The sequence below is a fragment of the Gracilibacillus sp. HCP3S3_G5_2 genome, from assembly GCF_052063305.1.
Taxonomy (GTDB): domain Bacteria; phylum Bacillota; class Bacilli; order Bacillales; family Amphibacillaceae; genus Gracilibacillus.
On sequence record NZ_JBQHXU010000001.1, the window covers coordinates 57,672 to 514,224 of the forward strand.

420 protein-coding genes, 1 tRNA gene, 3 pseudogenes and 4 riboswitches (1 of these 428 running past the window's edge) are annotated in these 456,553 nt (G+C 36.6%); of the genes and pseudogenes, 149 read left to right on the top strand and 275 right to left on the bottom strand.

From position 1 onward, the window contains the following. Nucleotides 1–803, bottom strand: partial view of a metal ABC transporter solute-binding protein, Zn/Mn family gene (locus ACTNEP_RS00280; protein WP_441159542.1) — the 5' portion only. Its footprint begins 319 nt before the window's first position; only the first 803 of its 1,122 coding nucleotides appear in the window; it begins with the start codon at nucleotides 801–803; the stop codon falls past the left edge of the window. Nucleotides 804–1,050: 247 nt separating this feature from the next. Here ACTNEP_RS00280 and ACTNEP_RS00285 point away from each other — a divergent pair, with 247 nt between their 5' ends. Then, on the top strand, nucleotides 1,051–1,806 hold the full coding sequence (locus ACTNEP_RS00285) for a FixH family protein (RefSeq protein WP_441159543.1): 756 nt from the start codon (nucleotides 1,051–1,053) through the stop codon (nucleotides 1,804–1,806). An 87-nt stretch (nucleotides 1,807–1,893) separates the two neighbouring features. Here ACTNEP_RS00285 and ACTNEP_RS00290 read toward each other — a convergent pair whose 3' ends face one another. After that, a complete protein-coding gene (locus tag ACTNEP_RS00290; RefSeq protein WP_441159544.1) occupies nucleotides 1,894–2,217 on the bottom strand; it encodes a DUF4870 domain-containing protein in 324 nt (107 codons plus the stop codon). Between the two features lie 115 nt (nucleotides 2,218–2,332). Between ACTNEP_RS00290 and ACTNEP_RS00295 the strand changes: the two genes are divergently transcribed. Continuing rightward, nucleotides 2,333–3,625, top strand: a complete 1,293-nt coding sequence (locus tag ACTNEP_RS00295; protein ID WP_441159545.1) for a lysine N(6)-hydroxylase/L-ornithine N(5)-oxygenase family protein — start codon at nucleotides 2,333–2,335, stop codon at nucleotides 3,623–3,625. Nucleotides 3,626–3,825: 200 nt separating this feature from the next. On the opposite strand, the gene ACTNEP_RS00300 is transcribed toward ACTNEP_RS00295, so the two are convergent. Together ACTNEP_RS00300 and ACTNEP_RS00305 are read right to left on the bottom strand one after the other, a co-directional pair. Continuing rightward, complete coding sequence (locus tag ACTNEP_RS00300; RefSeq protein ID WP_441159546.1) at nucleotides 3,826–4,362, bottom strand: ATP-binding protein; 537 nt, start codon at nucleotides 4,360–4,362, stop codon at nucleotides 3,826–3,828. Nucleotides 4,363–4,428: 66 nt separating this feature from the next. Further along, complete coding sequence (locus tag ACTNEP_RS00305) at nucleotides 4,429–5,448, bottom strand: serine hydrolase domain-containing protein (RefSeq protein ID WP_441159968.1); 1,020 nt, start codon at nucleotides 5,446–5,448, stop codon at nucleotides 4,429–4,431. A gap of 199 nt (nucleotides 5,449–5,647) precedes the next feature. Here ACTNEP_RS00305 and ACTNEP_RS00310 point away from each other — a divergent pair, with 199 nt between their 5' ends. Next, nucleotides 5,648–6,880 (top strand): MFS transporter, encoded by a 1,233-nt coding sequence (locus tag ACTNEP_RS00310; RefSeq protein ID WP_441159547.1) that lies wholly within the window; start codon nucleotides 5,648–5,650, stop codon nucleotides 6,878–6,880. 6 nt (nucleotides 6,881–6,886) lie between these two features. Here ACTNEP_RS00310 and ACTNEP_RS00315 read toward each other — a convergent pair whose 3' ends face one another. From ACTNEP_RS00315 to ACTNEP_RS00330, 4 genes are all read right to left on the bottom strand, one after another. Then, the gene (locus ACTNEP_RS00315) at nucleotides 6,887–7,795 is read right to left on the bottom strand and encodes an AraC family transcriptional regulator (RefSeq protein ID WP_441159548.1); all 909 of its coding nucleotides are present in this window, start codon (nucleotides 7,793–7,795) and stop codon (nucleotides 6,887–6,889) included. Nucleotides 7,796–8,465: 670 nt separating this feature from the next. Then, nucleotides 8,466–8,972: a GNAT family N-acetyltransferase gene (locus ACTNEP_RS00320; protein ID WP_441159969.1), complete on the bottom strand. Its 507-nt coding sequence runs from the start codon at nucleotides 8,970–8,972 to the stop codon at nucleotides 8,466–8,468. Between the two features lie 143 nt (nucleotides 8,973–9,115). After that, complete coding sequence (locus tag ACTNEP_RS00325; protein WP_441159549.1) at nucleotides 9,116–9,724, bottom strand: transglutaminase domain-containing protein; 609 nt, start codon at nucleotides 9,722–9,724, stop codon at nucleotides 9,116–9,118. A gap of 64 nt (nucleotides 9,725–9,788) precedes the next feature. Further along, entirely contained in the window at nucleotides 9,789–10,262 is a 474-nt protein-coding gene (locus ACTNEP_RS00330; protein WP_441159550.1) for an N-acetyltransferase family protein, read from the bottom strand. Between the two features lie 164 nt (nucleotides 10,263–10,426). On the opposite strand from ACTNEP_RS00330, the gene ACTNEP_RS00335 reads away from it, so the two are divergent. Then, nucleotides 10,427–10,609 carry a hypothetical protein gene (locus ACTNEP_RS00335; protein ID WP_441159551.1) on the top strand — a complete coding sequence of 61 codons (183 nt, stop codon included), beginning with the start codon at nucleotides 10,427–10,429 and terminating at the stop codon, nucleotides 10,607–10,609. Further along, nucleotides 10,593–10,883, top strand: a complete 291-nt coding sequence (locus ACTNEP_RS00340) for a GNAT family N-acetyltransferase (protein ID WP_441159552.1) — start codon at nucleotides 10,593–10,595, stop codon at nucleotides 10,881–10,883. Before ACTNEP_RS00335 ends, ACTNEP_RS00340 begins: the two co-directional genes overlap by 17 nt. Nucleotides 10,884–10,937: 54 nt before the next feature. Here the strand turns inward: ACTNEP_RS00340 and queE are convergent, their stop codons facing one another. The 5 genes from queE to ACTNEP_RS00365 all read right to left on the bottom strand — a co-directional run bounded on the left by queE (nucleotide 10,938) and on the right by ACTNEP_RS00365 (nucleotide 14,337). Further along, nucleotides 10,938–11,666 (bottom strand): 7-carboxy-7-deazaguanine synthase QueE, encoded by a 729-nt coding sequence (gene queE, locus ACTNEP_RS00345; protein WP_441159553.1) that lies wholly within the window; start codon nucleotides 11,664–11,666, stop codon nucleotides 10,938–10,940. Further along, nucleotides 11,659–12,126, bottom strand: coding sequence for a 6-carboxytetrahydropterin synthase QueD (queD, locus tag ACTNEP_RS00350; protein ID WP_441159554.1), 468 nt, complete (start codon nucleotides 12,124–12,126; stop codon nucleotides 11,659–11,661). Before queD ends, queE begins: the two co-directional genes overlap by 8 nt. Continuing rightward, complete coding sequence (gene queC, locus ACTNEP_RS00355; protein WP_441159555.1) at nucleotides 12,126–12,794, bottom strand: 7-cyano-7-deazaguanine synthase QueC; 669 nt, start codon at nucleotides 12,792–12,794, stop codon at nucleotides 12,126–12,128. The genes queD and queC overlap by 1 nt, the downstream gene beginning before the upstream one ends. 81 nt (nucleotides 12,795–12,875) lie before the next feature. Continuing rightward, nucleotides 12,876–12,920: riboswitch (PreQ1 riboswitch) on the bottom strand. Between the two features lie 155 nt (nucleotides 12,921–13,075). Beyond that, nucleotides 13,076–13,495, bottom strand: coding sequence for a VOC family protein (locus tag ACTNEP_RS00360; protein WP_441159556.1), 420 nt, complete (start codon nucleotides 13,493–13,495; stop codon nucleotides 13,076–13,078). Nucleotides 13,496–13,545: 50 nt separating this feature from the next. Continuing rightward, entirely contained in the window at nucleotides 13,546–14,337 is a 792-nt protein-coding gene (locus tag ACTNEP_RS00365; RefSeq protein ID WP_441159557.1) for a helix-turn-helix domain-containing protein, read from the bottom strand. Between the two features lie 380 nt (nucleotides 14,338–14,717). Here ACTNEP_RS00365 and guaC point away from each other — a divergent pair, with 380 nt between their 5' ends. The 4 genes from guaC (at nucleotide 14,718) to ACTNEP_RS00385 (ending at nucleotide 18,225) form a co-directional block, all read left to right on the top strand. Next, on the top strand, nucleotides 14,718–15,692 hold the full coding sequence (gene guaC, locus ACTNEP_RS00370) for a GMP reductase (protein ID WP_441159558.1): 975 nt from the start codon (nucleotides 14,718–14,720) through the stop codon (nucleotides 15,690–15,692). A gap of 134 nt (nucleotides 15,693–15,826) precedes the next feature. Continuing rightward, entirely contained in the window at nucleotides 15,827–16,354 is a 528-nt protein-coding gene (locus ACTNEP_RS00375) for a CueP family metal-binding protein (protein ID WP_441159559.1), read from the top strand. 298 nt (nucleotides 16,355–16,652) lie between these two features. Then, nucleotides 16,653–17,516, top strand: a complete 864-nt coding sequence (locus ACTNEP_RS00380) for a Cof-type HAD-IIB family hydrolase (protein ID WP_441159560.1) — start codon at nucleotides 16,653–16,655, stop codon at nucleotides 17,514–17,516. A 151-nt stretch (nucleotides 17,517–17,667) separates the two neighbouring features. Continuing rightward, entirely contained in the window at nucleotides 17,668–18,225 is a 558-nt protein-coding gene (locus ACTNEP_RS00385) for a PilZ domain-containing protein (RefSeq protein WP_441159561.1), read from the top strand. 35 nt (nucleotides 18,226–18,260) lie between these two features. Here ACTNEP_RS00385 and copZ read toward each other — a convergent pair whose 3' ends face one another. From copZ to ACTNEP_RS00405, 4 genes are all read right to left on the bottom strand, one after another. Beyond that, nucleotides 18,261–18,467: a copper chaperone CopZ gene (gene copZ / locus ACTNEP_RS00390; RefSeq protein WP_441159562.1), complete on the bottom strand. Its 207-nt coding sequence runs from the start codon at nucleotides 18,465–18,467 to the stop codon at nucleotides 18,261–18,263. 30 nt (nucleotides 18,468–18,497) lie between these two features. Beyond that, nucleotides 18,498–20,867 carry a heavy metal translocating P-type ATPase gene (locus ACTNEP_RS00395; RefSeq protein ID WP_441159563.1) on the bottom strand — a complete coding sequence of 790 codons (2,370 nt, stop codon included), beginning with the start codon at nucleotides 20,865–20,867 and terminating at the stop codon, nucleotides 18,498–18,500. A gap of 44 nt (nucleotides 20,868–20,911) precedes the next feature. Further along, nucleotides 20,912–21,214 carry a metal-sensing transcriptional repressor gene (locus ACTNEP_RS00400; protein WP_441159564.1) on the bottom strand — a complete coding sequence of 101 codons (303 nt, stop codon included), beginning with the start codon at nucleotides 21,212–21,214 and terminating at the stop codon, nucleotides 20,912–20,914. A 389-nt stretch (nucleotides 21,215–21,603) separates the two neighbouring features. Continuing rightward, nucleotides 21,604–22,260, bottom strand: coding sequence for an SOS response-associated peptidase (locus ACTNEP_RS00405; protein WP_441159565.1), 657 nt, complete (start codon nucleotides 22,258–22,260; stop codon nucleotides 21,604–21,606). Between the two features lie 209 nt (nucleotides 22,261–22,469). On the opposite strand from ACTNEP_RS00405, the gene ACTNEP_RS00410 reads away from it, so the two are divergent. Further along, a complete protein-coding gene (locus ACTNEP_RS00410; RefSeq protein WP_441159566.1) occupies nucleotides 22,470–23,276 on the top strand; it encodes a VLRF1 family aeRF1-type release factor in 807 nt (268 codons plus the stop codon). Between the two features lie 48 nt (nucleotides 23,277–23,324). Here ACTNEP_RS00410 and ACTNEP_RS00415 read toward each other — a convergent pair whose 3' ends face one another. Then, entirely contained in the window at nucleotides 23,325–24,404 is a 1,080-nt protein-coding gene (locus ACTNEP_RS00415) for a PqqD family protein (protein ID WP_441159567.1), read from the bottom strand. A 261-nt stretch (nucleotides 24,405–24,665) separates the two neighbouring features. Beyond that, nucleotides 24,666–25,835 carry an HD-GYP domain-containing protein gene (locus ACTNEP_RS00420; protein WP_441159568.1) on the bottom strand — a complete coding sequence of 390 codons (1,170 nt, stop codon included), beginning with the start codon at nucleotides 25,833–25,835 and terminating at the stop codon, nucleotides 24,666–24,668. Nucleotides 25,836–26,103: 268 nt separating this feature from the next. On the opposite strand from ACTNEP_RS00420, the gene ACTNEP_RS00425 reads away from it, so the two are divergent. After that, nucleotides 26,104–26,571: a nucleoside deaminase gene (locus tag ACTNEP_RS00425; protein WP_441159569.1), complete on the top strand. Its 468-nt coding sequence runs from the start codon at nucleotides 26,104–26,106 to the stop codon at nucleotides 26,569–26,571. Between the two features lie 27 nt (nucleotides 26,572–26,598). Here the strand turns inward: ACTNEP_RS00425 and ACTNEP_RS00430 are convergent, their stop codons facing one another. After that, nucleotides 26,599–27,804 (bottom strand): Bcr/CflA family efflux MFS transporter, encoded by a 1,206-nt coding sequence (locus tag ACTNEP_RS00430; RefSeq protein ID WP_441159970.1) that lies wholly within the window; start codon nucleotides 27,802–27,804, stop codon nucleotides 26,599–26,601. A 173-nt stretch (nucleotides 27,805–27,977) separates the two neighbouring features. Between ACTNEP_RS00430 and ACTNEP_RS00435 the strand changes: the two genes are divergently transcribed. Both ACTNEP_RS00435 and ACTNEP_RS00440 read left to right on the top strand, forming a co-directional pair. Continuing rightward, entirely contained in the window at nucleotides 27,978–28,259 is a 282-nt protein-coding gene (locus ACTNEP_RS00435; RefSeq protein ID WP_441159570.1) for a hypothetical protein, read from the top strand. Between the two features lie 307 nt (nucleotides 28,260–28,566). Then, nucleotides 28,567–29,469: a 3-hydroxyacyl-CoA dehydrogenase gene (locus ACTNEP_RS00440; RefSeq protein ID WP_441159571.1), complete on the top strand. Its 903-nt coding sequence runs from the start codon at nucleotides 28,567–28,569 to the stop codon at nucleotides 29,467–29,469. An 85-nt stretch (nucleotides 29,470–29,554) separates the two neighbouring features. Here ACTNEP_RS00440 and ACTNEP_RS00445 read toward each other — a convergent pair whose 3' ends face one another. The 3 genes from ACTNEP_RS00445 to ACTNEP_RS00455 all read right to left on the bottom strand — a co-directional run bounded on the left by ACTNEP_RS00445 (nucleotide 29,555) and on the right by ACTNEP_RS00455 (nucleotide 34,690). Next, a complete protein-coding gene (locus tag ACTNEP_RS00445; protein ID WP_441159572.1) occupies nucleotides 29,555–30,547 on the bottom strand; it encodes an LLM class flavin-dependent oxidoreductase in 993 nt (330 codons plus the stop codon). 186 nt (nucleotides 30,548–30,733) lie between these two features. Beyond that, the gene (locus ACTNEP_RS00450) at nucleotides 30,734–32,503 is read right to left on the bottom strand and encodes a YhgE/Pip domain-containing protein (protein WP_441159573.1); all 1,770 of its coding nucleotides are present in this window, start codon (nucleotides 32,501–32,503) and stop codon (nucleotides 30,734–30,736) included. A 120-nt stretch (nucleotides 32,504–32,623) separates the two neighbouring features. Next, nucleotides 32,624–34,690, bottom strand: coding sequence for an efflux RND transporter permease subunit (locus ACTNEP_RS00455; RefSeq protein WP_441159574.1), 2,067 nt, complete (start codon nucleotides 34,688–34,690; stop codon nucleotides 32,624–32,626). A 159-nt stretch (nucleotides 34,691–34,849) separates the two neighbouring features. On the opposite strand from ACTNEP_RS00455, the gene ACTNEP_RS00460 reads away from it, so the two are divergent. Further along, nucleotides 34,850–35,437: a TetR/AcrR family transcriptional regulator gene (locus ACTNEP_RS00460; RefSeq protein WP_441159575.1), complete on the top strand. Its 588-nt coding sequence runs from the start codon at nucleotides 34,850–34,852 to the stop codon at nucleotides 35,435–35,437. Nucleotides 35,438–36,052: 615 nt separating this feature from the next. Next, nucleotides 36,053–38,407 (top strand): transglycosylase domain-containing protein, encoded by a 2,355-nt coding sequence (locus ACTNEP_RS00465; protein WP_441159576.1) that lies wholly within the window; start codon nucleotides 36,053–36,055, stop codon nucleotides 38,405–38,407. A gap of 159 nt (nucleotides 38,408–38,566) precedes the next feature. Here the strand turns inward: ACTNEP_RS00465 and ACTNEP_RS00470 are convergent, their stop codons facing one another. Next, nucleotides 38,567–39,127, bottom strand: coding sequence for a thioredoxin family protein (locus ACTNEP_RS00470; protein ID WP_441159577.1), 561 nt, complete (start codon nucleotides 39,125–39,127; stop codon nucleotides 38,567–38,569). A gap of 293 nt (nucleotides 39,128–39,420) precedes the next feature. Here ACTNEP_RS00470 and ric point away from each other — a divergent pair, with 293 nt between their 5' ends. Next, complete coding sequence (gene ric, locus ACTNEP_RS00475; protein ID WP_441159578.1) at nucleotides 39,421–40,107, top strand: iron-sulfur cluster repair di-iron protein; 687 nt, start codon at nucleotides 39,421–39,423, stop codon at nucleotides 40,105–40,107. Between the two features lie 178 nt (nucleotides 40,108–40,285). Here the strand turns inward: ric and ACTNEP_RS00480 are convergent, their stop codons facing one another. The 7 genes from ACTNEP_RS00480 to ACTNEP_RS00510 are packed head-to-tail and all read right to left on the bottom strand — an operon-like array spanning nucleotide 40,286 to nucleotide 48,922. Continuing rightward, nucleotides 40,286–40,933, bottom strand: coding sequence for a response regulator transcription factor (locus tag ACTNEP_RS00480; protein ID WP_441159579.1), 648 nt, complete (start codon nucleotides 40,931–40,933; stop codon nucleotides 40,286–40,288). A gap of 4 nt (nucleotides 40,934–40,937) precedes the next feature. Continuing rightward, complete coding sequence (locus ACTNEP_RS00485) at nucleotides 40,938–42,002, bottom strand: sensor histidine kinase (protein WP_441159580.1); 1,065 nt, start codon at nucleotides 42,000–42,002, stop codon at nucleotides 40,938–40,940. A gap of 5 nt (nucleotides 42,003–42,007) precedes the next feature. Further along, nucleotides 42,008–42,463, bottom strand: coding sequence for a GAF domain-containing protein (locus ACTNEP_RS00490; RefSeq protein WP_441159581.1), 456 nt, complete (start codon nucleotides 42,461–42,463; stop codon nucleotides 42,008–42,010). A 38-nt stretch (nucleotides 42,464–42,501) separates the two neighbouring features. Then, a complete protein-coding gene (narI, locus tag ACTNEP_RS00495; protein WP_441159582.1) occupies nucleotides 42,502–43,182 on the bottom strand; it encodes a respiratory nitrate reductase subunit gamma in 681 nt (226 codons plus the stop codon). Continuing rightward, nucleotides 43,179–43,736, bottom strand: a complete 558-nt coding sequence (gene narJ / locus ACTNEP_RS00500; protein ID WP_441159583.1) for a nitrate reductase molybdenum cofactor assembly chaperone — start codon at nucleotides 43,734–43,736, stop codon at nucleotides 43,179–43,181. Before narJ ends, narI begins: the two co-directional genes overlap by 4 nt. Next, a complete protein-coding gene (narH, locus tag ACTNEP_RS00505; RefSeq protein ID WP_441159584.1) occupies nucleotides 43,729–45,264 on the bottom strand; it encodes a nitrate reductase subunit beta in 1,536 nt (511 codons plus the stop codon). The genes narJ and narH overlap by 8 nt, the downstream gene beginning before the upstream one ends. Then, nucleotides 45,254–48,922 carry a nitrate reductase subunit alpha gene (locus ACTNEP_RS00510; RefSeq protein WP_441159585.1) on the bottom strand — a complete coding sequence of 1,223 codons (3,669 nt, stop codon included), beginning with the start codon at nucleotides 48,920–48,922 and terminating at the stop codon, nucleotides 45,254–45,256. Before ACTNEP_RS00510 ends, narH begins: the two co-directional genes overlap by 11 nt. 343 nt (nucleotides 48,923–49,265) lie before the next feature. Between ACTNEP_RS00510 and ACTNEP_RS00515 the strand changes: the two genes are divergently transcribed. Then, nucleotides 49,266–49,955, top strand: a complete 690-nt coding sequence (locus ACTNEP_RS00515; RefSeq protein WP_441159586.1) for a Crp/Fnr family transcriptional regulator — start codon at nucleotides 49,266–49,268, stop codon at nucleotides 49,953–49,955. A 187-nt stretch (nucleotides 49,956–50,142) separates the two neighbouring features. On the opposite strand, the gene ACTNEP_RS00520 is transcribed toward ACTNEP_RS00515, so the two are convergent. Together ACTNEP_RS00520 and ACTNEP_RS00525 are read right to left on the bottom strand one after the other, a co-directional pair. Then, a complete protein-coding gene (locus ACTNEP_RS00520; protein ID WP_441159587.1) occupies nucleotides 50,143–50,946 on the bottom strand; it encodes a hypothetical protein in 804 nt (267 codons plus the stop codon). 144 nt (nucleotides 50,947–51,090) lie between these two features. Then, nucleotides 51,091–52,584 (bottom strand): nitrate/nitrite transporter, encoded by a 1,494-nt coding sequence (locus tag ACTNEP_RS00525; RefSeq protein WP_441159588.1) that lies wholly within the window; start codon nucleotides 52,582–52,584, stop codon nucleotides 51,091–51,093. A 210-nt stretch (nucleotides 52,585–52,794) separates the two neighbouring features. On the opposite strand from ACTNEP_RS00525, the gene ACTNEP_RS00530 reads away from it, so the two are divergent. Next, on the top strand, nucleotides 52,795–54,291 hold the full coding sequence (locus tag ACTNEP_RS00530) for an alpha-L-arabinofuranosidase C-terminal domain-containing protein (RefSeq protein ID WP_441159589.1): 1,497 nt from the start codon (nucleotides 52,795–52,797) through the stop codon (nucleotides 54,289–54,291). Nucleotides 54,292–54,682: 391 nt separating this feature from the next. Next, the gene (locus ACTNEP_RS00535; RefSeq protein ID WP_441159590.1) at nucleotides 54,683–57,217 is read left to right on the top strand and encodes a LamG-like jellyroll fold domain-containing protein; all 2,535 of its coding nucleotides are present in this window, start codon (nucleotides 54,683–54,685) and stop codon (nucleotides 57,215–57,217) included. A 121-nt stretch (nucleotides 57,218–57,338) separates the two neighbouring features. Here ACTNEP_RS00535 and ACTNEP_RS00540 read toward each other — a convergent pair whose 3' ends face one another. After that, nucleotides 57,339–58,439, bottom strand: a complete 1,101-nt coding sequence (locus ACTNEP_RS00540; RefSeq protein WP_441159591.1) for a PQQ-dependent sugar dehydrogenase — start codon at nucleotides 58,437–58,439, stop codon at nucleotides 57,339–57,341. A 150-nt stretch (nucleotides 58,440–58,589) separates the two neighbouring features. Between ACTNEP_RS00540 and ACTNEP_RS00545 the strand changes: the two genes are divergently transcribed. Beyond that, entirely contained in the window at nucleotides 58,590–59,402 is an 813-nt protein-coding gene (locus ACTNEP_RS00545; protein WP_441159592.1) for an ATP-grasp domain-containing protein, read from the top strand. A 347-nt stretch (nucleotides 59,403–59,749) separates the two neighbouring features. Here the strand turns inward: ACTNEP_RS00545 and ACTNEP_RS00550 are convergent, their stop codons facing one another. The 4 genes from ACTNEP_RS00550 to ACTNEP_RS00565 form a co-directional block, all read right to left on the bottom strand. Continuing rightward, nucleotides 59,750–61,051 (bottom strand): nucleobase:cation symporter-2 family protein, encoded by a 1,302-nt coding sequence (locus tag ACTNEP_RS00550; protein ID WP_441159593.1) that lies wholly within the window; start codon nucleotides 61,049–61,051, stop codon nucleotides 59,750–59,752. Continuing rightward, entirely contained in the window at nucleotides 61,048–61,638 is a 591-nt protein-coding gene (locus ACTNEP_RS00555) for a xanthine phosphoribosyltransferase (protein ID WP_441159594.1), read from the bottom strand. Before ACTNEP_RS00555 ends, ACTNEP_RS00550 begins: the two co-directional genes overlap by 4 nt. Before the next feature lie 114 nt (nucleotides 61,639–61,752). Further along, a riboswitch (purine riboswitch) is annotated at nucleotides 61,753–61,854 on the bottom strand. Nucleotides 61,855–61,934: 80 nt separating this feature from the next. Next, entirely contained in the window at nucleotides 61,935–62,519 is a 585-nt protein-coding gene (locus tag ACTNEP_RS00560; protein WP_441159595.1) for a dihydrofolate reductase family protein, read from the bottom strand. A 1-nt stretch (nucleotide 62,520) separates the two neighbouring features. Continuing rightward, nucleotides 62,521–63,078, bottom strand: coding sequence for a dihydrofolate reductase family protein (locus ACTNEP_RS00565; RefSeq protein WP_441159596.1), 558 nt, complete (start codon nucleotides 63,076–63,078; stop codon nucleotides 62,521–62,523). A 299-nt stretch (nucleotides 63,079–63,377) separates the two neighbouring features. Here ACTNEP_RS00565 and ACTNEP_RS00570 point away from each other — a divergent pair, with 299 nt between their 5' ends. From ACTNEP_RS00570 to ACTNEP_RS00590, 5 genes are all read left to right on the top strand, one after another. Further along, complete coding sequence (locus ACTNEP_RS00570; protein WP_441159597.1) at nucleotides 63,378–63,593, top strand: hypothetical protein; 216 nt, start codon at nucleotides 63,378–63,380, stop codon at nucleotides 63,591–63,593. 615 nt (nucleotides 63,594–64,208) lie between these two features. Next, nucleotides 64,209–65,951: an ABC transporter ATP-binding protein gene (locus ACTNEP_RS00575; protein WP_441159598.1), complete on the top strand. Its 1,743-nt coding sequence runs from the start codon at nucleotides 64,209–64,211 to the stop codon at nucleotides 65,949–65,951. Further along, nucleotides 65,951–67,987 (top strand): ABC transporter ATP-binding protein, encoded by a 2,037-nt coding sequence (locus ACTNEP_RS00580; RefSeq protein WP_441159599.1) that lies wholly within the window; start codon nucleotides 65,951–65,953, stop codon nucleotides 67,985–67,987. The genes ACTNEP_RS00575 and ACTNEP_RS00580 overlap by 1 nt, the downstream gene beginning before the upstream one ends. A gap of 400 nt (nucleotides 67,988–68,387) precedes the next feature. Beyond that, the gene (locus ACTNEP_RS00585; protein ID WP_441159600.1) at nucleotides 68,388–69,077 is read left to right on the top strand and encodes an NAD(P)H-dependent oxidoreductase; all 690 of its coding nucleotides are present in this window, start codon (nucleotides 68,388–68,390) and stop codon (nucleotides 69,075–69,077) included. A gap of 12 nt (nucleotides 69,078–69,089) precedes the next feature. Further along, nucleotides 69,090–69,272 (top strand): hypothetical protein, encoded by a 183-nt coding sequence (locus ACTNEP_RS00590; protein WP_441159601.1) that lies wholly within the window; start codon nucleotides 69,090–69,092, stop codon nucleotides 69,270–69,272. A gap of 154 nt (nucleotides 69,273–69,426) precedes the next feature. On the opposite strand, the gene ACTNEP_RS00595 is transcribed toward ACTNEP_RS00590, so the two are convergent. The 4 genes from ACTNEP_RS00595 to ACTNEP_RS00610 all read right to left on the bottom strand — a co-directional run bounded on the left by ACTNEP_RS00595 (nucleotide 69,427) and on the right by ACTNEP_RS00610 (nucleotide 71,984). Further along, nucleotides 69,427–69,906 (bottom strand): spore coat protein, encoded by a 480-nt coding sequence (locus ACTNEP_RS00595; RefSeq protein WP_441159971.1) that lies wholly within the window; start codon nucleotides 69,904–69,906, stop codon nucleotides 69,427–69,429. 115 nt (nucleotides 69,907–70,021) lie between these two features. Then, nucleotides 70,022–70,552, bottom strand: coding sequence for a DinB family protein (locus ACTNEP_RS00600; protein ID WP_441159602.1), 531 nt, complete (start codon nucleotides 70,550–70,552; stop codon nucleotides 70,022–70,024). Nucleotides 70,553–70,672: 120 nt separating this feature from the next. Continuing rightward, nucleotides 70,673–71,404 carry a YqcI/YcgG family protein gene (locus tag ACTNEP_RS00605; RefSeq protein WP_441159972.1) on the bottom strand — a complete coding sequence of 244 codons (732 nt, stop codon included), beginning with the start codon at nucleotides 71,402–71,404 and terminating at the stop codon, nucleotides 70,673–70,675. Between the two features lie 340 nt (nucleotides 71,405–71,744). After that, a complete protein-coding gene (locus ACTNEP_RS00610; RefSeq protein ID WP_441159603.1) occupies nucleotides 71,745–71,984 on the bottom strand; it encodes a Parvovirus coat protein VP1-like protein in 240 nt (79 codons plus the stop codon). 734 nt (nucleotides 71,985–72,718) lie between these two features. Between ACTNEP_RS00610 and ACTNEP_RS00615 the strand changes: the two genes are divergently transcribed. Then, entirely contained in the window at nucleotides 72,719–74,134 is a 1,416-nt protein-coding gene (locus ACTNEP_RS00615) for a CDP-glycerol glycerophosphotransferase family protein (RefSeq protein ID WP_441159604.1), read from the top strand. Nucleotides 74,135–74,511: 377 nt separating this feature from the next. Here the strand turns inward: ACTNEP_RS00615 and ACTNEP_RS00620 are convergent, their stop codons facing one another. After that, on the bottom strand, nucleotides 74,512–74,703 hold the full coding sequence (locus ACTNEP_RS00620; protein ID WP_441159605.1) for a hypothetical protein: 192 nt from the start codon (nucleotides 74,701–74,703) through the stop codon (nucleotides 74,512–74,514). A gap of 326 nt (nucleotides 74,704–75,029) precedes the next feature. Between ACTNEP_RS00620 and ACTNEP_RS00625 the strand changes: the two genes are divergently transcribed. After that, nucleotides 75,030–75,482 carry a CotY/CotZ family spore coat protein gene (locus tag ACTNEP_RS00625; protein ID WP_441159606.1) on the top strand — a complete coding sequence of 151 codons (453 nt, stop codon included), beginning with the start codon at nucleotides 75,030–75,032 and terminating at the stop codon, nucleotides 75,480–75,482. 118 nt (nucleotides 75,483–75,600) lie between these two features. Here ACTNEP_RS00625 and ACTNEP_RS00630 read toward each other — a convergent pair. Together ACTNEP_RS00630 and ACTNEP_RS00635 are read right to left on the bottom strand one after the other, a co-directional pair. After that, nucleotides 75,601–75,672, bottom strand: a tRNA-Val gene (locus tag ACTNEP_RS00630). Nucleotides 75,673–75,900: 228 nt separating this feature from the next. Beyond that, nucleotides 75,901–76,542 (bottom strand): DUF3298 and DUF4163 domain-containing protein, encoded by a 642-nt coding sequence (locus ACTNEP_RS00635; protein ID WP_441159607.1) that lies wholly within the window; start codon nucleotides 76,540–76,542, stop codon nucleotides 75,901–75,903. A 106-nt stretch (nucleotides 76,543–76,648) separates the two neighbouring features. Here ACTNEP_RS00635 and ACTNEP_RS00640 point away from each other — a divergent pair, with 106 nt between their 5' ends. The 4 genes from ACTNEP_RS00640 (at nucleotide 76,649) to ACTNEP_RS00655 (ending at nucleotide 79,874) form a co-directional block, all read left to right on the top strand. Next, nucleotides 76,649–77,812: a cation:proton antiporter gene (locus tag ACTNEP_RS00640; protein WP_441159608.1), complete on the top strand. Its 1,164-nt coding sequence runs from the start codon at nucleotides 76,649–76,651 to the stop codon at nucleotides 77,810–77,812. Nucleotides 77,813–77,865: 53 nt separating this feature from the next. Further along, entirely contained in the window at nucleotides 77,866–78,582 is a 717-nt protein-coding gene (locus ACTNEP_RS00645) for an alpha/beta hydrolase (RefSeq protein ID WP_441159609.1), read from the top strand. Between the two features lie 11 nt (nucleotides 78,583–78,593). Then, nucleotides 78,594–79,016, top strand: coding sequence for a GNAT family N-acetyltransferase (locus ACTNEP_RS00650; protein ID WP_441159610.1), 423 nt, complete (start codon nucleotides 78,594–78,596; stop codon nucleotides 79,014–79,016). Between the two features lie 183 nt (nucleotides 79,017–79,199). Continuing rightward, the gene (locus tag ACTNEP_RS00655; RefSeq protein WP_441159611.1) at nucleotides 79,200–79,874 is read left to right on the top strand and encodes a DUF421 domain-containing protein; all 675 of its coding nucleotides are present in this window, start codon (nucleotides 79,200–79,202) and stop codon (nucleotides 79,872–79,874) included. A 122-nt stretch (nucleotides 79,875–79,996) separates the two neighbouring features. Here ACTNEP_RS00655 and ACTNEP_RS00660 read toward each other — a convergent pair whose 3' ends face one another. The 3 genes from ACTNEP_RS00660 to ACTNEP_RS00670 form a co-directional block, all read right to left on the bottom strand. Further along, nucleotides 79,997–80,281, bottom strand: coding sequence for a hypothetical protein (locus tag ACTNEP_RS00660; RefSeq protein ID WP_441159612.1), 285 nt, complete (start codon nucleotides 80,279–80,281; stop codon nucleotides 79,997–79,999). Between the two features lie 199 nt (nucleotides 80,282–80,480). Next, on the bottom strand, nucleotides 80,481–80,699 hold the full coding sequence (locus ACTNEP_RS00665; protein ID WP_441159613.1) for a hypothetical protein: 219 nt from the start codon (nucleotides 80,697–80,699) through the stop codon (nucleotides 80,481–80,483). A gap of 98 nt (nucleotides 80,700–80,797) precedes the next feature. Then, nucleotides 80,798–81,232, bottom strand: a complete 435-nt coding sequence (locus ACTNEP_RS00670; RefSeq protein ID WP_441159614.1) for a CotO family spore coat protein — start codon at nucleotides 81,230–81,232, stop codon at nucleotides 80,798–80,800. Between the two features lie 167 nt (nucleotides 81,233–81,399). Here ACTNEP_RS00670 and ACTNEP_RS00675 point away from each other — a divergent pair, with 167 nt between their 5' ends. Then, on the top strand, nucleotides 81,400–81,885 hold the full coding sequence (locus tag ACTNEP_RS00675) for a CotY/CotZ family spore coat protein (protein WP_441159615.1): 486 nt from the start codon (nucleotides 81,400–81,402) through the stop codon (nucleotides 81,883–81,885). A gap of 196 nt (nucleotides 81,886–82,081) precedes the next feature. Further along, nucleotides 82,082–83,620: a glycine betaine uptake BCCT transporter gene (locus ACTNEP_RS00680; RefSeq protein WP_441159616.1), complete on the top strand. Its 1,539-nt coding sequence runs from the start codon at nucleotides 82,082–82,084 to the stop codon at nucleotides 83,618–83,620. A gap of 306 nt (nucleotides 83,621–83,926) precedes the next feature. Here ACTNEP_RS00680 and ACTNEP_RS00685 read toward each other — a convergent pair whose 3' ends face one another. The 3 genes from ACTNEP_RS00685 to mgtE form a co-directional block, all read right to left on the bottom strand. Further along, a complete protein-coding gene (locus ACTNEP_RS00685; protein ID WP_441159617.1) occupies nucleotides 83,927–84,322 on the bottom strand; it encodes a thiol-disulfide oxidoreductase DCC family protein in 396 nt (131 codons plus the stop codon). A gap of 162 nt (nucleotides 84,323–84,484) precedes the next feature. After that, nucleotides 84,485–86,338, bottom strand: coding sequence for a monovalent cation:proton antiporter family protein (locus tag ACTNEP_RS00690; RefSeq protein ID WP_441159618.1), 1,854 nt, complete (start codon nucleotides 86,336–86,338; stop codon nucleotides 84,485–84,487). A gap of 21 nt (nucleotides 86,339–86,359) precedes the next feature. After that, the gene (gene mgtE / locus ACTNEP_RS00695) at nucleotides 86,360–87,724 is read right to left on the bottom strand and encodes a magnesium transporter (protein ID WP_441159619.1); all 1,365 of its coding nucleotides are present in this window, start codon (nucleotides 87,722–87,724) and stop codon (nucleotides 86,360–86,362) included. Between the two features lie 215 nt (nucleotides 87,725–87,939). Here mgtE and ACTNEP_RS00700 point away from each other — a divergent pair, with 215 nt between their 5' ends. Together ACTNEP_RS00700 and prpE are read left to right on the top strand one after the other, a co-directional pair. After that, a complete protein-coding gene (locus ACTNEP_RS00700) occupies nucleotides 87,940–89,130 on the top strand; it encodes an FtsW/RodA/SpoVE family cell cycle protein (protein WP_441159620.1) in 1,191 nt (396 codons plus the stop codon). Nucleotides 89,131–89,211: 81 nt separating this feature from the next. Then, on the top strand, nucleotides 89,212–89,949 hold the full coding sequence (prpE, locus tag ACTNEP_RS00705; RefSeq protein WP_441159621.1) for a bis(5'-nucleosyl)-tetraphosphatase PrpE: 738 nt from the start codon (nucleotides 89,212–89,214) through the stop codon (nucleotides 89,947–89,949). A 146-nt stretch (nucleotides 89,950–90,095) separates the two neighbouring features. Here prpE and ACTNEP_RS00710 read toward each other — a convergent pair whose 3' ends face one another. Genes ACTNEP_RS00710 through ACTNEP_RS00720 form a run of 3 tightly spaced genes read right to left on the bottom strand, consistent with a single transcriptional unit; the run spans nucleotide 90,096 to nucleotide 92,452 of the window. After that, the gene (locus ACTNEP_RS00710) at nucleotides 90,096–90,986 is read right to left on the bottom strand and encodes an RluA family pseudouridine synthase (RefSeq protein WP_441159622.1); all 891 of its coding nucleotides are present in this window, start codon (nucleotides 90,984–90,986) and stop codon (nucleotides 90,096–90,098) included. A gap of 18 nt (nucleotides 90,987–91,004) precedes the next feature. Further along, nucleotides 91,005–91,811: an NAD kinase gene (locus ACTNEP_RS00715; RefSeq protein WP_441159623.1), complete on the bottom strand. Its 807-nt coding sequence runs from the start codon at nucleotides 91,809–91,811 to the stop codon at nucleotides 91,005–91,007. Nucleotides 91,812–91,825: 14 nt separating this feature from the next. Next, on the bottom strand, nucleotides 91,826–92,452 hold the full coding sequence (locus ACTNEP_RS00720) for a GTP pyrophosphokinase (RefSeq protein ID WP_441159624.1): 627 nt from the start codon (nucleotides 92,450–92,452) through the stop codon (nucleotides 91,826–91,828). Between the two features lie 182 nt (nucleotides 92,453–92,634). Here ACTNEP_RS00720 and ACTNEP_RS00725 point away from each other — a divergent pair, with 182 nt between their 5' ends. The 4 genes from ACTNEP_RS00725 to ACTNEP_RS00740 all read left to right on the top strand — a co-directional run bounded on the left by ACTNEP_RS00725 (nucleotide 92,635) and on the right by ACTNEP_RS00740 (nucleotide 95,098). Next, nucleotides 92,635–93,210, top strand: a complete 576-nt coding sequence (locus ACTNEP_RS00725; protein WP_441159625.1) for a CYTH domain-containing protein — start codon at nucleotides 92,635–92,637, stop codon at nucleotides 93,208–93,210. Between the two features lie 168 nt (nucleotides 93,211–93,378). Then, entirely contained in the window at nucleotides 93,379–93,780 is a 402-nt protein-coding gene (locus tag ACTNEP_RS00730) for a globin domain-containing protein (RefSeq protein WP_441159626.1), read from the top strand. After that, nucleotides 93,777–94,670 (top strand): ClpXP adapter SpxH family protein, encoded by an 894-nt coding sequence (locus ACTNEP_RS00735; RefSeq protein WP_441159627.1) that lies wholly within the window; start codon nucleotides 93,777–93,779, stop codon nucleotides 94,668–94,670. Before ACTNEP_RS00730 ends, ACTNEP_RS00735 begins: the two co-directional genes overlap by 4 nt. A 251-nt stretch (nucleotides 94,671–94,921) precedes the next feature. After that, nucleotides 94,922–95,098, top strand: a complete 177-nt coding sequence (locus ACTNEP_RS00740; protein WP_441159628.1) for a hypothetical protein — start codon at nucleotides 94,922–94,924, stop codon at nucleotides 95,096–95,098. A gap of 27 nt (nucleotides 95,099–95,125) precedes the next feature. On the opposite strand, the gene pepF is transcribed toward ACTNEP_RS00740, so the two are convergent. The 9 genes from pepF to ACTNEP_RS00785 all read right to left on the bottom strand — a co-directional run bounded on the left by pepF (nucleotide 95,126) and on the right by ACTNEP_RS00785 (nucleotide 105,437). After that, nucleotides 95,126–96,943 (bottom strand): oligoendopeptidase F, encoded by a 1,818-nt coding sequence (gene pepF, locus ACTNEP_RS00745; RefSeq protein WP_441159629.1) that lies wholly within the window; start codon nucleotides 96,941–96,943, stop codon nucleotides 95,126–95,128. A gap of 44 nt (nucleotides 96,944–96,987) precedes the next feature. Then, nucleotides 96,988–98,100, bottom strand: coding sequence for a competence protein CoiA (locus ACTNEP_RS00750; protein WP_441159630.1), 1,113 nt, complete (start codon nucleotides 98,098–98,100; stop codon nucleotides 96,988–96,990). 37 nt (nucleotides 98,101–98,137) lie between these two features. Further along, entirely contained in the window at nucleotides 98,138–99,535 is a 1,398-nt protein-coding gene (locus tag ACTNEP_RS00755) for a DHA2 family efflux MFS transporter permease subunit (RefSeq protein WP_441159631.1), read from the bottom strand. Between the two features lie 249 nt (nucleotides 99,536–99,784). Then, nucleotides 99,785–100,468 carry an adaptor protein MecA gene (gene mecA / locus ACTNEP_RS00760; protein WP_441159632.1) on the bottom strand — a complete coding sequence of 228 codons (684 nt, stop codon included), beginning with the start codon at nucleotides 100,466–100,468 and terminating at the stop codon, nucleotides 99,785–99,787. Between the two features lie 384 nt (nucleotides 100,469–100,852). Further along, nucleotides 100,853–101,248 (bottom strand): transcriptional regulator SpxA, encoded by a 396-nt coding sequence (spxA, locus tag ACTNEP_RS00765; RefSeq protein WP_441159633.1) that lies wholly within the window; start codon nucleotides 101,246–101,248, stop codon nucleotides 100,853–100,855. 218 nt (nucleotides 101,249–101,466) lie between these two features. Continuing rightward, entirely contained in the window at nucleotides 101,467–102,069 is a 603-nt protein-coding gene (locus ACTNEP_RS00770) for a GNAT family N-acetyltransferase (protein WP_441159634.1), read from the bottom strand. A 131-nt stretch (nucleotides 102,070–102,200) separates the two neighbouring features. Next, a complete protein-coding gene (locus tag ACTNEP_RS00775) occupies nucleotides 102,201–103,418 on the bottom strand; it encodes a putative glycoside hydrolase (RefSeq protein WP_441159635.1) in 1,218 nt (405 codons plus the stop codon). Nucleotides 103,419–103,665: 247 nt separating this feature from the next. Next, nucleotides 103,666–103,851: a type Z 30S ribosomal protein S14 gene (locus ACTNEP_RS00780; protein ID WP_441159636.1), complete on the bottom strand. Its 186-nt coding sequence runs from the start codon at nucleotides 103,849–103,851 to the stop codon at nucleotides 103,666–103,668. A gap of 107 nt (nucleotides 103,852–103,958) precedes the next feature. After that, complete coding sequence (locus tag ACTNEP_RS00785) at nucleotides 103,959–105,437, bottom strand: aldehyde dehydrogenase family protein (RefSeq protein ID WP_441159637.1); 1,479 nt, start codon at nucleotides 105,435–105,437, stop codon at nucleotides 103,959–103,961. A 453-nt stretch (nucleotides 105,438–105,890) separates the two neighbouring features. On the opposite strand from ACTNEP_RS00785, the gene trpS reads away from it, so the two are divergent. After that, nucleotides 105,891–106,889: a tryptophan--tRNA ligase gene (trpS, locus tag ACTNEP_RS00790; RefSeq protein WP_441159638.1), complete on the top strand. Its 999-nt coding sequence runs from the start codon at nucleotides 105,891–105,893 to the stop codon at nucleotides 106,887–106,889. 57 nt (nucleotides 106,890–106,946) lie between these two features. Here the strand turns inward: trpS and ACTNEP_RS00795 are convergent, their stop codons facing one another. The 4 genes from ACTNEP_RS00795 to ACTNEP_RS00810 form a co-directional block, all read right to left on the bottom strand. Next, entirely contained in the window at nucleotides 106,947–107,705 is a 759-nt protein-coding gene (locus tag ACTNEP_RS00795) for a YjbA family protein (protein WP_441159639.1), read from the bottom strand. A gap of 78 nt (nucleotides 107,706–107,783) precedes the next feature. After that, entirely contained in the window at nucleotides 107,784–107,996 is a 213-nt protein-coding gene (locus ACTNEP_RS00800; protein ID WP_441159640.1) for a hypothetical protein, read from the bottom strand. A 183-nt stretch (nucleotides 107,997–108,179) separates the two neighbouring features. Further along, nucleotides 108,180–109,418 carry a beta-ketoacyl-ACP synthase II gene (fabF, locus tag ACTNEP_RS00805; RefSeq protein WP_441159641.1) on the bottom strand — a complete coding sequence of 413 codons (1,239 nt, stop codon included), beginning with the start codon at nucleotides 109,416–109,418 and terminating at the stop codon, nucleotides 108,180–108,182. Between the two features lie 18 nt (nucleotides 109,419–109,436). Continuing rightward, nucleotides 109,437–110,372: a beta-ketoacyl-ACP synthase III gene (locus ACTNEP_RS00810; protein ID WP_441159642.1), complete on the bottom strand. Its 936-nt coding sequence runs from the start codon at nucleotides 110,370–110,372 to the stop codon at nucleotides 109,437–109,439. Between the two features lie 211 nt (nucleotides 110,373–110,583). On the opposite strand from ACTNEP_RS00810, the gene ACTNEP_RS00815 reads away from it, so the two are divergent. Next, on the top strand, nucleotides 110,584–110,769 hold the full coding sequence (locus tag ACTNEP_RS00815) for a hypothetical protein (RefSeq protein ID WP_441159643.1): 186 nt from the start codon (nucleotides 110,584–110,586) through the stop codon (nucleotides 110,767–110,769). A 21-nt stretch (nucleotides 110,770–110,790) separates the two neighbouring features. On the opposite strand, the gene ACTNEP_RS00820 is transcribed toward ACTNEP_RS00815, so the two are convergent. Further along, nucleotides 110,791–111,762: a BMP family ABC transporter substrate-binding protein gene (locus ACTNEP_RS00820; protein WP_441159644.1), complete on the bottom strand. Its 972-nt coding sequence runs from the start codon at nucleotides 111,760–111,762 to the stop codon at nucleotides 110,791–110,793. A gap of 286 nt (nucleotides 111,763–112,048) precedes the next feature. Here ACTNEP_RS00820 and ACTNEP_RS00825 point away from each other — a divergent pair, with 286 nt between their 5' ends. Continuing rightward, on the top strand, nucleotides 112,049–112,225 hold the full coding sequence (locus tag ACTNEP_RS00825; protein ID WP_441159645.1) for a DUF2929 family protein: 177 nt from the start codon (nucleotides 112,049–112,051) through the stop codon (nucleotides 112,223–112,225). A gap of 94 nt (nucleotides 112,226–112,319) precedes the next feature. Next, on the top strand, nucleotides 112,320–113,138 hold the full coding sequence (locus ACTNEP_RS00830; RefSeq protein WP_441159646.1) for an undecaprenyl-diphosphate phosphatase: 819 nt from the start codon (nucleotides 112,320–112,322) through the stop codon (nucleotides 113,136–113,138). A gap of 233 nt (nucleotides 113,139–113,371) precedes the next feature. Here ACTNEP_RS00830 and ACTNEP_RS00835 read toward each other — a convergent pair whose 3' ends face one another. Both ACTNEP_RS00835 and ACTNEP_RS00840 read right to left on the bottom strand, forming a co-directional pair. After that, nucleotides 113,372–113,683 carry a metal-sulfur cluster assembly factor gene (locus tag ACTNEP_RS00835; protein ID WP_441159647.1) on the bottom strand — a complete coding sequence of 104 codons (312 nt, stop codon included), beginning with the start codon at nucleotides 113,681–113,683 and terminating at the stop codon, nucleotides 113,372–113,374. A 70-nt stretch (nucleotides 113,684–113,753) separates the two neighbouring features. Then, nucleotides 113,754–114,518, bottom strand: coding sequence for an alpha/beta fold hydrolase (locus ACTNEP_RS00840; protein ID WP_441159648.1), 765 nt, complete (start codon nucleotides 114,516–114,518; stop codon nucleotides 113,754–113,756). A 145-nt stretch (nucleotides 114,519–114,663) separates the two neighbouring features. On the opposite strand from ACTNEP_RS00840, the gene ACTNEP_RS00845 reads away from it, so the two are divergent. The 3 genes from ACTNEP_RS00845 to ACTNEP_RS00855 all read left to right on the top strand — a co-directional run bounded on the left by ACTNEP_RS00845 (nucleotide 114,664) and on the right by ACTNEP_RS00855 (nucleotide 116,452). After that, nucleotides 114,664–115,518, top strand: coding sequence for a Cof-type HAD-IIB family hydrolase (locus ACTNEP_RS00845; RefSeq protein WP_441159649.1), 855 nt, complete (start codon nucleotides 114,664–114,666; stop codon nucleotides 115,516–115,518). 184 nt (nucleotides 115,519–115,702) lie between these two features. Then, nucleotides 115,703–115,900, top strand: a complete 198-nt coding sequence (locus ACTNEP_RS00850) for a DUF3813 family protein (protein WP_441159650.1) — start codon at nucleotides 115,703–115,705, stop codon at nucleotides 115,898–115,900. Nucleotides 115,901–116,188: 288 nt separating this feature from the next. After that, nucleotides 116,189–116,452, top strand: coding sequence for a NifU N-terminal domain-containing protein (locus ACTNEP_RS00855; RefSeq protein WP_441159651.1), 264 nt, complete (start codon nucleotides 116,189–116,191; stop codon nucleotides 116,450–116,452). Nucleotides 116,453–116,547: 95 nt separating this feature from the next. Here the strand turns inward: ACTNEP_RS00855 and ACTNEP_RS00860 are convergent, their stop codons facing one another. After that, nucleotides 116,548–117,390, bottom strand: a complete 843-nt coding sequence (locus ACTNEP_RS00860; protein ID WP_441159652.1) for a BsuPI-related putative proteinase inhibitor — start codon at nucleotides 117,388–117,390, stop codon at nucleotides 116,548–116,550. Nucleotides 117,391–117,436: 46 nt separating this feature from the next. Beyond that, on the bottom strand, nucleotides 117,437–118,285 hold the full coding sequence (locus tag ACTNEP_RS00865; RefSeq protein WP_441159653.1) for a YitT family protein: 849 nt from the start codon (nucleotides 118,283–118,285) through the stop codon (nucleotides 117,437–117,439). 231 nt (nucleotides 118,286–118,516) lie between these two features. Here ACTNEP_RS00865 and ACTNEP_RS00870 point away from each other — a divergent pair, with 231 nt between their 5' ends. The 3 genes from ACTNEP_RS00870 (at nucleotide 118,517) to ACTNEP_RS00880 (ending at nucleotide 122,010) form a co-directional block, all read left to right on the top strand. After that, nucleotides 118,517–119,377 (top strand): DegV family protein, encoded by an 861-nt coding sequence (locus tag ACTNEP_RS00870; RefSeq protein WP_441159654.1) that lies wholly within the window; start codon nucleotides 118,517–118,519, stop codon nucleotides 119,375–119,377. A 177-nt stretch (nucleotides 119,378–119,554) separates the two neighbouring features. Then, nucleotides 119,555–120,412 carry an SDR family oxidoreductase gene (locus tag ACTNEP_RS00875; protein ID WP_441159655.1) on the top strand — a complete coding sequence of 286 codons (858 nt, stop codon included), beginning with the start codon at nucleotides 119,555–119,557 and terminating at the stop codon, nucleotides 120,410–120,412. 245 nt (nucleotides 120,413–120,657) lie between these two features. Further along, nucleotides 120,658–122,010, top strand: coding sequence for an MATE family efflux transporter (locus ACTNEP_RS00880; protein WP_441159656.1), 1,353 nt, complete (start codon nucleotides 120,658–120,660; stop codon nucleotides 122,008–122,010). A 103-nt stretch (nucleotides 122,011–122,113) separates the two neighbouring features. On the opposite strand, the pseudogene ACTNEP_RS00885 reads toward ACTNEP_RS00880, so the two are convergent. From ACTNEP_RS00885 to ACTNEP_RS00910, 6 genes and pseudogenes are all read right to left on the bottom strand, one after another. Next, nucleotides 122,114–122,248, bottom strand: a pseudogene (locus tag ACTNEP_RS00885) (macrolide 2'-phosphotransferase); the annotation flags it as partial. A gap of 357 nt (nucleotides 122,249–122,605) precedes the next feature. Continuing rightward, complete coding sequence (locus tag ACTNEP_RS00890) at nucleotides 122,606–124,027, bottom strand: alpha-amylase family glycosyl hydrolase (RefSeq protein ID WP_441159657.1); 1,422 nt, start codon at nucleotides 124,025–124,027, stop codon at nucleotides 122,606–122,608. Between the two features lie 240 nt (nucleotides 124,028–124,267). After that, entirely contained in the window at nucleotides 124,268–124,714 is a 447-nt protein-coding gene (locus ACTNEP_RS00895) for a hypothetical protein (protein WP_441159658.1), read from the bottom strand. A 39-nt stretch (nucleotides 124,715–124,753) separates the two neighbouring features. After that, nucleotides 124,754–126,601: an asparagine synthase (glutamine-hydrolyzing) gene (asnB, locus tag ACTNEP_RS00900; protein WP_441159659.1), complete on the bottom strand. Its 1,848-nt coding sequence runs from the start codon at nucleotides 126,599–126,601 to the stop codon at nucleotides 124,754–124,756. Nucleotides 126,602–126,806: 205 nt separating this feature from the next. After that, nucleotides 126,807–127,190, bottom strand: a complete 384-nt coding sequence (locus tag ACTNEP_RS00905; protein ID WP_441159660.1) for a YisL family protein — start codon at nucleotides 127,188–127,190, stop codon at nucleotides 126,807–126,809. A 112-nt stretch (nucleotides 127,191–127,302) separates the two neighbouring features. Then, entirely contained in the window at nucleotides 127,303–128,499 is a 1,197-nt protein-coding gene (locus tag ACTNEP_RS00910) for a DUF418 domain-containing protein (protein WP_441159661.1), read from the bottom strand. 148 nt (nucleotides 128,500–128,647) lie between these two features. Between ACTNEP_RS00910 and ACTNEP_RS00915 the strand changes: the two genes are divergently transcribed. From ACTNEP_RS00915 to ACTNEP_RS00940, 6 genes are read left to right on the top strand one after another with little or no spacing between them, the layout of a single operon-like run. After that, a complete protein-coding gene (locus tag ACTNEP_RS00915) occupies nucleotides 128,648–128,869 on the top strand; it encodes a spore germination protein (RefSeq protein ID WP_441159662.1) in 222 nt (73 codons plus the stop codon). An 8-nt stretch (nucleotides 128,870–128,877) separates the two neighbouring features. Continuing rightward, nucleotides 128,878–129,081 (top strand): spore germination protein GerPB, encoded by a 204-nt coding sequence (locus ACTNEP_RS00920; protein ID WP_441159663.1) that lies wholly within the window; start codon nucleotides 128,878–128,880, stop codon nucleotides 129,079–129,081. Between the two features lie 23 nt (nucleotides 129,082–129,104). Next, a complete protein-coding gene (gerPC, locus tag ACTNEP_RS00925) occupies nucleotides 129,105–129,638 on the top strand; it encodes a spore germination protein GerPC (protein ID WP_441159664.1) in 534 nt (177 codons plus the stop codon). Between the two features lie 10 nt (nucleotides 129,639–129,648). After that, entirely contained in the window at nucleotides 129,649–129,855 is a 207-nt protein-coding gene (locus tag ACTNEP_RS00930; RefSeq protein WP_441159665.1) for a spore gernimation protein GerPD, read from the top strand. A gap of 1 nt (nucleotide 129,856) precedes the next feature. After that, complete coding sequence (locus tag ACTNEP_RS00935; protein ID WP_441159666.1) at nucleotides 129,857–130,258, top strand: spore germination protein GerPE; 402 nt, start codon at nucleotides 129,857–129,859, stop codon at nucleotides 130,256–130,258. 20 nt (nucleotides 130,259–130,278) lie between these two features. Next, entirely contained in the window at nucleotides 130,279–130,497 is a 219-nt protein-coding gene (locus ACTNEP_RS00940; RefSeq protein WP_441159667.1) for a spore germination protein, read from the top strand. A gap of 20 nt (nucleotides 130,498–130,517) precedes the next feature. On the opposite strand, the gene addA is transcribed toward ACTNEP_RS00940, so the two are convergent. The 6 genes from addA to ACTNEP_RS00970 all read right to left on the bottom strand — a co-directional run bounded on the left by addA (nucleotide 130,518) and on the right by ACTNEP_RS00970 (nucleotide 140,822). Further along, nucleotides 130,518–134,222: a helicase-exonuclease AddAB subunit AddA gene (gene addA / locus ACTNEP_RS00945; protein ID WP_441159668.1), complete on the bottom strand. Its 3,705-nt coding sequence runs from the start codon at nucleotides 134,220–134,222 to the stop codon at nucleotides 130,518–130,520. Next, nucleotides 134,222–137,695 (bottom strand): helicase-exonuclease AddAB subunit AddB, encoded by a 3,474-nt coding sequence (gene addB, locus ACTNEP_RS00950; RefSeq protein ID WP_441159669.1) that lies wholly within the window; start codon nucleotides 137,693–137,695, stop codon nucleotides 134,222–134,224. The genes addA and addB overlap by 1 nt, the downstream gene beginning before the upstream one ends. A 340-nt stretch (nucleotides 137,696–138,035) precedes the next feature. After that, nucleotides 138,036–138,497 (bottom strand): N-acetyltransferase family protein, encoded by a 462-nt coding sequence (locus tag ACTNEP_RS00955; RefSeq protein WP_441159670.1) that lies wholly within the window; start codon nucleotides 138,495–138,497, stop codon nucleotides 138,036–138,038. Between the two features lie 108 nt (nucleotides 138,498–138,605). Then, entirely contained in the window at nucleotides 138,606–139,184 is a 579-nt protein-coding gene (locus ACTNEP_RS00960) for an NUDIX hydrolase (RefSeq protein ID WP_441159671.1), read from the bottom strand. 364 nt (nucleotides 139,185–139,548) lie between these two features. Continuing rightward, nucleotides 139,549–140,097 (bottom strand): signal peptidase I, encoded by a 549-nt coding sequence (lepB, locus tag ACTNEP_RS00965; RefSeq protein ID WP_441159672.1) that lies wholly within the window; start codon nucleotides 140,095–140,097, stop codon nucleotides 139,549–139,551. Between the two features lie 56 nt (nucleotides 140,098–140,153). Beyond that, on the bottom strand, nucleotides 140,154–140,822 hold the full coding sequence (locus ACTNEP_RS00970) for a TVP38/TMEM64 family protein (RefSeq protein ID WP_441159673.1): 669 nt from the start codon (nucleotides 140,820–140,822) through the stop codon (nucleotides 140,154–140,156). Between the two features lie 188 nt (nucleotides 140,823–141,010). Here ACTNEP_RS00970 and ACTNEP_RS00975 point away from each other — a divergent pair, with 188 nt between their 5' ends. The 4 genes from ACTNEP_RS00975 to ACTNEP_RS00990 all read left to right on the top strand — a co-directional run bounded on the left by ACTNEP_RS00975 (nucleotide 141,011) and on the right by ACTNEP_RS00990 (nucleotide 142,548). Then, nucleotides 141,011–141,406 carry a hypothetical protein gene (locus ACTNEP_RS00975; protein ID WP_441159674.1) on the top strand — a complete coding sequence of 132 codons (396 nt, stop codon included), beginning with the start codon at nucleotides 141,011–141,013 and terminating at the stop codon, nucleotides 141,404–141,406. 66 nt (nucleotides 141,407–141,472) lie between these two features. Next, nucleotides 141,473–141,844: a hypothetical protein gene (locus ACTNEP_RS00980; RefSeq protein ID WP_441159675.1), complete on the top strand. Its 372-nt coding sequence runs from the start codon at nucleotides 141,473–141,475 to the stop codon at nucleotides 141,842–141,844. Then, nucleotides 141,831–142,328: an RNA polymerase sigma factor gene (locus ACTNEP_RS00985; RefSeq protein WP_441159676.1), complete on the top strand. Its 498-nt coding sequence runs from the start codon at nucleotides 141,831–141,833 to the stop codon at nucleotides 142,326–142,328. Before ACTNEP_RS00980 ends, ACTNEP_RS00985 begins: the two co-directional genes overlap by 14 nt. Next, a complete protein-coding gene (locus ACTNEP_RS00990; protein WP_441159677.1) occupies nucleotides 142,318–142,548 on the top strand; it encodes a hypothetical protein in 231 nt (76 codons plus the stop codon). The genes ACTNEP_RS00985 and ACTNEP_RS00990 overlap by 11 nt, the downstream gene beginning before the upstream one ends. A 52-nt stretch (nucleotides 142,549–142,600) precedes the next feature. On the opposite strand, the gene ACTNEP_RS00995 is transcribed toward ACTNEP_RS00990, so the two are convergent. Next, nucleotides 142,601–143,131 (bottom strand): competence protein ComK, encoded by a 531-nt coding sequence (locus ACTNEP_RS00995; protein WP_441159678.1) that lies wholly within the window; start codon nucleotides 143,129–143,131, stop codon nucleotides 142,601–142,603. Nucleotides 143,132–143,322: 191 nt separating this feature from the next. On the opposite strand from ACTNEP_RS00995, the gene ACTNEP_RS01000 reads away from it, so the two are divergent. From ACTNEP_RS01000 to ACTNEP_RS01025, 6 genes are all read left to right on the top strand, one after another. Beyond that, nucleotides 143,323–143,775: a DUF3939 domain-containing protein gene (locus ACTNEP_RS01000; RefSeq protein WP_441159679.1), complete on the top strand. Its 453-nt coding sequence runs from the start codon at nucleotides 143,323–143,325 to the stop codon at nucleotides 143,773–143,775. Nucleotides 143,776–143,788: 13 nt separating this feature from the next. Beyond that, nucleotides 143,789–143,977 carry a hypothetical protein gene (locus tag ACTNEP_RS01005; RefSeq protein WP_441159680.1) on the top strand — a complete coding sequence of 63 codons (189 nt, stop codon included), beginning with the start codon at nucleotides 143,789–143,791 and terminating at the stop codon, nucleotides 143,975–143,977. Then, the gene (locus ACTNEP_RS01010; protein ID WP_441159681.1) at nucleotides 143,965–144,207 is read left to right on the top strand and encodes a hypothetical protein; all 243 of its coding nucleotides are present in this window, start codon (nucleotides 143,965–143,967) and stop codon (nucleotides 144,205–144,207) included. Before ACTNEP_RS01005 ends, ACTNEP_RS01010 begins: the two co-directional genes overlap by 13 nt. 266 nt (nucleotides 144,208–144,473) lie before the next feature. Beyond that, on the top strand, nucleotides 144,474–144,722 hold the full coding sequence (locus ACTNEP_RS01015) for a hypothetical protein (protein WP_441159682.1): 249 nt from the start codon (nucleotides 144,474–144,476) through the stop codon (nucleotides 144,720–144,722). Nucleotides 144,723–144,834: 112 nt separating this feature from the next. Continuing rightward, nucleotides 144,835–145,359 carry a sigma-70 family RNA polymerase sigma factor gene (locus ACTNEP_RS01020; RefSeq protein WP_441159683.1) on the top strand — a complete coding sequence of 175 codons (525 nt, stop codon included), beginning with the start codon at nucleotides 144,835–144,837 and terminating at the stop codon, nucleotides 145,357–145,359. Next, nucleotides 145,352–146,206 (top strand): LCP family glycopolymer transferase, encoded by an 855-nt coding sequence (locus ACTNEP_RS01025; RefSeq protein WP_441159684.1) that lies wholly within the window; start codon nucleotides 145,352–145,354, stop codon nucleotides 146,204–146,206. The genes ACTNEP_RS01020 and ACTNEP_RS01025 overlap by 8 nt, the downstream gene beginning before the upstream one ends. Before the next feature lie 88 nt (nucleotides 146,207–146,294). On the opposite strand, the gene ACTNEP_RS01030 is transcribed toward ACTNEP_RS01025, so the two are convergent. Both ACTNEP_RS01030 and ACTNEP_RS01035 read right to left on the bottom strand, forming a co-directional pair. Beyond that, entirely contained in the window at nucleotides 146,295–146,957 is a 663-nt protein-coding gene (locus ACTNEP_RS01030; RefSeq protein WP_441159685.1) for a DUF4956 domain-containing protein, read from the bottom strand. Continuing rightward, on the bottom strand, nucleotides 146,941–147,711 hold the full coding sequence (locus ACTNEP_RS01035; RefSeq protein ID WP_441159686.1) for a polyphosphate polymerase domain-containing protein: 771 nt from the start codon (nucleotides 147,709–147,711) through the stop codon (nucleotides 146,941–146,943). The genes ACTNEP_RS01030 and ACTNEP_RS01035 overlap by 17 nt, the downstream gene beginning before the upstream one ends. Before the next feature lie 408 nt (nucleotides 147,712–148,119). Between ACTNEP_RS01035 and ACTNEP_RS01040 the strand changes: the two genes are divergently transcribed. Next, nucleotides 148,120–148,305, top strand: a complete 186-nt coding sequence (locus tag ACTNEP_RS01040; protein WP_441159687.1) for a hypothetical protein — start codon at nucleotides 148,120–148,122, stop codon at nucleotides 148,303–148,305. Beyond that, nucleotides 148,292–148,927: an O-methyltransferase gene (locus ACTNEP_RS01045; RefSeq protein ID WP_441159688.1), complete on the top strand. Its 636-nt coding sequence runs from the start codon at nucleotides 148,292–148,294 to the stop codon at nucleotides 148,925–148,927. The genes ACTNEP_RS01040 and ACTNEP_RS01045 overlap by 14 nt, the downstream gene beginning before the upstream one ends. 393 nt (nucleotides 148,928–149,320) lie before the next feature. Here the strand turns inward: ACTNEP_RS01045 and ACTNEP_RS01050 are convergent, their stop codons facing one another. The 3 genes from ACTNEP_RS01050 to ACTNEP_RS01060 form a co-directional block, all read right to left on the bottom strand. Further along, the gene (locus ACTNEP_RS01050; protein WP_441159689.1) at nucleotides 149,321–150,259 is read right to left on the bottom strand and encodes a hypothetical protein; all 939 of its coding nucleotides are present in this window, start codon (nucleotides 150,257–150,259) and stop codon (nucleotides 149,321–149,323) included. Nucleotides 150,260–150,291: 32 nt separating this feature from the next. Continuing rightward, entirely contained in the window at nucleotides 150,292–151,449 is a 1,158-nt protein-coding gene (locus ACTNEP_RS01055; RefSeq protein ID WP_441159690.1) for a M48 family metalloprotease, read from the bottom strand. Between the two features lie 145 nt (nucleotides 151,450–151,594). Continuing rightward, nucleotides 151,595–152,590, bottom strand: coding sequence for a lipoate--protein ligase (locus tag ACTNEP_RS01060; protein ID WP_441159691.1), 996 nt, complete (start codon nucleotides 152,588–152,590; stop codon nucleotides 151,595–151,597). A 157-nt stretch (nucleotides 152,591–152,747) separates the two neighbouring features. On the opposite strand from ACTNEP_RS01060, the gene yhfH reads away from it, so the two are divergent. Beyond that, nucleotides 152,748–152,876, top strand: a complete 129-nt coding sequence (yhfH, locus tag ACTNEP_RS01065; protein WP_100359543.1) for a protein YhfH — start codon at nucleotides 152,748–152,750, stop codon at nucleotides 152,874–152,876. 418 nt (nucleotides 152,877–153,294) lie between these two features. On the opposite strand, the gene hemY is transcribed toward yhfH, so the two are convergent. The 4 genes from hemY to ACTNEP_RS01085 all read right to left on the bottom strand — a co-directional run bounded on the left by hemY (nucleotide 153,295) and on the right by ACTNEP_RS01085 (nucleotide 159,085). Beyond that, nucleotides 153,295–154,686: a protoporphyrinogen oxidase gene (gene hemY, locus ACTNEP_RS01070; protein ID WP_441159692.1), complete on the bottom strand. Its 1,392-nt coding sequence runs from the start codon at nucleotides 154,684–154,686 to the stop codon at nucleotides 153,295–153,297. Next, the gene (gene hemH, locus ACTNEP_RS01075; protein ID WP_441159693.1) at nucleotides 154,683–155,618 is read right to left on the bottom strand and encodes a ferrochelatase; all 936 of its coding nucleotides are present in this window, start codon (nucleotides 155,616–155,618) and stop codon (nucleotides 154,683–154,685) included. The genes hemY and hemH overlap by 4 nt, the downstream gene beginning before the upstream one ends. A 121-nt stretch (nucleotides 155,619–155,739) precedes the next feature. Next, nucleotides 155,740–156,771 carry a uroporphyrinogen decarboxylase gene (hemE, locus tag ACTNEP_RS01080; protein ID WP_441159694.1) on the bottom strand — a complete coding sequence of 344 codons (1,032 nt, stop codon included), beginning with the start codon at nucleotides 156,769–156,771 and terminating at the stop codon, nucleotides 155,740–155,742. Between the two features lie 127 nt (nucleotides 156,772–156,898). Further along, nucleotides 156,899–159,085 (bottom strand): transglycosylase domain-containing protein, encoded by a 2,187-nt coding sequence (locus ACTNEP_RS01085; RefSeq protein WP_441159695.1) that lies wholly within the window; start codon nucleotides 159,083–159,085, stop codon nucleotides 156,899–156,901. A gap of 264 nt (nucleotides 159,086–159,349) precedes the next feature. On the opposite strand from ACTNEP_RS01085, the gene ACTNEP_RS01090 reads away from it, so the two are divergent. Then, nucleotides 159,350–159,823, top strand: coding sequence for an antibiotic biosynthesis monooxygenase family protein (locus ACTNEP_RS01090; protein WP_441159696.1), 474 nt, complete (start codon nucleotides 159,350–159,352; stop codon nucleotides 159,821–159,823). 74 nt (nucleotides 159,824–159,897) lie between these two features. On the opposite strand, the gene ACTNEP_RS01095 is transcribed toward ACTNEP_RS01090, so the two are convergent. The 7 genes from ACTNEP_RS01095 to tenI all read right to left on the bottom strand — a co-directional run bounded on the left by ACTNEP_RS01095 (nucleotide 159,898) and on the right by tenI (nucleotide 164,996). Next, nucleotides 159,898–160,380 (bottom strand): thioredoxin family protein, encoded by a 483-nt coding sequence (locus ACTNEP_RS01095; RefSeq protein WP_441159697.1) that lies wholly within the window; start codon nucleotides 160,378–160,380, stop codon nucleotides 159,898–159,900. A gap of 1 nt (nucleotide 160,381) precedes the next feature. Then, on the bottom strand, nucleotides 160,382–160,804 hold the full coding sequence (locus ACTNEP_RS01100) for a disulfide oxidoreductase (RefSeq protein WP_441159698.1): 423 nt from the start codon (nucleotides 160,802–160,804) through the stop codon (nucleotides 160,382–160,384). 460 nt (nucleotides 160,805–161,264) lie between these two features. Further along, a complete protein-coding gene (locus tag ACTNEP_RS01105) occupies nucleotides 161,265–162,284 on the bottom strand; it encodes a MoeB/ThiF family adenylyltransferase (RefSeq protein WP_441159973.1) in 1,020 nt (339 codons plus the stop codon). Continuing rightward, nucleotides 162,277–163,047 (bottom strand): thiazole synthase, encoded by a 771-nt coding sequence (locus tag ACTNEP_RS01110; RefSeq protein ID WP_441159699.1) that lies wholly within the window; start codon nucleotides 163,045–163,047, stop codon nucleotides 162,277–162,279. Before ACTNEP_RS01110 ends, ACTNEP_RS01105 begins: the two co-directional genes overlap by 8 nt. Before the next feature lie 6 nt (nucleotides 163,048–163,053). Next, a complete protein-coding gene (thiS, locus tag ACTNEP_RS01115; protein ID WP_441159700.1) occupies nucleotides 163,054–163,257 on the bottom strand; it encodes a sulfur carrier protein ThiS in 204 nt (67 codons plus the stop codon). Nucleotides 163,258–163,273: 16 nt separating this feature from the next. Further along, complete coding sequence (gene thiO / locus ACTNEP_RS01120) at nucleotides 163,274–164,386, bottom strand: glycine oxidase ThiO (protein WP_441159701.1); 1,113 nt, start codon at nucleotides 164,384–164,386, stop codon at nucleotides 163,274–163,276. Then, complete coding sequence (gene tenI, locus ACTNEP_RS01125) at nucleotides 164,379–164,996, bottom strand: thiazole tautomerase TenI (RefSeq protein WP_441159702.1); 618 nt, start codon at nucleotides 164,994–164,996, stop codon at nucleotides 164,379–164,381. The genes thiO and tenI overlap by 8 nt, the downstream gene beginning before the upstream one ends. A 147-nt stretch (nucleotides 164,997–165,143) precedes the next feature. Further along, nucleotides 165,144–165,239: riboswitch (TPP riboswitch) on the bottom strand. Between the two features lie 139 nt (nucleotides 165,240–165,378). Here tenI and ACTNEP_RS01130 point away from each other — a divergent pair. Then, nucleotides 165,379–165,822, top strand: a complete 444-nt coding sequence (locus ACTNEP_RS01130) for a ferritin-like domain-containing protein (protein ID WP_441159703.1) — start codon at nucleotides 165,379–165,381, stop codon at nucleotides 165,820–165,822. A gap of 277 nt (nucleotides 165,823–166,099) precedes the next feature. Next, the gene (locus ACTNEP_RS01135) at nucleotides 166,100–167,260 is read left to right on the top strand and encodes a M20 metallopeptidase family protein (protein WP_441159704.1); all 1,161 of its coding nucleotides are present in this window, start codon (nucleotides 166,100–166,102) and stop codon (nucleotides 167,258–167,260) included. 237 nt (nucleotides 167,261–167,497) lie between these two features. Here the strand turns inward: ACTNEP_RS01135 and ACTNEP_RS01140 are convergent, their stop codons facing one another. Both ACTNEP_RS01140 and ACTNEP_RS01145 read right to left on the bottom strand, forming a co-directional pair. Next, on the bottom strand, nucleotides 167,498–168,715 hold the full coding sequence (locus ACTNEP_RS01140) for an ABC transporter permease (protein WP_441159705.1): 1,218 nt from the start codon (nucleotides 168,713–168,715) through the stop codon (nucleotides 167,498–167,500). Further along, nucleotides 168,708–169,454 (bottom strand): ABC transporter ATP-binding protein, encoded by a 747-nt coding sequence (locus ACTNEP_RS01145; RefSeq protein ID WP_441159706.1) that lies wholly within the window; start codon nucleotides 169,452–169,454, stop codon nucleotides 168,708–168,710. The genes ACTNEP_RS01140 and ACTNEP_RS01145 overlap by 8 nt, the downstream gene beginning before the upstream one ends. 478 nt (nucleotides 169,455–169,932) lie before the next feature. On the opposite strand from ACTNEP_RS01145, the gene ACTNEP_RS01150 reads away from it, so the two are divergent. The 8 genes from ACTNEP_RS01150 to ACTNEP_RS01185 all read left to right on the top strand — a co-directional run bounded on the left by ACTNEP_RS01150 (nucleotide 169,933) and on the right by ACTNEP_RS01185 (nucleotide 175,679). Continuing rightward, the gene (locus tag ACTNEP_RS01150) at nucleotides 169,933–170,352 is read left to right on the top strand and encodes an HIT family protein (protein ID WP_441159707.1); all 420 of its coding nucleotides are present in this window, start codon (nucleotides 169,933–169,935) and stop codon (nucleotides 170,350–170,352) included. A 67-nt stretch (nucleotides 170,353–170,419) separates the two neighbouring features. Continuing rightward, nucleotides 170,420–170,785: a YtxH domain-containing protein gene (locus tag ACTNEP_RS01155; protein WP_441159708.1), complete on the top strand. Its 366-nt coding sequence runs from the start codon at nucleotides 170,420–170,422 to the stop codon at nucleotides 170,783–170,785. Nucleotides 170,786–171,067: 282 nt separating this feature from the next. After that, complete coding sequence (locus tag ACTNEP_RS01160) at nucleotides 171,068–171,607, top strand: DUF3267 domain-containing protein (protein WP_441159709.1); 540 nt, start codon at nucleotides 171,068–171,070, stop codon at nucleotides 171,605–171,607. A gap of 189 nt (nucleotides 171,608–171,796) precedes the next feature. After that, nucleotides 171,797–171,976, top strand: a complete 180-nt coding sequence (locus ACTNEP_RS01165; protein ID WP_441159710.1) for a hypothetical protein — start codon at nucleotides 171,797–171,799, stop codon at nucleotides 171,974–171,976. 115 nt (nucleotides 171,977–172,091) lie between these two features. Next, a complete protein-coding gene (locus ACTNEP_RS01170) occupies nucleotides 172,092–173,042 on the top strand; it encodes a peptidylprolyl isomerase (protein ID WP_441159711.1) in 951 nt (316 codons plus the stop codon). 162 nt (nucleotides 173,043–173,204) lie between these two features. Further along, nucleotides 173,205–174,434: a hydrolase gene (locus ACTNEP_RS01175; RefSeq protein WP_441159712.1), complete on the top strand. Its 1,230-nt coding sequence runs from the start codon at nucleotides 173,205–173,207 to the stop codon at nucleotides 174,432–174,434. A gap of 221 nt (nucleotides 174,435–174,655) precedes the next feature. Next, a complete protein-coding gene (locus tag ACTNEP_RS01180; RefSeq protein ID WP_441159713.1) occupies nucleotides 174,656–175,072 on the top strand; it encodes a GNAT family N-acetyltransferase in 417 nt (138 codons plus the stop codon). Between the two features lies 1 nt (nucleotide 175,073). Further along, the gene (locus ACTNEP_RS01185) at nucleotides 175,074–175,679 is read left to right on the top strand and encodes a DedA family protein (protein ID WP_441159714.1); all 606 of its coding nucleotides are present in this window, start codon (nucleotides 175,074–175,076) and stop codon (nucleotides 175,677–175,679) included. Nucleotides 175,680–175,860: 181 nt separating this feature from the next. On the opposite strand, the gene ACTNEP_RS01190 is transcribed toward ACTNEP_RS01185, so the two are convergent. The 4 genes from ACTNEP_RS01190 to putP form a co-directional block, all read right to left on the bottom strand. Then, nucleotides 175,861–176,262: a GNAT family N-acetyltransferase gene (locus tag ACTNEP_RS01190; protein ID WP_441159715.1), complete on the bottom strand. Its 402-nt coding sequence runs from the start codon at nucleotides 176,260–176,262 to the stop codon at nucleotides 175,861–175,863. A gap of 14 nt (nucleotides 176,263–176,276) precedes the next feature. Then, the gene (locus tag ACTNEP_RS01195; RefSeq protein ID WP_441159975.1) at nucleotides 176,277–179,102 is read right to left on the bottom strand and encodes an AAA family ATPase; all 2,826 of its coding nucleotides are present in this window, start codon (nucleotides 179,100–179,102) and stop codon (nucleotides 176,277–176,279) included. 12 nt (nucleotides 179,103–179,114) lie between these two features. Further along, nucleotides 179,115–180,329: a metallophosphoesterase family protein gene (locus tag ACTNEP_RS01200; protein WP_441159716.1), complete on the bottom strand. Its 1,215-nt coding sequence runs from the start codon at nucleotides 180,327–180,329 to the stop codon at nucleotides 179,115–179,117. A gap of 313 nt (nucleotides 180,330–180,642) precedes the next feature. Next, a complete protein-coding gene (gene putP / locus ACTNEP_RS01205; RefSeq protein ID WP_441159717.1) occupies nucleotides 180,643–182,106 on the bottom strand; it encodes a sodium/proline symporter PutP in 1,464 nt (487 codons plus the stop codon). A 313-nt stretch (nucleotides 182,107–182,419) separates the two neighbouring features. Here putP and ACTNEP_RS01210 point away from each other — a divergent pair, with 313 nt between their 5' ends. Next, nucleotides 182,420–183,346 carry a nuclease-related domain-containing protein gene (locus tag ACTNEP_RS01210; protein WP_441159718.1) on the top strand — a complete coding sequence of 309 codons (927 nt, stop codon included), beginning with the start codon at nucleotides 182,420–182,422 and terminating at the stop codon, nucleotides 183,344–183,346. Nucleotides 183,347–183,500: 154 nt separating this feature from the next. On the opposite strand, the gene ACTNEP_RS01215 is transcribed toward ACTNEP_RS01210, so the two are convergent. The 4 genes from ACTNEP_RS01215 to ACTNEP_RS01230 form a co-directional block, all read right to left on the bottom strand. Next, complete coding sequence (locus ACTNEP_RS01215; protein WP_441159719.1) at nucleotides 183,501–184,760, bottom strand: ABC transporter permease; 1,260 nt, start codon at nucleotides 184,758–184,760, stop codon at nucleotides 183,501–183,503. Beyond that, on the bottom strand, nucleotides 184,753–185,652 hold the full coding sequence (locus ACTNEP_RS01220) for an ABC transporter ATP-binding protein (protein WP_441159720.1): 900 nt from the start codon (nucleotides 185,650–185,652) through the stop codon (nucleotides 184,753–184,755). The genes ACTNEP_RS01215 and ACTNEP_RS01220 overlap by 8 nt, the downstream gene beginning before the upstream one ends. A 105-nt stretch (nucleotides 185,653–185,757) precedes the next feature. Beyond that, nucleotides 185,758–186,105 (bottom strand): YlbF family regulator, encoded by a 348-nt coding sequence (locus tag ACTNEP_RS01225; RefSeq protein ID WP_441159721.1) that lies wholly within the window; start codon nucleotides 186,103–186,105, stop codon nucleotides 185,758–185,760. A gap of 92 nt (nucleotides 186,106–186,197) precedes the next feature. Next, nucleotides 186,198–187,322, bottom strand: coding sequence for a DUF445 domain-containing protein (locus ACTNEP_RS01230; protein WP_441159722.1), 1,125 nt, complete (start codon nucleotides 187,320–187,322; stop codon nucleotides 186,198–186,200). A 92-nt stretch (nucleotides 187,323–187,414) separates the two neighbouring features. Between ACTNEP_RS01230 and ACTNEP_RS01235 the strand changes: the two genes are divergently transcribed. The 4 genes from ACTNEP_RS01235 (at nucleotide 187,415) to ACTNEP_RS01250 (ending at nucleotide 191,329) form a co-directional block, all read left to right on the top strand. Further along, on the top strand, nucleotides 187,415–188,662 hold the full coding sequence (locus tag ACTNEP_RS01235) for a YheC/YheD family protein (RefSeq protein ID WP_441159723.1): 1,248 nt from the start codon (nucleotides 187,415–187,417) through the stop codon (nucleotides 188,660–188,662). A 43-nt stretch (nucleotides 188,663–188,705) separates the two neighbouring features. After that, nucleotides 188,706–188,894: a hypothetical protein gene (locus ACTNEP_RS01240; protein ID WP_441159724.1), complete on the top strand. Its 189-nt coding sequence runs from the start codon at nucleotides 188,706–188,708 to the stop codon at nucleotides 188,892–188,894. Nucleotides 188,895–189,168: 274 nt separating this feature from the next. Next, entirely contained in the window at nucleotides 189,169–190,065 is an 897-nt protein-coding gene (locus tag ACTNEP_RS01245; protein WP_441159725.1) for a PucR family transcriptional regulator, read from the top strand. A 163-nt stretch (nucleotides 190,066–190,228) separates the two neighbouring features. Then, nucleotides 190,229–191,329, top strand: a complete 1,101-nt coding sequence (locus tag ACTNEP_RS01250) for an ABC transporter ATP-binding protein (protein WP_441159726.1) — start codon at nucleotides 190,229–190,231, stop codon at nucleotides 191,327–191,329. A 110-nt stretch (nucleotides 191,330–191,439) separates the two neighbouring features. Here ACTNEP_RS01250 and ACTNEP_RS01255 read toward each other — a convergent pair whose 3' ends face one another. The 6 genes from ACTNEP_RS01255 to ACTNEP_RS01280 form a co-directional block, all read right to left on the bottom strand. Continuing rightward, nucleotides 191,440–191,694, bottom strand: coding sequence for a hypothetical protein (locus ACTNEP_RS01255; protein WP_441159727.1), 255 nt, complete (start codon nucleotides 191,692–191,694; stop codon nucleotides 191,440–191,442). A gap of 229 nt (nucleotides 191,695–191,923) precedes the next feature. Next, a complete protein-coding gene (locus ACTNEP_RS01260; RefSeq protein ID WP_441159728.1) occupies nucleotides 191,924–192,127 on the bottom strand; it encodes a small, acid-soluble spore protein, alpha/beta type in 204 nt (67 codons plus the stop codon). A 93-nt stretch (nucleotides 192,128–192,220) separates the two neighbouring features. Continuing rightward, nucleotides 192,221–193,606, bottom strand: a complete 1,386-nt coding sequence (gene fumC, locus ACTNEP_RS01265) for a class II fumarate hydratase (protein WP_441159729.1) — start codon at nucleotides 193,604–193,606, stop codon at nucleotides 192,221–192,223. 194 nt (nucleotides 193,607–193,800) lie between these two features. Beyond that, nucleotides 193,801–194,661: a sporulation peptidase YabG gene (yabG, locus tag ACTNEP_RS01270; RefSeq protein ID WP_441159730.1), complete on the bottom strand. Its 861-nt coding sequence runs from the start codon at nucleotides 194,659–194,661 to the stop codon at nucleotides 193,801–193,803. A 134-nt stretch (nucleotides 194,662–194,795) separates the two neighbouring features. Continuing rightward, nucleotides 194,796–195,569, bottom strand: coding sequence for a M15 family metallopeptidase (locus ACTNEP_RS01275; protein ID WP_441159731.1), 774 nt, complete (start codon nucleotides 195,567–195,569; stop codon nucleotides 194,796–194,798). Between the two features lie 219 nt (nucleotides 195,570–195,788). Then, the gene (locus tag ACTNEP_RS01280; protein WP_441159732.1) at nucleotides 195,789–196,034 is read right to left on the bottom strand and encodes an IDEAL domain-containing protein; all 246 of its coding nucleotides are present in this window, start codon (nucleotides 196,032–196,034) and stop codon (nucleotides 195,789–195,791) included. Nucleotides 196,035–196,253: 219 nt separating this feature from the next. Between ACTNEP_RS01280 and ACTNEP_RS01285 the strand changes: the two genes are divergently transcribed. Further along, nucleotides 196,254–197,129: a cation diffusion facilitator family transporter gene (locus tag ACTNEP_RS01285; RefSeq protein ID WP_441159733.1), complete on the top strand. Its 876-nt coding sequence runs from the start codon at nucleotides 196,254–196,256 to the stop codon at nucleotides 197,127–197,129. Nucleotides 197,130–197,369: 240 nt separating this feature from the next. Here the strand turns inward: ACTNEP_RS01285 and ACTNEP_RS01290 are convergent, their stop codons facing one another. The 12 genes from ACTNEP_RS01290 to qoxA form a co-directional block, all read right to left on the bottom strand. Next, nucleotides 197,370–197,912: an N-acetyltransferase family protein gene (locus ACTNEP_RS01290; RefSeq protein WP_441159734.1), complete on the bottom strand. Its 543-nt coding sequence runs from the start codon at nucleotides 197,910–197,912 to the stop codon at nucleotides 197,370–197,372. Between the two features lie 16 nt (nucleotides 197,913–197,928). After that, nucleotides 197,929–198,222 carry an AzlD domain-containing protein gene (locus ACTNEP_RS01295; RefSeq protein WP_441159735.1) on the bottom strand — a complete coding sequence of 98 codons (294 nt, stop codon included), beginning with the start codon at nucleotides 198,220–198,222 and terminating at the stop codon, nucleotides 197,929–197,931. After that, the gene (locus tag ACTNEP_RS01300; RefSeq protein ID WP_441159736.1) at nucleotides 198,222–198,902 is read right to left on the bottom strand and encodes an AzlC family ABC transporter permease; all 681 of its coding nucleotides are present in this window, start codon (nucleotides 198,900–198,902) and stop codon (nucleotides 198,222–198,224) included. The genes ACTNEP_RS01295 and ACTNEP_RS01300 overlap by 1 nt, the downstream gene beginning before the upstream one ends. 51 nt (nucleotides 198,903–198,953) lie before the next feature. Beyond that, nucleotides 198,954–199,715 carry a type I methionyl aminopeptidase gene (gene map / locus ACTNEP_RS01305; protein ID WP_441159737.1) on the bottom strand — a complete coding sequence of 254 codons (762 nt, stop codon included), beginning with the start codon at nucleotides 199,713–199,715 and terminating at the stop codon, nucleotides 198,954–198,956. Between the two features lie 225 nt (nucleotides 199,716–199,940). Further along, nucleotides 199,941–200,045, bottom strand: coding sequence for a YjcZ family sporulation protein (locus tag ACTNEP_RS01310; protein WP_441159738.1), 105 nt, complete (start codon nucleotides 200,043–200,045; stop codon nucleotides 199,941–199,943). Nucleotides 200,046–200,135: 90 nt separating this feature from the next. Next, entirely contained in the window at nucleotides 200,136–200,888 is a 753-nt protein-coding gene (locus tag ACTNEP_RS01315) for a (S)-benzoin forming benzil reductase (protein ID WP_441159739.1), read from the bottom strand. A 9-nt stretch (nucleotides 200,889–200,897) separates the two neighbouring features. Then, the gene (locus ACTNEP_RS01320; protein ID WP_441159740.1) at nucleotides 200,898–202,034 is read right to left on the bottom strand and encodes a trans-sulfuration enzyme family protein; all 1,137 of its coding nucleotides are present in this window, start codon (nucleotides 202,032–202,034) and stop codon (nucleotides 200,898–200,900) included. A gap of 257 nt (nucleotides 202,035–202,291) precedes the next feature. Beyond that, on the bottom strand, nucleotides 202,292–203,134 hold the full coding sequence (locus ACTNEP_RS01325) for a DegV family protein (protein ID WP_441159741.1): 843 nt from the start codon (nucleotides 203,132–203,134) through the stop codon (nucleotides 202,292–202,294). A gap of 565 nt (nucleotides 203,135–203,699) precedes the next feature. Then, on the bottom strand, nucleotides 203,700–204,005 hold the full coding sequence (gene qoxD, locus ACTNEP_RS01330; protein WP_441159742.1) for a cytochrome aa3 quinol oxidase subunit IV: 306 nt from the start codon (nucleotides 204,003–204,005) through the stop codon (nucleotides 203,700–203,702). Continuing rightward, nucleotides 204,006–204,602 carry a cytochrome aa3 quinol oxidase subunit III gene (gene qoxC, locus ACTNEP_RS01335; RefSeq protein WP_441159743.1) on the bottom strand — a complete coding sequence of 199 codons (597 nt, stop codon included), beginning with the start codon at nucleotides 204,600–204,602 and terminating at the stop codon, nucleotides 204,006–204,008. Beyond that, nucleotides 204,599–206,545 carry a cytochrome aa3 quinol oxidase subunit I gene (gene qoxB, locus ACTNEP_RS01340; protein ID WP_441159744.1) on the bottom strand — a complete coding sequence of 649 codons (1,947 nt, stop codon included), beginning with the start codon at nucleotides 206,543–206,545 and terminating at the stop codon, nucleotides 204,599–204,601. Before qoxB ends, qoxC begins: the two co-directional genes overlap by 4 nt. A gap of 18 nt (nucleotides 206,546–206,563) precedes the next feature. Further along, the gene (gene qoxA / locus ACTNEP_RS01345) at nucleotides 206,564–207,565 is read right to left on the bottom strand and encodes a cytochrome aa3 quinol oxidase subunit II (RefSeq protein ID WP_441159976.1); all 1,002 of its coding nucleotides are present in this window, start codon (nucleotides 207,563–207,565) and stop codon (nucleotides 206,564–206,566) included. A 234-nt stretch (nucleotides 207,566–207,799) separates the two neighbouring features. On the opposite strand from qoxA, the gene ACTNEP_RS01350 reads away from it, so the two are divergent. From ACTNEP_RS01350 to ACTNEP_RS01375, 6 genes are all read left to right on the top strand, one after another. Continuing rightward, the gene (locus ACTNEP_RS01350) at nucleotides 207,800–208,498 is read left to right on the top strand and encodes a response regulator transcription factor (protein ID WP_441159745.1); all 699 of its coding nucleotides are present in this window, start codon (nucleotides 207,800–207,802) and stop codon (nucleotides 208,496–208,498) included. Then, nucleotides 208,485–209,900, top strand: coding sequence for an ATP-binding protein (locus ACTNEP_RS01355; RefSeq protein ID WP_441159746.1), 1,416 nt, complete (start codon nucleotides 208,485–208,487; stop codon nucleotides 209,898–209,900). Before ACTNEP_RS01350 ends, ACTNEP_RS01355 begins: the two co-directional genes overlap by 14 nt. A 174-nt stretch (nucleotides 209,901–210,074) precedes the next feature. After that, nucleotides 210,075–211,076: a TIGR00341 family protein gene (locus ACTNEP_RS01360; RefSeq protein ID WP_441159747.1), complete on the top strand. Its 1,002-nt coding sequence runs from the start codon at nucleotides 210,075–210,077 to the stop codon at nucleotides 211,074–211,076. A 171-nt stretch (nucleotides 211,077–211,247) separates the two neighbouring features. Beyond that, nucleotides 211,248–212,444, top strand: coding sequence for a chromate efflux transporter (chrA, locus tag ACTNEP_RS01365; RefSeq protein WP_441159748.1), 1,197 nt, complete (start codon nucleotides 211,248–211,250; stop codon nucleotides 212,442–212,444). 118 nt (nucleotides 212,445–212,562) lie between these two features. Then, the gene (locus ACTNEP_RS01370; RefSeq protein WP_441159749.1) at nucleotides 212,563–213,462 is read left to right on the top strand and encodes a cation diffusion facilitator family transporter; all 900 of its coding nucleotides are present in this window, start codon (nucleotides 212,563–212,565) and stop codon (nucleotides 213,460–213,462) included. A gap of 19 nt (nucleotides 213,463–213,481) precedes the next feature. Then, nucleotides 213,482–213,790 carry an ArsR/SmtB family transcription factor gene (locus ACTNEP_RS01375; protein ID WP_441159750.1) on the top strand — a complete coding sequence of 103 codons (309 nt, stop codon included), beginning with the start codon at nucleotides 213,482–213,484 and terminating at the stop codon, nucleotides 213,788–213,790. Between the two features lie 151 nt (nucleotides 213,791–213,941). On the opposite strand, the gene ACTNEP_RS01380 is transcribed toward ACTNEP_RS01375, so the two are convergent. The 11 genes from ACTNEP_RS01380 to ACTNEP_RS01430 all read right to left on the bottom strand — a co-directional run bounded on the left by ACTNEP_RS01380 (nucleotide 213,942) and on the right by ACTNEP_RS01430 (nucleotide 224,164). Further along, nucleotides 213,942–214,391: a hypothetical protein gene (locus ACTNEP_RS01380; protein ID WP_441159751.1), complete on the bottom strand. Its 450-nt coding sequence runs from the start codon at nucleotides 214,389–214,391 to the stop codon at nucleotides 213,942–213,944. A 76-nt stretch (nucleotides 214,392–214,467) separates the two neighbouring features. After that, nucleotides 214,468–214,908 carry a GyrI-like domain-containing protein gene (locus ACTNEP_RS01385; protein WP_441159752.1) on the bottom strand — a complete coding sequence of 147 codons (441 nt, stop codon included), beginning with the start codon at nucleotides 214,906–214,908 and terminating at the stop codon, nucleotides 214,468–214,470. A gap of 172 nt (nucleotides 214,909–215,080) precedes the next feature. Further along, entirely contained in the window at nucleotides 215,081–216,496 is a 1,416-nt protein-coding gene (locus ACTNEP_RS01390) for a SpoVR family protein (RefSeq protein ID WP_441159753.1), read from the bottom strand. 72 nt (nucleotides 216,497–216,568) lie between these two features. After that, nucleotides 216,569–217,855 (bottom strand): globin-coupled sensor protein, encoded by a 1,287-nt coding sequence (locus tag ACTNEP_RS01395; protein ID WP_441159977.1) that lies wholly within the window; start codon nucleotides 217,853–217,855, stop codon nucleotides 216,569–216,571. Nucleotides 217,856–217,973: 118 nt separating this feature from the next. After that, a complete protein-coding gene (locus ACTNEP_RS01400) occupies nucleotides 217,974–218,348 on the bottom strand; it encodes a hypothetical protein (RefSeq protein ID WP_441159754.1) in 375 nt (124 codons plus the stop codon). Between the two features lie 88 nt (nucleotides 218,349–218,436). Further along, complete coding sequence (locus tag ACTNEP_RS01405) at nucleotides 218,437–219,810, bottom strand: dipeptidase (protein ID WP_441159755.1); 1,374 nt, start codon at nucleotides 219,808–219,810, stop codon at nucleotides 218,437–218,439. A 256-nt stretch (nucleotides 219,811–220,066) separates the two neighbouring features. Then, the gene (locus tag ACTNEP_RS01410) at nucleotides 220,067–221,200 is read right to left on the bottom strand and encodes a bifunctional cystathionine gamma-lyase/homocysteine desulfhydrase (protein ID WP_441159756.1); all 1,134 of its coding nucleotides are present in this window, start codon (nucleotides 221,198–221,200) and stop codon (nucleotides 220,067–220,069) included. A 67-nt stretch (nucleotides 221,201–221,267) separates the two neighbouring features. After that, nucleotides 221,268–222,191, bottom strand: a complete 924-nt coding sequence (locus tag ACTNEP_RS01415; RefSeq protein ID WP_441159757.1) for a PLP-dependent cysteine synthase family protein — start codon at nucleotides 222,189–222,191, stop codon at nucleotides 221,268–221,270. A gap of 13 nt (nucleotides 222,192–222,204) precedes the next feature. Continuing rightward, entirely contained in the window at nucleotides 222,205–222,672 is a 468-nt protein-coding gene (locus tag ACTNEP_RS01420; protein ID WP_441159758.1) for an S-ribosylhomocysteine lyase, read from the bottom strand. A 6-nt stretch (nucleotides 222,673–222,678) separates the two neighbouring features. Beyond that, nucleotides 222,679–223,323 (bottom strand): class I SAM-dependent methyltransferase, encoded by a 645-nt coding sequence (locus tag ACTNEP_RS01425; protein WP_441159759.1) that lies wholly within the window; start codon nucleotides 223,321–223,323, stop codon nucleotides 222,679–222,681. Nucleotides 223,324–223,507: 184 nt separating this feature from the next. After that, nucleotides 223,508–224,164, bottom strand: a complete 657-nt coding sequence (locus ACTNEP_RS01430; protein WP_441159760.1) for a YhcN/YlaJ family sporulation lipoprotein — start codon at nucleotides 224,162–224,164, stop codon at nucleotides 223,508–223,510. 300 nt (nucleotides 224,165–224,464) lie between these two features. Between ACTNEP_RS01430 and ACTNEP_RS01435 the strand changes: the two genes are divergently transcribed. Further along, nucleotides 224,465–224,698, top strand: a complete 234-nt coding sequence (locus tag ACTNEP_RS01435; RefSeq protein ID WP_441159761.1) for a YhdB family protein — start codon at nucleotides 224,465–224,467, stop codon at nucleotides 224,696–224,698. 155 nt (nucleotides 224,699–224,853) lie between these two features. Here ACTNEP_RS01435 and ACTNEP_RS01440 read toward each other — a convergent pair whose 3' ends face one another. The 3 genes from ACTNEP_RS01440 to ACTNEP_RS01450 all read right to left on the bottom strand — a co-directional run bounded on the left by ACTNEP_RS01440 (nucleotide 224,854) and on the right by ACTNEP_RS01450 (nucleotide 227,913). Further along, nucleotides 224,854–226,047, bottom strand: coding sequence for an anti-sigma-I factor RsgI family protein (locus tag ACTNEP_RS01440; protein WP_441159762.1), 1,194 nt, complete (start codon nucleotides 226,045–226,047; stop codon nucleotides 224,854–224,856). Then, on the bottom strand, nucleotides 226,044–226,775 hold the full coding sequence (gene sigI, locus ACTNEP_RS01445; protein WP_441159763.1) for an RNA polymerase sigma-I factor: 732 nt from the start codon (nucleotides 226,773–226,775) through the stop codon (nucleotides 226,044–226,046). Before sigI ends, ACTNEP_RS01440 begins: the two co-directional genes overlap by 4 nt. 328 nt (nucleotides 226,776–227,103) lie before the next feature. Then, nucleotides 227,104–227,913, bottom strand: coding sequence for a S1C family serine protease (locus tag ACTNEP_RS01450; RefSeq protein WP_441159764.1), 810 nt, complete (start codon nucleotides 227,911–227,913; stop codon nucleotides 227,104–227,106). Between the two features lie 105 nt (nucleotides 227,914–228,018). On the opposite strand from ACTNEP_RS01450, the gene ACTNEP_RS01455 reads away from it, so the two are divergent. Further along, a complete protein-coding gene (locus ACTNEP_RS01455; protein WP_441159765.1) occupies nucleotides 228,019–228,564 on the top strand; it encodes a beta-class carbonic anhydrase in 546 nt (181 codons plus the stop codon). 159 nt (nucleotides 228,565–228,723) lie between these two features. On the opposite strand, the gene ACTNEP_RS01460 is transcribed toward ACTNEP_RS01455, so the two are convergent. Beyond that, the gene (locus ACTNEP_RS01460; RefSeq protein WP_441159766.1) at nucleotides 228,724–229,554 is read right to left on the bottom strand and encodes an aldo/keto reductase; all 831 of its coding nucleotides are present in this window, start codon (nucleotides 229,552–229,554) and stop codon (nucleotides 228,724–228,726) included. Nucleotides 229,555–229,631: 77 nt separating this feature from the next. Then, on the bottom strand, nucleotides 229,632–230,702 hold the full coding sequence (locus ACTNEP_RS01465) for an undecaprenyldiphospho-muramoylpentapeptide beta-N-acetylglucosaminyltransferase (protein WP_441159767.1): 1,071 nt from the start codon (nucleotides 230,700–230,702) through the stop codon (nucleotides 229,632–229,634). A gap of 73 nt (nucleotides 230,703–230,775) precedes the next feature. Between ACTNEP_RS01465 and ACTNEP_RS01470 the strand changes: the two genes are divergently transcribed. Then, the gene (locus ACTNEP_RS01470; protein ID WP_441159768.1) at nucleotides 230,776–232,128 is read left to right on the top strand and encodes an MATE family efflux transporter; all 1,353 of its coding nucleotides are present in this window, start codon (nucleotides 230,776–230,778) and stop codon (nucleotides 232,126–232,128) included. Between the two features lie 52 nt (nucleotides 232,129–232,180). Here the strand turns inward: ACTNEP_RS01470 and ACTNEP_RS01475 are convergent, their stop codons facing one another. After that, a complete protein-coding gene (locus ACTNEP_RS01475) occupies nucleotides 232,181–233,605 on the bottom strand; it encodes an aldehyde dehydrogenase family protein (protein WP_441159769.1) in 1,425 nt (474 codons plus the stop codon). Between the two features lie 135 nt (nucleotides 233,606–233,740). On the opposite strand from ACTNEP_RS01475, the pseudogene ACTNEP_RS01480 reads away from it, so the two are divergent. Next, nucleotides 233,741–233,952, top strand: a pseudogene (locus tag ACTNEP_RS01480) (GNAT family N-acetyltransferase); the annotation flags it as partial. 80 nt (nucleotides 233,953–234,032) lie between these two features. Here the strand turns inward: ACTNEP_RS01480 and ACTNEP_RS01485 are convergent. From ACTNEP_RS01485 to ACTNEP_RS01510, 6 genes are all read right to left on the bottom strand, one after another. Next, nucleotides 234,033–235,643: a glycoside hydrolase family 43 protein gene (locus ACTNEP_RS01485; protein WP_441159770.1), complete on the bottom strand. Its 1,611-nt coding sequence runs from the start codon at nucleotides 235,641–235,643 to the stop codon at nucleotides 234,033–234,035. 223 nt (nucleotides 235,644–235,866) lie between these two features. After that, a complete protein-coding gene (locus ACTNEP_RS01490) occupies nucleotides 235,867–237,057 on the bottom strand; it encodes a NupC/NupG family nucleoside CNT transporter (protein ID WP_441159771.1) in 1,191 nt (396 codons plus the stop codon). A 116-nt stretch (nucleotides 237,058–237,173) separates the two neighbouring features. After that, on the bottom strand, nucleotides 237,174–237,674 hold the full coding sequence (locus ACTNEP_RS01495) for a hypothetical protein (protein WP_441159772.1): 501 nt from the start codon (nucleotides 237,672–237,674) through the stop codon (nucleotides 237,174–237,176). 236 nt (nucleotides 237,675–237,910) lie between these two features. After that, complete coding sequence (gene yhbH, locus ACTNEP_RS01500; protein ID WP_441159773.1) at nucleotides 237,911–239,065, bottom strand: sporulation protein YhbH; 1,155 nt, start codon at nucleotides 239,063–239,065, stop codon at nucleotides 237,911–237,913. A 350-nt stretch (nucleotides 239,066–239,415) separates the two neighbouring features. Then, nucleotides 239,416–240,690: a 2-oxoglutarate dehydrogenase complex dihydrolipoyllysine-residue succinyltransferase gene (gene odhB, locus ACTNEP_RS01505; protein ID WP_441159774.1), complete on the bottom strand. Its 1,275-nt coding sequence runs from the start codon at nucleotides 240,688–240,690 to the stop codon at nucleotides 239,416–239,418. Then, nucleotides 240,677–243,547, bottom strand: a complete 2,871-nt coding sequence (locus ACTNEP_RS01510; protein ID WP_441159775.1) for a 2-oxoglutarate dehydrogenase E1 component — start codon at nucleotides 243,545–243,547, stop codon at nucleotides 240,677–240,679. The genes odhB and ACTNEP_RS01510 overlap by 14 nt, the downstream gene beginning before the upstream one ends. Nucleotides 243,548–244,080: 533 nt before the next feature. Here ACTNEP_RS01510 and ACTNEP_RS01515 point away from each other — a divergent pair. Together ACTNEP_RS01515 and panF are read left to right on the top strand one after the other, a co-directional pair. Next, the gene (locus ACTNEP_RS01515; RefSeq protein ID WP_441159978.1) at nucleotides 244,081–244,356 is read left to right on the top strand and encodes a YhdT family protein; all 276 of its coding nucleotides are present in this window, start codon (nucleotides 244,081–244,083) and stop codon (nucleotides 244,354–244,356) included. After that, the gene (gene panF, locus ACTNEP_RS01520) at nucleotides 244,353–245,780 is read left to right on the top strand and encodes a sodium/pantothenate symporter (RefSeq protein ID WP_441159776.1); all 1,428 of its coding nucleotides are present in this window, start codon (nucleotides 244,353–244,355) and stop codon (nucleotides 245,778–245,780) included. The genes ACTNEP_RS01515 and panF overlap by 4 nt, the downstream gene beginning before the upstream one ends. Nucleotides 245,781–246,329: 549 nt before the next feature. Here the strand turns inward: panF and ACTNEP_RS01525 are convergent. The 5 genes and pseudogenes from ACTNEP_RS01525 to ACTNEP_RS01545 all read right to left on the bottom strand — a co-directional run bounded on the left by ACTNEP_RS01525 (nucleotide 246,330) and on the right by ACTNEP_RS01545 (nucleotide 256,479). Further along, nucleotides 246,330–248,225, bottom strand: coding sequence for a PrkA family serine protein kinase (locus ACTNEP_RS01525; protein WP_441159777.1), 1,896 nt, complete (start codon nucleotides 248,223–248,225; stop codon nucleotides 246,330–246,332). Between the two features lie 428 nt (nucleotides 248,226–248,653). Further along, a complete protein-coding gene (locus ACTNEP_RS01530) occupies nucleotides 248,654–250,786 on the bottom strand; it encodes a glycosyl hydrolase 53 family protein (protein ID WP_441159778.1) in 2,133 nt (710 codons plus the stop codon). A 544-nt stretch (nucleotides 250,787–251,330) separates the two neighbouring features. Then, entirely contained in the window at nucleotides 251,331–252,182 is an 852-nt protein-coding gene (locus ACTNEP_RS01535) for an AraC family transcriptional regulator (protein ID WP_441159779.1), read from the bottom strand. A 119-nt stretch (nucleotides 252,183–252,301) separates the two neighbouring features. Continuing rightward, nucleotides 252,302–253,765: pseudogene (gene nagE, locus ACTNEP_RS01540) on the bottom strand (N-acetylglucosamine-specific PTS transporter subunit IIBC). Nucleotides 253,766–254,316: 551 nt separating this feature from the next. Continuing rightward, entirely contained in the window at nucleotides 254,317–256,479 is a 2,163-nt protein-coding gene (locus ACTNEP_RS01545; protein ID WP_441159780.1) for a glycoside hydrolase family 18 protein, read from the bottom strand. A gap of 277 nt (nucleotides 256,480–256,756) precedes the next feature. Between ACTNEP_RS01545 and ACTNEP_RS01550 the strand changes: the two genes are divergently transcribed. The 4 genes from ACTNEP_RS01550 to ACTNEP_RS01565 are packed head-to-tail and all read left to right on the top strand — an operon-like array spanning nucleotide 256,757 to nucleotide 260,698. After that, nucleotides 256,757–257,854, top strand: coding sequence for an amidohydrolase/deacetylase family metallohydrolase (locus tag ACTNEP_RS01550; protein ID WP_441159781.1), 1,098 nt, complete (start codon nucleotides 256,757–256,759; stop codon nucleotides 257,852–257,854). Then, nucleotides 257,832–258,935: a DgaE family pyridoxal phosphate-dependent ammonia lyase gene (locus ACTNEP_RS01555; protein ID WP_441159782.1), complete on the top strand. Its 1,104-nt coding sequence runs from the start codon at nucleotides 257,832–257,834 to the stop codon at nucleotides 258,933–258,935. The genes ACTNEP_RS01550 and ACTNEP_RS01555 overlap by 23 nt, the downstream gene beginning before the upstream one ends. Nucleotide 258,936: 1 nt before the next feature. Beyond that, nucleotides 258,937–259,689, top strand: a complete 753-nt coding sequence (gene dagF / locus ACTNEP_RS01560) for a 2-dehydro-3-deoxy-phosphogluconate aldolase (RefSeq protein ID WP_441159783.1) — start codon at nucleotides 258,937–258,939, stop codon at nucleotides 259,687–259,689. Continuing rightward, nucleotides 259,682–260,698 carry a sugar kinase gene (locus ACTNEP_RS01565; RefSeq protein WP_441159784.1) on the top strand — a complete coding sequence of 339 codons (1,017 nt, stop codon included), beginning with the start codon at nucleotides 259,682–259,684 and terminating at the stop codon, nucleotides 260,696–260,698. The genes dagF and ACTNEP_RS01565 overlap by 8 nt, the downstream gene beginning before the upstream one ends. 66 nt (nucleotides 260,699–260,764) lie before the next feature. Here the strand turns inward: ACTNEP_RS01565 and ACTNEP_RS01570 are convergent, their stop codons facing one another. The 4 genes from ACTNEP_RS01570 to ACTNEP_RS01585 all read right to left on the bottom strand — a co-directional run bounded on the left by ACTNEP_RS01570 (nucleotide 260,765) and on the right by ACTNEP_RS01585 (nucleotide 265,126). Further along, a complete protein-coding gene (locus ACTNEP_RS01570) occupies nucleotides 260,765–261,493 on the bottom strand; it encodes a YesL family protein (RefSeq protein ID WP_441159785.1) in 729 nt (242 codons plus the stop codon). A 38-nt stretch (nucleotides 261,494–261,531) separates the two neighbouring features. Next, nucleotides 261,532–263,178: an extracellular solute-binding protein gene (locus ACTNEP_RS01575; RefSeq protein WP_441159786.1), complete on the bottom strand. Its 1,647-nt coding sequence runs from the start codon at nucleotides 263,176–263,178 to the stop codon at nucleotides 261,532–261,534. Between the two features lie 69 nt (nucleotides 263,179–263,247). Further along, the gene (locus ACTNEP_RS01580; RefSeq protein WP_441159787.1) at nucleotides 263,248–264,144 is read right to left on the bottom strand and encodes a carbohydrate ABC transporter permease; all 897 of its coding nucleotides are present in this window, start codon (nucleotides 264,142–264,144) and stop codon (nucleotides 263,248–263,250) included. A 22-nt stretch (nucleotides 264,145–264,166) separates the two neighbouring features. Then, complete coding sequence (locus ACTNEP_RS01585) at nucleotides 264,167–265,126, bottom strand: ABC transporter permease (RefSeq protein ID WP_441159788.1); 960 nt, start codon at nucleotides 265,124–265,126, stop codon at nucleotides 264,167–264,169. Nucleotides 265,127–265,525: 399 nt separating this feature from the next. Here ACTNEP_RS01585 and ACTNEP_RS01590 point away from each other — a divergent pair, with 399 nt between their 5' ends. Beyond that, on the top strand, nucleotides 265,526–266,482 hold the full coding sequence (locus tag ACTNEP_RS01590; RefSeq protein WP_441159789.1) for a lytic polysaccharide monooxygenase: 957 nt from the start codon (nucleotides 265,526–265,528) through the stop codon (nucleotides 266,480–266,482). Between the two features lie 229 nt (nucleotides 266,483–266,711). Here ACTNEP_RS01590 and ACTNEP_RS01595 read toward each other — a convergent pair whose 3' ends face one another. The 6 genes from ACTNEP_RS01595 to ACTNEP_RS01620 form a co-directional block, all read right to left on the bottom strand. Further along, the gene (locus ACTNEP_RS01595; protein WP_441159790.1) at nucleotides 266,712–267,164 is read right to left on the bottom strand and encodes a GNAT family N-acetyltransferase; all 453 of its coding nucleotides are present in this window, start codon (nucleotides 267,162–267,164) and stop codon (nucleotides 266,712–266,714) included. A 2-nt stretch (nucleotides 267,165–267,166) separates the two neighbouring features. Beyond that, on the bottom strand, nucleotides 267,167–268,210 hold the full coding sequence (locus ACTNEP_RS01600) for a lactonase family protein (RefSeq protein ID WP_441159791.1): 1,044 nt from the start codon (nucleotides 268,208–268,210) through the stop codon (nucleotides 267,167–267,169). A gap of 16 nt (nucleotides 268,211–268,226) precedes the next feature. Next, entirely contained in the window at nucleotides 268,227–270,140 is a 1,914-nt protein-coding gene (locus tag ACTNEP_RS01605; protein WP_441159792.1) for a beta-N-acetylhexosaminidase, read from the bottom strand. 42 nt (nucleotides 270,141–270,182) lie between these two features. Continuing rightward, nucleotides 270,183–271,067, bottom strand: coding sequence for a carbohydrate ABC transporter permease (locus ACTNEP_RS01610; protein WP_441159793.1), 885 nt, complete (start codon nucleotides 271,065–271,067; stop codon nucleotides 270,183–270,185). A 21-nt stretch (nucleotides 271,068–271,088) separates the two neighbouring features. Beyond that, nucleotides 271,089–271,952, bottom strand: coding sequence for a carbohydrate ABC transporter permease (locus ACTNEP_RS01615; protein ID WP_441159794.1), 864 nt, complete (start codon nucleotides 271,950–271,952; stop codon nucleotides 271,089–271,091). A gap of 77 nt (nucleotides 271,953–272,029) precedes the next feature. Further along, nucleotides 272,030–273,301 carry an ABC transporter substrate-binding protein gene (locus tag ACTNEP_RS01620; protein ID WP_441159795.1) on the bottom strand — a complete coding sequence of 424 codons (1,272 nt, stop codon included), beginning with the start codon at nucleotides 273,299–273,301 and terminating at the stop codon, nucleotides 272,030–272,032. 382 nt (nucleotides 273,302–273,683) lie between these two features. Here ACTNEP_RS01620 and nagA point away from each other — a divergent pair, with 382 nt between their 5' ends. The 4 genes from nagA (at nucleotide 273,684) to ACTNEP_RS01640 (ending at nucleotide 277,410) form a co-directional block, all read left to right on the top strand. Further along, nucleotides 273,684–274,865: an N-acetylglucosamine-6-phosphate deacetylase gene (nagA, locus tag ACTNEP_RS01625; RefSeq protein ID WP_441159796.1), complete on the top strand. Its 1,182-nt coding sequence runs from the start codon at nucleotides 273,684–273,686 to the stop codon at nucleotides 274,863–274,865. Nucleotides 274,866–274,871: 6 nt separating this feature from the next. Continuing rightward, a complete protein-coding gene (gene nagB, locus ACTNEP_RS01630) occupies nucleotides 274,872–275,606 on the top strand; it encodes a glucosamine-6-phosphate deaminase (RefSeq protein WP_441159797.1) in 735 nt (244 codons plus the stop codon). 100 nt (nucleotides 275,607–275,706) lie between these two features. Continuing rightward, entirely contained in the window at nucleotides 275,707–276,429 is a 723-nt protein-coding gene (locus tag ACTNEP_RS01635) for a GntR family transcriptional regulator (RefSeq protein WP_441159798.1), read from the top strand. 15 nt (nucleotides 276,430–276,444) lie between these two features. Beyond that, on the top strand, nucleotides 276,445–277,410 hold the full coding sequence (locus tag ACTNEP_RS01640) for an N-acetylmuramic acid 6-phosphate etherase (protein WP_441159799.1): 966 nt from the start codon (nucleotides 276,445–276,447) through the stop codon (nucleotides 277,408–277,410). A 196-nt stretch (nucleotides 277,411–277,606) separates the two neighbouring features. On the opposite strand, the gene ACTNEP_RS01645 is transcribed toward ACTNEP_RS01640, so the two are convergent. The 6 genes from ACTNEP_RS01645 to ACTNEP_RS01670 all read right to left on the bottom strand — a co-directional run bounded on the left by ACTNEP_RS01645 (nucleotide 277,607) and on the right by ACTNEP_RS01670 (nucleotide 282,628). Next, on the bottom strand, nucleotides 277,607–278,332 hold the full coding sequence (locus ACTNEP_RS01645) for an MBL fold metallo-hydrolase (protein ID WP_441159800.1): 726 nt from the start codon (nucleotides 278,330–278,332) through the stop codon (nucleotides 277,607–277,609). A gap of 27 nt (nucleotides 278,333–278,359) precedes the next feature. Continuing rightward, nucleotides 278,360–278,602 carry a hypothetical protein gene (locus ACTNEP_RS01650; RefSeq protein WP_441159801.1) on the bottom strand — a complete coding sequence of 81 codons (243 nt, stop codon included), beginning with the start codon at nucleotides 278,600–278,602 and terminating at the stop codon, nucleotides 278,360–278,362. An 87-nt stretch (nucleotides 278,603–278,689) separates the two neighbouring features. After that, nucleotides 278,690–280,177: an alpha-glucosidase/alpha-galactosidase gene (locus tag ACTNEP_RS01655; RefSeq protein ID WP_441159802.1), complete on the bottom strand. Its 1,488-nt coding sequence runs from the start codon at nucleotides 280,175–280,177 to the stop codon at nucleotides 278,690–278,692. Between the two features lie 104 nt (nucleotides 280,178–280,281). Beyond that, on the bottom strand, nucleotides 280,282–281,106 hold the full coding sequence (locus ACTNEP_RS01660; RefSeq protein ID WP_441159803.1) for an AraC family transcriptional regulator: 825 nt from the start codon (nucleotides 281,104–281,106) through the stop codon (nucleotides 280,282–280,284). 56 nt (nucleotides 281,107–281,162) lie between these two features. After that, entirely contained in the window at nucleotides 281,163–281,918 is a 756-nt protein-coding gene (locus ACTNEP_RS01665; RefSeq protein ID WP_441159804.1) for an urease accessory protein UreD, read from the bottom strand. Between the two features lie 11 nt (nucleotides 281,919–281,929). Further along, nucleotides 281,930–282,628, bottom strand: a complete 699-nt coding sequence (locus ACTNEP_RS01670) for an urease accessory protein UreF (RefSeq protein WP_441159805.1) — start codon at nucleotides 282,626–282,628, stop codon at nucleotides 281,930–281,932. 295 nt (nucleotides 282,629–282,923) lie between these two features. Between ACTNEP_RS01670 and ACTNEP_RS01675 the strand changes: the two genes are divergently transcribed. The 4 genes from ACTNEP_RS01675 (at nucleotide 282,924) to ACTNEP_RS01690 (ending at nucleotide 287,928) form a co-directional block, all read left to right on the top strand. Next, nucleotides 282,924–284,399: a methyl-accepting chemotaxis protein gene (locus ACTNEP_RS01675; protein ID WP_441159806.1), complete on the top strand. Its 1,476-nt coding sequence runs from the start codon at nucleotides 282,924–282,926 to the stop codon at nucleotides 284,397–284,399. 783 nt (nucleotides 284,400–285,182) lie between these two features. Further along, a complete protein-coding gene (locus ACTNEP_RS01680; protein WP_441159807.1) occupies nucleotides 285,183–285,869 on the top strand; it encodes a response regulator transcription factor in 687 nt (228 codons plus the stop codon). Then, nucleotides 285,869–287,221, top strand: coding sequence for a HAMP domain-containing sensor histidine kinase (locus ACTNEP_RS01685; RefSeq protein ID WP_441159808.1), 1,353 nt, complete (start codon nucleotides 285,869–285,871; stop codon nucleotides 287,219–287,221). The genes ACTNEP_RS01680 and ACTNEP_RS01685 overlap by 1 nt, the downstream gene beginning before the upstream one ends. Nucleotides 287,222–287,325: 104 nt before the next feature. Beyond that, nucleotides 287,326–287,928, top strand: coding sequence for a PepSY domain-containing protein (locus ACTNEP_RS01690; RefSeq protein ID WP_441159809.1), 603 nt, complete (start codon nucleotides 287,326–287,328; stop codon nucleotides 287,926–287,928). 101 nt (nucleotides 287,929–288,029) lie between these two features. Here ACTNEP_RS01690 and cyoE read toward each other — a convergent pair whose 3' ends face one another. The 5 genes from cyoE to ACTNEP_RS01715 all read right to left on the bottom strand — a co-directional run bounded on the left by cyoE (nucleotide 288,030) and on the right by ACTNEP_RS01715 (nucleotide 294,778). Next, nucleotides 288,030–288,893: a heme o synthase gene (gene cyoE / locus ACTNEP_RS01695; protein ID WP_441159810.1), complete on the bottom strand. Its 864-nt coding sequence runs from the start codon at nucleotides 288,891–288,893 to the stop codon at nucleotides 288,030–288,032. Between the two features lie 12 nt (nucleotides 288,894–288,905). Further along, entirely contained in the window at nucleotides 288,906–289,748 is an 843-nt protein-coding gene (locus tag ACTNEP_RS01700) for an SAM hydrolase/SAM-dependent halogenase family protein (RefSeq protein ID WP_441159811.1), read from the bottom strand. Nucleotides 289,749–289,906: 158 nt separating this feature from the next. Continuing rightward, nucleotides 289,907–290,626, bottom strand: coding sequence for an SDR family oxidoreductase (locus ACTNEP_RS01705; protein ID WP_441159812.1), 720 nt, complete (start codon nucleotides 290,624–290,626; stop codon nucleotides 289,907–289,909). A 211-nt stretch (nucleotides 290,627–290,837) separates the two neighbouring features. Beyond that, nucleotides 290,838–293,465 carry a cation-translocating P-type ATPase gene (locus ACTNEP_RS01710; RefSeq protein WP_441159813.1) on the bottom strand — a complete coding sequence of 876 codons (2,628 nt, stop codon included), beginning with the start codon at nucleotides 293,463–293,465 and terminating at the stop codon, nucleotides 290,838–290,840. After that, nucleotides 293,462–294,778: a hemolysin family protein gene (locus ACTNEP_RS01715; protein WP_441159814.1), complete on the bottom strand. Its 1,317-nt coding sequence runs from the start codon at nucleotides 294,776–294,778 to the stop codon at nucleotides 293,462–293,464. The genes ACTNEP_RS01710 and ACTNEP_RS01715 overlap by 4 nt, the downstream gene beginning before the upstream one ends. A gap of 215 nt (nucleotides 294,779–294,993) precedes the next feature. Here ACTNEP_RS01715 and ACTNEP_RS01720 point away from each other — a divergent pair, with 215 nt between their 5' ends. Continuing rightward, entirely contained in the window at nucleotides 294,994–295,896 is a 903-nt protein-coding gene (locus ACTNEP_RS01720; RefSeq protein ID WP_441159815.1) for an ArsR family transcriptional regulator, read from the top strand. Nucleotides 295,897–296,084: 188 nt separating this feature from the next. Continuing rightward, complete coding sequence (locus ACTNEP_RS01725) at nucleotides 296,085–296,444, top strand: response regulator (protein WP_441159816.1); 360 nt, start codon at nucleotides 296,085–296,087, stop codon at nucleotides 296,442–296,444. A 131-nt stretch (nucleotides 296,445–296,575) separates the two neighbouring features. On the opposite strand, the gene ACTNEP_RS01730 is transcribed toward ACTNEP_RS01725, so the two are convergent. Then, nucleotides 296,576–297,130: a hypothetical protein gene (locus ACTNEP_RS01730; protein WP_441159817.1), complete on the bottom strand. Its 555-nt coding sequence runs from the start codon at nucleotides 297,128–297,130 to the stop codon at nucleotides 296,576–296,578. A 414-nt stretch (nucleotides 297,131–297,544) separates the two neighbouring features. Between ACTNEP_RS01730 and ACTNEP_RS01735 the strand changes: the two genes are divergently transcribed. From ACTNEP_RS01735 to ACTNEP_RS01750, 4 genes are all read left to right on the top strand, one after another. Next, the gene (locus ACTNEP_RS01735) at nucleotides 297,545–297,844 is read left to right on the top strand and encodes a HesB/YadR/YfhF family protein (protein ID WP_441159818.1); all 300 of its coding nucleotides are present in this window, start codon (nucleotides 297,545–297,547) and stop codon (nucleotides 297,842–297,844) included. A gap of 161 nt (nucleotides 297,845–298,005) precedes the next feature. Further along, the gene (locus tag ACTNEP_RS01740) at nucleotides 298,006–298,464 is read left to right on the top strand and encodes a flavin reductase family protein (RefSeq protein WP_441159819.1); all 459 of its coding nucleotides are present in this window, start codon (nucleotides 298,006–298,008) and stop codon (nucleotides 298,462–298,464) included. Between the two features lie 23 nt (nucleotides 298,465–298,487). Continuing rightward, entirely contained in the window at nucleotides 298,488–298,970 is a 483-nt protein-coding gene (locus ACTNEP_RS01745; RefSeq protein WP_441159820.1) for a DUF1189 family protein, read from the top strand. Nucleotides 298,971–298,980: 10 nt separating this feature from the next. Further along, nucleotides 298,981–299,520 (top strand): NUDIX hydrolase, encoded by a 540-nt coding sequence (locus ACTNEP_RS01750; RefSeq protein WP_441159821.1) that lies wholly within the window; start codon nucleotides 298,981–298,983, stop codon nucleotides 299,518–299,520. Between the two features lie 75 nt (nucleotides 299,521–299,595). Here the strand turns inward: ACTNEP_RS01750 and ACTNEP_RS01755 are convergent, their stop codons facing one another. Continuing rightward, nucleotides 299,596–300,516 carry an LCP family glycopolymer transferase gene (locus ACTNEP_RS01755; protein ID WP_441159822.1) on the bottom strand — a complete coding sequence of 307 codons (921 nt, stop codon included), beginning with the start codon at nucleotides 300,514–300,516 and terminating at the stop codon, nucleotides 299,596–299,598. A gap of 311 nt (nucleotides 300,517–300,827) precedes the next feature. Here ACTNEP_RS01755 and trhA point away from each other — a divergent pair, with 311 nt between their 5' ends. Continuing rightward, complete coding sequence (gene trhA, locus ACTNEP_RS01760) at nucleotides 300,828–301,475, top strand: PAQR family membrane homeostasis protein TrhA (protein ID WP_441159823.1); 648 nt, start codon at nucleotides 300,828–300,830, stop codon at nucleotides 301,473–301,475. Between the two features lie 122 nt (nucleotides 301,476–301,597). On the opposite strand, the gene ACTNEP_RS01765 is transcribed toward trhA, so the two are convergent. From ACTNEP_RS01765 to ACTNEP_RS01835, 15 genes are all read right to left on the bottom strand, one after another. Next, nucleotides 301,598–302,737, bottom strand: coding sequence for an MFS transporter (locus ACTNEP_RS01765; RefSeq protein WP_441159824.1), 1,140 nt, complete (start codon nucleotides 302,735–302,737; stop codon nucleotides 301,598–301,600). A 75-nt stretch (nucleotides 302,738–302,812) separates the two neighbouring features. Beyond that, a complete protein-coding gene (locus tag ACTNEP_RS01770) occupies nucleotides 302,813–303,880 on the bottom strand; it encodes a Gfo/Idh/MocA family protein (RefSeq protein ID WP_441159825.1) in 1,068 nt (355 codons plus the stop codon). Continuing rightward, complete coding sequence (locus tag ACTNEP_RS01775; protein WP_441159826.1) at nucleotides 303,877–304,740, bottom strand: sugar phosphate isomerase/epimerase family protein; 864 nt, start codon at nucleotides 304,738–304,740, stop codon at nucleotides 303,877–303,879. The genes ACTNEP_RS01770 and ACTNEP_RS01775 overlap by 4 nt, the downstream gene beginning before the upstream one ends. 79 nt (nucleotides 304,741–304,819) lie before the next feature. Beyond that, nucleotides 304,820–306,196 (bottom strand): ABC transporter substrate-binding protein, encoded by a 1,377-nt coding sequence (locus ACTNEP_RS01780; RefSeq protein ID WP_441159827.1) that lies wholly within the window; start codon nucleotides 306,194–306,196, stop codon nucleotides 304,820–304,822. A gap of 76 nt (nucleotides 306,197–306,272) precedes the next feature. Next, nucleotides 306,273–307,172, bottom strand: a complete 900-nt coding sequence (locus ACTNEP_RS01785; protein WP_441159828.1) for a carbohydrate ABC transporter permease — start codon at nucleotides 307,170–307,172, stop codon at nucleotides 306,273–306,275. A 14-nt stretch (nucleotides 307,173–307,186) separates the two neighbouring features. Next, nucleotides 307,187–308,125: a carbohydrate ABC transporter permease gene (locus tag ACTNEP_RS01790; protein WP_441159829.1), complete on the bottom strand. Its 939-nt coding sequence runs from the start codon at nucleotides 308,123–308,125 to the stop codon at nucleotides 307,187–307,189. A 38-nt stretch (nucleotides 308,126–308,163) separates the two neighbouring features. Continuing rightward, nucleotides 308,164–309,153, bottom strand: coding sequence for a Gfo/Idh/MocA family protein (locus tag ACTNEP_RS01795; protein WP_441159830.1), 990 nt, complete (start codon nucleotides 309,151–309,153; stop codon nucleotides 308,164–308,166). Next, complete coding sequence (locus tag ACTNEP_RS01800; protein WP_441159831.1) at nucleotides 309,150–310,139, bottom strand: Gfo/Idh/MocA family protein; 990 nt, start codon at nucleotides 310,137–310,139, stop codon at nucleotides 309,150–309,152. The genes ACTNEP_RS01795 and ACTNEP_RS01800 overlap by 4 nt, the downstream gene beginning before the upstream one ends. Before the next feature lie 15 nt (nucleotides 310,140–310,154). Beyond that, nucleotides 310,155–311,120: a Gfo/Idh/MocA family protein gene (locus ACTNEP_RS01805; protein ID WP_441159832.1), complete on the bottom strand. Its 966-nt coding sequence runs from the start codon at nucleotides 311,118–311,120 to the stop codon at nucleotides 310,155–310,157. Further along, entirely contained in the window at nucleotides 311,117–311,959 is an 843-nt protein-coding gene (locus tag ACTNEP_RS01810; RefSeq protein ID WP_441159833.1) for a sugar phosphate isomerase/epimerase family protein, read from the bottom strand. Before ACTNEP_RS01810 ends, ACTNEP_RS01805 begins: the two co-directional genes overlap by 4 nt. Nucleotides 311,960–311,972: 13 nt before the next feature. After that, a complete protein-coding gene (locus tag ACTNEP_RS01815; RefSeq protein ID WP_441159834.1) occupies nucleotides 311,973–313,199 on the bottom strand; it encodes an ROK family transcriptional regulator in 1,227 nt (408 codons plus the stop codon). A 480-nt stretch (nucleotides 313,200–313,679) separates the two neighbouring features. Beyond that, complete coding sequence (locus ACTNEP_RS01820) at nucleotides 313,680–313,994, bottom strand: DMT family transporter (RefSeq protein WP_441159835.1); 315 nt, start codon at nucleotides 313,992–313,994, stop codon at nucleotides 313,680–313,682. After that, nucleotides 313,994–314,326, bottom strand: coding sequence for a DMT family transporter (locus ACTNEP_RS01825; protein WP_441159836.1), 333 nt, complete (start codon nucleotides 314,324–314,326; stop codon nucleotides 313,994–313,996). The genes ACTNEP_RS01820 and ACTNEP_RS01825 overlap by 1 nt, the downstream gene beginning before the upstream one ends. Before the next feature lie 85 nt (nucleotides 314,327–314,411). Next, nucleotides 314,412–314,508: riboswitch (guanidine-I (ykkC/yxkD leader) on the bottom strand. Nucleotides 314,509–314,526: 18 nt separating this feature from the next. Beyond that, nucleotides 314,527–320,142 carry a pectate lyase gene (gene pelA / locus ACTNEP_RS01830; protein ID WP_441159837.1) on the bottom strand — a complete coding sequence of 1,872 codons (5,616 nt, stop codon included), beginning with the start codon at nucleotides 320,140–320,142 and terminating at the stop codon, nucleotides 314,527–314,529. Nucleotides 320,143–320,212: 70 nt separating this feature from the next. Then, nucleotides 320,213–321,076 carry an AraC family transcriptional regulator gene (locus ACTNEP_RS01835; RefSeq protein ID WP_441159838.1) on the bottom strand — a complete coding sequence of 288 codons (864 nt, stop codon included), beginning with the start codon at nucleotides 321,074–321,076 and terminating at the stop codon, nucleotides 320,213–320,215. A gap of 428 nt (nucleotides 321,077–321,504) precedes the next feature. On the opposite strand from ACTNEP_RS01835, the gene ACTNEP_RS01840 reads away from it, so the two are divergent. Further along, complete coding sequence (locus ACTNEP_RS01840; protein ID WP_441159839.1) at nucleotides 321,505–321,816, top strand: TetR family transcriptional regulator C-terminal domain-containing protein; 312 nt, start codon at nucleotides 321,505–321,507, stop codon at nucleotides 321,814–321,816. 229 nt (nucleotides 321,817–322,045) lie between these two features. On the opposite strand, the gene ACTNEP_RS01845 is transcribed toward ACTNEP_RS01840, so the two are convergent. The 12 genes from ACTNEP_RS01845 to gloA2 form a co-directional block, all read right to left on the bottom strand. Then, on the bottom strand, nucleotides 322,046–323,089 hold the full coding sequence (locus tag ACTNEP_RS01845) for a M14 family zinc carboxypeptidase (RefSeq protein ID WP_441159840.1): 1,044 nt from the start codon (nucleotides 323,087–323,089) through the stop codon (nucleotides 322,046–322,048). A 599-nt stretch (nucleotides 323,090–323,688) separates the two neighbouring features. Next, nucleotides 323,689–325,245 carry a Na+/H+ antiporter NhaC family protein gene (locus tag ACTNEP_RS01850; RefSeq protein WP_441159841.1) on the bottom strand — a complete coding sequence of 519 codons (1,557 nt, stop codon included), beginning with the start codon at nucleotides 325,243–325,245 and terminating at the stop codon, nucleotides 323,689–323,691. 236 nt (nucleotides 325,246–325,481) lie between these two features. Beyond that, entirely contained in the window at nucleotides 325,482–327,482 is a 2,001-nt protein-coding gene (locus ACTNEP_RS01855; protein ID WP_441159842.1) for a glycoside hydrolase family 65, read from the bottom strand. After that, nucleotides 327,475–328,368: a glycoside hydrolase family 43 protein gene (locus tag ACTNEP_RS01860; protein ID WP_441159843.1), complete on the bottom strand. Its 894-nt coding sequence runs from the start codon at nucleotides 328,366–328,368 to the stop codon at nucleotides 327,475–327,477. Before ACTNEP_RS01860 ends, ACTNEP_RS01855 begins: the two co-directional genes overlap by 8 nt. A gap of 73 nt (nucleotides 328,369–328,441) precedes the next feature. Beyond that, complete coding sequence (locus tag ACTNEP_RS01865) at nucleotides 328,442–330,055, bottom strand: response regulator transcription factor (RefSeq protein ID WP_441159844.1); 1,614 nt, start codon at nucleotides 330,053–330,055, stop codon at nucleotides 328,442–328,444. A gap of 3 nt (nucleotides 330,056–330,058) precedes the next feature. Beyond that, nucleotides 330,059–331,852: a sensor histidine kinase gene (locus tag ACTNEP_RS01870; RefSeq protein WP_441159845.1), complete on the bottom strand. Its 1,794-nt coding sequence runs from the start codon at nucleotides 331,850–331,852 to the stop codon at nucleotides 330,059–330,061. Between the two features lie 38 nt (nucleotides 331,853–331,890). Continuing rightward, complete coding sequence (locus ACTNEP_RS01875; protein ID WP_441159846.1) at nucleotides 331,891–332,733, bottom strand: carbohydrate ABC transporter permease; 843 nt, start codon at nucleotides 332,731–332,733, stop codon at nucleotides 331,891–331,893. Next, nucleotides 332,733–333,680, bottom strand: coding sequence for a carbohydrate ABC transporter permease (locus ACTNEP_RS01880; RefSeq protein WP_441159847.1), 948 nt, complete (start codon nucleotides 333,678–333,680; stop codon nucleotides 332,733–332,735). The genes ACTNEP_RS01875 and ACTNEP_RS01880 overlap by 1 nt, the downstream gene beginning before the upstream one ends. 147 nt (nucleotides 333,681–333,827) lie before the next feature. Further along, nucleotides 333,828–335,165 carry an ABC transporter substrate-binding protein gene (locus ACTNEP_RS01885; RefSeq protein ID WP_441159848.1) on the bottom strand — a complete coding sequence of 446 codons (1,338 nt, stop codon included), beginning with the start codon at nucleotides 335,163–335,165 and terminating at the stop codon, nucleotides 333,828–333,830. A 607-nt stretch (nucleotides 335,166–335,772) separates the two neighbouring features. After that, entirely contained in the window at nucleotides 335,773–336,630 is an 858-nt protein-coding gene (dat, locus tag ACTNEP_RS01890) for a D-amino-acid transaminase (protein WP_441159849.1), read from the bottom strand. A 191-nt stretch (nucleotides 336,631–336,821) separates the two neighbouring features. Then, entirely contained in the window at nucleotides 336,822–337,796 is a 975-nt protein-coding gene (locus ACTNEP_RS01895) for an NAD(P)H-quinone oxidoreductase (protein WP_441159850.1), read from the bottom strand. A gap of 384 nt (nucleotides 337,797–338,180) precedes the next feature. Next, nucleotides 338,181–338,564 carry an SMU1112c/YaeR family gloxylase I-like metalloprotein gene (gene gloA2 / locus ACTNEP_RS01900; protein ID WP_441159851.1) on the bottom strand — a complete coding sequence of 128 codons (384 nt, stop codon included), beginning with the start codon at nucleotides 338,562–338,564 and terminating at the stop codon, nucleotides 338,181–338,183. A gap of 574 nt (nucleotides 338,565–339,138) precedes the next feature. Between gloA2 and ACTNEP_RS01905 the strand changes: the two genes are divergently transcribed. From ACTNEP_RS01905 to ACTNEP_RS01940, 8 genes are all read left to right on the top strand, one after another. Next, nucleotides 339,139–339,999 carry a glycoside hydrolase family 16 protein gene (locus tag ACTNEP_RS01905; protein WP_441159852.1) on the top strand — a complete coding sequence of 287 codons (861 nt, stop codon included), beginning with the start codon at nucleotides 339,139–339,141 and terminating at the stop codon, nucleotides 339,997–339,999. Next, nucleotides 339,999–341,375, top strand: a complete 1,377-nt coding sequence (locus ACTNEP_RS01910) for a glycosyltransferase (protein ID WP_441159853.1) — start codon at nucleotides 339,999–340,001, stop codon at nucleotides 341,373–341,375. Before ACTNEP_RS01905 ends, ACTNEP_RS01910 begins: the two co-directional genes overlap by 1 nt. A gap of 12 nt (nucleotides 341,376–341,387) precedes the next feature. After that, nucleotides 341,388–342,329: a polysaccharide deacetylase family protein gene (locus ACTNEP_RS01915; RefSeq protein ID WP_441159854.1), complete on the top strand. Its 942-nt coding sequence runs from the start codon at nucleotides 341,388–341,390 to the stop codon at nucleotides 342,327–342,329. 200 nt (nucleotides 342,330–342,529) lie between these two features. Continuing rightward, nucleotides 342,530–343,033 (top strand): RNA polymerase sigma factor, encoded by a 504-nt coding sequence (locus tag ACTNEP_RS01920; protein WP_441159855.1) that lies wholly within the window; start codon nucleotides 342,530–342,532, stop codon nucleotides 343,031–343,033. Beyond that, entirely contained in the window at nucleotides 343,023–343,847 is an 825-nt protein-coding gene (locus ACTNEP_RS01925; RefSeq protein ID WP_441159856.1) for a hypothetical protein, read from the top strand. The genes ACTNEP_RS01920 and ACTNEP_RS01925 overlap by 11 nt, the downstream gene beginning before the upstream one ends. Before the next feature lie 645 nt (nucleotides 343,848–344,492). Beyond that, nucleotides 344,493–347,426, top strand: a complete 2,934-nt coding sequence (locus tag ACTNEP_RS01930) for a fibronectin type III domain-containing protein (protein ID WP_441159979.1) — start codon at nucleotides 344,493–344,495, stop codon at nucleotides 347,424–347,426. Between the two features lie 525 nt (nucleotides 347,427–347,951). Next, nucleotides 347,952–348,227: a hypothetical protein gene (locus tag ACTNEP_RS01935; protein ID WP_441159857.1), complete on the top strand. Its 276-nt coding sequence runs from the start codon at nucleotides 347,952–347,954 to the stop codon at nucleotides 348,225–348,227. A gap of 99 nt (nucleotides 348,228–348,326) precedes the next feature. Beyond that, complete coding sequence (locus ACTNEP_RS01940) at nucleotides 348,327–349,112, top strand: SDR family oxidoreductase (RefSeq protein WP_441159858.1); 786 nt, start codon at nucleotides 348,327–348,329, stop codon at nucleotides 349,110–349,112. 78 nt (nucleotides 349,113–349,190) lie between these two features. Here the strand turns inward: ACTNEP_RS01940 and ACTNEP_RS01945 are convergent, their stop codons facing one another. Then, nucleotides 349,191–350,009, bottom strand: coding sequence for a helix-turn-helix domain-containing protein (locus ACTNEP_RS01945; RefSeq protein ID WP_441159859.1), 819 nt, complete (start codon nucleotides 350,007–350,009; stop codon nucleotides 349,191–349,193). Nucleotides 350,010–350,293: 284 nt separating this feature from the next. Here ACTNEP_RS01945 and ACTNEP_RS01950 point away from each other — a divergent pair, with 284 nt between their 5' ends. From ACTNEP_RS01950 to htpX, 5 genes are all read left to right on the top strand, one after another. Next, entirely contained in the window at nucleotides 350,294–352,225 is a 1,932-nt protein-coding gene (locus ACTNEP_RS01950; protein ID WP_441159861.1) for a primary-amine oxidase, read from the top strand. A 15-nt stretch (nucleotides 352,226–352,240) separates the two neighbouring features. Further along, on the top strand, nucleotides 352,241–352,714 hold the full coding sequence (locus ACTNEP_RS01955; protein ID WP_441159862.1) for a hypothetical protein: 474 nt from the start codon (nucleotides 352,241–352,243) through the stop codon (nucleotides 352,712–352,714). A gap of 19 nt (nucleotides 352,715–352,733) precedes the next feature. Then, entirely contained in the window at nucleotides 352,734–354,149 is a 1,416-nt protein-coding gene (locus ACTNEP_RS01960; protein WP_441159863.1) for an APC family permease, read from the top strand. Between the two features lie 23 nt (nucleotides 354,150–354,172). After that, nucleotides 354,173–354,715 carry a hypothetical protein gene (locus tag ACTNEP_RS01965; RefSeq protein ID WP_441159864.1) on the top strand — a complete coding sequence of 181 codons (543 nt, stop codon included), beginning with the start codon at nucleotides 354,173–354,175 and terminating at the stop codon, nucleotides 354,713–354,715. Between the two features lie 137 nt (nucleotides 354,716–354,852). Further along, on the top strand, nucleotides 354,853–355,758 hold the full coding sequence (gene htpX / locus ACTNEP_RS01970; RefSeq protein ID WP_441159866.1) for a protease HtpX: 906 nt from the start codon (nucleotides 354,853–354,855) through the stop codon (nucleotides 355,756–355,758). A 96-nt stretch (nucleotides 355,759–355,854) separates the two neighbouring features. Here the strand turns inward: htpX and ACTNEP_RS01975 are convergent, their stop codons facing one another. Beyond that, nucleotides 355,855–357,345 carry an extracellular solute-binding protein gene (locus ACTNEP_RS01975; protein WP_441159867.1) on the bottom strand — a complete coding sequence of 497 codons (1,491 nt, stop codon included), beginning with the start codon at nucleotides 357,343–357,345 and terminating at the stop codon, nucleotides 355,855–355,857. Nucleotides 357,346–357,734: 389 nt separating this feature from the next. Here ACTNEP_RS01975 and ACTNEP_RS01980 point away from each other — a divergent pair, with 389 nt between their 5' ends. Beyond that, a complete protein-coding gene (locus tag ACTNEP_RS01980; RefSeq protein ID WP_441159868.1) occupies nucleotides 357,735–358,088 on the top strand; it encodes a VOC family protein in 354 nt (117 codons plus the stop codon). A 209-nt stretch (nucleotides 358,089–358,297) separates the two neighbouring features. Continuing rightward, a complete protein-coding gene (locus ACTNEP_RS01985; protein ID WP_441159869.1) occupies nucleotides 358,298–358,738 on the top strand; it encodes a YtoQ family protein in 441 nt (146 codons plus the stop codon). A 55-nt stretch (nucleotides 358,739–358,793) separates the two neighbouring features. Here the strand turns inward: ACTNEP_RS01985 and ACTNEP_RS01990 are convergent, their stop codons facing one another. The 5 genes from ACTNEP_RS01990 to ACTNEP_RS02010 form a co-directional block, all read right to left on the bottom strand. After that, nucleotides 358,794–359,909: an ABC transporter permease gene (locus tag ACTNEP_RS01990; protein WP_441159870.1), complete on the bottom strand. Its 1,116-nt coding sequence runs from the start codon at nucleotides 359,907–359,909 to the stop codon at nucleotides 358,794–358,796. Beyond that, on the bottom strand, nucleotides 359,906–361,174 hold the full coding sequence (locus ACTNEP_RS01995; protein ID WP_441159871.1) for an ABC transporter permease: 1,269 nt from the start codon (nucleotides 361,172–361,174) through the stop codon (nucleotides 359,906–359,908). Before ACTNEP_RS01995 ends, ACTNEP_RS01990 begins: the two co-directional genes overlap by 4 nt. A 12-nt stretch (nucleotides 361,175–361,186) precedes the next feature. Further along, complete coding sequence (locus ACTNEP_RS02000) at nucleotides 361,187–362,119, bottom strand: ATP-binding cassette domain-containing protein (protein WP_441159872.1); 933 nt, start codon at nucleotides 362,117–362,119, stop codon at nucleotides 361,187–361,189. Between the two features lie 117 nt (nucleotides 362,120–362,236). After that, nucleotides 362,237–362,869, bottom strand: a complete 633-nt coding sequence (locus tag ACTNEP_RS02005) for a response regulator transcription factor (protein WP_441159873.1) — start codon at nucleotides 362,867–362,869, stop codon at nucleotides 362,237–362,239. Nucleotides 362,870–362,872: 3 nt separating this feature from the next. Next, entirely contained in the window at nucleotides 362,873–364,003 is a 1,131-nt protein-coding gene (locus ACTNEP_RS02010; RefSeq protein ID WP_441159874.1) for a sensor histidine kinase, read from the bottom strand. 337 nt (nucleotides 364,004–364,340) lie between these two features. Here ACTNEP_RS02010 and ACTNEP_RS02015 point away from each other — a divergent pair, with 337 nt between their 5' ends. Further along, nucleotides 364,341–365,609 (top strand): LysM peptidoglycan-binding domain-containing protein, encoded by a 1,269-nt coding sequence (locus tag ACTNEP_RS02015; protein WP_441159875.1) that lies wholly within the window; start codon nucleotides 364,341–364,343, stop codon nucleotides 365,607–365,609. Nucleotides 365,610–365,842: 233 nt separating this feature from the next. After that, complete coding sequence (locus ACTNEP_RS02020) at nucleotides 365,843–366,586, top strand: amidohydrolase family protein (protein WP_441159876.1); 744 nt, start codon at nucleotides 365,843–365,845, stop codon at nucleotides 366,584–366,586. Between the two features lie 51 nt (nucleotides 366,587–366,637). On the opposite strand, the gene ACTNEP_RS02025 is transcribed toward ACTNEP_RS02020, so the two are convergent. The 4 genes from ACTNEP_RS02025 to ACTNEP_RS02040 form a co-directional block, all read right to left on the bottom strand. After that, nucleotides 366,638–367,606 carry a permease prefix domain 1-containing protein gene (locus tag ACTNEP_RS02025; protein WP_441159877.1) on the bottom strand — a complete coding sequence of 323 codons (969 nt, stop codon included), beginning with the start codon at nucleotides 367,604–367,606 and terminating at the stop codon, nucleotides 366,638–366,640. Next, the gene (locus ACTNEP_RS02030) at nucleotides 367,590–367,937 is read right to left on the bottom strand and encodes a PadR family transcriptional regulator (protein WP_441159878.1); all 348 of its coding nucleotides are present in this window, start codon (nucleotides 367,935–367,937) and stop codon (nucleotides 367,590–367,592) included. The genes ACTNEP_RS02025 and ACTNEP_RS02030 overlap by 17 nt, the downstream gene beginning before the upstream one ends. A gap of 315 nt (nucleotides 367,938–368,252) precedes the next feature. Continuing rightward, nucleotides 368,253–368,486, bottom strand: coding sequence for a TM2 domain-containing protein (locus tag ACTNEP_RS02035; RefSeq protein WP_441159880.1), 234 nt, complete (start codon nucleotides 368,484–368,486; stop codon nucleotides 368,253–368,255). Nucleotides 368,487–368,675: 189 nt separating this feature from the next. After that, nucleotides 368,676–369,203, bottom strand: a complete 528-nt coding sequence (locus tag ACTNEP_RS02040; protein ID WP_441159881.1) for a YusW family protein — start codon at nucleotides 369,201–369,203, stop codon at nucleotides 368,676–368,678. 305 nt (nucleotides 369,204–369,508) lie between these two features. Here ACTNEP_RS02040 and ACTNEP_RS02045 point away from each other — a divergent pair, with 305 nt between their 5' ends. Both ACTNEP_RS02045 and clpP read left to right on the top strand, forming a co-directional pair. After that, nucleotides 369,509–370,159, top strand: coding sequence for a sigma-70 family RNA polymerase sigma factor (locus tag ACTNEP_RS02045; protein ID WP_441159882.1), 651 nt, complete (start codon nucleotides 369,509–369,511; stop codon nucleotides 370,157–370,159). Between the two features lie 16 nt (nucleotides 370,160–370,175). Beyond that, a complete protein-coding gene (clpP, locus tag ACTNEP_RS02050) occupies nucleotides 370,176–370,766 on the top strand; it encodes an ATP-dependent Clp endopeptidase proteolytic subunit ClpP (protein ID WP_441159883.1) in 591 nt (196 codons plus the stop codon). 174 nt (nucleotides 370,767–370,940) lie between these two features. On the opposite strand, the gene ACTNEP_RS02055 is transcribed toward clpP, so the two are convergent. The 4 genes from ACTNEP_RS02055 to ACTNEP_RS02070 all read right to left on the bottom strand — a co-directional run bounded on the left by ACTNEP_RS02055 (nucleotide 370,941) and on the right by ACTNEP_RS02070 (nucleotide 376,569). Then, nucleotides 370,941–372,662: a hypothetical protein gene (locus ACTNEP_RS02055; RefSeq protein WP_441159884.1), complete on the bottom strand. Its 1,722-nt coding sequence runs from the start codon at nucleotides 372,660–372,662 to the stop codon at nucleotides 370,941–370,943. A gap of 303 nt (nucleotides 372,663–372,965) precedes the next feature. Beyond that, nucleotides 372,966–373,973, bottom strand: a complete 1,008-nt coding sequence (locus tag ACTNEP_RS02060) for a LacI family DNA-binding transcriptional regulator (RefSeq protein WP_441159885.1) — start codon at nucleotides 373,971–373,973, stop codon at nucleotides 372,966–372,968. A 147-nt stretch (nucleotides 373,974–374,120) separates the two neighbouring features. Beyond that, entirely contained in the window at nucleotides 374,121–374,558 is a 438-nt protein-coding gene (locus ACTNEP_RS02065) for a GNAT family N-acetyltransferase (RefSeq protein WP_441159886.1), read from the bottom strand. Between the two features lie 682 nt (nucleotides 374,559–375,240). After that, nucleotides 375,241–376,569, bottom strand: coding sequence for a S8 family peptidase (locus tag ACTNEP_RS02070; RefSeq protein ID WP_441159887.1), 1,329 nt, complete (start codon nucleotides 376,567–376,569; stop codon nucleotides 375,241–375,243). A gap of 247 nt (nucleotides 376,570–376,816) precedes the next feature. Between ACTNEP_RS02070 and ACTNEP_RS02075 the strand changes: the two genes are divergently transcribed. Next, nucleotides 376,817–379,198 carry a glycoside hydrolase family 2 TIM barrel-domain containing protein gene (locus tag ACTNEP_RS02075; RefSeq protein ID WP_441159888.1) on the top strand — a complete coding sequence of 794 codons (2,382 nt, stop codon included), beginning with the start codon at nucleotides 376,817–376,819 and terminating at the stop codon, nucleotides 379,196–379,198. Between the two features lie 246 nt (nucleotides 379,199–379,444). Here ACTNEP_RS02075 and ACTNEP_RS02080 read toward each other — a convergent pair whose 3' ends face one another. From ACTNEP_RS02080 to ACTNEP_RS02100, 5 genes are all read right to left on the bottom strand, one after another. After that, nucleotides 379,445–380,077, bottom strand: a complete 633-nt coding sequence (locus ACTNEP_RS02080) for a YesL family protein (protein WP_441159889.1) — start codon at nucleotides 380,075–380,077, stop codon at nucleotides 379,445–379,447. Nucleotides 380,078–380,143: 66 nt separating this feature from the next. Beyond that, nucleotides 380,144–380,974: a carbohydrate ABC transporter permease gene (locus ACTNEP_RS02085; RefSeq protein WP_441159890.1), complete on the bottom strand. Its 831-nt coding sequence runs from the start codon at nucleotides 380,972–380,974 to the stop codon at nucleotides 380,144–380,146. After that, a complete protein-coding gene (locus ACTNEP_RS02090) occupies nucleotides 380,971–381,954 on the bottom strand; it encodes a carbohydrate ABC transporter permease (RefSeq protein ID WP_441159891.1) in 984 nt (327 codons plus the stop codon). Before ACTNEP_RS02090 ends, ACTNEP_RS02085 begins: the two co-directional genes overlap by 4 nt. Nucleotides 381,955–382,295: 341 nt before the next feature. Continuing rightward, complete coding sequence (locus ACTNEP_RS02095; RefSeq protein ID WP_441159892.1) at nucleotides 382,296–383,729, bottom strand: ABC transporter substrate-binding protein; 1,434 nt, start codon at nucleotides 383,727–383,729, stop codon at nucleotides 382,296–382,298. 547 nt (nucleotides 383,730–384,276) lie between these two features. Continuing rightward, entirely contained in the window at nucleotides 384,277–385,317 is a 1,041-nt protein-coding gene (locus tag ACTNEP_RS02100) for a LacI family DNA-binding transcriptional regulator (protein ID WP_441159893.1), read from the bottom strand. A 574-nt stretch (nucleotides 385,318–385,891) separates the two neighbouring features. On the opposite strand from ACTNEP_RS02100, the gene ACTNEP_RS02105 reads away from it, so the two are divergent. Further along, the gene (locus tag ACTNEP_RS02105; protein WP_441159894.1) at nucleotides 385,892–386,743 is read left to right on the top strand and encodes a CvfB family protein; all 852 of its coding nucleotides are present in this window, start codon (nucleotides 385,892–385,894) and stop codon (nucleotides 386,741–386,743) included. A gap of 414 nt (nucleotides 386,744–387,157) precedes the next feature. On the opposite strand, the gene ACTNEP_RS02110 is transcribed toward ACTNEP_RS02105, so the two are convergent. From ACTNEP_RS02110 to ACTNEP_RS02150, 9 genes are all read right to left on the bottom strand, one after another. Next, complete coding sequence (locus tag ACTNEP_RS02110; protein WP_441159895.1) at nucleotides 387,158–388,510, bottom strand: sulfatase-like hydrolase/transferase; 1,353 nt, start codon at nucleotides 388,508–388,510, stop codon at nucleotides 387,158–387,160. 13 nt (nucleotides 388,511–388,523) lie between these two features. Continuing rightward, nucleotides 388,524–391,670: a glycosyl hydrolase gene (locus tag ACTNEP_RS02115; RefSeq protein ID WP_441159896.1), complete on the bottom strand. Its 3,147-nt coding sequence runs from the start codon at nucleotides 391,668–391,670 to the stop codon at nucleotides 388,524–388,526. Between the two features lie 121 nt (nucleotides 391,671–391,791). Then, nucleotides 391,792–394,134 carry a helix-turn-helix transcriptional regulator gene (locus ACTNEP_RS02120; RefSeq protein WP_441159897.1) on the bottom strand — a complete coding sequence of 781 codons (2,343 nt, stop codon included), beginning with the start codon at nucleotides 394,132–394,134 and terminating at the stop codon, nucleotides 391,792–391,794. A gap of 115 nt (nucleotides 394,135–394,249) precedes the next feature. Next, nucleotides 394,250–395,788, bottom strand: coding sequence for an extracellular solute-binding protein (locus ACTNEP_RS02125; RefSeq protein ID WP_441159898.1), 1,539 nt, complete (start codon nucleotides 395,786–395,788; stop codon nucleotides 394,250–394,252). A 53-nt stretch (nucleotides 395,789–395,841) separates the two neighbouring features. Next, entirely contained in the window at nucleotides 395,842–396,714 is an 873-nt protein-coding gene (locus ACTNEP_RS02130; protein WP_441159899.1) for a carbohydrate ABC transporter permease, read from the bottom strand. Nucleotides 396,715–396,730: 16 nt separating this feature from the next. Next, nucleotides 396,731–397,699: an ABC transporter permease gene (locus ACTNEP_RS02135; protein ID WP_441159900.1), complete on the bottom strand. Its 969-nt coding sequence runs from the start codon at nucleotides 397,697–397,699 to the stop codon at nucleotides 396,731–396,733. 265 nt (nucleotides 397,700–397,964) lie between these two features. Next, nucleotides 397,965–398,648, bottom strand: a complete 684-nt coding sequence (locus tag ACTNEP_RS02140; protein WP_441159902.1) for a YesL family protein — start codon at nucleotides 398,646–398,648, stop codon at nucleotides 397,965–397,967. Nucleotides 398,649–398,964: 316 nt separating this feature from the next. Further along, a complete protein-coding gene (locus tag ACTNEP_RS02145; RefSeq protein ID WP_441159903.1) occupies nucleotides 398,965–399,495 on the bottom strand; it encodes a chromate transporter in 531 nt (176 codons plus the stop codon). Nucleotides 399,496–399,508: 13 nt separating this feature from the next. Further along, entirely contained in the window at nucleotides 399,509–400,078 is a 570-nt protein-coding gene (locus tag ACTNEP_RS02150; RefSeq protein ID WP_441159904.1) for a chromate transporter, read from the bottom strand. A 395-nt stretch (nucleotides 400,079–400,473) separates the two neighbouring features. On the opposite strand from ACTNEP_RS02150, the gene ACTNEP_RS02155 reads away from it, so the two are divergent. The 4 genes from ACTNEP_RS02155 to tatC all read left to right on the top strand — a co-directional run bounded on the left by ACTNEP_RS02155 (nucleotide 400,474) and on the right by tatC (nucleotide 403,723). Beyond that, the gene (locus ACTNEP_RS02155; RefSeq protein ID WP_441159905.1) at nucleotides 400,474–402,099 is read left to right on the top strand and encodes an FAD-dependent oxidoreductase; all 1,626 of its coding nucleotides are present in this window, start codon (nucleotides 400,474–400,476) and stop codon (nucleotides 402,097–402,099) included. 29 nt (nucleotides 402,100–402,128) lie between these two features. Next, a complete protein-coding gene (locus ACTNEP_RS02160) occupies nucleotides 402,129–402,674 on the top strand; it encodes a Rid family hydrolase (RefSeq protein WP_441159906.1) in 546 nt (181 codons plus the stop codon). A gap of 27 nt (nucleotides 402,675–402,701) precedes the next feature. Then, a complete protein-coding gene (locus ACTNEP_RS02165; RefSeq protein WP_441159908.1) occupies nucleotides 402,702–402,923 on the top strand; it encodes a twin-arginine translocase TatA/TatE family subunit in 222 nt (73 codons plus the stop codon). A gap of 71 nt (nucleotides 402,924–402,994) precedes the next feature. Continuing rightward, complete coding sequence (gene tatC, locus ACTNEP_RS02170; protein WP_441159909.1) at nucleotides 402,995–403,723, top strand: twin-arginine translocase subunit TatC; 729 nt, start codon at nucleotides 402,995–402,997, stop codon at nucleotides 403,721–403,723. Between the two features lie 197 nt (nucleotides 403,724–403,920). On the opposite strand, the gene ACTNEP_RS02175 is transcribed toward tatC, so the two are convergent. Beyond that, nucleotides 403,921–404,817, bottom strand: coding sequence for a LysR family transcriptional regulator (locus tag ACTNEP_RS02175; protein ID WP_441159910.1), 897 nt, complete (start codon nucleotides 404,815–404,817; stop codon nucleotides 403,921–403,923). Between the two features lie 136 nt (nucleotides 404,818–404,953). On the opposite strand from ACTNEP_RS02175, the gene ACTNEP_RS02180 reads away from it, so the two are divergent. The 4 genes from ACTNEP_RS02180 to ACTNEP_RS02195 are packed head-to-tail and all read left to right on the top strand — an operon-like array spanning nucleotide 404,954 to nucleotide 409,724. Next, nucleotides 404,954–405,922, top strand: coding sequence for an ABC transporter ATP-binding protein (locus tag ACTNEP_RS02180; protein WP_441159911.1), 969 nt, complete (start codon nucleotides 404,954–404,956; stop codon nucleotides 405,920–405,922). A gap of 2 nt (nucleotides 405,923–405,924) precedes the next feature. After that, the gene (locus ACTNEP_RS02185; RefSeq protein WP_441159912.1) at nucleotides 405,925–406,941 is read left to right on the top strand and encodes an ABC transporter substrate-binding protein; all 1,017 of its coding nucleotides are present in this window, start codon (nucleotides 405,925–405,927) and stop codon (nucleotides 406,939–406,941) included. A 39-nt stretch (nucleotides 406,942–406,980) separates the two neighbouring features. After that, complete coding sequence (locus ACTNEP_RS02190) at nucleotides 406,981–408,633, top strand: ABC transporter permease (protein WP_441159914.1); 1,653 nt, start codon at nucleotides 406,981–406,983, stop codon at nucleotides 408,631–408,633. 26 nt (nucleotides 408,634–408,659) lie between these two features. After that, nucleotides 408,660–409,724 carry an MBL fold metallo-hydrolase gene (locus tag ACTNEP_RS02195; protein WP_441159916.1) on the top strand — a complete coding sequence of 355 codons (1,065 nt, stop codon included), beginning with the start codon at nucleotides 408,660–408,662 and terminating at the stop codon, nucleotides 409,722–409,724. A gap of 149 nt (nucleotides 409,725–409,873) precedes the next feature. Here ACTNEP_RS02195 and ACTNEP_RS02200 read toward each other — a convergent pair whose 3' ends face one another. From ACTNEP_RS02200 to ACTNEP_RS02225, 6 genes are all read right to left on the bottom strand, one after another. Continuing rightward, a complete protein-coding gene (locus ACTNEP_RS02200) occupies nucleotides 409,874–411,412 on the bottom strand; it encodes a tripartite tricarboxylate transporter permease (protein WP_441159918.1) in 1,539 nt (512 codons plus the stop codon). A 13-nt stretch (nucleotides 411,413–411,425) separates the two neighbouring features. Beyond that, nucleotides 411,426–411,878 carry a tripartite tricarboxylate transporter TctB family protein gene (locus ACTNEP_RS02205; RefSeq protein WP_441159919.1) on the bottom strand — a complete coding sequence of 151 codons (453 nt, stop codon included), beginning with the start codon at nucleotides 411,876–411,878 and terminating at the stop codon, nucleotides 411,426–411,428. A gap of 17 nt (nucleotides 411,879–411,895) precedes the next feature. Beyond that, on the bottom strand, nucleotides 411,896–412,894 hold the full coding sequence (locus tag ACTNEP_RS02210; protein WP_441159920.1) for a tripartite tricarboxylate transporter substrate binding protein: 999 nt from the start codon (nucleotides 412,892–412,894) through the stop codon (nucleotides 411,896–411,898). A 357-nt stretch (nucleotides 412,895–413,251) separates the two neighbouring features. Next, complete coding sequence (locus ACTNEP_RS02215) at nucleotides 413,252–415,846, bottom strand: DUF2252 family protein (RefSeq protein ID WP_441159922.1); 2,595 nt, start codon at nucleotides 415,844–415,846, stop codon at nucleotides 413,252–413,254. 242 nt (nucleotides 415,847–416,088) lie between these two features. Next, nucleotides 416,089–416,865 (bottom strand): class I SAM-dependent methyltransferase, encoded by a 777-nt coding sequence (locus tag ACTNEP_RS02220; RefSeq protein WP_441159923.1) that lies wholly within the window; start codon nucleotides 416,863–416,865, stop codon nucleotides 416,089–416,091. After that, on the bottom strand, nucleotides 416,843–417,235 hold the full coding sequence (locus ACTNEP_RS02225) for a VOC family protein (protein ID WP_441159924.1): 393 nt from the start codon (nucleotides 417,233–417,235) through the stop codon (nucleotides 416,843–416,845). The genes ACTNEP_RS02220 and ACTNEP_RS02225 overlap by 23 nt, the downstream gene beginning before the upstream one ends. Before the next feature lie 117 nt (nucleotides 417,236–417,352). Between ACTNEP_RS02225 and ACTNEP_RS02230 the strand changes: the two genes are divergently transcribed. After that, entirely contained in the window at nucleotides 417,353–418,195 is an 843-nt protein-coding gene (locus ACTNEP_RS02230) for a LysR family transcriptional regulator (RefSeq protein ID WP_441159925.1), read from the top strand. A 68-nt stretch (nucleotides 418,196–418,263) separates the two neighbouring features. Here ACTNEP_RS02230 and ACTNEP_RS02235 read toward each other — a convergent pair whose 3' ends face one another. The 15 genes from ACTNEP_RS02235 to ACTNEP_RS02305 form a co-directional block, all read right to left on the bottom strand. Continuing rightward, nucleotides 418,264–418,719 carry a helix-hairpin-helix domain-containing protein gene (locus ACTNEP_RS02235; protein WP_441159926.1) on the bottom strand — a complete coding sequence of 152 codons (456 nt, stop codon included), beginning with the start codon at nucleotides 418,717–418,719 and terminating at the stop codon, nucleotides 418,264–418,266. A 475-nt stretch (nucleotides 418,720–419,194) separates the two neighbouring features. Beyond that, nucleotides 419,195–420,946, bottom strand: a complete 1,752-nt coding sequence (atzF, locus tag ACTNEP_RS02240; RefSeq protein WP_441159927.1) for an allophanate hydrolase — start codon at nucleotides 420,944–420,946, stop codon at nucleotides 419,195–419,197. A gap of 31 nt (nucleotides 420,947–420,977) precedes the next feature. Beyond that, complete coding sequence (locus tag ACTNEP_RS02245; RefSeq protein ID WP_441159928.1) at nucleotides 420,978–421,388, bottom strand: cupin domain-containing protein; 411 nt, start codon at nucleotides 421,386–421,388, stop codon at nucleotides 420,978–420,980. A gap of 14 nt (nucleotides 421,389–421,402) precedes the next feature. Further along, nucleotides 421,403–422,347 carry a formamidase gene (locus ACTNEP_RS02250; RefSeq protein ID WP_441159929.1) on the bottom strand — a complete coding sequence of 315 codons (945 nt, stop codon included), beginning with the start codon at nucleotides 422,345–422,347 and terminating at the stop codon, nucleotides 421,403–421,405. Beyond that, nucleotides 422,344–423,948: a PucR family transcriptional regulator gene (locus ACTNEP_RS02255; RefSeq protein ID WP_441159931.1), complete on the bottom strand. Its 1,605-nt coding sequence runs from the start codon at nucleotides 423,946–423,948 to the stop codon at nucleotides 422,344–422,346. The genes ACTNEP_RS02250 and ACTNEP_RS02255 overlap by 4 nt, the downstream gene beginning before the upstream one ends. Before the next feature lie 19 nt (nucleotides 423,949–423,967). Next, nucleotides 423,968–424,645: a cysteine hydrolase family protein gene (locus ACTNEP_RS02260; RefSeq protein WP_441159932.1), complete on the bottom strand. Its 678-nt coding sequence runs from the start codon at nucleotides 424,643–424,645 to the stop codon at nucleotides 423,968–423,970. 18 nt (nucleotides 424,646–424,663) lie between these two features. Continuing rightward, nucleotides 424,664–425,371: a biuret amidohydrolase gene (gene biuH / locus ACTNEP_RS02265; protein WP_441159933.1), complete on the bottom strand. Its 708-nt coding sequence runs from the start codon at nucleotides 425,369–425,371 to the stop codon at nucleotides 424,664–424,666. A 56-nt stretch (nucleotides 425,372–425,427) separates the two neighbouring features. Further along, nucleotides 425,428–426,567: a BMP family ABC transporter substrate-binding protein gene (locus ACTNEP_RS02270; protein ID WP_441159934.1), complete on the bottom strand. Its 1,140-nt coding sequence runs from the start codon at nucleotides 426,565–426,567 to the stop codon at nucleotides 425,428–425,430. A 47-nt stretch (nucleotides 426,568–426,614) separates the two neighbouring features. Beyond that, nucleotides 426,615–427,523, bottom strand: coding sequence for an ABC transporter permease (locus ACTNEP_RS02275; RefSeq protein WP_441159935.1), 909 nt, complete (start codon nucleotides 427,521–427,523; stop codon nucleotides 426,615–426,617). Continuing rightward, the gene (locus tag ACTNEP_RS02280; protein WP_441159937.1) at nucleotides 427,520–428,551 is read right to left on the bottom strand and encodes an ABC transporter permease; all 1,032 of its coding nucleotides are present in this window, start codon (nucleotides 428,549–428,551) and stop codon (nucleotides 427,520–427,522) included. The genes ACTNEP_RS02275 and ACTNEP_RS02280 overlap by 4 nt, the downstream gene beginning before the upstream one ends. Next, on the bottom strand, nucleotides 428,548–430,086 hold the full coding sequence (locus tag ACTNEP_RS02285) for an ABC transporter ATP-binding protein (RefSeq protein ID WP_441159938.1): 1,539 nt from the start codon (nucleotides 430,084–430,086) through the stop codon (nucleotides 428,548–428,550). Before ACTNEP_RS02285 ends, ACTNEP_RS02280 begins: the two co-directional genes overlap by 4 nt. Nucleotides 430,087–430,443: 357 nt before the next feature. Next, nucleotides 430,444–430,863: an arsenate reductase (thioredoxin) gene (gene arsC, locus ACTNEP_RS02290; RefSeq protein ID WP_441159940.1), complete on the bottom strand. Its 420-nt coding sequence runs from the start codon at nucleotides 430,861–430,863 to the stop codon at nucleotides 430,444–430,446. Nucleotides 430,864–430,880: 17 nt separating this feature from the next. Beyond that, complete coding sequence (locus ACTNEP_RS02295) at nucleotides 430,881–432,179, bottom strand: arsenic transporter (RefSeq protein ID WP_441159941.1); 1,299 nt, start codon at nucleotides 432,177–432,179, stop codon at nucleotides 430,881–430,883. Between the two features lie 16 nt (nucleotides 432,180–432,195). After that, nucleotides 432,196–432,540 carry an ArsR/SmtB family transcription factor gene (locus ACTNEP_RS02300; RefSeq protein WP_441159943.1) on the bottom strand — a complete coding sequence of 115 codons (345 nt, stop codon included), beginning with the start codon at nucleotides 432,538–432,540 and terminating at the stop codon, nucleotides 432,196–432,198. A 157-nt stretch (nucleotides 432,541–432,697) separates the two neighbouring features. Continuing rightward, nucleotides 432,698–435,211, bottom strand: coding sequence for a rhamnogalacturonan lyase (locus ACTNEP_RS02305; protein ID WP_441159980.1), 2,514 nt, complete (start codon nucleotides 435,209–435,211; stop codon nucleotides 432,698–432,700). A 306-nt stretch (nucleotides 435,212–435,517) separates the two neighbouring features. On the opposite strand from ACTNEP_RS02305, the gene ACTNEP_RS02310 reads away from it, so the two are divergent. Then, entirely contained in the window at nucleotides 435,518–435,712 is a 195-nt protein-coding gene (locus ACTNEP_RS02310) for a hypothetical protein (protein ID WP_441159944.1), read from the top strand. A 151-nt stretch (nucleotides 435,713–435,863) separates the two neighbouring features. Here ACTNEP_RS02310 and ACTNEP_RS02315 read toward each other — a convergent pair whose 3' ends face one another. The 17 genes from ACTNEP_RS02315 to ACTNEP_RS02395 form a co-directional block, all read right to left on the bottom strand. After that, nucleotides 435,864–438,944 carry a beta-galactosidase gene (locus tag ACTNEP_RS02315; RefSeq protein ID WP_441159945.1) on the bottom strand — a complete coding sequence of 1,027 codons (3,081 nt, stop codon included), beginning with the start codon at nucleotides 438,942–438,944 and terminating at the stop codon, nucleotides 435,864–435,866. 14 nt (nucleotides 438,945–438,958) lie between these two features. Beyond that, nucleotides 438,959–439,831 (bottom strand): carbohydrate ABC transporter permease, encoded by an 873-nt coding sequence (locus tag ACTNEP_RS02320; protein ID WP_441159946.1) that lies wholly within the window; start codon nucleotides 439,829–439,831, stop codon nucleotides 438,959–438,961. A 3-nt stretch (nucleotides 439,832–439,834) separates the two neighbouring features. After that, a complete protein-coding gene (locus ACTNEP_RS02325; protein WP_441159947.1) occupies nucleotides 439,835–440,707 on the bottom strand; it encodes a carbohydrate ABC transporter permease in 873 nt (290 codons plus the stop codon). An 84-nt stretch (nucleotides 440,708–440,791) separates the two neighbouring features. Continuing rightward, nucleotides 440,792–442,306, bottom strand: coding sequence for a response regulator transcription factor (locus tag ACTNEP_RS02330; protein WP_441159948.1), 1,515 nt, complete (start codon nucleotides 442,304–442,306; stop codon nucleotides 440,792–440,794). After that, complete coding sequence (locus ACTNEP_RS02335; protein ID WP_441159949.1) at nucleotides 442,281–444,089, bottom strand: sensor histidine kinase; 1,809 nt, start codon at nucleotides 444,087–444,089, stop codon at nucleotides 442,281–442,283. Before ACTNEP_RS02335 ends, ACTNEP_RS02330 begins: the two co-directional genes overlap by 26 nt. Nucleotides 444,090–444,198: 109 nt before the next feature. Then, nucleotides 444,199–445,530 (bottom strand): extracellular solute-binding protein, encoded by a 1,332-nt coding sequence (locus tag ACTNEP_RS02340; RefSeq protein ID WP_441159950.1) that lies wholly within the window; start codon nucleotides 445,528–445,530, stop codon nucleotides 444,199–444,201. 315 nt (nucleotides 445,531–445,845) lie between these two features. Beyond that, nucleotides 445,846–447,771, bottom strand: coding sequence for a BglG family transcription antiterminator (locus ACTNEP_RS02345; protein WP_441159951.1), 1,926 nt, complete (start codon nucleotides 447,769–447,771; stop codon nucleotides 445,846–445,848). A gap of 95 nt (nucleotides 447,772–447,866) precedes the next feature. Next, a complete protein-coding gene (locus ACTNEP_RS02350; protein WP_441159952.1) occupies nucleotides 447,867–449,249 on the bottom strand; it encodes a glycoside hydrolase family 1 protein in 1,383 nt (460 codons plus the stop codon). A gap of 14 nt (nucleotides 449,250–449,263) precedes the next feature. Beyond that, a complete protein-coding gene (locus tag ACTNEP_RS02355) occupies nucleotides 449,264–449,569 on the bottom strand; it encodes a PTS lactose/cellobiose transporter subunit IIA (RefSeq protein WP_441159981.1) in 306 nt (101 codons plus the stop codon). Nucleotides 449,570–449,619: 50 nt separating this feature from the next. Beyond that, a complete protein-coding gene (celB, locus tag ACTNEP_RS02360; protein ID WP_441159953.1) occupies nucleotides 449,620–450,906 on the bottom strand; it encodes a PTS cellobiose transporter subunit IIC in 1,287 nt (428 codons plus the stop codon). 32 nt (nucleotides 450,907–450,938) lie between these two features. Beyond that, the gene (locus ACTNEP_RS02365) at nucleotides 450,939–451,247 is read right to left on the bottom strand and encodes a PTS sugar transporter subunit IIB (protein ID WP_441159954.1); all 309 of its coding nucleotides are present in this window, start codon (nucleotides 451,245–451,247) and stop codon (nucleotides 450,939–450,941) included. Between the two features lie 200 nt (nucleotides 451,248–451,447). Next, nucleotides 451,448–452,698 carry a TRAP transporter large permease gene (locus ACTNEP_RS02370; RefSeq protein WP_441159956.1) on the bottom strand — a complete coding sequence of 417 codons (1,251 nt, stop codon included), beginning with the start codon at nucleotides 452,696–452,698 and terminating at the stop codon, nucleotides 451,448–451,450. Continuing rightward, on the bottom strand, nucleotides 452,695–453,207 hold the full coding sequence (locus ACTNEP_RS02375; RefSeq protein ID WP_441159957.1) for a TRAP transporter small permease: 513 nt from the start codon (nucleotides 453,205–453,207) through the stop codon (nucleotides 452,695–452,697). The genes ACTNEP_RS02370 and ACTNEP_RS02375 overlap by 4 nt, the downstream gene beginning before the upstream one ends. A 139-nt stretch (nucleotides 453,208–453,346) precedes the next feature. Next, on the bottom strand, nucleotides 453,347–454,402 hold the full coding sequence (locus ACTNEP_RS02380) for a TRAP transporter substrate-binding protein (RefSeq protein ID WP_441159959.1): 1,056 nt from the start codon (nucleotides 454,400–454,402) through the stop codon (nucleotides 453,347–453,349). A gap of 171 nt (nucleotides 454,403–454,573) precedes the next feature. Beyond that, complete coding sequence (locus ACTNEP_RS02385) at nucleotides 454,574–454,783, bottom strand: hypothetical protein (protein ID WP_441159960.1); 210 nt, start codon at nucleotides 454,781–454,783, stop codon at nucleotides 454,574–454,576. A 34-nt stretch (nucleotides 454,784–454,817) separates the two neighbouring features. Next, the gene (locus tag ACTNEP_RS02390; RefSeq protein WP_441159961.1) at nucleotides 454,818–455,690 is read right to left on the bottom strand and encodes an SMP-30/gluconolactonase/LRE family protein; all 873 of its coding nucleotides are present in this window, start codon (nucleotides 455,688–455,690) and stop codon (nucleotides 454,818–454,820) included. A gap of 129 nt (nucleotides 455,691–455,819) precedes the next feature. Beyond that, nucleotides 455,820–456,434, bottom strand: a complete 615-nt coding sequence (locus ACTNEP_RS02395) for an NDxxF motif lipoprotein (protein ID WP_441159963.1) — start codon at nucleotides 456,432–456,434, stop codon at nucleotides 455,820–455,822. Nucleotides 456,435–456,553 lie beyond the last annotated feature (119 nt).

Consider the following 456,553-nt stretch of genomic DNA (forward strand, 5'->3'; position numbering starts at 1 on the left):
TGGGCCACAAGTATTTCATTATTCTCAGTTGAGGTTAAGCGTTCTTGGAATACCTCATCCAATTCAGTTAAACGAGCTTCAAGATCCTCAAAGTTCTCTTGGAAAACTTCTTCTTGCTCTGGTTTTAATTCAATCAGTGCATCTTTAATGTTACTTGCAAGATCAATCGAACGAACTGGATCTAGCCATACGTGTGGATCTTTATCACCGTGTGCATGATCATGTCCATCATGGCTATGTTTTTCATCTCCATGGTTATGATCTTCTTCATGGCTATGCTCTTCATCTCCATGGTCGTGGTCTTCTTCATGGCTATATTCTTCATCTCCATGGTCATGATCTTCATCATGGCTATGTTCTTCAACTCCATGGTCATGATCTTCTTCATGGCTATGCTCTTCATCTCCATGGTCATGTGCATGGTCTAATAATGATACTCCGTCAGCAGCCTCAAGCATTAATACATCTTCTCCATCTAAGGCGTCTTTAATTGTACCTGCGTATGTTTCCATATCTATACCATTAAACAAAAACATGTCTGCTTCCGCTATATCAACCATCATTTTTGATGTGGGTTCAAAACTATGTGCATCTGATCCAGGTGGAATGATCATTTCGGCATCTACATACTCTCCACCAATTTCTTCAGCAAAATAAGCTAATGGAAATAATGTCGCATAAATTTTCAGTTTTTCTTCACTTGTTCCTTCATTACTTTCAGTTGTTTGGGAACCTTCACTGGTATTACAACCTACTAGTAACATAATCATGACGAAGAACAAAATAATTCCTATCTTTTTCATTCTTCCTTACTCCCCCCTGTATGTATCAAAACATAATCATTACGATTGATGACAGAAAAAAATAAATCGTAACGGGTCCGATTTAATAGTATTATAAACTATTAAAATACAAATGTAAATAGTAATTATTTTGATTTAATAAAAGTTGCGCTGACTAGAAAACATTAAATGTCACATATTATTCATTGATTGTTTATCATTGTAAGCGTATATTAACATTAGATAAAAATATGGAGGACAAGTATTTATGAAAAATTTAATACTGCTAATCAGTTTTTTTATTTTCCTTGCCGGTTGTAGTAATGCAGAGAACCATGAACATGAAGCTACTGATGAAGTAAAAGGAATCCAAGTTGATTTTGAGTTACCTGAAGAAGCGGAAGCTGGAGAAGCTGTCTTATTGAAAACCACGGTTATTTATGGAGATGACGAACTTGTTACCGACGCTGAAGAAATGACGTTCGAATATTGGAATGTAGAGGATGAGGAAAATACGAAAACAATGGAAGCAACTAATAATGAAGATGGAACCTATACTGCAGAAGTGATTTTTGATGAACCTGGCATATACGAAATCTATGCTCATACAACTGCCGAAGGCATGCACACGATGCCTAAACATTCGATTACGATTAACGGTGAGACGCATGAACATCATGAGCAGGCTTCCCACGAGGAAACAGCTGATGAGGAACATGAACATAGTCATGGCTTTGAAATAAAAATGAATCCATTAGAAGAGATAACGATAAATAAAAAGGTAGATATAATCGTAGAGCTTTCAATGGATCACGAACCTTATGAGAATGCACGAGTACGCTTAGAAATAATCACGGAAAATAGCGAAAAACATGACTGGATTGAGGCAGAAGAAAATCAACCTGGTGAATATGTAAACTCCTACTCATTTCAAGAAGCTGGTCATGCAGAAGTGGTCGTCCATGTGACTGACGATTCTGGATTACATGAACATGAAGAGTTCCATCTGGAAGTAACCGAGTAATAGCCGATTATCAAGAAACATAAGTATACATGCAAACCTACTTCATTGCATGTATACTTTTTATTTGTACTATTTTACGAAATCCTTTTATTTAATAAAACGAATGACAAGTGGGATTCGATATTCCTCTCCACTATATGCTTTAAATAAAGCAATAAGGGTAAATATAAATGCCAGAATAGCCACAATTGGTAATAGTAACAAACCTATTAACAGAAATACCAGAATCCAGCTCACTATTCCATAGATGGTAAAAGAAATAAAGAAATTAAAGTATTCTTTTCCATGATGGTCGATAAATGGAGACTCATCACGTTTGATCATCCAGATAATTAAGGGACCGATTATAGTAGTAAAAAAGCTTAATAAATAAATTAACATTCCAAATAAACGCTCATCACTATTCGTCATCATTTGACACCTCCATTAATATTTTACCATATTTCATCCACTTCAAGTTCTAAAATAGATAATTATTAATGAAATGTATATAATAAGAAGAAATAATGGAAAATGAGGGAAATCTATGGAACAATATGATCTTATTGGGATAGGGATTGGACCCTACAATCTTGGGCTCGCTACTTTAACAACTGAAAAATCTAATCTCAAAACAATCTTTTTTGATCAAAATGGCCAATTCGCCTGGCACCCAGGTATGTTAATTGAAGGAACTGATTTACAAGTTTCCTTTCTTGCCGATCTTGTGACATTTGCGAACCCTACTAGTAAGTATACGTTTTTAAATTATTTACATGAACACAATCGTTTATATAAATTTTTCTTTTTTCATAAATTTGAAATGCCTAGAGCGGAATATGCATCCTACTTAAAATGGGTAGTGGAGCAAATGCCGAATTGTTACTTTAAAGCAGAAGTTAAGGATGTGATTGATCACGGTGATCAATATGAAGTAGTAGTCAATCATTGGGGCGAGCAAAAAGAGCAATCTTACTTCACAAAGCATGTCATACTTGGAACAGGTGGAACACCGATGATTCCATTTAAAATAGATAACATTGGCTCTGAACACGTTCATCATTCCAGCCAATATTTGTATCATAAAGAACATACAGTTAAGGCAAAACATATTACCGTTGTCGGTTCTGGCCAAAGTGCATCAGAAATCTTCTACGATTTATTAAAACTGCAGGAGTATTTCGATTACCACTTATCATGGTATACACGATCACCTGCTTTCTTACAGCTAGATAATAGTAAGATTGGTCAAGAGGTATTTACACCTGATTATGTAGATTATTTTCATCAATTACCGTTTAAAGAACGAAAAGACTCTCTTGGTCTCCTTGGGCAGTTACGAAAAGGGATTGACCGAGAAACATTACATAAAATACACGAACTGCTTTACCATCGATCCGTTGATAATAAAAGACTACCCGTAACTATTCAACCATTAACGGAGATTCAACAAGTGATAAAGAACGGTTCTCGCTTAAAAGTGGAGGCGAAACAATGGCAAAAAGGGGAAGATATTTCTTTTGAAACTGAAAAGGTTATACTTGCGACTGGATATAAACCAAATATTCCCGACTGGTTTTATCAACGCTTCGAGGATAAAATTGAGTGGGAGGATGACAATCGGTTTAGAGTAGATGATCAATTTAAGCTTGTCTTTAAAGGTGAAAAGAGGGATCATCACTTTTATACTTTAACTAATTTGGAGCACTCACACGGTACAGGAGCAACTAATTTAGGATTAGCAGTAGATCGTAATATCAAGATCATCAACGAGATTGCCGGAGAAACAGTCTATGAAGAAAAAAGGGATACAATCTTTACACAATTTGACTCGGAATAAGTTATATAGAATGAAAACTGATAATAGAATGTTGAAACGTTTGGAGATTACTCCAGGCGTTTTTCATTGGCTTGACGTTGTATTGACTGAATAATCGATAGCCCTTTATCTACGGATGTTTCAATATACCCTACTATCTGATTAAATGTAAAGACTTTAAGCTCTTTATTCATAACTTCCTTTTATAGCATAAATAATTTTTAGTTAGATGTTAAATAATCCAAGACCATATCAACTCTTTCTGCCACTGAATAATCTCCTTCAATCCTTAAGACGGGACATGTTAAGGCCGTCATCCAATGTTCATGTAGAGTTTTACTTCTAACATCCATACCGGCTTCTTCATACAAGGAAGCCCATTCTAAAAACGCTTTTGATTGCTCGTATTTACTACCGCCTGCTAATATTTCATTTCCATACCTTTGAAACTCTCTTTGTTGCAACCTTTCAAGCCTGATATCGGAAGGAATCCATAAGAATATAACCAGATCAAAACAGATTTTAAATATATCTCCCCAACCACAAACTGCTCCAGATAAAATCCAATCTCCATCTTGTGGTAAATCTTTTTTAAGCATTTCTCTTCTTTCTGGTACTTGTCTTTGTTCTGTAAATTTGGTTTCCCAAAAATAATCATCTGTATCAAGATGTTTATGAGGTAACACATCTGACAGTGAAGCACCAAGTGTCGAAGTTCCAGCACCAGCCGCTCCCATTATATGGATTTTTCTGTACATTTTTTCTCCTTCTGTTTGAATTTTTCAATAGTTCTCGCTACTTCATTAATCGTTTTCAATTATGCTTCAAAGTATATCATCTTCAATTACTTTCATTATATCTGACGCGCCATCTGACTTGTTCGAACAAACTACAGCCTTATAACCACTATCTGGATAATAAGCAGAATGAAAACTAACACCGGGATCATACCCCATAACGTGATACTTATAAATATTTTTATGATTTTTTTCAATCCAGATGCCGTATCCATAATAACTATCCTGCTTATTCGTTTTCACATGAGGAGTAAGCAGCCTCTTCGTATATCCCTCAGCTAAAAATTGATTATGTATTAACGAGTTCCATAACTTAATCATATCTTTCACCGTCGTGTACGCTCCTCCGTCAGAGCCACCCTTTACGGGAAGTGAATAAATATTTGTTTTCCAACTTCCATCCGCGAAGTCAATATACCCTAGCGCTGTATTTTGCGGTAAAGCATCAAATTCAAAATATCCTGATTGATCCATCCCCGCCTTATTAAAAATATTTTCTTGAATATAATTGGAAAAGCTAAGGTTGCTTGCCTGTTCAACAATTAAACCGAGTAAAATATATCCTGCATTATTGTAATGAAATCTCTCACCAACTTGAAGTTTCATAGCATTTTGTTGAAATAATGGCAAAAAATCCTCTAACTCTCTGATCGTGTACATCGGGTACTTAATCCATAATTCTTCAAAATCGTCCATTACCTCTTCATCAAAATAGTCAGGTATGCCAGAAGTATGTGTTAGTAGATGATGAATGGAAATAGATGGATCGAAATAAGGAAACGAGATGTCTAGACAGTCTTGTAACTTGGTCTCAAATGATAGCCTACCTCTTTCTACCAGTTGACAAATAGCTATCGACGTAAACAGCTTACAGCCCGATGCAATACCAAATCGAGTTTCTACTTTATTCTCAAACTGTTCTGAACGGTTTGCAAAACCATAACTAATCTCTGCATTCATGTTATTCTTATCTTGCACCATCACACTTCCTGAAAAATTATTTTTTTCTATTGCATTGTTCATCCGGTTTACAAGCTTCCCCACCATTATCAATTCCATTCCCCTCGATTTAGTTTTCCGTTCAAAAGCCATGCTAACTCCTTAGTTTAATACTATCATATTATTCCAACAATGGACCTCTCATCACTAAAGTAATGAGTTTTCTAATGAAACAGCACAATCGCAAATTTGGAAAAGAAATGAATGTACCTCCTTCTTATAATAGTGCAAAGAGGGGGCCAAAAGAATGAACATACTAAAGTCAAAGAATCCATATACGGTATATATTTATACTCACTTTTTGTCAGCATTTCTGTTTACATTTGTTTTTACGGTTAGTCTTGTATATCATGTTCAAATTGTAGGACTAAATCCTCTTCAACTCGTATTAGTGGGAACTGTCTTAGAACTAACCGTTTTTTTATTTGAAATTCCAACCGGAATTGTTGCAGATATAAAAAGCAGAAAACTTTCTATTACTATAGGATATATTTTAATAGGACTTGGCTTTCTACTTGAGGGAATTTTTCCATTTTTCCTTACTGTATTGTTATCACAAATATTATGGGGTATCGGCTATACGTTCACAAGTGGTGCTGGGCAGGCGTGGATAGTAGATGAAATTGGTGAGGAACGGGCATCATTGGCTTTAATAAAAGGAGCAAGGGCTAGTAATCTTGGTAAAGTAATAGCAATTCCAATAAGTATGATTGTTGGTTATATGATGGTTAATTTACCAATCATCTTAGGAGGAATTGGTATGATTGCTCTATCATTACTATTATTTTTATTCATGAAGGAAGATAACTTTAAACCAATTGAAAAGGACGAAAGAGAAACTTCGTTAATTCAGATGAAAAATAGTCTAAATAATATGATGCATTATTTCAGGGCAAGTCTTATATTGAGAATTTTACTTCTGATTGCTTTAATTTTCGGTTTGTATAGTGAAGGATTTGACCGTTTATGGATGCCACATCTGATTGATAAGGGTGATCTTGCTATTTTATCAGATTCCCATTTAGTACTATTTATGGGGACCATACAATTTATTGTTGTTTTAATATCATTTGTAGTTCTTCATTATATTAGTAAGAGTAGCATACACAATCAAAAAAGGAATATGTATATTTCTCTTTTTATTGGTACTGCTCTTATTATAGGAGCTCTTTTTGGGTTTGCCTTTTCCACTTTTATAATTGGGCTATTAGTGTGGTATATAATCATTCAAATAGGCAGAGAATCGATAAATCCTTTATTTGACATATGGTTAAATAACTTGATTGAAGATTCGAACATGCGTGCTACATTCTTTTCAGTAAAGGGACAGGTTGATTCAATAGGGCAAATAAGTGGTGGTCCTGCTATTGGTCTGATTGCAACAAAATACACGATTAAAGTTGCTCTTATCGTTAGTACGGTTTTATTATCACCAGTTTTACTCTTATTTTATATTGCCTTAAAAAAAGATAGAGCGTAATTTTTTTTACGTTCTATCTTTTTCTTTTATCGGAATATGTATTTCCATATATATTTTGTCAAAATCCCAGTAATGACACTTTTCATCGTAGTATTCAAAATCAAATGAATCCTCATTAACCTCATACGAAGAATGTGGCAACCAATCCTCTAAGATATATTGCCAAGTACCTTTAATGGAAGTGAAAAAATGTTCTACTGAAACCGATGGTGTTTTAAAAACGGCATAGGTTGAAGCTGGTATTTTTACACGTGTTAGTTCTTTCGAAGGTTTCATATCCTCTTCGTATTCAACAGAAAATAAATAGGTAAATCCTCCATCAATTTCACTACTATGTAGGTTAATACAATACTCTCCATGTTTTTTTGGTTTAAGTTGCTCATATAACATTCTTTCTATAGAGCCATCATTTAATCCCGGCTGATTCCAATAAGCAGGTTCATCCCTTGTATAAGAAACGTTCTTAACCTTCCCTTCGAACGTTTTACCAATTACCCAGAATGCAGGTCTAGTAGTGATCTTAGGCTGCATCACAATCCCACCAAGTTTCATATGTTGAAGTCTCGATAAGTCGGGCTTCTGCGGTAATGAAATTGGACAGTGGATCCTGTAAAGGCTTGGAGGGCTACCAAAAGATTTCTTAAAGGCTTTTGTAAAACCAGCATGTGTCTCAAAACCGTATTCTACTGCAATGTCTATAATTTTCTTTCCCATCACTAAATCATGTAATGCATATTGTAGTTTCCTTTTCAGTACATAATCCATTAGAGTATAGCCAAGATGTTTGTGAAAAATCCGATAAAAATGATAAGGGGAGTATCCTACCATTTTCGCAAGGTATTCCGGGTATAACTTTTCTTTAATATGATCATCAATATAATCAATAACTTGTTGAAGGATTTGTGTTTGACTCAAATAAATCACCTTTAATAATTCTGTTTTCTCTTAATTTTTCAATATAATCCTCTGGTAATAGTACCTTAGTTTACAAACTCAAACTCTAATTAGTCAAATCTATTAAATGATATATTTTCGTTCCTAAATATACTGTCCAATTTTAAGAATGGGACGTTTCATTTGCTTAAAGTAGATACCCATTAGTTGAAGATAAAAAGTTATTTCATTTTATAGAAGGTTCAGTACCAAATTAAAAAAGGACTTTGTCAAAATGGTACTTAAACCACAATTAAGTACCAAAATTAATAAACACACGACCAAAGTTGGCACTTAACCTGTTGATAAGTATCAAAATCAAGACTAGATCTAATAAACTTGGTACTTAACAGATGAATAAAAAATGGCGTGGATATCATGAGAAGGCGGTACCCTCAATAATTTGCTTGATGTTGGAATTGGACGGGAGTTTTAGGGTTTTTCTTAAAACTACCTCCATTAGCTGGTCTGTCTGTAGGCTGTAACTCTAGCTCAAATATGAACAATTTTAATTTTCTATCCTCTATCACCTTATAAGTTCTTCAGCTACGGGGAAATCAAACTTAATTTTACTCATCACACAACCACCTTTAGTTTTTTGAGCAATATTATTTAATTCTCTATGTTGATTAAACAAATGATGAGCAAATGATTAGGATAGTACGTTAGTATTAAACGCTACTTGCACAATATGTTTTTCTCCATTTTTCTCAAAAACTTTATATTGCTGCATCCCTATTTTCTCTGCTACCCTTTGTGACGGTATATTCTTAATGGTGGCGTAGGAAAAGACCTTTGGATAATGTAAAACTTCAAATGCATATTCTCTACAAGCTGCTGCCGCTTCTGTTGCATATCCTTTATTCCAGTAGTCCTTTATAATATGAAATCCGATCTCAGGTACTGTTTCCTCTTCAATTTTTTGCATTGTAATGCCACAATCTCCAATGAATAGATCAGCGTCTTTTAAAATTACTGCCCATAACCCGTGATTATATTTTTGGTAATTTTCGATATTCCATTGAATCCATTTTTCCACCTCCTTCTTATTAAATGGTTTTGGATAGTATTGCATCGATTCTGAATCAGAGAGAACCTCTGCTAACTTTTCTGTATCCTCCATTTTTAATTCTCTAAGATAAAGTCTTTCTGTTTCCATAATTTTCACGATTTTCACCCTTCTCTCGAATAAAATTGGATCCTTTGACTATATATACACTTCAACATTAGCATAATATTCCAAATTCCGGTATATATTCATAATAAAAAAGGACGATCCATTTGCTGATCGCCTTTGTTTTATTATAAAGTATCTGGAAGGTGATTTTTATACATTTCAATCACATTTGTATTTGCTTGTAACGTAGCAATTGTGTTGCCATTAGGCTTATGATAAATAATAGGATAATCTATTTCTCCAAACTCTTCTTGAATGGTGAATGCTAATTTTTCTTTGTCTAGAGAAAATTCCGCTTGAACTCCAGGCTTATTTCCGCGAGCGTCTACTCGTATCCAACGATTTAACGAACGGAGAAAAACGCCATTTAATGCATGTAATGAGTAACCCTTTTCAGGTGTGTCAAAGATCATTAACCTTTGGTAACAGAATCCGGTAGGAATTCCTTCAACACGTAATAGGGCAGCTAACAAATTAGCTTTTGCATAACAAATACCTTCTTTAGCTATTAGCACATCTGAAGCTTGACAGGTTACTTTTGAACCTTGGATATCCCAAGAATGAGAGATTTCATCTCTTACGAATTCAAAAGCTCTTTTCACCTTTTCCATTTCATTCTGTTCATCGTTAAATAATTCATTTTTCTTCCTTTGTATGTCGGCATGTGAATAATCAACAACATCTAGCTCTTGGAGATACTCTTCCATATGATAAGATTCTGGTATTAGTTGCATTTATTTCTACCCCCTTTTTGTATAATAATACACCATTTAGTATATTCATACAATGAGCAATAAATTATCCAACATATTTTTTAAATAACACTCTACCTTGACCGGAACCATCATAATTGGTATGAACTGGCACACCATTTACTACGCTATCGCCTTGTTCTAATTCAAACCCCATTTTTTCATGGTAAACGATGGATACTTTATTCACTGGTGAGGTGACAGCGCGAACGATCGTTCTATTATAGTGTTGAGCCACTTTAAAAAACCGATGATAAAGTTGTTTTCCTATCCCATACTTTCTATACTCAGGGTGAACCCCGACGAAGTGAATATATGCTTCATTAGCATAAGATTGGGATAAAAAGCCAATTAAGAAACCAACGATTTTTCCATCCTTTTCTGCGATAAAACTTGTATTATTGAAATGTACAAAAAATAATTTCGGCAACATATCAGACATTTGTCTACCTCCCCACCAGTCGTTCATTAAGGGGGAAATGATCTGATAGTCCGAACTTTTCACTAAACGAATTTCCAAGCTAAACAACTCCTATACTATAAGATAAGACAATTCTATCATAAGCTAAATGTAGAATAATTTTGCCCATTGTTAGTAAACGAAAGCTATACCCACTTAAAAGGTTGAAGCTAACTTTCTTCTATTCATAAAGATAAAATACTTATAAAACGGGAGGAAAAATAATGGAGTTACAAACAAAAAGACTAAGAATCATCCCTTGTACAGAAGAATCATTATCACTTATTTCCACATCAGAAGAATATGAAATTGGCTCTCATATTCAAATGTATCTAGATGCACTTAAAGAAGACCTTCCCTTCACCTTTCGGTTGGGGTGTATGGTTTGTAATGGAGAAAGAAAATGACATTGTTATTGGAGATATAGGATTTAAAGGGAAGCCAAATTCAACTAACAGCGTTGAAGTAGGTTATGGAATTGCAGCTTCAGCACAAGGGCAATGCTATGCAACGGAAGCAGTAGCGGAAATTATCCAATGGGCATTTACTTTTGAAAATGTACATCAAGTAATTGCAGAATGTCAGGATAACAATATTCCATCAATAAGAGTTCTAGAAAAATTACATTTTGATAGAATAGGTTCAGAAAATAATCTGTTGAAGTGGCGACTGGAAAGGTAATCTAGCAACCAAACCAACAAAGACGCGCCTAAAATTGCACGCCTTTGTTTGTTTTCAAACACCTCTTCTATTCCCCCATACCAATATATGAATTTGTGGAAGCACACGGATACCATTTAAATCACTTGACTTCATCACTTGTTCAATTAACCATTCATATTTCCTTAACAAATGATCAGCAATTTCACTCGGTTCTATTTCCTCCAAATTATCATTTCCTACTTGTAAGAAAAAAGCTACGCCTGGATACCTATTATGAACATATTTGGCATATTCCAGATCAGATTCATCAAAAATAACGACTTTTAAACTCGTTTTGGTCAGACGTCCGGATTTGTCTAGTTGCGCCAACATATCATCTAACACTTTCCAATTGGTTTTCATCTTGGAGCTTGGAGGTTTTGGAGATATCGTTAAGTCGTCTACTTCCACAAACCAGTCCTGCCAACGACTTCCTTGGGTTTCCAGTGCAACCTCGATCTCATTCGAGTGTAACAAATCTATTAATTCACCTACATGTTTAAGAAGTGCCGGATTCCCGCCTGAAATCGTCACATGATCAAACTGATCGCCACCAACTTCTTTTAATCGATTGAAAATTTCTTCACTAGTCATCTTGACAATATCTTCTTTTGCACTGCCATCCCATGTAAAAGCAGAATCGCACCATGCACAGCTATAATCACACCCAGCAGTACGAACGAACATCGTCTTACGGCCAATTACCATGCCTTCTCCTTGGATAGTTGGCCCGAATATTTCCAAAACAGGTAGCTTATTCACTGATCATCCACTCCCGTCTAGCTTCTGCATAGCTTGTTGGGGTTTCGAATAAGCGGACAAACTCTACCCGGCATTGATTCGGTAAATCCTTTAATGCTTCTTCCATCTTCTCAAAAATCCAAACCACCATATTTTCTGCTGTCGTGTTCATCTTTGGTAATGTTTCATTTAAATAGCGATGATCTAAATGGATTTCAATGTTTTCCTTCCAAATTTGTTTGATCTCACCAAAGTCAATCACGATCCCTATCTCATCGACAAAACCGCTAATACCAAACACTACTTTGTATGTGTGTCCATGTAGATTTTTGCATTTTCCTTCATAACAGTGAAGGTGATGTGCAGCATCAAAGGTAAATTCTTTACTAACCAGCACACGTTTTTGGTGATATTTTAATTGATTACGTTTAATGTCCTGATCTATTTTCTGTAAATCATCGACAATTCGAAAGCCATACATTATTGATTCACTCCATTACGTTTTGCTAAATAGGTGTCTAATCCCTTTTGTCTTAAGTGACAGGCTGGACAATCTCCACATCCTGTTCCTCTGATACCGTTATAGCAAGTTAATGTGTTTTCTCGGATATAGTTAAAAGCTCCTAGTTGATCTGCTAATTCCCATGTTTCTGCTTTATCGAGCCACATTAATGGGGTGTGCACAACAAAATCATCATCCATCGATAAATTCAAGGTGACATTTAATGATTTAATAAAGATATCTCGGCAATCGGGATAACCGCTAAAATCTGTTTCACATACACCTGTAATAATGTGTTTCGCATCAATTTGTTTTGCTAGAATCGTTGCGAAGGATAAAAATAATAGATTTCTTCCTGGAACAAACGTATTGGGAAGCTCACCATCTTCTCCATCCGCAACTTCAATATCATCTCTTGTCAAAGCATTTGGTGCCAATTGATTTAACAATGACATATCCAAAATATGATGTTTAAGACCTTGCTCTGTAGCAATTTCTTTCGCTATCTCTATTTCCGCTTGATGACGCTGGTTATAATCAAAGGTCACTAATTCCACATGCTCAAACTTTTCTAACGCCCAAAAAAGGCATGTCGTACTATCCTGACCACCACTAAAGACAACCACTGCTCGATTATTTTTATCCATAAAAAAATCCCCTTTCACATTGAAAAGAGAATTCTATAAAACACCCAAAAACAAAAAAATCACACCTAAGGCATGGCATGATTATCCTTAGTTTTTTATAGAGGGTGTAGCTAGAACCTCTCCTGCTTTTATCTGCAGATTTGTATGTAATTTTTTGCACAATGTGTAGTATATCATATATTTTTAAAATGTACACTAGTTATTCTTTATAAAACAAGGTTCATCCTTAGTAAAAGACAGGTAAAGAGCTAATTTTACAAAATATCGATCAGCTCTTTTGTTTATTCATGTGTAGATATTTGCCAAGCAACCCCGAATTTATCTGTCACCTGACCGTATAAAGGACTCCAGAACACTTCCTGCAATGGCATGACAACATTGCCACCTTTTGAGAGGTTTTCAAAAACTCGCTTCGTTGTTGCTTTATCACTTATAACAAGCGCAACGTTAACTTGATCTCCCAATTGATATGGTTGTCCTGGCATTGTATCTGACAGCATAAAATCGGTTTCACCCACTCTTAAATGAGCATTTAAAATACGATCCTTCCCTTCTTCCACTATCCCCATTTCTGCTTGATTTGGAAGATCTGCAAAAGTCTGTACACTGATGATTTCAGCATCAATTGCTTCTTGATAAAACTTCACTGCTTCCTGACCATCACCATTCGTTACTAAATAAACATGCATATTCTTAATCATACTTGCACCTCCTGTTTAAAATTATATCTAATGATTAACCTGATGATTTCTTATATATTGCTATATTCTATTTCAGATGATAAATGTTGCTGCATCAATAAACCAATTGAAATTAGAACTGGTGGATCATCTATTCTTGGTAGGCGTAATGTAACGTTTAAGTGTGGCGTTTCTTGATGAGATTGAACAATAACAGGCTCTTCTAGTTTTGCTCTAAGTGTCGACTCTGTTAATAATATTTCAGAACTCTTCATTCCCGTATTAACAGTAGTGGAAAGTAAATAATAGGTACCTGCTTTCACATTTTCGAATACAAAGTCTCCTACTGATTCAAGAATGGTTCCGTACAAGGGTAAACCTTCTGGAATCGGCTTAGAAAATAAACCTATTAATATAATACCATTTATCTCTGAAGGTGATGTAATCTTTCCTCTTACGGTTTGAGAAATATTTCTATAGGGATTAAAAGCTTTTGCACGTTTTAATTGAATTTGTTGAAGGTGTTGTGTGACGCTCGATTCCGATTGACGAAAAACAGAAGGTGACACTCCTACTTTTTGTGTAAATCGGGTAGTAAAAGTACCAAGGCTATGTTGGCCAATCTCCATTCCGATATCCCTTATCGTTAAATCTGTATGGATCAGTAGTTCTTTGGCTTTTTGTAGTCGAAGAGCAGATAAATAGTAGTGTGGCGGCAGACCAATCTGATCTTTGAATATTCTTGAGAAGTGATAGGGACTGTACGCTACGTGCTTGGCTACTTTTTGGAGTGTGATTTCTTCATGTAAATTCGCTTTTATGTATTTAATAGCTGCTTCCACTTCCGGAGAGTTATGTACCATAGAAACACCTCATGACTATTTTTTTTTATTTTACTAAAACTGTGAAAATGAAGCTAGTTTTAACTGCTATAACACCAGAAGTTTTCAACTATTTAGCTATTTATATTTCTAAATTGCCGATATTTTATTGCTTTTTTAATTAATTTCCATATATATATTCCTTTACAGTTATAATCAACCGGGTGCGTGTATTGAATAAAGATAGAGGTTCACAAGACTTTTGTGTGAGCCTCTTTCTTCTTTCTAATACACTTTCCTTTAGTCTATATAGATTTAACTGATCCTTATTATTGACAAATTTCTTTATCTATATTATATTACCTAAGGCGAATGATTATAACGATTCAATCAAAAAATGTTCGTCTTTAGGAGTGATATAAATGGAAAATGTATTTGATTATGAAGATATTCAATTAATTCCTAACAAATGTATCGTAAGAAGCCGTAGTGAATGTGATACCTCCATTCAATTTGGAAAGCATACATTCCGTTTGCCGGTTGTTCCAGCCAATATGCAGACAATTATTGATGAAAAGATTGCTACTTTTTTAGCAGAGCGTAATTATTTTTATGTGATGCACCGTTTTGAACCAGAAACAAGAAAAGATTTCATTCAATCTATGAAGGAAAAGAACTTAATCGCTTCCATTAGTGTCGGAGTGAAGGACGAAGAATATCGTTTTATCGAAGAACTTGCTAATGCTGCTCTCGTTCCAGACTACATTACGATTGACATCGCACATGGACACTCTAATGCTGTAATAGATATGATTAAACATATTAAGAAGCATTTACCAGATAGCTTCGTTATAGCTGGTAATGTCGGTACGCCAGAAGCAGTCAGAGAATTAGAAAACGCAGGTGCAGATGCAACCAAGGTAGGAATTGGACCAGGTAAAGTATGTATTACGAAAATAAAAACAGGATTTGGTACTGGAGGATGGCAACTCGCTGCATTAAGATGGTGTGCCAAAGCTGCAACAAAACCTATTATTGCAGACGGTGGGATTCGTACACACGGTGACATTGCCAAATCTATCCGTTTTGGAGCATCAATGGTCATGATCGGTTCGCTGTTTGCTGGACATGAGGAGTCTCCAGGTACAACGGTAGAAGAAAACGGAAAATTGTACAAAGAATACTTCGGTTCTGCCTCTGAATATCAAAAAGGTGAAAGGAAAAACGTCGAAGGTAAAAAAATGTATGTGGAGTATAAAGGTTCACTCCAAGATACACTAACAGAGATGGAGCAAGACCTCCAATCTTCCATTTCTTATGCAGGCGGAACAACGTTGAATGCTATCCGTACTGTGGATTATGTAATAGTAAAAAACTCTATATTTAATGGAGATTGAACAAAAAGCACACCTGAAAGCGATCAGGTGTGCTTCTTTTTTGTCAATATTGTGTCCGCTTCAGAGGAAATGTATTTTGGCATTATCATCAATGCTATAATGATACCAGTATTTAAGTTAAGGAGTGCATACATATGAAGCCAAAAATACTATTATTATTTTTGTTCACTGCATTAATCGTTGCAGGCTGCAGTAATAATCTAGAGCAAGAAACTGAAGAACTATCACATGAAGACATAAAAAATCTTGTTTATCAATACAGCATTGATGAAAAAGATGCCAAAACTGCTTCCATTACTTCTTCCGACTTAATAATCGAAGAATTGGATGGAAATCAAACAAGTTATCCATTACCAGATGATGAGTTTTTTGTTTCGATTGCACCGTTTATAGATGAAACACATCCATGTACAAACCACAGTCTCACAGGCTGCCAGGGGGAATTAACCAATACTTCATTTGATGTTTATATAGAAGATGCTGAAGGTACTGTCATTATAGACGAAACGATTGAATCATTTGATAACGGATTTATTGATTTATGGTTACCTCGTAATCAACATTATCATGCAAAGATTGTATATAACGGAAAAGTTGCTGAATCTGAAATCTCTACCTTTGAAGAGGATGGTACATGTATTACTACTATGCAACTCTTGTAAAAGATTATGGCCACTTTGCCATTTTTAGTGGCCATTTTTTCATATGCCATATATCAAACAACATCATTCATTAGCTTTTCTGTAAGAAGAGATCGTCTTCCTTATTCCTTCTCTATATGGCGTGCGTGGTAAAGGACCTATATTCATCTCATATTTTTCTCCATTCAATACGACAGGAATTAGCTGTCAATCATAAATTTTGTTTTCTTAATTAACAATTTTTTAACGAGACATGAATACATTCCTCCTGTATCATTAACCTATATAAAGAAACAAATCATACATGGGGGACAGCAAAATGAAATTAATCGCAACTGATTTAGATGGAACATTATTAAATGCAAACCATTCGATAAGTCCAGAGAATAAAAAAGCAATACTACGTGCAAAAGAAGAGGGTATTGAGATTGTTGTCGCAACAGGACGATCTTACAACGCTGCCAAAAAGCCACTAGATGAAGCAATGCTATCATGTCCGATTATTTGTTTAAATGGTGCAAAAGTACATAATGTAGCTGGAGATATATTATCTACCTCTCCTTTGGACAAAGAATCGTGTAAGCTTATTCAGCAAGCATGTCAACAACACGGAATGTATTTTGAAGTATTTACTAATAAAGGTGGTTATTCTGAAAGTCGTGATAAATTTATAGAGGTAATGGTTGATATTAACAAAACAGCTTTTCCAGACGCTGATTCAGAAACCCTTCGTAAAAGAGCGACCGAGCGCTTCCAAGAAGAAGAAATTACGATAACTGAGGATTTTGATCAGCTTTTCTTTCGAGAAGATATTGAGGTATATAAAATATTAGCCTTTTCTTTAGATAATCAAACAATTAAAAAAGTGTATGAAGAATTAAAATCCGATGAAAAACTTGCTATTACTTCCTCAGGTGAATCTAACCTTGAATTTAACCACCCTAACGCGCAAAAAGGTCTAGCATTAGAAAAATTCGCCAAACAATTAGGAATTGAAATGAAGGATGTAATGGCAATCGGTGATAATTATAATGACCTGTCGATGTTAAAAATGGCTGGACGCGGGGTTGCTATGGGAAATGCTGAACCGGGAATTATCAAAGCATGTAATTACATAACAAAAACGAATAGAGAAGATGGCGTAGCTTTTGCAATTGACGAAATGCTACAAGAATTACAATAGCGATACGAGGAGCATTGACTCCTCCATCGCTATTTTTTTTACTAAATTTTAATTCCGTTTCATGAAGGAGATTAGGACTATAACGTCGAATACATAATTGAGTCTAAAGACCCTCATTTAACTTCTCCAGCTCTCAGTATTATGATACTTTTTGACCAAAAAGGAGGTTATTCTAATCGAATTAATTATATTACTGATAATTATTCTTTCAACTGTTGCACTTGTTATCCTTTCATTCCTTTATTTTCTTTACTACCGAGAAGAGAAAAAAGCAAAAGTTACTGATAACTATGAACAATTTCAGGATGTTAGCATAGAGAACGCTAGAAATGATTTTCGTATTGGTATGAACGAAAAAAACTGCTATATTAAACTGGTTTTATTTGAAAACCCTCAACTTTCAATGCTTGAGAATAAATATTTTTACGGCGATATAGAAAATATGAGTGCTGGTGGTTTTAAATTTTCCAGTAATTTCAATATTCCCATTGATAAAAAAGTACTCATTCAAACAATACTGTCAATAAAATCCTATAATTTTACGCTTATGGGGGAAATCATCCGAAAAGAAAAACACAAGTATTCCAACCGAATATCATATGGTGTCAAATTCACAAATATTTCAAATGATGAGAGGGCAAGAATTGTAAGGGCTTTAAATGAATTAATGATTGAAAAAAAGAAAAAAGTAAAGCAACTGAATCAATGAAGGTAGCTATCACAATGATAACTACCTTCATTTTCTTAACCAATATCATATCCTTGTTGTTCGACCGCATCTTCCATAGCAGCAATTGTTACCTTCTGTTCATCGTAGGTAACATCTACTATTCCTTCTGTTAAATTCACCTCAGCTTTGGTCACACCCGCTAATTCTTGTAGTGCACCTTCCACAGATGCTTGACAATGGCCACATGTCATTCCTTCTACTTTTAATCTAGTTTGTTTCATCTATATCTCCCCTTTTCTTTGTTTATACCTTTATATTTTTACTCTCTTCAATCGAAGTGAATTTGTTACTACACTTACAGAACTGAATGCCATTGCTGCCCCGGCGATCCACGGCGCTAATAATCCAGCTGCAGCAATTGGTATACCTGCACTATTGTAGGCGAATGCCCAGAATAAGTTTTGTCGAATGTTTCGAATGGTTGCATGACTTAGTTTAATAGCTTTCGGAATCAACAATAATTCCCCACCTAAAATAGTAACATCAGCTGCTTCAATTGCTACTTCTGTACCGGTACCAATCGCAATCCCTATATCAGATATAGCTAATGCTGGTGCATCGTTTATACCGTCACCAACCATTGCAACCGTTTTACCTTGTAACTGGACTTCTTTTACTTTATCAGCTTTTTGTTCTGGTAATACTTCTGCATAAACCTGATCAAGACCAACCTGTTCGGCAATTGCTTGTGCAGTTGTTAGATTATCACCTGTTAGCATAATTACTTGCAAATCTTGAGCTTTTAATTGCTTGATTGCTTCGATTGCAGAAGGTTTTATGGTATCTGCAACTGCTATCACTCCACTAAGTGATCCGTCAATAGCTATTAGCATTGCCGTTTTCCCTTGTTGCTCATAATTTCTTAATGTTTCTTCTTTGTCCTTGGTCTCAATCCCGTTATCACGTAGATGCTTCCGATTTCCTACCACAATTTTTCTTCCATTCACTTTTGCTTTAATACCATGCCCCGGTATTGCTTCAAATGAGTCTGCTTTGTTTAACGGCAGTTGTTTTTCTTCCGCATAGGTGACAATTGCCTCTGCTAAAGGATGCTCTGAGCCCTTTTCGGCACTGGCCAGCAATTGTAACGCCATATCATCACCGATAAAGTCTGTTACTTCTGGTTTTCCTTTCGTTAAAGTACCTGTTTTATCAAAGATAATCGTGTCAAGCTTATGTGTTTTTTCTAGATGTTCCCCGCCTTTAAATAAGATGCCTGATTCAGCAGCCTTTCCGGTACCGACCATAATAGATGTCGGTGTAGCTAATCCTAAAGCACAAGGACAAGCAATTACTAGTACGGCTATTGTCGCTACTAATGCTGCCTCTATATTACCTGGTGATACAAGTGTCATCCAGATAAGAAACGTAATGACCGCAATCGCTACAACTATTTGCACAAAGTAACCAGAGATCACATCTGCCAAACGTTGGATAGGTGCTTTTGATCCTTGAGCATCTTCTACTACTTTAATAATAGAAGCTAACGCAGTATCTTTCCCGACTTTTGTCGCTTCCATTGTTACCAAGCCATTCTTATTCATTGTCGAACCGATAACTGTATCTCCCGCTATTTTTTCAGTGGGGATCGATTCCCCTGTTATCATTGATTCATCTACTGCAGTCTGGCCATTGATAACAATACCATCCACAGGTATTTTTTCACCCGGCTTTACGACTAACTGATCGCCAACTTCAACTTGCTCGATTGGAACCATTACTTCTTCGTTGTCACGTATCACTCGTGCTTCTTTCGCTTGTAAATGAAGTAACTTTGAAATCGCCATCGTTGTTTTACTTTTGGCAGCTACTTCCAAATATTTTCCAAACAAAATTAATGTAATGATCACTGCACTTGTTTCAAAATATAGATGTGGCATGCTGCTCATAAACATTTCATAAACACTGTAAAAGTAGGCAGCACTTGTACCAAGCGCAACTAGTACATCCATGTTCGCTGTTTTGTTTCGTAAATTTTTAAAAGCACCTACGTAAAACTGCCATCCAATAATAAATTGGACAGGTGTAGCTAGAACAAATTGAAACCAAGGGTTCATAAAGATGCTGGGAATATTTATATTAAATAAATGCACGAGCATCGTTGCGAATAGCGGCAAGGTCAATACTGTCGAAGCAATCAGTTTATGCTTCATTTGTTGAAGTTGCTTCTCTTTTTGAGAAGCTTGTTGCTCTGTATCCGCCTTACGTTTGGCATCATAGCCAAGTTTTTGAATGCGACTGATCACGTCCGCTTCTTCAATAATGGAAGGGTTATATTCGACAGATGCACTCTCCGTTGCTAAATTCACTGTTGCATGCTGTATTCCTTGTTGTTTGTTTAATACTTTTTCTATACGGTTAGAACAAGCTGCACATGTCATACCAAACACATCGAAATCGACCCGTTCTGTCTGAACTCCATAGCCCAGTTTTTCTATTTTTGTTTGAATTTCATTCACTTGAACATTATCTGGGTTATAGGAAACACTTGCTCTCTCCGTTGTTAAGTTAACCTGTGCCTTGACACTGTCCATTTGATTCAGTACTCTTTCTATCCGATTGGAACAAGCTGCACATGTCATACCTGTTATATTGAAAGTTACTTTTTTGTCCTTACTCATGATCGTTCCCCCCTTACTAATCCATAAAACCCACTAAGGAAAATCTACTTGGAGAATTGTTTCATCACTTCCATCAACTCTTCAATCGTCTCATCACCTTCTCCAGATAAAATTGCATCGCTGACACAATGTTTGATATGCCTTTCTGTTATCGAATAGCCTACTTTTTTTAAAGCTGCATTAATGGCACTAATTTGCACTAGAATATCTACACAATAACGGTCCTCTTCGACCATTTTCTGTATTCCTCTAACCTGCCCCTCTATTCGCTTTAATCGATTAACAGTAGCTTGGATTTCATCTTTTGACCGTGGTTTGCTTGGGTGTTTATGCAAGGATTCCTTCAAGATCATCATATCCTTTCGTTATCTTTAAACATACTATACCCCCCTATAGTATATAAAGTCAATCATTTTGTTTATAATTGGTTAACAATCACCTTTTCTTGATGACCAGACTAAATCTTCCTTTTATTGCTTTCTTCACAAAAATCTTTTTACTAAACTGAGACAAAAGGATTTTTTTATCCAGCAAATTCCGAACATAAATGGTGCGAAGACCCGCTTCGGAAATATACTTCGCTTTCCGTGGACTTGTCCTCAGCCTCCTCGAAAAAAAGTTCACTTTTTCCGCGGGGTCTTCACACTGCGCTTTTCCACAGAAGTTATGTATATTTCCTACGCGCTATTAGCATATTGGTGGCTTTTAGACGAAACACTTTCTTTTTGTCTCAACCTCAAATAGGCTCTATTAAAGCTTTATCGTTGTTAGCTGGATTATTCACTTTCTTTGATACAGGATAGGCTTTCATGATCGAAGAATCTAATGGCACAAGTAGGCTTTTTAAGAAAGTTTTATCATCAATCCTTGGATCGATCCATTTTGCCTGCTCATTATCTTGCAGAATCACGGGCATTCTATCATGCAACGATTGCATCAGTTTATTTGGCTTCGTTGTTAAGATTGTACACGTAACAAGTTTCTGACCACCTTGTTCCCAACGATCCGATAGTCCCGCAAATGTGAAAGGACGACCATCGTTGACTGTGATTCGATATGGTTGTTTACCTTCAGCCTTTCTTTTCCATTCATAAAAACTATCTGCTACAATTAAACATCTTCTACGTGTTAATAACCGTTTAAATGAAGGTTTAACGTCAACTGTTTCGCTTCTTGCATTGATCATTTTACTTCCTATCTTAGAATCATTTGCCCAACTTGGTACTAATCCCCATTGTAAGTAACCAGCTTTTCTTCCCTCTTTCGTTCCTACAATGGAGAGCACTTGATGTGTAGGTGCTATATTATAACTCGGTTGAATTTCTGTGAGTACTATACCCAATTCACTTTCTAGGACTTCTACCGAAGTATCTAATGTAAATCGTCCACACATATGGCCCTCTCCTTTAAAGATAAAAATCATTTCTTTTAGAAATTTCCCAGGAAATTCTTTCCTTATTATGCCTTTTACAGCAGGGTTTTATTAATCCTGCATGTAATTGAGTATTAATACTCAATTAAGATGATTTATGTTTAATAAGATAGAAAACGGTTAGAGGATAACTAGAGAATATCTTACTGTAAAGGAGTGCTGTATTTTTAATGAATATTCACAAAGAGCTAGAAAAATTAGAAAAAGTATATAAAGAAAAGCCTCAGCGTGTGTTAAGTATGTATTTGAACACTGACCGATCTGACTCAGATCAACAGGGTGGGGAATGGAAATTACACTTGAAAAATGGATTGGAAGGTTTCGAAAATTATTTACAGAAAGACGGGAACAGTGAGGAAAAACGAAATTATTGGGCAGTAAAAGAAATGGTTGAGCAGTATATGCATGAAAATGAACAAGATTTGGCAAAAAGTGTGGTGATTTTTGCCACAGGTGACAAATCGGTTTGGTTTGCTAAAAAATTTCAAATACCAGTTAAAACAGAATTTAATTGGGAGGAAACTCCAAAGCTAGACCAAATCAAGCAAATGGCCAAACAGTTCCCTGAAACTGGTATCATCCTTACTCAGAAAGAAACAATAAAAATTTTGGACACTGAATTCGGCATTTTAAAAGATACTAAATATTATCAACTAGATCTAAATACGGAAGATTGGCGAGAACAAACCGGACCACACAGGGCTCAGCCATCGATGGGTTCTGGAGGTAAAAATACACGAGTGGAACAATATGAAGCTCGTTCTAATGCAAACCGCTACCGTTGGTATAAAAGCATCGCTTCTACACTTGATAAAATAGCAAAAGATAAAGGTTGGAAGAAGATTGTAATCGTTGGAAATAAAGAAGAAGCAGAAATTATCTCTAATAATATGACGAAGGAAATAACGAAAGTGGTGCCTAAAAATATGTTGGAACATGAAGAAATGAAAGTCATCAATGAGGTTGTATTTTATTAAAAAAATCGAGCATTGCTGCTCGATTTTTTTAATTCTCTAGAAGAGTTATTATACAGAGGAAGATTTCCTCTTTTTTCTCATGGAATAAATTAATAAACTTATCATCAAGATGAATTGAACGACGATTACTAATGCATCCCAAAAATATGGATTACCGGATGGATTCATTAAGTTTGGCAATATATTTACCATTAAGTAAGTCGTTTGTGGAATGAAATATATAACGAACAAAGCCATTGTTAATAAGACCCCTATTAAGGAGAACACACCATATAGCTTTACTACTTTTTCCTCGCCTTCAAAAGTAGTAGTGGTTTTATCTTCTTTGATAAATGGTACCCATTTTGCCATATAATTTTTTCCGTTCTCCATTAAATTATAACAGCCGGTATTATTCTCTAGCAGATAATATAAGTCCGTCTTCATGTAAAAACAACACTGATAAATGGTTTTGATAAAAATATCAAAAACTACTAAGGTTAAAATTCCATTAATAATATAGTGATCGATCGATACAGTCAATTTGACCACTAATACACTTATGAGTATTAATTGATCAATGAACATCCCACCTAAAAATAACAGATTTCTTTGTTTAGTCGGAAGCTTCCAAGCAGCTGTTAAGTCCGTTTCGGCAACGATCAAAAATAAACGGTTACCTAATTGCACCTTTGCAGGTAAATCAAAGGATCTTATCGCTAAAATATGACCGAATTCATGCAATATGATTATAATTAATGATATCAGCATATAAGTCAAAATGTTTAACACCATGGAATCGAATATAAATATAGCTGTATAAGTTGGGAGCAAATCAGTGTAGAAAGCAAAGATACCAACATTGAACAAAATAAGTATAATAAATATTGGGATAGTAAATCGATTAAAAAATAATAACGCAAAAGTAGGTGAGATACGAGTAAAACCCGCTGCAGACTGATCTTTTTTATGATAGATTACTTCTTTACCATTGACCTCTCTTACAAGCCCTAAATCAATTAATTGCTGTAAAAAATCTAGTAAATCAACATCTTCTTCTTTGTATTTTTCCGTTAATTGCTCTTCAATGATAGCCAGTGGTTCACGATTATTAATTTTATCGATTGCTTCAATACATATTTTCGGCATTTCAAAAAATTCACCAGTTTCCGCATTTTCAACTATATAATGGTTTTTGTCTTTTCTTATTTTAAGAAGTTGTAAGATTATCTTTGATTCAAGTGTTAATTCCAGAGTAATCCCCCCTCATTAAAAGAAAAAAGGATACTATGTTCATAGTATCCATATAAAGTTTTCTTACCAGTTATTATAAAAGGGGCACCACCAGCAAGTTGCTTTGATTTTATTCAATTTTTTGATTTTCATTGGCCACTAACCTCCTTTGCTAAATTAGTATTTATCTGAAATATCATGATAGTTATTGTGATAACGAACCCAGTCTGGGTAAACTTCTTTAAAGATATTTACAAGGGCTGGGTCAAACTGAGTACCACTTCCTTCAATAATACTCCTATAGGCTACATCAAGAGGCAATGCTTTTCGATAAGATCGTGAAGACGTCATTGCATCAAAAGCATCTGCTATTGACACCACTCTCGCTAAAAAATCAATATGTTCACCCTTAAGTCCATAAGGATATCCATTTCCATCCCATCTTTCGTGATGTTGTTCAATTACTGCTATGTACTCTCCTATTCCTTCAACTGATTGCACAGCTTCTGCTCCAACTTTCGGATGCTGTTTTACTATATTAAATTCTTGATCAGTAAGCTTACTTGGTTTAGTCAGAATTGTATCTGAAATATTTATTTTTCCAATATCATGTAGTAAACAAGCATAATAAAAGAATTTAAGCTCTTCACTACTAAACTTACCAGTAGCCTTAACTAATATATGAGCATATTCTGCTACTCGCTCACTGTGACCGCGAGTATATGGATCTTTTAACTCTAATGTAGCAATTACACCTTTTACAATACCTTCTAACTGTTTATCATAAGAATTTTTTAATGCATCTACGTACCCTAGAAAGCGAAATAAGAGGATACAAGCTACAATCGATAATATTACTATTAACAATAACGGGATAATTACAACAAAATCATTCAGTATAATTCCTACAACTAGAAATTTTAAAACAGTTCCAAAAGATACCAAATAAAAGAAAGACTTATTTACAAATATTGGTGAGAAGATAATAATAACGATTTCTACAATATTGCCATTTGAATAGAATTGATTATTACCGATGTAGAATATTAATTCTACAATTAAATTTGTAAGCGTATAAGATATAAAAAAGAGATATTTTATTGAATATGGCTTATTCCTTTTTAGCAAATAATAAGCAACAGGGAATAATACTAAAACAACAGCGTATGTTATAAGATCTAAGTTATTTTTATTGCCAATTGTATTAATATCCCAAGGCATTTTAGGTAAAATATAAAAGTATATCAGCTCATACCCGAAATAGATTGTATAAAACAACCACAAAAACCATACTGTTGTTCTTTTTTCTTCATTCAATAGATTTGTGTATCTATGTGTATTTTTCATTTCTATATCCTTTCTAAACATATTATACTATTTAACGAACAATATTTCTACAATTTTCCTATAATATTTCAATTAAATTATTATAATTATAAGTTAGATGTCGATGCCTGTAAATTATTCCACTCCATTGGTAAGCCTTTTATAACACTACTAAAGTAACAAATAAGCAACGCATTCTATTATTCTTTTGTTACAAGATCTTACAAATGAATCCTATTCTTAATGCAATTACTATATGATGGTTACTAGAATGTTAGGAGGAAACAAAATGAAAGAAGAATTTATGAAGTACGCTTTACAAATTGCTTATGAGAATGTAGAGAACAAAAACGGAGGCCCTTTTGGAGCAGTAATCGTTAAAGAAGGGAAAGTAGTAGGTAAAGGAACGAATGTTGTCACAACAACTAATGATCCATCGGCACATGCGGAAATTAGCGCCATTCGAGATGCGTGCAAAAATTTAAATGATTATCAATTGACAGATTGTGAAATTTATACAAGTTGTGAACCATGTCCAATGTGTCTAGGAGCGATTTATTGGGCTCGACCAAAAGCGGTTTATTATTTCAACTCAAGAGAAGAAGCAGCAAAGATTGGATTTGATGATCAATATATCTATGATCAAATATCGTTAAACATGGAAGACAGAAGCCTAGCGATGACACACTTGAATTGCAATAGCGATAAGCTTCCTTTTCAATTATGGGAAATGACTACTGATAAAGTAGAATATTAGAAAAAAAGATGAGTTGTTTAGTACAACTCATCTTTTTTGTTTCGTAAATAATAAAAAAATAATGGCTCCAATAAAAGAATTGCAAAACAGTACTGCCCCCATAGGTACAGCAGTTGTTTCATCCAATCCTACGATTGGCGCAACTATTGCCCCCATTAACAAAGGCAGCATACCAAGTAATGCACTTGCTGTTCCTGCACGCTCTTTTTGATTTTCCATTGCAAGAGAAAAGCTACTTGTTAAGATAATCCCGACTGCGTTTAAATGAATAAACAAAGGAATAACTAACATATAAAGAGGCCAATGGAAAATTGTCGCTAATAATAATATCGTGTTTGCTGTTAAAGACATGATAACACCTGTTCTCAATAGGCTTCTTTCTGGGAAATGGTTACTCAATCGACCGACAAGAAAACTACCAAAAATGATTGCCAATCCATTGATTCCAAAAAGAATACTAAATACTTGTGGAGACACATGATATAGATCCTGATAAACAAATGGTGTCCCTGCTACATAGGCAAATGTCCCGCCCTGAACAAAGCAAACAACGATTGCATAGCTAATAAATGACCGATCCTTCCATAAAGCAACCATTGTTTTTAATGAACTACCAATAGAACTTGGTCTCCGATTTTTTTCTGGTAATGTTTCCGGCAGTTTAAGCGCACTAATTACTACCATCATAACACCTAATAAAAATAAAAAAGCAAATATCGTATGCCATGTCGCAAATGGCATTAATAATACTGCACCACCTGAGATTGGAGCAATCATCGGTGCTGTTGCATTAATTACCATCAATAAGGCAAAAAATTGCGTTAATGCTTTTCCATTAAAGACATCCCGTACTACCGCCCGAGATAAAACAACACCAGCAGAAGCAGTAAAGCCTTGTAAGAATCTCGCTACAATTAAAACTGTAATATTCGGAGCAAATGCACAAACAAGAGAAAAGACTGAAAATAACGAAATAAATAATAGAATCGGCTTTCTTCTTCCAACTGAGTCACTAATCGGCCCAATTACTAACTGTCCAAAAGCTAAGCCTAATAGACAGGCTGTTAAGCTTAATTGAACTAGTGAGGCGCTGGCTCCAAGATCATCTGCTATTTGTGGAAAGCTTGGTAAATACATATCAATATTAAACGGACCTAACATGGATAACATCGCTAATAGAAAAGCTAAGCCGATACGTTTTTTTCCTGTTGGATTATGTAATTGCTGTTCGATGACAACCCCTCCCTTCCATTTATTATATAAAAATTAATAGAAGAGTTATAGTAAATGACCTTTTGGGAACCGCAAATCTTTTGTAATATTTGTTATCATTTTTTAACATCCACAAACGTTTTAACTAATAGCATTCGTGTTATATATAAATAACACAAAAAGGAGGATGCAACATGAAGGAATTTTTATCAAAAGACATTTATCTGCATGAAAGATTAACAATCCAGCAGTTGCTAGCTATACATACTTATCAAAAAAGGTATCATGGTGATATCTATCTCGTTATAAATTATGAAACTATTACACTTGAAAATCTGCCAAAACTGGTTTCTTTTTCGTTAACAATGAATCCAAAATGTAAACTACAAATAATTGTTGAAGGAGAGAATGCGAGGAAAGCATTGAATGAGTTAACAAGGTGCATCCAAATGGAAGAATATCATATTGCCAACTAAGTTATACTAAATAAGCAATCCATGGTTAATTTTTTTATCCATGGATTTTTATCTATGTTATTGGATTACCTTTTATTTTATAAAGGAAAATCGATTCAATACTTATTACCCATTTTCATTTGAATAACTGTATAGCATTGTGTCATAATAATAAGAAGATTTATCAATGTGCTCATTGTCTGCAAATCACAAATAGGAGAGGTGAGCTAACACGCTGATAAGTTTTACTAACTGTCGGTGAGGGTTATTGATCACCACTTAGTAATATTTCATTTTATATGAGTAATCACGGAAGGGATGGAGAAATATGACACAATATCAAAACATTACCGTTGCCGGCGGAGGGGTTTTAGGAAGTCAAATCGCTTTTCAAACTGCATTCCACGGATTAAATGTAGTAGTTTACGACATTAATGAGGATGCCGTAGATCAAGCAAAGGATCGCATTACCAAACTAAAAGCTCGCTACCAAACAGATCTAAATGCAACAGCATCTGAAGTAGATGCTGCCTTTGATCGTATTGCTTTCTATTCAGATTTAAAGTCAGCTGTTGCTGAAGCTGACCTGGTTATTGAAGCAATTCCAGAAGTAATAACAATTAAAAATACATTTTATCAGGAACTTGGACAGGTTGCTCCTGAAAATACTATTTTTGCTACAAATACTTCTACACTTTTGCCAAGTCAATTTGCAGAAGTAACAGGCAGACCTGATAAATTTCTAGCACTTCATTTCGCTAATGAAATCTGGTTAAATAATACTGCCGAAATTATGAAACATCAACAGACGGATGAGCAAGTATTCGAAGACGTAATTGCTTTCGCGAAACAGATTGGGATGATCGCTTTACCACTACATAAAGAACAACCAGGATATATTCTTAATTCATTATTAGTACCGCTATTAGATGCTGCTCAAGGCTTATTTATTAAAGGAATAGCCGATCCTGAAACAATTGATAAAACTTGGATGGCTGGGACCGGAGCACCAAAAGGACCTTTTGCAATACTTGATGTAGTAGGAATTAATACTGCCTATAATATTGTGAAGCAAAAAGCAGAAAAAACTGGTGATAAAGGGGCAGCAATATTAGCAGATTATCTTAAAACAGAATATATTGATCAAAACAAATTAGGGACAGCCACAGGTGAAGGCTTTTACAAGTATCCTAACCCAAGCTACGAAGACCCAGATTTTCTGCAAGCATAAAGCATACCTCCGTTAAATGACTTATCTACTTTCTGATAAGTTTTAAAAGAGAAAGTGGTTTATTTGCCACTTTCTCTTTTATTCATTACAGGATCTCTTCTGCTATTAACTGATAGGATTTCTTCTTTGCCTCGAAATCGTAAATGTTCGTGATCATCATAAATTCATCTGTTTGATAAACACGTTGCAAACGTGTCAGTTCTTGCTTTACTTTAGTTGGTGTTCCGATGATACAGCGCTCTCTGTTTTCCTTCATTATATCGAGCTCTTCTTGTGTAAATGTTTTTTTGCGTACTTCTTCCCGTGATGGGACTTTCGTGTCTGCTCCTTTTCCAACACTAAGGAGCCATTTATCCTGTGTTATGGCTAATTCTTCTGCTTCTTCTTCTGTTTCAGCACACACCACAAAAATACATACTATTGTTTTAGGTTGGTTCATTGTAACAGAGGGCTGAAAGTTCTCTCGATAAGTCTGCATTACCTGCTCACCATTAGCAGGATTGATAAAATGGCCAAAAACAAATCCGACTCCAAGTTCTGCAGCGTTTGTTGCCCCTCGTTCTGACAACCCCAATACCCATATCGGTGGAACTTTGTCCACTCTGGGACCTGCTTTCACCAAGCGAAATTCGTGCTCTCGTGGTAATGAATTATGCAAAAAACCTTGTAAATCGGTAAGCTGACGTGGAAAATCACTTAAGCTTTTGTTTTGATTATCAGTCAGTGCAGATCGAGTTAACTGCGAACCGCCTGGTGAACGGCCAACACCTAAATCAATTCGCTCAGGGAAGAATCCTGCCATCGTTTTAAAGTCTTCTGCTATTTTATATGGACTGTATTGTGGTAATAAAACGCCACCAGATCCCACTCGAATGTTATTAGTTTCGGAAGCTAGCCTTGTCATGATAATTTGCGGTGATGAGCTTGCCAACCCATTGGTATTATGATGTTCTGCGACCCAATAACGGTGATAACCAAGTTTCTCCGTCCATTTGGCAAGTTTCAGTGTATTTGCTAACGTTTGTTCAGGTGTATCTCCTCTAGATATTGGTGCTTGATCTAAAACACTTAATCTCATCATTCTTCGCTCCTTTCTTTTAGTGTAATTAGTTTTAAATAAAAAGAAAACAAAAAAGCTTATGATAGCTCCTGATTTCTATTGCAAAAGTTGAACTATGAATGCCAACAAGGCAACTTTCATGCTTCGTTTCTCTGCTACAAAAAAAGTGACAGGAAGATTCCTGCCACTTTTGTCTCCACCCATTTACTTAAAAAGATCTACTAATCGTTGCCAGAAGCTTTTCTCTTCTTCTGCCACTTCTTCATCCTCTTCTTGTTCGTCTTTGGTAATACCTTCTGTTTTAATCACGAATTGAACTGACTGTATATTTTCATTTTTTTCGGAAACAAATGATACAGCTTCAAAATCTGACTTATCATAGTCATTGATCATTTCATCTATTTCATCCTGCATTTGGTCAGGTAGATCACTAGTCGAGTCAGCTAATTCTGTTGTCCCTTCATGCAACTCGCCTGCTCCATCCTCCAATTCAGCTGTTCCATCTTCTAGTTCCACAATGCCATTATGAAGGTCTTGATATGCATGAGAAAGTTCTTCAACACCACTTGTATATTCTTCAAGTCCTCCATGAAAATCTGTATAATTGTCTGATAAAGCAGTTAGTCCTTCTTGCAATTCCTTTAACCCTTCCTGAATATCTATTCCTTCACTTGCTGCCGCAATTTGATCAGCTATTGTTTCCAAAGAAGTTGCTATTTCATTTTGTGCATTGCTTACTTCTTCAAGGGTTGGGGATACTGCTGCAAAAGCTTCTCTCACTTGTTGATAGGTACCTTTTGCTGTTTGAGCTGCCTCGTATGTTTCAACTAATTTATCAATTACTTCTGCATCAGCTCCACTATGGACTAAAGCTTCTATATCTTTCTCTGAAATCTGATGTGTTGGGATATTATCTATTGCATCCTCTACTGCTTGATAGGCGTTCTCATAATTTTGCTGCAATTCAGTCAAACCTTCACTTGCATCTTTTAAGCCTTCTGCCATTTGCTTTAGACCATCCTGCAAAGTACTAAAATCTCCAGCTTCCACGTCTTGATCAATGGAATCTTTCATGGTTTGGAGAGCACGATTAATCGATTGACTACCACTCATTAGCTCATCTGAGCCATCACTGACTTGATTGATACCCTCTTGATAATCACCTGATCCCTCTCTTAAACTGGAAACACCGCTATTTAGTTCGGTAATCCCATTAACTAGTTCGCCTACTCCATTATCTATTTCTGCTGTTGCATCAGCTAATGTTTCAAAATCGTCTGTTACCCCATCAATATCTGGGGAATCAATCGACATCGAGGATGGAACTGCCGTTATTTCGATAGCTTCTAGTTCAAAGTCTGTCACATCAGCTTCCAAAAGAAAGTTCTCTTCTTGTTCTGGCATTACCGTAAATGTCACTTGTTTATTTTTTCCGGCATTGGCGATTGTTGCCTCCTCCGCCTCAATATTCTGATACAATCCTCCATCCAAAGTGATAGAGATTTGCACTAAATAATTGTCAAAAAAGATTGGATCAACATCCTCATTTGCTGACGATTCTATTTCCAACTTAAAATGACCATCCTGTCCCAACATTTCTTCCGGTTCCAACTCTTTGCCATTCAGTTGGTATCTGATCGAAAACTCCCAAGGTAATGGCTTATTATCCAAATTACCTTGATAATAAAAGGAATCTTCTGAAGCCGTGAAGGAAACTTCATCTCCCTCATTTGAGATATCAGATAGATCTGTTAGATTTTTAACACTTGAATATTCGCCGTAATCAACGAATTCTCCTGGTTCCTTTACCTCAAAACTGTTCACCACATACATATCCAACTCTTCACCACTAGATGATAATGTTGTATAGATTACCTCATCCTTTGCTGGAGTACTAGCTGCCACAGCATTGAACGGATAGATTATAAATATAGTGATAATAAACAATAATAAAAATCGTTTAATTCTCATCATCAACCCTTCTCCTTGTATAGTAGTAAGACTTCAATCAGTGTGAAATGAGTACCCGCTGATTGTTTCGTGAAACTTATCAGAAGGTTATCGTCCGATTGTCCAATCTTTTGAGGTGGGGTTTTACGGACGGTTATCGCCTTCATAGAAGTTTGCTTTCCATGTTGTCTTTTCTATTACTTTATCAAACACTAACAGCATTGCTGGCAAGAAAAATACAACTAATACAAAGGCCAGTAATGCTCCTCTACCAAGTAATAAACCGATCGATCCAACAATCGGATTAGTAGAAGTCATCCATAATATAAACCCAACACTTGATAAAATCGAAGCAGAAACCAAAATTGAAAAGATTTTTTCATCAATTGTTTTCTTAATAGCTTCGAGTGCAGACATTTTTTTTCTGTTCACATGGTAGGCTTCTGATAACAGAATCGCATAATCTACTGTTGCTGCCAATTGAACAGTACTTATAATCAAATAACCTACATACACGAGTGATGAATCCATAAAGTATGGTACAGATAAATTAATCCAAACCGCTGCTTGTATCGTTAACAGGAGTACAATAGGCATGGAAATCGAACGGAAGGTGATTAATAACACAATGGCAATAGCTACAACCGTTAGTATGTTAACTATGACATTATCTTTCTCCACTGTGTCTTTAATATCATAGAGTGTCACACTTTCGCCTAGAGCATGAACATCCTCACCGTAATAATTTTCTGCTATTTCTGTTGCCTCATCAATCAGTGTAAAAGCAACATCTCCCTCTTCATTTGCATTTGAATGAATGATAATCCGTGAATAGTTTTCTGAGTAAAATTGTTCTGTCACGGACTCATCAAGATACTCTGGTGGAATTGCTGCATCAACTGTATTAACATAAGCGAGTACGCTAGAAACATGATCGAGTTCTTCTAAATAATGTACGAGTTCTTCTTCTTTCGCAAGGTCACCTTTTGGCACCAATAAAACCATCGGCGTATACTTACCAAATGCATCTTCAATCTTTTGTTCATCTACACCGATACGCGTTGAATCAGGGTGTTCCCCTACACCATAAATAAAGTTGGTATTACTTTGCGCTAGAAAAGCAGGGATAATGATTAACAGTACAAGTATTAAGCTCGGTATTCTCCATTTTACAACACGTCTGCCAAGATTCTTAATAGTTGGTATAAGCTGCTTATGTTGCGTCTTATCAATCCATTTATAGAAGGTTAGTGTTAATGCCGGTAAGAAAACCATTACACTAATAAAACTTAGTACGATACCTTTTACTAAATTAATACCTAAATCAGCACCAATTTCAAAATCCATAAATGTAAGTGCCATAAATCCGAAAAATGTTGTGGATGCGCTCGCCGCGATAGCAGGGAACGATCGTTTCAATGCCAATCGCATTGCGGCTGTCGGACCTTCTCCTTTGTTACGAAAATCAGAAAAACTATGTAACAAAAAGATCGCATAATCAAGCGACACTGCTAACTGAAGGATTGGTGCAACAGACTGTGTAACAAAAGATACTTCACCCAAAAATATATTAGTTCCAAGGTTGATCAGCACCGATACACCAATTGCGGTAAGGAAAAAGATTGGTTCTATCCAAGAATTTGTCGACAGTACCAAAATGATAATGATGATTGGAACTAAGAGTAAAGCAGCATATGCTGATTCAGATCCAGCCATTTTCTGTGATGTGGCCGTATCTACTGCTTCCCCATCCAATGCATTTTCTTCGCCAATCAATTCATAAATTTGATCGGTGATTTCTACTTCATCACCATCACGAATATGAAAAGAAAACAAAGCGTTATTATCTTTATAGTAAGATTCAACCGTATCTTCATCTGCCATTTCAATTGGTGTTTTGATATCAATAGCATCATCTAACCAGGTCACATCACTGACTCCGTCAATAGCTGCCAATTGCTCTTTATAAGCTAGTGCTTCCTGTACGGTTACATCGTGAACCATTACGCGCGAGTTTGCGACGGATGCTTCAAATTCATCTTCCATTGTATCCATCGCTTCTGTTGATGGCGCATTATCTGGTAAATAATCTACCATATTATAGTTAACAGATACTGCAAATTGTGCGATCACACTAATCAAGGCAATGATAATAAATGTGATGACAATTGATTTTTTATGTTTAATTATCTTTTCTGAAAAGTCAATCATTGTTCATCCTTTCTTGCAAATTTACTCAATCCACTTTAATATTATATAGACACTGTGTTGGATATTCAACAAACAGTTATGTATACCGCGTTAGTTATCCAACAGATTTAATTATTTTGTTGGAAATTAACAAAATTTTCACAATTAAGGAGTGTTTTGGTGCGCCCTAAATTAGATCGTCGTAAGAAGTATACCCAAATGGTCTTGAAAAATAGCTTAATTCAGTTAATGAACGAGAAGACTTTTTCTTCGATAACTGTCAAAGAGGTCTGCTTACGTGCAGATATTAACCGTTCAACCTTTTACACACATTTCAACGATGTTCAGGACTTACTTGATTCTATAGAGGAAGAAATTATTGAAGAAATGAACAAATCTCTACAAGCACTAAAGTTTGCCAAAGAAGAAGAATCAATCAAAATGACTGAAAAATTATTGGAATACGTTAGAGAACGAAAAGAAATTTTTGAAGCATTGTTGGAAAATAATACTGGAACAAGCTTTGAAAAGAGAATGATGGATATAGCAAAGCTTTGTGTAATGGACAACACACCTATAACAAACACAGAGGTGGCTTCCTACTTAAGTACATTTATCATCAGTGGATCTGTTCATGTTATTAAAGACTGGCTGTTTAACGACCATAAACAATCGCCCAAGGAAATGGCCGAACTGATAAACCAGTTTAATAACAAAGGGCTAGAATCCTTAAAAATGATAAATTCCGATACTCCCCCTCCGTATTAGAAGTGTCGATCAAGAAACGAGTAACTCAAATCTTTTATGTATGTCTAAACATTTCTTCAACTGTAGTCCTGTTTAGTTGAAGAAAGTTTCCTCCATCTAGCCAATAGCTACATTCTTACCCTCATCAAAATCAGAACGATACTGTCCATTTCACTTTTATTTTTAGCTTATGTTCCCTTATAATATTTCTACCCTCTCTTTAACAAAGCTACTTTTCTTTACAAGTAACAATAAAAAATTAAAATTTTCCCTCAGGCATGTATTATTTTTTTGAAAGTGTCCATAATTAAGAATGATAGATTTAGTATTCTTTAAACCTTTTCGTTGCTAAGTCAACTAAACTTATAGTCTCTTTCATGGTTATATATTGATAGATTATGAGTTTTATAAAGTTACGATTTTCATGATAAAGGTTGCTAATTCTGTTGGCTCCAATCAGGTAATGTGTATATCTGAAAGGACATAAAGCAAATACGTTTATTTATTTTTAAACGGTCAAAATATCCTAAAGTGCATAAAATAAATGAATATAACAAGCAACGGATGACATATGGTTTATAGGATAAATAAACGGGTAGTTTCTAATCAGAAATAAAGTTAGAGAGGTTGAGTATGATGAAAAAGAGAAGTACTATAAGAAAACAAAAAAGATTGATCAAAAACAGAATGATTACCTTTTTTCTTTTCTTATTCCTTGTTATTGGGGGCATTTCTCTCTTCGCTTTCATGAAAGATACACCTGCATTAGCTGAAGCTCAATTACAAAATCCAAGCACTTCCGTCATCTATGATAAAGATGGTAATAAGGTTGCCAACATTGCTGGGGTTGAGCATCGTTTACCATTAAAAATAGAGGATATTCCACCTCAAGTACAAAACGCATTTATCGCAATCGAAGATGCTCGATTCCGTAAGCATGCTGGAATTGATATTAAACGTATTGCAGGAGCAGCTGTAGCTAATATAGAGCAAGGATGGGGGGCTGAAGGTGGTAGTACGATCACACAACAAGTAGTGAAGAATACATACCTTTCACCTGAAAAAACATTCAAGCGAAAGGCTCAGGAGGCATACCTTGCCTTGCAGATGGAGAGAAAATATTCAAAGGATCAAATTTTAGAAATGTATTTAAATAAGATATATTTTGGAAATGGAGCTTATGGTATAGGAGCAGCTGCTGAAGTTTATTTTAATAAAGAAGTAAGTGAACTTACCGTTTCCGAAGCAGCATTACTTGCCGGATTACCTCAACGACCAAATGGTTATAATCCTTTTAGTAATCCAGAAGAGGCTGAACAAAGAAGAAATATTGTATTATCAGCGATGGAGAGAAATAATTTCATCTCCTCAGAGACTGCTGAAGAAGCAAAAAGTATCGATATTGAAAGTATGCTTCATCAAGAACAGAAAAAACAAGTTTATCAAGGATTTATTGATCATGTAATCAATGAACTAATCGATAAAGGTTTTGAAGAAAACGAGCTTTTTAACGGTGGCTTTCACATTTATACAACGCTGGATACGGAAGCACAATCTTTCACCAACAAAGTAATGACAGGCACAGATACGATTCCTTTTCCTGACGATGCTTTTAAAGCTGGAGTGGCATTGATCGATACAAAAACCGGTGCGATTCGAGCAATTGGTGGTAACAGGGACCCTGAAAGTCAAAATGTACAACGAGGATTTAATTTTGCTACTGACATCCAGCGACAACCCGGTTCAACGATAAAGCCTATTCTAGACTACGGACCAGCAATTGAATATAATCAATGGTCTACGTATCACCAAATAAATGACGAACGACTCGAAATCGATGGAAAGGAATTTAAAAACTTTGATGGCAGATTTCACGGTATGGTTTCGATGAGGAAGGCTCTTGTACACTCTTATAATATTCCAGCGATCAAAACTTTTTTAGAATTAGAAAATGAACAAGTCAAGGAATTTGCTGCTAACCTCGGGATAGACCTAGAGCATCTTTATCCTTCTTATGCGATTGGTGGGTTCGGTGATGATGACGGAGTTTCTCCATTAGAGATGGCGGGTGCTTATGCAGCGTTCGGTAACAACGGTCAATATCACGAACCATACGCTGTAACTAAAGTAGAATATCCAACTGGCGAAGTAAGAGAATTGCAATCTAAAGGAGAGCAAGTCATGAACGATTATACCGCCTATATGATTACAGATATGTTAAAAGATGTAGTCGAAGAAGGTACTGGTACACTTGCTAAAATTGATGGTTTGCCTGTAGCTGGTAAAACAGGTACTACCAATTCACCAGAAGGTGTTGAAAATGGTGCAACTGATTCCTGGTTTGTAGGTTATACAACGGCGTATACTGCTGCTGTTTGGACCGGGTACGAAACCACTACTCGTGAGCAATACGTCAGCCAAGAAGATGCACGCATTTCCAGATTAATATTCAAAGAAATTATGTCACATGTCTCGCAAGATATTAATACAGCAGACTTTACAAAACCATCCAGTGTAGAGGAAGTACAAATAGATACTCGTAATGGCCAGGTAGCATCTGAGCATACACCTGCTAGTCATATTATTACCGAACTATTTGTAAAGGGGACAACGCTACCAACGAAGTATATTCCTGAACGAAAAAATACAACAAACAACGATTCCGAACAACAGGATGAGGAGGAACAACAAAGGGAAGAAAGGGAAAACGAACAGCCAAACGAGGAAAAAGAGATAGAAGAGAAAAATTCCTCTGACAATGAAGATCAACCTGACTCTAATCATAGCACCGACGATAATGACAATGAAGAAAAACCTGATAAAGAGGATCATAATAATTCACCAAACAATAATAATGAAGAAAGACGTAACGATAAAGAAAAGTATACAAGCGAATCAGATCAGACAGATCAATCAGAATCCGAGGAGAAACCCAATACTGAAGAGAATAAAGTGGAATCTGAGGATAAAAATAGTGAGGAAGAAGATTAATATAATGAATACCGAATAATAGGAATAAGCATAGGGTACCGAATCACTAACGAGGGCGGTACCCTTTCTTATTTAAAAAGGATAAACTAGACTCCCTATAAGAGAGTGTCCCTGTTACAGATAGAATAAATTTATTCGTAATCATCTGTTGATCATTATTCACTTATCTAATAAAGATAAGAGGGTTTTTTTAAAGCTTTCATACACATACAACCAGATCGTTTTATCTTCTGTATACCTTAATGTTAGAGTCTTAATGAATTCCTTTTGTTTTTGTTCAAAGGTCGGGTCGTCTTTAGATGGTAATGATGCACGTCCACTATCAACCATTTTTTGGACTTCTGCAGCTCGCGGCCCCCATTTTCCAATTAGTTGGCCCTGACCATCTAGCATTAATACGATTGGTATTGCTCTACCACCATTGGTTAAATGACGGTCAATTAAATCCGTATCTTGGTCTCTCAACGCGACTCGTGCTTCAATATTACCTGCTTCTGCTATTTTGCGAATAATTGGATTAATCATCATAGCATCGCCACACCAATCTTCGGTAATAGTCAAAAAGTGTATATCGCTCCCTTTTAATTTCTCTTGTAACCCATCATTTGGTAAAATAAAATTATCATATACGTGAAAACTCTCATCTTTCAGTTTACTCATTTCATCCATATAAATTTGTATCGTTCTACCTTCTTGAAAATATTGTTCTTCTGTTTTCATTTTAAACACCTCTTTGACCTTGCTATGTTGTTCAAAAACTTAGCACATTATCAAAGAAAAGTACAGAGTTAACCTTATTGTCATAGAATCGTTACTACAATAGATAGAAGTAACTTTTAGAATGATTACCTCATTCTATTTTATTTAATCTCCACGAGTTGAATCAGTTTGATAATTTCCAATTCTGCATCTAGCAGGCAGCCATGCTTACTTCCTAAATGTGATTATGCTCACAGCATTACATTGGCAGAAGCGATATATTGAGTTTATATACTTAAAACGGAGGGATTTTGATGGATAATAGATTTAATCAGAATATGAAAACTGGGTTTATTGTGACACAGTTTCCAAAAGCAAGCTCTATTTTCAAACAATATAAAATAGATTATTGCTGTGGGGGAAACCGACCAATTGGTGAGGTACTTGAAGAGAAAGAACTCGATGCAGAATCGATTCTCAAAGAAATTAATCATCTTTATAAGATTACGAACATTCGGGATCAATCAATAGATTGGACAAACATAAACACTGTTGACCTTGTGGAATATATTGTAGACGTACATCATGGATATCTAAAACAAGTGTTACCTGAATTAAATCAATATGTAGCAAAGGTATATCGTGTTCATGGTGAACGCCATCCAGAACTTAGTACTATCTCTAAAGTTTTCCAGAAAATGAAAGGTGAGCTGAAAACTCATCTATTTGAAGAAGAGAGTATACTTTTTCCAAAAATGTTTGAGAATGATGTAGAAGAAGTTAGAAAACTTATTAAAGAATTTGAGGATGACCATACTCAGGTAGGTAAACTTCTACAAATACTTCGTGAAAAAACAGGTGATTATACAGTTCCTAAAGGGGTTTGTAATACTTTTAGACTAACTTATTTAAAATTGGAGGAATTGGAAGCTGATTTATGCCAGCATATTCACTTAGAAAACAATATACTTTTCCCTCGGTATTCAATCAATAACATCTAGTCTCATTGCATGCGCCTACACATTCATTTATCTCTTCATAAAATTCCCTTTATTAGGACCTGCATTTTAATTGGAGATACACAAAAGAGAGTTCCTTAAACATTAGGATCTCTCTACTAAACATTGTAAAAGATGTCTACATTTTCATCACTCTGCCTGTATATAAACACTACCTCATTTAAAAATCTAGCAATTTCTTTTTCAAGGCGTATTCAACAAGCTCCGGTTTGTTGTTCAAGTTTAATTTTTCCATTATTTTGGCTTTATGAGCTTCGACCGTTTTAACAGATACATATAGCATATTGGCTATTTCCTTGTTCCCGTACCCTTTGGCAACAAGAGGAAGTATTTCCAGTTCTCGTTTAGTTAGAATTTGTAACGGATCTGAGCGGTCAACTTCTCCATCTTGCTTTACAAATTCTTTCACCAATGAGTTAGCCATTTTAGGTGAAATATATGTTCCATTTTGATGAACAATACGAATAGCAGAAATTAGTTCCTCATCAGGTGCATTCTTAAGTATATAACCTGCTGCCCCATTCTTTAATACATGAAACAAGTATTCATCATCATCATGCATCGTTAAAATTAAGATTTTTGTTTCGGGAAAATCATCATGAATTTTACCTGTTGCAATTAATCCACTTTCACCAGGTGGCATGCTTAAATCTAGTAAGATAACATCCGGATGGTGTTTGGCTACTTCCTGATAGGCTTCTACACCATCGGCTGCAGTAGAAACCACTTCCATATCATCTTGGTAATTGATAATCATGGAAAAACCACTGCGAACAACTGCATGATCATCTGCAATAACAATTCTCATAGGTTTAATCATTCTCCTCTATAACGTCTTCCTTAACCGGCACAGATAAATAAACCGTGGTCCCTATCCCTTTTTCCGAGTGAATTTTTAAATTACCATTAATTAATTCTGCTCTTTCCTGCATTCCATACAAACCGATTCCCGATCCTTTTATATCTGGATGATTGACATCAAACCCTTCCCCTTCATCTTTAATAAATAATTCTAATCGGCTATTGGTTTCTGTTAACCTAACAAAGATTTCATTGACTTTAGCATATTTTACAGCATTAAAGATCGCTTCCTGTCCCACACGATAAACAGCTGTTTCAATATCGGATGTATAGCGTTTTTGATTAATAGTAGAAATGAAACGAAGCGATACACCATAATGCTGTTCAATCCATTTTATATGTGACCTGAAGGCTGCTTCTAATCCTAAATCGTCTAATGAAGCCGGTCGTAAAAAAACAGAAATATTGCGAATATCATCTATTAAACGATTCAATGACCCTTCCGTTCGTTGAAGCTGTTCTTGAATTTCACGCTCATCTTTCATATATTTTGTTATTCTCATATCTACTAGAGTACTAATTAATTCCTGTAGCACGCTATCATGAAGTTCTCTTGAAATTCTTTTTCGTTCACTTTCCTGGGCCTCAATCACTTTTCTCATCATTTTATTTTGATAATAATTTTCTTGTGTTTTGTATTGTAACGTTAAGTCTCTAAGCATAAATACATATACTCCGTCATCTTCATCAATCGTATGATAGCTTGCTGCATATGGAACAATTCCGTTATCGCGGGTTTCTAAATAAACCTGAAATGAAGTAAAATCGCCTTCTGGATCTTTTAAATAGCAGTTAAAACAAGTCATCAGTTGCTCATCACTTGTATACCCACGGCAAAATGAACAAATAGAATGTACCTCTCGATTTTTGATAGCTTCTAATACTCGTGGATCAATAATTTGTTCAGCAGCAGGGTTTAACGCTAATACACTGCCCGTACTATCTAAAAAGAAAATGGCTTCCGAACTGTTTTCATACATCTTTATTAAAAAATCTACCATTTGTGATCTCGTCATTGAAATCAATTCACCTTCATCTCCTTAGTATAAAACGGGCCAAAACGATCACCAATATCTTCCATTAATTTTTCGTATGTTTCTTCTGTCACTTTACCTGTTGTTCTTGAAGCAATTAATAGTACAGCTGCAACCCGGTAGCGATCAAATAAAGGAATAGCTATCAAGCTTTTTAATCCTTCAAACTGAATAATCGGATATTCAAAGATAGAATTAGGTGATATAGATTTACCTACATCAGGCATTTTTATATCCTTACCCGTTTTAAAAACTGTTCCAGCAATTCCTTTCTCAGCCTTTAAAGTAATTCGATTTAAACGGTTATTTCGATTACCATCTATGTATTCCCACTTTAACATATAATTACTTTCGGGTTTAACGAGTGCCAAGGCTGTAAGGTCAAGTGAATACTTCTCCCTCATCGTTACAATAGCTTGTTGAAAATCAAAACTTTCTCCCATGAACACTCTTCCTTCCTTTTATTTTAGCATATCCAACGTTATTTATGTCTGTGTTTTCGGTATAAAATATAGCTTCTTCCTATATAATTTAAGGGTACACTCCATACATGTACTAACCGTGTATATGGCCACAATCCGAATATTAAAAATCCGAAGAAAATATGCAATTTAAATGTTAACGGTACATCTGTCATAAAAGATATATCTGGTCTGAAAATCAGTAGCTCTCTAAACCATATGGAAATGGTGTCACGGTAATCAAAATCATGTTGTACGTTATTGGTTACAAGTGTAGCGTAAACTCCCAAAAAGACAATAAGAAGTAGCAAGAAATTAACAGCGATATCTGAAGTAGAACTTAACTTACGAACAGAACGCTTTGTAATTCTTCTAGTTGTTAGAATAAGCATACCTGCTAATGTTACTATTCCAAAAAAACCTCCTACATAAATGGCACCGAGATGATATAAATGATCATTTACCCCTATCGACCTCATCCATTCTTTCGGAATACCTAAACCAGCTACATGGCCAAATATAACTGGAATAATTCCAATATGAAATAGGAAACTACCAATCATTAATTGTTTTTTTTCAATAAATTCACTAGATTTAGCGGTCCACGTAAATTGATCATGTCTATAACGGTATATGTGTCCAATAATAAAAGACGTTATACATAAATAAGGGAATATTACCCAAAGGAATTGATTGATCATGTTGCCTGCACCTCCTGTTCTATCAGGCAAAATTTCATTGTTTCACGTAAACTTTTAATAAGATAATAATAAGGCGATTCCTGTTGTTTCAGATCATGTAATACATGATAGGTTCCATCCTCTATTACCGCAAAAAGCATGGCAAAACTTTCTGGTGCACGATCATCATTTACCCATTCCGCTGCATAAATAAATTCACACATTAAAGGCAAGTAATCAGACAATTCTCCTTTAGGCATATTTAAACCGAACATTTCATATAAAACTTTTAATCTCGCTAACATTTGTCCGCGTCCTTTACTATCCTCGAATTTAGCATAAGTCATATATAAAGAAGATTCTTTCTTAAAATCAAAAGTTTCTATATAAAGCTCTTGTAACTTATCTACACGCATACTCTTAATCAATTCCCAATATTGAAAAGCATCCACTGCACCTGGATCCGTCTTATCAAAGAACAACAAAGGACTTTGAAGCTGATCAGGATAGGAGAAGTGTTGACTATAAAAAGCAAAAACATTTTTACATTGATCAAGCTTTTTAAGATTAATCACGCCAGATCCCTCCATAGAAATTTTCTTCATATATCTCCTTACCTGACTTTCCTGTTTGCATTGCTGGCCCGCATTCATCACAATCCATACCATACCCTTCAGAACCTTGAGCTCGATAAGGATCCATATACTCTTCTTTATGGCTTGTTGGAATTACAAAGCGATCTTCATACTTCGCGATGGATAATAAACGATACATTTGTTGTGTTTGATGTGCTGTTAATCCTACACGTTCTAATCGAGCTTCATCAAACTCTTTACCACTAGATAGTGCACGCATATAGGAGCGCATGATCGCCATTCTCTGCAACGAAAATTTAACAGATTTCGTATCACCGGCTGTTAGCATATTAGCAAGATATTGAATCGGTGTACGCATTTCCTCTATTGCAGGGAAGATCATCTCCGGATTTTGGATCGAGTCCTTTCCTTCAAAATAACTCATAATCGGACTCAAGGGAGGTACATACCACACCATTGGTAAAGTTCGATATTCAGGATGGAGCGGGAATGCTAGTTTATATTCTATCGCCAGCTTGTACACTGGTGAGTTTTGAGCTGCTTCCAACCAATCTTCGGCAATTCCATCTTGCCTAGCTTGTTCGATCACTTCAGGATCATTTGGATCTAAGAATAAATCACACTGTGCCTCATACAAATCTTTTTCATTTTCTGTTGATGCTGCTTCTAATACACGGTCTGCATCATATAAAAGTACACCAAGATAACGAATTCTGCCTGTACAAGTTTCGGAACAAACTGTTGGTAAACCTGACTCAATTCGCGGGAAACAGAATGTACATTTTTCTGCTTTATTCGTTTGCCAATTGAAATAAACTTTTTTATATGGACAGCCCGTCATACAATAACGCCAGCCACGGCATGCTTCTTGATCGACTAATACAATTCCGTCTTCATCACGTTTATACATTGCTCCTGATGGACAAGATGCTACACAGCTTGGATTTAAACAGTGTTCACAAAGACGCGGTAAATACATCATAAATGCTTTATCAAAATTAAATTTAATTTCTTCCTCGATTTTTTCAATATTAGGGTCCTGTGGGCCAGTTATATGACCACCGGCTAAGTCATCTTCCCAGTTAGGTCCCCAATCAAGGTCCATTTTCTCACCAGTCACAGCAGACTTTGGTTTAGCAACGGGCTGGTGATTTTTTTCACTTGCATTAGTTAAGTGTTCGTAATTGTATGTCCAAGGTTCATAATAATCTTTCATCTCAGGCATATCAGGATTATTAAAAATTTTCCCTAAAGCAATTTTGGAAAGCTTTGTGCCGGATTTCAATTCTAGTTTGCCTTTATGCAGTTTCCATCCCCCTTTGTATGTTTCTTGGTCTTCCCAGCGCTTTGGATAGCCAATACCTGGTTTTGTTTCCACATTGTTAAACCACATGTATTCTGCACCTGGACGATTAGTCCAAGTACTCTTACATGTAACACTACATGTGTGACAGCCTATACATTTATCCAAGTTCATGACCATTGCTACCTGTGCTTTAATCTTCAAGCCAATCAACCTCCTTCATTTTTCTAACAGCCACATAGACATCACGTTGATTCCCGATCGGACCATAATAATTAAATCCATAGCTTAATTGTGCATAACCTCCTACCATTTGTGTTGGCTTGACATGTATACGAGTAGGTGCATTATGACTTCCACCACGTTCACCAGTAATTTCTGAGCCAGGAACATTAATATGCTTATCCTGTGCATGATACATAAACATCGTCCCTTGTGGCATTCGATGACTTACTACTGCCCTTGCGGTCACAACACCATTACGGTTATATACTTCTAACCAATCATTGTCCTGAATATTCTGTACTTTTGCGTCCACATCACTAATCCACACAGTTGGTCCGCCTCTGAATAATGTCAGCATGTGGAGATTATCCTGATAAGTACTATGAATATTCCATTTACCATGTGGTGTTAGATAACGTAAAACCAATGTATCTTTTCCACCAATAACTTTCTTATCTTTTGATCCAAAAACCATCGGTGGCAGTGTCGGCTTATATACCGGTAATGCTTCACCAAATTGCAAGAAAATTTCATGATCAATATAGAAATGCTGTCTACCTGTTAAAGTTCTAAACGGTACCAATCGTTCAATATTTGTGGTAAAAGGTGCGTAACGTTTATTTCCTTTATTAGAACCAGTAAATACAGGTGTCGGAATCACTTCACGTGGTTGTGCTGTCATTTGCTCAAAGGTAATCTTTTCAGCTGCACGATCTGCTGAAATATCTTTTAACTTCACACCTGTATCTTTCTCAAGTGATTCATATGCATTTTGGGATACCTCCCCGTTTGTAGCTGACGAGAGGTGCAGCATGACATTTGCTACTTGTCGAGCAGTTTTCAACTTTGGCCTCCCATTTTTAATAGATTCATCTAAATAGGTGCCATTAATAGATTTAAGTTCCTCGTATTGTTTTTGGACAGAAAAAGTAACACCATGGGCACCGAGCTTTCCTTTCTCGACATTCGGTCCTAAAGCGATGTATTTATCGTAAATTTGAGTATAATCTCGTTCAATAATCGAAATATTCGGCATCGTTTTTCCAGGTATCGCATCAATTTCACCTTTTTTCCAATCCTTAATAATTCCATTAGGCTGCGCAATTTCATTGGGAGAATCATGACCTAGTGGTGCCGTTACAACATCTTTGTAGGTACCTGGAAGATGGGTTTTGGCCATTTCTGAAAATGTTTCGGCTAACGAACGATAAATGTCCCAATCTGAGCGAGATTCCCATAATGGATCAATCGCTGGATTAAAAGGATGGACAAATGGATGCATATCTGTAGATGATAAATCTGTTTTTTCATACCATGTGGCTGCTGGCAAAACAACATCCGCATACATCGGTGTTGCTGTCATCCGAAAGTCTAAAGCAACTAATAAGTCAAGCTTGCCTTCTACATCTTCACGCCACTTTATTTCTTCTGGCTTCTCCTCTTCATTCGGTGTCGATAGTAACCCATCATGTGTACCGAGTAAGTGCTTCATGAAATATTCTTGTCCCTTTGCAGAACTAGACACAAGGTTAGATCGCCAGACAAACATCGTTCTAGGGAAATTTTCCTCTGCATCAGGATCTTCAATGGCAAATTGCATTTTCCCTTTTTTTAATTTATCTACGGTGTATTTTACGATTTCTTCGTTTGATTTTTTTCCTTGCTTCTCCGCTTCCTTGGCTAAATTTAAACTGTTTTGATTAAACTGTGGATATGATGGTAACCAGCCTAGTCGTGCTGCTAGAACGTTATAATCGGCTGGGTGTTTATAGCGAAGTTCGCCACCAGTTGGAGATTTCAAAGTCTCCGTCCCCATCTCTTCGTATTTCCATTGATCTGTTGCAAAATAGAAAAACGATGTAGCGTTCTGTAAACGCGGAGTACCTTGCCAGTCTTTGACAAATGCAACAGTAGACCAACCTTCAATCGGACGACATTTCTCTTGCCCTACATAATGTGCCCAGCCACCTCCATTTTTACCTTGACACGCTGTCAAAATCACCAAGTTTAAGATCGAACGATAAATAGTGTCACTGTTAAACCAGTGGTTAATTCCCGCTCCCATAATAATCATCGAACGGCCACCTGTATCAATAGCATTCTGAGCAAATTCACGTGCTATCTGCGTCACCACAGAAGCTTTTACACCAGTAATTTTCTCTTGCCATGCAGGTGTATAATGAGACTTCTCATCATCATAGCCTTTTGCCTCGTATTTACTTCCGATTTTTTTAATTCCGTATTGACTTATCATTAAATCATAAACTGTTGTAATATAATGACTTTTACCATCTGCAAAAGTCACTTTTCTCACAGGTATAGGTCGTTTAAAAGTTCCTTTTCCACTATTTTCGAAATATGGGAAAACTATTTCCTTCCATTCCGAATCTTTAGATACCATAGATAATGCTGGCCTTATATATGTTCCATCTTCTTTTTCCAAAGAAAGATTCCATTGCTCTCCTTCTTCCCACCGTTGACCCATTGTTCCATTGGGGACTACTATTTCTCCAGCTGCTTCATCGTAAATAACAGGTTTCCACTCGGAATGTTCTGTTCCCTGGCCTATATCACTAGCTCGTAAGAAACGACCTGCTTTTAATTGCTCACCTTCTTTATCTAGCATGATTAAAAAAGGCAAATCAGTATATTGTTTAGCGTAGTCGATAAACAATGGTTCTTTCCGTTTTTCATAGAATTCATCTAAGATAACGTGCGTCATTGCTTGTGCAACTGCTGCATCCGTTCCTGGGTTTGGTGCTAACCAGTTATCAGCAAATTTAACATTCTCTGCGTAATCAGGTGCGATGGAAACCACTTTGGCCCCCTTGTATCGGACCTCTGTCATAAAGTGAGCATCTGGTGTCCGAGTAAGTGGTACATTCGAACCCCACATAATGAGGTACTGAGCGTTATACCAATCAGACGATTCTGGTACATCCGTTTGTTCACCCCAAATTTGCGGTGAAGATGGGGGCAAATCAGCATACCAATCATAAAAACTTAGCATTTCTCCACCTAACAAATTAATAAATCGAGCACCGGAAGCATAACTTATCATCGACATTGCCGGAATTGGCGTAAAACCAGCAATACGGTCCGGTCCATACTTTTTAATGGTATAAATGAGTTGAGCTGAAATGATCTGTAGTACATCTTTCCAATTAGCCCGAATATGGCCACCTTTACCACGAGCAGATTTATAGATTTTAGCTTTCTCATTATCCTCCACAATACTTGCCCAAGCCTCTACAGGATCTTTATGATCAGCCAAAGCTTCACGCCATAAACGCCATAATGTACCTCTAACATACGGATATTTCACTCGTAACGGACTATATTCATACCAAGAAAATGAAGCACCTCTCGGACATCCTCGTGGTTCAAATTCTGGCATATCCGGGCCACATGACGGATAATCAATCTGTTGATTTTCCCAAGTAATAATGCCGTTCTTGACAAAAACCTTCCAACTACATGAACCTGTACAGTTAACACCATGAGTCGTCCTCACGACCTTGTCATGTGACCAGCGATTACGATACATATTTTCCCATTCTCGATTTTTTTCCTCTAATAATGACCAATTACCAGAATAACGTTCGATTGGCTTCAAATATTTCAATCTATGTTTCATAATGGTATTCACTCCTTTTACTCGAGATCTCTACAGTAGTTTGATCAATCGTTATTTTTATTATGAATCAAATGTGAAGAAATGAACATTAGGGAAAAACCTATAAACTTGTGGAATTACCCTGTGTTGAGTAATAAAGAAAAGAAGCAGGTAAGTGTAAGATTGCGGAAGATAGATGTATGTTGTGGATAGCACTTTAACGATGGTCTCTCATGTATTCATGAAACTCCTTAGATAAATTTAGGGTATTCCCTCATTATCATTTGAAACGACTTTTGGTAGGCTAAAAGTAACTAACTGTTCAGATTACAACGAAACTAAAGCGACGAAGGTGGGAGTATGGATGTTACAAGTAAAAGCAAACTTTAAGCAATTTCCATTATTTCAACAATTGACCGAAGATGAACTAGATCGTTTACGAGAAATATCGATCGAACGAACATATAATCAAGGTAAAATCTTGTTCCACCAGGGGGAACCTAGACATACCGTTTATTTCATTCTGTCCGGTTTTATTAAGGTGTATAAAGTTAATTCTACAGGTCAGGAACTGATCACGAATATACTACACACACATGACATGTTCCCTCATTCCGGCTTTTTTGAGAAAACACCCTACCCTACATCAGCTCTGACACTAACAGATGTTCGTCTTCTATCGGTACCACTTAGAGAGTTTAAACTGTTGTTATTAGAAAAACCAGGTATCGCTATACAAACGATGCAAGTATTGGAGGAGAAGTTGTGGAAAGTACAAGAACAGCTACAGTTTATGCAGACTCAGGATGTGTTTCACCGAGTAGTATTAATACTTGTACGTTTTGCTAATGAACTAGGGGTTAAGAGAAGAGATAACATCATTTCCCTAACATTACCAATTACGAACGCAGAATTTGCAAATATGATCGGTGTATCTCGGGAAACAGTAAACAGGGTATTTAACTATTTGAAGAAAATAGGAGTAATGTCTTATAATCGAAAACACATTCTCATTCAAGATATGCAAAAATTGAAAAGCTATTTAATAGATTAAAATTGACAATAGAGGAATAATCAAATAGCTATTATAGAAGGCATGATAAATGAGGGTGTGGCAAAAGAGTTGTCCAGAAGGAAAAATCCGAACACTAATATCTGAAAGCTCTCAGCGCTTCGGCTTGTTCGGATCCTCCTTCCCCTATTTCGTTCTATCCCTGCTTCTTTAATTATGTAGTATTAGCTTACCTACTATTACGTGTCGAAAACATATACCCAATCATCGCTAGTAGTAAGATCTTTTTTTCGCGATCAATATCACTTGAAACTTGCACAATATCGTTATCGATATCTTTAAAAATCGTTGTGTACTCGAACGGAAATCTTCCATTGTAAAAGTATGCCCAACGATGACCCTGTTCATCACGGATATCAAAATCGCCATATGCTCCATTCGTTTTGACAGATAATATTGGTAGACCATGACGATCCAATAGTTTACCTTTTATCTTAACCAAACTCTTAAAGTCTTCCTGTTCGTATTGCCCAATATAATTATCATCAGAATCATAGACATCTAGGACTGTTTTCGCTATTCCTCTTTTCTTAAACGAAAATATTTTATCACCTTGATTAGAAAAATAATGAACTTGGATTGGTAAAAACGAGATAACGTTAAAAAAAACGAATGGATACTGCCACCAAGTTAAAGAACTGAGTTTATATAGTCCCATAAAGGCTCCAGTTTTTTCAAAAACCAATAATTGTGAAATAAATGTTGCATCTTTTTTTACGACAAAATGATCAATTTCTTCTATAGTAGCATTAGACAAAGGAATATCGATACCTTTTACTTTCTGATATTTATTTCTGCTTATAAAAACAATTAGAAGCAAAAAGATACTAGGAAATAGTAAAAAGCTTACATCGACCCACTCATCTGCTGTTGTTGGCGTGTCAAAGACCAAAAATATCGCAATAACTACCAACACAAAGCTTAACAAAATTACGGCTAATTTCTCTCTACGCTTATACATTGCAGCGATCATCATTATTCCCCCTCTTCCATATTATAAATGATAAGTAAAAAACTTAACAAAAAGAGAGAAAATAATGTGATTAGCAAAGCTAACTCGGAAGAATAACCTGAAGGTACTTACGTCAATAAAGGGTTGTTTAAATTTAAATAAAGACTAGTCATACATTTCGCTAAATACCCCTACATAATTAGTAATATTTCCTCCTGAATCCTGTAACACACTTATAGATAGCCATTGCGTGTAAAACTCTCCATTTTTACGTTTATTAGTGATTTTGCCTTGCCAAATTCCTTTTTCTTTTAGTTGGTTCCACATTTCCATATAAAAATTTGCATCTTGTTTTCCAGAGTTTAAAATATTTGGATTGTGACCGATAACCTCTTCTTCCTGATAACCAGTGATTCGTTCAAAGGCATGATTTATTTTGGTAATCTTGCCATTTTCATCTGTTACTAAAATACCCTGCCCTGCATTATTTACAATATAATTGGAGAGATTCAACTTATCGGTATAATACATCCAGATGATGATTATTAAACTGGCTAATGCCAATTGCGACAGTGCCATAAACCCTATCGCATAGTGGCCATTGATATCATACACAAAAGTCAGAATGAGCGGTGGAAAGAATCCACCCAATCCTCCCATTGCAGCAACAATACCATTTACAATCCCTGCCTGTTTAGTGAAATATAATGGAACTAATTTAAAGATTGTACCATTGCCAATACCGGCAAACAACGCTACAGATAAACTACCAACAGTATATAACATAATTGTAGGTGAAAAAGATAGCAATATGCCGGAAATCGTTAAGCCGGTAAAAACGAACATTAATACTTTGAATGGATTAAGTCTATCTCCTAACCATCCACCAACAGGTCTAAGTATTGTACATACCACAATAAAACCTGCTGTCCGTAAACCAGCATCCACTTCCGAAAGCTGAAATTCCGACACTAAAAAATTAGGTAAATATACAGTTAAAGCAACAAAGGAACCAAAAGTTAAAAAGTAAAAAAAGCTTAAAAACCATAATTTGTTATTTTTATAGACACCCAACACTTGTTGCTTTAACGATGTTTGTACTTTTGTTTCCTTACGGTCACCTAAAAAGAAATTTAAGATTGCAAACAGTAATAAAGGAATAATAAATGTAAATACCGCTATTCGCCAGCCTACCATTCCTGCAATAATCGGTGAACCAAATGAGGTGATAGCGGTCCCGATGTTACCCACACCATAAATCCCATTGACGAATCCATGTTTTTCTTTCGGATAATATTTGGGTAAGGAGGTGACGCCAATAGAGAATATTGCTCCACCTATACCTAAGAATAGTCCTGAAATAATTAAATCGGTAAAGCTATTGGCCATGCCCAAATAACCAACTGGAACAATCAAAAAGAGTAAACTTAAAACGAACAAACCACGTGCTCCAAAGCGATTAGTATAAAAACCCAATGGAATCCGCAGAATAGAACCCAAAATTACAGGTACTGCTGTAACAAAGGAGATTTGTCCTGCAGTTAAACTAATATCTTGTTTAATAAAACTCATTAAGGATGAAAGTAACACCCACACCATAAAACCAACTACAAGACTAAGTGTTTGTAAGGGTAGTTGAAACTTTTCAACATTTTTCATATTCGTCCATCCTCTCCTTCATTTATTATATTTATCATATCAGCTCCTCTATAATTTTATTGTGATACATTTCACATTCATACTCGAAATTTTTAAAAATGAGAAGCAAGAACTTATTGTAAGCGGTTTATAAAAAGGAATTAACCATGTATAGTAAAACTATACACTGCTTTTCAGATTTAAAATTAATGGGAAAATGAGGTGGAAACGATGGGAAAAGAAACAAAGGTTGAAGTGAATGCAAGGCGTGTATTACGTAGTAGTAGCTCCCTGATTTATGGTCATTTTATGGAACATTTTCACCGGCAAATTTATGGAGGAATTTACGATCCTGAATCCCCTTTCGCAGACGAACACGGATTTCGTAACGACGTACGCGAAGCATTAAAAAATATTGGAACACCTATTGTCAGATGGCCAGGTGGTTGTTTTGTTTCTAATTATCACTGGGAGGATGGTGTGGGAGAACGAAAGCCTTTTTTTGATAAAGCCTGGAGAGTTGAAGAGCCAAATCTATTCGGAACTGACGAATTTGTTACCTTCTGCCATTCGATAGAAGCAGAACCATATATTTGTACAAATGCAGGGACTGGTACAGCTGAAGAGATGAGTAATTGGGTGGAATATTGCAACCTTAAAAATGAAGGAAAGTATGCAAAAATGAGACAAGAAAACGGTCATGAAGAGCCATTTAATGTAAAATATTGGAGTATCGGTAATGAAAACTATGGTAATTGGGAAATTGGGGCAAAAGACCAAAAAGAATGGGGCCGATTCGTATTAGAATCTGCTAAAATGATGAAACGGGTAGATCCTTCCATCGAGCTACTCGCGGCCAGCATTTCTGATTTGAATTGGAATATTAACCTTTTAAAGGAAGCAGGAGACTTTTTAGATTGGATTTCGATACATGGTTATTGGGATCGTCTCCATGAAGTAGACAATCCTTCCTCCTATGAAACTTGTATGATCCATACGTTAGAGATAGAAGAGCAAATCTTAAAAACAAAATATATACTAGGATCACTTGGCTATCTAGACAAAATAAAGATTGCTTTTGACGAATGGAACTTGCGGGGTTGGCACCATCCAAATGTCCATAGAGGGGATTGGATGGCAGATAACATTATTTCAGCAAGAGATCGCAATGATATTAATTCTACCTATACAATGGCAGACGCTGTTTTTAATGCATGTTTCCTGAATATTTGTTTAAAACATAGTGATATTGTTGGAATGGCGAATTTCGCACCTATTGTGAACACTCGTGGTGCTGTTTTCACCCATGAGGATGGGCTTGTATTACGTTCTACTTACTATGTTTTTGAATTATACTCAAAATATATGGGAGATAAAATAGTTGACTCATGGACTTTTCAAAATGATATATTCGAAGTGAATAATGAGGGGAAAAAGTATGAAGTACCATCATTAGACGTTATAGCTACAACAAGAGATGGATCCAAAAACTTAAGAATCGCTATGGTTAATAGACATCCAGAAGAAAAAAGAATCGTTAACCTAATAACCGATAGTCAATTTGAACATGGAACTGTCTATTCTATTGTTGGTTCTTCTAAGGATGCCTACAATGACATCAATCAACAAGACAACTGTAAGACTGTCCAGCATAAGATGAAAACGAATGCAAAAGAGATGGCTGTAGAGGTTGAGCCTCATTCAGTAAATATATTAGTTTTAGAATAATTATAATTATTGCCCCTGTTCCCTTCTGGCAACAGGGCTTTTTCATTTCTCTAGCAATTTACCTCTCTTTTCTATTTAACAAATATAGCAAATGTAAACTAGCATGCAAATATCATTAATCTAGATATTATCATTACATTTATATTACAACATTGAAAATCAAAATCCCTTATTGTATTATATTATTAATTAATTTATACATATTTTTCTAGCCTATTGTTATTAACTTAACAAAAATGATAATCAAATAATAGATAGTTGCTTGTTATTCTCTATTGGTTATTGTTTTTATTAAAATGAAAACGTATACATACGAAAGGAGGGATTCTTAAAGGTAAATGAAGGTATTACTGTCTTTCTTAAATTTGACCATTTTGAAAGGAGAGTTTTCATGAAATCTATCAGTAGTAAATTAGTTATCACGCTAGTCTTTTTTATGTTAGTTCCAGCAATTGGATTGGCAGCATCCAATCAAGAACAATCGTATAAGGGCAATAAACCTGGACAGCCTTTAGCAGGTCCTGTACCTCATTTTGAAAACGTATCGGTACATGATCCTTCCATTATTAAAGATGGCGATACTTTCTATGCTTTTGGTACCCATATTGAAGCAGCAAAATCTACAGACTTGATGAGTTGGGAAAGATTCACAAATGGTTATACTACACCTGGTAACGCGTTATATGGCGACCTCTCTGAAAATTTGGCTGGTTCGTTTGAGTGGGCTGGTGAAAATGATGCGGATAGCTATGGTGGATTTGCAGTATGGGCACCAGATATTTTCTATAATGAAGATTATATCAATGAAGATGGTTCCAAAGGAGCTTACATGATCTATTATAGTGCATCCTCGACCTACATTCGCTCTGCAATCGGCTATGCTGTTGCAAAGGATATTGAAGGGCCATATGAATATGTGGATACTGTCGTTTATTCAGGCTTCACAGAAGAGGAAGCCTATGATAATAACAGTACAGTTAATAAGCAATGGGAAAATACGAATATACCGGACTTGATTGATGAAGGAATATTAGTAGAAGAAAATGAGAACTGGTTTAATAGTAATGGATCATTTAATAATACGATGTACCCTAATGCAATTGATGCCAACCTGTTCTATGATGAGAATGACAGGCTTTGGATGAGCTATGGATCATGGTCTGGTGGTATATTCCTGCTCGAAATAGATAAAGAAACAGGTCAGGTTATTTATCCTGGTGAAGACGGTGAAACGGATGATGGCAGAATGATCGACCGGTACTTTGGAACGAAAATCGCCGGTGGCTATACTCAATCAGGTGAAGGGCCGTATATCGTATACGATGAGAAAGCCGATTATTACTATTTATATGTAACATATGGCTGGTTAGGTGCAGACGGCGGATATAATATGAGAGTTTTTAGGGCAACGGATCCCGAGGGACCATATGTGGATGCTAAAGGTCAAGATGCTGTACTTCCTGGGAATGTTTCTAACCATACCTATGGCAATAAAATAATGGGGAACTTTATGTTTGATCGAAAAGTTGGTGAACCTGGTTATGGTGATGGCTTTGGATATGTATCCCCAGGCCACAATTCTGTTTATTTAGACGACGAAACAGGTGAACAGCTACTAGTCTTCCATACTCGTTTTCCTAATCAAGGTGAAGTACATGAAATGAGAATCCATTCCATTTTTATGAATGAAGACAATTGGCCAGTGGTATCACCTTACCGTTATACTGGCAAGGAACTTGAAAAGGTAAATAAAAAGGATATAGAAGGTTTGTACAAACTTATTAATCACGGAAATGAATACTCTGATGCAATAGAAACTTCCGAGTATGTAACACTTGAGCAAAACAACAAAGTAACTGGTGCAGTAGAAGGTACCTGGAAGAAAACAGGACCTAACAAAGCAGAAATTACACTTGATGGTGAAAGATACAAAGGTGTATTTGTTCCGCAATGGGATGAAATATCTGAGCAATATGTGATGACTTTTACAGCAATGTCCGATGAAGGGATTGCCATTTGGGGCAGTAAGCAAGAAAATAGATCTGATGCTGAAGTAGTAAAGGCAATTGAAGAAGAGCTTGATTTAGGCAATACCAACGAAGTAGTAAATAATTTGGTGCTACCGGTAGTAGGTGCAAACGGCGCAACTATTAGCTGGGAAACATCGGACGAGTCTGTCATTTCAAATACTGGAGAGATTAATCGTCCCTCAGAAGAAGTTGGCCCACTAAATGCAATGTTAACGGCTACTATTACAATGGGAGAGGCTACAGCTACAAAAACTTTTGCAATTACAGTACTACCCTATCAAAACGCTGAATTGACTAGCCATTTTCCATTTGATGGAGATTTATCAGATCAATATGGTGATTTCGGTAGTGGCAGTATAACAGGCGATCGTATTACCAATACCGGGGGATCCATTTCCTATGGAGAAGGTGTGCACGGAGAAGCGCTCTATTTAGATGGAGAATCTGGGGTCTTATTGCCCGATAATCTGATAACGAACCATCAGTATTCCGTATCATTCTGGGTCAAACCTGAACAACTGACCACTTATACGACCACGTTCTTCGGTGGAGAGCCTAACAGTTGGATCAGTTTGGTACCACAAGGACCTGCTGGAAACAGAACAATGCTCTGGTCAGGTGAAGCATGGTATGACGCTCCAGCTAGCTACACGATTAATACGAACGAGTGGACACATGTAGTGTTTTCCGTCAATAACGGTTCGGTTAAGCTATACTTAAATGGTGAAGAAGAGTTCTCCGGATCTAACTTCCCAGATGTATTCACAAATGCTGATGCTGATTTCAGTCTTGGTGTAAACCACTGGGACTCACCATTTAAAGGTTTTATTGATGACCTGCAAATTTTCGATGGAGAACTATCACCAGCACAAATAGAAGATCTTTCAGCTCAATAGTCCGCTAAAAAGCTCTTTTCCGAATTCGGAAAAGAGCTTTTTTACAATAGTTATAAATTCATTATTGTGAAAATTCGTTGAGTCGAAAAAATGACTATTAGCTAAGTCTATGGCCCTCTTCTTATATTCCATTTAAATCTTTTAGGGGGAGCTTATAAAGTATGTCATCCGTATCTGCTGGATTTCCACGCCCATCGGTATTATTCGTAATAACATATAAATTGTCCTCATCAATTAACACATCTCGGACTCTACCAAGGTCAGAAATAACCTCATTTTGCTCCCCTGTTTCCAGATCAAATGCCAATACTGCAGATCCTCTCAAAGCAGCTACATATAATTTACCATCATGATAAGTCATACCGGAAGGAGCCCACGTTTGATCTGATCCTGAAGTAAATAAAGGAGAGAGCATACCTTCTCGCTCTTCATTTCCTTCAATGATTGGCCAGCCATAATTCTGACCAGCTGCAATTTGATTAATTTCATCATTTGCACTATTACCATGCTCACTAGCATATAATGTACCATCTTCAGACCAGGTCAAGCCTTGCGGATTACGGTGTCCTAGACTATAGATATATGAATCTTCAAAAGGATTATCTTCAGGTATCGAGCCATCCAGATTCATTCTCAAGATCTTTCCACCTAACGATTCAACTTCCTGGGCAATAGCGGGATCAGATGCATCTCCAGCAGTAGCATACAGTTTATCATCAGGCCCGATCTTTAATCTTCCTCCATGATGATAGGTACCACTTGGTATTTTATCTAATAGCACCTCTTCCTCTGTCCATGTATCCCCATTTAAACGAAGGGTCACAATCCGGTTAAATTGCCCTGCATCATCTTCATATGTGTAATAACCATATGCCAGATTTGATTCGGAAAAGTCCTGATCCAATACAAAGCCAAGGAGACCTGCCTCTGAGGCATCCGCTAACTCTTTTTCAAGATCTACATTTTGTCTATTTACTTGTCCATTTTCTATCTTTACAATAGCTCCTGGTCTTTCGGACAGATAAAACGTATCATCATTCTTTGCTATTGCCCATGGAATTTGAAGATTTTCTGCGATTACTTCCTCTTCTTCTGATGCATCCGTTGTTACTAGTTGGTCTTCGTTCTCCGGTTCATCGGAACTGTGTGGTTGATCGTCTTGGGAGCAAGCAGTAATGAAAATTAGAACAAATACTGAAAAGCTCATCACTTTCTTTAGCATTATTTCACTCCTTAAAAGATATAGGTTCTTATAAATATGATAACGTGTTAGCTTTGTTAATTCCAAATTTTTGAACCTTGAAAAAAACCTCGCTTTTTTTCAAATTCATGCTAATATAATAATGAAAACAAAAGATGGGGAAATGTAAATATGAAACTAGTTTCATTTAATGCTTTTCGAACAATTGGAATTCCAGGAGTACGTTATATTAAACCGGAACATATGTTTAATGAGATCGATGTCATTAAAGAAGCAGATGTTGTGCTGTTTCCTGAAACATGGCAAGTTCCGACACTTGTTTATGGATTAAAAAAACAAATATTCCCAAGTATTGAAACAATGCAAATTGGAGCAAACAAAATTGAAATGACCCGTGCATTATGGGCGGTTGCCAAAGAGCATGTACCATATACTGAAATACTGGCAAATACAGATGGTAACATTGCTGATGTATTAGCAACTTTTCCTTTCCCGTTTGTTGCGAAAGAAGCGAAAAACTCAATGGGGAGAGGAGTCTTTCTCATCGAAAATGATGTCCAATTTATCGATTACGCTCATCATAACGAAATACTCTATGTGCAAGAATATTTGCCAAATGATGGAAGAGATTTACGTGTCTGTATTGTAGGGGATCAAATTTATGACGCTTATTGGCGAATTGGACAAGAAGGGGAATTTCTTCATAATGTAGCAAAAGGTGGAGAGGTTAGTCATCAATTAATTCCTGAGGATGCATTAAGATTAGTCTTGAAGATTGCTAATCTATTAAATATTAATCATGCTGGATTTGATATAGTAGTAAGTGAAGGTAAATATTATATATTAGAATTTAATGTGTTGTTTGGCAATCAAGGTCTCAAGAGACAAAAAATGACAGTTGCACAAGCAATTCAGCAATATATATCCAAAAATTTTGTACCACCACATCCAACTTCACCTGCACCAGGTAAAATTATTTCTTAAGTGTGGGGACAGGCGAAAACTTCATAATTAGGATTAGCCCTTCGTTCTAGCCTAGACTAATTGATTATTCTGATTTATTAAACAAATCTTCAGGGGTTATTATTGGATTTGTTGATTATCCTCTTTTTTTAAACAAATCTTCAGACGACCTTATTCGATTTGTTGATTATCCCCTTTTTTTAAACAAATCTTCGGATGGCCTTATTCGATTTGTTGATTATCTCAGATAAATCTACTAATCTTGCTCGTACAATATCACTATTCTACTAAATCGAAACATCAATCGTTCAAAATAACTTATGTAACTGAAAAAGCCAGCATATCATTCACTACATGCTGGCTCTTCTTTATGCTGCTTTATTAGCATCTGCTAATTTCTTTTGATTAGTCTTTTTAAAATTAAAAATAATATTTAAAAAGATTGCGGTCAAGCTTCCAATTACAATGCCACTTTCCGTTAATATTTGTAAACTTGCCGGTAAGGTCGCAAAGATTTCCGGTACAACCGTAACACCTAACCCCATTCCTACAGAACATGCAACGATTAATAAATTATGTTGGGAAGAAAAATCGACATTACTTAACATCTTTATCCCATAAGCAATAACCATACCAAACATTGCGACCATTGCCCCACCTAAAACAGCGCTAGGGATAACCAAGGTTAATGCTCCGATTTTTGGTACGAGACCAAGTAAAATTAACATGACTCCAGCTGTGTAAATCACATTATTAGTTCGTACCCCTGATAATTGAATAAGTCCGACATTTTGTGAAAAGGTTGTATATGGAAAAGAATTAAATATACCACCAAAAATAATGGCAACGCCTTCTGCTCGATAACCTTTTTCCAAATCTTTATCTTCTAGCTTCTTATCACAAATATCTCCTAATGCGAAGTACACACCTGTTGATTCTACTAAACTAACAATTGCAACTAATGTCATTGTCAGAATGGGAGTTAAATGAAACTCCGGTGTTCCAAAATGGAACGGTGTCGGAAAATGGAACCAAGTGCTTTCTGCTACAGGATCTAAATCTACCATTCCCATAAAATAGGCCATTACCGTTCCTAGTAAAATCCCAAGTAAGATAGCGATTGCCTGGATAAATCCTTTACCAAAACGAAAAATTAATAAAATAACAAGTAATGTACCAAAGCCTAATGCTAAGTTAGTGAAGCTACCAAAATCAGCACTTCCCTCTCCCCCAGCTAAATCATTCATTGCCACCGGAATTAGGGTAATACCGATAATTGTAACAACCGAACCAGTAACAACAGGAGGGAAAAACTTGATCAGCTTACTAAAGAATCTCGCAATGAAGACGACGACTAATCCAGATACGAGAATGGCTCCGTATACGGACGTAATGCCATATTGATTGCCAATCGCAATGATTGGACCAACTGCTGTAAAGGTACAACCTAAAACAACCGGCAAACCTATCCCAGTAAATTTATTTTTCCAAACTTGCAGGATACTTGCTACCCCACACATTAAAATATCAATCGATATTAAATACGTAAGCTGTTCATTGGTTAAGCCGATACCTGCACCAACAATTAATGGTACAATGACGGCCCCAGCATACATCGCTAAAACATGTTGAAAACCTAATGATGCCATTTTACCTTTCGTTAAGTTCATTGTGTATGCTCCTTCTCGTTGACAAATTCAATCTTGCCATTTTTCAGCGATTTTATTCTTGCTAATGACTCTATGTGATAGCCTTTACTCCGTAAAATCTCTCCCCCATCCTGAAATGCTTTCTCAATCACAATTCCAACACCTGATACTTGCGCTTTCGTTTTTTCTACAATATCGATTAACGCTAATGCTGCTTGTCCATTTGCAAGAAAGTCATCAATAATTAAAACATGATCTTCTGGACGCAAAAATTTCTCTGAAATAGAGATATCGTTTGTTTCCTGTTTTGTAAATGAATAAACTGAAGAAGTGATTAATCCCTCTGTTAATGTGAGAGATTTCTTCTTACGGGCAAAAATAACGGGTATCCCTAAGATTAATCCCGTCATAACAGCAGGAGCTATTCCTGATGATTCTATTGTTACGATTTTCGTAATTTGCTTATTACGAAATCGTTTCACAAATTCCTTACCAACCTCATGCATTAATTGTGGATCTATTTGATGATTTAAAAAATTATCGACTTTTAGTACTGTTTCCGAAAGTGCTAGTCCTTCTTTCATTATTTTCTGCTGTAGTCTTTCCATGCTCGTCACCCCTTTTTTAAAATAAACCATAAAAAACCCAAAGATCGATACTCACCTAATGAGATGAGCAATGATCTTTGGGTATAGTTCGTTATTGGATATTTCTCTATGCCATAACGTGCATTGCTCACTCATAGTCAGATTATTTACGGCAATCTGGTAGAAACTTGTAGGCCATATCCCTACGATTATACGAGTGAATCCTATAAAAATTTTATTTTTATATTGTAACACGTTATTACTAGTTTTCAAGGTATTTTGATAAATTTTTCATTAAATCACGAATTATATCGTAATTATCCCCAAAAATATTCGTATTTAATATCGCTAGGCTGATAGCGTAATAACACATTCCCTGAATGGAATACTCGGCTATCAATGAGCTCTAACACTATCGGACGGCTAATTTCACTCCATAATCGCTTACCATCAACTAAAGCGACTGGATTGATAATTAGATGATATTCATCAACTAGTCCATACGCCGTTAACACTGACACCAATTCCAAGCTCCCCAACACTAACATATCTTTTCCGTTTTTCTCTTTTAATTGCTTTATTCTCTTTTCAAGATCATTTCCATTGATCAATCTAGTATTTTGCCAGTTTACCTGCTTTAATGTATTGGAGATAACAAGTTTGGCATTTTGATTCATCCTTTCAGCTGTATTCGGAAATTTCTCATAAGCAATAGATGATTGCCAAAAAGATTCCATATGCTGATAGGTAACTCTACCAAATAAGAATGTATCAACTTGTTGGAAAAGTTGATCATTATATTGATGATATTTGGAATCGACTACATGCCAATCTAACTCCTGATTAGTACCCTCGATCAACCCATTTACTGTTACCATCATCTGACTGATGATTTTCCTCATTTTAATTGCTTCCCCTCTGGTACCTTAAAAACACAATTCCAGACGGAAAAGCTCTCGTTTCTAATAATTGCAATGTGACCATTTGGTGGAACATTGATTTTCCACTTCCAAGGGTAACAGGATGAACATAAAGCCAATATTCATCGATTACATCTAATTCCGTTAAAGTGTTGGCTATTGTCGCCCCTCCAAGCAACAAGTTTTTACCAGGTAATGCCTTTTCTTTCTCCATTTCCTCTCGGAGGTTATCTTTTACTATTTTACTGTTCCATTCTGCTTTAGTTAATGTATTGGAGAAAACAATCTTTTTAATGTCGACCCACATCCGTGCCCACTCTTTATCCTTGGTGCTGCTTTCTGGATCGTCCACCACATATGGCCAATGATCAGCCATATTTTCATATGTTTTCCTACCATAAAGATGTGTATCAAACAATTTTTCGTGGTCGATAATATGCTGGAACACTTCTTCATCCGGTTTGCTCCAATCAATATTTCCGTATTGATCTTCAATAAAGCCATCTACTGATACCATTTGGGAATATATTACTTTTCTCATCTTTTTCTCCTTTGATTTTTGTCTATTCTACTATGAATACAATCTGGAACTTTCTTATAGATTGCTTTTTTCATGTGCTAATACAAAAAACACCAAAGAGTTAAATTAGTCTTTGGTGTTATCATTATCTTAACTCCTTCCATTCATTTGATACCATAATTATACTTACTATAAAAACGAAGGAACTAGCAATGGCACCAAAAAAGAAAATAATGGATACTGCTTTTGTAATTGTTAAAAGCTAAATAATACGCATGTATGGCAATTTCCATGATATTCATGAAGGGAATCGAGAAGAGATGTTAAGAATTATTCGATTCAACAAGGAATTCTTAGCTAGTGCCATGACAAATTTTTTCCAATTCAGTTCTATTAAAGCAAAAAATGACAGGTTTTCAGATAATGAAAGCTTTATAATTAAATCCAAAGAGTTGAGCAATATGGCAATGGTTGAATCATTACAAAAGGCAATAGATTATCTGGCATTTACAATGCGTAAAAAAATATATGGATAATGGTTCTCTTAAAACAGATATAACCAATTGATATTCCACCATTAGAAGTATAATGGGATGATAATTTGATTCACCTAAATTTCATAATGAAATAGCAATTACAAAACAAAGCACCTCTTTTAGAGCACGATTTTTCTTAATAATGGAAAATTTTACGTCCATTCTATTGACGTCTAAATTTTTTGAATATATAATTATTGAGCATTGAAAAAAATTACCATAAAGGAGGTGCGGCAAAATGAATCGTAAACATCCAACTATTAACTTGGTTATCTCAACACAATTTCATAATAAAAATGCCGTGACTTCCTTTCCAATGAAAACGATTAGCATGTAACGTTTCATTTAAATTTTACATTGATGAAAGAATCACGGACTCGTTCGTGATTCTTTTTTGTTGCTATCATGTAAGATAGCAGCATTCACTTGCTATTAGTTTTTCTTTTTAGCGTATACGTCAGGAACGTATACGCTTTTTTGTTTTTAATGCAAATAAATGACATGACAAGGAGGAAAGAAAAATGCTACAAATCGCTCCGAACAAAATAAAAAGGATAGACGGTGGGTAGTAGCACTTAAGAAATAAGAGATGTTACTGCAGAAAGGAGATAGAAAATGTTTTCCGTATTTAACAAATTGTCTTGGTTTTTTAAAGAGCATTGGCTCCGCTACACCATTGCGATAACAGCCTTAATTATTGTCAGTTTTATCGACTTAATTCCACCAAAATTAGTCGGTATGACAATTGATGCCATTCAATACAACGAACTGACAGCAACAAGATTAACGGAGATTATTTTTATTTTTATTAGTTTAATTGTCATTAGTTATGCGATTATGTTTCTTTGGGATTACAACCTCTTTGGTGGTTCCTTATTGTTAGAAAGAAAAATGCGCTCCAATTTAATGAGCCATTTTCTCAAAATGAGTCCAAGATTTTATAGTAAAAATCGTACAGGTGACTTAATGGCCCGTTCTACTAATGATTTAAAGGCAATAATGATGACGGCCGGTTTCGGAATTCTTACTTTAGTAGATTCTACCGTCTTTATGCTACTGATTATCTTAATGATGGGTTTTACAATCAGCTGGCAATTGACACTTGCTGCACTATTACCAATGCCGCTTATGGCCTTTATCATTCAAAAGTATGGAACAGTCATTCATCAACGTTTTATGGCAGCACAATCAGCATTTAGTGAGCTGAACAATTATACGTTAGAATCCGTAAGAGGTGTTCGAGTAACACGTGCATTTGTTCAGGAAAAACAAGATTTTCAACGATTTTCCGGGATGACTGAAAAAGTATTTCAAAAAAATAAATCTGTTGCCAAAATGGAAGCATTCTTTGAACCGACAATCAACATATTGGTTGGTATTTCCTATACGATTGGCTTAGGATATGGCGCCATGATGGTATTTGAAAATCGTATTTCACTTGGAGATCTTGTCACGTTTAACGTCTATTTAGGTATGTTAATCTGGCCAATGTTTGCAATTGGTGAATTAATCAATGTGATGCAGCGTGGTAATGCCTCCATTGATCGTGTCGATAATGTACTCAGGCAAGAAGCCGATGTACAAGATCCAGCAAAGCCTGAATTTGTACAAATACCTGATGTTATTCAATTCCACGATGTATCTTTTAGCTATCCTGAAACAACGGGTAAGCAGTTAGAAGGTATTAACCTCTGTATCAGGCGTGGTGAAACAATCGGTATTGTCGGTAAGACTGGTGCAGGGAAAACAACCCTTTTTAAACAATTACTTAGAGAATATTTGCCTCCAAAAGGTAAACTTACCGTCAATAACATTTCCATCGATCGGTTTACGCTTGATACGACTAGAAGCTGGATTGGCTATGTGCCACAAGAGCATGTTCTATTCTCGAAAACGGTAAAAGAAAATCTTCTATTTGGATGCGGAGAAAAATCGATCGATGACATCAATGATGTTCTCGAATCAGCCTCTTTAAAAGAGGATATTGAAGCCCTTCCAAAGGGATTAGATACACTCGTTGGCGAAAGTGGTGTTACCTTATCTGGTGGTCAAAAACAAAGAGTATCTTTAGCAAGAGCATTGCTTATGGATCCAGAAATTTTAATTTTGGATGATTCATTATCAGCGGTCGATGGGAAAACCGAAGCAAATATCATCACTCACCTACGAAAGGAACGACAAGGAAAAACAACGTTAATTGCTGCTCACAGATTGTCAGCCGTAAAGCATGCTGATCAAATCATCGTCCTAGAGGATGGAAGAATCAAAGAGCATGGCACACATGAAGAGTTGATGCAGCAAAAAGGGTGGTATCAACAACAATATAACATTCAACAAATGGAAAATGAGGTGAAATAATGAAGCCCTCTACCGAAAAAAGACTATTTCAATATGCATTATCAAACAAGAAATATATTATCATCGGATTGCTTTGTTTGATCGTCGCGGTTGGATTAGAGCTTACTGGACCTTTTATTGCCAAAAGGGTCATTGATAATCATATTGTCGGTATTCAAACTAATTGGACACAGATCACTGAGAAGAAGGATGCCGATACCGTGGAATTAAACGGTACCTTTCTGAAACGGGCTGATCGTCTGACAAATGATGATCACGTCATTAGTCAGCATACACTTTTGCAATCGGAGAAAGATTATTACTTGATTAATGACGAAGTCCCTGCGAACAGCTTGGTCCAAACGGTAAATGATGATACCATTACTATCAGTTACAACAATACAACAGAGCAGGTATCCGGTTTTCAATTAAAAGTTAGTGACCTTTATACATTTTTTCAGCCTGAAATTCATCCCATTATATTGTTACTTGGATTATATTTAGGACTGATATTAATTGCTTCCGTCTTTCAATATTTGAAAACATATTTATTACAGGTGTCAGCTAACAAGATTATTCAACGAATGCGAAATGATGTATTCGAACATATTGAACAGCTACCAATGAATTATTTTGTGAAAAGGCCGGCTGGAAAGATTGTCGCAAGGGTTACCAACGACACAGAAGCAATCAAAGAATTATATGTAAAAGTGCTCGAAACCTTTGTAAATGGATTTATCTATATGACAGGTATTTTCATCGCGCTCTTTTTATTGAATTCGACGTTAGCAGCTATCTGTTTAATCGTGGTACCACTTTTGTTTATATGGATGCAACTATTTAAAATATATGCTGGAAAATATAACCGTGTCATCCGCTCTACTAATAGTGAAATTAATGCGTCCATAAATGAATCCATTCAAGGAATGCCTGTTATTCAAGCATTTCGTCGGACGAAGGAAACACAGGACGAATTCGAACAATTAAATACACGCCATTATGTTTATCAAAAGAAAATGATCGTTCTCTCCGCATTAACTTCCTTCAATCTCGTTAATGCACTAAGAGGTATTGCTTTTGTTGCATTTATTTGGTTTTTTGGTTCTCATTCGTTATCAGGAGAAACGATAATTACAGCAGGGGTATTATATGCTTTTGTAGATTATCTTACCCGTTTATTTGAACCGATGACGCAAATTGTTAATCAACTACCACAATTAGAACAAGCTAGAGTTGCTGGCGCAAGAGTTTTTGAATTGCTAGATGAAAAAGGTGAAAAAATCGAAAAAATCGAAATGAACAGAATTTACGGTGACGTGCAATTTGATAATGTTAGTTTCGCTTATGAAAACGATAACTATATTTTACAAAATGTCAGCTTTCATGTACAACCAGGTCAAACAGCTGCATTCGTCGGACATACCGGATCTGGTAAGAGCTCGATTATGAATTTATTATTTCGATTCTATGATCATCAAAAAGGTACCATTAAAATAGATGGAGTTGATACATCAACACTTTCACGCCAACAGGTCCGTCATCATATTGGTATCGTACTCCAGGATCCTTTTATTTTTACCGGTACAGTCCTTTCGAATATTACGTTAAATGATCCTTCTATTTCGAGGGAAAAGGCAATTGCTTCACTAAAAGCGGTAGGTGCTAATCAATTCATTGAAAAGTTACCAAAACAGTACGATGAACCTGTCGGGGAAAATGGTAGCCAATTTTCAACCGGGCAGCGCCAGTTACTGTCGTTCGCTAGAGCATTAGCCTTTGATCCTGCTATCTTAATACTGGATGAAGCCACTGCGAATATAGACACTGAAACAGAAGGAATGATCCAGGAGGCAATGAAAGTACTGGCAAAAGGACGTACGATGTTGGTCATTGCACACCGATTATCAACTATTCAACATGCAGACCAGATTATTGTGCTAGAACGAGGAAAAATAATCGAAAAAGGTACACACGAGGAGCTTCTCGAACAGTGTGGCAACTACCATCAGATGTATAAAATGCAACAAGGTGCGAGTAACAAGTTACCAGCCGTATAATTGCCCATCTTGTATTGTTGCCAGGATAGTGAGCCCTGTTCACGAGATATTGTGTTTTGTTGGCAAGGTATCTCCTTCCCTTCGTGAGATTTAGTTTCCTGTTGGCAAGATAATAACAATTATCTCTTAAAGAGAGTCATGTATCATGCCAACAGATTGACCTATCTCGGGAGCTGATGGAAGTATTTCACCAAATAGAAACTACTAGCAAGCCCTGCTATACATGTTGTTATAGCGGGGCAATTCTCTTAAGAATATTTAGCACAGAAACATGCATGATTTTACTACATAAAAGGAATAGATAAGAAAAGTAGCATTTCGATAAAGTGTAATGCTCTCAATAGCAGTTTTGCTAACGATCAGTACCATGAGTAATAATTATGCAAAAAGGAGTGTAATCTTGAGAACTCTTCTAATTGTATCTCATCCAGATATTATCGATTCCGGCAGTCAACAATATTTCTTAAGCTCTATTAAAAATCAAGAAATGATAACGATTCACCACCTCGAAAGTGTATATCCAGAAGGTAAAATTGACATAGTGAAAGAACAGGAGTTATTAAGGAAACATGACCGGATTATTTTTCAGTTTCCCTTTTATTGGTATAGTGCTACACCTCTTCTAAAAAAATGGCAGGATGACGTTTTAAGTGAAGGCTTTGGTTATGGCACAAGAAAGAAGCCACTTGCTGGAAAAGAATTTGGATTGATTATGATGATAGGTGTCGCTGAAAAGGAATATCAAGCAGGTGGTGAAGAGCTTTTTACCATTAGTGAACTTACAAAGCCCTATCAAGCAATGGCACATAAATTAGGCATGATTTACCTTAGGCCATTATCAATTTTTCAATTTTTTTATATGGAAGAACAACAGAAAATGGATACCTTAATCAATTATTGGCAGATGCTCACAATGGAAAGAGATATTAGTTTAGCTAGCAGAGAAAAATGGCTGATAGAACAGCTTCACCAAGTGACTCTGTCTACTTCCGATAAAGATACAATCATGTATGCAATTGAGCGAATTCAAGCAAATCGTGACAGAATGGATGAATTGAAAATGGTGTTAGATGATATGTTTCTTGAATAGGAGGTATAAATAATGGAAGAAAATGAATGGATCCTAGAACAATTAAAACATGTTTTTAACAAAACAGATGATTACTATCAACGTACACTAATTAAAGCCACCCAGGAGATCGTTAAAGAACAAGCAAAACGAATGGATCAGATGGAGGGCGAAATGGAAGGAACGATTTGGAGTCCAAGAAAATGGAGTGAATGATAACAATACAAAACGCTTGATAAAGTAAGCCTTCCCTCCGCAGTGGGTTTGGGTTAGCGATGCTAATCAAAGTGTTAGCTCACCATGATTTCCCACGTAACTGGGACTAAACACCGTCTACTATTTCAAGCGTTTTCTCCTATTATTAGCGGTACTACATCGACATCGCTTTTCTTGCCAGAACAATATCATGTTGTAACAGCTGTTCTAAATTATATGACGGATAATGACCGGTTTGATACATATAGGTATAGATTCGTTCATGACTGGCAACAGCCATGTTCATTTGTTTCTTTAATACATTTCTTACTAACGGTGTCGCAACCTCCGTAATAGCAATACCGTAATTTCTTACTGCTGTCTTAGCAAAAGCTAATAAATCCCCTGCATAAAAACTGTCTGAAATACGATAATCACTGGATGAACCTGGATGTGGCGCATAAGGATAGAATTGTAGTAGCTCATTCAAATTCATTTCCAGTTCCTTTATCGTTTGCAAATAGATCGTTTGTAACGCAGAATCTTCAATATGTTGTAAGCCCATTTTTAATTTCATTAATCCAATGGCTTGAAATGCTACTAATTCATGAATTTCCAACGTTTCATGCCAAGCAAGTGTTTGATGATGACCAATTTTATCCACTTAGCTTCTCTCCTTTGTACGTATTCCTAACTAGTGTATGTAATGAAATTGGGTCCTTATTCAGAAAACACTTGCGAAAAATTTGCAAAAACGATAGTCACTTATTTCAACGAGGAAAGGCATCTTTCTGGAAATAACGTTCTGATAAGATATTCATATGATGAAGTTCATGACCTGCAATAATGTATGCAGATGCTCTGACTGTTACCGGATATCCATTCGCATTGCCCCAATTAGTCGTGACATCCTTGCGTAAGTTTTTCAGTAACTGTATTGTCGCATTTCGAACTAATTCATATTCATCTAAAAGTGTCGTAACAGCATAACGATCAAACTTTGCCTCTTTGACAAAATCATTCTCATTATGGCCAGGTAGGCCTTTCTTTTCCCCACGTGCTATACAAAAAAGACGATAAGCCATATAACGTTCTGTATCCGTTAAGTGTCCGATCACTTCTTTAATACTCCATTTTTCAGGTGCATAACGAAAGCCAGCCTGGATCTCTGTAATATTTCTAAGCTTCTTTACTACCGATTCTTTTTGTTCTTCTAATATATTCGTAATATTCCCTTCTGGAACCATTGCTACGTAAGGTGCATAGTAATCTGCGTATTCCTTTTTTTCTGGTCTGTCCATTTAAAGTTCCTCGCTTTCTCATCTACGTATTTTTCGATATCTTAATAGTTTCATATATCTACTTTATAATTATCCGCTAAATTGTTCAAGCTAGTACTTCTATTTCTGAAAGTAACAAGATCATTGTTTTTTAATATGAAATGGACATTTGGATAAATTCTGATTATCATCTCGTAAGAAATACTGTTTCCACTCAAAATTATTATGTTCCCCATACGATTTTAATTCTGGATGAATCGGAACGGAATCATAATTTTGTACTCTTCTCCTCACTTGTTTTATTATTTTTTCCGCATGTTTCCATTCATTAAAGTTTTGAAATACCCATCTTGGAGTTATAGCTAACATAAAGGTAGAGAAAGACCTACTGTTTCTCTGTTTATGTGAAGGGGTTGCACAATATATAAAATACCGTTCTCCATGAAAACAAAACTCCCACAAGTGATGATGTGGATCGACCGGTATATCGTTTGGCCATTCTTCACTATCATAAATTCGCAGATTACTGAGCTGCTCCCAGAATAACTGTTCATATTGTTCAACTGTATAGCTTTTCTTCTGTTCCTCAGGTATTTTATAAAATACAATCAGAGAAGTATAATCACCAAATTCTCTTGCATGTTTCGAATAAATACCTAATAATGCAGCAAGCTCTTGCATCGTTTGTTCTTCCGTTGGAACGCCCAAAAAACCATATCTTAGCTGATCTAAAGCGAAGCCAATTGTTGCTGGTATACATGGGAATGGTTTCTCTTTATCCAACATTTTTTCTTTAAATCGTCTAATCATTGTTTCTTGCCAAGGATCCAATAATTCACGCTTATCTATGTCATTTTTATACAACTTGATCAAAATAATCACCTCTCGCCCTCTTACATCATATTCACCTACATCATAATTGGGTAAATGTCTAGGGGAATTGGGCACTAGCGGAGGCGATAGCTCGATTTCAAAACAACATTATGAAGTTCATTCTGCTGAAATGACTGCTAACAGAGTCCGTGATTTTTAAAGTGTCGATGGACTCCCTGTACTATCATAACTATAAAGAGTTATACATCTAAAAAGGATCAGCTGGTAGAGATAAGAAAAAAATTAAATAGGCAGTAATAGTAATACCTGAACGTTATATAGTTAGCCGTTCACACAGTTATGAAACGTATTTATAATACGTAGAAGCATGTTGTTAGTATTACAACAAGCTTTTAAGTGACATAACTCGATACATAAGAGATGCATCCCTGCCGATCTTATCTCTCCGATAGATGTATGGTTGCAATTTTCTTAGGAATATCTCATCACAGTATCGATGTGATCCGTGTCTTCGGTAGCAATCATCATGCTGCTTGCATAGCGCATCTAATGGATTTAATGGCGCACCAGGTCCACTACAGCCAGGACCACAATATCGGTAACCAGGTAAACATGGCATCGAAGAACCCCCCCTCTTTTCAAAGTCATGAAATGAAACTATATCCTAATATATGTTCCAATAACCAGGATGGATGTAATAGATATCATAGGAAAAGAGTGGAATTGATGATCCTTTCTTTAAGTAGCTGGAAACTGGCTGAATTATTTGGGGCAAATAGAAAAAAAGAGAGTATCGATTCTACTCTCTTCCCTCCTAATTGCTAAATTCTACTTTATAACGGATTGCCACGTGAAGGCGATTTACCTCTTCCTCTTTTTTGGTCATCTGATATTTTCTTATCCGGATTTGTAGGAGCATAATTAGGTTTTTCCTTTTTACGTTGTTTAGACATTGGAACCAGCCCTCCATGAGAATTTTTTTAACATATGTATTAGTTGCCTTTTGGTCTTCCAACAGTTTTATAAAGAGTAAGCTATTCTTATGGTAACCAGAAATTTATCCGTTATTCTCATCAATGTGAAAGGAAAATGTTGAAGTGGCGGAATTACTCTTTATTGTTGAATGTAGCTTGTCTTGTGAAATGTTATGAGCATCAATCTCGTATTTTTCACCGATCTTCTTTTTTTGAATATATATAGAGAGTAAATATGATGGTTTAATTGAATTTCAGCCTATTATCCTCTTAACATATTCTTGAGTCTGTTTTTATATTTCAGCTTACTAGTTATTAATAGAAACACCCATTCCTAATGATAAACAAACAGTTCATTATTTTGAAAAGGAGCTTATGAATGCATACCTATCGAAAGAATTATTGGACGGTTTATCTAGAGCTTCTTGATGACTTTTCGGAGTTAGAATACAAAGGGTATCCATTAGTTTATCTTTTCCACTATGGCAGCTTAATCAGAGGTAATAAGATATTGAACAAGTTATTACATGATCCGGCATATACCACCTCTCTTAAACATCCAATAAACAACTTATCAGAAATTCAGCAAATTTTTAGTAAGAAGAAAGCCACCATTCAAAGACCCTTTAAGAAAAATGTCAATGGCACAATAATCTTACATGATGTATATGACCTTTTACGATTTCCGAATGACACCTTTTATCACTATTTTGATAAAACAAGAACACTCATCCTGCAAGACCCTACTCCTCAAAGGAAAGAAAAACAATATCTCGTCGGATTGAAAGACTATAAAATAGAAAGCTTTGACAACTATAGTAAAGATGTTAAAGGAAATATAGATAGTCTACAAAAAAAGGCTCAGGAAATTTTAGCAGAATTTCCTGAGCATGTAGTCTACCGTGATAGTACCTTCCAAAAAAGGTTACTAATGCAAATAGCAAAAACGGTAAATCGGATTGAAGAAGCAGCAAAATTGTTTAAAACGTTACCTATTTCGACCGTAATTGTCCCTTCCACACATTATCCGGAAAGCCGAACTTTAGTATTTGTTGCAGCGGGATATGGGATTCCTACCATTTGTATGCAGCATGGAATCATTTCTAGTGAATTCGGTTATCTTCCAAAAATTGCCGATATCGATGCCGTTTATGGCCAATTTGAAATTGATTGGTATCAAAAGAGCGGGATAAACAAACAAGGATTAGAAATCATTGGGCATCCAAGGTTTGATTTGATCAACCATTCCCCGAGAGAAGAACAAGAAGTAATCAAACAAAAAATTGGGATTGATCCAACTAAGAAAACTATCTTACTGATTATTCGTGGGCAGCTTCTCTATCAAGAATGGGCTGAATTCCTCGACCTTTTAAAGTTGAAAGATGACGTAAATGTAATCATCAAAGACTTCAGGTATAAAGAAAATCATCCGCTTCTGAACAACCATTCATTTGTCTATGCTTCTAAAGGATATCATCATTATGATCTTTTCGACATTGCAGATGTGGTAGTTTCTTATTCTTCCACCGTAGCTTTGGAAGCTATGTTGGCTAAAAAGCCTGTATTTATTTTAAACAACTCGTTCCCAGGCTATACTGGTTATTACGATAATATGGGGGAACTTGTACAGTCCAATCCTAAACAATTAGCTCAATTAGTCTCGGATTATTTTACAAACAAACAATTACAATCATCTGCTGCAACGACCATCGCCAACTTTCTATCTCAAAGTTATAACTATGACATACCTTCTGGCGAGCGATTAATTCGTTTAATAAAAAGACTCTCACATTAATTTATTAAATGAAACTAAGTTACCGGAAAAAGACGAGGACAAAATAAATGTATAACCACAAAAATCCAAACGATTATTCAAATAGACCTTGAAATCGTTTGGATTTGCCTATTTATTTATAATATCGAGTGGAAAGCATTTGCTCTGGCTGATCGTTTCGCTTTCTGAGGGGCAAAAACTTGGGGAAAGGAAAGTGGACAGCCGGAGCGTGTTACGCAACTATAGCCTCTCAAAAATTACGACGAAGCAACAGAAGTTAGTGCGGAATATGTTCCTAAACGTAAGTTAGTGAAAAGGATCCCTATATTGCGCAATAATACGTATTGCATCGTTCGTATTTGATCTGAAAAAAACTGATTATGTCTCATTCTCTTTTCCTAATTGAGATAGTCTTTACTTAAACCAAAATAAATGAATGCTGATACTACTATAAAACCAGAAAAGAATAGTACTTTATTGCGTGTGGACCAGCCTCTCCTCCACCCCCATCGTTTTTTATTAACGTCAAACCAAAAATAGTCTGCTACAATTGATAGAATGATAATGATTCCGGCTATTATAACCTGCATGTATCACCACCTTGGTGGTTATCCTTACAGTAATTTTATCATGTTACTTTAATAAGATTTGCTTTTGTGGTTCATTTATATAACATCCATGCTTTATCTATGTGTGTATTTAGGGTCCAACATAAATCTTCGACCTAATTATTCGCCCTATTTTTCATGATTTTCAAGGTCTCTTTCCCTTTCACAACTGTTCTAAGATAATCCTGGCAATATTTGTGTTTACGCACCAAGCTATCCAACCATACACCTGCTTAACTATTACATAAATTATATTGTTAACGTAATACGGTTAACGAAAAACTATTATTAGAGGAGTGGAAATCAATATGAGTACTACCCATGATTGTGTATGTGAAGTTGTAGAAGCTATCGCTGAGGCTCAGGATGACGTACAAGATAAGGCGTGTGACATTAGCTGTCATCGTTCCATCAAAAGCTTAGTTTCACCAACTGCAGGAAATGGATTGGATACAATTCCTTTTATCCTATTTGACAAAAAGGGGAATCCTTTCCAAGGTGTCGGTGTAAGAGTAGAAAACAATGGTACAGCACAGTTTGAATGTGTGGAGAGCTTTATCTTTCGTGTAAAGAAAGTAGAAGACTGCTGTGCTGTAGTAGAATTATTAGTGTTCAATGATGACACTGATGCAGGAGACGATCCATGTGATCAATTAGACGGTGAAGATGTAGCAGATTTAGAACGTACTGGAATCTGTATCACTGTGGACCTAACTTGCTTCTGTGCTATCACATGCTTACCAGCAGTTTCAGTACTTTAATTTCCTCTAACTCTTCCAACATATGTTGGAAGAGTTTCCTTGTTGGTAAACAAGGATAAGAAGGATTTCTACAATAAGAAAAAACTCTGAGTTACATCTTGTAACCAGGAGTTGATGATGACTCCGAGTGGGTTCGAACCACCGACCCCTTGCCTGTCAAGCAAGTGCTCTCCCGCTGAGCTACGGAGTCTTTTTAATAGATATAATTAAATATATGGGATCTCGTACCTGATGTCAATCATTTCTCCTTTGATCGGAAAATAGATCTCTATATTTTGCCTTAAAAGAAACACCCAAAAAAGATAGAATTTTCTTCACTTCTACTAAAAAAAACGTAGCACAAAACCATTGACCAGGTTTTGTGCTACTAAGCTTCATATGTTAGGGTACCGGACATTATCCATTATTTTCTCATGTTTTACTTATATATTTCCTGCGGTATATGAATTTCCTGATTACCAGCTACATATGGCGCTATTTCATATTGCTGGAACACTAACGTAATACCGTCATCCGTAAAGTAAAAAGCAGTATCCTTTGTTAAGTTTATATCTTCTTTTTTTAAATCCGGATAAAAAATGTCTGGACGTTCAATCGCATACTCCCATACATAATCTCGAACCGCTTTAATCTGCTCTTCGTCTGTCAGAACATTGGTTAAATATATTCTGCTTCCTTCATCTATATCAAAATTAAAGGATTCAACAGTAGTATTACCATGTGCTCCGCCACTGAAAATATAATTACTCGTTAAAATACTCAATTTAGGGGATTGATTATATTTTACTTGATAGTCTGTTTGATACTCTGCTTGAAAATCGTACTTCTCTCCTTGCTTTTCATTTTCCTTTAACTCTTTATATGACGCTTTAATATATTTCTCAAACGTTTTATTGATTTTATCTTCCATCTCAGTTTTTTCCAATTCGGAAACTTTAGGATATTTTAATGCCTCCATATCCTTATATAATTCATCTGTTACCAGAGCAGTTTGACTATTTGCCAATACCATCGGCGTCATCATTGTAAAAAGAAGGAAGAATAAAAATAGCTTCTTCATTTAAGCACACATCCTTTTTTTGCTTAGCTTACCTTGAATATTAGTAAACATACATGTGTTTTTGTTGAAAAATATGGGAATGATTACAACATAGGTGGTGAGAAAAATGTCGATTGAACAAATAGTGATTTTGCTTTTTATTGGCTATATTATTTTTGCAATTGATACAAAGAAAGAGGATTTTCCAGTTCCTACAGTTTTAGTCTTGCTTGGTATTGGACTTGCTTTCTTCCCTTTTTTCGATTCCATTGAACTAACGGAGGATATTATTTATCATATCTTTTTACCTGCGTTATTGTTTATCTCTGCTTATCAATTACCTATTAAGAAATTTCGACAAAATATTAGATTAATTATTTCGCTCGCCACAATCGGCATTATCCTGACTGTGCTCCTATTAGGTTTTCTTATTTCAGTAATCCTTCCAATAGGTATAACAGGTGCATTTCTCCTTGCGGCAATACTGACACCTACAGATCCTGTATCGGTTGTTTCCATTATCAAAAAAACAACTGGAAATGAGCAGATTACCAGTGCGGTTGAAGGTGAGGCAATGTTAAATGATGGAACTAGTATCGTACTATTTACTACATTATTTGCAATTGCTACTCGTGAACAGGGCTTTTCATTACTTACTTTTATTGGTGACTTTTTGTTTGTCTCGTTAGGAGGGATAGGGATCGGTATTATTTGTGGCTTTATCGTCAATAAAATTTTTCATTATTCACATTATCGTAACTATCAAATTATGCTGAGTATTATTTTGGCATATGGTTCTTTCCTCATTGCAGAAGCTCTACATGTTTCTGGTGTGTTAGCTACTGTGGCTGGAGGCATGATTATTTCCTATGGGCTTGCAGTAAAAGAGACACATATCCGAGATTCCTTAGATGGTTTTTGGGAAATCATCGAGAATAGTTTGTTAGCAATATTATTTTTAGTTATCGGCATCGAAGTTACGGAATATTTAGCAATGGATTACTGGTTATATGCTGGCATCATTTTTCTGTTAATGATTGCTGTCCGTTTTATTATCTGCTATGTTATCTCAAATATGATCGATCCGCTCTCTTGGCGTTGGAACATGTTATTATCCTGGGCTGGATTAAAAGGATCGATGTCTGTCTTCTTAATTTTAACTTTACACGCAATCAATTCTAACAGTGTTCACACTGAGTTAATTGTCGGCATCAGCTTTACTGTAATTTTATTGTCACTTACTATTCAAAGCCTCTCCATGGCCCCTATTTCAAGATGGTTGTTAAAATAATGCATATAAAGAAAAATCCTGTTAAAATACTTGTATGATAAGGGGGAGTTTCTGTGGGACGTAAAGGAACAATGGAAGATGTAACGATTGAAAGTGAAGAGCTAAACGAAAAAATCCAAATAAAATGGTACCTTCCAGAAGGATTTACTGCGTTTCAAGATTATCAATTGTGCATCATGAATGATGGTGATGATTATTTTAGAATGGGACGAGTCGCAACATTAAGCGATCAATTACATGAAGAGTTGGAAATTGAACCGACTATTTTTATGGGGATTCATTATCAAGATAAGCACGATCGACGAGAAAAATATCACCCTAATGGAAAACAAAACAACGCCTACATTACATTTCTCGTGAAAGAAGCTGTACCTTATGTCGAGAATTATTTACATATAACACCGGTAAAGCGTATTTTAATGGGCGACTCGTTAGCCGGAACACTAGCATTTATGATCGCATCACAATATCCACATACATTTAATACGGTTATCATGCAATCTCCGTATGTTGATGAGCTTGTCTTGGAAAGGGCATCCAGAGCAGATGAATACTCATCTATTGAGCTATTTCATTCGATAGGTCTAGAAGAAACAAAAGTGGCGATGACAAATGGGGAAATTGCTGACTTTTTAACACCAAACCGAACATTAAATAACGAATTAATCGGGAAGATAAAGCAATATTATTATGATGAATTTAATGGTAATCATACATGGAAATATTGGCAACGGGATTTAAAAAATATATTAATCAAAATGTTAAGGTAAGGAGATCAACTATGAAGTTAAAAGAGGTAAAAACCGAACAAGAATTACAGGATGCATATAAAGTACGTTTCGAAGTTTTTGTGGAAGAACAGGGAGTTCCGGAAGATTTAGAAATTGATGATCTCGAAAATGAAGCATTACATTTTATTGGGTATCAAAATGAGAAGCCGGCCGTAGCAAGTAGAATGCGATTCGTTAATGATTATGCAAAAATGGAACGTATTTGCGTAATAAAAGCACAAAGAGGCAAAGGATTTGGCAGAGATATTCTATTGTTTATGGAAGAGGCCGCAAAACAAAAAGGGATGAAAAAGTCGAAGTTAAATGCTCAAACCCAGGCAGAAGCATTTTATCAATCACTTGGTTATGAAACGATATCTGGGGAATTTATGGATGCTGGAATTCCTCATGTAACAATGACAAAATCACTATAATTTCATTCTATGCAAAAATGCGTCAGGCATTTTTGCTTTTTATATTTTAAAAAGTCAATCAAAACAAGGGCCTCCTCCATTATTCCTTAACCCTATTTTATTTTTAACCGCTTCAGTGATGTATGCACTGTACGGTTTTGACACATCCTAAGATAAACTCTGACAAAGATAGGAGAAACAGTGATGCATTACGGTTCAATTTTTGTGGAGACATTGTTTGGTTTTTTTATGTTGTTTATCTTAGCTAAAGTGCTTGGCAAAACACAAATCAGACAGCTCACTGCATTTGACTTTATCTCTGCACTTATTCTTGGGGAATTAGTAGGGAATGCACTCTATGATAAAGAAGTAGGTATTAGTGATATTGGTTTTGCAGTTTTGTTATGGGGAGGATTATTATATTTAACAGAAGTGATAACCCAAAAATTTAAAGGCACGAGAGCTTTATTGGAAGGTCGTCCATCGATTATCATTCACAAAGGAAAGCTACAGCGTGAAGAAATGAGAAAAGGCAGACTTGATATGAACCAGCTTTTACATTTATTACGATCTAAAGATGTGTTCTCGATTAGAGAAGTAGACTATGCAATACTGGAAACGGACGGTACGGTATCCGTCCTAAAGAAAACGGGATATCAACCTACTACACGTGATGACTTAAACCTTCCACCCGAACAGGTCGTACTTCCATTTATGCTTATTAATGATGGTGAAATTATTTGGGATAGCTTAAATGAAATTGGTAAAGACGAAAATTGGTTAAATGAAGAGTTAAAAAAACAGAAAATTACTTCAGCGAAAGAAGTGTTTTACGCTGAGTATGAAATAGGCAAGAATTTATATGTGCAAGAATATTGACAGAGAAGCAAAAGTAGTTTAGTTTGGATTGAATTAAAATGTAAAAAACCAAACTGAACTCCTTTTTTGTTTGAATTTCTATCTGTTTATTTCTACATCTCAATCAGACTCATTCTTATAAACTATACGCTAGCCTCAAAATTTACGCCTTTTCCCGTGACTTCTGCATATATAGTCTGCTCAACATTACTCTCATGCTCCAATACTTGTTTGCGCTTCCTTTTTTTCTGTTTTTGGACGTCACTTTTTACTTTTTTTGTCTCTTCTTTCGTTTGTTGCTTACGATCATGCATAGCTAATTGGATCGGGTATAGCTTCTCAATTGGAAACGGGTCGCTTTTTTCTTGCTTCACACGATTATGGTATTGCTGATACTGATAATTTTCAACTGGTATAATGTATCCCATTTTCCGTCTCCCCTTTCATGCTTTCTTTATATTCTATACCCCTATTTTGGATAAATGAATCCTATTTTTGTTCATTAATCCAAAAAATTGTTGCGGCTTCCATTTTACCTATCATGTGGATATTATCTATCACCGAAATTGTCAGCTTTTCTAGCCAAATAAAACAGATAGCTCTCCGATAAAGCTATCTGTTTTATTGTTAGATCCATGAAAACGGCGGACGTTCTTCTTTTTCTTTGTCGTCATCATCTTTATCGTCTGCAGTTTCTTCGACGGCATCTTTTTCAAGCAATTCTTCTTCTTCTTCGACTCCACGTGGTCCAAAGAATGGATCGTGGCGACGAGTTGGTTCTATTCTGACATTGTCAGCTTTAATTACTAAATCCTTCACATAAATCACTTTCTTTTTATCTGACACGTTCTTCACTCCTTGTTTCCCTTTTAGATGGAATTCACTATGTTGTATTGGGTCATTATATCTTATGCAAAAGTGAAAATTTAGTGTCAAATGTCCAGTTAAAACCCTACCAGATTTATCTCGGAAATTTGTTTAAAAGGAATGGAGACTGGCTGATTTTTGCTCGCAACCCTCATCACAACCATATCTTGATGATAATCAGTAATAATTCCTATATATGTTTTTCTTTCTGTAACTACCTGACATTTTACTCTTGGAGCATGAAAAGGCATCTTAGCAAAATGCATAACCTTCTCTTTCAGTGTCATATCTTTAAACTTCTTTTTTTCAGATGTCTTTTCTTCGTCGAAACTATCTACAGGTTTGTTTCTTTTGTTTCTTTTTTTACTTCCTTTTGGGTAATCCTTTGTCTCACTTTTTGTATGTTTAACAGCAGAATGAAAGTGGGATTGCATCGTTCGGTTAGGTTCTGTTATTTTGGGCTGTGTTATATAAAGTTTTGGGATCTGATTTTTCCGGTTAAGGGAGTCCATCTTTACAACCTCCTTCTCTATACAACTATCATATGTCATTTGCCTATTAATGGTGAAAATATAATGATATTTATCTGAAAATCATGGCAAGTGTCCATACACATATATCATTTTCACATAGATTGTTATTGTTAATGAAATAGTCTTAAAAATGGAGGAATGATTATATGGGCAGAAAAGACGACTGTCGCGATGATGTTTTAGACGTAAGTGGAGAAAACTGTGTATGTGATGTTGTCCGCGCAATTGCTGATGCACAAGAAAATGTTGTAGAAATGGAATGTGATGTGAGCTGTGCAAGATCTATCCAGGATTTGGTATCACCTGTTAGAGGTAACGGCTTAGATACAGTACCTTTTATCTTATATGATAAGAAAGGCAAGCCTTTTAAAGGTTTTGGTACGGAGATCAGTGATGGCCGTTTCGAATGCTTCAGTAGCTTCATTTTCCGTGTAAACGAAGTCGATGATGATGACTGCTGTGCAATATTAGAACTCTTAGTATTCGACAATGATGACAAAGCTTGCGGCGATCCTTGTGAGCAATTAGACAACGAAAAAGTAGATGATTTAGTGCGTACAGGTATTTGTATAACTGTAGACTTAAATTGCTTCTGCGCAATTACTTGTTTACCTGCTGTTTCCTTGTTCTAATCATCCTTTATGCTCTTCCAGTGATAAAAGCTGGAAGAGTTTTTTTGTATAGAAGAATCATATTACTTGAATTCCTCCACGAATATTTGATAAAATCCGACACGTTGTGTAATGAAAGGTGAATAGTTTTTAACAGTAAAGGGAAGATTATATTGTGCACTCATACACAAAACTATAATTGGGAAAGGATGTTAGAATGAAAAAGGTTACAAAGGTTTTTTACATTTCTCTTGCTATTTCACTGCTGTTTATTATATGGGGAATTGTTCCTAGCAATGTATTACCTGTTTGGAACCTCGATAACGTCACTACACTAATTCAAAGTTTTCTTGTCACACGTTTTGGCTGGTTCTATTTATTAGTAACGACTGCTTTTGTTATTTTTGCGATATTTTTAATTGTTTCTAAGTATGGAAACATTGTACTTGGAAAAGACGGAGACAAGCCTGAATATAATTATTTAACTTGGTTCGGTATGCTATTTAGTGCTGGTATGGGAATTGGTCTTGTCTTTTGGGGGGCAGCAGAGCCTGTTTGGCATTTGCACGATCCGCCATTCCCGACAGAAACAGATGAAGAAGCAGCACGAGTGGCTATGCAGCATAGTTTCTTCCACTGGGGTTTTCATCCATGGGCAGTTTACGCGACATTAGCACTTGCTTTAGCCTATTTTCAATTCAGAAAAGATGAACCTGGCTTAATAAGCAGTACCTTAAAGCCGCTTTACGGGGACAGAATGAATGGTGGCTATGGGACATTAATTAATGTTATTGCTGTATTTGCTACTGTGTTTGGGGTGGCTACTTCATTAGGCCTTGGTGCACAACAAATCGGTAGTGGTTTAGAATTTATTACCAACACTATTTCTAATACGATCGAGACACAGCTCATCATTATTGTAGCAGTAACAGTCTTATTTATGCTTTCTGCGTTAACGGGATTAAATAAAGGAATTAAATTTCTAAGTACAACGAATATTGTCGTTGCATTTCTATTAATGTTTTTCCTATTATTTACCGGTCCGACGAACTTCATTATGAATTTTTTTACAACGACATTAGGTTCTTATATTTCAAATCTGCCTGAAATGAGTTTCCGTATGGCTCCATTTAATGAGGATAATGCAAACTGGTTAGAGGATTGGACCATTTTCTACTGGGCATGGTGGATTGCTTGGGCACCTTTCGTTGGAATGTTTATTGCACGTGTATCCCGTGGACGTACAGTGAGAGAATTTGTAATTGGTGTCTTGTTAGTACCAACACTTTTCGGTGCACTGTGGTTTAGTGTATTCGGTGGTTCAGCTATTCACCTAGAAATGAACGAAAATATAAACATTTACAATATCATGAACGAAGCCGGCTCTGAAGCGGCACTGTTTACCGTATTGGAAAACTTTCCATTAAGTTTAATTATGTCGATATTAGCCGTATTACTTATTAGTACCTTCTTCATTACCTCAGCTGACTCTGCAACTTTTGTTCTTGGTATGCAAACAACGAATGGAGATTTGAACCCTGATATTAAGGTAAAAGTTGCATGGGGTATTGTACAATCTGGTACAGCTGCTGTATTATTGTGGCAAGGTGGGTTACAAGCATTACAAACAGCCTCTATCATTGCGGCCTTCCCTTTTGCTATTATCATGATCATGGTGATCATCTCGATATTTAAAGCATTTAGAGAAGAAGCACGGTTGTATACATTAAAAAGAAAAAAAAGAGAACAGAGTTAAGCAAAAGAAGAACTGGGACAACAGAAATTTATAATACAAACAAATCCAAACGATTATTCAAATAGACCTTGAAATCGTTTGGATTTTCCTATTTATTAGGTTATTAGGAACATACTACGCACTAACTTCTGTTGCTTCGTCGTAATTTTTGAGAGGCTATCGTTGCGTAACAATCAGCCAGAGCATATGCTTTGCACTCGATATCATAAGACGTAAGTTAGTGAAAAGTATCCCCAATATTGCGCAATAATACGTATTACATCGTTCGTATTGGATGTGAAGAAAATAGGTTACGTTCCAATCTCTTTACGAATCCAAAAAGCGTTGTTTATCTTCCGGCTTTGGTATCATACATTGTTCTTTCTTACCAAACCAACGATAACGGTTGTTGGCAAAAATGTTATAGAGAAAATCACGAATTGGTTTTGGTATAATGAGAAAAATAGCGAAGAGGCGATAACCTCCTTTAAGCTCTTTCGCAATTCTTAATACAGCAGAGGACTTTGTATAAACACGACCTTTCTCCAACAGAACTAGACTATCCAAATCTTGAGAAACTTGATGTCGATCTACTAATTGTTGGCCAATTTCACTTTGTAATGATGCGAAGTGGAATTTTCGAGCGGGATCTCTCTTTATAATAAACTGTACGCTGCTACTACAAAAATTGCAGATTCCATCAAATAAAATAATTCTTTGCATACATAGCACCTCTTTCTTTCAATATAACAGATCTACTATGTACAGACAAAACGTATTACTTCTCTCTGCCAATACGCACTATCTTATCAAAAAATCATTTTAAAAATATTTGTTTTGTTTTTAGTAAAGAAAATCCCCGCTCACGATGGAACGAGGCTGTTTCTAAACATACTCTAATAATTGTTGTAGTTCGTCAACATATTCAGTTGACCCTGTCACGACTAATCGGTCATGTAATCTCAATTCTGTGTCACCATGTGGAACAATGGAATCCTTACCACGGAAAATGCGGACCATGATTACATCTCCTGTAAATGGAAACTCTCGTAAAAGCGTGCCTTCATAATTAGCATTATTCATGTTAATCTCATACAGTGCATTGTCCTGTTGCGTAAAGATATTGACAACATTTGGTGACTCAATTAATGCCTTCAAAAGTGTTTTAGAAGACAGTAATACAGAGAAAACATCTATCCCCATTTCCTGCAGTCTTTTTTCGATAGAGGCTATTTCACTACGAGCTATTACTCTTTCTACGCCGTACTCTTTAGCATAAATAGCAATCTCTTCATTCTTATACTCATCCCCAGTAGAGACCACTACTATATCATGGTCAAATACACCCGCTTCTTTTAAGGTTTGCAGATCATAATTATCGAGCTCGTTAATATCAAAAATAGACCGACGTTGTTTTTCTTCTACTTTTTCCTGTCTCGTATGGAATAAGTGTGTCTCAAATTCTTTCGGATCCAATTCACGTACAACAGGAATAGTTGCCTGATTGTTACCTATGAAAGAAATGGTTTGCTGATAGTCTGCCTCTTCTTGATTTACATAATATTTCTTGAAAAATGCCGGTGTAATTAAACAGGACAAGACAGCAACTAGAACCAAAGCTCCATGCATTTCACTTGTAATAATTTCTAACCGCTCCCCGATCGTCGCAGCAGCAATGACTAAAGATAAGGTTGATGTTAACAGCATACTTGCTGCAATAACTGTCTTGGTATCATACCACTTTTTCAAGAAAGCAACTGGAATGACTTTTGAAATGAGCAGTGCGATAAATAGTAACGGAATCAATGCTAGTACTTTTGGTTCCTCAAAAAGTGCCCATAAATCCAATTCCACCCCAACCATCACGAAGAAAATCGGAATTAAAAAACCATATCCAAAACTGTCCAATTTTTGTACTAATTCTTGGTTTGGGGCTAGCAAGGATACTAAGGCACCAGCTAAAAAGGCACCAAGAATATTTTCAGCACCTACTGATTCAGATAAGGCAACTAGAAAAATAATTAACGTAAACACTGCCCTTGTCCCAATTTGAATCGTACCTTTAGACATTGTTTCAATAAAGGACTGATTACGGAAATGCTTACCGACGAAATACAACAGCACACCAGCACCAAATAGAATTAGTAGTAACCACATATTACCGGATTCTTCACTATAGAAGGAAACAAATACTGCTAACAGTATCATCGTAACGAGATCCGCAATAACCGCAATTAATAAGATAGTTTGTCCCACGGTCGTCTGCATCGCTTGTGCTTCTTTTAAGGTAGGAACAACCACCCCTAGTGAGATCGTGGAAATAATTAACGTCATTAAGTAAACATTATCGATAAACCCTAGTAAAACGAAAAAATAAGAAAGTATAAATGACAAAGCTAAAATACCGCCAAAAACAAGACTAGCTAATAAAATTGGGTTCGGCATCTTTTTATTAGTTTTCTTTTGGTTTTTTTGTTGTTTTTTAGTAGAAAAAATAGAAAAATCTATTTCCAAACCGCTTAAAAACATTAAGAAAATAAAACCTAAAGTAGATAAAGTTTCGAGCCAATTACTTTCTTCCACAAGATTAAAACCACTATACCCGATAATTAAACCGACTATGATCTCTGCTACTACCACAGGGATCATTTTTAATCGCAATCTGTGTAACAGAATCGGTGTTAAAAATGCTGCGATAATGACAATAACCAGTGAACTGATAGATTCACCATGCTCCATTTCTACAGCACTCCCTTCTCCTTAGACTAAGAAGCTCATAAACGCAGTTGCCAAGCCAAAATAGATAAAAATGGAAATTAAATCATTTAACGTAGTGATAAATGGTCCGGATGCTACTGCAGGATCAATATTAAAGCGGTCCATTATCATAGGAACAAAAGCTCCAGATATAGTTGCTATTAATAGAGTAGCCATCAATGAAATTCCTACGATTATTCCTAAAAATACTTGATTATATAATAAGCTAATAAGTAAGATAATAATAATCCCACAACAAAAACCTGTAATTAGTCCTGTCTTCGTTTCCCTCCAAATTACTTTAACCTTGCCTTTTTTTTCTAGCTCTCCTGTTGAAATACTTCTAACTGCAACCGCCAGCGCTTGTGTTCCTGTATTTCCTGCCATACCAGCAATCAATGGAATAAAAGCTGCCAAAATGGCTACTTCTTCTAAAGCCGCTTCAAAGCGGGTTATAATACTGGCAGTAATCATACCAAGGAATAATAGAGCGATTAACCATGGTAATCTTTTTTTTGCAGAAGAAATAGCTGTATCCCCACTACTTTCAACATCTGATATACCCGCTAACTTGGAATAATCATCACTAGCTTCTTCATCCATAACGTCCATAATATCATCGACTGTGATGATTCCTAAAAGATGATCCTGAAAATCAACTACTGGAAGTGCAAGAAAATCGTAGTCACGCATCATTTGGGCAATGTCCTCTTGGTCTTCTCCAACTGGTACGGATACAACTCGCTCGCTCATTACATCTTGAATGAGCCAGTCACCTTCCGCAATGATTAAATCTCTCAATGAAATAACACCGACAAGCTTTTTAAAGGAATCGACAACATAAATATAATATATCGTTTCGGCATCAGGTGCTTCTTTTCTTAAGTGCCGCATCGCATCTTTCACGGTCATTTTGGTCGTAATCACAACAAATTCTGTTGTCATGATACTTCCGGCTGTTTTCTCTTCATAATGAAGCAACTCTTTAATTTCATCCGACGACTTTTTGTCCATTATCGTTAAAAAACTTGCCACTTTATTTTTATCTAATTCATTTAATATATCTACCGCATCATCTGTAGACATATGTTCCATTATTTTCGTTGCAAACCTTGGAACCATCTCAGTGATAAATGATGCAACTAAGTCTCGATCAACCTGTTCTATTACTTCAGCCATTTCTTCTGGGGATAGGTAAGAATAGACTAAAAAACGGATATCTTCATCCTGGTCTTCAAAAATCTTTGCTTGGTCATAAGGATGCAATTCTAAAAATTCCGCCCGAAATTGGTCAATCTGTTCATTGACTAAAGCCTTCTGTATCTTTTCCCACATTTCCATGCGCTCATGTTGTTCTAGATGTTCCATTATTCCAGCCCCCCTGTCACACTTCTGTACATTTCATACATCAGGATGTTAAAAGAATAACATATCTTCTATGAAAAAACGTTAATTTTACATTCATTTAAAAGAGAAGATGTTACAATAATAAAGGAAAAAAATGATTTGTATTCTCAAAAAGCTATTTATACACTATACTAGGAATAGATTATATTTTTCAAGAAAGAAAGGTTCTATCAATTATGTCGGAAAAAACCTCAAATGTTAAACTCGATTATTCATTACTACTAATCATTATTTCACTAGCCATTATTAGTATCTTTACCTTATATACGCTGGACTCGCATTTAAGTCAGAATCCACTCTATCAAAATATGTATCTAAAACAAATTGTCTGGTATATTGCCGGTTCAATGGCGGTTGCAATTATTATGATGTTTGATTATGATCGCTTACGGCAAGTATCCTGGTTACTTTATGGAATGGGTGTTTTATCCCTTATTATGCTTTATTTCCATTTCCCACCTGGTATTGCTAAAGAAGTTAATGGTGCTTGGGGATGGTTCGAGTTTCCGGTTCTGGGGACGATTCAACCAGCAGAATTCATGAAAGTATTTCTGATTATTTTTTTGGCTCATATCATGGTGGCACATAATGAGAAATATCCTGAGCATACAATCAAAATGGATCTTTGGTTATTATGTAAAATGGGTATCATCGCCCTTATACCAATTATTTTCCTTGCACAGCAGCCTGATCTTGGTGGTGTACTTGTATTAGCAGCTATTACTGCATGTATGGTGTTAGTGTCAGGGATCAAGTGGCGTATTATCCTAACGATAACAGGGACTTTTCTCATCAGTTTCGTAACAGTTATATACCTATACTTAACCTATACAGAGGAAATGAATCAATTCTTCTATGACAATAATTTGGACCATGTGGTTAGTCGTTTTCAAGGATGGCTGATACCTGAAGAGCATAGTCAGGGCGGTGCCTATCAAGTTGTTCGTGCAATGCTTGCAATTGGTTCAGGACAATTATCTGGAAAAGGGATCGGCAGTTTTGAAATGGCACACCGAATTCCTGAATACCATACAGACATGATTTTTACTGCTATCGCTGAACAATTTGGATTCTTCGGTTCCAGTATTGTAATCCTTGTATACTTCTTACTTATCTACCGATTAATATACATTGCGTTGAAATGTAAAGATCCGTTTGCTAGTTATATGGTTACTGGAATTATTGGTATGTTTACCTATCAAGTATTTCAAAATATCGGGATGTCAATCCAATTACTCCCTATCACTGGGTTACCATTACCATTTATTAGTTATGGGGGGAGTTCAACACTTACCTATATGATTGCTATTGGTATTGTCATGAGTATTTTTTATCGTATAAAAACCTATATGTTTGATGAATCATAAAAAATGAAGTAAGGGGAAAAACTATCAAAACTAAACATACCTCTTCTTTCTTCTTTAGATTAACAGATAGGAGTCATTTCGATGAAACTTGATATTATTGGTGATATTCATGGATGCTATCAGGAGCTACAATTACTGCTAAAACAATTAGGATATCAATCGGATAACGGTCTATTCCATCATCCAGAAGGACGTAAGCTTGCTTTTGTAGGGGACTTAACAGATCGAGGGCCACGTTCCCTCGATGTTATTCGTGTTGTCTATCAGATTGTCGTCGAACAGAAAATCGGCTATTATGTACCAGGTAATCACTGTGACAAATTATATCGTTATTTTCTTGGGAATAACGTGAAGCAACAACATGGATTGGAAACAACAGTTGCGGAATACCAACAACTTTCTACACAAGCAAAAAAAGAAATAAAAGAAATGATGATAACTTTGTATGAAAGTGCTCCTTTATATCATGTAATAAAAGAGTTACATACTATCATAGCTCATGCAGGGATACCTGAAAAATATATCGGTCGACATGATAAGAAGGTGAAAACATTTGTCTTATATGGGGATATTACCGGCGAAAAGCATCCTGATGGCAGACCCGTTCGTAGAGATTGGGCTAAGGATTATGATGGTGACAAATGGATCGTATATGGACACACCCCAGTTATAGAACCAAGATTTGTCAATCAAACGGTTAATATTGATACTGGTTGTGTATTTGGCAATAAACTAACGGCCTTCTCCTTACCGGAAGAAAAAATAGTTAGCGTCCCATCTACTTTACCATTTGTAGAGGAAAAGTTTAGATATTACTAATTTTTAACCATGATCATGATGTTGAGAAGAAAAGCGCAGTGTGTAAGGAGTAAAAGGAGCACGTATACTTCTGAACGGATACAAGTCATACTCTCAACGTTTATCTCGACTTTTACGACAAACAGTGCGCTTCCTTTTCAGATTTGTCAGTTCTTTTTTAATTGTTGCCAGACTTCTGCTAAATCTTCTGCAAGGGGGATTTCAAATTCCATTCGTTGCTTTGTAAGTGGATGATGAAAGCCAAGTTTATGACAGTGTAAAGCTTGTCGTTGTAATTTAGTACTATCTCCGTCATATAAACTATCACCAATTAATGGATGACCAATGAAGGAAAAATGAACGCGAATTTGATGGGTCCTTCCAGTTTCTAAATTAATTTCCACTAATGACACATTCTCAAGGACTTCTTTTACCTGATAATGCGTTACAGCTCTTTTTCCGGTAGAAGCAACCATCCTTTTGATAATCGAATTAGGTGATCTATCAATCGGATAGTCAAGTATTCCTTTCTTCTCCTTAAGTTGACCAGAAACAATTGCTTGATAGCTTCTATTCACTCTTCCTTCCTTCTGGTTCTGAAAAAGGATGGAATGGCTGTAACGATGTTTGGCAACTAATAACAAGCCAGATGTATCTCGATCCAGCCTTGTAACAACGTGTACCGTGTACGGCACTTTATGTTGATTATAATGATCAACAATTCCATTGGCAAGTGTATGTCTAGGATGATGATTGGACGGAATTGTCGCCATATACGGTGGTTTATTGACCACTACGACATCATCATCTTCATAAACAATATTAATCGGTATCGGTTCAGGGACTAATAATTCACTTCTTCTTTCTGGTGGAAATATCACCTCGATCACATCATTCTCCGCCAGTTGATAACGCACAGTTACACTTTTATCGTTGACTAACAGTTTACCACCCTCAAATTTTACAGAAGTTAAAATTCTTCTTGATAGTCCCCTGACTTGTAATAAATAATCTCGTAATAATAAGCCCTCGTGCTGCTTATTTACTTTCCATTTCAATTATTCCACCTACAATTATTATGATCTTTCATCAGAGATGAAGGAATCGTGTACTCTTTTCCAAAAAGGAAAGGCTCTAAAGCGAGCAAAACGGATTTTTTCATCCGAAACACGACATTCGATGCGATCAATATTATCGTACATTTCCGTATAATGGTCAACGGTAATGAGGAAATTTCTGTCATGATATAACGGTAATAGCTCACAGACGTGATGTTTCGGTAAAATTAATGGAGAACCAATTGTACGATATACACGATTATTAATTGATGCCATCTCTGTAATTTGTAATGCGTTGAGAGATGGATGTATAATTGCTCCACCTAATGCTTTATTGTACGCAGTACTTCCAGATGGTGTTGATACACATAATCCATCACCACGAAAGCGTTCAAAATGAGCACCTTTAATATGAACATCCATTGCAACCGTACCTTCTGAGGACTTTACGGAAACCTCATTCAATGCAACGAATTGTTTATTCTGATCACTATTAACTGGGTAGATTTTTATATCAAGCAGCGGATATTCCACCACTTCAAATGGTTTCTTTGCAATTTCAATAATTAACTTCTCTACTTCCTCAGGAACCCAATCTGCATAAAAGCCTAAATGACCAGTGTGAACTCCAATAAAGGCCGTTTCCTTTAATCGGTGTTTATACGTATGAAAAGCTTCCAGAAACGTTCCATCCCCACCAACTGAAATAACAAGCTCTGGTTTCTCTTCATCATATACAAGTGAAAATTCTGCTAAATATTGCTTCATTCGTGACTTGATCACTTCTGATTTATTGTCACTTCTCGACAGGATTGCAAAGCGCATGTTATCCTCCTCCGTTACTTATCATTATTATCTTTGTTTGTTTTAAAAATTCGTTGCGCCTCTTGGATTTCATCTTTTATCTTGGCCATTTCTTCATCTAATTTAAATGCTGCCTCTGCTGCACGCTTAAGCCTTGCTCTAATCTTTTCTGGAATTTGGCCCTCGTATTTATAATTAAGTGAATGCTCATTTGTTGCCCAAAAATTCATTGCTAAGGTACGAATCTGAATTTCAGCAATAATTTTCTGTTCTCCGTGAATCGTTTCTACAGGATAGGAAATAATCAAGTGATACGAACGATAGCCACTTTCTTTTTTATGATTAATATAATCTCGCTCTTCGATCACCTCAAAATCATTACGTGACTTCAATCGCTCGACGATATCATATATGTCATCAACAAATTGACAAACAACACGAACACCTGCAATATCCTGTAATTCCTCATCTATATGATCAATATGTATATTTTTTCTTCTCATTTTATCCTTTATGCTTGAAATTGGTTTTACTCTAGCCGTCACAAATTCAATCGGTGAGTGACTGGACTCATATTCAAATTGAGATCGCATACCTTTTAGTTTTACTTTTAATTCCTCAACCACCTGTGCATAAGGTGCCAAGAAGTTTCTCCAATTCATGTCTTGCACCACCTATGTTAACATTATCAGATTATATTTTATCATATATCCTGATAAATAAGTAATCTTTGCCATTTGTGACAGTGCCCATCATCCGTACCCTCCTTTGCATTAAGTTATCAAATTCTTTGCTTTTTTCCTTTAAATAATTCAAAATATAGTAGCATGAAGGGATGGACAATATGGCACAAGAAATCGAAATCGAATTTAAAAATTTACTAACAGAAAATGAATATCAGCAATTAGTACAACATTTTTGCACCTATGGTCTAATAGAAACAAGACAAAAAAACCACTACTTTGAAACAGCAGATTTCCAGTTAAAAAAACAGCATTCAGCACTTCGAATTAGAGAAAAAGAAGGGCAATTCCAATTAACATTAAAACAACCGAATCCAGATGGTCCGGGTTTATTGGAGACCCATTGTCATCTAACATCTAAAGAAGCACAACGGTGGATAGATGGACAAATTTGTTGGAAGGAAGAAATAGGAACTGCACTAAATTCTTTGCGTATTGATATCCAAGATTTAAAATATGGTGGAATGCTGGAAACTTATCGGCTTGAATGTAATTGTAACCATACAACTGTTGTTCTCGATAAGAGTCACTATAATGGCTATACAGATTATGAATTAGAATTAGAAGCAGAAAGCGAACAACATGGAAGAAAAGTTTTTCAAGAGCTATTAACGGCTCATCATATCCCAAAAAGAAAAACTGCGAATAAGATTGAACGGTTTTATCATACACTATAAAACAAGGAAACGCTTTCTTGTTATCTGTTCAATAACAGATAAACACTTGTTATGAAAAGGATTAAACTACCAAAACACATAATTTGCTAGTTCCATGTAAACACTGTTACAATATAGTCACATAAAGAGAGAACTATTTAGAAACATGAATGAAAGGTTTGGAGGAATATGAGAGAAGAAGTAAGCTCCATTTATGAAGCGATAGGTGGGCAAGAAACGATTGATCAATTAGTGGAAGCTTTTTACGCACGAGTATCGGAACATCCTGATCTAATTCCAATTTTCCCAGAAGACTTTACCGAAGTGGCAAGAAAACAAAAACAATTTTTAACACAATTTTTTGGTGGTCCACCGTTATATATACAAGAACATGGGCATCCTATGATGAGAAAGCGTCATTTACGCTTTCCTATTACACCAACACGGAGAGACGCATGGCTTTCCTGTATGGAGGGTGCACTCGAAGAAGCAAACATCCAAGAGCCATTTCGAAGTGCAATGTTTGATCGGCTAACCCTTACAGCCAATCACATGATGAATACGCCTGAAGAGAAAGGAGAATCATTGTGAATTGGAATTCTGCCGGGTCTTGGCAACCTCAAGATCGTAACCAAACAGCACATTATCACTTTATCGATATCTTAAAAAAGCCAATTGAAATTTATGTTTTTATTGATCCACTTTGCCCAGAATGTTGGTCTTTAGAACCGTATATAAAGAAGCTCACGATTGAATACGGCCGTTTTTTTACAATAAGAACGATTCTAAGTGGACAATTGACCAATTTGCATAAAGATATATTTGAAAAGCCACGTAAATTAAAGGATATATGGGAAAAAACAGCAAGCCGTACAGGCATGAGCTGTGATGGAGATCTTTGGATTGAAAACCCTATTCATTACCCTTGGCTTGCTTCCATTGCAATAAAAGCGGCAGAATTGCAAGGTAAAAAAGCTGGTAAGCGATTTTTGCGAAAATTACAGGAACTTGCCTTTTTAGAAAAACAAAATATTTCACAAGAGGAAGTATTATTGGAATGTGCTAAAAAAGTCCACTTGGATATAGAGGAATTTCGAGAAGATCTGTACTCTCAATCTTCCAAAAAGGCTTTGCAATGTGACTTGAAAATCACGAAAGAAATGGACGTAGAATATATCCCGACAATGGTTTTCTTTAATGAATCAGAAGACGATGATGGATTAAAAATTTCCGGTATCTATCCCTACGAAATTTATGTCAAGGTTTTGAAGCAAATGCTACAAAAAGAACCACTTCCAGCAAAAAAGCCTAAATTACTCGATTTCTTATCACATTATGATTTTGTGGGAACAAAAGAAATAGCGGTTGTCTATGACTGGTCTATAGAAAAAGCTGAAAAGGAAATGAAAAAGTTACAGTTGAAGCAACTAGTAGAAAAAGTACCGGTAAAGTTTGGTTATTTCTGGAAATATTCTAAATAGAAAAGAGGGCATGTTACAGAACATGCCCTCTTTTCTTATCCTATTACTAGATAAGGGATGGGAGAAAGTTTCAGGTCAAACAAAGGGGTTGTTTGTTTAACTTATCTTCACTATATCAAGCATGAAGCTCATTGACAATATGTTTGTGCACAAATTCACAAAAGTGTCACACTTCTATACTTAGTGGAGGTTGCATAATATGTAATAAGTTGAAACACAGGATATATTAGGCATATTGAGAGGTGATCATCATGAAAGTATTACTATTTATACTGCCGCTTTTTGCGTTTATCCTTAATATTTTCGGATTAATGCGTATGATTCCGCTTTATATTACCATTCCACTATTATTTGTAACTATTTACATGACGATATACTTTATGCGTGATAGAAGACAATTCAAAGGATTCCAAAAGGCCACCAGATGAAGTGGCCTTTTTGTTATCCTAAATATTTTAATTAGCCTGATCTAATAATTTTTCCATTTCATCTAACTTTTCCTCAAATACCTTTAATGCATTAGTAATCGGCGTTTTCTCCGTCATATCAACACCAGCCTTTTTCAATACTTCGATTGGATAGTCACTGCTTCCTGCTTTCAAGTATCCGAGGTAACGTTCTACTGCTGGCTCTTTTTCTTCTAAAATTTGAGCGGCTAGTGATTGTGCTGCAGCATATCCTGTTGCATATTGATATACATAATAATTGTAGTAGAAATGTGGAATACGAGCCCATTCTAATCCAATCTCTTCATCTACAACGAGATCATGCCCAAAATACTTTTTATTCAAATTATAATACAATTCCGTTAAACGGTCTGCCGTAAGTGCTTCCCCATCCTGTGCCAGTACATGAATGTTATGCTCAAATTCAGCAAACATTGTCTGTCTGAACACAGTGCCACGGAAGCCTTCTAAAAAGTGATTAAGTAAAAATAATTTTTCTTTTGGATCATCCGTTTTCTCTACTAAATAATTATTTAGTAACGCTTCATTACAAGTTGAAGCAACCTCTGCAACAAAAATGGAATAGTTCCCATAACGGTATGGTTGATGTTCATGTGTATAATAGCTATGCATGGAGTGGCCAAGCTCGTGTGCCAGTGTAAATAAATTATTTAGATTATCTTGCCAATTCATTAAAATATATGGGTTAGTACTGTATGATCCGGAAGAATATGCGCCACTGCGTTTTCCTTTGTTTTCCTCCACATCAATCCAACGATCACTAAATGCTCTTTTCATGACATTTAAATAATCTTCCCCTAAAGGTTTTAACGCTTCTATCACTGTTTCTTGTGCTTGGTCATAAGTAAATGTCATATCCACATCTTTAACTAATGGAGTATACAAGTCATACATGTGTAATTCATCTACATCTAAAACCTTTTTCCTTAATGCTACATATCGTTGAAGTAATGGTAGTCCTTCATGGATAGCCTCAATTAGATTATCATATACTTTCTCTGGAATATTATTTTTATTTAATGCAGCTTGCCTTGCTGAATCATAATTACGGATTTTAGCATAAAAATTATCTTTTTTGATAGCACCTTGTAACGTCGAAGCAAATGTATTCTTTAAATTACCATATGTCTCATACATTGCTTTAAAAGCATCATGTCGAACACGTTGATCCTTTGACTCAAGGAAATTAATATAGCGACCATGTGTTAAATCGACTTCGTTTCCGTCTTCATCTTCTACAGCTGGGAACGTTAGATCTGCATTGTTAAGCATACTAAATGTTTGTGATGCGCTATCTGTCACTTCAGATGCTTCGGCTAATAGTGCTTCTTCTTTTTCTGATAAAACATGTGGCCGCTGACGATTAATTTCATCTAAAGTATGTTTGTATAAATTTAATTCTTTATGCTCCTTCAAATATTGTGCTAACGTTTCCTCATCGAGTTTTAAGATCTCAGGTGTAATAAAACTCATCTTACTGGAAGCCAGGGTAATTAAATTTTCCGCTTTTCCATTCATTGCTTGATAGAAAGAGTTAGTCGTATCCTGATCATAACGCATATGCGCGTATGTATAAAGCTTACTCAATCGATCTGAAACTTTATCTTGTAATTGTAACAATTGATATACTTTCTCTGCGCCATCCTTTAACTTCCCTTGAAAATCATCAAATTTAGGTAATAACCCTTTTACCTCTTCCCATTCTTTCTCCCACTGTTCGTCTGTTGGAAAAATATCCTCTAATCTCCATGTTAATTCAACTGGTATTTCTTCACGTTTCGGTAATGCTTTCTGAGACTTTGCCATTTTTATTCCTCCTTCTTTCTCATCGTTACCTTATTATAACGTATTTACCTGTTGTTCATACAAGTAGTACGATTTACTTGGTATTTGGTTGCAGAGACATCTCTTAAAATACCTATACGCACTAACAACTTTAAATATTCACAAACAGGATCATTTACTGAGAGGATTAAAGGAAAGTGTGTAGAAGGATGATAATGAGCACGAAGAAGGTATTTCGCTTGATTGATGGTGAAATAATCTTTTTTTAGCAGCAGCTCAATGTAGAGTTTGGATTGCCATATCCATGGGGCTGTTTTCATCTGATATTGAGTAGTGATGGGAAGATAGCTAAAGGAAGGTAAGGACTGGGTATTGAAATGATGCAGATATAACCATTTGCGCCAATTTATCTCCTCACGGTGGGTCTGAGGAACAGGACGATATCGCCATTTCTTTTTATATTGTTGCCAATAATGATGAAACAAATCTTTATTTCGATATCTTGGTCGAAATAGATCCTGCCACTTAAGTGCTGGTAGCGAAGATATATGTAATGACCCGTATGTCTTTGTTTTCGACAAGAAAATCATGTCTTGATAGATAATCCAACTTTTAGTATTGGAACAGTAATAATATTGGCTTATCGGTAATGACGAATGGAATTTGTGTAAGAAGGCTAGATTGTTGGAGGTAATGCTAAGAGAGTGGGCGCCATTTCTTTTCAATTTATTGGCACCAAGAATCCAGATAGGGATAACACCAATGGATTGATATCCTTTAGTCCTTTGACAAATTTCTAAAGTAGAAATTGGCGCACACTGATATTCAATTGCAATTCTTTTTCCATTTATTTCAAGGTAGATATCAGCTCTTTGCTTAATATTGGGTAAGTAATACTCTAATTCCACCAAATGCCCTTGTTCTTTTAGCCAAAGATATATGTCTTTTTTTCCATTTTCATGATAACTTCCTTCACCTGAAAGAGTGCACTTACTTTTAGGGTAGTGGGCAAAATGTGGAGTATTCTTTAATCCGGCTTTTATGAGTAATCGTTCTTTACACTCTGGACAATAAAATATTTCTTCCTTCTTTTGGCTAATTTCATCTCGATTCATTTTCCAAATAGCTATCAGTTCGCCTGTTTGGTTTAAAGCTTGTAAAATAACAATCACCTCCATATAGATATTATTCTACATAAAGGTGATTTCTCCTGCATTACGATACTGGTTTTCCAGGGATTGTATTTTTGATAAAGAACGCTAAAACAAACCCGACTATCGAAATAATGCCAGCAACTAAAAATGAAATATTAACACCATGGAGCATACCAGCTATTCCTTCTGATGGAATCGCTTGTGTCATCATAACCGAAACAAGTAATGCTGTACCAAGCGCTCCTGACATTTGACGCATCGTGTTATTCATTGCTGTACCATGAGGTATTACATCGTTTGGTAATTGATTCAATCCAGCAGTAGTTACCGGCATCATCACCATGGAAATACTAAACATCCTAATTGCATTCACTGTTGTAATATAAGCAAAGCTTGTCTCTGGTGTTAAAATGGCGAATAAGAAAGTGGTGACACTCATTATTCCTAAGCCGATCACCGCTAACCATTTAGCACCGAACTTGTCGAATAACCGGCCTGTAACAGGGTTCATTAATCCCATTAAAATGGCACCTGGCAATAATGCTAAGCCAGATTCTAAGGCAGTAAATCCTAAATAATCTTGCATCATTATTGGCAGGATTATCGCTCCTCCTATCATCGCTAAAAAGGAGACCATGCCGATTCCAGTCGTTAATGTGAACATATTATACTTAAAAATGCGAAATTCCAAAATTGGTTTTTCCAATCGAAATTGACGCTGGATAAAGAAATATAATGTTATGGCTCCGATAATGAGCGGAATTAGTACCATTGCACTTAACCAGCCATGATTAACATCCCCAGCCATACTAAATCCATACAGAATTCCACCAAAACCTAGAGTGGATAAAATAATGGATGTAACATCTACCTTTGGAAAAGTCTGTTTCGTTACGTTAACTAAGATCTTATTGGCCACAATTAAATCAATAATTGCAATCGGTAAGACGACATAAAATAAGCTTCTCCATGGAAAATTTTCGACTAACCATCCTGAAAGTGTTGGACCAATCGCTGGTGCAAAAGCAATAATCATACCAAATAGCCCCATTGCGGTTCCACGCTTTTCAATTGGATAAATTAAAAACATAATTGTCTGCATTAACGGCATCATAATACCGGCACCAGCGGCTTGTAGGACTCTTCCTACCAATAACACGGAAAAAACTGGAGCTACTGCTGCAACTAATGTACCGAGAGCAAAGCTCCCCATTGCCGTTAGAAATAGTGCTCTTGTTGTGAAACGTTCAATCAAAAATGCGGTAACTGGAATCATAATCCCATTAACAAGCATAAAAATCGATTGTAACCACTGCGCAGTAGCTGCGTCGATTTCTAAATCTGCCATAATATGTGGTAATGCTGTTCCTAGTAAGGTTTGATTTAATATTGCTACAAACGCACCTGACATTAATACAATCATCAAGGGAATACGTTTTATCTCTATGTCGTTATTCATTCTTTTCCTTCTTTCTATTTTTGCATATAGGTTATATCATACCACAATATTTCGATATACGAAATAAATGCATATGTTTTATAATAATGACAGTAATTCTATTATATGCTGATCTGACAATTTATATTTTTCTTTAGGAAGAAGGAACCAATTCAATTATCTCTTTATCACAGTGCTAAACGTCTGTATAACCACCACTTTTATTTGGAAATGGATACAAAAAAACTAAGCATCATTACTGACGCTTAGTTATCGTGAAAAGTGTTCACTGACTTGTGCCAATGCATCTTCTTCAAAGATGACTTTACCGTATTCTTCTACAACAAATACAGTAACGGTTGATTCCTGACCAAATTCCAAAATTTGACTAATTAAATCTTCTTGTTCATCATCTGTCAAATATTCTTCATCAAATCTGGTAATCAACATGTACTGGTTATTGTAGTAATATAATTCATCTCGCATTCCTATAGACGATTCAAACACATGACTTAATTGAATAATATCCTCTAATTCTTTGAAGTTTACCACCACGACAAAATCTTGACCGTATTGGTGTTCCATTTCTGGTACTTCTTTCTCTGTTGGACCGAACTTCTCTTCTAAAAGTGATTCAATCTTATCGTCTACTGGCATATCAAGCGTCTTACCTGATTCAGTCGGTAGCTGAAGGTTTTGACCATCTTTAGAAATTTGCGCTTTAGTTACCACAATTTCTAACCCTTTTTCAAGAGCTTGCACTTGAATCCATAACGGACCATCAATTTGGAAATCTTCTTCGTTGTAATTGACTTCATCCATTACTTGCCAGAAAAGTTGTTCACTCTTCTCCCGATTATACCAAATTTCTTCTCGGTCAAAGCCACGGTCTTCAATGTCCATATAAGAGATGTAAAATTTAATTGTATTTTCATTTATTCTTTCTATTTCCATCCTTTAACTCTCCCTTCTTATTTAAGTGATTGGGTTGGAAGGGATCACTGTTCATCTATCTAAACCCTTATTATATATATACCCTTTGGTCATCCTTTTAAGGATGTTACCTCTATTGTATGATAATTACTGCATATTTGAAAACATAAATACCTAAAAAATTTAAAAGATCTTACAATAATGTATTAATTATAGATTGTAGCTTATTATACCCTATTTGTCACTAGTTAATTGCTTCAATTCATGAAAAAATAACATGATCATTCGTCAATTAGCAATAACAGCACACATCGGGAAATCACCTAGCTTTTAAAGCACACCTACCGTGTTACTGTTTGTTTTTAACAAAAAAGCAGATCTAAAAGTAAGATCTGCTTTTCCATTTTAGTTTACCATTTTTTGTGCTTCTCTTAGTTGGAATGTACGAACCGTACGTGGCAAGAAGCGACGAATTTCGTCTTCATTATATCCAACTTGAAGTCTTTTCTCATCGAGAATAATAGGTCTTCTTAATAATCCAGGATTATCTTGAATCAGTTGAAATAAATCTTTTAATGGCAATTGATCCAAGTTTACATTTAATTTCTGGAATACTTTCGAACGAGTAGAAATAATCTCATCTGTTCCGTCTTCCGTCATTCGTAAAATTTCTTTAATCTCATCAAGCGTTAATGGTTCTGAGAATATGTTGCGCTCTTTATATGGAATATCGTGTTCCTCTAACCATGCTTTCGCTTTACGACATGATGTGCAACTTGGCGAGGTATAAAGTGTTACCATGTAACTTCACTCCTCAAAATGGAATTTATAAATTAGATGCTTGTCACTTACATCTTTTATTACTTTAAAATAACTTTAATCTATCATCTATGTACTAAGTATACTATATCTTGTAGCTGAATGATAGGGTATTATGTGTTTTTCTTCACTTTTTACATATCTTTTATATAAAAAGTATACCCTCCCATTTTATCCATAAACACATTTTTTTCAGATTGTTAATTTTTTTTTTCATCCTCTTGTTTATCTAATGCTTCAAAGATATTAACCGTACCTTTATCCTGGTCATATGTTAGTACTTCATCGACAGGTTGATAAGATTTACCGTAAATTTCTTGATCCTTATACGTATGGATATCTTCGTACATTTTTTTCATCTTTGCATAGATTTCTTGTTCATTTTCTCCTGATGGCGACCAATATAATATTTCAAGTTTATTTGCCTCATCTGTTGCTAATGATTTTCTTGTATAACCAATTGATACCGCATGTTTAAAGCCTTCTCGTTGATAAAAGCGTAACCTTTTTGTTGAATCACTATCCTGGTAATCATATGGTTCAACCTCTAAAATAATTGGTTTATTTTTTTTCTTCAGTTTTTCGATAAGTTGATGGCCAATTCCTTGACCACGTGCATCCTTTGATACATATACATAGTCGATAAAAAGAAAAGTGGGGAACTCAGCATACATTAATACGTGATGTGGTCCTTCATCTTTATAATAGACGTCCCCCTTTTCTTTCAAAAGTAATTCCATATGTTGCTTTGACTTCATTTCCTCCACAGGAAAATATTGATTTAATTTCTCATACCAATTCAAAGACTCGACTCCCCTTCATAGATTCATCGATTTATGCATAAATCAATTTCATTATTCCCATATATGCTATATTTAATCGTTAAAATAATAATATTCATTTATTTATAGAAAAGACCTCATACTATGCGCGGCTAGTCTAATGGGGTATAATCTACTCCTTCTGTATAGGTATTTCCAGCATTCCATATTAAAAATTCATCAATACCATTCTCATTTAAAGCTCTTATTTGTGCTTCGACTTCTTCCACACCATATTGGAAAGTTGGACCACTATATAGCCATGGTGCTTCAAAATCTTGAATCCATGGTCTGGATACAGGCGGATTGTCTAATGCACCTAATACTTCATTTTCTACCTTGGCATATTCATTCACTAACCGATATGGTTCTTTATCAGGAAAGTCAATGCCAAAGTAAGGTGTCCAATGACTTGGGTAAATCATTGATGAAATGACATCAACATTATCTGCAATTCTTGAAAAGTTTTGCCCAATTCCTGGTGTTTCTTCGATCGTTGCCGCATAGCCGAATATATCAACCGAGACATCTACGTTGTAGGGTGCTAATTCTTCTCTTGCATATGCAACAAAATCTGTCACAGCTTCTACTCTTTTTTTAATATCGTCAAGATCAACATCTTCATATTCCCCTTGATCATATTCTAATTCCTTATCACGTTTTTCAAAACCTTCTGGGAATCTCACATAGTCAAACTGAATTTCTTTAAAACCGAGCTCAGCTGCTCTTTTAGCAATGTCAAGATTATATTCCCACACTTCTTGTTGGAATGGACTTACAAATGATTCACCTTTACTATTTGCCCATACTTCACCATTTTCTGTAAAGGATAAATCTGGTCTTGCTTTCGCTAAAACTGAATCTTTAAATACTACAACTCGTGCTATCGGGTAGATTTGTTTCTCCTCAAGTGTTTTTAATAATTCTTTTGGATCCTTTATGAGATTCTGTGCAACTCCTTCGTATGGTAACTCTTCCTCAGGCTTATATGTCACATATCCATTATCTTCTTTTATATCAACTACCATCGCATTCAAATCTGTTGAATCAATAAGATCTATTAACGTTTCCATGCGACTTCCCCCTGCAGAATTTCCAGTCACATAAATACCACGTACAGCATCAGGATACTCAAATTGAAAATCAGATACATATGAAAATCGTGCTAACACTTCCGGCAGTTCATAACTTGAGAATTCTGCTTTTTTCTTTAAATGGGATTGTGCTAAAAGCGCTTCCTCTTCTTTTGCACTTATCGTAGTTGTAGCTGCAACTAACAATATACTTACTGTAATTACCACGCTGAATGACCATTTTAAATATTTACGCATTACCTATCAAACTCCTGCGACTTAAAATTATGTACAAGCCTATTATAAAGAATTTAAGTCCTTTTTTGTTAATTTATGTTGAAAAAATATAACAAAACTCGAATTTGATTCTTTATTCTTAATTTTGCTGATAGCCAAACGAAAAAAATGAGTTAAACTACCTAGTAAGGCAAAAGCCTTGGAAATTATCCAAGGCTTTTAGTTATAAATTAGCAGACATTGCTTTAACAATATTTACAATAATTGCTTACCAACTTGCCTTCTTAAGACCAGGTATTTGGCCCTTGTATGCAAACTCTCGAAGACAGATTCGACACAATTGAAATTTCTTCAAAACACTATGCGGTCTGCCGCAATGTTTACATCGAGTATATTCTTGTACTTTGAACTTCTTTGGCTTTTGTTGCTTCACCACTAATGACGTTTTTGCCATGCGACAACCTCCTTTTATCATAAAAGAATAGTTTATCACATATCCTGATTATCGCAAAATGTAATTAATGGAAAAAAATGATCCCAGTTGATTATTTAAGCAAGCTTTTACTCTGGTATATATGGTAAATCACGCTTTTCAGGAACGTTAATGACATGCGTATCTGTGTAGGATAGGATTCCTTCCTTACCATATTCGCGCCCGATTCCTGATTGCTTCACCCCTCCAAATGGGAAGCGCACATCAAGCCCTTGAACTGCAGCTGTATTAATCATTGTAGTACCAGCCTGAATATGTTTGGCAACCTGAATAGCATGTTCTTCTTGTCCCCATACGGAACTAGTCAATCCATAAATACTGTCATTAGCAAGTTCAATTGCATGTTGTTCATCCTTAAACTTCAATATGGGTACAGTTGGACCAAATTGTTCCTCTACAACGATTGGATCGTTTTGATCAGCTCCTAATACGACAGTAGGTTGCATGAAATAACCTTTGTCAAATAAGTCTTGATCAAGTATTGTACCTAATTTGATCACCTTAGCTCCCTTATCTTCAGCATCATCCACAAGACTTTGCACATATTCTGCTTGCTTTCGATTATTAACAGGTCCAACTGTCACCCTCTGATCAAAAGGATCTCCCACTTTAATCCACTTGTTAGCAGCTTCTATATACTTCTCCACAAACTGATCATAAATAGATTGATCCACATAGATTCTTTTCGCAATCATACATATTTGTCCTGCAGTGAGAAAATTAGCGATAACAAGACGTCTCATTGCCTTTTCATCATTCACATCAAAATCACTTAAGACAATGGCAGCATCATTTCCACCTAATTCTAATGTCATATGTTTAATAGTGTCGGCAGCTGCCTTCATAATGTGTTTTGCTGTTTCTGTTCCTCCTGTGAAGGCAATCTTTTCTATTTTAGGATTTGATGTTAACTCCACACCAACATCTGCTTCCCCATGAACTAAGTTTAATACTCCTGGCGGAAACTCATTTGCAATGATTTCAATTACTTTACTGACAGCAAGAGGTGCTAAAGGGCTTGGCTTTAAGACCATTGTGTTACCAGCTAATAATGCTGGTGCCACCTTAATAGTGGAGAGTGAGATCGGATAATTCCAAGGGGAAATAGCAGAGACAACACCAATTGCATCTTTTGCAATGATGGTCTTGCCATTATCATGCTCCTGCACTTCATTTTTCAAGACGTCCTTTACATTATCACAAGCATACTCCATCCACATTAAAGAAACGGCTATTTCACCTTCCGAATCGTAAAGTGGCTTTCCGTGTTCACGTGTCAACAATTTGGCAATTTCAGATGTTGCATCTTTTATTTTCTGAATCGCTCTCCTCATACGATCAATTCGTTCATCAATAGGGCTTTCGCGCCAAGTTGTAAAGGTATCATGAGCTATATCGATTGCCTTTTGTGTATCTTCCACTGTATTAACTGGTGCATAGCCAACAATTTCATCCGGATTGGTAGGATTTTCACGTGGTTCATGTTTTTCAGCCTTATATTTCTCACCATTAATAATAGCATCGATTACGATTGAGTTTTCTGACACTGATTATCTTCCTTTCTTGGATCATTCATTGTTATTATATCCCTTGCTTACAGGATAATGCATGATGAGGATTTTCATAGTAGATGAATCTTCCTGATCGGCACTAAAGTAAGCTTCCAACTTTTCCTCACAAATGTTATGATAAAATGGAACTTTGACCTATGAAGGTTTTACCCTCACTGAATATTCGTGAAACATAGCAGGGAGTTAACCCTAAACTCATTTTTATATTACTTAAAGCTTGAAGTGGAGTCTTACAGACGTTTACCATCATAATAAAAAGAAATAATGATATGTTGGGAAAAACAGAGCAAGTAATAATAAGAAATTATTCACAATATGTGATAGAATCAATAAAATAAGTTTACTTAATGGAACTAATATTAATACAATAATAAAATAAGCTTCTTTATCAGCAAAAAATAACGAAGAACTATATTGAGGTGAAGATGGATGAAAACAATTTTTTCAGGTATTCAACCAAGCGGAAGTTTAACATTGGGAAACTATTTAGGTGCAATGAAGCAATTTGTGACACTACAAGAAGATAATCAGTGTTATTTTTGTGTGGTGGACGAGCATGCGATTACTGTACCCCAAGATAGATTAAAGTTACGGGAAAATATTAAATCACTTGCAGCACTATATATCGCTTCCGGAATTGACCCAGCAAAATCTGTACTTTTTATTCAATCGGAAGTTCCTGCACATACACAATTAGGTTGGATGTTACAAACGGTCAGTTACATAGGAGAATTAGAGCGAATGACTCAATTCAAAGATAAATCTAAAGGTAAAGAAGCAGTATCGGCTGGTTTGTTAACCTATCCACCGCTAATGGCTGCTGATATTTTGTTATATAAGACAGATCTTGTCCCTGTTGGGGAAGACCAAAAACAGCACCTTGAGCTAACACGTGATTTAGCACAACGATTTAATCATCGTTATAATGAGATTTTTACCGTTCCAGAAATCAGCATTCCAAAAGTTGGTGCTCGCATCATGTCATTACAAGAGCCAACGAAAAAAATGAGTAAATCAGATGATAATCAGAAGGCATCTATCTTTATGCTAGATTCAGCAAAACAAATTGAAAAGAAAATTAAAAGTGCCGTTACCGATTCTGATGGTATAGTCAAATATGATAAAGAAAATAAACCAGGAATAAGTAATTTGTTAACTATCTATGCTAGTTGTACAGGTGAATCAATTGAAGAATTGGAACAAAGATATCAAGGTAAAGGTTATGGTGAATTTAAACAAGACGCGGCGAATGCTGTAATAGAGACATTACGTCCAATCCAAGAACGTTATTATGAATTAATTGAGTCAGAAGAATTGGATGATTTACTTGATCAAGGTGCTCATAAAGCTAACCTAGCTGCAAATAAAATGTTACAAAAAGCCAAAAAAGCAATGGGACTAGGCCGAATTAAAAAGAAGAAAAAATAAACTAAAGAAACCTTGGAGGTAGTGGTACCCCAAGGTTTCTATTCTTATTAAAACAACTTAAGATCGTAATGATTTAGTTGAATATGGTTGTTGCTCTCGTTCCCAGATATCCTCATAAAAGGCTTGACCTTTAATTATTTGTTCACAGAAATTTTCATGCTTACTACTCCATCCAATCACCAAATCTTGGTAAAGCTTTTCCCATGCTTCCTTAAATGTCATTTTTTTAATGGTATGATATTGCTCAGGCGCCCATTCGGTTAGCCAGTATCTTATTTCTTCCAGTCGATTTCCTACTTCTAATTGATCCATTGCTATCATCAGCAATTGTTTTAATTGACGCTCTCTTCTAGTAAGGCCGACCATATATTCTGGCGGTAAGGATAAAATGTGAAACTCTTTATCTATATGGGTTGGTAAGGAATATGATTTGGCGGTTCTTCCTTTAATCAGATCGTATACTAATCGCTCCTGACGAGGTATTAATCTACTTTTTCGAATGGGGATGTGATATCCCATCGTATCAAATGCTAGTACCGAGAAACCGTCTGTGATGATACAAGCATAATCCAATTGTTCTCGTTCCTGGTTTTTACGAATATATGCTCGTTGATAAATTTGATCGAGCATTGACTGAGGTATATCTTGCAAATCATTTTCAATGTATTCAAAGGTTTTGTCATCGATGAAGAGTATCGGAGCTTGATCCAGAATTTCTATACCATCTGATTTTCTCCATTCATGGAAGGGACATACATTATAGCCATTTTCTTCTCCTTCAAACCAATTGACCCATACATCATGTAAATACAACATATGACGAACCCTCACTTTGACTAATCTGTTTTATCAAACAGTATGACCAATACAAGATAATTTATTCTTTTCTTGTTATTATTTAACAGAAAAGAGGGTCATCTTTTGTACGGATATTCCCATAATAATAAGGCCGAGGAAGAAGAAATAACATTCAATTTTTGTTTGGACAATCGCAAGATAATCAAGTAATGACAACCCAGCAGGGATAAAATTTAAATAAAGAATAATAGATACGCCACCTGAAATCGCTAAACCAAACCCTATTAAAAAAAGCAACACGTAAATCACCTTAACCCGCCCCTTAACTACTTTGTACTCATTATATGTACAAGCCTCTAATCTATGACAAAAGGGGGTTTATAGATTTGTTAGCAAGATAATTGCTTCCCTTGGCGAGATGTTCTACGCTCACCGTAAAAATAAAAGCAAAGACTAAAAAAGAGGGCAGCAATTCTGCCCTCCTAATTGTTATTATTCATATTTTTTGAATGCGAGTGTTACGTTGTGACCACCAAAACCTAGGGAGTTACTGATAGCAATGGTAATATCCCTTTCGATCGCTTCGTTTGGTACGTAGTTAAGATCACATTCTTCATCTGGTGTCTCATAGTTAATTGTTGGTGGTAAAATACCCTCTTCAAGTGCTTTAATACACGCTATAGACTCAATGGCACCAGCAGCTCCCAGTAAGTGTCCTGTCATAGATTTTGTTGAAGATACATTCATCTTATAAGCATGATCTTTAAATACTGTCTTCATTGCTTGCGTTTCAAAAGAATCATTATATTCTGTACTCGTTCCATGCGCATTAACATAATCTACTTGCTCTGGAGAGATTTCAGCATCATCCAATGCTTGTTGCATTGCACGAGCTGCTCCTTCGCCTTCTGGGGCAGGTGAAGTAATATGATATGCATCTCCAGACGCACCATAACCGACGATTTCAGCATAAATCGTCGCTCCACGTTCTTTTGCAGATTCTAGCGATTCGAGAATTAATATGCCGGCACCTTCACCCATAACAAATCCATCACGATTTTTATCGAAAGGTCTACTTGCAGTATTCGGGTCATCATTGAAAGACAATGCTTTTGCTGTAGAAAATCCGGCAAAAGCCATTGGTGTTAATGGTGCCTCTGCTCCTCCAGTAATCATGTAATCAGCATCTCCACGTTCAATTACTTTAAAAGCATCACCGATGGAGTTTGCTCCTGATGCACACGCGGTTACCGAACAGTTGTTAATTCCTTTTGCTCCGAGCTGGATTGAAACTTGACCAGCTGCCATATCAGGAATAAGCATAGGTACGAAAAATGGACTGACACGACGGTAACCCTTATCGACAAATTTTCTAAATTGCTCATCATATGTGGCCATTCCACCGATACCAGAACCAATCCAAACACCGACACGATTGGCGATTTCATCTGTTATTTCTAAGTTAGCATCTTCTACTGCCATTCTTGCGGCTGCAACTGCATATTGAGTAAAAAGATCCATCCGCTTGGAATCTTTTTTGTCCATATAGTCAGTTGGATTGAAATCTTTCACTTCTGCTGCTACCTTTGCCGGAAAGTCATCTTTATTTACTTTTGTCACATAGTCGATTCCTGAAGTACCAGCTTTAAGATGGTCCCAAAATTGATCAATGGTATTTCCTAAAGGTGTCACGGCACCCATACCAGTAATAACCACTCGATTTTTACTCATATCGATTCCTCCCTTTCTCTATTTACCCCATTTTAATGCCACAGCTCCCCAGGTTAAGCCTCCTCCGAAACCAACCAAGACAACTAAATCATTATCCTTTATTTTACCGTTTTTTACGCCTTCAGATAAAGCGATAGGTATCGATGCTGCAGAAGTATTTCCGTATTTATTAACATTTACTGCCATCCGATCTTCTGCAATACCTAAACGCTGTCTGGCAGCTTCCATAATCCGAATATTTGCTTGATGTGGAATTAAGTAATCAACATCTTCTCTAGCATATCCTGCTTTTTCTACTACGTGTACAGAGGATTCCGGCATTTGACGTACAGCGAACTTAAATACTTCTCTTCCATTCATAAAAATATAATCGTCCTTTTGTTCTAAATGTTGTCCACCACTACCGTCTGCGCCTAGTTCAAAAGAGAGAATACCCCTCTCTTCGCTAACAGGTCCCATTACCGCTGCGCCTGCTCCATCACCAAAAAGGACACATGTATTACGATCAGTCCAATCTGTAATTTTCGACAATTTTTCAGCACCTACTATTAAGATATGCTGATAAGCATTTGTTTCAATAAACTGTTTTGCTGTAATCAAACCATACATGAATCCAGCACATGCAGCACTAATATCCATTGCAGCAGCTTTCTTTGCACCTAATTGGTCTTGTAATTTACAAGATACTGTAGGAAAAGGTTGATCAGGTGTAACAGTTGCCACTAGAATGAGATCTAAGTCTTCCCCTGAAATTCCTGCTTCCTCTAAAGCTTGCTCAGCTGCTTTATATGCCATATTTGAAGTATCTTCATTGTCATGAGCAATTCTTCTTTCTTCAATTCCTGTTCTTGTTCTAATCCATTCATCACTTGTTTCAACTATTTGTTCCATATCTTTATTTGTTAACACTTTTTCAGGCACATAATGTCCTGTACCAAGAATACCTGCTTTCATGGTTATCCTTCCTCTCAAAGGAGTTTATTATCAATTATTAAGACTTGGTACTAATTTTATAGTATGGCGACTTTTTTTTCAAGTTTTTATTTTCTTTTGTTAGGTTTTCCTAAATTAATGGTAACACTCTCCTTTTCCATATTATTCATGGCATACACCTATACGAGATGGTTGATACTCCAATATTATAGAGGTAGGAGGGATGGTTAATATGGCAAAGCAAAATCGATTTGATGAGTTAATGTTCGGAAAAAAAACTGAAGAAGAATCCAAAGATCTTGAGAACAATGAAGAAGAAAATGAGTCGTTTGACCTATTCAAAACAGTAGAATTACTAAACGATACTTACCAGAAATTGTCGCCACTAAAAGATATGTTTAAAAGCATAAAAAAATAGCTGTCACACCACCAAAGACAGCTATTTTTCATTTTGATGTGGTAGTAAACCCGATTCCTTATATTCAGCAACCAGTTGATCAAGTTGTTCGATAAAACCTTCTGATACATGTTCACTATAAGGTCCAATCGAAATAACTTCTTCCTCAAAGCCAAAATTATAAATCCCGCCTTCTAAATTGCCTTTTTGTAATTGCTCGACAGCGTAAACATATAACTTATCTATATGTTGTATGGTGCTAGTTAATACAGAATTACCACCAATTGGCTGTTGATCATTAACATATCCAATCGAAAATATCCCGTCATTCATAGCTGACTCTACAACCGCAACACTGTATGCGTCCCCTGCCGGATATATAATGTCTATATTTTGCTCAATCATCTTTTGATAATGCTCCATCGCCAGATCCTTTTCATCCCAGTCATAAACATATTGAATATCTACCGTAACATCAGCGTTTTGATGGAGAGCACCCTCGTAAAATCCTTCTACTTCTGGCTGCCATTCATATGCGGCAATAATACCTACTCGATTAGTTGAGGTCATCTCACCTGCAACCATCCCAGCAAAGAATCCCATTGCTAAAGAATTAAAATTTAAACTTATTAAATTTTCTGCAGAATAGCCTCCGTTTACATATAGAAACTGAATATCCGGATAAGATGATTGGAGCCGCTCGAAATATTCACCAAAGTTACTGCTATGACCGATAATAACTTGTACTCCTTGATTTGCAAATTCTTCAACGGCAATATTTACTTGCTGCTGTGTCTGGACTCCTTCGCGAAAATAAATATCGATGTTTAATTCTTCTTGAATATCCAACAATCCTCTATATCCTTTACTTCCCCAATTTTGATCATGGATCGTGTGTTCAATTAACATGCCAACACGTTCTATTTTTTCACTGTTTGCATGGGAGTTACAGCCTGTCAATACAGGAATAATAATGATAAGCGTAAGAACAAGCAAGTTAAAATATTTAATCAAGATCCGCACTCCTTAAACAATAGCTTAGACGAACAGATTATCCTTAGGACTATTGTATCGTTTACTTCGGATTCCGTAAACTAAGAAAACATTACAAATAGATTACAAATAAGTATATTTCCTTGTAATAATAATTTTGACAAAATCATCGCAACTTTTCATTTGGACAAAATTGTTGTTTATTTTATAAATAAAATTTGATAAACTATATATGATGAAAAACGTAAGGGTATACATAATTGATAATAAATAGTATTTGCTACAGAATAGATAGAGAGGTGATACGATGAAATATTTCGCAACTATTTTTTGGGCAGTCATAATTTTAACTGTTGTATCGTATGTTTTAACTAGCATGGGTGGTCAGGAATTTAACCTAGCTTCTGCAGTTTCTATTGCAGCTATTTTCAGTATCGTTGCCATCATTCTTGGTGAAGGCGTATTGAAAGAAGAAGAGGAATAAAGATGAGCGATCACTTTCGGCTTCAGAGATAACCCTTGTCAACTATAGCGACAAGGGTTATCTTTATGTAAGACAGATTATAGGGGGATAACATATGGAAGATATCTTAATATTGATTAAATACTTATTTCTTGGATTGGTTCAAGGTTTTACAGAACCTATTCCTATTTCTTCCAGCGGCCATTTAGTTATGTTGCAAGAAATATTCAATGTAAGGATAGTAGAAAATTTATCTTTTGAGGTATTAGTGAATTTCGGTTCTTTAATCGCAGTATTGATGATTTACTGGAAGGATATTATTAAAATTGCCAGAAATGGGCTTCATTATATCTCAACGAAAGACAAGGATGCACATGATGACTTCATGTTTATTATTTATCTAATTGTTGCTACTATTCCGGCCGGTGTATTAGGGTTTTTATTGAAAGATTATATAGAAGCAACTTTTGCTAATCAAGCGAAAATAGTTGGGATTACGCTAGTTATTACCGGCCTTGCACTTTGGATTATTCGAAACTTGAGAGGAAACAAAAATGACGGTGCTCTAACAATGAAAGATGCGATTATTGTTGGTTTAGCTCAATCAGTGTCCTTATTACCGGGAATCAGTCGTTCAGGTGCAACGATTGTAGCTGCAATGTTATTAGGAATGAAACAGGAAACCGCATTACGGTTTTCATTCCTGATGTATATTCCGGTAAGTGCCGGTACGATGATGCTATCGGTTGGTGATGTAGTAAATGATCCGAATTTCAGTTCACTGTGGATTCCTTATTTGATCGCCTTTATGGCAGCTATCATCGCCACTTATTTCTCCTTACGCTGGTTTATGAACATTATGGCAAAAGGCAATTTAAAATACTTTGCTTTTTATTGTTTCATCGTAGGTATTATTGCCTTCATTCTTTTATAAAAGAGGCTGGACAAAAGAAATGTATAAACACAAAAATCCAAACGATTATTCAAATAGACCTTGAAATCGTTTGGATTTTCCTATTTATTAGGGACATATTACGCACTAACTTATGTTGCTTGGTAATAATTTGATAGGCTATAGTTGCGTATCCCTATATTGCGCAATAATACGTATTGCATCGTTCGTATTGGATGTTAAGAAAATCGGTTATGTTCCAATCTCCTTTTTCATTAATCCGGAATGCCAAGTGCAATTTTAGCGTATCTTGACATACGGTCTTTTGACCATGGTGGATTCCATACAATATTCACTTCTGTATCCTTTACTTCCGGAATATCTTCCATAACACGTTTCACATCTTGCTCAATGTGACCGGCAAGCGGACATCCCATTGCAGTAAGTGTCATTGTGACAGTTGCAATACCTTCATCATTTAAATCTACACCGTAAACTAAACCTAAATTAACGATATCTATACCAAGCTCTGGGTCAATCACATTTTCCAGTGCTCCCATTAAATTTTCTTCCAATGCTTGATCCATATCTTATCCCTCCTTCAAAAACACTTGTCTTTATTATAAAACAAAATGACTACTTTTTAAATCATTAAAATTATAGTTGATATTCTAACCATTTTACGAATTCGACTATAGCAAAACGAGAAACTTTATGTCCATGTCCCATTTCTTTTAAAAAACTAATATTTTCAGGATTTTTATAATGATTAATTGCTTCTTCATAAAAGCTATATGCCTGTTCAAAAGGTACAACTTTATCGTCTTCTCCATGCCAAAAAAACAGTGGCCTACCAAATAATTTTTCAACTTGTAACGATAAATCAATCTCTTTTAATTGATTTAATAAAACACTAATTTGTTCATCAGGAATGGGAAAATCTTTTTGCTCTTGCTTCATATGCTCAATTAACTGCTTTGCAAAAGCTGTGATTTTTGGCGAACCCATTAACACACCTGCCGTTTTAATCCAGGAAAATTGTGTTAAAGCTGCTGCAGTTGTGATCCCTCCCATACTTGTACCTGCTAGCCCAAAGCGATTACCGTCTAACAGGTTTTTAGCAATTAATTCCTCATAAATGCTTTCAATCTCATCTAAATTCTGTTGGACAATATCAAAAAACTGTAATTGTCTTTCTTTATAGGAAATATCAGTTTCTCTGTCTCCGTGTAACATGGCATCCGGTAACAAAACACGATATCCTTTTTCAGCTAGTAAGTAAGCCAATGGCAAATTATGCTCTTTGGCGCTTGTAAAACCATGTATGTACGTTAAAGTTGGTAGTGGTTGTTCTTTTTTCTCTTGGTCAACAACATGTAATAACGGAATGTCGTTCCAGCTTTCTTTACTTATCGCTATCATCAGTTCAATCCTTTCTCCAATCGTTTCTTTAGTTTCATGATATAACTTCTTGATCAAACTTGCAAAATATAGAAATTAATGAGACACGAACTTTACATAATAAAAAAAGATCTATACACTATAATTACAAGAGTGAGGTGAAGGTATGCAAACAGGTAGACATTTAATTGCGTTAGATTTAGATGGAACGTTATTAACTGATCACAAAGAAATCAGCCCATATACTAAATCAATCGTACAACAAGCAATCGAAGTAGGACATATAGTTGTCATCGCTACAGGCCGACCACATCGTGCGAGTATTACATATTATCGCGAGCTTGGTCTACAAACTCCGATGGTTAACTTTAATGGTGCGCTTATCCATCATCCAACTGATCAGAAATGGGATATATTACACACACCATTACCCAATCGAACGGCAAAAAAAATTATTCAAACATGCTATGACTTTGAAGTCGATAATATTTTCGCGGAAATTCAAGACAATATGTATTTAGATCGATTTGACCAAAAAATTATTGATATGTTTTCAGATCCAGCACAAAAAGATTTAATTACGATTGGTAGCCTTAAAAATCACTTAAAAGAGGATCCAACATCATTATTAATCCATCCAAAGGATGATCATATCAATGAATTACGAAAATACTTAGACGATAAACACGCATCAATTATTGAACATAGAAAATGGGGCGTGCCTTGGGATATCATCGAAATCGTTCGAAAGGGCATTAACAAAGCAGTCGGATTAAAAAAAATAGCCCATTATTTCCATATACCTGTCCATAATATTATTGCTTTTGGTGATGAAGATAATGATCTGGAAATGATTGAATATGCCGGTGTAGGTGTCGCTATGGGTAATGCAATTAACGAATTAAAACAAATTGCTAATTATCAGACGAAAACAAATGAAGAAGATGGCATTGGAAAGTTTCTTGCCGATTATTTAAAACTGGAAGCAAACGTTAAGGCTGGCAAAGAACACTCTGAATAAAAACGTGTGATTCATCCATAATAAGCATGAACATCAAATGATGTTCATGCTTTTTCTTACTATTGGTTCTATGGTGGTTCATTAGCTATTTATCGCTCCACCATTAATCAAAAATCTACTGAAAAGGATCATGATGGTAATCCATTTGATATGCCTAGTGATTCAATCAACAGGAGGATTTTCTATGCAAAACCGATTATTTCAGCAAGCAAGAGATGCCGTCAATCGCTTAATGAATCGTGGGAATGGTAACTTCAGTGAACAGGATAAACAAGCAGCTCAAAACGCGATTCAATCTGCTTATACAAATGCAACAGCAGAGGAACAACAAGAACTTCAAGAGCTAGAGAATCAATTAAAGCAACAGGATGAACTTAAGTAAGTTCCTCTGTTTAAAGAAGGTATACGATCTGTATACCTTCTTTTTTTGCTTAGATGAAATCGCCTAACTATGGAAACACTTGTTGAATTCCTTTCATAATTAATGACAATTTGATATGATGGTGGTAAAGTGAGACTGTTTTTAGTCCCATACTGATGGTAGCGCAGCTTATTAGGGCGTTAGAATCCGTTATCCCTCACATAACTTCTTTTAATTTATTTAGAATCTTCCAATGGGGATTTTACGGATTAACATCGTGATTAAGTACGTTTTATAGGAGGAATAACAATGAGTATTCATGTAGAAGCAACCCCAAACCCGAATGCTATGAAATTTACCAGTGACAAAATGATCTTTGAAGGTAACAATAGTATTTCTGTTATGCCTGGCCAAACAAGTGAACATGACATTTTAAACGAACTAATGGAATTAGATGGTGTGGATAATGTATTTGGCTTCCAACACTTTATAACAGTCAACAAAAAAATGGATGTCGAATGGGACGAGCTTGTTGGAAGGGTTGAAGAAATCATTACTAAATATGGATATTAATATCCAAGTGAAAAAATCAACAAATTCTAGCTAAGCTATACTGAATTTGTTGATTCTAATCAAAAAAGAGAAGGTTTAGCACCTCCTCTTTTTTTCTATTTTGTTACATCTAATTGTACTGGCATTTGTTCTGTGCGATCCTCATTAAATAGCAGCATAACAACTGCCCCGTTCTGCGGTAATAAATCCTCAGCGATTGATACATTTATCTCAAATTCTTGCCAGCCATCACCTTCGACAGGTATCTCTGTTTGTTCAACGAAGTAATTATGACCATCCTCCACCTCGTAATAGGTTACACCTGCACTTGTATCTACCTCACCTGTAACGGTATACTCACCATTTTCTCCTTCAACTTCCACAGAACGAAATGACTCATGCTGATTGTCTGGATCTTCTTCGCTAGTTACTGGTTCTAATGTAATCGTAAATGTTTGTTGTAACGGCTCCCCTTCTACTTGCTGTCCATTTATCTGAGAAGGTAAAAGTATCATTTCTACTTCGTATTCACCAGGCTCCAATGATTGTGAAATCTCCCAAGTTTCTGTCCACTTTTTCATTTCACCCGGCGCTAATGATTCCTCAACTAAAGCTTGCGAAAACATTTGTTCATGAGAATATTGATAAATTAACTGCTTACCACGGGATAATTTAATGTCAAATTGCTGACTAGAAGAGAACGTTAGATCAACTGTATTCTTATTTTTATTTACTAACTGAAATGTAAAGTCAATCTTATCTCCTTCTTGTTCTGCCTTAACTTGTAATTCTAAATTTTCCATAACTGAAGAAATATCCTCCGTTTCCTCTGTAGAAGACTCACCTGAACTATCTACCGGTTCTGCATTCAATGAATCCTCTTCATTTGTATTAGCCGTACCGCAAGCCGCTAACCAGACCATCAACATAATGGATATAAGTAAGAAATAGTTTCTCATATTTCTTCCCCCTTATCAGTTTAGACGTTAACTACGAAAAAAGGTTTCAGTCATTCCTTCTGAAGAATCCATATACACCTGCTGTTTGAATGACATTGGTAAAGGCATTTTCGTCAACTTCATGGATGATTTTTTCTAAATCATATAATTCATACCTAGTTATAACTAAATATAACATATGCTTATCTTCTTTTGTATAAGCACCTTTAACCGGTAATATCGTAATTCCTCGAATCATGGTGTCGTGAATGGCTTTTTGCAGTTCATCTGCTTTTTTCGTTACGATCATAGCTGTTACTTTTTCATGTCGTGTGTGAATGCCATCTATCACACGTGTTGTAACATACAAGCCTACTAATGTATAAAGTGCATTCTCAGGTTCATTTAAAATCCCGGCAATGACAATAATCATTCCATTGATTATCATTAAGTAACCACCGATTGGCTTATCCTTCATCCGCGATAGTATCATTGCTATGATATCCGAACCACCTGTGGAGGCACCCCACTTCAACGTAATACCGACACCAACCCCTGCGATTACACCACCAAATACCGCATTTAAAAAGATATCACTAGATAATGTAACAATGGGCAATACTTCAAGGAAAAAAGATGTAGCAATAACGGACAGAAAGCTATAAATCGTAAAACCTTTTCCAACCATTAACCAACCAATAATAGCTACGGGAATATTTAAAATAAGTAAAATAATACCTGTACTAGCAATATTAATGCCTAAGTAATCAGAAAAAATAGTAGATAAAATTTGCGAAATACCAGTAAAGCCACTTGCATAAACATTTGCACTAATGTAGAAAAAATTAAGCGCAATTGCGTTAAAAACCGCACCAAGTATTACAATGGCTATTCGCTTTGCTTCCATTAGAAACATATGTAGCATCCCTCCTATTAACAGAACCCATAAGGTTCATATACCCTTATTTAAATTTAATAATCTGTTTTGCACAAGAATAAACTATACTAGAATCTTTTCGGGAAACCAAGTATTTTGAGCAAAAAAAATGTAAATTTATTTTGACGTATCTATCCGTTAAGCTTACACTTATATTAAGCTAAAAACGATCATCCATACATGATCGAAAAGAAAAAAGGAGGGGTTACATTGACAGTAAAAATTCTAGCTGATTCAGCATGTGATCTTTCATCTGAAGATTTACAACAATATGATATCGAAATGCTGCCGTTGACTGTTCAATTAGATGGTGAAGAATATCAAGACGGTGTATCGATTTCAGCCAAAACGGTTTACGATGAAATGCGAGCAGGCAAGGCTCCAAAAACCGCCCAAGTCAGTCCTCAAGTTTTCAAAGATGCCTTTGAAAAACATGCCAAGGCAGGTAATCAGGTCTTATATTTAGCTTTTTCTTCCGAACTGTCTGGTACATATCAAGGGGCAAAATTAATGGAGCAAGAAGTGAAAGAAGCATTTCCTGACTTTGAATTACACGTACTTGATACAAAATGTGCATCATTAGGATATGGGCTTGTCGTACAAAGAGCTGCCGAATTAGCACAATCAGGAGCAAGTATCGAGGAAATTCTCGATGTAAGTAAACATTACTATGAGCATATGGAGCACATTTTCACCGTCGATGACTTGGAATACTTGTATCGCGGAGGCCGTGTCAGCAAAACAGCAGCTTTTGTTGGTACATTACTAAAAGTAAAGCCTTTGTTACACATGGAAGATGGGAAGCTGATCCCTTTAGAAAAGGTAAGAGGTTCCAAAAAAGTGTACAAGCGGATGATAGAAGTAATGGAAGAACGCGGTAAGGATCTTGATAATCAATTAGTTGCAATTAGCCACGGTGATGCTCTTGATACTGCTGAACATATCGCCAGTATGATTCGTGAAAAATGGAAGGTTAAAGATATTAAAATTAATATGGTCGGGTCTGCCATTGGCGCCCATTCCGGTCCTGGTACAATCGCTCTATTTTTCTTGAATGATTCCCCGAAATAAAGGAAGTATGCCACTCATTGGCGTTTTTCCTCCACTGAGGCTTAGCAAACTTTTAAAAATCCCTGCTCGATAAGCGGATCCTCGAATATCAGAGGAGCTCACGAACAGGGATTTTTTTATGTATGTTACCCTCCATTTTTGCCATACTAGGAGAAAAAGTTTTTAGGAGTGTAAAGAATGGCAAACCAGAAAAAAGAAGTATTACCAAAACAGCATCAGGATCGACAGCCAGGCTTTGAATATAAGATGACGCCTCTCCCTCTCAGCTCAAATGAAGGTTATCAAGCAAGTAATAAATTAAAAAATAAAGTTGCGATCATTTCTGGTGGGGATAGTGGAATTGGTCGTTCTGTAGCAATACATTTTGCCAAAGAAGGAGCAAATATTGCCATTATTTATTTTGATGAAGATCAAGATGCCAATGACACGAAAAAATTGGTCGAACAAGAAGGTAGTGCATGTAGTCTCTTTCGTGGAGATATTTCCCATAGCGCGTTTAGTCAAGATGTGATAGAAAAAGTGATGGCTGAACACGGAAAAATAGATATTGTCGTAAATAATGCTGCCGTTCAATATCCTCAACAGGATTTTCTCAAAATTACAGACGATCAGTTAGAAAAAACGTTCCGGACAAACATTTTTGGTTATTTTTATCTTACCAGAGCAGCACTTCCACATATGAAACAAGGTAGTACAATTATCAACACCTCTTCTATTACTGCTTTTCAAGGGAATGAAACACTGATTGATTATTCCAGTACAAAAGGGGCCATTACAACATTCACAAAATCGTTAGCAAAATCACTTGTCCAACAAGGAATTCGTGTAAATAGTGTAGCACCTGGACCAATTTGGACCCCATTAATTCCGGCAAGCTTTGACGAAAAGCAAGTTGCAACATTTGGTTCTGATACAGAAATGGGTCGTCCAGGCGAACCAGCTGAAGTGGCGCCAGCATATGTCTATTTGGCAAGTGATGATGCAAGTTATGTAACAGGGCAAACGATTCATGTTAATGGTGGGAAAATTATTTAAATCGAGTAAAGGTCACGACATTCACCTGAAGAGAAAAAACAAATAAGTTATTGGTACACCTTGTTGCTGTAGTATTAAGATAATATCCCTGCGATGATAGCTACTATTCCTTCACATGTAATATTTTACCACAATCTAAACTTACATTTATTTAGCATTTACTAAAGATTTAACCGTTTCCTTTTTCCGTGATTTGGTGTAAAGTAATATTCTTAGTATATAAACTAAATGGAAGAAGGAGCATAATGAAACAAACAGAGACAAAAAAATTGAGTTTATTTGCCTTAACTTGGCCAATCTTTGTTGAAATTTTGCTGCATATGTTAATGGGGAATGCGGATACTTTGATGCTAAGTCAGTACTCAGATCATTCAGTTGCTGCAGTCGGTGTCTCCAATCAAGTATTATCTGTTGTCATCGTAATGTTTGGCTTTGTAGCAGCAGGAGCATCGATACTCGTTGCTCAAAATCTCGGTGCGGAGCAATCGAAAACAGCAGGAAAAATTGCAGTAACATCCATCAGTCTAAATTTATGGTTTTCTTTAGTACTAAGTATTATTTTATTTATTTTCAGTGATTTCATTTTACGATTGATGGATTTACCTGCAGAACTAATGGATGAAGCGTCTATTTATATGAACATTGTCGGCGGATTTATTTTCGTTCAAGCACTGATAATGACAGTATCAGCTATTTTACGAAGCTATGGATTTACCAAGGACACCATGTATGTCACGATCGGAATGAATATTTTAAATGTGGTCGGTAACTTTTTTGTGATTTTCGGCCCGTTTGGATTTCCAGTGCTTGGTGTCGAGGGAGTTGCCTATGTAACAATGATAAGTCGTTTTATCGGATTTATTATTTTATTATTTATTTTGGCTTGGCGTAGTGAACGACAACTTCCTTTTCAATCATTTTTCCGTTACGAAAAAAAGCATGTGAAGGATTTATTACAAATTGGCGTACCTTCTGCAGGTGAACAGTTATCCTATAATACAAGTCAAATGGCAATCACCTATTTTGTTGCCCAAATGGGAACAATTGCGATAACAACAAAAGTATACGTACAAAACTTAATGATGTTCATCCTTCTGTTTTCGATTGCAATTGGGCAGGGATCACAAATTCTAATCGGACACATGATTGGTGCAGGTGATATAGAAAGTGCCTATAAGCGTTGTATCAAAAGTTTAAAAATAGCGATTGTCATCAGCACATTAATGGCAATCATTTTCTACTGTTTCAGTCCAACCTTACTTGGCATTTTCACTGATGATCCAACCATTATCGAACAAGGTGTGTTCCTTTTATTAATTACCATTATTCTGGAGCCAGGAAGGGCATTTAACCTTATTGTCATTAACTCGCTGAGAGCGGCCGGTGATGTCAAATTCCCGGTTGTAATTGGAATTGCTTCGATGTGGGGAGTCAGCGTTACCTTTGCATGGTTCTTTGGTATCTTTTTAGACTTAGGATTATTAGGTATTTGGATCGCCTTTATTGCTGATGAATGGCTAAGAGGCGTGTTAATGCTAAGGCGATGGCGATCTCGGATTTGGGTAAGAAAAGCATTTGTCCACAAAGAAACAGAATAAGTGTTCAAACATTTACTAAAAGCGTGCCAATCACTCTATGTATTAGCATGCTTTTAGTCATTTCTGTATATAGCTCTCACATTATTTAAACTTAACTAGCCTATTATTTCTCAGCAACTTCTAATGCTTGTTTTGCCATTTCTACATATTCTTCCATACCAGAAACTAAGGCAAATTCAGGAATAGCTACCGGATAAGCAGCATCTAATTCAATAATATGCTCTTTCATTAATGGCCAGCTTCTTTGTAAGCATCCTAGCTGTAGTAAATAGTGTGGAACACCTCTTATAGCGTAGGGTCCGCTTTCACTCCTACGGGATATTTTTATCCGAAGATCCACTTTGGTAAGTGTTCTTTACTTACCAAAGTTAGCTGAGGAGAAAAACCCGTGGAAAGGAAAGTGGACAACCGGAGCGATGGTTTCGCAACTATAGCCTCTCAAAATTACTACGAAGCAAATAAGTTAGTGCGTAGTATGTTCCTAATAAATATGTAAAAAAATCCAAACGATTTCAAGGTCTATTTGAATAATCGTTTGAATTTTCACTAAGACATTCAGGACATGTCGACTTTGAAGAAAATATTCTGCTTATTACTATTTAGCTTGCTGTTGCATTTTTCGATTCTTCACACCAACTGCAACAATAAATGCAATAAACCCACCAAGAATCACTATAATCATAGAAATAAAGAACCAATTAAACCCGGTATCCTCTTCTAAGATAAAGATATTACTTGTTTCACGTTCTAAAATCACCTTATGTGTATTATCATTTTGTTTTCTGACGATATTATCTTCCAGCAACCCTCTCAGCTGCATATCCTCACTAATTCCTTCCAATGAAGCAACCTGTGTTTCCGTATCATTATTAATCGCTATATACATCGTTTGCTCATTAGTGCTTCTTTTATAAACAGACATTGCACCAGTCTGAGCGACAAGTTCTATATCTCCCGCTTCTAATGCACTAGATCCTTGACGAATTGCCGCCAACTTTTCTAAATGCTGGACGATTTCTTCATCTTCTTTATTTAATTCAGCCATTCGATGATCTGGTTCATCTAATCCATTATCCATCGGTACTTCTACTCCCTGATAAAGAAAAGTAGACCCTGGCAGTGTATATAGTAATGTCGTTGCAAGTTTCCACCTTGAAACAGGATGAAAGCCTTCCTTCACTATTTCATGTGTAAAACGTGGAGTAAGAGCAGATTCCAGGTAATGTACTCCACTTAACTCTTGAGAAAATAACTCTTCTAAAGATTCACCAGGTTGCTTCAATTTACTAACTGCTTGTGTTTGAAAATCATGAGCGAGTGCATTTTCATCTTCTCTCCCATCCACTATTAAAAACGCATCCTCTTTCTCTGCTTGAATCCTTTGACGAAGTTCATCAATAAATGTTTGTGGTGTCTGTTCATCTACATAGATATGAAAACCATCTATTCCGGTACTTTTGATCCAATAAACCGCAGTTTCAAGAAAATACTGCTGTACCTCTTCGTTGTCCAAATTGACAGTTGGCAATTCTTCTTTTAATGGATTTGCAGCTGGCTCATTTACCCAATCAGAATGTTCACTAACCCAACTATGTTGACTATCAACATGTGTTAGTACAAGATCCAGGATAACTTTCATTTCGTTTTCATTTGCTTCTGCAACTAGATTTTGTAATTCAGCGATATTGCCAAATTGCGGATCAATACTCTGTACATCTAAAGGATCAAAACCATGATAGGAAGCCGATCTCATTATTGGGCTTAAATTTAGGGTTGTTATACCTAATTCACTTAAATTAGGTATTTTATCAATGATACCTTGTAAGTCCCCGCCATGGTAGGCAGATGGATCTTCAATATTAATCTCGATATCATTACTGCTGTCTCCATTTACAAATCGGTCTACTAAAATATAATAGATTCTTTCTCCAGTTTGTTCTTCTGCCATTACTGATAATGCCGGAAATAAACAAAGGAGTAGAACCATAACTAGTAATACTTTTCTTATGTAGTGCATAATGGTCCCCTTTTCTGAAATAGATTCTTCATCTATTATCCTAGACAATGATAGAAAGTCAAATCCCTAAATAAAAAATAAGATGAAATTTTTGTGACCAAGTAAATATATAATTCCTATTCTAGTATGTGGGACGAAACAAAGAAACCAATCGTCTACCATCAACACAGTAAAGTTGACAGGGAATGTTAATCTATTTCAGTAGCTATTATCATACGAACAATAAAAAAACTCTCTATCTTATCTTGACAGAGAGCTTTGGTAGGTTTTCTTTAGTTGTTCTCGAATTCGGTAGATGACAATCAATCCCGTCAAAAAGAGGATAGGTGTAAGATAGGAGATGATAGTGCGCCAGTGTAAAGGTGCTCGATGACTAAATTCGGCTTTGACATATGCTGCTTGTTCCTCGACGGCAATTGCCTCAGCAATATCTATACCTTCTATTTTAAAATACTTGGTACCTATTGAGTAATGATTAGATGCATTGCCAAAATACGTAGTAGTGCGATCATCTGCTTGAGTAGTTACTTCTCCAACTGATTGGCCAATAAGTACATGATTGATTTGTTCATCTGTTATCTCATATACACGACCGTCTAATAAAACATAAGGGCTATTCGATGATAGTGCGAATAATGTGCTAGGAATAATAAGAAGAAGCAACATACTAACAGATAAATTCTTCATAACAGGTCACTACTTTCATCCAATTTTAACACCATAATATTATATCTTTATCATCACATCATTTTCTTGCAGCCAGTATTCGATTTGAGCAATATGAGCAAGGAGCTGGGGGCCGGTCATTAATTGACCAAACCACGGGGCACTGATATTTGCTGCCTCTTGATCAACTAACGCTTTTACCTTTGTTCGATCTAATATTTCAAATAAGCGTGCATCCTTGTCATTAATAATCTCATTCATCCAATGAATGACTGCTTGCGTATAAGCGGGATGGTGTGTCTTAGGATATGGACTTTTTTTACGATAAAGTACTTCGTCTGGTAGAATTCCTTCTAATGCTTTTCTTAATATCCCTTTCTCACGATTACCATATGTTTTTATTTCCCAGGGAATATTCCAAACATACTCAACAAGATGGTGATCACTGAACGGTACACGTGCTTCAAAGCTTGCCCCCATGCTCATACGGTCTTTACGATCTAACAGCGTTGGCATAAACCATTGCATATTTAAATAGAACATTTGTCTTCTTGCTTTTGCTTCTTCTCCTTCTTCCTCTAATAAAGGAGCTTCTTTCACCGTATCTTCATACTTTTTTTGGGTGTATGCTGCAAGATTTAATTGTTGACTCACATCTGATCGCAACAGATTTTGTCTGACTTCTGAAGAACGAATCCACGGAAAACCTTCCCGATTAAGGTCATCCTCACGATAAAACCAAGGATAACCACCAAAAATTTCATCCGCACATTCTCCTGATAAAGCAACGGTTACATGTTTTTTAGTCTGTTCACAAAACCATAATAAAGAAGAATCGACATCCGCCATTCCAGGCAAATCACGGTAATGGACTGCATCCTTTAATAAATCAACTAATGTAACATTATCAATCACAAAGCTATGGTGCTCTGTCCCCAATGACTGAACCATTTTTTCAATATACGTTTTGTCCTGATTGGGTTGAAAGCTACTTTTCTTAAAGTATTTATCATTATCCTCATAATCGATGGAAAAGGTTTGCAGAGCATCTTTTTGATTTTGATCAAGATAATTGGCAGCTATAGCAGTGATTGCACTCGAATCCACTCCACCGGATAAAAAGGTGCCAAGCGGAACATCGGAAACAAGCTGTCTCTCTACAGCATCTATTAATAAACTTCGTACCTTTTTGGCAGTTTCCTCTATGGAATCTTCATGTGGTTTACTTACCACATTCCAGTAACGTCTGGTTTTCCAACCATCTCTGTTAAAAATGCCTACATGGGCTGCACGTAATTCCTTCAATTCATCAAACACACCATGCCCTGGAGTACGTGAAGGACCAAGCGCAAAAATCTCGGATAATCCTTCTTCTTTTATCACAGGTTCTACTTCATCATGTGCGAGAAGAGCTTTTATTTCTGAGCCAAATAGTAATCCATTTTGGTGTTCCTTGTAAAATAAAGGTTTCACCCCAAGGCGATCACGAGCTAGAAACAGTTGTTGCTTGGAAGGATCCCATATAGCATATGCAAAAATACCGTTTAACTTCTCAACATGAGCCTCTCCCCATTCCATATAGCTCTTCAGTAGTACTTCCGTATCTGAATGAGAGTTAAATTGCCACCCTTGTTTCAATAATTCCTTGCGGATATCTTCTGTATTGTAAAGCTCCCCATTATACACTAAAACATACTGATGATCGCCTTTTGCATTACACATTGGTTGTTTGCCACCAGCAGGATCAACAACGATTAGGCGCTGATGACCGAATCCGACATGCGTCTCAAAATAGTAATCTGTTTCATCTGGACCACGATGAATCATTTTAGTTGCCATACGCTGTATTTGCTCTCTTTCATTCTCCATGTTTCGGGTGAAATCGACCCAACCTGTAATCCCACACATACTGTATTGACACACCTTTCCCTATCATAGTAGCTTTTATTAATGTATGCAGCGGTAGGCAGAAAATGAACAGGTGATTGGCATTTATCCTGTGCTCGCATTGGAGGTTTACTTTTTTTTCCTTGTTTTTTAGAACGAATCGTAACGCCTCCAAGGAAAAATAAAAGGATAGAAAAAAAGACACGGAAAAATATCCGTATCTTCTTTAGCCCATAAATTGAAATCCGATTGGCAGTCTTCCAAATCCAAGAATTATTACTAATAAGAGGGCAATAATTAATTGTATCCAAGCACCTTTAGTTGCTTTGGATTTACTTGTCCTAACTAACACCATTTCCATCGCACCGATTACCCAGACTCCGGCAAGCATTTTTACGATTACTTCCCCAAGCGTACCTGCTGAACCTGTATACACATCCAGATAGTTTGTAAACAGCAGGATACCTGTAATCACAATCAATAAATAATCTAATCGCAAAATCATATGTAGCATTTTCCCTGACTTATTTCCACCTTTGTACAGTGCATAGGTTATAAATAGTAGAATTAATCCCACTACCCATGCCGTTATGTGTAAATGTGTTGTCATCTTTCATGCACCCCCAATTTTAAATGAACTAAATGTATCATATCATGGATTGGAACAGATTTCATTTGTGAGACTGAGTTGTCACTACATTGTAAACAATTTTCATGTTTGCTTAGTTTCCAGACTGTTCCTGAGGTTTGCGTTTATTAGACAATTTTTTTTTGTAAATAAGACTCCTCCATACCCATTCCAACGGTCCGCGTTTAAATTTTTTCAGCCATAAATAACTAAGTATAACCTGTATTGGATAAACGATTAGGCCGACTAATACAGTTTGAAAAGGGGTTAGCTTCCCATACAATCCAAATCCGATCGAATAGAATAATGTGACACCAATAATCGATTGCAAAATATAATTAGATAGTGCCATTTTGCCCACATAACCGATAAGCGTGAATATTTTCTTCAGCTTTTGATAAAGAAAGGTGATGGTGAGCATATAAAAAATGGCTGATGCTATACCTCCTACAGTGTCTTGTAGCATGGAAAACCAAAATGGATTCCCAAAAGCATACGGTCCTGCCTTGAACAGTACAAACAGTATAAGTGAGCCAATCCACCATTTCCCCAACGTTTTTTTATGAGCTTGTAAATCATGTAGCCATTTATTTCGGGCAAAAAGTAATCCGATTAAAAAGATTGGTAATAGATTACAAATCACTAATATAAAGTTAAATACCGTATTTCCAAATAACCAGTCATTCGCATTCTGTGCCAGAATCTCACCCCAGCTGCCTTGTCCATAATGCTGGTAGGCACTTTCAATAGCAGCCACATTGGCAATATTACTCAAATCTTCAATTAAACTAGCTAAAAATAACAATCCCGTAAACAGAAGTGTCGGAATGAGTAAAACACAGATACTCCAGACAACTAATGTAACATTTTTACGATTCAAAAATAACAGTAACAAAAATCCGGTTATGGCATATGTAATGAGAATATCACCATACCAAATCAAAAATGCATGAATGAGACCAAAACAAAGCAAGATTAGTAAACGGCGTATCATCCATTTTTTCGGAGCTTCTACATTTTTAGCATGTAAATTTTCGTAAATGACCTGCATTCCAAAGCCAAATAAAAAAGAAAATAATGAATAGAAGCTTGCTTGGAAAAAAATATCTATAATCCATTGCCAAACCCCTGGTTCACCAGTCCCCCAATAGTTAGTACCGTTGCCATAAATAAAATATGGTGCATGAAAGGCTGGTAGATTCACCATAAAGATACCAAAAATTGCAAATCCACGAGCGGTATCAATCCATGGTAACCTTTTCGAGTCTGCTAAAGGTGTTGCATTAATCAATATTGTTCACTCTCCCTATTAATGTCTGCTTTCATTTTATCTTAATTAGCTGGTAAAAACTACTATTGTTTAACCGTTATTTTCACAAACTCTTTGCGAAGTTCATAAAATAATTAGAAAATGATGTATCAATATAAGGATGATGTCTATGCCAGCCATTGTTGGAGCAGTGAAAGTAATTAATCTTGGTTCCTCGAGCATTTTTCACATTGGTGATGTTTATACAATACAGCCCTACACGCAATCGAAAACCTTCGCTGGAGGTGGTTCCTTTAACACAGGGGATGGAATACGTATTCACATGGTAAATGCGCAAACCAAAATGGTAGATAATGATAAATTTGATCAAAATATAAGCGGAGTATTGTAGGTGATGTAATGAATCTTACCGTTAATCAATCTATCTATATTCATTTTTTGAAAGTCGAAAATATTACGAATTCGTCTGTTTTACAAATTGGAAGTACTGGGAAAATGCAGGCAGTCTCTCAATTATACAATACAGGAGGATTCGAAACTCCCGCAGAAGAAGCAACACCGCAAGGCGTAACAGAACCACTAGTTCCTTTATCACCGTTTTAATATTCTCTAAGGAGTGATTTCTGATGGATTATCAGATGATGATTTATTATATAACTCAATTACAACAGCAAGTTCAACAATTACACAATCAAATCAACTCCTTAGAGAATCGTATCCGCCAGCTTGAACAACAACATTCACCTAAAACAACTATAGAAAAGTTAGAATATCATTTTGACCAATTAAAAATAGAACGTTTAGATGGTACACTTCACATCGGGGTCACTCCGGAAGATTTACAATCAATGGATGAATTTTCTTTACCTAGTCATAATGGTGGTCCATTACCTTCTGTACATCAGGCATTAGAACAGTATGCTGATCAGGAATTACCTGGCTATTTGGAATCATTGGAACAACAATATCATTTCCCATTGGACCCTGGCTACCGACAAACTTTATTAGAAGATATCAAACAGCAGATTGCCAGCAGGATTGCTCACTATCAACAGGCCAATATTCCTCCTGAACAAATGACTGAACATATACTGTCTAATGTAAAACAAGAATTTCAAACAGGTCTTAAGAAATGGTTCGAAAACAAGCAAAAGGAGTAATTTAAACATTATGCATTATAAAGTAAATAACTGGAATTTAGGAGTTGGAAATATTTCAATTGTCGGGATTACAAGTTCTTCTCTTTTTATCGTTGGCGACAGCCATGAAATTCAACTAGCTTCCCTTTTTGATACTCCACCTGAATCGTACATCGCTGGTGGTGGTAATACCCAAAGAAACGTCGAGCTGATGGATCATGAGTCCCAGAACGACTAAAGTGAAACAAATTAGGATAAACAGTATTGCCGACAGTTCCGTATTTCAAATTGGCGATGCGAAAGAAGTAGAACCTAATGCAGACATTCTTGCAGTACAAAAAGAGGGAGGTATTTCATCTGATAAGGGATTTGAATTAGATCAGTATCCAATCTTCCATACAACTATCCAAACCGTATCTGATCCAGAGGTAGTAAACGGTGATCATTACCACTATCGCAACAATATCACTGTATCCACAATTGATATTACGGCGCTCTCTACATCTTCCATTACACAATTAGGGAATAATAAAAACGTGTATGCATTCTCTCGTACAAAACATATCCGCATTTTGGCGCCAGAAGATAAAGAGGAGAATAATGGAATAGCTGAAATTCGCAAAACAAAGGAATTATCCTAAACAGAAAGGTAGTGATAGGCTTGCCTGCAATTGTAGGTCCGATCAAAATTAATAGTGTTGCTGGCGGTGTAATTAATTTTGGTGACAGTTTTTATTTATCACCAAAAAGTGCCGAAAAGTCTGCTTCTGGTGCTGGTGCTAATAATACTGGAGATTTCTTAAACACGAACACAGGCTTTAATATTACGAATACCATTGATCCTGATGTCTCGGATCAAGCTATAGGTGGAAATGCATAAGGAGTATTTCACTCCTTATGCTACATTTTTACAAGTAAACTTTTATCAAAGAAATATAAATACTTTTCGATGACCGGCTGTTTCCAAATTTGTTCTAATGCTTTCGCATAGAGATCAATTTGGATTTGATAGCGGTTTTTTAACTTTTCTTCGACTTGCGAGCTAATTTCCTCTTGGATCTGATCTGTCTTATAATCCAGTAGTATGAGCCCTTTATCTGTTTTAATCACACAATCAATCACACCTTGCAAGAAGATTCGTTCCTGATGTTCTTCCTCCCACTTCGGATAAACCTCTTGTGCTGGTAAGGTTAAACTGAATGGAATTTCTCTTTCCACCTGTTCTGCTTCCACTAATCGCTTACCAATGTGGGTCTCGAGAAAGCTCAGTATTGCTTCCGTATCAATTACGCGTGCCTCATCAATTGTGATGATTTCCTTCGCTTCTAATCTGGCGATAAATTCTATTAATGCTATTTCAGTCCAATCATTGGTCAATGGTAAATGCTGCATGACCGTGTGCATCGCTGTACCTATTTCTGCACGTGTCAGCTTTTGCTCTTTCTGCATAAATCGTGGTCTTTTACGGATTGGCGCTCGAAAAGCTTCAATCATTTGCTGATCACTATAGCTATCAACCATCTCATGCTGTCGTTTCATTTCTGTTACAGTTTGCTTTGCCCGGTAAAAAATTGAGTCTTGGTACGGATATTGAAATTCTAATTGGCTGGTCACTTTTTCTTTCAAGTCATTATCTTCCAGTGTTAAACCTTCCCATTGATGAATGGCCATTTCTAATGCTTCGACCTGTTCACGATTTGTTTGATCAATGTCTTGGTAATCACGTTGATGGACACGATCCACCTTCCAGATGGAAACATCTTCTGTTATTTCCTTCGGGATATTTAACAGCTCTTCTTCCCCTCTTAAAATCTCCCCTTTTTGATGACGGACTAGACTGGCACCGACCCAGTCAAGATAAGATAAGGATTCTAATCGATAATACGCTGGAAGAACCCAATCATGATGAGTGATAATACTTGCCCATTTCTTTTTCTTCTTTTCCAAAGATCCTACAGTACCAATTAAAACAACCTTTTCCTTTGCTCTTGTCAATGCAACGTATAGAACTCGCATTTCTTCCGCAAGCATTTCCCGCTGCATTTGTTTCTTAATACCATGATAAATTAACGTCGGATACATAATACGTTTGACTGGATCAATATATTTGGTTGCAAAGCCTAATTCTTTATGCAATAAATATTTGGCTCGTAAATCTTGTTGGTTAAATTGCTTGTTCATTGCACCGACAATCACCAATGGGAATTCCAGCCCTTTACTTTTATGGATCGTCATGATCCGGACAACATCTTCCTGTTCCCCCAATGCTTTCGCTGCTCCTAGGTCATCACCTTTTTCCTCCATACGTTCAATGAAACGAAGAAAACGAAATAAGCCTCTGAAAGAAGTAGATTCATAGCTTTTGGCTCGATCATATAATGCCCGTAAATTCGCTTGTCGCTGTCGACCACCTGGTATACCACCGACAAAATCATAATAGCCTGTTTCTTGGTAAATATCCCAAATTAAATGAGACAGCGCACCTTGTCTTGCTTCTCTTCGCCACTGCTTCAACCGTTCCATAAAATGCTCCACTGTCTCATGATTCGTTGTTCTAACGTATTCTTTGAGCGCTTCGTAATAAGTCGCACCTTTTTTAGCAAGACGGATTTTCGCCAGTTGATCTTCATTTAGCCCGACAATTGGTGATTTTAAGACAGACGCAAGCGGAATATCCTGTCTTGGGTTGTCGATCACTTTTAGTAAGCTGATCATTACTTGAATTTCAATTGCTTCCAGGTAGCCCGTTGAAAGCTCTGCATAAACTGGTATCCCCTGTTTCTTAAATTCTTCCATAATTGTTGGTGCCCATGTCATCGATCGTAATAATATAACGATATCACGGTACTCTACTGTACGAGGTTGACCAGTACTTTTGTCCATAATTTCGGTAGGTTTTTCACCAGTTGCACCGATCCATCGTTTGATCTTACTAGCATAGGCACGGGCCTCCAGTTGAGCCTTTTCCAAATCTTCCTCATTCTCGGTATCATCCGTTGGCTCTTCCTTTTCATTTGTTTCCTGATCAATGATGACAAGTTCTGTATCAATATCAGGAAAAGGAACATTTTCATAATCTTTATTTCCATAGATTAGCTCTGCATCCTCATCATAGTCAATATCGCCAACCTTTTGATCAAATAACTGCCTAAAAATATAATTTGCTGCGGTTAATACTTGTTCACGACTACGGAAATTCCGTGCCAAATCGATCCGATAGCCGGGATCCTCATCTGTAGCAAATCGTTTATATTTATCAATAAAAAGGGTTGGTTCAGCATGCCGGAAACGGTAAATACTTTGTTTCACATCACCAACCATAAACATATTGCCGCCATCCTCTTGGTTGGATACCAGTGATAAAATCGTTTCCTGTACAATATTCGTATCCTGGTACTCATCGACCATGACTTCTGTAAATTTACGCTGAAAGTCTAATGCAACCGATGATGGTTTTCCACTATCTTTGTCTTCTAACAAAATGTCTAAAGCGAAATGCTCTAAGTCAGCAAAATCGACAAGCCCCTTTTCTTTCTTTGCTTCCTGATAAGCTGCTTTAAATTGCTTAATCATTTTAGTCAGCTGTACGATGATTGGATGAAGCTCCTTCATATCGCGGAGATGATCGGATAAACTTCTTGTGAACCAGTCCTTGGCGATACTCCCCCATCTTTTCTTGATTTGATCACGGATTGCTTTCACTTGGTCTTTTTTATCCTCCGCACATTCCACTTTTTTACGGGATAATGCTTTAAAATTCCCTTCCGCAAAAACTGTACGTGCTTCTTCCCAGGAAATATTGATCGCACCTTTTGCCTGTTGGATCATTTCTTTGTCAGCATCGATCGCTTCGGCGTAATGGTATGGTCCATCACTTTCCCGTGTTACAGTAAGCGCTTGTTCTGCTAATTGTTCCATTACGTCCAGTTGATCGATAACCTCCTGTTTTAATAACTGTAGCCATGGAATGTCATCTTCTGCCAATTCGTTATCGACCTGATAGATCGTTGCCATCTGATCCAACCAATAATCCGGATTCGGGTGCTGAATAGCAAATTCATACATTTTTAAAATTAACGATTCTACTTCCAGATCATTACGATCATTACTGAAACGATCAACAACAGCGAAAAAAGCATCCTGCTCGTTCTCGTCTCCTTCTCCATACCATTCCTCAAACAATTGTTCTAACACATCTTGGCGTATTAAATCTGCTTCAATGTTGTCTGCAATCCGGAAATTGGGATCAATATCAATTTGATAGGCATATTTGCGTACTAATTCCATACAAAAGGCATGAAGAGTGGAAATAGATGCATGTTGTAATAAGGACAATTGTTTTTTTAAATGATTAGATGTCGGATTATTTTCTAGTGCCGATTCAATCGCAGCTCCAATTCGATTACGCATTTCCTGAGCTGCTGCATTAGTGAATGTGACGACAAGCAAGGTGTCGATGTCGATTGGTTGTTCTTTATTTAATAGTTTTTGAATGATTCGTTCTACAAGGACAGCAGTTTTCCCTGAACCTGCCGCTGCTGCTACCAATATATTTTTACCTGATTGATAGATCGCTTCCTCTTGTTCTTTTGTCCATTGCGGCATTAGTTTTCACCCCGCTTGATTGCTTCGATTACTTCTTCATCTTTCATTTCTTTCAGCCTGCGATAATTATTCTCTGTCAAAGTCGGATCAAATTGACAGACAGAACGAAACTCACAGAAGGTACAAGCCGTTAATTGTTGTTGCTGATATGGATTAAGATCTACTTTTCCTTCTGTGATCGCCAGTCCTGCGTTTTCCATTAATCGATGAATGTATCCGTGCAGTTGGTCAAAAATTTCCCGTTCTGCTACATTGGAACCTTTATAGAAGGAACCACTTTTACTAAATCCTGCCGGTATAATGTTACTTCTGCCTGACTCTAGGGATGTATCCATCATACGTACGACATCTTCTTGATCCACTAAGAGTCCTTTCATTTTGAACTTTTTAAATATTTCCTGTTCAATTTTATCTTCTGATAGAAAATCACTTGTTGAAATCATTGGATTATGGACATGGAAATAGAGCACACCAGCTGGTGATGCCTTATGTCCTAGCCAACTTTCCGCATTTTGTAAAACAACATCTAGATAGGCAAGCATTTGCAGTGCCAGTCCATAATAAACCTCTGTTAAGTTCAACCCTTTCGAACTCGATTTATAATCAATAATACGTAAATACAATTGCTCGTTGTCTATTGCCTGATCTACACGGTCAATCCGACCACGTAACATTAACGTATAATTATTTGGCAGATTGACGGTCAGTGGTTCTAATTGATTTGGGTAACCAAACCCTACTTCTAGCCCAACAGGCGAGAAGTTTGTTTTTCTTGCCTGTTCACTTAAAACATATGTCGCCCTCGCGATAACATTTTCCAATTTTCGTTGAATGTATTGGTAACGATTCGAACTGTGCAAAATTTGGTGTTGTAATACCGGTGCTAACTCTCCAACAGCTCGCTGTGCATACTTTTTCGCTTCTTGATCGTATATATCAGCAAAACCGATGCCTTCTTTTTGAACCCATTCGGTGATTTGCTTTAATGCCTCGTGAAAGAGTTGACCGATATCTGGTGCATCAAGCTTATAGGTTGGTCGTTCCTGTAGACCAAGGCTATACTTAGCAAAATGCTGATATGAACAACGATGATACATTTCTAACCTCGATACACTAGCTTTAATTTCTTTTTGGTATAACTGATCTATCGTGTCTTCCGCTAAATCGGTCGGTTTATTTTGATAAAAGAGACTTTTTAATACACGTTGATTGATCGATTGCTGATCAGACTTTTCAATAAACCAGTTTAATACATAGTCCCAAATGTCATCGATCGGATAGCCTCTTAACTTTCTTGCTAATTGTGCTGTTAATGCACCCCTTGTCTTATTCGGTGTCGTCACAAATCGGCTTGCTTCTGTCATTTCTTCTGGGTCTTGTAAAAATAAACGATCTTTTTGAACCGGAAAGATTTCTTCTATTCTTTTGATTAACGGGGAAGCAACCTTTTGTTTGCCTTCCTCATTACTAATCGGATAACTCACCCATAAGTAATCAGTCGGAAGCGTAAACGCTAAATAGACATAAAACCAGTCATCTAGTAATTGACGCTTACTTCCCTCCGCTAATTGCATGCCATGTGTTTGCAATAGGGCACGCTCTTCTTCTGTAATCAAACCATCCCCTCTAGGCTTCATCGGCCAGGTTCCTTCATTTACGCCTAACAGAAAGGCAGCCTTAATGCCATGCATCCGCGAACGATCAATCGAACCAACGACTACATGATCAATACTTGGCGGTACGTGGGAAAATCGTAGTGAATCAAAACCAGATTCTAATACTTTACGAAATGTTGAAAGATCCATGGTTTCTTCTCCTGCAACTTCTGTGATCTCTTCTAACAGTTGAATTATCGCATCCCAAACCTGGTCTTGCTCACGCCCTTTTTCCACACTGCCTTCTTCATCATATTGCTCACGCATAAGTTCTAATCGACCTGGTGTTCCAATCACTTCTAGCCATTCAAATAGAGCAATTACTTTTTCTCTGACCGTCGGTAATTCACGGAGCTGTTGATCAATATCTGCCAGAGCTACTGTTACTTTTTCTCGGTACGCATTAATCCGTTCTTGTGTTACTCGTTCACGGTCGGTTTGTGCTGATTGATCAAAGCCTTTAAAACGTTGGAATATCCATGGTTTGTCACTTAACCACCTGCTTCTACCTCGTACGCCGTACTCCAACACATAGTTTTCTAACTCATCAATTGCTTCCTGGTCTAAACGATACTCGCCTTCCCCTTGCGGTATAAATCCTGCCTTCAACAAGCGAAATACTGCATCATAACGCCAATTTCCTTCAATAACATCTAGCAATGATCGGATCGTTTCAATTAATGGATGGTTGAGCATCGTTCTTTTCTCATCAACAAAAGTAGGAATCTGATAATCAGCGAAAACCGTTGTAATCAGATCATGATAGACCTCTGGTTCACGAATTAGAATAGCAAGGTCGCGATAACGATACCCTTCATCCCTTACTAACCGAACAATTTCTTGTGCCGTCCCTTCAACTTCAGCACGTGGATGCACTGCTTCTGCAATCTGAATCGGTGCTTGAGCTGGATAGCTTTGGACAGGACGACTGTCGAAATGCTGATCTAAATGAACAAATGGTGCTGGTGCATTATCGCCTGCTGTTAATGGTGTAACTTCTGTTTCCACCATCGTTTGTTCTGCTAACTGCCTTAACTGATGATAGGTTTCCTTTGTTTGATAGAAAAGATCTAACGGTACTACCTCAGAATCGTGTACATCATCAATCGTTAGCGTCACTGTAACATTTTCGCACTTTTTGAGCATCGCTTCTATCACTAATAATTCTTGTGGTGTAAATTGGTGAAAGCCATCTATGTATACGGATGCGCCTTCTAAAAAGTTAGTCATTTCCAGTTTTTCTACTAACTGCTGTAGTTGATCCTCGCTATCCATGTAGTGACCTTGTAAAGCCGCAGTTAATTGCTGATAAATATAAACCAAATCATCTAATTTATTTTGTAATGCTGTTTCGCTAATTGTTTTATGCTGAAATCGATTCATTTCTTGCAACTGTTCACTGATTAATTCTGGTGTCACACAATAGCGTTTAAATTCAGTGATCATATCCTCCAGTTGTTCGATAAAACCTTGTTTTTCGATTGCCTTTTGAAATACCTTCCACTCATCCGTTCTCTCCTCGACAATTTTACGAAGCATCATTTGCATCCCTGTAGAGGTAATGTATTTCTTTGTTGCTCCACCAGTTAGCTGCATAACTCTCCATGCTAATCGTGAAAAACTATAGACTTGTCCACGAATCGAACCATTTATTTCAGCATCATTTAATAACGCATATTCCTGTTGGAAGGTCATTTGATCGGGAACTAAATAAAAAATTGGCGGCCCTTGAGGATTTTGCTTGAGTTGTTGTCTTATCTCTTGCAAGCACTGCTCGCTTTTATTCACCGTTGCACTTCCAATTAAAAATCGCAACAAAGAAAACACCTACTTTCTCTATCTTTACTACTATTTTACCATAGATTAACGTTCACTTATTAATAAGTGACTTTCCTTCTAACAATGATTAATGACCACTTTGATATAACCTTCTAGCGCCTACTCTTTCAACCAAATCTACCATTAGCAACATAAATAAATTCTAAGTAGTAGCAAAAATAAGCAAGCTCCTCTTGAACTTACTTGTTTTTTCCTTTGTTATTTATAACGAAAAGAGAGAAGCTAGTCTACTAGAGTAGCTTCTCCTCTGACTTATTATAATGTTACTTTGTATAAATTGCATTTTCCGCCACGTTTTTAAATTTGACTATTGCACACATCAAATCTTCCATTTTAGTCCCTCATGTGTTGCTTTAAAACCTAACCGTTCATAAAACCTTAACGCATCTGGTCTTTGTTTATCAGTTGTAAGTTGTACTAAATGACATCCACGCTCTTTTGCACGCTCAATCGCCCACTTTATAAGTTTAGTACCTACACCTTTTCCTCTTACAGAAGCAGATGTTCTTACTCCCTCAATAGTCGCCCTCCAGCCCCCTTGATGTGTTATATACGGTGTAAAGGTAATTTGTTGTACGCCAATTACTTCATTGTTGTAACAAGCTACAACTAACTCGTTATTAGGGTCTGTTGTAATAGCTTCAAATGCTTGCTTATAACTATTAGGTAGTGGGTGTTCATAACGCTCACGCTGACTTCCTAAAACATCATCTGCAAGCATCGCAATAATTCTATCTAAATCATTTTCAGTTGCTATTCTAAATCTGATTTTTGCTTCCAATCAAATTCCTCCTTCTACTCTTCTGCCTCGTTAGGACAATACGTTCTATACCAAGGTTTTTCCTTCCCTTGGTTTGATCATTTTTGCTCATCCTTATCTCTACTCTATTCAACCATCGCTTGCTGTATTTAGTCTTTCACTAGAATCCATCATATAATTTTTCGCCATTAAATAGGCATTTACGGTAAAAAGCTGACTTTGCACTTCATTTCTTAGCAATTGATTCCCAAAACGATCGAAATCAAACAATTTAACTTTAATGTTCTCCGTATCATCTAAGTCTTGCTCCTGTGATTTAAGCGCTTCCATTATTAAATAGGTTTTTACTTTATTGTTTTGTGTGGCAGGATTAATATAAAATTCACCTAAGAATATTGGCTTTTGTAGCGAACTATATCCTGTCTCTTCCTTCACTTCTCTAATTAAACCTTGCTCATGTGTTTCTTTACCCTCTCTTTTTCCAGCAGGTACTTCTAAGAAAAAATCTCGAGCAGCGTGACGATATTGCTCCACCAATACAATCTGATTCTCTTTGGTAACGACAACTCCATTTACCCAATCGGAGTATTCATTTACATAATATTCATCGATCACTATTCCATTTGAAAGTTCACAGCTATCTTTTCTAATATTTCCAAATCGACTTTTATGTACATATTCTGTTTTTAATGTTTTCCATTTCTCCATGGTTTCTCCTCCTTTATAATACAGTTTTACGTCTCCCATTTAGTTAGAGGTTGTAGCTAGTCTAGTTATTACGTGACTCTTCATTATTACTTATTAACCACTGCTTTGAATGTTATGATTTGGCTTGGATTAGTAGGATATTGACCGCAGATAAATTAGTTATTTTTCTTCTGTTATCAGCATTATACCATATAATTCCACAACAAAAGCCCGCTCCATAAAGTGAGACTTATCAGGGTGTTATCGTCTGTTTCCCACTTCGCTTCTTTGATTTACTTAACCTTGAAGCGAGGTTTTTTGGACGATTAGCACCATGATACATACATTCCTGGAGCAGGCTTATAATTAAAGCGCTTACTTTGCTTCATTTAATAAATTGAAAATTAATCTCTGACATCGGCCAGTAACGGATATCTACTTTGCCTACCACTTCTTTTTGATCCACAAAACCAATTTCCCTACTGTCATAGCTTTTGGTTCGGTTGTCGCCTAATACAAATAATTGTCCTTCTGGGACGGATTTTTCACCGGTTATTTCTTCTAATGTAAAGTCTTCTGTCAGTACCTCATTTGGTTTTCGGTACTGATCTAAATATGGTTCATCTATTGCTTCTCCATTAATAAACAAAATATCATCTCGATAAGCAATATGATCACCGGGTTTTCCAATTACCCTTTTCACATAATCTTCCTCTTCATTCGCATGAAAAACAATGACATCAAAACGATTGATATCCATCAAGTCGTAGACCATTTTATTGACCATTAATAAATTTCCATCATGCAGTGTTGGCTCCATTGATTTCCCATTCACCACATAACTTGCAAATAAATAAGATCGGAAAAACATTGCCAACACCGCCGCAAAAACAACAATTCGCACAATTGACCATATACGCTTCTTCTTATCCATAAACCTTCCCTCCAAAGGGACTCTCTTTTTAACTAATTTACCCCATTTGGAAAAATTTAATCCTTTATATCTCCAACTTTTTCCTCAGATTTTTTGTGTAAATATTTCTCTATATATTTTCCAACAATCCAAAGAACTGCTATCCCTATAGCCACTATAATCGTTCTGACTGGATTTTGTGCAAAAGAAGTTATACTGTCTCCAATATAAGATATCGTAAAGACCATCACTCCTTTTCCAAGAAAAACAGCTAAAACAAATTGATAGAAGCTAATACTTGATAATGCTGCTACTATATTAATAATCGCTGATGGTGAGAACGGAAAACAAAGTAAAATAAAGAGCGGTCCAAACCCATGACGGGTTAGCCAATTCGTTACTTTAGATACCTGTTTATTTTTTCTTAACCATTTAAATACTTTTAGATGGCGATAACGTCTCACCAAAATAAAGACAACAATCGTACCTGCACTGGTACCAGTCCAGGACAAAAGAAACCCTTCCAATAACCCATATGCTGCAGCATTGGTCATCACAAATACGATAATTGGTAAGAAAGGTAGAAAAGCTTCAACAAAAGGCAGTAAGAAGCCAGGGATAGGTCCCAAGCTTTCATAGCTTCGCAGTAAGAAATTAACTAATTGTCCATATTCATTTGCTTCGACTAGTTCTTTAATCTCATCCACATTAATATGCTCTATATTACTTATAGTATATGTAATCATACCTTGTTTAACTCCTTCAACCGACTAAAAACTTGAGTTAATTTTATTTTAATATTTTTTTCCCTGTTTTCCTAATCTTTCACATTGATCCTTGATTTTCTATGCTAACTTTTTAACAATTTTATTGTATTTTTTGAAGAGAAAGCATATAATAAGAACAAACGTTCCCTTTAAGGAGGAAATGGAAAATGAGATATTTAAACGAACAAGAGTGGAAATTAGCATCACGTTTTCTATTTTTATCAATGGCCTTAACCGTTATTAAACATGATTTACAAAAAATGAATCAACTATCCCCCTTTAAGATAAATGAACCATATATTGCTTTATTGGAGAAGATGGAAAAAAACGCAACAGAAGAGCGAAGGAAATTACGAAAACAAATGCAACAGGAGAAAATTAAAGTTGTTGCAGCAGAAAAAAATGATTCATTCACTTCTTACTTATTCCTTTGCAAAGGAAAAGAGGAAAAACGCAATTACTTTAATCCTGCTATCCGCAAAAAAGTCGAGGTGATCTTAGAGGAATTGCTTACACATGCCCTTGAACCAACGACTTCCTCGAAGGAAGAAGTAAAGCTGTAACTTTTTCCAAAAAAATGAACCTTTCATCTCTATTAATGGTATAAGTAAATGAAGGAGATGATAAAAATGGAATTAGGTTGGTTGATTAGTACGATCGTTGCCTTTATTGTGGGTGGATTGTTTGCCACACTCATTGCTACGATGAACAAAAAAGTAGTAAAAGACAGACTAGGAAATATCGATTTTAAAAAATCTGATCTTTATTTTTACTGGACTAGATGGGATTATACCATTATTGTAGCTGCTGTTTATACGTTTATCTGTATTACTGGATTATTTGTAGCTTTGCTTTCTGGAGAAAACATTGAAAACCCGTGGATACAATTTTTTCTCCATCAGACATTTGTTTTTTCTTTAATTACATTCATTTGGTTTATTACGCGATTAGCATATGTATTTAAAGGAATTAAAGAGCGGTGGTCTGATGAGTTCAAATGATAATATCCAAGTGGAAGCATTATTTACCACTTACTATCAACAAATTTATCAGTTCACCTACCGCTACACACAAGATGAAGCGTTAAGCTCTGATATTGTCCAGGATACCTTTATCAAATTTCAAAAATATACCAATGACTATGACTCCACTAAATCCCATATTCGCACTTTTTTATTCAGAATTGCTTACCAATTAACGATGACGAAACTAAAAAGACGGAACAAGTTCAAAAAACTACTCCCGTTTTTATATGAACAGAACCAAGAAGAACCAGTATCACTAGAAGAAAAGATTACAATTCGTACTGCTATAATGCAATTACCACCCGAACAAAGAGCTGTAATTATTTTTACTTATTATCATGATTTAAGTCAAAAAGAGATTGCTGCTATTTTACAAATTCCTATTGGGACAGTAAAATCAAGACTACACAGTTCATTAAAAAAGCTAAAAGACCTATTGGAGGTTGATGATGATGAATAAACACGATATTCCCGAGGAATTAAAACAAAAATTAGATGAATTTGAAGTAGATGTACCAGATATTCCATTGAAAAAATCATTATCACAACGAATCGCAAACTGGCTTTATGTGCCAGCGAAAAATCCAGCTGATTATTTTGTTAAAGAGTGTACGCCGTTAAGAATCGCTTTATTTCCTGTGATTATATTACTCTGTTCCATCCCTTTACTATTCATTTAGAGATAAAACCAATAAGGTATGAGCCTTATTGGTTTTATTCTAGTAACCCATCTCATCTCTTTTTATGCCATTTCGATTCAGCGATCTGCTGGGAAACTTCAAGGATATCCTCCATTTTATTACTAAGTAAGTAGCGATACTGAGCAGTGCGGTACAATTGATTGATCATCGTCGCATAAGAAACCTCTAATACTAGATCACGGCCATTCTTAAAGACAACCCGTGTTAAATGCTGCTCTATTTTTTCCAGTTCAAGCACATGTGAATGCGCAATCCACGTACATGCTTTTCTCAAGGGGGATTCCACCGGAAAAAAATACATCCCACTTATTCGATCAATTGCAATTGGCGGTTTGTGCGTAATTCCACTTAACATTCTCGACCCTTCAATAAGCCCTTTTAAACTTATACCAAATGCTTTACATGTACAATCCATCACTTGTTGTGTATTAAATGTTGTTTCATAATCATCTGCTTCCTCATACTCAATGACCCTTGTTAAATAACTTCCATCTGTTTCATAACCAACAACCGCTAATGTCTGTGGACTAATTTCATTCATCTTTTCCATCAAAAATTCCATTTCTTTTCCTCCTTTAAATTATTCCACTATAATGTAGCAATTTTTGCTAAAATTGGATATAAAACACCAAGAAATAACCGGAATTTTCGAGTTTGACTATCATTTCAGTAGAAATTTGCTATAATTTTCTTAAAAGAAGCCATTGAATGGCCATTTTTTAAAAAATTTTCGAAAAAAGTGTGGTGAGATAATTGTGGTTTAAGAAAAAGAAAAAAGAAGCGAAAAAATTCCCAACAAAGGACATATCATTAGAAGAAGTACGTTCCGCTATTCATGAATACAGCAGAGAATTACCACCTAATATTCCACTAAAAATTTTAATCAAGGACGACCTATCCATTGACTATACTTTACTAGCGCCTATTTTGAAGGCGATTCCAACAAAAAGATACTATATGTCAAAAGAAACTTATGACTTATTTGAGGAAGAAGACAAGCATATAGCACAAGCTTTGGATCAAGTTCAACAAGCGGTCGATCAATACATCGCTCAAAAGCAGAAGCTACCGATAATTGATCATGACCCTTATCGTAAAGTTAGTTTTTTTAAATTAGAACAGCTTAACTTAATTACAGAACGGCCAGAAATGGACTTTTATATTACCGATCAGGAACAGTTAGTCACAACGCGGAAACCGAAATGAAGGATAGATGTCGATGACTAGATCAAATAATAAAGCAAAGCAACGAGCAACTTTAAATAATACCTCCGTTATTGATGCACACAGTTTGTCACAATCACATAAAAGGCTAGACGAACTTTTAGAACCTGGAATGTCAGTCCTAGATGTTGACTGTGGTACCGGGGCTATTTCATTCGGTATGCCCGTGTATTGCAGTGGTTAGATCAACCTCAACATGCACTTAACAATCTTGTAAAATCCGTTAAATCAGGTGGAAAATTAGTAGTGCTTGACTACAATCATGAAAAATTAAAATGGGAGCCATATGTTCCAGAATCGATGAAACACTTCTATAACACCTTTTTGAAATGGCGTTCGGATGCTGGGATGAACAACGCAATAGCCGATCATTTAAAGGAAATGTTTGAAAAAAGCGGTTTAAGTCAGGTTTAGGTAACACAACAGCATGAGGAAGTAAAACGTGGACAGGAAAACTTTAAGCCTGCCGTTTCCATCTGGTTAACCGTTGTTGAAACAAAGGGAGAATAATTACTTCAAGATAAGGCGATAGAGAAAGATATGCTTCAAACAGCCATTAGAGAATACAAAGATTGGGTCCGACAAGATGCACAATCGCAAAGGATGTACTTGTTAGCAGTAGAAGGAATAAAAATGTAAATGTGGTAAATATAAATATTACCTATCTAGGAGAGAATGACATGTTGACTTTTTCAGTGATAATTTACCTGTTTCCTCTCATCTCTATTGTAATTGGGATAGTTGGTTACTTCCTATTTAAAAAACTTTCTACACCTGTTACCCTAGTAGTACTAATTATCATCATAGTGGCACTTATATGGTCTAACAGAGCATTTGGGGGTTGGATGTTCATCTATGCAATGATAGCATGTGTAGCTGCTTTTTTAACTAAACTGGGAACTGCCAAAATAAAAAGTAAGAAGCCTTGATAATAAAGGCTTCTTTTACTTTTCAGAAGGTTTTATTAAATTTTTCGAAACTATTTGACGCTCCCTTTCGTCCAATACGCGAAATCAAGATAAACTAGAGAAGAGTGGTGTAATGACAGAACTGGAAAAAGAGCAATTGTTAGAAGAAACAATGATAAACTACGGAGATGATTTAACAAGGTTAGCCTTCCAATATGTTAAGGATAGAGAAATAGCCAAAGACATGGTACAAAATACCTTTATCAAGTGCTATCAGAATCTCGAGCAATTCAGAAATGAGGCTTCGATCAAAACATGGTTATACCGAATTACAATCAATGAATGTAAAGATCATCTTAAAAGCTGGTATAACCGCAAGATACAAGTGAAAAACTTCTTAGAAAATACACTTACATCTCTATTTTTTTCAACTGAAGATAAAGTAATGAGAGAGGAGGAACAAAACACGATTCGGGACTGTATTTTCTCACTACCATATAAATATCGAGAGGTGATTTTCCTCTACTACTATAAATCTTGCACAATAGAGGAAATAGCAATCATTACAGAAGTTAATCTTAATACGGTGAAAACTAGATTAAGACGAGCAAAACAGCGATTAAAACATGTAATGAAGGAGGAAAGTATCGATGGATAACAAATTAAAGAAAGAATTATCCTCTTATTTAGATAAACAAGATTTGAAGTATACGAAGAAAGATCGGGAACGAACCATGCAAACAATTCGTAATCAAACAACAACGAATCAGAATAACAAACGCAGTTATACACGTCCAATATTGCCAATAATAGCATCCTTTGCTGTTTTAGTTTTAGCTATTGCCCTACTTCCATCACTTATAGGAAATGAAAAACCGAATGCTGAACAGGACAGTATTATAGCACCGCCAGAAAAGGAGAAAGGTTTTGCTGTATTATTAATGGGAGAAGATGTGACTAGTAAGAGAAACCCTTTCAACCTTCTGCTCACCTTCAACACTGATCAGAAAAGTGTAAAAGTAGTTTCCCTTCCCCGCGATCTATATGTTGACAGATATAATGCTGAGAGTGAAAAATTCGAAAAAACGAAGCTATTACATGTTGGAGCCCATGATAGCGATCCCGTAGCAAGTATGAATACCGTGTCTTACTATTTGGATATTCCGATTGATTATTATGCTCTGATGCCGTTGGAAGAAATACTTCAATTATTAGAGATAGATAGTCAAAGTGATATAAAGGACATTGCAGAACAAAATAGTTTGGCCAACCTATTAAATGAGGAACAAGTATTTCCAGAACTGATGGAGCTTATTTCTCACCATCAAACAAATATGACGAAAGATGTTTTCAATAAAATGAATAAAGAATCGAGACAGTATGAGATGATAGAAATAGAAGAAGAATTAAATAGTATTTTTGTAGATGAGATTTATTATGTTGAGTTAGAATCAAGTTCCTTAGAACGATTAAAAAATGATTTACAGCATCATATAGGAAGGTAATTCAAAAAGTCTTGTGTATTTCACAAGACTTTTTGAATTACCTCTGCCGCTAGCCGACATCCCATAAAAGGTTAAGCTACAATCCTGATTATTCCTCACTCTCCGTATAGGTCAGTGACACTTTTAAATTAGCGTTTTTCTCACGAATACGGTCAAGCAAATCCTTATCGTTGGTGTCATTTTTACGGCGGATTGCATACGTGTATAAAATCATCGTTCCCAAATTAGTCGTTTCCACCTGGCGCAGTTTATTGCTAAGGGTATACGTCTCGAATACATCATCCAATAATTTTTCATGATTCAAGTTCTCTGGTACCGTTACTTTCAGAATTTGTGTATCCTGCCCTTTTCCATAATTATATTTAAACAGTAGAAAGAACAAAATACCGGCAAAAACAGTTAAAAGAATAGCAAGGTGAAATTGATAAAGTCCGCAAGTCATCCCGACACAAAGGCCAAAAAATATATAAGCGATATCCTTCGCATCTGTTACAGCACTTCTAAAACGGATAAGTGAAAAAACAGCAAACAAACCAAAGGCTACCCCTGCATTGCCACTAACAACCGTCATAACGACTGATACGATCACACTCATCATCACAATGGTATGAACAAAACTCTGTGAATATCGCTCACCAGTAAAAGTAGCTTGGTAGATTAAGGTTATAAATAAACTTAATATCGTCGCCAATCCCATTGCTAATAAGCTCATCCAAAAATTCGCCTCTACCCCATTATGCAAAAATTCCATAATCATTACCTCCTGCAAATACTTGTTCTTTTTCCATTTTACTTATAAGTGGTTGTTTTAATAATTCTAAACTGGTACAAAACTTGGAAGCACTTCTCTGCTCACAATGGAGCTGTTGTAACATACGTGTTAGCCATAAAGGAACACTATTAGTTACTTTTACTTCAAGTACGACCAAGTGTTCATCCATAAAGGTATCTCCATATGCTCCATTTTCAACACGTAAATCTGAATTTCTGCAGCGAAGGTGAAAGTCAAAGGTCATTCTTAAATCTGGATTATCTCTGCCATGAAGAGCATGACGGTCATAGCTGACAATCATTTCAGGCTGTAATTGATACAACGTACGAAAATTATCGATTTCTCTTAACACTTGAGGATTGGATGTTTCGATATTATCTAATGCTTTCCCCTCTTCAAGATAGCGATATGCTTCAGATAACGGTAGAAGCATTCTCCGCTTGTTTACAACATTATTGTGCTTTTGTTTGACTTCAAAAAATGAGGTGCTTTCTATATCCACCTTGTCATAGACTCTCAAACGCAGCTTCTGGCGAAAACGTAATTTGTTTTTCGTTTCATAGTAGATTTTGTGATCCGGACTGTCAAAATACAAACTTGTAACGGTATATTTACCATCTAACCCGAATTTGTCCGGGCGCATGAAAAGAGAAGTTGCTTCGAGTAATTCCTCATATTGTTGCTTGGTAATTAGATACTTTTGTTCTCTTCTAGTGAAAATCTCCAGCGCCATTGCTAACATCCTTTCTAAGCTATTGTGTTGCATATTTGCTATGGTTTAATCATAAAAGAATGAATGTAAGTTTCCGCTGAGAGAAAAATGAGAAAATGATGAAGGTATACTGTGAATTTGTTAATTTAGTGTAAATTTTCCGTTAATTTAGTTAAGAAATGATGTTGACATTACCGATAAAATTTTCCTCTAGATATCGGATAATCTTCTATTCACAAGAATATATGTAAAATAATAGTAGATTACTAAGTTGATATTTTGTATACAAATGTATACACTTGATAAAAAAGGCTAGGAGATTATCCATGAACAGTGACAAATGGAAGGAAGCGGAGCACCATTCACCTAATAAAAAACGGGGTGCCAAAACATTTCGCTGTGGAAAGGCGATTGTAGTTCTTAGAATGTTTGAAGCTAAAACGCTCAACCATTCAGCATCAATTGGACCAACCTCAATATCAATCCATCCAACAAATATTAGTTGGGGAATTAAAGGCTATTGATATGATAATGGAGGAATTTAAGCAGCTGTTTGAACTAGATGAAACAGAAACACACCACCAAAAGCGAGGTGAACAAAGTGAGGAAAATTAATCAATACATTGATTCTGTATTTGACCCACAAGATAGTATATTAGAAGAAGTGGTTACCTCTATCAAAGAGAATGGGATGCCTAATATCTCTGTATCTCCTTCTTCTGGTAAATTTTTAACGATGCTGGTATCCATTTCAGGTGCGAAGAATATATTAGAAATTGGTGCACTTGGCGGATATAGCGGCATTTGTCTTGCACGAGGTTTTGGAGGAAATGGTTCGCTTACCTCTTTAGAATTAGAAGACAAATATGCAAAACTGGCTGCAAGCAATCTCGCAAAAGCAGGTTTCAAAGATCAGGTTACATACTTAACAGGACCTGCTTTAGAAAACCTTGAGAAATTAGCAGCGGAAGATAAGCGCTTTGATTTTTTCTTTATTGATGCCGATAAAGATAATTATCCGAATTATCTCGAGTATTGTATTAAACTAGCAAACCCAAATGCTGTTATTGCTATGGATAATGTTTTAGCAAGAGGCAGTGTGGCTGATGATGAGGTCGAAACAAAGCGCTATACAACGCTGATGAAGGAATTTAATCAAACCGTCGCAAACCACCCACAATTAGAAGCTATACTTGTTCCAATTGGTGATGGTATTACCATTGCCCATGTAAAATAAATGATAGGACCAAAATAAGAATCAACCTACACTTTGTCCTGCATTAGTTAAGCAAAAACAATTTTTCGTTTTGCCCTTTTTTGTCCTTAAAAGTGGTTCTGATAGACACTTTTTCTTGGTTTTGTCTTTTTTTGTCCTTCAGAGTGGTTCTGATGGACACTTTTTCTTGGTTTCGCCTTTTTTTGTCCTTCAGAGCGGTTCTGATGGACACTTTTTCTTATTTTCCCCTTTTTTTGTCCTTCAGAGTGGTTCTGATGGACACTTTTTCTTATTTTCCCCTTTTTTGTCCTTCAGAGTGTTCTGATGGAAAATATTGCCTTCTTTTGTCCTTGAAAAAGGTACATAAGTGTCGGATTGAAAAAAACCCTCGACATACAATCGAGGGTTTTATCTTTAGGATGCGTGATAAATAATCTTCTCCCATTTGCGATTCGCCTGGTCAATAGTGCTGTTAACCTCTTGATTAAGGCGCTTTAATTGCGCGATCGTCTCCTCTACTTTTCGATACATCTCACTAACTTGTTGTTCAGACTGATTAATTTTATCTTGGACAAACCAGTCCATAATAAGACCGTCGAAAAAATAATCGGCAAAGGTTAAACCACCAGAAATCTCAACATTTGCTTGAAATGATTGGCCAATGTCATTTAACTCATGTGAGAACTTTCGTAATAACCGCTGTGCATCATGCGTAGCCTTTTTAGCATCGTCAATATGACTATGCTTTAATGAAGTAGATATTAAACCACCACCAAGCATGTCAGCAGTTCCCCAGTTTTTCGCACTTTCTAGTGAAGAAAGAGCTGATGATAGAGCTCGTTTGACCTTTTCTCCTGCATCAATCGCTTCAGCAATCTCTGATTTCTCGTCTTGCATATTCCCCAGTTCTTCTAATACCTGCAGTGCCTGTTGTCCACTATCATGATTCGTATCTAACAAGTGATAGTACTTCTCTTCTAATAATCGCCGATAACGCACATCAGGCTCTCCTAAATCACGGATTTGCCGATCTAGTGTGGAGATATCTTCTTGCAAATCCTGAACAGACTCTTTTGCTTCCTGATAGCGTAATTGTGCTCTTGCGACTTCCTGTTTCTCTTCATCCAACTTTTCGGACTTTTGACCGGTTATCGAATAAAAAAGATTGGCTACACTAAAGGATTCCAATTTTTCGACATCCACTTTTTCATCTTGTAGTTGTTGGTAGAATGTTTGCTTTTGCTTCTCCAGTTTTTCTAATTCAACTACTAATTCTTTTCGCTCATGTTTTAATCGGTTTAATTTGCGTTTATCTTCTTGGGCTTTTACAATTTTTTTATAATAAGTATCCACTTCAACCACCTCTACTCTATATACGAATCAAATTACCGGTTCGTTTCACGCTTTTCTATTTCTTCTTCAATTCGTTTGATACGATCCGCTATGGATGGATGGCTAGAACGGAACCATCTAATCCATGGAGCAGGTGATATATCCGCTTTCGATTGTTCCGCTAGTAATCGGTAGCCAGTAAGTGCAGGGTATAAGTCTTCCGTCTGGCTGATTGCATATTCGTCTGCCTGGACCTCCATCTGTCTAGAAACCCACAAGGATAGTGGTTGTAAAAATAGTAGTAGTGCTACTGTAATAAATAATATTTTTGTTAAGGATGTTAGCGAATAGACATTTTTCCAGGAACGAGTCCATCTTTGTAATAGTATTAACACGAGAAGGGTTAACAATAGATATAAGCCTATCCCCCAATATACATGATGGTAAATGTAATGAGCGATCTCATGTGCCATAATAAATAAAATTTCACTTTGTTCCATTCCGGCAACCGTTGTATCCCACAATACAATGCGAGCATGATCGAAAATTCCTGTCACATAAGCATTAAAGGTAGATACTTTTTCACTTTTATTGACAACGAGAAGGGTTGCATCGCTAATTCCGGCATCTGTTGTTAAAGCTTCTATTTCTTTTCGCAATTCTCCCTCTTCCAGTAAATAAAAATCATCGAAAAGTGGATCAATCCATATCGGCTGCACAAACATAACAAACAAGACAACAGGAATAGCAAGAAGCCATAGGATCATTCCCCACATTTTTGGCCATCTTTTCATAACTGCTCGTGTTACAAAGATAATAATGACAAGCGATAGTCCGAAAAAAGCGGTATTTACTAAGTTCTCAGCTATCCAAGAAAGAAAACCTTGTGTCCTTACACCCTCTTCGACTGTGATTCTATACCATATAACACGAAGAGGAAAATGGATCAGATAATCTAAAACGGTTAGCAATGTGACATATAACAGCACTTTTTTTAGTTCTGATTCGATTTGCTCCAGCTTTTCTATCACATCTACCTTCTTTATCAATATGTACAGCAACATTAATTGCAGTGGCCACCCAGCAAAGAAAAAAGCATGGGCTAACGCTCCATAACGTGTGTCACTGAAAGATGTGAGTGGATAAAAAAAATAGAAATATAAAAAAAGGCTAAGTAGATACATGGTGTACCCTATGATCATTTTTTTCATACCATCGTCTCCAATGTTTAGCAACGTTATTATCATTATATACAAACAGTGATGGATACTAGTCATATTTCTGCAAAACTTTCATGTCTGTAATAAACTCACCCCCGTTCCATTTGAAATGAAACGGGGGTGAGTTTTTAATTGCTTAATAGATCAATCCAATGAAGTCTTCTTTTGTAATTTTTCCTAAATAATAGGATACATCTATGTTACTTAGTGCTTCATCAATTGCCTGGCGTTCATAGCGAATACCTTTTAGCTGTTCTTCCAACTCTTTCACATCACCAACACCGAAGAAATCACCGTAAATCGTACATTGTTCAATAATGCCTTTATGAACATCAAGGCGCACATCAACTAAACCACTGTCAAACTTGTGTGAGTGTTGAATATTAAATTTCGGGGATTTACCATAGTTCCATTCCCATTGTTGGTATCGTTCTTTTGATAATTGATGGATATTGTTCCAATCTTCATCTGTTAACACGTATTGTGGCACATCTTCTAGGTTTTCCACATCAAAGACGTGTCTGAGTATATGTGCTTTCAATTGATCCATGGATATTTTCTCATCCATAAACTCAGAAATATTAGCAACACGGCTTCGGATTGATTTAATACCTTTTGATTTGATTTTTTCTGTTTTTACATTTAGCGAGCGGACAACATTTTCGATTTCTGAATCATACATTAACGTTCCATGACTGAACATACGTCCTTTAGTTGTGAATTGTGCATTACCTGAAATTTTGCGTCCTTCCGCCACTAAGTCATTTCGGCCTTTTAATTCTGCTGGAACGCCCAATTTTCTTAATGCCTCCACGACTGGCTCAGTGAATTTGGCAAAATTGTGGAAGCTGTCGCCATCATCTTTTGTAATAAAACTGAAGTTTAAGTTACCTTCATCATGATATACTGCTCCACCACCTGATAAGCGACGAACAACTTTGATACCATGTTCATCCACATAATCCGTATTGATTTCTTCAACGGTGTTCTGATTTTTCCCAATAATAATCGATGGGCCATTTATATAAAACAGTAAATATGTATCTTCCTCACCGAAATGTTTGAGTACATATTCCTCAATAGCTAGATTGATGTATGGATCAGTAATTCCTTTATTATCGATAAATTTCATCTACTTTTTCACTCCTAGTATTGGCTACTTTTCACTACTAGTATAAAAGAAGTACATCGAGAAAACAATTTTTACGACATTGTACTAATACAAACGGTTGATTTTTTAATTTTGTTATAATACAATAATAACACGACACACTTTTGGGAGGTCGGTTATGAAGAACATCGTTGAATTCTTTCGCAACATTCCCAGAAAAAAGTGTAGTAAGTGCGGAAATGATATTGTAGAACAAGCAGATTGTTATCATAACATCTGTGACAACTGCAGTCATCCCGCCATCTAACCTGTTACGTCTTTTACAACCATATCTTTCGTTTCTTTCATCCTTCTTATCCTGCTGAACGAGGATGATGAACATTCCCATCCAATTAATCAAGATATATGTAAAAGACAGACACCTGCAGCTATTAAGTAGCTGCTTTTTTTTGTACGCTAAAAATATAGTACAGTGACACAGTCGATAATTACTGTGAAGTAATAAAAGGTGAAAAAGTGAGGCTTTCTCCGATTCTGATGTATGATGAGTGCTCAATCGACACCGCGGAAAAAATACTCGCTTTCTGCGGGGAACGCTTCAGCCTCCTCAGGACCACTTCCAGTGGGGCTTCAGACTGTTCCTTTACCACTGGAGTCTCGCATTTTTTCCACAGCTTAGTGTACTGTTCTGATGAAATAACAAAGAAGCAGAGCACTAATAAAAGTTACTCTGCTAAATAATCGATTATTTTTTCAACGGCTGCTTCACCTTGGTCGATGCAATCGGGAATTCCGATTCCTCGGTACGGGCTACCAGCAACAAATACGCCGGGAAGCTCAGAAGCGAGACCATTCTCCAATTTCTCTACTAGTTGCTTATGTCCAATACTATACTGTGGCATCGCATCTTTCCAGCGAGAGACAACCGAGAATAAAGGGTCACCCTCTATTTTCATTATTTTATTCAAATCATGTAAGACGATTTCTTCAAGCGTTTCATCTGAAAGATCCACAACTTCTTCATCACCTGGACGTCCAACATAACAACGCAATAATGCTTTTCCTTCTGGCGCAGCTGTTTCTGGCCATTTTTTATGTGTCCATGTACATGCAGTAATACGATAATTACTGTTACGTGAAACCACAAATCCGGTTCCATCAATATCTTCCTTAATCGCAGATTGATCAAAGGCTAAGGCCACATTAGCTACAGAAGTAGCTTTCATATTATCGAGTTCTGCTATAAAAGAATAGGGTTTGAGCATCTGCTTCATGACCGCATAAGGAGTAGCAATTAAAATAACATCAGATGATAACTTTGATCCACCTTTTAACTCTAATTCATAGCTGTCACCAGACTTCGTGATCTTATTAACCGCTCTACCTGTTTGTACAACATTTTCTGACAAGGATGCTTCAATCGCTTCTACTAATGTTTCCAGCCCACCTTCTAAGCTATAAAACATACTTTTTTTCTTACCGGATGATGGTGTCGGTATTGTTTTCTGTAATCCACGAATCAAACTGCGGTGTTGCTGCTCTAATTGATAAAAATTAGGAAATGTTGCCATCAAACTTAAGTCATCCAAATCACCAGCATAAATCCCGGATAATAGTGGTTCAATTAAATTTTCAACCACTTCATCTCCTAAGCGACGTCTAAAAAATCTGCCTAAAGACTGATCATCTTGTGCCTCACCCTTTGGTAAAACAAAATCCATACCTGCCCGTAGTTTGCCAGTCACACTAAATAACCCAGATGATAAAAAAGGACGAACTTGGGTTGGTATTCCCATAAATGCCCCCTGTGGCATACTGTGCAGTTTATCACCAACTAAGATATATGATTTACCTGACCCATTTTTAACAAGCTTATTACCTATACCTACTTCACGTGCTAACCGCTCTGCTGATTGTTTGCGAATCAAAAAGGAATCAGGACCTCGTTCGATCGTGAAACCATCTCGTCTCTCTGTATTTATTTTCCCGCCTAAACGATTACTTGCTTCGAAAAGCTGTACTTGATAATGCAAGTTCTGACTTTTAATCTTCTTGTCTAAATAATAAGCGGCAGTCAGCCCCGCTATACCGCCGCCTATCACCGTTATTTTCTTCATGACTCGTCATCACTCTGGAATTTATCCATTACAATACCTGCTAATGTATCAATAAATGTCGGGTTCACGTTTGGCATAGGTGGGCGATAATAGTCTGCGCCAATTTCTTCACAAACCACTTTACATTCATAATCATTGTCATATAAAACCTCTAAGTGATCAGCAACAAAACCGACCGGCGCATATATAAATGATTGGTATCCTTTTTGTTCAAAAAGGTCTCTTGTTAAATCCTGTACATCTGGGCCTAACCATGGATCAGGTGTATTCCCTTCACTTTGCCAACCAATTTCGACATTTGGAATTTCGGTTTTTTCTTGGATTAGTTTTGCCGTACGTTCTAATTGTAGTGGGTAAGGATCACCATGTTGCAAGATCTTCTCTGGTAAACTATGTGCAGAGACAATCAGAACCGCTTTATCTTTATTCTCGATTTTTTGATACTCTTCTGTTATTGCATTCGCCCAGTAGTTAATAAATCCTTCTGCATCATACCAGCTTTCCACAGATCTAATCGTGATACCATGTTTAGCAGCTTCTTCTTGGGCTCTTCCATTATAAGATTTAACACTAAACGTTGAGTAATGTGGAGCAAGTACAATAGAAATTGCTTCTTTAATACCATCATCTGCCATTTGTTGGACGGCATCTTCAATAAATGGTTCAATATGTTTCAAACCTAAGTAGTAAACAAACTCAACCTCATCCTGGATTTCATTTAATCGCGTTTCCAAGCTCTCTGCTTGTTCTTTAGTGATACGCGCTAACGGGGAAATACCGCCAATTGCCTGATAACGCTCTGTTAAATCATCAAGCATTTCTTGGGTTGGCTTGTGACCGTGACGAATATGTGTATAATAGCGTTCAATATCCGCTTCTTTATATGGCGTACCATATGCCATTACTAGTAAACCTACTTTTTTCTGTGCCATGATAAACATCCTTTCTGACTGTCGAGTAATGATAGAATTTGACCTTTTATATAAAAGTTGTGTTGGAATCATCAACATTCAGCTCGGTCGTTTTGTTTCTATATGAGTGCTTCCGGCTTCCTTATCTTGCTGAATATTCATGTATAAATGTTGTTAATTTTTTTAATCGATCTGGACTAATTTCAGGTGTAACACCGTGTCCAAGGTTAAAAATATGACTAGGGTGTACTTTTCCTTCATCGATGATTTCTTTTGCTTTCTTCTCTACTACATCCCAATCTGCCATTAAAAAGGCTGGATCTAGGTTTCCTTGCAATGCTTTTGTGATGTCTAACTCACGTGCTTCTTTTATGGACATACGCCAATCAAGACCGATGACATCAACAGGTAAGTCATTCCATTCCTTTATTAAGTGGCTTGCACCTACCCCAAAAATAATCAATGGGACATTTGCTTCACGCAACTCACTAAAGATACGATTCATCACAGGTTTAATATACGTACGGTAGTCTGCTACATTTAATGCTCCAACCCAAGAATCAAATATTTGGATCGCTTGTGCACCAGCATTAACCTGTGCCTTCACATACGTAATCGTCATATCTGCTAATTTATCCATTAATGCAAACCATGCTTCCCGATTACTGTACATGAATGCTTTTGTTTTGTGATAATTTTTGGATGGACCACCTTCAATCATATAGCTTGCTAACGTAAAAGGTGCGCCACTGAAGCCTATCAATGGAACATTTAATTGCTCTTTCGTCAATAATCGAATCGTATCTAATACATAAGGAACATCACTCTCCGGATCGATCGTTCCCAGGTTCTCAACATCACGTAATGATACAATCGGATTATCAATGACAGGACCGATGCCCGATTTAATGTCGACATCTACACCTATTGCAGGTAATGGCGACATAATATCTTTGTATAATATCGCTGCATCCACATTATACATTTCTACGGGTAACCTTGTCACATAGGCACAAAGTTCTGGTTGATGAGTAATTTCAAATAAAGAATATTTCTTTTTTAATTCACGATATTCTTTTTGCGATCTACCCGCTTGTCGCATGTACCAGACAGGTGTATAGTCAGTATCTTCTCCTCTAAAAGCTTTTAATATTGTATCATTCAATTTCGTCATTCGTATCACCCTTTTTTCCCATTCTATTCTACTATAGAAGGTTTGATCGATCCTGTATAGTATTTTTAAAAAATGTTCACTAAATTGTAATTATTATAACTAAAAAGTAATTGTAATTAGTTTCTGTTTAAAAGTCAAACTCTAAAACTGTGACATTGGAAGGTTCACCAGGTTGTTTCGTTAACGGATTATAAGGAACAACAAAGTATTCACCACTGCGGAAAACATTAATACGATTAATAGTGTAATTCCCTTCTCCCTCTACTTCGCCAATTAAGTGATCTTCCTCTTCACCACGTTCATAGATTCGATAAACGACACGGCTATCTTCGCTAGGTGTCCAATTTAATTCCCCTTGAAGCAAGGTAAAACCACCTAATTTAATAGATGATGTCAGATCATTTATCTTTGGTAATTGGATCGGTTCTGGTAAATCCTCTACATCCTCTGGTTGTTCAAAACTTTCTGTTAATGAATTCCTCTTATCTATTTCTGTAAGTATTGATTTCGTTAACCTTGTTGTCGCTTCAGAACCTGCAGTTAAATAATTTTCCTCTGTTGCACTTTCATAGCCAATCCATGCTGCTGTCACATATTCCGGTGTAATACCAGCAAACCATGCATCTTTAACCGCCCCATCTCTTTTTGGATGTTGTGTTGACCCTGTTTTACCTGCAAGTGCTTTAGAAAATTCACCTACAGATCCGGTACCTTCTTTTGTCACTCCTTCCAGCATACGTAGCATATTCCAAGCGGTTTGAGAGTTAAATACATTCGCTTTTCTCTGATCTTCAGACTTGATAAGTTCCTGATCTTTGTTATAAATAGCTCGAATACTTCTTGCTTTCAGCCATTCTCCCCCACTAATAAACGTGCGGTAACCCTCTACCACCTGAATCGGTGTAATACCTGTCTCTAAACCACCTAAAGCAATAGCCAATCCATGATCATCGATATCGATATTCATTTTTTCCAACATAGATTTACTATAATCGATACCAATTTGGTCAAGTAACCAAACCGCAGGGGCATTCTTTGATTCTACTACAGCTTGAAACATACTTACTTCTCCATCAAATTGACCATCCACATTGTTGACACGATATCCATCATCATATTCGATGTTCTGGTCGGGAACCATATCATATGGCTGATAGTTACCCAATTGCATCGCTGGTCCATAAACAGCCAGAGGTTTCATCACAGAACCTGGTTGTTTTTTCGTTAGCAAATGGTTCGTATCATTCAATTGAAAGTCACGGCCAGCAATTAATGCTTTTAATTGTCCAGTTTTTTGTTCCATTAATACAAAGCTACCATCTACAGTGTCATTTGATCCGTGGAAAAAATCATTATCTTGCATGTGATCATAGGCAATTTTTTGTATGGCAGGATCCATATGGACTTCAATTGTATAACCACCACGCTTAAGCGCATCACGGCTTAACCCGTAAGTAGCTTCGACTTCTTCTAGTACATAGGCAAAATAATCATCTAACCACGGCTCTCTTTCCTTTTCTTGACTTTTCACTTTAATTTCTGTTGCTTGTAACTCGAGCATTTCTTCCGTTGAAATATTTCCTTCGTTCGCCATTTGTTGTAATACCAGATCTCTTCTTTGTTTCGCCAGTTCGATGTCATGATGTGGTGAATAAGAATTGGGCGCTTTTACCATTGCAGCTAATAAAGCCCCTTCTTCAATGGACAAATCCTTCACATCTTTTCCAAAAAAATAGTCAGCAGCTGTACCTACTCCATGGATTCCATGTGCAAGATATACTTCATTTAAATATAGCTCCAAAATATGAGATTTTGTGTAATTTCGTTCCAAATAAACGGAGGCCATCACTTCTTTTGTTTTTCTCATCCATGTTTTATCATTGGCTAAAAAAAGGTTTTTAGCCAATTGCTGTGTAATTGTACTGCCACCTTCCACCTTACTCATTGCTAATATATCACGGTAAACGGCACGTGCAACAGCAGGTAAAGAGATACCAGCATGCTCATAAAAGCGTTGATCTTCCATTGCAATAAACGCTTCTTCCACATGGTCAGGAATTTGCTCGAGTGTGACATAATTTCTGTTTTCTGTATATAATTTACCTAATACAGTACCATCTTCAGCTACTACTTTCGAAGCTGTAGGCAAAATAACCGCTCTCTCATCAAAAACAAAGCGGCCACCAAATATAATAAACAGATATCCTAATACCGCTAACAAAAACATGGAACTGAAGCTGATCGAGAGCCATTTATACTGTTTGATCCATGACCAAATAGAATGAAAAATTTGCCTTATTTTTCCTTTATCCAAACCGTTACACCACCTTTCTCTAAAATTTCGACAATAGTTTCATTTTATCACAAAATCTCCAGGAACGACGAATGTTATAATAGAAAAAAACAAACAAAACCCAGTCGGAACTGGATTTCCACTTTCTACAATGATAAAAATAAGCGTATCATCATAATAAATACTGCGATCGATTCTGATTATGTATGCTGCGCGAAAGTAACCTTGAGCCAAAGCTGGACAATTTTGTACTTGATTTCATATTTTTTTGAAGGAGGAAAAAAAATGAATGGATATATGACAAATGGAACCTATCAATATCTCGAAAAGCTGAAAAATAAATATACTATCTCTCCATTTATTCTTATGCACAACGAGTTCAAAGTTGTTGCCTATTATGAGGATATACGCTCATCCATTTTTGAAGCAAGCAGAGACTATCTTGTGCTGGAAAAAGTTGGAGAGTTAAGAGAGACCGGATTTATTAGTTTGTCACATCTACCTATTACAAATGAAGGACGTCCTATATTTGAAATGGATTATAAGCAAAGAGTAAACGAAATAAGTAAAGTAGTTGCCGCCAGATTATTACGTCCACAAAGAGGTAACACTTATATATTGCTCGTAGAATGGACTGATCCAAAGGACTATCAAGCATGGAAAAAGACAAATCCTCTTCCTAAGAAGAAAGAAGATTCCTATATAGCCGGATCCGTCTATACAGAAACCTTCCTAGCTGGAGAAGAAGAGGTAGACTAGTCTGTTCATAAGGAAAAGGTATCTTTTGCGCAAATAAAGGCTGATTACTTTTTCATAAGCAATCAGCCTCTCAATTATTCCTCTCCTAGTACTTCTTGTTCGAAGAAATCTTCAAAATTTGCTTGTGGTTGTTCACCAACTATTCTGGCAGATTCTTCCCCGCCTTCATAATGCACTATTGTAGGTGTATTATTAATATTATATTCTGCCCAAGCACTCTCAAACTCTAACAAGTTTAATTTCACTAAATCTACACCATATTCTTCAGCCAATGGCACTACAACAGGTGTAGTTCTTTGACAATGGATACATGTAGGGCTGTAAAAATAGACGGTTATATCTTCTCCATCTTCAAGTTTTCCAGCTAATTCATCAGGTAATATCTGATTTTGGTATATAGGATCTTCTAGCTGATCAATTGTTGCTTGATCTAAATCTGATTTATTATAAGGATTATCCACACCCTCTAGTTGTTTCGAATTTTGATAGTTTACAACGAAGATTAATGCTCCGAAAATTACAACAAGCAATAATACAAATATTACCATTTTCTTCATTTTAAGCGCTCCTTTGTTGAACAATTAAATAGATGTGAATGCCAAAGATGACAAGAAAGCCAATCAACGCTTGGAAAGGAATCGTGGCAAAACCAAAGTAATTGACATAAGTTGTCGTACATGGAATAATACCACAGCCATCACCAGACTCTTGTAGAGCGGGCACTTTTTGAATGAGATAATGATAGCTAGATACAAATATTCCTATTCCACTTAAGATAAGTCCTGGAAAAGCGTATCGAATATCTTTTTTATAAACAGCATACCCATAAATGACCACTAGTGGATACATTAAAATTCTTTGGTACCAACACAATTCACAGGGTATGAATTTCATAATCTCAGAATAAAACAAACTTCCCATTGTTGCAAAGAGGCTACCGGCCCATGCAATAAATAATAGTGTTTCCTTTTTCTTGTCCATGTCGTTCACAATCTCCTCTCACATTAATTATACATACAAGCATTTGAAAAACAAATGAATAAATTGTGATAAAGTGAAACTTCTATCTGCTTAGGTTTCTGTGATCGACTATACTCGCTGACATGCGGGTGGTATACAGAAGACTGACATCTACCCTATGGGTGAAACTGAACACATCTCTAGCGGAGGGGTCCGCTTTCACTCCTACGGGATGTTTTTATCCGAAGATCCACTTTGGTAAGTGTTCTTTACTTACCAAAGTTAGCTGAGGAGAAAAAACCGTGGAAAGGAAAGTGGACAGCCGGAGCGATGGTTACGCAACGATAACCTCTCAAAATTACTACGAAGCAAAATACGTTAGTACGTTGTATGTTCCTCATAAATAGGAAAATCCCAAACGATTTCAAGGTCTATTTGAATAATCGTTTGGGTTTTGTAATGAGAAATTCTTTTGCCCCAGTCAACCTACATATTGATAATACACTTTTTTAGCTTCTTGGATGTTTTTCGTTCCATGTATGAGTGTACGGCCATCACGGAATATAACTACCCGATATTTATCTACCTCAAAAGAGAGTAAATAAGGGTTGCTAAATAATTGAAGTTGACTATTAGCTTCCAAATGTTTCTTCATTTCATCAAAGTGAATGATTTTTTTATCGTTTGTTCTTATTTGGACTGTATTTCGTCCACATAAAACGGCTGTTTTCAGCTGCGATTGATAGGTTAAATGTGGAAACTGTTTTTTGGTACAGGATGGACACTCATCATCTTTTAAGCTCGCAACTTTTAATTCCATTTGTTGATTTTTCCATAAATCAAACGCGATTAATTTACCTGAAAGTGCATCAAGATTGCCTGTTACTATTTTAAGAGCTTCTGTAACCTGATATGATACAACCATTTGTACTGCTGGACTAATGATACCGACTGTATCACACGTTGCGCCATCGCTTGGTATATGATCCATTAAGCATTGCAAACACGGGGTTTCCCCTGGTAAAACAGTGAACGTTACGCCATAACTCGCCACACAGGCACCATAAATCCACGGTTTTTGATGTTTTTGGCAAATATCGTTAATGATTAATCTTGTATCAAAATTGTCTGTAGCATCTATTACCACATCCACTTTTGGTACTACTACTTCCAACTCCTCCACTCCAGCATCGATTACCTTAGCATCGATTTTGGTGAAATGATTAATCTCTTCCAGCCGTCTTTTAGCAGCAATTACTTTAGGTGTTTGCATGCGGACATCTTCTTCGGTATATAGCTGTTGCCGCTGCAAATTAGTTTCCTCCACATAATCGCGATCAACTAAGGTTAGTGTTCCAACTCCTGCTCTTGTAAGCATTTCTGCACTACTAGAACCAAGTGCGCCCGCACCAATAATTAATACATGACTTTCCTGAATCCTTTTCTGCCCTGTTTCGCCAATTGGTTGAAAGAGCATTTGGCGATGATAACGATTATTCACCAATACTGATCCCTTCCTTAGGACTGCTTGCCACCGCATATTCTTTTTTCGCAATCCGGCCTGCTTCAAACCCTAGTCTGCCAGCTTCCACTGCTAATTTCATCGCCAGCGCCATCTTTACCGGTTCATCTGCGCCAGAAACAGCCGTATTTAACAGAACACCATCTGCACCTAATTCCATTGCATAGGCAGCATCCTTCGGTGAACCAATTCCTGCATCCACGATAACTGGTACGTTTGCTTGTTCGATAATAAATTGCAAGTTCAATGGATTAATGATTCCTTGTCCTGAACCAATCGGTGAGGCTCCTGGCATAATGGCATGTGCACCCAACTCTTCAAGCTTTCTGGCAAGTACGACATCATCAGATGTGTATGGGAGGACCGTAAAACCTTCCGCAAGTAAAGTCTCTGTCGCTTTCAATGTTTCGACAGGATCTGGTAGCAATGTTTTATCACAGCCAATTACTTCTACTTTCACCATGTCACATAGTCCTGATGCATTAGCTAATCTAGCAATTCTCACTGCTTCCTCTGCATTTTTGGCACCAGCAGTATTCGGTAGAAAGCGATACTTCTTCGTATCAATCTTCTCAAGAAAATTCGGCTGGTCCGGATCATAAATATTCATTCGACGTACTGAAAAAGTAAGTACTTCTGTTTCTGATACATCAACGGCCTGTTTTTGAATATCATAGTTTGGGTATTTCCCTGTTCCTAAAAATAACCTAGACTGAAATGAATATTTTCCTATTTTAAGCATATTTCTTCATCCTCCTCCAACAAAATGGACAATTTCTAATCGGTCACCTTCCGAAATTGCCGTCTCTTTATGATCTTCTTTTCTTAAAATCGTTTGATTATGCTCTACTATTAATGACTTCTTCTCCAAGGACAACTCTTTCAGTAATTCTTCTATATTACGGATACCATCCCTAACTATTAACGATTCACCATTTAAAATAAGCTCCAAGAACACTCCTCCTCTTTTATAAAGTCATTAGACGTTCTCTATTTAAGAAAAACGCATCCAAATATGCTTGATTAACTTGTTTTCCTTCCACAAGATCCGACATAAATTTGGACGTTTGCGGTGCGAGCAAGATGCCATTGCGATAATGCCCTGTAGCTACAAATAGTCCTCGTACATCTGGCACTTCCCCTAAATATGGAAAGCCGTCTTTTGTTAAGGGACGTATACCAGCCCAAGCCTTTTCTATTGTTGCCTCATTTAATGCTGGTACAATTTGTTGAGCACGAGATAACAAATGTAGCACACTTTTCACCTTCACATTTTTATCCGTCTGATTCGGTTTTGATGTAGCACCGATGATCATTCGATTCCCTCTTTTCGGAACGAGATAACAATCCTCCGTAAAAATGGTTGATTGAATAAGTGGCTTATCTGTTTTTACGGACAGACACTCCCCTTTTACAGGTGTTAGCTGATTAATATATGGGAAAAAATAAGAGCTCTTAAATCCACCACTCACTATAATACAGTCTGCGTTATACACCTTCTCTACCGTCTTCACGCCGGTCACTTTTCCATTTTCCACTACTATCTTTTGGACCCTTGTCTGTTCCTTTATGACGGCACCATAATGTAATGCAGATTTTGCAAATGCTTTTGTTAAGTGGGGTGCGGATACTTGACCTTCTTTCGGACAATAAAGTGCAGCATAAAAATTGGAAGCAATTTCTTTTTCCGGTAAACTTGTTGGTGGAATTATCCTAGCTTCTGCACCTTGCTGTGTTTGAAATTCAGCTATTTTGGTTAACTTATCTATTTCATGCTGATGGTAGGCAAGTTTAATTGCACCTTTTTCAATGAACTGAATGTCCACACCACTTTTATCTTGCAACTCCTCCGCTAAAGCAGGAAATAATCGCCTGCTTTCTTTGGCAAATTGAAATAAAGGGGAATCCTTTTCAAATTCCATTTGTACGCCTAACATACCGGCAGCTGCACTAGAGGCTTCAGCAGCAATAGTATTTTCTTCTAACAGCAGAGTCTGATAACCTCTTTTACTCAATTCATAGGCAATCGAAGCCCCCATAACTCCTCCACCGACAATGATTTGATCATATCGATTATTCAATTTGTTCCTCCCTCCTTATCTCGAACACTTTACGATAATTCTTCAATGCTTGAGCTGGATCTTCGGCATCCCATACTCCTGACATAACCGCTACACCTCTTGCCCCAGCTTTTAGTACATCGCTAATATTTCGTTCTGTCATTCCACCAATGGCAATAATAGGAGTGGAAACATTGTTCACTACTTCCGTTAAGGTAGTAATCCCCCTTGGCTCTATCCCCGGTTTAGAGTTACTCGAAAAAACATGACCATATAGTAGAAAATCTGCACCATCTTGTTCGTAATCTATCGCTTCTTTTAGAGAATGAATAGACTTACCTATACGGAGTCCCGGGAATGACTTTTTTACTTTAGCGACCGGAATACTGTGATATGCCAGTTGAACTCCCATGCACTTGCTAACCCATGCGACATCTATACGGTCATTAACTATGATTCGATCTGCCGGAACGCCAGCTTTTTGCAAAAAACCAATCATTGTCAGAATCTCTTTTGCTGTTTTGGTCTTTTCGCGAAGGTGAATAAAATCAATCTGATCGATATTCTCTGCTACTAGCTGTAGATGTTCTTCTGTTGCTCTGCCATTTGTAATAAGGTGAAGTCCTTCCATTAATTAATACTCCTTTTGTAGAGGTAGTGATGAAGAAAAGTTTAGTCGAGTCGATATTATACTAGACTTATTGCATGATCCTTTATTCACATAAAAAACCACCCATCCAGCATGGATGAGTGGTATGTATTAAAAGCTACTTGATCATTGCTTTTCCTACCACTTCCCTCCGCTGGTGTTAACCAGATCAGGTTCAAAGGGTCCGAATTTCGTCTCAGCCAAATGGCTCCCCTAGTGTTCTTACATATAATTTTTACTTACAGGAAAAGGATAACATATGATACAAATTTCGCCAACCAAAATAATCTCATTTATATGTTTATTATTCTTCTCTAAGGGTAGATATATAATGGAAAATGAAAATGAAAGGATGTTGGATAGAATGGGACAAGATCAAGAAAAATTACAGGCTCTAATTGATGGATTAAACGAAGACCTAGCAAATGAATATGCTGCAACAATTATGTATACGTATCACGCATCAGTTGTATCTGGTCTATATCGTTCCTTCTTAAAACCATTTTTCGAAGATGAAATAAATGACGAAATAGGACATGCTTTATACTTATCGGATAAGATCAAAACACTAGGTGGTACACCAACAACAACCCCAGCGAAAGTCGAACAATTAACAGACGTCAAAGCGATGTTAGAAGCTACTTATCAAGCCGAAAAAGAAACTATTGAACGCTATGAAAAAAGAAAACAACAAGCAGATGAACTTGGCTTAACAGAACTTGTCGTAAAGTTAGAGGATATTATTGCAGATGAAACGAATCATAAGGAAGAAACAGAACGACTTTTGTCAGACAAGAGCTTTCAATAAAGTGAAACGATGATCGGTGAATCTTTTTCTCTACGGATCATTAGCGAAACGAACAGAATGTATATCCTTAGCTCCTTGTGTTAGTGTGAAGCTTGGAGTAAAAGATGATTAGCACGTGATAAGCTCTCACCTCCCTTTTCTAGATGCGAGAAAACAACTTCCAAAATCCTTTGGTAGTTGTTTTTTATTTTCTCCTACTGCTTCCAGTCATTCTCACAATAAGGATAGACTACTAATCTATGATATAATGGAAATAAAATTTTTATGGGGTGAGGGTATGAGGGACAATTTATTTACGGAAATTGATGCTTTATATGATGAAATGGTGGAAATGCGCAGGTTCTTACACCAATATCCCGAGCTTTCCTTTCAAGAATACAAAACAGCCGCATTTATTCAAGAACAATATAGAATACTAGATATTCCGTATCAAGCAAATGTCGGAGGCAATGGTGTTGTTGCTACTTTAAAAGGTGCTAAGCCCGGTAAAACGGTTGCATTGCGTGCTGATTTTGATGCTCTACCAATTCAAGATCAAAAAGAACTCCCATACAGATCAAAAATTGATGGTGTAATGCATGCATGTGGTCACGATGGTCACACTGCAACATTACTTGCAGTTGCAAAGGTTTTAAAAAAGCATCAGGAAGACCTCACTGGTACTATTGTATTTATTCATCAGCATGCAGAAGAACTTGCTCCTGGTGGTGCTAAGCCTATGATTGAGGCTGGTGTATTAGAGAATGTTGATGTCATTTATGGTACACATCTCTGGACAAATACTCCATATGGTATCGTGCAAACAGCCCGAGGGAACTTCATGGCAGCAGCAGATCACTTCACTATTCGTATCAATGGGAAAGGTGGTCACGGCGCCATTCCCCATCAGACTAAAGATCCAATTGTAGTTGGCTCACAACTTATAACCAATCTACAGCAAATCGTTAGTAGACGTATCGATCCATTGGAAACGGCCGTTGTGTCAATTGGTCAATTCCATGCCGGTAATGCATACAATGTAATTCCAGATATAGCAACAATCGAGGGTACAGTCCGTACGTTTAATCTTGACGTACAACAGTTTATCAAAGAGGAAATCGAAAAAGTAACAAAAGGCACTTGCGTTGGTTATGATGTATCATATGATTTTCATTACTCCTTTGGCTATAGCCCTGTTATCAATCATGCAGAACATGCTGAAAAGGTTTTAACTGCTGCCAAACAGGTCCAAGAAGTGACGAAAGTGGAAATGATTGCTCCAAGCATGGCAGGTGAGGATTTCGCCTATTATCTCGAGAAAAAACCTGGTGCATACTTCTTTACAGGCGCACAGATCGAGAATAATTTTGTCCCCCACCATCACCCTCTGTTTGATTTTGATGAGCGAGCAATGAAAATAGCTGCAAAAACGTTGATTGCTGCAACGCTAAATGTTTAACAATTTTAAGAACGAGGCTGGGACAAATAGAGTAATTAGATAGGAAAAATCCGAACATTAAAGTCTGAGTACATTCGCTTCGGCAAAATACTTCGCTTACCGTGGGATTTTCGAAGATCAGGACGATCAAGTGTCGCGTTGGCCACAGGACGTGACCGTAGTTAGCCGACCCACAGAAGTCTGCGTATTTCGCCTACGCTTAGCTCAGATTGCTCGGATTATCGTTCTACCTAGCCTCTAGCTTACTTTCTGTAATTTTTTGTTCAAATAATTGGGAATCACTAATAAAATAAACGTTAGACTAGCAATTATCCACAATAAGCCCATTATCCATTCACCAATGATGATCAGAAATACGGTGAAAACAAAAGTGACAACAAACAGCAATTGCTGGATCCATTTAATAAATGCTTGTTCACGCACGTTATCTGCAATTGGATACAAGTCTATCCATACTAACGTTGCATGATGTTTCCACAAAGGAATTATTTGTAAAAAGATCATATAGATAAACAATAATGAAAAGATAAGCTTGAACCATGGATTTGGAACGAAATAAATCAACAAACCTCCAATGACGATTAGCCTTAGATAAATCCCTAAATATTCTCCGCTTCTAACCGTTGTTAAACGATACAAATAGGAATAAGCCTGATCCTGTTGGAATGGAATAGTGTTCGTTAATAGCCGTGCCAACCAATGACGCTTTTTCACTTCTGTTTCGATATGAGGAACTTCCGTAAACATATTAGCTAGCCTGTAAAAAGCACGCATCCGTATATAGTCACTTTCAATTAACAAGTCCCAATTTAAGGCTCTTTGTTTTCTTGCTGTTTGATAATTAGTAGCAAATAGTACTATTAACAAAGCAGTCACAATCGCTAAAAAGATTATCTCCTGCATAAGAAAGAAATAAATTAATGTAATAATTAAGGAAAAGCGGACAAGCTTATCGATAGCTCTGGTATTTTTGTCACGAACCCTTAGCATCCACCAATTTGCCACTAAACTCCAAACTTTTATTACCAACAATACCACAAACAATAAACCGAACGACGAGTCTTCCGGAAACACAGCCATATGTAATGGCGCAACAGCAGCGATTGCTAATACAAATAAATAAAGCTGTGTCACAAAACTGTAGATTAAAGCTCTAAGGAAGTATCCTGACAGTTGTGATTCTGCTGGGATCAAAAAGACGATATCTGCCCTCTTTAACAATGTTTGAATCGGACTGTGTGCCGTAACCACACCTAGTACAACCGCAATCACCCAGGTAGATGGAAAGTACTCAGGAATATCCTCTAGAAACTGCTGATAATAAACAGACAGAGCACCGACAATAAACACCATGGCAATCGCAAGATGTCCTGTGAGTATATATCGTAAATATCTGCTTAACTCCTTCATATGTGCAGATAAACGGTCAACAAATAATTGATGGGGATTAAGCATATTGATCGGCTTCCTTCGTTAATTGGATATATAGATCATCTAATGTCGCCTGTGGTCGATCAAAGGCTTGTCTTAATTCTTCCAACGTTCCTTTTGCACGGATTAAACCATCATGCAAAATAACAAAACGGTCACAATAACGCTCCGCTGTTGCCAAAATATGAGTGGACATTAATACACCAGCACCCTGCTTTTTCATTTGATCCATCAGTTGCAGATAGGATTGAATACCAAGCGGATCTAAACCGACAAAAGGCTCGTCCACAATATATAAATCAGGCTCGACCAAAAATGCGCACATAATCATTACCTTCTGCCTCATCCCTTTGGAAAAATGGATAGGAAACAGTTTTAGCTTCCTTTCTAATCGGAATTCTTTCAACAATGGGGTAATGCGTGCCTGATATACTTCTTCTGGTATCTCATAAGCCATTGCCGTTAAGCGTAAATGCTCTTCTAATGTTAATTCATCATATAAAACAGGCATTTCCGGAATATAGGTGAAATGCTGTCTGTAGCTTTCCGGTGATTCTTGAAATGTCTTGCCTTTGATCGAAACAGTTCCTTTTTTGGCTTGCATTAAACCGATCACATGTTTAATTGTTGTACTTTTTCCGGCACCGTTTAATCCGATCAGTCCTACAATTTCATTAGGCTGTACATCAAATGAAATACCATGTAAGACATTCTTATGTGTGTAACCACCTTCTAGATCTTTAATATGTAATAAAGGCTCCATTGATCAACGTCCTTTCTATAGTCACTTCCTTATACGTATTCATTCTTCTAATCATTATACCAAATTTTATTTGTATAAAGAAAAAAATATGGAGCAAGCTATTAAATGAAGGGGTAATGAAAAAGTGTTATATCGATCCTTTCAAAAGTAATGAGCAATGTCGCAAAGCATTGTTTATTTGATTATCACGTACTTTGCTCATATGAATCCTCCCCGGTTCAAGGGCAAAGCAAAACCATCTCCCCTTCTGCAGGATGTGTTATAAACGATCTTTCGTTTTATAGCACTCCTGCTTTTTTTAACATTTAGCGATTTAAAGTAGAATGAAAATAATGTATAATAGAAATTAAGCGATACCATGAAGAAACAAAAAAGTAGGTAAAATTCACCTCGCCTTTTGTTACTAAAGATCTATCGCTTAATACGACATTATTGCAAAATAAGAATAAAGACTTAGAAATATAAAGGAGCGATCGATATGGCAATGCATGAAGATTGTATATTTTGTAAAATTGTTGCAGGTGATATCCCTTCTGCGAAAGTATATGAAGATGAAGATGTACTTGCATTTTTAGATATTAGTCAAGTGACAAAAGGTCATACCTTAGTCATACCAAAAAAACATACCAAAAACATATATGAAACAGATGATATTACAGCGGCAAATGTGTTTGCACGCATACCAAAAATCGCCAATGCCTTAAAAGAATCCTTTCAACCAGTAGGTATAAATGTACTCAATAATAATGAAGAAGCTGCTGGGCAATCTGTATTCCATTTACATATGCACCTGATACCTAGATATGACGAAACAGATGGCTTTAAGCCTAAATGGAGTACACATGAAAATCAATATGATCTAGCTGATATTGCATCGCAGATTTCAACTAACCTTTAAATGTTAAAAATAATGTTTGATTATAAATAAAAAAGAGAATGTTATATATATGAAAGGAGTGTTCGGAATGATTAATAGTAAGTCATTACTACTCGGGTTTTTAGCTGGAGGATTAGTAAGCGCTGCTGCTACACTTTTAACTACACCAAAAGCAGGAAAAGAATTAAGAGAAGATGTGAAAATAAAGAGCGACGAAGCGATTCGTTATATGAACCACCTAAGAACAGAAGGGGTAGATTTAAAAGAACAGATAACGAAAACATCCAAAGAAGGTGCTGCTTTAATTAAGGATCTATCCGCAGATGTAAAAGAGTCAATTGAATCATGGAAAAAAACAGTTGAACCTCATCAAAAAAATATCCAAAAATATTTAACACAAATTGAAGAAAGTTTAAAGGAACTAGAAGAAAAAACAAAAGCACAATCTGAATGACACAGGGCGAACGTGATCGAACCTAATGATGAGTAAGTGTGACTTGTCTTACATGCTTCACTCGGCAAGTAACACGTATCGTTTCAGGTGCTATATCCGTAAATATTTCCTTACCACAGAAAGAGGAGCTGACCGGTTGTCAGCCCTTTTTTTATATACCTCATATACACAATGAAAATTTAAGAAAAAAATACATAAAACCTATTGATTTTTCATGTAAAACATACTATAGTCATGTAGTGTTATTTAAAGACATGATTTTAGTATGAAGGGGTGATCCTAGTGAACTGTTGGGATTCCATTAATATATTTAAGCAACTTGGATTTTATCGAAGTATTATTTTATCTTTCTTATTTGGACTTTTATCTTTTATCTTTTTGTATTTACCCTTTACATTTATTCATAATGATGCTGTCGTAAAAGATCATGGCTTAATCCCACTTTTATTTGGATTGATGATTTTACCTTTATTGCATAAAGCATTGCGTATATTACCTTTAAAATTCACCAATAAAAATTTAAAAATCAAATGGAGATTAGAGAAGAAAATTTTTCCGAATTTTGATGTATGTAATCACACAAAAACAACGAAACCGACTTTATTGTTGGCCTTACTGACACCAACAATACTTATAACGATACCATGTGTTATTATGAGTAACTTTTTCCCACCTTATTATCCTTATTTTCTGCTAATTGGTGCTGTTAATTTAAGTCTTTCTTATATAGACTTTCTTTATATACGTCAACTATGGAAAGCACCGAAAAAATGTGTGATATCGAATGAAGGTAAAGGTTACGATATTCTCATTCCACGCTAAGCCCGCTTCAATAATGATGGAAGCGGGTTTTTTTATATTCGAGCATTATTCAGGCGGTTTTTTTGACTTATTTAACCCACATACCGATAAAATGACAACATACATATTTTTCAATTTATAAGGACAACCACTGTTCAAATCTTAAATTTTTTGTTAAAGTAGTGACATGAGAATAAGGAGGTAAGCTTGATGCTTTTTATTTTTGTCATTTTTGCTCTTTTTACACTTTTTATATTCAATTCTCTTACCATGAGACTTTGTCTACAAACAGAAATGTCACAAGAAAAACAACCAAATGTGTTTCGTACTATTAATATTTTAATTACGATTTTACTTGTATCTTCATATGTTGAAGTTATATATACATAATAAAAAATAAGTAAAAATGTTGTAATCTTACTTTTTATTGTTTTTTTTCTTCAAAAGTATGATATATTATTGCAAGAATACAAAATAGCTTAAGTAATTAGGAGTGTGTAGGTAAATGAAAAAATTAGCAATCACCGCAACATTCGCAGCAAGCATTATAGCGCTTTCTGCATGTTCTTCAGGAGACTCAGAAACAGTAGTGGAAACAGAATCAGGTAATATTACTAAGGATGAATTTTATGAAGAATTGAAGGCAGCAAATGGTGGACAAGTTCTCCAGCAAATGGTGCTGGAAACAATTCTTGAAGATAAATATGAAGTGTCCGATGAAGAAGTAGATAGTGAAATTGAAACATTTAAAGAACAGTACGGTGAGCAATGGGAAATGGTACTAGCCCAAAGCGGTTATGCTGATGAAGATGCATTCCGTGATGATTTACGTGTCAACCTGCTTCAAGAAAAGGCAGCGACAGAAGAAGTGGAAGTTACTGACGAAGAAATTCAAAATCGTTATGAGAGAATGCAAACAAACCTTGTTGCTAGTCATATTCTTGTAGAAGATGAAGAAACGGCAAATGAAGTCATTGACAAGTTAAATGAGGGAGAAGACTTTGCTGAATTAGCGGAAGAATACTCTACAGATCCTGGTAGTTCTGAAAATGGCGGTGACTTAGGTGAATTTGGTGCAGGTGATATGGTTGCTGAATTTGAAGATGCAGCATATGGTCTTGAAATTGATGAAATCAGTGAGCCTGTCCAATCTTCACATGGTTTCCACGTCATTAAAGTTACAGACCGTGTAGAAGTAGAAGACGTTGAACCATTAGAAGATATAGAAGATCAATTAAGAAGAGAAATTGCTTCTACTAAAATTGATCAAGTAGCTCTACAAACGAAAATTCAGGACCTTCTCCAAAATGCTAATATTGATGTTCAAATTGAAGAATTTGAAGATTTATTCCAATTTGAAGAAGTAGCGACAGAAGAACCTGCTTCTGAAGAGCCAGCAGCAGACGAAGAAGCTGATAGTGAAAGTGAAGACGATTCTGAAGAAGAAACTGAATAATACAAGACATCCCCTATCTTCCTTCCATCAAATGAGAAGATAGGGGTTTTGTGTTATTCTTATCCTATATATTACAAGTACTCACTAATTGATAAGTTACTTGCTTTCCAAAATTCTTTCACCTAATGAAGTACTACTTAAACAAGATTGGAAGTGATACTGATGCATTCACTGAAATATTTTTATGATATGATTACGATTGATTATAAGCTAACTGATCAGCAAAAGCAGAATCTTTCAACTTACTTCCCCGTCCCAGCCTTACCAGAAGCGATACAAGGGGTTCATTTAAACACATTAACAAAAGGCACCCCCGTTTCAGCACGGGTTTTACTTAATGAATATGAAATTAAAAAAACAAAAACAAATAAATCTTTTCTCAAAGTTACATTAAGTGATCAATCTGGAACCATTTCCGCGAAGATGTGGGATAATAATGGTGAAGTAGACATGATGCTACCTATTTTAGAACAAAAGGGTGTTTTTGATATCCGTGGTCAAGTCGATGAATTCAACGGCTTTAAGAGTATTACCGTATATGAAATGACACCGTGTACGGACGATATTGATCCATTTACACTCTTAGCATATACGAAGCAAGATATAGAGACTTTACGGAATGAACTGTTTGCCTACCTGTATGAACTACAACAACCATTTCAGGATATTGCCATCAAAGCAATGGAGCGACTTTGGGAAGGATTTCGTATCAGCCCTGCCGCGAAGGGATTCCATCATAACTATTTAGGTGGCCTTCTCAAACATACAGTCGGTCTAATGCGTTTTTGTAGATACATAACCATTCAATCCGATAATCCTTTTCGTGCTGTCATGCAGTTAATTAATAAAGTAGAAACTGAGTATAAACTGGAAATATGGCATTCCTTAAAAGATGACAATACTAGACCTGCTTATGTGTGGAAAGACAGTATTGATCACCTTTATCACATGCTTCAAGGAATGGCTGAATATAAATATGACAGTATTAACTATGATGCACTAATAACTAGTATTTTATTTCATGATATTGGTAAGCTTGCAGAATATGACTATGCTGGTAAATCATTTGATATTTTTCATTTTCTCTTCCCTACAGGTCAATTTAAGGATGCTAATCGCAAGCAGGCAGGAATTGCGATGGATCCATTAGGTGTGAGCATCGGACATATTCCATATGGTGTCCTGTTATTATCTAAAGTGATTGAGCATTACAACATTACTGTAACAATGGAAGATATTCACTTGATGTCACATTGTATCCTTTGCCATCATGGTTTACCGGAATGGGGAAGCGCTGTACGTAAACCGATGAATCTAGAAGGATATATTATTCATATCGTTGATTATTTAGATAGTCGCTATGAGAATACAGAAGCTGATGAGGAAAAATAACACAGGTATACATTATTATTCGCAAGATATACGCTCACGATGAGCTTACCTCTAAAGAGATGCTTATAAAGTGAAGCGATGATCAGTGTAGGTTTAGCATTAAGTGAAACTTATTAGAGTGTTAGCGTCTGTTATCCCCAGCTTAGCTTACCTGTTTTACTAGAAGTGGGAGTTTTACAGACGTTTAGCACCTTGATACATAAAGAAATGGGGGATTTATGATGAACTGGTCTTACGATAACTACGAGATTAGTGACGATAAAGCGTCACTAGACCTGGATATTATTTATAACCTGTTAAAACCGACATACTGGGCGAATGACCGAAGTAAAGAAACAATAAAACAAAGTATAGATCATTCATTTTCATTCGGTGTCTATGTAGAAGGTAAGCAAATTGGGTTTGCACGAGTAGTCTCCGATCAGGCAGTATTCTCGTGGATATTAGATGTTGTCATTGATCCGGCATATCAAGGGCGTGGAATTGGTTCCTCTCTGATTCATTGCATTCTAGAACACCCCCAACTTAAAAACACCAAATTTGCTTTAGCTACTAAAGATGCTCAACCATTTTACGAGACATTTAACTTTACAGAAAGAACGACTATGGTGCGAAAACTTGTAAAGGAAGAGCAATAAAATGCGAGAATGGTTTTTCATGATGATGAATGAATATGGTTATCTCGGTATTATGTTTTTAATTACTTTGGAAAATATTTTCCCACCTATTCCCTCCGAAGTAATATTAACATTCGGCGGGTTCTTCACTACTGTCTCCTCTTTACATATCGTCGGCGTAATCTTTTCATCAACAGCCGGTTCTGTTTTGGGAGCGATTATTTTATATCTAATTGGCATGCAACTCAACATACATCGATTAGGAATAATAGTGGAAAACTGGGGCCACATCCTCCGGATCAAAAAAGCAGACATTCATAAAGCTGATGTATGGTTTACTAAATATGGTTACTGGACTATTTTCTTTTGTCGCTTTGTTCCGTTAATTCGCAGCCTTATCTCGATTCCAGCAGGGATGTCACACATGAATGTACCCTTATTTTTATTGTTTACAACTTTAGGCACCTTGATCTGGAACACTGTCCTAGTTTTGTTAGGTGCTTTTGTCGGGGGATCGTGGGAAGATATTGTCCGTTATATCGATATTTATTCTACCATTATCTACTTTTTCTTCTGCCTTGGTATCTTATTCTTAGTTGTACGTTTATTGCGTAGAAGGAAGAAATGAATATAAATAAGCCATCCTCCATTCATCGACTGGAAGATGGCTTTATGTTTCATTCACAATAGTTACTTCATTTTACTAACTATAAATTACCGTCCGAAATTATCTAATAACAAACAACAAGACCAAGCATTTGAACTGATCGCATAGTAACGAGCATTAACATCTCAAAATAGTTGGTTACTTATTTTTCTCTTTTAATAATATAGCCATTGTCTATTTTATTAAAGCCTACTTTAGGGTAATAATCCATAGCATCCGGTGCCGATAATAAAATCAGAGCTACTTGTTCATTTAGTTCATCTTTAACATGCTCAATTAATTGTTTACCGATACCCTGATGCTGATAAGCTTGATCAACAGCTAAATCTGATAGGTAGCAGCAATAACTGAAATCAGTCAGTCCTCTAGCCACACCGATTATTTTTTCCTGGTCCCAGGCAGTAATCAATACATTGGCATGATCCAACATTTTCTGAAGACGGTCTAGGTCTTCATATGGTCTTTTAATACCAGAAGCCTGAAAAACTGCTGACAAATCCCTCGGTGTTATCGTTATATCACTTTTATATAGAATATTATTCATTGTACACTCTCCTATTATAATGTAATACTTACTTTTGCCGTTGCATTTGCAGTAAAATAGAATACTTGATGTTCTTCGCTTAATTCTTCGATAATCTCTAATACTTTTTCTTTTCGATTAGAATCAAAATGGACAAAACCATCATCAATCAAAAATGGTAGTGCTAACCTGTTGGCCATGACATGACTTAATGCAAATCGAATAGCAATATATAACTGATCCTTAGTTGCCTGTGATAATTCTATTACATAAAAAGCAAAGCCGCTCTTATCTTCCACAAGAATCTGCTCATTATCTTCTATATATACATGCTGATACCTATCTAATGTCAGTTTCTTAAAATAATAGCTTGCCTGTTCAAAAACCTGTGGCATATATTTTTCTGAATAAGTTGATTTTGCTTTTGATAAGTTTGCTAAAGCCACTTGGTAAATAGCCCATTCTTTTGCTAATTCTTGTAATTCCTCTTGTTTTATCGCTAATTGATGCTTCAAAATTGAGACATCTTCATTCGCCTCCAATATTGCTACACTTGCTTTTTGATCACTTAGTTGCAATTGTTTTTCTTTTATTTTTTTAACTGTTGCATTGATTGTTTGTTGACAGTCTTCAAGTAAAATCTGTAAGGTCCTTTTATCATCAAATTTTCCGTTAGCGATTTGATCAATTTCTTCCTCAATGAAGATGACAGATAGGCTATCATATAATTTATTGCATTTCTGTCTTAGTGTATCAAACTCTTCTTTTTGCTCTCCCCTTTCAATAAACTCCTCCTCTGTTTTCGCTTCTGCACTTCTTAATAGTTGATCAATTTCCGCTTGATACGGCTTTTGTTTCTCTATAATGGTAGCCAGTTGAGATTGCAGTTCTGCTTTTCTTTCCTGTAATTGTGTATACACACTTCTTTTATTCTGTTCCTTCTCGATTATTTTTTCCAAATCAGTTACATCCAGTTCAAGTAGTTGGAACCTGTTTTGCTTTTGACGCTTTTGCTCTTCAAGATTATCCACTTCGGTTTCTAAATGTTTCATTTCCGATAGCTTTTCTTTTTGTGTAATTACTTGTTGATAAAGCCTTGGCCAATAAGCCAATTCCACATTCATTAAAAAAGGATATTGCTCTTTTTGATCAGTAATTTTTTGTTCGATTTGATCAAGACGATCCTGTAAAAAAGAAAGACGCTCGGCTACTTTTAATTGCTCATTTTGATATTTTTGGATATCTTTTTCGAGCTCAGTTAACTTACGTTGAAGCTCTGCTTGTTGCTGGATAATTTGCTTTCGTTCCAACAATTCTGCATGGCTCAAAGTGGTTGCGCTCTTTCGATCTGGCTGCAGCCATTGTTGAAACGCTTTTCCATATAATCTAACGGCAATTTGTTGGCCGATGGCAAGAATAACTACGCTAATGACCCATACCATATCAGTTAAAAAGAAAAGGGCTACTCCTATTAAAACGCCAAGGATCATCATGAGACTTGATATTTTCCGCTGCTGTGAATATGTTTGCAACCATTTGTCGTATTGTTGGTGTTGTTCTGTTTGCTTCGCTTGTGCAATCTCGTCCTTATACTGTTGTATCTGTTCTTGTCCTAGCTGTAATAGTTGCTGTTGTTCTTTTTCTTCCATTAATTCACGTTTTATTCTGGTTATGGAAGAGCTGTCATTTTCTACATACTGTATTTCCAAGGCTAATTTATCACGCTGATTAGCTAATTCAGCCCATATTTCTTCTAAGTAAAAAGGCAATTCTATCTCCCGTAATTGCTCGATTTTCATGTTTATCTGCATACTCTCCAGCTTCATCTTTATTTCTGTTTCCATTGTAGTGATGCGTTCTTTTATTTGATGTATATCCGCCTGGATTTGGTCCATTTCCTTTTCGAGCTTTAAGCCTAGCTCCATTTTCTCTAATGTTTCATTAGGCATCAGCTCCAAATTAGTTAGCCGCTGCTCTATTTCCGCTAAATTATTACGGACCACTTGTTCCTCACTCTTTAATGGCAGTAGTGAATCCTTCCATTCATTTAGCCGTTTTAACCCTTCTACAGGGAATGAAATGGTAGAATTCTGTCTTTTCAGTTGTGCATTTGTGAAATAATATTCTTCTATTAACGGGTAATGTGTTAACCGTTTCTCCACTTGTTTCTGTCTTTCCTGCATACTATTTTTTTCATGTTCAAGCTCGAATAGCTCCTCTTCTAACTGTTCTATTTCCATTAATTGCTGTTGATACTTATTTTCTTTTTCCTTTGCTTCTTTTAATTGATCCTTGAGATTAGCTAACTCTTGAAAAAGTTGATTGATCTCCGGCTTTTTTCCATAAGGTTTAAACAAATCAGCCAATTTCTTATCCAAGCTTTTTTCCGCATGATAAATCCTGTCTGAACCTGTCATACCGACTGCTAGTAACACTTCATGGAAAGCTGCATTATCAAGATCCTGAATTTGCTGCAAGTCATGTGCATCAAAGGTATAGATCGATTCGAACTGTTTACGATCCATTCCTTGTAAAGCAGTCTCTAACCATTCTTGGTCCATTTGTGCCCCACCGTCACCATATATAATGGCTTGGTTTTTGTACTTACCTTGTATACGTTCGATTGTTACTGTTTGATCAGCAAGTCCTGAAACGATGATCCTTCCACCGAGCGTGGATCCTTGCTTCGGTGTAAAACGTTCTAACTGCTTCGCTTTCATACCGAACAAGATATAGAGGATAAACTGTCTTAACGTCGTTTTGCCTGATTCATTATCCCCTGCTATTTCAATAGGTCCATCCTTTTCAAAGGAGAAATACTGATCGATCCATTTTCCAAAACCATATATATGTATACTCACTATTCGCAAGACTTATCCCTCCTTTTCGTGCAATAGCCGATCTAACAGAAACTCTGCTTCTTGTAGGATTTCTGTCTGATCATCATTATTTAACTCTGTTAACCATTTTCTTCCTTCTGTATGATGCCATAAGGGTTGGATGGACTTTTCAAGATTCTCTTCTTGAAAGCTAGTAGCAAGTTCTTCTAAAAAACGACCACCATGTTGCCACTCAGAGCGTTTTGGTTGCCTTGTCCATTTATAGCCGATAATGTAGCTTGCTGCTGATTTCTGATTCACATAATCAATCAATTCGATAATCTGCCCATTTGCAAACCAGTTTTCCTTTTCTTCAGCAACTCGTGAGAATATTAACTGGATGAGTGTTTTTCCTGTTGTAAATTGATTAGTGATCTCTATCAGTTGCTCCGTCACTCTTGTAATATCTGTCCATGCACTTGCATCAACTTGTACTTTCTCAAATAGAATGGCTGAAAGAGGCAAGAAAGTTATTTCTGGTTCGTTTTCAGATAAGGTGACGAGATAACACCCCTTTTTGCCTGTTTCCTTTGTTGAACGGCCTTGGGTATTGCCTGGATAAACAATTGGCGGTTTTTTTGCTATAATCTCACGTTTATGTATATGCCCTAATGCCCAATAATCAAAGCCAGCTTCTTTCAGTTCAGTAAGCTGAAACGGAGCATATGCTGCATGTTCACTGTTATTTCCATTACCTATACTTCCATGTAATGTAGCGATATGAAAGCAAGGATCACTTGATTTTTGATATTCTTTTGTTTTATTTTCTAGTACTGCTCGATTTTCATAGCTAAATCCATAAATTTGCGCCAGTATTTGATCATTTTTAATAAACGGGTAGGAGTTGACAGCTTCTTTATCAAAGACATAAACATTTTCCGGATAATTACGCGGGAATGACTGACTATTCAAGTAGTCATGATTGCCGAAGGAGAGGTATACCTTAATCTGATGTTCTTGTAATCTTTGAAAAGCTTGCAATAGAGCCATATGTGCTTGCAAGCTTTGTTGCTCCTGGTCAAAGATATCTCCTACCATAAGAACAAAATCTACTTGATGTTGTATGGCTTGTTCAATGAGATAATCCAAAGTATGAAACGTGCTTTTTCTAATAGCTGCTAACAGATCAGCAGGTATATTTTTTAAGCCTTTAAAGGGGCTGTCTAAATGCAGATCCGCACAATGAATGAAAGAAATCTTCTCTCTCATTTTCTCCACCTTCTTTCACTCTCTATTGTAGCAGAGCATATATAAGAATGCACGTTCGATTAGATTTTTATTGGGATTTTATGTTAAAGTGGAGGTGACATAATGGCTGTTCAACTAATTCAATGAACAAAAGTAATATTTTTATAGGAACGTAAAGCATGGGGTAAGTGAATGATACCAACGATCGATGACCAAGAAAAAGTAGGCAATCAATCGAATGAATTGGATTTTGTGGATAGTAAAGGATTCCACTCTTTATTAAAATAAGCAAGGAGCCCAATCTGTTTTGCTGACTCCTTGCTTCAGTATATTTTTATCTCTTTGTAGCTACCTTAAATTCTTCTCTAACCTCTTTTGTCGGATTTGTTGGAGATCCAACAATAAGACTTACAACGATGATTACTACTGTCCCTAATATAAACCCTGGAACAATTTCGTATAAATCAAACATACCGCCTTCAAGTTGAGCCCAGATGATGACTGTTAAAGCCCCTATCACCATTCCAGCAATTGCTCCTTCTCTAGTTGTTCTCTTCCAAAATAGACTTAAAACAATAATTGGTCCAAACGCTGCTCCAAATCCTGCCCATGCGTATCCAACTAAATCGAGGACTCTGCTTTCAGGATCCTGGGCAATCACAATCGCAATAATCGCAATAATAATGACGGCTATTCGTCCTACCCATACCAATTCTTTTTGACTTGCGTTTTTTCGAAAGATTCCTTTGTAAAAATCCTCTGCAACCGCGCTAGATGATACAAGTAATTGAGAATCTATTGTACTCATAATAGCGGATAAGATCGCAGCTAATAAAATCCCTGCAATCCATGGATTAAAAAGCTCTTGTGTGAACGCGATAAATACTGTTTCTGCATTTTCTAACGGTGCCTCTGCATAATAGGCGATACCTGTAAATCCTGTAAAAATCGCACCGTATAATGCGAATACCATCCAAGACATTCCGACAAACCTAGCTTTTGGGATTTCCTTTGTAGATTTTATAGCCATGAAACGGGTAATGATATGCGGTTGTCCAAAGTAGCCTAATCCCCATGCTAATAACGAAATAATCCCAATAGCAGTAGTATCCGTGAACGCATTTAAGTAGCCTGGATCGATGTCTCCAACCTTGCTGACGACTTCATTCCACCCGCCAATAGCATTGATTGCAGCAATTGGTACAATAATTAATGCGATAAACATGAGGATCCCCTGGAAAAAGTCGGTCCAGCTTACTGCTAAAAATCCACCTAGAAATGTATAGGAGATAATCACAATTGCTCCAATCCACAATGCAGATTGGTAGTCAATTCCAAAGGATTGTTCAAATAAAACCGCTCCGCCGACAAGGCCAGCCGAAGTATAGAAGGTAAAGAAGATCAAAATGACCAAAGCAGATATCACACGAAGGATCCGTGATTTGTCACGAAAACGGTTCTCTAAAAAATCTGGAATCGTAATGGAGTCTTTGGCAACTTCTGTATAAGTCCGTAACCGTTTTGCAACAAATTGCCAATTTAAATACGCACCTACAGCTAAGCCAATAGCTAGCCAAATTTGGTTCATCCCTCCTACATACATCGCACCTGGTAAACCAAGTAAAAGCCAGCTGCTCATATCGGATGCTCCAGCACTTAGAGCCGCTACACTGCCCCCTAAATTCCGACCACCTAGCACATAATCAGAAAGGTTTTTAGTTAAACGAAAGGCAATAATACCAATAACTAGCATCCCGACTAAATAAATAATAAAAGTAATTAACGTAACGTTATCCATCATTTACTCTCCTCTTTCTGTAAAAAAAGTGATTAATGATAGGAGTACAACGGATAACATGGGAATTAATAACCACCCCCATGTTGCTGCATTAATTGTTTCCTGTTCCATCATGACCACCACCTGACTTGATTATGTATATATAGTGTTTGTCTTGAACTATAATATATTATATAGAATTAATATTGTATCATAACAAAACGATGGTAAACAATGATGGGGGGATATTTTATCACATACTGGACCGTGGATATTTTCATTCTTGCACTAGTATGCTATGATGATAAAAAATAGTAAAGGAGGTTTCTTTTTGGTGCTTCATTCTATAAAAAAATCTTTCTACGTAAGACAGTTAAAAGCTCTAATTAATCGACTCTCCCCTCATGACATAACAGAGGATCTAGAAAAATCATATGGCAAAGAAATATCAGGCTATATCGGCGAAAAGAAGCTACCATATTACTTACATATAATACAGCATGAAAAACGGCTACTTTATGGCGTCCGGTTACCTTGGCAACATCACTTTTTCCAAATTGATAACATCTCATTTTTTCTGAATAACATCTTCATCTGTGAGGTTAAGCATTTAAAAGGCGGACTTTTCATAAATGAAGCAGATCAATTATTACAGGAACATGAAAATGGAAAAATCGAGATTTACGATCACCCTCTGTTACAGGCACAATTCCAGAAGGAAAAATTAGAGAATTTGCTTCATCTACACGGCTTCTCCTTCCCCCCGATTCACTCGATTGTCGTTTTTACTCATCCAAATGCCAACCTTCACTTTCAACACCCAGATATGATACCTGTTCAGCAATTGCCTTTCCGAATCAAACTTCTCATACAAGAAGAAACAATTAACAATGAATATAATTTTACGGAGTGCAAACGAATCATCGATTTTATTTCAACACACCATCAGGAGCGAAAAGTAAACATTTTAAACAAGTTCAGAATAATTCCTCGAAAAATCGTACGAGGTATATTTTGTCCAACATGCCAAAATGTTAAAGCACATAGAGTCTACGGAACGTGGCTCTGTTCTAAATGTGGTCTAAAAGATAAAATGATGCATATCCACGCCCTCAAGGATTGGGCATTAATCTTTGGTCCAATTATTTTTTTAGGTGACCTGTCTATAGACCTGACGAAAAGATTATTAACGCAATTAAACTGTCCATCAATTGGCAGTTATCGAGATCGCAAATATGATTTATCTAAACTATTAGACTAAATCTCACCGTTTTTACTGACAACCTAGCACACGTTTCTGGCAACTTCCACTGTTTTACTGGCAACTATGCTCGCTTTTCTGGCAACTACGCTCACTTTACTAGCAACTATCAAAAAAGCTATTTCGCGAATAGCGAAATAGCTTTCCTTCTTCATTATTCTTTTTTCGATAACTGTAATGCTTTTTTGAAATCTTTTAATGAGGTGGATGTACCGTACATGAGTACGCCGCCTCGATATATTTTTGCTCCAATAATGGCAAATACTATTATCGTAGCAATTAAAATAAGAATACTTAATCCTACTTCCCACAAAGGAATATCCAATAATCCTACTCGCAAAAACATTGTCATCGGAGAAAAGAATGGAATGAACGACGAAATAATGACGAATGGTGATTCTGGCATACCCAATCCAACCATCGCAATGATGAAGGCAGCAATAATCAAAAATGTCACAGGTGTCATCAATTGCTGTACATCTTCTGTCCTGCTAACTAATGAACCTAACATCGCCGATAAAGTCGCGTACAAGAAATAACCTAGTAAAAAGAAGACGACTGCATATATAAATGTAGATACACTAACATCTGAAAGCCCAAAGAACTCAAAGAAATCACCAACCAACTCATCTTGCTTCTGTTGAATAACAATGTACCCTGTTCCTAATAGAAGAATCATTTGGGTTAAACCAACCAGGCCAATTCCGAAAATTTTAGCAAACATCTGACTGACTGGAGAAGAACTTGAAATTAAAATCTCCATTACTCGAGATGTTTTCTCATTTGCTATATCCATAGCGATCATATTGCCATACATAATTACCGCCATATATAATAAAAAGAGAATGACATAAACGAGACCACGTGCTCCACTTAACTCTTCTTCTGTTTTCACATTACTGGTATCGCCATCGTTCGTTGCAATTAGTTCATTTTCAAAGGAAACAGGCTCATAAATAGTAGCGATGATAGCTGGATCAATTCCTGATTGATTCGTGGCAATCTCCACTTTCAATTGTTGCAACTGGTTTTCCAGCATATTTTGTGCAGATTGGTTTGAATAATCAATGCTATAATAAGTAGCTTCTGGTAAACCCTCCGCAGACTCACTTATATCCAATACGGCTATAAATTCATCATTTAAAACTGCATCTTTTGCTTCCTCTAAAGAACCATCAAAATGCTCCAATTCAAAATCCGCGTCGTTTCTTGCTTCCAATTGTGTATATAATTCATCTTGTTCGGTTACAACGGCAACCTGGTCTCTGTCACCTGAATCAAACAAATCGATGAATGATTGAAGATTAGACATTAAGACAATTAGGACTAAAATGATAGCAGTGGTAATGATAAAAGACTTTGATTTTACTTTTGATAAATAAGTATGAGAAAATACTGTCCAAAATTTATTCATATGACTCACCTGCTTTCTCAATAAAGATATCATTCAAGCTCGGTTCATCCAATTCAAATTTACGGATAAAACCTTTGCCTGAGAGCTCCTGCAACACTCTTTGGGAGATATCTTCATTTTCGATTTGACAAAGAGCAGTATCACTATAATATTTGACTTTCACTACGCCTGGAATAGTTTCTAGGAATGATAAGTCAAAATCCGCTTGTATCGATAAATTCTTTTTACCAAATGACCGTTTAATTTCGCGCAGATCACCATGTAAAATCGGCTTGCCATGCTGCATCATACATAAATGCTGACATAATTCTTCTACGTGTTCCATACGATGTGAAGAAAAAACGATCGAAGTCCCTGCTTCTTTTAATTCTACTACCGCATTCTTTAATAATTCCACATTAACAGGATCGAGTCCCGAAAAAGGTTCATCCAATATTAATAGCTTCGGCTTATGTATAACTGCAGAAATAAATTGGATTTTTTGTTGGTTCCCTTTTGATAATTCTTCTACCTTCTTATCAAGATATTGGGGGACTTTTAAATAGTCGAGCCATTTTGTCAACTCCTCCAATACTTCTTTCTTATGCATCCCTCGTAATTTACCTAAATAAATTAATTGTTCCCGAACTTTTAACTTTGGATATAATCCTCTTTCTTCCGGCAAATAACCGATTTGATCACTTTTGCTGTAATCGATTGTTTCCCCATTCCAGCTAATTGTGCCTGAAGTCTGATCAAGCAAGTTGAGAATCATTCTAAATGTTGTCGTTTTCCCAGCACCATTTGCACCTAGGAAGCCAAAAATGTTATGTTCAGGGATTTCTAAGGATAAATCGTTAACAGCTGTAAATGAACCAAATTTCTTTGTAACATTCTCTAATTTTAACGTCACATTCTCCACTCCTTTCCATTATTATTACGGTTGCAATAAGCAAAAAGTTTCAACTTCTACTAAAAAAATGAGCTACAGAAAAACTGTAACTCATGAAGAATGGATTTATTGTTGTACTCCGTATAATTCTTCTAATGGTTTAGTAATAATTCGACTAATATCATTAATCAAAACGTTAACACGTTGTTCCTGTTCCATAAGTTTGGAAATGTCTTCGTGTTGTTGTACAAGTTCGACAACTTGTTTCGCTTTATCTACTTCCTCTTCCGTGATTTCCATTCCTTGCATTTGCTTTTGTTGTAATTCTAACTGTGTGTTACGAAAATTATCGAACATTTGCTTTGAACTCGGATCATCCATCACTTTATTATAAGCGGCTTTTAAATCCTTAAATTCTTCACTCTCCTGAATTGCTTTTTCAAGCTCATTTGCACTGTCATAGACATTTGCCATAAATAAAATCCTCCTAAATAGTTGCGGCATTCGTAAGTTGCTCTTACAAAATGTATATGCTTCTACATATACTTTACCACTATAACAAAGTTTTAAACGACGATAAAGAGAATCGCCTGAATTAATCCAATAAAACCACCCAATAACGCACCTAAATAAGTGATCAATTTAAATTCTTTTCGGGAAATCGATAAAATGATTTCCTCTATTCGTGAAGTAGGGAATGATGCTACCTGTTTTTCTACCATTTTATCCACTTCTAATTGCGAAAGCATATTTGGTATACTAGCAGCTAATTTGTTAAATAATTGATTGACGAATTCTGGGAGTATTTTTTCCTTTATTTGTTTAGAAAAAGGGCTGACGAACTCCTGAATTGGCATTTCGATCCAATCCTCCACAGGGATATTTTCCTTAATCAGCCTGTACAATAATTGTTGCGTTTCCTCTTTCTCAAACAATGGTTGCATCATCTGCAATTCCTGTTGCATCAGATTTGACCATTCTTTTTTTGTAGCTTGTTGAATCCAATGGCTTCCGTCTTCAGAATGCAAATAATCTATTACTAACTGTTGAACCTTCAAAGCTAATTCATCACTACTGAACATCGATAAGATCATATTGCCTAAAAATCCTTTTGATTCAGCGTATTGTTTAATCACTGTTTCAATTTTTTGACGAGTTTCCATGTTATTTAGTAATTCAATTGCTTTATCACGTAAAATCAATGCTAATTGATTCAATTCCGGGTCAGTTACTGTTTGACCAAACCAATGGTTAAGCGTTGTTTGCTGATTATGTTGGAGAAAGTTGCGAATTTGCTCAATGACTTTGTTTGCAACCTTTCCTTTCATATGATCTAATTGAAGGTCTAATCCAAACTTTTGAGTCAGTTGGTGAATCGATATCGATTGGGCAAGGAAATTCTCCCACTCTTTATTGGCTTTTAATTGCACTTGTTGTTTTAGACGTTGGTCTTGTAATTTAAGCTGAATACTTTCAATGGTTAGTAAATGATTCACAACCAATTGTCCGAGTTGTTTAGCTAATTGATCACGCCTTTTCGGAATGACCCCAGGTGTAAAAGGGATCTTCCAATTACCGATATATTTAGCTTCATATGGTCGAAACAGCATCTTTATCGCAAGTGAATTAGTCAATCCACCAATAAAACTTCCAATAATCACCATGACTAGTATTGTAACAAAGGTTCCCATTCTTTCTTTCCACCTTTCCACTTTGTAAAAGTATAGTACTGCTTTTGACTGCATATAATGAATTAGTTTACATGAAGAAAGTAGGTGTCAAGATGCGACAAAAATTCCGAATCATTCCCTATCCTAATGACAAAAACAGAATCATTATACCTGCTCAATATTATCACCATTTCAAACATATAGCCATGATTCAACATGGCTTACAGAGCCTTTCCTGTGATATCTTAAGTCATCGAAAAGATATAGACACAATCTATCTTTCTTCTTCTATTATGAAGCAACTTCATTTAACCAATGATATTCCTGTTATCTTTAACACTAATTCACGTACTTGTTATATTCATTATCCCTTCGGTGTATTTATTCATCGTCCTCCTAGTCAAAACACCTACGAACAATTATTTCAGGAAATGGCTAGAGTCGGACAACAAGTAGGATTTGAAACGATCTTTTTCTCCTACCAAGACGTCTATCCAAAAACAAACAGTGTAACAGGCTTTGTTTGGCAAGAGCAGCAGTGGCAGACGACAAAAACCGATATTCCTCCTTTTATATACAATCGTTTACCAAATCGTAAAATTGAGTCACACAAAACAATTAAAAAAATAAAACAATATTTAGCCACAAATTCTATTATATTTAATCCAGATTTTTTTAACAAATGGCAAGTATATGATGATCTTAGAAATCATGATAAAGTGAATTATCTCTTACCTGATACCATTTTTCATCCCTCCATCCAGACGATTCAGGATAAACTTTCACAACAGCCCATTTCTCTTCTATCATTAAAAGATGACGTTACCGATCATATTTATATAGAACAGGTGGGAGATCTTATATTTGTTACATCTAACTACATGAATCATGAGTATTATCAAAGCCTGGAGGAATTGAAACAAACGCGCTTTCCTAATGGCTTTCAACAATATGTTTTGCAGGAAGCATTAGATTTAATACAACATCAAGGAGATCCTTTCTATTTCAGAGTGCATATGACCAAATTAGAGCAGTGGCAAATCTCCTTTTTTTATGGAAAAAAGAACACAGTTAACGATTGGTTAGATACAGAGAGGTTGGATATTGGAAACAACAGCCTCAAAAAAGTAAAAGATCTAGCATTCGTATTAAGCAATATTGTAGAGAATATCATACCTGGTACAATTGGGGAAATAGGCTTTGATATCGGTATGGATCGGGAGCAAAGGCTTTGGTTATTAGAAGTCCATGCAAAACCTAGCTGGCAAGTACTATATCATCCACCTTTTGCAGCTAAAACACGAGAATATTTTACTACTTTATTCCAATTCCCATTAGCTTCTGTTGTCGACTCTGAATGATTTTAACCTTTTGGCTCAAGCTATGCTTAGAGGAGGGATAATCATGGCAAAACCTTCGAACAAGGAAAAAGACACTCGTAAGAAATATGAAGTAGATGTCGATCGAATGATTAATGAAGGCATGGCGGGTGGTACGACTTATTCCATCTATGGACGGATGCAAATTGAACAAGCAAGAAAATTGCCAAAAGAACACGAGGCCTTTCCTGCAGAAACAGATGGAGAGGAATAGTTAAAGTCTAGACAAAAGAGCCGAACATGAATGGAGGAGTTTAACAAAAGCTCTGTCAAAATTTTTTTTTTCTCCGTGATGAACGGATATTGAATGAATTTGCAACTTCTACTATCCTATAGGGATCTGCATATTTTGACTACATTTTACCTTCATTCATCGTTCGGATTATTTTAGCATTGTCAAGAGCCATATTTTTATAGTCTTACCGTTCACAACACTCTTTCTTTGTTATAATAGATGTAGAAGACTTTTCAATGAAAGAGGCTAAAAAATGTTAGAACAACTCCAACAAATGTTTCCAAATTTAATTATGAATACTAACAAGACAACGATGGATACCATTGCATATAAATGGTACGTCACCAATGGTAATGATATTATTGGTATACCAAAAGACGATTTAACAGAAAGAGAAGCAGCATTATTAGAAATATTACTTACCCCTTATAAAGCTAGTCAGCCCCCTACAAACGAACGTGAAAAATTATGGATGGATATTTTATTTCAGCAGGACATTCCTAAAAAAATGCTGGAAGAGGATCTGTCAGCTTTTCACTTTGTTTATTTTTCCGTGTCAGATGAATCCATTGATCCCGAATCATTCCGGGAAGCCATTCATGGACTGTTCCCTGAGAAAACCTCGATCCTTTGGGAAAATAACCATGAAGGTGTCATTATTCAGGAAGAGGCACAATCAATGGATGATTTTGTATCCTACTCTGAAATTATCGAAGTTTTAACAACAGATTTTTATATAAATATTAAGCTTTTTATCGGGCCAACGTTACATCATATTCAACAGGCGCCTGATTTTTATCAATGGATCAAAAAATGTTACCACTTTACACGACGTTATAATCATGATGTTTTACATTATATTGAAGCGATTCCTTACCTATTTTTACATGATATTACTGATAATGAACAACAAATGATCACTGATTCTATCCTTCATGATGTAAAAAACGATGAAGAATTATTAAAAACGGTTCAAGTCTTTCTGGAATCAAATTCCAATACGACGTTAGCTGCTAAAAAAATGTATATGCACCGTAACAGCTTACAATATCGTGTGGACAAATTTATCGAAAAAACAGGGATTGATGTAAAACAATTTGAAGGCGCAATTGCTGTTTATTTATGCCTACTGATGCGGACAAAATGGTAAAATAGGACATTGTCTTAACGTTTTGGACATGCTTTTGTAACCGTGCACAAACGGTGCGACTTTTTTTGTGCATGCTTTCCATTTACGTTTAGGCATTTTATTAGTAAACTTATAGACATAGATAAAACGCTTTCAACAAACTATTATTTCAGGAGGGAATAGAATGGCAGAATTATCACTTAGAAACATTGACAAAATTTATAACAAAGATGAAGGTAAAGCGGTTGACAACTTCAACCTTGAAATTAAAGATAAGGAATTTATCGTATTCGTTGGTCCATCTGGTTGTGGTAAATCAACGACACTTCGAATGATTGCAGGTCTTGAAGAAATCTCTGCTGGAGAATTCTACATTGATGATAAACTAATGAATGAAGTAGCTCCTAAAGACCGTGATATTGCGATGGTATTCCAAAACTATGCATTATATCCACATATGAACGTATATGACAATATGGCATTTGGCCTTAAACTTCGGAAATTCAAAAAAGACGAAATCGAGCGCCGTGTAAAAGAAGCAGCTCGTATTCTTGGCTTGGAAGCTTACTTAGATCGTAAACCAAAAGCACTTTCAGGTGGTCAGCGTCAGCGTGTTGCATTAGGCCGTGCAATCGTACGTGATGCAAAAGTATTCTTAATGGATGAGCCGTTATCAAACTTGGACGCGAAACTTCGTGTACAAATGCGTGCGGAAATTCAAAAGCTTCACCACCGTCTACAAACAACAACTATTTACGTTACACACGACCAAACAGAAGCGATGACAATGGCAACTCGTCTTGTTGTACTAAAAGATGGTCTCATTCAACAAGTTGGTGCTCCTAAAGAAGTATATGACAAACCAAACAATATTTTCGTAGGTGGTTTCATTGGTTCACCTGCTATGAACTTCTTTAACGGGACATTAGAAGATGGCAAAGTTAAATTAGGTGATACAGCTATTGAAGTACCAGAAGGAAAAATGAAAGTACTACGTGAACAAGGATATGTTGGAAAAGAAGTAGTACTAGGTGTACGTCCAGAAGATATTCATGATGAGCCAGTATTCTTAGATGCAAACCCAGGTAAGAAGATTACTGCTACTATCGACGTTGCCGAGTTAATGGGGTCTGAGTCTTACCTCTATTCTGAAGTGAATGGTCAAGAATTTGTTGCACGTGTAGATTCACGTACAGATATCCATGGTGGCGAAAAAATAGATCTAGCATTTGATATGAACAAATGCCATTTCTTCGATAAAGATACAGAAGAACGCATTAAATAACATAACGCATAATGTACACGTAGAAGACCCGTTTCGAAATAGAGAAACGGGTTTTTCATGCTTGCACATAAGCTGATTTCCTTTATCATTATCTTTCATCTTATTTTATCTTACGTTAATTCAAGTTCATTGATAATAATTTCTTCCGTATAATTACAAGCTGAACAAACACCTACATGCACACACTGATGGGAAGTACTAGTGTCAGGTATACCATCTATCAACTGCGCATCCTCTATCTCAATATATGGTGCATAATCATCATAATAATCGACAACCTTCCCTCCATCTAACATATGTGCATCACATATTGGGCACTTTTTCTCCATTTTTTTTAGGCCATTACACAAATAACAAATATACATATTTATCCTCCGCTTTGATTCATCGGAAAAATGAGGTTGAGTTTTCACTTATTAAGATATCTTTCTAGGTGTCAGAAAATCTTGGCTCTTCCAGTCTTAAATGCGTGCCTTAGGTTTTCTGTTACTTGATAGATGTAATATGGAACGATATCTTCTGCTAACATGATACTTTCCTAACGTGGTAAAAAGGAGACACTTTAATAAGCGTCTCCTTCTTCTCATTATTTAATTATTGTTGTTGGTTTCCACCAAATTGTTGTTCAGCCATAGTTACTAAGCGTTTTGTGATTTCTCCACCAACAGAACCGTTAGCACGAGAAGTAGTGTCAGCACCTAAGTTTACACCAAATTCTTGTGCAATCTCATATTTCATTTGATCTAGGGCTTGCTCTACTCCAGGAACAACTAATTGATTTGAATTGTTAGTTGCCATCTTTAATCACCTCCTGTACCCCATATTGTGAACAAAAAGGCGATCAATATGCTTTTAATTTCTTAGTAATTTCTAGAAACTATCCCAAGACAATTATTTAGGATAGGTCATTTCTTCTGGTTTGATCCACTCATCAAACTGCTCAGCAGTCAATAAACCTAATTCCACTGCAGCTTCTTTTAATGTAGTATTGTCAGCAAAGGCTTTTTTAGCAATTTTGGCTGCATTTTCATAACCGATATGAGGATTTAATGCCGTTACTAACATAAGAGAGTCATTTAAATTTTTCTCGATCTGCTCATGATTCGGCTCTAATCCCACTAGACAACGATCATTAAATGACAACATACTATCAGCTAATAGTTGTGCAGACTGTAAGAAGTTATACGCAATCACTGGTTTGAAGACATTCAATTCAAAATTACCTTGACTTGCCGCGATCCCAATTGTTGCATCATTTCCCATCACTTGTGTCGCTACCATAGTAATTGCTTCACTTTGTGTCGGGTTAACTTTACCCGGCATAATCGAGCTACCTGGCTCATTGGCAGGGATCGTAATTTCACCGATTCCACAACGAGGACCACTAGCTAACCAACGCACATCGTTGGCAATTTTCATTAAATCTGCTGCCAATCCTTTTAATGCTCCGTGTGCATACACTAATTCATCATGACTTGTTAAGGCATGGAATTTATTAGGAGCAGAAACAAATTCTTTTCCTGTATAATCACTAATCTCTTTCGTTACACGCTCTGAAAATTCCGGATGTGCATTCAATCCGGTACCAACAGCAGTACCGCCAATAGCCAATTCCTTCACATATGGGATACTGTCTAAGATCATTGATTCTGTTTTTTCTAACATTCGATGCCAGCCACTGATTTCTTGTCCTAATGTTAAAGGAGTTGCATCTTGAAGATGGGTACGACCGATTTTCACGACATCATCAAACGCTTCCATCTTTTCTTTCAATGTTGCTTTGAATGTCTGTAATGCTGGTAACACAGCATCCTCTAATTTACGAACAGCAGCAATATGTAAGGCTGTTGGATAAGTATCGTTGGAACTTTGTGATTTATTGACATCATCATTTGGATGTAAGGTAACTTCACTATTTTTTTCTTTTAACCATTGATTTCCTACATGTGCAATTACTTCATTAACATTCATATTAGACTGTGTACCACTACCTGTTTGCCATACTACTAATGGAAAATGCTCATATAATTCACCTGCTAAAATGCGATCTGCAGCATGCTTAATCGCATCCGCTTTCACTTTCTCCATTAATCCTAATTCACTGTTGACAATAGCAGCACTTCTTTTTAAAATCGCAAAGCCTTCAATAATTTCTAATGGCATGATTTCCTTACCAATTGGAAAGTTCTCTTTACTTCGCTGTGTTTGCGCTCCCCAATACTTATCATTCGCTACCTTGATTTCACCGATAGTATCCCGCTCAATACGATAATCCATACCTTTCTCCCCCTTATGTAATCAATATCCGGTGCTAACCATCCATTACGGTCAAAAACCCTAACTGATGGTAGTTTCCCTCTATATTGTATCAAAAAAAAGAAGAAAAGCGAAGACACCCGTTCGGTAACATATGGAATACGGATTGCTTGGTGTTGTGCCATAATTGATTCTACAAAAAAGAAGAGACAAAGCTATTTTGTCTCTACATAAGGTATACCTGTACGATAAAGCCCCCTTGTTTCCATTCCACCTAGTCCTCTTTCACCAGTAAGTGTGTTTTTTAACACATCATATACATTCACTTTGTCCATAAAAGGTGTATAGGCTACTTTTGCCACAACATAGACGGGATCTAACGCATGAATATTGACGCGATCTGGTGAACTTGCAAAATTGGCCCCTGCACGGATAAGTGATTCGAAGTGTGACTGACATGCTCCAGCAAAAATAATTAATTGATCGAGATTGGGAGACCATGCTCTCGCTTGGCGCACAGCTTCGACAAAAAAACGTGTATTACGATATGCAGACATCTCTTTTTTACTGCCCTTTGATTCTGAATAAGCATCATGACCAGTAATAACGATAATCTCTGGCTGTACTTTTTTTACTAGGTCTTCCATTTCAAATGGTAATTCCTTTTCTTGCACATACACACCATGCACTTGTAATCCTAGTCGCTGATATAATTCAATGCATTTCTTTAAATAAAGTCGATCACCATCAATGTGTAATACTTTAACTGGTAATTGAAATCGCTGAATATTACGTGGCTCTATTTTTTTATGTTCATAATCTTTTTTTTCTTTCATTAGCTGATAATCTTGACGAAAAAGACGATATGAATATTCTTCTTTTTCTTTTATTTCATCTTGTCTTTTCCTGATATCCTCCTCCGGTAATATGCGAAGATCATCAATTGGCGCATCGGCTTCCAATCGTAAATCTTCCCCGTGTAATAATACTTTGTCACCATTTATATTTTTAATTCGAAAGACGATATCATGTTTGTAAGAATATCGTGTCACAAGCATTCCTGTCATCAGCTTCACCAAATCACCCCATAATAAGCTTGCTACTATAGGCTATGTGAGTTAAATCCATTTGGTGAATGATTGATAATGCCTAAGAAAAAAGAGAAGGTTGACGAGTTAAATCTAATTAACTTGCCAACCTTCTGTTTGTTTTATGGATAAAGTCCAAAATATTCTTCTAGAGTGAGTTGTGCTTCATAAATTTCTTCTGCTATGTCTTTTCCAACATAACGAAGATGCCATGGCTCATAGCTATATCCAGTTATTTCTTCTTTTCCTTCTGGATACCGAATTATAAACCCATGCTTGTGCGCATTATTCTCTAACCACTGTCCTTCGTCTGTTTCAATAAAGCTTTGTTCCAATACTGCCACTAACTCTGCGGATGCAACATCCATTGCTAAACCTGTCTGGTGTTCACTTGTACCAGGTTTTGCCGAGAATTTATCTGCGTGCTCCTGCCCATTGGTCGCAACATTATTTTCATATATCTCTTTCTGGCGGTCAAAGGAGCGATAGCCGGATACTGCGACTAATTCTAAACCATCCTCCTCGGCAGCAGCAAAAAGTTCTTCCAATGCATCTGCAGCTACTTTGCGAATTAAACGTTTAGGATCTCCTTCATCAGCATAATAAGGAACATTTGCCTCTACTAAATCATTAGGTTCGAAGCCATCTGGTAGTTTTCGTTGTTTATTTACAACCAGTGTGATACTTTCAGGATCATCTACCACCGATAGTGAATCCTCTGTATCTTCTTCAGCCAAATCCTTTTCTTCTTGCTCCGTTTGGACAAAAGCTGTTGGTTCATTCTTATAATCATGTGAATCATTTCTTTTCTCAGACTGTTGTTGTGCATAATAATCTTCTTGCTGACAGCCAGTTAAGAAAGCTATAAACATGATAAATATTACTGTCTTTTTCATTTTAAACCCTTCCCTCATTACAAATGCACTGGTTCTACTATAACATATTTATCATTAGATCTATATAGTTGGAGAGAACTAAAAATAATAGCAATATCTCAAATGACTTCATCTATTAAGGTAATTGCCTCTGGAAAGCAATTGCTGCTATTGGGAACAGAAAAAGGAGAGATGAACGGAATAAAAAACCCCGTCACTTAGATTGGACGAGGTAGATGCTTATGATTCCCATATATAACTGTTATATTTATTACTCAATTCTTTAAATGTTTCTTTATCGTTATGATCAATAGAATGGTTAATTTCTTCTTCCAAGCGTGCCTTATTCCAAGTAAAACAAAGATCGTCCAATACGAGTTGTGATGCTAATCGAATTTCATACGGAATTTCTCTTCTTGCTTTAAGTACCGTTTTTCGATTCATGCTAAACACTTTCAATTGATAACTCACTTTATGTTTTTTCAAGAAGCACGCCTCCCTTTCTATCCTCTATTTAAATACCATTTTATGATAAAAAATGATTTTTGTTAATTGTTATTAAAGATATTCCCTGAATTTGGTTACCTTAAACGTAGACTGACCTGTTTTTCAGCAATTTTTTCATTTAATTAGGCAACAATAAGTAGACGTAAAACACTTTCATTTGATAAGCTTATCTTACTACGGAAACAACGGAGGATGCTTATGGATCAATATCATAAATTTAAAGAAGGAGAGAAAGGTGCATGGCTGAGTATTATTACCTATCTTATCCTAGCTACTGTTAAATTAATTATCGCAAGCATTGGTAATTCCTCCGCTTTAAGAGCTGATGGTTTAAATAACGCCACTGACGTTGTAGCAGCGATAGCCGTTTTAATCGGTTTAAAGATATCCAGAAAGCCACCTGATGAAGATCACCATTATGGTCACTTTCGGGCAGAAATGATCGCATCACTAGTGGCAGCTTTTATCATGATTACAATTGGTATCCAAGTATTAATTGATACAGTACTTTCGATAATTAGAGGTGATTTTTCGCAACCCAATATGTTAACAGCTTGGACAGCATTAGGGGCTGCGATTATTATGTTTATCGTCTATCTTTACAATTTACGATTAGGAAAGAAAATAAACAGCACCTCCTTGCAGGCAGCTGCTCAGGATAACAAATCTGATGCATTAGTAAGTATTGGTGCTTTTATCGGAATTATAGGTGCCCAATTCCAACTTTATTGGTTAGACCCTTTGGCTGGAGCAATTGTAGGAGTAATTATTTGTAAAACAGCTTGGGATATTTTTAGAGAAGCAACACATACATTGACAGATGGATTTCATCCACAAGAATTAGATGAAATAAAAAAAAGCATCGATACTCATCCTGATGTATTAGACATTAAAGATGTAAAAGGACGTCTTCATGCTAATCAAGCATTGATTGAAGCAACTATTTTCGTAGATCCATTAATGACAGTAGAGGAAAGCCATGAAATTACTGATCATATTGAAAAAAAATTAAAAGAAATGCATGACGTGCCTCATGCCCATATTCATATTGAACCATATGAAGAAGAACAATAATTCCCTTTGAGCATATTTTATTTTAAGGGGTTATAACCTTTCTTTCTCATCATTTCGTTATAGCGACTTTTTTATGATTGCCATTTTTCTAAACGACTTAAAAAGGAAAAGGCTTCAGTACTGCTTAAGAAGTATAGTAACAAGGGCCTGGAAATACAGGGAAATTCATCTAATTTATCGAAGCTAGACATCTCCACTGATACTTTCTTTAACTAAAAAAGGACTGTAAGCCATTATGGCTTACAGTCCTACTTCATGTAATTTTTCTATCAGTGTATCAATGTTATCAAAGCCGTATGCTGTTTCCTGATAAGTTCCATGGCCAATAGTTGTCTGTTCTTGCTCGATTTTCTCAGCTCCAAAATTCAAGTAAAACTGGTGTGTTGGATTATTTGTTAACACCCAAATTAATAATGACTGGTAGCCTAATTCTTTCATTTCTTCCGCAAAAGCTTTTAATAAACGTTTTCCTAGGCCTTTTCTTTGATGGGATGGTAATAAATATATCGCAAATATTTCCCCATCATAACCAAAGCGATCCGTTCTTTCCTTGCCTCCTGAAATAAACCCGACAATTTCTCCCTTTTCTTCAATCACTGTTACTGGTTGTTGCTTGCGCGACAACTTTAATATGGTCTCCCAATAAATTTGCCGATTCTCTACGGTTGAATTGGACAAATCTTGTTCATTGATTAAATTCTGATAGGTGGCTTTCCAACTATTTACATGTACCTCTGCAATAGCTTGTGCATCTTCTATACTTGCTTTTCTAATATGATACATATGTAACACCCTAACATTAAATGGTTAATAGAAACACTGTTATAATCGCACTTAGCACAACTAAAATAACATGTAACCGAAGCCATGCAAGTGTAATTGCCACAATACCTGCCATTACGCCAATTGATGGTTTATCTGGAACCACTGTCATAATTCCCGGGAAAATAAGTGCACCCAGCGCTGCATAAGGGATGGCTTGTAACCATTTATTTACCCATTCAGGGAATTGCATAAGATCAACGATAAAGGCAGGGATAACTCGTGGAATTATAGTAACAAGTGCCATTCCAATGATTATGATCCAAATCATCATTTCTCCTCCTCTAATACGAAAATACCGACACATGCACCAATGACGGTACCAGTGACAATTCCCCAGCCATCTCCTATGTAGGGGCTAACCGAATAGTTTATCAGCATTGCTGTCATACTAATTACAGCGATTCGTTTATATTTTCGTATAGAAGGAATCAATAAACCAATAAACATGGCATATAGTGCTACTCCCATGCTCTGACTTAACGATTCTGGAATAATATCACCGAGCACTCCTCCAAGGAACGATCCAAGTACCCATGAAAGATAAGAGGTAAGCATAATCGTTCCATAGAACAAGTACCCATACTGCTGATCAGCCTGTTTTTTGTAAATGGATGAGACAGAGAATGTTTCATCCGTTAAACCTAGTGATAAAGCAAGTTTCGATTTAAGTGTATAACGTTTTATCTGATTAATAAAAGAAAGGCTCATTACGAAATGGCGGAAATTTAAAACAAACGTAGCAATGATAATCTCTATGGCGCTTACACCTAGAGCTATCATACCTGCCCCCATAAATTGTGCTGCACCTGCATAGACAAGTAGACTCATACCTGTAAGTTCCATTAATGACATACCTGCCTGCTTTGCTAAAACACCATAGGCAATGGCTATCGGCAAATAACCCAAAACAATCGGTGAACCGGCAATGAACCCGTCTCTTATCTGCATCCTGTGTAGGTGTTTCCCCTCTAGGCCCATTACAACTGTTTCTCCTTTATCTTAGTCTTCAAAATTATCTTGATCTGTTAGAATAATTGGACCTTCTTTTGAAATCACTAAGGTATGTTCAAATTGCGCGGAACGTTCTCCATCAACTGTACGTGCAGTCCAATTGTTATCATCCATTTTACTTTGCCATACGCCTTCATTGATCATCGGCTCAATTGTGATAACCATCCCTTCCTTAAGACGTGGTCCTTTACCTGCTAAACCGAAATGTGGAATTTGGGGATCTTCATGGATGGTTGGACCAATACCATGTCCTGTGAATTCTCGCACAACAGAATACCCTTCTGCTTCTGCATACGCTTGAATAGCATGACCAATATCACCGATTCGATTTCCCGGCATGGCTTGTTCAATCCCTTTATAAAGAGATGTTTTGGTTACTTCTAATAATTTATTTGTTTTCTCATCTGGCTCACCAACAACATATGTCCACGCCGAATCTGCTAATCCACCATTGAGATTGACGACCATATCAATTGTTACAATATCGCCATTTGCTAGCTTTTCATCACGCGGGAACCCGTGACAAATTTCATCATTAATAGAAGCACAAGTCGCGTATGGATAACCATTGTATCCTTTTTGTTCTGGTGTTGCTCCATGTTCAGCTAAAAATGATTCAACAAATTCATCTATTTCCTTTGTTGTTACTCCTGGTTTTATACGTTTTGCAATTTCTTTATGACACCTAGCCAGTAATTTACCGGCTTCATGCATCATTTCTATTTCACGTTTGCTTTTTCTGGTGATCATTTATAACTTCCTTTCTAAATCCTTTCCAAATTTCATCTCTATAAAGTTTATCATATTTTCTTTAAAAGATGTGGAAGAAACTATTGCTCCCACTTAAGTAATTCATCTTATAAATTAAAATATATGGACTAATTATCCAACATTAAAACCCGCTTCATTTATAATAAATGAAAACGGGTTTATCTCTTGTCAGGCTATCTTATCGACAACCATTCTCTTCTGGGATTAGTATCCGCCGTATCCCCAAGAAGCACCAATGATGATCAATAGAATAAACAATACAACGACTAGCGCAAAACCTGATCCATAACCATAATGTTGTGCACCCATCTATATCCCTCCTTATAATACTTACACTTTAAAGTATGTAAAAGGAGAGAAAATGGTCAATATTATTATCAAAAATAGGTGATTACCTATTTAAAAAACATTCTTCACACTATAATACTCACCATTCTGAATATTTTCTTCATCCAACAGCCGATCAACCAACACTTTGGCGACTACATCACTATCACGAAGTTTATTTTCCGTTTTATAATTTTTAAATTGGTCGACATCGACAAATTGACTTTGATCGGATGAACGGATTTCCCCCTGCATATCGGTATCCATTATACTTGGATCAAATAAAAACACTTTATTACCTGTCTCCAAGGTTTCCTGTTCCAAAGCTACTGTATTGGTATAACGGTCAAGTCCTGCTTTCGTACTTCCATAGGCATTCCAGCCATATACTGAACGATTGGCAGCTCCGGAAGTTACATGAGCAATAACTAATGACAAATCTGAATCGCGCCATGCATCTAACCATAAATTGGTCACTACCATTGGTGCCAATAAATTGACGTGTACATGGGTTATCAGCTTATCGGTGTCTTGTTTCCCTACCTGTTCTATCGGTGTTACTAAGGCTGCATTCTGAACTAGGTGTAATGATTCTAATGGTTGCTTTTTCAAGAAGGATATAATGTTTTGAAAAGTATGTTCTGTTTGTTTAATATCTGCTAGGTCGACCTGATAATGGCTATAACTACCTGGTAATTCGGCATTTTCTAATGCTTGATTATTCCCTCTAGCAAGTCCAATTACATGTACGGATGCTTCCATTAACAGTTTGGCTATCGATGCGCCAAGACCCTTTGATGTTCCTGTTACCACCGCATATTTCAAAAAATCACCTCATTTTTTTGATTGATCTAATGCTTGCTTTATTGTAGAGATTATATCTTCTGCATCTTCTATTCCTACAGATATTCTTACTAAACCTTTTGTAATCCCCAGTGCGTCTTGTGACGACGCAGGCAAGCTTCTGTGAGAAGTAGCAATCGGATAGGATACAGTAGTTTCTACTCCCGCTAATGTTGCCACCATTTTGATCCAATCCAACGACTCAAAAAAGGTGGTCACATCAGCGTTATTCGTTATATCAATCGTTACAATCGCGCCATTCCCTTTTTCTGAAACAAATTCTGGATAGTAGATTTTATCTACAGCTGGATGCTCAGCTAGTGCTTCCGCTAATTTAGCAGCATTTTTCACATGACGTTCCATCCGGACACTTAAGGTTTTTATCCCTCTTACCGTTAACCATGCTTCAAAGGGGCTTAAATTGGAGCCTAGATTAACGGTTTTTGTTTTGGCTTTCGCTATTAATTCCTGATCTCCTACTAATACACCAGCCGTAATATCACTGTGCCCACCCAAATATTTCGTTGCACTATGTACGACAAGATTGACTCCTGACCGATAAGGCTGGACGAGATATGGAGTAGCAAATGTGTTATCTATCATTGTTTTAAGGTTATGCCTTCTAGCAATTTCCACTATCTTTACTACATTTTCTACTCGTAGAAGGGGATTTGTAATGGATTCTGTATAAAGCAATACGGTATTTTCCTGTATTGCTGTTTCCAAATCATCCTCGAAGGAAACAAAGCTAATTTCTATTCCAAATGTGGTTAATTCATTTGCTAGTAATTCATAGGTACCACCATATAAATCTTCTGATGCGACAATATGATCTCCTGCTTTGGCGACGGCAAGAATCCCAACCATAATCGCGGAAAGTCCGGAAGAAGTAGCAATCCCTGCAGGTGCCTCCTCTAACATTGCAACAGCTTGACCTAGTTCATCTGTGTTTGGATTGCCTACTCTTGTATATAAATATTCGCGCTCGCCATTATAGAAATTCTCGATATCTTCAACATTTTGAAAAGTAAAAGCAGAGGTTTGATGAATTGGGGTGACTTTTGTTGGTACGCCTACTCCCCTTTTCATTGTTACATGCACAGATTTTGTGTCAAATTCCTGTCCCATTTTTGCTCGCCCTCTCTGTCTAAACATTCTGACTTCTAAGACTATGATCAGTAGGGGATTGTCCTCCATTGATCATTATCAAAACTTATCAGGGTGTTAGCCTCTGTAATCTACCAATTAGCTTCCTTGTGTTTCTTGAAGCTTCAAATCGAGGTCTTACATACGTTTAGCACCGTGATAAATATACTTTAACGTAAAAATCAAGTTTTTCCAATTAGAAAAACTTGATTTTTGTAACTCGCTTGTAGGATTTTTGCTTAATCTCGTAACCAAGCTAAACACATTGTACCATAGCCAGTGTGTACACCAGCTACCGGCACCAGCGTTTGGATGTTAACCTGTAGCTCCGTATGCAATTTTTCTATTTCATCTTTCCATTTATATGCCTGATCCTTGACACCGGCATGTAGTATACAAATTTCCTTCAAGTGATATTTTTCCATTGCGTCTTCTAATAGCTGAAACATTTTTCGTTTTGCTCGTTTTTTTATTCGAACTTTATCTTTAACAATGACCTTTCCATCATCAAAGCCAAGTATTAAGTGAATATTTAACAATGACGCAAAAATGGATTGGGCAGCACTTACTCTACCACTTTTTCTTAATTGATCAAAGCTTTGAGGCATTAAATACATTTGTGCAAATTCCGGATAGCTCCTCAGTTTTTGTACAATCTCATTAAAACTTTTGCCTTCCTGCTCCATTTGTATACCGTTCTTAATCATTTTGCCTAATGCAAAATCACCTATTTTCGAGTCGATTACTTCCACTTCAAAGCCAATCATCTCAGAAGCAGAAATAGAGCTTTGATAGGTTCCGGTTAGTTGACTGGAAGCATGAATAGCAATGCCACAATCATATTCTTCTTTTAATCGTTCATATAAGGTAATAAAGTCACCATAAGCAGGTTGACTTGTTTTCGCGTCATCACCGTGTTCTTTTAATAGTTGATAAAATTCTTCTTTTGTTAAATCTACTTCTTCTTTATATGCTTTTCCATTTATGATTACATTTAAAGGAATAATAAAAATATTATGTTGTTCCGCAAATTCTTTATCTAAGCCACATGAGCTGTCGGTAATCCATGCGATTTTCTTCAAGATACTCGCCCCGTTTCCTGCACATTAAGTGCGTTAGTTGATAGCATCTATTTTACTTGATAAAAGTAGTCAAGTAAATTAACAACTTACACAAATTGATTATTACCTATAAAGTGATGCTATGACCAGTGACGATTTTAACCCTTACTGATCATTAGCAAAACTTATCAAGATGTTATAGTCTGTTAGCCCTAAACTTATCCTTTTGTTACGTAAAGCTTGAAGTGGGAGGTCTTACGAACGATTAGCTCCATGATTAATACCTATAAAGTTTCACGCAGTAATTTGCTCGTTTGGATCGTTTCATTACGAATTCATTTAATGGTGACCTTAGTATATTATTTACCAGAAATCCGCTGATTCAAACTCCGTTCTCACATTGTTTCCCATACTTAATACTAGATGAAAAATAAATAGATGTTTTGGTTTAATGGCTTGCTTAAGTTGATCGCATCGTCTGATGAACTTTTGGTATGACCAAAAAAGTTCATTTTCTACGTCCATTATTTACTAACAAAAAGGGCCACCTATCCCATAACGGTAAGGCAGCCCCTTATTTTTATGCTTAATGTAAAGACGCGTGTCCTGAGGTTAATACCCAAATGGAACCGAAGACGATGATTAATGCTAGGATAATACTATTGACCATATTGATGACATTAATAATCCCTTCTCTTCCTTCTGTCACGTGCATAAACATAAATAATTGAATAATCGCCTGAAATAGCGCTAATATTCCGATAACCCATAAAATTACTGTATTAGAGAAATCAGTGTAAAATGCTACAAATACGGCTAGTAATGTTAGTGCAATTGACAGAATGAAACCTACTAACAGATTCCATGGAAAACGATGATTTTTTGCACTCATTTACATCACCATTCCTTTCAAGTAGACGAACGTGAAAATGAAAATCCACACAACGTCTAAAAAGTGCCAGTATAAGCTTGCAATAAATAATTTACTTGATGTTTTTACCGTAATACCACGACGTACGAGTTGTACAAGCAATAAGCTAATCCAAATAATCCCAAAAGCAACGTGTGCTCCGTGTGTACCTAACAGGGTAAACAAGGCTGCTGTGAAACCACTGGTTTGAAGTGTTGCACCTTCATGAATATAATGAATGAATTCATTTATTTCCATAGCCAAGAACCCAGCTCCAAGTAACAATGTAACGATCATCCAGATTAGTAGTCCTTTTTTGTCGTTATTACGCATGGAATAAATTGCTAAGCCACTAGTGAAACTACTTGTTAATAAAATAAAGGTTTCAATCAAGACATCTTGTAATACGAAGATGTCTTGACCAGTCGGCCCACCAGCTGTGTTATGCTCTAAAATGAAATAAGAAGCAAACAATGTGGAGAAAAGGACAATCTCAGCACCAAGGAAGACCCAAAAGCCTAATATATTCATTTGAGTTTGTTGTGATTGATATTCTAACGGTGTTGTATGGGATGTCATTGTAAATCACCTCTCCACTCTCTTTCTTCCTTTTCTAATTCTTCAACCGGTATATAATAACCATCGTCATAATCGAATGTGTTGGCAATTAAGCCGACTACAATACCAATCGATGCGATGATTGCCAACGTAAACCACTCAAAAACTAGGAAAAAGCCGACTACACCAAATGCTGCTGCTAAAACGATCGGTGTCCATGAATTGCTTGGCATATGAACAGGTTTTAAGTCTTCTTTCTTCAAGCCTGTTTCACCTTTTTTCTTCTTGTACCAGAAATCGTCTAATTGCTCGACTTGCGGAACAACGGCAAAATTGTAATGTGGTGCAGGCGAAGCAGTTGCCCACTCCAACGTACGAGCGTTCCATGGGTCACTTCCTACATCTCTGGAAGCATAACGGAAGCTCCAGTAAATGTTATAACATAATGCAGCGAATCCAGCAGCCATTACAAGTGATCCGATTGCTGAGAAGCCAAGCCAAGGTCCCCAACCAGTACTTTCCGCATAAGTGTACATACGGCGTGACATTCCGTCTAATCCGACAAAGAACATTGGCATAAATGTCATATTAAAGCCAATTACGAATAACCAGAAATGCCATTTTCCGATTTTTTCATTAAGCTTGAAGCCGAACATTTTTGGCCACCAGTAATACAATGCAGCAAATACCGCGAATACAACCCCTGGAATCAATACATAGTGGAAGTGTGCCACAAGGAACATCGTATTGTGGTATTGATAGTCAGCTGCTGCCATTGCGAGCATTACACCAGTAACACCGCCAATTGTAAAGCATGGAATAAATGCTAATGACCATAGCATCGCTGTCGAAAATTCAATCCGGCCTTTCCTCATCGTAAATAACCAGTTAAATATTTTCACACCAGTCGGTATTGCAATCATCATTGTCGTTAGTGAGAAGATCGAGTTAACGGCAGCACTGTTTCCCATTGTATAGAAGTGGTGTACCCACACAAGCATACTTAGGAAAGCAATACCTGCTACCGCATATACCATGGATTTATATCCATATAAATTCTTTCTTGCAAAGGTAGCAATGACTTCTGAGAACATACCGAATGCCGGTAATACCACAATATATACCTCAGGGTGTCCCCATAGCCAGAACAGATTCAGCCATAACATCGGATCCCCGCCAGCTGCCACTGTGAAAAAGTGTGTCCCGAATAACCGATCTAATGTCATAAAAAGTAGTGCGATCGTAAGGATCGGGAAGGCAGCTACGATAATGATCGATGTAATAAATGTTGTCCAGACAAATATCGGTAATTTCATCCAAGACAAACCTGGTGCCCGCATCTTAATAATCGTGACAATAAAGTTAATACCTGTTGCTAATGTACCAATCCCGGCTATTTGCAAAGAAATGGCATAATAGTTGTTCCCAACACCTGGAGTAAATTCTTTACCTGCTAAAGGAAAGTAAGATGTCCAGCCTGCGTCAGGAGAACCACCAATTACAAACGAAAGATTAAATAACATCGCTCCTGCAAAGAATGTCCAAAAACTAAAGGCATTTAGTTTTGGAAACGCCACGTCACGTGCTCCAATTTGTAACGGAATAACGACGTTCATAATACCAATTAACAATGGCATTGCCATAAATAAAATCATGATAACGCCGTGCGTTGTAAATATTTCATCATAGTGTTGTGCATCTAATAAATTCAATTCCGGCCTGGATGTTTGTGCCCTCATTAAAAGACCATCCACACCACCTCTGAAGAACATGAGCACCCCAGCTAAAATGTACATAATACCAATTTTTTTATGATCAACGGTTGTAAACCATTCATTCCACAACCATTTCCATTTTTTTAAATAAGTAATTAAAGCAATCAGACCAACCATTGTCAGACCGATTGCAATTTGTGATGCCAATATTAAAGGATCACCAGTAACAAAAAATTCATCTAATGACATGTTGTTCACCACCTCTTATTAATGATGTGAGTGATCTGTTGCGTCAGAATCACTGTGTTCCGTTTCTTCATGATCGTGTTCTTCTAGATCTTGCTCTGAACTGTCGACTTCTCTATTCTCGTCAATCTCTTGATGAAGATCACTATGTTCTCCATGGGTAATTCGGTATTTTTCTGGATCTATATATTTTTCTGAACCACCATGCGCATGATCAATCCAGTCTAAATGTGTACCATTGAACGTCATACGCCCTAAAACGCCTGGCTCTAATATTTGACTATAGGTATCTTCTGTTAATTCGTTTGCGGTATTTTTTACATCATTTACCCATTTATTAAAATCTTCTTTTGTTTGTGCATGCACTTCAAACTCCATATGTGCATAGCCTTGACCATTAAAGCTGGTATTTCTTCCGTAGTAGGATCCCGGATTATCTGCTACTAAGAACAGGTTAGTTTGCATATTTGCCATCGTATACTTTTGACCACCTAGTTCCGGTACCCAAAATGATTGCATCGTTCCTGCGGATGTCATTTTAAATTCAACCGGATGATCTGCTGGAATATTAATATAATTAACTGTCTCAATATCCTGCTCAGGATAACTGAATATCCATTTCCAATCGGCTGATGTGACATGGATAACTAGAGGCTCTTCTTCTTCATAACCCTGTGGGACATCCTCCACTTCATATATTGTCTTTACCGTCGGAATCATCAAAGCAATCACAATAATTACTGGGATGGTAAACCAAGTAATTTCAAGAAGATGATTTCCCTTTTCTTCCTTTGGCTCGAAATTCCCGTCATCTTTTCGAGCTCGGTACTTCCATACAATGTAGCCAAATAGCACAAAAACAACTACTACGACTACTAACATTAATATAATGGAATATACGATTAAATCTGTTAAACTTCTTGCAATAGGCCCTTTAGGATCAAATACAAGTAATTTTGATTCACAGCCTGCAAGCATAACAGGAATCAACAATAAAGTGAGAGCATATAAGAGCTTCTTCATTGCATTCATGGTGTTACTCCTTTCGCTTAAAAGCATTTCTATACTGTACATACCCATTTATTTAATAAGTAAAATTACATCTATCTTACATTGTGGCAGGTAAATGTGATGAAATTATGATGAAACGGTAAATGTCATAATTTGTTCAAAAACAAAAAGCCATCCATTTTACTAATATCACATTTTTCTATACTATTTGGGTAAGGACAAAAATGAAGTTTGAGAGGGATAGCAATGAAGACGATATTACTTGTCGATGATGAAAAACAAATGAGAATGATGTTAACTTTATATTTAAGAAAAGATTTCCGGCTGCTTGAAGCAGAAAATGGCAATGAAGCAATCAATAAATTAAAACAAAACGAGGTCGATCTCGTTCTATTAGATATTATGATGCCTGAATTAGACGGTATAGAAGCATGTAAGAAAATGAAAACAATTAAACCGGATGTACCGATCATTTTACTTACTGCCCTAAACGAAACCTCTCAAAAAGTAGAAGGTCTAACTATTGGAGCAGATGATTACGTAGTAAAACCTTTTGAACCTGAGGAATTATTAGCAAGGATTCAGGTACAGCTACGACATTTTCAAAAGGATGAGGAAAGAACCAAAACATTACAATTCAAGGAATTAAATATTGATCCAGATTCCCATACTGTTACAGTTAATGGAAAGGAAGTTAAATACAGTCCGAAAGAATTTGATTTGCTCTATTTAATGGCATCGAATCCGAACCGAGTGTATACGCGAGATCAGCTGTTAGATTTAATATGGGGATTGGACGATATTGTTGATATAAGGACAGTCGATTCCCATGTTCGTTATGTAAGAGATAAATTAAAGAAAGCGGGAATCTCCCATCAGCCGATAGAGACAGTATGGGGAGTTGGTTACAAATTTGACCAGGGGGATGACAATGAAACTAAATAGTGTTGTTTTTAAGCTTGGAGCGACCATCTTATTTTTACAACTTATTATTTTAGTACCACTTGGCTATATTATTTTACAGCTCATTTTAAACTACTCGATGAACCAAACGGAACAGCAGCTAGTACAGTTGTCAGAAAAATATGCAGGGCAAGTAAATCATATAGACGACCCTGACAACCTCCAATTATTAGAGCACTTGGCTGATATGACAGATACAAGTGCTGTTATCCTTGATCAAAATGGCGAAACGATTTTGCAAACGAACTGGCATGAAGATATTACAGATGAAGTACTTGCTAACCCCCAAATAAAGCAATTAGAAGCCGGGGAAACCATCGTCGAAGAGTACACTTTTAACAGCACTACGTATTTAAAGGTGGCACAACCAATCACCAATCAAGGAGAAAACGAGGGTAGTGTTGTGTTATTCTCTTCGTTTGGACTTATTAGCAATTCCATTCATAACATTATCGTACTGGTGATCTTAGCAAGTATGGGTGCCGTTATCTTAGCAATTGGGTTTACCTTCTTTATTTCAAAAAAATTAGGCGCACCGCTGATCGCAATGGAGAAGGTCGCTAAACAAATTGCTGAAAAAAAGAATTTTTCCCTGCGTGTCGACTATAAAGCAAATGACGAAATTGGCTCCTTAGCCAAGGCGATCAATCATTTATCCGAAACATTAGAGCGATATCAGACAAACCGAAATGAGTTTTTCTCGAATATTACCCATGAACTGAAGACACCACTTACCTATGTTAAGGGATACGCCAATGCAGTCCGGCATGAGATGTATCAAAGTAAAGAAGAACGGGATGAATTTTTAGAAATTATCGAAAACGAAACAGATCATATCAGTAATTTAATGGATGATCTCACTGACTTATCCAAGATTGAAGAAGGAAAAATAGATTTAAATAAAGAAGATATCAATATCAATAAATTGGCAGAAGAGATGATCAAACGATCTCAGTTTAGGGCTTCAGAGAAAGGATTAACAATGAATTTGGATCTACCGGAAAATACTGTCTATTTATTCGCGGACAAAAGTAGACTTGACCAAGTGTTAACGAATATCGTCGAAAATGCGGTTCGATATACGGAAACAGGCAGCATTACTCTTCAAGTAATGGAAGAGCCTGATAACGTGAAAATTCTTGTAAAAGATACTGGTATTGGGATTAAAAAAGAAGATTTACCTTATCTATTTGAGCGTTTTTACCGCGTAGATAAATCTCGTTCCCGCGCTAACGGTGGAACTGGATTAGGTTTAGCGATCGTTAAAAATCTAGTCGAGTTGCATGAAGGAGACATCGATGTTGAAAGTGAATTAAATAAAGGAACAACGATCACTCTCCGTTTTCCAAAAGAGGCGAAGGCAAAGTATGCAGTTCAAAGATAAAGTGTAAGGTTCCCATTTGCTAAAACCGATTTCAAGAAAATAAGAAATAATTTTTTTGGAAACAATTCGTTTAGGAAATTGGATATCCTAAATAATGCATGTATTTTTCACTGCTTTCTCAGCGGACATGCAAAGACATCATCGATTTAAACTATCATGGAAAGGACGAACATCATGGAACTGCAACTGATTGAAGTCTACATTCCCTCCCACCGATTCGAACGTTTTCTACAAGAAGTCGAAGAATATCACGTAATTGAAAAATGGTATACAAAAATCTCAGAAGAGGAACAATTAGCAAAATTATTAATTGAAAAAAAACATGCTGAAGAGATTTTAGACTTCCTTGAAGTAAATGACCGTGGCCAGGAAAATATCCGGGCACTACTCTATAACATTTCTACCTATGTACCTAGAATAGAGGTCGACGATGAAGAAGAACAAGAGGATCCAGAGGAAAAACAAAAGGAGATTACTCGTGCAAGCAGGCATGAATTATATAATGTCGTCCAATCATCTAGCACTTCTAGCATGAATTACTTGTGGATGTTAGTGCTATCATCCTTGGTTGCGACAGCAGGAATCGTCAAGGATAGTGCTGCCATTGTAATAGGCGCAATGGTAATTGCACCATTGATTGGACCTTTTACAGCACTCGCCTTCGCTGCCACATTAGGTGATTACAAATTAATGAAAAAATCAGTCCTTACATGCTTATATGGACTGTCAATTCCAATCGTGATAGCAATTGTTTTTGGTCTTCTCTTTCATTTGCCGATTAACAGTGATGAGTTTCTGGCTAGGACAAATATTGAACTGATGGATATTATCGTTGCCCTTGCAGCAGGTACTGCAGGTGCCATGTCATTTGCTAAACGTGTGTCCGAGGCATTAGTAGGGGTCATGGTATCTGTTGCATTACTACCACCTGCTGTTGTACTTGGGATGATGCTGGGAGATTTTGCATTTCAGGAAGCCCTTACCCCTTTTATTCTCTTAATGGTCAATATCAGTGCTATTCTATTCTCAGCGATAGTTGTTTTTTGGACAAGTGGTATTCAGCCCGTAAATTGGAGTGAAATTCAAGTTGCCAACACATCCAAAACCTATGCACTTCTGTTCGTTAGCAGTGTCATTATTATCCTCGCTGTAATGATCATTATTATTCAATTTTGACTAATCTCCATTCAACTCATTATCTCGTATTTAATTTAGGCTATTAAGGAAACCATTCCAAATGGTGATTTCTCTTTGTTAACACTTAATCAAAACTTTACAATCCAGTCCTTGTCGTCATTTGATGGAATTGCTATACTTTACGGAGATATTTTTAATCAGGAGGTTTGTATGAAGAGAGAAAAAAATAGCTTTCGTGATTATTTCATCATTTTGTGGATTGCTACTCGTTTAGGCTTCACTTCGTTCGGTGGTCCTGTGGCACATCTAGGCTACTTTCATGAAGAATATGTACGTAGAAAAAAATGGCTCGATGAAAAAGCTTATGCAGATTTAGTAGCCTTATGTCAATTCCTACCTGGACCTGCCAGCAGTCAAGTCGGCATTGGGGTCGGGATCATACGTGGAGGGATACTCGGTGGCATTCTGGCATTTCTTGGATTCACCTTGCCTTCAGTGATAGTCCTTATTTTATTTGCACTAGCTTTACACCAGTTTGCTTTTTATGATGCAAGCTTTATCCATGGTTTGAAGGTTGTTGCTGTGGCGGTTGTCGCCCATGCTATTATGGGAATGGGTGCTAAATTAACCCCTGATCTACCCCGAAAAGCAATAGCACTAAGTGCTGTAGCTATCATGCTTGCGTGGCAAACTACTGTTACCCAGGTGATTATTATTCTAATTGCAGCTATAATCGGAATGATCACTTTCCAAAATCATGCGAATGATGAACAACCTGCTAGGCTACAACTAACATTATCAAAAAAGACTGGTCTTATTAGTATTACTTTATTTTTTAGCTTATTAGCTTTCCTTCCGATTGCTAGCCAGCTAACAAATTGGCAATGGCTCGCGATGTTTGACAGCTTTTACCGTTCTGGGGCTCTTGTATTTGGTGGCGGACATGTTGTCTTACCTTTACTTGAACAAGAGTTCGTCCCAACTGGCTGGATTACGGAACAAGAATTTTTAGCTGGTTATGGAGCAGCACAAGCTGTACCAGGTCCTCTCTTTACCTTCGCGGCATATCTTGGAACGGTAATAGGTGGGGTTCCAGGTGGATTACTCGCAACAGTTGCTATCTTTTTGCCAGCATTTTTACTTATTATTGGTACTTTACCTTTTTGGCATAAATTACGCCACGTTACATCTGTGCGTGGTGCCTTACTAAGTGTCAATGCAGCAGTTGTTGGACTGTTAATCGCTGCCTTTTATCAACCAATTTGGACAAGCACTATTTTAGAGACAAAAGATTTTATTTTAGCAGCTATTCTTTTTAGTTTGCTGGCATTTTGGAAACTACCATCTTGGATAATCGTTATAATTGGATTAATCGGTGGTACCTTATTACCATATTTACCCTTCTAATGACCTGATTATTTCTGGTCATTTTTTTTCTGGGCATTCGCTCTTTTCTTGCACATTACGATGATTCATTTTATAATATGAATATATGTTCATTTGTTATATTGAAAGGAGATATGGTATGGGACATCATCATGATCATCATCATACAAGTAATAAAAAAGCATTGTTGATCAGCTTTATATTGATTGCAACATTTATGGTTGTGGAAGTTATTGGAGGTATTTGGACCAATAGTTTGGCGCTATTATCTGATGCTGGACACATGCTAAGCGATGCGTTCGCTTTAGGTCTGAGTCTGTTTGCATTCAAACTAAGTGAAAAAACAGCCAATTCACAAAAAACATATGGTTATAAACGCTTTGAAATATTAGCGGCATTTATCAATGGCGTGACATTACTAGCTATTTCTCTTTACATTTTTTATGAAGCCTATCATCGCTTTTTGGAACCTCCTAATGTAAGCCCGATGATGTTGTGGATTGCCATTACCGGACTTATTGTCAACATTATCGTTGCCTTTATTTTGATGTACGGTGGAGATACAAAAGATAACTTGAATATGCGCAGTGCTTTGTTGCATGTGTTCGGTGATTTATTAGGTTCGGTTGGTGCGATTGTTGCTGGGCTCCTTATTATGTTTTTTAATTGGAACATGGCAGACCCAATCGCAAGTATTATCGTAGCTGTTCTCATTTTAATTAGTGGTTATCGAGTTACCCGTGAGTCCTTTCATATCTTAATGGAAGGTACCCCTGATCATTTATCTTATGAAGAAATTGAAGATAAATTAGTCCAATTGGATGGTGTTATTAATATTCATGATTTACACGTCTGGACGATTACATCAAATTTTCCTGCGTTAAGCTGTCATATGGTTGTAGAAGAGCACGTCGACCGTGATGAGCTATTAAAAAAAGCAGCTCATTTATTACAACACGAATTTGCTATTCTTCATACAACTATTCAAATAGAAGGTGTTCATGCAGAAATGGAACATGATGAAAATAATTGTAATTGATTATAAGGAGGACTGTACGATGCCAGATGAAAACTATCAACCTTTAGATGAAGAAACACTTTTTTTAGTATCGCAGACTTTTAAAGCGTTGTCTGATCCAACAAGAATTCGTATCTTACATTTATTATTTAATCGTGAACTCTCCGTCACAAATATTGCCGAAGAACTCGAGCTCAATCAGTCAAATGTCTCCCATCAATTACGTTTTTTAAAAAATTTGCGCCTCGTGAAATATAAACGTGATGGTAAGACGGTTTACTATTCACAAGATGATGAGCATGTGATGAAAATATTACAGCAATCGATAGACCATGCTGCACATCATTAGATCTTTAAACAACGAAAAATGGTGCTGCATACTTGGGTTCCAATACCCGAACAAGCTGCTCAAACTGAGCTCTTGACCTTCTCCGGACACAAAAATAAAAAACACACGTGTTTCACTGCTAAGCAAAACGCATGTGTATTTTTATGGTATTTTAAACACATGTAAAGGATTGAATTCTTTCTGTATCAATACCAAAGTATACCCAATTAAAACCAGTCCAGCGATAACCAGCTACAGAACGTCTGCCTATAAAGGTTGGATAAAACCAAAATGCATTAAAACGGCTGAGCCAGACATAGGTGAATCGGAACAAACACGCTCTCATTGAACCAGGATCTACCGCAAATAGTTGGGGACCGTCCCCTAATGGTTGAGCTTGCTGCGGTATTTGTGCGGGCGGGGGAGTTGTCGGCGGCAACCCCTGTGGCCCCTGTCCAAAATCGGGAGGACCAAATGGTGGTGGTGACGTTGGACTGCCTCCTGGAATTGTATCCGGAAAGCCACGTTGAACAAGTGGTGAAAATGGATGCTTGCCATTTTCAGGATACATATTTCTGTTTGGATCATGCATATATGGTTGAGATGGATAATATGGTTCCATAATCATTAACCTCCTGTCTCTAACACTATATGTTAGAAGAGGGCTTAGGTAATTTGTCCATAATAAAAATAGGCACCTACTGACCTATTAATTTAATGTATAAATCATGTGTTGATTCATTTCCTGAAGTCGTATACCCCATGTCTATCTTCATCGTATCTAAATCCAATCCGCTCTCTTTACCATACTGATACATCTTACCAAATGTTTCTGCGATAGAAGCTAAACTTCCTACATGGTTGTGATGTAAATATCTTGCTGAGGGTATCGTAATCTTTTCCATCCCCTCAGGTATTTCAGCATCGTTTGGTACTTCGACACATATACATTGGGTATACATGGTGTTTTTTTCTTCTAGGCTTATATCCATCATTACATCCGACTTTCTCTGATTAATGTACACTAATCTACTTTTAAATTCTTCCCACTTTAATGGCATATCACGGATGAGACCTTTCCAATCTCTTGTTATCTTTATACCTATTACAGTCATTTCTGCTTTTTCTACAACCTTCATTTTATTCACCTTCTTTGCACAAATGCTCTTTAAAAAGAAAAACCGAGCAAAAACACTCGGTTCTCGCTATTCACTCATATATCCATCCATTCTCATTCGTTAAAGGTAAATTCGACATAATTGCTGTTAATTCCTGCTTCATCAAAGTACTAACATACGTAAAAGTCTCCATTTAGGATAAATATTTTTTCATTACTTTTGTGCCATTACAGGTGAATAAACATTCTTTCTCTTCCATTACGGTTTCAAGATGGATATCTCTTCCCCACAATTGATAAATATATGGTAATGTTTTCTCCAAGTAACGTACATCGAGCTCTACGCCCTCATAATGATGACGGAGATATAATTCACCATTACGCAAATAATCGCCATTATCAACTGTCAAGTAGGGAAAACCACCATTTAACCGACTTGAAATCAACTGATCTCGAACATCTTCCCAATTTTTTTCGACGATTTTATATTCTGGTCCCTGTTTTTGAAAAAGGTACAAATCCTCCCGTTCAACAAGGTCTTTTGTTAAATAATTTCGCATAAAAGAAATATCTGATTCTATTTCTCGAACTTCAAAAATCTTTTCTCTTCCTGAACCAGGCTCTACACCAAACCGTTTCATTTCTTCTGTCGGATTGTTGTAGCGCTCTTCAATATCTTCAAACATTTTTACTCCGAGGTAATATGGGTTAATTTGTGTAGTGGAAGGTTGAACAACACTTGCATTCAAAGAGGCAAATTCAATTGTTTCGTCACTTGTTAAATCTAGTTCTCTTACGATTCTTTGATGCCAGTAAGTAGCCCAGCCTTCATTCATGATTTTCGTTTCTAATTGGGGCCAGAAATAGAGCATCTCCTCCCGCATCATAGTTAAAATATCACGTTGCCAATCTTCTAACTCTCTGCTATGTTCTTCGATAAATAAAAGAATATCCTTTTCCGGCTGTGGTGGAAAATTCTTCTTCTTTTTACTTGGGCTTCCTTGATATGCAGAAGATGGCTGATCTAAGTTCCATAAATCATCGTATTCCGTACTTTTTGGCTGTGGTATTTCTTCTTCATCATCTTTTTGCCAATCAAGTTGTGCCTTTAATAAGGTTGGATCGATATGCTCCTGAATAGAAAGCACTGCATCAAGGAATCTTTCTACTTCCTTTATTCCATATTGCTTCTCATATTTTGACACACGCTCTGCTGTGGCAGCCATACTTTCTACCATATCTCGCTTTGTATTTTGAAAGCGAACATTGTTTTTAAAGAAGTCACAGTGGGCTAATACATGTGCAACAATCAATTTATTTTGAATCAAACTATTGGAATGTAACAAGAAAGCGTAACAAGGGTTAGAATTAATAACTAATTCGTATATTTTACTTAAACCGAGATCATACTGTAGCTTCATTCTGTGAAATTGTTTTCCAAAGCTCCAGTGCGAGAATCTTGTCGGCATTCCGTATGCACCAAACGTATATAATATTTCTGGTGGACAAATTTCATAACGCATCGGATAAAAGTCTAAGCCGAATCCTTTCGCGATCTCAGTAATATCATGTATCGACTTTTCTAATTTCTTTTTCTCTTCTGGTTTCAAACAAAACACCTCCACTATAATATATGAGAGGTGCTCGAAAATAGGACACCCATTATCAGATTTGGGGTTCTATCAACTATTGGTCATTTCTACTAACTCCTCCATAGCAGAGGAAATCTGGCTAAAGGAATGATTGACATTATCTAGATTACGGAAAAAGTTTTCGATCTCTGCTTCAATTGTATTATTCTGCCCTTTTAACTGCTTCATGTTGTCTACTAATTCTCCGAAAAATTGATAAATGGTCTTCATATTTTGAACACCTTCTGTAACCGAACCTTGTACTTCATCCACATAGCCTATAACGTTGTCTACTTGTGAATTAGTCTTCTCAATAAGTCCACTTACGCTGCTGACAGAATTCTTCGTTTGCTCTGCAAGCTTACGAACCTCATCGGCTACAACTGCGAAACCTTTGCCATCCTCTCCTGCACGTGCAGCTTCAATTGCTGCGTTTAGTGCAAGTAAATTCGTTTGTTCAGCAATATCTGTTACCATGCTGACAATCGATTCGATCTGATTGGAGATTTCCGTCAAACTGTTGCTCTCCTTTTTAATGTCTTGCATTTTCACTTCCATTTCTTCCATTTGTTGCTCTTGTATTTGAAGATCTTGCCTTCGGTCATGGGATCTTTTTTCGACAACCGCAGAAGTGTTACTTCCTTCTTGAGCGTATTGTAGAATACCCTCTAATTGATGAACTAATTGTTCTATCGATGCTTTTGATTGCTGAAATACAGACACTAATTGTTCAGATGTGTTTTTAATTTGTTGATGGAGTGTTTCTTTTTCTGCTTCCTGTTGGTCATGTACTTGTTGAATTCTATTTTGGTATTCCTCTAGCACTAGTTGCTGTTCAAGGTTTAATATTTTCGAGGTGGCTGATATTGCTTGATAGAGAAAAGCTTTATCTGTAATTTTATCATTTAAAATCGCCATTAAAGAATTGAACAAACCTTGAAAAGCACTCATATACCACTTTGGCTGTAACCCAATTTGAAAATGAATCTTGGCAATTTTTATTCTCGCTTCATAAAATTGTTGATCAATTGTCCCGGAAAACATTTCTTGAATATGCTTTGTTAAGGTAGCTTTTAATCGATCAATAGAACTGTTTTCCTCAATAATCTTCTTTAAGGTTTTTTCATACTCAATATTGCTATAAAATTGTGAAACAATTTGATCTATACATTCCTCCACCCAGGGCTTAATCTGTCTAAGGATGATGAGGTCTTTCTTGGTTAAATCGATCATTTGTAGTTGTCTAGCATACATACTCCCCTCTCCTATCTCTAAATTAACATCCAATTCCTGGTGATATGAAGTGGAAGCATTTTTCTCTCTTTTCTTGAATGGCATTTTCACTGGATGATTCCCCTTTTTGCGACAATAGATTTTGAGACAATTTTACCACAACAAAAAGACAAAAAAATAAACCTTACCTATTTTCGTTCGTAAGTAAGGTTTATTATCCAATTTATGCCAACTTTCCTATTTTTTTCTTGCAGTTACATTTTGTAAGGGTATAACCTGTTATTTCAAATCCTTTCTGTTTCAAAAAACGAATTGCCATATTTTTTTCCAAATGGTTGGACGCAACAATATGGACCGATCTAGAAGGGATTTCTTGAAAATGTCTTCTCAGATATGGAAGTGGGATCACTATTGCTTCTGCTACTTTATTATTATCTGCTTCCTGGTAATCACGAATATCCACGGTTAATTTTTCATCTTGAAGCTGTTGATCGATCTCTACACAAGGTATTCCTTTTACCGGTATATAACGTGTATAAAATAAGTGGCTTAAAAAGACGATAACCAACAATGAAATCATCATCCAAAAGATTGACATATTACATGCTCCTTCATTAACTATGATGAATGCTCACAAGTAATTAACATCCCTACAGTATATTGTCAATCTTTTGATTCACCATAGTCTATTGTTTAAGATTTTTCACTTTCTTCCAATAATGGGCAATGGTCTTCATCCCTTTATCAAAATGGGCAACTGGAAAACTTTCATTCGGAGAATGTAATCGATCATCCGGTGTTCCAAACCCGAGTAATACCACAGGAATATCATAAATCGAATCAAGCCATTCTACAACAGGTATTGAGCCACCCATACGAACATATACCACTTCTTTTTCAAACGTTTCTTCAAAGCTTTCTGCCGCTTTCGCAATAAGCGGATGATCTGGATCCACTTTATATGCTTTTGCAGATAAAGGTTCACGTTTTATCGTTAGCTCCACACCTTTTGGTACATGATCTTCTAAATGCTTTACTAATAAATCTTGAATTTCTTCCGGTTCCTGCCCTGGTACTAGTCGACACGTTAATTTAGCTGTCGCTGCTGCAGGTATAATCGTTTTCGTACCCTCACCTTGATAACCACTAAATAAACCATTAATCTCCAATGTCGGTCTAGCCATCGTATGTTCCTTTGCTGTATATCCTTTTTCTGAAATTGTCTCTTTCACGCCAGTAGATTCTGAATAATCTTCACTTGGCGCATCCTTAATTAGTTCACGCTCTTCAGAGGATAGCGGCTCTACACGATCATAAAAGCCAGCTATTTGCACAACTTCTTCTTCATCTTTCATCGTAGCTAGAAGTTGAGCCATTGCCATTGCGGGGTTTTTCACCGCACCACCGTATAAACCTGAATGCAAATCATTGGCAGGTCCTTTCAATGTGAATTCCAATCCAGTAAAGCCTTTTAATCCATATAGGATAGTTGGCTGATCTTTGGCAACCATTCCCGAATCAGAAATGACTGCAAAATCTGCTTGAAATTTATCTTTTTGTTCATGCAAGATGTCGTAAAGATTGGCACTTCCAATCTCTTCTTCTCCTTCTATACATACTTTCACATTGATTGGCAATGAACCTGTTGCTTTCAGGTAAGCCTTTAATACAACAAGGTGCATAAAAACCTGTCCTTTGTCATCACTAGCACCGCGGGCATAAATTCGTCCAGCTCTAATTTCAGGTTGAAACGGGTCACTTTTCCACTCATCAAGTGGATCAGGTGGCTGTACATCATAGTGACCATAAAATAGGACAGTAGGTGCATCATTACCAGCGTTCATCCATTCAGCATATACCAGTGGATGCCCTTTTGTTTTTTGTATTTCCACTGTTTCAAAACCAGCGTCCGTTAAATAATCTGCAACATACTGCGCTGCCTTTTTGACATCATCTTTATGGTAAGAATCGGTGCTGACACTTGGTATATGTAAAAAGTCCTTCAATTCTTCCATATGTTGCTCTTTATGTTGTTCGAGATATTCCAAAACTTCCTTCATGGCCATCACGCCCTTTCACTTCTATACTTCCATAGTTTAACATGGAATGAGTGAATCATTCATTAAAAAAGATTGAGAAAAGAGGGAGAATTAGATTGGTTGCTGTTTTCATCGTTGAGCAATGCTTGATAGACACTTTTGTCATTTTGCAAGTTCATATATCTCCATCATCTCGTTTATAATGGACACCTCCGTCTGTTATGTCTTCCTTGTAATAAAAAAACACTTATCCTCGTAAAAAGATAAGTGTTTTCTATTAGTCCAAACCTTTTGCCAAATCAGCTATTAAATCATCGACGTCTTCGATTCCAATAGAGAGACGAATTAGTCCGTCGGTAATGCCTAACTCTTCGCGACGATCTTTTGGAATGGATGCATGTGTCATTCGCGCTGGAATAGAAATTAAGCTTTCGACAGCTCCTAGACTTTCTGCTAAAGTGAAATAATCTACTTTACTCAATACATGATCCGCTTTTTCACCACTGCCGACATCAAACGCAATCATGCCTCCAAACCCTTCTGCCTGTTGTTTAGCAACATCATGACCTGGATGTGATCCAAGTCCAGGATAATAGACTTTTTCGACATTTGGATGTTGTGCTAAAAATGCTGCAATTTTGTTTGCATTTTGTTCAATTGCTTCCATTCGTAATCCTAATGTTTTAATCCCCCGCATTAGCAACCATGAATCCTGTGGCCCTAACACAGCTCCAACTGAATTTTGAATAAAGTGGAGTTCCTCAGCCAGTTTTTCATCATTAACAGCAACAAGTCCAGATACAACATCACTATGGCCACCAATATATTTTGTTGCACTGTGTAGGACAATATCTGCACCAAAGTCTAAAGGATTTTGGAAATATGGCGTCGCAAATGTATTGTCCACCACTAATAACAGGTTATGCTTATTAGCAATTTCCCTCATTTTATTTAAGTCAGTTACTTTTAACAATGGGTTAGTTGGTGTTTCAATATATAGTATTTTTGTATTTGGCTGAATTGCTGCTTCTACGGCTGCGATATCACTTGTATCTACAAATGTGTGTGCCAAATTAATACGATTTAATACTTTTGTCGTTAAACGATAGGTTCCTCCATATACATCATCTGTTAGAACAACATGGTCACCTGCTTTTAATAACATCATGACAGTCGTTATTGCTGCCATACCAGAGGCAAAGGCAAAACCAGCTTTACCATTCTCGAGTTCTGCGGTAACCATTTCTAGTGCATGACGTGTCGGATTCCCCGTTCTAGAATATTCATAGCCTGTATGCTTTCCTGCTTCAGGTTGCTTATAAGTACTTACTTGGTAAATTGGCACAGAGACAGCACCTGTGTTTTCATCCCCTGTGATGCCACCATGTACCATTTTTGTTTTACGCTTCATCGTAATACCTCCTATTCTTCCCCACTTCATTCTTTTTCTTACTTCAACCTGAGGTAGGGTTTTGCGGTCACTTAACGTCGTGATAAATATCTTTACTTAAATATCGTTCACTGCTGTCCGGAAAAATGGTAACGATGTTGCTGCCTGGCGTTGCTTTTTTTGCCTCATTCCATGCTGCAACCATCGCTGCTCCTGAAGAACTTCCTACTAGTAGTCCTTCCTTTTCAGCTAGCTGTCTTACCATATCAAACGCATCTTCATCATCAATGGTATGAATCGCATCGAATATGGCACGGTCCATATATACTGGTAAAAATTCCATACCAATACCTTCTGTTCGATGGGGGCCAGCTTCGCCTCCCGCAATAATAGAACCTTCTGGCTCAACAATAACGGTTTTAATATTCGGATTTTTATCTTTAAAATAGCGGGCAGCTCCCATAAAAGTTCCACCAGTACCCGCACCAGCAACAAAAACAGAAACATTTCCATCTAAGTCCCGTTCAATTTCTGGAGCTAATGATTGATAATATGTTTCTGGATTGGCCGGATTTTCAAATTGCTGTGGCGAATAACTATTTGGGATTTCTGCTAACAGTTGTTTTGTTTTTTCAATTGCACCACGCATTCCATCTTTTCTTGGGGTATGGACAATTTCAGCACCTAAAGCTTTCATTAGTAGCTGTTTCTCCTGACTAAAGTGTTCAGGAACTACAAAAATAACGCGAAATCCCTTATTAACAGCTGCTAACGCAATTCCAATTCCGGTGTTACCAGCTGTAGGTTCAATAATCGTTCCACCAGTTTTCAATTCACCAGATGCTAACGCTGTTTCGATCAAATGTAATCCTAAGCGATCTTTAATACTTCCACCAGGATTAAAAAATTCTAATTTTGCAAACAATCGTACACCGGTTGGGAGTTCAAAATTTGTTAACTCCATTAGCGGTGTACCTCCAATTAATTCCTGAATATTTTTGTAAAGTGCCAATCTAATCCCTCTTTTACTCAGCAAAAACGATATGCCATTCGTCTTTTCCAGCTAACATCTTTCTTGCGATTTCTTTTGCACCTTCCAAGCTGTGGTTAGCTGCCCAACCACATTGAACTTCGTTACATGCTGGTACTTCCGTTGCTTCTAATACATCCTGCAAAGTCTTTTCTAATGCTTCAACAACTTCATCAAAACTGTCATTATTTATAATTGCAAGGTAAAATCCCGTCTGGCACCCCATTGGGCTTATATCCAATACATTATCGATATGGTTTCGAATATTTTCTGCCATTAAGTGTTCTATGGAATGGAGACCTGCCATTTCCATATGATCCTTATTTGGCTGACAGAAACGAATATCATATTTAAAAACTTTATCGCCGTTTTCTCCTGTAGTAACCCCTACAAGACGAACATATGGAGCTTTTACTTTCGTATGATCTAAATTAAAGCTTTCTACATTCATTTTCTTTGTCATTTCTCATCACTCCTCTATTTTTTCTGCTACAAATAACCAAACAAATTTATTTTTTTGCCTTGCTTCAAAACGAAAACCATTTCGTTCAAAAAGCTGACGTAGATCGTCTAATGTTGGATAGTATTCTCTGTTCAGATCCTCCAATAGATCATGATAGCCTAATTCCTTCGCTTCTTGTTTGATTTTCTGTTCCGCCTCTTGATTTTCATAAACCGTATCCGCAAATACAACACGGCCACCATTTGTGAGCAACGTATAAAATTTACCAATCGCTCTGTTTTTCTCTTCTTTTGTTAAATGGTGAAAGGCATACGTACTGACAATTGTATCTATCGGCTTATCTGGTAATGGGAATTCTAAAAAATCACCTTCCAGTAACTCTACATCCGGCAATTTTTCTTTTGCTAACTCTCTCATTGGAGCAGATGGTTCAATACCAATTACGTTTACATTCTTATTCAACATTTTTTTTGTTAGATTTCCGGTGCCTACACCAAATTCCATTACCGTGCCTTTAGCCAGTTGAGCAACTTCATCTAATATTGTATCATATCCCTGGAAAACATCTCTATACTGAGGGTCATGTCCTGTAACTGCTTCATCATAAGTAGACGCCCACTCCTCAAACACCTCTAAAAACTCTCTCCCCATGACAAACTCCTCCATTATGTTTAATTCATACTATTTTACTCTGATTTATCGGAATTGACACTAATATAGCATAAAAACGCTTCATATGCAAAAATGGCACTTCAATAAAAGAAGATCAGTCAGTAGTAATACTTGTTCCAATGTAAAAGAGCAAGCATCCGAAGATACTTGCTCTTAATCTTAATTATTGTTCATCGGTAGGGAAAACTCTTTCGATCATATTACCTATACGGTTGAAAAAGCCTTCCACAGGGTTACCATTTTCTACATCAGTGGCGTATTGATCAGCTAAATCAAAGAAATCTGGGTTTGTTGAAACATAGACATTATCAATATCATTATTAACCGATTTAACTGCTTCGGTGATTTTTTCCTTCGTTTCTTGGCTTAATTCTTCATTGTTTTGATTTGAATTTTCATTTGTTCGTTTATCCCATGATGCCGCAACATATGCATTATTATCTGTTGTTAATACATATACACGGTCAACTTCTGGCACATCAGATTCAATTTGGTCAGCTGCTTCTTCTGCTACCTCATAATTAGTACCGTTACGTCTGGAGTTTGTCATATTATCTGCATCACGGTTTGTTCGTCCATCAAACATGAATTGGTTGTTGTCATTTTGTCTAGTATCACGGTTCATATTCCCTTGTCCGCGATCTGTTGTTTGATTTCTATTATTGGCACGGTCATTAGCAGGGTCATTAGCTGTTTGATTATAACCTATTGGCTGAGCTGGACTACCATTATATTCTTGGCCATTCTCATTGCCACCACATGCTACAAGTGTTAACGTTGCAGCAAAAGTTAGCGCTAAAGCTGGCTTTGGTAACTTCATCTGTTTCCCTCCTTTTTTTAAGATCATGAATAGTATGGATGAAAACAAAATGAGTTATGTTATTTAATTTTTGGTAACGAGACCAACAGTTCTTCCGACTTTTTCATTGTAAAAGGAACACAATAATAATAATTCCCCAACACGAAAAGTAAAAGAAATTTCGAAAAGCACAGAGCGCCAAATAACATGAAAATCATCGGTCAAGCATATTTGAATAGACCTACGCAGATTAAAAAAAAGCACCCGCTTTTGGAACGTTCTGTCAATACTTTCGATAAGCTAGAAAAGGGGGATTATACGTTGGATAACATTGATTATGATAAAGCATTATATTATACTCTATGGGGGCAATGGGATGATTTACTTGTACTAATGGTCAGAACGAATGATGATTTGCTATCCAAAAAAATCGAACAATTTCTACATGCCTATCATTATCCAAGCTCAAGAGAAAACTTGATGAACACGCATGAAGAACTCATGCATTATATTGACCATGCCTTAATTAGTCAAATGAACTTGACATCTCCATAAAGTGTTATCGAAGTACATCTTCACGCAAAAATCGAATCACTTTTAGAATTCTCTTTAAAATGCCTTTTTGCTACATGTAGAAACGTAGGAGAAACAAACTTGTTGGAAATATTGCAAAAAAAGTCATCTCTAGATTGGAGATGGCTTTTTCTTCGTTAATGCTTATGTTTTTTGTTTTTTTGTTTATTTTGCTTTTTATTGTCATGCTTTTTTTTCTCTTTATTGTTCTTTTTATCATGTTTATGACGATTTTTCTTTTCTTTTTTTACCTTTTCACCCTTATTACCTTTTTTTGATTTTGCCTTTTCACTTACAAGTTGCCCATGGTTCTCTTTCTTTATTTTAGCTTCTTTTTTGACTTTCTTAGCTTTATCTTTATTTTCCTTTTGTGCTAGTTCATTTTTCTTTTTTTCATTACTCCGCTTATCATTATCTATAGTTTTTTGCTTACTAGAACGATTACTGGTATTAGTAGGTAGTATAGCGGGTTTATCCGTCTCTTTCTTTAACACTTCGTTATCGCCGTTCTCCTCTATGTCTTCCATCATTTCTTGTTGTTCACTTTCAGCTTCTTCCTGAATTGCCTCTCCCTCTTTTTCATCATGATTGTAAAAATTTACGATAAGTTCTCTATCTTTATTATTTAAAGAAAGTTGAGGCAAGACATTGTCCGACGATAGTTGCTTTTCATCTACTCCTATATTTTTGTTTAATGCTTGTGCTGTTAATTCATTCATAGATGTATGCTCTGTTTCTGCTATTTTTCTAAATTCTTCCGAAACTTCATAAATGGCCACTTGATATCCTAATTGTTGATAATAATTAACTAATTCATCTTCGATATGTTTGTCTTGCTGTTCATTGTAATAACTTACTGCCATTAATATTGGATGATCAGCCTCTTTTTGTTCTGACTCTGTGGAGACTATTTCAATAATTTTATCTGTCAACGATGTTATGGTATGATTTTTCACCTCTAAATTATCCATCAATTTTTCAGCATCATCATTTATCGGATCAATATCAAGCACGTGATATTTTTCGTCAATAGTAATATTCAAACTAGGATTTATGTCAATACTAACCACGGCATAAGCCTTATTATCTGAAACCCATATGTATAAAGGACTTAACAGCAATAAACACATGAGCACCATAGGAATAATTTTCCACATTAGCGCTCCTTTAAAAAAAATAAAAAATGATTGCCAAAAGGACTCTTTTAGTCGATAAAAGGTTTCCATACCAATTTCTTTTTCCTTCATTGGTATTGCCTTGTGGAACACACCATCTTTATCCATTACGATTGTATATCGTAACTTATGTTCCACAATTATTCCTTTTTTCACAGATCTACCCCCTCAAGGTATTCTCTTAAATACACATAATCACCTGTAAGGATAATAAATACAGTTAGAATATATTTTCGATTTCTCTCCAACGTTTTTTTACTGACAGGTACAACCTTAAGTAATTTCTTAATAGGTACTCTTTTTTTACGAAAAACATAATCTTTTAAATCCCGATCATTTATTAATTGCTTGGCAGCATATATTGCTGATTCACGGGCATCCTGGTGCTTCGGTGAAATTTCCGTAAGCTCCTTAAACGATATTTTATACATTTTTAATTCTTCTGATAATTCGATAATTTCTTGTTTTCGGTGCCAGGATTCTTCTTCCAGCTGAAATATTTTTTTTGCTTCTGAAATTTGTAAGGGGCTTTCTTCTAATTCTTCATCGTCATTTATGTTCAGAGCAGGGTTCATATATTGTCGCTGTTCTTTACGAATATAGTCAATCACTTTTCGTTTAATGATAACTTGCGCAAAAGCAAGAAAAGAAGAGCCTTTCTCCCGCGAATACATCTCTATTGCTTCATTAAAAGCAATCATACCAACACTAAATTCATCATTTTGTTTTTGAATGTATCTTTTACAAACGTCCGAAACACATTTTGCAATAAACGGTTGGTATGCTTTGATTATATCATTACGTAAGTACTCATCACCTCGCTGTATCAATTCAATTTGATCTTCTAGTCTATACTCTCTATCGATTAACTGGCTTTCTATCATATTCGGCACCACCAGTCCTTTATAAAATTCGTTTTATATTTATGTTTTTTTGTCTGTTATCAATAAAAATTAAGTATACTTTCACCAGTTTTTTTGTCGCTTTATACAGAATAAAAGAAATTATTGTTTCTATCTACCATGATTCAATTACAAATCATTAAAATTTATTTGCAAAAAATAGATACATTTACTCACTATGATCAAATACTCATAGAACTAAACCCGGATTAATAGTTCTTTATACCCTTGATTATAGTGACGATATATAATATTTTGCCTAAATAAACAAACTCTCAGTATATTTTCATACTGAGAGTTTGTGTTTATTTCATTGATTGTAGATATATTCTATCGGAACAGCCAAACCAATCCTGCCATGCTCCTCATTTTTTTGTGTGGCAAAAATAACCGCAATTACTTCGCCTTGTCCGTTTATTATCGGACTACCACTATTCCCACGATATACTGGAGCATCTAACATATAAACTGGTTTCTCCCAAGAAGATAGCTGTGTCATCCCAATTAAATCCCCTTCATTGGCAATCCTGTTAAATCGTAACGGATTTCCGATAAAAAGAACATCCTCTAGCTGTTCATTACTGTTTGTATCACTTAGTTCCAGATACGGAATATTTTCTGCTTCAATATCCAATATAGCTAAATCAAATTCCGGATAGGTTTCAACTACCTCACCACTATAAAGACCATCATCTTGGAAAGCGACAGTTATTCTCGGTTGATCCTCAATCACATGATAATTGGTGATGATGTATCCATCTGCTGATATAGCAAAACCAGTTCCTTTATTATCCTCACCTTCAATCACGACAACTGCTTCACGATACTCTCCGACTGTTTCATCCTGTATTAAACGAGCTGATGTTTGGATGAATTCGATAGCTGGAATGGAAAAAGTTTGAGGGAGGATCGCTATCACTTGAATAAACATCGCTATAGCAATTAACCAAATTACCCATTTGGAGATCAGCGGCTTTTTTTTCTGATTTGCTTCTGTTTGCTCTTTTTCTTTTAGCTTTTGCCGTTCCTCTTGAATTATCTCATACATTTCTTCCGGATCAATCTCTTCGTATAAATCTTTATCTATTATATCCCATTCTTTGTCGTCCGAAGGTTTCATATTACACCTCATTCATAAACAAACTGATGATTTTATTATATCATTTTGATTGATGGAAATACTAACTTGTTTTATATTAGAATTTAACAGGGAAGGAGTGACAAGATGTTAATAGATGAAATTCTTGATTTTAACAAAAAATTCGTGGAAGAAAAAGGTTTCGAGGACTATGAAACGGATAAATTCCCAAACAAACGTGCAGTAATCTTTACATGTATGGACACTCGTCTTGTCGAGTTATTGCCAAAAGCACTAAATTTAAAAAATGGTGATGTGAAGATGGTTAAAAATGCAGGTGCTATTTTAACTGATCCTTATGATAGTACGATGAAAAGTATTTTAGTAGCAATCCACGCATTACAAGCCGACGAAGTGTTTGTAATCGCCCATCATGGTTGTGGAATGAATGGTTTCAATACCGATTCGTTCGTTGATTTAATGAAAGAAAAAGGAATCGATCAAAAAGCAATAGACAGCCTCGATAAAGCGCCAAAAGAGTGGTTAACAGGTTTTGATGACGTCACAGAAAATGTGGAACAGTCCGTACGAATGATTGAGAACCACCCTTTGTTACCTGAAGATGTGCCAGTACATGGATTGGTAATTGACCCGGCAACAGGGAAATTAGACTTAGTAAAAAAAGGAAATTAGAAATAACTCGGTCTTCCGCAAGGACTTTATCGTATATAAAACATACTAAGACTAGTGGGTAAGGTCATCGACGGATGATGTTACCCACTATTTTTCTTATTAGAGTTATAGTTAGCCTCTTTCCTTCATCCGTATCCATTCTTCCTTTTAATCGATGTTTTAGACCCCATAATCAAACTCATCCGGATGGGCGCCAATCCGTTTGCCTTCATCCATTCTATTAATTTTTTCGAGATCTTCATTTGTTAAGTCAAAATCAAAAATATCTACATTCTCTTGTTGACGAGACTTATGAACAGATTTAGGGATCGTAATAATACCACTTTGATATTGCCAACGCACAATAATTTGTGATGGCTTTTTGTTATATTTTTCAGCTAATTCCTGTAATACCGGATGATCAAAATAGCGTGCCTTGCCTAATGGAGCCCATGCTTCTATTTTTATATCATGTTTTTTGCAAAAGTCTCTTACTGCTCGTTGTTGCAACTGCGGGTGTAATTCTACCTGGTTAACTGCTGGTGTAACCTCAGCTTCTTTTAATAATTCTTCTAAATGATGAGGCTCAAAATTACTTACTCCAATTGCTTTCGCTTTCCCCTCACGATATATTTCTTCCAGTGCTTTATAGGTTTCCTTAAATTTACCTGGAACCGGCCAATGTACTAAGTATAAATCAACATAGTCCATTTGTAGACGCTCTAAACTATGCTTAAATGCTGCTTTTGTTTGTTCGTACCCTTGTTCGTCATTCCATACTTTTGTTGTAACAAATATTTCTTCACGGGGAATGCCACTATCAATAATTGCTTGACCAACTCCTTCTTCATTGGCATATAGAGAAGCCGTATCAATATGACGATATCCTAAATCTAAGGCTGAGCGTACCGCATGATAGACCTCATCACCTGGTTCTGCTTTGTATACACCCAGTCCAATAACAGGTATGTCTATTCCATTGTTCAGCTTTACCGTAGTAGTTAAACTCATTTTTAGAAACGCCTCCTTTGTAATGAATATTCAATCTCTATTTTAGTATGCTGTTTGATTTTTCCAAAATAAACTGCTTATTTAACCTGACTCTTTATAATATTAATTACTTTCTGTTTCGCTTCACTGGAACGATATTGACTCATCTTATCCTTTATTTCATACTTATCTTGTTTTAATTCTAATAGAGAATGAACTAGCGAATTGGTTGATAATGCCTCTTCTTCCAAAACTTTCGCATAGCCTTGTTTTTCGAAGGATTGTGCATTGACAATCTGGTCCCCACGGCTTGCTTGAAGTGACAATGGAATCAGTAGCATCGGTTTATTTAATGCCAAAAATTCAAAAATGGCATTGGAACCTGCACGAGAACAAACCAAGTCAGTTATTGCCAGTAAATCCTTCAATTCATCCTGCACATATTCATATTGAACATAGCCTTCTTGTTCATAAGAGTTATCAATATTATCTTTCCCACAAATATGAATGACTTGAAATTGTTTTAATAATTCATCTAATCCTTTACGAACTGCTTCATTAATCTTTTTAGACCCAACACTTCCTCCCATAATTAATAGCACATTTTTTTTATTGGTAAAGCCGGTTAAAGCATAGCCTTTTTCTCTTTTTCCTGTAAAAAGCTCCTCGCGAACAACGGCTCCAATCCATTCTGCTTTTTGTTCCGGAAGATATTTAAGTGTCTCAGGAAAAGTTGCCAGCACTTTTTTAGCAAAGGGAATTGCTATTTTATTGGCAAGGCCAGGTGTATAATCTGATTCATGAATCACTGCAGGTACACCTTTCATCCGAGCTGCCACTAATACGGGAACAGAGACAAAACCGCCTTTGGAAAAAATAACTGCAGGTTTCTTTTTGCCAATAATTCGGTGAGCTTGCCAAGTACCTTTCAATACTTTGAATGGATCCTTAAAATTCTCCTTGGAAAAATAGCGACGTAGTTTTCCTGTGGAAATCGGGTGATACGTCACCCCTTCTAACGGCTCAATTAAATCCTTCTCGATCCCATTTTTCGAGCCAATATAATCAATTGTCCAACCATCTTCTAAAAATTCAGGGATAATTGCCAAATTCACCATCACATGCCCAGCGCTACCTCCACCGGTAAAAATGATTTGTTTAGTGGTCATAAATAAAAACGTCCTCTCTTTTAACAAAATATGTTATAATCCTTCTACGACTGTAAAAAAGGAAGAATGAATTATGTATCAAACAAAAACACTACAAGAAAAAATAAGACTCTTTATGATTATACTGATACCGATTCTAATCACGCAAGTAAGTATGTACGCAATGAACTTTTTTGACACGATTATGTCAGGAAGAGCAGGGGCTGCAGATCTTGCTGGAGTAGCGATTGGCTCTAGTTTATGGGTACCAGTACAAATGGCGATTGTCGGTATATTAATGGCCATGTCTCCAATTGTTGCCCAGTTGACAGGTGCGAATGAAGAGAAAAAAATTCCTTTTACTGTTCAACAGGGTATTTATTTATCCATTGGATTAGGTGTTGTGGTGACCTTGATTGGCGCCTTCTTGATCGATCCCATTTTATCATTGATGGATTTAGAAGATCGAGTACAGCATGTTGCAAAGTACTATATCATTTCAATTGGATTAGGGATGATTCCGCTTTTTGTTTATAACTTATTGCGTTCTTATATTGATGGACTTGGGCACACTAGAATTTCTATGGCAATCATTTTGACTTCTTTACCTTTAAATATTTTATTTAATTATATTTTCATTTTCGGAAAGTTAGGTTTGCCTGCTTTTGGAGGGATTGGTGCAGGAATTGCCTCGGCATTAACGTATGTCATCAATCTAATCTTATCTATTTGTATTGTTCATTATGTACGTCCATTTAGGGGTCACCGTATTTTTCATCGATTTAAGAAGCCATCCTTGAAAGAATGGTTCAGTCAACTACGAATTGGCGTTCCAATCGGGTTTTCGATCTTTTTTGAAGTAAGTATTTTTTCTGCAGTTACATTCATGTTAAGTGTCTATAGTACTAATACGATCGCTGCCCACCAAGCAGCTATAAATTTTGCTTCTTTCTTATATATGATTCCATTAAGCATTGCCATGTCCTTAACGATAGCAGTAGGCTTTGAAGTTGGCGCTAAAAGAATGAATGATGCAAAAGCTTATTCTTATATGGGGATTATCTCAGGTGTTATCATTGCTTTTCTAGCTGGTGGCGTCATTTATTTATTAGACGACCATGTTGCCAGGTTATATAGTGACCATCCGGAAGTAATTGAGCTAACGAAGCACTTCCTCTATTATGCAATATTCTTCCAGTTTGCCGATGCGGTTGGTGCTCCCGTTCAAGGGATTTTACGTGGATATAAAGATGTCAATATTACTTTCTGGATGTCGCTAGTTTCCTACTGGTTAATTGGACTACCTAGTGGATGGTTGTTTGCAAACTATACGAATTTGGATGCTTATGGCTATTGGTTAGGGTTAATTGTCGGACTTTCTGCTGGTGCTATTACCTTGTTCGGACGGATGTATTATTTGCAAAACAAACTTGCAAAACAAGTATAATTTTTAGAAATTTCAGATGGACAGTCTAGTGAAAAAGGTGTAGCCTTATCTGCTACACCTTTAAGTTCATCACAATTAATCTTTCTTCGGTCATTTCCTCAATTGAATATTTCGGTCCCTCTTTACCGTTGCCACTATCTTTCACTCCACCATATGGCATAAGATCAACACGATATTGGGAGCCGTCATTAATCATAAACCCACCGACTTCTACATTCTTAGCAGCGTAATAAGCAGTATCAATATTTTGTGTGAAAATGCCCCCTTGTAAACCATATTCAGATTGATTAATTTCATTAATACATTGTTGGATGTCCGTATAAGGAATAACACTTGCAATAGGTGCAAAAACCTCTTCACAAACTACACGCATTTCTGGTTTGACATCGGTTAGAATAGTAGGTTGCAGTAGTGCACCTTCTCTTTCACCACCAATAAAAATCGTTGCTCCTTTTTTTACAGCTTCTTGAATCCATTCTTCAGCACGTTCTGCCTCATCTTCTGCGATCATTGGACCGACATCTGTTTCTGGATCAGTTGGATCTCCTATTTTCAATTCATCCATATGTTCTTTTAGTTTTTCTAGAAATAACTCCTGCACTTCTTCATGCACATAGATTCGTTGTACAGAGATACATACCTGTCCTGCAAAAGCGAAGGATTGTGCTGCAATTGTTTTTGCAGCTAACTCCACATCTGCTTCTTTATCAACTATCACAGGTGAGTTATTACCCAATTCTAATATGAGTCGGTTCAAGCCTGTTTCTTGTTTTAATTTCAAGCCTACCTTAGCACTTCCTGTAAATGTGTATAGTGCGATTCGCTCATCTTTCATCATTTGATTACCTACTGTTGAACCGGAACCAACGACTACTTGCAATAACCCTTTCGGCAAACCTGCTTTATCAAGGATTTCTGCTAATTTCAACGCTGAAATCGGAGTTTTACTCGCCGGTTTTAACACAACTGCATTACCAGCAGCAAGGGCAGGTGCTACTTTATGTGAAACGAGGTTAAGTGGAAAATTAAATGGACTAATCGCTCCAACTACCCCTATCGGTACTTTGATCGTAAAGGCCATCCTATTTTCAGAACCGGGCGCTGCTTCAACAGGTACACCTTCACCATAAATACGTTTTGCCTCTTCTGCTGCTACTAAAAAAGTTTGAGCAGAACGATCAATCTCAGCTCGTGCCTGTTTTAACGGTTTCCCTGCTTCTTTCGTAATGATCATCGCCAACTCTTCTTTTTGGTCAGCGATAAGTTGAGAAGCTTTATGTAAGATTTGATATCGTTCATATGGAGAAAGCTTCTCCTGTTCAAATGCTTTAGCTGCACTAGTAATCGCTTTATCAACCGTCTCTTCGTCTGCTTTCGCAACACGAGCATATACTTCTTGAGTATATTTATCTACTACATCTAATGTTTGGTTTGTGTCTAGCCATTTTCCATCAATAAAAAGTTGAAACTTCTGCATCAGTTACACCTCTGTTTTCGAATTTATCATTGTTATTCCACTTTTCTACTAGTTTAAACCTTGACTCAAAAATTGCAAAGTAAATGGTAAGCTTTCATCATAATTCGTGGCAAGCGAAACTCCAAATCTAGTAAGCATTATATAAAAAGTAATTTTCAGATGTTAAACAAAGCGATCGAAATCGCAGTCGAAAAAATAAAAAGACAATCTGGTTGGGCGTTTGGGAAAAAAGTGAAAATGCTGTAGGCTTTTATACAAGATTGGGATTTACTCAAACCGGAAAGCATGCTTTTTGTACGGGGAATGAAGAACAAACAGACTTTATTATGAGCAAAACGCTTTGTTAAAAATTGATCATAGTCAAAAGCGTTCAGATACTTTTATCTGAACGCTTTTGACTTATACTTTTTCATAACATTTTCTCTATTTACTCTTCTGGATCATAAATAAAATAATCAAAATCAGCGTGTTTGTTTTGACCGGATGTATCCTGACATTGCATTCCAACGAAGGCACCTGTAAAGAACCCACCACCTCGAATATAATCATCTGACAGCTTGTATGATTCAAATTCTACCGGTACAGTATGCCATGTTTCTCCGTCGAATGAATAAGAATACGTATAGATGGAGGTTTGTACGTCTACACGTAAATAAACATATTCGACATCCTCTGGTATTTCGATTTCGTTTCCTTGTATTGGCTGACCGAATGTAAAGTTATCACATGTCATTAACTCTAAAATACGGCCTTTATCTTCATGCCATGAAATTTGGAAGGATGTCCAATTCTCTGTATTGTAGTAATTTACCAAACCTGCTGATTGCTGGAAATCCTCTGGTTGGAAAGCTACTTTTGTTTCTGCTCTAAAATTAAAGTGTTGCCAGCGTCTTGCGATAAATGATTGAGTAAATAAAGAAGTAAGTGATTCCCTACCATACAATCGTAAATGACCTGGGTTATCCTTTAACGACACAATATCTTCTCCTAATGGAATACGTAAGCTTTGGAAATGAAGATTTAATTCATCTGTATCAAAATCATCTTTGGTCGGGTAATCTGGATCCCATTTTACTTCTTCCATATTCGGTCCTTCTATTTCTAATGAAGGCTGGTTTCCACCAACAACATATGGCCAATCATCTTTCCACTCTAATCGCTGAATGGCTGTTTCACGGCCTAATGGACAATAGCCACGAGGATCTAATAATGGTTGTCCTTCTCTCGGTAAAACACGTCCAGTTAAGTGAACAAGGAACCACTCATCTGTATGAGTCTGGACAATTGACGCATGTCCTGCTTTTTGTAATGGGTTTCTCGGATAGGGCCACGACGTTATCAGTGGATTTTCCGGATGTACTTCGTATGGTCCAGTAAGTTCTTTAGCGCGTGCAATGGTTGCACAGTGATCGAATTTCGTACCACCTTCAGCTGTTAACAAATAATAATATCCATTCCATTTATATAAGTGCGGTGCTTCTGTCAATTTAATATCTGTTCCTTTGAAAATAACTTGCTGTTTACCTACTAGTTTCTGTTGGCCATGATCATATTCCTGTAAGACAATTCCATAGAAGTTATGATGTCCAACACGATGATCCCATTTCATGTTTACTAAGTATTTTTTACCGTCCTCATCATGGAATAAGGATGGATCAAACCCTGAGCTGTTTAAGTAAATTGGATCTGACCATTCACCATCAATCGTATCACATGTTGCTAAATAGTTATGAGAATCTTTCCAGTTACCGTTTACAACCTTCACATCTGTATAAATCAAATAAAATTGACCATCATGGTGTGATAACTGTGGTGCCCAAATCCCACCTGAGTTAGGATTTCCTTTCATGTTTAATTGACTTAATCTATTAAGTGGTCTTGATGCTAAACGCCAATTTTTTAAGTCTTTCGAATGATAGATACCTACACCTGGAAACCATTCAAATGTAGAAACGGCAATATAGTAGTCTTCCCCTACTCTGCAAATACTTGGATCCGGATTAAAACCTGTTAAAATTGGATTTTGAATTGTAGCCATTTGTTTCACCCCTGCTTTAATTTGTAAACGTTTAATTTCACATTCATAGTATAGCATAAAATTCACACAAAGTATAATGGATAAACTAAGTTTTTGTGATTTTTTGTATCGATTCTATACATTGATAAATCGTACATGCTTTGGATTTAAAAAAGGAATACAGTATTAGACATGGCTAATATGTATTCCTCTTTTTTTATAATGGATAACGTCTATCTGACTTTTACAAGAATAGACCTGCCATTGTTGCAGATAGGATGGAACCTAATGTTGCACCGATTAATAATTTCATACCAAATTTAGATACAGATGCACCTTTTTCACTATCAATCCCTTGTACTGTACCAGCAATGATACCGATAGAAGAGAAGTTAGCAAAACTGGTTAGGAATACGGAAACAACCCCAACTGTTTTTTCTGATAATTCTCCTACTAAAGGTTCTAGTTCTAACATAGCTACGAATTCGTTGGTTATAATCTTGGTACCCATAATTCCACCAGCTTGAATTAATTCGCCTGGAGCAATACCCATTAAGAATCCAATTGGTGCGAGCACATATCCTAATATTTCTTGTAATGTTGTACCAGCAAACACAGCTGCAATTACCCAGTTGACTAACTCTAAAGCTGCAATAAAAGCAATTAACATGGCTGCTACAATTAACGCTATTTTACCACCATCTAAAGCACCATTTCCCATCGCTTCAAAGAAGCTTTTTGCTTCTGATACATTTTTCACATCTACTTCATCATTTTCATCGTCCACTTTAACTGGTGCAATAAGGGATGCAATAATAAGTGAACTGAACATGTTCAATGGAATGGCTACTAAAACATACTGCGCTGGTAGCATTTGAATATATGCCCCGATGATAGAAGCTGAAACAGATCCCATTGCTGAAGCACTGACAATATAAAGTCGATTATTATTTAAATGACGGAATTGAGATTTAATGGCAATAATTGCTTCCGATTGACCAAAGAACATACTGTTTACTGCATTAAAAGATTCTACTTTTGGTAACCCGGTAATTTTGGAAATTCCCCAGCCAATATACTTAATAATGAATGGCAGGATCTTTAAATAAGTAAGTACAGATAATAAGGTTGAAAAGAAAATAATAATTAATAATACATTGAAGAAGAATACTGAACCGCCTTCTTCAATAGCAAGTCCACCTAATACGAAGGCAACACCTTCATTTGCAAATTCAATTAATTTGTTAAACACATCCGCAATAAAATTAATAACTGCTTCCCCAATGGATGTCATAAACATAAACCATGTGGTTAGGACTTGTGCTAGGAGCATTAGTCCAATTCCAACAAAATTAACATTTTTGCGATCATTTGACATCGCATACGCAATAGCTAGTACAATTATAACTGCTAATAACCCAAATAAAATTCCCACTATTTTTCCTCCTTAAAAAAACACTACTTTTCTACCTTTCCCAACCATCTGTATAATTACACCCCATTTTAGCATGAAAATGTTTTCTTGTGTGGACGTTTTCTAAAGTCTAAAAATTATGAAGATTCAAAAGATCTCGCTACTTGGACTAATTCTTCTTCTGAAAGAGTCTCTTCACTGGGACGATAAATCATTTGATAGGTAATACCATCTTTTTCCCACCGTAATGTCTGGGAATAGGATTGATCTTGATAATAGCCTTCTACGGAATCTCTTAATGTTATGGTCTCGAAATTACTTTGATCTTGATATGGCTCTCCATTAATTAGTTGTATCGTGAAAATATCGTTAGCTTGTGAAAACATGGTAATATCGAATGCTTCATTATCATATTCGTCTTCATGCTCATCCAAATAAAAATGATCCGTAACAACTATTTCGGGAGCAATTGGAACATAAGATGGAAGTTCTGCGTTAAAATCTACGTTTTCCAATGCTTGTTCGACTTTATTTTTTTCGTAGGAATAAAAACCTTCTGGTATAGAAGATTGCGCATTACACCCTGCTAAGAATAAAAGTAATGTGCTTGCTGTGATCACGTGCTGATAGAACTTCATACGATTATGCCTCCATAATTTACTTTCTTATAATAATTGGACGTATAAAACCAGTAATTGGTTTCCAAAAAACATGTATATTTAGTTATTATGGCATTGTTCGTAAAATTTAGTCATATTTACCTACATTTATCTAATATCATACCCTAATGAACTAACTCAAAAAAACACAGTGTAAAGATGACATAATTTTTCTTTTGAAAAGTAAAGTCGTCTTTAAAAAAATACCGCCGATACTATTTAGCATCGACGGTATTTTTATGAAAGAAGTGCTTCATGGCATAGAAAACATCTTCTCTATTTTTTAAGACATATTGTTTAAATCGTGGATGATCAATTTCTTTAAATGCTTGCATCAATGTCGAATAACGATTATATTGATTGACTTCTCCATAACAGAACATACTTGCACTTTCTAACAATTCATTCACTGCTTCTAATGATCTCCGGTTATCAGAAGTTAAATTATCACCATCAGAGAAATGAAAAGGATAGATGTTATAACGACTAACTGGATACTTCTCATCTACTAGTTCAAGTGCTTTTCGATAAACAGAAGAACAAATGGTTCCACCACTTTCTCCCTTTGTAAAAAAAGATTCCTCATCTACCACTTTTGCTTCTGTATGGTGGGCTATAAATTCCACCTCTACTGTCTCATATTTTTTTCGTAAAAATCGAACCATCCAAAAATAAAAACTACGGGCAACATATTTTTCAAATTGTCCCATGGAGCCACTTGTATCCATCATTGCTAGAACAACTGCTTTCGATTCTGGCTTTTCAATATTATCCCATGTTTTAAATCGTAAATCATCTGGATAAATTGGAACAAAAGACGGGTTCCCTTCCAAGGCGTTTCTTCGATAAGATGCAAGCATTGTTCTTTTCTTATCAATATTTCCAATTAATCCTTTTTTTCGTATGTCCCGAAACTCTACGTCGGTAATCGTAATATTATCTTCTTCTTTCTCCATCAAATTAGGTAACGCAAGCTGGGAAAAGAATGCTTCCTCTACTTCCGCAAAATCTACTTCTGCCTCATAGTAGTCTACTCCGGGTTGATTCCCTGCTTTTTCAGCTTTTTGGCCCTTTTTCGCTTGTTGTGGGTCTTGAGCAACGACATCCCCTACTTCGCTATCTCCGTTTCCCTGACCAATATGTTTGCTTTTAGTTTGATTATAACGTATTTTGTATTCGTCTAAGGAGCGAATCGGAATACGTATGATTTCCTTTCCCCGAGACATAATAATATTTTCTTCACTAACGATATCTGGGAGTTTCTTTTTTAATACTTCTTTTATTTTGTCTTGATGTCGTTTTTGGTCATCAAACCCTTTTCGATGGAGGGACCAATCTTCTTCTGCGATCACAAAGTTAACATCTGCCATCAAATCCCCTCCTTCGCTTGTATTATTTTATTGTATGCAGCGAAAAGAAGAATGATTAAGCATTTTTTTCAGAAATTAAATGGATTAAAATCTAATTATTTTACCAATGGTGCATAAAGAACCTAACGTAGTAGATACATACTAACTAGTAGTTACTTTCACCCATTCTGTTTTTGGTAAGTGGTATGGTACGCTTCGGCAGAACACTTCCTTTCCGCGGTGTGGAACTTACACTCAACTCAAAAGAATGGAAGACAGCAAAATCTTATGAAAGTTATTTCACAGTTTATGTATTTGGGGCTCTGTTGAAAAAAACACTCACCATTAAAAAATGATGAGTGCTTTTGGTTTTAGCCTTCTAATAATAGATCATATGGATCTTCTAGTAATTGTTTAACGCGTACAAGGAATTGCACTGCTTCTTTTCCGTCTACAATACGGTGATCGTACGATAGTGCAATGTACATCATCGGACGAACCTCTATCGAATCGTCCGGCATGACAACTGGACGTTTTTGAATCGAATGCATTCCTAAAATACCAACTTGTGGTGCATTTAGGATTGGTGTGGATAACAGTGATCCAAAAATACCTCCATTTGTGATCGTAAAGGATCCACCTTGTAAGTCACTAATTTGTAATTCTTTATTTTTCGCTTTCGTACCTAAATCAGCAATCGCGGATTCAATACCGGCAAAATCAAGACGATCCGCATCTCGTACTACCGGGACAACTAAACCGTCGTCTGTTGATACTGCAATACCGATGTCATAGAATTTCTTTTTCACAATTTCATTTTCTTGAATCTCCGCATTTAAGTATGGGAACTCTTTCAATGCACTAACTACTGCTTTGGTAAAGAATGACATAAAGCCTAGTTTAATACCATGTTTCTCTTGGAACTTATCTTTACGTTCACTTCTTAGATTCATAACAGCTGTCATATCTACTTCGTTAAAGGTTGTAAGCATAGCTGCTGTATGTTGCGCTTCAACCAGACGGTTCGCAATTGTTTGACGGCGACGTGTCATTTTCTCACGTTCTACCGGTTTATCAAACTCTGCTTGTGAACTAGAAGACTTCGTTTTATTATCTGCTTTAGGTTTCTTATCTGCTTTTGCAGGTTTCGCTGCATTCTCCACATCTTCTGGACGAATGCGTCCTAACGGATCTGTTGGCGTAATATCATTGAGGTCAATACCTAACTCACGAGCACGCTTTCTCGTTGCTGGTGATGCGACAACTTTTTGTTGGCTTCCTGCTTTTTTAGGTTCTGCTGCTACTTTACTAGTAGCTGCCTCTTCTTTTTTCGGTTCTGCTGCTTTAGCTTCCTCTTTTACTGCTGGTTCTTCTTTATCATCCGAGCTTTCTTCTGAACCACCAGCTTCACCATTTTCATCTATCTTGGCAATGACCTCTCCAACTTCAACGTCATCGCCTTCACCTTTTACAAATTCAGCAATTACACCTGAATAATCTGCATTTACTTCTACATTAACTTTATCAGTTTCCAGCTCACAGATAGGATCACCTTTCTCGACGGAATCACCCTCACTAACTAGCCATTCTGCTATCGTTCCTTCTGTAATAGATTCTGCTAATTCTGGGACTTTAATTTCCTTCATTGGTTTCTCCTCCTTCAGACAGCTCTAATGCTTTTTCTATAATGCGTCTTTGTTCTGTTTTGTGAATGTGTTGGTCTCCAACAGATGGCGACGAACGTTCTGTACGTCCAACGTAGTGCAGTTCTAGATCTTTATCTGCAAGCATTCTGTAAAGCAATTCCTTCACAAAATTCCATGCTCCCATATTTCGTGGTTCCTCTTGTACCCACACCACTTCTTCCAGTTTAGTACACCCGTCAATGACCTCCTGGATTTTCTTATCAGGGAATGGATAGATCTGCTCTAAACGTACAACATGAATGTCTTTGTATTTCTCTGGACTTTCGCTCATTTTTTCCTGAATATCTACCATTACTTTTCCAGTACCAATTAATAATCGCTTAGCTTTTTTAGATGTTAACGCTAAGCCAGGCTGTGGAATGAGTGTTTGGAACTTACCATCTGTAAACTCCTCTATCGAAGATACCACTCGCGGACTGCGTAATAAGCTCTTCGGTGTTAATACCACTAATGGACGAGCCGCATCACTATCCACTAACGCAGCCTGACGTCTTAACAGATGGAAGAACTGCGCACTTGTTGTAACATTTGCTACAATCCAGTTGTTTTCCGCAGCCATTGTTAAGAATCGCTCAACTCTTGCACTGGAGTGTTCTGGCCCTTGCCCTTCATAACCATGTGGTAATAGCATCACCATATTAGAGCGTTCATCCCACTTCGCACGACCGGAAGATATAAATTGATCAAAAATCACCTGACCTGCATTGGCAAAATCACCGAATTGTGCTTCCCAGATAACAAGTGTCTTCGGTGCTTTCACACTATAACCATACTCAAACCCAAGCACGGCAGCTTCGGATAATGGACTATTGTGAATGTCAAATGTCGCTTTTGCTTCATCAAGTCCGTGCATCGGGCAATACGTATCACTTGTTTCAACATCGTGTAACTTTAAGTGGCGATGTGCAAATGTTCCACGCTCTGAATCCTGCCCAGAAATACGAATTGGAATACCATCCTGTAAAATCGAAGCATATGCTAATGCTTCTGCAACTGCCCAATCGGCTTTTTCTTCTTTTTCAAACGTATGATGACGCTTTGATAATATCTTTTCGAGCTTCTTAAAGGATTGAAAACCTTCTGGTCGTTTTAATAGACCCCTATTTAGAGAAAGCAATAAATCCTTTGGTACAGATGTTTCTATGTCACTTAATCCATTACGCAATGCCTGTGGTACTGGCAATGCTTCCGGATTTTCATTAACACTTTCCGTCATCTCATCATAAATGCCTTGTAATTTATTAAAAACAGCTTCCTTCATTTCTTCAAAAGTATTTTCCGTTAGAATTCCTTCTTCTTGCAATCGTTGCGCATATACTTTTGCACAAGTAGGATGTTTATCAATTGATTTGTACAGTTTCGGCTGTGTTGCGCGTGGTTCATCCATTTCATTGTGACCATAACGTCGATAGCCTACTAAATCAATTAACACATCCTTTTGGAACTTTTTACGATATTCATATGCTAAAGTAGCAGCGGAAATACAAGCTTCAGGATCATCTGCATTAACATGGATAATTGGCACTTCAAAACCTTTAGCCAAGTCACTTGCATATCTAGTAGAACGACCTTGACGTTGACCAGTTGTAAAACCAACCAAGTTATTGGCAATAATGTGCAAGGTTCCACCTGTTCGGTATCCTTCTAATGCACTTAAGTTAAAGGTTTCTGCTACTACACCTTCCCCGATGAATGCTGCATCACCGTGAATCAAAATACTAAACGCTTTGTTCACATCTTGTACTGGTTTACCTTTTTGGAAACGAAAATCTTGTGCTGCTCTGGTAAAACCTTCTACAACTGGATTAACAAACTCCAAGTGTGAAGGATTATGTGCTAATGTAATCTTGGTTGGTGATGGTTTTTCTTCCCCAACATCTCGTTTTGCACCAAAGTGATATTTTACATCACCAGTCCAGCCATAAGTAATGGCTTTTGAGCCTGGTGAAGATGGTACTAATTCCTTATCTGCTGATGGATGAAACTCAGAAAATAGCTTATCAAATGGCTTACCTAAAATATGTGTTAAAACACTTAATCTTCCACGGTGAGCCATCCCCATTAAGATTTCTTCTGTTTCATCATAGAAGGAATTTTGTACTATTCGGTCTAATATTGGAACCATCATTTCTAAACCTTCAATAGAAAAACGTTTCTGTGCCACAAATGTCTTAGCTAAGAAATTTTCAAATCCCTCTACATCCACGATCTTTCCAAGCAATTCTTTTTTCTCATTTTCTGAGAAAGGTAATCGATACTTTCCTGACTCAATATTTTCCTGGAACCACAAGCGTTCTTCATCATTGTTTACGTGATCATACTCAAATGAAATCGTTCCTGCATATTGATCTAATAAATGATCAACAACGTCCTGTGCATTTTCCACTCCAGGAACTGTGGAATCCCAAACCCACTCAGCCGGAATCGCTTCCAAAACGTCTTTACTAAGATTGTAGTAACTTGGATCAACAAGTGTAGTATCACTTGAAATTCCTGATCCTACCGGATAAATATCAGCTTTCAAATGACCGTAACGACGAATAGCCTCAACAAGCTTGATTGCTGAGGTTAAATGTTTCGCATTAATATCAGATGATAAGCCTTTACCATTCGCTACCTCTGCTTGCTGTCCTTTCAATAATTCTTTTGGAGCTCCGTACTGATCGAACATTTCTTTCAGGGACGAATCGACAGAGTCTTTGTTTTCTACATAAAGCTCATACTGTTCTTGTACATATCCCATATTAGGACCATAAAATTTTTTCCAGAATCTCTCACTGGATTCCTGCTGTGTCACGTCTTATACCCCCATTAGAAGTCACTTTCTCCTACTAAACTAAACTCCCATCCAAATGTTGTAATGATTAAAACATTACATCAATAAATATAACCTATTTTACCTAGGGAAACAACAGATAAGTTGCGATTTTTTGGAAAAGTTTTATAAGTATAAAAAAAGTGTTTAAAAGCTGATTTTTATGCGTTAAAAGGCACATTATGATCGTTGATGAGAATGCTTACCCTCAATTATGTTTCGTTCGTTTTTTTTACGTATATTTTCACTTTATCACCCGATACATAATACCTAAATTTTCCACAAACAGCTCTATCAATTGATCGTATTATTTGTCTCGTTAACATCTCTCATCTTTGAAACGATTGGTAGTATAGTGTACCTCGATACCACACGCCACAGGTAAGTCGTAATCCATTGCTTTCGACCATTTACTCCAATTGCATCCTATCATTTCAGGCTTATGCAGTTGTCACGAAGGCTCTGATATGATTTACTTTTAAGACAGGAAATTATTTTGGGAGGAATAGAGGATGATGAAAAAACAAAATAATAACCCTTTTAAAGTAGCTAACCGCGAAGCAATTATTGGTGTCGTATTAGTGCTGTTTCATTTTATCTGGTGGTTTGCTTTTGCGTATGGCTTAGGGAAAGTGGATCCTTCGGAGTATCACTATATCTTAGGATTTCCTGCATGGTTTTTCTACAGTTGCATTGTTGGGATCATCATCATATCCATTTTAGTATTTATTATTGTTAAATTCTTTTTTACTGATGTACTTTTAGATGATGAGGAGTTCGAACAACCATGAATTTAGTAGCAACGATCACATTATTCACTTCGGTTGCCATCATTTTTTTAATTGGTTTACTAGCAAGTAGAACAGCCAAGACAAATACCCTCTTTATGGAAGATTATTATTTAGGCGGGCGCAGTCTTGGAGGATTCGTCTTAGCAATGACTATGACTGCTACATACGGAAGTGCCAGCAGTTTTATTGGTGGTCCAGGAGTAGCTTACAATGAAGGTTTAGGCTGGGTGTTATTATCTGTTACGCAAGTATCTACAGGTTATTTCACCTTGATGATTCTTGGCAAAAGGTTTGCAATGGTCGCCAAAAGATACAAAGCCATCACGATGGTAGATTTTCTAAAAGAACGATACCAATCCAAATGGGTTGTATTATTGTCTTCATTTAGTATTATTGTTTTTTTATTTTCTTTAATGGCTGCTCAATGGATTGGTGGAGGACGGTTAATCGAATCGATCACTGGATTGTCCTATCATTCTGCATTGCTTATTTTTGTATTAACGGTCATTGTTTATGTCACCTTTGGCGGTTTTCGTGCGGTTACATTAACCGATTCGATTCAAGGGACCATTATGATTATCGGAACAGTCATCCTGCTTGGCTCAATAATAATGGCAGGAGGAGGTATCTCTTCCATCATGGCTGATCTTCGTGCAGAGAATACAAATCTCATTACACCATATGGGGCAGAAGGAACTTTATCACCGCGATACGTCTCATCCTTTTGGATATTGGTTGGAGTGGGGGTAATAGCTTTACCCCAAATTGTCGTACGAGCAATGTCTTATAAAAATACAAGATCTTTTCATCGTGCCATTATTATAGGTACGATTGTGGTTGGTGTCATCATGTTAAACATGCATTTAATCGGGGTTTTTGCTCGCCCGATTTTACCAGGCATCGAAGTTTCTGATACAGTCATACCTCTAATTGCTTTAGAAGTATTACCAGCTTGGTTAGCAGGAATTGTCTTAGCAGCTCCACTTGCAGCAATTATGTCCACAGTTGACTCCTTACTTTTATTAGTAAGTTCAACGATTGTAAAAGATGTTTATATCAACTATATCCAACCTAATGCATCTAAGACAAAAATTCGTATATTAAGTATGACAGTAACTGCTATTTTAGGAATAATCGTTTACCTTATCGCGATAAATCCACCTGATCTAATTATCTGGCTAAACCTTTACACAATCGGCGGATTAGAAGCAGCATTTATTTGGCCGGTCGTTATGGGACTCTATTGGAAAAAAGGGAATAAGCATGGAGCGATAGCAGCAATTATCTCTGGCTTCCTTTCCTATATATTATTCCAAGCCTTTTACCCAGAACCATTTGGCATGCATGCCGTCGTCTCCTCCATTGCGATATCACTTCTTGCATATGTAGGAGCTAGTTTGAGCATAGGAAGAAAGGTAGCATAACTTTACCGGACACTTCTAAAAAATCAACCGAAAAGGGGCTGGGAGAAAAGAATTTATCATCACAAAATTCCAAACGATTATTCAAATAGACCTTGAAATCGTTTGGAATTTGATATTTATTAGGAGCAAACTACGCACGAACTTATGTTGCTTCGTAGCAATTTTGAGAGGGTATCGTTGCGTAACCATCGCTCCGGCTGTCCACCTTCCTTTCCACGGTTTTTTCTCCTCAGCTAGTAGAGGTGTTCCACACTATTTGCTACAGAATCATGATTGGATGAAAGGTAGCTTTGACCGTAGTGAGTAGATAGTCAGGTTATTTCTTCCATTCGTTGTCTCTTTTAAAATTGCGATGGCCGATCGTTTCGACTCCTGAGCGATTAGCATGCTCTTGGAAAGCGAAACGATCAGCCGGAGCGGATACTTTGCACTCGATATCATAAAACTTTTGTTAGTGAACAGTGTGCCTATACTGCACAACCATACTTATTGCATCGTTCATATTTGACGTTAAGAAAATAGATTCTGTCACAACCTCTTTCTTAAATATTATCGATTTAATAAACTTCCCACATACCTTAATAAATCATTGGCAGACTGTGTATTATAGCCGTACTCCTCCACAAGCGTTGCCACTACTTCATTCATTTTCTTTAGCTGCTGTTCATCTGGTGTTTTTGTGGAGGTTGTAATTTTTACAACATCCTTCAAGTCTGCAAACAGTTTCTTTTGAATTGCTTCACGTAAACGTTCATGTGATTGATAATCGAATTTTTTGCCTTTTCTTGCATAGGCTGAAATTCGGATTAAGATTTCTTCGCGGAAAGCCTTTTTAGCATTTTCGGAGATGCCGATCTGTTCCTCGATTGAACGCATTAATTTTTCATCAGGGTGCATTTCTTCCCCTGTTAATGGGTCCTGTAATTTAGCCTTATTACAAAATGCTTCGACATTATCTAAATAATTATCCATCAGTGTTTTAGCAGACTCTTCATAAGAATAAACGAAGGCTTTTTGCACTTCTTTTTTCGCCAGTTCATCATATTCTTTGCGGGCAATCGAAATAAAATCGAGATAGTCTTCTTTTTGCTCTTTCGTAATAGATGGATGATCATCTAGACCGTCTTTTAAGGAGCGCAACACATCAAGTGCATTAATTGCTTGCATTTCTTTACGGATAATAGTAGATGAAATACGATTAATGACATAACGCGGATCAATACCTGTCATGCCTTCATCAGCATATTCTTTTTTCATAGCATGCACATCTTGGTCGCTAAAGCCTTCGACATCTTGATCATTATATAAATACAGTTTCTTTAACAGACTGACATTACTTTGTTTAGATTCTTTTAAGCGTGTCAGAATCGTAAACATCGCAGCAATTTTCAATGTATGCGGTGCGATGTGGACATCTTGGATGTCACTCTCTTCAATCATTTTTTGATATATTCGTTCTTCCTGATCTAGCTTCAAATTATAAGGAATAGGCATTACTATCATTCTGGAATGCAATGCTTCATTTTTTTTATTGGAAATAAAAGACCGATACTCCGACTCGTTCGTGTGAGCGACGATCATTTCATCCGCTGAAATCAAGGCAAATCGGCCTGCCTTGAAATTACCTTCCTGAGTTAATGAAAGTAAGTGCCAGAGAAATTTCTCATCACATTTCAACATTTCCTGGAATTCCATCAGCCCGCGATTCGCTTTATTAAGCTCCCCATCAAAGCGGTATGCTCTTGGATCAGATTCTGATCCATAAGTGGCAATTGTGGAAAAATCAATCGATCCAGTAAGATCCGCAATATCCTGCGATTTCGGATCAGATGGGCTAAACGTACCAATCCCAACCCTGTTATCTTCTGAGAAAAAGATCCGCTCTACAATGACATCTTCTATTTTGCCACCATATTCCTCCTCAAGTCGTAACCTATTTAAAGGTGATAAACTTCCTTCAATTTTTATCCCATATTCTTGCTCAAACTCCCCTCTTAAATGCTGAGGGATAAGGTGCAACGGGTTTTCATGCATTGGACAGCCTTTAATTGCATATACGGCCCCTCTGTCTGTCAATGTATATTTCTCCAACCCTCTTTTTAATAAGGTAACTAAAGTGGATTTTCCACCACTTACAGGTCCCATTAATAATAAAATTCGTTTTTTTACATCGAGTCTCTTTGCAGCTGGATGGAAATACTCCTCAACTAACTTTTCTAAAGCTTCTTCCAATCCAAATAATTGCTCACTGAAAAACTTATATTTTCGTACACCGTTCTCTTCTTCTACTCCTTCGTCTTTTATCATCTGATAGATACGAGAATGAGCAGATTGTGCAAGATACGGTTTTTCTTTTAACAGCTCAAGATACTCTGCAAATGTCCCTACCCACTTTAAGGCATCTTGTGTATGACGATATTCTTGCACCTTTCTTAAAATATCCATAAAAAATGACCTCCCAATAATGTAAACCTTGCTATGCCATAAAAAGCATGATGAAATTATTTCGATAGTTGCTTTATCTATATGTATGTAGGTATGTGATAAAAAATGAATGGAGTATGATAAGAAGGTGCCTTCATTCTCAACGATAATGGAAAGGTCTAGCCATTTAAAATGTGGCTTCCGGTAATATTTGAATGATTCACCGTAAAGATTAGCAAAAACCCTAAGAGAAGAAGTACCACTATTCATTCTTCATTCCTGTAATGCTTTGTTCCAAATCGAGTAAATAAGCTGTAGCCATCAACATTTAATCAAGTTCGTGTCATGTTGAATGAATCATTTCATGAAACAAAGTTGCCCCACCTGTGAGAAGACTAGGTGGGGCATTGTAATTTTCTTTAATGTTTTCACGTAGACAGTGCGTACTGTTATTTCAAGCTTTCTATCAGTAACTCTGCATGTTCTGTAAGTACTATCTTTGCTTCATGAGAAACATTTCGTTTATTTGCCTTACGATTCATATGATCTATATATTTTTCTAAAAACTTACTTGCAGCTTCCTTTGATCCTTTTTCCAAGTGATGCGTCACTTGTTTTAATGCATTTACTAATTGTGGTACTACTGGACCTGACAAGTCACCAGATTCCACCTTTTCATCCGTTAAGCGTTTCAATACATCCACCGTCATTACTACAGCAACGTGCGCAGTAACATTACCATGTTTGGTTGTTCCATGTACACTGAAAGAACCAATAGTGGAATAGTCCTCTTCTTCCATTGCATCCCACGTCACTTCTGTACGCACGGTTGTGTCATTTTCAACATCTAACACATCGATAGTATCCGGCAATGCTGGTTCCTCGTAAAGTGGAGTCAAGAGATACTCATTCGTTTTCGTAATAAAGTCACTGTATGCTGCATGAAACACTCGTGTAGAATCATTTGCTTCGTACCACCCATCGCCTATTGAAGTAAACATTGATTGCCAAATCGCTGGTTCCCACACTAATACAGTAGACACCGCATTATCAATCGTATCATTGGCAGTCCGCATGACATCGATCATGAAATCTGCTTGCCCTTGTATCGTGTTAGGATACCCAGAATCAGAAGGACCTCCAGAAGCTCTATGAGAAGTTTCTGATATTGCTAATTCATAGGTAGGAAACTCTGTTGCAAACGCATGTAAGTTATTACTTAAATCTGCGATCGTACCATGCCACTCAGGGTAATAAGAAATGGACATGATATCAAAGTCATTCTGATAATCTTCCTTCAACCTTGTCGTTAGCTGGCGCCAAAACTCCAGTGTTTTCGGTAATCGATTTGTACTAACGATGACGTGGATTTTAGTTTTTGATTCAGGTGAAGCATCTTGAGAAGCACGTAGTCCAGCATCCACGATTGCGGTAAATCGATCCCAGGCAGCATCATAGGCCGCTTGTTCATCTGGATCTTCTGATTCCCAATACTCCCATAACAGTTCACCACCTGGTTGTGCAGTATAGGATGGGTCTTCTATCGCATACCTTGGTTCAAGTCCTGTAGGAACCTTTTCCTCACCCCAAAGTGTTCCATCAATTATTTCATTTCCCACCTGGATGTAATACGGAGTTACTCCTGCGGCTACATGATCCGCTGTCACTTCATACGTGAAATCATACACCGCTTCCACAAGCTCATCAAACGGCAAATCCTTCCAAGCTTTTGGTTTTATCTGTTTTCCTGGATCTGCCCAACTGTCCGAATAATGAAAGTCAATCCCTACTTTCAAACCTAGTTCATCTGCATATAATGACTTGTTTAGTGTATCCTCTGGGTTCATACTTCCATCAATTTGTGTCACTGGTTCCCCTGTGTTTTCTGACCTTGGTTCATTCCAAACTCGGAACCTTGCAGATGTCATGCCTGTTTCCTGCATTGTACCAATCATACGACCATCAGATGATGGTATGTCTGTATTACTATCTGTAGTATACGTTCTATCTAAATAAGCAGTATCCCAAGATAAGTCTGCTCCAACCGACAAATTGTCCTTTAGTAGATAATTGCTTGCACGAATCTCTGCGATACCTGCAATAGCACCATCTGAAACATTTAATAGTGTTGCTTTCAAATATCTTACTTCTGAAGTATTTTGAATAAGAACATCTTCTCCTCCAGTTATGGGTTCATCAGAATGGTCAGAAAGAGTAAACCATTTCTCTCCATCACTAGATGCTTCAAGTTTATAGTTGTATTTGCCTTCCAGCGTTGGGAATACAACCTCCACTTTTTTCATTCCAGGATAAGTTCCACCTAGGTCGATCTGTATCCAACTATCTTCGGACACAGAGCCAGCATCCCAATAAGTCGCTGCCTCTTGATCAACAGCTAAACTAGCATCTCCAGTTCCTGCTTCAGCAGATACCCAACTCTTCGTTAGTAAGTTTGTATATGCTGGTGAAATTTCTGCATTTCCATAATATGCTGCTGTTGGCACACTGAAAAAAGTTGTCCCTACTAACATCATTATCATGAAGAATATCGTTAATTTCTTTACAAACGAGAGTTTTTTCATTATACGTTACCTCCTATTTTCATCAAGGAATCAAACAGCTTTGCTATAAGAATATATTATTGATCAGCTAAACGAAAACCCTTTCATAAAACTTCGATGCCCTAGCCTCCTTTCCATTTGGTATATCAACATTATTCCTTCCCTTCACTTAAGGTATATTAAAACTAGATTCCTTCCTCTAGCAATAATATCAATTGTTGTATGTGTTAATACCTCGGTTTTAAAAAATAAAGCTGAAATAGTGAAGATTCTAAACAGAAAACAATAAGAAGTTCTTATTAATCTATATTATTTTTTCAACATGTTGTACAAAGATGTTCTACACAAAATATAAATATATGAAACTTATCGAACGCTAATATAACTTTCATAAAGACAACAAATAACCGACTTTTCTTTTACAAAAGTCGGCCATCTATAAAAACGTATAATCCACTCTTTTATTTATTCAACCTACCTAGGAAAGGAAACAATATGCTACCACTTAAGCACCTATACTTACTAAAAAAATGTATAAACATATAATTATGTGAAACTAAACTGGTTAGGATAGTTCTACCTTATTTTCTTTCCCATACATATCTCGATATTTCTTAGGGGTAATACCTTCTCGCTTTTTAAAGGTAGATATAAAGTAACTAAGATTATTGAATCCAACAAGAATCGCTACATTTTTTATCGGTATTTCAGGGTTCTGAAGTAATATTTCCTTTGCTTTTCTAATTCTAAGTTGGATTAAAAATGTATAGGGACTTACTTGAAACGACTTTTGAAACAATTTATTTAAATATTGGGAGCTTACATTTAATTTCTTTGCCATTTCGTCTAATGTAATATCCTCCGCATAATGAACTTCAAGCCATTCCACAATTTTCCGTACTTTATCATAAAGATAAGATAGGGATGGTTGGCTATTTACTTTTCCATACTTTTTCAACTTCAGCAAAAAATTATACAGATAGATCGATAAATCTATCTTTGAAAATTCTGAATCCGACTCCATTTTCTGTAACATTTCTTTCATCATTATATCTACTTGTAAATATGCTACATTTGTATATATACTAGAATGGTTCATATCTAATGCGTCCAAAATAGATACAGCTGATTTTCCCCCGAATGTAATATAAATGGTAGACCACTTTTTTCCTAGCGAATAATACATGTGAGGTGTATATGGCTTTAATAATATTCCTCTGCCTTTAGATAAAACATAATCCTGACCTTGAAATGAAAACCGACCACTCCCCTCAACTGTTTGCAGCCAATGATAGTATGGATATCCCTCTGGTCTGTCAAAATCCTGCTCATACGGATTGTAGCCGACACTCTCCACGAATAAGGGAAAAGATCCTTCCGTTGTAATGTACTCATATCTAACTTTTCTGTTATCCATTTTCCACCAACTCTTTTAGTAATTTGATGATTCTATCATTTATTCCATCTGTTTTTCTTAGAAAAACTGCTTATCACCAAGAACTTTTGGGGGCACCTTGAACCTAGATACTATACCAATTAATTATGCTTATCATTGCGTATTTTTTTGATTTCATCTGTCACAAATTGTACCTGAGTCCCTACAATAACTTGAATACTATTTTTCCCTACAATATGGATACCGGGTACACCAGTATTTTTTATTCTTTGTTGGTCAACTGCTTCCATGTCTTTTACGTCAAGTCTTAATCTGGTAACACAATTATCGAGCGCGATAACATTTTCATCTCCACCAAGTCCTGCATAAATTTCTTTCGCCATGGTAGATAAATGGTCACTTGAAGAAGAGTGTTCATTTACATTATTTGTTCGGTCTACATCGTCCTCTCGCCCCGGTGTCTTGAAATTAAATTTGATGATTAGGAGTCGGAATAATACGTAATAAATTACCGCTATGATTAAACCTTGAACAATTAACATATATGGCTGATTGGCTAATGGTAATCGTGAACTTAATACAAAATCGATAAAACCTGCACTAAATCCAAAACCGGCTGTCCAATCAAATGTAGCTGCCACTGCCATCGAAATACCAGTTAGCGCTGCATGAACAACATATAGAGCTGGTGCTAAAAACATAAACGAAAATTCTAAGGGTTCTGTTACCCCTGTAAAGAATGAAGCAAAGCCAGCTGCTAATAATAAGGAAGCGGCTGTTTTCTTTTTCTTTGTTTTAGCAGTATGGTACATTGCCAATGCTGCAGCCGGTAGACCAAACATCATGACAGGAAAGAAGCCCGCTTGGTACATACCTGTAACACCTTTCTCTCCTTGACCAGACCAAAAATTGGCAATATCGTTAATACCTGCAACATCAAACCAAAATACGGAGTTCAATGCATGATGAAGTCCAGTCGGTATTAATAAACGATTAAAGAATCCATATAAACCGGCTCCAATAGCATCTAAATCAAGAATGGCCTTACCAAATGAAACTAATCCCGAATAAACAACTGGCCATATAAAGAATAGAACTGCAGAAATAACCAAACTTGTAATCGCTGTCATAATTGGCACTAAACGTTTACCACTAAAAAAGGCAAAAGCATCCGGTAATTTCACCTGACTAAAACGATTATACATAATAGAAGCAGTAATTCCTGAAATAATTCCAATAAATTAATTCTCGATACTACCAAAAGCAGCATTTACATTATCTGGATCTGTATCTTGTAACAATGCAACAGAATCCGTTGATAGCAATGTCGTCACGACCAAATAAGCGACTAGCCCACTTAACGCAGCCGAACCATCCTTATCTTTTGACATACCAAAAGCAATACCTACTGCAAATAGAATGGACATACTCTCACCAGAAACAATAGATTCTCCAGCTTTAATCAAAAAAGCAGCGATGACATTTGCTTCTCCCCATCCTTCTGGATCCATCCAATAACCGAGGCCCATTAATATCGCAGCAGCTGGCAAAACAGCAACTGGTAGCATTAACGATCGACCGATATTCTGTAGATACTTCATCACCATTATTAATTCCTCCTCCTAATAATACTGTACATACTTCGCTAGTTCGAGTTCTTATTTCCCATAGTTATACCTATTGATTGCATCATTTATAGAAAACTACTAGTTAATATTTCTATTTCAGTAGTTTCCTATGAACCATGCTTAGCCTTTATTAAAACTAGACTAACACTTATCGTTTTAGTGATCTATACCTTATGTTCACTTAATTTTAGACTATATCAAAAATATATGTTAAATAGTCTCGAATAATGAACAAAAAAGGTTAGGATAAAAGAGTTGTGAAGGAGGGAAAATCCGAACATTAATATCTGTCTGCTCGTGCTTTGGCAAGATACTTCACTTTCCCTAGGTACGGTTTCATCTAACCTCGTAAAGAAAACCCGCTTTGCAAAAGGGATCTTTAAATGGTGTACATTTCAAAAATCAGGGTGATCAAGTGTTAGCGTTGGTCACAGGACGTGACCATGGTTAGTTGACTCTCAGGAAGCTGATGCACTTGTTCAGATCCTTATTTGCCCTATTTCGTTTGATCCTAGTCTCTTTTGACTTTAATCATGTTTTCGAAACCTTGATAGAAAGAAGATCATTCCACTTATTGCTACTAATAGCAAGCCAATTACCATATAATTATATAGATTGGTAGCAGTATCAGGAAGACGTTGCCCTTCCAATTGCTCATTTTGACTGTTTAAGGATAGCGCTTTATCATTATCTTTTTTCTCCATATCAGCGGTGTTGCCTTTTTTCTTCTTACCTTTAGGAGGCTCGCTATTAATACCTTTTTTTATCTTTTTTTCATCTTGTTTATTATCATCTGATGGTTGTTTAGGGGTGCTACGCTGGAATACGCCATATAAACTGAAATGAGATACATTAGCCATTACTATTTGTTGTACTTTATCGTATGCAACATCTATCTCTTGCTGTTTTTCCCCGTTATCATCCAGCAAATAAACAGCCAGTCTATCCCAATTTTCTATCTGATTTTTATCTACTGAAAATATCAATTTAATAGAATGCTTATCAAAATTGGAAAGCAATTGATCACCAGATAAAATAGTTAAGTCATATATAGGACTAACATGATTATCAAACTTTCTCTTTATCTTCTCCTCTGCTTCAGCAAATTGGAAGGTAATATTTTGCTCTGTCTGTATCAATGCAACGGGCACTTCCATTACTATATCTCGATAATGGATTACTAATTCACTGTCTTCTTGTAATTGTTCAATAAGAGAAGCATTAAATACTAGCTTTTCAAAATGATTGGGATTGTTAAAAATATACTGATTGTTATCAAGTGTTAATTCACTCATATCTCTAATCGTTCCATCATTAGGTGTAGGAAGAGGAGGTACTGTTTTATTGGTAAATTCGTTAAAAATGACAGACAATAATCTACTATCTCGATCTGCACTCAATTCCCAAATCATCGCTCCACCGAGTTGAAGATTTTCTGCATAGGCTACTTTTTCGGCTATGGATTGCTCATCATCATAGCTAATGAATTCTCCTGTTTCTTCATTAAATAAATAGGGTACTTTGGAGACATCATTCCAATATGCAACATATTGATCATCTGTTAATTTATGTTGAATAATATCGTCATAATCATAGACACCTGCTTCCCAAGTCCCATTTCCTGCACCTTGACAGTTGTGATAATACCCACCATTCGGCATAGCCTCCGTATTATCACAACTAGCCCATGAACGACCATAAAAAGGTAATCCCATTACTAGCTTATTGGCGGGTACACCAGCATGTAAATGTCCTTCAATTGCTGTTGCTACGTTAAATACCTCTGTACCAGGTACCCCTGCTTCACTTGCAGCTGGATCTGCAAATAATGGCGCATTATGTGCACTGGTAGATTGCCAGCTTCCATTGAAGTCGTATGTCATAATGTCAATAAAATCAACTATTTCAGCAATCTTTGCCATTTCATTATTTTCTAAATAAGACGGATTAGCACTAGAAGCAATTGCTAGCTCATATTTTTTACCGTCCTCTTTCTCCGCTTTATCTAGTTCCTTTCGAATCTCTTGGAGCAACAAGGTATGATTTTGCTTATCTTCTGGGCGGTGAATATTTCCTTCATGTCCACCACTTACAGGGTATTCCCAATCTATATCTACACCATCCATTTCATACGTTCTCATAAAAGCCACTGCTGATTTTGCAAAAGTTCTCCTTGTTTCATCTGAAGCTGCAATATTGGAGAAGTTTTTTGAGAATGTCCAGCCCCCTATCGATAATAAGGTTCGTAATCCAGGGTTTTCATCCTTTAATATAGCTAAGCCACCTAAGTTTCCATAAAAATCTCGGTCCCAATCTTCCAGTTCATCCTCCGTTAGTCCCAATACATTAGGATTTTGAAAATCTGCCCATGGATCAGCGGAAACTACTGTGCCGTTAGGAACCTCTTCACAATCCGTTGCATCTGAATGACCTTCGCCCTCCCAACAATAATCTGCAAAGGCATAAACGATATGCGTTAACTTACTAGCATCAATATCTATTACTTGAAAATCTCTCCCATATGTGGACCATTGCGTATAATATCCAACGATCCGATAGTCATTTCCAGATTCTGCTGCAGTAATTTCTTCTTTTGTCAGAAATAATAAGCCAACAGCAACTATCATCATTCCGATACAACCTGACACTAACCACTTCACAACATGTTGACACTTTGCTTTTACTATCACTCTTTACCTCACTCCTCAAATAGATTAATAGAATACATGTTGTTGTGAGCAATCTACCTTCTTATTAAGATTAGATGACTATACCTCTATACAAAATTAAAGGATATCTAAATGTATGTCAATATATTATATATCGATTTATTTTTAGAGCCTATTTATTTTAAATGAAAAAACGACAAAACTTTAATTAATCGAGCTACATAATCTTGAGAATAAAGCTCATTAGGTATAGACATCTATACTTAAAATTGGTATTCTTTATGCAAGGAGGGATTTTATGGCCGATTCGTATGTACTTCAAAACGTACAATTCGTCTCAAGACAAAGAGTGGATATTGTTATTAAAAAAGATCGAATTGCCGAAATTACCGAACCTGGTAAAGGTATCGCGCAAAAAAAATTCGATTATTCTGGCTGTTATGTATCGAGCGGATGGATTGACCTACATGTCCACGCAAATAAAGCGTTTTATCCATACGGGGATGTAATTGACGAGATTGGGATCAAACAAGGTGTGACAACCATTGTCGACGCTGGAAGCTGTGGGGCAGATAATATACAGGATCTCTTACATGAACAAAAACGGTATAAAACCAATGTATATGCCTTTTTAAATATTTCATCAATTGGGCTTACAAGAACGGATGAATTATCTAATCTGAAATGGTTAGAAGAACAGAAGGTTGTTGACGCAGTCACACTATACCAAGGAAAAATAATTGGGCTTAAAGCAAGAATTAGTAAAAGTGTTGTGAAGAATAATGACATTGTTCCATTACAAATGGCTAAACAGTTTTCTCGTCTTACCTCCCTACCATTAATGGTACATATCGGCTCAGGACCACCAAATATTAGTGAGATTTTAAGACTTTTAAATAAGAAAGATATTGTTACTCATTTTCTACATGGTAAATCGAATAATCTATTTCCAAATGGTAAACCGCTCCCTGATCTATTACATGCCATCCAACGAGGAGTACTGTTAGATGTTGGCCATGGAAGTGCTAGTTTTTCTTTTCAAGTTGCCGAATCGGCAAAGAAACATCACACTTATCCATTTTCAATTAGTACAGACATTTATCGTGAGAATCGAGTAAATGGTCCTGTCTATAGTTTAGCTAATGTTGCCAGTAAATTTCTTTATCTTGGTTATTCATTAGAACAGGTCATTGATGCTATTACTGTACAACCAGCTAAAGTAATTGGGAAACCTTATTTAGCGAAGATAGATACGGGTAATATTGCTGACCTTACCTTATTTACGGTACTTAACAAAGAATGTGTACTCGTCGATTCCATCGGAGAACAGAGAGTAACTAATCAACTGATCGAACCGAAAGGAGTTGTAAAAGATGGCGAACTCATTACATACTAAATACGGATTAAAGCGAGTCATTAATGCAAGTGGAAGAATGAGTATTTTAGGGGTATCAGCACCAGATGACAGTGTGATGGAAGCAATGAAAGCAGGAGCTCAAAACTATGTCGAAATAGCTGATTTAGTAGATAAAGCGGGAAGCTATATAGCTAACCAATTAGGTAGTGAAGATGCAGTAGTGGTTAATTCAGCCTCCAGTGGCATCGCTATGGCTGTTGCAGCTCTCGTAACAAAAGGAAATAAGCATCATAGTTTAAAACTTCATCAAATAGATATTTCAGAAAATGAAGTTATCTTATTTAAAGGACATAATGTTCAGTATGGTGCCCCGGTCGAAACCATGATTCATTTAGGGGGTGGAAGATTAGTAGAAGCAGGCTATGCCAATGAAGGTAGAATAGAACACTTAGAAGAAACGATTAACGACAACACATGTGCCATTTTATATGTCCAATCCCACCATGCCGTTCAAAAAAACATGATAACGGTTGAGGATGCATGGGAAGTAGCTAAGAAATATGGAATACCCTTTATTATTGATGCTGCTGCGGAGGAAGATCTACGAAAATATGTGTCCTATTCTGATCTTGTTATCTATAGTGGTTCAAAAGCGATTGAAGGACCGACCTCCGGAATCGTAGCAGGAAAGAAACAATACATCAATTGGGTAAAATTACAATCATCTGGAATTGGCAGAAGTATGAAAGTTGGTAAGGAAGCCATTTTCGGTTTACTTCAAGCAATCGATAATTTCTTTAGGAAACAAGACAAAAGTCAGGAGGAACTAAACAATTTGCAAGCCTTGCAGATATTAAATGAATTAGATGGAATAGCCGTTGAAATTGTACAAGATGAATCGGGCAGGAAGATATACAGAGGAAGAATTAGGATTAACCCTGCAAAGGCGAGCATGACAGCTGAAGAAGTAGTTACCGCATTAAAAATTGGAAAGATTGCTATCTATACAAGAGATTACGGAGTGAAAGAAGGCTTCTTCGATATTGATCCACGGCCATTACAAGGAGATGATATCGAGATCATCATCCAAAGAATACAAGAAATTTTAGGGGGAAACTAATATGAATTCCATCTATCATCATTTTTATAAGGATCGTGTAGCTATAAATGTGCTTGCCAACAGTATTAAAAATGCAAAGGAAATCTACCAAGCTGCTGAAAAATATGTATTGATAGGTGTACTAGCAAAGGATTATCCAACCACAGAAAAAGCAATAGCAGCCATGAAAGCTTATGGTAAAGAAATTGATCATGCAGTCTCCATAGGACTTGGAGCAGGAGACAGTAGTCAAGCACCAGTTGTTGCTGCCATTGCAAAAAAATATCCAAGCAAGCATATTAACCAAGTATTCCCTTATATCGGCCATACTAAAGCAAACACAAACAATGAAGATTGTTGGATTAATGCCTTAGTATCACCAACAGGAAGAGTTGGTTATGTTAATATTTCGACAGGACCAATCAGTGAAAAGACTGAAAAAGCAATGATTCCTGTTAAATCTGCTATTTCGTTAGTCCGAGATATGGGAGGAAGCGCACTCAAATATTATCCAATGCAAGGTTTAGCCACCATTGAAGAATACATAGCAATTGCAAAGGCTTGTGGAGAAGAAAACTTTGCATTAGAACCAACCGGCGGCATAGATAAAGCAAATTTTACCGACATATTAGACATTGCCTTATCAGAGAAGGTACCATATATCATACCTCATATTTATTCGTCTATTATTGACAAAGATACCGGCAAGACCAACCTAGATGATGTGATCTTTTTAGTAAAACAAATGAAAAAGCTGGTGGATAAATATGACTAAAAGAATTGCTGCATTCGGCGAAGTAATGATGCGATTGCAAGTACCTGGATATGAGCTTCTAACACAAGCAAACAGCTTACAATATTCTTTCTCGGGTACAGGTGTAAATATTGCGGGTAGTATCAAAAGCTTAGGATATAAGAGTGCACTAATCACTACAATACCCGATAATCCACTTGGGGATGCTGCTATATCCCATATACAAAAGCTTGGTATTTCCACTGATTATATTATCCGATCTGGTAAGTATCTAGGTATGTATTTTTTAGAAAATGGACTTGGTGCTCGCCCTAGCCGTGTCACCTATTCCAATCGCCTAGAAAGTAGTTTTAATACTGCAAATATGAGCAACTATCCTTTTCAGCATATTGCAGAAGAAATTGATTTATTACACTTATGTGGGATTACACTTGCAATGAATGAAAATGTTCGAAGGCAAATGGTTCGATTAGCGAATGTCGTGAAAGAACGCGGTGGTACCGTACTTTTTGATTGTAACTATCGTCCATCCTTATGGGGAAATAACGGGCACACAATAGCTAAGCCACACTATGATACCCTGTTACAAATCGCTGATATCGTCATAATGAATGAAAAAGATGCTGTTTTTACATTAAACTATCCCTCTTCTCATCAGGATCGCGAAAAACAATTGGAGGAACTCCTTCCTAAAGTAGCGGAAGATTATCAGATAGCAATGATAGCAGGTACACATCGCACCCTTCATCCTGATGCTTCTCAATCGATTAAAGGATTTTTATATCAGTATGGAAACTTTCATTATGCTCAACAAGAAAAATTTCATGTTTTAGATCGAATCGGGGCAGGTGATGCCTTTGCAGCAGGAATTATTCATGGAAAGCTGGAGGGCTATCCCCCTGAGCAGACGGTCCAGTTTGCTACCGCTTCATGCATGTTAGCTCATACCATCTCCGGTGATACGCCATTGTCAACTAAACAAGAGATATTACAAGCTGTTAATAGCGAAATTAGCGATGTTATTAGATAGCAGATAAAGAGCTTAGTTTTCTGTAAGAAGGGTTTTAAAAAAAGCATAGCCGACCAATTAGGTCGATTATGCTTTCTTGGGGTTCCATTGTTGTTCTTCTTCATTCGTTTCGTTCATTCTTTTTGCTCTTAAAAAAATGAAATAATAGCCGATAAAACAAATTACTGCCGGTAGTATTCCACCATATAATACAAGAAATACTGGATGTAGAAAATATAAAATATATAAACAAGCGCCGGAAACTCCAATAACCGAAATGGTGTAATGAGGAAAACCAATACTCATTATCAGTGCTTTTTTGATAGATGAAAAAAATGTAACATTAAAATGGACACTGTCTGCAAAAAAATAATTAGTAGATGCTAATAAAAACACAGTAAACACAAGATACAAATAAGATAATGCAGACCCTAGTTCAATCCCTGATAATTGATAATTGTATATCCAAACAAACCAAATAACTGTTATCGTTATCCCACCTACTAAGCTGCGCAGATAATTTTGTTTATATGCCTTCACATAATAAAACAAAATGCTATCATCATTCTTATTCTGAAAACGTCTTCTAATCACTGCAAACATGGCAGTAGTAGCAGGAAAGAAAATAAAAGGGAGTAATAACAGCATGATGGTGATAAGCATATACAACTCATTCATACTGTTTACAGTTAGTGCCGTCAACACAAGGTAAACAATTGGAAAATTAAAAATTAGCCATAACATATTGACCTGTAGTAATTTCATCATCCAATAGGAAATTTGATAAAACCTCCCTATCATTCCCATCGATTCCATGCCGCCTTACTCCCTTCTTTCTATATTTAAATTTTTCTTTATTCACCAGCCATAGTAGCTAAATTTTCTTGCCATCTTTCACTTTGATAGTCAAGTAGCTGCTGATATCCTACATCTTGAGCCATTGCTTCCGCTTCTGCCATAACTTGTTCCACTTCTTCATCACTTTCGGCATAAATTGCTTTCGCACGTGCTTCCTCAAAGATTTCTCCTATACGTTGCTGTATAATCCCTTCCTCACTTTCCGGGAGTGGACTAATATTCAAATATTGCGTGGCATCATATTGTGTTTCCCAAGTAATAGTGTTTTGCCAATGAGTTGTCCAGTTGCGATGTTCCTCTGGTAAGGTTTCTTCAAATTTTGCCTTTGCAGTATCTAAAAAGTTCGAATTTCCATTCCATTGAAAATTAGCTGTATCTTCTTCTACCTTAGCCAAGCCTTCTGGATCTTCATAATATTTTTCAGTAAATTGTGGGAATCCGTCTTCATCAAAGCCATCCCAATATTCACCCTCAGGACCAAATATTAATGACGATTGCCCTTCAGGCCCTGTTAACCAATCTAAGAATGCAAAAACTTTCTCCGGATCTTCTGCACCTTTCGTAATTACACTCACATTCCAACCCATCATATTATAAGAGCCTGGATAAATTTCATTTGGATCTAAACCGTCTTTATGAATCGGTTCGACAAAGAAATAACCACCATCAGGATCTTCTTCCACTAAATTATAGTGACCTGTTCTAGCGTGGTCTGTCGGACTTGCAGATGCAAATACAGCAATGTTACCTGATGTTACTTTTTCAATAACCATATCTTGATCCTGTGTTAATGCATCCTGTGTAATTAATCCTTCACTAAATAATTTACTCACATATTTTAGTGATTCGATATAATTTTCATCGGTAAAAATTGATGTTAGCTGATCGCCATTTGGTACAGCTACATTATTAATATTTGCCGGAGATTCTCCCTCAGCAAAAGCAGAGTATAATACATTGATACCCTGGCCATCTATACCTGTTTCAAATGGAATGACATCTGGATAGTTTTCTTTCACTAATTGTAAGTACGCATATAAGTCATCTGTCGTTTCTAGCGGTGGAGATCCTAAATCTTCGTAAATTCCTTTATTCACTACATATCCTGCATTACCAAAAGGTTTGGAATTGTACCAATTGGGGAATTGATATAAATTTCCGTCGTCTGCACGGAGTAAATTAATACCCTCTTCACCGAACCAATCTCTTAAATTCGTATATTTATCAAGATAGGGATCAAGAGGTACGAGTGCTCCACCTTCTAATAATCGATCAACAGACGCCCCACGGTCTGTCCAAATAAAGTCAGGCAAATCATCACTGGCAATCATGGTTGTTAATTTTTGTTCTGCATTCCCTCCACCATCAATCGCTGTTATATCTACTTGTTTATTTTCTTTTATCCAGGCAGTAGCCACATCATCTCCCCACCCAGGCATGGTGTACCAATCATAATTACCAAACATCGAAATCTCTAATGGCTCTTCCCCTAATACAAACGGCTCATCTCCTCCTGTTTCGGAATCATTCGTCGCATCTTCCTCTGCATTATCACTAGTATCAGTATCAGAACATCCAGCAATAATACCAATAGTCAATAAAAAGGCAAATAACAGATACCAGTGAAAACGTCTTTCTTTCATATCATCCAACCCCTTTTTCGAATAAATTTATTTATTTAAAGCATATAGCCTTAAACCATCTTCAAGTTACTACTCTTTCAATGATCCGATTAATACGCCTTTTACAAAGTGTTTTTGCACAAATGGATAAACTAAAATAATCGGAATAGTGGCAACCATCATTGTTGCCATTGATAAAGATTTACCCGTAACCTTCGCCACATTAGACATGTGCGATAGAGCCCCAGCATCTAGTTGGCTCATTTGCGATGTTACCGTATTGGAATTCAATACTTGGCGTAATAAAGTCTGGATTGGTATCAGATTCTCTGAAGAAATATAAATACTTGGGTAAAACCAATCATTCCAATGGAACACAGCAGTAAAGAGGGATAGCGTAGCAATAACTGGCCCTGATATCGGTAACACGATTCGAAAGAAAATTTGCCAATTTCCGCAACCATCTATCATAGCCGATTCTTCTAATCCTTTAGGCAATTGCTGAAAGAAAGTACGGAAAATAATCATGTTCCAAACTAATACTAAAGTAGGGATAATCATTGCCCAAAAGGAATCCATTAGTCCTATTCCTCGAACAAGCAAAAATGTAGGGATTAATCCACCACTAAAAAACATCGTTAATAAGCAAAAGATCATAAAGAATTTTCTACCAATCAACTCTTTTTTTGATAAACCGTACGCTAGTAAAGCTGTTACCAAAACAGATAGAAATGTTCCTATGACGGTTCTTAAAACAGAAATAAAGAAGGCATTAAGTAGTCGTTTATCCTGAAATACAATTTGATAGTTTTCCAATGTGAAATCTCTTGGCCAAAACGTTACACCACCAAGCATCGTATCCTGTCCACTGTTGAAAGAAATAACTAATGAATTCCAAAATGGATAAAATGTTACAAAACCTAGTAAAATTAGAAAAATGTAAATGAAAACGATCATTATCCGGTCACTAAATGTCGGTTTTATCATATGTTCCACCTCTTCTCGTTAATTACCAAAGACTATTACCAGTTCTTCGTGCAATATAGTTTGCTAACGTTAACAAACCTACACTTATGACGGCTTTAAATAAACCGATTGCTGTTGAATAAGAATATCTCCCACTTCCGATACCTACGCGGTAGACATATGTATCAATTACATCAGAAACGGATCGTAATATAGCAGAATCCCCTAAGATCAATAAATCTTCAAATCCAGCATTCAATAAATTTCCAACTTCCAAAATAAAAAAGATAATAATAATTGGTGTAATAGAAGGGAATGTGATTAGAAAGATTTGCTTAAAGCGACTTGCTCCATCTAGTGCGGCAGCTTCATATAACTGTGGATCAACTCCTGCAATTGCTGCTATATAAACAATCGAAGCAAAACCAATCGATTTCCATAGATTAGTAGAAACAATAATAGTCCAAAAGTATTCAGGTATGGAAAGAAAGCTGATAGGTTCGTCTATTAATCCTGCTTTTTCTAAAGCAATATTTAAGCTTCCATTATCTGTAGATAATATAGACATCGCAAACCCTGCAACAATAACCCAAGATAAAAAGTGTGGTAAGTAAGTAATCGTTTGTACCGTTCTTTTGAACGCCATATTTTTTACTTCATTTAACATTAAAGCCAGAATGATTGGAGCAGGAAAACAAATTAAAATCTTCAATCCACTTATAATAAAAGTATTTCTCATAATTTCCATAAAACGCGGATCGGAAAAAAACATTTCAAAATGCTTCAATCCAACCCAAGCACTGCCCATCATTCCTTTAAAGATGTCATAATCCTGGAATGCCATTAAAACACCATACATCGGTATATAGTTAAAAACAAATATGAATAATAGACCCGGAATTACCATCATTTGTATATCAAATTGGCGAAAATACCTTTTGAATATACTTTTTTTCTTATTAACATGGATATTTTTTTTGACAATCTCTGACTTTACTTCCATGGCACTACCCCCTTTTAGTCTTGTCTATACAAAAAAAAGAAAACATAAATCCCTTTACATTCATGAAGTATTTATGTTCTCTCTGACGAAGATATAAGATGTATTGTATTGGTTAAGATAACTATACCAATTTACAAAATAGATTGCAATCCCTTTTTAAAATTTTGTTAAAAATAACAATTATCCATAAATATTGGTATATTTTTAGACTTTATCGCTAAAAAGCTCGATGGTTTTGAACTAACTATTGATTTGTAACCCTAGATTCTATAATATATATAAGTGTAAGAGTCCATTTTTGGAAGAAAAGGAGGTGAAAATCAAAGATAGTGCTCTTACATTTATTTTTAACTTAACAGGTATAGACTTCTAGTATTATTATCAAGAGGAGGAGAAAGAATGAGTGTTAAGACTAGTAAGATTGATTATTTTAAAATTTTGTTTATGGTTGTCGGATTATTTATTGTGTCGTTAGCCTTCACCACCATTGTCTCTGCTCATGGGTATGTAAGTAATCCCGAAAGCAGGGCACTGTTATGTGCAAATGGGGCTAATGTGGATTGTGGGGCTGTTGTGTACGAACCGCATAGCCTAGAGGGGCCAGGTAACTTTCCTGAAGCTGGCGCACCTGATGGGCAGATCGCCAGTGCTGGTGGAGTCTTTCCTAAATTAGACGAACAATCAGAAAACCGCTGGGCAAAAGTGCCGATGTCAAGTGGCGCCTTTACCTTTGAATGGACATTAACTGCTGCACACGCTTCATTCAATTGGGATTACTACATCACAAAAGTTGGATGGGATCCAAATTCTCCATTGGAACGCTCAGATTTTGAATTATTTTGTTCCTATAATGATAATGGGCAACGTCCTGATTTCACGTTAACACACGATTGTGAAATTCCACAACGATCAGGATATCATGTCATTCTCGCTTATTGGGAAGTAGCAGATACGGCAAATGGTTTCTATCAGGTCATTGACGCTAACTTTGATGGAGAGTTTGAACCTGGAAATCCTGAGGAGCCTGGTGAACCAAGTGATCCTGAACCTGAAGAACCTGGGAACACACCTGAATGGGATCCAAATGCCGTTTATTTAAACGGTGATCGAGTTTCTTATAATGGAAATGTGTATCAAGCAAAGTGGTGGACGCAAGGGGATACCCCAGGTGAAGCAGATGTTTGGGAATTGGTTAGTGGGGACACCCCTGAACAGCCGGAAGTACCTGAATGGTCTAGTACCACTACATATAATAGTGGAGACCGTGTTACCTATCAAGGTGTCTTATATGAAGCACTCTGGTGGACACTAGGTGAAGCACCAGACATAAGCGCAGTCTGGGTTGTAGTGAACTAAAACTGACATCATGCAAAATAATATAACTAATCCTCCAACGTTTATATAATTAAACTACCCCTGTTTCAGAAATATGATACAGGGGCTTTTATATAAAGTTACCTCTAAAACTAAAAATAAAATTGATAACCAAAAAAAGTTGTTAAAGGAAAAGCTTGTGTATACCATTTTTTTAAGTTAGTTCAGCAAGGAACACATCATTGCATTCCATAGCTGAACTACTTTTTTATTATCTATTAATCTTTCTTAATACTGGTGTTCCTTCAATAGGGACCGCTCCAATTGTTTTCTTATAAAACTCCACAGGCCCAGCATCACCTATGATTGCATACGCATAACCTTTAGCTTTTAATCGAAACATACTGGTCAATAACAACTGATAACCGATACCTTGATTTCTTGCAGCTTCTTTCACACCTGTTGGACCGAAAAAATTTTGAAACGTTGTATCATAGCAAGCAAAGCCTACTATTTCTTTCCCCTGAATGGCGATTAGACAGTTAGCAGGCGTACTGGAGCAAGCTACTTCACACTCACTAACCCAATCCTCGGAGAAATGCTCTCTTACCCAATTAAGCACTTTATGTTTTTCTGGTGGTATGACAGTTCTGATTTGATAGGTTTGTACGCTATCCAGTGTATCCTCTGGTAGTGAATATAAATTGACTAGCATATCTGTCATTTTCATTTCCTCCTTAACAACTTTAAACAAGTTGGCTTGATCACTTCATATCTATCTGCTAACGGCAGTAGTGTTCCATCTGGAGTAATTTTCAGTACCGTAATCATGTCACTATGTTCATTCGCAACAAAAATAAATTCACCATCAGGTGCAACCGCAAAATTGCGTGGCCATTGACCTAACGTTGATGTTTCACTATGAAACGTTAACCTGCCGTCAGTAGTCACCTGGAAAACAGCTATAGAATCCCTTCCCCTATTCAATACATAGAGGAAATATCCGTCTGGAGACAAATGAATATCTGCACAATAATTTTGTATCCCTTTATCTTCAGTGATAGTAGCGATCTCCTGAATAAGCTCAAGCTCTATATTCTCTTGATCAAAATGATAAACTGACACAGTCGAGCTGAATTCATTCGCAATATATAAGAACTTTCTATTTTGGGAAACGACTATATGGCGCGGACCCCTCTCTATTTCTAATTCAAATGTATGAACATGAAGTAAGCTTTGTTGATCGCGATTTAATTGAAGTAGTGACAAAGTATCTTGGCCTAAATCCGTCACTAAAAAAGTATCCTGATCACCTATCGGATAACAAGTATGGGGATGTGATTTCTTTTCATGCTGAACAATTGGCAGGTTTATTGCGTCACTACACGCTTCTACAGAACCATCTTTATTAATTGGGTGTAAGGAAATGGTCCCTTCTCCATAATTGGCAATCAATAAAAATTCTCCACTTTGATCGGCATGGACATAGCAAGGGCCAGACCCTTTGGTAGATACTCTGCCCAATTCTATGAGCTTCAGATCAAATGGAATTGCTACTACTACTCCACTATCGACCTCACTGACAGCATACAGAATGTCTAAATAAGGGTGAATGGCTAAAAAAGAAGGGGAATTAATCCCCTTTACCGTTGATTGCTTTTCAAATGAATGGTTTTGTGGGCTATATGCAATTAATTGTATCGCTTCGTCATCTTCTTGTCCGTAACCTCCAACGAACATTCTATAGGCGTTCATTTGAATGTTATTCATTCCTTCCGAGTAATTTTTAATAGATCGGTAATACATGAAAAAACACATTCGGAGATGCCATGCGATAATAATAACTAGACCAGCCTAAACCTGTTGTTTTGTCCAGATTAGCATTAAACGGTAACCGCTCCTGTTCTAACTCTTCAATCCTATCAATTTCACCATTCAAATAATCCATCATGCGTTCTATTGCGGTTTGTAAACGAGCTATTAATCCACCATAACGAATATCGATGACTTCCCAGCCAAAAGGCTTATTAATCGTGAACCATTGTTTTTTATGGGCATCTCGTAAAGCATGAACCTTATCAATTAGTTCTGGTAACTCTTCATTAGCTATTTGATGTAATATCTCTGTTTGCTTATTATCATAAGCTCTTTTTAATGTTAACCCGAGGGGCGCCTTTTGTGCTAATACTGCAGACAATTTCTCTGGCACATTCAAAATAAAGTCAAGCTGTACACGTTGATCACGTGACTGTTTAATCTTTTTTTCCAATTGTTGATAATGAAAAGATACTTCCTGCTCTATCCCTTCAATATGCTTATCAAATAATCCGAGAAGTACATCTTGCCATAACAAAAATTTCGATGGATTGGTTTGATCGAGGTTTCCATCTGCTACGCCTGGAATCGCATCTAAATCATTTAACTGTAAAAAAGTCTTTGCATCTAAACCCGTACAAAATTGAGTACGTTCATACCATTGCTTCTGATCAACAGTTTTTTGGAATTGATGTTCTGCATACAATTGTAAGCCTAACAACGCAGAATAGAAATTATTTTCATAACCGTCATCCCCCCATAAAGTAACAAATACATCTTCTATCCCTTCTTTCTTACATACCGTTAAAGCTGCTTCACTAGTCTGTAATGACAGTCCATAATTCGTTGCAAAGGTATTCCAAACCCAAACCCCACCTGCAAAAGCGGGTGTTTGTCCTAATTGTTTATGTTTAGTTATCAATGCCTGATAATCTTCTTGTTTCGTATGAAAATAATCCCAATACATTAGCTTGATATTCTCGGGTATTTTATTTTTCATCCCATCCGAAATTTCTGTTGACATATCATACTGATTATCCCCAGATTCGGAAGCAAGCTTCAGAAACATATCACTCCACATCATCACATCCAAGTTAAGCTCATCTGTTATCTCTTTCACCTTTCGCAAATGATCGGTCATTAACTCGAGACGATCTCGATAACCATACCTGTTTAAATAGATCCCTCTTCCTAACTCCTCTGCTTCATCCATGCCAATATGAATGCGCTGACTGCGGAATGGTTTAGTAGCTGCAGAAATCATTTTCCGTAGAAAATCATAGGTAGCATCTTGTTCCACTAATAAAACTCCTCTAGTATCCTTAAGATGGGCTGCTGCATCCCATTTCAAGAACTCTTCTAGGTGTGCAAGAGTTTGAATACATGGAATCAATTCGATACCAAAGTGATAAGCATAATCATCAAGCTCTTTTAATTCTTGCTGCGAATAACGTCCACGCATATATCCAAAGTAAGGGAATTCTTCTACCTCATACGTATCCTCCATGTAAAGCATTGCAGCGTTAAAACCCATTAATGCCATCTTGCGAATCATCCATTTAAATTGATGTACTTGCATCACAGCATTTCTAGACAGATCAAACATCGGACCGACTGTTTGAAATTGCGGGGTTTCTTTCATCATAAAGTCTTCTTTTTTAGCACTATTTTGAACAAACAGCCCAATCGCTCTGTACACATGATAAGGTTGAGCATAGTGGATAAATCCTTCACCATTGTTAAACTCAATAACCGTATCCTTACTATTACTCTTCTCTATCTTTAGAGGAACACCATGATCATTTAAAGTAAAATTAATTTCTTTCTGCAATTCTTTAATACCTGATAAAAAGGAGTGAAATTCTCCTTGTAAAAAAATATCCAAATTGATCACCTTTTTCTTCTTAATGGTAGTTTTTCCGCAATATTAACCTTTGACTGCTCCTGAAGTTGCTCCTTTTTCAAATGTTTTCTGAGCTAATAGATAGAAAATCAGCACAGGAATCACGGTCATGGTAATAGCTGCCGTCATTAAGCCGTAATCTGTTCCGTATTGTGAACTAACATTGGATAACAACACAACAATTGGCGCTACCCTTTCATGGGAAACTAATACTAATGAAGAAAACAAATCATTATAGGACCAGAGAAATACAAAAATACCTACTGTTGCAAAGGATGGCAAAGATATCGGTAAGAAAACTTTAGTAAACATCTTGAATCTTCCACAACCGTCCATTACAGATGCTTCTTCCAATTCTTTTGGGATTGTCGCCATATAACCACTAATAACTAGGATCGCAAAAGGCAGATTACCAGCAGTATGTGGAATAATCAGGGCAAGATATGTATTGACAAATTCCATTTGAATCATCATCCGGTAAACAGGAACGATTGTTGCAAATGCAGGAATTAGTAAGCTTGCGATCAACAATGCTTGTAATAAGCCTCTCAACTTAAATTGCATACGTGCCATTGCAAAGGCCGCCAAGCCACCAATAAATAATACAAGTAGCACAACTGAACCAGAAATAATGAAACTGTTCAAGTAACTTCTACCTATGTTGACGGTTTCAAACGCATTGACATAATTTTGGATAGTTGGATCCGCTGGAATTTTAAATGTATCTGTAATAATCTCGCGGGAATCCTTAAAAGAATTCAAAAATACCCATGCTAAAGGAAAAATGGTGGTCATTGACCATAATGTGAGCACCACATAAATAAAAATTTTGCCAATTTTTGATTGAGAAAAATACCTTTCCTGAAACCTTTCCCAAAATGTTAAACGTTCCTGTGTATGAGTATGCAAAGGAGAACACCTCTTTTCCTTTTAGTATGTTACTTCTTCTCTCTGTAATAATTTGTTCGTAATAAATGCTAAACTTAGACCTAACACTACGATTATCACTGCTATAGTAGCCCCGTATCCCATTGCTGTATCTTCGAATGCTTTCTGATACATATAGGTTCCTAGTACTTCAGAGGAGCTTCCAGGTCCACCTCTTGTAATAATGTAGACGAGCTCGAATATCTTTAACGTACCGGTTATCGCCAACACAATACATGTTTTCAAATCACTGACAATCAACGGAATCGTTAGTTTAAACATTTTTTGCATGCCAGTAACCCCTTCTAACTCAGCCGCTTCATAAAAATCATTTGGAATTTTTTGAATAGCCGTTAATAAAATAACAAAGTAAAAACCAACATAGTTCCAAATCGTTGGTATAGCAACCATATATAACGACGATTGCTCTGTTAACCACAAAATTCTTTCAAATCCTAGGTTTACAAGAATTTCATTGAGCAAACCATTTCTGTAGTTATAAATTAACGTAAATAACAAACCGATTGCAGCACCAGAAATAACAATTGGAAAGAAAAAAGTCGTCCGATAAAAACCGGCCCCTTTCGTAATCGCATTGACCATTATTGCAAGAATGAGTGCAATCCCAACCTGAAAAACCGTTACATAAAGCATTAATTCCAATGAATTGAATAGAGCTTCTCTGGCAATCTCATCATTCCATAGCCGGACATAGTTATCCAATCCAATATAGGTAGAGTTAAAAAAACCATCCGTTCTATAAAAACTTTGAAGAATATTTTCTATAAATGGATAATATAGAAAGATCCCTGTTATAAGAAAAGCAGGTGTGAGAAAAAGAAAAATATACAGCTTATCACCCTTCATAACATCCTCCCTCCCAGATCAGCAATGAGGCTGTACCTGCAAGCAGGACAACCTCACATCGCTTATCTAGTTATCTATTATTCTTCCATTTCTGCTGCTTCCTGTAATACTTGCTCTCCAGTCTTATTACCACTCACAATATCAGGAACACTTGTACGTATGTGAGTAAAAGATTCAGGATAAATACGGTCGTTAATCGGTAATGCAACAGCTGGCGCATCACTTATTAATTGATGTCCTGCCTCCAAATATGGAGGTAAATCTTCTAAAGCACCTTTAGCAGGGGGCTGGCCAGTTGCTCCTGCAATCCGAACAATAATTTCTTCAGAAGTCAAGTAATTAAATAAGGCAACAACTGCTTCGTGCTTGTCTTCATCTTCATAAGATTTCGTACTGATAAACCATCCCTGAGACGCACCGCCGACGATCTCACCAGTCTCACCATCATCTGCATAAACAGGCATTGGTAGTACCGTCACATCTTCACCCATACCTGCTTCTTCCAATTGCCCCCAGAACCAAGAACCTTCAAATAACATCGCTGCTTGCTCTTGTTTAAACAACTCCTGTGCCATTGCTAAATCTATTGTTGCTGCATCAGGTGTAAAAGCTCCCATATCAGCATGCTTCTTAATATTATCCAAAGCTTCAGCCCAGGCAGGATTTTGATCCGCCAATTCGGCTGTGTAATTTTCCATGCCGCCAGAGGCTAGTACATAGTGCTCTATTACATAATAAGAATCCTCGGTTGAAGCAGCGATTGGAACGATATCTGTTTCCGCAAATGCTTCGATTGCTGCTTCGTACTGCTCCCAAGTAGTTGGTAATTCAATACCGTGTTCTTCAAACAATTTTGAATTAACGAATAAACCTTCATAAAAGCCAGATTGGGGTGCGGCATAAATGTTACCGTCACTATGTCTTTGTTGTTCAAGCATGGAGTTAAACCCAGATAAATCAATATCTTCAGCTTCTTCGAGATTGACTACCTTACCTTCTGCAATAATCCCTTCTGCATCGATTGTATTAAAGTAGAACATAATATCTGGTTCGTTATCAGAAGAGAAATCAGTATTTACTTTAGTTCGGATTGTACCAGCATCTGCTGATTGTGAATCGTTTTCAATAGTTACATGTGGATGTTCGTTGACAAAATCGTCTAATACTTCCTGAAATACTTCTCCTGCAGGGTCCGTACCTGCCATTGTCGTAACTACTCGTAAATTGACTTCTTCTCCACCTGTCTCTTCAGTAGTGTCTGTCGGAGTTGAATCTGTTTCATCATTAGAGCATGCTACTAAGCTTATTAACACAAACAAAAACAATAGACTCCATTTAAATTGTTTCAACCTAACTACCCCTTTTCTTTTATTATCACCAACAACTTATGTACAGTTGTCTATACCTAAATATAGCTTTATGGTATAGAAATGTCAATACCTTTTCTAGTATTCTGTCATATTTATAAATAATAGAAACAAAAAGGTTAGAATTATTTACAAACTAATGTATGTATGCTCTTAATAAAGATGTTATATTAGTTTCTGTTCCATTCAACCACTTGATACCTTACAGCTCATCACCATGTATATACCACTAAAAACCCTAATAAATAAGTAGTTACCTGCTTTTCTTCATAAAACATCTTGTAATTTACACTTAGGTATAGACAACCATACTTTAAACTGTTATTCTATCATTAACAACTTCTTTTTAAAGGTGTGGTCATAATTGGAGAAAACTAAAATAATCATTAAAAACATTGATATATATGGAGAAAACAAAACCTTGAACAATGGATACATTAAAATCAAGGGGCATATCATCGAAGAAATTGGTGTGTTGGAGCAATTACAATTAGATGATGAGTACCAAATCCTTGATTATTCTACTAAAAAGGTGAAGGCAATTCCCGGGTTAATTGATGTTCACATCCACGGGGCAAATGGGGCCGATGTGATGGACGGTACCAAACATGCCTTACAAACAATGGTGGATACGTTACCGAAAGAAGGAACAACTTCTTTTTTGGCAACTACCATGAGCCAAAGTAACGAACAAATTGAAAAAGCGATTAAAAATGTCGCCTCTTTTATGGATCAGCAGCAGTCAGGAGAAGCTGAGATTATCGGCATTCATTTAGAAGGGCCTTTCATCAATGTTAAGCGTAAGGGTGCACAGGCTGCAAAACATATTAAAAAACCGGATATCTCCCTTTTTCAAAAGTGGAATCAATTAGCTAACAAACAAATAAAATTGGTTACACTAGCACCAGAAGTGAATGGTGGAATGGAATTTGTTCACTTTTTAAAAAGTCAAGGTATTATTGCATCAGCAGGGCATACTGATGCTACTGCGCAAGAAATCAAGACAGCTATTAAATATGGCTTATCTCATATTACACATTTATATAACCAGATGCGCGGATTTCACCATCGGGAACCAGGAGTAGTTGGTGCTTCTTGGCTTCATAAGGAACTGATGGTTGAAATGATAGCTGACGGTGTTCATTCATCACCTGAAGCTATCCGAACAGCTTATGAACTAAAAGGAAAAGATAAACTGCTTTTAATAACCGATGCAATGAGGGCAAAATGCTTGCATGATGGTCAATATGAATTAGGTGGTCAAAAAGTAAATGTGGTTGAACAAAAAGCCAGACTGGTTGATGGCACACTAGCAGGCAGTACATTAAAACTGGGTGATGCACTAAAAAATATCATAGAATTTAGTGGATGTTCTTTTGAAGAGGCGATTGCGATGACATCAGCAAATGCCGCAAAAGAATTAGGTATGATCAATCGAAAAGGTTCCATTGCAGAAAAGAAGGATGCTGACATTGTTCTATTAGATGAACAGAATGATATCATTCTCACAATTTGTAGAGGAGAAATCGCCTACGAAAGGAAGTAACGTTAGATGAAAGTAATTCGTACATCCAATTATCAAGAAATGAGTAAGATAGCAGCTAACATTATTCTCAATAGAATTCATTCCAACCCAGCTATTACACTTGGATTAGCTACAGGTGGAACTCCCATCCGAACATATGCTTATTTAGTGCAGGATTACCAAGAGCGACATACTACTTACAGCCATGTAACTACCTTTAATTTAGATGAATATATCGGGGTCGCGAGGAATGATCCGAATAGCTATTACTATTATATGCACAAGCATTTATTTAGCAAAGTGAACATTCCTGAAGATCAGATTTTTATTCCTAATGGGCTAGCGGAAGATCTGGAAGCAGAGTGTATCGCATATGAGCAAAATATACAAGAACACAATGGAATTGATTTACAATTATTAGGTCTAGGGAAAAACGGACATATCGGGTTTAATGAACCCGGCACGGCATTTTCACAACACACACATGTCGTATCCTTAACGCCATCTACCATTCAGGCAAATGCACGTTTTTTCCGCTCACCTGAAGAAGTTCCTAAAAAGGCGATTACAATGGGAATTGGTTCGATCATGAAGAGCAAGGAAATATTACTGCTTGTTTCCGGAAAAGAAAAACAGCCGGCATTACACGAACTTCTACATGGTAAAATAGATGAGCAATTTCCAGCATCTATTCTGAACAATCATGAAAATGTTACCATCATTGCAGATGAAGATGCTATAATGAATACTGATATTTACTAAAATGACCATGTACATCAAGTAATGAAGATTCTTGCTCATCAATGAAATGATGAACTACACCTTCCAATACTATATATTATTACAGAAAGGAGATAGTCCAATGATAGATAAGCAATCGCCAATTCCTATTTATCATCAATTAGAGGAACAAATAAAAGCAAAAATAGAAAATGGTGAATACAAGCCAGGTGATGCATTACCCTCTGAGCGAGAATATGCGGAACAACTAAATATCAGTAGAATGACCGTGCGACAAGCAATTACCAATTTAGTGAATGAACGCTATTTACACCGTATAAAAGGGAAAGGCACGTTTATAACCGAACAAAAATTAGAACAGAATTTAAATGGACTTACAAGTTTCACCGAAGACATGAAAGCACGCGGAATGCAGCCTGGGAGCAAATTAATTAATTTTGAAATCCTGCCGGCCAATCAAAGCTTAGCTGAGCAGCTTCATATACCAGAGCATGCGCCAATTTATGAGATAAAACGTATACGTTTAGCAGAAAATATTCCCATGGCACTTGAAAGAACGTACATTTCTGCAAACCTCATTAAAGGCTTGACTGATAATATTGTCCAGAAGTCCATCTATCAATATATCGAGAGTGAATTAGGCCTGAAAATAGGTAAAGCAAGTCAGATATTCGAAGCAACTATCGCCAACGAAGAAGAAATTGAATATCTGGAAATCCCAGAGCAGTCACCTGTCCTATTTATGAAAAGAACAACACAATTAGAAAATGGTACTACATTTGAAGTGGTTAAATCTTCTTATCGTGCTGATCGATACAAATTCATGCTTGATCTAGAACGTTAATAAGGAGCGTCATATATGGTCAAAACAGTTACAGAAGCGACAAATCAAAAATCGCTTTCCATTGATGAAATGGAAGCTATCGATATCGTCACTCTAATGCTGGAAGAAGATCTGCATATTCAAGAAGGAATTCGAAAATCATTAACAGCTATTGCAGAAGCAGTCGATCTAATAGTAGACAAATGGCAAGATGGAGGACGTGTTTTTGTAGCAGGTGCTGGAACGAGTGGGCGAATCGGAGTATTAGATGCAGTGGAACTTGGTCCGACATTTTCAATTGATCCTGACCGCTGGATCGCGTTTGTTGCAGGCGGCAAAAACGCAATGTGGGAACCACTTGAGCAACACGAAGATAGCGTTTCAGATATCACCCAAGAATTAGAAGATCATCACTTTAATAAAAACGACGTACTAATTGCTATTAGTGCGAGTGGTACAACGCCTTATTCCTTATCTGCTCTTTCCTATGCAAAAGAAAAACAGGCTGCCTCGATCTCGATAAGCTGTAATCATCAAACAGTATCAAGTGAGATAAGTGATGTTGGAATCGAGTTAATTGTAGGTCCTGAAGTGATCAGGGGCTCTACTAGACTAAAAGCTGGAACCGCTCAAAAAATAGCGATCAATATGATTTCGACTGCTACCATGATTAAGCTTGGCAAAGTGTATCAAAATGAAATGATAAACATGCAGCTTATCAATAAAAAATTAGTAAAACGGGCTGAGACAATGTTAATGCAATTAACTAATCTTAATGATCAAGAAGTGAAAAAAATAATGGACGAAACAAACAATGATCTAAAACTCTCCTTAATCATTGCTAAAACAGGTTGCAACATATATGACGCCGAATCCTACCTAGCTAAAGCAAACAATCACGTAAAAAAAGCAATTCAGCTATATGAATTAGATCAGAAAGACAGTGGAAATTCACCCGAAACGACTAATGTAAATAACATCATTACTTCACAAAAGGGATAGGTTTCGCTATAATAGAGTAATAATAAAGTACATAAGGAACGAAGACAGGTTTTAAAAAAGGAGGATCCTCATGGGTATCGCATTAATAATCGGTGTTTGTATTACATTTCTTGTAGCTATCTTCGCCGCTGGATACGAGGCAAAGCAATAAGTAAAAAGGCTTGCTCTTAAGTAGTAGAGCAAGCCTTTTTCGTGCTCAAACAATATACTGTTGGCCGACAGCTGCTATCGATATTGGACCGTTGTATATTCTTTTCGCCTCATCTAATATGTTATGAATGTTGCCGAAATGAGGTAAATGAGTAAGCGTTAACTGTTTCACTTTTGCTTGTTCAGCTAGCATTCCTGCCTCTCGACCACTCATATGTCCAGGGATTTTCCCTTCATATTCCTGATAGAGATTAGCCTCAGAAACTAATAAATCCGCATTCTTTGCAAACGGGACAAGTGATTCCTCCCAAGCTGTATCTGCCGTAAATACGACACCTTTTCCTTTTGCCTCCAAACGCACAGCTAAACAATAAACAGGATGATCTGTTTTAGTTGTCTTAATCGTAAAAGGGCCTATTTGGGACATCTCCGTTAAATTATAAGCTCTCGTATGCTCTTTATAAGTTAGAGAACGGAACTGTTCATCTTGGTCATGCGCATATATGTCTAAAGTTTTAGGGTGCTCAGCTAATTGATTTTGAATTAATTTTGCGTAATGCAGTGCACCCACATCTGCAATATGATCATGATGATAATGCGTAATAATCACTGCATCCAATTGCTGAATGGAAAGGTAATTTTGTAATGAAGCAAGTACACCACTACCACAATCTAATAAAAGATGAAAGCCGTCTTCTTCGATCAAAAAAGAAGATGTAGCACTATTCGCTTTCGGATAACCTCCCCAAATGCCTAGAGGAATAATTTTCATATTCTCTCACCTCCTCACAATTTATGTTTAATTGCCTTGATGAAGGACTGTTTTCTTGGGATTCATCCTTTTTTGTCCTTCATTGCCTTGATGAAGGACTGTTTTCTTGGGATTCATCCTTTTTTGTCCTTCATTGCCTTGATGAAGGACTGTTTTCTTGGAATTCGCCATTTTTTGTCCTTCATTGCTCTGATGAAGGACAGTTTTCTTGGGATTTATCCTTTTTTGTCCTTCATTGCTTTGATGAGGGACAGTTTTCTTGGGATTCATCCTTTTTTGTCCTTTGCACTTTGCTAAATATATAAAAAAGCCACTACAACCTTAGTGGCTTAACTATACTAATTTTCGTCCTAATTATCAAAAGTTACCTTTATCTGCTTCACCTGCATTTTTATTGGCTAATTCTCTATCTTTCGCCATTTCTGCTACTGATTTAACTTTTAATCTTGCTGCTCCCTGATAATCTTTTGTCGGTATTCGCTCTTCTTCTGCCAATCTTTTTTCTGCCTCAATGATCCTTTCTTTATATTGTGGTAGCCATTTCTTTTGGGCAATTAACATTTCGTCTGTCATTTGCCAGATTTCCCTCGGGTTACAAACAGCACCGACTAGCGGATCCAACATCATCGCTTGACGTAATAAATAGTCATCTCCATGAACTGCTGCTTCTACTGCTAAACGCTGTACGGAAATACTCACATTACAGACAGCAGCTGGTCCTAATGGCAAATTCCCTACATATGGCATATTGATTCCATTTCGGTCAACATAACCTGGTGCTTCTATGATCGCATCGTCAGGTAAATTTGAAATAATGCCATTATTCACTCGATTAAAATGACCTCGATATACACGTCCAGTTTCCAAGCCCTCTAAAATATAGGAGCCATGTTCTTCGCCACGGTTTTCTTCTTTATATTCATAAGCTGGTTCCTTCAACCAATTCGGAAAATCTGTCTCAAACCAATTACGTCCCTCGGTACAAACACGTAAATATCCACCTGTTTCCCCGTTTATCCAACTGCTTAAATCAATCCACTCATTAATTTCCTCTGGACGCTTGCGATACCATGGCACATATTCACTCAAATGCCCATTAGACTCGGTACTGAAATATCCGAAACGGCGGAGCATGTCAATTCTTACTTTTTCCGTATTTTTATATTCGGGATGATTTTCAAATGCTTCTAATAAATCTCCCGTTCGATCTATTCCATTTGTTTTCACTTCGATATACCATGTCTGATGGTTAATACCAGCGCAAATAATATCAACCTCTTCTTTTTTCTTCCCTAACACTTGCGCAATTTGCTTATGTCCGTTTTGTACACCATGACAAAGACCAATTGTATTAACTCCTCCATACTTATTGCAGGCCCATGTTAACATTGCCATCGGGTTGGCATAATTTAAGAGCAATACATTTGGATCTGCGACTTCCCGAATGTCTTTACAAATTTCTAACATTTCAGCAATACCGCGTTGACCATACATTATCCCACCGGCACTTAATGTATCTCCTACACATTGGTCAACACCATATTTTAACGGAATCTCAACATCGTGTTTGAATGCTTCCAATCCGCCAATCCTGACAACATTAAAGATATATTTCGCATCTGCTAATGCCCTTCTTCGATCTAATGTAGCCTCAATTGTAATAGGTAGGCCATTTTCTTCAATATCGCGCTGGCACAACTGTGTTACCATTTCTAAGTTTTTCTGATTGATATCGGTAAAAGCTACCTCTATCTCTCGAAACTCTTGTACAGATAAAATATCGCGTAGCAACCCTCTCGTAAAACCAATACTCCCTGCTCCGATAAAAGCAATTTTGAATGACACCTCATTACCTCCTTTTTGTCTCTAAAGGCATCTTATCACGAAAGAATTGTAAGCGATTTAAAAATAATCGTTTCTTGCTGTAATTATGTGTAAAATCCTAGCTTTTATATTTCTCGAAAGTGGTTGCGGTAGGCTGATGGTGATAATCCTGTTTCCTTTTTAAACAAATTACTAAAATATTGACTCGTATTTACCCCGACATAATTCGAAATTTCCGTAACAGGAATTTCGGTATGGACTAGTAGCATTTTTGCTTTATCAAGGCGTACTTTTGTAATATATTGATTAATTGTCATTCCTTGTGATTGTCTAAAAATTTTATGTAAATAACTTGGATGAAGATGTGTGATGCGTGCAAGCCTTTCTATCTTTAAATCTGTGTCATAATGTTCATGGATATAGGTCAGTGCTTTTTTTATATGCTGATTATCTGCTTGATCATTGTATTCAAGGCGGTTGCGATCTATCCACAGTAATAATTGAATCATTAAGTTATCAATCAATAGCTGATTGCTTGCTGACTGATGATCTAATTCCAGTGCGAGATGCCGTAATGTCACATACACCGCTTCATCATCTTTCAGTAAAAAATACCGCTCATCTAGATCAAATAAAGCTTTTAATGATGGATGTGTTTGAAATAACCGATCCATGGACATGTATGGAATAGCCTTATTGCTATCAAGGATAAATTCAATATTTAACATGCGGCAAGGATGATCCTTATCAATCATTAAACGATGCGGAACATTACTCTGAATAAAAATGTACTGACCTTTTCGCATATGAACAATCCGCTCATCGATTTCAATTTGGCATTTGCCATCAATAACATACATTATCTCCATCGCAGAATGTTGATGTGACTCCATCTCGAACTCATGCCAACGTTTATAATAATAGGCGACAGCCTTAGGAAATCGTTCCATGCCCTTTCTTTCCTCCTTAAATCAAAAAAGCTAGAAGTTACACCCTCCTAACTTTTTCACACTCTCCATTTACGTACTTCCGTTATTTTCTCATCAAAAAAGGCAAGCACATCGTCTATCTCTTGTTTTAATAATGTTAAATCTGTTGAAAGCCAACGGATAAGAATACCTTTACCATCGATATCTGTCATTCCTGCACGGTGGTGCTTCGCTTGGGATAACCGTTGCTGCACATCCCATTCATCAAAAGGGGGATTCGGTGAAATATACCATATGGAGGCGACAAACGGAAATGATTCTGTCATCCCGTGATGAGCAAGCATCTCCTCACTTCCGTCAAATTGTACTGGATCATAGGTCAGGCATTGTTCGTCCGACCAGATTTCCATTATGGAAAAGTAATGATAATTGGAAACATGCTCTAAATGGACAATTTCCGTCCAGATAAACTCGGCATCTCCTGTGACATTCACTTTGATATGCTGATTAATGTCACTGTTATCGCCGGGGATAATTTCACGTTTATCAACAAACAATAACGCTTCTTCTTCAATATGACAGTTACATTCAAGAGAGTGTTGTTGTACACCAGTTATTTTGGTATCATTGTTGATTAATTTAATATTAGAAGCTTTTTTCACTGTAAAATCAATCTCTATTGGAGTTGTTGATTGATTGAGCCCATTGATTTCATAATTAGTAAATACTCGATGGCTTTGTTCTGCTTTTTCTATTTTCAAAGGTTGATCACCCTTATAATCAAGGAGATTTACCTTCTGAAATCGTGCTTGTAATTGCTTTTTTGAATCCATCTTTACCTCCATTACGATATAAATAATTTGGATAAAAGATATTTATGCTGCATGGCGGATATTTCCATACCGATCGCACTATTATGCATATCCTTGAATTGTAATGTCATCGCTATTTCTGCTGCCAGATCCACTTCAGATAATATTTTTAACGTTACTTGTTCTGCATCCTTTGGCGCTAATGGGATCGCCCTTACGGCATGCTGGACAAGATTTGTTAACGAAAAATACAAATAAGTTTGAATCGTAGCGAACAGATCAAATCCTTGTTCATACGCATAAAGGCTATAGACGATTACGTAATGATTTAATGACTCTTTATCCTTTATTTCCTCTGACCACTTGGAAAGAATTGGTGATGCTTGAATAGACAGCAGCCTATCCAAGAAACGATTGCCAGCTTGGCGGCTTGTCTTCTTTAATTCAAGCACGTTTTTTCTGGCATTATAGATGTTGGCTAAATATATTACTTGCTTCCAGTCGTTTTTCTTCAGTTTTAAAAATAACTCTTTAATGATGATAGCGTCATTATATAACAAATGACTTCCTATATAACTATGGCAAAAGGAAGCCAGATCTTCCTTTGTATTAATCTGCTTGGATCGGATATACATTTCCATACCAATTGCATGTGCGACTTGACTTTTTAAGAAAGATGAATGGTGCATATGTAATAAATGTAATAGATTTTGCTTACTCTTGTTACTCATCCAATCCCTCCATATCTTCTATATATTATATCATACTACCAGGCGAGGATTGATAATATCTTTCGATTGATTTGTTGCTAAATGTAGATCAAATATTAGCATAGCTTTCTCATTAGGATAAATCAGCTAAGAACTGAGTATCATGATCTCTTAAAGTAGCACAACTAAGCATTTAATGAACATTTCTAATTATTTCCACAAAAAAATATTGATTCCTTTTACCTATTTATTTATACTAATAGTAACAACATCATTAAAAATGGTATTATACTCATAGGATAAGGAGATTAAAGACATGGAGATAATCCAATCTATGAAACTCAAGAACACCCAGCAAAAAAATACATTAATGTTAATTATTATTGCAATCACTATGATTGTAGGTGTGGTACTAACTGTTTTAACTAATGAATATGTAACATCGATTATCTACGGTAGTGAATTACTATTAGTTGTTATCCTTTATATCGTTTTTCAAAAAGTATTAAAAAGGCCTTACATATTACCCTATTTACTGGTAATTGTCTTTTTTGGAACAAACCTTGTTTTTATCGCCTTAGAGGGTGCAAGTTATACCGTCTTTTTGATAGTCATTTTTTTGAGCATTTTTGCTGCCATTCAAATGCATCACAAAATCTATTATACCGGATTGGTGATCGGATTAGTCGTATTAATATTTAATTACTTTGCTATGGATAAATCGAATGAAGTGATGATGCAGTTATTTCTATATTCTTTACTTTTATTTTTATTAACTGCAATCGTGTTTCACATTATCATCAAATTATCAAACAGCCAGATGAAACAGCTAGCTGATCTATTACAAGCTTCTGAGCAAGATAGTATCCAAAAAGCACATCAGAGACAGGTAGTCGAAGATTCCGTAAGTAATATTCTCCAAAAAATCGAACAAGTAAATGACCAGCTTCAAGACAATGTAAAAACACAAAATGACCTTAATGCTACCATTCATGAGATCTCACAAGCAAGTCAATCACAGGCAGAGCAGATTTCTGGTATTTCAAGTGCCACCAATGATACACGCCAAAATATTGATCTCGTAGAACAAACCTCTCAACAATTGTATCAAGAGGCTACACAAGCAAGTGAATTAACATTAGCTGGTAAAGAAAAAATGGACATTTTAAATGAAAATAACCGGATTTTAGAGGAGACGATTGGTGCTTTAAGCAGAACATTTGCTGAATTAACGGATAAGATCAAAGAAACGAATGGATTTGCTGACAATATAAAAGAAATTACAGAACAAACGAATTTACTTGCCTTAAATGCATCGATTGAAGCAGCTCGTGCTGGCGAAGCAGGTAAAGGATTTGCCGTTGTAGCTGATGAAATAAGAAAACTAGCAGATTTAACTGGAGAGACTACCGAAAAAATCACTGGAAATCTATCTTCTTTAAATGAAACAAATGAATCTGCTGTTGCACAAATGGATAAAAGCATGCAAAATTTTGTGGTCGGAATGGATACATCTAATGAAGTAACTGGATACTTTGACAAGCTTACTACGACAATGGGAACATTAAATAATGCATTGCAGAACTTTTTACAATTAGCAAAAGAAGTACAGGAACAATCTAACGGTGTGGATGCATCTACTAATGATTTGGCAGCTATTATTGAAGAAGCTTCTGCCAGTTTAGAAGAAATGAGTGCAACGATAACCACATTAACCGAAAGTAATCAAAATCTTGCTGAATTATTAGACGAAGCAGTCGAAGATTCAGAAAAATTAAAGCAACAGTTTTAGGGATTATCAAAAATAGATTGGACATAATCTATTTCCCTATCCTCAAATACGAACGAAGCAATAAGTATTATTGTGCAATATAGGCACACTGTTCACTAACGTAAGTTTTTATGATATCGAGTGCAAAGCACCCGCTCCGGCTGACCGTTTCGCGTTCCGAGGGGCATGCTCTTCAGCTAACTTTTGCAAAGAAGATCACTTTACAAAAGTGGATCTTCAGATCATGCTAATCCCTCAGGAGTCGAAACGGTCGGCCTGCGCTATTTTAGAAGCTACAACAAATGTGAGAAACAATCTATTCGCTACGGTCGAAACTAGCTATCATCAAAATAATAAGTATCCATCCTAACTGTACTAAATAGTGTGGAACACCTCTCTAGCGTAGGTGTCCGCTTTCACTCCTACGGGATGTTTTTATCCGAAGGTCCACTTTGATAAGTGTTCTTTACTTACCAAAGTTAGCTGAGGAGAAAAACCCGTGGAAAGGAAAGTGGACAGCCGGAGCGATGGTTACGCAAAGATAACCTCTCAAAATTACTACGAAACAAAATAAGTTAGTACGTAAGTTATTCCTCATAAATACGAAAATCGAAACGGTTTCATGGTCTATTTGAATAATCGTTTCGATTTTTGTAACGATAACTTCTTTTCCCAGCTTTTTTGAAGATTACTATATTATCTTTCGAAATAGCAGTAGTTAATATATTCTCCAGATTTCTTTCTCTTTCTTTCACTGCTTCCTCTCAAAAATTGTGCTATATTAATTGGGAAGGAGTGAATTGCATGACAAAGATTCTAATTGTCGAAGATGAAGAAAAGCTTGCGCGTGTATTGGAATTGGAATTAGGTTATGAAGATTATCAGACTACTGTGGCAACTGACGGGCAAACAGCTTTTCAACTTTTACAGGAAAACCAGTATGATCTCGTTTTATTAGACATTATGCTACCTGGGATAAGCGGGCTTGAAATTCTCAGACGATATCGAAGAACAAACACAACTACACCAATTCTTTTATTAACAGCACGAGATGAAGTACATGATAAAGTTTCAGGTCTAGACTTAGGTGCCAATGATTATATAACAAAACCATTTCAAATAGAAGAGTTACTTGCAAGAGTTCGCGCACAGCTTCGTCAGGCAGCACCTATTCATTCACAGCCTGAACAACAACTGACATATCAGGATTTATCGATTGATCTTCAATCCCGTGATGTGACAAGAGGGGAAGAAACAATTGAACTCACGCCTCGTGAGTATGATCTGTTAACCTTTTTACTTAAAAATAAAAACCAAGTCTTCACTCGTGATCAATTATTAGATAAAGTATGGGGATTTGATTACGTCGGGGATACGAATGTTGTCGATGTCTATATCCGTTACATTCGTAACAAAATAGATAAACCGTTCCAAAAGGAAACCATTCTAACCGTTCGAGGTGTTGGTTACACGATAAAGGATGTAAAATAATGAAATTACGAACAAAAGTACAGCTTTTTTTAAGTGGATTTATGGTTCTCGTTATTTTAGTTATTAACAGTGCTATATATATGTTATATGAAGAGCGAGTCAGTGATAATGAAATGAACCGGGTCAAAGCAGATGCAGAAAGCATTATGGAGGCAATTGTTCAAAGCACAACAGTTGATATCGAACAGGACGAACTACTTAAAGCATTTCTCCCTGCCAATGGTATTATTCGAATTATTGATGAGAATGGGAATCCTATTCACCATGTTTCCCGGGAGGATCAGTTTTACAATTGGCCATTTTCCTATACGCAATCTGAACAAACCCGAATAGCTAGAGATCAAAATAAGACTCCATATGTTCAAGTATCGGCTCCTATCATTTGGGAAGATGGATCAATTGTGACATTACAGGTTAGTGAAGCACTCTATTCGATGGATAATTCATTAAATACCCTTCGCCTAGTATTATTTCTTACTGCAGGCGTAATGCTAGTTCCTGCATTACTAGCTGGATATTTTTTATCCCGGTATATTACTAACCCGGTACAATCATTAACATTAGAAATGAAAGAAAATCCGAAAAACGGGAAATGGGAGAAGCTGACGATTAACAGAAAAAACAATGATGAGATCAGCGACATGCAGCTAGCCTATAATGAAATGATCGATCGGATTGAGGAAAACAGAAAGAAGCAAGAGCGTTTTGTTTCTGATGCTTCCCATGAACTACGCACCCCAATTTCTGTTATTAAAAGCTATGCAGAACTATTAATACGTCGTGGAAAAGATAAACCAGAAATTTTTGATGAGGCAACAGATGCCATCCTTTCTGAATCTGATCGTATGCAACATTTAACCGAGCAAATGCTTATCTTAGCAAAAAATGAAGATCAAGAAAATATCATATTTGAGCAGGTCAATATTAGTCAGATTATTCGTGATGTCGTTCGGTCATTATCTACTGCTTATCAGCGTGAAATTAAGCTTTATCAGGATACAGATCAGGACACCACTATTAGCGCAGACCAGAGGAAAATTCATCAGGCTATCTATATTTTGGTTGATAATGCATGTAAATATAGTGAAGACATCGTGATCGTGCGGATACAAGAAAATCAGCAACAATTGATTATCGATGTTATCGATAAAGGTGAAGGATTATCCGAAAAAGACCAAGAGCATATTTTTGATCGATTTTATCGTGTTGACAAAGCACGTAGCCGAAAAGCCGGAGGTACTGGACTCGGTCTAGCTATTTGTCATCAAATTGTTACCGCACATGGTGGCAGTATTGCCATTAAGAGTCAAGTAAATCATGGATCAACCTTTACACTCCAATTACCTGTATAAGAGTACGCTTTTACTTTTTCTCATGAAATTCTCATTTTTCTCTCATTCTCTGCTCATCCTTATAGGATAAACTGTATATAACAACGAACAAGGAGAGATCATGGATGAAAATTAAAACTTTCTTTATGATATTAACCGTTTTTATCATTATTGGTGGCGGATTGGCCATTTATAACTTTACCTCTAGCCCTGCCAGTGCCTATTTATCAAAGGAAGAAGCAGAAGAAAAAATCGCCAACCAGTTCTCTGGTGAGATTACCGAATTAGAATTGGAAGAAGAAAATAACCAAAAAGTATATGAAGTAGAAATCAAGGGAACTGATCGCGATTATGAATTAAAAATCGATGCGGAAACGGGAGAAATTTTACTATTAAACGAAAAAAACGTAACACAAAAAAATGAGGATACGACAAATGATCGTGATAATGTAGACCAACAAGAAAAGCATACTGCGAAAGAGGATGATCATGAAACGGAGCAACAAGCTGATCACTCCAATAACACGTTAATCTCTGCTGAAGAAGCAAGAACGATTGCTACAAACGAATATCCAGGGTCGATAACAGATTTTGAACTCGATGAAGATGATGGCAGATACCAATATGAAATTGAAATAAAAACAGACAACGGTGAAGTTGATTTAGAAATTGATGCTTACACCGGTTCCATTATTTCTATTTCTAAAGATGATTTCGATGATGACTAAAAAAAAATGATGTCCTCATCATAGCATGATGAAGGCATCATTTCAGTTAATCTTTAATCTTTCCTCCCTAAATGATAATGGACATAATTCGAGATCCTTTATCACGGAACAAACACAATAAATAAGAAATAAACTATTAACAAATAAACAAGTGAGCTAACAAATAGAAGATTAGCCCACTTTTTAATGGAGGACGTTTTAAATCCTGTTATTCCAATTGCTAGCCAGCTAAGATTCAAGATTGTTAGGAGAATATAAAACAAGCGACTAAATCCGGCTAGTAATAATGGTATCAATAATAACAGCGCCATATAAAGAACCGTACGGCGAATTGTAATCTGATAACCACGAATAATTGGTAACATTTGTAGCCCAGAACGAGCATAATCATCATATTTGCGAATAGCAATTGCATACGTATGCGGCATTTGCCAAAGGAACATGATCAGAAATAAGCTTATTGGGATTGCATGAAATGTAGAATCTATTACAGCCCATCCCATCATCGGCGTAACGGCACCTGACAAACTGCCAATATGGGTGTTCCAAGTAACCCTTCGTTTCGTCCATATCGTATAAACGACAACATACGTATACCAACCAATAAAGCCGTAAAGGGCAACCTCTAAATTAATGAAAAATAATAGCATTTGACCGATGAAACTTAGCATTATCCCCATCACCAAAATAGTGCGTAATGGTATAGAACCTGTAACAGTCGGACGGTTTTTAGTACGCTCCATCAGCTTATCTACATCAGCTTCCAGCCAATTATTTAATGTTAAAGCACCAGCTACGAGCATCATAGCTCCTGCCAGCAGCAAAATAAAATCTAACCAGTAATTTTCAAAAGCAATGTTATGATACCGTGCTGCAATCATAAACCCAAGTACAGCTGGTAACACATTGGCTATTAATACAAACCTTTTAAACAAATATTTTAATTCTGTCAACACACTAACCATTCAATGAACCCCTTAAAGTTTCTTTATATAAATTTGCCAGCTTGAGCCTGTACCAATATTGTGAGCCTTAGCAAATGATCCTTGATTAATCGCCACTGCCATATTATCCAAAGAATTCACATATAATACGGGTTCACCGATTTGGATATCAGCAAAAGAGCGACCAAAGGTCATTTTATTTCGATAAACTCTTCTTGCATTATGAATAATCTCTATTTCTACTCCTTCCCCGTACTCAATATTTAATGCCAGAAAAAGCTGCCTACTAATATTAGTCCACAAATTACCGAAACGAATATCCAATATATCAATTGTCCCGCTAATCGTTTGTTCCTCAAGCTTCGGTTCATAAAACGGCAAACGAACAATTTCCTCTATGGCTAATTCTGGCCCTACCTGATCAAAAGCAATCACGCCAGCAGCTAATCGAGCACCTGTGTATGCGTAGATATCTCTTCCATGAAAGGTATGAGAAGCTCCAGATTTAGGTAAACGATTGATTTCTTCATCAATTTCTCTAATTTGTTTAATCCCAATTTTATAATAAATATGCGTTAAGGTACCATTATCTGGTGTTACAATAAATTGATTACTTTTCGTTTGAACAACCACACTCTTACGTTCTGATCCTACACCCGGATCAACTACCGATACAAAAACGGTATTCTTTGGCCAATAAGACACTGTTTGTAACAGGCGATAGGAGCCTGACCAAATATCAAATGGTGGTATCTCATGAGTATTATCAAAAATTGAAATAACTTTGCTTACACTATGTGCAACCCCCTTCATTGCACTCACAGCTCCATCTTCTAGTCCGAAATCTGATTGTAAAACCAATGGATTCATCATCATGAATACCCCTTTCTATGCTTAGAAATATTATACTATGATCGAACAATGAAATGAAAGAATATCATTTTAGCCATAATCCATTTCTACTATACAAAAAAGACACCTAAGCGGTGCCTTTCCTAAATATATTTAAATAAGTTACTTGACTTCATTTTATATTAAATATCCATTTCCTTCCCAGTATCATCAATAAATGCGAACTGTCTTGGTTTCCATCCTTTTTCGATCAGTCGATAAATATTATCAGCTGCTTCCTCTGGATCTTTTGGGGCAGTGTCGCCACCCATATCTGTCTTCATCCACCCAGGGTGAATAGATACTACGTTTACCGGTTCTTGTTTTAAATAAACTCTTAACTTTTCTGTCAGCATATTCAAAGCTACTTTAGTCATTCCATATGGATAGTCTCCGCTATAGGCGTTGGTTAGACTTCCAGCATCCGAACTGATATTAATAATGGCTTGTGTTTCTGCCACCTGTTGCCTGAGGCCGATTCGCAAAACTGGTAAGAAATGCTTTACTACTCTCATTGGGCCTAATGTATTAACATCGAAAGCTTGCAGACAGGCATTCATATCCAAGTTTTCTATCGTTTTTTCTCTCTCATTTAAAATTGCTGCATTATTAATGATTACGTCCAAGTATTGATCAGTAAGTTTCACAGCTTCAGCAGCTTGTTTTACTGATTTTTCATTTGTTACGTCCATATGTATAATCCGAAGCTGTCCTTCATAAGATTGTTTCAATTGTTGTAATTCATGTATATGTTTATCCGCTACAGAGCGAACAGCCGCAAAAATAATATTACCTTTTTTTAGACCGCTATGAACTAAGGCTAACCCTAAGCCTCTATTAGCACCTGTAACTAAAACTTTCATTATTTTACTCACCTCCCATTTTGTAAACCCTTACAATAATTTTAACATATTTTAAGATCGATTACTAAGGAATTCTAGGACTTTTGACGTAATATCCTTTTTTCTTTTCTGTTCACGAGATATCTTAATTGTCTTGACGAGATAGCTACACAGCTGAGACTGTTATCTTGTAAAGAGAAGGATAATCTCGCGAACAGAATAATCATGCATATTACTTTTTATTTCTAATTATTTTTGCAACCTCCATTAATACAACACTTGCAAGCGCTAAAGAGAAGGCAATTAACCCCTGACTCCAGCCAAATTCATTCGGAATGTGAAACACTTCTCTCGCAAAAGGCATGATAGTAATCGAATATAAGACAAATCCAATTGCCACAGCCCCTAATACATATTTATTTTGGAAAAAACCCGCTCCAAAGACAGTCTGAACATTCGATCTTGCCGGAAATGTTTGTAATGTTCTCGATAAGATCAAGGTGGTGAAAGCCATTGCTACCCCCATTTCTTCAGAGTGCTGTAATCCAATATAATGAGATATAATAACTGCCACCCCAATTAACAGACCTCGAATAATTACAGAGCGTAATGTCCCACCAGCAAAAATCCCCTCCTCTATTCTTCGAGGCTTTCGCTTCATCACATTTGGTTCCGATTTTTCCATCCCTAATGCAATCGCTGGTAAGGAGTCATTAACAAGGTTGATAAATAACAATTGTAATGCTGTAAACGGATTTGCCCAGTTCATGATTACGGCAAACAATATGGCAATAATTGCCCCTAAGTTACCCGCAAATAAATAGGCGATCGCCTTTTTAATATTATCAAAAACGGTTCGTCCGACACTGACTGCTTTCACAATGGATACAAAATTATCATCTGTTAATATCATCGCCGCAGAATCCTTTGCTACATCGGTTCCACTTCCCATTCCGATACCGATATCTGCTTGTTTTAATGCAGGTGCATCATTCACTCCGTCACCTGTCATCGCTGTTATTTTGTTTTTACGCTGCCAAGCTTTAACGATGCGGATTTTATTTTCAGGTGAAACTCGAGCATAAACAGAAATATGCTCTAATTTTTCATCTAATTCTTGGTCAGACATATTATCTAATTCTTTACCAGTGACCGCTAAATCATCTTTTGCCATTAAGCCGATTTCGTTACCAATTGCTTCTGCTGTTGTTTTATGGTCACCCGTAATCATAATAGGCTTTATCCCTGCTTTTTTCGCCTCTTCGATGGAACCGTAGACTGCTTCTCTCGGTGGATCCATCATTGCGGTCAACCCAATCAAAGTGAAATCTCGCTCATCATCTAATGTAATTTGGTGATCTTCATCTATTTTTTTATAGCCAAAAGCTAATACACGCAATGCCTGCTTAGAATAGTTTTCATTTTGATTCTCTAGACGTTCAAGCCATTCAGAAGTTAATTCTTGTTCCTCATTATTCACTAAAATTGCACTTGCACGGTCTAACATGACATCTGGACCGCCTTTAATTAACATTAATCGTTCGCCATCAATCGTATAGACTGTTGACATCATTTTCCTTTCTGAATCAAAAGGTAGCTCTGCTTCACGATTATATTTGTCTCGTAGCTCCTTATACGGCTGCTTTTCTTTATCTGCTAATCGTATCAATGCTATTTCTGTCGGATCGCCAATCTCATTGTTATCCTCATTTATATAAGAATCATTACATAGTGCTGCTGTTTGAATGATTAATCGTTCACTTTTAGTCCAGCTGTGCTGACGAAAAGGCTCTTCTATTTCCGGTAAGTAAACATCCGTAACAGTCATTTGATTTTTGGTTAATGTCCCTGTTTTGTCAGTACAAATAACGCTTGTTGAACCAAGCGTTTCTACTGCTGGTAATCGACGAATAATTGCATGTTGTTTTGCCATCTTATTAGTACCTACAGACAAAACAATTGTCACGATCGATTGTAGAGCCTCTGGAATAGCTGCGACTGCAATAGCAACAGAGAACATCAAGGCATCTAATATTGCTTTAGTCATATCAACCTCGGCATCATTGAACCAGATACGACCTACTTGTACAGCAAAAATAACGATACAGATAAGTAAAATAGCGATTCCTAATTTCTTACTAAAAGAATCCAGTTTTCGTTGTAGCGGGGTTAATTTAGCTTCAGCTGTTTCAATCATTTCCGCTATTTTTCCGATTTCTGCTTTTTCACCAGTCGCTGTCACAACAAAAGTACCTCGACCATTTACCACTAATGAACTGGAGAACACCATATTTTTTTGGTCACCGATCGTCACTTTTTCCCGAATTGGATCTGTCATCTTTTCAACTGCGTCTGACTCACCGGTCAGCATTCCTTCGTTTACTTTCAATGACTCTGCTTCCAGTAATCGTCCATCAGCCGGTATGTAGTCTCCTGCTTCCAATAGGACAATATCACCTGGTACTAACTCACGAGCCATAATAGTCTGACTAATACCGTTACGAATTACTTTTGCTTCTGGTGCAGACATATCCCTGAGTGCGTCTAATGAGCTCTCTGCCTTCTTGGTTTGTACTACACTAATAATTGAATTTAACACAATAACAAGGAAGATAATGATTGATTCAATTAACTCACCAAGTAACAACTGAACGATTGCCGCTACTAGGAGTACAATCACCATTGCATCTTTAAATGATTCTACAAACAGCTTCCATGTTGGTACTTTTTCTTTATCCGCAATTTCATTATATCCTTCCTGTTCAAGCCTGCTTTTTACTTCCTTTTCTGCCAGCCCTTCCGATTGCGTTACTTCCCATGTATCTAAAACCTCTTGCTTTGTTTTTTGATAACTACTCAAGCTTGATCTCCTCCTGACTCGATCGTAACCAATACTTTTTCAATACGGTAATCAGATATTTCGACTGCCTCAAATGTTAAATTTTTATAGGAAACTGCGGGACGCTCTGTATTATTTGGAATGTATCCCAATTGATGAACGATAAACCCATTTACTGTCTCGAATTCATCAGAAGGCAACTCAATCTGAAAAGCTTCTTCTAATAAATAGAGATGTGTGGTTCCTTCTACTTCATATTGATTGGCGTTTACCTTCTTCACACTACTTGATTCATCTTCACCCGGCTGATGATGTTCACTTAAAATTTCACCGACAATTTCTTCAATCACATCCTCCATCGTAATAAGCCCGTCGATTCCTCCATATTCATCCACTACCATTGCGATATGAATATTATGCTTTTTCATATCGCGAAAGGCGACATCAATTGGCTGTGATTCCATAACATAATATGGTTTACGCAAAAGGTGACCCCATGTTTGATTATCCGTTTGTAAAAAAGGCAGCATATCTTTCATATGCAACACACCAACAATATGATCTATATCCTCTTCGTATACAGGAAAACGAGTATAGCGCTTTTCATTGATGATATCTAATATTTCTTCAATGCTTGAAGTGATGTTTATAGCGGTAATATCCGTTCGGTGCGTCATGATATCAGATACTGTTTTATCATTGAATTCAAATATATTATGGATCATCCGCTTTTCATCGTTTTCAATCGTTCCTCGTTCACCACCGATATCGACGAGCATCCTAATTTCTTCTTCATTTGCCTCGTCTTGTTTCGCGTTTGGATCGACTCCAAATAGTTTTACGATAAAGTTCGTCGAAAGGTTCAATATTTTAACAAATGGATAACTTATCTTAAACAACATCGATAATGGAGTAACTGTTTTATACGCTATTGTTTCTGCCTTCTGTAAAGCTAATTGCTTTGGTACTAGCTCCCCAATAACTAGGGTAAAGTAAGCAAGAATAATGGTAATGGTAACAATGGCAATTGTCTGCAATAATGGTAATGCTATCGGTACGCCTATCGCCACTAACCATTCTGCTAAAGGCTGAGCAAATCGATCAGCTGCAAATGCACTTGCCAGGAAGCCAGCTAATGTAATTCCGATTTGAATGGTTGCTAAAAAACGGCCAGGCTCAGCTAGTAACACTTGCAACTTTATCGACTTTTTATCGCCTTGTTCCGCCCTTTTTTTTATTTTATTATCATTTAAAGCGACTAATGAGATTTCAGAAGCCGCAAAGAATGCATTAATTAAAATTAGTAACACAAGAATAATGAGCGATACGATCAACTATAACACCTACTTTTTTCTTGTCTTATCTTTGTTATACCCAAAATAAACTAATACAAGACAATTTTTTTCTAATAATAAATGATAAAAAAATGTCACATTTGGATGAAACCTGTTACAAATTATGGCATAATAGATTATATTAGAAAATTCACTACTAGTATGTGATAATAAAAATAATTTAATTAGTATTCAGAAAGTAGTTGGTGAGAAGCATGCAATTAGAGATAGATAAATCGTCCTTACCCGTATATGAAGCATTAGCAAGTCAAGTCAGGCTAGAAATTATTCAATTATTATCCAAAAATAAAATGAACATTAAGGAACTGTCCAACGTATTGGGAATCAGTAGCCCGATAGTCACAAAACATATTGAAAAGTTAGAAAAGGCTGGTATTATCCGGACAGAAAAGATACCAGGAAAGTCAGGATTACAAAGGATCTCTATCCTAAAAGTTGATCATATTGAAGTGAACTTTCCTAAAAAGATCTATCATTCTTTTGCTACATACGAAACTTCGGTACCCATTGGTCATTATACAGACTACCATGTTGTACCTACTTGTGGCTTGGCTACTAGTAAAGACTTTGTTGGGCCAGTAGACCAAACAAAATATTTCATGGACCCAAAACGTATGGATGCACGAATACTATGGTTTACTCAAGGTTTTATTGAATATAAAACACCGAACTTTTTGCAAGAGGAAGATCAATTACAACAAATGGATATCAGTTTTGAAATATCATCAGAATTTCCATTCTCAAACGAAGTATGGCCGTCTGACATTACGTTCACACTAAACAATATCGAATTAGGTACATGGCAAAGTCCTGGTGATTTTGCCGATACTAGAGGAAAGTATACTCCTGAATGGTGGCCACATAACATTAATCAATATGGTTTACTAAAAACGATCCGGATTACTTCCCATGGTACTTATATGGATGGTGAACCAATGTCGGATGTAACGATTAATGATTTAGATACTACTGTCGACGGATGGAAATTCAGAGTGGAAGTCAAAGAGGATGCGGAACACATCGGTGGTGTTACATTATTCGGAAGAGAATTTGGAAACCATGATCAGGATATTAACTTTAAATTATATTATATTTAATTGGCGAGCCAATCTTATAAAGAATCCTTAGCCCGTTTCGATCATATTGGAACGGGTTTTTGCATTCCAAGCAGAGTTAGCTACTTCATTAAACAAAAAACAACTTCACATAAACGTATATTTCATTTAAAATAAATGTTGAAGACTGTCGAATTGAGCAGTGAATTAGTAAATGAGGGAAGACAGTTATGAAAAGAACCGTAGTCATTGCAGATGACTCCCAGTTTATGAGAAATTGGGTTAAGCAGAAAATTGAAAAACACCATTTTCAAGTTGTCGCAGAAGCCTCAACTGGATTAGAAGCAGTTAAAGCCTACCAACAGCATCACCCTGATATTGTTATTTTAGATATTATTATGCCAAAATCAAATGGCTTGGACGCTTTAAAGAAAATTATCGAATTAGATTCCAACGCTAATGTTATCATTTCCTCTTCTCTTGCTACTCATGATAATGTCATGAGAGCATTAAATTATGGAGCAAAGGATTTTATTGTCAAGCCACACTTTGATAATCTCATCGAAATTATCGATAAGATCTTAGGTTAGGATATACAAGAAAAACCTATTCAGCATTTCCAACTTAATCAGAACAGCATCTCTAGTAAGAGTTACTGCATGTACAATACTCTACTATTAGAAAGAGCATGGCCTGTAACTACAGCCAAGCTCTTTCTACATTAAAATAATTCGTAATAGCTTTCTTGCCCCAAATGTTGTACATATTGATCCGCTAACCATTTCAAATCAGTAGATTGTTCTAAATAAAGCCATTGTTCATTTTTGACACCCGTATAAGATTTACGTTCTACTTGAAATTTCCGGGTATGATTATCTACTAATGTAAAACATAATTGTGCATCATACGTTTTATATTTTGGATCTGACAACGCCTCCACAATTAAGGGATTTTCATTAAAAGGTACCGGGTTCTCATACGTATACACGTATATACTTTTTTGTCTAATATCCAATTTATAATCCTTGATCGGACTATTTGCTTTCATACTCTCTTCAATTATCTGCACTTCTTCATCCGTTATTTTTCGTTTTACTTTTTTCGTTAAAAACACTCTTCCGCTCGGGTGTTCATATATTTCATAGCCTTCTGGTATGCTATCAATAGAAGTATTCGAATCATCTTTTTTAAAATAATAACTTGGATTACCTTTTGTTGTTTTTCTCACATGTAAATAATACTCATCCCCACGAAAATTTGTATACTGAACTGCCATATTCACACCACCCCTAGTTTTCATAGCCGATACATCGCTCAAAATTTTTGCTTTCATTAGTATAACAAAAATCAGAATAAAGTGAAATGTTGAAAAAATCACATTTTTTATTGAATAAGAACGATATTCGCTGGATTATGAAGGTAATAGCATTATTTCTACTTTTAAATTAAATAAAGTTCATTCCCTCAATAAAAACTATTCACGTATGAAATTCCCGGAAAATATAGATCAAAACATCCATAAGAAATAATGACTGGCAGTGCCACGTTTATATGCTGATTTAAAGGATAAGAAAAGCTAACACTATTCTAAACTTCATATTTGATTTATCATAATAAAGTGTAAGGATAAGAAATACGGGGAATAGTTTAAAAAGAATTACTTTTTGCGTAATTAAAGGAGTGCATATGCATGGAAATCAAAGTATCAGATCAAGCTTTACAATGGTTCAAAGATGAAGTAGAAATAACAGATGGCGATACCGTTAAATTTCAAGCAAAATACGGTGGCTATAGTCCAATACATGAAGGCTTTTCACTGGCCTTCGCACTAAATGAACCAATGGAAGAGACTATTACTACAACAGAAAAAGGCGGTATTACCTTCTTTATTGATGCATCCGATGAATGGTATTTTAAAGGCTATAACTTAATTGTCGATTATGACGAGAAATTAGATGAAGTTTCCTATGACTATGAAGAAATTCAGTAAAAGAGTGTGGATATCCTCACTCTTTTTTTAATTGGAATGCTTCTTTTATAAACACTATTATAATGAATTAGAATGAACTTATGTTAAAATAAATACAAGATACTAGCATCTAATTATATTCAGAATTGCTGGATAGATGATTTGTAAGGAGGTTTCAGTCGATGAGCACACAAAATTTCCGGAAAGCAATGAGTAAATTTGCAACAGGGATTACGGTAGTTACATCAGAATTTGATGATGATATACATGGGATGACAGTTAATGCTTTCATGTCAGTATCTCTGGAGCCACAATTAATTACTATTTCACTAGATTCCAAAACCAAACTTTATCAAAACGTTGATAAAATCAAACGATTTGGGATTAGTATTTTACGTGAGCAGCAGCAAGAGGTATCCATGATATTTGCTAAACAAATAAAAAAAGAATTCAATGATTTTACAACATTTGATGGAATACCAGTTATTGCGAATTCCCTTACTACTTTAGCATGTACGTTAGTCAATACTGTGGAAGCAGGTGATCACCTGCTGATGATCGCAGAAGTGGATAAAATCAAAATAGATGAAGGTAATCCCATTCTTTATTATGACAGTACATACAAAAGAATATCTGATTAATAAATGAGGTTCGGAGGAAGGTCATGGCAATTCTTGCAATATTACGGAAAAGCGCGAATTTACCTAAAAAAGAAGCGATTTTTTGGTTGAATCGAGTAAGTATGAGAGATACGCTTGTATATCTTTTTCTCTTATTTTTTATCAGTTTCTTACCGAATGTTATCCTTATCATAGCAAACTTTGAACAAGGACAGTCTCATATTTCTTTTAGTCAATTTTTATTACAAATTATTGTTTTTTATCCTTTTTTTATGATGTTTATCATTGTTACGGGTATCTCGATTTTAGCAATTGGTTCATGGATAATGAAAGGCTTCCTGCAGCGAAAATTAGCGTACCAGCAATTATGGAAAATGACTGCCTACGCACTTCTATGGCCCTTAATAATTTATCACCTGTTATTTTTCACAACCATACCAACATCAATTGCCTTTTTAGTTGGTTTAGTGGTGCTATATGTATTGATGTATCAGATGATCATGGTTTATCCGAAAAAAAGGAAGTGAGGGAGTTTCAGTGGCAAATAATGAATGGAAAATTAATAATAGTTCCAGTACCCAGATAGATCGCTTCAAAATAACAATTGATGAAGTACTACTTGCAAATCAGCAGACACAAAATTTCTCGTATATCGAGTTTCGTGAAGGTGTATGTGTATTAGCTATCACTGATGATAATCAAGTAGTCATGTTAAAACAATATCGTTATCCATTACAATCTACTGAACTTGAATTTCCTGCTGGAATGATAGAAGAGGATGAAGAACCGCTTTTTGCTGCAAAACGGGAACTCTTAGAAGAAACCGGATATGAGGCAGAAGAATGGCAGTCACTTGATTACTTTTATCCTTCTCCTGGTTCCACAACAGAGAAAATCCATCTATTTTTAGCCTCTAAAGCAACAAAAATAACGGACCAATTCTTAGATGAATTAGAGAACATTGAGGTAGAATTAGTTAACATGAAAGATTTTTGCAAATTGGTTGAACAAGGTACGTTTCGCCATGGCGCCGGTCTTGCGTGTTGGGCAAGATATTTAAGTATCTCTTTCAATTAAAAAAAAGATTCGCACGATTCTTACCGGACATTTCTGTTTTTTATAAATAAAAAAATAGCTAGAGCCAATTAGGCTTTAGCTATTAATCATGTCTCTTACTTTTGCTACTTCTTCATCTGGAACAATATAGTAATAAATTCCGTCGATAGTTGTTCCTGAACCTTGTATTAGATAGCTTGTCACATTTTTTCTTGTATTTGTATAACCGTTAAGCAATGCCCTCATTGAATCAAAGTCAAGGCTGGTAGACATATTATTCCCCATAATATCAATCAACTCGTCCACTTTTGTAATATTGGCTACACTGGCACCTTCATTAACTATCGCTTGCATTACTTTCCGTTGACGTTCTGTTCTTCCAAAATCACCAGCTGGATCTTGTTTTCTCATTCTTACATATGCAAGAGTCTTTTCTCCGTCCATTTCCACTGGACCTTTTGTAAACTCATACTTATTGTCACTCCACTCGATATCATTGTCTACAGTGATCGTTCCAAGTTCATCTACCAACTCTTGCAAACCTTCCATGTTTATCCGCATAAAATAATCAATGTCGATTCCAAGGAAATTTTGAACAGTTTCTACAGCCATATCAGCACCACCAAATGCGTAGGCATGATTAATTTTGTCCTCCGTACCTCTTCCGACAATTAATGTACGGGTATCTCGCGGAATACTAATTAACTGCATTTCGTCTTTCTCTGGCTTTAATGTTAACACCATTAACGCATCCGAACGCCCTGCATCATCGCCACGCTGATCCACACCTAACAACAATATATTTAAAGGTTCAGCATTGTCTGTTTTCTCTTTGACTTTTTCCGTATCTATTGATTCTAGCGGATCGTGCATTTTCGAATTGAATGTGTCCTGTACATCTGACACAATAGACCAAATATATCCCCCAACAGCTAGAACAATAACCAACAGAATAATAAGTGGTGTTAATATCCACCATTTTTTTGATGATTTTCTCTTCTTTGTTCTCGTTTCCACTCTCAATCAACATCCTATCTTCATTTTCTAAGTAATTTTACATTATTATAGCACAATTAGTCTTAAAAGAGGCAACCACTTCTAGAATTTTTTAGCAATTTCTCTCATTTTTTGTATAATTTTCGGGTGAATGAGAAAGGTATTCTCAAAAAATATGTTGCAAAAAAAAAAGAGGATAGAGATTAGAAACGAAAAGCATCTTCTTTCTTAAATAAAACAAGCTTTTTCATTCATGAATGCTTGCATTTTGGAAACAAAAGGAACATAATAATAACAGGAATTTTTTAGAACATGGAAGGAACGTGTCATATATGGGTTCAACTCATCAATTTTCAGTAAAAGAAGAAATTGCTAACTCCATTACGCACGGTATTGGAATGGCATTAAGTATAGCCGGTTTAGTTATTTTGATTGTCTACTCATCATTATACGGCTCAGCATGGCATATTGTAAGCTTTACTTTATTTGGAGTAACAATGGTACTCCTTTATACATCTTCTACCATGCTACACAGTCTACCAAAAGGGAAGGCCAAAAATGTATTTGAGATATTGGACCATTCGTCGATCTATTTCTTTATTGCCGGATCCTATACTCCCTTTCTATTAGTTGTTATTCGAGGATGGGAAGGTTGGACATTATTCGGTATTATCTGGGGACTAGCCATTGCCGGAACTGTATTTAAAGCTTTTTTTGTTAAAAAGTTTCTGATTATATCGACCTTGCTTTATGTGTTAATGGGCTGGCTAATTATATTTGCATGGCAGCCACTAGTTGAAAACCTGCATCCTAACGGGCTTAGGCTTTTAGTAATAGGTGGTGTATTGTACACAGTCGGTGCGATTTTTTACGTATGGCGAGGATTTAATTATCACCATGCATTATGGCATTTGTTTGTCTTAGCAGGATCGATAGCACACTTTTTTGCTGTATTACTTTACGTACTGCCGATTAATTAAGTAGGAGCTTTCCCAAAAGTTAGAGTTTTATATGCAGAAGTAATTGGCTGGTGTGAACCTAGTATTGAACTGGACTCATACCAGCTAATTTCTGCATTAATAGTTGTTAACGGTTTCTATATTTATCCTTTTATCAAACTAGCTTGATTTGGCTTAATCCATAAAATAATAATACTCAAAAATGCAATCACTGCTGCAAGCTGATACATTTGTTCTACATAAATAAAACTTAATACCCATCCAGCTAATAAATTTCCAACAACTCCTCCTAATCCTAATGAAACCGCCCAAAAAATTGTCTGCCCAGTAGCTCGGTAGTTTTCAGGAGTCAACTCATCCACATAGGCTACAGCCACAAAATATTGAATACTATACGATAACGCCAGCAGTATTTGCGACCATAATAAAATATCTATATTCGTACTGACCCCTAGTATTAGCCATCTAACTCCATAAATAAATGCGACTGATGTTAATAAAGTTAAGTACGAAAAAGCACTCATTAACTGTCTTGATAAAGAGAAAAACGGAACTTCCAATATCGCTTTAATTAACAGTGCCACACCAATTAAGCTAATAGTTGCTCCCAAATCTTGCATATGGATGGAGTAAAATGAATTATTAGCATGAACGGTTAAATGAATCATAAAACTAAACAAAAGAAATAGAATAAATTTTTTATTTTTAAATAAAGCCAATACTTCTAGAAAACGGAAAACTTTCTTACCAGCAAGCTTAACAGGTAATCTAGTGGCAAGAATTAATGCTGCCACAATGAGTAAACTATGTAAAATAAACATGAGGTTTAAGCCAAAAACATCTAATAACCGCCCAACAATTAATACCCCAATGGCATAGCCTAACGAACCCCACAATCTAATTTTCCCGAACTCTTTACGGTTTTCTAACATCGCCATAGCTGTTACATCAGCAATTGGTGGAATCGCACTATGAAAGAAGAAATAGATAATGTTTAACCATAATAAATGTTCAAAGTGAGCTGATACAGGAAAAAACAATACTGTTCCAGCTGAACCTATAATCATAGCCGCCAGGGTTATTTTGGCCGAATTTATAGAATCTGTCACCATACCCCAAAAGGGTTGCGCGAAAATCATTACCATTGGACCAACCGCAAACAAAATGCCAATTTCTTTAGCATTTAAGCCAAAATCAGTATAAAACAAATTTAAAAATTGGAATGCACCTGTGCCAAAGGAGAATATAAAATAAAATAGCTTTAACAGCCCATATTTTCGCATGCGTGTGTACTCCCTTTTTCAAAAAAGATAAGTCATGTTGCCTGCTAACAAGACATGACTTATCCTTCTTGATGTTTAGAACTGAATTTCTGTACTTTTTTCACTAGATTCATAGATACCACATAATATTTTCATCATTTCAACCCCATCTGCTACCGGACTTCGTGTTTGCTTTTCTCCTTTTATACTACCAATAAAATAGTCAATTTCATTTTGAAAAGCTTGTTCGAAATCAAACGTATAGTGATCTGTTTGAGGTGTTGCATTTAATATGGTATTATATTTTTCCGTAATAATTTCTAGTGATGGTTCTAATTCCACCCCTCCCTTATCACCATAGAGATGAACTGCTATTTTGTCTTCTTTCGCATGCAGTGTAAAACTAACATCAACCATTAATGATGCACCATTTTCAAAAGTAATTAGTGCATTCGCCATATCTTCTACAGAATTCTGCTCAGGATCATAATCAGCAGCTTTATAAAATGCTAAATTTTCAATGTTGGATCGATTGCCTAGTTGATTATAGGTATTACCTCGAATAGTTTTTACCTTTGGTTTCCCCATCAGATACCAGCATATATCGATAATGTGGACACCCAAATCTATAAGCGGTCCACCACCTGATCTTTCTTTATCTGCAAACCAGCCACCTGGATTACCAAGCCTTCGTAAACAAGAAGCTTTAGCATAATAAATCTCACCTAGATCACCATTGTCTATAAATTGTTTCACAATTTCAGTATTTGCAGCATATCGACGTACAAACCCAACTTGCAGAATTTTCCCGGATTCTTTCACTGCTTGCTCAATCTTCAATGCTTCTTCCACTGTCCTACATAAAGGTTTTTCTACCAATACATGTTTACCTGCTTGAAGAGCTGTAATAGAGATTTCAGCATGTGTGTTATTCCACGTACATACACTAACTGCATCTATTTCCTGATCGGCTAATAGTTTATGATAATCTGTATAAATATGTGTTGCTCCGAATTTTTCTGCTTTTTCCTTTACTCGCTTTTCATTTAAGTCACAAATTGCCACAATCTCAGTCTCTTCGTTATTGTAGTATGACTGAAGATGTCCCTCAGAAATAGAACCTGCTCCAATTACACCTATTTTCACTTTTATTCCTCCTGTCATACCTCTTTCCACATTCTTTTGAAATTTTCTAAACTTAATTTTGAGGCTAATTTGCAGTCTTCCAATCCTTCAAATTCAATTGTCAAATAACCATCATATTCAGATTGTTTAATTACTTTAAGTACTTCTCTCATAGGAATATCCCCATGACCGATAATGGCACTCCGCAAATAATTCCCTGATACTGTTTGCAGCCAACCATCACCTGGATTAAGCTCTGCTGAGCGTCGATAAAAATCTTTTATGTGTACCATTGAAGCATATGATATATTTTTCTTTACTGCGGCTAATGGCTCTTCATCTGCACATAGGAAATTCCCTATATCTAAAGTGGTTTTAAAGTTTGGACGGTCCACATGATTAATAACCGCTTGTACTCGATCACTCAGTTGAATGTAGTACCCATGATTTTCTATACTTGTAGTTATATCATATTGATCAGCATAATCAGCAATCTCCTGGCATGCAGCTACTAGCTTTGGTAAGTCTTTTTCAAAGTTCGCAATGGTCACCTCTGAAATATCTCGCCATGCAATATCATGACGCATGAACTTCACACCTAATCGATCGGCGATATCAACTTGATCTTTCACACGTTGAATTTCTTCCCTATACTTCTCTTCATTTGGTTGAAGAAAATTAGCACCGATAGCATAATTAGAAATTCCGATCCCCTTATCTGCTGCACGATCACACACTTTATCAATTAGTGTCTCTTCTTCAAATGTAAACCCCATACCAGGAACAACTTCGATATGTTCAAAACCTTGATCACTTATCCAATCGATTGCGTCTAGTATAGTCATTTCACCATTTTTCATTGCTTGAAATAGACTATATGAGCTCAACCCTATTTTCATATAAAATCTCCTTCGGTCTTTAATTTTGATGATTTCATATATTGAATCATTACATTATCTATCCTAAACTGTTGATTGATTACTGATTGGCAGACCATCTTTCAGCTCGCCCTTGTAGATCATCAAGATATGCCTGAATATCAGGGGTTTCACCATTATGGGCCTGACTTAGGAAACCATTTACAGCAGGTGCAAGCTCACTACCAACAAATGGATTTGCTTCATCCATTAATGTCGAAATCGAGACTTCTGCTATTTCCGCCGCTTTTGCCATATAAACGTCGTGTTCAGAAACGAAGTCTGGATCAGATAATGTAGGTGTATTAGTATATTCTTCATAATTATGCTTTTGCGCTTCATAGCCTGTCATGAATTTTAACACTTCCCATGATGCTTCAACATTCTGTGCATTCTCAGCCATAACATATGGGTCAACCGCTACCCATCCTTCCCCTTCTTGCCCTAAATTTAAGACAGGGTCAAATCGTTCAATTAACTCAACATTTTCATTTGCCCTTACTTCTCCCATGATTGTTGAACCATCATTATCTAATGCAATTGCTATATTATTTGTTTCTAACCCAAAGTTCTCTATACCCTGAGCATTCAAAAAATCAGAAGGTGGATACTGGGCAGCTTCTTCCAACCATTCAAATACTTTAACCATTTCAGGAGAATTTAAATCCCACTCAATATTTTTCGGATCATCTAATGTTCCTTCTCCACCTGTTGCACCATAATAATGAGTAAGAGCAACAAAAGTAGATAGATTTAGAGATTTTCCATCAAGATATAAGCCATAATTCATTTCCCCAGTCTCCGGATTTTCGCCTGTCATTTGTGCGGCTTTCTCTAAAATTTCTTCAGGCGTAGGATTTTCAGATAAATATTCTATCCCCCACTGATCAAACAATTCTTTATCATAAACTGTCACACGTCGTCCTAAAATAGCAGGTATTCCAAATTGCGAAGTACCATCTGCTGATCTAACACTATAAGAATTTTCCCATATACCTGATAAATATATGTTGGGATCAAAATCTTCATCACCTTCAATTAAATCATCTAATTCTCTTAATAAACCTTGCTGATACCACTGTGTAGCAAATGCTCCACCAGTATATAATACATCTACATCACCAGATTGTAGCATAGCTGTTTGACCAGCTTGTGCATTTTCCCATGGTAGTTGCGTCAGCTCAATATCAATATTAGGATACCGCGGTTTAAATTGCTCATCGATAAACGTTTGCATTCCTTTATTCTCCACAGCCGTGATTGGATCAATACCATCCTCTAATTGAAAACCAGCTAAAGCTACACGAACAGTTCCTTCTATCTCAGAAACAACTTCAATGTCTTCTAGATCTTCATTTGTTGTCTCTGAAGTATTAGTGCATGCTCCAAGCAGCACTACAAACAATACAATTATCAGGCAACCTAGCTTCTTTTTCATTAGTAACTCTCCTTTTTCAATTAAATTTAATAATCCCTAACCTTCTCTTACATGCAATACTCCTTTCCCATTATTTTTATTGTTTTATTCCTGAGAGCGCGATACTTTCTACTATATATCGCTGAAGGAATATATACGTAACAATTACAGGTATTAAACTAACTGTTGTTGCTGCCATGATAACCGATGGTAAAGGAGATGTTTTATTATACGAAAACATCGCTAAGCCTAACTGAATAGTAAATTTATCAGGAGTTTGCAAAGCAAGTAATGGCCATAATAAGTCATTCCATACAGCTAAGAATTGCAAAATTGCCATGGTTGCTAAAATCGGTACACATAAGGGTAAATATATTTTCCAGAAAACCTTGATTTCACCAGCACCATCAATAATTGCTGCTTCTCGTAAAGTTCCTGGTAATTGATCAATAAAAGATTTGGCAAGAAATGTACCAAATGCGAAATTTAAGGCTGGCAAATAAAATGCCCAATAACTATCAAGTAAATTTAAGCGGTGAAATAAAAGATATTGAGGAATCATTGTCATTTCAAACGGGATCATCATTGTACTTAAAGCAAGCACAAGTACAATAGCTGCACCTTTAAACTTTAATTTTGAAATTGCATAACCGGACATGACTGCGGAGACTAAACTTACTAGGATAACCCCTATGGAAATAAGGATCGAGTTGAAGATGTATTTCAGCATTGGAATGTTTGAAAATGCAAGTTTATATGTTTGCGTTGAAAACTCTTCCGGCCAAAATCTGGGTGGAAAGGGAATATTTAATCTGGCTTGCCAATCAAAACTTGTTAGAACCATCCATAGAAAGGGAATAAACATAATCAACGAACCTAGCGATAATATAAGAACCAATATAATATTACCGACTCGCCTCTGCTTGCTGTAAATAACAAATGGTACTTGATTATTATTGTTTTTCTTAACTATCGATTTATTTACTGCAGGCTCCATGGTCAATCTCTCCTTTAATCAAAATTACTTCTACGATTAAGTAATAATAAAGATACTGTCAAAATAAGAATCATCATAAACAGTAAGTATGAAGCAGCTGTAGCCACTCCCATTTGTGAAGAAAGAAATGCATTTCGATAAATATATAATACAGCCGTCATAAGTGAACCTGCTGGGTTTCCTGCTGTTCCCCCAATTAACCAAACATCGGTAAACCTTTTCATTGCTGTTATCGTCCCCATAATTACCATAAAAACAATAATTGGTTTTAAATAAGGAATTGTAATGAAAAGCCATTTTTTTAACCAATTTGCTCCATCCACTTCAGCCGCTTCATACAAATCTCTCGGCACACTAGTAAGCGCTGCAATAAATATAATGGTATTGTAGCCTAACATTCCCCAAAGCGTCATTAATACGATACTAAATTTTGCTACATCAGGATCAGTAAACCATCCTACTGGCTCAAAACCAAATATGCCAATAAAGAAGTTTAATAACCCTTCTTTTCCTGGGTTAAATAGAAATGTAAATAGAATACTAGTTGCAACCAATGAGACAACATTCGGCAAAAAGTATACTCCCTTGAAAAAATTTCTCCATTTCAGCCAAGGAACATTATGAATCAATGTTGCTAAGATAAAGGATAAAGATACACCTAATACAACGGAAAAAATCCCCATATAAAAAGTGTTATAGACAGATTTCCAAAACATGGAATCTCCTAGTACATATGTGTAGTTACGCAATCCTACCCATTCTCCAGTTAAAGAATTGGCAGTTCGCTGAAAACTCATTATCAATGCTGCAATCATTGGATACACTGCAAAACCTATAATCCCTATTAACAATGGTGCAGATAAGATGTATCCAGCCCAATCACGAGAAGTAAAGAATTTCTTTTTTGTCTTAGTGCTTACTCCCTTTTGTACTGAAACTGTTTTTGAAGACATTATATCTACCCCTTTTGTGAATACCACCTGCATCAAATTTATACATCCATGCGTTCAATAGATTGTACCTGATTAGTGGTGGCTGATTTGTAAACTGCTTTAACTACTTCTAGCGACCTAAGGCCGTCTTCTCCAGAAATAGAGGGTTCACGTTCTTCTTTAACACATTGAATAAAATCATCAATTAACGCCTGATCCATATCAGCTACCCAGGGAAGCTGCTGTACATTGCTATTCCGATCACTGTATAGCAAGAAATGTTGTTTAAAAAGGTCTACAGTTAGGCTACCTTTTGTCCCAACTATCTCCATTGTTACATCACCCCATGTTGGAAATACTTGTGGCCTTGACCAGCTTGGATCGATTGTAAAAATAACTCCGGACTCCATTTCCAAAGAAATGATGCCACAATCTTCGACATTAATGTTGTGAAATTTTGTATCTAATTCTGCATAAACATTTTTGGCCTCATCATTAAGCAACCATCTTATTACATCTAATAGGTGGACGATATGATCAGTTGCTGCACCTCCACCTGAAAGCTCTTTATCTACAAACCAGCTACCAGGCATTTGACCTCGATTCGTGCCATTAATAGCGACTACCTTACCAATTTTTTTTGACTCAATTATGCCTTTTACTTGTTGCATAACTGGTGAAAAACGAACAGGGTAAGCAATTTGCAATATAACATTCTCACGCTTACATAAATCGATCATTTCTTTGGCATCTGCTAAGCTAGTAGCAATTGGTTTCTCACAAAGAATGTGTTTCTTAGCTATTGCTGCAGCCAAAACGTGTTTTTTATGCCTAGCATTCTCAGAACATATCACAACAGCTTCTATATCCGTCTCCAGCAATTCTTGCAAATCTTGATAAAAATTACTTTGATATTTCTCCGCCATCTCCGTGCCTCTATCTTGATCTTCGTCCCAGATACCTACCAACTCTACATCTGTGTATTGTTTCAAATGTAGTGCATAGGCTTGGGCATGTATATGTGCAAAGCTAATCATTCCTATTTTCACTGTGATCTCTCCTCCACATATATGACTTGACCTAGATTAGCAGATGTAATAGCAGCTTCAGCTATTTTTATAGACTGTACCGCCTCATTAAGCGTGATGATTGGAGTTTTCCCTTCCAATATACAATCTCTAAAATGTCGTAACTGAATTTGGATCGGTGGCTCGCAGGCTAAATCTGCTGATAAATAGCCAGCTCGCTTATCTACATTAGGGATTTGAATGTGAACACCCTCCTTATTGTCACTACTTGCAACTAACAACCCTTCATTTCCTGCAATTTCAGCAGATGTTTGTAAACTATCTGCACCCCAAGATAGTTCGAGGTGAGCAATAACACCATTTTTCATTCGCAAAGTAATCAATGCGTATTCAAATGAACGTTCTTCTGTTTGGATAATGTGACGAGCCATAACTCTCTCTACATCACCGAACGTCCACAATAACCAATCAAGGTCGTGAATCCCTAAATCCATGATTATACCGTTACTCTTTTCATGGTTAGAAAACCAACTAGATGGATAAGAAGTTTTTCGAGAAAGCCTAACCACACCAACCTCTCCTACTGCTCTTTCTTGCACATGGATTCTAAGCTGACTATATTCCTGATCAAATCTGAGAATGTGCCCTACCAACACTTGCACTGATTTTTGTCTACTCAATTCTTCAATTTCTTTTGCTTCCTCTACATTTAAACAAAGAGGCTTTTCACAAATAATAGAAATATGCTCTTGCATTTGAATAGCAGCCTTTATTGTTTCATAATGTAAAAACGTTGGTAAACAAATGTCTAATACATCGATATGTTCTTGTTTTAATAAAGACTTTAGATCAGGAAAATAGGCAGCATTCCATTTTTGAGTGAGTGGTGATAACTTGCTTTTGTCACGTCCGATAAGCCCTACTATTTTCGTATTTTCAAGCTTATCCCATACTTCTGCATGGCGCTGGCCCATCTTACCTAAACCAATAACAGCTACTTTCAACATTGTTTCAGCCTCCTTTTAAGTTATTGAGACAGCCTTACCTGCATGTTGCGATTCATTAGCTGCTAAAGTTACCTCTAATGTTTTCAAACCATTTGTGTAATCTGATAAGATATAATCGGAATTTCCGGTTATCACTGCTTCTATAAAAGCTTTATCCTGTTCTTCATAGAAGTCTACTTCTGATCTAGACGTAATGACATTGTCATTCTCTACAATTGTAAGTTCCGTTCCATTAATTGCTACTCGGAAATTCTTACCTAATACTTCAACCCCCATACGATGATCTGTTTGTGTAAAGGAACAATCTAAATGACCAACTGCCCCATTATTGAGTGTGAAATTCACAGAAGTAACATCAGGAATATCAATATTCTCAATTTCACCTGACACCGTTAACGCCATATTGGCATAAACCGTTTTAATATCACCACCTAAGTGTCGAATAAGATCCATTATGTGTGTTGCCTGCTCTACTAGTTGACCTCCTGATTTGGACATATTTCGATACCAAGGAGTTTCCACAAAGGTTGATATATAGTGACCTCGAATCATGGCAATTTCTTTACCTTCTAAATAGTCTTTAGCTTTCTTTACAGTATCTAAGTAACGTAAACAGTAACCTGTAGCGCAAATAATTCCTGTTTCTTCAATCACTACTTGTTTTTTGCGTGCGTCTTTCATACTCAATCCGACGGGCTTTTCTACCATTAAATGAATCCCCTTCTTAGCTGCTTTTTCTTCAATATCGCTATGGGCAAATGGTGGTATACAGAGGAACAGTACATCTAATTGCTCTTTTTCCAGCATATCATCTACGTTTGTGTATACATTTGCATTATTCTTTTGAGCGATTTTAAAAGCATTTTCCTCATCGATATCGCACACTGAAACAATTTTTACATTCTGATGATTAGCTAAACATTTCAAATGAACAGATGCTATTCCACCGACACCTACAAATCCAATTTTTAACCTTTTCACTTTGCACCTTCCTTTTTATTTGCATGAATAATTAATTCTATATGCCTTGCTGTGTCTATGGCTAATGCCTTTGGATCGAGCTTATATGATGATAACTCAGCAGTAATAGGCCCACTATAACCAATTTCATGTAATGCTTTGCTAACCTCTAACCAATTGACATCACCAGCTAGTAAGTTTACAAAACCATTAATATTACCTGTAGCTCTATGGAAATCTTTCACATGAACTTTGCGAATACGAGTACCTAAAATACGAATCCACTGTTCGGGATAACCAAACTGCAATACATTGCCAACGTCAAAATAAACTCCAGCATAATCTGATTCTAACTCGTCGACATAACGTACCATTTCGAGAGGTGAGAGAAGAAATTTATTCCATACATTTTCAATTCCTATGTGTACTTGATGGTTTTCAGCGAATGGCAATACTTTTCTAAGTTCGTCTAAACTGCGTTGATAACATTCTTCATAGGACACATCTTCTGATACAGAGCCAGGAACAACAAGAACGGTATCGATATTCATCGCAGCAGCAAGCTCAATTTGCTTTTCTATTACTTTCCTGCCTTTAGCCCGTGTTGATTCCTCTTTGGATGACAATGGAACTTCCCATAACAAGGAGGTTGATAGACTTTGAATCTTCAAGCTGTAGTCTTCAACTAATTTCTTAATCTCTTTCGCATCTTCTGGAGAAGAATCCATTGTTAAACCTATACCGCCTGGATGATTGAGATTCAGCTCAACCGTATCAAACCCAGCTTCCTTACTGTATTCTAGAACCTTTTCTAAAGCTGTACCTTCTGGGTAACACCATTGATTAATTCCTTTTAACATAGTATCCCTCCTATCAATTTGTTTTCTGTGTGTAATGATCATTGGTAAGTTTAAATTGGAATTTTTCTTGTAGTAACACAGAGGCAGCACCAACCATTTCAAATTCTTTCCCTAGTGAAGACTCGGTAATTTGCACATCCTTATAAAGTGGCTTCAAGGTTTTCTTCTCCACTTTATTTTGAAGTACTGAGGTTAATAGTTGATTAGTAACATCCCCCCCTAAAATAATGACTTCTGGATTAAACAGATGGACTAAATTAACGACCCCGACAGCAAGATATTCAGCCATTTCATGAAGGATATCTACAGCTAAGGCATCTCCATTGTTTACAGCGTCTACAAATTCATTAGGAGTAATAAATGATTTATCCTTAGTAAGGTAACTAGAAAGAATCGTTTCTTGTCCTTCTGCAATTCTCTGCATTAATTTCTTAGAAGTAGCTGGCCAACTCATATAATTCTCTAAGCAGCCTTTATTTCCACAGCTACACAGCCTGCCATTCATATCAATACTAGTGTGTCCAAACTCACCCGCACCCCCACTTTCTCCTCGAGATAAGGTATGATTTGTAATTACACCAGCACCGACACCCTCACCAATTGTAATATAAATCAAATTTTCTACTTCTTGAAAATCACCAAAATTTTTCTCAGCTAACACGTATGCATTCGTATCATTGTCAAGCCATGTGGGTAGATGAAAATGTTGTCCTACTATATCTCTTAAATAAACATCATTGAGCAATAAAACTGGGTTGTAATGAACAATTCCTCTTTTTGAATCTACAATACCTTGAATAATAATAGATATACCTATACAAATTCGGCTATCCTTACAAGATTCGAAGAATTCTTCCAATAATTGAATAAGGTAGTTTACAAGTGCAACACCTGTATATCCTTTGGTTGAATATATTTTCTTCACATTAATTTTTGCCTCTAAGTTCATGTCTGCTATTGTAATTTTAGAATAAGAAATGGAAACACCTATGAGATAATGATTATCAGGGGAAAATTGCAAGAGAATTGGCTTTCTGCCACCACTGGAAATGCCTGTTCCACCTTCATTGACATAGCCTTCATTAATAAGGTCAGTAACAGCAGATGTAACAGTGGTTGGGCTTAAATCATTTTTCTTTGCAATTTCACTTCTGGAAATTGGACCATATTTTCGAATTGTGTCTAAAATGATGGATCGATTTAGTTCTTGTATTAACTTTAGATCTCCTGTTCGTTTCATAGTCTTTAACATTCCAATCTGTTAGTTTTTTTTATGAGTCTGCAATTATGATGAGTGGAGGTGCTTTCTTGTAGAAGTTTGATGATATTATCAGAATGAAGTTGTGGATCAAAACTTAAGGTTCCATTACTTTTTCCAATGGAATTAATAAGTTTTTTTGAAGTCTACCATAATTTTTAAATGTTTGTCAAGATTTATTTACAATTTATTTACATAGTTTTTCAGTAAATTTTGTATCACCTTATTCATAGTCAATAAAAACGACTATTTTTCTGGTTGCAAGCATTTGTCAAGTCTCCTTTTTCATAACATGCCGCGGAAGAATAACCAAGATTTCTACGCTTACTGAGAGCTTTAATTCTTTTATAACCATAAAAAACACCCTAATAGATAAATGTTACTCTAACTTTTAGGATGTAGTACAAAAATAGTTATATTTTGAAATCCTTCCACGATATAATAAAATTGCTTTAATTGTTCTTACCCGATTATTTTCAATCCAATCACAGCTAATATAATTAATGATAAAAAGAAAATCCGCTTGGCATTTTTTGATTCCTTATAAAAAATGATCCCAACTATAGCAGCACCTGCAGCACCTATTCCAGTCCATATCGCATATCCCATACTCATTGGAATCGTCTGTAGAGCAATGGACAAAAATAAGAAGCTTAAAGCAAAGCTTGCAAGCATCAAATAAATCGTATTCGTTGTTTTATGATGATGCCATTGATTCATCATCATCACTCCCAGCATTTCAAATAACCCTGCAACAATTAAAAGTATCCAAGCCATTATTTACTTTCCTCCTTTGGTTCTGAAGTTGCTTTCAATCCAATAATACCGATCAAAAGTAAAAGAATTAGTGCAATTTTGGCAAGGCTAATTTCTTCATGAAAAAAGAAAGCTCCAGTTATGACAGTCCCAGCTGTTCCTAATCCTACAAATACGGCATAAACCGTTCCGACTGCAATCTTTTCTCCGGCCATAATTAGAAAATAAAAACTAATAATAATAGCGATAACTGTGCCAATCCACTCTAAAATTTGATCGGAATGTGTTAAACCAATTACCCATAAAACTTCAAATACTGCAGCGATTATCACTTTTAGCCATTCTTTAAACATAATGCTTCCCCCCCTTTATCGCAAAAGATTTTTTGATTTGTAATAGAGATAACATGGACTAAGCAAAAAAAGCCTGGGAGAATGAATCTCCCAGGCTTTTATCCTTCCGTGTCACAGTAGTTACTGTGTGTTTTCTCTCGGACCAGTCCAACTTGTGTTGCGGAACCCTAGAAAACAATTTTCCAATATTCTGTTACCAATTATTTTATCATCTTTTGCTTTCTTTTTCTAGCAATTATTAATAATCCGATTCCGAACATTAACAATAATCCACTCGCTAACAACCAGTTAAAAATACTAGTTGCAGTGTCTGGTAAAGCAACACCGTCTTTTGATTTTTCACTATCTGTTGCCGTTTGATCTTGTTCATCGTCTGCAGTAGCTAAAACACCATAGGTCGAGAAGTGATCAACTGTTGTAGTAACGACACCATCGCTTACGTCCCCACCAATAAACTCCCAGCTATTCGTAGCTTCATTATAATAATAAATCGCTACATTTTCCTCATTTTCATCATGTCCCATGATTAATTGAAATTCACCAGTATAATCTTCAAAACCTTCAGGGAAAGTAAATTCGAAGGTATATACATCACCTGCAACTTGAAGATCCCCTAGGTTCTGAGGTTCTGCTTGTTTAACAATTAAAGTTGTTCCTTTCGGTAAGTCGCTCGGTAAAATTACTTTAGTTGATGAATCAGCAATAGCAATTATCATATCCGCCTCTACTTCTATTTCTTCCCCTAATTCAACTTTCAGTTCTTTGGTGTCATTACTTGATTCATTGTTATCTTCATTCTCATCTTCTCGGGTTTCCGTTCCTTCGCCATTACCATCTTGTTCAGATCCATTCCCAGGTGATTTATGATCATCTTCTGGTTTTTGTGGTTTTTCTGGCTTTTCTGGTTTTTCTGGCTTTTCACCAGGTTTTTCGTTAGAACCATCACCTGGCTCTTTATCTAAATCCTCATCTGGGTCTTCACCTGGTTTTTCTATTGGATCTAATACATATGGATCCCAACCTTTTAATACGTTTTGCACGGTCCAGTCAGCTGCCTCTTCATCGGTTAATTGACGACGTGAATCATTGATTACTGCACCTGGACCTTCGTTTTTATATTCATACAAACGTGCATCTTCAGGTTGTAGACCGCTCATTGATGTCCAGCCTTCTGGTTTGATATGCTCACCAAGTTTGCTTTCCATGATGACAACACTTCCAATTGCATCTGGATTGCCCCCAGCAGGCCATGGTCTCCCTAGATACACTGTTTCTGCAGGTGCATCACTCGTAAATTTACTGTCTTTAATTAACATGCCATACTTATCTGAAATTAACGTACTGGCTGCGGTCACATAACCATTATTTGAGTCTGAGCCACGATCCAATGAATGAATTACAGAATCTTCAATAACGATACTTGCTGCACCAAAAATGAAGTCAACATCCCCTTCGATATAGACATCCCCATAATACTGTGTACCGGAATGAGCATATAACGTATCTTGATTTCCGATAAAACGGACATCATTGAAATATTGACGATCACCACTGGCATAAACGGCTACAGCTTGTTTTCCTTCAACATCGGCACTTTCATCAAAGGAATTTTCCAATGTTAGATTTTCGATACGGAGATCATCTGCCCGTAAATAGACACTGGCACTACCACTTGTCCCGAGAGTTCCACCTACACCATTGTCACGACCAGCATAATTATCATACGTAATGACTGTATCGTGTTTGCTTTCCCCTAACAAATTAATAAAAGGTTTATTCGTTGGAATGGTGACTACTTCTTTGTACGTACCATCTTTAATATAAATGGTTACAGGATTACGATTGTTTTCAGGAACAGCGTCAATAGCTGCTTGAACAGTCCCATAATCCCCAGTTCCATCCTGTGCAACAACTAATTGACTTTCTATTTCATTCATTTGCTTTGTTTGTCCTTCCAATACTTTTATATCACCTTGTGCTAATGTCCTGCCATTTACGTCAACAGAGTCGGTTCCTTTTACTTGAACAAATACTTTGTCGGTATAATTACCTGTCGTTTGCATGATTTCCAACAATTGAGTTGCCCAATGGCCTCCCCAAGCATAACCGTCTCTTCTTTCTGCTTCTATTTCCATAATGTCATGTTTAATCACACCATCACGGCCAGAGAATATCGGTTTATTCGTACCGATTTCATAGAAACGGTACCAAGCAGTTGAATTTGGGTCTTCAACGAAATATTCGTTATTGGGATCACCACTGACATATCTGGTATTTTCCAATTTCACTTCATCAAACCATTCTAACGCTGCTAAAACGGCTTTATTGATTTCTTCAGTTTGTGGTCGAGTCATTAAATATCGAATAACTCCGACTGACTCTGATCCTGAGATAGAAGGATGCTCATAAGAACGACCTTCTTTTGGTTCGTACGTATATGGATCATGCTGCGCACACCAAGCAGTTAGTTTGCCATCTACTTCAATTTGCGCATTTAGAATATAGTCTACAGCTAATTCTATCGACTCTTGTGATTTACTTAGATACTCTTCACTAATTAGATCAGAATCAAATGGATAACGTTGTTCTGCAACCATGTCTAATAATTCCAATACATTAATCATCGCTTCATCATTAAAAGTAACATAGTCAGAATAGTTACCTCTTGCAGGATAAACCTGTGCAAATCCTCCTGTTTCATACTGAAGCTTGAATAAGAAATCTAAACCTTTTTCAATGCTTTCTTTATATCTAGGATCTTTTGTTTCTTGATACACTTCGGCTAAATATTGCAACTCTGAAATGGTCGCATCATTATCAATGGTACCTAATTCAACGCCATCATTGACCCACTCTGAGCGTGATTCTTCACCATCCCAAGGTCGAGTGTAGATATGTGGCCAGTTTTTCGTCCATCCACCGTGGTCCATTTGCCATGTCAATAGATTGTTTGCTTCCTCTACAGCAGTATCTAAATCTCCGGAAAATCTCGTTTCCTCAAATTCAATTGGGTACTCGGCATACTCGTTCCATTCATCTAAACTGTGCATCACGATCACTGTTTGACCAAATCGGTTTGTTGCCGTTGCCGCCTTGTCTATATTTAATGTTGTAAATCCTGGTGTTAAAAGCTCCCATCTTCTCGTCGGAACAACTACTTCCAGATCTGTAGGTGTAAATTTTGCAAAGTAGCCGTTTAATGTAACAACAAGTAAATTGTTAGAGACAGCATGTACACCTGCAATATCGACCGTTTCACTTTCATTTTCCGCTTCTAGTAAAGCAACTAAATCTCTTGCTTCCCCCCATGTTAATTGTGCACTTTCAGACTCAGCAGTTTGATCAGAAACTGTCTGTATAATTTGTACTGCTTCATCACCAGTAATTGTCTCATTTGGACTTACCTTACCATTACTTACTAAGTGATCTGCATAGCCTAACGCATCAGCAGTTTCAAGCACAAAGGAATACCACTCTTCAGTTGACGTTTCCCAAACAGTTTCCTTCTCAGTCAAGCCTTTGAACTGTTCCTCATACACATAGCCTAAAGCTTGATTCACTAGAGAGAAAAATTCAATTCTAGTAATCGCTTCTTCATTCGACGGAAGTTCATCCACAACGATGCCTAATTCTTTCAATTTTTTCAATTCAACACCACTAACCACTTCTTCGAGTTCAGCGGGATCAATCTCAATCGGGCGATCATTACCAGCATCAGATTTATTATGCACACGCAGATGGTCAATGTTTGCCCCACCGCTTGGGCCTACCCCGGTAGCTCGAATGGTATTTTCACCAGCTACAAGCTGAGCTTTCGTAGATGTATACTCCCAATTTGCCCAGTTACCGGTCGGGTCAAATGCAAGTGCTTCTTCAACTACTTCACCATTGACTTTAATTTCTGCTGGGCGCTGATCTGTACCACCATGAGCATAGCGGAAATCTAAGAAATACTCTCCTTCCACAGGAACATTGACTGTCCACTCCACCCAGCTTCCAGGCGCATTTGGGCTATAATCGATAAAGCCATCTCCAGTAAAGCCAGCATGTTTATTATCAATTATCACCGTGCCTTCTTCTAACTCTGCCTCTTCTGCTTCATATATTTCATCGTATTCTTTCATAACCCTTAAGTGATCAATGTTCGCTCCACCACTCGAACCAATACCTGTTGCGCGAATAACATTCTCACCTTCAGTTAATATAGCTTTTGTGGACGTATATTCCCATGCTGTCCAATCACCGGTCGGGTCAAAAGCTAACTCTTCTTCTACTACTTCACCATTCACCTCAATTTGAGCAGGACGAAGATCTGTACCACCATGAGCATAACGGAAATCTAATGTATACTCACCATCTGCAGGGACATCCACTACCCATTCGATCCAGCCACCTGGAGCATTCGGCACATAGTCAACAAAGCCTGTACCAGTAAAACCAGTGTGCTTGTTATCAATAATCGCATTATAAAAATTTGCATCTTCCGCTTCATAAATACCTCCACTAACAGATTCTGCTGGATCTTCCGGCTCATCAGGTTGTTCCGGTTCCTCTTCTTCCGGCACTTGATACAGATTACCTGAGATTTTCAAGTTATCCATATAGTGTCCATCTGTTCCACTATTAGGAGTGAAACTTTCCACAAAATTAACTTTTTCTGCAGGCTGATTAAGTTCTGCTTCTTCATGCACTAGCTCCTCATCAATATAAACATTGGCATGTTGAGCGTCCAAATCAATTTCAACTGTTACTTTATACCAAGTTTCTTCTTCTACTTCTACCAACGGATGATATTGATCACCTGTGCGATACGTAATAGCCCCATCTTTTGTTTCAATAATTACCGGTGTACTATCGCCTTTTATCCTCATCACTTTGGTTGAACTGGCATAATTTGGCTGCATAAATAACATCTCAACTGTCACTATACCGCCAAGATCCTCCACCGATTTACTTAAAATAACATTTGTATCATCGCTTGTATCATCAAGGAATACACTCTTATTCTCTTCAGACGGCACATCTACTACCCTTACAGTTCCTCCATCTTCTGACACATCAACATTTGTTGGAATGTCACCTGTTACATCATCATTAAAATCTGTCTCAAAAACAAAGTCAGCTTCCGGTTCTTCCGGTGGTAGTTCTACTTCTACTAATTGTGAAATACGAAGATCATCAATATAATGGCCCAAAGCTTTGGTTCTAGGAGTAATGGATTCCATATAATTGATTTTTGATGCATCCTCGTAAAATGCTGCCCCTTCTACTTTTAATTCATCATTGATAGAAACATCAACTGTTTTTTCTATTAAATCTACTTCAACTTTTAGGTCGTACCATTCACCTTCTTGCACCTCTACTAAATTCTGATAAGAATCATCACTGTTCCGGTAACCAATATGGCCATCATTCGTTTCAATAATGACAGAGGTACCGTCACCTTTAAGACGCATGACTTTGGATGAACTTGTATAAGTTGGTTGCATAAATTTCATCTCGAACGTCACCTGATTATCCAAGTCATCCAATGATTTAGAGATTAATACATCATCACTCTCACTTGTGTCATTCAGGTATACACTTTTATTTTCTGCATCAGGTAACTCTTCAACTGTGACTTCTCCCCCAGCTGCAGATACATCTAAATTTGCTGGTACTGCACCTGTTTCATCATCATTGAAGTCTTCCTCAAAAATAACAACGTTGTTAAAATCAGACTCAGCTTTTACCAGCGTTACTGGCATCGTAGAACATACAGTGGTAAACATTAGCATAAAAATAAGAAATACATTGATTGCTTTTTTACTATTCATTCATGAATCTCCCCTCTCTTAATTAGTAGCATGACTTAGTACAGGAAATTACGTTTCCCTCCCTTCCCTGTTATACTTGATTACGGAATTGCTTAGGAGTGACTTGTTGATATTTCTTAAAGCATCTAATAAAGTTAGATGCTGTTGAAAAACCGATTCGGGAAGCAATTTCAGCAATAGGCATGTTTGTTTCTCTCAGTAATTTCTTCGCTTCATACATTCTTCTTTGTAATATATATTGATGAATGGTCATGCCAAACTCTTTTTTAAAAAAGTGACACAAATAATATTTATTAAAGTGTAACTTGTCGGCAAGATCCTCTAATTGCCAATTGGTATTCCAAAGACTATTGATTTCTTTTAAAATCCTTTCTTGCGTACGAACTGGATTTGACGCTGATAGTTGAAAAATTCGATCCTTTGAAGTCTGCAATAATCGACTGCAAACGAGCAATAATTCTGATACATACAGGATTATTGCATGTTGATGTTGCCAATTATTCGGGGACATATCTTCTTGTAATAGTTGACGAATAATATGCTGAAAATTTTCATAGCCTCGTTCTTCTATTTGCAAAAAGAAATGTGGTGTAGGTTGTTGATTTAATAGGCGTTTAAATGCTTGAAAGATTGGCTGCTCATAGCAAAATAAATCATCTTGAAACATGATCATCACACGATCATATGCCTGATTATCTGGCAAGTTTACTTTATGCAGCTGCTCACTGTTAAACAAAAGAACATGACCTTTCTTCAAATGAAACACACTTTCTTCAAAAATAAACTGCGCTTCTCCATTTCTCACCCATACGATTTCATACCCTCGATGGGAGTGAAAATCTTTTGGTGTATGGCTATCCACCTTATGTTGGATAGTGAATGTTGTTGCCAAGTCCTTTTGTTTTTGTACGGTTTCTAGTTTCTCTATTAACACTCTTTCACCTCCCCCGTCAATAATAGAAAACGTTTTCATTTTGTATTATAGCATAGATATTACCTTCTCCAATAATGAAATATTGTTGAAAAAATATTCCTAGATTGCTTTACATATTACCAATGATTCCATTAAATTTCCAATTCGTCTTATATTGATACCATTTACACTGGTATTGCTTGTCAGTTAATAAATAGCGTTAAAAATACCCTCGTAGATAGTCTTGGCCAGTACGGATAAATCAGCACTGTAAATTCCCTCTTGTTCATTACTTTTAAATTTAGTATATATTTTTATTTGCCTCTCCGGTCAGTCCAGCTAAAAGAAACATCCAAAAATATCTCGCATGCTATGATCAACCAATCAAATGAAGTACACCCTTCTTCAACGTGCAAAAAGCAAGGGAATTTCCAGAAGGTCAAAGCCCGTTGGAGTTTTTGATTGAAGGTGTGTATGAAGTGCTCCCTATCAATGAAGAGCGAAAAATAGAAATGATGGTGTGGCTTGCTTTTTCTGCAAAAGTTTTGGTTGACTCAACGCTTCGCGAGCTAAGCAATAAAGTGTACAACGACATGCATCAAGGATTGAAAAATGTCATTAATACCTTACAAGTATTACAATATGCAAAAGACGGACTTGATCTCGATTTAGAAGTTAACCGGCTCCATGCGCTAGTCGACGGAATGGCATTGCATCATTTATTAATTCCAGAGCACTTTACACATGATAAAATGATCTAGACTCTAGAATATCATCTTCAATCCCTTTGCAAATAAACTGTACCATATAAAGAAAGATAACAACCTATAATTACATTGAACCCTAGCAGAATATGGCTTCTTAACTGATAAAAAAACTAATGATGCCTAACGATAAACTTAAAATTTCGTTAGGCATCATTATCTTTTTCCGTTGAATATTCACATTATGTTCTAATGAGTATACTTTTCACACTAAAAACCGAATTCATTATGGTGTACTTGTTTGAGTTGGCAGGGTATCCCAGAAACTAGTGTCGACGGTTTCAATAGATCCATCAGCAATAGCTGTAACAGTAGCTTCTAGAGTTAAAATGGTCTGTTTCTTCAAATAGCCATTACTTTTCTGCCCTAAAATGGCACTAGGATTACTATGATCAGACATTCCTCTCATTTCAAATAATAGAGTTGGAATCCCGTAGCGTAAAGCTATACCATTTCTACCAATATTTGCACCTGTACCACCATTATATTTACCAATTAATCCCCAGCCTTTGGCATCAATAGTATGATAGACAACAGCACCAAGTTTTTTCGATTGCGCTATCAGTTCCTCATCAACACCTGAATTGGTAGGATATAAAATAGAGCCTGACACTAGATTACCATCTACGTACCTTTGTGCACCTTGATGGTGTAAGTCTATTAAATAATCAATATCCATTTTTTCAAATACTTCTTCATATAAAGCTCTTGCCTCTGGTTCCATATCAGCTATTTCTTTATCATGTTCACGATTTAAATCAACATTATTTGCATTATATCTCGTTAAATGTCTATCACCATCTGCAATGTAGTCATCCAAAGAGAAATCTACATCTCCCATCGCTCCATCTGCATTTAACATAGGAACTACAATAACATTGACGTTATCTAGTACTCCTTTTAACTTATTAGAACCTAAATGTTTGATAAATTCTAAAGCGCCTTCAGTTGTTAACTGCTCATTACCATGCTGTTGAGTTAGATAGAGAATAGTAGGATTTTCAGGATTTGATATATATTTTGCAATATAAATATCACGTCCTTTAACAGTTTGTCCGATCACATCAAGTTCCAGTGCTTCTTGCTTAGCTTCCTGTGCCTGAAGAAAATCAACCATTTCATCGTAAGTAGTCAGAATAGAAGTCTGGATGGATTCGTTTCCATTGTAGTTCGGACCATTTCCAACTGCAGCTAGTGGCATTGATACTGCTCCAATAGTTCCGATTGCCAAAAGTCCCGACAATGTAATTTTTAAAACTTTCTTTTTCATTATGATATCCCTTCCTCTCATAAAATTTATCCTACTATATAAAAGTATAACGAAAGTGTAAAAGATATGTTATATAATTGTTAATATTTCTTACTAATACTAGATTGGTTTTATTATTACAAAGGGTCATCTGCTAACGATAAGAAAGATTAGGTCTACATGGAATAGGAAAATTATAAATAGAGGTAGATACATCGATAGTTTAGACGTAGTTGTTTTGGGCTCCCTGAATGACAGTAAGTTACTGTCATTGGCATTTGCAACGTGCTCGATCGGTGCGACGACGTTGATTATTTTTTATTGAATTGTTTTTAAAGTGCTAAGTTTATTAGATTTAGTCTTAAATTTGGCACTTATCATGGTTGTAAGTGCTATTTCTGGTCGTGTGGTTATGAATTTTGGTACTTAATGATGGTTTAAGTACTATTTTAAGAAAGTACTTTTTAATTTTGGTACTTAACTTCTAGAATTGGTGTAGATACAGTTTTTTTCTGAAAGTTAATATAAAGTAGTTTATAAATTGTTATGCAATTTATAATGAAAAAAGCAGTTCATTTTGAAGTACATTTGTACGCCAAAACCGAACTACTTTTTATAAGTTATGAGCTTTTTTTATCTCGATTTCCAACAATCAATAAAACAGCAATAACAAGAACAAACAATAACGTTATACTTAGCGATAACGCAACCTGACCGGTTAAACCATACATAATATATCCAAGCCCTGCTGCCAATGCACTGATTAATGCATACGGTAATTGCGTAATTACGTGATCCATGTGATTGGCTCCTGCACCCGTAGAGGACAGAATAGACGTATCAGATATTGGTGAACAATGATCTCCAAAGACAGAGCCTGCCAATACTGCAGCCATCGCCGGAAGGACTAAATCTACATCATAGACAATCGCAATTTGTGCAGCAATCGGAAGCATGATCCCAAACGTTCCCCATGAAGTTCCGGTTGCCAATGCCATAAAACCTGAAATAACAAACAATAACAACGCCAAATAATTTACATTAAAGTCAAATTGATCAACCAAATTAGCCAGATAACCGCCAGTGTCAATCGTTTCAATGATAGAGCCAATCATCCAAGCGAGAATTAAAATATAAATCGCCGGCATCATGGATAAAGATCCGTCTTTTAACACTTTAACTATAGACAATTTCGTTCCTTTTAAGAATAAGTACATTGCTAAACCTATAATAACAGCACTTACCCCTCCAATAAAAAGAGATAAATTGACATTTGTATTTTCAAACATCGTTAAAATAGTTGCATTACCTTCTGTCTCCTGATACCCAGTGTAGAGCATCATTGCAATCGTTACGACTACCAAAGTAATAATTGGCATTAACAGGTGGATGACCTTTCCATTTTCATTAACGAGTGCATTTTCGCCCATATCAGCAGACATCGTTTTTTTGTTAGGATCCACTACTTGACCTGTTTCCAGCGCTCTCTTTTCATGAGTCCTCATCGCACCAATATCAATACTAAATATTGCCACTAAAAATACTAAAAGCATTGCCGCAAAAGCATACATATTCAATGGAATCATTTTTACAAATGCTTCTAATGGCTGGAATTCCGTCACTTCCGCTGCTACAAAAATAGAACCAAGTGTTCCTATGATATATGCGCCCCAACTCGAAATCGGTGTAATAACCGTAATAGGCGCAGAAGTTGAGTCAATAAAATAGGCTAATTTTGCCCGAGATATTTTGTAACGATCTGTCAATGGTCGCGAAACTTGCCCTACCGCTAGACTGTTAAAATAATCATCGATAAATATGAGAATACCTAAAAAGGATGGTACAAGTTGAGCACCGCGTCTTGTTTTTACTTTTTGAATTGCCCATTCTCCGAAGGCCTTACTCCCTCCAGATGCTGTCATGATAACCGTCATTATACCTAATAGAAGTAAAAAGACGAGTAGATAAATACTTCCCATATTCCATCCATCCGCTGTGTAGAAAATATCACGGAATACAAGCCAGATTTGCTGAAGGCTTGCGATGATATTAAAATCGTGAATTAATAAAGCACCGACCACTATACCGGTTCCTAAAGATAATAAGACTCTCCTTGTCAATAATACCAATACCAGCATTAAAACAGCCGGGATTAACGAATATATTGTACCTTCCATTTACATAACCTCCACTATTACTATCCTGTCCAACTACACAAAGAAAAAAACAGCAACAGAATAAAGTCTATTACTGTTCTATACATTCTCAAATAGTTTATCAATTTTCGATACATCTGTCACTCACTTTTTTAATGGGACAGAAAAGTGGAAATAGTTTAATGAATCAAGAGAACCTCAGTGACTCACTATTACAGACAGTTTTATTGTTTTCATGCTGTCGTTAAAAAATTATATTATAGATAAATGTCTTTTAATCCTTCGTGCTGAACCTTCCATCCTTCTGGTAATCCAGTCTTTGTAATTAACATCGCTACCGCTATTAATAGAGCACCGTTACCCGGAAGATAAACGGTTAAAGCGTCGTGTTGATAGTTATGTCCATTGACTAAATAGGTATTCTTTACTTGGTCCATTAGCAAAAAGTCGACAGCTAACTCTAGTTCGTCTAATCTTGCCGCAGTCATCGCACACATTGGGAAGTCCCATCCCCAGGCAGTTTCCCAATGCCATTCTTCCTTAACCTTATTTAAAGTTTTTCGCATTACTTCCTGATCAATTAATTCCCCAGGTAATACACCAAGAGCTGCTACCATTGATGGATGATCATGATTTTTTTCAGAAAAAGTATTCTCACAATCCTGATGAGCTAAGTATACCCCATCCTTCACTCGAGGTTTTGCTAAATTAGTTCTGACGTCAACCCATTTTTCTGGAATATCTTTTCCTAATCGTTCACACCATTCGATAGCAATTCCCAAACCAACATACCAATATTCTAATTCATAAGGTGGATTGATGCTATCTTCCATCAGATGATTCTCTTGTGCTGGTATCAGACCCGGACCAAGCTGATAGACACCCTGTTCTTCATTATAATTTGCAAAAGATGCCATAAAATCAGCAGATGCAAACACAACTTCACTTAAGTGAACCAACACTTGCTCATCTTTTTCAGCTTGATAGCAAAGTTCTGCTAAATAGATAGGATGTGGCTGCTGCCAGATTAAACCCGGTGCTATCGGTGATGGTGTCTGCTCGCCTTCTATGTCAACCATTTTCGGCCACCGCGCCCCTTGATAGCCCTGGGATTGCGCCAATTGATAAGCTTTAGGTAGAATATCGAGATACCAGTCCATACTTTTTTCCAAAATGGCGCTTCTTCCCCATAACGGGAAGTGAGCCGCATGCCACCAATGCATTTCCAAATGAAACTTGCCGAACCAGCTGTTGTACATATAGCCTGTTTCCTGTGGGGGAACCGATCCACCACTGTGCACTGCTAGTAGATATTGTGAAAGAATTACACGACGCTCAAGTTCCTCAGCACGAGGATCCTTGCTTCCTTCAAAAGATAAGAAACCGCCATTTGACCAGAATGACTGCCAGTGATCACTTGATTCAGTAAATACTTCAGCCACCTGCTTCTCTGCCAGCATATCTTTGGAAAAAGAAAGTGTAAATGTTAATGTTTTTTCATTAGATGTAAGCAATAGCTTGTGATCGCTAACCTGTTTAACTTCTCCTGCATTCCAGCTCCAGCCAACCTGATAAGAGGTATCATCCATCTGACGTTCCAGCCTGATCGATTGACCAGACTGCTCAATAACCTTCGTTTGATGTTCCTCTTCATCCCAGTTTAATTCCAACGTTTCCTCCCATTTTCGATTTGTCATATTCGGACTTGGAAACGCTAATTGTACTGCTATTCGACCAGCTGTTAGTAAAGAAGAATTAACAGATACACCGATTACATCATCATTTGGTGCACAGGCAGTTTTAACGACCACCTTCTTGCCATCTACAATAAATTCACTCTCGATCATGCCTGACCATAAATGAAGTTGCTGCTTAACAGGCTCGGTTGCCACAAAAGAAAGTAATTCACCAGATTCATCAAAAAAAAGAAATCCGATTTGACCAAGCTGTAATCGATGCGGATTTTGCCTAAGCCAATGATAAGCCTCCTCTTTATCTTCAGGAAAAAGGGGATATGGCGCCCCTTGATATTGTTGCATTTTTATATCATTTAATGTGAAACTACCCTTACCACCGGTAGCATGCCACCCCCAATTGGATTGTGTACTTAATGGGGTGACATATTTCTCAGGAAATGTTTGCAATCCGGTAAAATCTACAGACAAGCCAAATTCACCATTTCCGACTGACAACGGGGCCCTTGATTCAATCGCTTTTACTACTGGCGAATGTTTTTCAACAATCTTTTTCCTATTCATCTTCGCTCCTCCTAATTACACCGTCTTGCTCTTCGATACGAATAAAAATCGGTCGCTCTTTCGGTGTCTTATTTGGTGAATGCAATGTTAAATGTAATTGCCCCTCCAAATCATGGAATAACATCCCATGGCCACCATCACTCGTAAATAGTGGCTTCTCATCATGTACCCATGGTCCTGTCACTTTACCTGTGGTCGAACGAGAAATGCCTTGTGCATATACATTATCAACAAAACTCGCCCATAACATCAATAATTCCCCATTTTTAGCACGATATAGATAAGGACCGTCTGTCACATAATTTTCGCGGGTATTACGTGTTTTATGTTTAAATGAGGTTGGCCAAGGGGATTCGGATGCTGAAAAAAGGGTAATCGGTTCACCAACTGCTTCTTTTAAATCATCACTTAAACGAATAGCACAAATCTCACCGTCACCAACCTGTACCCATTCATGACAAAATACCATCCAGGGCTTTCCCTCTTCATCTATATGTAATGTACCATCTAATGAAAACCAGTCATCCGGTGTAACAATTCCGTCACTATGTGGTTGAAAAGGTCCTGTTAATGATTCAGATTTTAAAATGGCAGTCCCGCGCTTTCCGGAATCCTTTAATAAAAATGTCGCAAACATATAAAAGGCATTTTTGTATTCATGTACTTCAGGTGCCCAGTAATTTTCTTCAGAGAAGAACTGATCATCTGGTCGAAATACCGGATATGGACCTTCCCATTGCTTTAAATCTTCACCAATCCAGACATCGAATCCCGTTCCTTTTCCCCAAATATTTTTATCGGTGCTGCCAAATAAATAATACTTACCTTGCTCACGATCGACATAAACAAACGGATCCCTAATTTGTACTTCCTGATTAACCTTCATTATCGCCTCTCCTTTATTAGATAATGCTTATCTTTCTCGTAAACACTTTTTCTTTTTTCTTACTAGTTAGTTGTTAAAAATATTCAGATGGACTGACACCTGTAATCGCTTTGAAAACCTGACTAAAATAAGTAGAATTCTGGTAACCTACCATTTCACTCACTTCATAGACCATGTATCGTTTTTCACGTAATAACTCCTTCGCCTTTGTGATTCGATAATTATTCAAATAGTTGACAAATGTTTCACCTGTTACTTTTTTAAAGAGTTGAGATAAGTAATTGCGGTTCACGTACAACATGTCAGCAATTTCTGTCAACGTAATTTCTTGATCATAATAGTGATGCACATGTTCCTTCACCTGCTCCACTAATTTGCTTGTCTTTTTGCCTGCTAGTGCTTCCTTTGAATACTCCACCCATTTAGTTATCTGCTCTGTCATCCACTCAAGTAAATCCTTCGTTGTCTGATAGTGATACACCTCTTTTAGTAAAGACGATTGTCCCTCAGGCAACGGTTCAATATGATCCATCGAATGGTCTTCCATCATTAATGCACTTAAGATATTGACTGATATTGTCTGGATCATATAAAAAGGGGAGTACTCCTCTGATAAACCGTTTACAAAATTATCCCATATCGCTAATAGCTCATCATAATCCTTTTCGGTAATTTTGCTATGAATCTCCTTTATCGTTTCAAATGGATATGCATAGGTATCATTGGAGCGTATTTCTTTCGTTTCCTGATAATGATAAACTTTATTCCATTCCTCATTTTCAGCTACTTCTAGCGCATACATACTTTCTGAATAAGCATCGGTTAAATGGTGCAAGCTTTTTCGGACATTACTAACACCGATCATCACAGATACCTTTAAATAATAAAGTACGTTATCAAGCATCTTATGCACGAGTTGATCATTTAATTGCTCTAAATAGATCTCATTCCCCGGTAAAAAGGCAACCATCACATAGGTAGAATCAGAATAATCGAGTAGATGTGTAACGAGCTGATTTTGTTCTGAAGATTGATGGATTGTTTCAGATAATATATTACCTACACTATACTTCATTAATTGCCATTCCCGTTCATGAGCTTTGGTTAAATAAGGAGGACGGTTGATCATAATCGAGGTAACAATCTGAGATGCATCGGCTTCTACTCCTAACAGGTCTTTACTTTCAATGGACAAATCTTTCGATTGATAACGATTAAACAGAAGATTACGAATAAACGTATCTTTACGATAAGCTAAGTAGTTAGGACGTTGTTTATGATAGGTTTCGAGGATTGCCTGTTGCTTTTCCTCTGACTCCATTTCCTGTAAGACTTCTTTAATAACTGTTTCAATTTCGGTTACAGGTGAAGGCTTCAAAAAGAAGTGCTTCACACCATACTGTATTGCTTTACGGGCATTATCGAAGTGATTATATCCGCTATGAATAATGATCCGAATAGACGGATAGGCTTCTCTTACCTTTTTTATTAAAGATAAACCATCCATTTCGGGCATATATATATCGGTAATCATAATATCTGGTGTTTCTTCTTCGATCATTTTTATTGCATGCTGTCCATCATTTGCCGTACCTAATACCCTGATCTGTAATTTCTCCCAATCGACATGCTTAGTTAAGCCTTCTCGTACCGTTAATTCATCATCAATAATTAATACCGATTTCATTATTTATTCCCCCGATTCGCTTGTCTGAGCTTGTGTTAAAGGTTGCTCTTGATAAATCGGTAAACGAATTTCGACGATCACACCACCTTTTTGATGATTATAAATGTCGACATCAAACTGCTCTCCACAATACATGGCAATCCGCTCTCTTACATTATGAATACCAATTCCTTTTGCATCCGAAAAGCTCCAATTATCCGGTAGTCCAGTACCATTATCTTTGATTGTTAATTGCATATATTGATTATTTTTACTTATCTCACCCTGAACGGTAATTTCCACCTTTTTTGATTCTACATTGTGATATCCGTGTTTGATACTGTTTTCAATAAACGGCTGAAGAATAATTTTCGGCACATAGTAATCCTTCATGGATGCTGGTACACGTACTTTATAATCAATTGCTTGTGGCTGTCGTTGCTTCTGAATATCAATATAGCATTTAGCATGATCCAATTCATCACGGAGACGGATAAATTTCAAGCCACCGCTAAGACCAATCCGTAACATTTTACTAAGTTTATTGACCATATCTCCGACATCTTTCGCATCATGATCAAGCGATTTCCACTTTATCATATCAAGTGTGTTATAAAGGAAGTGAGGCATAATTTGACTTTGTAATGCACGCATTTCTGCTTCACGGCGATGGATGTTTTCTTTTTCAAGCTTTGCAAGTAGCTCTGACAATTCATTTGTCATTTGGTTAAAATTCTTTCCTAAAATATCGTATTCTTCTATATAATGATGCTGAACCTGAACATCAAATTGTCCCTTTTCCACCTTGCGCATCGCTTTTACCATTTGACTGATCGGTTTCGTTATCCACTTTCCAATACCATAAACAATTGGGATTGATAAAATGATCGCAATCAACCCAATTACTAATACATGAATTCCGAGTTCCTGTGTTTCGGCATACAAATCATCAACCGGAATAACTTGAACGAGACGCCATTGTTCATAATTCGGCTGTGAGATTAACAGTAGGTAATATTCATTATCTTTCCGTATTAATTGATGATGATCGGTTAATTGCTCATATTCCGGTACTAATTGTTCATAGATTTCATTCTCAACTGGTAACGTAATATCATTTAAAATCGGAAACTCTTCACGCGAGTGTGTTTCCGCAATAATTCTTCCCCCGGTATTTAATAAGATAAAGGGCTCATTAATTTCCTCATACAGATCGGTATCCACTAAATATTCGAGAAAATGTTCAGCTAATACATTGACTTTAATATATCCAATTGTTTCACTACGTTGGTTTAAAATTCTGTGGACATAGCTGATCATTTCCCTATTCATTACATCATCGGTATGTCTTGGTACCCAGCCATTATCAACATTCTTAATAAAAGGTTCAAACCAATCCTGCTCTGTTAAATTGGACTCAGGCTGAACATTATAATCATAAAGATAGGAATACTCTTGAAAACGATCCGTGTATATTTCAATCGAATAGACTTCTTGTTTTAATGAAGCGACATTCTGGGCAAGATTTTTTAGTTCATTCCGTTCAACTAATGCTTGATAAGGACTAAGCTCGGTATTTTCAAAGATATCCATTAAGGTACGATCCACCGCAATGTATGTGCCAGTTTCACGGATATTCTGAATTACACCTGATAACTTATTAGCGCTTTCATTTAATAGCGTAAGTTTTGTTTCACTTATTTCTTCGGATGTAAAATTAAAAAAATACTGATAGGAAGAATAACTTACTCCTGCAAGAAAAAGGGCATTCACTAAAACGAAACATACTACCATTATCGTTTTTAACTTTCGAATCATGAATAACCCTCTTTTCTCTCCTTGCAAAGATGTTAGCACTAACCCTTAATACCGGTAGTAGCTATCCCTTCCACAATATAACGTTGGAAAATAAAAAACACAGTTGTAATCGGAATCAAAGAAAGAACGGACATTGCAAAAACTGATCCCCAGGAGGACTCCCCTTGTGAATCAAGGAATAATCTTAAACCTAATGGAACCGTAAAAGTATCCACCGTATTTAAATATAAAATTTGACTAAAGAAATCATCCCATGTCCAAATAAATGTAAAGATCGCTGTTGTTATAAGTACTGGCACCGCTAAAGGCATGATAATCCTTGTGTAAATCTGGAAAATACCGCAACCATCCATAATCGCGCTTTCATCCAATTCTCGAGGAATTCCTCTAAAGAATTGTACCATAAGAAAAATAAAAAAGGCATCTGTAGCTAATATCTTCGGTACAGTTAACGGCAAAATGGTATTAATCCATCCTAAATTATGAAAAATTGTATACTGTGGGATAAGTGTTGCATGTGCCGGAAGCATAATAGTCATTAGCATACAAGCAAACCACAGTTTTTTCAATGGGAATTTTAGCCTAGCAAACGCATAAGCGGCCATCGAACATGTAACAAGATTGGCTAGCACTGCAATGATACTAATTAAGAAAGAATTTTGAAAAAACTGGCCGAATGTCACATTTCTTACTACATTCCAACCATTTATATAATTATCCAAGGTCCATTCTTTCGAGAAAATACCCGGAGATGAGAAAATATGTGTCTCTGGTTTAAAGGAACTTGCAACCATCCATACTACCGGATATAACATTAATAACCCAATAATAATAATGAACAGATGTGTTAAAGCCTTGCTTGTTTTGGTACTTTGATTCATTACAGTTTCCCCCCGTCTTCATAATGCACCCAATATTTTGATGAGAAGAAGATGATCAGAGTCATCACACCTAATACAAATACTAGTACCCATGCCATCGCAGAAGCATATCCCATTTCAAATTGAGTGAATCCTTTTTGATATAAATAGAGGGTGTAGAATAACGTTGAGTTAATTGGTCCACCTGTACCTTCACTAATAATAAAGGCAGAGGTGAAAACTTGAATCGATTTAATTAATTCAATTACTAAGTTAAAGAAAATAACCGGTGATAATAATGGCAATGTAACACGGAAAAATATCTGAGGCTTCGTTCCTCCGTCAACAGCTGCTGCTTCATATAATTCTTTCGGAATTTGTTTTAATCCTGCAAGAAAAATAACCATCGAAGCACCAAATTGCCATGTTGCTAAAATAATGATGGTACCTAATGCATAGTCAGGATGCGAAATCCAACCTTGCCCCTGGATGTTAAAAAAGGCTAAAACTTGATTAACTAATCCGTCAATTTCGAATAAGTTTTTCCAAAGAATTGCAATCGCCACACTTCCCCCCAGTAAGGAAGGTAAATAGTATGTTGTTCGGTAAAAACCAATACCAGCCATTTTTTTATTTAACAGCACTGCTACTAATAAAGCAGCTATCAACTGTGTCGGTACTGCAATGAATACAAACGTTAAAGTAACCTTGGCTGAAGCAATCCATCTTTGATCCTGGAACATCTCTATAAAATTCGCAAGGCCGATCCACTCTGGTGTATTCAGTAAGTCAAAACGAGTGAATGATAAATAAAGCGAACTGATCATCGGTCCCAAGATTAGTCCTAGAAAGCCAATTAGCCACGGTAATAAAAATACATATGCGGCAATATATTGCTTTCGATTTTCCCTAGATACTTTCATCTTTTTCTTTATAGTTGGTGTTGCCAAAGCTTCTGTATTTTTCATTGTCACCCCTCCTAATATTGCTAGATATTGAAGTCTTCATCTCAGTAAACCAATCTTGTTGATTTCCTGAAATTAACGTAATTAAGACTTCAAAAGATGGATAGAGCAAAGTGACTCACTTGAGCCACTTTGTTATCCCTTGACTATTTATTCTTCTACTTCTTCATTTTCGTACTTTTCGATATTGCCGAGTAATTCTTCGTAATAGTCCTCAGCAGCGTCATCTATAGATTTTTGATCATAGTAGATAATTTGCTCAGTTTCTGTGAATAATTGGGTATTTTCATTGTATCCAGGTAAGTTAGGAATAAATGGAGCATCTGATGTTTCACTAACTAAGTCAATATATGAGTAGACTGCCTCATCCAATTCACTTGCATGATCCATTAAGTTTTCACGGACATCAGCGTTAACCGGTGCACCTCGGTCATTTCCTAATACTTCTGTCGCTTCGATGTTATTCACAAAGAAATCCATAAACTTAGCAGCCTCTTCTGGATGCGGTGTATCCTTATATGCCGCGAAATATTGACTAGGTCTTAAAGAAACACCGTTTTTACCAGTCTCTGAATTATATGGGTATGGATATAATTCAAATTCATCCTCTGACGCCCCTGTATATGCACCTAATTGGTTACTCGCAATCGATTCAATCGCAACATCACGTTGCACAATTAGTGATTGTTCTGGTGTTTGAGATGCTGTCACTTGTACTTCTGGAATGGCCGCTCCACCATTCTCCCGAAGCTCTTTCCATAAATGGAACCACTCTTTGACATCCTCTGCATCGAAGCCAATTTCACCATCTAAATACGTAAACTTATCTGTTTGGGCCAAAAAGACACCGAAACCATCTTCACCAAAGTCACCTGCACCATACATTCCCTCGATATTTTCTGTTAATTGAGGTGTTAATTCTTTAAAATCCTCCCAAGTCCATTCTTTACTTGGCATCGAAATACCAGCTTCTTCAAATGCTGTTTTATTTAATAATAGTCCCCAAGCTGTTGTTCCGAGTGTCACACCATAAAATTGTCCATCAAATGTCGCCGAATCGATCATGCTTTCATCATGCGCACTTATATCTAATTCATTTCCTACATAATCATCTAATGGTAAAATAACATCTCGTGCAACAAAGTCGTTTAAGTTACCACCAAATTGAATAACATCAGGAGCATTACCCGCTGCTAGTTGTGTATTTAACTTATCAAAATAACCATCAAAGCCCGAATACTCAGCCTCAATCGTTACATGAGGATTTTCCTCTTCGTACATTTCAATTACTTGCAATGTACGATCATGTCGTTCTTGACCACCCCACCATGCTACTCGTAAAGTGATCTCTCCATCATCACTACTTTCTGTGTCTGTTGAACTCTCTGAGCCTGTATTTTCTTCTTGTTCACTTGCAGAGTCTGAACTGCAGGCAACGAACAATGCAGCCAAAAGCGCTAAAATAATAAATAAATACCACTTTTTCATCACTAATAACCCCTTTCTATCTTAAAGTTAAGTCCATTTTATATTGTAAGCCTTTTCAAATGAATAAAGAAAAGTAAGGGCATACATAAGAAATCTTAGGTGGTTTGAAAAAAAGGCTATGCGGAACGGGCAGAACAAGGGAACATATTATTTTCTTTTTTTCATTCATAATCATTTTTTAGGTGCACATATTATAAGTAAGCCATTCAAAGGAGTTGAATACGATGCCAAAGAAGAAATATAACCTAAAAAATGTCAGAGCAAATACAGAGCGTAATTTCATGGCAACAAACACTACTATGCCACAAAACAGAACAAAATCAAAATAAAGCGCATAAAGAAAGAGAAGACCATATCTCACTAGCCTTCTCTTTCTTTTCATCGTACTTTTATGTTTAGGACCCATTTAGTTCCTGATACTTGCTTACATAATCGTTTTGATTTGCTTGGCTTGCATCACTAAAACGGTATAAACAAAGTGGGCTTAAAAGAAAGAGACAAGGTGGTTCGGTTAAAATCCCGTTAAACACCACGATGATTAGCAAAAAAAATAAGAACAGAACCAGCCAAACCTTTATGCATAATGAAAGGGACAAACAAATGTCCCTTATTCCATAAAATCATATACACGTTTTCGATAATATTGGTGCAATCTTTTAGTAATTTCTCCTATTTCATTATTGTTTACACGTAGATCGTCTATTTGAATGATTGGAACTATTTCGAGTGGTGTCGCAGTCAGAAAACACTCATCAGCATTCTGTAATTCTTCTACTGCTATTTCTCGTTCTTCCACAGGAATCCCTAATTCACCCGCAAACATCAATGTTTTTTTCCTAGTAATACCGCCGAGAATATAATTATTCGTTGGATGAGTATGTATCACTCCGTCTTTTATCATATAAAAATTGGAAGCACCACATTCACGGACAATATTATCCCGATGAAATAGAGGTTCGTGAAATCCGTTACGTTGTGCTTTTGTTCGAGCCAACACATTGCCTAACAAATTCAATGACTTAATATCACAGCGAAGCCAGCGAATATCTTCTTGTAATGTCACCTTTACCCCTTTTTCCCACATTTCTACTGGCTTGTCGAAACGATCAACTGTTGCATAGAAAATGGCATCTAATCCTTCCTTATAGGCATGGTCTCTCGGCTGCATTCCTCTTGTTACTTGCAAATAAAGCTTGCCATCGCTAGTAAAACTATTCTTCTCGATAAGATTCTTTAATAATTGTATTATTGTTGATCGAGAAAACGGAGTACGAATTGCTAATTGTTCCATCGAATAAAACAAGCGGTCTAAATGCCAATCCAAAGCATGCAGCTTCCCGTCATATATACGAATTACTTCATATACCCCGTCACCAAATTGATACCCACGGTCTTCGAAAGAAACCAATGCATTTTCCTTCTTACGCTCCACTATTTCATGGTTCCATAGCATATAGTCTGTCATTTCTAAAAACCTCCTTTATGGTTCAATATTAACATATGTCTAACTAGAATACGTTAGTCTTTCTCTTATTTTGTTACAACCGATTTTCTAAAAATATTCGTCAAAAATTGGTTTATTTCCCAGGAAATAGACTGCCATTTCTTATTGGTACGTTTGTTGCGTCTTTTTGTTCGCTTCAAAAGTAATACTTTCTATAATCGTAAGATGATTTTCCCGATGTTTTTGTTTGCTTCCATATGTTGATGAGCTTTAGCTACTTCACTGATAGGAAAGATAGTGTCGATTACTGGTTGAATCTTACCCTGTTCAAAGTAGTCGAAAGCATTATTGATAAAATCCTTGCTTAGTTCCGCTTTATATTTATCACTTCGAGGTGTTAATAATGTACCTGTTAATTGAATTCGTTTTGCCATTAAGTCCATAAGGCGAATCTGGTTTACCGTACTGCCACCTAACACACCGATTAATACCCATCTACCATCAACAGCAATACACTGAGAATTTTGCTCCCAATAGCTTGCGCCAACAAAATCAAGAATTACGTCCACACCTTTTCCGTTTGTTGCTTGTAATACCTCTTCAGCAAAATCCTGTTCCTTGTAATTAATCATCGTATCAGCACCTAATTTACTACAATACGCTAGTTTCTCTTCGGAACCAGCAGTAACAAGTATCTTTGCGTTAGACAGTATGTTAGCTAATTGAATTGCAGCTGTTCCAACCCCACTTCCACCAGCATGAATCAAAACAGTTTCATCCTTTTTCAACTTACCAATCCAATATAACGTTTGAAAAGCTGTTAAAAACACTTCAGGAATTGCTGCAGCCTCCTCAAAGCTCAACACATCAGGAATCTTCATCGCTCTATCAGCAGGCATCGCTACTTTCTCAGCATATCCACCACCGTTCACTAAACCCATTACACGGTCCCCTTGTTTAAATTCCTTATGCCCGTTAGGATCTGCCACTACACCTGCTACCTCTACTCCTATAATTGGATTTTCGACATAACCTAATTTTCCTTCCCGATTTAAAATATCCGTGCGATTTACCGCAGTTGCATGTACTTCAATTAATAAATCAGCTGCTGCTAATTTCGGCTCAGGCACATCCGTATACATTAATTGATCTGGCCCACCCGGCTCTTTCACGATAATTCCTTTCATTGATATCCTCCTAGCTAACAATTTTGATGCCATTATATCATAAGAGATACTACAGAACTCGGCACACCTAGCCTTACCTGATGTTAATTTCAGCTAAATTATCTGCACAAGTAAAAAAAACATAGAGGATCCTGCTCTATGCTTTTCTAAATGCTCTTCGTTCCGCATATGGAACACATTGAAAACAAACTGGAATTTTTTCGTCCTTATCATTATAATAATAACTTGGTTTAACTGGTTTTTTTCCACATACACCACAATTTTTACGACGAAAGATTTTTGAAAGAAACTTCACATTACCTCTCCTTTGTAAATTAATTGTAGTAGTTGATAGATCACAATCCTTACTGAAGTAAATGAAATATTTATTCAATATATTATTTATTATACTTCATATATTTCTATTGGTAATTGATCAGGATCTTGAAAGAAAGTAAAGCGTTTATTCGTCACTGGATCTATCCTTATCTTTTCTACATATATTCCTTTTTTTTCGAGAATTGCTACAGTCTTATCCACATTCTCCACCGAAAAGGCAAGATGTCTTAGACCACATGCCTCCGGAAAGCTGGGACGATCTGGTGGATCCGGAAAAGAAAATAGCTCGATAACATATTGATTATTCAGAGCCAAATCTAATTTATAAGAATTCCTTTCTTTACGATATATTTCTTTTATTACTGACAAACCTAACTTGTTAACGTAAAAATCTTTCGATACCTGATAATCAGAACAAATTATTGCAATATGATGAATTCCTACAAACATTCTTATTCCCTCCCAATCTTCATTACCCACCGATATTTTACACAAAAACCCACTTGAAAGAACAATAATCGATTTCAACTAGTGAAAAAAACGAAGCGCGTCCGTACAACATGGATAGATCAATGAAAAGAATATCAAAAGACGAATCCGATAATGTGTTTGTATTTAGAAAGATATTCTTGACTTGTAATTAATCCTTGTTATTGCTTTATATAATGTTGATTATCCCAGTTACCCAACAAATCCTTGCCTTCCTCTTTCATTCACTGAAAAGGATCTATATTGTTTTTATATTTTTACAGCAAACCATCTCAGGAACAGCTAGGTTTTTTACTTATATAAAAGATCTGGTTATACTTTTATTCATTTATAAAATGACGAAATTTTAAGTAAACGAACGTTTTATTCTTTTTAAAGAACAAAAACAGGTTATTTTTCTTTAAAACGAACGAATATGACCTTTTTCAATCCATACCATTTCGATTATACTAGACACAGTTCATTATATAGAACGAAAGAACCATGATTATTTCCTTATGTTCTTTATAAAATAAATTTAGTGGATGTGATATGGATGAGACATGTAACTATTTATCTTTTCTTACTGTTAAGCATGCTATTACCCAGCTTTTTTCCTGAAACTGTTATAGCTAAACCGTCCAGCCATGACATTCGATTGAGTAACCATAAATCAAACCAGATTGAAACATTTATCCAACAGTTCTCAATAAAGAACAAGTACAAAGAAGACGGCTGGACATTAATTTGGCAGGAAGAGTTTGAACAAAACAAGCTGGATCAAGCAAAGTGGAATATAGAGAATTGGGCAGCGGAAAAGAATAATGAATGGCAATATTACACACCTAACAATATAAAAGTTTCCGATGGTAAGCTTAAACTCATCAGCAAAAAAGAGAATTATAATGGGCGCTCCTACACATCTGCTGCTATTCATTCTAAAGATAAGTTTTACTTTCGATATGGGAAAGTGGAGATACGTGCCAAGCTTCCAAGTGGAAAAGGTATTTTCCCCGCATTCTGGATGATGCCAAATATTGATAATCAATGGTTGCCAGAGATTGATATTTTCGAAATGCTTGGCCATCAGCCAAACGAAATTTGGATGGTACAACACTGGTTGGATGAGAACCAACAACTTACTAGTAAATCAGATCATTTTATCGGTGATGACGATTTTTCAAAAGACTTCCACACCTTCTCCCTTGAATGGTCAGTTGATTCAATCAAGTGGTACATCGATGGTATCGAGCGATTCCAAACCAACAACTCAAGCCCTCAGGTTGATATGTATTTATATTTGAACACTGCAATTGGTGGCGATTGGCCAGGAAGTCCTGATAATACGACGATTTTTCCGCAAACATTTGAAGTGGATTACGTAAGAGTTTATCAGCAAAAAGGAGTCGACCAATAATGCTATTAAAAATCACGCTTGTTCTGTTTATATTTTATATCTTCTTTCAATTGCTGTACATCCTCTATCCTCTCTATGCAGTTAGTAAAAAAAATGCAATCAATAGATTAAACAAGGAAAAAGGCATTAGTGTGATTATTCCTGCTTATAACGAGGAAAAAATTATTTTGAACTGCCTCGAAGGCATTATTAATTTAGAATATGAGAATGCTGAAATTATTTTCGTAAATGATGGCTCGAAGGATCATACTTTCTCAATCTTACAACAATATTTAGACCTCAAAGCAACATGCAAGAAATTACCTGCTGTTAAAATACCACATGAAAAAATTAAAGATATTTATCAATCGAAGCTTTATCCTAAAATCTATTTAATTGATAAAGTAAACGGAGGGAAAGCAGATGCTCTTAATGCAGGAATAGAATATGCCGCAAAAGAAATTGTAGTGACATTGGATGCAGATAGTATTCTTGACCCTGAATCTTTACATGCCATTAATACGTCTTTTGAAGATGAAAGAATCATTGCTGCCGGAGGAATGGTACAGATTAAACAAGGGTTTCATGAAATCATCCTCAAACCGCGCCCCACTTTTAAATTGAAAGGACTAGTTCGATATCAGGTTGTTCAATATATGACAGCTTTTTATTTACACAAATTAACACAAGCAAAACTTAATTCGATTATTGTGATCGCAGGTGCTTTTGGAGCATTTCGAAAACAGGCACTTTTTGATGCTAACGGTTATCGGAAAACGGTTGGAGAAGATATGGACATCACGTTAAAAATGCATCAATTAATGAAGACTAATAAACAATATAAGACAAGCAAATTAGCTTTTATACCACAAGCAATATGTTATACAGAATGCCCTGATACCTTCCGGGAGCTTTTTAATCAAAGAATCCGCTGGCAAAAGGCATTTGTCGATTGTGTTTTCTATTTTAAAACATCATTTTTTCGTCATTTAGGGTTTCGTCTTTCCTTCTTTTTCATCTTTGAATCATTATTATTAGGGACCTTGAATGCATTTCCAATCATGGTTATCCCAATTGCTTTAATAATCAATAGTGATAATTATATGGTCGCTCTTGCTCTTTTTTCTGTAACAGTATTTCTGTCTATTTACCAAAGCATTGTAACAATCATTGTTGGCGAACGATTCGGTACGAGATATTCCAATAAACATCTAAAAAGTTTACTGTTTTTTATCCCATTTGAAACAATTACGTACCGACTGATGGGGTTGCTGTTCGTTATAACAGGTACTTTGATGTATTTTAAAAACAAAGATAGCTGGTATGTCTCTAAGCGCATCGGTGACGGTCAGCAGTCATCAACTGTTGAAGTTTTACTTAATAATAAAATAGTTTAGGAGTGTTACCTAATGATTAGAAAGCATTTATTTAATATTATCTTTACCATGATATTTTTAGGGTTGTTTTCTATTATTATTGGCTTCTATTATGATGATGTCTCACGTGCGTTATATGAAGATGATCTCTTCCCAGCAGATAAATCCTTCGATATTCAAACTTGTCAGAATTGGCGAGATAATGTTCGCCAATTCAACCTCACAGATCAAAACAAAGCTGATCAAGTTACAGTATTAATGTATCATCGAATAATCGAGGAAGAGCAGCTCGAGGATATTCATCTTGAAGCAAATGGAGAAATCGTCTCCACTGTCATGATTAAGTCTACATTTGATCAGCAAATGCAGTTGTTAAAGGAGGAAGGATTCACAACACTCACACTGAAAGAATTAGAACTATTTATTAAAGGAAAATTAGATGTACCGGAACGTAGTATTGTGCTTACATTTGATGACGGCTTTACAGACAATGCAATAGAAGTCGCTCCAGTGCTTCGTGAATATGGCTTTACTGGTGTCAGCTTTGTCATTACCGGAGCAGTCAACATGTATGATGCAAAATATCAGCCAGGTAAGTACCAATATTTCAGTGTCGAAGATGTACAGTATACGTGTGATGTATTCGAATTTGAAAGTCACACCTACAATTTCCATAAAAGAATGGATGATGACACTCCATATTTAATTGGGAAACCAGATGAGCTAGTACGTAAAGATTTAGAAGCAAGCATCATCAATCTCGACGGTAATACACAAGCTTTCGCCTCTCCATATGGAGCATTTGACGAAGGCAATATCCAACTATTCAAAGAGCTGGGCTTTAACATGGCATTTACTGTAATTCCGGATACCGTTGTACCAGGGGAGACAGCTATCTATCAAATTCCAAGGAAAGAGGTCTTTCCACACGAATCAATGAAAGAATTTAAAGAAAAAATAGGATTACAGGACTAAGAAATAACTACTTATCAATAGACGTTTGAGTAAAGAACATTAGCGATATTTTAAAAAGCAATTGCTAGCCATACTCATCATAAAAAAGAATGAATCCTTTTTCACATTGGACCGTTCTTTTTTTGTGCAAATAGTGTAATGTTTTGGTATAAACGTCGTCTAATAAGTAAAGAAAAAACAAAAGACAGGGAGGTCACGGAATGGATGAAGAGTTAATTACAGATTGGTTTGATGCCTATGCTGATGATGTATATCGTTTTTTAATCTATTACACTTCCACATCAGATGTCGAAGATCTGGTTCAAGAGGTGTTCATTAAAGCAATTGATCGATATGATTCTTTCAAGGGAGCATCGAGTCCTAAAACATGGTTAATCTCCATTGCTCGAAATTTAGCGATAGATGAAGCGAGAAAACAAAAACGGAAAGACTGGCGCAAGCTGATCAAATCTTATGAGGAGAAAATCGACATATCCCCAGAGGATCAACATCTTTTAAACGAAAGAAAGCTGGAACTGCATCAAGCAATAGCTAAACTTAAACAGGAGTATCGGGATGTCGTCATCCTGCGAGGAATTGAAGAATTGTCCGTTTCAGAAACGGCAAATATTTTAAAATGGTCCGATTCGAAGGTGAGAGTGACGTTTCACCGTGCCATCAAGACTTTAAAACTGCAAGTGAAGGAGGTTTATTATGAGTCATAACGAAGACGATTTAATAAAGGAGCTAAATAAGTTGAAAACAAATGCCCAATTAGATCCATATAAAAAAGAGTCGATCAAAAAGGAACTACAACAGCATGCCAAGAAAAAAAGGGCTAAATCGAAAACAAAGCATACCTTTATCTGGCTGTCTACTGCCGCAGCTGTCTTGATTTGCGGTGTACTGGTATATACGATGATCACTAATGACCAAATCACTTTGCCTGCAGATGACAACGAGCAAAATCAAGAGGTTGGCGTAACTAGCGAGGATCCACAAAATCCAGATGAGATGGAAGGAATCGATGAAGGTGAAACTCCTCTTGAAAATGAGCCAACTAATAATGAAGAAGCAGATACTTCTTTCTCAATAGAAGAAACTGGCACAGATACGACAACCATTGTAATTGAAGGTAATGAAGAAGCTACAAATGTCACCAATTTTCTAATTGAGCCATATGGGATTCACTACCAAATCGATGAGTTGCTAAGTAATTATACGATTGAAAATAATACGATACGCCATTACAGTGATGAGAATACGGCATCTATTACACTTAGTGTGGAAGAAGGTACGCCGATAGAAACGGTAGCTGAGGAAATGCAAACACAATACGATATTACCGAGGATCCGGAAGAACTACCTGCTACTGAAAATTCATACGTCGGCTTAATGCAACACAGTACTCCACCTCCACAAGGCTACTATCTATACCAAATTGATGACAACGTACTAATCATTCAATACGAATACGACATTGAAGCTGGTGATGGAATAGATCCACGACTTGGTTTATTGAGACAATCAATAGAATAAACGTTACCATCATGAGGCTGAGACAAAATGAATGAGGAAGAACGAGCGCAGATCCCGACTATCTGATGCAGCACAAGTAAAATAAGAAGTCTCCTGTCGGAACAGCATGAACTGAACATCCATTTAGTAAAGTTAGTTGCTGCCGTGCCCGACAGGATAGAACACTTTGCGAAACTGATTTGTACTCGAGCAGATCTTGTGTCTAGAGTAAAAGCGAAATATTATAACCATGTAGTGAGAGCGTATAGCTATTCCTGTTCGTATTTTTCCTATTCACTTGTCTCATTCTCATCTTTTTAGATCTTTTTCCCCTATACAACAACTTGGCTAATAACCTGTTGATCATATATTCCCTTCAAACCTATTAAAAAACAGACATGTTTGTTTAAAAAACAGAGATTACCTTGACGAAATTATTTCTCTTCTCTACTCTTAAACATAATCAGGAAATCCGGATTCTTGATTACCGTCACACATTTCTTTTTCTGTAGAAAATTGTAAGCGTTATCATTATTTAGTCCTAAGACTTATGGACTGCCTACACCCCAATAAAGGTGGTGATAGATGCACTTGATCCACTCTAGCACCATAGAACCTCATAAAGGAATGTAAAACAATCCAAAAAATAGGAGGTTTTTTCTTTTGGTGAAGAAAATTTCCATTATCCTGATTACTGTATTAGTCGTTAGTCTATTCCCAAGCAATCTAACCAATTCTATTCAAGCAGAAACAAATGACGGTTACTTATTTGACTTTGGTTCAGCCGATAGTCCTGTTGCTGATGGCTACACACAAGTGGCCAATACCTTACTTTATGACGAAGATAGAGGCTATGGATTAAGTGTTGCTGTCGATAATCGTGATCGCGGTAACCCAGATGACCTACGTCGTGATTTTGTGATCGGCTCTGATTACTCTTTTATCCTTGACATACCGAATGGAGATTATTTCGTACGTATTATTGCCGGTGATGATATTGCTTTCAATCGCTCGAGCTTTAACATCAACGGGGAGGATTATGGAAGTATTACATCAAGTGCTGGTGAATATGCTGAGTTAACAACTGACGTAACGGTTACTGATGAAAAATTAACGATTGATATTGGAGAAAATGGCCGAATTAATGGACTAGAGATTGTTTCCATGACACAAATCGACAGTCTAACAGTGGACTCGATTTCCTTTTCAGCAGATAGTGAGGTAGCTTTGTCATGGCAAAGTGATCCGAACGCTAGTCATTATAATATTTATCGTAAAGGAGAAAATGACGAAGATTTTGAGAAAATTGATGAAACCACAGAAGCAACCTATACTGATACTACCGTTGAATTGGGCTACAGTTACACGTATGCTGTAACACTTGTGCATACATCCGGTATTGAATCAGACAAAAGTAACGAAGTATCTGCTTCGATCATCAATGAGGAGGTGGAAACTGCTCAGGCTCCAAGCAATTTATCTGTAAATAATGCCGAGCTTGATAACGTGACATTAAGCTGGGATCCTGTCGATCAGGCAATTCTGTATTATGTATACCGGGCTAATTTTAATCCGCAAGACTATCCAGAAGGAGCTGTCGAATTTGAGAAAGTCGGTACCACTTCCGAAACTAGTTTTACCGATGACTCGATTTTAACGTACAGAAATTATTATTATCAGGTTCGTGCTGTAAATGAAGGCGGTATTTCGGCTTCATCCAATACCATAGAATCTCCGGTAACCGAAGTAAAAAAACGCCAGATGGAACAACTGGATCGGGCATTAGTGGCGGTTGAATCAGACGGAGGCGTATATCTCGGGTGGAAGATGCTTGGCACTGATCCGAAAGATGTTAAATTTAATGTATATCGTGATGGCAAAAAAATTAACAAAAAGCCAATTGAAGACAGTACGAATTATTTTGATGAAAATGGCACAGCAGATTCTACCTATCAGGTGAAAATAATGAAAGGTAGTGGAGATAAAGTTACGAAAGAAGTGAATGTCTGGAGTGAGAATTACTTAAGTATTCCATTAGATAAGCCTGAGGGTGGGACTACACCAGATGGAGTAGACTATACGTATAGCGCAAATGATGCCAGTGTAGGGGACCTAGACGGAGACGGGGAATACGAGATTATTTTAAAATGGGATCCTTCCAACTCAAAAGATAATTCCCAATCCGGTTATACTGGAAACGTCTATCTCGATGCTTATAAACTGGATGGTACGAAGTTATGGCGTTTAGATCTTGGTCGCAATATTCGAGCTGGTGCTCATTATACACAATTCCTGGTATACGACTTTGATGGTAATGGGAAATCAGAGGTCGTATTAAAAACAGGAGATGGAACAATTGATGGTGAAGGTAATGTAATCGGAGATCCAGATGCTGACTGGCGTAACAGCAGTGGCTATATATTAGATGGTCCTGAATACCTAACGGTGTTTGAAGGCGAAACAGGCAAAGCGTTAACCACAACTGACTACACACCGGCACGTGGCAATCTGAATGATTGGGGAGATAACTATGGCAACCGTGCTGATCGTTTCCTTGCTGCTGTGGCCTACCTTGATGGAGAACGTCCAAGCTTTATAATGGCAAGAGGTTACTATACACGTTCCGTACTTGTCGCTTATAACTGGCGTGATGGTGAGCTAACCCAAGAATGGATATTTGATAGTGACGGGGAAGGTAATCAAGACTATGCTGGCCAAGGAAACCATAGCCTTTCTGTAGCCGATGTTGATCAAGACGGTAAAGACGAAATCATTTATGGAGCAGCAGTTATAAATGATGATGGTACAGGGCTTTACTCAACCGGTTGGGGACATGGAGACGCCCAACATGTCGGTGATTTGAACCCTAATCGTCCAGGTCTTGAAATTTTTCAAGTTCATGAGAATGCCTCCATTCCAATTGGATATGGTATCCGTGATGCAGCAACAGGCGAAAAACTTTTTGGAGTGGATATTAATGCAGATGTAGGTCGAGGACTAGCTGCTGATATCGATCCACGCTATGACGGTGCAGAATTCTGGTCATCTTCAGCTTGGGATGGTAGCGCAGGAAATGGTCTTCATGCCGTAGACGGTGAACTCATTTCAGAAAATATTCCGCAGTCGGTCAATCATGCCATTTGGTGGGATGGTGATCTCGGTCGAGAACTACTTGATCATACTTTTGATGAGAACAATGATCCACATGGAGTTGGCAAAATTGATAAATGGGATTATGAAAATGAAGAGCTCATTAACCTGTTAACTCCAGAAGGAACACGAAGTAACAATTGGACAAAAGGGAATCCTTCTTTACAAGCAGATATACTAGGAGATTGGCGTGAAGAAGTAATTTGGCCATCAGCTGATAGCGAAGAATTACGACTTTACACCACTACTGATCTCACGGAAGAAAAAATTTACACCTTAATGCATGATCCGGTTTACCGTCTATCGATTGCATGGCAAAATGTAGGATATAATCAGCCTCCACACACTGGGTTTTTCTTAGGCTACAATATGGAGGAGCCTCCTAGACCAGCTATTGAAACCGGCGATAAACTATTCGGTCCGGATAAAAATTCCAAGAAAAAGAACTAAGCAACATCAAAGAGGCTCGGGCAAAAGAATTTATCATCACAGCAATCCAAACGATTCAAATAGACTTGTAATCGTTTGGATTTTCCTATTCATTAAGAAAATACTACGCACATACTTTTTTGAAAGGCGATATACGCCTAACTACCGCTTCGGCTTGCACACTTCGCTTTTACCCATAGGGCATAAGTCAACATCTGTTCAAGCAAGCTTTCACCGTGTATCCTATACCGCGGGGCGTGTCTTCAGCTAACTTTTGTAAAGAATGTCACTTTTCCAAGCGGTCTTTGATTGGAAAAGTTAGCTGAAGATAAAACCCCACGAAAGGAAAATGGGCAGCCGGAGCGATGGGCAAGTACAAGCATTATTTCAAGATTTCTACATAGGTTAGTGAACAGTATCCTTATATTGCACAACAAAACTTATTGCATCGTTTCGTATTTGATGTGAAGAAAATAGATTTTATGTATATTTCCCGCTGTACTTCATCACATTATAATTATGACCATACACTGAGGAGGAAAGACATTGAAAAAAGGAAATAATATCTCTAGCCTACAGGATCAAAGTCCACTTGCACAGGCTCAACAATCGATTTTGCATTTACAGCGGGCAATTAAACAAGCACAAAGTCATATCAATGAAGAAATTCTTGAGCAAATTAAGGATTCTATAAACAAAGCGGAGCGCTCCCTAGCTCAAGCGGAAAATGTAACAGATGATCAACAGGCACTAAGCTTCGTGCGTCAACAGTTAGTAGAACAACAGCAAGTTTTTCAGGATCTGACGCAACAAAACAGGTGAAGAAACCGGTTAAAATCCGGATCTTCTTCTCCCTTCCTTTCATCGATGTGTAAATCTAACAAAAACGGGGAATGGATGTCACAAAGGAGGTATCAGCCTTTGAGTAGTCGATTTGAAAATAAAGTAGCTGTTATAACCGGCGGAAGTTCAGGTATCGGTCGGGCATCTGCCATCCTACTTGCACAAGAAGGCGCTAAAGTATGCTTAATGGATTTGAAAGAAGAACAGGCAGAAAAAGTGAAACAAGAAATAGAAAAAAACGGTGGTGAAGCACTGATTGTTGATGTGGATTTAGCTGACGCCAATCGAGTTGAACAAGGTATGAAACAAGTGATTGACACGTGGAACAAAATTGATATTGTTTTTGCAAATGGTGGTATAAATGGTGTGCTTGCACCGATAGAAGATTTAACTCCAGAAGATTGGGACGAGACAATCAATACTAACCTAAAAGGAACCTTTCATACGGTTAAATATGCGCTACCTTACATGAAAGAAAAAGGTGGTAGTATGATCATCACAAGTTCGGTTAATGGTAATCGGATCTTTTCTAACTTTGGAATGGCGGCCTATAGCACATCGAAAGCGGGGCAAATGGCCTTCGGTAAAATGGCGGCATTAGAATTAGCCAAGTATAAAATCAGGGTAAACATCATTTGTCCTGGAGCGATTCAAACAAACATTGGGAAGAATACAGAAAAAACACCGGAACTTAAAAAAATCGAAATTCCTGTGGAATATCCTGAAGGAGACAAGCCATTAGAGCATCAACCAGGAAAACCAGAACAGGTGGCCGATCTTGTTGCCTTTCTAGCTTCTGATCAATCCAGTCATATTACAGGTACCGAGATCTTTATTGACGGTGCCGAGTCGTTACTGAAATAATCCCTTTTATCCTTCACTTATTATAGGAAAAGCCTTGTCTTTGAGAAGTTGTTTGATATGTTAGAGTTAGCATGAAGTTTATCCCATTGTTTTTCTCTTTATAGCTACGTAATCCTGATAATCGGTTGGGGTTATATATGCGAAGTTTTCGAATTCATGAATGAGATGTGCTTGATCATAATAATTGTTTTCATATATGATGTCTTCTAATTCACAACCTTGTTGAAGCATTTTCAAAGCATGTTGAAATCGAACAATTCTACTAAAATTTTTGGGAGGGATACCTAATCTTTCGGTTAATTGTTGTCGTATGTATCTATCAGAGTAATTCGTTTCCGTCGCCAATTGCTGAATAGATTTCCCTCCATTTGATATAATAATGGCATTCATTATATAGTCGGTTAAGGAACTGGCCGGATGTTGTTCTGAAAGTAGTTTTCTTATTATTTTCTCAAAATAGATCACTCTATGTTCAAACATTGCATCCTCTAACATTCTTTCTATAACCTGCTCTTCCACTTCCATAATTAAAGAAAGATCGATCACATTTTCCACAAATTCTTTCATTTTTACCTTTTTGGAATTAATCATACAGCCGGGTGGCAAACGGACACCAAAATATTCAATACCTGCTTTGAATGGTACTAGTTTGCTTAACAATAAACTCCCATAAACATGAATCGTTGGTTTACTTGGAGACAAACAAATGATGATATCTAAACACCCATCTGGTATCGCAGGTAAACGATCACTACCTCCCTGCTCCATCATAAATTGGTAAAAAAGGAGCGGTATTTGATGATAGAATTTTAAACACTCCCGATAGTTCTTTGTATCATAATTAAAGTGGGGCTGTAAAAAAGGAACTACTCCATTTACTTTCTCCTCTTTCCTCATAGTATCATTCCTCAATGATCGAATATATATTTTATTTAAAATTAGAGATAATATCCGTAATAATCCAACAATCCGTAAGAATATCTCACAATATTTTATATATTTGAGAGAAAACACAACATATTTTCTTCGCTTCAACTACTTACCACTCTAACAACGAAAGCGTTTGCTGTTTTTCTTCACTACGAGCAGTTCCGATTTGTGCAATACATTTTTTCACTACTTTTCTAAAATATAATTAACAACATAAAAGTTGTACAAATCTAAAGAAAAGGGGAATCTGTATGACTACAACCATAACCAAAGTCAATCATCCGTTAGAACCATTAAACACAGCTGAAATCGCCATTGCTACACAAGTGATTAAAAAAGAAAAGAAAATTGATGATACCTTTCGATTCGTTAGTGTCACATTATACGAGCCTCCTAAAGAAACTGTACTAGCATATAAAAAAGGCGACCCTATTCAACGTGAAGCCTTCATTATTTTATTAGACAACAAAGAAGAGAAGACATATGAAGCAATTGTATCCATTAATAAGGAAACAATATTAAGGTGGGAGTACATCGCAAATGTGCAACCAGGAATTATGGCAGATGAATTTCTAGAATGTGAGCAGGTCGTTAAAAATGATCCCGAAATGCAAGAAGCATTCCGAAAAAGAGGGATTGAAGACATTGACCTTATCATGTGTGATCCATGGAGTGCAGGTAACTTTGGCTTAAAGGATGAAGAAGGAAAGCGAATTGCCAGAACGATTTGCTGGTTAAAAACAGATAAATATGATAATGGCTATGCACGACCGATTTCTGGTTTACATGCCTTTGTTGACTTGAATAAAATGGAAATAATTAAAGTGGTAGACCATGAAACTATTCCTCTACCACCATACGATGGAAAATATACAGCTGATAGTGTCGAGAAGCTTAGAGATGACATAAAACCACTAGACATTATTCAACCGGAAGGACCTAGCTTCAATATAAATGGCCACGAGATCGAATGGCAAAAATGGAAAATCCGCTTTGGATTCACTCCTCGTGAAGGGCTTGTTTTACACACTGTCAGCTATAAGGATAATGATGAGGACAGACCCATTCTTTACCGTGCGTCATTATCAGAAATGGTAGTACCTTACGGCGATCCCGGAGATCCGGTGAATCGGAACAACGCTTTTGATGTCGGAGAGTATGGAATTGGAATGCTTGCCAACTCATTAACACTTGGCTGTGATTGTTTAGGCGAAATCCAGTATTTTGATGCCTTTATAACAGACAGTAAAGGAAATCCTGCTACCATTCAGAATGCAATTTGCTTACACGAAGAAGACTATGGAATTCTTTGGAAGCATATGGACTTCCGTACTGAAAAAACTGATGTACGACGCTCAAGAAGATTAGCTTTGTCCAGTATTTCCACAGTAGGAAACTATGAATATGGATTTTTCTGGTACTTTTATCAGGATGGTAATATTGAATTTGAAGTAAAATTAACAGGAATTCTTCATACAAAAGCTGTTTTGCCTGGTGAAAAATCTCCTTATGGAAACCTACTCGCTCCACAACTGGACGGGCCAAATCATCAGCATTTCTTTAACATGCGCTTAGATATGATGCTTGACGGGGTGAAAAATTCAGTAGTAGAAGTCAATACAGAAAGTGAAGAACCAGGCGAACACAATCCATTTGGTAATGCCTTTGTTGCTAAAGCGAACACCTTTAAAACCGAAAAAGAGGCAGTACGAGATCTTAACCTGGAAAAAGCACGATATTGGAAAGTCATTAATCCAAATAAGAAAAACTGGGTAGGTGAACCAGTTGGATATAAACTATTTGCTGGAGAAAATGCCTTTCCATATGCGCATAAAGATTCTAGTATTATGAAACGTGCGGGTTTTATGAAACATCATATGTGGGTAACAAAATATAACCGAGAGGAAAAATATGCTGCAGGTGATTATCCAAATCAACATATAGGCGGAGAAGGGTTACCAAAATGGGTTCAAAAAGATCGATCGATAGATAATGAAGATATTGTTGTCTGGTATACAATGGGGCATCATCATATTACTCGACCAGAAGATTGGCCTGTTATGCCAACTGCCTATATGGGATTCACCCTTAAGCCAGTAGGTTTTTTTAAGCGAAATCCATCCATAGATGTCCCACCATCACAACCTAAAAATGATAGCTGTCATCACTCAACATGTTCTTAAGGAGGTACTGAGTAAATGTTGATTGTTAATTTGATTTTAATTACCGTCTTAACGATAGTAACTATTGCTAGGGTGATCCATTTAAAAGAGAAGATTCAAGCTAATACATCACATATGCATATCCTAATTATGACGATAAGTATGATATCTTCACTCTGTTTTGGCATCGTACTTGGTGTCCTTTTTATGCATGATTTGGTTACTTCATCCATTGTAGCAATTATTTTTGGTCTAATTGTCGGATTTTTCGTTGGTATATGCTTCCACCCAATAGCAAGTTTAGGTGGTATGGCAGAAGGAGTTATGGGGGGGATCATGGGAGCAATGACAGGAGAAATGATTCATATGACTGCTAATTCTAATACTTTTTTATGGTTGATTACTGTTGTATTTCTTGTATTTACAGTCATCTTACACTGGGTACTCATTTCCTTTAAAAGTGAGGAAAGCCATCTTAACAATACTCCATCACTAGAAATGGTGGAGTAATAATGGAGGTAGAATGTTTATGGTTGAACTAAAAAGAAGATTAGGTTTTTGGCAAGCCTATGCAACTGCTACAGGTTTAGTAGTTGCAGGGTCAACCATGGTTACACTTGGCAACAGTATGGGATTAGTCGGACCAGCTTTTATTGTCTCTACCTTTCTAGCAATGGTGATTAGTATAATTATTGCTTTATCTTATGCAGAATTAGCTTCCATCCTACCTGGAGCTGGGATGATAGGCGATTATACATCGGTTGCCATGGGTAAATTCATGTCGATTATCGCAGTATTATCAGGTTACTTCGTACTAGTTGCAACTGTAGGTGCAGCAGAGACATTAACTGCAAGCTTTGCAACACAAACATTATTCCCAAACATCAATACTACTTTAATAGCTATTATTTTACTCTCATTCTTCTTAATCGTAAATTTATTAGGGGTAGAAATTTTCGGTTCGATTCAGGTTGTATTGACACTTGGAATTATGATGATCATATCTCTACTCGGTTTGCTCGGCATTTTTGATATGTTCACGGTTAACGAACGTGTAGAGACATCTTTTAATCCTGCAGGCTGGAGTACTGTCTTCCAATCATTAGCAATGGGCATTTGGTTATTCATTGGTATTGAATTTGTTGTTCCCATGGTAGAAGAAGTGAAAAATCCTAATAAAAATATCCCTAGAGCCATGATTTTTGGTTTGCTATCAATTTTTGTGGCAGATATGCTATTTGGACAAGCGATTATCCATTACATTGATCCTGCTATTTTAGCTAATTCTGGTACACCGCAAATTGAAGGTGCTGGTGCGATGTTAGGTGATTTCGGTACTACTATGATGATATTGGTAACTATTTTAGCTGCAGCCAGTTCCATTAATTCCAATTTTGCTGCCGTTCCCAGAATGTTTTACGGATTAGCACGAGATGGCTTATTGCCAAAAATATTTGGTTATTTACATCCTAAATTTAGAACACCTTGGATAAGTATTATCACTGTATATGTCCTTTTCAGTTTACCGTTATTTATATTTCAAATTGGTGCCGCAACATTAAATATATTAGTTTTATCAGCCTGTACAACCTGGTTAATTTCTTATATTATTGCTCAATTAGATGTTATTGTATTAAGAAATAGATATAAAGATATCGAAAGACCTTTTTCCTCACCTTTCTATCCATATACGCAACTTATAGGAATCATTGCTTGTTTATATATGATTGTCACCATTCACCCAGAAACAGCTGTCAAGATGAAAATCTATACCATTGCTGGCTCATTTATTGTAGGAATATGTACGTATGCATTTTTCTGGCTGAAATATAAAAAACAACCTTTGTTTGATCCTATGCCATTGGAAGAAAAAATCGGAGTTTCAGAGTCAGACACACAAATTAGCGAAGACTTTATTATAGAAAAAGAAGCAAAAGGACTTTAAAAGAATAAGGAGCTGTCAACAAAATGTTTACAAACATAGAGAATCGAGCCAGTAAATATTTTCAAGAAATACTTGCCTTGTTCAATGTGCCGGCTAATGAAGAAATCGATTTATCTTGGAAGCAAAAAGTTTCCGAAAGTGAATATTGGAAGTTTCAATTCTTACTGGATAAAAAATTCCTTACAAGGATATACAAATTGACAATAAATTATCATTTTCAAATTAAAGCAAATCAGGATAACTTTTCTAGTGGCGTCCTTCAATGGAATTATCACAAAAAGCAATGGATCACGACCAAAAATAAACCTCATTCTTATTGCCATATACTAAATCAAAATAATCACTTGAAGAGTATGATCGAGCAATTAGATTTGGAGCGATTAGAAATAAAGCAAAACGAAGATGAGATGATAATCACTGAAGTTCCGCTACCTGGCTCCTTTATGTTTACACTTTTGCCTCCAATGCAGTATTTAATAAAGCTGAAACAAGAGGAAATAAAAGCCCTAAAAAAGATACCTATAGCGATCCAACAAATACTCATAAAAATGAATAAAGAAAGCTAACGATTTTTCGTTAGCTTTCTTTAGCCTGGTATGCGTTTCCTACTATTAATGAACCAATCCATCAAATTGTTTCCCAGATAAAAAAATGTTTGTTATATTATACTATAAGAAGATATCAGCAAATTGGAGGTTGAGAAATGGGTAAGCGTGTCTTATTGTTTATTATGACGAACATTTTGGTGATGACTACCATTGTAATTGTCTGGTCAGTTATCACTAGATTTACAAATATCGGAGGGTCCTTTAATATTGATGGCTCCATCAATTATACTTCTCTGATGGTCTTTAGTTTGCTAGTTGGTTTTACCGGTGCATTGATCTCACTAGCTATGTCCCGCTGGATTGCCAAGATGATGATGAAGGTGAAGGTAATTGATCCGAATGGCCCAGCAACTGCTCAAGAACGTGCGGTATATGAAAAAGTGGAACGTCTATCTCGTGCTGCTGGATTAACACATACACCTGAAGTTGGTATCTATCAATCCCGTGAAGTAAATGCCTTCGCTACAGGCCCAACGAAAAAACGTTCCTTAGTTGCCGTTTCGCAAGGACTTTTAGATACGATGGATGATGATGCCGTAGAAGGAGTTATTGCGCATGAAGTAGCACACGTTGCTAATGGTGATATGGTGACCATGACCTTATTACAAGGTGTTGTCAATACATTTGTTGTCTTCTTCTCAAGAATTGCAGCAATTATCGTATCACGATTTGTCCGCTCAGAAATTCAATGGATTGTGCAATTTGCAGCAATTATTGTCTTTCAACTTTTATTTTCTATCCTTGGAAGTCTCGTCGTCAGCGCCTATTCCAGATACCGGGAATATCATGCAGACAAAGGCGGAGCCGACTTGGCTGGACGTGACAAAATGGCACATGCATTACGCTCCTTAAAAATGCATGTGGATCGAGCAACTATCAATGATCGTGCCGACGACTCTGCTATCCAAACGATGAAAATCAGTGGTAAAGCCGGAATGGTATCTTTATTCTCCTCTCATCCGCCACTAGAAGAGCGTATTGCTAAATTAGAACAACGATGATGATCCGTGGGAATCTTATAGACGTTTAAGCAACATCATCATAGTAAAAGGCCAGTGGAAACCTCCACTGGCCCTTTTACATTTGCTGAAGGCTGGTTATTGCATTTCCTTCCATTGTTCTGTATATTCCTCTATTACCTGTTCTCCGCCCTCTGCTAGCCACCTTTCTATCGCCGCATCAAATCCATCACTATCTATTTGCCCCAGAAAATATTGATAAGTAGCATCCTCCATTATTTGGATTAACGTTTCTGATTTGTTTGCCCATGTTTGGGAATCGAGAGGTGCACTTAAATCTTCCACTAAATAATCATTATTATCTATATAAAGCTCATCTGCTTTCGCTCGTGGTTCATATTCATAATAACCAGTATAACGTCCATTTGTTTCAGGCTCTCCTATTTCAAAAGGCGTATAAGGCAGGATTTCAAGATTATATTTATTCTGGTTTTCCGGTAAGACTTTTGCATAACCATCGACCACTTCATAATGCTCTCCTTCAATGCCCCAGTATAATAAATTAGAACCTTCTGGTGTCATTAAGAAGTCAAAGAAAGCAAGTATTCCTTTCAGCTCCTCCTCTGACTCAACCGAGGATTTCGGAAAAATTAACATACTTCCATAACCCGGTATTGCTCTAGTACGGTATTCACCATCCGGGCCTTCGATATAATTGTGTACATCAAACACTACATCCGGATTAATCTCTACCGCATCACGATACATCGGTTCTACATCTCCCATTGTTCCAATATAGACGCCCGCAGTGCCGTTTTTTAATAATTCCTGTTGATCTGTTTTACTTGTTACAGGCGCATCACGATTGATATAGCCATTATCAAACAAGCTTTTGAAGTAATCCATAGCTTCTCGATACTCAGGAAACATAAACTGTGGCAATAGTTGGCCGTCCTTTTCACCCCAGTTGTTTGGTGCCCCATGCCATGTTGCAAAGTTTTCAAACGTGCCTAATATTTCACGATCGGTTAAACCGATTGTATCGTCTTCCCCATTCCCATCAGGGTCATCTTCTGTAAACGCTCTCAACATTTCGTATAATTCGTCTAAATTAGTTGGTGTATCTAGACCTAAGTTATCCGCCCAATCCTTACGATAAATTAATCCTTGGCGTGAAAGCGGACGTCCTGCATATAATGTGTATAGCTTACCATCTATCATCGTGTTTTTTAAGATTTCTGGTTTTAATTTATTTAAATTTGGAAACTCTTCTAAATATGGTCCTATTTCCCAATATTGTCCATCTCTAATTGCTTCTTTTTGTTGGTCCAATGTTACATCCTTCAACAAAAACACATCCGGTAAATTATTGGTCGCAATAGCCGTATTCAAATTCTCTGCATAATTATTATCAGGAACCCAGCGAATATCTAATTGTGTATTTGTCGCTTCTTCCAATAGTTCTTCCAACCGAGGATCTGGAACCTCTGGTACATGCAGGTTAAACATCATTGAGATTTCTTGTGGTTCTTCCGATGATTCCTCATTCGAGGAAGTATCATCATCACTACAAGCTGTCAGTATAAATAATGTCAATATGCTCCAAAGAAAAACTTTCTTACCCCTCATTCATTTTACCCCCTATTCACTTTTAGTTCTTCTGCTTCACCTTAAACACCTAACACCTCCTTTAGTCGTCCATTTAACAACGTTGTTATGTTTTGGCAGTATGATGGAAAGTGACAGGACAACTATTACATCTACTGTTGCTCATTCTATTAAAGAATATGACATACCGATTTGTCACATGCCGATTTTTTTAAAAGAAGTAACGTACAGAGGATTTTTATGCAAGTGATTACCAATTCCCTCATATGTCTGATCTCAATGAATGTGTGATTAACTATTTCTCGCAGGAATTTCCAGTTAATTGTCGAATATTAAAAGAGAGAGAATGATAATTTGAACGGCCAAAAATTATCACCTATTTAACAATTAAAGGAAGGGAGTTATCTCGAATGGCAATAATTTTCCAAAGAATTGACACTGTTTTTGTTCCAACTCGTAATATCGCAAAAGCACTAGATTGGTATATAACTGTTTTAGAAGGAACCCCAGGTTGGCAGAGTGAAAAAGGCGAATACCAATGCATCGAATTTGGTGATACTTCCATAACCTTATTTCTTACTGATGAGCAAGTTTACTTTCAACCAAGACGGAGTCTATTTAACTTCTATGTAAAGGATGTAAAAATAGCATATAACCATTTAAAAAAGAATGGAGTCAAGGTGGAAGAAATGAAAGAATACGGTGCACGTTACTTTGCTTTTTATGATATAGATGGTAATTGTTTAGAAGTATGTGAATATTAGCGATTTAGATTTTGGTAATCATTTTTTGTTATCGTACTAAGGAGTACCAGCATTTATCTAACTATAAGTATCCGTTATTTATAAAAGTAAATAATTCCCTAAAAATGTAACACATATCTTATTAATTGTTAACAAAAACTCCAGATTTTTGAAAAGGACTGTCTTTTTTAATATGATAAAAATAATAACGATTAGAGAGGAGACTATATATGCAATTAACTGTTTATTTAGCAGGACAAATCCACGATGATTGGCGAAAAGAGGTGGAAGCTAAATCTGAGGAAAAAGGACTTCCGTTAACATTTGTCGGACCACAGACAAATCATGATCGTTCAGATAATATTGGAGAGGATATTTTAGGTGAGCAGCCTGGTAACTTCTATAAAGATGATGCAGCTTCAGATATTAACAATTTGCGAACGCAGGTTTTAATGAAGAAGTCTGATCTCGTTATTGCCCTTTTCGGTGAAACATATAAGCAATGGAACACCGCAATGGACGCAAGCACAGCAATCGCGATGAATATTCCTACGATTATTGTCAGACCATCATCACTGATTCACCCATTAAAAGAACTTTCCAACAAAGCAAATGTTACCGTTGAAACGATTGACCAAGCTATTGAGGTAATGAGTTATATTTATGAATAATAGTAGAAGCTAGGGTCTCTTCATCCGAGACCCTAGCTTCTTTTTGTTAAACAGCTTACTTGGTTGCTTTACTCCATCCACGTCTTTCAATTAGGTTTACACCAATTCCCATGGCGATTATCCCAATAAGGAGCATCATTAACAGAGACATCAAAATATCATTGAAGTTGGCATCATAGAAAATAACTGACATCGTTGCATCCATTGCGTGCGCCATTGGAAATAGATCTGCGATAAAAAGTAACAAGTTATTGGTAATCGTACCCGGCATCATATAAGCCCCACTTACTAATGGAATAAGCGGGATTAAAGATGGATAGATCGCATAAAATTGCTCGGGTGATTTTACAAACCCAGTTAACAACATTGCAATACTGATCATACTGAATGTAAAGAGCGCAGAAATGATGATAAGCATCCACAAGTTATCGCCTAGCTCATAATTCATCACATATTTAAAGACAATCAGGACTACAACAATCTGAAACATTGTCACCAAAAAACTATACAAAATATAACCGATATACATACTCGTTTTACTGATCGGTGACAAAATCATCCGATTCCACACACCTGAAACTTTATCATTTGTGACATTGTTGACTTTAAACCCTGCAATAAACATGGAGACCAGAAAGGTGAAAGCAAACATAAGCTGAATACTGAGGTTATAGTTTGGCACCTCTTCACTATCCAATCCTTGAGTTTCGATTTGCACAGGCGCATCTGCTAAATAATTTTCGATCTCACTTCGAATGTTCTCATCCCCTGTGGCATTAATCAGTGAGCTAATTTGCGCTTCCTGTTGAAATACTTTCTCAACATGTTGCCTTACCATAGAAACTGTTGGAAGCTCAGAAGTAATTAATAATCGATAATCCATCTCCATTAGTTGAACTGCCACATCGATATTACCATCACGGACTTCCTCACGTGCCTCCTCAGGATCCGTTACAACAAAATCATAGGAATCATCTACATTTAAGCGTTCTTCCCACTTTGCTTCGATCTCCTCTGCATTATCTTCCTCACTGAAAATAACCACCTTTGTAGGCGTTTGTATGCCTCCCGCAAAAAAGAGGGTCCCAAGGATACTTCCTATAATTAAAGCAAGAACTAAGATCGGATTTCGTTTATCTTTCGAAAATTGTGACCACAAAACAGACTTCATTTTGCTCCCCCCCTTTTAGGATACAATACCCATCCAACTAAGGTACATAGTACAAAGAATCCAATCAGCATTAGACTAGGTAATAGTAAGGAAGATACTTGTTCGTGTTGCAGCCATTCCATCATCACGGACAGTGTCATCCCATTTGGTGTCCATTCACTAACCTTTTGCATCCAGTCTGGAAATATATAAATCGGCACGAAATTCCCTCCAAGTACCGCTAGTACCATAACAACCGCATTAAGCACACCATTAGTAGCATCAACATTGTGCATTTGTAACGCAATAGAGGTGAACACCGCTGCTAAACCTGCAACTGTTAGAGCAAACAGGGAAGTAATCACAGCAACTCCTAGCCAAAAATTGACGGTACGATCAGGAAATACATCTAATACTACATGCGCTAAAACAATGACGATGCTAATTTGCAACCATGCTAAAATAAACGTGGATACCATTTTCCCGATCAAAAATAACATCGGATGACTACCCGTTATTAAAATTCGATCAAAAACTTGTTGTCTGATTTCTTCACCCGTTTTAGCTACTACCGTAATGGATAGGAATAAACCAAACAGAATCCCCATTGCAAGCGTAAAATATTGGGGCATTGTAAAAGCTTCTCCTTCTCCTAATTGTTCCACACCACCTTGTGGTTGCACTACTTCCAATTCATTATTGCCAGTGAGTTGCTGCATAGCAAAATGATAATTTAAATTATCAATAAACCCGTTAATGATATCATATATTGTCCCGTTGTTGGTCGTTTCCTCTTCCATTTTATAGGCCAAGGAAACTGCTGGCGCTTCACCGGTTAAAGCTGCATATAAACTTTCAACTGTAAAGCCATTCGGGATTACTAACATTCCATCGATTTCACCTTGTTCTACTTGCTCTTTGGCTTCCGCTTCATCTAAGTGATGTACGGTAACCCAATCCTGTAAGTCTTCACTCTCAAGAAAATTAGATAAAGCTTCTATCGGACCTGCGTCGCTTGCTTGTTCTGCAACCGTAGCTGCCTCGACTTCGTCAAATGAGCCCTCTGTAATCAACTTTTCCTGTAAGACTTCCGTTACATTCTCCTGCTCATCTTGATTAACCAATGCCAAGTGGATATCGAGCATGACATCTTCATCACTAGTAAACAATCCTTCAAAAGCTAGATTTAGTACAAAGATGATCACAATCGGAAGCAAAAGCGCAATCAATAGCTCTTTACGATCACGTAAAAACATTAATAAATCCTTTTTGATAAAACTTCCCATGCTTACACCCCCTTAATCTCTCAATGTCCTGCCAGTTAAATGAAGGAATACGTCCTCCAAACTAGGTGTCTCTGTCTGATAATGAAGCAACTGAATTTGATGACTATCCGCCAGATGAACAAGATCACTGATCAGGTTACTTCCTTTTTTTGCAATGACCTTCAACAGTGAATTAGCTACTTCTACTTCTCGTACACCTTCCAATCTTTTTACCTTTTCCACAAACACTTCGTCCATCATGCTGAATTCCAGTTTGATAGTGTCTTCAGACGATAAAATGCTGAGTAGCTCTTCTTTACTTCCGGCAGCAATAATTTCGCCATGGTCCATAATGTAAACTCGATCACATAGCTGTTCGACTTCTTCCATATAATGACTCGTATATAAAATAGTCGTGCCATCTGTCTCGTTTAATGATCGAACCGTTTCTAAAATATGATTTCTAGATTGTGGGTCAATCCCTACTGTCGGCTCATCGAGAATCAATATTTGTGGTTTATGCAACAATGCGGCAGCTATATTAACTCTTCGTTTCATACCACCAGAAAAGGTTTTAACTAAATCCTTTTGACGATCCTTTAACCCGACTATTTCCAAAGCATGTTGAATACTGTTCTCTAATTCCTTTCCTTTCAGTTTATAAATCGAACCAAAAAATTTCAGATTTTCATAAGCAGAAAGTTCCTGATAGAGTGCTAATTCCTGTGGTACCACCCCTAAAACTTTTCTTATTTCACTTGGTTTATTGACGGTATTAACCCCATTTAGTTTAATATCACCAGAAGTAGGTTTAATTAACGTTGATATCATCGAAATGGTCGTTGATTTTCCGGCACCGTTTGGGCCTAACAATCCAACTGATTCCCCTTTATCGAGATATAAATTAACATTTTGTACCGCTTTTTTTCCCTTAAATGATTTATTTACATTAATGGTTTCCAGCATGTCATTGCCTCCTCAATCTTGAATATATCACTATCTTAAACGAAAAAAACCAAAGCCACTACTGACTCTGGTCATTCATTCTTCATCTCTATGTTACTTTAGTCATTTTTCTTTCCATTATACTAAGCGATGACGAATGGCATAAATCGCTAATTGAGTTCGATCTCGTAATTCCAGTTTGTCTAATATTTGACTGGTTTGATTTTTTACCGTACCGACAGATAGGCCTAACCGTTCTCCAATCTCTTTATTATTCAGACCTTCTCCAATACATTTCAGGATTGCCCTTTCTCTTGGAGTTAATGTTGGATCAATTGCCTTTTCTTGTTCCTTTTTCAGTAATTCAGGGACCACTTTTGCTGCTACCTGATCTTGTAGGGAAAGCCCTCCTTTTAGAGCACTCTTGATTGAACGGATCAGTGATTCAGTATCCCCGTCTTTCAGCATATAACCGCTAACTCCCATTTTTAGCGCATCCATCACATACTGATTATCATCAAAGGTAGTTAACATTAAAATTTTCAAATGTGGAAAACGTGATCTTAATACTTTTGCTGCTTTAATACCATCCATTTCAGGCATACGAATATCTAATATGGCCACATCAAACATCTGTTTCTCACATAATGCAACAGCCTGTCTGCCGTTATCTGCTTCCCCTGTTACTTCAATTTCCCGATCTGTTTCAATCATTGCCTTCAATCCTTGGCGTACCATCACCTGATCTTCTGCTAACAAAACCCTTATCATACACTATCCTCTCCGTTCCGTTAATCGAATAATGCCTCTGACAACAAATTGTCGTTCATCATGATGTATTTCTAACGAACCGCCTACCTTATCCAAGCGTTCTCGCATCGCTTTTAATCCATATCCCTCTTCAAAAAAGGGATTCGTTTTGGCAGGGTTCATCACTTCAAAGCGAAAAATACTTCCACCTGGTGCTTCAAAAGAAATGTGAGCCTCTCTTGTAGAACTATGCTTCATAATATTGGTTAGTGCCTCCTGTACAGCACGATAAATGGCAAAAGATTGCTCTCCTGTTAAAGGTGCAGCAAATGCTCCGTGCTTCACGGAAAAATTGATTTTCATAAATCTTTCCACTTCTAACTTACGAATTAAGCGGATAAGACCTTGTAAACCACCAACTTCATTTTGTTTAAAAGATTTTACGGCTCTCCTAGTTTCTTCAAGGCTCTGTTCTGCAAGTTTTTTTAATTTTTCGACCTTTTCCTTATCATTTTCAGCTGCTGTTAGACGAAATGCCTCAAACTGCATTAATAAAGCAGTTAGTTTATGACCAACAGAATCATGAATTTCATGCCCTATCAGCATCCGTTCATCTTGTCTAGCGTTTTCTTCCTCTGTCACTAACTGTCTTTTCATCCTTCTATATTCATCCAGTAAGGCATCATTTTTACTGCGTACCTCTACTTCACGCCTTTTTATAATATGAAAGTATAATAATCCGATAATGGTTAATATGTAAAAAAGAACAGTCCAAACTAGTTGATCAGTCGAGAGAACTGTTTGCACTAGAAACCAGAATACCCCAACCAACTGAACCAGGATCACGACCATACTTTGTAATAATGATAAGCGGAAAACCGTTTCTGCTAGCACTAATACTTGGACAAGTAACATATATTGACTGATTTCCTGGTTGGCAGGGTAAAAAATAAACAATGGGGTCAGTACCTGTATACTGAATAGTATTGTTTGTATTTTCGGTTTTTCTGAAAAAATCGGGAAAAGGAACAAGATAAGCAAAAATAAACAGAAGCTCGCCAGCTGTTGTGAAGATAAATCTAGACCAGATCCCCAAAATGCTAATGGCCATACAAGACAATGTATAGCGATCCATATGAAATAATCTTTATACATATCGAAATACTCCTTCGAAAGTAACGATTGCCCTTTTTATTCCTCATTATACTATGATTCACCAAGCAGCGCATCCAGAAGTGGAATTATTCATGTTACCAAATTAAATTGCTCTCTATTCGAGATTAACCCTTCCGATCATGAGGGTATGTAGGAGATAACTCACTTCTTCTCTTAATTCATAAATATTTCTATAGCACGTTGATAGTCTTGCTGCATAGCTATAGTAATTGATTTTTCGCAGGCGGCCATAAAAACTTAATGGCGTGCATAAATGATTTTAAGTACTATTTACTAAATCTAAGACCATAAACTAAGAACAGGGAGGTGATAATAAATGACTGTGCATGTTGTCCAACGTGGAGAATCCTTATGGCAAATTGCTAATCAATATCAAATTTCTATTTCCACCATCATGGAAGTGAATGGCTTACCCTCTGCAAATGACCTTATACCTGGTCTAGCACTTTACATTCCGACACAAAATATTGTTCAGATTAGACCATATATGATCAAAGCAGGTGATACACTTTGGCGTTTGGCTAATCAGTTCAATACGACAATAGAAGCTATTTTACAAGTTAATCCCACACTTGATCCATATCACTTATCTATCAACCAAAGGATCCTGATTTCGACACCGTACAAACCTCAAATTGAAACGCTAGGATTTATTGTTCCCTACTCACCACCATCGATCATACCTATTCTTCGAAATGTATCCAATTTGCTTACCTATGTGGCGATTGTTTCTTACTCGTTTACTGAACAAGGCTATGCCTATTTATTATTAGATGATACAGAGGTCGTTCGAGAGAGCAATCGGTTGGGAGTCACACCTCTTTTAATGATTCGCAACTTTACCTCTGAGGATTTTGATGCTGAATTAGCAGGGAATGTGCTTGCTAATCCAGATTATCGGAGAAATTTAATAGATAGTTTACGACAGTTTGTAAATGAAAAAGAATATGGCGGTGTATCACTTGATATCGAATTCATCCCTCCTGCGCAAAGGCAAGATTTTAATATATTTTTGTACGAATTAAAAAGTGCTCTCGGTTCTAGCATTCTTCATGTAAACGTACATGCAAAAACAGAAGACCTACCTACAAATCGGATCGTAGGAGCCTATGACTATCAAACAATTGGCCAGATTGCAGATATAGTAGCAGTGATGACAATTGATTATGGATATCCAGGTGGTCCGCCCGATCCGGTAGCTCCGTTATGGTGGATGCATGAGGTTGTCCAATATGCAACAAGTTTAATAGATTCTCATAAGGTACAAATTGCATTTCCACTGTATGGGTATGATTGGAACATAATGGACAATTCAACAACAGCACTATCTGTTAACGGTGCACAAAATCAGGCAATCTCTGCTAAAACAGTGATCTCATTTGATCAAGCTGCTGTCTCACCTTGGTATCGATATTGGCAGGAAATGGAGGAGCATATTGTTTGGTTTGAAGACATTAGGAGTTATCAACATAAATACAATTTAGTCGATCAATATCAATTGTTAGGTGTGACGTATTGGCAATTGAACCTGCCGGCGCCACAGAATTGGGTTTACTTGCATAATCATTTGATTGTTATAAAGTGAGATTTCTCTTATTAGAGATTTGACGGACGATTCATACTGTAATAAGGTTAACTCGAACTCGATCAGAGATGTTTTATCATTCCAGAACCGGTCCAGTTTGTCGAATAATATTCAACGAAGGTATTAGATAATTATGTTAAACTGATACTGGAAAGCGTGCTAAGTTAATGACAGAAGCATATACTAAAGGAGCTTTTCATGGCTCCTTATCGAGTTTGGGTGGAGGGAAAACGATGAAAATTTTTGATTCCCATTTACATATTATTGATTCAAGATTCCCCTTGGTTGAAAACCAAGGATTTATCCCTGATACATTTACTAGTCAAGATTACCTTCAAAGTGTATATTCTTTAAATGTAGTCGGAGGGGCTGTTGTATCGGGCTCCTTTCAGCAATTTGATCAATCCTATTTGATGGATGCATTACAAACACTTGGAGAAAACTTTGTTGGGGTAACTCAATTACCTTTCCATACACCTGATGATGAAATTATTAAACTGAATAAATCAGGTGTGAGAGGCATTCGTTTTAATGTTAATCGAGGTGGCTCTGCGGATATATCTTATTTGGATTACTTCGCGAGAAGAGTTTATGACCTGGTCAATTGGCATACAGAACTTTACATTGATTCTAAATCGTTAACAGAGATAGCATCAACTGTTGAACAACTTCCCGCCATTTCGATTGATCATCTGGGATTATCCAAAGAAGGCTTTGCTACACTTCTATCTTTAGTAGATAAAGGAGTAAAAGTAAAAGCAACTGGCTTCGGTAGAGTTGATTTTGATCCAAGTGAAGCTATTAAAACTATCTATGCTACAAACCCAGATGCTCTGATGTTCGGAACAGATCTACCTTCAACACGTGCAAAGAGACCATTTGATATTACGGATATAGAACTACTTTACGATATACTTGATGAAGAACAAATTACAAAGGTTTTATATAAAAATGCTCTTAGTTGGTATGTAAAGTGAGCCTGTGATCAGTGGTGTTTTGATCCCACTGATCATCAGGTGTTAGCGTATTTAGTTATCTCTCCTTACCCAGATCGCATAAGCGCCACTGATCATAGCAAATAGCAATCCCGCAACAGGAAATACGATCCAATTAATATGCCACTGATGATAAACAAAACCACTTATTAAGAAGATGATGGCTGCTAATGGCCAAATGATCGATGCTACCGCACCAATAACACGATCTTCTTCTTTTTCTTTTTTGATCTGTTTTTTGCTTTTTAAGAGTTTTTCGTATGCAGTATTCACACTGCCAAAATAGATAAATAAATATACTGCTAGCGAAATAAGCGTTAACATCATAAACACACCAAAATTAGCTGTATTATCATTAAACGCTATCATGGTAAAGAGAACGATTGGGGATAAAATAATAAGAACAACGCCAAGAATCATGATTGTCGTATACGTTGGCTGGAAAGCATCCTTCATTGTTTCAAGCTTATTCCTCATTGCAATAGACAAGTCAAAATTACCTTTTGAAATAGACTTATACTTTTCTAATTTCATACCGGAATAAATACATAACCCTACGGCAGTTGCTACCAATAATAACAGCAAGGTTAATCCAATATATGTGCCTGTATCCCTAGAGATACCAGTAAACCAATTTTCCATTAAACCTAAAATAAGAACAAACATTGCTGCTCCTATAATAATCAAAGTTGCTCCCATACCCGTCCATTTACCTGTGGTTTTGTTGATCCGAAGATATTCATCTACCTCTGATTCGGTTAATAACGGCTTTTCATTACTATCTCCCTCAAGTGTAATTTCAAATTCCTCTATAATTTCATCAATGTCACCGAACTCTGATATCACAATACCCACTGCCTCATTCTCCGTTTTACCAGCCTGTTTTAACTCATGATACTTATCTTCCATATTTGCTAAAAGCTCATCTCTTAGTTGCCTCATTTCCTGCGTTTTAGGTAATGAAGCAAACATATTATCCAAGTAATTAATGATGGTCTCCACGGTAAATATCCTCCTTTATAAATCGATTAATCACTTCTTTAGTTAACTCCCACTCACGGCATTTTTCTTGATAATAAAGTAATCCCGCCTCCGTAATTTTGTAATATGTTCGTTTTTTTCCGAAGGTCTGTTCTTTATGAAAAGCTTCTATATACCCTTTTTTCGATAGTCGATTGAAAGCTGAATAAAGCGTAGTTTCCTTAATGATATACTTTTCACCAGATAACTCTTTGATCCTATTGGAAATTTCATAACCATATGATTCTTTCTCTAACAATAAATAAAGAATGATTGTATCGTTGTATCCTCTTATTACATCACTACTTATCAAAAAATTGATTCTCCCTTCCATCAAAACGCAAACTACTTCACCTGTCGTAGTAATTTTCATTGTATCATAATTACTACGACAGATGAAGTAAAAAGGTTAACATTTTTTTCTAATAATAAAAAATGATGTGAACTATAAGCTCACATCCCCTTTTATTTCATCATCTATTCATGTAAAACTTTTTCTTATAATGTACCATCATCTAATGGACAGTGTGCATCATTATAAAGTATTAGTGTGGTCTTACAGACGTTTAGCATCATGATAAAAAAAGCCTATTGCATCCATTAATATACTGATACAATAGGGCTTTCCTTATCGCGGATTCCGGCACATACTTGGAATTAAGAAAATATCTATAAATAACCATATCCATAAAAATATTAACGGAATATAGCCAATTAAGAGCCATGTAGTTCCCCATCCAACAATTCCAAGTAAAAGTTGGAAAATACCACTGCCAACACGACCTGTATAAAAACGATGCAAACCGATTTGACCTAATAAGAACCATAATAAATAAGCAATAACTAAGCTTCTTTCTCGCAAAATAATAAATCCTCCCATTTTTGATAAAATGCTACCCTTTATCATTTTATCACGTGAGCCAATTATAGTGTATAAAGAGGTTTAATCCAAAAGATTACTTTAAGTCGGCGATTTCAGCTATGAATCATTTCAAATCTACAGAACAGCCTGTATCGTATTTGTTCGATACAGGCTACTTAAACAAGAACATTATCGTCTATAATCTTTTTCCGTGCCGGAATCAAAAGTAATGGCTAATTCTACTTGAACCTCCTCATTACCTGTAAATCCAAATGCATCAAGAACTGTGTCAAGCACTTCATCATCAGCCGTGTTTTCGTCAAAAGTGAAAGACGTAAAAATATTATCTAAAGCTTCCATCGCCCTACCACCTCGAAGATTCAATTCTTGGGTGACATCTATATAGGATGCTTCAAAATCATTATTTCCATCACTTTCATAATCTACATCCACTATTTCATTACCATTTGCATCGTCTATCTCTAATTCGAATTCACTAAAGGAGTAAGCTGCTTCATCTGGCGGAGTATTAGCATCTTCCATGTCTTGTCCAGTGTCTTCTCCTGTATTCGCACCATTTTTAGCCATATCATTCTGTGTGTTCTCTATAGCATCACCAGGTTGATTTTGCTCTTCATTGTCATTAGCATTACAAGCTATCAATACAAGCGCTAGTAACAAACTTGTCCCAATCATTAACCATTTTCTTTTCACCATTTTTCACAACTCCTTTCCTCCCTAACTTTCCCAGCCGAAAGTTATTTTAACCATAAATGTATTAATTTTGATAAATTATTTATAAGTAAAGAAATTTGGATAATTAAATGTTGCGGTTAATTGGGACACAATAAAGAATTGAGCATAGAAAGATAATTAGTGATAATGAAATAGAAGATAGGAAAAAATTTTTTATGCCCGTATCTTTCTATGCTTTACGATCGTTATAAAAGTAGAGAGGTTCCAAAAGCTTGAATAAATTAAACGCCAATCGAAGCGTATCCGTCAATGAGGGAGGTTACCATGTGAAAACACAAAAACAGTTAAACCAACTATATCCGGGGCTAAAGAAATATTCGTATTTTCTTACTAAAAATAAATGGGATGCAGAGGATCTCATACAGGAAACCGTCCTAAAAGCTATTCAACATTATCATTCTTCTGAAGTTAGCTCCACACTCTTGAATAAGATTGCTTACCATCAATGGCTAGATACCATTAAAAAAAGGAAGCATGAGGTTGTCCAGATATTGGAGGATGAATCAAGAGAGAGTAATACAACTAAGGCTGACAGATTGATTGATATGGTAAAGTTATTAGTAAATAATCTAACTCCAAAACAAGCAGTTATTTTCATGCTGAAAGAAGCATTCTGTTATCAAGCAAATGAAATAGCTGATTTACTTAATATGACAGAAGAGGCGGTTAAATCTTCCTTCCACAGAGCGAAAAAAAGATTAAAAAACACCTCTTCTTCTCTGCCATCCATTGATTTCTTTTGGCAGGAAGAAGAAAGAGAAGTATTATATGACCTGCTGTACCAATCCCTTCAGGCAGATGACCCGGTTATATTAATTGATGCTATTTCCATATTACATTCATTCACAGAAACTCCTAAATTGGCGAAACGAAAATATGCAGGTTCACCTCTCCATTTTTACTCTATGGCAGCATAGTTAAGGAGGAAATATAATGACTACCATTCCATATGTAATTGAACAGTCTAGTTACGGGGAACGTTCATATGATATATACTCCCGTTTGCTAAAGGATCGAATTGTTCTCATTGGCGATGAAATTAATGATCAAGTTGCGAATATTGTGACAGCCCAATTATTATTTTTAGAAGCCGATAACCCAGAAAAAGATATTTCCATTTATATTAACAGTCCAGGCGGATCTACCTCAGCAGGATTTGCCATATTTGATACAATGGAGCTTATCAAACCAGATGTTAGAACAATTTGTACCGGCATGGCCGCATCTTTTGGAGCCTTATTACTTCTTGCCGGAACCAAAGGAAAAAGGTATGCGCTTCCCAACAGCGAAATAATGCTTCACCAACCTATAGGAGGAACTAAAGGGCAAGCAACAGAGATTGAAATTACAGCTCGACGAATTTTAAAACTCAAAAGTCATATTAACCAAATAATTTCCGATCGTACAGGTCAATCCGTTGAAAAAGTAGCTAAAGATACTGAGCGTGATTACTTCTTAAGCGCACAGGAAGCAATGGTATATGGAATTATTGATCAAATTATTGAAAAAAATGATCAAAAATAAGCAAGTGGTAGGAGAGCATGTCATTTGAGTGTTCTTCTACCAATCAATTCTTCTTCTAAAGTCGTTACTAATTCCGCATAAACCTAACAGCTAAACACTGTATTCATTCATTTTTTGGTATATAGGATCTAGCTAATCATATTTACACTATTCTTCTAATAGGAAATTAGTAGCTTACCCATTAGTAAACAACCTAAAACTTTTATTAATTGGAGAAATCATATTAACCTTTATTTGTTTAACATTATCGAGCTCCTTACTTCCTATACTTTCTTGCCAGTGCTGATGCTCTCCCGATTGCATGATAAGGCTGTCTGAACCTGAAGATAATCGCACATCACGTTGTATCCAAAAATAGGAGTGATCATTTATTCTTTTTAAACTCGTTCCTTCTAAATGAGCATCTCGCCTAAAAATAAAAACTACTTGTACTAATACGTCCGCTCTATCATCCGTTTCGATATGAATGGTCCAATCATTGTCTTTCCGAACAATATCAATCGTAACTTGAAAGGATTGGTTGTGTGTTACATTCCGATATTGATGGGGCAGTAAATACCAGATACCTTTCTTCTTATTATCTTTAGGGAGGTATTCCTCAGGAATGGGGCCAACATATCCTTTCTCTAACACTTTTGTAAGCCGATATCCGTTATCTAATTGCTCAAGGCTATCAAATTCTACTATTCCAGGTGAAAAACTAGTATACACTTTAATACCTAGTATTTCTGCTTTTCCACTACGCAAGGAAAAAAAAGAAGGATTTTTCGTCATAATGGTTGCGCTAGTATCTCCTTTACGATATCTCAAAAACGGTGCGCCGAAGGAAGTATGCGCGCTACTATGTTTAATCCGATTTTCATGACCAACACTTTCGATTGCCTTCAAATTTTCTTTTAGCGGATAATCACGGTTTATTACTTTTTCATAAACCTTTGGAAGTGGTGCTTTTTCGATATCCTCACGCTGGATAAATGGAAACAATAGATAACCTAACATAATATGATTGTTAACAGATCCCATATCAGAAACATGTTCCATTGCTAAGTCTGCCATTGCTTGAAATGTAGGATTATGATCATAATGGGCCATCAATCGATAAATCAAATGGTAGGGTGACAAATCATACCGATCACCTAGATCCTGCCTGCCAGAATAATCTGTTACTACCTCTCCATTTGGATGTACTAAATAGACCATCATGGTTAAGTTATTGCGTACATGATCTAGTAACTCCGGTTTATTTAATAACGTAGCGGTATGGTAAAGGCAAATATCACTAACAGAGTTGTATATACCATTACTTCTTTCAGTCCATTCTCCGTCATCCGTTATATCTAGTCCTTCCTTTAACCATTCTTCTGCTCTTCTCACCAATCTATTATCGTTAAATATAGTGTAAAGGTTTGCCAGAGCAGAAGTTAATACCCACCGATGATTTGGAGTATGACACCCTCCTGTAAGCATTGCTGGCATAGATCTCTTTAAGAATAAATATACTTTGGAGGATAACATTTTCGATCCATCTTCCTCAAGTAAATGATAGATTTGCGAGAACCCAATCACAACAAATCCAGTATCAGGCGGTGAATGATAATTTGTATAGCCAGGTGATATCGTTCCATCATCATGCTGTTTGGTTAACATGTATTCTACCGCATGATTTATTCTAGTTTTTAACTGCTTGTCATGGTAGTAACTAGATTTCGGATTCACATAGGAGGATACCCAACTAGCTATCACACTACCTGTTCCAACATGAGTAGGGCTAGGAATACCTGTGTGGCTGTCTATTATTCCACCAAAATAACGACTTTTAGATTCTAAGATCTGCCTTTCAAAAAATGATGCTGTTTTAAAATCATTTAGTTTGATCAATTTCCTATAAGTATTCATACATTAAATCCCCCGATTTTAGATTTATACCTAACCTTTCAAACCAGCTGTTTAGCAGGTTTGATTATCCCTTCTATCAATACCAACGGGGATTTTCATGTTTCGTCAGTATTTTGTTTTTATACTATTTTACTGTAAGCGATTTCTGATTGCTATAGAAAGTAGGGGACGACGAATAACATTGTAAGAATACCCGCTATTTATATAAACGTTTACATTTTTGGTAAGCGCTTTCTTATTAGGTAAATATTAGCATACTATCTTACTTTTTTCAATAAAATAATTGTATTTTTATATTTTCATTTAGGTTTCTCTTCTCATTAACTGTGTAGGAAGTATTATTTGCCTTGGAGCAATTTTATTACTATTTTCCATTTGTTCTATTAATACATTAACGACTGTATGCCCCATTTCATGAATGGGTTGATTAATTGTTGTCAAAGCTGGGGAAATAATACTAGAAGTGCTCATATCATCAAAGCCTACAATAGAAATATCATGAGGTACAGATACATTTTTCTCCTTCAAGCCCTTTAATGCGCCATATGCAATTAGATCATTTGCGCAAAACATTGCTGTGAATTTTTGCTTATTATTAAGTAATTCTATCACTGCATGATACCCAAATTCTATAAAATTAGACTCCTTACGTGCTGTATAAATAATATCCTCTTGTATCGGAAGATTGTTCGTCATCAAGCAATTTCGATAACCAAGCTCTCTTGATTTAGAGACTCGATCCGTTCCAAGAAATGCTATACGCTTGTGTCCTTTAGATATTAAATATTCTACCGCATCGATCGCTCCACCCAAATGGTCAACGTCTACAGAAATAATGTTTGCTAAGTTTTGACATTGTAGTCCTACCATCGATTTATCATTTTCACGAAAATAAGAAAGCATTCCTTTTACTGTTTCATCTACTCCATCTATCAACGGTCCGAAAATAATACCATCTACATTTCTTTCTTCAAATAGTTCCAATACAGATATTAATTTTTGTTTTTCTTTATTATGAGATGCAAGCAATAGAGCATAACCTTTATTCCATAAAGCATTTTGAATAACTTCAGCTAATTCTGGCCAGTAGCTTGCTAAATCTGGAAGAATAAACCCTATCATTTTTGTCTTCTTTTGTTTCATTGATCTAGCGTTATAATTTGGCTTAAAATTTAATTCCTCAATTACTCGTAGTACTTTATCCCTAGTTGATGATTTTACTTTATCCTGACCATTAATAACTCTAGAAACAGTAGCAATTGACACATTCGCCTTTCTTGCAACATCTTTGATCGTTTTTTTCACAATCATTCAGATCCCTTCTCGTAGATAAATCTAAATGGATACAATTATATAATAATTAAATAATACTAAAAACTCAAGACTTTTTTACTAATTATAATGATGTCCTCGATATCTACATTGATAATTTTTTGCTAGGTTGATCATCATTTAAAACTACAACTTTTTAAACATGATTGTTTGCAAATCCTTAAAGCCCATACGATGATAGATATCTTTTGCAAAGTTATTGGCATATACATTAAGACGTATTTCATTAAAACCGCGCAGTTTACTTTCTAACATCGCAGCTTGTAATAATTGCTTGGCAATGCCTAAATTTCGGTATGGAGGTAAGACATATACTTCAAAGATAAATGCATGATGCAAATTAGTGATAAAGTCAATATTTTCGCCAAGAAGAATCCAGCCGACAATTTCCTGATTGGGATTTTCATATACTAAATAATATCCTGCCTGTTCAAGGTTAAACATGGCTAGTTGTACAGCTTTTTCCTGACTGATAGCATCTTTTGAGAACATCCCTTCATTTGCTACGTCTTTCGCCTTTGACAAAATAAACTGCACATCTTTATTAGTTGCTTTTCTAATCATCGTTATGCTCCTTACATAATATAGTAATAATATGAGACGATGATCAGCAGGGGTTTTGATACCCACTGATCATTAGCTAAACTTTCCTTATGTTACTTGAAGCTTGAAGAGGGGAGCTTACAGACGCGTTTAGTACCGTAATAAAAGATCGCCTCCTCACTAACAGTAAGCGAAATGGATAGCGATGATCCTTCCGTTTTTTACTTTTAGTCCTCTTCTTAATAAAGCATAATATGTATCGGATGGTGATAACGTACATATGGTTCTATGTGCGCTTGATGGATAGATTGGGCTGTTCAGATGTTCCGATGATACGGAAACTTGGATGTGATGAAACGCTAGGAATTGATTAATGGCAGACATGGGACGTTTAATGGTCACGAAGTTTCTGTTCCTTTAGACGACTTGTATAGCAAGTTATATGTGCTCTTATATGAAAAGATCATCTGAGGGATGAAAACAGAGTAAATTACTTGAAGTCAGAAGTATATTGTTTGACCGTTCCAGGTTCCGATTTCCTTAAGGATATCCATAGTAAAACAATGAAAGGCTACAAACTAAGAGATATAATGAAGCATATCTCCATTTGTAGCCAATTAAACATGACGGGCTATGCGATATTACACTTAAAAAGGACTATCACTTATTTGTTCTTCAGGTGCGTGATTGCCAATATTTTATTCTATTGAGGTATGGAGTTTTCAGCGTTTATATAACCAGCACCATAAATATTATTATCAAGATCCTTCCATAAATCAGTTCCTTCCTTCAACAATTCCTTTATCTCATCGGGGGTTAAGTCGGGGTTTTGCTCTTTCATTAAACTAACTATTCCCGCACAAATTGGTGTCGCCATCGATGTACCTGACATGATAAAGTAATCCCCTTCAACACGATTACTTTTTTGTAGTCGATCAGTATAAGAATTAGGTGAACGTAAGGATATAATATTCACACCAGGTGCAAGGATATCAGGCTTTACTTCACCATAGATCGTCGGTCCTCTACTAGAAAAGCTTGCCACGTCATCATCACTACGAGTATCAGCAGTGTCCCGATCATCTAGTGCACCAACTGTAATAACTTGATCACTAAGACCCGGACTTGCAATGGTCTGTGGATCGGGCCCACTATTACCTGCTGCAACACATACGGTAATCCCACTCCTCCAGGCTTCCTCCACAATTTGAACTAACGGATCTCGATCTTCTTCTCCATAGTCCTGTGGCGCGGTCCCCAATGACATACTCATAATATCAATTGGACTAGTCACATTATTTTCATTATATTGGATACACCATTCTACGCCTTGTATGATTGTATCTAACGTTCCGGAACCCATCTTATTTAAGACTTTTACTCCTACAACGTTAGCTTCTGGAGCAGGTCCCCTATACTTTCCAGAAGAAGCGGAGCCATTTCCGGCTGCATCTCCGGCACAATGCGTTCCATGACCATTATCATCATAAGGTTGAGACCGATTATTAATAAAATCGACAAAGTCAGTGATTCTTTCAGATAAATCCTGATGAGGATATATACCTGTGTCTATAATAGCGATTTTGGTATCTCGTCCTGTTAAGGTTGTATTATTTCGAACCACTTGTTTCGCGTTAGATGATTCAACCGCAACATCTAATAAAGCTTGAACCTCTTTATTCTTATAAACCTTCTTGATGTGCTTACAATTGGTTAGTACTTCTTCTAAACTTTCAGGTGTCATATCTACTGAACAACACGAAATTCTAGAGTAATAATGATATAGTCTATTTTTTCTATTCTTTTTCGCAATTTGTTCTATTTGATGACACCCGGAATCATAAGCCTCAGGGTGAAATTGAACGATAACAGACAGTTTTTTCTTGCGCATTAGCCTTTTTTCAAAAAATCGATGCAAAAAGCAAGGTGTATATTTAAAAGGCTTATACAGATAAATCAACTCATCACGCAAAGGACGATCTAATTTACTCGCATTGTGACGTACTGTCTGAATCATCGAATAATCAAACAAATTATCCCCTCATTTCTACTTTTTTACAACCTATGAGAGAATGAAAGGTTTAGTATCCTTGATTGTCCATAAAATGTCGAAAATAGGCGAACTAACATCAATGATACAGTTACAGCATCAGCACTTGATAAAATCATAGCTAGCAATCATTTTCCAGTATCTGCAGCAATAATATTACATTCATTATTTGTGTTTTTACTCTATATACTAGTAGTAAAAAGCAAGATAGTTTGGAGAGGAGATAAAAATGAATAAATCTCGAATTGTTCGTAATCTAAATTTAGATTGGAAATTCCACAGAGGTGAGGAGCCACAAGCATGGTATAAGGGCTTTGATGATTCTGACTGGCAAGATATCACCATTCCTCACGATTGGTCCATTAAAGAGCCATTTTCAAAAGAGCATTCAAGTGGAACTGGTTATGTTGCTGGCGGAATCGGATGGTATAGAAAGATATTCACTGTTTCTTCTGAATTAAAAAACAAAAAAATTTTTATTACCTTCGAGGGTATTTATAATCATTCCCAAGTCTGGTGCAATAGCTATTACCTTGGCAAACGTCCATATGGATATAGCACGTTCACATATGACATCACAGATTTTGTTACCGCTGGGGAGTCGAATGTTATATCAGTAAAAGCGAATCATCAAGATGTCGCTGATTCCAGATGGTATACTGGGTCTGGGATTTATCGGGATGTCTATTTAACCATTACCGAGCCAATTCATATTGACCAATATGGTGTATTCGTGACTAGTCCCGAAGTATCTAATCGTGAAGCTATCGTTTCAGTCAATGTTCATATCAACAATATGACGAGCAAATGTGAAACAGTTCAAATCAAAAATACTCTACTTGATCAAGCAAAAAATGAAATCGGTTACTATACTGAAACAAAAGATATTAATGGAGAATCCTCCACAACTGTAGTACAGACGATAGGTGTAAAAGAACCGAAATTATGGTCACCTGATCATCCTTATCTCTACACTGTCAGAACCGAAATTATGCAACATAACGAGGTTATTGACGAAGTAACAACTAAAACAGGGATTCGCTCCATTTCATTTGACCCGAAGAAAGGCTTTTTCCTAAACAATAAAAATATGAAAATAAAAGGTGTTTGTGTACACCATGACGCAGGGAGCTTAGGAGCAGCTGTCCCACCAAAAGTATGGATACGCCGACTTAAAGCTCTAAAAGAAATGGGATGTAATGCGATAAGAATGAGCCACAATCCGCCAGCACCTTATTTACTAGATTTGTGTGACAGCATGGGGTTTTTAGTCATGGATGAAGCATTTGATGAATGGGAAGGTGTGAAGAACAAATGGTCTATTGGACATAATGTCTATCCTCCTAAACATTATGGATATTTTGAAGACTTCCCACAATGGGGAGAAACAGATTTGAAGGAAATGGTTTTACGAGACAGAAATCATCCATCGATTATTTTATGGAGTATCGGCAATGAAATAGATTATCCGAATGATCCTTATTGCCACCCTTCATTTGAAAGAATGACAGGCAATAACGATGCCAATAAACCAACTACTGAGAGACTCTATGATCCTAATAAGCCAAACGCAGAAAGACTGACAACGATCGCCAAACAGCTTGTTAAATATGTAAAAGAGTGTGACCCTACACGACCTGTTACAGCTGCGCTAGCTTTCCCAGAGCTATCAAATCTAACTGGTTATGCTGATGCACTAGATGTTGTCGGTTACAATTACAAAGAGCAGCTTTATCAAGAGGATCTTAAAAATTATCCAGATCATGTCATTTATGGGAGTGAAAACAGTCCCCGTTTAGAGGATTGGTTAAAAGTTAGGGACAATGATGCTATTTGTGCTCAATTTATCTGGACGGGCATTGATTATTTAGGAGAAGCAAAAGGATGGCCGGTAAGAGCAGCTCCAGCCGGATTTTTAGACCTTGCTGGCAATAAAAAAGCAAGCTATTATTATCGACAGAGCCTTTGGAGTAAGGAGCCCATGGCCTTCTTGGCTGTAAAGAGAAAAGACGATCCCGAATCAGAGCGTAATCCTAGATGGAAAGGAGATCCTCATTGGAACTGGCATGATGGAGAACAACTAGATGTCTTTTGTTATACCAATTGTCAAGAAGCGGAGTTATTTCTGAATGATACATCCATAGGATCAAAAAAAATGAAGGAGACTGATAGTTATCTTCAATGGCAAGTACCCTTTCAAGAAGGGATATTAAAAGTAATCGCCAAAGATCATGACAACAAGGAACATATCCATCAACTTATTACTGCTTCCAAACCTAAGAAGTTTGATGCTGTGGTAGACGATCAAGAATTGAAAGCGGATGGTCAGGATATAACACATATCGACATACAAATTATAGATGAGAATGGCAACCCTGTTTATCATGCAGATAATCAAATAGACCTTTTCATTGATGGACCAGGAGAAATTATTGGACTGGAAAATGGTAACATTCAAGATACACAAACCTATAACACTAGTTATAGAAAAGCCTACCATGGGAAACTCGTTGCCTTTGTACGTGCATCAACTGAAGAAGGGATGATTATTATAAACATAAAATCAGAAGGGTTAGATACAGCACACTTGTTTATTCCAGTTAAAAAATAATTTAATTTATCACTCACAACTTTAACGTTTTCTGTTTCTTAATCCTATAAAGCAAGACTTCGCTCAATGCGGGTTTAATAATAAACAACAAATCTTAGCATACTTTTGCTAGATTTGTTGTTTATCTTTGTTTTTACTAATGCTTGAATAGAGTGAAGAATTAAGCTCCAGCCTAAATGACGTCCCACTCGTATAGCACTTCAGACAAAAAAAGCATACCTCTATACAATGGGTATGCGTAAAAACTTAAGCCGGTTGGGTTATTCTGTTATTTTGAGTGTCCACCTTTTCAAAAGCGAGATAAGTATAGCGCATTATCAGGAAACACCATACACTGCCCGAGAAAAATATAAAAAGGACGGGAAATGAAGCTGTTACATAATAGACAACAAAAGTGGCAAATGCCATATATATCGTTCGTAACGGATAAGAAGCTCCAATAATAAAGGCATATTTAAAGCATTCCATTAATCTAATTTCGTAATGAACATATACAGGAAATACAAAAAAAGTCACCATTAAATAGTAAAAAGACACAGGTATTAAAAGCAGCATCATTGTCAGTTGAAATGAACCATCTAAATTTCTGACTAATAAATAATCTACATATAGAACGACTCCGCCGATCGTGATTATATACCCAATAATATTGGCTTTTAACATATGACTTTTGAAGAGGAGCAAAAATGTTTTAATGATCGGTTCATCCCTATTTCCTTTGATCCAACGCCTTGCAATCGTAAACATTGCTACTGTAGCCGGAAAAAAGCCTGCAAAGCCTAACCCGATAACAGTGAAAGTAATCCAAAGTAAATTCAATAAACTAAAGCGCATAACCCACTCAGAAATTTTATAAATAATTGATCCAAATCCACTCACCGATTATCATCCTTTCCCTTCATCATAGAAAGAACCTCCACCGTTACTTATCTATGGGAACACCTTCTAACTCTTAACAGCACCTGCTACTCCTTCAATAAAGTATCGCTGCATAATAATGAAAATAATCATAACCGGTAACAAAGATATCGTAGCTCCTGCTGCCATTCCGGAGAAATCGACCGCATATGTCTGCACAAAGCTCTGCATACCAACTGCTAACGTTCGCAATTCAGGCTTATTAATGGTTAATACAAGTGGTACCAAGAAAGAACTCCATGTCCAAATAAATTGCATAATCGCAGTAGTTGCAACAATTGGCATACTTAACGGTAACATGACTTTACTGAACACTGTTAGAAACCCTGCACCATCGATTTCTGCTGCTTCTTCAATTGACTTTGGCAAATTCGCAAAGAATGAAGCAAACATCAAAATAAACAACACATGTGCACCAGAAGCCTCTGCTACAATGATCCCGAGAATCGAATCAGCTAGTCCCATATTACTTACCAGCTTAAATAACGGGATGATTGTGTAGCCTTTCGGAATAAACATAATCGCCACTACACAAATCATAATTATTTTCCTACCAGGGAAGTCAATCCGTCCTAATGCATAACCTGTTAAGGAGGAAAGTAAAATGACAATGACAACAGTAGATACGGTAAAAATGACGGTGTTGAGGAAATAACCTGAGAAGTTTGCTGTATACCAGGCATCTGTGTAATTTTGCCATTGAAATTCTTCAGGGAGAAGCGCCGTACCGCTTGTTAGGAACTCCTGATTTGTTTTAAGTGAAGAAAACACCATCCATACAAAGGGATATATCCAAATGATCCCGAAAAGGATTAATAACACATGTATCACAAGGCGTGCCGATTTAGTTGAAATCATAGATTCACACCACCTTTTCTTCTTTTACTTCCTTTAAGTTTTACGATCTGTTTCCCAAATGAAGCAGCACCAAATATCATACTAATAACAAACGTAAATAAGCCTAATAAAACACCTGCCGCTGAAGCATACCCCATTCGTACTTGACCACCTCCAAGTTGGCTCGAAAAAGCAAAATTGTAGATAAATAGATCCATAGTTTCTGTCGCAAAGTTAGGGCCACCATTTGTCAGAGTTTTAACTAAATCAAATGCATTAATACCGCTCACTAAAGACAATAGAATAATAACGGCGGCGATCGGTTTTAATAATGGTAGTGTGACGTGCCTTAAGATCGACCAGAACCCAGCCCCATCAAGTTGTGCAGATTCATATAATTCATTTGGAATAGATTGCAGTCCTGCCAGCCAATATACCATATTAATTCCAAGACCCTTCCATGAACCAATGACAATCAGGAGAATAACCGCTAACATAGGGTCTGTTAACCACGGGATCGGCTTATCAATCAAATTAACATTTAAAAGCAGTTGATTAACAAAACCATTAATTCCGAAGATATTTCCCATAATAATCCCGACAATAGCCGTGGTCGTTACAACTGGAAGAAAATAAATTACCCGATAAAAGCCTTTTCCATTTAACTTTTGATCATTTAATATAATCGCTAAAATTAATGCGCCACCAACCCCTAATATCGTTGTACCTAAAATATAATAGATCGACACGATAGCAGAATTCCAAAACCTTGGTGATGTTAATAGCTGCTGATAATTTGCCAAACCAACAAAATCATTTAAGGGGCCAATCCCTGTCCACTCGTAAAAGGAATACACATAACTCATCACGATCGGATAAGCAGAGAAAATAAAAAACACGATGATTTGTGGAGCAAGAAAAATATATGCCCAAAGAGTCTTTTTTCTCTTTAAGGTTTTCAGTTTTGTATTTTGCTCTGACTTCTCAGTTATATTAGACAAAACACTTTCACCCCTTCTAACCATTTTTTTGAATAAAGGATGAGGTTGGGACAAAACGAAATAGGGAGTATCAGGATCCGAACGGTCTGAATAAATACGAGGACTCCTCTTGGTGGCTAACTACGATCCCTTCCTGTGGCTAACGCCGACACTTGATCGTCCAGATCTTCGCAACTTACACTTAGCTGAAGTCGTACCCATAGAAAGCAAAGTATGTTGCCGAAGCGCTGATAGCGTACAGATATTAATGTTCGGATCTTTCCTCCTTCACCACTCTGTTGCCCCAACCTCACGTATATTATTTCGCTAACCCTTTAATGGGGATTATAATCCCACCCACTTTATCTCAGCTCATCATATTTATCCATTGTATAAGGTTCAAAAGGCTCCCAATTCGGGTAAATATAATCGTCTTGAGATACCTCTGGAAATTCATCCAGTGTTTCAAAGAAAGCATCTTTCATTTCCTGATCAATCTTTTCTATTTCTGCTTCAAGGTCATGAATGTTTCCTGTGATGTACCCAACAACAACATCACCAATACCACCAACTTCTAATTTATTGCGATAGGCCTTATTAAATTCAACAATTTCAGGATTAAATTCTGCTGGTTTTGGTACAGGTATTGCCAGCTCATTTTCTAACTCGAGAATATCTTGATACTGTTCAAATGGCGGTTCTCCACCGACATCTTCTTTAGCCGGAAGTCCTGCACCTGTATTTACATAAACCACTTCATGAAGATGTTCGATGGCATATTCCAAGAAAGTTTTCACTTCTTCCCAATGTTCCGTTTCATTATCCACTCGGATACTGGTTGCCTCTGATCCAGCATGGAAATAATATGGTTTGCCATCTTTCGTAGGAAGTGGTGCTACTCCCCAGTTTTCAAACCCTGTCTCGACAACTAACTGCCTTCCTACCCAATCCCCGCTCCAAAGAAACGCACTTTGACCAACAGAAAAAATAGCTTCCGCTTCTCCTAAACCAATTTCAACACTTTGGGGTGCCATGAGTCCTTCATCTAACAGTTCTTTTATAAATTGAGTACTTTCCACCTTACCTTCTGTCAATACTTGCGGAACACCTTCTTTATAATTTTCCTGCCACGGAACCTCTGGCGTTATGGCTGTTCCCATCATAGAAACTAGCTGCTCATTTGCCCAACCCGGATTATTCCATACGATTGGATAAACAGCACCACCAGATTCATCAATAATTCGTTGACCAAGCTCTTTAAATTCATCCCATGAAGCAGGAATATCGTCTTCTGTTAAACCTAACATGTCAAAAACATCCTTGTTATAATACATAATCATTGCTTTACTTCTTGCTGAAGCCAAAGGGAATCCATAAACAGAACCGTCTGCTGTTGTTCCGTTCTCATACCAGGTACCTTCCTGGAATTGATTTTTTACTTCCTCTGTAAATATTTCATCAAGGTTTTTTACTGCGTCCACTTCAATTAATTCTGCCAATTCTACCATATTCGTCCACATATCTGGTAAGTTCCCTTCCGATAACGCAGTACGTAATTGTGTTTCTGGTTCAGGCACTTCTTGTTTTTCAATTTTTATTCCTGGATGCTCCGCTTCAAATTGTTCAATTAAATGATCAAATCCACTTCTAAGCTCTGGATATCGATTCCAAAACGTGAGTGTAACACCATCTGTATCCTCCGTATTATTATCTGCATCCTCTTCTTCGCCGTTACAGGCAGTAAACAACAATAAAACCGTCATCAAGCTAAAAACTAACTTACTTATTTTTATCATGGAAGCTCCCCCTTATATTAAGTGATAATTGGATGAAACTGACCAACACTAATTGATAGAATTCACCTCCCATTACAGCTCATCAATTAATGGTAACGTTTACTAAGCTGATCAATAACAGAAATGAAAGAAGTGTACCGCTGCACTGTGATTCGCATGTGTTTACCTACTTATTCATAGAGAAAGGAAAGATGATCGGAGATGCAATCGAAATTGTTACGGCAGGTACCATAAAAGAAACACCTTAATTTGACTAGAATCTTGTTACTGCTTGGCCAACCTATTAATTTTGCTTTATTCTCCCCTTTTTAAAGTAACCGGTTACTATATCTTATTAAGAAAATGAAATAAAATGCTATAAAATAGTAACCGGTTACTTATAAGTTTTGCCCGTCTTCAGGAAATGAAAGGATGTACCCTTTAGTACCGCTGATAAATTGTTTTCACCCTTACTAACCCTTCAGGAGTCTTCGTATTGTGTCTACGGTGATTCTCCTTTTACAAATCCTCATTCTCCCTATTTTATTTTGCCCAGTCTCTTTATTCTTTAAGAAGGTTCACTATTAGTGCTACTACAGGATTCTCTCACTTCTAAATAAGGATCAAGCAGTAAATCTTTATTTTCTCCACTTTCATTACCAGCGTTTATGAGTAGATCGATTGCTTTCTTTCCTAATTCACGATAGGGATGACTGACAGATGTTATTTCAGGACTTGAGTTTTTTGCTAGATCCGTACTATCAAAGCCGACAAAAGCGAAATGCTTCAATTTTTTACGTCTGCATGCCTTTAGAGCCCCGATAATAATTAAATCATTGATTCCGATGATCGCTGTTGGCAACTCCGTTTTATTGAATGTTAGTAATTTATCAATTGCTTCTTCTCCTCTTTGAACATCAAAACCGCTGTACACTTGCCAGCTTTCCTTAAATGGCAGGTTGTACTTCGATAATAGTTTTCGATAAGTATTCACCTTAACATCTGTCGTTGTAATGCCTTCCATACCACCGATAAGACCAATTTTCTTATGACCTAGACTTATTAAGTGATCGATAATTAATTCCATTCCTTTTGCTTCATTCGTACGAACACTATGACAATGAATTCCTTCAACTCTTCCATTAATCATGATAACCGGTAATTTATCTAAGACATGTACTATTTCCTGTACTTCAACTGAATTTGGATTTTGTTTGTTAATTGTTCCACCCATTAGGAGGATACCTTCTACTTGCCGTTCCGACAGGATTCGCAGATATTTTGACTCCATCTCACTGCTATTCATCGAATTACATAACATCAACGTATATCCTTTAGTTAGTGCATACTTTTCCGCTTCAATAAATACTTGAGAAAAAAAAGGATTCGTTATATCTGGCAAAACGAATCCAATCATTTTTGTTTCCTTCTTTGTTAAGCTTCTCGCTACAGCATTAGGCAGATAATCATACTTCTTCACGAGATCAAGCACTTTTTTTCTAGTCTTGGCACTCACTGGATAATTACCAGCTATCACTCTGGAGACAGTAGCCGAAGAAACTCCTGCTTCTTTTGCTATATCGTATATCGTAATTGATTTTTGTTTCATATTATCTACTCTTTCTTTGTTTAAGTATTCTATAAAAATTATATGAATCAAACAACCAAAAATGCATCAATAGTTGATTCGATTAACAAAATACTCATGTTAACCTGAGGCATTCTACCAAATTATGTTTACTTCCGCTAGAAGCAATCCAACGTGATATTCTGTATGCTTGCTCCACGAGAATTTAGGGAATAACAAATGAATAATATGATACGTCTTTTACTTGACATATGTCTTGATTTATGAGAGAATAGCTAAGTTAACAAGAAAACGAAGTAACAAGTAAGTGTATCTGGCATTCTACGGAAAGTTTTTGAAGATACTTATTCACACTGGCGCGACTAAGGGGTCGCAAGGACGTAAGAGCAGGTAGGGCTTACGTTGCTTAAGTTAGAAAATCCCAGTGGAACATGTACCGCGGTAAAGTGAAATTCTAAATAGTGAAATTTCCCACCCGAATTAATCGGGATAAAAAAATAATAAATCTTATGTGTTACTTTGTAATTCAAAGGGGTACTCTTATAGTAAGAGTACCCCTTTTCCAATACATAAAAGGAAGAAAGAAGGTTTTGACATGAGTAAACAATTAGGTACGATTCAACATTTAGAAGTGTTACGCAAAATTGATACCGGTTATGTGTTAGAAGACGACATACTTTTACACCACAACGATACGGATTCAGAACTTGAAGCAGGGCAATCTGTCGATGTTTTTCTTTATCTAGATAAAAAAGGAAATACCGTTGCAACAACACAATTACCAACTATTCAATTCGATGCGTACGGCTGGGCTGAAGTAGTGGAAGTGTTACCACACTTAGGAGTATTTGTTGACATTGGTACATCAAAGGAAATCCTAGTGTCAAAAGACGATTTACCATTGTTCGAAGAGGTATGGCCAAATGTAGGCGATAAGCTTTATGTTACGTTAAGTAAAGATAAGAAAGGACGCCTTCTCGCACTCCCTGCAACTGAAGGTGTTGTGGAAAGAGAATTTGAACCAGCACCAGATGATCTATTGAACAAATCCATCAGTGGTCGCATCTATCGCACAGACAGAGAAGGCTCTGCATGTATGACGAAAGAAGGCTATCGTGGATTTATCCATCACACAGAACGAAAGGAAGAACCACGGTTAGGTGAACTAGTGGAAGGTCGCGTGATTGAAGTGAAGCATAATGGAACATTAAATGTGTCGCTAAGACCATTAAAACAGCACAGTATCGGTGAGGATGCGGACGCAATAATAGAACTATTAGAAGAAAGTGGTGGGGTTATTCCGTTTTCCGACAAAAGTAATCCAGAAGATATCCGCAACACTTTTCACATAAGTAAAGCAGCATTCAAGCGCGCTCTTGGTAAGTTAATGAAAGAAAGAAAAATTGAACAGCGAGATGGAAAAACGTACTTAACCACTAAGGAATAGCACTTGCTTCACATTTTTACCATTTACAACTTCAAGGTCATTCAACATGAATAAAAGCCCAAAGCACTTATGCTCAGGCATACAAGAAGGATTATCCCATTAAGGTTCAATTCAGCTTGGTACTTACCTACTTTTTTAGTACCAAATGTACGATATTGGGCTTCTTTTTGGTACTTAAAGCCGGTTTAAGTACCATATTCGTTTGTTTGCCTTCCTGTTTTGGTACTTAAACGACTTTTTACTACTATTTTGATTCCGCTCTTCTATATTTTGATACTTATTTTCATTTCCGGCAAGTATGACTTATATAACCGGGCATCACATTCTTAAGCTGGTACTCCCTTCTATTAGACCTAGAAATGCTGATCATAGATACTAGTCGAAACTAATATCTATGATCAGCAACTTTTAAAGTTAGATGATTTCCTCTGTTAACACTTTTCGCTGACCACTTTCTACTTCGGTAACAGTTTGAATTTCCGGTTTTTCTCCCTCTATCTTTAGAATGTAGTCTAGTAATCTCTCACGCAAATATTCTTTTACCTTTCTATGGGATTTCAGTTCAATTAAGTTTGTTAATTCATAGGGATCTGCTTCAAGGTCGTATAAAAATTCTTCCTGATAAACCGATGCTGTCTCATACTCAGCAGGATTAAGGGAATAATTAGAAACACTATATTTCCATCTTTTGGTACGAATAGCTCTTCCAACTTGTGATTCACTTATTTGAATAAATACTTCATTCTTCCACTTAGTATCTTTATTAGTTACTAGAGGCAGAAAGGATTGTCCAGATAATTCTTTCGGCACCGTAATTCCTGCTGCATCTAATAATGTAGGCGTAAAATCAATCAGGCTCACCAGTTCTTGCTTTCTGCCTCCTTGGATAAAACCAGGTCCTGTAACAGCTGTAGGGATTCGAATCGAACTTTCATGACAAGAGCGTTTGTATTCCTTGTTTCGTGTTTTAAAGTGGCAGCCATGATCAGATGTAAATAGAACAATGGTATTTTCTTCAATTTGCAGACTTTTTAGTACGTCCATTAATCTGCCTAATGCTTCATCAAGACGCTTTACCATACCATAATAGCCACCTAACTGCTGAAAAGACGTTCCGCTTAATGCTTGAAGGTCTGGTGGTGTCCACTTCGCCGTATATTTTTCCCTATATCCTGTTGGTGCCGGATAATCATCTGTACGATTCTGATGGTGTGGTTCTAAAAAGGATAAAAATAAGAAAAATGGCTGGTCTTTTTTCTTTTCAACAAATCGAATCGCTGCATCTGTCAGTGCATCGACACGGTAACCAGGTAAATCTACTGGTTCTTGTTGGTTATTATATACTCTTGTCCGATATGGTTCAGACGTATGTTCTAAGCCATTAGCGGCAAGCCAGTAATCATATCCCCCTTGTCTTTCTTCACTTACCGGTTCTTCGGCAGCTAAATGCCACTTCCCAATGTATCCGGTATAGTAGCCATTTTCTTTAAAGTAATCTGCTAAAGTCTTTTCCTCCATAGGTAGCGGAATACCATTTCTAAAACACCCTGTCTCGGTTGCATATTTCCCTGTTTGAAAGCAAGCACGGGCTGGTGCACATACAGGTTGGCAGGTAAAGGAATGATACAAGTGTGTACCTTCTTGAGCGATTCTATCAAAATTAGGAGTTAAATCTAATGGATTGCCATGAACACCCGTCGTATCCCAGCGCTGTTGATCCGTAAAAAAAACAACAACGTTCGGTTTACTAGATTGTTGCGTTTTCAACTAATTCGCCTCCTTAATCTATTTCTCTCACATCGACCAATTCATGCTTATCATAATCAAAGTACTTTCCTTCTAATAGGCCAGCTAATGTATGGATGATCCGTACTGTTATTTTATTTTCGCCTTTCCTTAACAGTCCCTCACTAGCTTCCCAAATATAAGGAGACCATGCCTTCACACCTAATGAAACATCATTGACCATTACTTCGACTACATCATGAATTTCATCGATCTCCTCGATAGTTATTCGATAACTAGTGTTTTCTGGAGGATCAAGCTCTATGTTTCTAGTAAATGCAAGCGTACCCGCATAAAAAGGTAACCTTTCAAACGGACCGACCAACGAATGAGTAGTGGTTGGCATTTCTACTAAAATCGGCGTCTTCTCCTCATTAAATTGAACGCCAAAATCTCCTTTGAAATATACAGGATCTACCACACCATCCCAATCTTTATGAATCTTACCTTTAATAGCAATCAGATTTTCTCCTTCAACTAAATAACGTCTTATATCAGAAACGATATTGTTATGATCATATACAAACATTTTCTGCAAAGAATCTGGATCAACCTTATGGTTATTAATAAAGATGGACAAACCTTCAGAGATAGCATTTTTGTCCATCACAAGCGTACAGTCAGCTGGCATTTTTTCTACGATAAAATTTGTCTTGTAATTTACGTTAATCGGATAATTCAATTGAAGCTTCATTGGTGTTCCAAATAATTGCTTAAATGAAACAGGCAACATATTATTTTGAGCCAAATCTTCACATTGATCAATAAAAGTTTTGGCAGTCACTGGACAGCCTTGTATATCAGAGCCTAAGATCTCAAGTAGAAAAGAATCAAACCTTACCATATTTTCATCCTGTGTCTCCAATTGCCATTGTTGCTTACTTGCTATTTCAATGCTTTTTCCTTCACTTTTACTTATTACTTGATCAGAAGTTTCTTCCACCTGCACCATATAGGATTGATAGGGCTCAAACTGTAAATCAATCTGCCGAAAACCATCTCTAAACACCGAAGAAATGTGTGTTCTTTCTCCTTTCTCCAAATCTATTAGAAAGTAGGCATGGTTCTCTCTTGCCTTATAAAGCCCAAGGGAAACTTCGTGTCTGTCCCCTTCCTGATTAGTAATAAAAAGAAGTTCAGAATTATCCAGTTTTCGGTGCTGAACCAAAAAGCTTTGTGATGGATCCTTCACATTGATAAACACTTCTTCATCCAGAATATGATCCAATAAGTTGAATAACATTTTTATGTTATCTGTTGCATGAGAAGAGAATGGAATGAAGAAAGCATTTGATTCTGAGCAATTCTCTCCATTAAATAGTTGTTTCATTTCCTGATAATGACTAGTATCCTCTTCAATATCTTCTGATGGTAATAGTCCATTGGCAACCACCGATCCACCTTGATCAAGGAATAATTTTATTTTGTCCCATGCCCTTTTTTCTAAATTTGTCATTGGCGGGAGAATCAATACCTTATATGTTGCCTTTCCAATGTTTATTTTACCGTCCTCTATTTTTGCCTCCATTAAAATCTCTGGATCCAAGTGATCATAATCTTTATGCGCTTTTGTCAACTCCAGACAAATATCTGCCCAGTCCTTTTTCAATCTTTCGAGCAACGCTTTTTCCTCTTCACATTCTCCTACATATGAAAAAGAGGAAAAGGGATTAGCCATTTTCGTCCAAAAGCTTGTCGTAGGATCTAACACCGCAATTGGACGAACCACTTCTCCTTGTGCCATCAAATAACTAATACGAGAAACATAATCCCCAAGCTTTTTGAAATACTTCCAATAAGGATTTTGAATAAATTGCGAAGGTGGTGCATCATGTTTCACTAAACTATTTAACGTATAAAAAAATGCATGAAAGTTAAAGAAATTAATACCTAAAACTGCAAGTCGATCAACCATCCACTTGGCGTCCTGCAAAGTCATCGACCAACCTACACTATGGAAGCATTCTATGAGAGTTCTATCGCGATTTAGCTGATTACTTAAGGCACTTATCATCTTCGGATTGGCTCTCATACTAAAGAAGTATTTTTTCAATATCCAATCTAAAGGTCGACCAAGCTTCTCATGTGCACTATCTCCACCAGGAACATGACTATAAACCTGACCCGACATTCTTGCTGATGGCACTTCAGCAACATAGTCAATCCCTGCTTTCTCGCACCAGTCATGAATTTGCTTATGGTAAACATCTCTCAGCAATACATGAATCGATTGAAAGTAATGGTAACGGACTTTTGCAGCATGCTCTCCATTAGTGATTAATAAGTATAAATATTCTCTAATGTCGTATCCATAAGTATCTTTTATATAGGGCACAAGCTGTGGTGACCATGGGAATCTCCCTAGTAAATGCGTTTCATCGGTAAACATTCCTTTCACAGTCTGTCCGAAATGTTTACCTACTTTCGATAAGTAGCGCTCATGTGTTACTTGAATAAACGTTTGAATGGCCTCTTTATGCAAAGGGTCCACAAAAGTGCCATAATATTTAAAATCCTCTAATTCCTCTTCAATAAAGCAATGAATCTCCCAATCACCTTGAGGTAGATCCCACTCTAATACTTTTTTTGGACCATACGTAAAGAAACGGCGCTGATTATAGGCTGTTAATCCCGTTTTTTGATAAATATGCTCTACCTGTAAGTTGCCTATTTTTAGCTTAAGATCAATTGCTTTCTCCCATAAAAGTTGTTCCGAATTATGCTTTACAGGAACTGCTTTAGCATAAAGAATTTTCCCCCATGGTAATGGGATGCTAACTCTTTTCTCCCCGTTTACTTTTTCTACATGATGAACAAGCATGGTTTGCTTCGCATCCTTATGCTCTAATGTCACTTCTCCACCAGCCATACCACTTGGATAAGGATATTCATCATATAACCAAACATCCATACCGTAACTTGCAGCTGTCTCGATCGCAAATTCTACTTTTTCAAACCAGCGATCAGACAGATAAGGTATCTCCATTCCTTGTCTTGCACAAATATACACACCTGTTACATGCTTATCTGCCATTTCTTTCAGCTGATTGGAGATTTCCTCATTTGTTAATTCACCATTCCAAAACCAAAATGGATGGATTCCGTACGCTGGTTTAGGATGTTGAAAATCTTCTATTTTCATTTTTCTCACCTCTTTTTAAAACGTTTTCATAAAGAACTTTATCGGATATTTACATTCCCTACAATAATACTTTTTTGGTTTTATATAAGACTTTTTTGATCCATTTCTCTTTTTTTGATTACTACTCTTTTCGATGAAGCGAACGATATTCACTTGGTGTGACGCCTTCGCTTTTTTTAAAGAGGCGATTAAAATAGCTGTGGCGGTAACCAATGCCTTGGGCAACCTGATTAATTTTTAAATCTGTTTCGATCAGCAATTCCTTTGCCTTATTCAATCTAATATGCGTTAAATAATCAATAAAATTCCAGCCAGTAATCTCTTTAAATACTTTGCTTAAAATAGAGGGATTTAATTTTACTTGCTCTGCACACTCATCTAGCGAAATATCATTCATATAATTTTCTTCTAACAGTTTTATTACTTTTTCGATGATAATTTGTAGCCTTTGATTTTTCTTTTGTGACAACTCGTCAATCATAGGATCAATAACTTTTAGTTCAAACCAGCGATTAATTTCTTCCATATCTTTAATTGCATTTAATTGTTGGTACAAATTAGCTCCTTTATCAACAAAGTCATTCATTAAACCGGATTGCATCGCAACCTGAAGGATACTACCTAATAATTGAAATGCAACTTGTTTAAAGAGTGCTTCGTTCGTATAGTTAGAAATTACCGCTTGGAAAAAATCACGCAATAAACGTTTCGTCTCTTCTTTATCCCTTAACCGAATTGCTTGCGATATTTGCTTTTCGATATCAAATGGATATACGAGTGTTTCTTTTCTCTTTGTTAATTGATCAATGTTGTCCATCTCAATAATTTGATTATTTTCATGGAGATTACGGAAACTTAAAGCATTTTTTGTTTCTTCAAAATGATTAGGTATCAATTTGATACTAGCTATTTTCCTGCTGATACCAATGGAGACATCCATCTTACAAATTTGATTAATATAGTTGATCATCTCTTCACTTATTTCAACTAGTTCTTGTTTTAATTCAGGATAAGAGCTTCGATCATCATAAGTAATAAAAACACCTAAAGAAAGATCATGAAAATTAATTACATCTGCTTGCATGTTGGCATTGCGCATTAGTTCCTCAGTTATATTACTAGCGACAAAGGTTATGAGTCCTTCATCCTCTCCAAACTTATCTTTGACTTTAGCAAAGCCGAACAATTGAATATACATTAATAGATAATGATGTTTTTTCACCGTCCAGCCAAAGTGCTCCATTCGCTCTATTAGGATTTTTTCAGGGTATGAATAGAAAAAACCTTGGATTAATTGTAATAAGAAACCTTGCCGTAAGTATGGTAGCTGGCCTTTTAATCTCTTTTGAAGCTGTTCACTTTCGGTAGAGAGATTCTCCCATTCTTGCTCAATTATTTCAAATTCACTTATAGCTCCTCGCCCCCGATTTCGGTTCATTTTTTCCAACAGTTTTTTAACAGGCGCATATAACTTATTCGAAACAAATATCGTTAACATAATTGCAATAATCAGCATGCTGAAACTGATAATGAGAAATAATTTAGAAATAAATACTACTGGCTCAATAATCGTGGATAAAGGGGCAACCGATATGTATTTCCAATCTTCCTGTAACCGCGAAATCGTATCATAAGTGACTGTATAGCGCTCCTCTCTCCAGTTGAAGACGGAAGGTTCCTTCAACATATCGTTCTCTTCTATTTCAGTTAATACTTCCTTTTCAAAGATGGTTAAATTGTCGCGCCCATCTTCCGTAAAAATCCAATCAGACTCATTTCTCTGAATAAAAACAGATCCTGCATCATAGGGTGATTTAATTAATTCGAGTAATGCTTTTTTGTTTAGAAAAACAATAATAGACGCGGATTCAGGTGAATGAAAGGTGGTAAGTTTATGTACTAATTTAATCGGAGCATATCGATCTTCATACCCAGATTCAATTGGCTTTACATCCGATGTCCAGAAAATATTACGATCATAACTTTGTAACAGATCCTGATAATTTTGATGCTCCTCATTCGTTGTTAAATGAAAATAGCCATCTTTTGAAAAAACTAAAGGCTCAGGTTCATTGACAAATAATTCTACTCTTCCAATTAATGGATTGGATCCTTCCATAATTAATAATGTGTTATAAATTCGATGTACGTTTTCATATTCAGATACAACATCCACACTGTTATACGTGTTCATGAAGTTAGAATCAGATGCCCAATGTCCAAGTAATAGTTCAATATTTGTTAAATGCTCATCAATCGTTTCAATCGTTTTATTTAAATAATTTTCATGGACTTCATGTAGCTCCTGTTCCATTTGTGTCTTACTTACGATAAATAATATAAACGTAAAGATGATGCCTGGAAGACTTGTAACAAACAAAAAAACAATTAAGTTTTTGCGATAATTTTTGTTTAATAATAAATGTGTGATATACGTACGATATCTTCGGACTTCTTGACGCAATAACCTTCCCTCCCCCTATTTTCACCTTTAAATAAAACGTTTTCATTATTTTAGCATACATTTTCTGATTTAAAAAAACTCTCTGCCAGTATATTAGCAGAGAGCTAGTAGAGCATTATCTTGCTTGATAAGCCTCATTTATTTCTTCCGTCATTGCTTGCATATCGGGATCTTGCTCAAGTTCCTCCACAAGCGTATCCCAAGCTTCAAGTGACTCAGATCCTAGTATTATCTTAGTTTTCAGGTCTTGTAACTTTTTCTCTAACTCTGGCAAATACGTTTGAGCAGTTTCAGAATATAACCCTAAGCTTACATCCGGAACACTCGTCGCTTCTCTAGCATCTTGGATTTCTTGATATAGCTGTTTTGCATCTTCAGGGAATGTATCCTTTATAGAGCTTGCATAAGGATCTGATACGTACACGATTTGATTAAAGTCACCAATGGCATCCTCTTGCGCTTTTTCAGTATTAATTACTACTTCTCCATCCTCTACATTGTGATGAACTCCTTCAATACCAATTCGATGTAATTGGAATACATCATCTTCCATCCAGTCATTAATCATTTGTAAAATTTGTTTCATTTTTTCTTCTGGTACACTTTTCGAAATAACATTAACACTAGCAAAACCTGGTCCTGCCGGATTGTAATTGTTCACTTTTTCTAGTGGATACAAATTAGTAAACTCAAAATCAGGTTCGATGCTTTTTAATGTATCGTATACTTCCTGAAAAGCTCCTGCTTTCTCACTTATCATACCTGCATCTCCACTTTTAAACATATCTTGTGTCTGACTATTTTGAAGCGATGCAAAATCTTCTGGAATTAGTCCGTCCTCATAGGCATTACGCAAAAATTCAATAGCATCACGTGTTTCTGGTAGTAAAGAAGTGTGAATTAATTCACCATCTACATCTTTCCATTGCCCAGTAGCGCCAGTGAAGATACCTTCAAAAACGCCCATATTCCCCATATCTGTTGGGTTAACATAACCTGCATAACCAATTGTATCATCTTGGCCGCTTTGGTTAGGATCATCATGAGTAAACGCTCTCATTACTTCATATAATTCATCTGATGTTTCAGGAATATCCAATCCAACATTATCTAACCAATCTTTTCTAAGAGAAAAGAATGTTTCTCCTTCAGATGGTCTTGGGCGTGGAATTCCATAATTTGCCCCATCCATACTTGTCAGCTCCCAAGCAATATCAGCAATACCTTCTTTTATATTTGGATAATCATCAATATAGGGAGCTATATCCCAGAAAGCACCTTGTTGTGCAGCTTGACGAAACACTGGACTAAACGGATCAGGTACGAGCATAAGATCTGGCAAGTCTCCAGAAGCTAACATGACATTAAACTTTTCTTCATAGTTATTTGCTGAAACCCATTCAATGCTTAATTCCGTATTCGTTCCTTCTTCGATTGCCTGCTCTACTTCGCCATCCTGTTCAGGTGGAGTTGGACTAAAGAAGTGACTCATAATTCGAACTTCAGTAGGCTCGGTATTCGTGGCCTCTTCTCCACTGGTTTCTTCCCTACTATTCTCCTCACTATTACTACTGCTTTCATCACTATTACTACTACACGCTACTAAAAAGGATAAACATATAACTACTAGCATGAGCAAACTTTTTTTCCACATAATTAACCCTCCTATATATTGAAAATTTGTTCATTATTGTTACCGATGCCTAATCATTCTTTAATGGATCCAATCATCACCCCTTTTGCAAAGTGTTTTTGAAGAAATGGATATATCATTAGGATCGGTACAATCGCAATAACTACTGCAGCCATCTTTAACGTTTCATTTGGTGGCGGTTGCAAAAGCGGGTCGACATCCCCAAGACTGCTACTGGAAGCATCTATCAGCATATTTTGCAGTAATACTTGAATTGGCCACTTACTAGATTCATTTAAATATAACAAAGCATTAAAATATTGATTCCAATATTGCACCGCAAAAAATAATCCAAATGCTGCGATAGATGGCAATGATAACGGCAAAATAATTTTGATCCATGCAGTCAAATCATTACATCCATCGATCGTTGCAGCTTCTACTAAAGTATCTGGAATACTGTCATAAAACCCCTTCATCAAAATGACAAACCATCCATTGGATAAGGAAACTAAAATGACAGACCATAAGCTATTAATTAAACCTAACTCTTTGACAAGCAGATAGTTAGGGATAATACCAGGATTAAATAAAATTGTAAATAATACTAATAGCAATATAAATCGTCTTCCTTTAAATTTCTTCCTTGATAGAGCATAAGCAAATGAGGAGGTAATCACTAAACTACAAGCTGTTCCTACAACCGTTAAAAAGGTACTCACACCTAATGATTGGACAAATGCCCCGGAGGAGAGCAAATACTCATATGATGCGATGGACCAATTCTCCGGAAATAGTACAATATTCTTTTGTAAGTATTCAATCGGATCTGTAAAGGATACCACAAATACATAATATATTGGAAAGATCGTCACAATAGAGATAATTCCGAGAAATATCAAGTTAGAAACATCGAATACTTTATCGCCTAAACTTTTTTTTATCATCTTCTATACTCCTTTCCTAATAAATCCCTTCTTCACCAAATCTTTTAGCCATCCTGTTGGCTACTACGACTAAAACTAATCCAACCAATGACTTAAACAACCCAACAGCAGTACTATAGCTAAATTGACCTTGTTGAATACCCACACGGTAAACATAGGTATCGAATACTTCTGCAACCTCAGAAACGGCACCATTATACATAAGGAACACTTGCTCAAACCCTACTTCCATCACATCTCCCAAACGAAGAATAAGTAAAATAATGATGACATTCCGAATCGCAGGTAATGTTACATGCCAAATTTGTCGAAATCTATTTGCGCCGTCAATTTTGGCAGCTTCATACAGCTCCGTATTAACACCGGCAATAGCTGCCAGAAAGATAATCGTTCCCCAGCCAGCTTCCTTCCATATGGATTGTCCTGTAAGTAAAAACCAGAAAATATTTGAATTGGTTAAGAAATCAAACTTTTCAAAACCAAAAAAAACAATTAATTGATTGATTACTCCTTCAGATTTAGACAATAGCATAAACGTTAAACTAGCAATAATAACCCATGATAAAAAATGTGGTAAATAAATGATCGATTGCACAGTCCGTTTATAGATCTGGTTTCTAACCTCATTTAGTAAAAGGGAAAGAATAATCGGTAAAGGAAAAAAGAAAAGTAAGTTTAAAAAACTTATTGCCAACGTATTTCTCAATAACATCAAAAAGTCTTGATTGGAAAATAACCGTTGAAAGTGTTGCCAACCTACCCACGGACTTTCTACATACCCTAAAAAAGGAGAAAAATCTTTAAACGCAATGGTAATCCCCCACATCGGTACGTATTTAAATAGGAGAAAATAAATTAAACCTGGTAAAGCTAGCAAGTAAAGGTATTTATCCTTTGCAATTTGCAATATAAATTTCTTCCATTTACTTTTCGGTTGAGCTTCCTCTCTTAATTCCTGTTTGTCTAATTCATTTGCCTTCTCCATGTTGATGTCCCTCCTTCTGTAACCACTATTGGATGCGCTTACAATATTAATGTTTTTTACCTTCTTTACGATCTGTGAAAAAAGATATGCTTATAATGTATACAGCTGAAATATTTCCTGCAATAATACTCTTTTTATTTCTCGAATAATCGGATTAACACTTTTTTTATAATTTTGTCTTTTTTTAATAAAGGCTGCTGTAACAAGGTTATGGAAGTACCGATCATCCAAAAAAATAATGCCTTTCCTCACTAGGAAAGACATGTTAATCAACTATTTTTAATTTGGATGTGAACCGGTAAAAACCGAGGAAAGACACAAATGCAATGGTAGCGCCGATAAAAAACGGAATAAGAAACGAAAAGTACGTACTGCTTAGGTAAATAAGTAACCCGCTTACTACTACAATTTCAATCGTAAGAATAGGATTTATGATCGTAAACAGCATGGCGTTTTTTAAAATAGGAAGCGTTCGCGATTGAAAATGAACCGTGATCGAAAAAAAGTGAATGGTAAACACAAATAATATAGCAAGCAAAAGATAAAATAAATAAGTAAATATCTCCAGTGAGTTGAACGTTAAAATATAATAGTAAAACAACATCGAGCTCCAAAGCAAAATAAAAAATAATCCACCTTTTAAGCTGTCTTTATAATTTTGCTTATAATATTTCCAAAATTCTTTTAGGATGTTTACTTCTTCTCCTAACACCCACCGCCGTACTACAGCGAATAAAGCTGTGGTGGCTGGAAAAGTTACAATGGGTACTAACATAACGAATAGCACCAAAAATAGGATTAACTCTCCAATATAATTAGCCAGTAACATATTAAATAATACAATTGCTACAGGTAAGTTAAAGAGAAACCATAGTAGATTCACACTTGCAATCCGGGTTAGCCAAAGCGAAATTTTGTAAAAAATACCCCAAATTCCCCTTATTTCCATATGTGTCACCTTCTTTAAACATCAGTTTACTTGAATAAATAGCTAGATTTTTTGAAAAGAAGCTTTGTAAGGATAGCAGGTATATTAGTAATCACGAAAGCGATATCACAACAACTCCACATTATCACACCCAAGACAAAAAAGGAAGTTGCACTATTCTATTTTTCGTTTTAGTTCACCCTACTCGTTAAGTAAAAAATACATGACAAATAATAATTTTTCATGCAAAAAGACGATCAATTTACCGATCGTCTTCTAAAAGTTAGATCTCAAGATTATTCCATATTGCTAGATTTGGTATTGTATCATCGCTTGGTTAACCTAAGAAGATCCCTCCATATATCAAATATCCAACTATAACCAAGGCAGGATGAATTTTAAAACGCTCTAACAAAATAAAGCCTAAAGCCGTTAATAATAATGTTTGAAACCAGCCCGCATCAAACCAGGAGGTCTCTATAAACTCATATGCCAACACTACTAATAATATTGCAATTGTTGGTCTGATAAACGCTGTCATTCTTTTTACTTTTGGAGATTCTTTATGCTTTAATAATAATTTCAATAAAAGTAGCATGGCGATCAGTGAAGGAGCCACTGTAGCAAACAACGCTATTACAGCTCCAAGAATTCCTCCTACCTCAAACCCTATGTATCCAGCCATCTTCGTAGCTATGGGGCCTGGGAGTGCATTTCCAACCGCCAAGATTTCTCCAAATTCCGAGACTGTCAACCAACCGTAACGATCAACAACTTCTGTTTGAATAAGTGGAATAGAAGATGGACCTCCTCCATATCCAACAATACCTGGTATAAAAAATGCAAGAAACAATTCCCAATAAACCATTTTTTCGCCTCCCTCATGCTGTCTTTTTCTCGTCTTCCTTTTCTTTCACAGGGCTAAAAAGTGCTATTAACAAAAAAAAGCCGATAACAATTGCTGGATGTATTTGCAAAAACTGATATGCTACTAAACTAATAACTCCAAGCACACCTGTCATGATCCAACCAAGATTTTTCTTAGATTGCTTTAAGAACGAATACGTCAATGTAAAAAGCATCACAGCTACTAGTGGTGCAATAGCTTGCGTCATTCCAGCAACAATTCTAGAATCGCGATAGGCCGATAAAACACCAATCAGTAAAATAATTAAGACAACAGTTGGTACAACAGCTGCGAAAACACCATTAAGCATACCAACCCAACCACCAACACGATATCCAATATATCCAGCCATCTTCGTATTGATAGGACCTGGCAGCGTATTGCCCAAAGCTAAGACGTCAGCAAATTCATCATCATCCATCCACTTAAATCGCTCCACCACTTCTTGATGAACAAGAGGTATCGCTGAAGGTCCTCCTCCATAGCCCAATATAGATGAACGAAAAAAAGCAATAAAAATATCCCTTTGCAACTTCCAATCCACAGAGATCACCCCCAAATATCGATCAGATATATTTTAACATTAATTAAATTTACTTTGTTAAAAATATATATAATATTTTAAACATAAATAAAGTATTTCGTCTATATATTTTACTTTATGTTAAATAAAGAATATTTGTGATTCATTCAAAAACCAAAGAGCAACATTCGATTGCTACTCTTTATTACAAACTACTTTCTTAGATTTTTCTTTATTAACAGAATTATTCACTCGATCAATGGCAGTTTTTGTTGGATATTCATAGAAAAGATAGGTCTATTATCGTATTTTTGGGAGAACACGTAACAATTCCTTACACAAAACATGACGACGCATCACTTACTACATACAATGAATGTAGTTAGACAAATCATTTTGAAGAGAGGAGATAAGTGATGGGAAGTAACCAAGGGAATCACATGACAAGAAGAGATTTTCTTAATCAAGCTGGCAAAGTTGGTGGCGTAGTTGCAGTCTGGGGTGCAATGGAATCTTTAGGTTTATTGGGTCACTCTTTAGTGAACGCAAGCGAATTCGAGGCTCCTAAAAAAAGTGATTTGACAGCGGTTAATAAAAATGGCAAAAAGGTGATTATTTTAGGTGCAGGTATAGCTGGAATGACAGCAGCTTATGAATTACGGAAAGCAGGCTATGACTGCAAAATCCTCGAAGCGAGGGAACGTTCAGGTGGTCGAAATTGGACAGTACGACGAGGTACAAGTGAAACAGAAATTGGCGGAAGCAAGCAATCAGCTAAGTTTGATAAAAATCTTTATATGAATGCAGGACCTGCTCGTATTCCTCAACATCATGTAACACTAGATTATTGTAAGGAGTTAGGTGTTGAGTTAGAGGTATTCGCAAACACAAATGAATTTACATACTTTTATCAGGAAAATGTTGGACCTCTATCCAATCAAAAAATACGAAAAGGTACAGTAAAAGCTGACGCTCGTGGATATATATCAGAATTACTAGCAAAAGTTTCAGATCAAGCAGCACTAGATGCCCCACTTTCAGAAGAAGATATTGAAAGGTTAGAAGCTTTCCTAATAAGAGAAGGCGATTTATCTGGAGACCTAACATATACCGGATCTAGTCGTCGGGGATATAGTGAATTACCTGGAGGAGGTCATCAATCAGGTACATTAGATAATCCTTATAAATTTAGCGAACTTCTTCAATCAGGAATGATGAATGGAATTAGTGGGGATTATAGCTTTAATCAACAGCCTATGATGTTCCAACCAGTTGGTGGAATGGATCAAATTCCGAATGCTCTAGAAAAACAATTACCTGGCGTCATAACGTATGGAGCTGAAGTACAAGAAATTAGACAAAGCTCAGACGGCGTACGAATTGTTTACAAGAAAAAAGAAAACCAAAAAGAAAGGGAAATCACAGGGGATTATTGTATTTGTACAATCCCATTACCCGTATTAAAGAATATCCCAGCAGATTTTACAGAACCAATGAAAAATGCCATTAGAAGTATTAATTATGCTACTACAGGTAAAATTGGTCTTCAGTTTAAAAATAGATTCTGGGAACAAGAAGATCGTATTCTAGGCGGAATTACCACAACAAATATGGACATTTCACAAATTTGGTACCCTTCTAATGATTATTTAACCCAAAAAGGCGTGCTGATTGGCTATTACAATTTTGGCCAAGATGCAGTTGATTATGGGAACTTATCACTTTCACAAAGACAAGCCCGCGCTCTATCTCAAGGAGCAAAAATACATCCACAATACACCAAAGAATTCGAAAATTCCTTCTCTGTTGCATGGCACAAAATCAAGTATAGTGAGGGCGGTTGGGCCTCTTATTCAGAATCTGATCTCAGAAACTATTATCCTATTTTAAATGAACCTCAAGGTCGCATTCATCTTGCCGGTGAGCATCTTAGTTATTTAACAGGATGGATGGCAGGTGCTTTTGAATCCGCAAGGATTGTTGTTAGCAGAATTCATGAAGAGGTATTGAAAGAAAATACTACATCTGCGAAAGCAGGTTAAACGAATATGATATAGGAGGAGAGGAATAAATGAAAAAAGTGATTAAACCAATCATTGCCATTACAGTACTTAGTATCAGCTTATTTGTAGGATTTACTTTTACTTTAGCAAGCAGTGACAAGGATGCATTGAAATCGAATAAAGTTACCTTCTTTGGATCGCCATCCTCGTCTATTTCTAGTTCCGTTTCTATACCTCACAATTATAATCGACTATTTTATAGCGGAACCGTTCCCCCTCTTTTAAATCCAGACGGCAACACTACTTATGAAAGATATGGTGACACAGAAACACAAGCAATCGGAATCTTAGAGAACTTTGAAACAGATTTGGAGGCGAAAGGTCTGTCCCTCTCTGATATAACCTATTTGCGTGTTTATGTTGCGCCAGATCCAAACAAAGGCAATGAACCAGATTATACAGGTTGGTTTAATGCCTATGCTCAATTCTTTAACACGGAAAACAACCCCGTTAAAACAGCACGCTCCACAGTTGGTGTCGAAAGTTTAGTTAGTCCTGATTATCTTATTGAAATCGAAGCAGAGGTAGCCTATAAAAATACTGGTAAAAAATAAGAGCTAACCTGAAAGGAGTGATTGGAATTGTTACAAAATATCGGAATTCCCGGCTTGGTATTAATTCTGATTATAGCACTTGTAATCTTTGGTCCCTCAAAACTACCTGCTATTGGACGAGCCTTTGGACATACTTTGTTTGAATTTAAAAATGCCACGAAAGAATTGGTTTCAGATGCAGAAACTGACGAAAGTGGCGTGAAAGCTGAAAAGAAAACCGAGAAATTATCACAGGAGAAAAGAGGATAAACTAGTAGCTTCACAATGAGTAAGTAGGCGAGGAAGCTCGTCTACTTCTTATTTAATAGGAGGCGTAAATCATGGAAAACAACAAGCTAAATCTCGTTGGACACTTAGAGGAATTACATAAACGAATAATGATTGTTTTGTTAGCATTCATGGTCTTTTTTATTGTTGCATTTATTTTTGTTCAGGATATTTACAATTGGTTAATTAGAGATTTTAACGGGACATTGACTCTTTTGGGACCAAGTGATGTTTTATGGGTATATATGATGATCGCAGGAGTGTTTGCTATAGCAGCAACGATTCCCGTCATCGCATTTCAGACCTGGAAATTTATCGCTCCTGCGCTGACAAAAGAAGAAAGTAAGATCACTTTACGTTTTATCCCTGGTTTATTTATTTTATTTATTGTTGGAATTTGCTTTGGTTATTTTGTCTTATTTCCAATTGTCCTAGAATTTTTAACTACTATTTCCGCAGGACAATTTGAAACAATGTTCACTGCTGATAAATATTTTTTGTTCATGCTCCACTTGAGCTTACCATTTGGCTTTCTGTTTGAAATGCCATTATTAGTAATGTTTTTAACGCGGTTAGGAATTCTTAATCCGGTAAGGCTGGCTAAAGCGAGAAAAATTTCCTATTTCTTTCTAATCGTTCTATCAGTCCTGATTACACCTCCCGATTTTATCTCAGATATCCTGGTCATCATTCCTTTACTGCTCTTATATGAATTAAGTGTCACTATTTCTAAGGTTGTTTATAAGAAAAGACTAGCAAAGGAAGTTGAATGGACAGTGTAGGCCATTAAGAAAAAACAAAGCATTTATCATGTTTCAAAAAAGACGGGTGAGTGACTACTCCCGTCTTTTTTTAATAGACAAGAGGTACATCTTTAGAAACTTTTCGATGTATAGCATGACTGCCTAATAGAAGTTATCTTAGTTAAGTAGAGATGTCGAAAACGGGATAACGATCATTCCATTAATCAATGGTAGGATTAATGATGAAGAATATCCATGCCCTTCTCCAACCTCAAAACAAGCTCCTGAAAATATCGAAACGGACCACTCTTCCATAAGTTGCGATGGTAGACAAAATGAATTTGTCTTTCTAAGTCTTGATGCTGGAATTCGATATATGCTAAATGATCTTCCTTTTCTATCAATCTCCTCGAAATAAGTGCTACTGCCTTCCCATATGATAACATCTTAATAATAGTCGTAACTGAATCTAGTTGAATCATTTCCATTTTTAGCTTTTTTTCCTGTAACCATGATTTAGAGAAATGACCTGTTGAACTGGAAAGTCTATGTACTAGTAATGTCTGGTTATATAAATCATTTTCGGCTAAAGCGGACTTACCGTTAAATGGATGAGTCTTGCTAAAAGCTAGCACAATCTTATCAGTAGTGATTGGTTCATAGATAAGATTCGGTTCGTGATTTCCTGTTTCCATTATCAATCCGCAATCAAGTTCTTGTAACAATAGCATTCTTTCTATGTCTGGGGCAGTTTGTACATCTAACGATACCTTTATTCTCGGATACCGTTCTGCCAGTTGATGAATCAATTCTGGCATGAATAACTGGGCCGGAACACCACTTGCTCCCAGCTTAATAGCACCTTTTTCTCCATTTTTATAATCCTCTACACTTTTTTCTAATGCTCGATTTGTCTGACTTAGCTGTTTTGCATAATGATAGAGCATTTCTCCTGCATCAGTAAGTCTATATCCACCGGCATTGGTACGAAAAAGCTTAATGCCATAATCATCCTCTAAAGATTTAATATGAAATGACACAGTAGGAGTAGATAATCCTAGTAATTTTGCAGTATCGGTCATTTTTCTTGTTTCTACTAATGAAATAAACACATTTAATTTTTGAATATTCACTTTATCACCCTAAAGTATTTTAGAATTTTTCTAACGATATGATGATTTTATCAGATTTATTTTAATTTAATGTTAACAGTTAGTTAATATTCGCTAAACATTTCTCTACTACACTAATTAGTGAGGAGAGGATATGATGAACATTCATTTAAAAGGGGTCGAGAAAAAATATGGTAATGTCCATGCAGTAAAACCGATTGACCTAACGATTAATGATACTTTTGTAACGATTCTCGGTCAATCAGGCTGTGGAAAAACAACCTTGTTAAAAATGCTAGCTGGACTTACAGAACCAACAGCTGGAGAAATCTATTTCGATGACATACCGATTTTTTCTAAGTCACAAAAAGTAAATGTAAAGCCAAATAAGCGGCAAATTGCGATGGTCTTTCAAGATTTTGGACTTTGGCCACACATGACGGTTTTTGACAATGTGGCTTTCGGGCTAAGAGGAAAAGTTTCAAAATCTCAACGAGCAGAAATCGTTGAAGATGCATTAAGGAAAGTGAAGCTTGAGACAAAAGCAGCAATGAAGCCTGGTGAACTATCTGGGGGGCAACAGCAACGTGTCGCCTTAGCTCGAGCAATTGCTGTTAACCCAAAGCTTATCTTGTTTGATGAAGCACTCAGTGCACTTGATGCGATTCTTCGTGAGCAAATGCGTGAAGAGATTTTAACTATTGTCCAATCAATTGGTTCAAAAGCCATCTTTGTGACACATGATCAGACAGAAGCAATGGCGATGTCTGACAGCATGATTGTCATGGACAATGGAGAAGTTGTTCAAACAGGTACACCTGAAGCAATCTATCATTCTCCGACCAATCCTTTTGTAGCTAATTTCATTGGCAAAACAAACTGGGTTGAGGATAAGAAAAAAATGATTCGTCCTGAACATGTACATCCATCCCCACAGCCAAACACCGCATTTAGATCAGGGATTGTGAAAAAAAGCATGTTTGAAGGTGACCGTTATCTCATTTTCGTTGAAACAAACGGTCATTTGTGGAAGTTCTATGATCATCACCCACATGAACAAGGGGAAAAGATCAAGCTGTATATCGAGGAAAATACCATTCATTCATTAAGAAAACAGGAGGCATAACAATGAAAAAATTAAAATTAACGCTAGTGGCAGGAATTTTTACATCTGCAATTCTATTAAGTGCTTGCGGAGCTAACAATGATGAAGCTTCCGGCGCAGAGAACAATTCATCTACAGATAACAACACAATTACCGTATACTCTGCAGGACCAGGTGGACTAGCTGAAAATATTCAAGAAGCATTTGAAGAAGAAACAGGGATCAAAGTAGAGATGTTCCAAAGTACAACAGGAAAAATTTTATCTCGTCTAGAGGCGGAAGCGAATAATCCTGTGGCAGATGTTGTTGTATTAGCTTCTGTACCATCTATGGAGGGATTGAAATCAGAGGATAAATTACAAGCATATGAAGCAGAAAATGGTGACAGTATTAACCCAGAATGGAGTGATCAGGATCATTATTATTATGGATATAGTGCTGCCGCTCTAGGTGTTGCCTATAATACCAATCAAGTAGAGTCACTTAATGCTGACTGGGATGACTTCAGTGATTCAGAATGGCAAGGACGTGTAACAATGCCTGACCCAACTTCTTCCGGCTCTGCTGTTGACTTTCTTTATGGTTTAACAAATGCAAAAAATGATGGTTGGGATACCGTTCAAAGCTGGATCGACAATGACTTACTTATTGCCGGGGCAAACAAAGAATCATTGGACGCTGTAATTACTGGTGATAAAGATGTCGTTGTATCTGCTGTCGACTATATGACATACAAAGCGAAAAGTGATGGGGAACCAGTTGATATTTACTATCCTGAAAGTGGTACAGTTATTAGTCCACGTGCTGCCGGTATACTAGCAGATGCACAAAATGTTGAAGGTGCCCAAGCATTTATGGATTTCTTATTATCTGATAAAGCACAGGAAATGGTAGCAGATGCTTACATTCTACCTGGTAATGATGCGATCGAATTAAATGACCGTCCTGCATTAAATGAGATTCCAACACTACCTGTTGATTGGGAAAATGCAGAAGAAAAACAAGTAGAAACATTAAATAAGTTCACATCACTGAATTAAAACTTCTAGACAATGAAGTAACACACTGGAGGAATACGTATGATTGTACGTAGACATGCCCCTTTTACGGCTTTGTTTATTATACTTAGTATATTAGCTGTAGCACCACTTCTTGCGGTGCTCGGCTATACTTTCTTTGAAAATGGCACTCTCTCATTTGATTCATTGCTATCTGTCTTACAAAACAATAGTATCGTCAAAACGATGCAAAATTCTTTATTGCTTGGTCTTTACGTAATTGCACTAACGACCTGTATCGCACTACCTTTAGCCATTATTAGAACCAAAACATTTCTAGCTAAATACGACTGGTTAGATATTGTCTTCACTATTCCATTTATGACACCACCCTATATCGGTTCAATGGGCTGGATTTTGTTTATGCAACATAATGGTTATTATGAACAGATTTTTCAATCAGAAGCACCGTTTACCTTTTTCAGTGTAGCTGGAATGGTCTTTATCATGAGTATGCACCTCTATCCATTTCTCTATTTAATGCTAAAAAATGCCTTACTGAGAATTGATGGATCTTTTCAGGATGCAACATTGATTTATGGTGGAAATCCAATTATGAACTGGATTCGTGCCATCTTGCCATTATTAATCTCCAGCTATGTCATGGCAGCCTTACTGGTATTTATTAAAACATTAGCAGAGTTTGGAACACCTGCCACTTTTGGTAAAAGAATTGGATATGATGTCTTTACAACAGAGATTCATGGTTATTTATCACGTTGGCCAATTAATATTTCTGCTGCTACTAGCCTATCGCTTATCTTACTTAGTGTTTGTATGCTCATTTGGTATATCCAAAATGTGATTAGTCGCAAATATACGTATGGCACTCTTTCAGGTAAGTCGACAAGTGCAAGCCAAACGAAAGATTCACTAGCTATACGAATCTTTTCAACTGGATATGTACTTATCATATTAGGACTATCTATCGGTATACCGTATTTTTCAATCATTGCTACTTCTTTATTAAAGGTTCGTGGCGAAGCCCTTAGCATGAGTAACTTAACATTTAGTCACTATACAGATCTTTTTACAGTTGGTTCATCTAGTTTTCAGGCATTGATGAACAGTATTAATTTTGCCTTTGTCGCTTCTACTATTGCGGCTTGCATCGGATTTTGTGCAGCATTGTATATTAAAGATGGTAAAAGGAAACCACAACAGTTTCTCGATTTTACAAGCTTGTTATCAAATATCATTCCTGGAATTGTCTTCGTCGTAGGACTTATTCTGTTTTGGAATGCAGCATGGCTTCCTACAACCGTCTATAATACAAATTGGATGCCCATTTTAACATATATTGTGTTGTTTTTACCTTACTCTGTTCAATATACAAAGTCAGCTTTATCACAGTTACACCCATCTATTCATCAATCAAATGCAGTCTTTGCTCAAAATAGCTGGATGATACTATTAAAAATATGGCTACCACTTTTAGGACAAGGTATTTTAGCCGGGTGGATGATGACCTTTATTATTTCGATGCGTGAACTAGTTGGTTCCTTACTTATTCTCCCTCCATCAGTTGAAACTAGTGCCACCTTTATTTATAGCCAATTTGAACAAGGTGATGTATCAAAAGGAATGGCAATGGCCGTAATCACGGTACTGTTAACCATACTTTGTATCTTTTTGATTGAACTCTTACAACGGAAGGCGCTACATACGAACTAATGATCGATCTATGCGCCCTTGGAGGAGTGGGAGAATATGGGCGAAATTGCTTTTTACTAACAGACAAACTAACCAACACACGCATCATGCTTGATTGTGGTGTACGGAATGGGAGTCCAGAAGTATATCCGCACATTACTGAAGAAATAGCACAATCTATTCAAGCTGTATTTATTTCACATGTTCATAATGACCATATCGGTGCGCTGCCTTTATTAGCAGAAAAAGGATTTACAGGTGACGTATGGATGAGTGAAGCAAGCATAAAGCAGTTGCCAACCATTATTTCAAAATGGCAAGAGAAATCTGCTCAATTGTCGATTGATAGGTTACATTTTCGCTCGTTCACAAAAAGTACTAGAGGAAAGCGAATGAACATTACAGAAAACCTCTCGATTACTTGGGGTTATAGCGGACATATGCTCGGAAGTGTATGGTATATCGTTTATCTAGGAGGGCAAGTCATTTTTTACTCTGGAGATATTGCACTTTCTTCTCCACTATTAGTTACGGACACACCAGATATGCTTTTATATGATATGGCACTAATAGATAGTGGCCATAGTGCACAAGCAATGCCTTATGAAAAGAGTATTACGAATATATTGTCAGCTCTGAAAGACCCAACTGAAAGCTATCTAATTCCCATTACGATCTCTGGAAAAGCATGTGATCTTTTATTTTCACTCTATCAAGCACTTCCTGATAGAAATTTTGTTATCGATCAGGCTTTACAAGAACATTTACAGTTTTACCGAACAACCCCTGATAACATACGCACAGAAAAAGTGGATGAATTAGAAGTCATGTTACAAAGTAAGCGTCTAACCAGCTATAAAGGAATGAAAGAACCGGGGATCTATTTATTATTAAATAAAAGTGCTGGCTTTCAAGAAATAAAAACCGGTGTGTATAGGGGGGGAAATTCTCCTTTTTATAAATCACACCCTGATAGTAATGATTTAAAGGCGTTAGTGAGAACAATCAATGCAAAAGAATATATTTTTTTTCATAGTGAGGAACATGATTTAAAAGTAATTGTCGATCACTTATATTCCAAACATTATATCACTAAAAATCTGGTACAATAAAGCCAAAAAAGGCTTTTATGATAAAAAATCCGATAAAACAAATAACTCAACTGTGATTACCAAACACCTCCATCCACCGTAACAAGGGATGGGGTGTTTATTCTATACCAGACAGACATACCATTTTGTCTGGACAATAAGGCGCAAAATTATGATACATCTTTATATAAAGATACTTTACTATTATCTATCTTATTAACTTTATTCTGTTTACGTAATGAAAATATGACAGAACCGAATGCTAAAATTAATAGAGTTAATGATATCGGTCTTGTGACAAACAACATAATATTATCATCAATTTGTAGTGCTCTTATTAATTCTCCTTCCAATGTGGGCCCTAGAATTAATCCTAGAATTACCGGGCCTAACGGAACTTTTGCCTTCGTTAGTAAAAAACCTATTAATCCAAAAACAAACACTACCCATATATCGAAAGTTCTATTATTTAGTGCAAATGCACCTACAGTACTCATAACTAGAATGGTAGGCACAAGTATTTCCTTCGGTATTAACGTAATCCTTGTTAAAAGTGGTAATAAAAATAATTGGATAACTAATACTGCCACGGCACTGAAAATGATCGCAACATAGATGGAATTAACTAAAACAGGCTGATTTTGAAACAAGCCAGGTCCAGGGGTAATCCCATGTAAAATAAGTGCCCCCATCATTACAGCTTGGGCTACATCTCCCGGAATCCCCAAAGTGATCGTCGGTATAAAAGCTCCTCCAGCAACTGCATTATTCGAGCTTTCTGCAGCAACAATTCCTCCTGGATTTCCTTCTCCAAATTGTCTATCAGTTTCCCTCGCTTTCTTCTTCGCTCTGTCGTAACTAATAAAATTTGCCGATTCCGCTCCTGCTGCTGGCAAGGCACCAACAAAACACCCTATGAGGGCAGAACGTAAAGCATTCCATTTTTCGTTAAAAAAGTCCTTCAATACCGTTAAAAATGGAATTTTCACTTTTTGCTTCAATACTTGTTTATCTATCTCCTTATTTCTAGCTTCTTTTAATTCTTCAATATTGGTAAATAATTGAGAAAAAGCAAATAGCCCAATCAATACTGGGATAGCATCTAGCCCTGCTGCCATTTGACTAAACCCAAAATCAAATCTAATATGACCTGTTGGCGAAATACCGATGGTGCCAATCAACAAACCTAGACAACCAGCAATTAGTCCTTTTAATAAGCTTGCACCACTTAATCCTGCAATTAATGTCAAGGCAAAGAAAATCAGAGAGAATATTTCCCATGGCCCAAAGTTCAAGGTTAACCTGCCAATGATCGGGCCAAACATAAATAGTATGAGTGCACCAACAATCGTCCCAAACACGGAGGAGATAATACCGATTCCTAACGCTCTCGATGATTCCCCTTTCTTAGACATCGGAAAACCATCGAAAGTTGTCACAACGGAGGATGGTGTGCCCGGAATACCTAACAACGTCCCGGAGATTAGCCCTCCTGAAAGCCCACCTATATAAATTCCAATCATTAAGGCAAGGCCAGGAATCGGCTCCATACCAAAAGTAAATGGAAAGGCAAGAATAATAGCCATGGTAAAGGTAAATCCAGGAATAGCCCCAGCAATTATCCCGAAAAATACACCAATAAATATGTATACTAATACTAATGGATGAGCTACTTCTTGAAGCGCTGATAATATAAAAGATACCTCCACCTTTTATCTCCTCCTACGGTAAATAAATTCCTAATACATGTCGAAAAAGCAAGTCTATTGCTAATGGTGCAATGATTGCAATCACCAGACAACTAACGATGATATTTCTGGAAAATGCCTGAAGTAACAACAGCATCGAACAAATCAAAAACACAATGGATGCATATAAAAAACCAACAATCGGCATCAAGTAAATAAATAAAAAGATGAAAAATATCATGACCCCAACTCGCCAGTGTAGTCGACAATAGTGCAGTACCGATTGAAAAAAGGAAGGTTCCGTCCCATTAAAAAAGCTTTTGATAAAGATAATGATGGCAAGTACTAACATAACCATTAAAATCAGCCTTGGAAAAAACGCAGGGGAGACATTATACCCCCCTGACGTTGTAGCAAATTGATTTGTTCCCCAGAAAAAAATACTCGATAGAACTATAACAGCTAGTGCAAATAAGCGATTTGCCATCTACGATCCTCCATTTCTCAATCAAAAATCATTTTATCTGATAGTTCTGCCATTTTCTCATCTAATTCTTCAAGGTGAAGTCTATATTCATCGGTAGAAGTATAATTTTCAAAGCTACCTAACTCTTCTATTTCCTCTTGAAGTTCAGGTTCTGCCAAAGCATCAGCAAATGCTTGATTCAGCACTTCAACCACTTCTGGTGGAGTTCCTTTCGGCGCAAAAACTCCACGGTCCACTGTCACAGCAAAATCAATTCCTTGTTCAATTAAAGTTGGTACATTTGGTAAATATGGGTTTCTTTCCTCATCGACCATTGCTAACGGTATTAATGAACCGTCTTCAAAATACCCTGCCCCAGATGCATAATCTGCTGTCATTCCCATAACTTGATTAGCAACTAATGCAGCATATTGTGGGCCTGTCCCATCATAATTCACATAATTTAGAGATTTCGGATCCACTCCTGCAGCATCCAGCATTGCCGCGACAGTATAATGGTCTTCCGATCCGGTTGTAAATGCCCATGTTACTTCACCAGGATGTTGCTCTACATATTCGGTAAACTCTGTTACAGTCGTAATACCGTGCTCTTCACTAAATTCTTTACTAATAGAAAGAATATGTGGTGTGGACGTCATTAACATAACAGGTTCAAATGCTTCAAATCCATAATCTACAATTCCAGTATGATTTGCTGTAGCAATAACTTGATGACTCCCAAGAATCGTATATCCATCTGGTTCCGCATCTTTCACTTCACGGGAACCAACAGTTGCCGTAGCACCTCCCATATTTTGCGGAACAATTGGTTGACCCAAATGTTCTTCGGCGTAACTTGCTACCAATCTAAAGAGTACGTCCGTTCCGCCACCTGGTGGATAAGGAATCACTAGCTGCACCGGCTTTTCAGGGAATGAAGTATGCCCGGATGATTCTTCCCCTTTTGCTTCATTAGATTCACACGCAGCTAGTAACATCAATAGACTTACTAAAACTAGTATTAATATTCTTTTCAAAATTGCCACTCCTCTTTCTTGATTATCTTTTGTATATTTTCACATTATTTTACTTACTAATAGGAATTATTTTTTTATTTTTAACATCTTTTCGTCACTATCATTTAACTACAGGTAAACATTAGTAACAATTAAAATGTTATAAAATCTCTCAAACATTTTTCCTCTGATCATCAAACGTTGTTAAATTCCTACAATCTATCGGCTTAAGATTTAAAATAGAAACTAGCAGTATTGCTTCTATTTAATACGTACGTTGAGCTTTTTCCTAGAATAAAAAAAAGTCAATGTTCACTACAAACTAAAAATAGTGAACATTGACTAAATAGAAGGGAATGTTATCCTTGGTATTTATATTCATTTAATGACTAATTTCGGTATTTTTCTTTTATAGACTAAAACTAGCAGCACACCAAGTATCAGTAAAATAATCCCGGCAAGCAAGTAATTATACATGGATGTTGCAGTTTTCGGTAATAGATGTTCATTGTCTTGAGATACTTGCTCATACTCAGAAATTTTCTCTGGATCATTTATTTTGGCGTCACCTTTATTTGATTTCTCATTATTCTTTTGGCTTTTCTTTTTCTGATCATCTTTCGTGTTATTGACTAGATCTTTATTTTTACTATTATCCCCTGGAACTGTATGGTTACCGTCATCTTTGTTCTCTTCTTCTTTCTCCTCATTGTGATAATCCTTAATATTATCAAAAGCATTTTCATGATGAAGGCTAGCAAACAATTTATGGTCCTCGATTACTTGTGCATAGTATTTTAATGTAATATCAGCTAATTGCTCATCAAATGATGATAATTCAGTTGCAAAAATAGCTGATAAATCAGTTGCAAAGGAACTGTCGCCTAACTCAATTGCTGCACGACTATGTGCGTAAGCAGTTGCTTCAGCACTAGCCTTTATAAAATTATCAAGATCATCTATCCCACCAAAATCAACCGGCCCTACTTCATCTTTAAAAGGAGAGCGTTCTTTTACTAAAAATGACTGGTTCTCTGTTTCTAATGTCCCCCAGTGAATATCTGGATAATTATGCAGTGCACGAACACCAGCAATGGTTCGACTAGCATGTGTAGGAAATGCAGAACTATCAAATAATCCAGATGCTTCAACAGCCGATGGACCTTGTGCCTTCACATCCAAAATAATATCGTCTGTAGCTGAATCTGTTTCGCCTTCTATTAAGACATAATAACGATCATACCCTAAGCTTCCCAATCCTGCATTTATCCTTCTTGCTATATCCTTAATGATAAAATAGTCTTTTCCAACAGTTGTAAGGATTTCTTCATCTAAACTATTTACATATGAGTCCCAATTTGTTGTAATTTCCTGCCATTCCGCTTCCGTTACTTCAGCTAAACGGTTATTTGTCTGGTCAAATACACGATTATCCATGATGGTTGTCCAGGTTGTCAATTGATTATTAATTGGCTCTTCACTTACTTCTTTGGCAAAGTCTCCAATAAAACCATCTAAATTATCTTTTGTAAAATAATGCAGCTTTACATCTACTGACCCATTTGCTACATTCGAAATCGCTTGACGATAATAACCACCATATTTCACAACCATTTCCACTATATCCTCTTGACCTAACTGCAATTGCGGCCCCGCGTCATTAAGAAGATATAAACTTGTCCCGTAATTCAACAAATCAAAATAGAATGGTGCAATAGCTACTTCATCAAAATCATTTAATTCAAAAATAGCTTCCTTATTTCTATTACCATAAAATCCAATATTCTCAATATGTAAATCTCCGGTAATCCATGTGTTTTTCTGGCTTAACACCGACCAGCTATCTGGAATTTCAATGACCTGTTCCTTTACATCTTGGAAAAATAGTGATGCTGTTCCCCTATAAAAAGCAAATGGGCCAGTTGCCAGCTGATTGAACTTTGTTTCTCTAATACTACTATCGGTAATATGTTGATTAGAGGCAATGATGTAATCCCTTATCATTTCCTTTCGACCTTCTCCAGTTAGTGGGTTTAATTCAGTAATATCAATAACAGATCGATCAAGTAGAACAAAATCAACATCTTCAATTTCATCATAATAATGGGCTATTGGTGAAAAGTCTTTTATACCTGAATTACCATCAAGATTCAAACGTACTCGTAAATGTTCTAAATCCTTTAACGGACTAAGATCCGTTATATTATTATCACGAATGTTAAGGTCCGCAAGCACTACTAGATGCTGCAAAGGAGTAATATCACTAATTTTATTTCTTCTTAAAATAAGTTCTTCTATTTTTGTTAGATCAGTTAATGGCGTTAAATCACTAACCTGATTGGAGTGAAGGTTAAGACTGACCAATTGTTTAAGGTTTGCTAGCGGACTTATATCAGTAATACCATTATTTCTCAGATTCAGTTCTTTTACATTAACTAATCCCTCTAATGGCTGAATATCCGTAATACTATTGTCCCTCAGGTCAAGTGCTTCAAGCGATAGTATATTTTTCAGAGGTTCCAATGATTCCACACTATTACCACGTATATCAAGCTCTTTTAAATTAATTAATTCTTCGATTCCAGCTAATGAAGAAAGGTTGTTATCCCTTAAATCAATAGACTCTAATTTTTCAAGTGATGCCAATGGAGACAAATCAGAAATCTCATTGGAGCGCATATCCAGTTCTGTTAACCCCGTAAGAAGCTCGATTCCCTTGAGACTTTTTATTCCTCTTTCTCTTACTTTCCCTAATGTTGTTATCTCTTGTAATGCTTCTTCGGTTAGGGAGTAGCCATTCGATGCCACCTCTTCTTTTATTACTTGTAAAAGAGATTCATCTTCAAATGCATCTTCTAATGAGGTTATCTCCTCTAGCTTTTCCTCGTCTTCATTTTGTGCATGGAGCCGATCTGCAGTAAAAATCGATAAAGGCATTAAAATAACGGCAAATAAAAGAATTACACGTTTCATTTTTTCCTCCTATATATTTCTTGAATTCGTGACTATCGTACCATTTTCTGCAATATTCGAGGGGAATTTTACAAAATATTAACTTTAATATTACATTCACTTTAATTATGAATTAAGTCTTGATAAATAACTATCTGACCTATTATACCGAAAAGGTTGATACATATTATTCCCAACTAATATGTATCAACCTCTATGTTTAATGTCTTTTTAAAGGAAGGTCTGGATAAAAATACTCTATACTATTTAACCGCCTTCCAAATCGTCCACCTATCTTTGTCCACAATATGCTGATCAATCGTTATTGCCTTGTCAACATAGTCAACTAATCGATTTAATTCGTGATCTGTTAACTCATGCAATATACTTCGGCCTGTTCTAGCACGTAAATCTTGCAACAATTCTGCCTTCGTTTCGTATATTTTTCTCGTTTCCCATAAGGTTCTTTTTTCTACCTCTCGAAAGCCTATTTGTTGCAGTAATTCCTTAACAACTAAGCTTTTATGTCTGCGATTTATCTCTTTTTCTTTGAGATCTGGGAACACTTCAAAGAAATAACCTCTAATATGATGCTCATTTCCTGACAATAGGCAATCTTCTGGTGTACGATCTTGTACAATATAATAGCCATCATTCTTCAACAATCGATATCCTTCTTGAAAACATGTTTCTACATCCGTTATGTGATGAATCAATGCACGTTCAAGTAATAAATCAGCACTGTCACCTTTTAATCCTGTATCTAATGCATTAGCATAAATAAACGATATATTTGGATATGTTTTACAATTCTCTTTCGCTGTTGCTAGTATTACTTCGGAAAAATCAATACCTGTAATTGTTTCTATTCCCATTTCAGCTAGTGCTTTCGTATAAATACCACCACCACTACCAATGTCCAAAGCGTGAGAGATATGCTCAATAGGCACAAGTTCTTTCACTGCTTTCTTCCATGTACAGTCAGCATCTCTCGTTGCATAGGTAGCTCGATTCTTCTCACTGTGAAAATTTATTGCCATTTTCACCCTCCCATACTTGGATCATTTCTACCCTATTTCCGAAAGGATCACGAAATTCAAATCGTTTAAAACCAGGAATCGGTATGGAGACTAACGTCGTCACGCCATGCTTTGCCAGTTTTGTTTGCCAATAGGTAATATCATCTACTTGGTAGGCGATATGTGCCTTTGATTTCATTCTGTCGACATCATTCTCTGTCCCAACATGCACTTCTCTATCTCCGACATCCAGCCAGAATCCTCCTCTACCTGTAAGTGCCGCTGGCTTTTCGATCTCACGTAAACCTAGTAAATCACAGTAAAACCTTCTTCCTTCCGTTTCTTTGCCTTTTGGAATAGACATTTGCACATGATGAATTCCTTGAATCACTCGATCATCCTCCTGCTTTCACTTGATAATTAAATTGTATATAATAAGCATTAATAAGAAAAATACATATTTTTAATTAAAATTGATAAGGAAAACTTATAGAAAGGAAACAACAAAATGAAAGTCGATGATTATGAGTTATTAGTAGCATTAAAAAAAGCGGGAACAATTAGAGGTGCTGCCCAACAGTTATTAATCTCACAACCTGCTTTAAGTCAACGATTGAAACAGATTGAACAGCAATGGGGAGAGCAGCTATTTGTACGGTCTCATAAAACATTGTCAATTACCCCAGCAGGAGAAATGATCGTGGATTTCGCCGAAAAAACGATAAATGAAGAAAGAAAAATTCGAGAAAAGGTGGAAAGGATGTCCAATGAAATTCGCGGTACGCTATCACTAGGTGTCTCCTCTGTAATTGGCCAATATATATTACCTCCAATTCTGAAAATGTATATTACCGCGTATCCAAAAGTAAAAATAGAACTACAGACAGGTTTAAGTGAATTATTTCGCCATTCAGCTGAGCAATTTCATGTTTGTATTATTCGTGGAGAAAAGCCCAAAAATCTGCATTGTCAAGAATTACGAAGAGACAAGCTTTATTTAGTAGAGAAAAAGGAAACCTCGCAAAAATTAAAACCATTAATTGAATTCCAGTCAGATTACACGTTTCAGACGATCGTAAATAATTGGTTTAAGCAACACCCGACCTTTACATACCGTAAAGTTATTAAAGTAGATCAAATCGAGACATGTAAGCAGTTTGTCGCGAATGACATCGGATTTGCCGTATTACCAGAAATAGCGATTAAAGATTTAAGCAAAACAACATATAACTTTCATCCCTTAATGCTAGAAGACACATACATCACTCGTAAAACATGGCTATGTGCATCTGAAGCAGCAAGCCAGTTACCACAGGTGCGTGCTTTTATCGATTTGATTAAAAAAATATAACTAGCGAGGAAAATTATTATAATGATAATTTACTCCACTATATGAACATATAGGTATGATGATCATCATTACTCATACCAAGCTTTAGTTGGTCTATTTACTGGAAAGCCAACTTTTTTACGATAGCTTTTTCTTTCATCAGTGAAAGCAAACCACTGCTTACTACTATCGGGATTATTAGCATAATGAACGACACAACGTATTTGATCTTCTACACAGCTGTCAGTCCAAACGCCTAGCTTTTGTTCTAATTCATCAAAAAGCTTCGCTGGATCTTTCTCCTTCATTTCTGATAATGAGAAAAGGTTCAGTTGGTAAACTAATTTTTCAGCCAGCTTATAGCCTATAGAAGGAACACTTTGAAAATCAGCTAATCCCTTTAATTTCTTAGCTGTTTCAACAGGAAGATCCAATATTTGGGCGATTTGTTCTTGATCAAACGTATGAAGCTCACTTATTTTCACTTTTGCTTTACGGAGTTTTCTTTTTTCCATGTCTGTTAACGGTAAAGTATAGGAACTCATTAGTGTATCTCCTCACAAATATTATGAATTTTTATATCTATTTTATCTAAAACGAGACTCCTCTAAATGAAGGGTTTTGAACCATCATTATCCTTGAAAAGTATACGGAGCAACTGATTTTAATATTTCCTCTACTCCATTCTGATAGTAAGGCATTAACTTATTCGCCACTTCAACATCCATTCATTTGATTTCTAGTATTTCATTTCATCTTATCCATACTATACTTTAACATAAATCCACAAAAATTAACCGATTACTCCGTCATAAAAAAATACCACTATCGACTTATTAGTGGCATTTTTTTATGGTTTATTTTTTGTACGAACATTCAATGAGAAAAACAAAGTATAAGAGCAAATGAGGGCCACACCTCTTTTATTTTTAGGAGGTGTGGTTTGTTATTTATCATAAGATAGTTAAAAATGGCTCATTCTCAAAATCCATCTTAAAAGTAAGTATAGGTGTAATGTAATCACACCACATTATGCCAACTTCTTTCCTTCGTAATATCTTCAGCCTCTTCTTCTGCAAATCCCTCACAAATAAATCCTAACACCTCTTTACCATTATCGAGTTTCACCTTGCCGATCGCTAAAGGAGAAGGGATCAGGTCAACAAACACTCCTAAATTTCGAATTGGCATTTCCCATAACTCTATTTTAATCGAAGCACCTCCTGCACGCTTCCTGATTAACCCTGGCTTAGGTGGATTGGAGGCCAGCTTAACAAACTGATATTCAGCTGCAGTGGCAGCCTCTTGAACGAACGTAGCACCATTGTTGATTAATTGATATTCTAATTCATACCCTCGCATATGCAATCCACAAACAGCCAGTAGAACGGTAGATTGCGTAGAATTCACCATTTTTCCTTCTTTACCATTTAAAAATAAATCCGCAAAACCGCATACTGTTCCTTCTTGGTCAGCAGTAGAAAAAATAGTAATACCAAATGGCACATCCTGATCCGCATCAACTGACGGTACTGCTATCGCACTTAAATCTAATAAATTGCAGTGGTTCGTAAATGCACCCATTTTTTGATTTGTTTCAACTGGGTTTTCTTCTACCTGTTGACGTGTCCAAGTACCTGCATTCGTAGGTGTTATTAATACAGCATTTCGTAGTATTTGCCACGCATACATTTTATATCGTTGTAATTGGTGGGTCGCTTGAAAAAGTACTGTCGCATTATACGCTTCTTTCGCGCCATTTCGCAAAATTTTTTCTGTAACAGGTAAAGTTACACCAGGGTGAGAGGAGACAAATCCTCCTAAAGCGGCCCATCTTTCTGCTATCCACGGACCACCATAAAGAATCTCTGCAGCCTTTCGAAAAATGTCATAATCGATATATTCTATCGGAATGGATAATGTTGCTAATTTCTCCAACGTTCTTTCCCAAGCAAGATGGTACTGCTCGGAATATGGACCAAAAAAGTCGATCGTATCCTTTGGAATTAGGAGCTTAGAGGGTAATTGCTCTTCGATTCTCTTTCTTTCATTTGACCATGGGTCCTTTTCATCCTTCCCTCTTACGATACGATCTACTTGCAATGCATCTTTTAATGAATGAGAAAATACAGTCACACAATCAATACTTTCACATGCAGGCACAACTCCCCGTTTGGACCAAGCTCCGACACTAGGCTTCCATCCAATTAGCCTATTTAAGCTAGCAGGTACTCTACCGGATCCAGCAGTGTCTGTCCCAAGTGAAAATGCCACTTGTCCCGTCGCAACTGCCACTGCAGAACCTGAGCTTGAACCTCCACTAATTAATTCCTCTTTTAGAGCATTATGCGTTTCACCATATGGACTTCTCGTTCCTACTAAGCCTGTGGCAAACTGATCCAAATTAGTCTTACCAACTGGTATCGCCCCAGCCTGAACCAATCTTTTAACAACTGTTGCGTGTTTAGTAGGCAGATAAGCATACTCGGAACATCCTGCCGTGGTATACATCCCTTTAACATCGATATTATCTTTTACTGCAAAAGGGATTCCCCATAGTGGGAGACTTTCACGATCTTTTGTTTCTATTTCTGCTAAATATGGTGCTATCTGGTCCATCTCAGGAGGGGTAATCCAAATATTTTTTTCCTTTTCATGATTTGCACGGTCAACAACATACTCCATTAATTGTTGTGGTGTTAACTCTCCCTTTTGGTATGCTGTTTGAATATATTCAATAGTTAATTCTTGAGGTAATGTTTCGACATTCATCCTTACCACTCCATTCCCATCCAACGGTAATCTATTCTTCATCAACTAAGGTAGTACTAAAAAAGCTATTAGCTACAGGGGGTTCAGTAACTGGCAAAAAGATACTAATCTGTTCACTCGGCTCTTGACCATCATTCGCTACTGAATGTATCACACCTGCTGGTACTTGAAAGGTATCACCTGCTTGATAAGACTGCCAATTTCCATTTTGTAATAATTTCACCTTTCCAGTAGTTATATGAATAATTTCCACCACATCATGGAAATGGGGCAAAACTTGACCTCCAACGTCTATTTTCTCCCATAAAATCGAACTTGCATGTACTCCTAACTCATCAGCCTTCTCCGCACTTAAAATTTCTTTATGAAACAAATGTAGATGGTCACTCATAGGCTCCCATGTCATTTGCTCTCCTTTTAACACCTTTGTTTCATCAGCCATTTTTACACTCCTTACTATTTATGAATTACCTCATCTTCCCAAGGTAATTGATAATTCTCGTTTACTAAATCCTTCATATATGTGTATGGACAATCTGTTGCACCACCAGCTACTGCTACATATCCACGGTGACCTAATTGATAAATATTGTTTTCTACTCCCCAATGCTTTCTTGCCTCTTTCACTAACGATGGCTTTAGTTCACTTGTGATGATTTCATCGGGGCGATTACTCCCTCTTACAAGCGGCACACCATCAAAATTAACAAAAGTTCCTTCCCCCATAGAATCAAACGTACCATCTGATCCAGCTAAACACACGGAAGCAGTATACATTAAATTGCAAAAGGCATTAGCTTGGTTGGTAATATTCCATGAATGTTTAATCGGAGCAGTATATCCTGCTGTTCGGATCATAATATCTGCACCTTTATATGCACATTCACGCGCCATCTCTGGAAACATCCCATCATGACAAATGATTAATGATAAGGTACTTCCATTAGGACCCTCACAAACCGGAATTCCTAAATCTCCCGGAGCCCAAGGTTCAACGGGCACCCAAGGATGCAGCTTTCTGTAGTTAAGCTTGATTTCTCCTTTATTATTGATAATTAAACCCGTATTATATGGATTACCATTAGGATTATATTCCATAATGGAAAAACAACCCCAAATATCATTCTCCGTACATGCTTGTTGAAATGCTTTAACTTCTGGTCCATCGATTCGACACATGATATCTGGGTTGGTATCCATTGACAGCCCATGTAGGCAATACTCCGGAAACACAACTAAATCCATTGTTTCTTGATTTCTACGTGCTTTCCCAACTAAATCGCACACTTTTTCTGTTTGTTTTTTTAAGTCTTCTGGTGTTTTCACGTTGGGTAATTGTAACTGTACTAAGCCAATCACAACCCCATCCGGTGATTTATTGAGTCCTCCTAAACCAGTCATTCTTGATCCTCCTTCATATTTCTCATGGAACGAAGGTTAATTAATTTTAGCGCTAAATACACTTGTAACTGATGATCAGCATCATTTAAATCTTTGTTTAAAATTTCTTTCACACGCTCCATACGATAAACAACTGTATTATAATGTGTAGATAATGCTTGTGCTGTTTTTTTCATGTTGCGATTATGCCTAAAATATAGATCTAACGTTTCAATAAGATTGGTCTGATTTTTTTTATCATAATCTATTAGAGAGCCGATCAATTCTTCTACGTAGTAGTTTACTTCTTCATTATCAGGTACATAATATAGCAACTGATAGATACCTAAATCTTCTAAGGATAAGACATTCATTTGGAAATGATAATAATGACTAATTTCACTTACTCTTACCGCTTTCCGGTAACTTTCTGGCAATAATACAGGATGATCAATAATCCCACCTCTACAAAGGGATATCTGCGGCCATTTATCTGTTAGGATTTTTGATACGGTTGAAACCCCTACATCTAATGCCTCCCATTGATCACTTGAAGCAAGAATGACAAGATCTTCATCAATCTTTACAAAACTAACATCTATATTTGTTAATCCCTTCCATTTTTCTTTAGTGAAAGAAACATAGTCCGGTTGATCCTTTACAAGTAAAACTTCAAAAAATGCATTCTTATCAAGTGAATATCCTGCTGATTTTGCTCGAATAACCATATCATTTACCGAAGAGAAATGACCTTTTATCCAATCATATAAAAACTGCTTTAAATGTTTCTCTTCGATCATTTTTTTCATTTTTTGGTTGACCATTTCTAATGCTAATAATTCACTTAATCGGTCCATGGTCAAATAATCAACTGAAGTAGTAGTGGCTTTCCATTCTACTAACACTAACCAAAGTCGCTCACTATACTTTACAGGTATAGAAGATAAGTAAATCGAAACATGTTGATCATTAACCTTGATATTTCTTGTTTGCTTTTGCAATGTGCCATTAACATTTCCCCAGTTAATCGTTGCTTCTATCTCTTGAAAATTGGTTGAACTGTAGGGAATGACAGGATGATTATCTGTAAAATCTACAATGCATACTGGATTACCCATTACGTCAGCTATCACTGTTAACCAATCTTCAAGCTCTCTAGTATCAGCTAACTTTGAAGTCAAATGCTCTAAACGGTTTTGCAATACATATAGATGTTCGGATTCTTTATAAAACACTTGCTCCATCGTAAGTCTTACAATATCTGAAAATGTTGTGTCTGGCTGTAACTCGATCAAAGGAAATTGTAATCGCTCTGCAACCGCAATAACAGACGGAGGAATATCCTCTAAAAAACGTTTTGTTTTGATACCTAATCCTGAAACTCCTTTTTCCACTAACTTTGGTATCAAATATTCAAACGCAATTGGATTATCTCGATACGGATATCCTGTTGTCATTAAAAACTCTCCTGGCCGAACCCAGTCTTCTACATCAGGTACTTCCATAACATTGACTCTTTTAATCAAGTTATCCAATTTATGCTTTCCAGCTAATAATTTCGCTTCCCCAAATTGGGGCAATGTTAATAATTCTGCTATTGTCAATCCACGATCTTTTTTCACCAGTCTTCCCTCATTTCTTCTATTGCTCTAACGCTTGAAGCAAACGTTCTGCTGAAGAAACCCATCCAAATATTGCTCCTTGTTGATGAAACATACGAATGGCTGCTTCTTGATCTTGTGGGTCAAAAGCCGCTGTACCATCTTCCAATACTAAACACTCGAAGCCACGGTCATTTGCTTCACGAACTGTAGAGTGAACACAAACATGAGTTGTTACACCTGTTACAATTAATGATTCTATTCCTTTTTGCTCTAATTTCTCTAAAAGATTTGTTTGATAAAAGGCTCCTTTTCCCGGTTTATCAATCACTAATTCATTTGGAAGAGGGGTTAATTCATCCACAATTGCATGACCCATCTCACCTTTAATCAATATTCGCCCCATTGTCCCTCTATCTCCGATTCCTGCTCCTTGTACTTTACTTCTCCTCAGCTTACTACTAGGGCAATCTGACAAATCTGGCTCATGACCTTCCCTAGTATGAATGACGGTTAAACCTTTCTCTCTAAAACGGTCTAACACACGTTTGATCGTAGGAATAATTGATTTTGTTTTCGTTATATCGTTTCCAAGTCGTTCGCCAAATCCGCCAGTTGAACAAAAATCATTTTGCATATCAATAATGAGAAGCGCAGTTTGCTCAGGTTTAAAGGAAAACGGAAAAGGAGAGCATTCTACTTCCAACATATTTTCCATTTCGTTCATCACCTTTTTTTATAAAGTAGCATGTTTTTGCTTTTGCCATTCTTGTAAAGCCTCAAGGACATGTAAGGAGTTAGATACACTTCCAAAAACCCCGCCTTGCATTTTTACCATTTCTAATGCTGCCTGATGATTATTTGCATCTGTTGCACCTGTACAATCTTCTAATATTAAGCATTCGTATCCTCTATCATTGGCTTCACGCATTGTGGTGTGCACACATACGTCTGTAGTAATACCAGTTAGTATTAAGTTTTTAATACCTTTATTACGTAACATTAAATCTAAATCTGTCGCATAAAAACTACCTTTTCCAGGCTTATCAATAATCAATTCATGCTCTAACGGTTTTAATTCTTCGATTATGTCCCATCCCGGTTCTCCTCTAACTAATATTTTTCCAGCTGGTCCTTTACTGCCAATTTCCGCACCGATTTGAGCACTTCGCCACCTTTTATTTTCCGGTAAATCGGATAAGTCTGGTCTATGTCCTTCTCTTGTATGGATAACAGTAAATTCAGGTATCTCCCTAACTTTTTCTAGTAGCTTCTGAATAGGGGCAATCGCTCTTCTTGTTAAACTCAAGTCATACCCCATTGCATCCACATAACCACCCTTGCCACAGAAATCTGTCTGCATATCGATAACGATCAATGCTGTTTCTTTAGGATTTAATTTTTGATGATATGGCCAAATATAAGGTTGCGCTTCAATATACATACTTTTCACCTCACCTATTAATATAGAAAGGAGAGTGTGTTTCTCTCTCCTTTTCATTATTCAGAAATATTTCCAATTACACCTTCTACGAAATAATCCGTTGTTTCTAATTCATCTGTTGTAGGGATGACACCTTCTTCAATTTTTATTTCACCATTCTGATCTACTATAGGACCTTCGAATGGATGAAAATCACCATTTTCCAGTGCAACTTGCTCTTCTTCCACTAACGCCTGTACATCCTCCGGAACAATACTGCCAAAAGGTGCTAACTCTACTACACCTTCCGTTAATCCACCACGATATTTGCCATCATATATACTGTCTACGAAATTTCCATCCAACGCTGTTTGTGTCATGTCTACAAACAATTCATCCCAATTCCAGACTGCACCTGTAATCCATGTATCCTCTGCAAGAGGTGACGCATCTGCATGGTAACCAACAGACATGATATCTAATCGATCTGCCGTTTCTATAACCGTTTTTGTACAATCCTGATGTTGGGAGATCACATCTACTCCTTGATCTGCTAGACTATTAACAGAGCTTGCCTGTTGACCAGGGTCACACCAACTACCAGTAAATACGACATTAGTAGTTGCATCTGGATTAACAGATTGTGCTCCTAATGTAAAAGCATTCACATTTAACAAAACCTGTGGGATTGGAAAGGAAACAACGTAACCTAATTTGCCGGTCTCAGATAAATGTCCAGCTGATACACCAGCTAAGTATGCTGATTGCCAAATATTACCGAAATAAGTTCCGAGATTCTCCGCATTCTCTAATCCGCCTTGATGGAAAAATGCTACGTCTGGATGTCGCTCAGCTACTTTCATCGCTGGATCCAGATGTCCGTAAGAAGTTGGAAAGATGATTTTCGCGCCATTTCGAATCATTTCTTCCATGACACGCTCAGCCTCCCCAGTCTCCGGTACATTCTCAGATCGTAATATTTCCATCTCTGGAAAAGCTTCTTCGACTGCTACACTTCCATCATAAGCAGCTTTGTTATAACCATAATCATCCTTTGTACCAACAAAAATAAAACCTACTTTTTCAGCTCCCTCTCCAGGCGCAGCTGAATCTGAATCACCTGCTTCTGACGCATTTCCTTCTTCATTTCCACAAGCAGCTAATACTGTAATAATCGCCAACATTGATACTAATAACCACACTTTATATTTTCTCATTTTTATCTCTCCTTTTTTCTGATCATTTAAAAGTAAATAGGCGTTAATTACCGACCACCTCCTTCAAATACATCCTTGAGCCCCAGTGGCATCATATTTCTTTGCTTCCGTTCTACTATAAACATCGCAACTAGTGTTAAGACATATGGAAGCATAAAAAGGATAAATTGCGATATATCGATGCCAATACCTTGTAGAGCAAGCTGTAAGGCATATGCTCCACCGAATAAATACGCACCTAACATTGCCCTAAATGGTAACCATGAAGCAAAAATGACAAGTGCCACAGCAATGATTCCTCTTCCTTGTGTCATATCTTCAATCCATGTATGAGTAAAAGCAGTCGACAATTGTGCTCCACCAAGTCCAGCTAGAAATCCCCCAGCCATGACTGCTAAATATCGAACAAATCTAGGTGACTTACCGTAGGCATAGACAACTTTATCATTCTCACCTGCACCTCTTAAAATAATGCCCCAGCGAGTTCGAAAGAGGAAAAACCATACGGCAGGGACTAATAAAAATGATAGATAGGTCAATACATCGTGTGAAAATAAGATAGTTCCTATAAATGGAATATCTGATAAAACTGGTATTCTAATTACTTCAAATCCATTAATCTGTTTATCTACTAATGACCTACCAAAGAAAGCAGTCAAACCGATTCCGAAGAACATAATGGTTAACCCTGTAGCTAATTGATTAGCTTTACGTTCAATTACTAAAAACGCATGAACGAAGGAAAGTAGTAAACCAGCTAGTCCTCCAGCAAGAAAGCCTAACCAAGGATTTCCTGTCGCAGACGTTGCAACAAAAGCTGTCATTGCCCCAGCAATCATGGACCCTTCTGTTCCAAGATTAATTACACCTGCTCGTTCTGAAATTAATTCACCTGTTGTTGCATATAAAACAGAAGTTCCAGCACGTATTGCCCCTGTTAAGATTTCTATGATCATGATTTGTCTCCCCTTTTCATTGCCAAAATACCAAATAGTACTAGAGCCATTAAAATGTGAACAGTAGAGGAAGGTAACCCTGCGTTCATTTCCATTGAATTACCGGATACGCTAATGACACCTATCACAAAGGAAGTAAAGATTAAACCAATCATATGATTACGTGCCATCCATGCAGCTAAAAATCCTATATAGCCGATATCCACTCCTGTTGTAGGTCGAAGTCTGCCCTCCATACCTGCTACCTCTATCATTCCGGCAATACCTGCAATTGCTCCACCAATAAGAAGGGCCCAAAATTGCATTTTATTAACTTTAATTCCGGATTGGAGTGCAGCAATTGGATTTCCTCCCACAATTTTCATAAAAAAGCCCCATCGAGTCTTCTTAAATAAAAAGTAAACAACTATAGCAATGATAATCGCTAATACGATCCCAATATGAATACGACTGCCTGGAATAGTAGGTAATCGTAGCGAATCACTAAATTCCGGTGAGAATGGCCAATTAAAGGCTGTCGGGTCTTTTAAAGGACCGTGAACAAATGCAGATACAGTATAAAAGGCAATATAATTTAACAATAAGGTTGTTATCGTTTCATTCATCCCACCTTTTACTTTTAAAACTGCGGCAATACCGGACCACACCAGTCCGCCTAAAGCACCACAAATAATTAACAGTGGAATTCCTATCCACATCGGAAAACCGTCGAATACATATACAGCAGCTATAGTTGTTGTTAATGCGCCGATCATAAGCTGGCCTTCTCCTCCAACATTCACTAAACCAGCCCTTGCAGGAATTGCTGTTGCTATTGCTGTTAAAATAAACGGTGTTGTGGCAATGATAACCTCACCAAATCCATAGAAATCAGTAAACACGGAAGCTAGCATTGAACTGAAAGTAGTGATCGGGTTAACACCTTGAGATAATAAAAATATAGAAAATATTACAATTGGTAATACATAGCCTATTAACCATTGAAAGTTAGACATCTTTTGTTTTATAGGGGTTTCTAATGTACTCAAGATACTTCACCTTCTAACATTACTTTTCCAATTTCATAGGAATTGGTTTTTTCTGGAGAATAGGGTCCAAATAAACTTTTTTGACCAAGAACCACAATACGGTCAGATATTTCAAAAACTTCAGATAAATCTTCTGAAATTACTAGAATAGCAGTTCCGTTTTCTTTCAACTTTCTAAACATATTATGAATACTTCGAACTGTAGCTATATCTAACCCTCTACTGGGATAACTAACAATTAACAGGTCAGGGTTCGAAAGCAAAGTTCTTGCTAGTACCATTCGTTGAACATTCCCGCCCGATAACGTTTCAGCGATTCGTTCCCCGTCTGCTACACGTAACTCTTTTACTACAGTTGAATGATCAAAGTTATCTTTTACTTTTTTCCAATCAATACCTAAACCACTTTTTTCGATTGGCATACCACCTAAAACCATGTGTTCATAAATCGTTAACCCTGAAACAATCTGATCGTTGATTGGATCTTCAGGTATATAAGAAACTCCCGCCTGTAAAAAATCTTTAATATCACTGTTGGTAAAGTCATCATCTTTTATCAATAGCTTTCCTGACTTTATCTCTCTGACTCCACACAACGCCTCTACGATTTCTTTTTGCCCATTACCTGATACTCCAGCTACACCAACAATTTCTCCAGAATAAAGGGATAGATTAATATTAGATAATATTTCCTGACCTCTATCATCATCGACTGTTATTGCTTCTGCCCGTAATAGCTCTTTTCTCTCACCTGAATAATAAGAGTGTTGTTTGGTAGGCGGAACATCCTTGGAGCCTATCATTTCTGAAATCAATTCTGTTTCTGTTGTTTCTTCCGTTATTTTGTTAGAGTAGACCACCTTGCCTTCTCGCAAAATAGTTACCGTATCAGAGCAGTTCAATACTTCTCGAATTTTATGCGTGATCAGAATTATTCCATAACCATCGGCACGAAGCATTTTTAGCATTTTCAAAAAAGCATCTACTTCAGAAGGTGTTAGAACACTAGTCGGTTCATCAAATATAATTAGCTTCGTTGCGTCTTCTATTAATACTTTCACAATTTCTACTCTTTGACGTTGTCCTAAATCCAACTCCCAAACGTAACTGTCTGGATTTATCGATAACTGATAGCGTTCTGTTACCTCTTTAATCTTTTTCTTTAATTTATTTTTTCGGAAGAGCAAACCTTTCTCAGAATAGGACAGTGCAATGTTTTCCAAAACCGTTAATGAAGGGATAATACGAAAATCTTGAAAAACCATACTAATACCTACAGATCTAGCCTTGCTAGGTGGGTGTAATGTCACTTTTTGACCGCTAATATACACTTCTCCTTCTTCTGGCTGATGGACCCCATATAAGGATTTCATTAATGTACTTTTACCAGCCCCATTTTCTCCTAAAATGGCATGAATCTCTCCTTGATGAACTTTAAAATCTATTTTTTCATTCGCAACAAAATCACCGAATCGCTTTGTAATTCTTCTAGCATCCAATAAAGGAACTGTTTCATTGCTCGCATTCCTTGCCATACTCCCACTCCTCATTATCACAATTAAGCTAATATCCACTTGTTTTTTTGTGCACCATTTGTAATCTGATACAAAACGTTTCTCGTTTGACTTGTAAACAGAATACAACGAGATTTTTTTTTCGACATTAAACATGTTAAGAAAGCTAACATACTTTTTCATGGAAATATTATCCTGAAGAGTAATAGAGGTGATTACACTAGGTAATAAGGAATATTGATGTAGACAAAAATACGAAGGGAATTTACATGAGTAAATAGAATTGGTTATGTTTAAGTAGCATTATGGAGGGATGATTAGGAGTGGTTAACAAATGAAAGGAAGTCAGGAGGAACAATATCACCCCCGACTTCCTTGTTATTTCTCTGTTTCGGCAAATTGTTTGATTCTCTCACCAATTTCATCACGTACACGCTGAAATACTTCCCATTTTTCTTCTTCTGTTCCTTCTGCTTTAGCCGGGTCGTCAAATCCCCAATGTTCACGTTTTACACTCGGAGGTGTGACAGGGCATTTATCAGCTGCATCTCCACAAAGTGTAACTGCTAATGTAGCGTTAGTTAGTATTTTAGGATCAATAATTTCAGATTTTTGGTCAGAAATATCCATTCCCACTTCCTCCATAGCTTTTACAGCATTAGGATTTAATCCATGTGCTTCAATACCAGCGCTGTATACTTCCCATTCGTCACCTAGGTACTGTTTTGCCCATCCTTCTGCCATTTGGCTACGGCAAGAGTTTCCTGTACATAAGAAGTAAATGGTTTTTTTAGCCACCTTGATCGCTCCCTTGTTTATAAAATTAGTAATGTTACATATAATCCAATTAACGTTATAATCAAAATCGGCAACGTTAGAATAATACCTGTCTTAAAATATGTTCCCCATGAAATCTTCACTCCTTTTTGCGCTAACACATGAAGCCATAATAACGTAGCAAGGGAACCGATAGGTGTTATTTTTGGTCCTAAATCAGATCCGATTACATTTGCATAAATCAGTGCTTCTCTCATTACCCCTGAAGTATTGGTTTCTGCTATTGCTATCGCATCAATCATTACCGTAGGCATGTTATTCATAATGGAAGACAAGATTGCCGCAATGAATCCCATCACCATCGTTGCAAAAAACAACCCTTGTGCTGCACTTGCTTCAATAATATTTGCTAATACATCAGTAAGTCCTGCATTTCTCAGCCCGAATACAACAACATACATGCCGATCGAGAAAAATACAATTTCCCAAGGAGCGCCCTTTACAACAGTTTTAATATCAACTGCATGGCTATTTCTCGCTATTAACAAAAAGAAGATTGCTATCAAACCAGCTACTATTGAAACAGGAAGAGCAATAAACTCACTTACAAAATAACCAATTAAAAGTACAGCGAGAATATACCATGAAAGGCGAAACATCTTCGTATCTCTTATTGCTTCAACCGGGTTCTTTAACTGCGTCAACTCATAACTTCTAGGAATGCTTTTTCTAAAGTAGATCAATAAGACGATAATCGTTGCAGCTAACGAAAAGAAATTCGGGATGATCATCCTACTCGCATATTCCACAAAGCCAATTCCAAAAAAATCTGCCGATACAATATTTACCAAGTTACTGACTATTAGTGGTAATGAAGTAGTATCTGCAATAAATCCACTCGCCATAATAAATGGAAATACCATTTTTTCTTGAAAATTCAGATTGCGAACCATAGCTAATACAATTGGTGTCAGTATTAAGGCGGCACCATCATTGGCAAAAAATGCTGCAACCATTGCTCCTAGTAGACTTACATAGATAAACATTTTTATTCCATTACCATTCGCTGCTCTAGCCATATGCAAGGCGGCCCATTCAAAAAATCCAATCTCATCTAATATCAAGGAAATAAGAATAATTGCAACAAACGCAAGCGTAGCATTCCATACAATTCCTGTTACTTCCATCACATCATCAAATCCTACTACGCCTAGAATCAAAGCAAGAATTGCCCCACCACATGCTGACCAACCAATGGACAAGCCTTTCGGTTGCCAAATAACTAATATTAATGTTACCAAAAAGATGAATGATGCCAATATAACGGATAATGACAAGTATTTCTCCCCCTACTTAACAACAAGTAATTCGTCTCCCGCTGTCTTCCAGTTCTTTTAATCTATACGCTTGATTAGGTAGTTGGCATAGAAGCTGCTCCACCAATAAGTAATGCTCATACTTTTTATTCAGTGAATAAAAGGTCCACTTCCCTCTTCTTTCCTCTCGTACTAACCCAATATCTCTTAATTTCCGAAGATGTTGACTTATGGAAGGTTGACTCGTATGAAAGATTTCGACAAACTCACATACACAACAATCATTGCTTTCCAGCAGCTTTATCATCGTCAAACGTGTTTTATCGCCTAACAACTTTAACAGCATTGCTGCTTTATCGATCTCTACCGCTGTTTTTAACATGTCTAACAACTCCTCCTTATTCACATTTATATAAGTATATAATTATTTACTTATATAAGCAATAATTAATTATTATTTTCAACCTTTACTAAAAAACTCAAAAAAGAAGGGAAGTAGCTGACCGCTTACTTCCCTTCTTAAAGAGATTAACTATCACTTATTTATTCAACTGCTCCACTAAATCCTCCGCAGCTTCAACTAACGCTTCTTTTGCACCTTTCGTAATATGCTTTTGCATCGATGATTTTTCAATCTGGGTCAAGTACTTTTCCATAAATTTAAGCGCTTGGTTAGTTGCATTTTTCTCATAATGGTGGACTGCTTGTTTATATGTGTTTGTCAATTGTTTCGCCAATGGACCAGTTAAATCACCTGATTCCATATAGCTGTCCATTAGTTCCTGTAAAGTAAAAGTATTGATCGGTAACCAAACATCTCTTATTGGTACTTGAGACCAATCGATGTCAGAAGCAAAATAAAAGCTTGTATAAGCAGGCTGGTTGTAACTCGTATTTTGTCTAGCTATTTCTGCACGATATTGCGGATCGTGCATTAATGTATAAAGCTTTCGATCCGTCACTTCCGTACTCATATAGATACGGATGGCAGAACTATCTTCGGTTCTGACAAGCAGTTCTTCTCGCCAATCTCCAAATATATCTGCAACTAAGCTTGGATTTCCTTTCGTATGGTTATTTGTTCTCGTTCCTTCTGCTGTCAATACTGTTCCTTTTAGCCAATCATCAATAGTTGGAGTCTGATCAATAGAACCATTAATCAATTGAGTGGTCATATCAGCAGACCACTTAATACTCATATTTGTCCCAGGAAGACCTCGAGAACTATCGGTAATTTCTCGCCCATCAGCTGTATGCATGCCAACTGCCCAAGTCTCTAGCCCAGGCTCATCAGGCAATATATCACCAATCATACCACGGCCGGTATCTCGACCAGTATAACCGCCATAAATGACTTCCCCTGTTGCTGCATCACGTAGTGCATAACCATATGGCGCCCATGCTCCGCCTTCAAATACCATGAACATTTCCAATCCTGGACGGTTTGGATCAATGTTAGCTACATGCATCGCATCTCCATGACCTAACCGTGCCACGCCCTCTGCAGCCCCTTCTTCTGGCATTTCATCAAATGAACTATATAGTAATGATCCATCATGATCGATCGTTGCACTGCCATAGACAATTTCATGCTTACCATCTCCATCGACATCTGCTGCACTTAAAGAGTGAAAGCCTTGTGTCGTAATGGTTCCAAATTCTTCATCCGTTCCATCCACCCCATGTGGCCCGTCGTTAAATGGATTACTCATGGGTGTCCAGCCACTGTCTACATACCAGTTTTCGCTCAAGCTTTCGCCATCCCAGTCATAAGTGACGATTGTCGTTCTCGTATAGTAGCCACGCGCAAATACCGCGGAAGGTTTCTGGCCATCTAAGTAAGCAACACCAGCTAAAAATCGATCAACGCGGTTTCCTGGTTCGATTCTATTCATTGCATAGTCTCCCCAGCGCAAACCATCGTCCTCACGTCCAGGTTTGTAATGAATCGTTTCAAGCTCATCTCCTGTTTCACCATTAAAGACCGTTAAATATTCGGGTCCTTCTAAAATAAAGCCTTCAAAGTTTCGAAGATTGTTATTACCGCTTCGTGAAGGAGCATAATCATCCATGAAATAGTCTGCTAGGCTCTCCGCATCCTCTCTGGATAACGGATAATCATATATTGGTTCGATGTCAAAAGCTTCTTCCAATGTTTCAGGCCAGTCACCATTTACAACTTCATCCTGTTCATGCCATTTCATAAATAGATCTACAACATGCTCATAATAGTCATCAGTGCTCATTCGGTAATCATCATCGTGGCTATAACCAGCCTCGATATCTTCTTCTGGCATCGTAATATATTCCTCTGATTCCACTTCACCGTCTTGATTATATTTGAGGATCTTTGTTCCTGGTGCTGTTTTAAACATGATTTCCGACTTTCCATTTCCATCAAAATCATAAACTAAAAATTGCGTATAATGTGCTCCCGAGCGAATATTGACGCCTAAATCAATCCGATAAAGAAGCTCACCATCAAAGGTATACGTATCTAAGTAGGTATTACCTGTGTAACCAACCTGTGATACATCCTTGGAATTACTCGGCTCCCATTTAACGATATATTCATATTGACCATCACCATTGACATCACCAACACTCATGTCATTCGCATGATAAGTATAGGACTCTCCAACAGGTGTAATGCCATCTTCCGGTTTCTGTAAAGGAATATCATAGTATTCTTCCTCCCAAGGAATCACTGCTTCACTCTCATCAACTTCTTCACCATCCAATGTAGCCCGGACGGTATATTCGTCATCTACAGAACCGTCCGCATCCAAATAGTTGGTACTGTCCTCAACAGTTGCTACTTTCTCGTCGTTTCGATATACGTTGAAATCCACACCTGTTAGACCGCTATCTGAATAACCAGATACTTCATTTGCGAGAAGCCTCCAGCTTAAGAACACACCTTCCGTAGTAGGAACAGCAACTAACCCTCTGTCTAAATTCTCCAATTGAATTCCTTCTTGTATAGCTGATTGTCCATTTGAGTTAAGTTCATTTGCGGATACGCTTGCTGCACCTGATAGAAGTAAAGTCATAGCTGCGATTGAACTAAATACTTTTTTGGTAATAGATTGATTTCTCAAATAATCACTCCTCCAATTTATTAAAAAACTTTTCATACCACACGCTCCGAGTAAACGCTTACATATTTTGGTATAAGATAGTTTACTTAGCTCAATCTGCTCCCCTCCCTCCATGAACACGATTATAACAAAGAAAGCGAATTCAGTAATTCCAAATTTCAGAGGAAAATGATGAAAAAACAGAGGTCAAGCTCTGTTACATCGATATGTTAAACTATTGATTATAAGAATGAGATTACGATGATAAAGGAGAATATGATGAAAAAACATACTCTAATCGGCAAAGTACTTTTTTGGTTAGGTTTTCTGATATTTATTCTAGGATTTATTTTTAATAAAACAGTAGGTATCATTCAAGAAGTACCTGAGAGTGTTTATTCCCTCTCCATACCCGCCATTATAATTGGCATCGTTCTCATCATTATTTCTAATGTCTTTAAAAATAGAGAATAATTATTTATTTTCGATTTTTTTGCAATATACCTTTACCTCTATCTTAAGAGATTGTTTGCTTATTTTCGTTGCTTACCAAACTAACCCTCTTTTTAGAATAAAGAAGTCCCATCCTATTATGTAATGATCTATTAGGATGGGAGCTATAGTTTTAATTATCAATCTTCTTATCACGATAACTTGCTTTAATGTTACCTTGTTTATCTGTTGCAAATAAAACAGATCGTTCTTTTTCCAACATAAACTGATATACTTGCCCAGTTGCAGTATCTTTTATTTTTACATGACTATCAACGGCGTACTCGGAGACAAATATATATAGGTATCCGTCTTGAAAAGTCAGTTTTCTTCCATAAACCCCCGGAAGATCTCCGCCTTCGAGCCATTCTATTTCTGCTTCTACACTGGCACCCTCTAATGCTTTTTGATATAACGCTATTAACACATCTCTTCGCTCATTCAATTCAACTGGTAGAGGACTCCATAATAACATGCCTTTACCAATTGCCATTTCTATTAGACTAGTATCCTTCTTTACTGTTTCTTTATTTACTTCCCCAATGCGACGGTCACCAAACGAAACTGGATAATGGATACCATCAATCGTTAGCATCTCTTCACGAACAACATTAGACAACTGATAATCTTCTAGTTGTTCTGTTAACTTCTGTGAATGATTCCAGTACTCATCAAGCCCTAATGGTCCTGTCCATAAAAGAGTAGCGCCTGTCTTTTTTACATAGTGGAATATCTTCCCGGCTGCTTCCTTACTAAAGTTATGAGCACTAGGTACAATTAACAACTTTGGTGGCTGTTCTTCCAATGCCTCTAGATGATACTCACCCATTGCTCGAAATGGCACATTCATTTGATAGGCAAGCACCCTCGTTAATTTTGTAGTAGCATCAAAAGCAAATTTACGATTCGAGAAGTCATTTGAATATGGAAACACAACGGCCACTTCTTCTAATCTCCGACCAACAAACAGATCACGGATTTTACCGATGAACTTTCCAAAGTTATACGAGACATCTCCTTCTGGTTTTTGTGTACCATCTGCTCGTAATGCACCGATATTAGATTCATTTGTATTATTCATGTAAAAGTTCGTATTCCACAACCACTGTACAGCACCCGCCCCACAAGTAGAAAAAGAATAGGCATATTTCCGTTCCAAGATATTACGCAATTCTTCTTCTGTTCGTTTTGCTTTACTGTCTGCTGTTTCCACATACATGATACCTGTTTCTTGAATCAGATTGGGTTTATACGGTGTCTTCGTAAAAATACCATCCCAAACAAGCTGATCCATCAGCCACCAGGAATGAACGGTTGTATAATCTACTACTTCCTGATAGAAAAAAGGTGTCGGACGTTGACTGTATAAAGCTTCATCCTGACCAACTGTCACAAGCTGATTTGGACTAATCGATTTAATTGTAGTGGTTAATTCTTTTGCCCACTGATTATGCATATCCATCGTAAATAACGTATAATCAAGCCAACGCAGACCTTTCTTTGGCTGCTTCATATCCTCAATATCAAAATTGATCTCTTCCTGTTCTGGTAATGAAACGGACTCAAAGTTTGGCAATTCCACAGGTGTCATGTCCCAACGTTCTTGAAGTATTGTAATTGACTCGTGTCTCTCTTTTAACCATTTTGTAAATGCAGCATGTTCGAAGCGATCCTGTGCCGATCTAGGCCCTTGGAAATAACGCTTCGGATCAAACATCGATGGCTCATTTATTAGATCCCATTGGACATTGGTCGTTTTTGCATGCCTTGATACTAAAGCACTAATAAAACGTTTTTGGGCTTTGATACTGCGCGGATCAAGATATGGATTTTCCCCTTCAAAAGCTATTGGCGTAAAAGCAAAAAAGTTAAACGTTACTTCAATATCATATTTTTTGGCAGTAAGCAGAAAGGCATCAATTGCCCGCAATACCTCCTCAGATGGATGCCCATCAACAAACATCACCTGACGCCATGCAGTCCAAAGTCCGGTCCTAATAAAATTAATTCCTGCTTTTTTCATGGTGGCCATGTCCTGATCCCAAGTAGCCACGTTTGGCATAAAAAGAAATTTCCGTGCTACATCAGAAGTCATATAAGTTTGGCCGACAATTGGAAAGGATCTTCCATCTTTCCAGAAGTAATCTCTCCCAGCCTCCATTGCAGTGCCTTGTTGTAATAATTCAGGGTCATTTCCCCAGAAGCCTTGTGTAAAGATACGTTTTTCACCTGAATGAGATCTAGCAATACATTCGATTAAATACTGTCCTTTTTCTATCGCTAAATTCACTGGTATTCGTAAAAATTGCAGTTCTTCTGTCGCGGTTACTTTCCTGCTCCCTGTCCAGACTAATTCAGACTCATGCCTAAGCGTAATATCAAATCGCCATTCTTCAGGATGCTGTTCTATATACCTCATTATTTTTTCAATCTGAACGGTAATGGTTGCTTTGTCACCAGGCTCATAGTTTGCATAATTAGGCTTCACCCAAATTTCTGTTACACCTTTTCCAATAAAATCAGCCCACTCTTCAATTGCTTCTAATCCACCATTTTGCCAAAAACAATCACTCACTGTTTGATTAACCAATAACCACCTACCACCTGCGAAATCCCCCTTGGTATTTTCCATTAAAACTACTGGTGCTGCTACTTCCCGCGTATCCATGGATATCCCTTTCAGTAGCGGATAAATATGGGCATCCATTGGACCACTGGATCCGTTTTCATCTGCATGATCTCGATAACGCGTTACATGTAAAATGAGACTATGTGTTGGCTCAATCGAAAATAATGACTCTTTCTCTTCAAATATTGGCACTTTCCTATCAGCCTCTAATTTGGTGATTGGTGCAGGATCTATCGGTAGTATTTCATGGATGAGCAACTGTCGGTGATAGGCTGTTTGTACTCTCTCAATTCGCCATTCTCCTTCTAACGTTTGATGGACTGGATTACGAAAAGGTGCACCACCTATATGAAGTAAACCATGTCCTTTTTTGAAAAAGGCTAACAATGCAGTCCATGCTTCTTTAGGAAAATAAGGGCCATGTAAATGTATGTAACTATTAAATTCATCATTAGCTAAAGCTCTAGATAAGTGCTTCGCATCTACCACCTCAAACTGATCTCCCAGTTGTTCTAGCCAGCCTTTGGTAGGTCTAATACCATCATAAGGAAATTCTGCATCATAAAAAATCAATGTTTTTGTCACTGATAATCCTCCTCTTAGCCTTTTACAGCTCCTTGTGTCATGCCATTAACGATTTGTTTTTCCATAATTAAATAAAACAGAATGGTTGGAATTAAAACCATTGTCAGTCCAGCCATTTGCGCAGTATAATTGGTGGCATACTGACCTGCAAAGTTAGCTAATCCTAATGGCAAAGTACTTAGCGCATCATCGTTAATCAGTACCAATGCAAATGAAAATTCATTCCAGTTGTTAATAAAGTTTAAGATAACAGCTGTTGCTAATGCCGGACGACTCATTGGCAAAATAATCGACCAAAAAATACGGAATGCCCCACATCCATCCATAATCGCCGACTCTTCAATTTCTTTCGGAAAGGAAGCCATAAAACTAGTTAACAAGAAAATCGTAATTGGCAGATTGAACGCTACGTACGGAAAAATGAGAGCTAGGTGGGTATTAATGAAACCTAACTTTTGCATTAATATAAACATCGGCACCAATGTAGCATGAATGGGTACAAGCAAGCCCACTACAAAAAAACCATATAACAGATTTCTGCCTTTAAATTGAAAGCGTGACAGAAAATAAGATGCAAATGCGCCTACCAATATACAAATTAGCAAAGCGACAATCCCAACAAATAAACTGTTGAAGAAATAGGATCCAATATTAGCTGTCACCCATGCTTCCACATAATTGACCAACACCCACTCATTTGGTAGGCCAAATGGATCAAAGGCAAATTCCTGACCTGTTTTGAAGGAATTCATAATCATCCAAAAAATAGGATAAGCATTGACTATAGTAAACAGCAATAAAATCAAATAAATCGCACTTCGTTTCACCCTCTTTTTCTTAAGCGCCTGTTTGGATGCTGTATCATAACTAACCATTGATTGACTCATTATCTACACCTCTTTTTTGCGAAGTAATTTAGTCGTTATTAAGATAAGCCCTATACTGAACACAAAGATTAATACTGAAATTGCACTTCCATATCCATAGCGGAGTCCTTCAAAGGTTTTGTTATACATATAAGTCGCCATTACCTCTGTGGAATTAGCAGGTCCACCGGATGTCATCACATAAATCAAGTCAAAAGTTTTTAAGCTTCCACTGATACAAAGCACGATCGAAATTAAAATTATATTCCATATCGATGGAATTACCACATATCGTGTCTTTTGCCATTCAGAAGCACCATCCAATTCTGCAGCTTCTAAGATTTCACTTGGCACCGTTTGCAAGGCTGATAGAAAAATAATAAAGTACAGTCCTACAAACTGCCAAATAATCGTTATGCAGACAGCGATCATTGCCCAGGTCGGATCCCCGAGCCAGTTTTGTTGAAGAAAGCCTAGCCCTATTGCCTCTAAAAAGTTATTAATCATGCCGTATTCCGAGTTGTAGATCATACGCCAGGTAATCGAAATGACTACCGTCGAGATAACTACTGGCATAAATCCGATAGTACGAAAAAATTTTGCACCTTTTATTTTTCGATTCAATAATAATGCCAAGGCCAACGCTATTGGTATCTGTCCAAACACAGAAGCAAGAACAACTAAAATATTGTTCCGGACCGATAGCCAAAACACTGAGTCTTGAAAAACTTCTTTAAAATTCGCTAATCCAATAAATTGCATCTCCGAAAATCCATTCCAAGACATAAAAGAATAATAGAAAGAAATAAATATTGGAACAATACTAAAGATCAGATAAATGGTCAAAGCAGGTATTACACCTACCGCGATAATCCACGGTTTTTTTAATAAATGCATGCGCTCACTCCCTACAAATGTTTGCTTTTATTCATTATAAAAAGGCTTACATTTTTCTGGAATCCTATAAAATTAACATTATATCTATTTTTCTATCGAATGGAGTTGACGAAATTGTGTAGGGGTGATCCCGACATAGTTTTTAAACACTTGAACGAAATACTTATATTCTCGGTATCCTACAAACTCGGCTATTTCAAATACTTTGTTTGAGGTTTCGATCAACAGTTCTTTTGCCTTATTAATCCGGATTGTATTGAGATATTCTGAGTAACTGTACCCTGTCTCTTGTTTAAAAAGCATACTGAAGTAATTAGGTGTAATATAATGAGCTTCTGCTACTTCCACTGCTTTAATATCTTTTTGATAATTTTTTTCAATATATTGTTTAGCTTGCTGGATAATCCAATGATTTTCGTATGAATGCTGCAAATGTTCAATCATCTTATCAAGATCTCCTAACAATAAAATTTGAATTGCATCTACACTGTTATAAATAAGTAAATCAAGATCCTGATTTACGGAAAAATCGAGTTCTTCGAATGTTGAATCTTGACCTTTTTCTATAATTGCATTAATCAGACAAACAGATATTCGTTTAACTTGTTCAAGCGTTAACTGATTTTGCTTCAAGTCGGTAAAGAGCTGTTTTACTAATTTCTCTACTTCTGCATGAACCTGTTGAAAGACGGCATCACTTATCGCCCCCACTATTTGTTTGTCCAGTTCATAATGTTTTTGAGATGGAATATCTTCTGTATCAAGCACAGTCTGTCTAGCTGAACCTCTAAAAAAACTTAGGCGTTGGTTTAATTCCTGATAGAGCAGTGTTACCTGATGCAAATCACGATAACTTGAGGAAATTGCCATTATGATCTGGTTATCAAATGCTGCTAAGATGGAGGTAACAAGTCGGTTGATTTGGTTATCTGAAATATCCTGATGAGCATAAAGAAATAAAACCAATTGATTCTCGTGTGTCTCCATAACTATCGAGGGAATTTCAAAATGGTCGATAATTGTTTGCAACTGGTCAAACGATAACACTTCAACGGAACGTACTGTTTGATAATTTTTCCTTTCAAGCATCAATAGCCGAAATGCATATTCTTTCCTATTAAGTTTTTCCTCAAGATGAAAAGAATCTGGTAAATTAAATAGTTGTTGTGACAAATAGTTAGTTAACATTGACTGCTTCTTAGCCTGCTCCTCTTTTTTAGCATTGTCGATTTGTTGTTTCACTTCTTTGACTAATTTAAGTAATTCATCAATATCGACCGGCTTTAATAAATAATCTTTCACACCAATTCGAAGTGCCTGGCGAGCATATTCAAATTCCTCATAACCGCTGATCATAATAATATTCACTTCTGGAAAGCTGACTGTTAGTGCCTTTGATAGATTGATGCCGTCCATTTCTGGCATATAAACATCAGTAATGACGATGTCAACCTGTTCTTTTTCGATTATTTCTAATGCTTTCTTGCCATTATTAGCAGACCCGACAATATCGATATCTATTTCCTCCCAAGGAATAGTGCTAGAGAGTCCTTGGCATATTAACGGTTCATCATCAACGATCAACATTTTTATCGGCATTCGGCTTTTCCCCTCCTTCGATGAGCTTGTTCAGCATTCGTTCATCTTTTATCCATGGTAGATTTATTCTCACACATGCACCTTCTTGCACTTCTATCACCTCAATACCATATTTCTGACCAAATGCATTAGTAATTCGATCATGGACATTTTTCAAAGCATAACTGTCTTGCTCTTCTCTCGCATACAATAATGGAGTTATTTTTTTGGTATCTATTCCGCTCCCATTATCTAGAACGTCAATAACCATTATTTCGTCTTTTAGATAAGAGCGAATGGTGATGTTTTTCTTTTCCTGTGATTGCCGGAAACCGTGTTTAAAGCTATTCTCTACAAGTGGCTCCAGCATTAATTTTAGAACAATACAATCGGCTAGCCCTGCTTCTATAAAAATTGCATACTGAAAGGTTTTGCCTAATCGCTTTTTTTGTAGTTCCATATAGCTTTGGACATACTTTATTTCATCCTTTAACGGAATCCAGACCTTACCTTGACTAAGCGTAATGCGAAATAAGGTAGATAAATCTTCAATACTTTTACTTGTTTCCGGTGCACGTTCCAAACGGGCAGTCCAGCGGATCATGTCCAGTGTATTATAAAGAAAATGTGGATTTATCTGACTTTGTAGCGCTTTCAATTCTGAATGCTTATTTTGAATCTCCAACTTATATTTACTGTCAATTAATCTCTGAATCTGTTCAACCATCGAATTGAAACGATAGCCAAGCTGTCCGACTTCATCTTTCGAGCGAATTTTAACCCGTGCTTTAAAGTCTCCGAGCTCCAAACGTTTTGTTTCTCTTGTTAATTCCAGAATAGGACGAACAACAAAGAAAACAAATCCGGCAAATGTCATCAGTCCCATGAACACTGCAATCAAAATCATATATCCAAATGTTGAGTGAATATCCTTCATTTCAGATAAAATATATTTTTCACTGACAACCGATACTAAATGCATATCGATTTGTTCAATATATCGCGATACACCATAGTAGATATCACCATTTGACTCCAGTTGAAAGCTTTCTCCTTCTGATTGAATATTTTCCATGAAAGTCTGATAGCTAAAGTTCTGTCTAGCGTCAGATCCAGTAATATCTTGTTTTTTGTTATGAACGAAAAAGGCTTGATGTTGCTCATTTGTGAAACCTGCTGTCACATGCCGGAACAGCGCCTGCTGATCTATACGAATCCGAACCAGTCCAATTGGTCGCTTAATATCATAGAGATGATTAATAATCCGGTATAAGGTGATGACTTTATCATCTTGATTGGTTCGTTGATTATACATCTCATATGGTGTACTCCAAACCATTTCCCCTTGCATCTCTCTCGATTTATTAATCCAATACTCTTCTGCTCCATCAACAATTTCACCCACTTGCAGAACTTGCTGATTCTGTCCTTCTATTTGCACAGAATGAAAGTAATCTTTCTCTGACTGATGGAAGACAAAGAAACCATTTAAATTACTCCGGACTTTATTTAAATGATTGTAATCTTCACCAGTAATTGCTGGATAGGTCATAAAGTCACGAAATTCATTACTATAGATCATATATCTTGAGATATCCTCAATCTCTTCAATCACATTATTCAGTTGGGACTCCATATTATTTAGATTACGATGAGTAGTAGCAATAACCTGCTCTTTTAATATATTATTAGATTGATAAATAACGATCGAACCGATTAAACTTGTTGGAATCGTTACAAGCAGTAAAAAGATAATGACAGATTTCCATTTTAGGCTGTTCTTAATATATTGGATTAGTTGCATGTTTATTTACTCCTATTAACATCATCATTGGTAAAAAGTAATAAGATTTCAATATGCCAAAAAGTAGAGCATCCCGTAAGATACTCTACTTTACAGCTCTTCTTGTCAACTATTCTTGTTCACTGTCTGCTACACGCTGAATATTTTCAGCTGCTTCTTCAGGAGTGGAACCACCTACTGTGATCGACTGTAGCTCATTTTCTAGTTGATCATTTACTGCCGGAGATAAGGTTGCATCATAAACCGGTGCTGGGTCAGATTCGGCTATGACTTCTAACATTTCTTCTGTTAACGGGTGCAATGCTGCATCATCTGGTATCTCTACATTGGCTATAATTGGACGACCAACTTTAATCAACTCTTCCCATAACTCTTGGTTATAAACATATTGTAAAAATGTATGTGCTGCCTTCAATTTTTCACCTTCTAATTCACTATTGATAGCAACTCCTGTTCCAGCAACAGTAGATATAGTTTTCTTTTCATTTAAAGGAATCATCGATACACCTATATTTTTATCTTCCGGCATATTCTCTAAAATAGAAGAGATCCCCCAGTTACCATCTATTACCATCGCTGTTCTTCCTTGAAGAAAATAATCAATCATTTGCGTACTATCAATAGTGTTAAGATCAGCATTAAATGCTTCTTTTGTCACTAATTCATCAATTACTTCTAATGATTGGACAAAATCTGAATCAGTAAAAGCTCTTTCACCATTTGCAACTCCCTCCAAGAAATCATTACCAGTAAATCGATCAGCAATCGTAGAAATATAGACAGATTGTAATACCCAGGCATCGGAGTTACCTAATGCAATTGGTGTAATATCATTTGCATTGAGATCATCTATTAACTGGAGGAATTCATCATACGTTTCTGGAAACTCCTCATACCCAGCATCAGCTAATATATCTTTATCATAAAAGATTAAGTGTGTTGGATTCGTGTTAGCAGGAACAGCATAGCTATCACCATCTATAGAAAAGTCTTCAAAATCCTCTTCATCTAATAAACCTGTCTCCTCTGTCCAATAACTGACAATATCATTAATTGGCTGTACGACACCACCATCAACAAGTGGTTCCAGTTCTGCACCAGGCCATACTTGGAACACATCAGGCAATTGTCCACCTGCTGCCTGTGTATTCAACCGTGTTCTATAATCAGCATGAGGCGTAGTATCTACCTGAAGCTCAATTTCCGGATGCTCCTCATCAAATTTCTCTACTACATCCATAAATGCTTGGTAATCAGCTCGGCCAATATCTTCTGATTTCCAGAATGATAGGGTGACCGCATCATCATTTGCGTTGGATTCAGATGTGGACCCTCCGTCACCAGATGATGCTTCCTCCCCACTATCTCCTGAACATGCTACTAAGAAACTAATCAATAAAATAACGAAACATAGAAGTAAATTATTGCGCCACTTTCTCATTAATCAACCCTCCATTTTTGTTATCGCTTTCAATAATGATTATCTCACATAATAATAAACGAAAAAATCCAATAAAGTTAATATAATATCCAATAATTTAATCATACCGGGATTCAGAATAAGGCTAGGTTTTGACAAGAGGGCTAAGTAAACAGAGTTAGGGCAAAAGAAAGGGGCTGTTTTTTTTAATAAAACTGAATTATTTGATGGATCAAACATGATTTTAAAATAACAATTGATATGGAATTCCAATAAAAATAGCAAAAATGTCTACGATCCCGATAGACATTTTTGCTATTTAAATCATTTCTCTCCTTATTTATAATCAAACAACAAAATCTCTCGTAATTCTGAAAATGACTTTGCCTTTACTAGCTGTTGTACAACGGAGCGGCTATCAATGACTTTTTCTAACCATTTATACATTGCTTGTAAATCCTCTTGACTATCTTTCTTAACACACAGAAGACATACAAACTGGACTTGTTTATCCATCCATGTGATTGGTTTTTCTAAGGTGCAAATCGCGACAAACGTTTTGTCTGTTTTGGGTGTTATGGGATGGGGTATCGCTACCAAATTGCCAAATGAGGTTGGTGCAACGGCTTCTCTTTCGAGTACTGCATCCAGAAAGCCATCCTCCACCAATCCTAAGAAATCTAACTCGTTTGCCATAAATGCTAAAACCTCTTCTTTTGTATGCAGGTTCTGTTTTTGAATAAATGTCATCCGCTCATCAATATAGGAATCAACAACTTGATTCTCTTCTAATACAATTTTTTCGATTTTACTAATATCCTGATCTCCTAAAATCGCATTTACTTCTACTACTTGTACTGGCAGTTTTTCCGGTATTGGTATCGAACTTACTACAAAATCTATATTTTGCAGATTGTATTGATGAAGCTGATAATATTCCGTCGTACCTACAATATCCAAGTTTTGACCAAATTTAGATTTTAATTTATAGTAAATTAACTGAGAGGTACCTAACCCGGATGCACACACAACGAGACAACGCTTGGGACCATTTTTTAGATTTCTCCTCTCAATAGCTGAACCAATATGGAGCGCTAAATATCCTACTTCATTTTCATCTATTTTGGCATTCGTTTTTTCTTCAATCACTAATCCAGCAATAACACCAGCTTCAAAAGCAAGTGGATAATTTCGTTTAATATCTTCTAGCATTGGATTTCGAATATTCATCCCATATTTAAAACGATTAATCGCTGGTTTTAAATGTAAATATAAGGCCATATTTAATTCTTGGTCATCTTTTATCCCTAATTGCAGTTTCTCTTCGACTCTAGTTAAGGATAAATTCACTAACGAGAGAACTTCAGAGTCCATCACATTTTCTCTAACGTCACGAGGCTGTAACATCATTTTTGTTCCTAATAAATGCATCGCAATATAAGCAGTCTCTGTTTCTGGTATAGATACAGAAAATGCCTTCTCCACTTTATTTACAATGAGTGTTGCCACTTCATATTCCGGCTGTTCATAAATTTCAAGTAAATCTTGATTCACCAATTGGATGTAATAGCCGTTTGTGGTTCTTTTATAGGCAATCAAGATATGAATTGCCAAGTTATTCATGGCGATATCAGATAATGTAACTTGATTATCGGTTATTTCTTCGAGGATAATTTCCATGATAACTTCTAAGGCAGATGATGAAACACCTTCGAGATTTACTTCCTTAATTGGCTCATTCCGGTCAAAAATATATTCAGACATACAAAATCGCCTGTTTAATTCGTTTCCTTCTACCTTTAAACCATAATTTGGGCGTGAATCTAATGTTAACTGATATCTACTTAATACCTTTCTTACTTCCTTTATATCATTTTGAATCGTTGATTTACTAATAAATATCTCATCTGCTAGGTCTTCTAGTTTCATATAATTTTCCTCTAACAAAAGACGATTGATAATGTACTGTATCCGTTGCTCTGGTGATCTTGGTATATGATCACCTTCACTTAGCTCCTGGGTAAAATGCTCATTAAGGAATTTTTTATATTCGTTGTCATTTTCTACCTTTAACAGATAACCTTTACCCATTACAGATTCTATAATAGCGCCATGCTTACTAACAATTTGGTTCAACCTCTTTACATCTTCCCTTGTCGTCCGCGGTGTCACATTGTTGACATTCGCCAAGAAAGTACTTGAAACAGGAGATTGCTCCGCCATTAATTCACGTAATATATTTCTCAAACGAGCATTAAACATGTTGTATTTCTCCTAACTGTTACATCGACTTACTATTATATAGCGAAAAGAGAGCTGATCCAATTAACCAGCTCTTTTACGCTCCATACTAACCATTAAAATCCGTTATTTTCTGATACTTCTTTAAACCAGTGAGCACTTTTCTTTAATGTGCGTTCTTGTGTGTCAATGTTTACAGAAACAAATCCATAGCGGTTTTTATATGCATTTGACCATGACCAGTTATCCATAAAAGTCCACATATGATAACCTTTTGCATTACAGCCTTCCTCGATTGCACGGTGTAACCATTTCAAGTGTTCCTGGATAAACTCTATACGATAATCATCCTGAATTTGACCATCCTGTAAGAAACGATGTTCATCTTGTACACCCATACCATTTTCAGATACGAATGATTCGATGTTTCCATAGTTCTCCTTCAAGTTGATCATAATATCATAAAGCCCTTTTTCGTAAATTTCCCAACCTCGGTAAACATTCATTTTACGTCCCGGCATTTCATAGTGATCGAAATACCATTCTGGCATGAACGGACTATGTGGGTTTGGTAAATGTTCTTTCGCTTTTACTCGACGTGGTTGGTAGTAGTTTACACCAAGTATATCGACTGTATTCGATTTTAATATTTCTGCATCTCCTGGCTCTGTTTCAGGCAGTTGACCATGCTCCCCTAAGATATCTATTAATTCTTGCGGATATTCTCCTAATACTGCAGGATCTAAGAAGCTACGATTAAAGAATAAATCAGCAATTCGTGATGCTCTTAAATCAGCAGGATGATTACTTCTCGGATAGGATGGTGTTAAATTTAAAACAATACCAATTTTACTTTCCTTATAATCAAACGTTCTAAACGCTTCGATCGCTTTTGCACTAGCTAATGCTGTATGATAAGCTACTTGAGCTGCTCTTCTTGCATCCACTACATTTGGATAGTGGAAATCATATAAATATCCACCTTCTACAGGAACAATCGGCTCATTAAAGGTAAACCATTTTTTTACACGATCACCGAATAGACGAAAAGCTTCTTTCGCATATTCTACAAACGCTTCTACTACGGATCTGCTTTCCCATCCGCCATCTTCCTGTAATGCAAGTGGCATGTCAAAGTGAAAGAGGTTTACAAATGGTTCAATATCATTTGCTAACAATTCATCAATAACATGATTATAAAATTGTACCGCTTCTTGATCAACTTGACCTCTACCTGCAGGAATCAATCTTGACCATGAAATAGACATTCGAAACGTATTATGCCCTGTCTGTTTCATTAATTGGATATCTTCCTTATAACGGTTGTAAAAGTCAGAGGTTACTTCTGGTCCAACGTTCTCAAAGAAACGATTAGATTCGATTTCATACCAATGATCCCAAATATTCTTTCCATTTTTACCTGCAGCACCTTCTATTTGTGTTGCAGAGGTTGCACTTCCCCACCAGAATCCTTCAGGGAATTTATATTGCAATGTCATAAAACAGGCCCTCCTTATTTATTACGATAAATTTCAATAATTTCCGTCGCTAAATCTCTTACTGTCATCGCGGTCATTAAATGATCTTGCGAATGAACTAAAATAACATTCACACTTGCTCCTGTTCCACTTGCTTCCTCTTGTAAAAGTTTTGTTTGAAATCCGTGCGCTTTTTCCAGCTCTTTTGTTGCATCTTTAATTAGTTGATCTGCTTCTTCAAATTGGTTCTCTTTCGCTAATTGAATTGCCTCCATTGCACTGGATCTCCCGTTTCCAGCATATAAAATAATTTGAAAAGCAATCTCCGTAATCTTGTCCATCTTCTCCATATTGTCACCCCGAATATTGTGAAAGTTGTCTATTACCGATTTTATTTTTCTGTACCTTCTTTTTCTGTTTCATAATAATTCTTGTCTAGCATTTTCAAGAAAGGCCACCAGATAATACATACTACAAGTAAATTAAATAACTGCAGTACTGCCCCTTGCCACGCGTTTCCTGTTGCTAAAAACCCACTAATAAGCGGCGGAGTTGTCCATGGTACAATAATTCCTGCCGGTGCTGGCACCATGCCTATTGCCATTGCATAATAGGTAATAATCGTCACGACGACAGGTGCAATAATCCATGGAATGATGATTAATGGATTCATAATGATCGGTAAACCGAATATAAAAGGTTCATTTACGTTGAATATTCCTGCTGGTCCCCCTAATTTACCTAATTCCTTCAACTGTCTACTTCTTCCGATTAAGAAGATCAAGATAACAACCGCAAGTGTCATACCAGATCCACCCATACCTACTAAAAAGGTATCAATGAACTGTTTCGTGATAATATTAGGTAATTCCTGTCCAGCTTGAAAAGCCTTCAAGTTCTGATCATTTAACGTATACCAAATCGGATCAAAAACAGAGTTAATAATAATTTGACCGTGTAAACCAAAGAACCAGAATACCTGAATTAATAGAACCGCGATAATGGTTGCAGGTAACCCACTACCTAATGCTGTTAAAGGTTCTTGAATAATTGTATAAATAAAGTTTTGTACAGTATCGAATGGTGTAATGCTAAATAAAATTCTAACAATTAAAAACACAGATAATGTTAAGGTAATTGGAATTAATGCACTAAATGATCTCGATACTGCCCCTGGAACACCATTCGGCATTTTGATCATCCAGTTCTTCTGAACGAAGAATCGATATAATTCTGCAGAAGTAAAAGCAGTAATAATACCTAGGAACATCCCTTCAGCACCTAAAGAGGATGTTGGAATTACTCCACTTACTCCTTCAAGCACTTGTGGCGTTAAAATAAGGAATGCAGCGAGTGCTACAACACCTCCATAAATAGCATCAAGTTCGTAATGCTCGATTAATTTATAACCAATCCCTATAATTACGAATAACCCCATTATACTTAATGTTGCTGCTGATGCTGGACCAAGAGCATCTTGGTACGCAGCATAGGCATCTTCACCGAGTAATTGATCCAAGAAGGGTAAATTTGCGATTACTACAAATATTGAACCAAAGATAATTAGTGGCAATGCCACCATAAATCCATCGCGCAATGCTGATAAATATCGATTATTATTTAATTTATCTGCAATCGGTAACAAAAACTTTTCTAGTAGTTCCATCATTTTATTCATGATAGCTGTCCCCCTGTTGCGTAACTTACAACTTATTCACCAATAAGTTCTAACGCTTTATTTAATACTGCTTCTCCATCTACTCTTCCGTAAGCAATCGGATCAATGACATCAAGTGGAACGCCAGTCTCACTTGCTACTGCTTCAAACTTTTTCTTCATAAAACGCATTTGTGGACCAATTAATAGGACATCAGCTTTTTTCATATCTTCTTGTGCTTTATCTTGTCCTACTGCCCAAATTTCTACATCTATTCCTTTATTGCTTGCCGCTTCCTCCATTTTTGAAACTAGCAAGCTAGTTGACATACCTGATGAACATGCTAATAAAATCTTTTTCATAAATAACCCCTCCAAATAAAATCATTAACTTCATGTAGTTTTCATATTAAATTGAAAACGGATCAATTTGAACATATTAAATTTCCCTCATATGGAGGAAGAAATTATGTGAAGGAGGAAAACGTAGTTATCATTGAGGAAAAAATAAAAGATAGGATGAGAAAAGGATCCCATCCTATCTTTATATAAAACGATTTTTTTTAAATAAACAAAAGTGACAATCCCGGAATAAATACAATAAACAACGCAGCAATAATTAGGACAATGATAAAAGGAAATGTCCCTTGAACAACATCGGAGAATGCGGTTTTACTAACACCTGATGCAACAAAAAGATTGAGTCCAAATGGTGGGGTAAGCATCCCAATCGCTAATGTGACAATCATAATAATACCAAAGTGAATCGGGTCAATACCGAATTCATATACAATTGGTAAAAACAAAGGAACGAAAATTAACACTGCAGCACTTGTATCCATAAACATTCCAACTACTAACAAAATTACAAACACCATTAGCAAGAAAATAACCTTAGTATCTGCATATTCTAAGAAAAAGGCAGCGATCTCTTTTGGGATATTTTTATAGGTTAAATACCAGCTAAAAACGTTTGATGTTGCAATTACCAGCATAATCATAGAAGAGGTAATTACAGACTTCCGTGTCACACTATATATTTTCTTCCACGTTAATTCCTTGTAAACAAAACAACCAATTAAAAAACTATAAACAATCGCTACAGCAGCGGCTTCTGTTGGTGTAAAAATACCAATATAAATACCACCAAGCACAATAACTGGCAACAAAATTCCCCAAATCGCATGTATAAATGATTGGAACAATTCACGAAAGCTTACCCTTTTCTCTGGTTGATGTCCCTGTTTTTTAGCAATGACATAACTAACAACAATTAATACAAGACCTATAAACAGCCCTGGCAAAATTCCTGCGATAAACAGTGCTCCAATAGATACTTCGGCTGCAGAACCATACACTAATAATGTAATACTCGGGGGAATAATAATCCCTAATGATCCCGCAGCTGTCATTAAGCCGACAGAGAAATTCCTTGAATAGTTCGCATCCCGTAGAGAGGGAATCATCACTCCACCGATGGCCGCAACAGTAGCAGGACTAGAGCCTGACAATGCGGCAAATAGCATGGAAGACAATACCCCAGCTATTGGCAATCCACCAGTAGTCCACCCTACCAATTTCCGAGCAAATTGGATGATACGTTTTGATGTCCCGCCTGATAACATTAGATCGCCAGCAAAAATAAAAAATGGAATCGCCATTAATGTAAAAGAATCAATCCCGGAAAAAAGTGTTCGAGCAAAGACATCAAGTGAAATTCCTTGTTGATACATCGCCACAAAACTGGCAATTCCTATCGCAATAGCTATCGGCGCACCAATCAGCAGTAACACGATAAAAAGAAATAAAATCATTTCCCCCCGACCTCCCCTGATTGTCCTTCTTCATCAGAGTAAGACCGCTTCACATCAATCACTAACATTTGTAAAAAGCGAAATAGCATTAAGCCACCGCCAACTGGAACGGATAGATATGGAATCGCCATTGGAATCCCTAATGCAGGGGTTACATTTCCCAGTTCTACTACACTAGAAACCATCTTGGAACCTGCCCATATCAGAATCAAGCAAAATATTATCCCTGCCAGATTAGCAAAAATAGAGAAAAACTTTTTCCCTGCTGGTGGAAGAAATGCTACAAGTGCGTCTACGGTCGCATGCCCCTTTTCCCTGACTGCAATACTACTTCCAATTAACACCAACCAAATAATTAAAAAACGTGCAGCCTCTTCTGACCATATCAACGAAAAATTGAATAAATAACGTAAAATGACTTGTACAAAAATAAGAATGGAAGCAATTATCATGGAAACTACTGCAAAACTCTCTTCGATATGATTAATAGTTTGATTAAACGTCCTCATACAGAGCCTCCTTTATAATTGGAAAAACTCAGCTTTTCGCTAGCTCTTATGACTTTTCCAGATATACCACAAAATGACATACATGCTTGCAAAGGGCAAAATAAGAGCGATCCCTCGCTCTTATCCTACCTCAATGGATTCAGTTCTGTTCGATTAACTCAATCATCTTATCTGAATCCTCAAATTTATCATGAAATTCGTCATAAACGTCGTTTAACGCATTTTTAAAAGCCTCTTTCTGCTCATCAGATAACTCATTTATTTCCACATTGGACTCTTCTAATATTTGCATATATTCTTCTTCATCGCTTTCTGACACGTCCCATTGCCATTCCGTTACTTCCATCGCCACTTCTTCCACCACTTTCTGAAGATCTCCCGGAAGACTGTCATAGAAAGACTGGCTAATGATTAAAGGATACCCCATGTAACCATGTGCACTTAACGATACATATTCTTGCACCTCATAAAACTTTTGACTTATAACATTCGATAGAGGATTTTCCTGACCATCAACAGTGCCTGTTTGCAAGGAAGTATACAATTCAGAAAAATCGATTGATACCCCACCTGCATTTAATGCTTTAAATTGTGAGATTAATAATGGACTTTGTGACGCACGCATCTTTAAGCCATCTAAATCTTCTGGCATTTCAATCGGTCTTTTTGAGTTTGTAAAATGCTTAAACCCGCCATCCCAGAAACCAATTAGTTTTAAATTTTGTTCCTCTAATTTCTCACTTAGATAGTCCCCTAACGCTCCATTTACAGCTTCAAAAGCATGCTCTCGATCTTCAAAAAGATAAGGCAGATCAAATACTTCAAACTCTTCTACAAAAGTTGGAAGAACACCTGTAAACGGCGCATTCATATGAACCGTACCAGATTGCATTTGCTCCAAAATCTCACGATCACTGCCAAGTTGAGAGTCCGGATAAATTTCTACCTTTATTTGCCCATTCGTTCTTTCTTCCAGTAACTCTCCAAATTTTTCTGCTCCCTTCCCTTTTGCTGTAGATGGGCTCACCACATGCGCAAATTTTAAGACATATGCTTCATCATTTTCGTTAATAGCTTCCGTTCCCTCATTTGTTTCGGTGTTATCATTATCTGAATTGTCACCATTATTATCTCCATCAGTTACTGAAGAACCACAAGCAACCAGTGTGAGTAAAATCAATACCATCATACTCATAAAAAGCCCCTTCATATCAGAACCCCTCTCTATAATTATCTCCCCCTACTCACTATATGAAGCTCGTCCAAAAAAATAACTAATTAATAAAATGAACATTATCTCCTTGTAGATGTAAGAGCATACAAAAATCCCTGATCAACTCTTAAAGAATTAATCAGGGGAAATATCTCATCTATTTTGCTCCCACACGATCACAGTCCATTCATATCTAGTGGTAGACTTTAATTCTTCACCCCCATATTGAATGTTAATTGAAGCACTATCCTCAACTTTATCAGTTTTCCATACTACTTGTTCCTCTGGATCTTCCACAACAATTTGGTAGACTTCTTGTTCTTTATAATAGGTGGCTAATGGAGAAGAAGAACCCGGGATCACTGACTCATTCTGGGGCTTTCTGTTATGCTTTATATCAGTTTTTAAACCGATTCGCTGGCAAGCCTTTGACATTCGGCTGAAAGGTAAAGAGACTGCCGGATAACGGAAGCTTTTCTAGCTCCTCATCTGTCATCCCTACTCTTGCAGTCGTAATGTATAGTGTATCAAAATCTTTTCCGCCAAAAGCGCAAGATGTAATGTTTTGTGCTGGTACTTCTACCACTGACAAAACCTCTCCTGTTGTTGGATCCCATCTACTTACTTTTCCCGCTCCCCATCCTGCAATCCAAAGCATCCCCTCAGCATCAATCGTCATGCCGTCTGGAAAACCATTTGTTTCTGGGAACTGAAAGGCAACACGCTGATTCGTTATAGATCCATTTTCCACATCATAATCGAATACATAGATATTTCTAGTAGGTGTATCGATAAAATACATTTTTTTTACTTTCATATCCCATGCCATTCCATTAGAGGTCCGTAATTCAGACAACTTTTTTTCCACTTCAAGCGCATCATCCAAGCAGTACAACGAGCCTACTGGATCATTCCCCTTCTTTTGCATCGTACCTGCCCAAAACCTACCCGCTGGATCAACCTTTCCGTCATTGAAGCGATTCTCTGGTCTGTCTGCTTCCGGGTTGTGTATCTCGGTCATTTGACCTGTATCCGTATTATAAAAATAAAAGCCATTTTCCGCTGCCAATACTAATCGTCCATCTTCTGCTACGACAACTGCTCCAACCATCTGATCGATCCGGAAGGTGTCATTCTGCCTTGTTTGCGGATCAAATCGATGAATAACCTTTCCTGAAATATCCGTCCAATACAAAACTTGTTTTCTTTCATCCCAACATGGCCCTTCTCCGAGCAATGCTTTCGTTTGACAAGCCACCTCTGCTTTCATCGTTTCATTCCCTCCCTAAATGTTAATTACTTTGCACCAACTATTTAAAGCGCTTTCTGAATCACCTATTATTATAACATGTAAAAAACTATCAATTTGGAGAAATTAGCTCTGCCTTACAGATTGGTTCTATTCACTACGACCAAATGCTTTTGTGTTGATATTCTTCTCATCTAGAAAATCTTCTATTTTCTTTTGTTCTCGTCCATTAACCTTATCCATATTTTCTGGCAGTAAATCAAAGTTTTCCAAAGAAAAATCTCCATCACTAATATTATCTACTAAACTGTCAATTTTCTCATCCAGCTGCTTAATAAACTGATTGATATTAGTAATATAATTACTCATTCTCTCCACTTCTTCTTGATAACCTTCAGGCAAGGTATTATTTGCTATATATTGAGCAAAATTCTCATCATTTTCTTTTGTAAGTTGATTAATTTCATCGAGAGTTTCTAATTCTTTTTCATTCAATCTTTCATTTACATAAAGTATTTCTTCTAATTGATAGAATGCAATGAATAAATCTTCATACGTATCTAAATATTTTTTAATACTGGATTTCATTTCTTCTTCATCAATGGAGCTGTTATGTTTGTCTGATTGAAAAATGGTATTAGGGATTTCGATATCCTCTACTTGAGGGGCTTCGTCTTCTAAATAATCATTGGCGTCATTCATTTCTGCTTGAGAACACGCACTTAATATCAACATAATTAACATTGCATAGCAAATTTTTCTCATATTTAATTCTCCCTCAATAAATTAATTATTTCTTAGAATTTCGCCGTTTTTCTTTGATTTTTTATGGTTTTGTTGCTTTTGAATCAATTGGTGGCCACCAATTGATTCAAAATTAGGTT

Coding starts and splice junctions, on each gene's coding strand:
- ACTNEP_RS01190 (WP_441159715.1), bottom strand. CDS start 176,262: ATGAATAATATTCTATATAAAAGTGATATAACGATAACACCGAGGGAT.
- ACTNEP_RS01275 (WP_441159731.1), bottom strand. CDS start 195,569: ATGAAAAAGACAGTAATATTTATCATGTTTATAGCTTTCTTAACTGGC.
- ACTNEP_RS01450 (WP_441159764.1), bottom strand. CDS start 227,913: ATGAAACCTTCGGACGACAAAGAATGGGATATAATAGATAAAGATTTA.
- ACTNEP_RS01725 (WP_441159816.1), top strand. CDS start 296,085: ATGAAAAGAACCGTAGTCATTGCAGATGACTCCCAGTTTATGAGAAAT.
- ACTNEP_RS01300 (WP_441159736.1), bottom strand. CDS start 198,902: ATGCAGATAAGAGACGGGTTCATTGCCGGTTCACCGATTGTTTTGGGT.
- addA (WP_441159668.1), bottom strand. CDS start 134,222: ATGCCGCAATGGACAAAAGAACAAGAGGAAGCGATCTATCAATCAGGT.
- ACTNEP_RS01870 (WP_441159845.1), bottom strand. CDS start 331,852: ATGATTCGAAAGTTAAAAACGATAATGGTAGTATGTTTCGTTTTAGTG.
- ACTNEP_RS00995 (WP_441159678.1), bottom strand. CDS start 143,131: ATGGAATTTTTGATGGAAAAGATGAATGAAATTAGTCCACAGACATTA.
- ACTNEP_RS00990 (WP_441159677.1), top strand. CDS start 142,318: ATGATGAATAAACACGATATTCCCGAGGAATTAAAACAAAAATTAGAT.
- ACTNEP_RS00510 (WP_441159585.1), bottom strand. CDS start 48,922: ATGAAACATAGATTGAAATATTTGAAGCCAATCGAACGTTATTCTGGT.
- ACTNEP_RS01095 (WP_441159697.1), bottom strand. CDS start 160,380: ATGAAGAAAATGGTAATATTTGTATTATTGCTTGTTGTAATTTTCGGA.
- ACTNEP_RS01815 (WP_441159834.1), bottom strand. CDS start 313,199: ATGAAACGAACAGGAGATCTAAAGTTAATACAAGAACTAAATCGATCC.
- ACTNEP_RS01165 (WP_441159710.1), top strand. CDS start 171,797: ATGCTTTTTATTTTTGTCATTTTTGCTCTTTTTACACTTTTTATATTC.
- ACTNEP_RS02380 (WP_441159959.1), bottom strand. CDS start 454,402: ATGAGTATGATGGTATTGATTTTACTCACACTGGTTGCTTGTGGTTCT.
- ACTNEP_RS02215 (WP_441159922.1), bottom strand. CDS start 415,846: ATGAAACGTGTAATTCTTTTATTTGCCGTTATTTTAATGCCTTTATCG.
- ACTNEP_RS01580 (WP_441159787.1), bottom strand. CDS start 264,144: ATGATAAAACCGACATTTAGTGACCGGATAATGATCGTTTTCATTTAC.
- ACTNEP_RS02065 (WP_441159886.1), bottom strand. CDS start 374,558: ATGATTAGAAAAGCAACTAATAAAGATGTGCAGTTTATTTTGTCAAAG.
- ACTNEP_RS01395 (WP_441159977.1), bottom strand. CDS start 217,855: ATGCCATTCAAGAAAAGAGAGAAAAATGCTTCCACTTCATATCACCAG.
- panF (WP_441159776.1), top strand. CDS start 244,353: ATGAATTTAGTAGCAACGATCACATTATTCACTTCGGTTGCCATCATT.
- ACTNEP_RS02365 (WP_441159954.1), bottom strand. CDS start 451,247: ATGAAAAAGATTTTATTAGCATGTTCATCAGGTATGTCAACTAGCTTG.
- ACTNEP_RS02015 (WP_441159875.1), top strand. CDS start 364,341: ATGACTGTGCATGTTGTCCAACGTGGAGAATCCTTATGGCAAATTGCT.
- ACTNEP_RS00570 (WP_441159597.1), top strand. CDS start 63,378: ATGTTAAGAATTATTCGATTCAACAAGGAATTCTTAGCTAGTGCCATG.
- ACTNEP_RS01005 (WP_441159680.1), top strand. CDS start 143,789: ATGACTAGATCAAATAATAAAGCAAAGCAACGAGCAACTTTAAATAAT.
- ACTNEP_RS00560 (WP_441159595.1), bottom strand. CDS start 62,519: ATGAGGAAAATCATCAGTCAGATGATGGTAACAGTAAATGGGTTGATC.
- ACTNEP_RS01060 (WP_441159691.1), bottom strand. CDS start 152,590: ATGAAATTTATCGATAATAAAGGAATTACTGATCCATACATCAATCTA.
- ACTNEP_RS01320 (WP_441159740.1), bottom strand. CDS start 202,034: ATGGGACAGGAATTTGACACAAAATCTGTGCATGTAACAATGAAAAGG.
- ACTNEP_RS02115 (WP_441159896.1), bottom strand. CDS start 391,670: ATGAAAATAGAAGATTTTCAACATCCTAAACCAGCGTACGGAATCCAT.
- ACTNEP_RS02075 (WP_441159888.1), top strand. CDS start 376,817: ATGAATAAATCTCGAATTGTTCGTAATCTAAATTTAGATTGGAAATTC.
- ACTNEP_RS02145 (WP_441159903.1), bottom strand. CDS start 399,495: ATGGTTTATTGGGAATTGTTTCTTGCATTTTTTATACCAGGTATTGTT.
- ACTNEP_RS01650 (WP_441159801.1), bottom strand. CDS start 278,602: ATGAATCCCAAGAAAACTGTCCCTCATCAAAGCAATGAAGGACAAAAA.
- ACTNEP_RS01975 (WP_441159867.1), bottom strand. CDS start 357,345: ATGAGGGGTAAGAAAGTTTTTCTTTGGAGCATATTGACATTATTTATA.
- ACTNEP_RS00865 (WP_441159653.1), bottom strand. CDS start 118,285: ATGTTTCTAATGGAAGCAAAGCGAATAGCCATTGTAATACTTGGTGCG.
- ACTNEP_RS02205 (WP_441159919.1), bottom strand. CDS start 411,878: ATGGCAAATCGCTTATTTGCACTAGCTGTTATAGTTCTATCGAGTATT.
- ACTNEP_RS00670 (WP_441159614.1), bottom strand. CDS start 81,232: ATGGACTCCCTTAACCGGAAAAATCAGATCCCAAAACTTTATATAACA.
- ACTNEP_RS01030 (WP_441159685.1), bottom strand. CDS start 146,957: ATGGAATTTTTGCATAATGGGGTAGAGGCGAATTTTTGGATGAGCTTA.
- ACTNEP_RS00305 (WP_441159968.1), bottom strand. CDS start 5,448: ATGGTGGGGAAGCTTGTAAACCGGATGAACAATGCAATAGAAAAAAAT.
- ACTNEP_RS00360 (WP_441159556.1), bottom strand. CDS start 13,495: ATGATTAAGAATATGCATGTTTATTTAGTAACGAATGGTGATGGTCAG.
- ACTNEP_RS01785 (WP_441159828.1), bottom strand. CDS start 307,172: ATGGAGCCTGCAGTAAATAAATCGATAGTTAAGAAAAACAATAATAAT.
- ACTNEP_RS00610 (WP_441159603.1), bottom strand. CDS start 71,984: ATGCCATGTTTACCTGGTTACCGATATTGTGGTCCTGGCTGTAGTGGA.
- ACTNEP_RS01600 (WP_441159791.1), bottom strand. CDS start 268,210: ATGAATAACATTCAAATGAACGCCTATAGAATGTTCGTTGGAGGTTAC.
- ACTNEP_RS01475 (WP_441159769.1), bottom strand. CDS start 233,605: ATGCAGAAGTTTCAACTTTTTATTGATGGAAAATGGCTAGACACAAAC.
- clpP (WP_441159883.1), top strand. CDS start 370,176: ATGACTACCATTCCATATGTAATTGAACAGTCTAGTTACGGGGAACGT.
- ACTNEP_RS01470 (WP_441159768.1), top strand. CDS start 230,776: ATGTATCAAACAAAAACACTACAAGAAAAAATAAGACTCTTTATGATT.
- ACTNEP_RS00915 (WP_441159662.1), top strand. CDS start 128,648: ATGCCAGCCATTGTTGGAGCAGTGAAAGTAATTAATCTTGGTTCCTCG.
- ACTNEP_RS01250 (WP_441159726.1), top strand. CDS start 190,229: ATGGCAGAATTATCACTTAGAAACATTGACAAAATTTATAACAAAGAT.
- ACTNEP_RS02095 (WP_441159892.1), bottom strand. CDS start 383,729: ATGATAAAAATAAGTAAGTTAGTTTTTAGCTTGATGACGGTTTTATTG.
- ACTNEP_RS02260 (WP_441159932.1), bottom strand. CDS start 424,645: ATGGAAAATATGTTGGAAGTAGAATGCTCTCCTTTTCCGTTTTCCTTT.
- ACTNEP_RS02010 (WP_441159874.1), bottom strand. CDS start 364,003: ATGTATAAAGATTATTTCATATGGATCGCTATACATTGTCTTGTATGG.
- ACTNEP_RS00640 (WP_441159608.1), top strand. CDS start 76,649: ATGTCGATTGAACAAATAGTGATTTTGCTTTTTATTGGCTATATTATT.
- ACTNEP_RS00795 (WP_441159639.1), bottom strand. CDS start 107,705: ATGTTGTATTTACATGATGTATGGGTCAATTGGTTTGAAGGAGAAGAA.
- ACTNEP_RS01585 (WP_441159788.1), bottom strand. CDS start 265,126: ATGGAAGTAAAGTCAGAGATTGTCAAAAAAAATATCCATGTTAATAAG.
- ACTNEP_RS02235 (WP_441159926.1), bottom strand. CDS start 418,719: ATGAGTTCCTATACTTTACCGTTAACAGACATGGAAAAAAGAAAACTC.
- copZ (WP_441159562.1), bottom strand. CDS start 18,467: ATGAAACAAACTAGATTAAAAGTAGAAGGAATGACATGTGGCCATTGT.
- ACTNEP_RS01590 (WP_441159789.1), top strand. CDS start 265,526: ATGAGTGTTAAGACTAGTAAGATTGATTATTTTAAAATTTTGTTTATG.
- ACTNEP_RS00715 (WP_441159623.1), bottom strand. CDS start 91,811: ATGCGCTTTGCAATCCTGTCGAGAAGTGACAATAAATCAGAAGTGATC.
- ACTNEP_RS02220 (WP_441159923.1), bottom strand. CDS start 416,865: ATGGCAATAAATTTTCACAGTGAGAAGAATCGAGCTACCTATGCAACG.
- ACTNEP_RS00690 (WP_441159618.1), bottom strand. CDS start 86,338: ATGGAGCATGGTGAATCTATCAGTTCACTGGTTATTGTCATTATCGCA.
- spxA (WP_441159633.1), bottom strand. CDS start 101,248: ATGGTAACACTTTATACCTCGCCAAGTTGCACATCATGTCGTAAAGCG.
- ACTNEP_RS02020 (WP_441159876.1), top strand. CDS start 365,843: ATGAAAATTTTTGATTCCCATTTACATATTATTGATTCAAGATTCCCC.
- ACTNEP_RS02000 (WP_441159872.1), bottom strand. CDS start 362,119: ATGCTGGAAACCATTAATGTAAATAAATCATTTAAGGGAAAAAAAGCG.
- ACTNEP_RS02140 (WP_441159902.1), bottom strand. CDS start 398,648: ATGGAAATAAGGGGAATTTGGGGTATTTTTTACAAAATTTCGCTTTGG.
- ACTNEP_RS00480 (WP_441159579.1), bottom strand. CDS start 40,933: ATGAGAATTGTTATTGCAGATGATCATGCAGTTGTTCGCAGTGGTTTT.
- cyoE (WP_441159810.1), bottom strand. CDS start 288,893: ATGGTTAGTGTGTTGACAGAATTAAAATATTTGTTTAAAAGGTTTGTA.
- celB (WP_441159953.1), bottom strand. CDS start 450,906: ATGAATAAAATGATGGAACTACTAGAAAAGTTTTTGTTACCGATTGCA.
- ACTNEP_RS00725 (WP_441159625.1), top strand. CDS start 92,635: ATGGCACAAGAAATCGAAATCGAATTTAAAAATTTACTAACAGAAAAT.
- ACTNEP_RS01460 (WP_441159766.1), bottom strand. CDS start 229,554: ATGAGTTTAACTACTACGGTAAAGCTGAACAATGGAATAGACATACCT.
- ACTNEP_RS01665 (WP_441159804.1), bottom strand. CDS start 281,918: ATGGATTCAAAAAAGCAATTACAAGCACGATTTCAGAAGGTAAATCTC.
- ACTNEP_RS01535 (WP_441159779.1), bottom strand. CDS start 252,182: ATGGATAACAGAAAAGTTAGATATGAGTACATTACAACGGAAGGATCT.
- ACTNEP_RS01485 (WP_441159770.1), bottom strand. CDS start 235,643: ATGGCTACAATTCAAAATCCAATTTTAACAGGTTTTAATCCGGATCCA.
- ACTNEP_RS02180 (WP_441159911.1), top strand. CDS start 404,954: ATGAACATTCATTTAAAAGGGGTCGAGAAAAAATATGGTAATGTCCAT.
- ACTNEP_RS01875 (WP_441159846.1), bottom strand. CDS start 332,733: ATGAATCAAAGTACCAAAACAAGCAAGGCTTTAACACATCTGTTCATT.
- hemE (WP_441159694.1), bottom strand. CDS start 156,771: ATGACGAAATTGAATGATACAATATTAAAAGCTTTTAGAGGAGAAGAT.
- ACTNEP_RS00380 (WP_441159560.1), top strand. CDS start 16,653: ATGAAATTAATCGCAACTGATTTAGATGGAACATTATTAAATGCAAAC.
- ACTNEP_RS01100 (WP_441159698.1), bottom strand. CDS start 160,804: ATGGACAAGAAAAAGGAAACACTATTATTTATTGCATGGGCCGGTAGC.
- ACTNEP_RS00575 (WP_441159598.1), top strand. CDS start 64,209: ATGTTTTCCGTATTTAACAAATTGTCTTGGTTTTTTAAAGAGCATTGG.
- ACTNEP_RS00905 (WP_441159660.1), bottom strand. CDS start 127,190: ATGACAACACATTTACACATAACGGCATGGGTAGTGGGATTAATTCTA.
- ACTNEP_RS01850 (WP_441159841.1), bottom strand. CDS start 325,245: ATGGAAGGTACAATATATTCGTTAATCCCGGCTGTTTTAATGCTGGTA.
- ACTNEP_RS00755 (WP_441159631.1), bottom strand. CDS start 99,535: ATGAATAACGACATAGAGATAAAACGTATTCCCTTGATGATTGTATTA.
- ACTNEP_RS00920 (WP_441159663.1), top strand. CDS start 128,878: ATGAATCTTACCGTTAATCAATCTATCTATATTCATTTTTTGAAAGTC.
- yhfH (WP_100359543.1), top strand. CDS start 152,748: ATGAAGAACATCGTTGAATTCTTTCGCAACATTCCCAGAAAAAAGTGT.
- ACTNEP_RS02040 (WP_441159881.1), bottom strand. CDS start 369,203: ATGGTGAAAAGAAAATGGTTAATGATTGGGACAAGTTTGTTACTAGCG.
- ACTNEP_RS01025 (WP_441159684.1), top strand. CDS start 145,352: ATGGATAACAAATTAAAGAAAGAATTATCCTCTTATTTAGATAAACAA.
- gloA2 (WP_441159851.1), bottom strand. CDS start 338,564: ATGTTTGTAGGAATTCATCATATTGCAATAATTTGTTCTGATTATCAG.
- ACTNEP_RS01175 (WP_441159712.1), top strand. CDS start 173,205: ATGCATTCACTGAAATATTTTTATGATATGATTACGATTGATTATAAG.
- mecA (WP_441159632.1), bottom strand. CDS start 100,468: ATGGAAATAGAAAGAATAAATGAAAATACAATTAAATTTTACATCTCT.
- ACTNEP_RS00395 (WP_441159563.1), bottom strand. CDS start 20,867: ATGAGTAAGGACAAAAAAGTAACTTTCAATATAACAGGTATGACATGT.
- ACTNEP_RS01180 (WP_441159713.1), top strand. CDS start 174,656: ATGAACTGGTCTTACGATAACTACGAGATTAGTGACGATAAAGCGTCA.
- ACTNEP_RS01130 (WP_441159703.1), top strand. CDS start 165,379: ATGGGACAAGATCAAGAAAAATTACAGGCTCTAATTGATGGATTAAAC.
- ACTNEP_RS01410 (WP_441159756.1), bottom strand. CDS start 221,200: ATGAAGCGTAAAACAAAAATGGTACATGGTGGCATCACAGGGGATGAA.
- ACTNEP_RS01880 (WP_441159847.1), bottom strand. CDS start 333,680: ATGAAAAATACAGAAGCTTTGGCAACACCAACTATAAAGAAAAAGATG.
- biuH (WP_441159933.1), bottom strand. CDS start 425,371: ATGTATATTGAAGCGCAACCTTATATTTGGCCATATCATCAAAAATTA.
- ACTNEP_RS00565 (WP_441159596.1), bottom strand. CDS start 63,078: ATGAGAAAAGTAATATATTCCCAAATGGTATCAGTAGATGGCTTTATT.
- ACTNEP_RS01745 (WP_441159820.1), top strand. CDS start 298,488: ATGGCAATTCTTGCAATATTACGGAAAAGCGCGAATTTACCTAAAAAA.
- ACTNEP_RS01375 (WP_441159750.1), top strand. CDS start 213,482: ATGCCAGATGAAAACTATCAACCTTTAGATGAAGAAACACTTTTTTTA.
- ACTNEP_RS01240 (WP_441159724.1), top strand. CDS start 188,706: ATGGCAAAACCTTCGAACAAGGAAAAAGACACTCGTAAGAAATATGAA.
- asnB (WP_441159659.1), bottom strand. CDS start 126,601: ATGTGTGGGATTACAGGTTGGGTCGATTTCACCCGAAACATGGAGAAT.
- ACTNEP_RS01200 (WP_441159716.1), bottom strand. CDS start 180,329: ATGAGAGAGAAGATTTCTTTCATTCATTGTGCGGATCTGCATTTAGAC.
- ACTNEP_RS00340 (WP_441159552.1), top strand. CDS start 10,593: ATGGAGAAAGAAAATGACATTGTTATTGGAGATATAGGATTTAAAGGG.
- gerPC (WP_441159664.1), top strand. CDS start 129,105: ATGGATTATCAGATGATGATTTATTATATAACTCAATTACAACAGCAA.
- ACTNEP_RS01595 (WP_441159790.1), bottom strand. CDS start 267,164: ATGACAGATATGCTAGTCAATTTATATTCACTACCAGAGGATACACTG.
- ACTNEP_RS01770 (WP_441159825.1), bottom strand. CDS start 303,880: ATGACAGGAGGAATAAAAGTGAAAATAGGTGTAATTGGAGCAGGTTCT.
- ACTNEP_RS01515 (WP_441159978.1), top strand. CDS start 244,081: ATGAAAAAACAAAATAATAACCCTTTTAAAGTAGCTAACCGCGAAGCA.
- ACTNEP_RS01185 (WP_441159714.1), top strand. CDS start 175,074: ATGCGAGAATGGTTTTTCATGATGATGAATGAATATGGTTATCTCGGT.
- ACTNEP_RS02275 (WP_441159935.1), bottom strand. CDS start 427,523: ATGATCATAGAAATCTTAACAGGGGCAATACGTGCTGGAACTTCTGTT.
- ACTNEP_RS00875 (WP_441159655.1), top strand. CDS start 119,555: ATGGCAAACCAGAAAAAAGAAGTATTACCAAAACAGCATCAGGATCGA.
- ACTNEP_RS00535 (WP_441159590.1), top strand. CDS start 54,683: ATGAAATCTATCAGTAGTAAATTAGTTATCACGCTAGTCTTTTTTATG.
- ACTNEP_RS00840 (WP_441159648.1), bottom strand. CDS start 114,518: ATGATAGCGATAAGTAAAGAAAGCTGGAACGACATTCCGTTATTACAT.
- ACTNEP_RS02310 (WP_441159944.1), top strand. CDS start 435,518: ATGAAAAAACATACTCTAATCGGCAAAGTACTTTTTTGGTTAGGTTTT.
- sigI (WP_441159763.1), bottom strand. CDS start 226,775: ATGATAGAAAGCCAGTTAATCGATAGAGAGTATAGACTAGAAGATCAA.
- ACTNEP_RS01170 (WP_441159711.1), top strand. CDS start 172,092: ATGAAAAAATTAGCAATCACCGCAACATTCGCAGCAAGCATTATAGCG.
- ACTNEP_RS02055 (WP_441159884.1), bottom strand. CDS start 372,662: ATGAATACTTATAGGAAATTGATCAAACTAAATGATTTTAAAACAGCA.
- ACTNEP_RS01740 (WP_441159819.1), top strand. CDS start 298,006: ATGAGCACACAAAATTTCCGGAAAGCAATGAGTAAATTTGCAACAGGG.
- ACTNEP_RS01675 (WP_441159806.1), top strand. CDS start 282,924: ATGGAGATAATCCAATCTATGAAACTCAAGAACACCCAGCAAAAAAAT.
- map (WP_441159737.1), bottom strand. CDS start 199,715: ATGATCACCAGAAAAAGCAAACGTGAAATAGAAATGATGCATGAAGCC.
- ACTNEP_RS01980 (WP_441159868.1), top strand. CDS start 357,735: ATGGCAATAATTTTCCAAAGAATTGACACTGTTTTTGTTCCAACTCGT.
- ACTNEP_RS00580 (WP_441159599.1), top strand. CDS start 65,951: ATGAAGCCCTCTACCGAAAAAAGACTATTTCAATATGCATTATCAAAC.
- ACTNEP_RS00960 (WP_441159671.1), bottom strand. CDS start 139,184: ATGGAGAAATGGAAAACATTAAAAACAGAATATGTACATAAAAGTCGA.
- ACTNEP_RS00980 (WP_441159675.1), top strand. CDS start 141,473: ATGGAATTAGGTTGGTTGATTAGTACGATCGTTGCCTTTATTGTGGGT.
- qoxC (WP_441159743.1), bottom strand. CDS start 204,602: ATGACATCCCATACAACACCGTTAGAATATCAATCACAACAAACTCAA.
- ACTNEP_RS02085 (WP_441159890.1), bottom strand. CDS start 380,974: ATGATTTCAACTAAATCGGCACGCCTTGTGATACATGTGTTATTAATC.
- ACTNEP_RS02060 (WP_441159885.1), bottom strand. CDS start 373,973: ATGATTGTGAAAAAAACGATCAAAGATGTTGCAAGAAAGGCGAATGTG.
- ACTNEP_RS02350 (WP_441159952.1), bottom strand. CDS start 449,249: ATGACATTGCAATATAAATTCCCTGAAGGATTCTGGTGGGGAAGTGCA.
- ACTNEP_RS02190 (WP_441159914.1), top strand. CDS start 406,981: ATGATTGTACGTAGACATGCCCCTTTTACGGCTTTGTTTATTATACTT.
- ACTNEP_RS00465 (WP_441159576.1), top strand. CDS start 36,053: ATGAAAAAGAGAAGTACTATAAGAAAACAAAAAAGATTGATCAAAAAC.
- ACTNEP_RS00860 (WP_441159652.1), bottom strand. CDS start 117,390: ATGAGAAACTATTTCTTACTTATATCCATTATGTTGATGGTCTGGTTA.
- ACTNEP_RS00600 (WP_441159602.1), bottom strand. CDS start 70,552: ATGGACAGACCAGAAAAAAAGGAATACGCAGATTACTATGCACCTTAC.
- ACTNEP_RS01865 (WP_441159844.1), bottom strand. CDS start 330,055: ATGAAATCGGTATTAATTATTGATGATGAATTAACGGTACGAGAAGGC.
- ACTNEP_RS00850 (WP_441159650.1), top strand. CDS start 115,703: ATGCAAAACCGATTATTTCAGCAAGCAAGAGATGCCGTCAATCGCTTA.
- ACTNEP_RS00655 (WP_441159611.1), top strand. CDS start 79,200: ATGCATTACGGTTCAATTTTTGTGGAGACATTGTTTGGTTTTTTTATG.
- ACTNEP_RS01910 (WP_441159853.1), top strand. CDS start 339,999: ATGCTATTAAAAATCACGCTTGTTCTGTTTATATTTTATATCTTCTTT.
- guaC (WP_441159558.1), top strand. CDS start 14,718: ATGGAAAATGTATTTGATTATGAAGATATTCAATTAATTCCTAACAAA.
- ACTNEP_RS01495 (WP_441159772.1), bottom strand. CDS start 237,674: ATGAAGTTCTATCAGCACGTGATCACAGCAAGCACATTACTTTTATTC.
- prpE (WP_441159621.1), top strand. CDS start 89,212: ATGAAACTTGATATTATTGGTGATATTCATGGATGCTATCAGGAGCTA.
- ACTNEP_RS01055 (WP_441159690.1), bottom strand. CDS start 151,449: ATGAAAAAAATGATCATAGGGTACACCATGTATCTACTTAGCCTTTTT.
- trhA (WP_441159823.1), top strand. CDS start 300,828: ATGGGTTCAACTCATCAATTTTCAGTAAAAGAAGAAATTGCTAACTCC.
- ACTNEP_RS00300 (WP_441159546.1), bottom strand. CDS start 4,362: ATGTACAGAAAAATCCATATAATGGGAGCGGCTGGTGCTGGAACTTCG.
- ACTNEP_RS00540 (WP_441159591.1), bottom strand. CDS start 58,439: ATGCTAAAGAAAGTGATGAGCTTTTCAGTATTTGTTCTAATTTTCATT.
- ric (WP_441159578.1), top strand. CDS start 39,421: ATGGATAATAGATTTAATCAGAATATGAAAACTGGGTTTATTGTGACA.
- queD (WP_441159554.1), bottom strand. CDS start 12,126: ATGTATGGCTTTCGAATTGTCGATGATTTACAGAAAATAGATCAGGAC.
- ACTNEP_RS00685 (WP_441159617.1), bottom strand. CDS start 84,322: ATGCAAAGAATTATTTTATTTGATGGAATCTGCAATTTTTGTAGTAGC.
- ACTNEP_RS01565 (WP_441159784.1), top strand. CDS start 259,682: ATGACTAAAAGAATTGCTGCATTCGGCGAAGTAATGATGCGATTGCAA.
- qoxB (WP_441159744.1), bottom strand. CDS start 206,545: ATGTCATTAGATGAATTTTTTGTTACTGGTGATCCTTTAATATTGGCA.
- ACTNEP_RS02325 (WP_441159947.1), bottom strand. CDS start 440,707: ATGCATTTATTAAAAAAACCGTGGATTATCGCGGTAGGTGTAATACCT.
- hemY (WP_441159692.1), bottom strand. CDS start 154,686: ATGAAGAAAATAACGGTGATAGGCGGCGGTATAGCGGGGCTGACTGCC.
- ACTNEP_RS00680 (WP_441159616.1), top strand. CDS start 82,082: ATGAAAAAGGTTACAAAGGTTTTTTACATTTCTCTTGCTATTTCACTG.
- ACTNEP_RS01640 (WP_441159799.1), top strand. CDS start 276,445: ATGGTCAAAACAGTTACAGAAGCGACAAATCAAAAATCGCTTTCCATT.
- ACTNEP_RS00775 (WP_441159635.1), bottom strand. CDS start 103,418: ATGCGTAAATATTTAAAATGGTCATTCAGCGTGGTAATTACAGTAAGT.
- yhbH (WP_441159773.1), bottom strand. CDS start 239,065: ATGGCAGATGTTAACTTTGTGATCGCAGAAGAAGATTGGTCCCTCCAT.
- ACTNEP_RS02135 (WP_441159900.1), bottom strand. CDS start 397,699: ATGGAGAAGGCAAATGAATTAGACAAACAGGAATTAAGAGAGGAAGCT.
- ACTNEP_RS01355 (WP_441159746.1), top strand. CDS start 208,485: ATGAAACTAAATAGTGTTGTTTTTAAGCTTGGAGCGACCATCTTATTT.
- ACTNEP_RS00435 (WP_441159570.1), top strand. CDS start 27,978: ATGAAGGAATTTTTATCAAAAGACATTTATCTGCATGAAAGATTAACA.
- ACTNEP_RS02345 (WP_441159951.1), bottom strand. CDS start 447,771: ATGTTTAATGCTCGTTTGAGAAATATATTACGTGAATTAATGGCGGAG.
- ACTNEP_RS02395 (WP_441159963.1), bottom strand. CDS start 456,434: ATGAGAAAAATTTGCTATGCAATGTTAATTATGTTGATATTAAGTGCG.
- ACTNEP_RS01225 (WP_441159721.1), bottom strand. CDS start 186,105: ATGGCAAATGTCTATGACAGTGCAAATGAGCTTGAAAAAGCAATTCAG.
- ACTNEP_RS01985 (WP_441159869.1), top strand. CDS start 358,298: ATGCAATTAACTGTTTATTTAGCAGGACAAATCCACGATGATTGGCGA.
- ACTNEP_RS02335 (WP_441159949.1), bottom strand. CDS start 444,089: ATGCAACTAATCCAATATATTAAGAACAGCCTAAAATGGAAATCTGTC.
- ACTNEP_RS00445 (WP_441159572.1), bottom strand. CDS start 30,547: ATGAGATTAAGTGTTTTAGATCAAGCACCAATATCTAGAGGAGATACA.
- ACTNEP_RS01690 (WP_441159809.1), top strand. CDS start 287,326: ATGAAAATTAAAACTTTCTTTATGATATTAACCGTTTTTATCATTATT.
- dat (WP_441159849.1), bottom strand. CDS start 336,630: ATGACAGACTATATGCTATGGAACCATGAAATAGTGGAGCGTAAGAAG.
- ACTNEP_RS00780 (WP_441159636.1), bottom strand. CDS start 103,851: ATGGCAAAAACGTCATTAGTGGTGAAGCAACAAAAGCCAAAGAAGTTC.
- mgtE (WP_441159619.1), bottom strand. CDS start 87,724: ATGGAACATCTAGAACAACATGAGCGCATGGAAATGTGGGAAAAGATA.
- ACTNEP_RS02300 (WP_441159943.1), bottom strand. CDS start 432,540: ATGTTAAAAACAGCGGTAGAGATCGATAAAGCAGCAATGCTGTTAAAG.
- ACTNEP_RS00825 (WP_441159645.1), top strand. CDS start 112,049: ATGAAATATTTCGCAACTATTTTTTGGGCAGTCATAATTTTAACTGTT.
- pepF (WP_441159629.1), bottom strand. CDS start 96,943: ATGGCAAAGTCTCAGAAAGCATTACCGAAACGTGAAGAAATACCAGTT.
- ACTNEP_RS01290 (WP_441159734.1), bottom strand. CDS start 197,912: ATGTATCATATTAGAAAAGCAAGTATAGAAGATGCACAAGCTATTGCA.
- ACTNEP_RS02005 (WP_441159873.1), bottom strand. CDS start 362,869: ATGATAAGGGTTTTGTTAGCAGAAGATCAGGTGATGGTACGCCAAGGA.
- ACTNEP_RS00985 (WP_441159676.1), top strand. CDS start 141,831: ATGAGTTCAAATGATAATATCCAAGTGGAAGCATTATTTACCACTTAC.
- ACTNEP_RS01310 (WP_441159738.1), bottom strand. CDS start 200,045: ATGGGTGCACAACATTATGGTTATGGATCAGGTTTTGCGCTAGTCGTT.
- ACTNEP_RS00830 (WP_441159646.1), top strand. CDS start 112,320: ATGGAAGATATCTTAATATTGATTAAATACTTATTTCTTGGATTGGTT.
- ACTNEP_RS00930 (WP_441159665.1), top strand. CDS start 129,649: ATGCATTATAAAGTAAATAACTGGAATTTAGGAGTTGGAAATATTTCA.
- ACTNEP_RS01920 (WP_441159855.1), top strand. CDS start 342,530: ATGGATGAAGAGTTAATTACAGATTGGTTTGATGCCTATGCTGATGAT.
- ACTNEP_RS01295 (WP_441159735.1), bottom strand. CDS start 198,222: ATGATTTGGATCATAATCATTGGAATGGCACTTGTTACTATAATTCCA.
- ACTNEP_RS01150 (WP_441159707.1), top strand. CDS start 169,933: ATGGCAATGCATGAAGATTGTATATTTTGTAAAATTGTTGCAGGTGAT.
- ACTNEP_RS02160 (WP_441159906.1), top strand. CDS start 402,129: ATGAAAAAAGTGATTAAACCAATCATTGCCATTACAGTACTTAGTATC.
- pelA (WP_441159837.1), bottom strand. CDS start 320,142: ATGAATAGTAAAAAAGCAATCAATGTATTTCTTATTTTTATGCTAATG.
- ACTNEP_RS02305 (WP_441159980.1), bottom strand. CDS start 435,211: ATGACTTTACTTCTATCAGGTGCAGCAAGCGTATCCGCAAATGAACTT.
- ACTNEP_RS02370 (WP_441159956.1), bottom strand. CDS start 452,698: ATGATTTTATTTCTTTTTATCGTGTTACTGCTGATTGGTGCGCCGATA.
- ACTNEP_RS00895 (WP_441159658.1), bottom strand. CDS start 124,714: ATGAAGAATTTATCTGTTAGTATGTTGCTTCTTCTTATTATTCCTAGC.
- ACTNEP_RS01360 (WP_441159747.1), top strand. CDS start 210,075: ATGGAACTGCAACTGATTGAAGTCTACATTCCCTCCCACCGATTCGAA.
- ACTNEP_RS01905 (WP_441159852.1), top strand. CDS start 339,139: ATGAGACATGTAACTATTTATCTTTTCTTACTGTTAAGCATGCTATTA.
- ACTNEP_RS01145 (WP_441159706.1), bottom strand. CDS start 169,454: ATGGAGCCTTTATTACATATTAAAGATCTAGAAGGTGGTTACACACAT.
- ACTNEP_RS00295 (WP_441159545.1), top strand. CDS start 2,333: ATGGAACAATATGATCTTATTGGGATAGGGATTGGACCCTACAATCTT.
- ACTNEP_RS01775 (WP_441159826.1), bottom strand. CDS start 304,740: ATGAAAATAGGGTTGAGCTCATATAGTCTATTTCAAGCAATGAAAAAT.
- ACTNEP_RS01570 (WP_441159785.1), bottom strand. CDS start 261,493: ATGGAATCGATGGGAATGATAGGGAGGTTTTATCAAATTTCCTATTGG.
- ACTNEP_RS01285 (WP_441159733.1), top strand. CDS start 196,254: ATGGATCAATATCATAAATTTAAAGAAGGAGAGAAAGGTGCATGGCTG.
- ACTNEP_RS02355 (WP_441159981.1), bottom strand. CDS start 449,569: ATGGACAAGATTACGGAGATTGCTTTTCAAATTATTTTATATGCTGGA.
- ACTNEP_RS01135 (WP_441159704.1), top strand. CDS start 166,100: ATGAGGGACAATTTATTTACGGAAATTGATGCTTTATATGATGAAATG.
- ACTNEP_RS01260 (WP_441159728.1), bottom strand. CDS start 192,127: ATGGCAACTAACAATTCAAATCAATTAGTTGTTCCTGGAGTAGAGCAA.
- ACTNEP_RS00335 (WP_441159551.1), top strand. CDS start 10,427: ATGGAGTTACAAACAAAAAGACTAAGAATCATCCCTTGTACAGAAGAA.
- ACTNEP_RS02330 (WP_441159948.1), bottom strand. CDS start 442,306: ATGCCGATAAAAATGTTGATCGTTGATGATGAACCGTTAATATGCCAA.
- ACTNEP_RS01550 (WP_441159781.1), top strand. CDS start 256,757: ATGGCCGATTCGTATGTACTTCAAAACGTACAATTCGTCTCAAGACAA.
- ACTNEP_RS01965 (WP_441159864.1), top strand. CDS start 354,173: ATGTTTACAAACATAGAGAATCGAGCCAGTAAATATTTTCAAGAAATA.
- ACTNEP_RS02230 (WP_441159925.1), top strand. CDS start 417,353: ATGAAAGTCGATGATTATGAGTTATTAGTAGCATTAAAAAAAGCGGGA.
- ACTNEP_RS00730 (WP_441159626.1), top strand. CDS start 93,379: ATGAGAGAAGAAGTAAGCTCCATTTATGAAGCGATAGGTGGGCAAGAA.
- trpS (WP_441159638.1), top strand. CDS start 105,891: ATGAAAACAATTTTTTCAGGTATTCAACCAAGCGGAAGTTTAACATTG.
- ACTNEP_RS00750 (WP_441159630.1), bottom strand. CDS start 98,100: ATGGAGGTGATTGTTATTTTACAAGCTTTAAACCAAACAGGCGAACTG.
- ACTNEP_RS00520 (WP_441159587.1), bottom strand. CDS start 50,946: ATGATCGCTGCAATGTATAAGCGTAGAGAGAAATTAGCCGTAATTTTG.
- ACTNEP_RS01370 (WP_441159749.1), top strand. CDS start 212,563: ATGGGACATCATCATGATCATCATCATACAAGTAATAAAAAAGCATTG.
- ACTNEP_RS00485 (WP_441159580.1), bottom strand. CDS start 42,002: ATGACGAGATCACAAATGGTAGATTTTTTAATAAAGATGTATGAAAAC.
- ACTNEP_RS00620 (WP_441159605.1), bottom strand. CDS start 74,703: ATGCAGGTTATAATAGCCGGAATCATTATCATTCTATCAATTGTAGCA.
- ACTNEP_RS00530 (WP_441159589.1), top strand. CDS start 52,795: ATGGGAAAAGAAACAAAGGTTGAAGTGAATGCAAGGCGTGTATTACGT.
- ACTNEP_RS01245 (WP_441159725.1), top strand. CDS start 189,169: ATGTTAGAACAACTCCAACAAATGTTTCCAAATTTAATTATGAATACT.
- qoxA (WP_441159976.1), bottom strand. CDS start 207,565: ATGAAGAAGCTCTTATATGCTCTCACTTTATTGTTGATTCCTGTTATG.
- ACTNEP_RS01555 (WP_441159782.1), top strand. CDS start 257,832: ATGGCGAACTCATTACATACTAAATACGGATTAAAGCGAGTCATTAAT.
- tatC (WP_441159909.1), top strand. CDS start 402,995: ATGGAAAACAACAAGCTAAATCTCGTTGGACACTTAGAGGAATTACAT.
- ACTNEP_RS02245 (WP_441159928.1), bottom strand. CDS start 421,388: ATGGCTGATGAAACAAAGGTGTTAAAAGGAGAGCAAATGACATGGGAG.
- ACTNEP_RS00320 (WP_441159969.1), bottom strand. CDS start 8,972: ATGGAAACAGAAAGACTTTATCTTAGAGAATTAAAAATGGAGGATACA.
- ACTNEP_RS01990 (WP_441159870.1), bottom strand. CDS start 359,909: ATGAAGTCTGTTTTGTGGTCACAATTTTCGAAAGATAAACGAAATCCG.
- ACTNEP_RS02375 (WP_441159957.1), bottom strand. CDS start 453,207: ATGAGGACGTTTAATCAAACTATTAATCATATCGAAGAGAGTTTTGCA.
- ACTNEP_RS01405 (WP_441159755.1), bottom strand. CDS start 219,810: ATGAAGGAAGTTTTGGAATATCTCGAACAACATAAAGAGCAACATATG.
- ACTNEP_RS01645 (WP_441159800.1), bottom strand. CDS start 278,332: ATGAAAATTATTCCTCTAGGCATTTGGGGAGGTTATCCGAAAGCGAAT.
- ACTNEP_RS01140 (WP_441159705.1), bottom strand. CDS start 168,715: ATGCTTAATCCCCATCAATTATTTGTTGACCGTTTATCTGCACATATG.
- ACTNEP_RS01810 (WP_441159833.1), bottom strand. CDS start 311,959: ATGTTAAAAGGAATTAATCAATGGTGTTACCCAGAAGGTACAGCTTTA.
- ACTNEP_RS00590 (WP_441159601.1), top strand. CDS start 69,090: ATGGAAGAAAATGAATGGATCCTAGAACAATTAAAACATGTTTTTAAC.
- ACTNEP_RS01885 (WP_441159848.1), bottom strand. CDS start 335,165: ATGAAAAAGTGGTATTTATTTATTATTTTAGCGCTTTTGGCTGCATTG.
- ACTNEP_RS01790 (WP_441159829.1), bottom strand. CDS start 308,125: ATGTCTTCAAAAACAGTTTCAGTACAAAAGGGAGTAAGCACTAAGACA.
- ACTNEP_RS01735 (WP_441159818.1), top strand. CDS start 297,545: ATGGAAATCAAAGTATCAGATCAAGCTTTACAATGGTTCAAAGATGAA.
- ACTNEP_RS00555 (WP_441159594.1), bottom strand. CDS start 61,638: ATGGAAAGACTACAGCAGAAAATAATGAAAGAAGGACTAGCACTTTCG.
- ACTNEP_RS00890 (WP_441159657.1), bottom strand. CDS start 124,027: ATGCACTACATAAGAAAAGTATTACTAGTTATGGTTCTACTCCTTTGT.
- ACTNEP_RS01705 (WP_441159812.1), bottom strand. CDS start 290,626: ATGAAAGTTTTAGTTACAGGTGCTAATAGAGGCTTAGGGTTAGCCTTA.
- qoxD (WP_441159742.1), bottom strand. CDS start 204,005: ATGAGTGCAAAAAATCATCGTTTTCCATGGAATCTGTTAGTAGGTTTC.
- ACTNEP_RS01215 (WP_441159719.1), bottom strand. CDS start 184,760: ATGAATAAATTTTGGACAGTATTTTCTCATACTTATTTATCAAAAGTA.
- ACTNEP_RS01530 (WP_441159778.1), bottom strand. CDS start 250,786: ATGAAAAAACTCTCGTTTGTAAAGAAATTAACGATATTCTTCATGATA.
- ACTNEP_RS01800 (WP_441159831.1), bottom strand. CDS start 310,139: ATGTTGAAAGTAGCTGTTATTGGTTTAGGTAAGATGGGCCAGCGCCAT.
- ACTNEP_RS01950 (WP_441159861.1), top strand. CDS start 350,294: ATGACTACAACCATAACCAAAGTCAATCATCCGTTAGAACCATTAAAC.
- ACTNEP_RS00405 (WP_441159565.1), bottom strand. CDS start 22,260: ATGTGTGGACGATTTACATTAGATACTTCGGTAGAAGTCCTAGAAAGT.
- ACTNEP_RS01680 (WP_441159807.1), top strand. CDS start 285,183: ATGACAAAGATTCTAATTGTCGAAGATGAAGAAAAGCTTGCGCGTGTA.
- ACTNEP_RS01400 (WP_441159754.1), bottom strand. CDS start 218,348: ATGTCAATCTTTTGGATGATGATTTCATTGTTGGTTATCGTCTTTTTA.
- odhB (WP_441159774.1), bottom strand. CDS start 240,690: ATGAAGGAAATTAAAGTCCCAGAATTAGCAGAATCTATTACAGAAGGA.
- ACTNEP_RS02320 (WP_441159946.1), bottom strand. CDS start 439,831: ATGAGTCAATCAATGGTTAGTTATGATACAGCATCCAAACAGGCGCTT.
- ACTNEP_RS01855 (WP_441159842.1), bottom strand. CDS start 327,482: ATGAATAGGAAAAAGATTGTTGAAAAACATTCGCCAGTAGTAAAAGCG.
- ACTNEP_RS00470 (WP_441159577.1), bottom strand. CDS start 39,127: ATGAAAACAGAAGAACAATATTTTCAAGAAGGTAGAACGATACAAATT.
- ACTNEP_RS00660 (WP_441159612.1), bottom strand. CDS start 80,281: ATGGGATACATTATACCAGTTGAAAATTATCAGTATCAGCAATACCAT.
- ACTNEP_RS00615 (WP_441159604.1), top strand. CDS start 72,719: ATGCATACCTATCGAAAGAATTATTGGACGGTTTATCTAGAGCTTCTT.
- ACTNEP_RS01110 (WP_441159699.1), bottom strand. CDS start 163,047: ATGCTTAAAATAGGAAAATATTCATTTCAGTCTAGGTTATTTTTAGGA.
- ACTNEP_RS00815 (WP_441159643.1), top strand. CDS start 110,584: ATGGCAAAGCAAAATCGATTTGATGAGTTAATGTTCGGAAAAAAAACT.
- ACTNEP_RS00290 (WP_441159544.1), bottom strand. CDS start 2,217: ATGACGAATAGTGATGAGCGTTTATTTGGAATGTTAATTTATTTATTA.
- ACTNEP_RS01860 (WP_441159843.1), bottom strand. CDS start 328,368: ATGAAGGTTAATCAGGAAGTACAAATTAGGGATCCGTTTGTTTATGTC.
- dagF (WP_441159783.1), top strand. CDS start 258,937: ATGAATTCCATCTATCATCATTTTTATAAGGATCGTGTAGCTATAAAT.
- ACTNEP_RS00490 (WP_441159581.1), bottom strand. CDS start 42,463: ATGGGAGAAAGTTTTGATTTTCAACAAGCTATTGTAACGATGAGGGAG.
- ACTNEP_RS02125 (WP_441159898.1), bottom strand. CDS start 395,788: ATGTGGAAAAAAAGTTTGCTCATGCTAGTAGTTATATGTTTATCCTTT.
- queC (WP_441159555.1), bottom strand. CDS start 12,794: ATGGATAAAAATAATCGAGCAGTGGTTGTCTTTAGTGGTGGTCAGGAT.
- ACTNEP_RS00440 (WP_441159571.1), top strand. CDS start 28,567: ATGACACAATATCAAAACATTACCGTTGCCGGCGGAGGGGTTTTAGGA.
- htpX (WP_441159866.1), top strand. CDS start 354,853: ATGGGTAAGCGTGTCTTATTGTTTATTATGACGAACATTTTGGTGATG.
- fabF (WP_441159641.1), bottom strand. CDS start 109,418: ATGAGTAAAAATCGAGTGGTTATTACTGGTATGGGTGCCGTGACACCT.
- ACTNEP_RS02270 (WP_441159934.1), bottom strand. CDS start 426,567: ATGAGAAAATATAAAGTGTGGTTATTAGTATCAATGTTGGCGATTATT.
- nagB (WP_441159797.1), top strand. CDS start 274,872: ATGAAAGTAATTCGTACATCCAATTATCAAGAAATGAGTAAGATAGCA.
- ACTNEP_RS01995 (WP_441159871.1), bottom strand. CDS start 361,174: ATGGGAAGTTTTATCAAAAAGGATTTATTAATGTTTTTACGTGATCGT.
- ACTNEP_RS00550 (WP_441159593.1), bottom strand. CDS start 61,051: ATGAACTTAACGAAAGGTAAAATGGCATCATTAGGTTTTCAACATGTT.
- ACTNEP_RS01895 (WP_441159850.1), bottom strand. CDS start 337,796: ATGAAAGGAATTATCGTGAAAGAGCCGGGTGGGCCAGATCAATTAATG.
- ACTNEP_RS00415 (WP_441159567.1), bottom strand. CDS start 24,404: ATGCCGAAAATATGTATTGAAGCAATCGATAAAATTAATAATCGTGAA.
- ACTNEP_RS00845 (WP_441159649.1), top strand. CDS start 114,664: ATGCAAACAGGTAGACATTTAATTGCGTTAGATTTAGATGGAACGTTA.
- ACTNEP_RS02185 (WP_441159912.1), top strand. CDS start 405,925: ATGAAAAAATTAAAATTAACGCTAGTGGCAGGAATTTTTACATCTGCA.
- ACTNEP_RS02250 (WP_441159929.1), bottom strand. CDS start 422,347: ATGACTGGTTTAGGAGGACTCAATAAATCACCGGATGGGGTTGTGATT.
- ACTNEP_RS01730 (WP_441159817.1), bottom strand. CDS start 297,130: ATGGCAGTTCAGTATACAAATTTTCGTGGGGATGAGTATTATTTACAT.
- ACTNEP_RS00410 (WP_441159566.1), top strand. CDS start 22,470: ATGAATATTCACAAAGAGCTAGAAAAATTAGAAAAAGTATATAAAGAA.
- ACTNEP_RS01945 (WP_441159859.1), bottom strand. CDS start 350,009: ATGAGGAAAGAGGAGAAAGTAAATGGAGTAGTTCCTTTTTTACAGCCC.
- ACTNEP_RS01670 (WP_441159805.1), bottom strand. CDS start 282,628: ATGAGTAACAAGAGTAAGCAAAATCTATTACATTTATTACATATGCAC.
- ACTNEP_RS00365 (WP_441159557.1), bottom strand. CDS start 14,337: ATGGTACATAACTCTCCGGAAGTGGAAGCAGCTATTAAATACATAAAA.
- ACTNEP_RS01430 (WP_441159760.1), bottom strand. CDS start 224,164: ATGAAGTTACCAAAGCCAGCTTTAGCGCTAACTTTTGCTGCAACGTTA.
- ACTNEP_RS01915 (WP_441159854.1), top strand. CDS start 341,388: ATGATTAGAAAGCATTTATTTAATATTATCTTTACCATGATATTTTTA.
- ACTNEP_RS01020 (WP_441159683.1), top strand. CDS start 144,835: ATGACAGAACTGGAAAAAGAGCAATTGTTAGAAGAAACAATGATAAAC.
- ACTNEP_RS00420 (WP_441159568.1), bottom strand. CDS start 25,835: ATGAAAAATACACATAGATACACAAATCTATTGAATGAAGAAAAAAGA.
- narI (WP_441159582.1), bottom strand. CDS start 43,182: ATGATCAATCAATTCCTTTGGGTAATATTCCCTTATTTATGTATAACG.
- ACTNEP_RS00880 (WP_441159656.1), top strand. CDS start 120,658: ATGAAACAAACAGAGACAAAAAAATTGAGTTTATTTGCCTTAACTTGG.
- ACTNEP_RS01230 (WP_441159722.1), bottom strand. CDS start 187,322: ATGGGAACCTTTGTTACAATACTAGTCATGGTGATTATTGGAAGTTTT.
- ACTNEP_RS00285 (WP_441159543.1), top strand. CDS start 1,051: ATGAAAAATTTAATACTGCTAATCAGTTTTTTTATTTTCCTTGCCGGT.
- ACTNEP_RS00425 (WP_441159569.1), top strand. CDS start 26,104: ATGAAAGAAGAATTTATGAAGTACGCTTTACAAATTGCTTATGAGAAT.
- ACTNEP_RS02100 (WP_441159893.1), bottom strand. CDS start 385,317: ATGAAACAAAAATCAATTACGATATACGATATAGCAAAAGAAGCAGGA.
- ACTNEP_RS01255 (WP_441159727.1), bottom strand. CDS start 191,694: ATGTATATTTGTTATTTGTGTAATGGCCTAAAAAAAATGGAGAAAAAG.
- ACTNEP_RS00835 (WP_441159647.1), bottom strand. CDS start 113,683: ATGGATCAAGCATTGGAAGAAAATTTAATGGGAGCACTGGAAAATGTG.
- ACTNEP_RS01615 (WP_441159794.1), bottom strand. CDS start 271,952: ATGAAGGGTGATAAGCTGTATATTTTTCTTTTTCTCACACCTGCTTTT.
- ACTNEP_RS02285 (WP_441159938.1), bottom strand. CDS start 430,086: ATGGCAAGGAATGCGAGCAATGAAACAGTTCCTTTATTGGATGCTAGA.
- ACTNEP_RS01765 (WP_441159824.1), bottom strand. CDS start 302,737: ATGCGAAAATATGGGCTGTTAAAGCTATTTTATTTTATATTCTCCTTT.
- ACTNEP_RS00650 (WP_441159610.1), top strand. CDS start 78,594: ATGAAGTTAAAAGAGGTAAAAACCGAACAAGAATTACAGGATGCATAT.
- ACTNEP_RS01825 (WP_441159836.1), bottom strand. CDS start 314,326: ATGTTTAAAGAATGGCTAAAAGTGATAATCGCTGCAGTATTTGAAGTT.
- ACTNEP_RS00310 (WP_441159547.1), top strand. CDS start 5,648: ATGAACATACTAAAGTCAAAGAATCCATATACGGTATATATTTATACT.
- chrA (WP_441159748.1), top strand. CDS start 211,248: ATGAAGAGAGAAAAAAATAGCTTTCGTGATTATTTCATCATTTTGTGG.
- ACTNEP_RS01700 (WP_441159811.1), bottom strand. CDS start 289,748: ATGATGATGAATCCATTGGTTTTACAATCAGATTTCGGACTAGAAGAT.
- ACTNEP_RS00450 (WP_441159573.1), bottom strand. CDS start 32,503: ATGATGAGAATTAAACGATTTTTATTATTGTTTATTATCACTATATTT.
- ACTNEP_RS00720 (WP_441159624.1), bottom strand. CDS start 92,452: ATGAATTGGAGAAACTTCTTGGCACCTTATGCACAGGTGGTTGAGGAA.
- ACTNEP_RS00700 (WP_441159620.1), top strand. CDS start 87,940: ATGTCGGAAAAAACCTCAAATGTTAAACTCGATTATTCATTACTACTA.
- ACTNEP_RS01155 (WP_441159708.1), top strand. CDS start 170,420: ATGATTAATAGTAAGTCATTACTACTCGGGTTTTTAGCTGGAGGATTA.
- atzF (WP_441159927.1), bottom strand. CDS start 420,946: ATGAATGTCGAAACATTACCTCAAGAATTAACTATTGAATATATTCAA.
- ACTNEP_RS00545 (WP_441159592.1), top strand. CDS start 58,590: ATGAAACTAGTTTCATTTAATGCTTTTCGAACAATTGGAATTCCAGGA.
- hemH (WP_441159693.1), bottom strand. CDS start 155,618: ATGGCACAGAAAAAAGTAGGTTTACTAGTAATGGCATATGGTACGCCA.
- ACTNEP_RS01955 (WP_441159862.1), top strand. CDS start 352,241: ATGTTGATTGTTAATTTGATTTTAATTACCGTCTTAACGATAGTAACT.
- ACTNEP_RS01820 (WP_441159835.1), bottom strand. CDS start 313,994: ATGGCTTGGATACTTTTAATTGTTGCAGGGTTATTTGAAATGCTGGGA.
- ACTNEP_RS00525 (WP_441159588.1), bottom strand. CDS start 52,584: ATGAAAAATGTTGAAAAGTTTCAACTACCCTTACAAACACTTAGTCTT.
- putP (WP_441159717.1), bottom strand. CDS start 182,106: ATGGATAACGTTACGTTAATTACTTTTATTATTTATTTAGTCGGGATG.
- ACTNEP_RS01090 (WP_441159696.1), top strand. CDS start 159,350: ATGAATGGATATATGACAAATGGAACCTATCAATATCTCGAAAAGCTG.
- ACTNEP_RS02340 (WP_441159950.1), bottom strand. CDS start 445,530: ATGAGAAAGTGGCGCAATAATTTACTTCTATGTTTCGTTATTTTATTG.
- fumC (WP_441159729.1), bottom strand. CDS start 193,606: ATGGATTATCGTATTGAGCGGGATACTATCGGTGAAATCAAGGTAGCG.
- ACTNEP_RS00675 (WP_441159615.1), top strand. CDS start 81,400: ATGGGCAGAAAAGACGACTGTCGCGATGATGTTTTAGACGTAAGTGGA.
- ACTNEP_RS00810 (WP_441159642.1), bottom strand. CDS start 110,372: ATGAAAGCAGGTATTCTTGGTACAGGACATTATGTGCCTGAAAAAGTG.
- ACTNEP_RS01350 (WP_441159745.1), top strand. CDS start 207,800: ATGAAGACGATATTACTTGTCGATGATGAAAAACAAATGAGAATGATG.
- ACTNEP_RS00855 (WP_441159651.1), top strand. CDS start 116,189: ATGAGTATTCATGTAGAAGCAACCCCAAACCCGAATGCTATGAAATTT.
- ACTNEP_RS01720 (WP_441159815.1), top strand. CDS start 294,994: ATGCAATTAGAGATAGATAAATCGTCCTTACCCGTATATGAAGCATTA.
- ACTNEP_RS01685 (WP_441159808.1), top strand. CDS start 285,869: ATGAAATTACGAACAAAAGTACAGCTTTTTTTAAGTGGATTTATGGTT.
- ACTNEP_RS01380 (WP_441159751.1), bottom strand. CDS start 214,391: ATGGAACCATATTATCCATCTCAACCATATATGCATGATCCAAACAGA.
- ACTNEP_RS01780 (WP_441159827.1), bottom strand. CDS start 306,196: ATGAAAAAGAAGCTAGGTTGCCTGATAATTGTATTGTTTGTAGTGCTG.
- tenI (WP_441159702.1), bottom strand. CDS start 164,996: ATGGAAGGACTTCACCTTATTACAAATGGCAGAGCAACAGAAGAACAT.
- ACTNEP_RS01465 (WP_441159767.1), bottom strand. CDS start 230,702: ATGACCACTAAACAAATCATTTTTACCGGTGGAGGTAGCGCTGGGCAT.
- ACTNEP_RS01455 (WP_441159765.1), top strand. CDS start 228,019: ATGTTAATAGATGAAATTCTTGATTTTAACAAAAAATTCGTGGAAGAA.
- ACTNEP_RS00325 (WP_441159549.1), bottom strand. CDS start 9,724: ATGCAACTAATACCAGAATCTTATCATATGGAAGAGTATCTCCAAGAG.
- ACTNEP_RS01575 (WP_441159786.1), bottom strand. CDS start 263,178: ATGAAAGAAAGACGTTTTCACTGGTATCTGTTATTTGCCTTTTTATTG.
- ACTNEP_RS02130 (WP_441159899.1), bottom strand. CDS start 396,714: ATGATAAAAAAAAGTTTAGGCGATAAAGTATTCGATGTTTCTAACTTG.
- ACTNEP_RS00740 (WP_441159628.1), top strand. CDS start 94,922: ATGAAAGTATTACTATTTATACTGCCGCTTTTTGCGTTTATCCTTAAT.
- ACTNEP_RS00970 (WP_441159673.1), bottom strand. CDS start 140,822: ATGATTACATATACTATAAGTAATATAGAGCATATTAATGTGGATGAG.
- ACTNEP_RS01960 (WP_441159863.1), top strand. CDS start 352,734: ATGGTTGAACTAAAAAGAAGATTAGGTTTTTGGCAAGCCTATGCAACT.
- ACTNEP_RS00625 (WP_441159606.1), top strand. CDS start 75,030: ATGAGTACTACCCATGATTGTGTATGTGAAGTTGTAGAAGCTATCGCT.
- ACTNEP_RS00975 (WP_441159674.1), top strand. CDS start 141,011: ATGAGATATTTAAACGAACAAGAGTGGAAATTAGCATCACGTTTTCTA.
- ACTNEP_RS01425 (WP_441159759.1), bottom strand. CDS start 223,323: ATGGGGAGAGAGTTTTTAGAGGTGTTTGAGGAGTGGGCGTCTACTTAT.
- ACTNEP_RS01235 (WP_441159723.1), top strand. CDS start 187,415: ATGCGACAAAAATTCCGAATCATTCCCTATCCTAATGACAAAAACAGA.
- lepB (WP_441159672.1), bottom strand. CDS start 140,097: ATGGATAAGAAGAAGCGTATATGGTCAATTGTGCGAATTGTTGTTTTT.
- ACTNEP_RS01385 (WP_441159752.1), bottom strand. CDS start 214,908: ATGAAGGTTGTAGAAAAAGCAGAAATGACTGTAATAGGTATAAAGATA.
- ACTNEP_RS01015 (WP_441159682.1), top strand. CDS start 144,474: ATGTTGACTTTTTCAGTGATAATTTACCTGTTTCCTCTCATCTCTATT.
- ACTNEP_RS01635 (WP_441159798.1), top strand. CDS start 275,707: ATGATAGATAAGCAATCGCCAATTCCTATTTATCATCAATTAGAGGAA.
- ACTNEP_RS02390 (WP_441159961.1), bottom strand. CDS start 455,690: ATGAAAGCAGAGGTGGCTTGTCAAACGAAAGCATTGCTCGGAGAAGGG.
- ACTNEP_RS01660 (WP_441159803.1), bottom strand. CDS start 281,106: ATGGAACGATTTCCTAAGGCTGTCGCCTATTATTATAAACGTTGGCAT.
- ACTNEP_RS00455 (WP_441159574.1), bottom strand. CDS start 34,690: ATGATTGACTTTTCAGAAAAGATAATTAAACATAAAAAATCAATTGTC.
- ACTNEP_RS02105 (WP_441159894.1), top strand. CDS start 385,892: ATGAGTAAACAATTAGGTACGATTCAACATTTAGAAGTGTTACGCAAA.
- ACTNEP_RS00635 (WP_441159607.1), bottom strand. CDS start 76,542: ATGAAGAAGCTATTTTTATTCTTCCTTCTTTTTACAATGATGACGCCG.
- ACTNEP_RS01845 (WP_441159840.1), bottom strand. CDS start 323,089: ATGAAAAAGAAAGTTTTAAAAATTACATTGTCGGGACTTTTGGCAATC.
- ACTNEP_RS01035 (WP_441159686.1), bottom strand. CDS start 147,711: ATGGCGCTGGAGATTTTCACTAGAAGAGAACAAAAGTATCTAATTACC.
- ACTNEP_RS00375 (WP_441159559.1), top strand. CDS start 15,827: ATGAAGCCAAAAATACTATTATTATTTTTGTTCACTGCATTAATCGTT.
- ACTNEP_RS01925 (WP_441159856.1), top strand. CDS start 343,023: ATGAGTCATAACGAAGACGATTTAATAAAGGAGCTAAATAAGTTGAAA.
- ACTNEP_RS01525 (WP_441159777.1), bottom strand. CDS start 248,225: ATGGATATTTTAAGAAAGGTGCAAGAATATCGTCATACACAAGATGCC.
- ACTNEP_RS00515 (WP_441159586.1), top strand. CDS start 49,266: ATGTTACAAGTAAAAGCAAACTTTAAGCAATTTCCATTATTTCAACAA.
- ACTNEP_RS02155 (WP_441159905.1), top strand. CDS start 400,474: ATGGGAAGTAACCAAGGGAATCACATGACAAGAAGAGATTTTCTTAAT.
- ACTNEP_RS01420 (WP_441159758.1), bottom strand. CDS start 222,672: ATGACAAAGAAAATGAATGTAGAAAGCTTTAATTTAGATCATACGAAA.